We start from the raw sequence: 461,373 nt of genomic DNA, 5'->3' as shown, positions 1-461,373 counted from the left end.
AGATCCGGGCGAGCCCGCGCTCGTGATCGGGCGACAGCGCGTCCTCCTTGCCGCGGAAATAGCGGAAGAAGGTCCGGCGGCCGACGCCCGCCGCGGCCGCGATGTCGTCGACCGTGGTGTCGTCGTAACCCCGGTCGGCGAACAGCCGGGCGGCCGCGGCGACCAGATCCCGCCGGACCTCCGCGCGTCCCTCCGGGGAACGCCCGCGGCGAGTGCTGCTCGTCATGGCACGGAGGGTAGCAAGGTGCGTTGCTCTGTGGCACGGAGTGCCGTTAAGATTCGTGTTATGAACAGCGACTTCGACAGCTACCGGCTCAGCGACGAGCACCAGGCCCTCCGCGCGGCGGTGCGGGACCTGGCGGAGAAGGAGATCGCGCCGCACGCTGCCGATGTCGACGAGCAGGGGCGCTTTCCGGTCGAGGCCCGCGACGCGCTGGTCAAGGCCGGCTTCCAGGCTGTGATCATCCCCGAGGAGTACGGCGGCGAGGGTGCCGACGAGCTCGCCGGCTGCATCGTGATCGAGGAGGTCGCGCGGGTCTGCGGGTCGTCGTCGCTGATTCCCGGGGTCAACGGCCTCGGGCTCACCCCGATCCTGCTGTCCGCCTCGGACGAGTTGAAGCAGCAGGTCCTGCCGTCGGTCGCCGCGGGCGAGGCGATGGTCAGCTACGCGCTGTCCGAGCGCGAGGCGGGCTCCGATGCCGCGTCGATGAAGACCCGGGCCCGCCGCGAGGGCGACGAGTGGGTGCTCAACGGCACCAAGTGCTGGATCACCAACGCCGGCGAGTCGACCTGGTACACGGTCATGGCCGTCACCGATCCGGAGAAGAAGGCCAACGGGATCTCGGCGTTCGTGGTGCACAAGGACGACCCGGGTTTCGTCGTCGGCACCAAGGAGCGCAAGCTCGGCATCCACGGCTCGCCCACCCGTGAGATCCACTTCGAGGACGCCCGGATCCCGGCCGACCGGATCATCGGCGCCGAGGGCACCGGCTTCAAGACCGCGCTGCGCACGCTGGACCACACGCGTCCGACCATCGGCGCGCAGGCCGTCGGCATCGCCCAGGGCGCGCTCGACGTCGCGACGCAGTACATGAAGGAGCGCAAGCAGTTCGGCAAGACGCTGGCCGAGTTCCAGGGCCTGCAGTTCATGCTCGCCGAGATGGCGATGAAGGTCGAGGCCGCCCGCCAGCTCTGCTACGTCGCCGCGTCGCGTGCCGAGCGCAACGAGCCCGATCTCGGCTTCATCTCCTCGGCCGCCAAGTGCTTCGCCTCGGACACCGCGATGCAGGTGACCACCGACGCCGTGCAGCTGCTCGGCGGCGCGGGCTACACCCGCGACTTCCCGGTCGAGCGGATGATGCGGGACGCGAAGATCACCCAGATCTACGAGGGCACCAACCAGATCCAGCGGATGGTGATGGCGCGCAACCTGCTCAAGTGAGACGAGCGGGGCGCTGGGCCTCCGTGCCGTTGCCGCCGGCCTGTCGCGTGCGGCTGCGACACTCGGGTGATGTCAGCAGCCCCGCCGCAGGATCGAGGACATCCGCCGATCGACTTCCCCTTCTCCGGGGTCGCGTCGTGGGAGGGGCCGACCTGGGTCGAGTTCTACGAGGGCGGAATCGGCCACCCGATGACGACGCTGTGGCTGGGGCACCGGGTGCGGGACGGCCGGGCACATCTGTCGGTGGGTACTCACAACCAGCGTCTCGACGGCTGGCGGCTCGAGGAGGACCTCGCCTTCGATTGCCTCTTCGTACTGTCGGAGCGCATGCGTCCGGACAGCCGCGCGGTGCAGTTCCCTCCCGGATTCAACAAGGTCCAGATCGACCACGTGCACGCGCTGTCGCTGGACTGGCAGAACTGGCCGACCCTGCCCTGCACCGTCGACGACTCCGACGCGGTGATGTCGTACCAGCGCTACGCCTGGGGGTGGGCCGGCTTCATCGCCGAGGTGGGTGTCGCGGGGGTGAAACTGGTCGGCGTCGACGTCGAGCCGGAGACGGTCCGGCTGGAAACGGTGCGCGAACCCCGCAGGTACGGTTTCGACCCGACCGGCCGCCTGTCGGTCGACGATCTCTACGACCGTCGTGAGCGGGGCGAAGACCCGCGCCTGCCGCTGCCGTGGTCCACGACCGTGCACGCCGACCACCGCGCGCTGATCGAGCAACACGACCTGGGCTGACGGGCGAACCGCTCAGCCGAGCAGTGCGACGTGCGCGAACACCAGGCCGAGCCACAGCCAGCCCACCCCGATCACCACGCGCTGCACCAGCCCGGCCCGCGGGTCGTCGTTCTCCCACGCGGTGCCGAACGCGCTGAACCCGGCGAGCAGCAGCGCGGCCGTCACGCCTGAGTACCAGCGCCAGCCGGTATCGGCCAGCGTGAAGGCGGCGATCGCGGCTGCGACCGGTAGGGCGAGGAATACCACCGCTCCGGCGTGGTCGTGCAGGTCGTGCCGCCGGGTCGTCGTCTCCGGCGTGCCGTCGGGCGTGCCGGGGGGATAGCCGCGCATCGGGTCCATCCGGAACACCCCGGACGCGACCAGTGCCAGCCCGAAGACGCCGACGGCCACGCCCAGCAGGACGTACGTCGGCGCGAGCGCGAGCGCGCCGGTGGTGATCGCGAGCCCACAGACGACGAAGTTCGCCGTCTGGATCCCGCCGCGCGGCCCGAGCGCGAGCGCGCTGACCGGATGCCGGACCGGGCTGTAGCCGGGCCGGGTGGCGCCGTCGATCAGGAAGGTGACGACGAACAGCCACGAGCCGAGCGCTCCGGTCCACAGAAGAGCCGTCATGAGGGACAGTTCTAGTCGAACCGGACGGTGCTGGGGGATCGATGGACGCTGCGACGCGGGACTGGCTGCTCGTGGCTGCCCGATGGGGTCGCGCTCGTCCGTGCGGCGCGGGGCCCGGACGGCCGCGTCGCGGTGGCTGACGCTGTACGCGCTCCGGGTGCTGGCCTGGTGGGAATCCGATGTGGAAAGTCCTCGATGGAACGCCTGGTGATGCGCTAGTATTCGAACATGTGGTCGAGTGACGGCCGTTCGGGTAACGGCGGGGCGGGTGGTATCGGAACGGGCGAGGGTGGGCCGGGTTCCGACCCGGTCGTCGCCGTGCTCGAGTCGGTGCTCGGCGTGCTGTCCGGCCTGCCAGGGGATCGCGGCGGTGTCGCAGCCGACCCGGCTGTCCGGATCGACCGGATCGCGCTGTTCCAGCGGCTGCGCGCCGTGGTCGCCGCCGGTCACGGCGCCGAGATCGTCGGCTTCGCCCGCGCGGTGGTCGAGGAGCGGATCGCCGATGGCGATCTCGATCCGCGCACCGCGGAGCGCGGGATCGCCGACCAGGTCGCGCTGGCCTGCCGGATCTCCCCGTCGGCCGGCTCGCGGCGGCTGGGCAGCGCCCGCGTGCTGCACCTCGATCTGCCCGGAATCTGTGCGCTGCTGCGGGCGGGGCGGATCAGCGAGGAGGTCGCCGAGCATGTCGTGTCGGAGACCCGGCACCTCGATCGGGAGGCCCGGCGCGCGGTCGACGAACAGCTCGTCGGCGCCGGCATCGACGAGCTCGGTCGCCGGGCCGCGGCGGCGCTCGCGCGGCGACTGGCCTACGAGTGCGATCCGGCGGCGTATGTCGCCCGTGGCCGCACCGCACGCACGGACCGCCGGGTCGGGTTGCGGCCCGCACCGGACACGATGGCGGTGCTGTCCGCCTACCTCCCGGTGGAGCAGGGCGTCGCCTGTCTGGCCGCGCTGCGCCGGCACGCCGACACGGTGGTCGGCGCCGGATCCGATCGCAACCGCGACCAGGTCATGGCCGACACGCTGGTCGAGCGCCTCACCGGGCAGGTCCGGGCGGCCGATGTGAACGTCGAGCTGGGCATCGTGATCGGGGTCGACGAGCTGGTCGATCCGGCGGCCGGCGGTACCGCCGAGATCGTCGGCCACGGCCCGGTCCCGGCCGGTATCGCCCGCGACGTCCTCGCCGGCACCCAGGGGCGGCGCTGGTGGCGGCGGCTGTTCACGCGCCCGGCCGGCGGGCCGCTGGTGGGCGCCGATCCGCGGCGGCGGTTCTTCGGCGGGGTGCTGGCGGAGCTGGTCCGGATCCGCGACGGCGACCGCTGTCGTGATCCCTATTGCGACGCCCCGGCCCGGCACGTCGACCACATCGTCCCCGCCCGCCGGGGCGGTCCGACGAGCCTGGTGAACGGGCGGGCGGTCTGCGTCCGCGGGAACCTCGTCCGGGAGCTCCCGGGCTGGTCCGTCGAGCTGGTGCGCGACGGCCTGGGCGGCACGCCGCACACGGTGCGCACCACCACGCCGACCGGGCACACCTACCTCAGCCGGGCGGGCTCCCCGGGATCGCGCCGGAGCGGATCACCAGCACGGCCGCGGCGGGCCGGTCCCCGAGTGCGCGGTAGCTGTGTTCGGCGTCGCTGGCCCATGTCGCGGCGGCGCCGGCGTCCAGGTCGACCTCCGCGCCGACCCGGCCCGCTCGCGCGGCGCCCCGGGTCACCAGCAGGTGTTCGACGACGTGTGGGCCGTGTCCCGCGGAGACGTGCACCGCGCCCGGAGCGAGCGTGAGCAAGTACACCTCGACGGTCCCGTCGCCGTCGGTACTGCTGTCCAACAGTCGGACGGTGATCCCGGGCGACGCGAGCTCGGCACCCGGCTCGTCCGCCAGCAGCCGCGACAGCGGCAGCCCGAGCGTGTTCGCCAGGGCGTACAGCGTCGACAGGGTCGGGTTGCGGGTGCCGTTCTCGATCTCCGACAGCGATCCCTTGCCGATGCCGGCGCGGGTCGCGAGCGCGCCGACCGAGAGCCGGTGGGCGCGGCGCGCGGCCCGCACCCGCTCACCGACGGCGATCCGCAGGGTGTCAGTTTCCACTCGGCCACTCTAGGGTTCTGTATGTGGAACGCTCGTTGCTGCAGCCCGTGTCGGTCGGGATCGTGGCCGCCGTCGTCGGCGTCACCAGCTCGTTCGCGGTCGTACTGGCCGGGCTCACCGCCGCCGGGGCCGATCCGGCGCAGGCCTCGTCCGGGCTGGTGGTGCTCACCGCGCTGATGGGCCTGGCCACGTTCTGGCTGAGCCGGCGCTCCCGCCGTCCGATCACCGTCGCCTGGTCGACCCCGGGGGCCGCGCTCCTCGCCACCACCGGGGCGGTCGCCGGGGGCTGGCCGGCGGTGGTCGGCGCGTTCCTGCTCACCGGGGCGCTGATCGTCCTCACCGGATTGTGGGGCCGGCTCGGTAGCCTCGTCGGATCGATCCCGGCGCCGCTGGCCCAGGCGATGCTCGCCGGGGTCCTGCTGCCGCTCTGCCTGGCGCCGGTCCGGGCGCTGGCCGAGCAGCCGCTGTTGGTGGCCCCGATCGTCGTCGTCTGGGTGGTGCTGCAGCGGTTCGCGTCGCGCTGGGCCGCTCCCGCGGCGTTCGCGCTGGCGCTGGGCATCGTCGTGCTGCTGGCCGACGGCTGGTCCTGGCTGCAGCCGCCCACGCTGACGGTGACCGCGCCGTCGTTCTCGGTGGCGGCCGTGGTCGGCGTGGCGCTGCCGCTCTACGTGGTCACGATGGCCTCGCAGAACCTGCCCGGCGTCGCCGTGCTGAGCGCCGCCGGCTACCCGGTGCCGTGGCGGCAGGCGATGGTGGTCACCGGCGCCGGGACGATGCTCGGTGCCACCGCCGGTGCGCACACGATCAACCTGGCCGCGATCACCGCCGCGCTGCCCGCCTCACCCGAGGCGCATCCGGACCCGGCCCGGCGCTGGATCGCCTCGCAGGCCAACGGCATCACCTGCCTGGTGCTGGCACCGCTCGCGACGACCCTGGCCGCGCTGGTCGCGGCCGCGCCGCCCGGGGTGATCGAGTCCGTCGCGGGGCTGGCGCTGCTGGGGACGTTCGCGGCCGCGGTGACGGGGGCGATGGCGGTACCGGCGGGCGCCGAGGCGGATCCGGCGGCCCGGGTGCCGGCCGCGATGGCGTTCCTGTTCGCCGCGGCGGGGTTCGCGATCGGCGGGATCGGCTCGGCGTTCTGGGGGCTGGCCGTGGGGATCGTGCTGCACCTGGTGCTGACGGCGCGCCGGGTCAGTGCCTGAACGACTCCACCCGCACCTCGTCGGTGGGCTCGAACCGCCCGGCGGCGGCCGTGATCAGCGCGACGGTCCGCGCGGACTGGCTGCAGCCGAAGCCGTACTTCGCGCGGACCCGGGCGTCGGCGATCTCCATGCAGGCCCGGCTGCGGTCCACGAAGTCCGCGACCGGGTACGACGTCCCGGCGGCGAGGTGCTCCTGCACCACCAGGGACGGCGAGTAGTAACTGACCTCGGTGCCGTCCGGCCAGCGGACGTCGAACATCATCTCGGGCACCTCCGGGACGCTAGGTGCCCGCGGTTACCCCGATGTTGCCCGCGAGGTCTTACAGGATGAACCCGAACAGCGGGCTGTCCGGCGGGATCTGCTCGATGTGCGGCGGAGCCTCCTCCATCCGCTTGAGCAGCGCCGGCAGGTCGTCCGGCGATCCCAGCTCCACCCCGACCAGCGCCGGGCCGGTCTCCCGGTTCGAGCGCTTCGTGTACTCGAACAGGGTGATGTCGTCGTCCGGGCCGAGTACGTCGTCGAGGAACCGGCGCAGCGCACCCGGCTCCTGCGGGAACTCCACCAGGAAGTAGTGCTTGCGGCCCTCGAACACCAGCGCGCGCTCGACGATGTCGGCGTAGCGGCTGACGTCGTTGTTCCCGCCGGACAGCAGGCACACGGTGGTCGCGTCGCGCGGGATGTCGAGCCGGTCCAGCGCGGCCGGGGACAGCGCGCCCGCGGGCTCGGCGATGATGCCGTCCGACTGGTAGAGCGCCAGCATCTCCACGCAGATCCGGCCCTCCGGCACCGCCACCAGCTCGATCCCGGACTCCCGGACGACGTCGAAGGTCGCGTCGCCGACCCGGCGCACCGCGGCGCCGTCGACGAACGGGTCCAGGGTGGCCAGCTCCACCGGCGATCCGGCGGCCACCGCCGCCGCCATGCTGGCGGCACCGGCCGGTTCGACGCCGACGATCCGGGTGCCCGGGGAGTGCTCACGCAGGTACGTGAGGGCCCCGGCGAGCAGCCCGCCGCCGCCGACCGGCACCACCAGCACGTCCGGCGGGTCCGCCAGCTGGCCGAGGATCTCGCGGACGATGGTGCCCTGCCCGGCCACCGTGCGGGGATCGTCGAACGCCGGGACCTGGGTCGCCCCGGTCGACTCGGCGTCCGCGCGGGCGGCCGCGGCGGCGTCGTCGTAGGTGTTGCCGACCACCCGGACCTCGACCGCGTCCCGGCCGAGGCGGGCGACCCGGTCGCGCTTCTGGCGTGGCGTCGTCCCCGGCAGGTAGACCCGCCCGCGCACACCGAGCCGCTGGCAGGCGAACGCGACGCCCTGGGCGTGGTTGCCCGCGCTCGCGCAGACGACGCCGGCTGCCCGGTCGGTCTCGGGCAGCTGGGCGATCAGGTTGTACGCACCGCGGATCTTGTACGAGCGGACCGGCTGCAGGTCCTCGCGTTTGAGCCACACCTCACCGCCGAGCGCGTCGGACAGCCGTGGGTTGAGCTGCAGCGGGGTCGGGCCGATCACGGCGCGCAGCCGGGCCGCCGCGTCGTCGACGTCCGCGGCGCTCACCCGGGTGCCGGGCGCAGGGGAGGTGCTGGGGTCCACGATCGATCAGCGTCTCACGCCCGCGCTGCCGGGTTCGCAGCAGGGAGTGCTCAGCCCAGCCGTACGGTGCAGCGTTCGGTCTCCGCCCGCCGATCCAGCGACTCGCCTGCGTTCACCACCTGGACCAGCGAGGCACCGGCGGCCAGCACCGCGAGCAGCCCGTCGCGCAGGCCCTCCGGCGAGTCCCAGGCGAGGGTGGACAGCACCCGCGCGCCCGGCGCCAGGTCCAGCGCGGCCGCCCGGGAGCCGGCGGCGTCGAGCACCTCGGCGCCGGTCGCGCCGTCCCAGGCCGCGGCGTCCCCGGGCACCGGGTCCCACGGCACGAAGTCGTCGCCGTGCACCCGCACCTCGCTCGCGAAGTCCAGCACCCCGGTGGGGAGCCCGGTCAGTCCGCGCCCGAACGCGTCCAGCGAGAACGCCACGATGGCGTCCGCGCCCGAGGCCAGCGCCGTGTCCAGCCGAGCGGCGTCGGCCAGCACCAGATCCGCGGTGGCGGGATTGCCGACCAGCTCGGCACCGCAGGACCACACCGCGAGCAGCGCCGCGGCACTCTGCCAGTGCGCGGGCAGCAGCACCGAGACCCGGCTGCCGGGCTCGACGTCGCACTCGTCACGCAGCAGGTTCGCGGCCTTGGCCGTCCAGTTCGCGGTGGTAGTGCCGGACAGCTCCATCCGCTCGCCGGTGGCGTCGTCGTAGTGGGTGAACAGCGGGCGGGCCGCGGACGCGCCGAGCGCCGGGCCGAGCAGGGCGTCGGTGAGGAACAGGCCGGAGCCGAAGACGGTGGTCATCGTGCGCCGACGCTACCCAGCACCGGGTGTCAGTCGATGCACGGCACCCCGCCGGCCGAGATCGGCGGGGTCGCGGGCGCCGGTGCGGGGGAGGGGCCGGAGCCGCCGGCCTGCGCGGCGCCCGCGGACGGCGAGGAGCCTCCGCCCGAGTAGTCCGCGCCGATCAGCACCTGGACCCGGCCCTGGCCGACGGCGTCGGACTGCTCGACCCCGATCCCGCCGAGTGCGTCGGCGACCCGCCGAGCCCCGGCGTCGCCGTCGGCCTGGCTGTAGCGGACGACCGAGGTGGTCCGGTCCGGCGCGTTGCCGATCTCACCGGGGGTGATGCCGTTCTGCCCGAGCACGCCGGCGACCCGGGCCGCGAGACCGGTGGTGCCGGACCCGTTGGCGACGTCGGCCACGACCGGTGTCGGTGCCGGGGCGGGCTCCGGCTCGGCGGCCGGCTGCGGCGTGGTGTGCCGGTCGACGAACTCCTGGACCTCGCGCGGGTCGACGACCAGCACGTCGCCGCTGCCGGTGTTCTTCGGGCCGCCGTTCGGGATCGTCAGGAAGTCCATCTGCCCGGCCGCGATCTGGGACGCCTCCTCGGCGAACCCGAGGATGTCCCAGCCGCTGTCGATGACCACCGACTTGTGCACGACGTCGATCAGTGCCGTCAGCTTCGTCGGGTCGGCGAGGGTGCCCGAGGACAGCACCTTGTTCGCCACCGCGGCGAGGAACACCTGCTGCCGGGTGATCCGGGACAGGTCCCCGCCGGCCAGGCCGTGCCGCTGCCGGACGAACGCCAGCGCATCGGCACCGGAGATGGTCTGCGGCCCGGCGGGCAGGTCGATACCGGAGAACGCGTCCCGGGCCGGGGCCTTGAGACAGACCTCGACACCGCCGATGGCCTGGGTGAGGTTGTAGAAGCCGAGCAGGTTGACCTCGGCGTAGTGGTCGATGCCGAGCCCGGTCAGGTCCTGGACGGCCCCGATCAGGGCCTGCCGGCCGGCCTGCGAGGACTCCTCGTCGATCCGCTTCGGGTCGGCGACGCCCTCGGCGACCAGGCGGGCCGCCGCCTGGGCCTTGGTCTGCGGGTACGCCGCGTTGATCTTGTTGCGGCCGAGCCCCTGGATCCGGACCTCGGAGTCGCGCGGCACCGAGAACGCCGTCGCACCGCCGCCGTCCGCCGGGACGTGCACGACGATGATCGTGTCCGAGTTGAGCACGCCGTCCTCGGCGCCGCTGCGCAGCTCGGCGAGCACCTCGTCGGGCAGCGGATCGCCTTGGGCGTCGGTGCGGCTGTCGACCCCGACCAGCAGGATGTTCTGCTCGCCGCCGGTCGAGCCGCCGAAGATCACGTTGGTGGTGGTGATGCCGCCGGTGACGTCCCGGTAGAGCGTCCAGACCGCGCCGGTCAGCAGCAGGGTCAGCACCGACATCGAGGCGACGCCGATCTGGAACCGGTGCAGCCAGCGCCGTCCGGCGGACGGCCGGGCGGGCTCCGGGCGGTCGGCGGGGCGGCCGCGCCGCGCGGGCCGCGAACGATCACCGGCCCGACGTGGGTCGCCCATGCTCGCCTCCCTCGCGTCGGTCCCGGCTGCCGATCGGGTTCAGGGTGCAGCATCGGGCGGCCCCCGGGGGGTGAAACGGTCTGCGTGTCGGCCCGGTCGCCCGGTTGCCCGATCCGGCACGGACTTGAGGGTGACGCTGCGGCACACCCCGTCGTCGCTGATCGGACGGCCGCTCGCCGTTCCGGACAGGGTCTCCCCGGTAGCGCGCTCGTCACACGGTGTGATGTTCGCGGCGCGATCGTGACGCCGCCGGGGCAGCGCCGCCGCGGTCTCGCTAGCGTGCCCGGTGTGCAGCCATCCGTGCGGACCTACGGCGACCGGGTCGCCGTCGTCACCGTGACCTACTCACCGGGACGCACCCTGGACGCCTTCCTGGACTCGTTGGCCGGTGCGACCACCCGGACCGACGTGCCGGTGATCCTGGCCGACAACGGCTCGATCGACGGGGCTCCGGAGCGGGCCGCCCGCGAGCGGGACGGGGTGCGGTTCCTGCCGATCGGCGAGAACGTCGGCTACGGCGCCGCGGCCAATCGCGGCGTCGCCGAGCTGGACGACTCCTTCGGCTGGGTGGTCGTCGCGAACCCGGACCTGGAGTGGGCCCCGGGCTCGCTGGACGTGCTGCTCGACGCCGGTGCGCGGCACCCGCGGGCAGGCGCGCTCGGGCCGCTGGTCCGGGAGCCCTCCGGTGCGGTCTACCCCTCGGCGCGGGAGGTCCCGTCGCTGCTCGCGGGTGCCGGGCACGCCGCGCTCGGGCCGGTCTGGCCGGGGAACCCGTGGACCACCGCCTACCGGCGCTCCCGCGAGGACCTGACCGAACGGGAGGCCGGCTGGCTGTCCGGATCGTGCCTGCTGCTGCGGCGCACCGCGTTCGACTCGGTCGACGGGTTCGACCCGCGCTACTTCATGTACTTCGAGGACGTCGACCTCGGTGAACGTCTCACCGGCGCCGGCTGGCGGAACGTCTACGTACCCTCGGCCGAGGTGACGCACGTGGGTGGCGTCTCCACCGGCAAGCCGGAGGTGTCCACCCGGATGCTCGCCGAGCACCACCGCAGCGCCTACCGCTACCTGGCGGACCGGCACCCGGGCCCGTCCCGCGCGCCGCTGCGGATCGCCGTCCGGGCCGGGCTCGCCGTCCGCTCGCGACTGGCGGCCCGTGCGGGCCGATGACGGTCGACACCAGACGGTCGAGACAACAGCTGTCGAGAGAACATCTGAGGGGGAACCGCGTTGCAGGACGTCGAGGCGGTCGTTCTGGTCGGGGGCAAGGGCACCCGGCTACGGCCACTGACCCTGTCGGCGCCCAAGCCGATGCTGCCCACCGCGGGGGTGCCGTTCCTGGCGCACCTGCTGTCCCGGATCCGCGAGGCGGGCATCCGGCGGGTGGTGCTGGGCACGAGCTACCTGGCCGAGACCTTCGAGGAGCACTTCGGGGACGGCTCCGCGCTGGGACTCGACCTGACCTACGTGACGGAGACCGAGCCGCTCGGTACCGGCGGCGGGATCCGGAATGTGGCCGCGAAGCTCTCCGCCGAACACATCATGATCTTCAACGGGGACGTGCTGGCCGGGACCGACCTGCGGGCCGTCGCGGACACCCACCGCAGCTCGCGTGCCGACGTCACGCTGCACCTGGTCCGGGTGCAGAACCCGCGCGCGTTCGGCTGCGTGCCGACCGACGAGAGCGGCCGCGTCCAGAAGTTCCTGGAGAAGACCGAGGACCCGCCCACCGATCAGATCAACGCCGGTTGCTACGTCTTCCGCCGCGAGGTCATCGACACCATCCCGGAGGGACGCCCGGTGTCGGTGGAGCGGGAGACGTTCCCGGACCTGCTGGCCTCCGGCGCACACGTGCAGGGACACGTCGACGTCGCCTACTGGCGGGACATGGGCACCCCCGGTGACCTCGTGCACGGCTCTGCGGACCTGGTCCGCGGGGTGGCGCCGTCGGCGGCGCTGCCCGGCCCGACCGGCGAGGCGATGATCCTCGACGGCGCCGAGGTGGCGTCCGACGCGCTGGTGTTCGGCGGTTCGACGGTCGGCCGCGGCGCCCGGATCGGTTCCGGCGCGAAGATCGAGGGCTCGATGCTGTTCGACGGCGCCGTGGTCGCCGCCGGTGCGGTCGTGGAGAACTCGGTGATCGGCGCCGGGGCCGTCGTCGAGGAGGGCGCCAGCGTGCGGGACACCGTGGTGGGCGACCGCGCGGTGATCGGCGCGCACTGCGAGCTCCGGCACAACCTGCGGATCTGGCCGGACGTGACGCTCCCGCCGCACGGGATCCGGTTCTCACCCGACGTGTGAACCCCGGCTGAGTCCCGGCCGTGACGATGCGAGACCGCGAATGGCAGCCCCCGTACCCGCTCGACCTGTACGGGGTGCTGTCGCCGCTGCGCCGCGGCCGGGGTGACCCGACCTGGCGGACGGCGAGCGACGGCGCCGTGATCTGGCGGGTGAGCAGCACGCCGGACGGCCCGGCCACCGTGGCCTATCGGCGCCGGGCGGGCGGCCCGGTGCGGGCCACCGGCTGGGGGCCCGGCGCGGGGTGGGAGATCGGCCGGCTGCCGTCGCTGCTGGGCGGCGACGACGATCCGTCGGTGTTCGTCGCGCACCATCCGCTGGTCGCCGACGCGGTCCGGCGGATGCCGGGGCTGCGCCTCGGCTCGTCCGGCCGGGTCTGGGACGCGCTCCTCCCGGCGGTGCTGGAGCAGAAGGTGACCGGCACCGAGGCCCGGCGCTCGTTCCGCGAGCTGGCCCGGCGCTTCGGCGACCCGGCACCCGGGCCGCCCGACGTGGTGCCGGAGGGGATGCGGGTGCCGCCGACCCCGCAGCAGGTGCGGGCGATCCCGGACTGGGAGTGGCACCGCGCCGGTGTCGATCACGCGCGGCGTTCGGCGATCCTGCACGCCGCGGTCGTCGCGCACCGGCTGGAGGCGGCTGCCGAGCTGGGCGGGGAGCAGGGGCGGGTGTTGCTGCGCCGGGTCCGCGGGATCGGGGTGTGGACCGCCGCGGAGATCGCCCAGCGGGTGTGGGGTGATCCGGACGCGGTGAGCTTCGGCGACTTCCACATCCCGAACACGGTCGGCCACGCGCTGCTCGGCCACGATCTCGACGACGCAGGCCTGCTCGAGGTGCTCGCGCCCTATGCCGGGCAGCGCCAGCGGGCGGTCCGCTACATCGAGTCGTCGGGGTTCCGGCGGCCCCGGTTCGGGCCCAGATTCTCCCCGCGCGACTACCGCACCCTGTGACCGCCGTAGGGTCGCGCGGGTGAAGGTCACCGTACTGGTCGGAGGGGTCGGCGGGGCCCGCTTCCTGCAAGGCGTGAAGGCGGCGCTCGGCCTGCCCGCAACCGGCCCCGCGCCCGAGGGCCACCCGCACGAGATCGACGCGATCGTCAACGTCGGCGACGACATCTGGCTGCACGGCCTGCGGGTCTGTCCGGACCTGGACACCTGCATGTACACCCTCGGTGGCGGTATCGACACCGAGAAGGGCTGGGGCCGCGCGGACGAGACCTGGTCGATCGCCGGGGAGCTCGCCGCCTACGAGGCCGACCCGACCTGGTTCGGGCTGGGCGACCGGGACGTCGCCACCCACCTCGTCCGGACCCGGATGCTGCGCGCCGGCTACCCGCTCTCCCAGATCACCGAGGCGCTCTGCCACCGCTGGCAGCCGGGCGTGCGGCTGATCCCGGCCTCCGACGACCGGGTCGAGACGCACGTCGTGATCGACAACCCGGAGGCCACCGACGCCGAGGACTCGGCTCCGCAGGTGGCGATCCACTTCCAGGAGTGGTGGATCAAGCACCGGGCCGCGCCGAAGGCGTACCGGTTCGCCTCGGTCGGGGCCGACCAGGCCGCGATCGCGCCGGACGCACGGGCCGCGATCGCCGGGGCCGACGTGGTGCTGGTGGCCCCGTCGAACCCGGTGGTGAGCATCGGGACGATCGTGTCGGTCCCGGGTGTCCCACAGGCGCTCGCGTCGACCCCGGCGCCGATCGTCGGGCTGTCGCCGATCGTCGGCGGCCGCCCGGTGCGCGGGATGGCCGACGCCTGCCTGAGCGCGATCGGCGTCGAGACCAGCGCCGAGGGCGTCGGACGGCACTACGGCGGGCGCGGCGAGGGCGGCCTGCTCGACGGCTACCTGGTGCACACCGGCGACAGCGCCACCGTGCCCGGCGCGACCGTCCGCGAGGTCCCGCTGCTGATGACCGACGTCGAGGCGACCGCGGCGATGGCCCGCGCGGCGTTCGAGGTGGCCGGCCGTGACGTCTGAGCAGATCCCCGACCACGCCGCGGCCGGGCTGGAGATCCGCCCGGTGCACGGCCTGCCCGAGTTCCGTCCGGGCGACGACCTCACCGGCGCGCTCGCGCAGGCACTGCCGTGGCTGCGTGACGGTGATGTCGTCGTCGTCACCAGCAAGGTCTTCTCGAAGGTGGAGGGCAGGCTGGTCCCGGCCCCCGCCGACGAGGAGGAACGCGACGCGCTGCGCCGCAGGCTGGTCGACTCCGAGACCGAGCGGGTGCTGGCCCGCCGCGGGAAGACGCTGATCGTCGCCGGGAAGCTCGGCATCGTGCAGGCCGCTGCCGGGATCGACGGGTCGAACGTGCGCCGCGACGAGCTGGCGCTGCTCCCTGCCGATCCGGACGCCTCGGCCGCCACGCTGCGGGCCGGGCTGCGGGACCGGCTCGGGGTGGACGTCGGCGTCGTCGTCACCGACACCCTGGGCCGGACCTGGCGGATCGGGCAGACCGATGTCGCGATCGGCTCGTCGGGTGTCCCGGTGCTGCACCGCTACGGCGGCGCCGTCGACGCCCAGGGCAACGACCTGCTGGTCACCGAGATCGCACTGGCCGACGAGCTCGCCGCGGCCGCCGACCTGGTCAAGGGCAAGCTCGGTGCGGTGCCGGTGGCGGTCGTCCGCGGGATGACGGTGACCGACGACGGCTCGGTCGCCCGTGACCTGATCCGCCCGATCGAGGACGACCTGTTCTCCCTCGGCACCTCCGAGGCGCTCGCCCGCGGCCGCCGGGAGGCGGTCCTGATGCGCCGCAGCACCCGGGACTTCGCCGACGAGCCGGTGGACGCCGACGCGCTGCGCCGCGCCGTCGGGGTCGCGCTGACCGCGCCCGCCCCGCACCACAGCACCCCGTTCCGGTTCGTGTGGCTGCGCGATCCCGGCCGCCGGAGCGCGGTGCTGGACGCGCTGCGCGAGCGCTGGCGGGCCGACCTGGCGGGCGACGGGCGTCCGTCCGACGAGATCGAGCGCAGGCTCGCCCGCGGCGACCTGCTGCGCCGGGCGCCCGAGCTGGTGCTGGCCTTCCGCAGCCGCGAGGGCATGCAGGACTACCCGGACGCGGCCCGCACGGCCGCCGAACGGGACATGTTCGGCGTCGCGGGCGGTGCCGCGGTGCAGGCGCTGCTGGTGGCGCTGGCGGCCGAGGGACTGGCGTCCTGCTGGGTCGGGTCGACGATCTTCGCCCCGGACCTCGCCTGCTCCGTGCTCGGCCTGCCGGCGGACTGGGAGGCGCTCGGCGCGGTCGCGGTCGGGATGCCGGCGCAACCGCTCGTCGCGCGGGAGCCGCGGGACACCGCCGACGGTCTGCTGGAGCTGTAGCGATGGTGGCACCTGCGACGGCGGCCCGTGAGCTGGCCGACTGGACCCCGCCGGACGAGGCGCAGCGGGCGCTGCGGTACGCGCTGCTGGCGTTCCTGGACGCCCGCCCGGCCGACGCCTGCGACCGCTCCTGCATCCCGGGCCACCTGACGGCCTCCGCGCTCGTCCTCGACGCGGCGGGCGAGCACACGCTGCTCACCCTGCACCCGCGGGTGGGCCGCTGGATCCAGCTCGGCGGGCACTGTGAGCCCGGCGACGTGTCGCTGCGCGCGGCGGCCCTGCGCGAGGCGACCGAGGAATCCGGGATGGACGGCCTGGAGATCGGCGAGCATCCGCTGCACGTCGACGTCCATCCGGTCACCTGTTCGGGTGGACATCCCACCCGGCATCTCGACGTGCGCTATCTGGTCCGGGCCCCGGCCGGTGCGCAGCCGCGGATCAGCGACGAATCGCTGGATCTGCGCTGGTGGCCGGTGCATGCGCTGCCCGCCGACAGCGACACCGTGCCCACGATGGTCGCCGCCGCCGGGGGAGCGGTCAGAGGTTCCGCCAGAAGAACAGCGCGCTGAACCCCTGCATGGCCAGCCGGGCGTCGCCACCGGCCAGCGAGTAGAGGATCTGGGTGCCCGCGAAGAACAGCGCGCTGACCCCCGGCACGAACAGCAGCACGCCGAGCAGCGCCAGCGGCGCCCACGGCCGCACCTTCTCGCCGAACCGCTGGGCGGGCGCCGACAGGTAGGGCTCGAGCGCGCCCCACCCGTCCAGGCCGGGGACCGGGAGCATGTTCAGCACGAACGCGACGACCTGGAACAACGCCAGCGCCGACAGTCCGGCGGCGACCGGTGTCGGCATCCCGGGGAACAGCGCGACGACGGCGATCAACAGGAAGCCGACGAGCAGGTTCGCGGCCGGCCCGGCCAGTGACACCCCGGTCCGCCAGGCCCGTGACCGCAGCGCCCACTGGTTGATCCAGACCGCGCCCCCGGGCAGCGGCAGGCCCCCGATCAGCAGGATGATCAGCGGCAGGACCAGCGACAGTCCTGGATCGGTGTAGCGGCGGATGTCGAGGGTCAGGTAGCCCTTCATCGCGACCGAGGTGTCGCCGCCCCTGTAGGCGGTGATCGCGTGCCCGAACTCGTGCAGGCACAGCGAGACGACCCAGCCGGCCAGCACGATCACGAAGACGCCGGCGATCGCCAGCGCCTCCGATCCGGCCGGGACCGCGGCGGCCGCCAGCACGACGCCGAACAGGGTGATGCCGACGAGCAGGAGGAACCACGGGCTGATACGGCGGGTCAGGGAGGGCACGTACCCATCCTCCCGAACCCACCAAACAGACGCGCGTGGGGCTTCACTCGTTCGGCAGAGCCGGCTTGCACAGAGCGAATGTCGACGCTGTACTTACAGTGGTGTCATTCGCCGGTGTGTTGCGGGGAGGTGGGCGAGTGGACGACGTCGAGGGGTTCATGCGGATGCTGCGGCCGGCGGAAGCCGGGCCGGGGGCCGAGCAGCCGGTCGTGGAGGATCACGATCGGGTCGCGCAGGTTCTGGACCTGAAAGGCCTGCTGGACGAGGTACCCGGGGACGAGGTTCCCGACTGGCAGGAGCGCGCGCTCTGCGCGCAGACCGACCCGGAGGCGTTCTTCCCGGAGAAGGGCGGATCCACCCGGGAGGCGAAGCGGATCTGCTCCGGCTGCGAGGTCCGGGCCGAGTGCCTGGAGTACGCGCTGGCGCAGGACGAGCGGTTCGGCATCTGGGGCGGGCTCTCCGAGCGTGAACGGCGCCGGCTGCGCCGCGCCGCGGTCTGAGTCGTATCCGGCGGCCCGGGTCACCGATGGTGACCCGGGCCGCTGTGTGTCGGTTGCCGCTGTGTGTCAGTTGCCGTCGACCGCGTCCGGCTCGATGTTGAGATACTCCGCGACCTGCTCGACCAGCACCTCGTGCACCAGATCGGCCAGGTCCTCGCCGTTGCGCGCGCGGGCCTCCAGCGGCCGGCGGTAGAGCACGATCCGGGCCCGGGTCGGGATACCCGCCGGGTCCACCCCGGCCGGCACCAGATGCGCCAGCGGGACGCCCACGTCGGCCAGCACCCCGGTGCCCCAGACCACCTCGTCGGGTGAGGTCCGGTCCACGCTCGGCACGTCGTCGACGGCCAGATCGAGATCGGCCAGCTCCGGCCCCCAGCGGGCCTCGATCGGCTCCAGCGCCTCCAGTACCTTCGCGTCGAACCGTTCGGCGCGGGTGCGGAAGGCCGGCGTCGACACCGGATACATCAGTCCGCGCAGGCCCCGGCCGCGGCGGTCCCGGCGACGTGGGGTGCGGCGGAGCAGGCGATGGGCGGTGGACACCGATCCAGTCTAGGCCCCGCCGAGGCGACCGCGGAGCGGCGACGGGCCGCCGTACACCGAGCGGGGTGCGAGTCGCAGTGCGGCGGAGGCGGGCATACGGGCTATCGTCCCCCGTGTGTTGAGTGTGCGGAGATGTTCACGGACGGGCTGCACCGAGCTCGCCGTCGCCACGCTCACCTACGTCTACGCCGATTCCACCGCCGTCGTCGGGCCGCTGGCGACCCAGGCCGAACCGCACTCCTACGACCTGTGTACCGGGCACGCGCACAACCTGACCGCTCCGCGCGGCTGGGAGGTGGTCCGGTTCGAGGGCGAGTTCGCCCCGCCCCAGCACACCGGCGAGGACCTCACCGCGTTGGCCGACGCGGTCCGCGAGGCGGGCCGGCTGGACCGGCCGGTCGAGGTGGTCGCCCGGCCCGGCGGGACCGGCCGGAGGGGGCACCTGCGGGTGCTCCCGACCCCCGACGAGGACACCGCGGACTGAGCCGTGCGGGCGGACCGGAGACCTGCGGGGACCGGTGGATCGCCTGCGATAGGGTCAGTCGTCGTGCCTGACCTCTCGGCGATCGTGAAGGCTTACGACATTCGTGGTGTCGTCGGCGACCAGCTCGACGAACCCACGGCCCGTGCCCTCGGCGCGGCGACCGCGCGGCTGGTCGCGGCGGACCGCACGGCCCCTTCCGCGGTGGTCGTCGGTCGCGACATGCGGGACAGCTCACCCGCGCTGGCCGCCGCGTTCGCCGACGGTGTGACCGGCCAAGGGCTCGACGTCGTCGACATCGGGCTGGCCAGCACCGACATGCTCTACTTCGCCTCCGGCTCGCTGGACCTGCCAGGCGCCATGTTCACCGCCAGCCACAATCCGGCCCGCTACAACGGGATCAAGCTCTGCCGGGCCGGTGCGGTGCCGATCGGGCAGGACAGCGGGCTGACGACCATCCGCGACGACGCCGCGCGGCTGCTGGCCGACGGGATCACCCCGGTCGCGGCCGTCGGCACCGTCCGCTCCGAGGACATGCTCGCCGGATACGCGGCCTACCTGCGCTCGCTGGTCGACCTCTCCTCGCTGGACGCCGGACCCGAGCTCGTCGTGGTCGTCGACGCGGGCAACGGGATGGGCGGGCACACCGTCCCGACCGTGTTCGACGGGCTGAACGTCCGGCTGGTGCCGCTGTACTTCGAGCTCGACGGCACCTTCCCGAACCACGAGGCGAACCCGCTGGAGCCGGCGAACCTGGTCGACCTGCAGAAGCTCGTCGTCGCCGAGGGCGCCGACCTGGGCCTGGCGTTCGACGGGGACGCCGATCGCTGCTTCGCCGTCGACGAGCGCGGTGAGGCGGTCAGCCCGAGCGCCATCACCGGCCTGGTCGCGGTCCGCGAGCTGGGCCGGGCGCGGGCCGCCGGCGAGTCCGGCGCCGCCGTGATCCACAACCTGATCACCTCCCGGGTGGTCCCCGAGCTGGTCGCCGAGCACGGTGGACGTCCGGTCCGGACCCGGGTCGGGCACTCGTTCATCAAGCAGACGATGGCCGAGACCGGCGCGGTGTTCGGCGGCGAGCACTCGGCGCACTACTACTTCCGGGACTTCTGGAAGGCCGACTCCGGGATGCTGGCCGCGCTGCACCTGCTGGCCGCGCTGGGCGAGCACCGGAGCGCGCAGCAGGGCGGCACGCTGTCCGGCCTGATGACCGCCTACGAGCGCTACGCGGCTTCCGGCGAGATCAACTCGACGGTCGCCGACCAGGCCGCGAAGGTCGCCGAGATCGAGGCGGCCTACGGCTCGCGGCCGGGGGTGGAGCTCGACCGGCTGGACGGCCTGACGGTCTCGCTGCCGGACGGATCGTGGTTCAACCTGCGGGCGTCGAACACCGAGCCGCTGTTGCGGCTGAACGTGGAGGCGCCCGACGACGCGGCGGTCCGCGACCTGGTGGACGAGGTACTGGCGGTCGTCCGCGCCTGAGATGCTGCGCACCCCGGGTGACCGTCGCACCGGGCGCCGGTACCCGGTCGGCTGCCGCGCGGCGCCGAGGGGTGGTGGCAGCATCGAGTTCAGACATGACGACGAGGAGAACCGTGGCCGTACAGCTCGACCCCCAGCTGCTCGAGATCCTGGCCTGCCCGTGCGCCGCGCACGCCCCGCTGCGCCCCGGTACCGCGGACGAGCCGGGTGCGGACGCGCTGACCTGTGCGTCCTGCGGCCGCTCGTTCCCGATCACCGACGGGATCCCGGTGCTCCTGCTGGACGAGGCGCTCCCGGGCACCGGTCCGGCGAGGGACGACGGGTGAACGGCGTGCTCGACGACACCCTGCTGGCCGATCCGGGCGAGCTGATCGCCCGGGACACGACCGGCGTGCTGCGGGCCGCCGCGACCGCGGGCGCCCAGGTCCGGTCCGCGGTGCATGCCTGCGACGAGGCCGGCCTGGGCCGGCTGCGCGGGCACCGGCCGCGGGCGCTGGTGCTGCTGCGCAGGCCCGGCGTGTCCGGTGCGGTGGCCGACCTGGTGACCGCGCTGCTCGGCGACCGCTGCCCGGTACCGGTGGTGCACGCCGCCGTGGTGCCGGGCTGGGTCGGGCCGCTGGACGTCGTCGTCGCGCACACCGCCGATCCGACCGATCCCGAGCTGGCCGAGTCGGTCGCGATCGCGGTGCGCCGTGGCGCCGAGGTGATCCTGTCCGCGCCGGACGCCGGGCCGGTCGCCCAGGCGGGGGCCGGGCGGGCCCGGCTGGTCGAGCCGCGGATCCCGCTGCCCGAGGGCCTCGGGTTCGCCCAGGCGCTGGCGGTCGCGCTGGTGACGGTCACCGAGCTGGAGCTGATCACGCCGGCGCCGGCCGCCGGGCTGGAGGCGCTCGCCGACGCCCTGGACGCCGAGGCGGAGCGGAACCAGCCCGGCCACGAGCCGTTCGTGAACCCGGCGAAGTCGCTGGCGATGCGACTGGCCGAGCGCACACCGCTGCTGTGGGGGGTCGATCCGGCCGCCGCGGCGGTGGCCCGGCAGGGCGCGACCGCGCTGGCCGCGCACGCCGGCGTCGTGGCGCACGCCGCCGATCTCGGCCAGGCCGGGACGCTTGCCGGGCTGCGGGTGGCGGTGGACCTCTCGGAGCGCTCGGCCGGGGTGTTCCACGACCCGTTCGACGACGCCGATCCGGACCGCGACACGGCCCCCGCACCCCGGCTGGTGCTGCTCGGCACCGGCGAGGAGGATCCGCAGGCCGTCAGCAGGCGGACACTGGGCCGGGAATGGCCGAACGCCGACGTCGCCCATCCGGTCGAGGAGGTACCGCGCGGCACCCGCGACGCCGTCCTGCTCCGGGCGGCCGTGCTGGCGTTGCGCGCCGACATCGCCGCCGTCTACCTGGGCCTGGCCGGCCGGGCCACGCTCACCACCTGACACACCCGCGAACAGCTGACACCGGGAGACCCGTGGAACTGCTGGAGAACCCGATCCGGACCTACGCCTGGGGGTCGCGGACCGTCATCGCCGACCTGATCGGCGGGCCGGTTCCGTCCCCGCACCCGCAGGCGGAGCTGTGGCTCGGCGCGCACCCGGCCGCACCGTCGACGGTGGGCGGTCCCGCCGCGCGACGCCCGCTGCACGAGCTCATCGGCCAGGACACGGTGGCCGCGCTCGGCCCCGGCCGGGAGCGGTGGGCCGGGCGGCTGCCGTTCCTGCTGAAGGTGCTCGCCGCCGAGGAGCCACTGAGCCTGCAGGCGCACCCGAGCCTGGAGCAGGCCCGGGAGGGATGGGCCAGGGAGAACGCTGCGGGCATCGCGGTGGACGCGCCGAACCGCAACTACCGCGACCCCAACCACAAGCCCGAGCTGCTCTGCGCGCTCACCGAGTTCGACGCGCTGGTCGGTTTCCGGGAGCCGTCCCGCACGGTCGAGCTGCTGCGCGCGCTCGACGTGCCCGAGCTGGCGTCCTACACCGAGCTGCTCGCCGGACAGCCCTGCTCGGACGGCCTGCGCGCGCTGTTCACGACCTGGATCACGCTGCCGCAGTCGGTGCTCGACGGCCTGGTCCCGGCCCTGCAGGAGGGCGCCGTGCGGCTGCTGGCCGCCCGGTCCGGCGACGGCGAACGGTTCGCCGCCGAGGCCCGGACGCTGCTGGACCTCTCCGAGCGCTACCCCGACGACGCGGGCGTGCTGGCCGCGCTGCTGCTCAACCGGATCACCCTGCAGCCCGGCGAGGCGCTGTACCTGCCCGCCGGGAACCTGCACGCGTACCTGTCGGGCGCCGGCATGGAGCTGATGGCGAACTCGGACAACGTGCTGCGCGGTGGCCTGACCCCGAAGCACGTCGACGTTCCCGAGCTGCTGCGGGTGCTGGACTTCGCGGCACCGCCGCCGCCGGTGCGCCCCGCACGGCCGGATCCTGGAACCGACGGCTGGCACCGCTACGACGTCGGGGTACAGGAGTTCCTGCTGCGCCGCGCGGACACCGGTGGCCGGGACAAGCTCGACGTCCCCGGGGTGGGAGCCCGGATCCTGCTCTGCACCTCGGGCAGCGCCGCGCTCGAGGCGCACGGCGAGGTGCTGGAGCTGCCCCGGGGCGGGTCGGTGTACCTGGCCGCGGCCGATGCCGGCGCCGTGCTCACCACGGGCGACGACGGTGCCACCGTCTTCCTCGCGAGCGACGGCCTGTAGCTCAGTAGGTGTCCGGTGCCCGGTGGTGCTCGAAGATCAGTGAGGTCCGGGTGCCGGCGACCTCGGTCCAGGAGTTGAGCGCGCCGACCAGCTCGCGCAGCGCCACCGTGTCGGCGGTGGCGACCCGGATCATGTAGTCGTCGTCGCCGGCCAGGAAGTACACGTCGCGCACCGCGGGCAGCCCGGACGCCCGGGCGACGAACTCGTCCAGCCGGTCCCTGGCGTCGGCCTGCAGCCGGACCGAGATCATCGCCTGCAGCGGGTTGCCGGTGGCGGCCGGATCGACGTCGGCGTGGTATCCGCGGATCACCCCGCGCTCGCGCAGTGCCCGGATCCGGCCCAGGCAGGTGGAGGGCGCGATCCCGACGGCGGTGGCGAGCGCGTTGTTCGGGGTGCGGGCGTCGTGTTCCAGCAGCCGCAGCAGCGCGCGATCCACGGCGTCGAGTCGAACGTCATTCGGCCAGGCCGCCCGACGGAGGGACTCGACTGAAGAATCTTCACTCACGTCGGCTGCTCCAAGAATCTTCGTCGTAGTTGTTGGCAGCCTACCGCTTCTTCTTCACCATTTACCGCAGTCGAGGTGAGGAGCAAGACATGCGCGTCGCAGTGCCGAAGGAGACCAAGGACAACGAGTTCCGGGTCGCACTGACCCCCGCCGGGGTGCACGAACTGGTCCGGCGCGGGCACGAGGTCGTCGTCGAACACGACGCCGGTGCCGGCTCCGCGATCGCGGACGCGGACTACAAGGAGGCCGGAGCGCAGATCCTCGCCGGCGCCGCCGAGGTGTGGGACGCCGCCGAGCTGCTGCTCAAGGTGAAGGAACCGATCGAGTCCGAGTACGGCTTCCTGCGGCCCGACCTGACCCTGTTCACCTACCTGCACCTGGCCGCGTCCCGGTCGTGCACCGATGCGCTGCTCGCCGGGGGCGCCACGTCGATCGCCTACGAGACGGTGCGGACCGAGGACGGCAGGCTGCCGCTGCTCGCCCCGATGAGCGAGGTCGCGGGCCGGCTGGCACCGCAGGCCGGCGCCTACCACCTGATGCGCTCGGCCGGCGGCCGCGGCGTGCTGATGGGCGGCGTCCCGGGGGCTCCCGGGGCCGATGTCGTCGTGCTGGGTGCGGGGGTCGCGGGTGCGAACGCGATCGCCGTCGCGGCCGGCATGCAGGCCCGGGTGACCGTCCTGGACATCGACGTCGACAAGCTCCGCGCGATCGACGACCGCTACGCGGGCCGGGTCCGCACGGTGTACTCGACCGAGCTCGCCGTGCGCGAGGCCGTGACGCAGGCCGATCTCGTGATCGGCGCGGTGCTGGTGCCCGGCGCGAAGGCGCCGACCCTGGTCCCGAACGAGCTGGTCGCCCGGATGCGCCCGGGTGCCGTGCTGGTCGACGTCGCGATCGACCAGGGTGGGTGCTTCGAGGACTCGCGCCCGACCACGCACGCCGACCCGACCTACCCGGTACACGGGACCGTCTTCTACTGCGTCGCGAACATGCCCGGTGCGGTGCCGCACACCTCCACCCGGGCGCTGACCAACGCCACGCTGCCCTACCTGCTGCGGCTGGCCGACGAGGGCTGGGAGGCCGCGACGGCCGCCGACCCGGTGCTCGCCGCGGGCCTGTCCACGCATCGGGGCGAGCTGCTCTCCGCCGAGGTCGCCGCCGCGCACGGGCTGCCGCTCGGGAGTCGATGACCCCGGTCGGGGCATCGTTCCCGCAGGTCAGGGGACAAATGCGACATTCCGCCACGCAATCTCATTGTGACCTTAAATCTGGGTCCCGATGCGTGACGCAAGGCTGTCCGCGGTCGTAACTTCACCGCCCATGACGGTCACGAGCCGTGGTGGCGGGATGTTCCGCACCAAGACGGTCGAGCAGTCCATCCGGGACACCGACGAACCGAGCACCCGGCTCAAGAAGGACCTCGGGACGATCGACCTGATCGTCTTCGGCGTCGCGGTGGTCATCGGCGCCGGCATCTTCACCCTCGCCGCGAGTACGGCGGGCAACATCGCCGGGCCGGCGGTGTCGCTGTCGTTCGTGCTGGCCGCGGTCGCCTGCGGCCTGGCGGCGCTCTGCTACGCCGAGTTCGCCTCCACCGTGCCGGTCGCGGGCAGCGCCTACACGTTCTCCTACGCCACCTTCGGCGAGTTCATCGCCTGGATCATCGGCTGGGACCTGGTGCTGGAGTTCGCGGTCGGCTCGGCGTACGTGTCGAAGGGCTGGTCGGAGTACCTGTCCCAGACACTCGGGCTGCTCGGCGCCGACGTGTCGACGTCGTTCGACCTCGGCGGGTTCTTCTCCTTCGACTGGGGCGCGCTGCTGCTCGTCGTCGCGCTGGCGTTCCTGCTCTACCGCGGCACGAAGCTCTCCAGCCGGGTCAGCCTGGTGATCACCGCCATCAAGGTCCTGATCGTGCTGTTCGTGATCGTGCTCGGGCTGTTCTACGTCAACGCCGCGAACTACACCCCGTTCGTGCCCTCCCCGGAGTCCGGCACCACCGAGACCGGAACCGGCATCCAGCAGTCGCTGCTCTCGTTCTTCGGCGGCGCCTCGTCGAGCGTGTTCGGTGTCTACGGGGTGTTCGCCGCGGCTGCGATCGTGTTCTTCGCCTTCATCGGGTTCGACGCCGTCGCCACCACCGCGGAGGAGACGAAGAACCCGGCCAAGGCGCTCCCGCGGGGCATCCTCGGCTCGCTGGCCATCGTCACCGTGCTCTACGTCGCGGTCGCCCTGGTGATCACCGGGATGGTCCCGTACACCGAGCTGGCCACTCAGCCCGACGGCACCCGGGCCACCCTGGCCACCGCGTTCGCCTCGCTCGGCGTGGACTGGGCGGCGACGATCATCGCCCTCGGCGCGCTGCTCGGCCTCACCACCGTGGTCATGGTGCTGATGCTCGGCCAGATCCGGGTCATCTTCGCGATGTCCCGCGACGGCCTGCTCCCGACCGGCCTCGCGAAGACCAACAGGTTCGGCACCCCGGGGCGCGCCACCTGGCTGATCGGCACCGTGATCGCCCTGGTCGCGACCTTCTTCCCGGCCGACGACCTGGAGCAGATGGTCAACATCGGCACGCTGTTCGCGTTCGTGCTCGTCTCGGTCGGCGTGGTCATCCTGCGCCGCACCCGCCCGGACCTGCCGCGCGGCTTCCGCACGCCGCTGGTGCCACTGGTGCCCATCCTGGCGGTGCTCGCCTGCGTCTGGCTGATGCTGAACCTGTCGGTGGAGACCTGGCTGCGGTTCGTGCTCTGGATGATCATCGGTGTGGTGATCTACTTCGCGTACTCGCGGAAGAACTCGGTGCTCGGGCGGCGGGAGCGGGGCGAGCTCCCGGCGCAGGCGACCTCGGAGTAGGCCCGGGCCGGCGTGCCGCGAGGCGGACCGCCGCCGGCTGAGGCAGCCGGATTTCTCCGCGGACATCAGACACTGTCCGTGATCATCCGGTGGCAGTACGCTCGCGATTCATGACCGATCCGACCGGCGATCCGTCCGCTCCCGCGGTCTGTCTCGACGTCGGCTCCTCCTGGACGAAGGCGGTGCTGGTGCTGCCGGACGGCACCGCGGCCGGTTTCGCGGAGCATCCCACCACTTCCGACCTGCACGAGGGCGTCGATGCCGCGGTGGCCGCCGCGGCGGCATCGGCTGGGCGCGGTGCCGGCCCCACACCGCAGGTGCTGGCCTGCTCGTCGGCGGGCGGGCCGCTGCGGCTCGCTGTGGTCGGGGCCGAACGGCTCTCCACGGTCGAGGCCGGGCACCGGGTCTGCCGGTCCGCCGGGGCCCGGCTGGTCGGCGTGCACACCGGGCCGCTGGAGGGAAGTGCGGTCCGCGAGCTCGCCGCCCAGCAGCCCGGTGCGGTGCTGCTGCTCGGCGGGCCGGACGGCGAGGACCCAGGAGTGCTCCTGCACAACGCCGGCCGGCTGGCCAGGACCCGGGGCCGGTGGCCGGTGCTGCTCGCGGTCGATCCCTCCGCCCGTGACGACGCGCTGAACCTGCTCCGGGCCGGCGGGCGCACCGTGCAGTCCTGCCCGAACCCGACGCCCCGGCCGGGGGAGATCGTGCCCGGCCCGGTGCGCGACGCCGTCGCCGCGTTGTATGCCCGGCAGGCGCTCGGGGCCCGTCCGCGGCGCCCGGGGGAGCAGGCCCGTAGCCGGACGCCGGTCGCCGTCGCGGACGGCGCGCGGGCACTGGCCCGGCTGAGCGGGACCGGGGTGCTGGTGGTGGACGTCGGGTCGGCCACCACTGACGTGCACGGTTGCGGGCCGGACGGAGCGGACCACCCCGCGCCCACCGTGATGACGGTCGAGGGCGATCTCGGGGTCCGGGACGGGGCCGCCGGGGTCCTCGTCGAGGGGCAGACCGAGGGTCTGGTCGATCCGGTCGAGGCGGACCTGCTCGGCCCGGCGGTCGCCGCGCTCGCCGCCTCCGGGGCCGCGGTCCCGGCCGACCGGGGTGCCGCGGCGGAGGATCGCCGGCTCGCCGCGGTGGCCGCCGTCGTCGCGCTGCGGCGGCACCTGCGCTATACCGGCCGGATCGACGCGTCGGACCCGGGAGGCATGCCGGGGCTGCCCGGATCCGGCGCGGGGCGACCGTCGCCCGCGGAACGGGCGGCGGGAGACCGTGAGATCGGTCTCGTCGTCCTGACCGGCGGGGTGTTCCGGCAGCGGGACCCGGCCGGGCTCGCCGCGGTCGCCGCGACGGTGCGCCACGATCCCGCGCTGACGGCGGCTCTTGCGCAGGTCGACGTCGAGATCGACAGCGAATCCGTGCTGGCCCCGGCCGGTCTGCTGGCCGCGCACGGACGCGAGCGCGCAGCGGGCGCGCTGCTCGCCGAGCGGCTGCTGGGATGATCGTCACCGGCGTCCGGAGCGGTTGACACCCACCGGGTGCCTGGGAACGATGGAGCCCGCGAGAGAGTCGGGTGCCGAGAGGCGCTGCAGCGGTGAACCGCTCGGCTGCGTGAGCAGCCGGGCACGATCCGCCACGCTCGGGCCCGACCCGCCACGGACGAGGAAAGGGCGCCTGTCTCCGACGAGGAGGGAGGGCGACGTGACCCGTCCTGGTCCTGTTCGCCCACACCCCCTGCGCGGCCGTCCGGACGAGTACGACCCGATCGCCCGAGGAGGCGCACCCACCCCATGACCGCATCCCAGACCACCGGCCACCCGAAGCTGCAGAACCTGAACGGACTCGACTTCGCGATCGCCGACATCGGCGGGCACGAGGCCGGGCGTAAGGACATCCGGCTGGCCGAGAACGAGATGCCGGGTCTGATGGACCTGCGTCGGGAGTATGCTGAGGCCAAGCCGTTGCACGGTGCCCGGATCGCGGGCTCGCTGCACATGACGACCCAGACCGCGGTGTTGATCGAGACCCTGGTCAGCCTGGGGGCTGATGTGCGGTGGGTGTCGTGCAACATCTTCTCCACCCAGGATGATTCGGCGGCGGCGACGGTGGTCGGTCCGCACGGCACGCCGGAGAAGCCGGCGGGTGTGCCGGTGTTCGCCTGGAAGGGCGAGTCGCTCGAGGACTACTGGTGGTGCACCGAGCAGCTGTTCAAGTTCACCGATGAGGCCGGCAACGTCGTGGGGCCGAACATGATCCTCGACGACGGTGGTGACGCGACGCTGCTGGTGCACAAGGGTGTGGAGTTCGAGCAGACCGGTGTGGTGCCGAGCTTCGCCGATGACGACCTGAGCGTCTCGGACGAGGAGCGGGTGGTGTTCGACACGCTGCGGCGCAGCCTGGCCGAGGACCCGAAGCGCTGGACGACGATCAACTCCGACATCCGTGGGGTCACCGAGGAGACCACGACCGGGGTGAACCGGCTCTACCAGCTGGCTGAGCAGGGCAAGTTGTTGTTCCCGGCGATCAATGTGAACGACTCGGTGACGAAGTCGAAGTTCGACAACAAGTACGGCATCCGGCACTCGTTGCTCGACGGGTTGAACCGCGCCACCGATGTGCTGATCGGCGGCAAGGTCGCGGTGGTGGCCGGTTACGGCGACGTCGGTAAGGGCTGTGCGGAGGCCCTGGCGGGTCAGGGTGCGCGGGTGATCGTGTCGGAGATCGACCCGATCTGTGCGTTGCAGGCGTTGCTGGAGGGCTTCCAGGTGGCCCGGGTGGAGGACGTCATCGGTTCGGCGGACGTGGTGGTGACCACGACGGGGAACAAGGACATCATCACCACCGAGCTGATGGCGAAGATGAAGCACCAGGCGATCCTGTGCAACGTCGGTCATTTCGACAACGAGATCGACATGGCCGGGCTGGGCCGGATCCCGGGCATCAACAAGGTCAACATCAAGCCGCAGGTCGATGAGTGGATCTTCCCGGACGGGCACACGATCCTGGTGCTGTCCGAGGGGCGGCTGATGAACCTGGGCAACGCGACCGGGCACCCGTCGTTCGTGATGTCGAACTCGTTCGCGAACCAGACGATCGCCCAGATCGAGCTGTTCACCAAGCACGACGAGTACAACAAGGACGTCTACCGGCTCCCGAAGCACCTCGACGAGAAGGTCGCGAAGGTGCACGTGCTGGCACTGGGCGGGGAACTGACCACGCTGTCCAAGGACCAGGCCGAGTACATCGGTGTCGATGTCGAGGGCCCGTACAAGCCCGAGCACTACCGCTACTGAGCACTTTCCGCTCTCCCGACCGGCGGCGCGGTGGCCGTGCACGGCCACCGCGCCGCCGGCATCTGTACAGAAGTCGGTGACGATGATCGAGATCGGTTCCGGGGACGGCTGGGTGCACTGCGCCGCCGGCCACCGGCACTGGGGCCGCTTCGGTGCGGCCGGGCTGCTCGTCCGGCACCGCGATGACACCGACCCGCCCGGCGTCGACCGGGTGCTGCTGCAGCACCGGGCGTCCTGGAGCCACCACGGTGGGACCTGGGGCATCCCCGGCGGCGCCCGCGACCGCGGCGAGCCCGCCCGGGCGGCCGCGCTGCGTGAGGCCGCCGAGGAGAGTTCGCTGGACACCGCGTCGGTCCGGCATCTCGACGAGTTCGTCGACGACCACGGCGGCTGGACCTACACCACCGTCGTCGTCCGGGCGCCCGCCGCGCCACCGGTGACGGTGCGCGGGCAGGAGAGCACCGAGCTGCGCTGGGTGCGCACCGACCGGTTCGACGAGCTGGCCCTGCATCCCGGCTTCGCGACGAGCTGGCCGCGGGTCGGCCTGCTCGGCACCGGATAGGCTCTGCGCCCGTGGGACGGCTGGTGGTCATCGAGGGTCTCGACGGTGCCGGGAAGCGCACCCTCGCCGCGCGGCTGACCGCCGAGCTGTCCGCCGCCGGCGGCACCGTGTGCTCCACGGCCTTCCCCCGTTACGACGACGACGTGCACGCCGAACTGGCCCGCGACGCGCTCTACGGCCGGATGGGCGATCTGGCCTCCTCGGTGCACGCGATGGCGGTGCTGTTCGCGCTCGACCGGCGCGCGGCCATCCCGGCCCTGCGCACCGATCTCGCCACGCACGACGTGGTGCTGGTCGACCGGTATGTCGCCTCGAACGCCGCCTACAACGCCGCCCGGCTGGGGCAGGACGCCCACGGTGAGGTCGTCGAATGGGTGCGCGCGCTGGAGGTGGAGCGCTTCGACCTCCCGGTTCCCGATCACCAGCTGCTGCTCGCACCGCCCCGCGAGGTGGCCGCCGAGCGCGCCCGTGCCCGGGAACTCACCGAACCGGGCCGCGAGCGGGACGCCTACGAGAGCGACGATGCCCTGCAGGCCCGCACCGACGCGGTCTACCGGCAGCTCGCCGGTGCGGGCTGGCTGAGCCCGTGGACGGTCGTCGACGGCAGTGGGCCCGATCCTGCGCCGGCGCTGGCCCGGCTGCTGCTCGACGGCCCCGGGTAGCGGTTCCCACCCTCCGGCGGCGCGCGGACGGGCCCTCCCCGCTCGGTCTCCGGAGCCGGGGTGGGATATTGGGACGCATGAAGTCGCGCGTGCTGGTGGTCGACGACGACCCGGCCCTGGCCGAGATGCTCACCATCGTGCTGCGGGGCGAGGGGTTCGAGACCGCTGTCGTCTCCGACGGCACCCGGGCGCTGCCCGCCGTCCGGGACTCCCCGCCGGATGTGATCCTGCTCGATCTGATGCTGCCCGGGATGAACGGCATCGACGTCTGCCGGGCCATCCGGGCGGAGTTCGGCATCCCGATCGTCATGCTCACCGCGAAGAGCGACACGGTCGACGTGGTGCTGGGCCTCGAGTCGGGTGCCGACGACTACGTGATCAAGCCGTTCAAGCCCAAGGAACTGGTCGCCCGGATCCGGGCCAGGGTGCGGCGCAACGAGTCCGAACCCGCCGAGCAGCTGTCGATCGGCGAGATCGACATCGACGTGCCCGCGCACCAGGTGACCAGGTCCGGCCGGCCGATCGCGCTCACCCCCCTGGAGTTCGACCTGCTGGTCGCGCTCGCCCGCAAGCCGCGCCAGGTGTTCACCCGTGAGGTGCTGCTCGAGCAGGTCTGGGGCTACCGGCACGCTGCCGACACCCGGCTGGTGAACGTGCACGTGCAGCGCCTCCGTTCGAAGGTGGAGCGCGACCCGGAGCGCCCCGAGGTGGTCCTGACCGTTCGTGGGGTGGGGTACAAGGCCGGGCCTCCGTGAGCGGCGGGCCCCGGGTGCGGAAGCGATGAGCCGGCTCGGGATCCGGCGCCGGCTCGTCCGGCTGCCCGGCGTCGCACGACTCGTGCGGGGACTCGCCCCGCTGCGGGCCCAGGCGCACGAACTCGGCGCGCTGGTGGCCGCCTCCTGGCGGCGGTCGCTGCAGCTGCGGGTCGTGGTCTCGACGCTCGCACTGTCCTCTGCGGTGGTGCTCGTGCTGGGCCTCGTGCTGCAGAGCGAGATCGCCGAGCGGCTGCTGCAGAGCAAGATCAACGGCGCGCTCGTCCAGGCCGAGACCGGCCGGGTGGTGCTCGAGGGCGAGCTCTCCGGCGTCGATCCGGACCGTGAGGGCGCGCAGGAGATCCTGAACGCCGCGCTGCAGCGGCTGACCAACACCGAGGACTCCTCGCCCGGCACGTCCACGGCCGGTGACTTCCGGGCGGCGCTGACGAGCGGGATCGGCAACGGCCCCGAGATCTCCTCCGGCCCGGTGGACGAGGTCACCCCGGAGCAGCGGGCCACGGTCGCCGAGGGCGGGGTGAGCCGCCAGTACACGACCGTCGACGGGGTGCCGACGCTGGTGATCGGGCAGCCGGTCTCCACCGCGGGCCGGGACCTGCAGTTCTATCTGCTCTTCCCGCTGGAGGGGGAGCGACTGACGCTGAACCTGGTGCAGAGCACGCTGATCGTGGGTGGACTGGTGCTGCTGGTCCTGCTCGCGGCGATCGCCAGTCTCGTGACCAGGCAGGTGGTGCGGCCGATCCGGCACGCCGCCGACGTGGCGGAGCGGTTCGCCGGCGGCCATCTCGACGAGCGGATGGCCGTGCGCGGCGAGGACGAGGTGGCGCGGCTCGCCGAGTCCTACAACGAGATGGCGGGCAGCCTCGCCGCGCAGATCGCGCAGCTGGAGGAGTTCGGTGCGCTGCAGCGCCGGTTCACCTCGGACGTCAGCCACGAGCTGCGCACACCGCTGACGACGGTCCGGATGGCGGCCGACGTGCTCTACGCATCCCGCGACGAGCTGCTGCCTGCCCTGCGCCGCAGCTCCGAGCTGTTGGTCACCGAGCTCGACCGGTTCGAGGAGCTGCTCGCCGATCTGCTGGAGATCTCCCGGCTGGACGCCGGTGTCGCCGAGCTGGGTGCCGAGCAGATCGACCTGTCGGCCGTGGTGCAGCGCGCCGTCGGTGCCGTGCGTGGGCTGGCCACCGACGCCGGTACCGAGCTGGTGCTCGACCTGCCCGCGGGGGAGTACGTCGAGGCCGACTCGCGGCGGGTCGAGCGGATCGTGCGGAACCTGGTGGCGAACGCGATCGATCACGGCGAGGGCCGACCGGTGGAGGTGACGATGGCGGGGGACCCCGCGTCGGTGGCAGTACTGGTGCGCGACCACGGAGTCGGCCTGCGGCCCGGGGAGGCGGACCTGGTGTTCAACCGCTTCTGGCGGGCCGAGGAGTCCCGGGCGCGGCGCAGCGGCGGCACCGGACTGGGCCTGTCGATCAGCATCGAGGACGCCCGGCTGCACGGCGGCTGGCTGCAGGCGTGGGGCGAGCCCGGGAGCGGATCGGCATTCCGGCTGACCCTGCCCCGGCAGGTCGGCGGTCACATCTCCGCCTCTCCGCTGCCGCTCGGCCCGCCGTCGGGTGACGGCGACGCCGCGCGCCGCGACGGACGCCCCGGCAGCTCGGTCCCGACCCCGCCCCGCGGCGTCGTCGCGCGCCGGGACGAGGCCCGGCCGATGCGCGACGACGACGGCCGGCAGCTCCGGTCGGCGGAGGTGGCCCCGGTGCTGCCCGCCGAGCGGGCGATCACCGACCCGGGGGTGGAGCGGTGAGCCCGTTGTTGCGCCGGTTCGGCAGCGGACTGGGGATGCTGATCAGCCTGGTGGTGCTCGCGGGATGCGCGAGCGTGCCGGACCACTCCTCCGTGCAGGTGCTGCGGCAGACCGGGGACACCGGAGCCGCGGTGCCGGACGGCCCGATCGAGGACGCCGATCCGCTCGGCCTGGTCCGCGAGTTCGTCTACGCCTCCGGGCGGCCGGACGACCGGCACGCCTCGGCTCGCCGCTACCTCGCCGCCCCGGCCGCGGACTGGGACGACGGCGCCTCGCTGACCGTGCTCACCGAGCGCTTCGACACGGTGTTCGCCCCCGAGAGCGCCGAGCAGGGCGGGGACCGGGCGGTGGTGCGGCTGCGCGGCACCCGGCTCGGCACGGTCAGCCCCTCCGGCGCGTTCGAGACGTCCGCCGAACCAGTCGAGATCGACATCGGGGTCGTCCGACAGGAGGACCACTGGCGGATCGACCGCCCACCGCCGGGGGTCATGGTCCGGCTGTCGGACTTCCGGACGAACTACCGCTCGTTGCGTGCGTGGTTCGCCGACCCGCAGCGCGGCACGCTGATGTCCGATACCCATTACATCCCCAGCACCCGGCCGATCCAGCTGGCATCCCGGGCGACCGAGGTGCTGCTGGGCGGGCCGTCGGCCGGCCTGGCCGGGGCGGCGGTCACGATGTTCCCGGCGACCGCCCGGCTGCGCTCGGCCGTCGCCGAGTCGCCGGACGGGGCCAGCGTCGTCGATCTCACCGGTGTGTCCGGACTGTCGGTGGCCGACCGGCGGCTGCTCGCCGCGCAGGTCGCCCTCACGCTGGCCGAGGTCAGCGTGCCGCGGGTGCGGGTGCTGTCCGACGGCGAGCCGCTGCTGCCCGACCAGCCCGAGATCACCCGCGACGACGTCGCCGGCCTGGTCTCCACCCCCGACCGGCTCCCGGCCTTCCCGCTGGTGGTCGACGGTGGACGGGTGCGGCAGCTGGCGGACGGCGGCCAGGAGAGACCGGTGCCGGGACAGGCCGGCAACGGCTCGTTCGACGTGGTGGAGGCGGCGGCTTCGGCGCGCGGGGACGGGATCGCGGTCGTCTCCCGTGAGGAGACCGGAACCCAACGGCTGCTGACCGGCCCGATGGCCGGCGAGCTGACCGCCACCCCGGTCTCCGGGGCGGAGGTGACCTCGCTCAGCTGGAACGGCGCGGGCGACGAGATCTGGGCGGTCGCCGACGGCAGGCTGCGCCGGGTGCTGGTCCCGGCCACCGGCCCGCCGGTCGATGCGCCGCTGGACATCGGCCCGCTCGACGGGCTCGGCGAGATCAGGGACGTGGCGCACTCGCGGGAGGGCGGCCGGATCGCGGTGGTCGCCGGGGGCGTCGCACTGGTCGGGCCGGTGGTGCCCGGCGAGAACGGCGAGGCCGCGATCGGACCGCTGCGTGAGCTGCGCCCGAACGAACTGCAGGACGTCGTGGCCGTCGACTGGCGGTCGAGCGAGCAGCTCGCCGTCGCGGCCGACACCGACCGCCCGGTGGCACTCGTGACGATCGACGGCCTGACCCTGGACCCGGTACCGGGCACCAACCTCACCTCCCCGTTGCGTGCGGTGGCGGCCGCTCCCGGGCGGCCGATCTACGTCACCGACCGGACCGGCCTGTGGAGCTACACCGGCGGTGACCTGGACGCCTGGCGGCAGACGGTGGGCGCCTCCACCGGAGCCCGGCCGTTCTATCCGGGCTGATCCGGCGTCCGGGACCAGCGTGGCTGCCGGCGGACGGCCCGCGCAGCGCTGATCCGTGATCTGTGGATGGATCCCGCACATGTGGACAACTCGGCCCGCCGGGGGCCGATCCACGGCTCGCGGCCGGCGGTGTCGGGCAGCATCCCGTCCATGACCGCTGCGGCTCCGTCACCACTGGCATCGTTGCTCGATCTGCTGTTCCCGCGGACCTGCGGCGGCTGCGGCGCTGGTCCACCCGGCAGCGGCGGCTGGTGCCCGGCCTGCGCGGAGAGCACCGCGGGGCCGTGGTCGGTCGCGGTGCCGGGCGCCGGGCGGGTCGCGGTGGCCGGGCGCTACCGGGGGCCGCTGCGCCGCGCGCTGCTGGCCTACAAGGAACGCGGTCGTCGCGATCTCGCAGCGGACCTCGCCGGGCTGCTGGTGTCTCCGGTCGCGGTGGTGCTGCCGGCGTCGGCAACGCGGGTTCCCGGCGGTGTCCGGCTGGTACCCGCTCCGTCTCGTCCGGCTGCGGCCAGGGCCCGCGGTGGCGACCATGTCCTGCGGCTGTGCCGGGCGCTGGAGCCGCGACTCGCAGCGGCCGGGCTGCCGGCCCACACCGCCCCGCTCCTCGCACTCGCCCGGCGGGCCGGCGACTCGGTCGGGCTGGACGCCGCAGCCCGTGCAGCCAACCTGGCCGCGGCACTGCAGCCGGCGGGCCGCGGGTGGCGGACGGTCCCGCCGGACCCGCCGGGACCCGGGACTCCGGTGGTGCTGGTCGACGACGTGGTGACCACCGGCTCGACGCTGCGGGCCTGCCGGCGGGTCCTGCGCGGGCTCGGATGTGAACCGGTCGGGTCGGTGCTGCTGGCCGACGCCACCACACGCGGCGCTGTAGAGTGACGACCATCACACCCATTCGGAGTTCTGATGTGCACCCGGACGGCCGCGTGTCGCAGGCGGGATCCGTCGCGCCGGGCGGGCCGCCGGTGAGTGCGCCAGGTCACGGCCGGATATCACCCGGTTGCCGCGTCGTCGTCGCGGAGCGGGGCCACCTCCGGGTCGAACGTCCCGCTTCCGGGTCGACGAGCGGCCTGTCCCGTCGGCAGATTTCCCGATAACGTCCGATGAACTCCGACCCGATAGCACACCAGGAGGAACGACTGATAGCCCACCCCCGGGGCCGTCGTCGAGACCCGGGTTCAGCACGAGGCGAAGCGAGGGATGTCCGAGTGGAAATCGTTGTCACCGGCCGGAACGTCCAGGTGCCGGACCACTTCCGCGGTCTGGTCGAAGAGAAGCTGACCCGTCTGGAACGCCACGACCACAAGATCGTCGGGATGGAGGTGGAGCTCTTCCACGAACCGAACCGTCGACAGCAGAAATCCTGCCAGCGGGTGGAGATCACCGGTCGCGGCGGCTGTGGTGCCGTCGCCCGCGCCGAGGCCTCGGCGCCCGATTTCTACGCCGCCCTCGACATGGCCGTCAGCAAGCTCGCCGAGCGGCTCCGCCGTTCGCACGATCGCCGCAAGCCCAGCCGCCGCGACCGCGTGCACGCCTCCAGGGTCGCCGCGGACGCCTCCGCCGTCGCGCTGATGGAAGCGGCACCGCCCACCACCGACACGATCCCGGGACCCCGCTCGCACGGCGAGTCCCTCCCCGGCACCGAGCGCGAGCAGCTCGACCGGCTCGAGGAGCAGTGGGCCGCGGAGTACGTGCCCGGCCGCGTCGTACGCGAGAAGACCCACCAGGCGGACCCGATGACGGTCGACGAGGCGCTGTCCCGGATGGAGCTCGTCGGTCACGACTTCTACCTCTTCTCCGACAGCGACTCCGGCCATGCCTCGGTGGTCTACCGGCGGCACGGCTACGACTACGGAGTGATCCGGCTCGGCGGCTGACCGCTCGGCGCGGGTGCCCGGCCGTCCGCGGCCGGCACCCGCGCCCGGCGGTGCCGCGGTGAGCCCCGTGCGCTGCCGCCGGTCGCGGCGGGAGGGGCCTCGCCGAAGCGGCGCGGAACGCGCGACGACGGGCCCGTACCATGGCATCGGGGCGGTGTGACCTCGTCCGGTGAGTGACACCCGTCCCGTGTCCTGACCGCGAACGTGAATGAGGTCGGCAGTGCCCTTCCTGAGTCGACTCCTCCGGGCCGGCGAGACCAAGCTGGTGAAGCGGCTCGGCAAGATCGCCGCGCACATCGACGGTCTGGAGCCCGAGTTCGAGGGCCTCACCGACGCGCAGCTGCGCGCGAAGACCGACGAGTTCCGGCAGCGGCTCGCCGATGGCGAGACCCTCGACGACCTGCTGCCCGAGGCGTTCGCGACGGTCCGTGAGGCGGCTCAGCGCACGCTGGGCCAGCGGCCCTTCACCGTGCAGCTGATGGGTGCCGGTGCGCTGCACCTGGGCAACGTGGCGGAGATGGGCACCGGTGAGGGCAAGACCCTGACCTCGACCCTGGCCGTCTACCTCAACGCCCTCGAGGGCAAAGGCGTGCACGTCGTCACCACGAACGACTACCTCGCCAAGCGCGACTCCGAGACGATGGGCCGGATCCACCGCTGGCTCGGTCTGACCGTCGGCGTGATCCTGTCGGAGATGACGCCGGTCCAGCGCCGCGAGCAGTACGGCTGCGACGTCACCTACGGCACGAACAACGAGTTCGGCTTCGACTACCTGCGCGACAACATGGCGTGGAACGTCGCGGACATGGTCCAGCGCGGCCACAACTTCGCGATCGTCGACGAGGCGGACTCGATCCTGATCGACGAGGCGCGCACCCCGCTGATCATCTCCGGTCCGGCCGAGCAGAGCGCCCGCTGGTACCAGGAGTTCGCGCGGCTCGCGCCGATGCTTTCCAAGGACATCCACTACGAGGTCGACGAGCGCAAGCGCACCGTCGGCATCACCGAGGAGGGTGTCGCGCTGATCGAGGACCAGCTCGGCATCGACAACCTCTACGAGTCCGCGAACACCCCGCTGGTCGGCTATCTGAACAACGCCGTCAAGGTGAAGGAGCTGTTCAAGAAGGACAAGGACTACATCGTCTCGAACGGTGAGGTCCTGATCGTCGACGAGTTCACCGGCCGGGTGCTCGCCGGGCGTCGCTACAACGAGGGCATGCACCAGGCGATCGAGGCCAAGGAAGGCGTCGAGATCAAGCCGGAGAACCAGACCCTGGCGACGATCACGCTGCAGAACTTCTTCCGGCTCTACGACAAGATCTCCGGCATGACCGGTACGGCCCAGACCGAGGCCGCCGAGCTGCACGAGATCTACAAGATGTCGGTCGTGTCGATCCCGCCGAACAGGCCGCGGGTGCGCGCCGACCAGCCGGACTTGATCTACAAGACGGAGGCCGCGAAGTTCGAGGCGGTCGCCGACGACATCGCGGAGAAGAACGCGAACGGTCAGCCCGTGCTGATCGGTACGACCAGCGTCGAGAAGTCCGAGTACCTGGCCAAGCTGCTGCTGCGGCGCTCCGTGCCGCACGAGGTGCTGAACGCGAAGAACCATGCCCGGGAGGCGGCGATCATCGCCCAGGCCGGGCACGCCGGGGCGGTCACCGTCGCGACCAACATGGCCGGTCGAGGCACCGACATCATGCTCGGCGGCAACCCGGAGTTCCTGGCCGACCTGGAGCTGCGCGGTCAGGGCCTCGACCCGGTCGAGACCCGCGAGGAGTACGAGGCCGCGTGGGACGCCGTCCTGGACCGGATGCGCAAGCAGGTCAAGGCCGAAGCCGACGAGGTTCGCGCGGCGGGCGGGCTCTACGTGCTCGGCACCGAGCGGCACGAGTCGCGCCGGATCGACAACCAGCTGCGCGGACGTTCCGGTCGTCAGGGCGACCCCGGCGAGTCGCGGTTCTACCTCTCGCTCGGTGACGAGCTGATGCGCCGGTTCAACGGGCACGTGGTCGAGTCGATCATGAACCGGTTCAACCTGCCGGACGACGTGCCGATCGAGGCCAAGATGGTCACCCGTGCCATCCGGAGCGCACAGACGCAGGTCGAGCAGCAGAACTTCGAGATCCGGAAGAACGTCCTCAAGTACGACGAGGTCCTCAACAAGCAGCGCAAGGTCATCTACGACGAGCGCAGGCGGGTGCTCGACGGCGAGGACGTGCAGCGCCAGACCCGCAACATGCTCGAGGACGTGGTCCACGGCTACGTCGCAGGGGCGACCGCCGAGGGCTACGCCGAGGACTGGGACCTGGAGAAGCTCTGGACCGCGCTGCGCGGCCTCTACCCGGTCTCGATCGACCCGAACTCGCTCGCCGATGACCTCGACGATCTCTCCGCCGACGACCTGGAGAAGCAGATCCTGGCCGACGCCGAGCACGGCTACGCGCGGCGCGAGGCCGAGATCGATGCGCTGATCGGCGCGCAGGGCGGGATGCGTGAGCTCGAGCGCCAGGTGCTGATGCAGGTCATCGACCGCAAGTGGCGCGAGCACCTCTACGAGATGGACTACCTCAAGGAGGGCATCGGGCTACGGGCGATGGCCCAGCGCGACCCGGTGATCGAGTACCAGCGCGAGGGCTACGACATGTTCGCCGCGATGCTCGAGGGCATCAAGGAGGAGACGATCGGGCACCTGTTCAACGTCGTGGTGCAGGTGCAGCAGCCGGCTGCGCCGGTCCAGGAGGCCGAGCCGGAGACGACCGAGATCCCGGTGGTCCGGCGGGCGCCCGCGGAGGACCCGAGCGAGAGCACCGTCGTCCTGCCGAACCTGTTCCGCACGACCCCGCCGCAGAACCTGCAGTACAGCGGGCCCGGCGAGGACGGCGGGGTCGCCCGGCGGGGCGAGGGTGCTGCCGCCGGACCGGGCGGCCGGACCGGTCGCTACCGGGCGGCCGCACCCCGGAGCGCAGCGCCGCAGAACGCAGCGCCGCAGAATCAGGCCCCGCAGAACCAGGCGCCGCAGAACCCGAACGGCAGCGGCTCGGGTGACGGCAGCGTCAACCGCGCCGAGCGCCGTCGCGCGGAGAAGGCGAACCGCAGGCGCCGCTGATCGGGGAGTCACAGCAGCCGGGCGGCGGTGACGACCCAGGGGGTGTCACCGCCCGTCCGGTCGATCCGCAGCGTGAGTGCCCGCACCCGGCCGGCGAGTGCGACGGTCGCGCAGATCTCCGCGGCGTCCGGGTGCGGCTGCCCCACGTGCAGCGGATACCCCCGGCGTGGGCCGTCCGGGTGCGCCCCGCAGCCCGGTGCCCGTGCCCGGCCTGCCGGACGCCTGCGGTGTGGTGCCGGGTGGGCTGTCCGGAGGTAGCGCAGCACGGGCGGTGCGGCGACACCGGCGAGCTGGCCGGCCGGTCGGTTCCCGGCGAGCACCTCCCGGACCAGCCGCACCAGCTCCGCGGCCCGGGCTCTGGTCCGGGCGGCGTCCGGGGCGGTGGTCCCGGGTGGCCGGACCTGCACCCGGGGCGGCTCGGGCGGATCCCGGCGCGGGCTCGCCCCGGAGCGCATCCGGAACCCGCCCGGCAGCACGACGACCAGGCCGGGTGGCAGGTCCACCGGCACCTCCTCCGCGGTCCGGGCGACCAGCACACCGCCGGCCCCCGCGCCGGGGGCGTCGTCGGCGGCCGGGGGCAGGCGGGGGGCGGGGACGGTGGGCGCGGACGGCGGTGGGGTGGAGGCGGTCACCGGTCGAGCGTCCACCGCGGCCGGGCCCGGCGTGGCCGCGCGGGCGGGATTCGTCCCCGCACCGTCCGGCTGCGGCATCGTCCGGTCACGGCACTGTCCGGCTGCGGAATTGCCCAACTGCGGCACTGTCCGGCTGTGGCACTGTCCGGACGCGAGCTGTCCGGCCCCGTACGGCGCACCGTCCGGCTCCGTGCTCTCCGGCACCGGGCACCGCTGTGCGCGGGGGAGTGCGTTCGCAGACGCAGCGTGACGGGTGCGAACGGCCCCGGGGCCGGGGCGGTGGCCCTAGCCTGCCGCGATGCCCGAGGAGCCGCACCCCCGACCACCCCGCCCCACCGGCCCCGACCGGTGGACCACGGTCGCCGAACTGCTGACCCGCGCCGGGGCCGGGGTGTCCGCGTACCGGCGCCGCCGGGTCGCGGAGCACGGCCTGTCCCACACCGGGTTCGCGGTGCTGCAGGCGATCGAGGGGACCGGCGGGCTCGTCCAGCGTGAGCTGGCGGCCCACGTCCGGGTCGGCCCGACCACGCTCACCCCGGTGCTGGACGCGCTCGAGGACGACGGTCTCGTGGTGCGGGCGACGGTCCGCGCGGACCGTCGCGTCCGCCGCGTCGTGATCACCGACGCCGGCCGCGGCCGGCTGCTCGCAGCCCGCTCCGCCGTCCGGGCACCGCGGGTTCCGGATCCCCCGCGCGCGCACGCCGGGGCCATCCGCGAGTATCTGATCGCGGTGATCGCGGCCATGGAGCAGGATCACCGGGGGCAGAAGCTCTGAGGGGGATCTGATGGGACGGGCCGCGGTCGAGGTCGTCGACCTGGTGAAGCGCTATCCGAAGGCGGACCGCAATGCGGTCGACGGCCTGTCCTTCGAGGTCGCCGAGGGGGAGATCTTCGGATTGCTCGGCCCGAACGGGGCCGGCAAGACGACCACCGTCGGCGTCCTCACGACCCGTGTCGTGCCGACGTCCGGGACCGCCCGGGTGGCGGGGCTGGACGTGCTGCGCGACTCGGTCGCGGTCTGCGCGAAGCTCGCCGTCGTGCCGCAGCGGCAGAACCTGGACCGCTCGCTCGGCGTTCGCGACAACCTGGTCTTCCACGCCGCTTACCACGGCGTCGGCCGCGCCGAGCGCAACCGCCTGGCCGACGAGCTGCTGGAACGGATGGGCCTGACCGACCGGGCGAAGGCGGTCGCCGACGACCTCTCCGGAGGTCAGGCGCAGCGCATCATGATCGCCAGGGCGCTCATGCACAAGCCCGAGGTGCTCTTCCTCGACGAGCCCTCGACCGGGCTGGACCCGCAGGCCCGGCTGTTCGTGCACGACTACGTCCTCGGCCTGCAGCAGGAGGGCATCACGGTGGTGCTCACCACCCACGACATGGACGAGGCGCAGAAGCTCTCGCATCGGATCGGCATCGTCGACCACGGCAAGCTGCTGGCACTCGACACCCCCGAGGCGCTGGTCCGCTCGCTGCCCGGCAGCGGGAGCATCGAACTCACCGCCGAGCCGGGGCCGCACGGCATCGAGCCGCTGCGGGCGGAGCTGGCCGGGCTGGCCGACGTCGCCCGGGTGGAGATCCCGCCGGCCCGCGCCGACGGCCCCGAGGGCACCGTCGCGCTGCGGTTGTCGGTGGTCTGCGACCCGGCGATGTTGCTGGCACCGGTCGTCGACCTGCTCGGCAGGCACGGCGCCACCGCCCGGGACGTGCGGATGGGGTCGGCCACGCTCGAGGACGTCTTCATCGACCTGACCGGACGGGACCTGCGGTGAGCCGGCGCGCCTTCCTCGCGGTGCTGCGCCGCGACATCTTCGTCACCGGGAAGGAGCTGCCCTCCTTCCTCGCCCAGGTGCTGGTGCAGCCGTTCTTCTTCCTGCTGGTCTTCGTGGTCGTGCTGGGCCGCGGCGGCTTCGTCGCCGAGGGCTACGGCGAGATCATGCTCCCCGGGCTGATAGCGCTGAACGCGCTGTTCGGGGCGCTGCAGAGCGTCACGCTGCCGCTGGTGTTCGAGCTGTCGTGGACCCGGGAGATCGACGACCGGCTGCTGGCGCCGATGCCGGTGTGGGCGGTCGCCGTGGAGAAGATCGTCTTCGCCGGCCTGCGCGGGCTGGTGGCCAGCCTGCTGATGGTGCCGATCGGGTTGCTGATGGTCGACGTGTCGTGGCCGGCCGCCGGGCTCCCGATGGCGCTGCTGATGGTGGTGCTGGGCTCACTGCTCGGTGCCGCGATGGGCCTGACCATCGGGACCGCCGTCCCGCCGCGGCGGATCAACATCCTGTTCGCGGTGATCTTCACACCGCTGCTGTTCACCGGCTCGGTGCAGTACCCGTGGCTGACCCTCGCCGATCTGCGCTGGTTCCAGGTGCTGTCGGCGCTGAACCCGCTGACCTACGTCAGCGAGGGGCTCCGTGCGGTGCTGGTGCCGGACGTCCCGCACATCCCGGTGTGGATCTGTGTGCTGGTGCCGGTGCTGGCGATCGTGCTGTTCACGCTGCTCGGCATCCGCGGGTTCCTCCGCCGTGCGCTCGACTGACGGTGCGCTCGACTGACGGTGCACCCGACTGACGGTGCACCCGACTGACGGTGCACCCGACTGACGGTACGGTCGCCGGTGTGCCCGAACCACGGACGCTGAGCGGCCTGATCGTCGACTACGGCGGTGTCCTCGATGACCTCGACGGCGGCCCGCGGCTGCTCGACTACGTCCGCCGGGCGGCCGACGGCGGGATCCGGACGGCCCTGTTCTCCGGCGCCCACGCGGTGCCGGACGACTGCGCCGCGGCGTTCGGCACGGTGCTGCTCGGCGCGGTGCGGGGGGCCCGCAAGCCCGACCCGGAGGCCTTCGCCGCGGCCGCCGCCGCGATCGGGCTGGCACCGGCCGACTGCGTGGTCGTCGACGACATTGGGGCCTGCGTGCGCGGAGCGGCGGCTGCCGGGGCGGTCGGGGTGCAGCACGTGAGCGCCGACGCGACCCTCGCCGAGCTGGAGATCCTGCTGGGGGTCACGGCCGGGCCGTGACATGCGGAGGCGCCGCCCGCGTTCGCGGACGGCGCCTCGGTGGTCGGTCCGGCTGCTGCCGGGCCGGTTCCGCTACGGGCCGGTGTGACCGGCCCGGCTCACTGCTGCGGGGGCGGAGGCTGCTGGCCGCCCTGCGGCGGCGGAGCCTGACCGGGCTGCTGCTGGCCCTGCGGCGGCGGGGCCTGGCCCGGCTGCTGCTGACCCTGCTGCTGAGCGGTCGTGTCACCGGCACCGGTCCGCTCGCGGGCGAACTTGGTGGCGGTGTCGATGTGCTGCTCGTTACCGGCGAACTTCTTCTTGGCCGCGTCCCCGGCCTTGTTCAGCGCCTGGTCGACCTTGTCGTCGTGCTTGCCGAGCAGTTCCTTGGCCTTGTCCAGGAAACTCATGTCGCACATGGTCGCGCGCTCAGCCGCTCTCCGCACCCGCAGCACGTCCCTCATTCGGGTGAGCAGCGTCGCTGATCGACGAACGGAGCCGTGCGTGCTCCGGCCGGAGGTCCGCCACCCGGGTCACCCCGATCAGTTGCATCGTGCGCTCCACCTCGCCGCGCAGGATCTCCACCGCCCGCGCCACCCCGGCCTCGCCGCCGGCCATCAGCCCGTACAGATAGGCCCGGCCCACCAGCGCCGCGCGCGCCCCGAGCGCGACGGCCGCGACCACGTCGCCGCCGTGCATGATCCCGGTGTCGACGAGCACCTCGGCGTCGTCACCGAGCTCCTGGACCACCGGCTCGATCAGCTCGACCGGAACCGGGGCCCGGTCCAGCTGGCGGCCGCCGTGGTTGGACAGCAGCACACCGTCCGCGCCCGCGTCGGCGACCCGGCGCGCGTCGGTCACCGACTGGACGCCCTTGACCACCAGCTTCCCCGGCCAGTTCGCGCGCAGCCAGGCGACGTCGTCCATGCTCAGGGCCGGATCGAACACCCGGTTGATCACCTCGAACGGGGACCCACCGCCCGAGGCGAGGCTCTCGAAGGCCAGTGGCTCGGTGGTCAGCAGATCGAACCACCAGCGCGGATGACGGGCGCCGTCGAGGAAGGTCCGCAGCGACAGGGCGGGCGGGATCGACAGACCGTTGCGGACGTCGCGGCGGCGGTTGCCGCCCACCGGGGTGTCGACGGTCAGCATCAGCGTGTCGTACCCGGCGGCCGCCGCCCGTGCGACGAGATCGTGCGCGAACGAGCGGTCCCGCCACAGGTAGAGCTGGAACCAGCGGCGGCCGCCGGCCCCGGCGTCGGCGACACCCTCGATCGTCGTCGATCCCATCGTCGAGAGCGTGTAGGGGATCCCGGACCGGGCCGCGACGGCTGCGACCGCCCGCTCGCCCGCGGTGTGCATCATCCTGGTGAAACCGGTGGGTGCCAGCGCGAACGGCAGCGCCGACCGGCCCCCGAGGACGTCGGTGCCGGTGTCGATCCGGGAGACGTCGCGCAGCACGCTCGGCGTGAACTCGACCGACGCCCACGCGTCGCGCGCCCGGCGCAGGCCGATCTCGTCCTCGGCGGCGCCGTCGGTGTAGTCGAATACCGCCCGCGGGGCCCGCTTGCGGGCGAGCAGCCGCAGATCACCGATGCTCGCCGCGCGGGCCAGCCGGACCGCGGTGCGGTCGAGCGTGACGGGTGCGGGCCGGAGCAGCGGTGCGAGCTCGGACGGGCGCGGGATGCGACGGCGGACCATGCACGCCAGGGTAGGTACCCGCACCGGATTACGGGTGGGACGGAGTGGGCGGGATGTGCACTTCGCGGGACGGAGTGGTGGAGTGAATACCGTGCGGGCGGTGCTGCGGACCGGGGCGCATCCGAGGATGCCCTGGCTCGCTGCGGTGCTGCGGATCGTGGTCGGGATGCTGTTCGTGGTGTACGGGCTGCCGAAGTTCACCGAGCACGACGGCTGGGTGAGCTCGTTCGGCGGCTGGTCGCTGCCGGAGTCGTCGCTGCTCGTGTACGCGACCGGCGCCGCGGAGGTGCTCGGCGGGATCGCGCTGATCGCCGCGGCGGGCGGTGCCGCGGGGACCCGGATCGCCGCCGGGGTGCTGGCGCTGGTGATGGCCGGCGCCGTGCTGTTCGGCGGGATCCTCGGCGGCAACTCGGGGGCACTGACCCTGGCCCCGGCGCTGCTGCTGGGTTGCCTGGCGATCGCCTGGTCGACGACCGGGCCGGGTCAGCGGCGGCGCAGCAGCTCGTAGGCCGCGATCGCTCCGGCCGAGGCCACGTTGAGCGACTCCACGCCGCCGAACAGGGGCAGCGACAGGATGCCGTCGCAGCGCTCGCGGACGGCCTCGGTCAGGCCGTCGGTCTCGTTGCCGAGCACCAGCGCCACCCGCGGCGGCAGGTCGGCGTCGAGCAGTGACTCACCGCCCGCGTCCAGCCCGAACACCGAGAACCCGGCCCCGTGCATCAGGTCGATCCCCTCGGCGGCGGTGGCGCAGCGGAGCACCGGCGCGGAGAAGGCCACCCCGGCCGACGCCTTGATCACCAGTGGATCGATCGCCGGCACGCCGCGGCGGGGGAGCAGCACACCGTCCAGGCCGGCGGCGGTCGCGCTGCGCAGCAGCATCCCGACGTTCGACGGGTTCGTGACGGCGTCGAGCACCAGCACCGACGCCGGGCGCCTGGTGCCCAGATCGGACAGGAACGGCGCCAGCGGTGACATCCGCGGGGCGACGACGTCGGCGAGCACACCCTGGTCGTGCCTGCCGTTGCCGGCCAGCACCTTCACCCGCTGCGCCGACGCCCGCTGCACCGGCACCCCGCGCCGGCGCGCGGCGGCGGTGATCTCGCGTTCGCCGCCACCGCGGACCGAGTCCGCGAGGATCACCTTGTCGACCTCCAGTCCGTCGTCGGCGAGTGCCTCGAGGACCGGTTTGCGGCCGTACACGGTGATGAACCGGTCCTTGGGTGACACTGCGGACACGACGGGGGCGGCGGGGTCGGTCACGCCGACCAGAGTCCCACGCGCACGTAGGATCTCGACCATGCCGTCCCGGCTCTCCGCACTCGACGCCTCCTTCCTCTACATCGAGGAGGCGACCACGCCCATGCACGTCGGCGGCGTCTCCGTGTTCGACCGCCCACGGGACGGCCTGGACTACGACCGGCTGGTCGAGCTGATCGAGCAGCGGCTCGCGCTGGTGCCACGGTTCCGGCAGAAGGTCCGGCACGTGCCCGGCAACCTGGCCCGGCCGGTCTGGGTCGACGATCCCGAGTTCGACATCGCCTATCACGTGCGGCGCTCCGCGCTGCCCCGCCCGGGCAGCGAGGACCAGCTCACCGACCTGGTCGGACGGCTGATGTCGCGGCCGCTGGACCACTCCCGGCCGCTGTGGGAGATGTACCTGATCGAGGGTCTCGCCCCGGCGTCGGCCGGCCGCGGCAGCGGGAAGGACGGCCGGGTCGCGATCCTCACCAAGACCCACCAGGCGATGGTCGACGGGATCTCCGCGATCGACATCGGGCAGGTCATCCTGGACGTGTCGGCCGAGCCCCGGGAGACACCGGACGAGCTGTGGATGCCGCGGCCGGAGCCGAGCGACGGCCAGCTGGTGCTGGACGCGATCGGCGAGGCGATCACCCGGCCGACCGAGATCGTGGACAACGTCCGGGTCGCCACCGGGGACGCGCTGGCGACGGTCGGGAAGGTCGGCCGGGCCGCGGGCAAGGTGCTCACGATGGCGCGCACCGCGGGACGCCGGGCGCCCGGATTGCCGCTGAACGCGGAGATCTCGACCCAGCGGCGGTTCGCTCTCGCCCGCACCGACCTGGAGGACTACCGCAAGGTCCGGGCGGCCTACGGCTGCGACGTGAACGACGTCGTGCTCGCGGTGATCGCGGGTGCGCTGCGCACCTGGCTGATGTCGCGCGGTGAACCGGTCGGCGGGTCGTCGTCGGTGCGGGCGCTGGTCCCGCTGTCGGTGCGCGGGGAGGGCGACGTGCCCAGCTCGGCGACCGGTGGCTCGCTGGGCAACCGGGTGGCCTCGTTCCTGGTGGATCTGCCGGTGGGTGAGCCGAGCCCGCTGGTGCGGCTGCACCAGGTGACCCACCAGATGCGCGAGCACACCGACACCGGCGACGCCGTCGGCGCCGACACGCTCGTCCGGATCGGCGGGTTCGCCCCGCCGACCCTGCACGCGGTCGGGGCACGTGCCGCCAGCGGCATGTCCCGGCACTTCTTCAATCTGGTCGTCACGAACGTCCCCGGCCCGCAGTTCCCGCTGTACGCGGCCGGTGCCCAGATGCTGGAGATGTTCCCGGTGGTGCCGCTGGCCAAGGGCCAGGCCGTCTCCATCGGGCTCACCAGCTACGACGGTGGCGTCTACTACGGACTCAACGGCGACCGGGACGCGATGGGCGACATCGATGTGCTCGCCGGGATGGTGAACGAGTCGCTCGAGGAGCTCCTCGACACCCTGCGGCAGTAGCGAGAAAGGACCCACCCCACGTGCGGATCTACCTCCCGGCGACCTGGCCCATGCTGGCCCGGACCGTGTCCACCGGCACCTTCGAGCCGCTCGGCGGAACCGGGTTCGCGCTGACCCCGAAGTTGCGCGAGTCCTATGTGAGCGGCGACGACGAGGAGCTGGAGTACGCCGCGCTCAGCGAGGCGGCGCGGGCGTCGCTGCGGTTGCTCGCCGTCGAGTTCGGGCTCGGTGAGGACGGCACCCCGCCGCGGCGGGTGGTCGTCGCCGCGGACACCGACGACGTCACCCTGCGGCCCGATCTCGACGACGGCGCGGTCCGGGTGACCGGCCCGGTCCCGGTGGCGAAGATCGCGGCGGTGCACGTCGACCTCCCGGAGGCCGAGCACGCCGTCCGCGAGGCAGCGGGGGTGGTCGACAAGGCCGACCTCGGTGATCTGGATGCCGAGTTCCTGATCGGCGAGGCGGAGGACTTCGAGCTGGCCTGGTACGACCCGTCCGAGCTGCCGTTCCTGGTCGAGCTGGGCTGATCCGGCAATCCCGTTGCTTCCTGGACGCAGCGCGTGCACAGTGTGTGCACACATGTTGTCCGCAATCGGAGGTGGCCGTCGTGCGCCCGGTGACCGTGGTCCTGACGTTGCCCGTCGTCGTCCTGCTGGCCCAGCCGCTGTGGGCGCCGCAGTGGGGCGCCGGGATCCTCGGCGAGCTGCGCCTGCTCGGCCCGGCCGGGGCGGTGCTCGCCGTCGTCGCGTTCCTGGTGCTGGTCGCGCTCTACTGCCGCACCCTGCAGCGGCTCGCCGAGCTGGTTCCGCCGGACCGGCGTGCGGAGTCCCCGCGGGCGGTGTGGTGGATGTTCGCGGTGCCGTTCAACTTCGTGGAGGACTTCTTCATCGTCCGGGCGATCGCACGCACTCTGCGGGCCGACGGGCGGGCCGCTCCCGGCGATGTGCGGATCTGGCTGGCCACCGGCATCGGCTGGTGCGTGCTGCAGATCGCCTCGCTGCTGCCCGGCCCGGTCGGTGTCGTCACCGGAGGGCTCGCGCTGGCGCTGTGGGGGGTGCACTGGGTGCACACCGTCCGGATCGACCGCGGGCTGCGCGCGGCGGCCACCGTGGGAGCCTGACGACCGTGCCGTTGCCCCGCTTCGACCGGCTGCCCGCCGCGACCCGCACCGCGATCCTCGCCGTCGCCCGCGACCACCTGGCCCGGGAGGGTCGCGACGGCGCTTCGCTCAACGCGATCGCGGTCGACGCCGGCTTCTCCCGCTCGGCGGCCTACACCTGGTTCGACGGCCGTGACGACCTGTTCGACGCGGTCCGCGACGACACCGTCGCCCGGCTCGCCGCCGCGCTGGGCGACTGGACCGACGCGCCGGACCCGCCGTCGTTCTGGGCGGCGCTGGCCCGGGCGCACCGGCGGCTCGTCGCCGCGCTCGACGAGCACCCCGAGGACCGGGCGATCCTCGCCGTGCCGGGCGCGCGCCCGGCGCTCACCGGCTGGCTGCGGTCCGCGTTCGGCAACGCCGTCGCGCTCGGGCTGGTCGACACCGGCCCCGGCACCGACGTGCTGGAGGAGGTGACCGTCGCGGCCGTCGAGGCGCTCGACTCGGTGGAGCTCGCCCGGCCCGGCGTGGTGGGCGCGGACACGCTGCGGGCGGTGCTGGAACGGCTGTGGGGCCGGCCGGGCGACTGAGCCGGTGACCGGGTCTCAGCCCCGCACCGGGGGCTCGATGCTGACCGGGCTGCCCCAGTCCCGGTAGCGCAGCAGCAGGTCCAGGGTGCCGGCGTCGGGCAGCTGCTGGCGCAGCCGCGCACGCAGCGGGCGCCGGTCGGCGTCCAGCCAGATCTCGGTACTGATCCGGGTCACACCCGCCTGTTGCTGGGCGGTCAGCGCGGCCAGCCGGGCCGGCTCGGTCTCCACCGCGATCGCCCGGACCAGGTCGACCACGAGCGTGTAGTGCACGACCGGGGTCCCGTCGACGTCGGAGTCGCGGGCGTCGGCGACCAGCACGGCATCCGGGTAGCGGGCGATTGCGGCCAGCGGATCGACACCGGCGGCGACGTTCGCGGCGACCGTGGCGTCGGCGATCCGGTCCGGCGCGATCGGGCCGATCCCGGGCTCGACCCAGTCCGCGGCGTCCTGCGGGTGCAGCCAGGTGCGCTCGCCGATCCGGACGACCCCGGTCGTGTCGGGCGGGCTGCCCTCCGGCCCGGACCGCAGGTCCAGGCGGACCGCGGGTGCGCCGCCCTCCGGGGCGAACCGGACGGAGCCCTCCCCGGTGACGGGGACCGGATCGGTATCGGCGGTCAGGGTCCCGGCCACCGACATCGCGACACCGCCGTCCGACCGGGTGCGGGCGCCGACGTCGGCGATCAGCGGTGCCGGATCGTAGTACTTGGGCAGGGTCGTACCGGTCGTGCCGGTGCCGTCGGCACTGCCGGTGTCGGTGCTGCCGTCGGACGGCGGGGGAGGGGCGGAGCCCATCGAGCCGGGCCACGCGCACCCGGTCAGCGCGCCGGTGAGCAGGACGGCGCAGAGCACGACCCGCAGCAGCGGTGCCGCTCGCCGTTCCGGCACATCGCCTCCGCCCTGATGGTCAGCCCTGATGGAGCGCCACGAGGATGCGGCGCAACGCCTCGAGTCTGCCTCCGCCGAGCGAGCCGGCGGCCACCAGGTCGTCCAGTGCACACTCCGGGTCGGCGGGCGGCCCGAGGTGGCCGCAGCCGCGCGGGCAGTCCTCGATCGCGGTGGCGAGATCGCCGAACGCGGCGACGACGTCGTCCGGCCCGACGTGCGCCAGCCCGAACGACCGGATGCCCGGCGTGTCGACGACCCAGCCCTCGGCGTGCGGGAAGGCCAGCGCCGCGGTCGTGGTGTGCCTGCCCTTGCCGACCCCGGACACCCGGCCGATGGCCTGGTCCGCGGCCGGGACGATCGCGTTGACCAACGTGGACTTGCCGACACCGGAGTGACCGACCAGCGCGCACAACCGACCGGCCAGCACCGACCGCAGGTCCTCCAGACCGGCCGGCGGGCCGTCCACCGACCGCCCGGTGACCACCAGCGGCACCCCGAGCTCGCGGTACTGCGCCGCGAACGGCTCCGGATCGGTCAGGTCGGACTTGGTCAGGCAGAGCACCGGCTCCAGGCCACCGGCGTAGGCCGCGACCAGGCAGCGGTCGACGAACCCGGTACGCGGCTGCGGATCGGCCACCGCGGTGACGACGATCAGCCGCTGGGCGTTCGCGACGACGACCCGCTCGTAGGGGTCGTTGTCGTCGGCGGTGCGGCGCAGCACGGTGTCCCGGCCGGCGACCCGCACGATCCGGGCGAGCGTGTCCGGTTCCCCGGACAGGTCCCCGACCAGGTCCACCAGGTCCCCGACGACGACCGGGGTCCGGCCGAGCTCGCGGGCCCGCATCGCGACCACCGGCGGCCGCTGCGGATCGGAGTCCGGGGCGCACGTCCAGCGTCCGCGGTCGACCGCGGTGACCATCGCCCGCGAGGCGTCGGCGTGCGCGGGCCGCCGCTTGCTCCGTGGCCGGGAACCGCGGCGACCCGGGCGGATCCGGACATCGGACTCGTCGAGCCGGTCGTGGCGGGGCACCGTCAGCGACCCTCGGTGATCCCGAGCAAGGCCGACCAGCGGCCGGGGAAGTCCGGGATCGTCTTGTCGGTGCAGCCGATGTCGTCGACCAGGACACCCGGCACGACCAGCCCGACGATCGCGCCCGCGGTCGCCATCCGGTGGTCGGCGTAGGCGCCCCACGGCCGGTCCTGACGCCCGGTGAGCGGCTTCGGATCGATCAGCAGGCCGTCGTCGGTCTCGGTGACCGAGCCGCCCAGCGCGGTGATCTCGGTGGCCAGCGCGGCGAGCCGGTCGGTCTCGTGGCCCCGCACGTGCCCGATGCCGCGCAGCCGGGACACCCCAGTCGCCAGCGCGGCGACCGCGGCCACGGTCGGGGCGAGCTCGCCCGCGTCGCGCAGGTCGACGTCCACCCCGGACAGCCGGTCCGGGCCGGTGACGGTGAGCCCGTCCGGCCCGTGCTCGACGCGGGCGCCGAACTGTTCCAGCACCGGCAGCAGGTGCACCCCGGGCTGGGTGGTCTCCGACGGCCAGCCGCGCACCGTCACCCGGCCGCCGGTCACGGCCGCCGCGGCCAGGAACACCGCGGCGTTCGACAGGTCCGGCTCGATCGCCCAGTCCCGCACCGTGATCGGGCCGGGCTCCACCCGCCAGGTGTCGGGCTCGTCGTCGTGCACGGTGACACCGGCCGCCCGCAGCATGTCGACGGTCATCGCGATGTGCGGCAGCGACGGCACCGGCGGGCCGGAGTGCCGCAGCGTCACGCCGCGCTCGAAACGGGCCCCGGAGAGCAGCAGACCGGACACGAACTGGGACGACGCCGACGCGTCGATGGTGACCTCGCCCCCGCGGGCCGGCTCGTCGCCGCCCATCCGGAACGGCAGCGCGTCGCCCTCGATCCGGGCGCCGAGCGTGCGCAGCGCGTCGAGCACCGTGCCCATCGGCCGCTCCCGGGCGTGCGGGTCGCCGTCGAACCGCACCTCGCCGCGGGTGGTCGCCGCGGCGGGCGGTACGAACCGCATCACCGTCCCGGCCAGCCCGCAGTCCACCTGCACCGGGGCCTGCGCCGTGCCACCGCGCAGCCCGTCGTGCGCGCCGGTCCGCACCGTGTCGCCCTCGGTGGTGACGGGCACGCCGAGTGCCGCCAGCGCGCCGGTCATCAGCGTGGTGTCGCGGGTCGGCGGGGCGCCGTCGACCCGGCAGGCGCCGCCGGACAGCCCGGCGAGCAGCAGGGCACGGTTGGTGACCGACTTCGAGCCGGGCACCGAGACGGTGCCGGTCACCGGGGCGGCGGGCGTGGGTGCGGACCAGAAGCTCACGCTCCCATCCTTCCGCACGTGGAAGGATGGGGCGCATGTGCGGCCGTTACGCCTCCACGAAGGCCCCAGCGGACCTGGCCGGCGAGTTCCACGCCGTCGACGCCACGGCCGAGACGTCGCAACGACCGGACTACAACGTCGCGCCGACCAAGGACATCACCGTCGTCGTGCAGCGGCACCCGCGCGACGACGACGGGGAGCCCGATCCGACCGTCACCGAGCGCTCGCTGCGCACGGTCCGCTGGGGCCTGGTGCCGTTCTGGGCGAAGGATCCCTCGGCGGGCGCCCGGATGGTGAACGCCCGCTCGGAGACGGTCACCGAGAAGCCCGCGTTCCGCCGTGCGGTGGCGTCACGGCGCTGCCTGTTCCCGGCCGACGGCTGGTACGAGTGGCAGCGCCACGACGCCGTGCCGAAGGCCGACGGCGGCTCGGGCAAGCCGACCAAGCAGCCCTACTTCACCGGCTACGCCGACGGCGCGACCCTGGCCATGGCCGGGATCTGGGAGTTCTGGCGCCCGAAGGGCGGCGAGCTCGCCGAGAAGTACCCCGACGGCCTGGTGACCGCCTGCGTGCTCACCACCGAGGCGGTCGGCCCGCTGGGCCAGGTGCACGACCGGATGCCGCTGGTGCTCGCCCCCGGCAGCTGGGACGCCTGGCTGGACCCGAACGCCGGATCGTCCGCCGAGCAGGTCACCGCGCTGCTCACCCCGCCCGCCCCGGAGCTGATCGCGGCGCTGGCGATCCGGCCGGTGTCGTCGCAGGTCAACAGCGTCCGCAACAACGGGCCCGAGCTGCTGGAGGAGCTGCCCGCCGATCAGGTGCGCGAGCCGATCCAGCTCGATCTGCTGTCGTGAGCGCAGCCGTCCGGGAGATCGACACCCCGCGCGGCCCGGCCCGGGTGACCCGGCACCCGGCGACGTCGGGTGCACCGCGCGGGCTGCTGCTGCTCGGGCACGGCGCCGGCGGCGGTGTCGAGGCCCCGGACCTGGTCGTCGCGACCGGGGCGGCGACCGCGGCCGGGTTCGACGTCGGGCTGGTCGAGCAGCCCTACCGGGTGGCGGGCCGGCGGGCCCCGGCCCCGGCCGGGCACCTCGACGAGGCATGGCGGGCGGTCGCCGAAGCCGTCCGCGGCGAGCTGCCGCTGGTCCAGGGCGGGCGCAGCTCCGGGGCCCGGGTCGCCTGCCGGACCGCGCCGGCCACCGGCGCCGTCGCCGTGCTGTGCCTGGCGTTTCCGCTGCACCCGCCGGGTAAGCCCGAGCGGACCCGGTTGCCCGAGCTGGCCGGCGCCGGGGTGCCGGCCCTGGTGGTGCAGGGCCGCAGCGACCGGTTCGGGATCCCGGACGACGGCCCCGGCCGCCGGGTGGTGCTGCTCGACGGCGACCACGGCCTGAAGAAGGACCCGGCCGGGCTGGCCGGCGCGGTGCGCGACTGGCTGGCCGGGCTACCGGTCTAGAGCCGGCAGTGCCGGTCCAGCATCGCGGGCACCTTCGAGGGGTGCAGCGGCGCCGACAGGTACCAGCCCTGGCCGATGTCACAGCCCAGCGACCGCAGCCGGGTCGCCTGCTCCGCCGTCTCCACCGACTCGGCGACCACCCCGAGCCCGAGGCGGTGCGCGAGCTCGATCATCGCCGACAGCACGACGGGGCTGTCCAGGTCGCGGCCGGGGTAGCCGTCCGCCGACGGCGGCAGCGGGCCCTTCGCCGACACGAACGACCCGGCGAGCTTCAGCACGTCCACCGGGAGCCGGTGCAGGTAGGCCAGGTTCGAGTAGCCGGTGCCGAAGTCGTCGATCGCGATCCGTACACCGAGCCGGGACAGCTCCTCCAGCGCCGCGATCGGCTGTCCGCCCGCGGACATCAGGTCGCTCTCGGTCAGCTCCAGCTGCAGCGCCCGCGCCGGCCAGCCGGTCTCGGTGAGGATCTCCACGATCCGCTGCACGGCGTCGTCCTGGCGCAGCTGGCGGCCGGCCACGTTGACGCTGAGCACGAACTCGCGTGAGGGATCGGCGTCGGCCCAGGCGCGCGCGTCGGTGCAGGCCCGGCGCAGCAGGTAGAGGCCGAGCGGCACGATCAGCCCGGTCTGCTCGGCCAGCGGGATGAACAGGTCCGGGCCCAGCTGCTCGCCGTCGGCCGACCGCCACCGGGCGAGTGCCTCGACCCCGGCGACCCGGCCGTCGGTGAACGACACCAGCGGCTGGTACTCCAGGTCGAACTCGCCGCGCTCCAGCGCTCCCGGCATCCGGCCGGCCAGCTCGAACAGATGCACGTCGTGCCGGTGCCGTTGCGGGTCGAAGACCGCGATCCGGTCCCGGCCGTCGCGTTTCGCCCAGTACATCGTGGTGTCCGCGGCCTGCATCAGCGCGGCGGCGCCCTCGTCGGGCGGTGCGTTCGCGCCGGCGCAGTCGTGTACCGGCCACGAGACGACGCCGATGCTGGCCGAGACCACGATCTCGCGGTTGCGCAGCGCCACCGGGCGCCGGACGGTCTCGAGCGCCGTGTGCGCCACCGCGATCAGCTCCTCCGGGCCGGTGCAGCTCTCGATGAGCACGACGAACTCGTCGCCACCCATCCGCGCCACGGTGTGCCCGAGGCCGCCGATCTCGGCCTGCATGCGGTGCGCGACGGAGCTGAGCAGTTGGTCGCCGGCGTCGTGCCCGAGGGTGTCGTTGATCGCCTTGAAACCGTCCAGGTCCAGGTAGCAGACGCCGACCTTGGCGCTGCCGGTGCCGAGTGCCTCCAGCGCGGCGGTGAGCCTGCTGAAGAACAGCGTCCGGTTCGGCAGCCCGGTGAGCGGATCGTGCTCGGCCTGGTGCTGCAGGCGGGACTGCAGCAGGTGCCGCTCGGTGACGTCGGCGATCATCGCGACCAGGTAGCGCGGGGCGCCGTCGCGGTCCCGGATCAGCGAGACGACCAGCTCGGTCCAGACCTGGCGGCGGTCCTTTCCGAGGTACGCCTTCTCCATCCGGACGTGGCTCACCCGGCCGGCCAGCATCGCCTGGATCTGCGGCCACATCTCCGGGGTGTCCTCGGGATGGATGAACTCGAAGACCGAGCGCCCGACGATCTCGTCCGGGGGATACCCGAGCATCTCGGCGAGCGCCCGGTTCGCCTCCAGGACCTTCCCGCCGGCATCGGCGACGCTGATCCCCAGCACCGAGTGCTCGAACACCGCTCCGTAGCGGGCCTCGGATCGCCACCGGGCGTCCTCGGCGGCGCCGCGGGCCGCGAACGCCGCGGCGCTGATCCGCTCCTGTTCGGTGCGGGTCCGCTGCTGCAGGGTCCGCGCGTAGCCGGCCGACAGTGCGCCGATCCCGGCGGTGAAGCGGCGCAGCCGGGCCGGATCGGCGATCCGGTCGGCGAAGTGTGATGCCAGCACGTCCAGCGAGCAGCGCAGCGCGGCCGTGTCGGTGAGGTGCGCGCCGATCAGCTCGGCGCCGATCTCGCGGGCCGTCTCGATCTCGGCCCGCCCGTCGACGACGGCGGTGATCGAGTACGCGGCTCCGGCCAGGACCGCGCGCAGCTCCGCCCGCCCGGCCGAGACGAAACCACGGGCGTGGATCGCCGCGACCCAGGCGTCGGTCAGCCGCTCGACGGCCGGCTCGGGCCGGACGTCGCCCGGGTCCACCGGTGCGGCATCCCCCACGTCGCTCTCCTGTCGTGCATGTCGACGTCGCCGGTCGGCGACCTCAGCGGCGCGCCACGCCGGCCAGGCCGGGATAGCGCTGGACCTCCGGCCCGACCGGGGACTCCGGCCGCCACAGCGGGATCCGGACGACGCCCGGCTCCAGCAGCTGCAGGTCGCCGAACAGTTCGGCCACCTCCTCGGTCGACCGCATCCGCATCGCGTTCGGCGACCGGTCCCGGTTGTAGATGCTCTGGGCCTCGTCGGCCCCCAGATGCCCGCCCTCGGCGGTCGCGTGGCTGATCACCAGGTGGCTGCCGGGGGCCATCGCCTCCAGGTAGGTGCGCACCAGATCGGCCGGCCGGGCCTCGTCGGGCACGAAGTGCAGCACCGACACCATCAGCACCGCGATCGGCCGGGAGAAGTCCAGGTGCGTGCGGGTCAGCGGGTTGTCCAGCACCCGGGACGGCTCGGTCAGGTCGGCGGCGAGCACCTCGGTGCGATCGACCTCGTCGAGCAGGGCCCTGCTGTGCACGACCGCGATCGGGTCGTTGTCGACGTAGAGCACCCGTGCGTCCGGGATCTCGGCGGCCGCGATCTCGTGCACGTTGCCCGCCGTCGGGATGCCGGACCCGAGATCGAGGAACTGGGTGATCCCCTGCGCACACAGGTGACGGACGACCCGGCGCAGGAACGCCCGGTTCGCCTGCGCGACCGACGCCATCTCGGGCAGCACACCGAGGATCTGCTCGGCGAACCGTCGGTCGGCCTCGAAGTTGTGCGAGCCGCCCAGGTAGTAGTCATAGACCCGAGCGACGCTCGGACGGTTCATGTCGACCTCGTCGGGTGCCCACGCCGGCCTGTCCATTCACTGCCCCCTGCAACGGATTCGACGTCTCGACCAGGGACACTACTGGCCGGACGGCACAGTGCGGAGGTACGCGGGGTACGCGCCCCTCAGGACAGCGCGATCGTGGCGACCGTGGCCCCGGTGAGTGACACCAGATCCGCCGGGGCGAGCTCGATCTCGAGTCCGCGCCGTCCGCCGGAGCAGTAGATCGTGCTGAACCCGTGTGCCGAGGAGTCGAGCACGGTGGGGAGCCGCTTGCGCTGACCGAGCGGCGAGATCCCGCCCGCCACGTAGCCGGTGATCCGCTCGGCGTCGGCGACCTCGGCCATCACGGCCCGCTTGGCACCGACCGCGGCGGCGAGCGCCTTGAGGTCGAGCTGCGCCGACACCGGCACGATCCCGACCGTCATGGTGCCGTCGACCACCGCGACGAGTGTCTTGAAGACCCGGTCCGGGTCCTGGCCCATCGCGCGGGCCGCCTCCGGCCCGTACCCGCTCTCCCGGTCGTCGTGGGTGTAGCTGTGCACCTCGTGCGGGATCTTGCGCTTGACCAGCAACGCCGTCGCCGGAGTGCCCCTGCCCGCCATGACCGTGACCTCCCTGTTCGCCCGCCCGCTGCGGTTGCCGCAGGCAACCTACGGGAATGCCGGTCCGGCCGGTGACGTTCCCGGTGGTGTGACGACAGCAGTGATGGAGGCCCCCCGGGTGTCCGTGGCCGGACGGAACCGCGGGGGACGCGTACCCTCCGACACGACCGCCGCGCCGGTGACCCGCACCGGCGCGCGGTCCGTGTCACTGGAGAGGGGACCCTTGTCAGAACAGCCGGATCGGTCGGTGAACGAGCCGGTCGAGCAGGTCGGTTCCGCCGATGCCGAGGGTAACCGCGCGCCGGAGGACGAGACGGTCGAGGAGCGCACCGCCCGCTTCGAGCGGGACGCGATGCCGCTGCTCGACCAGCTCTACGGTGCGGCGCTGCGGATGACCCGGAACCCGGCGGATGCCGAGGACCTGGTGCAGGAGACCTTCCTGAAGGCCTACTCGGCCTTCGGTTCGTTCCGTCGCGGGACGAACCTGAAGGCCTGGCTGTACCGGATCCTGACCAACACCTACATCAACGGGTACCGCAAGCGGCAGCGTCAGCCGCTGCAGGCACCGACCGACGAGATCACGGACTACCAGCTGGCCCAGGCGGGTGAGCACACGTCCACCGGTCTGCGCTCGGCCGAGGTCGAGGCGATGGACGCACTGCCCGACGACGACGTGAAGGAGGCCCTGTCGGCGTTGCCGGAGGACTTCCGGATGGCCGTGTACCTGGCCGACGTCGAGGGGTTCGCCTACAAGGAGATCGCCGAGATCATGGGCACCCCGATCGGCACCGTGATGTCCCGGCTGCACCGGGGCAGGCGGCAGCTGCGGGACATGCTGACCGACGTCGCCCGGGAGCGCGGTTTCGTGCGCGGGGCCGGCAGCCAGGAGGTGACGGCATCGTGAGCGCCGAGGAGGTTCCCGCCGAGCGCAATCCGCTGGCCGGTGACACCACAGGCTGCAGCGAGGTGCTCGCCGAGGTCTGGATGTTCCTGGACCGCGAGTGCGACCAGGAACGCAGGCGGCTGTTGCAGCGCCATCTCGACGAGTGCGCCCCGTGCCTCGCCGAGTACGGCATCGACGAGAAGCTGAAGGCCCTGCTGGCGCGCAAGTGCGGCGGGGAGTCGGCACCGGAGGCGCTGAAGGACCGGCTCCGCACCCAGATCCGTTCCGCGGTGCTGGAGCAGGCGCAGGTACGGGTCGAGTCCGGGCCGGAGGGCACGAGCGTATCGGTGTCCCGTCGGCGCACGGAGTTCCGGCGCGAGGGCTGAGCGCGAGCACGGCGTGACCACAGCACGCACGAAGGGCGGGTACCGGGATCGGTACCCGCCCTTCGCACGTTCGGCCGGCGACTCAGGTGTTCGGCTTCTTGCCGTGGTTCGCCTTCTTCTTGCCGCGGTCGCGGCGCTTGCGGGCACGCTTCGACATGGTCGGCCCTCCTCTCTTCACGGGTCACGGTTCCGCGGCGGTGCCGCGGGAGCTCGTGGCAGTGATTCTCGCATGTGGTGGGATGGACGACCGTGACCACGCTCAGCCAGCTGCTCGCCGAGCACACGACGATGGACGGCGAGACCGCCGATCACCTCCAGCGGGTGGTCGGTGAGTGGCAGCTGCTCGCCGACATGTCGTTCGCCGACTTCCTGTTGTGGGTCCCGCTGGACGACCTGCACGCGGCCGCCGCCCCGGTCGGCGACGGATCGTCGCGGACCTCCACCGCCCAGTTCCTGTGCGTCGCGCAGGCCCGGCCGACCACCGCACCCACGGCGCACCCGGACGACGTCGTCGGCCGCCGGGCCGCGCCGGTGGAGGTCGGTCAGCTGCGCCGGGCGGTCCTGGAGGGGCGGATCTGCCGCGACGACGACCCGCGCTGGCACCTCGAGGTGCCGGTCCGCCGGGAGACCATCCCGGTCCGCTACCACGGCCGCACCGTCGCCGTGCTGTCCCGGGACACGAACCTGTCGACGCCCCGGGTGCCCTCCCCGCTGGAGATCGCCTACCTGGGCAGCGCATCGGACCTGTGCCAGATGATCGTCGACGGCACGTTCCCGCCGCAGTCCGGGCCGCCCGGCAGCGCCGAGGGCAGCCCGCGCGCCGGCGACGGCCTGGTCCGGCTGGACGCACACGGCAACGTCGCCTACGCCAGCCCGAACGCGCTCTCGGCGTATCACCGGATGGGCCACGCCAGCGACGTCGCCGGGGCCGATCTGACCGCGGTGTCCAAGGCGCTGGTGCTCGACCCGTTCGACGCGAAGGACGTCGCCACCCGGATCGCCGACGCGCTGGCCGGGGTTCCGTCCGGCCGGATGGAGATCAAGGGGCGGCGGGCGACGATGCTGATCCGGGCGCTGCCGCTGCGCCCGCGGGGGGATGCCGCGGGCGCGCTGGTGCTGGTGCGCGACGTCACGGACCTGCGCCGCCGGGACGCGGCGCTGATGTCCAAGGACGCCACCATCCGCGAGATCCATCACCGGGTGAAGAACAACCTGCAGACCGTCGCGGCGCTGCTCCGGCTGCAGGCCCGGCGCAGCGAGCACCCGGAGGCCAGCCGGGCGCTGGAGGAGTCGGTCCGCCGGGTCACCTCGATCGCGCTGGTGCACGAGGCGCTGGCCTACTCGGTGGCCGAGGTCGTCGAGCTCGACGAGCTGCTGCCGAAGGTGCTGCCCGCGATCCGGGACGGGGCGACCACCGAGTCGCGCGCCCGGGTCCGGGTGGACGCCGGTTTCGGTGCGCTGCCCGCGGCCAAGGCCACCCCGCTGGTGCTGGTGCTGGCCGAGCTGGTGCACAACGCGCTGGCGCACGCCTACGACCCGGGTGTTGCGGGCGAGGTCGTGGTGAGCCCGAACCGCTCGGCGAGCCGGCTCGAGGTGTCGGTGGCCGACGACGGGCACGGGATGCCGGCGGACTTCGACTTCGAACAGTCGAAGGGACTGGGCCTGCAGATCGTGCGCACCCTGCTGAGCTCGGAGCTGGAGGCGACGATCAGCGTCTCCGCGCGCGACGGTGGCGGGACGGTGGCGCTGATCCGGCTTCCGCTGGGCGGCGCCTGATCGGCTGGTGAGCGCCGTCGGCCCCGCCCCGAGCGACCGGTGGGCGGCCCGTCAGGGCCGGAGGCGGCGCAACGGGCGTGGGCCGGATCGTCCCCGGGCGGTCGGTGTGGTGCGCCGGGTGACTGCAACGGTCACTGCGGGTGACCCGGGGCGTGAACGGGGGCCGCAGCGGCACCGGATACCCTCGACCTGTGACCGTTGATCCCGGTGCCGTGGTCGCGCCGGCACCGTGGTGGACAGGTCATGTGGGGTGGCAGATCACCCCGAACGCACCTCGGGCCCGTGGCCGGTGGCGTCCGGCTACGGGCCCGAGGTCGGGGAGCTACTTCGTGTGTTCTTCGATCCGTGCGATCAGGCGGTGTGGGCGCGCGGACGGGTGCTGCGCCGCTTCAGGGCGCGCCGCTCGTCCTCGCTCATGCCGCCCCAGACACCCGCGTCCTGGCCGGACTCGAGGGCCCACTGCAGGCACGACTCGGTGACCGGGCAGCGCCGGCACACGCTCTTCGCCTCGGCGATCTGCATCAGGGCGGGGCCGCTGGTGCCAACCGGGAAGAACAGCTCCGGGTCCTCGTCGCGGCAGATCGCGTCGTGACGCCAGTCCATGATTACTTTCTCCTCTGGTGCGCGATCGGGGTCGCGCCGATCGTCATCTGTTACGTCCGTGTTTCGGAGCTTGTGAATACTTTCACGAGCTCCGGCGGTCCTCAACGGGAAACTGCCTTTCGGATACGTGAGCGGCCTCATAGCCACTCCCGCACGACAGACCGGTGCCCCGAACTTCCAACAACGGGCCGGTTCCTCGAACCAGTGTCCCTGGCGGACACGGAAACGGCCACCCGAATCCCGTGTAGTACCCGACACCCCCCTGGCGGCGTTGCCTGGGGTCTCCCGCTTGCGTAGGGACCACCTTGGATCACCGGTTTGGGCTGGTGTAAGCCCCAACGGGACCGACGGTCCGCTCACATCGGTGAATGGCGGGGTTGCTCACTCCGGCGTGTGAGAGCGCCCGCACAGGGCGCGACGAACCGCCCCTCTCATACGACGACGCGTAACGCTCCCGGCACGCTCAGGAATTCCACGTCGGTCCGCTCGCCCAGGTGGTCGCCGTCCAGCTGCAACGCGAGGGGGCGATCGGAGGTGATCCTGACCTGGGGGACCGCGTCGTGCCGCACGACGTGCTTGCCGTGCGGGTCACCGTCGGCAGCCAGCATCTGACGCAGCGTGGCCGCGATCGTCCTGGGGCTCAGGCCGGTCAGCGCGAACAGCCCGAGTCCGCTGCCGAACGACGAGCGCGGGTTCGTCCGGACCGCGCGGCCGGAGAGGTAGGTCCACGGGTCGGTGTTCGAGACGAACGCCAGCCGCACGCCGCCCAGCGGTGCCGCCCCCGGGATCTGCACCGTCATCGACGGTGGTCGGTGCAGCTGCGCCAGGTACTGGCGGATCGCGGTGAGCGCATACCGGCCGGGGCTGGCCTCGTGGCCCTGGGCCCTGGCCCGCTCCACGGCGGCGACGACCTCGGCGTCCCAGCCCATGCCGGCGTTGAAGGTGAACCACCGGTCGTCGGCGTGGCCCAGGCCCACCAGCCTGCGGCGCCGTGCGGCGAGCGCGCTCAGCACGTGGCCGGTCGCCTCGACCGGGTCGCGCGGCATCTCCAGCGCACGGGCGAAGACGTTCGCCGAGCCGCCGGGCACCACGGCCAGCATCGCGGTGGCGTCCGGGTCGGGGCGGGGCGGTCCGCTCCCGGTGCCGGTCTGTGCGGCCAGCAGCCCGTTGACGACCTCGTTGACCGTGCCGTCGCCGCCGAGCGCCACCACCAGCTCGACCCCGTCGGCGACGGCCGACGCGGTGGCCTCCGCGGCGTGCCCCCGGTAGCGGGTCTGCAGCACGTCCAGCTTCAGCTCGCTGGCGAGCGCCTTGGTCAGTACGTCCCGCCCGGCTGCCGTCGTCGACGTGGCCTGCGGGTTGACCACGAGCAGCGCGCGCACGGGCCGACTGTAACGACCGGTGCTCCCCGGCGGGGCCGGGCGGTCGGTTCCCGGCGGTGCCGGGCGGTTGGCTCCCCGGCGGTGCCGGGGCGGTTGGCTCCCCGGCGGGGCCGGGCGGTTGACACTGCTTATCCTCGGGCTGTGGCCGAGGAGCAGCGCAACGACGTCCCCGCCGCGCCGCGCGTTCCGGAGAACGTGAAGGTGTCCGGCCTGCTTGTCGCCCTGCAGGGGATCGTCGGCGTGGTCGTCGCCGTCGTGCTGGGGGTGCGGGCCGTCGAGGCCGGCGGCCCCCGGCTGTACTACGGCCTCGCCGAGTCCGGGATCTTCCTGCTGATGGGCGGCGCCGTCGTCGGCATCGGGTACGGCCTGATCCGTGGGCTGCACGGTTGCCGCACCCCGGCGATCGTGGTGCAGCTGCTGCTGCTCCCGGTCGTGTACAGCCTGCTCGGGCCGTCCCGGCAGCTGCTCTGGGGCATCGTCTGCGGGCTCCTCGTGCTGTTCACCTTCATGATGCTGATCAGCGAGCAGTCCCGGCGCTGGGCGCTGGGCGAGGACGAGCCCGGGAGCTAGCCGGACCGCTGGGCGAGCGCCGCGAGCGGGCCGTCGGTGAGCCGGTAGGTGGTCCAGCCCTCGTTCGGCCCGGCGCCGATGGAGCGGTAGAAGCCGATCGCCGGGGCGTTCCAGTCGAGCACGTTCCACTCCAGCCGGGCCCAGCCGCGCCGCGTGCACTCGGCGGCCAGCGCTGCGAGCAGTCGCAGGCCGTGCCCGTCACCGCGGTGCGCGGGGGAGACGTAGAGGTCCTCCAGGTGCATCCCGGCGACCCCCTCCCAGGTGGAGAAGGTGCGGAACCAGATCGCGGTGCCCACCACCGTGCCGTCGCCGGTGGTTGCGACCAGTGCGGTGGCCGACGGGTCCCGGCCGAACAGCGCGGTGTGCAGCTGGTCGCCCGTGAGCAGGCACTCGTCGGCGGCCTTCTCGTACTCGGCGAGCTCGTGCACCAGCCGCACGACGGCCGGGACATCACCGGGGCCGGCGGGGCGGACGCCGCTCACCGCTCGCTCCGGGTCGGGCGCTGGTTGACGTGGTCGAGGCGCGGGACCCCGCGCTCGAACCCGAGGACCGTCACCCCGGCCGGATCCATCGCGACGTGCACCCCACCGGTGGCGGGCAGCCCGATCCAGCGCGCGGTCAGCACCCGGGAGAAGTGGCCGTGCCCGACCAGGATCACGTCGCCGTCGCCGAGCAGGGCACGCGACTCGGCGAGCACGGCGTCGGCCCGGACACACACGTCGTCCGGTGTCTCGCCGCCCGGCCACGGGCCGTTCCAGATGGTCCAGCCGGGCAGCGTCTCGCGGATCTGCGGCGTGGTGCGGCCCTCGGCGTCGCCGTAGTCCCATTCGGCGAGCCGGTCGTCGATCGCGTCCACCGTGAGCCCGGCGAGCGCGGCGGTGTCTCGCGCGCGCGTGCGCGGGGAACAGAGGACGCGGGCCGGCGGTGCCGCGTGCCGGACCAGCTCCAGGGCGTCGCGCACCGCGCCGGCGGCGGCCCGCCCGTCGTCGGTGAGCCCGATGTCGGTGCGTCCGGTGTGCCGCCCGGTCCGTGACCACTCGGTCTCGCCGTGGCGGAGCAGCAGGATCCTGCCGTTCGGGTCGTCGTCGCTCACGATCGCCGACGCTACCGCCCGCCAGGTGCCGGAGGGTTCGTGCGCGGCCCCGCGGGTCGCCCGGACGGGTCGCCGTGCCACTCGTCCGGGTCGTCGGCCGTGGCGCAGCCGCGTCGCGGCCGCTCCGTCGGGTGAGATGGGGCCGTTCCCGCCCCGTTCCCGCCCGTTCCCGAGGAGTGACATGTCGCAGCACCCCCGCCGGCTCGCACGGCGGATCGCCGGGCTCGGCACCGCGGCCGGTCTGGCACTCGCCGCCGCACTGGGTTCGGCGGTTCCTGCTGCCGCACTGGGTTCGGCGGTTCCTGCAGCCGCGGCGCCGGAGCAGGCCGCCGCCGGGGTCGGTCCCGGCGTGCAGATCGCCACCCCGGTCGCCGGGGGAGCGGAGCTGTGCACCGCGAACTTCCTCTACACCGCGGCCGGGGCGGCCGACGGACACCGGGACGACGACGGGCCGGTGCACCGGAGCATCCCCGCCGGGAAGCTCTATCTCGGGACGGCCGCGCACTGCATGGCGGCGGAGAGCGCGCGGTCCTCGATCGACGGCTGTGTGGAGCCGGTCCAGCCGCACGGCACCGAGGTCGGGATCGTGGGCCGGGACGGCACCGTGCATGCCGGCCGGGTCGCCTACAACTCCTGGGTGGTGATGCAGGAGCGCGGTGAGAGCGACCCGCAGCTCTGCCTCTACAACGACTTCGCATTGATCGAGCTCGGGCCGAGCGCCGCAGCGGTCGCCGACCCGACCGTGCCCGGATTCGGCGGCCCGGTCGGGCTGAACGCGGGCGGCACCGCGAGCGGTGACCGCGTCTACAGCTATCAGCCGAACCAGCTCGCGCCGACGCCGTTCAAGCAGGGCGTGTCCTTCGGCAGGCCGGAGGGGCCGCGGACGCACGTCGTCGGGACGCTGCCGCCGGGCGTTCCCGGTGACTCCGGTTCCGGCTACGTCGACGCGCAGGGGCGTGCGTTCGGGGTGCTGTCGAGCCTGATGCTGCCGACCGCCACGAACGGGGTCACCGACATCGCGCAGGCGCTGGGGTACGCCGCCGCGTTCGGTCCGGTGGGGTCGGTCGACCTGGTTCCGGGCAACTCCGGGTTCACCCCGCGCGGGATGCCGCTGACCGAGCTGCCCGCCGTCGGGGAGCGGCCGCTGCCGGAGGTCACCCCGGTGCCGTTGGGCTGAGCCGGCGAGCCGTACGCGCGTCCTGTGCCCGTGCCCACTCCGGCGGCGCGGGAGGCCGGAACCCGCCGGTGTCCCGGTTAGACTCCGCGACAGACCCGACAGCCGAGTCCCGGCGCGGTGCCGCATCCGGCACCGGCCGCCGGGATGGCCGTCCGGCACCGAGATCCGGTCGACGACCCCGCGGCCTCCGGTGCAACGGCAGGCGCCGCCCGTTCGGCGCCGCTCAGGTACCTCACCGTATGGAGTCTTCGATGACGCTCGCCCAGGATCGGCCCGGAACCACATCGCCCGCGCGGGACGAGGTGTTCGGCGCGCACGAGGGCGGCAAGCTGGCGACCGGTCTGACCACGCCCCTGGCCGATGCCCGTGACCTGTCGATCGCCTACACGCCCGGGGTCGCGGACGTGTGCCGTGCGATCGCCGACGACGCCGCCCTCGCGGCCCGCTACACCTGGGCGCACCGGCTGGTCGCCGTGGTCAGCGACGGCACCGCGGTGCTGGGCCTCGGTGACATCGGCCCGCGCGCGTCGCTGCCGGTGATGGAGGGCAAGTCGGCGCTGTTCAAGTCGTTCGCCGGGCTGGACTCGATCCCGCTGGTGCTCGACACGACCGACGTCGACGAGATCGTCGAGACCCTGGTCCGGCTGCGCCCCACCTTCGGTGCCGTCAACCTGGAGGACGTCGCCGCACCGCGCTGCTTCGAGCTCGAACGCCGGCTGATCGAGGCCCTCGACTGCCCGGTGATGCACGACGACCAGCACGGCACGGCCGTCGTCCTGCTGGCGGCGCTGAACGGTGCCTGCCGGGTGCAGGACCGCGCCCTGCGTGACCTGCGGATCGTGATCTCCGGGGCGGGCGCTGCCGGGATCGCGTGCGCCCGGATCCTGCTCGCGGCCGGGGCGTCGGACGTGGTGCTGCTCGACTCCCGGGGTGTCGTGGACGCCGGCCGGGGCGGGATGAAGGCGGAGCTGGCCGCGGTGACGAACCCGCGCGGGGTGACCGGCGGCATCGCCGAGGCGCTGGCCGGTGCGGACGTGTTCGTGGGCCTGTCCAGCGCGACCCTGCCGGAGGAGCTGCTGACCACGATGGCCCCCGACGGCATGGTGTTCGCGCTGTCCAACCCGGATCCCGAGGTGCATCCGGAGGTCGCCGCGCGGCACGCGGCGATCGTCGCGACCGGGCGCAGCGACTTCCCGAACCAGATCAACAACGTGCTGGCGTTCCCGGGGATCTTCCGGGGGGCGCTGGACGCGAACGCCCGGCGGATCACCGACGACATGAAGGTGGCCGCGGCCACCGCCATCGCCGATGTGGTCGCCGGTGAGCTGTCCCCGACCAACATCGTCCCCGGACCGTTCGACCCGCGGGTGGCGCCCGCGGTCGCTGCCGCCGTGGCCCGGGCGGCCGCAGCGGGTGCCGGATGCTGATGACGCGGTGCAACCGAGATCACACAGCGTGCTCATACGGTCGCTGCGCCGAGCGGCACGCCCCGCTGTGAGCGGTTGTTCACTGTAGGTCAACTTTCCTGCCACCGTTCGCCGAGCGAATAGACCCCTTCGCCGTCAAGGGATACCTAGTCGCCAACGGTGAAAGGGCAATGAGCCGTACCGGCTAGGCTGATCGGCGCAATTACCCGCTGTGCCGAGTCGCTCGATCGGACTACCGGGCCGGATCCCCCGGCCCGGTGTCTCGTTGAGTCGGTGGAGCTGCCGAACGGAACGGAGGCCGGCGTGGCCGAGGTGGAACCGCGGGCGGGACATCGTCCGGGTGGTGCGTCCCAGGGTGCCGCAGGCGAACCGGGTGCCGAGCCGGTGTCGCGGGGGTCCCGCGACGCGGACCGACCCGCCGGGCTGGCCGGTGACCTCGCGCGGGCGTTCGCCGGCCCGGGCGGCACCCGGGCCTCCCGGCCCCGCGCCGCGGCGGACCCCGGCCCGTACGGTGAGCAGCCCTACGGCGAGCAGCCCTACGCGGAGCACCCGTCCGGGGCGCACGCGGCCGTCGAGGCCCCGGCCGGCGCCGATCTCGCCGTCGCCGGCGCGGTGGCGGTCCCGGCCGGGGGCGTCGCCGGACCTCGTGAACACGGCCCGGACGGTGTCGGGCCCGAGCTCGGGCAGCTCGGCGAGCGGCCTGCCGTGGCGGACCCGGACGCCACTGCCGCAGCGCTCGGCGGGCGGCTCGCGCCGGACACCACGTCCGGCGGGCCGGACGGGGCCGGATTCGGTGAGCCGCCGTTCGGCAGGCCCCGCCCGACCCCGCGTCCCACACCCGCGGCGCGCCGGCCGCAGCCGGCGGCACCCACCGCGCGGCCCGAGCCCGGTCTCGATCCGGCCGACCACTCGGCGGTGCAGCTCCCGCCGTCGCCGGCGCTGCTCTGCGACGCCTCCGGGATCGTGCTGCACACCAACGCCGCGCTGCGCAGGCTCGCCGGGTCCGCCGACCCGACAGGGATGAAGCTGCCGCAGCTGCTCGTCGGTCCCGACTCCGACGCCCGGCTGGTCCGCGCCGACCGCAGGCTGGCCCGGGTGAAGGTGGTCCGCTGGCCGCAGCCCGGCAACCGGAGCGTCGTGCTGCTCACCGCGTTCCCGGACGCGACGGCCGCCCCGTCGGACGAGGCACCCGCGCTGGACCTCGAGCGCGCCACCCGCTCCGGCACCTGGACCTTCGACCTGCAGGCGGGCACGCTCACCCGCAGCGAGGGCCTGGTCGAGCTGTACCGCTCGCTGGGCGTCCGCCCGGACGGCGTGGACGGGCCGATCGAGGGCGAGCAGGTCGAGCGGGTCTGCCGGCTGCTGCGCCGCGGCCCGGACGAGCTGTCGAGCCCCGGCCGTCCCGCGCACTCCTCGGAGATCCGTCCCGAGGGCGGCTCGGTGCTGTCCTGCCGGACCCGGATCGACCGCACCCCCGGTGGCGCGCCGCTGCGGCTGATCGGCACCGTGCAGGACGTCACCGACCGGCGCCGCGCCGAGTCCCGCGCGCAGCGCTCCGGCCAGCGGTTCGCCGAGCTGGTCGCCACCATCACCACCGGTGTCGCGATGCTCGACGGCCGCGGCCGGATCGTCGACGCCAACCCGGCGCTGTGCCGGCTGCTCGACGCCGATCTGGAGACCCTGCGCGGCGTCCCGGCCCGCAGCCTGTCCGCGGAGCCGCAGTCCGGCGACCGCGACGGCCTGCCGGACTGGCTGCGTGCGCCGTCGGACCAGGAGTCGACCTACCGGATCGACTCGCTGCCGCTGCTGCGCGCCGACGGCACCCGGGTGGACTGCGAGGTCGTCGTGAACGCGGCCCCGTCCGACGACGGCAGGCCGTTCTGGCTGCTCGTCGTGACCGACGTGGGCGAGCGCAGGCGGGCCGCGGACGTGCTGCGCGAGGCGCACACGGTCGATCCGCTGACCCGGCTGCCGAACCGGGCGGGCCTGCTGGAGCTGGCCGACCGGGCGCTCGCCGGCCCGGACGCCCCCCGGGTGGCGGTCGTCGTCGGCGACGTCGACGACTTCGCCCGGGTCAACACCGGCCTCGGGCACGCCGACGGCGACACCCTGCTGGTCGAGCTCGCCGGCCGGCTGCAGCGCGACCTCCCGTCGCTGTGCACCGCCGGCCGGCTGGCCGGGGACGAGTTCGCCGTCGTCTGCGTCGACGTCGACACCGTGGGCGGCCCGCAGGCGCTCGGCGCGACCGTCGCGGAGCTGTTGCGGGGCACCGTCACCGTCGGCGGTCGCCCGGTCACGCTGACCGCATCGGTCGGCGTCGCCACCCCGGACGCGGTGCCCGCGGGCCCGCACCCGCCGCGCGGTGACGACCTGCTGCGCTCCGCGGAGATCACCGTGCAGCAGGCCAAGCAGCGTGGCCGCGGCACCGTCGGGATCGCCGATCGCGGCACCGTCGGACCGGCCTGCCGGCAGCTCGAGCTGGAGGCCGAGCTGCGCGCCGCCATCGAGTCGGACGCGCTGCGCCTGGAGTACCAGCCGGTCGTCGCGCCGGACGGCACCGTGCTGTCCGCCGAGGCGCTGCTGCGCTGGTCGCACCCGGTGCACGGGGAGGTCTCCCCTGGCGAGTTCCTGCCGGTCGCGCAGCGCAGCGGCCTGCAGCGTGATCTCGACCTGTGGGTGCTGCGCACCGCCACCGCCGAGGCCGCCACCTGGCCGCGGCACGGTCAGCGGATCGCCGTCGCGGTGAACCTGGCCGGGCTGCTCCCCGCCGATCCCGCCTTCCTCGACGAGGTCACCGCCGTCGTCGAGGGTTCCGGACTGGGCTGGGACCAGCTGGTGCTCGAGCTCGTGGAGACCAGCCTGGTCGCGCTGCCGCGCCCGGCGCTGGACGCGATGAGCGAGCTGGTGCGCCGCGGCGTCCGCTTCGCCGTCGACGACTTCGGCACCGGCTACTCCTCGCTGGCCCGGCTCAAGGAGCTCCCCGCACAGACGGTCAAGGTCGATCGCGCGTTCGTCACCGGGGTCGGCACCGATCCGGCGGACTTCGCGCTGGCCAGGGCCGTCGTCGAGGTGGCCAGGGCGATGGGGCGGGCGACCGTCGCCGAGGGCGTCGAGACCGCCGAGCAGTTCCACGTGCTGCGCGGGCTCGGGGTCAACGCCTTCCAGGGCTGGCTGTTCGCCCGCTCGCTGCGCCCCGACGACCTGCACCGGGTGCTGCGCGGCGGTGGGCTCCCGACGCCCGCCACCACCGGTACCCCGCCCGGCGGGACCCCCGGGGCCTGGTAGCGGCGCGAGCGGTCGCCGCTGTCGGTGGTCCGGGATAACGTTCCCCGACAGACGGCCGCCGGACGGGGGGCCGACGAGGGCAGGGGGAGCCCGCGATGATCGAGTTCCGGGGCGTCACGAAGCGCTTTCCGGACGGGACGGTCGCCGTCGACGAGCTCGACCTGGTGGCCGAGCAGGGTCGGATCACGGTGTTCGTCGGGCCGTCCGGTTGCGGGAAGACCACCTCGCTGCGGATGATCAACCGGATGGTCGAGCCGACCTCCGGTGAGCTGCGGGTCGACGGCCAGGACGTGCTCGCCGCCGATCCCGCCGAGCTGCGCCGCGGGATCGGCTACGTGATCCAGCAGGCCGGGCTGTTCCCGCACCGGACCGTCGTCGACAACATCGCGACCGTCCCGATGCTGCTGGGCACCGGCAGGCGGGCCGCCCGGGACCTGGCGATGGAGCTGATGGAGACCGTCGGCCTGGACACCGCGATGGCGAGCCGCTACCCGAGCCAGCTCTCCGGCGGCCAGCAGCAGCGGGTCGGTGTGGCCCGGGCGCTCGCCGCCGATCCGCCGGTGCTGCTGATGGACGAGCCGTTCTCCGCGGTCGACCCGGTGGTCCGGGAGAGCCTGCAGGAGGAGCTGCTGCGGCTGCAGTCCGAGCTCGGCAAGACGATCGTGTTCGTCACCCACGACATCGACGAGGCCATCAAGCTCGGCGACCGGGTGGCGGTGTTCCGGGTGGGCGGCAAGCTCGCCCAGTACGACGAGCCCGGTGTGCTGCTGTCCCGCCCGGTCGACGACTTCGTCGACTCCTTCGTCGGCCGCGACCGCGGCTACCGCGGCCTGGGGTTCCTCACCTCCGCGACGATCCCGCTCGGCAGCCTGGAGACGCTCTCGGTCGGCGACCGGCGGCCGGACTCGGGCTGGGCGGTCGTGCTGGACGACACCGGGCGTCCGCTGGGCTGGGTCGAGGCGGGCGACGGCGTCGTCACCGAGGACGGGATCGTCCCCGGCGGGTCGCTGTACGCCGTGGGCTCGGGCTCGCTGCGCGGGGCACTCGACGCGGCGCTGTCCTCACCGTCCGGTCAGGGTGTCGCGGTCGACGCCGACGGCCGGGTCGCCGGATCGGTGACCGCCGACGCGGTGCTGGCCGCGCTGCCCGCCGCCCGCGACGACTCCGCGGCGTAGGGGGCCGGCATGGACTGGGTCTTCCGCAACTCCGCGCTGGTCCTGGAGCTCACCCGCGAGCACCTGGTGCTGTCGCTGATCCCGGTGCTGATCGGGCTGCTGCTCGCGATCCCGCTCGGCTGGCTCGCCAACCGGCGGTCCTGGAGCCGGACGCTGACGCTGAACGCGGCCGGCTTCCTCTACACGCTGCCGTCGCTGGCGTTGTTCGTGTTCCTCCCGCCGATCATCGGCACCCGGATCCTGGACCCGATCAACGTGATCATCGCGCTGACCGTCTACGTGCTGGCGCTGCTGGTCCGCACGGTCGCCGACGGGCTCTCCGCGGTGCCGCACCGGATCGTCGACTCGGCGACGGCGATGGGCTACCGCCCGGTGCGCCGGTTCCTGGCCGTCGAGCTCCCGATGGCGGTCCCGGTGATCACGGCCGGGCTGCGGGTCGCGGCGGTCAGCGCGATCAGCCTGGTCACCGTCGGTTCGGTGATCGGTTTCGGCGGTCTGGGCAAGATGTTCACCGAGGGCTTCCAGCGCGAGATCCCGCAGCAGACGATCGCCGGGATCGTGCTGGTCCTGCTGCTCGCGCTGGTGGTCGACGGGCTGCTGGTGCTGCTCGGACGGCTGCTCACCCCCTGGGAGCGAGCGACGCAGCGCAGCCGGACGGGGGCGGACCGATGAGCTATCTCAGCTGGTTGTTCAGCGCGGAGAACTGGACCGGGCCGGACGGCATCCTGGTCCGGCTCGCCGAGCACCTCGGCTACACCGCGCTGACCATGCTGATCGCGATGGCGATCGCGCTGCCGCTGGGCGCGTGGATCGGGCACACCGGGCGGGGCGGCGTGATCGTCGTCGGGCTGGCGAACGCGCTGCGCGCGCTGCCCACCCTCGGCCTGCTGGTGCTGCTGTTCCTGTTCGTCGGCCTGGGCCTGCTCGGGCCGCTGATCGCACTGGTGATCATCGCCGTGCCGCCGCTGCTCGCCGGGACCTACGCCGGGGTGCGCAACGTCGATCCGGCCGTGGTGGACGCCGCGCGCGGGATGGGCATGCGCGGCCCGGAGGTGCTGCGCAAGGTCGAGCTGCCCAACGCCCTGCCGCTGATCGTCGGCGGTATCCGCAGTGCCACCCTGCAGGTCGTCTCGACGGCGACCGTCGCGGCCTACGTGGGCATCGGCGGCCTCGGCCGGTTCATCATCGACGGCCTCGGCCAGCGCGACTTCGGCGCCATGATCGGTGGCTCGATCCTGGTGGCGGCGCTCGCCGTCGTCGCCGATCTGGTGCTCGGCGGGCTGCAGCGGCTGATCGTGTCCCCGGGCCTGCAGCAGCGGGCCGGGCCCCGGCGCGCCCCGCTGCGCCTGGTCCGGAGCGGGGAGGCGAACGCGGCATGAAGAAGGTACTGGCCACCCTGCTGGTGGCGGCGTTCGCGCTGACCGGCTGCGGCGGCGATCCGCTGGCCGGCGGCGCCGACACCGATCCGGACGTGATCGCCATCGGCTCCGGCAACTTCACCGAGTCCCAGCTGCTCGCCGAGGTCTACGCGCTCGCGCTGCGCGACGCCGGGGTGCAGGTGGAGAACCCGGTCGCGATCGGCTCGCGGGAGGCGTACTTCCCAGCGCTGCAGGACGGCTCGGTGGACCTGATCCCGGACTACTCCGGGGCCTTGCTGACCTACCTCGATCAGGAGGCGACCGCGGTCGAACCGGACGAGGTCTACACCGCGCTGCAGGGGGCGCTGCCGGCCGGGCTGGTGCTCGGCGAGCGGTCGGAGGCGGAGAACAAGGACGCCGTCGTCGTCACCCGGGAGACCGCCGATCGGCTGGGTCTGCGCACCATCGCCGATCTCGCCCCGCACTGCCCGGAGATGACCTTCGGTGGCGGGCCGGAGTTCCAGACCCGCCCGGACGGGATCCCGGGCCTGGCCCGCAACTACGGCTGCGCGTTCCGTGACTACCGCTCGCTCGACTCGGGCGGAGTGCTCACAGTGGCCGCGCTGGGCAGCGACGCGGTGCAGGCCGCGAACCTGTTCACCACCGATCCGGCCCTCGAGCAGAACGACTTCGTGCCGCTCGCCGATCCCGCGGAGAACTTCTCGGCGCAGAACGTGGTGCCGGTGCTCTCCGAGCGGAAGGCTTCACCGGAGGTCCGGGCCGTGCTGGACCGGATCTCCGCCGAGCTGTCGACCGAGGAGCTGCTCGCGATGAACGTCGAGGCCGCCGGGCCGGACAAGCCCGCACTGCGCACCGTCGCCGCGGACTGGCTGGAGCGCAGGCAGATCACCGGAGGCGGGGCGTGACCGACGTCGCGAGCGTGGCGGCGCTGTACCGCTACCCGGTGAAGTCGATGCTCGGTGAGGAGCTGGCGGCGTTCGAGTGCGACGGCGACGGCGTCATCGGCGACCGGGAGTTCGCCCTGCTCGACGCCGGTGACGGCCGGGTCGCGACGGCCAAGCAGCCGCGGCACTGGCGGGCACTGCTGCGGTGCCGGTCCGCCGGCAGCGGCCACTCGGTGCGGGTGACCCTGCCCGACGGCCGTACCGTGCCCGCCGGGGCGGCGGCCGGCCCGCTGTCGGAGTTGCTGGGCCGGCAGGTCGTGGTCAGCGGGGCGCGCCCGGACGGTGCCGTCGTGGAGCGTCCGGACCCGGAGGACATCCTGGTCAGGGGGCTCGACGCCGAGATCGACGCACCGCTGCTGGAGATCGCCCAGGGCACCGGAGGCGGCCGGTTCGTCGATCACTCGCCGGTGCACCTGATCAGCACGGCGACACTCGACGCGCTCGGCGTGGACGCGCTGCGCTACCGGCCCAACATCGTCGTCGCCACCCCGCCGGGCACGCCCGCGTTCGTCGAGAACGACTGGCTCGGCCGGGCCGTCACGATCGGCGGGGTGCGGCTGGTGCCGACGCTGCCCACCCCGCGCTGTGTGGTGCCGACCCTGGAACACGGCGACATCCCGCGCGCCCCGGAGGCCCTGCGCGGCCCGGCGCAGCGCAACCGGGTCGCGGTCGAGGGTTTCGGAGTGCTGCCGTGTGCCGGGTGCTACGCCCGGATCGAGGTGCCCGGCACCGTCCGGCGCGGGGACACCGTGCGGATCGAGCCCGAGGTCACCGCCCACTGAGGTCCGCGCCGGCCCGGCCGTACCGTTGGCGGCAGCGCCGGCCTCGCCCGACGAGCGGTGGCGTGTCGCGGGTGGCCGCCTCACCATGGTGGGGACCGTCCGGCGATAGATTCGGCAGACACCCGCGGCCGGTGCCCCGGCCGCCGGACGACGTACGCGCGGAGAGGGCGGAATGGCGAACATCGACGAGGTCCGGGCCGGTATCGGGGCGGCGAACCAGCGGGCCACCGAGAGCCTGGGCGCGTTGCGTCACGTCCGGAACGCGATCGAGGAAGCGGGCGCCGCGCTGTCCCAGCAGACCTACGGCACCGCCCAGCAGGACGCCGAGCAGGCCCGTGCGCTGTTCGCCGCGGCCGCGGCGAAGGTGGACGAGGTCGAGCAGGCGGTGCACGTCGCGATGAACGCCGCCGACGACATCACCGCCCGGCTGTGAGGGACGCGGTTCCGGTCCGCGTCGTCCGGGCCTGAGCGCGATGGTGGGACGACGGGGGCGGCGCGACCGCGTCCGCGCCGCGTTCGACCGGTTCCACATGGCGGCGTCGGTCGCGCTCGGCGCCGCCGAGGTGCGCCGGGACCGGGCGGTTCGCGCGCACGCCGAGTCGATGGCCGAGCTCTGGCTGCGCGAAACCGGATACGACGCCGCGCAGCGTGATCCCGCCCTGCGCACGGTGCTGGACAACCCGAGGCTGGCCGACGCCGTCGCGCGGGTCGCCGAGGACCGCGCGCACGCCTTCGACGGCTGGCAGGGCGGTTCGCCGGAGCTGCTGTCCGGGATCGTCGCCGATGCCGCACCCGGTGTGGCGGGAGAGGATCCGCGGACCTGGCCGTCCGGCGCCGGGGAGACCGAGGGCACCGGCCCGGTTCCCACCATGTGGCAGCTCGGCACCGGATCGGTGGAGGGTGGCGCGCCGTTCCGGGTCGGTGTGCCGCTGCTCGACGGTGCCCACCTGCAGATCACCTCGACCCCGCAGACCCGTGAGCAGGCGGAGTCGATGGTCGAGACGCTGCTGCTGCGGGTGTTGCGCTACTTCCGGCCCGGCGTGGTCGGCGTGCACGTGTGGGACGTCGGGCAGCTCGCCGGCGCGCTGCCCGGCCTCTACCCGCTGACCCGCACCGGCCTGCTGACGGTGCACGACCCGACCCGTCTGGAGGCGTTGCTCGACCAGCTCGCCGACCGGATCCGCCGGGTGCAGACCCGGGTGCTCGCCGCCGGCTACTCCTCGCTGCGCGAGCTGGCCGAGCGCGGTGACGAGCGGCCGGAGCCGTGGCTGGTCGCGGTACTCGCCGGTAACGGCACCCCGCTGCCCGAGGACCAGCACCGCCAGCTGCAACGGGTGGCGCGCGGCGGTATCGCCGCCGGGGTGGTGCTGGTACTGCTCGACATCCCGGTCGCGCTGCGCAACCCGGTCGAGTCGGTCGAGTTCGACGGGGGTGACGGCCCCGCGGCCGCGCGCACCTCGCTGACCGGGCCACACGTCGTCGTCGAACCGGATCCGCCGCTGCGCGCAGAGCTGGTGACCGACACCTGCCATCAGCTCGCCGACGCGCACGAGGCGTGGCGCGGCAGGCTCGGCGCCTTCGCCGATCTGCTCCCGCCGGTCGACCGGCGCGGCCGCGCGAACTCCCGCGACGGGCTGTACGCGCCGGTCGGGTACGAGGACGGCATCCCGGCCGGGCTCTCCCTCGACGACCATTCACCGCATGCGCTGGTCGGCGGGCCCAGCGGATCCGGGAAGACGAACCTGCTGCTCGCCTGGATCTCCGCGCTCGCCGCCCGCTACCCACCGGACGAGCTGGAGCTCTACCTGCTCGACTTCAAGGAGGGCGTGTCCTTCGCCCAGTTCGCCCCGGATCCGGACGGCAACCGGGCGGGCTGGCTCCCGCAGGCCCGGCTGATCGGCGTCAACATCAACACCGACCGCGAGTTCGGCCTGGCACTGCTGCGGCACCTGGCCGAGACCATGCGGGTGCGGGCCGAGCAGGCCCGCCGGCACGGCGCCACCAAGCTCGCCGAGCTGCGCGACGAGCTCGCCGAGCGCGGCGTCACCGGCGCCGCGGCGCGGCTGCCGCGGATCGTCGCGGTGATCGACGAGTTCCAGTTCCTGTTCAGCGGGCGCGACGCGGTCACCGCCGAGGCGACAGCGCTGCTCGAGGACGTCGCCCGGCGCGGCCGCTCGCAGGGCGTGCACCTGGTGCTGGCCAGCCAGGACGTCTCCGGGATCGAGGCGTTCTGGGGCCGCCCGGCGATCTTCGAGCAGTTCGTGCTGCGGCTCGCGCTGCCCCGAGCCCGGCGGGTGCTGGCGCTGGAGAACGAGCTGCCGATGACGATCCCGCGCTGGCATGCGGTGGTGAACCACGACTCCGGTGTCGTGCACGGCAATCAGGTCGTGCGGGTCCCGGAGGCGGGCGGCCCGCTGGTCCGCGAGGTGCAGGACGCCGCCTTCGCGGCGCACCCGCCGGACCGCGAGCCGGTGGTGTTCGACGGTGCCCGCGCCCCCTCGCACAAGGCGCTGGTCGCGACGCTGCCCGACGACGGACCGCCGCGCGCGCTGCTCGGCCAGTACGTCGACGTCGACGGCACCCCGGCCACGGTCGAGCTGAGTGACTCGCCGGGTCGCAACATCGGGGTGATCGGGCCGGACGCGACGGTCGCGGCCCCGCTGCTGTGCTCGGCCGCCGAGTCGCTCGCCGCCGGGCTCCTGCGGCGCGACGACCGGACCCGGTTCGTGCTGTTCCCGCTGGTCTCCGAGGCCGTCGGGTACGCGGCGGAGCTCGCCGCGCGGATACCGGCGCCGTGCGAGACCGTCCCGGCCGCGGACATCGCGTCCCGGATCGCCGCGCTGGCCGCCGAGGTCAAGGACCGCTCCGGCGACGGCACCGGTGACCATCCGCCGCTGGTGCCGGTGCTGTTCGGGGCGGACGCCGCGGAGTCGCTGCTCAGCCTCGGCGGCACCGAGGGCCTGCGGGCCGTGCTGCGGCACGGGCCCGCGGCGGGCGTACACCTGCTCGGCTGGTGGCGTGGGGCGCAACGGTTGAAGGCACTGCTGTCACCGCCCGGCGCGACCGTCGACGACCTGGGCGCCTGGATCGCGACCGGGGTCCAGGGCGCCGATCTCGGCCCGCTGGTGGGCGGGCCTCCGCCGGAGTGGCAGCCCTCGCGCGGGCGGGGTCTGCTGCTCGACCGGGCCCGCCGGTCGCGTCCGGAACTGGTGATCCTCGCCGAGTGGGGGGACGACGGATGAGTGACCCCGTCGAGCGCTACCGGGAGGTCGTCGCGGGGCTCGCCGACGCGGTGGGCGAGCTGCGCGCCCAGGACGCGGCGCGGGCCGAGGAGCTGCGCCGTGAGCTGCGGGAACGCGATCGCGAGCTGGTCAGGGCCACCGAGCGGGTCACCCTCGGGCGCGGCATGTTCGAGCTGCGCTGGGAGGCGGCGCTGCAGGTGCTGTGGTCGGTGGAGGAGCCGGGCAAGCCGCGGCCGCGGCCGGACAAGCGGGCCGATCCGGCCCGGCACGACCAGCTGGAGCGGGCGGCCGACGAGGCACTCGAGGAGCTGCGTGCCTCCGGCGACCGCCGGCTGTTCCGCCTGCGCCGCAACACCGACTGACCCGCGGGGCGGTGTCTACTCGTCGTCGGCGTCGTCCCGGGCGAGGAAGCTGGACAGCCGTTCGACGGCCGTCTCGAACTGGGGGTTGCTGTCGACGAAGGCCCGCAGCCGGTCGGCGAGCCACTCGATGCTGACCTGCTCGTCGCCCCGACGGTCGACGAGCTCCTCGATGCCGCGGTCGGTGAAGTACACGCCCGTCAGGGTAGACGCCGACGGCCGGGCACGGTGCACCGTGCCCGGCCGTCGGACGCCTGCGCGGATCAGCTCTTCGAGAACGCCTTGTCGATCAGCTCGGCCTGCTCGACCTCGTGCACCTTCGACGAACCGGCGGCCGGGGCCGCCATCCGCCGCCGGGACACCCGGGTGAAGCGCCCCTGCAGCTGGGGGAGCTTCTGCGGCAGCTCCAGGCCGTAGTACGGCCACGAGCCCTGGTTCGCCGGCTCCTCCTGGACCCAGCGGATGTCGCCGGCCTCGGGGTAGCGCTCCAGCGTCTCGGTGATCTGGTCGATCGGCATCGGGTAGAGCTGCTCGACCCGCACCAGCGCGACGCCGTCGACCGAGGTGTCACCGTTCTTGCGCCGCTTGTCGCGGGCCGCGGCCAGCTCCCAGTAGATCTTGCCGCTGCAGAACAGAACGCGATCGACGTCGGTGACCGGGCCGTTCTTCTCGCGGTGCTCCGGGTCGTCGATCACCGGGCGGAACCGGCCGTGGGTGAAGTCGGAGACCTGGCTGACGACCTGCTTGGCGCGCAGCATCCACTTCGGCGTGAACACCACCAGCGGCCTGCGCACCCCGTCGAGGGTGTGCTGGCGGAGCAGGTGGAAGTAGTTCGCCGGCTCGGAGGGCAGCGCGACCGTCATCGAGCCCTCGGCGCACAGCTGCAGGAACCGCTCGATGCGCCCGGAGCTGTGGTCGGGACCCTGGCCCTCGAGGCCGTGCGGCAGCAGCAGCGCGACGTCGGACAGCTGGCCCCACTTCGCCTCACCGGACGAGATGAACTCGTCGATGATCGACTGGGCGCCGTTGACGAAGTCGCCGAACTGCCCCTCCCACATGACGAGTGCCTCGGGGTTGGCGACCGAGTAGCCGTACTCGAAGCCGACCGCCGCGAACTCCGAGAGCGCCGAGTCGTAGGGCAGGAACCGGCCCTGGTTCTCGGCCAGATTGCGCAGCGGGAAGTACTCGGCGCCGGTCTTGCGGTCGATCAGCACCGAGTGCCGCTGCACGAAGGTGCCGCGCCGGGAGTCCTGGCCGGAGAGCCGGATCAGCCGGCCGTCGACGGCCAGCGAACCCATGGCGAGCAGCTCGGCGAACGCCCAGTCGATGTTGCCCTCGCGGGACATCGTGTACCGCTTCCGGAGCACCGGCTCGACCCGCTTGTGCACGGCGAAGCCCTCGGGCAGCGTCTCGTGCACGTCGCCGATCCGGTGCAGGATCTCCAGCGGGATCGAGGTGTCCAGGTCGGAGGGGACCTGCTGCACGTCCTCGATCGACGGCGAGATCACCGGCGGGGTCTTCTCCAGCTCGCGCACCTCGTTGAAGACGTGCTCGAGCTGGTTGGAGAAGTCCTTGAGGGCCTGCTCCGCCTCGTCCATCGTGATGTCGCCGCGGCCGATCAGCGACTCGGTGTAGATCTTCCGGACACTGCGCTTGGCGTCGATGATGTCGTACATCGACGGCTGCGTCATCGAGGGGTCGTCGCCCTCGTTGTGGCCCCGGCGCCGGTAGCAGATCATGTCGATCACGACGTCGTTGTTCCAGCGCTGCCGGTACTCGACGGCCAGCTTGGCGACCCAGACACAGGCCTCCGGGTCGTCGCCGTTCACGTGGAAGACCGGCGCGCCGATCATCTTCGCGACGTCGGTGCAGTACTGCGAGGAACGCGAGTGCTCCGGCGCGGTGGTGAACCCGACCTGGTTGTTGACCACGACGTGCACGGTGCCGCCGGTGCGGTACCCACGCAGCAGCGCCAGGTTCAGCGTCTCGGCGACCACCCCCTGGCCGGCGAACGCGGCGTCGCCGTGCATCAGGACCGGCAGCACGGTGAAACCGCCGTCGCCCTTGTCGAGCAGGTCCTGCTTGGCCCGGACGATGCCCTCGAGCACCGGGTCGACGGCCTCCAGGTGCGACGGGTTCGCGGTGAGCGACACCGTCGTCTCGCCGTCGCCGAACATCCGGAAGTACTTGCCCTCGGCCCCGAGGTGGTACTTCACGTCACCGGATCCGTGCGCCTGGCCCGGGTCGAGGTTGCCCTCGAACTCGCGGAAGATCTGGCTGATCGGCTTGCCGACGATGTTGGCCAGCACATTCAGCCGGCCACGGTGCGGCATGCCGATGACGACCTCGTCGAGTTCGTTCTCGGCGGACTTGTCGAGCACCGCGTCCAGCAGCGGGATGACGGTCTCGCCGCCCTCCAGCGAGAAGCGCTTCTGCCCGACGTACTTGGTCTGCAGGAAGGTCTCGAACGCTTCCGCGGCGTTGAGCCGGGACAGGATGTACTTCTGCTCGCTCGCCTCCGGCTTGACGTGCGGTACCTCGATCCGCTCCTCGAGCCACTTGCGCTGCTCGGGATCCGCGATGTGCATGTACTCGGTGCCGATCGTGCGGCAGTACGACGCCCGCAGCAGGCCGAGCACGTCGCGCAGCTTCATGTGGGTCTGCCCGCCGAAGCCGCCGACCGCGAAGTCGCGGTCGAGGTCCCACAGGGTCAGCCCGTGGCTCAGCACGTCCAGGTCGGGGTGCCGGCGCTGCCGGTAGTTGAGCGGATCGGTGTCGGCCATCAGGTGGCCGCGGGTGCGGTAGGACTCGATGAGCTCCAGCACCCTGGCGGTCTTGTCGACCTCGCCCTCGGGGAAGTCCTGGACCCAGCGGATCGGCTCGTAGGGGACCCGCAGCGAGGCGAAGACGTTGTCGTAGAAGTCGCTCTCGCCGAGCAGCAGCTGGTGCACCCGGCGCAGGAAGTCGCCGGACTCGGCGCCCTGGATGATCCGGTGGTCGTAGGTCGACGTCAGCGTGATGATCTTGCTGACGCCGAACTCGGCGAGTCGCTCCTCGGACGCGCCCTGGAACGCGGCCGGGTACTCCATCGCGCCGACGCCGATGATCGCGCCCTGGCCGACGGTCAGCCTGGGTACCGAGTGGTTGGTGCCCAGCGTGCCCGGGTTGGTCAGGCTGATCGTGGTGCCGGAGAAGTCCTCGGCGGTCAGCTTGCCGTCCCGGGCCTTGCGGACCATGCCCTCGTAGGCCGACCAGAACTGGGCGAACGACATGTTCTCGCAGCCCTTGATCGACACGACGATCAGCGTGCGGCTGCCGTCCTTGCCCGGCATGTCCATCGCCAGGCCGAGGTTGACGTGCTCGGGGGTGACCACGGTCGGCTTGCCGTCGGTCTCGGCGAAGTGCCGGTTCATGTTCGGGAAGTCGGCGAGCGCCTTGACCAGCGCGTAGCCGATCAGGTGGGTGAACGAGAGCTTGCCACCGCGGGTCCGCTTGAGGTGGTTGTTGATGACGATGCGGTTGTCGGCCAGCAGCTTGGCCGGCACCGCGCGCACACTCGTCGCGGTCGGCAGCTGCAGCGACGCGGTCATGTTCTTGGCGATGGCGTTCGCGGCGCCACGCAGCGGGGTGGTGGTCGCGCCACCCCCGTCCTGGCTGGGCTTCGCGGCCTTCGAGCCGCTGCTGCCCGCCGCCGGCTTCGCACTGCCGTTGGACGACGGCGAACTCGCCGTCCGCAGCCGCTCCTCGGCGGGTGGCGGCTCGGCCTTCGGCGTGACCGGGGGCGGGACGTCGCGCGAACGGGAGGCCCGGCCGGTCGTGCTGGTGCCGTTCTCGACGGCCTTCTGAGCGGGGGCCGACGCGGTGTCGTCGCCCTCGTCGTCCTCGGTGGCCGAGCCACGGGTGACCCCGCCGGGCCTCACCTTCGGTGCGGCACCGTTGGACGCGGCATCGGTCGCGCCGGTGTCGTCGGCGGAATCACCGGATGCCGGGCGCTGCTCACCGTCCTTGCCGTAGTCGGCGAAGAACTCGTGCCAGGCCGCGTCCACGGCCGACGGGTCCTCCTGGAAGCGCTGGTACATCTCCTCGACGAGCCACTCGTTGGGACCGAATTCGCCCGCCGGATGGGAGGTACTGCTCGATGACACTCTGCGTCAACCGCCTTGTTAGCTGCTCGATTTGTCGCGACCGGCCACCAGGTTAGTCCCCTCCGGGCGAGTGAGGGCAGTGCGGCGGGTCGCAGTTCGTGATAGTCCCGTGATCCTTCTCGGCGGAACCGGTACGCGACACGATTCAGAAGCCGGGTGGTGAGCCGAGCACGTCGACGACGGAGGTCTGGACGGTCGACTCGGCGACGACGGTGCCGACCGGCGGACCGACCCGTGCGACCCGGCGGACGGTGTCCCGCTCGCCCGCGTACTGCCCGTCGACCGGGGAGATCAGCAGCTCGGTGCGGACCGGGCCGTCGTCGTGCACGAGCGCCGGATGCCGCTCGCCGTCGAGGTTCACGGCCTCGCCGAGCTCGACCGCCGGGAGCGTGCGCAGTGCGGTGTAGATCACCGAACGCAGCTCGGCCGGGACCCGGCAGGTGCGCAGCGCGTCGACCGCGCTCGGGAAGGGCCCGGTGTAGCCCCGGCCGGGCGGGCTGTCCTCGATCAGGCGCCGGAGCATCGCCGCCGGATCCTGCGGCAATGTCGCCAGGAACCCGGGCGTCGGGTTCGACCACGAGCCGGGGCGGGCGACCGGCCGGTTGCCGTGCAGCTCGGCGTAGAAGTCGCCGTGCGGGGCGCGGAACCGCCCGGTGGGCCAGGCGTCGGCGATCCGGAACCCGCTCTCGACGGCGGCCGCGCCGTCGCCGGACAGCCACCGGACCTGGCCGGTGAGTTCACGGTCGAGCAGCCAGTCGGCGCGCGGGTCGACCGGCGTCCACTGCTGGAGCAGATGCTCCGAGTAGTGCACGCACAGCTCGTCGTCGGCGAACCAGGTGCCCATCCACCAGGCGTGTGTCGCGGTGTGGCGGTACTGCCCGGGGGAGATCGGCTCGTCGGAGGTCCGGATGGCCAACTCCAGCAAGTCGCGCTCCTCCTCGTGATGTCACGGAGGTCACTGCGACCGGGAGGTTGCCCTGAGCGCGGTAACCGTGGACGACGTCACACATTCTCTACGGCGCGGATACGGGCCGTGACGCGGCCCCCGTCATTGGGCCGAACGGAGCAGGGTTGTCCAGGGGATTCGCGGGGGCGGAGCCGGGGCTCCGCTCCCGCGTGGACCGGTCAGGAGATCCAGGACTTGAGTTTCTCGAAGGTGCCGTTCACATCGCTCGTCATCGGGTTCACGTGCAGGTGGGTGATCCCGTTCTCGCGCAGCGCCGCGATCCGCTCGCGGACGTGGCTCTCCGGGCCGATCAGCGAGACCTTGTCGATGAAGTCGTCGGGGAGGGCGGCCATCGCCTCCTCCTTCTTGCCGTCCAGGTAGAGGTCCTGGACGATCTTGGCCTCGTCCGCGTAGCCCTGCCGGGCGAACACGGTGTTGTAGAAGTTCCGGCCGCGGGCGCCCATTCCACCGATGTAGAGGGCGTACATGCCGCGGGCGGCCTGCCGGGCCGGCTCGAACATCTCCTCCTCGAGCGCGCAGATCCCGCCGCCGGTGATCTGCAGCGGGCCCAGCTCGGGTGCGCGCTTGGCGAAACCGGCGGCGAGCGCGTCGCCGAACACCTCCTGGATCTTCTCCGGCAGGACGACGTGCGGCAGCCAGCCCTGGGCCAGCTCGGCCGTCATCTCCAGGTTCTTGTCGCCGAGTGCGGCGACCCAGATCGGGATGTCCGCGCGCTTCGGGTGGTTGATCAGCTTGAGCGGCTTGCCGAGGCCGGTGCCCTGCCCCTCCGGCAGTGGGATCGGGTACAGGCCCTCGTTGGTGATCCGTTCCCGGCGCCAGGTCTTGCGGCAGATGTCGATGATCTCCCGGGTGCGGCCGACCGGCTTGTCGTAGGGAACGCCGTGGAACCCCTCGATCACCTGCGGGCCGGAGGCGCCGAGGCCGAGATTGAACCGGCCGCCGGACAGCGCGTCCAGGCCGGCCGCCGACATGGCCGTCAGGGTCGGGGTCCGGGAGTAGATCGGCAGGATCGCCGATCCGATCTCGACCCGTTCGGTCCGGGCGGCGAGGAAACCGAGCAGCGACACGGCGTCGAAGCTGTAGGCCTCGGCGGCCCAGACGACGTCGAGGCCGGCCCGTTCCATGTCCGTGACCGCTTCCGCGTTGCGGATCGGGTCGTCGCCGTAGGGCAGCATCGTGGAGAGCTTCACAACATGTGACTAGTCCTAAGTTACTCGCGGGTCAAGTATCCGCGCGGTCGAACCCGAAGCGCGATAGGGGGGTTAGCCGCACTGCCGGGGACCCGGCCGCACAGGTGTCATGGAGTCATGACGCTCGAGGCCGCACCGCCGGACACCAGCACCCGCAGTGGACCCGCTCCCATCACCGATGGCAGGCGCCCCCCGGGTGCCGCGTTCCTGGTGGCCGTGTTCGTCATCGTCCCGACGCTGGCGCTGTTCGCGGCCGTCCCGCTCGCCTGGGGCTGGGGTCTCGGCTGGGTCGACGTCGCGCTGTTCGCGGTCTTCTACGCCGTCAGCGGCCTCGGGGTGACGGTCGGCTACCACCGCTACTTCACGCACGGCTCGTTCAAGGCCAAGCGCCCGCTGCGGATCGCGCTGGCGATCGCCGGCAGCATCTCGCTGCAGGGCAGCGTCCTGGACTGGGTCGGCGACCACCGCCGGCACCACGCGTTCTCCGACAAGGAGGGCGACCCGCACTCGCCGTGGCTCTACGGCACCGGCGCGAAGGCGCTGGTCAAGGGCTTCTGGCACTCGCACCTGGGCTGGATCTTCAACCGCGACCTCACGAACATGAAGCGGTTCGCGCCGGACCTGCTCGAGGACCGCGACATCATGAAGGTCGAGAAGGCCTTCCCGCTGATCGTCGTCTTCAGCCTGGCCGGCCCGGCCCTGATCGGCGGACTGGTCACGATGTCCTGGTGGGGCGCGTTCACCGCGTTCTTCTGGGCCGGTCTGATCCGGGTCGCGGTGCTGCACCACGTCACCTGGTCGATCAACTCGATCTGCCACATCTGGGGCGAGCGCCCCTTCGCCTCCCGCGACAAGTCCGCGAACGTCTGGTGGCTCGCGGTGCTGTCGTTCGGCGAGTCCTGGCACAACCTGCACCACGCCGACCCGACCTGCGCCCGGCACGGTGTGAAGAAGGGTCAGATCGACATCTCGGCCGTGGTCATCCGCGGCTTCGAGAAGGCGGGCTGGGCGACCAACGTCCGCTGGCCCACCACCCGGCGCCTCGAGCGGCTGGCGGCGAAGAAGCAGCCCGCCGCGGCCTGAGGCACTCCGCGTCATTCCGATCGAGCCCCCGCAGCATCCGCTGCGGGGGCCCTGTCGTGTCCGGGCTACCGGCGGGGCCTGCCGCGCCGCGCCGGTCGGCGGGCCGGGGTCCGGGCGGGTGCCGCCGGCCGCCGCTCGGTGGCACGCGGCGGGGTGCGGGAGCTGTTGACCGTGCGCCCGCGGACGATCCCGATGAACTGCTCCATCAGCTCGGAGGTCTCGGCGTCGGGCCAGCTCAGGACCACGCTCGACGTGGGCCCGCCGGTCAGCGGCCGGTAGGTGAGGTCCCGGCGGTGGTGCAACCGGGCCAGCGACTGCGGGACGACCAGCACGCCGACGCCCGCCGCGACCAGCTCGACCGCATCGGCCGTCGTGGCCGGATCGGTCGCCGCCGCCGTGCCCGGCGCCGGCCCGTCCCAGACCAGGGCCGCGTCCGGCGGGTGCAGGACGAGCTCGTCGGCCAGGTCGTCGACGGTGAGCTCGTCGACCGCGGTGGCCACGTGGTCCTTCGGGACGACGACCACGGTGGTCTCGGTGTAGAGCGGGATCGCGTGCAGCCCGGCCCGGTCGATCGGCAGCCGCAGGACCGCGGCGTCCACCGCGCCGGTGCGGACGGCGTCCTCCGCATCGGCCGTGGTCACGGTGACCAGCTCCAGCCCGACGTCGGGGAGGCGCTCGGCCCAGATCCGCGCCCACTTGCCCGGTGTCACGCCCGGCACGTAGCCGAGCCGGAAGGATGCGGGGACGTCCGGGCCGGTCACCAGCCCAGGCTATCCGCCGGTGGCGCCCCGATACCCTGGGGACATGACGCGGCAGCGGTCCACCCAGACGATGAAGCCCGCCACGGCGGCGAAGAAGCTCGGGGTGTATCTCGACGCGACCCCCGCCGAGTTCCGGGACGGGGTGATCTCGCGCGAGGAGCTCGACGCGATGCAGGCCGATCCGCCGGACTGGCTGCGTGAGCTGCGCCGCGACGGCCCGCATCCGCGACCGGTCGTCGCGGACCGGCTCGGCGTCTCGATCTCCGGGCTGGCCCGCGCCGGGATCACCGAGCCGCTGACCACCGAGCAGATCACCGCGCTGAAGCAGGAGCAGCCGGAGTGGCTGGGCCGCGAGCGCACCACCCGCGCCGAGTCGCAGCGCGAGGCCGCCCGGCTGGCGGCCGCACGGTCCGGGGACCGCCCGGCGAACTGATCGGCGAACGAGGACCGGACCTGTCCTCGTTGGGTAGCAGTGTTCCGGTCATGACGACATACGTGCTGGTCCCCGGTTTCTGGCTCGGCGCGTGGGCGTGGGACGCGGTGGCCGCGGACCTGCGGTCCCGCGGACACGAGGTGACGGCGGTCGAGCTCGGCCACGCGCCGTCGGACACCGCCGACTCGCACGTGGCCGATGTGCTCGCGGTGCTCGATTCGCTCGGCACGTTCGCCGGTCCGGTGGTGCTCGTCGGGCACAGCGGAGCGGGCCCGGTCTGTGCGGCGGTCGCCGAGCGGGCCCGGGCCCGGGTCGCCCGGCTGGTGTTCGTCGACACCGGGCCGCTGCCCGACGGCGTCGCGCAGATCGAGTTCGGCGAGCCCGCCGTGCAGGAACGGACCAGGGCGGCGATCGACGCACACGGCTGGGGGCAGCCGATGCCGGACCGCGCGGAGTTCGCGGTGCTCGGGACCAGCACCGATGGGATCCCGGACGCCCTGTTCGACGAGATCCGCTCCCGGTCGCTGGTGGAGCCGGCCGGATCGATCCTGACCGGTGCCTGCCGGGGGACACCGGACCCGACGCTCCCGAAGACCGTGGTCGCCAGCAGCTTCACCCCCGAGCAGGTCCGCCCGCTGATCGACGCCGGCGTTCCCGGCTTCGCCGAGATGGGCGGATCGGAGTGGTCCTTCGTGTCGCTGCCGACCGGGCACTGGCCGATGTTCTCCGAGCCGGAGCGGCTGGCGGGGGAGCTCGCGGCGCTGGGGTGATCCGGCCGGGTCGCGGATCGGCTCAGGGGGCACGGCCGGGTTGCGTGGATCGGCCCCGGGGACAGGGCCGGGCCGGAACGCGGCGACGCCCGGACCGGTGAACCGGCCCGGGCGTCGCGGGTGTCAGGCGTCGAGCGGGATCAGACCAGGTCGTACCGGTCCGCGTTCATCACCTTGTTCCAGGCGGCGACGAAGTCCTGCACGAACTTGTCGCCACCGTCGGCGCTGGCGTAGACCTCGGCGACCGCACGCAGCTCCGAGTTGGAGCCGAACACGAGGTCGGCCCGGGTGCCGGTCCACTTCACCGCACCGGAGGAGTCGACGGCCTCGAAGGCGTCGTCGTCGCCGGCGACCGAACGCCACGTGAGGTCGGGACCCAGCAGCGTGGTGAAGAAGTCGTTCGTCAGCGTGCCGACGCGATCGGTGAGCACCCCGGCCGTCGAGCCACCGGTGTTGGTGCCCAGCACCCGCAGGCCACCGACCAGCACGGTCATCTCCGGCGCCGACAGGCCGAGCAGGTTCGCCCGGTCGACCAGCAGGAACTCACCGGGCAGGGTGTGGCCCTTGCCGCGGTAGTTGCGGAAACCGTCGGCGGTCGGCTCCAGGTAGGAGAACGACTCGACGTCGGTCTTCTCCTGGGTGGCGTCCGTCCGGCCCGGGGCGAACGGCACGCTGATGTCGTGCCCGCCGTCGTTGGCGGCCTTCTCCACGGCCGCGGCGCCGGCCAGCACGACCAGGTCGGCGAAGGAGATCTTCTTCCCGCCACCGAGCGAGCCGTTGATCTCGGACTGGAGGGACTCCAGCTTCGAGACGACGGTGCGCAGCGTGTCGGGGTCGTTGACCTCCCACTGCAGCTGCGGCTCGAGGCGGATGCGTCCGCCGTTGGCCCCACCGCGCTTGTCGGACTGGCGGAACGTCGAGGCGGCGGCCCAGGCGGTCTTGACCAGGTCGGTCACCGGCAGGCCGGACTCCAGCACCTTCGCCTTGATCGAGGCGATGTCGTCGGCGTCCACCAGCGGGTGGTCGACCGCGGGCACCGGGTCCTGCCAGAGCTGCTCCTCGGCCGGGACCCAGGCGCCGATGTAGCGCTCGCGGGGACCCATGTCGCGGTGGGTCAGCTTGTACCAGGCGCGACGGTAGACGTCCTCGAACTCGGAGGGGTTGTCCAGCCAGCGGCGGGTGATCTCGCCGTAGGTCGGGTCGACCCGCATCGAGACGTCGGTGACCAGCATCCGCGGCTTGCGGTTCGGGTAGCCGGGCTCCGGGTCCGGGATGATCTCCGGAGCGTCCTTGGCGACGAACTGCTTGGCGCCGGCCGGGGACTGCTCCAGCTCCCACTCGTAGGCGTAGAGGTGCTTGAGGTAGTCGTGGCTCCACCGGTTCGGGGTGCGGGTCCAGATGACCTCGAGCCCCGAGGTGATGGCGTCGCGCCCCTTGCCCGTGCCGTAGCTCTGCTTCCAGCCCAGGCCCTGCTCGGTGATGTCGGCGGCCTCCGGCTCCGGGCCGACGTTGCCGTTCTCGTCGGGGTTCGCGGCGCCGTGGGTCTTGCCGAGCGTGTGGCCGCCGACGATGAGCGCAGCGGTCTCCTCGTCGTTCATGGCCATCCGGCCGAAGGTCTCGCGGATGTCGCGGGCTGCGGCGATCGGGTCACCGCTGGCGTCCGGGCCCTCCGGGTTGACGTAGATCAGGCCCATGTGCGCGGCACCGAGCGGCTTCTCCAGCTCGCGGTTGGAGATGTCGGAGTTGCCGCCGTAGCGCGCGTCGTTGCCCAGCCACTCCTTCTCCGAGCCCCAGTAGACGTCCTCGTCCGGCTCCCACACGTCGGCGCGGCCGCCGGCGAAGCCGAACATCGGGAACCCGGAGATCTCGTGGGCGCGGTTGCCCGCGAAGACCATCAGGTCGGCCCAGGAGACCTTGCTGCCCCACTTCTGCTTGACCGGCCAGAGCAGCCGGCGGGCCTTGTCCAGGTTGCCGTTGTCGGGCCAGCTGTTCAGCGGGGCGAAGCGCTGCATGCCGGCGCCGGCGCCACCGCGGCCGTCGTAGGTCCGGTAGGTGCCGGCCGAGTGCCAGGCCATCCGGATGAAGAACCCGGCGTAGCTGCCGTGGTCGGCGGGCCACCAGTCCTGCGAGGTGGTGATGACGGCGTCGACGTCACGCGCCAGCGCGTCGAGGTCGACGGTGGCGAACTCCTTCGCGTAGTCGAAGTCCGGAGCCATCGGGTCGGACGCCGCACCGTGCTTGCGGAGGATCTTCAGGTTGAGCTGGTTCGGCCACCAGTCAAGGTTGCTTCCCCCCTCGGTGGGGTGGGCGATGCGGCCGTGGGCGACGGGGCAGCCTCCTGCCTCCTCCCTGTTCAGCTCGCTCTCGACGGTGGCGTGCTCGTCAGACACGGGCACTCCTTCCAGGATCTGTGGTGGTGGGGGTGGAGCATGCGGGGCAACGGCCCCAGTAGACGACCTCGGCCTCGTCGATCACGAAGCCGCTGTCGTCGGACGCGGTGAGACAGGGCGTGTGGCCGACGGCGCAGTCGACGTCGGCGATGGCCCCGCAGGATCGGCAGACCACGTGATGGTGGTTGTCGCCGACCCTCGCCTCGTACCTCGCGACGGAGCCCGACGGCTGGATGCGCCGCACGAGACCGGCACCGGTGAGGGCCCGCAGGACGTCGTAGACGGCCTGGTGCGAGACCTCACCGAGATCCTTGCGGACGACACCGATGATGGTGTCGGTGTCCGCGTGCGGATGGGAGTGCACGGCGTGCAGCACGGCCAGCCGGGGGCGCGTCACGCGCAGCGCGGCTCCGCGCAACATGCCCTCGTGGTCCGAAGCGATCGACACGGGGCGAGCCTGCCCACTTTTCTGGAACAGGTCAAGTTTCGACCTGTCTCACTTTCAGACGGTGCTGCGCTCCCGCCCCACCCAGTGCGGCGCCCGCAGATCCTTCTTGAGGATCTTGCCGGTCGGGTTGCGCGGCAACTCGTCCAGCACGTCGACCGTCTTCGGGCACTTGAACGACGCCAGGTGCTCCCTGGCGTAGGCGATCAACGCCTCCGGGTCGACCGTCGCGCCCCGGGCGGCGACGACGCAGGCCTTCGGGACCTCGCCCCAGCGCTCGTCCGGGACGCCGATCACCGCGACGTCGCCGACCGACGGGTGCTCGGCGAGCACCCGCTCGATCTCGGCCGGGTACACGTTCTCCCCGCCGGAGACGATCATGTCCTTGATCCGGTCGGTGATGAACACGTAGCCGTCGGCGTCGATGTGCCCGCCGTCGCCGGACCGGAGCCAACCGTCCGCGGTGACCGCGGCCGCGGTCGCCTCCGGCTTCTGCCAGTACCCGCTCATCAGCTGGTCGGTCAGCACCCAGATCTCACCGGGCTCGTCGGTGCCGAGCCGCTCACCGGTCGCCGGATCCCGCACCTCGATCGTGACGCCGGAGATCGGCGTGCCCGCCGAGACGAGGCGGTGCGCCACGGCCGGATCGGCATGATCCTCCGGGCCCAGTGAGGTGACCACGCCGCAGGCCTCGGTCATCCCGTACACCTGGTGCAGCCGCGGGCCGAACAGCTCCAGCGACGCCCGCAGTACCGGCAGCGGCATCGGGGAGGCGCCGTAGGAGATCGCCCGCATCGACGAGTAGTCCCGGTCCGCCGCACCGGGAACCTGGGTCATCGCGCCCATCAGCGCCGGCACCCAGAACGTGTGCGTGATGCCCTCCGCCGCCACCATGTCCAGCAGGGCGGCCGGATCCGGCATCCGGGCCATCACGATCCGCGCACCCTGGGCGAGCGCGAGGAAGGCGTAGCTCGTGCCGCCGACGTGGAACAGCGGCATCGCCACCTGCACGACATCGTCGCGGCGCAGCTCGAAGTCGGCCGCCACGTGCGCGGCGTGCGCCAGCATCCCGGCGTGGGTGAGCATCGCGCCCTTCGGGAAACCCGTCGTCCCCGAGGTGTAGAGCTGGACGAAGCAGTCGTCGGGCGCGGCGTCGTAGGGCTCGGTGTCCGGTTCGTGCGCGTTCAGGAACGCCTCGTACTCGTCGGCGTCGCCCCCCACCGGGAGCACCCGCCGCACCGTCTCCAGCTTGTCCCGCAGCCCGGCCGCCGCCCCGGCGAACTCCGGGCCGACGAGTAGCAGCTTCGCCTGCGCGTCGTTGATCACGTAGACGATCTCCGGTGGCGCGAGCCGGAAGTTGACCACCGCGTTGGCCGCGCCGATCCGGGCGCAGGCGAGCGAGAGCTCCAGGCAGGACGGGTGGTTGAGATCGAGTACCGCGACCCGGTCGCCGGGGCCGATCCCCTCGGCCCGCAGCGCGGACGCCAGCCTGCGGACCCGATCGTCGAGCTCGGCCCAGGTGCGGACGACCTCCCCGAACCGCAGGGCCTCGTCGTCCGGTCGTTCGGAGGAGTGCTTGCGCAGCAGAGACGAGACGGTGCTGTTCGGGTCGATCACGAAGTGGCTCCCTTGCGACTCGGCGGTCGGTGTGACGGACGCCATCCTGTCCGTTCCGTCCGTCGTGCACCAGGGGGGCCGCCGGGCCTGTGGACAACTCCGGTGTGGCCCCGGCTCGGCCGGGACGCCGGGACTGGGCCAGGATGGCCCCGCACGCGGAACCCGGGCGCGGTCCCGGGACCGGCCGAGCGGCGGAAGGGCCCTGGAGTGCAGGAGACGGCACCGGCCGGACCCGGGCGGATCACCGTGGAGGGTCTGGGGAAGAAGTTCGGGCCGGTGGAAGCCGTGCACGACCTGAGCTTCACGGTCGAGCCGGGATCGGTGACCGGGTTCCTCGGTCCGAACGGCTCCGGCAAGACGACGACGCTGCGGATGATCCTCGGCCTGGTCCGGCCGAGCGCGGGCCGGGCGCTGATCGACGGCGTCCCCTACGGCGCGCTGGAATCGCCGGGACGGGTGGTCGGGGCGGTCCTGGAGGTGCAGGGGGTGCACCCCAAGCGCACCGCCCGGGCGCACCTGAGGGCGGCCGCGGCCGCGATCGGCGTCGCCGACACCCGGGTCGACGAGGTGCTCGCGCTGGTCGGGCTGGGCGCGGCGGCCGATCGCGCCGCGGGCGGGTTCTCGCTGGGGATGAACCAGCGGCTGGCGCTGGCCGCGGCGCTGCTCGGCGACCCCCGGATCCTGGTGCTCGACGAGCCGGGCAACGGCCTCGACCCGGACGGCATCGCCTGGCTCCGGTCGTTCCTCAACGCCTTCGCGGCGTCCGGGCGCAGCGTGCTCGTCTCGTCGCACCAGCTCGCCGAGATGGAGCTGACCGCCCGGCGGCTGGTCGTCATCGACCGCGGCCGGTGCCGGTTCGACGGCGAGGTGGCCGAGCTGCGCGCCGGGCACGGGGCGCGGGTGCTGGTGCGCGCCGCCGACCCGGCGCGGCTGGCGGAGGCGCTCGTCGCGGACGGGCTCACCGAGGTCGACAAGATCGACGAGGGCTGGCTGGCGGTCGCCGGGACGGACGCGGTCCGGGTCGGTGACCTCGCACTCGCGGCCGGAGTGGCGGTGCACGGGATGACCGAGGAACGGGTCGGCCTGGAACAGATGTTCCTGCGGCTGCTCGCCGGGGAGGAGATCGGATGACGGTCGGCGCCCCGCACCGCTGGCTGGCGGTGCTGCACGCGGAGATCCGCCGGACACTCTCGGTCCGGCTGTGGTGGCTGATGCTGATCCCGGTGCTGCTGCTCGCGCTGGCGATGAGCCTGTTCGGCAGCCTGATCACGCTGCTGGTCCCGGCGGCGACCGAGACGTCGTCGATCCTGCTGCTCACCGGGATGGCCTCGACGCTGAGCATGACCGCCGTGGTCGGAGCCGCGTTCGGCGCGCTGCTGGCCGCCGGCGAGTTCCGGCACCGGACGGTCACCCTCGCCTATCTGACCGGGGCACGCACCCAGGTGTTGGCCGCGAAGGTGGTGGTCGGGGCCGTCGTCGCCGGGTTCTACGGGCTGGTCGTCGCACTGCTCGGGCCGCTGCTCGGCGGTGCCGTTCTCGGCGGCCAGCAGCTACCGGGCTGGGGGCAGCTGGCCGGGCTGGGCGCGGTCGGGGTGCTGGTCTGCGCGATGTGGGGCGGGCTCGGAGTCGCACTGGGGACGCTCGTGCCGAACCAGGCGGGCGCGGTCGCCCTCGCCGTCGGCTACCTGCTGCTCGGCGAGAACATGATCGCCGGGGCGCTGCGTGCCGGGGAGTCGTCGTTCGGGGATCCGTCCGTGTTCGCCCGGCTCACCTCGTTCCTGCCCGGTAACGCCGGTGACCTGGCGCTCTACGAGGCACCGGTGCAGGCGGCCGGTGCCGGCACCGACGCCCGGATGGTGCTCGAGTTCCTCGCCGGGGTCAGCGCCCCGCCGCCCGGCTGGGTCGCGCTGCTGGTGCTGCTCGGCTGGGCCGCCGCCGGGATCGCGCTCGCGGTCGTCGTCGGCGGCCGGCGGGACATCACCTGATCAGCGCCTGACCAGGGCTTGACCAGGGCCCGACCGGAACCGGGCGGCTTTCTGTCGGGGGCCGGGCATAGCCTGACCGACGTGCCCCACCCCCACCTCGAAGGTCCGGCCCGGCCGGGCTGGATCCGCCGCCTCGCGCAGGCCTGTCTGCGGCACCGTCGCGTCACCATCGGCGCGCTGGCCGCGTCGATGGCCGGGGTCGGGCTGGAGGCGGTCGGGCCGCTGGTGATCCGGGAGGGCGTCAACGGCGTCGTCGCCGGCGACACCGGCGTCCTGATGCCCGCGGTGCTCGCGCTGCTGGTGCTGGGCGTCGTGAAGTTCGCCGGCGCCTTCGTGCGCCGCTACCTCGGCGGCAAGATGGCGCTGAACGTCCAGCACGATCTGCGCCGCGCGGTGTTCGCCGCGGTCCAGCGGATGGACGGGGTGCGGCAGGACCGGCTGCGCACCGGGCAGGTCGCCTCCCGGTCGATCTCCGACCTGCAGCTCGTGCAGGGCTTCCTGTCGATGGTGCCGCTCTCGGCGGGCACCGTGGTGCTGGTCGTCGTCGCGGTCGCGGCGATGCTCTGGCTCTCGCCGCTGCTCACGGTGATCGCGCTCGTCATGCTGCCGGTGGCGTTCCTGGCGACCAACCGGATCCGCCGTGCGCTGTTCCCGGCGACCTGGTCGGCCCAGCAGCGGGCCGCCGAGATTGCCCAGCAGGTCGAGGAGACCGTCACCGGCGTCCGCGTGGTGAAGGGTTTCGGCCAGGAGGAGCGCGAGACCGCCGACCTGGAGCAGCGGGCGCACCGGCTCTACGGTGAGCGGCTGCGCGCCGCCGGGCTGACCGCCCGGCTCAATCCGGCGTTGCTCGCGCTGCCCGGCCTCGGCCAGGTCGCGGTGATCGGGGTCGGCGGGTACATGGCCGCGCAGGGCTCGATCGATATCGGCACCTTCCTGGCCTTCACCGCCTACGTCGGGATGCTGGTCGGGCCGGCCCGGCTGATCGGTGCGCTGGTGGTCACCGCACAGCTCACCCGGGCCGCCGCGGAGCGGGTATACGAGATCGTCGACTCCGAGTCCGAGGTGGTCGACCCGGCGGAGCCCCGCGAGCTGCCGGCCGGGCCGCTCACGGTGGAGCTCGACGCCGTCCGGTTCGGTTACGAGCCGGCGGGCTCCGGGCCGGACGGGCACGCCGCGCCCGATCCGGTGCTCGACGAGCTGTCGCTGCGGGTCGAGCCGGGGGAGACGCTCGCGTTGGTCGGGCCGGCCGGTTCGGGCAAGTCGACGGTCGCGCTGCTGCTGCCGCGCTTCTACGACCCGCAGGCCGGTGCGCTGCGGATCGGCGGTGTCGACCTGCGGGAGCTGCGGCGCTACGACCTGCGGTCCGAGCTGGGGGTGGTCTTCGAGGAGGCGTTCCTCTTCTCCGACACCATCCGCAACAACATCGCCTACGGCAGGCCCGACGCGAGCGAGGAGGAGATCCGGGCGGCCGCCGAGGCCGCGCAGGTCGCCGGGTTCGTCGAGGACCTGCCCGACGGCTACGACACCGAGGTCGGCGAGCGCGGGCTGACCCTGTCCGGCGGTCAGCGGCAGCGGATCGCGCTGGCCCGCGCGATGCTCTCGAAGCCGCGGGTGCTCGTGCTCGACGACGCGACGTCCGCGGTGGACACGGCGACCGAGGCGGCGATCCACGAGACGCTGCACGAGCTGACCGCGCAGCGCACGACGCTGCTGGTGGCGCACCGCCGCTCGACGCTGGCACTGGCCGACCGGATCGCCGTTCTCGATCGCGGCCGGGTGGTCGACATCGGCACCGAGGACGAGCTGCGCGGCCGATGCCCGCTCTTCCGCGAGCTGCTGGCCACCGGATCGGTCGACGAGCTGGGCGGCGCCGCCCGGCGGGAACCGGATCCGGCGGCGGGCGCACCGCAGGGGCCGGACGACGGTGCGCCGGCGACCGGCCGGGCCACCCCGGATGCGGGATCGGGTGCCTCGGCGGCCGCCGGTCCGGGGACCCCGGATGCGGGGGTGGCGGTCGCCGCGGCCACGCCGGAGCTGTGGCCGGCGACCGGGGAGGTCGTGGATGATCCGGACCGGGCGCTCGGTCGCGAGGCGGGTGGCGGCGCCGCCGGATGGGCCGGCTCGGTGAGCGCCACCCCGGAGCTGCTGGACGCCGTCGCGAAGCTGCGCCCGCCCGACGAGTCGCCGCAGTTGCGCGGTGGCGGCGACCCGACCGCACCGGACCCGGACTTCCGGCTGTCGTCGCTGCTGCGACCGGTTCGGCCGCTGCTCGTGCTGGGCATCGCGCTGATGATCGCCGACGCGCTGGCCACCCTCGCCCTGCCGACCCTGGCCCGGGTCGCGGTCGACTCCGGCATCGTCGACGGCGCGACCCGCGTGCTGGTCATCGCGGCGCTGGTCGGGCTGCTGGTGGTGCTGATCGACGCGGTCGTGGTCGGCTTCCAGACCCTGATCACCGCCCGCGCCGGCGAGAGCCTGCTCTATCTGCTGCGGATCCGCAGCTACGCGCACCTGCAGCGGCTCGGGCTCGACTACTACGAGCGCGAGCTCTCCGGCCGGATCATGACCCGGATGACCACCGACGTCGACGCTTTGTCGACGTTCCTGCAGACCGGTCTGGCACAGGCCGTGGTCAGCCTGCTGACGATCGCCGGCGTCGCGGTGGCGCTGGTGCTGACCGACGCGGAGCTGGCGCTCTACGCGCTGGGCTGGCTGCTCCCGCTGCTGCTGGCCGGCACCGTGGTCTTCCGCCGCTACTCCTCGCGAGCCTACGCCGAGGCCCGGGAACGGGTCAGCGTCGTCAACGCCGATCTCCAGGAGAACGTCACCGGCGTCCGCATCGCGCAGGCCTACGTGCGGGAGGAGCTCAGCTACGACCTGTTCGGCGAGCGTTCGGATGCCTACCGCCGGTCGCGGCTGCGGGCCCAGCGCTACATCGCCACCTACTTCCCGTTCGTCGCGCTGCTCTCCGACGTCGCGACCGCGGTCGTGCTCGGCGTCGGCGGCGCGCGGATCGCCGCCGAGCAGATGACGCCCGGTGTGCTCCTCGCGTTCCTGCTGTACCTGACCCTGTTCTTCGGCCCCGTCCAGCAGCTGTCCCAGGTGTTCGACGGCTACCAGCAGGCCCGGGTCGGGTTGAACCGGATCGCCGAGCTGCTGCGCACCACCACCTCGGTGCCCGACCGGGCGGGCCGCGGCGGCGACCTGGAGCCGGTCGAGGTGCCGGCGCGGCTGCGTGGCGAGGTCGAGCTGGAGCACGTCACCTTCCGCTACGCCGGGGTCGACCGGCCGGCCCTGGACGACATCTCGCTGCGGGTCGCGCCGGGGGAGACGGTCGCGCTGGTCGGGGCGACCGGGGCCGGCAAGTCCACGCTGATCAAGCTGCTGGCCCGGTTCTACGACACCGGCGAGGGGCAGGTGCGGGTCGACGGCGTCGACGTCCGTCGTTACCCACTCGCCGGATACCGCTCCCGGCTCGGCGTCGTCCCGCAGGAGGCGCACCTGTTCACCGGCGACGTCGCGTCCAACATCGCGTACGGGCGGCCGGATGCGTCGCCCGCGCGGATCGAGGCGGCGGCCCGCGCGGTCGGTGCGCTCGACCTGGTGCGGTCGTTGCCGTCCGGGTTCCGCACCCCGGTCGGTGAGCGCGGCCAGGGGCTGTCGGCCGGGCAGCGGCAGCTGGTGGCGCTGGCCCGCGCCGAGCTGGTCGACCCGGACGTGCTGATCTTCGACGAGGCGACCGCGGCACTGGACCCGGCGACCGAGGCGACCGTGCTGGCGGCCGGGGAGCGGGTGTCGTCCCGGCGGACGGCGTTCGTGGTGGCGCACCGGCTGCAGACCGCCCGCCGGTCGGACCGGATCGTCGTGCTGGCCGAGGGCCGGATCGTCGAGCAGGGCACGCACGACGAGCTGGTGGGTGCCGGCGGGCGCTACGCCGCGCTGTGGCGGGCGGGCGAGCTGGAACCCGAGCCGGACAGCCCGCTGGCCACCCGGTCCTGAGCCCGGGGCGGGTGGCTCAGGTGAGCAGGCGCTCCGCGCGGGCCGCGACCGCGGGTCGTCGCGGGTCGTCGCGGTCGAGCAGGTCCAGCAGGCGCTCGTGCACCTGCAGGTCGTCGCCGCCGAGCGGATGCCCGGTGAAGCGGTGCAGCAGCCCGGCGTCGTCGGTCGCGAGGATCGCGTGCCGCAGCCCGGCGGCCAGCTCGTCACGCAGTTCCCGCACCGCCGGCGCGTCCGAGCGGGGCAGCAGCTCACCGCGGCACGCGTCGAGCGCATCGGCGATGCGGCCCTCGCGCAGTGCGGCCCGCATCCGAAGGAAGTCGGCGTCCGGCTCGGTCGCCAGCCGGTACGGCCGGGTCAGCAGCAGATCGGCGCCCAGCGAGCTGCGCAGCCGGTGGATCTCGCCGCGCACCGTCGTCGGGTTGCCGTCCTCCCCGTAGAGCATCAGCGTGAGCTGCTCACCGGACAGCCCGTCGGGATGCAGGGCCAGCGCGGTGAGGATCTCGGCCGGGCGCAGGGTCGCCGCGGAATCCGTTCCGTCGAGGGTGATCCGCGGCCCGGCACCACCGGTGAACCGCAGGGCGAGCGACGACCCGGCGGGCCGCGTCACCCGGCTCCGGCGCCGCGACGGCGGCACCAGCAGGTACCCCTCGGACAGCTGCTCGACGGCCATCTCCCGGCCGTCCCCCAGCTGGACCCGCTCGACGCCCTGCTCGACCCGGATCCGCTCCGGGAACCGGCCGTAGGGCTCGCTCGCGATCACCCGCCCGCTCGGCGAGAGCAGCGCGCCCTCCGCGCCGCGCAGCGCGGACAGGTGCGGCATGTTCTTCACCCGCAGTCGCTCGTCGGCGATCGCGAGCCGTACCCGCAGCTGGTTCTCGGCGAGATGGGCGGTGGCGGTGACGAGCTGGACCAGCGCCGGGTGCACGGTGTGCAGCGGCCCGGAGATGTCGATGGCCCCGATGGTGTCGCCGGTGTCCGGGTCGTGCACGGGCGCGGCCACGCACGTCCAGTCGTGGTAGGTGCGCACCAGGTGCTCGGCGGAGTGGATGCGCATCGGCCGGTCGAGGGCGAGCGCGGTACCCATCGCGTTCGTCCCGATCGCGTCCTCGGTCCAGCGGGTGCCCTCGCAGAGCCCGACGTCGTCGGCGGAGTGCATCAGGCCGTGCGCGCCGTCCCGCCAGAGCACGTGGCCGTCGGCGTCGGTCACCAGCATGACGTGCATCGCCTCGTCCGCGATGCTCACCAGGGTGTTGCGCAGCAGCGGCATCACCGCGTGCAGCGGATGGTTCTCCCGGACCTCGCGCAGCTCGTCGGCGTGGAAGACCAGCGGGGGCAGCCTGCTCTCCGGATCGACCAGGGCGGCGAGGCTGCGCTGCCACGAATCCGATACCACCGGCCGCGGCGCGCCGGCTGACCCGCCGGCACCGAGTTCGTCGTCGTAGATGCGGCGCAGCCGGTTCGCGTCGGCGACGAGCTCGTCGGCGGCCGATCCTCCGTCTGCGTCGAGCATGTCGCCTCCCCGTTTCAGCCGCGGGCGCCGAGCGGGCGCCTCGCCATGCGGTTCCGCTCCGTCGCGGGATCGCCACCGTGGGTTCGCCGTTCCTGGACCGGGAGCATACCCGCAGAGACGACCCCGCCGACCTGCCTGCTCAGACGGTTGCACCCACCGTGTCCGGACGAGCGCAACGTGCGGGCAACGTAACCCGTCCTACGGTGGCGTCCGGGTCGTCACGAAGGCGGCCCGGTAGTACGCACCGGAGGACAGCGATGACGCTCGAAGCCGTTCGGGGAGCCACCGACGTTCAGGTCCGTGGCGGCGACTCCGCCGATGTGGTCCGGCGGGCGGCCCGGGTCCTGGTCATCGACTCCGAGCCGGTCGTCCGGCACGGACTGCGTGCGCTGCTGACCGCGGAGCCCGATCTCGCCCCCGCCGGTGAGGCCTCCTCCCCGAGGGACGCCCTGATGGCGGCCGAGCGCGCGCGCCCGGACGTGATCATCGTGGACATCGAGTTCGGCCGGGACGAGCGCCCGGGACTGGACCTGGTCCGGGCCCTGCTGGAGCGCTGCCGCGGGACGAAGATCCTGGTCCTGACCGGCTGCCGGGACCGGGACGCGATGATGCGCACCGTCCGGCTCGGCGTGCACGGCTACCTGCGCAAGGGCGCCGACACCGCGGAGATCGTGCGGTCGGTGCGGGCGGTGCTGCGCGGCGAGGGCGTGTTCGATCCCGGGACCGGCGGCGCCGGGCCGCTGCAGGTACTGCGCGAGAACACCCAGGACACCGGCCCCGACCTGTGCAAGACCTCGCTGCTCACCGACCGGGAGAACCAGGTACTGCGGTTGCTCGCGGTCGGCATGAGCAACCGGGAGATCGGCACCCGGCTGCGGATCTCGGAGGCCACGGTGAAGTTCCACGTGCGCAACCTGCGCGACAAGCTGGAGGTCCGGCGGCGCACCGAGATCGTCTACACCGCGGCCCGCCAGGGCATCGTCTGACACCGGTCTGGGCACCGGGTACGACTCCCGGGCCGGGGTGCGCGGCATGATCCCGCCCCGGCCCGGATTCTGTTCCATGATCCCTGTCTTGGGAGTGCCGGTGTCCGTACGGGCACGCTGCACTCCCGAGACGCGGATCATGCTGGTGTCCGAGGCCACGTCGCTGCGTGGTGGCGTTCACCCGTTGGCCACTCCTGGATCACCCGATGGGTGGGTTCGCCTGGTCTGATGCGGGCATCGGACGGTTGTGACCCGACACCGTCCGTCCCCACCACGTTCCAGGAGGACGACCGTGGCCCAGTGCTGCCCGGATCCCGCAGAAGCAGATGCAGCAACAGAAGCAGGCCGCGAGTCGGGCCTGCGCCTGCTCCCGCTCGGCCGCCAGGGCCTGACCTGCCGCTACCGCTGCGGGGACGCGTGTTCCCGGCCGGAGCCCAACACGTCCTCCAACGGGTACTTCGGTGATGTCCTGCGCACCGTGCTGGACCGCCGGGGTGCGCTCCGGGCCGGTGCGGTGCTCGGACTGGCCACCGGCGCCGGGCTCGCCACCACCGGTGCCGGCACCGCGGGCACCGCCGCCGCGACCCCGGCCACGCCCGAGGGAGGGCCGGGCGGCGGGCAGCAGCCGCCACGCGGACTGCGCTACGAGACCGTCGCCCCGAACGTCGACGACGCCGTCCGGGTCCCGCCCGGCTACGCGAGCAACGTCGTCGTCCGCTGGGGTGACCCGATCTTCCCGGACGCCCCGGAGTTCGACTTCGAGAACCAGAGCGCGGCCGCGCAGGCCCGCCAGTTCGGCTACAACAACGACTTCTGCGGGATCCTGCCGCTCGACGGCGCCGGGAAGCGGCACATCATGTACTCCAACCACGAGTACACGCTGGAACCGCTGATGTTCCGCGGGTTCGACGAGGAGAACCCCACCGAGGAGCAGATCCGGATCGGGATCGCCGCGCACGGTGGCGCGGTCGTCGAGGTCGTCCGGGACCGCAGGACCGGGGAGCTGCACCACGACCGGGCCGGGCGGCTCAACCGGCGGATCACCGCGGACACCCCGATGGTGCTCGACGGCCCGGCGGCCGGTGCCGAGGTACTGCGGACCGCCGCCGACCCGACCGGCCGCGCGGTCCTGGGCATGATCGGCAACTGTGCCGGCGGCACCACCCCGTGGGGCACCTTCCTGACCGGCGAGGAGAACTTCGACGGCTACTTCGCCTCCGGCCCGGTGACCGACCCGAGGGCCGAGCGGTACGGCTTCGAAGAGGGCCCGTCCGAGCGCCGGTGGGAGCGGGTCGACCCGCGCTGGGACCTCGCGCAGGAGCCGAACGAGGCGAACCGGTTCGGCTACATCGTCGAGATCGACCCGCACGACCCCTCGGCGAAGCCGGTCAAGCACACCGCGCTCGGCCGGTTCAAGCACGAGGGCGCGACCGTCGCACTCACCCGCGACGGACGCCCGGTCGTCTACATGGGCGACGACGAGCGCTTCGACTACGTCTACAAGTTCGTGTCCGACCGGGCGATGCGCCGCGGCAACAGCCGGGCCGCCCGCGAGCACAACGCGGGGCTGCTCGCCTCCGGCACGCTCTACGTCGCGACCTTCACCGGGAACAGCCCGGCCGCCGAGATCACCGGCGACGGTGCACTCCCGAGCGACGGCCGGTTCGACGGCGGCGGGACGTGGACACCGCTGGCATCCACCACGACGTCCTTCGTGGACGGGATGAGCGTGGCGGACGTCTTCGTGTTCACCCGGCTCGCCGCGGACCGGGCCGGCGCGACCAAGATGGACCGGCCCGAGGACGTGGAGCCGAACCCGCGGACCGGCAAGGTGTACATCGCCTGCACCAACAACTCCGACCGCGGCAAGGCAGGCGAGGCGGGCGCCGACGAGGCGAACCCGCGGCACGCCAACCAGCACGGGCACGTGATCGAGCTGACCGAGCAGGGCGACGACCCGGCGGCGACCACCTTCGGCTGGGACATCCTGCTGGTCTGCGGCGACCCGGCGGACCCGTCGACCTACTTCGGCGGGTTCGACAAGTCCCAGGTCAGCCCGATCACCTCGCCGGACAACGTCGCGTTCGACCAGTACGGCAACCTCTGGATCGCGACCGACTCCACCCAGGCGCTGAAGATCAACGACGGGCTCTACGGCGTCGTGCTGGAGGGGCCGCAGCGCGGCTCGACCCGGCTGTTCGCCAGCGTGCCGGTCGGTTCCGAGTGCTGCGGCCCGGTCGTCACCGAGAACTTCGCGCTGGTCTCGGTGCAACACCCCGGCGACCTCGACGACGCCTCACCGGAGCAGCCGGCGTCGCACTGGCCGGACGGCGGTGCCAGCCAGCCCCGGCCGGCGGTGGTGGCGATCCGCAACCTGCACGGAGCGATCGGGGTCTAGGCGCACTTCCCCAGGTCGGGATCGCCGGAGCCGGGGCTCTTCTCGAACGAGATGTGCACGTGGTCGACGTGGTTCGCGGTGTCGCCGCCGCGGTCGGACATCTCGGTCCAGCCCGAACCGTGGTTCATCTGCTGTTCCCAGATCACGTACTTCACGCCCAGCTCGTCGGAGTTCGCCAGCGCGCACTCGGCGATCCGGTCGCCGGTCTCGCCCCGGACCATCAGGTCCAGGGCGTGACCGGTCGGGTGGTCGGAGGCGCTGGAGCGCTGGGCGACGCCGATCAGGTCCGGCTGGCCGTAGGCGCAGCTCAGGAACTCGGCGGCGTCGGCGACCCAGCTCTTCACAGGTCCGAGTCCGCTGGTGTCGACGTCGCAGGACGCGGAGCTCGGTCCGCCCCGGCCGGCACCCTCGCCGGGCTGTGGCCGGTCGCGGCCCGCGGACGAGCGGGCCTGCGCGGCGGCGTCCCTGGCGACGCGCTCGGCCTCCTCGCCGGCGGCACGGCCGGCGTCGGCGGTGGCGTCGAGCAGGCCCGCGGAGCGGACGAGGTCCGCGCCGAGGACCGGCTCGGTGCGTGGCGCCTCGGCGGCGGCCGCGGCGTCGGCGAAGGCGGTGTCGAGATCGAGCTCGTCGGCGCCGTCGGCGCTGTCGGTGGTCTCGGATGCCAGGCGCAGGTCCGCCTGCACCGGACCGAACTCCAGGCCGGCGACGGGGGTGACGACGGCGAGGGCTCCGCTGGCGACGGCAGCCGCGGTGGCGACGTGACGAATCCCGGACCGGGTCTCGTCCGCCCGCCGATGGCGGTGTCGGGGCACGACAGTTCTCCTCCGGCACACGGACCGGGCGGGCTGCGGGGGAGCGTGGGATCGGGGAATCCCTGCCCGTCGGGGGAACCGGACCGTGTGTTCCGTTCCGGACGCTAGCGAAAACCCCCGTTCCGCCCCGGCGTCCGGCATCGGGGGGAGACGACCGCGCGATCCGCTGCGGCGAGTGGTCGCAACCCTTCCGTCCACCCGGACGTCTGGATATGTCTCCGAGGCTATGCCGACCGGACGTTCGGTGCAAGGCTCGGAGCGACCGCACGACGACGGTGCGGCCGGACTTCTTCATCTACGCCACGGCTGCCGCCCTGGTGTTCAACAGCCAGTTCTTCTCCACGCTCTCGCCGGCATCGGGCACCCTGGCCGCGTTCGCGACGCTCGGGGTCGGGCTGGTCGCCCGCCCGCTCGGCGGGATCGTGTGGGGGCACTTCGGCGACCGGGTCGGTCGCAAGAAGATGCTGGTGGTGTCGCTGCTGCTGATGGGGTTCGCGACGGTCGGCGTCGGCCTGCTGCCGACCTACGAGCAGATCGGCGTGGCCGCACCGGTGCTGCTCGTCGTGCTGCGACTGCTGCAGGGGCTCTCGGCGGGTGGTGAGTGGGGCGGCGCCGCGCTGATGTCGGTCGAGCACGCCCCGCCCGGCAAGCGCGGCCGGTACGGCTCGTTCCCGCAGATCGGCGTCCCGGCCGGGCTGATACTCGCCCAGCTGGTGTTCCTCGTGGTGTCGAACGTGACCACCCCCGAGCAGTTCGCCGCCTGGGGCTGGCGGATCCCGTTCCTGCTGTCGATCCTGCTGGTCGTGGTCGGGCTGATGATCCGGCTGCGGGTCGAGGAGAGCCCGGTCTTCGCGCTGCTGCGGGAGAACCGGTCGCGCAGCCGGGCCCCGATCCTGGAGGTCTTCCGGAACCGGCCGCGGGAGCTGGTGCTGGCCTCGGGCAGCTTCATCGCGAACAACGCGATCGGCTACGTCTTCCTGGCTTACCTGCTCGCCTACGGCACCCAGGTGCTGGAGGTGGGGCGCAACACGATGATCCTGGTGGTGATCATCGGTTCGTTCAGCTGGCTGGCGAGCATCGTGGTGGCCGCGATCTGGTCGGACACGGTGGGGCGGCGCCCGGTGTACCTGGTCGGATCGGTGCTGCTGGTGATCTGGCCGATTCCGTTCTTCCTGCTGGTGGACACGGCCGCGTTCGGGGCGATGGTCGTCGCGGTGGTGGTGCTCACCATCGGGTTGGGGCTGTCCTACGGCCCGCAGGCGGCGCTGTTCGCCGAGATGTTCGAGGCCCGGTTCCGCTACAGCGGTGTGTCGTTCTGCTATGCCATCGGTGCGGTGCTGGGCGGCGGGTTCGCCCCGCTGATCGCGACCGCGCTGCAGCAGGCGTACGGGACGTCGATGGCGGTCGCCGCCTACATGGTCGTGGTCGCGCTGATCTCACTGGTGGCCGTGCTGCTGATCCGGGAGACGCATCACCCGGATTCCCCGGCCCGGCTGTCCTGATCCGGCCCCGGCTGCTCGGTCAGGGGGAGCGGTGCCGGCCGTTGGTCAGCGCCGGCTGGGCGGCGGGTGCGCTGCCGAGATCGCGCGCCCGGCGGCGCCCGGCGACGGTCCCTGCGGGCGGCGTGTCGGCCGCCGGGGTGCCGTTCATCGAGCGGGCCTGTTCGGCGAGCTCGCGGGTCACACACGGCCAGGTCGCGCTGACCCCGGCGGCATCCCGGCACTCCCGGCAGAAACCCTGGGAGTCGGGGGTGTGTTCGTTCAGGGTCCGCTCGAGCAGATCGGGCATCTCGGACAGGATGTTCGCGAGCGCCAAGACTCACCTCCAGGTCGATTGCGGGCGACAGTAGTAGTGCGGATCACCCGCCTGGCCCAGGGGCAGGGAAACCTCCGCGGCCTGCGGAGATGCCCCGGACGCTCCGGTGTGGACGGAGTGTTTCCGCTGTTCGGGAGCGGGGCCGGTGATCCGCCGGGCCCGCTCCCCGCGGCCGCCGGGTGATCGGCACGCCCCCGCCGGAAGGCATGCCGGACCGGGAGCCGCCCGCCGAACCGGCCGTCGGATCGGCAACCGGTTCGCCAGGTACGACGACACGCACCGTTGCTGCGCCCGGCGCGAGAAACGGATCACCCGGTCAGTTGTCCGGGACCTCGCGGGCGATCTCGTCGAGCCAGAGCGCGGCCGACATGTCCGACGGTGCACGCCAGTCCCCGCGCGGAGAGAGCGCGCCGCCCGAGGAGACCTTCGGGCCGTTGGGCAGGGCGGACCGCTTGAACTGGGAGAAGGCGAAGAAGCGCTGCGCGAAGACCTGCAGCCAGCGGCGGATCTCGGCGGGCGAGTAGGCCGGGCGCTCGTCGTCGGGGAATCCCGGCGGCCACTGCCCGGCGGCCGCGTCGGACCAGGCGTGCCCGGCCAGGAACGCGATCCGGGACGGCCGGAACCCGTGCCGCAGCGTGTACCAGAGCGTGAAGTCCTGCAGCGCGTACGGACCGACCGTCGCCTGGCTGGACTGCACCGCCCGGTCACCGTCGGACGGGACCAGTTCCGGGGTGATCTCGGTGTCGAGCACGGACCGGAGCACCTCGGACACGCGCTCGTCGAACTGCGCCGAGGAGATCACCCAGCGGATCAGGTGCTGCATCAGCGTCTTCGGCACGCCGCCGTTGACGTTGTAGTGCGACATCTGGTCGCCGACGCCGTAGGTGGACCAGCCCAGCGCCAGCTCGGACAGGTCGCCGGTGCCGAGCACGATCCCGCCGCGCTGGTTGGCCAGCCGGAACAGGTAGTCGGTGCGCAGTCCGGCCTGGACGTTCTCGAACGTCACGTCGTACACCGGCTCGCCGCGGCCGAACGGATGCCCGATCTCGCCGAGCATGGTCCGGGCGGTCGGCGTGATGTCGATCGTGGCGAAGGTGACCCCGAGCGCCTCCGACAGCGCCACGGCGTTGTTCCGGGTGTGGTCGGAGGTGGCGAACCCGGGCATCGTGAACGCCAGGATGTCCGTGCGCGGGCGGCCCATCCGGTCCATCGCCCGGGCCGCGACGATCAGCGCGTGCGTGGAGTCCAGCCCGCCGGACACCCCGATGACCACCTTCGGCTGCCCGATCGCGCGCAGCCGCTGCTCCAGCCCGGCGACCTGGATCGAGTAGGCCTCGAAGCAGTCCTGCTCCAGCCGCTCCGGATCGGCGGGCACGAACGGGAAACGCTCCACGGTGCGCCGCAGGCCGATGTCGTGACCGGGCGGATCGAGCCGGAACTCCACCGTGCGGAAGGCGCCGGTGCGGTCGGCGTGCGTGCGCCGGTTGTCGTCGAAGGTGCCCTGCCTGCGCCGCTCGGCGGCGATCAGGTCCAGGTCGATGTCGGCCACCGAGTGCTGCGCGCCCTGCGGGAACCGGCCGGACTCGGCGAGCGGCGCGCCGTTCTCGTAGATCATGGTCTGGCCGTCCCACGCGACGTCGGTGGTCGACTCGCCCTCGCCAGCCGCGGCGTAGACGTACCCGGCGGTGCAGCGGGCGGACGCGGAGCGACACAGCAGGCGGCGCTCGTCGGCGCGGCCGACGGTGATCGGTGAACCGGACAGGTTCGCCAGCACCGTCGCCCCGGCCAGCGCGGCCTCGGCCGACGGCGGGATCGGCACCCAGAAGTCCTCGCAGATCTCGGCGTGCAGCACGAAGCCGGGCAGGTCCTGCGCCGCGAACAGCAGATCGGTGCCGAACGGGTGATCGGTGTCGCCGATCCGGATCGTGGCACCGCGCACGTCGTCGCCGGGCGCGGTCTGGCGGCGCTCGTAGAACTCCCGGTAGGTCGGCAGATAGGACTTCGGGGCGACGCCCAGGATCCGGCCGCGGTGGATGACGACCGCGGTGTTGTAGATCCGGTGCCGGTGGCGCAGCGGTGCCCCGACGACGAGCACCGGCAGCAGCTCGGCGGTCGCCGCGGCGAGCGCGACCAGCTCCCGCTCGACCGCCTCGAGCAGGGTGTCCTGGAGCAGGACGTCCTCGATCGAGTAGCCGGACATCGTCAGCTCGGGGAACACCACCAGCCCGACGCCGTCGTCGTGGCAGGAGCGGGCCACCTCCAGCACGGCGGCGGCGTTCGCGGCGGGCTGCGCCATCGTGGTGTGCAGTGTCGCCGCGGCGGCCCGCAGGAAGTGCTGGCGGTACACGGAACGGAAGTCCACATCGGCATTGTCCCTCGCCCGCTCCCGCGCGCCGCCCGGAGCCCGCTCAGCGGCGCAGCAACCGCAACACCGCCGGGGGCCGCCCGCCGAAGCCCTCCGCCTCCAGCGCGACGAGCAGGATCCGCGGCAGGTCGCGGACGGCCGGGAACAGCACGTAGCGCGGGTACCAGTCGGGCCGGAACTTGGCGTTGAAGCGGTACAGCGAGTCGATCTGCCACCAGCGCGAGGCCAGCCGCAGCAGCCGGGCCCACATCCGGGCGACCGGCCCGGCCCCGATCCGCTCGCCGCGTTCGAGCGCTGAGCGGAACACCGCGAAGTTCAGCGACACCCGCCGGACGCCCAGCTTCGGCGCCGCCGCCATGAGCTCGGCGATCATCAGCTCGTTGATCCCGTTGTCGGCGTCGGTGTCGCGGACCATCAGGTCCAGCGACAGCCCGTCCGGGCCCCAGGGGACGAGCTGCAGCATCCCGCTGGGCTCGTCGCCGCGGAACACGGTGACGATCACCGCGTCCGGGTCGGAGGGGTCCGCGATCCGCGACGACGCCATCGAGAACCCGCGTTCGTGCTCGTCGCCGCGCCAGCGCAGGGCGCGCTCGGTGATCCGGGTGCGCTCGTCGTCGTCGTACTCGCTCAACCGCTGCACGACCGCGGTGTGCTCGAGCCGCTGCATCCGCTTCACGGTCTGCCGCACGCCGCGCATCGGCCGTCCGTCGAGGGTGAACGTGGTCGCGTCGAGCACCGCCTCGTCGCCGAGCTCCAGCGCGTCCAGCCCGGCCTTCGCCCACGCGGTCGCGCCGCGTTCGGAGCAGCCGAGCACCGCGGGCGACCAGCCGTAGCGGGTGCATTCCTGCAGGAACGCCTCGATCGCGCCGGGCCAGGCGCCGACGTCACCGACCGGATCGCCGGACGCCAGCGCGACCCCGGCCAGCACCCGGTACGACACGGCCGACTTGCCACCGTGGGCGAACACGGCGGCCTTGTCGCGGCGCAGCGCGAAGTAGCCGAGCGAGTCGCCGTCGCGCTGACGCAGCAGCGTGCGCAGCCGCTCCTCGTCGTCGGGCAGCAGCGACGGTCGCGGCTCGGGGGAGCGCAGCAGGTGGTACCCGGCGGTGAGCAGGGCGACCAGCCCGAAGGTCAGCCCGGCCGCGGAGGTGAGGTCGTCGAGCCAGAGCGCCTGCGGGGCGAACGACACCGGCCCGGTGACGCCGATCAGCGACAGCCCGGCGTGTACGGCCTGCGTGGCGAGCGACGGGTCGCCGGTCAACCGCCGGGGGTTGAGTGCGAGCAGCACCCAGACGATCAGGAAGCCGGCCAGCCCGAACTGGACCAGCGTGCGTACCGCCCGGCCGAGCCCGCCGGGATCCTGGCGGGCCACGAAGTACCGGCGGGTCGCCAGCAGCGCCACCAGCAGCGCGCCGACCAGCACGGCGGGGGTGAGACCGTGCCGCTGGTCGATGACGTGCAGCGCGTTGACCACGAGCAGGACGGCGGTCGTCCCGGTCGCGACCCACCAGGCGCGTTTCTTGCGCCGCCGCAGCCCGGCGGCGAGCAGCAGCAGCCCGACCCCGGCCACCGTCGTCACGATCAGTGCGGCGAGCCCCACCCCCGGCGGGAGTCCGAGCGAGCTGCGCAGCTCGCTGCCCAGCAGCCGGCGCGGTGCGGGCAGCACGGCGGTCGCCACGGTCAGCAGGCCGACGATCCGGGCCGCCCACACCACGGCACGGACCACAGCCGCCTCGGACAACCGTCGTCGTCGCGCCTCCGGATCCGGGCGCGGGTTCTCGGCGCGGACGGGGCCCCGGTGTTCGTCCCCGGCGGTGTCGGCCGCCACGCGTTCCTCCTGTCGATCCGGCTCCGCCCGTCCCGGACGGGAACCGGGCGGCGGACGGAGATCCTGCCGGACGCTAGCGGCGCGGGCCCGCCCGGCGCGCCCCACCCGGCCCGCGTCGCCGGTCGGGGCGATCAGGTCCAACGGATCGGGCGAACCGGACGTGCCGGGCGAACGGGCCGAGCCCGCCGGGCGACGGGCCCCGGGAATGAACTCCCAAACATCTCGTACGGAGTCGCCCGCAGCGGTTGCCGAGACGACCCTGGGTTGTCGCGCAAGGCTTTCCACTGGTCCGACGGGATGAGGGGAGCCACTCGTCCGACGGGCAGCCGGCCGGTCGACGCATGGACCGGCCCCGTGCCGTCGATCCCTGGGGTGTCCGGATGTGCACGACATCGATCGACTCACGGAGGCGAACAGGATGATCACGAAGGACATGACGCGGGACCTGATCGGGCGCCAGGCGGTCGACTCGCACGGCGAGAAGGTCGGCAAGATCGGCCAGGTCTACCTGGACGAGCAGAACGGCACGCCGACCTGGGCGACGGTCAACACCGGTCTGTTCGGCACCAAGGAGAGCTTCGTCCCGCTGCAGAACGCGGACCTGAAGGACTCCGCCGTCGAGCTGCCGGTGGAGAAGCAGCAGGTGAAGGACTGCCCGCACGTCGGCCGGTCCGACGAGCGGCTCACCGGGTCCGAGGAGGACGAGCTGTACCGCCACTACGGCACCGCGGCGGGCGCCACCGGCGTCACCGGTGGGGCCGGCGACGGACGGCACGCCGCGACCGACACCGCCGAGGCCGGTCGCGAGCGCTCCGGCGGGACGTCCGGTGACGACGCGATGGTCCGGCACGAGGAGCGGCTGCGGGTCGGCACCGAGGCCGAGGAGACCGGGCGGGTGGCGCTGCGCAAGTACGTCGTCACCGAGGACCAGACGGTGACCGTGCCGGTCAGCCACGAGGAGGTCCGGCTCGAGCGGGAGCCGATCACCGACGACGGCACCGCCGGATCGGCACGCCCCGGCGTGATCGGCGAGGAGGAGCAGGAGATCACCCTGCACCGCGAGCGTCCGGTGGTGGACAAGACCACCGAGGCCGTCGAGAAGGTCCGGCTCGGGACCCGCACCGTGACCGAGGAGGAGCAGGTCTCGGGCACCGTCCGCAAGGAGCAGATCGACGTCGACGACCCGTCGGACTCCCTCGAGCGGTGACCGACGGCCCTCGCCGCTCGTGCGTGGACCCCGTGGCTCCGGCCGCGGCGTCCCCGCGCGGGCGGCGTTCGTCGTTCAGGGCGCGGGGCCCGGACGGCGACGGACTCCCGGCGCGTGGCTCCGCCGGACTCAGGCCCCGCTGATGAAACCGCGGCCGGCGAGCCACCTCCGGGCCACCTTGCGCGGTGACTCGTGCCCGGCGGAGACCTGGCTGTTCAGCTCCAGGATGGTCAGGTGGTCGAGTGCCGCGGCGAGCGGATCGAGCACCTGGGCCACCTCCGGGGCGCGCTCGTAGACGTCCTGCCGCAGGTTCGGTACCGGGGTGTGCGCGACGTGGTAGTTGCGGTCGTCCTGGAGCACTTTCAGACCGAACTGGAGCATCCGCCCATCGGTGCTGTAGACCTGGCCGAACAGGCAGACCTGGTCGGCGGTGGACTGGTAGATCAGGCTCTCCTCGATGACCTGGACCCGGTTCGGCGGAATCTCCGCCTCGTAGTGGCGCTGCAGGCCGCGCAGACCACCCTCGCTCGACCGGTACTCGGGTTCGACACAGATCGTCCCGGGCTGGTCGGACCGCAGGTAGGCGAACATGTCGCTGATCGAGTTCAGCTGCAGCGCGGCGGCGGGCGCACCGGCGATGGCGATGACGTAGGTGTTGTCGAAGGCCGCCGGCCGGAGCCAGACGATGTCGTTGTCGTCCAGATCGCGCTGCCGTACCCGGCCGAGGACATCGGCATCCGGGATCTGCTCCGGTTCGCGCATGAACGATGCCCATGCGGTGCCGGTGTACTCCCAGTACATCGAGATGTCGCCGTCCAGCAGGGCCCGGCGGGTCTGGTCGGTACTGCCGAGATCGCACCGGTCGGTGACCGATGCGCCGGCCTCCTGCAGCGCGCTGACGGTGATCTGGCAGAGGACCACCTGTTCGTCGAAGTCCTTCGAGCCGACGACGTAGGTCTGGTCGGAGAGATCGGCGGCCGCCGCGAGCCAGTTCGGGGAGGGCGGGGGCCCGCAGGCCGCCGTGACGATCAGGGCGGCGAGCGACAGGGCCAAGCCGCAGGTGCGTCGGAGCACGGTGGTGCGAGCGATCACGAATGACTTCCCGGGGAGCGAAGGCCGATCACGGAGCGTATAGGTGACCATGATCTCTTCACCCACGCAATGGGGGGTCGCGAACTCGGCGACGTATGAAGGAGCCTGATATTTCGGTGAATATCACTCGTCGTAACCGAGTACGCACGGTGACGGCATGGCGCCGCGGGGGTCGGTGATCACCGGCCGTCAGGTGCCGGGCGGGTGCGGGCGGGGTCGTGTCGACGGGGAGTCTGCAGGCGAACGGTCTTGTTTAGGTATGCCTAACTATATAGGTTGGCCGGGGAACGAGGAGGGAACGGGTGAGTGCTGAACAGCTCCCCGGGAACGGTGGCCGGATCTCCGGCCGGATCCGGGCCGGGGCCGCCGACCGCGCCGCGGCGCTGCACCGGCTCGGCACCCATCTCGCCGAGGGCAGGCTGACGGTCTCCGAGTACGACGAGCGGTCCGGCGCCGCGGCCCGGGCGGTACACCTCGACGAGCTCGACGTGCTGTTCGGCGACCTGCCGGCGGCCGCGGGGGCCTCCGTCGCGGCGGCACCGGAGCCGGCGCGGGCCGCCCGGTGGTTCTGGTGGACGGCGTCCGGGACGCCCGTCGTGGCGCTGTTGCTGCACCTCGGGACCGGATCCACCTGGTGGTACCTGCTCCCGGTCGCCGGGGCGCTGGTGTTGTTCGCCTCGCCACCCGCCAGGCCGCAACGGTGAGGTTAGGCTCGGTTGAATTCGCGGAGCCCCGCCTGCTGGAGAAGAGGAACGATGTCCACCAACCCGTTCGACGACGAGGACGGCGAGTTCCACGCGCTGGTCAACGACGAGGGGCAGTACTCCCTCTGGCCCGCGTTCGCCGAGGTCCCCTCGGGGTGGACCGTCGTGCACGGACCCGGCAGTCGGCAGGCGGCGCTGGACCACATCGAGGCGCACTGGACGGACATGCGTCCGCGCGGCCTGGTCCGCCGGACGGAACAGGCCACGGCCGCGAGCTGACCGGTGACCTCCCACGCCCCTGACCCGGGTGCTCCGCCGGCCTGCCGGCTCGGCACCCGCGATCTCGAAGTCGGCTACGACGACCGGACGGTCGTCCGCGGCCTCACCCTCGACATCCCCGACGGCGGGTTCACCGTCATCGTCGGGCCGAACGCCTGTGGGAAGTCGACGCTGCTCAAGGCGCTGGCCAGGGGCCTGCGCCCGCGCGGCGGTTCGGTGCTGCTCGACGGCACCCGGATCGAGACCCACCGCAGCAAGGAGGTCGCGCGCCGGCTCGGCCTGCTGCCGCAGACCGCGCAGACCCCCGGCGGGATCTCGGTCGGCGACCTGGTGGCCCGTGGGCGGTACCCGCACCAGCGGATGCTGCGTCAGTGGACCCGCGGCGACGAGGAGGCCGTGCTCGCCGCGCTGCGCGCCACCGGCACCGAGGCGCTCGCCGACCGGCTGGTCGAGGAGCTGTCCGGCGGTCAGCGGCAGCGGGTGTGGATCGCACTCGCGCTGGCCCAGGAGACCCCGATCCTGCTGCTCGACGAACCGACCACCTACCTCGACGTCGCGCACCAGCTCGACGTCCTGGACCTGTGCGACGACCTGCGGAGCAGCCGCGGCCAGACGCTGGTCGCCGTGCTGCACGACCTCAACCACGCCTGCCGCTACGCCACCCACCTGGTCGCGATGCGCGACGGCGCGCTGGTCGCACAGGGCCCTCCCGGCGAGGTGGTCACCGCAGATCTGGTCGAGCAGGTCTTCGGCATGCGCTGCCGGATCATCCCGGACCCGGAGACCGGGACCCCGCTCGTCGTCCCCGCCGACCGGCGGCGTCGCACGGCGGCCCGGCAGACGTGAGCGAGCGCAACGGCCGGGTCCCCACAGCCGTCACCGACCGGATCACGCCGGTGGCCCCGGGGGAGGACAGCGCCGCGGCCCGGCGCCGCCGGGCGCTGCTGCGGGTCTCCGGGCTGATCGTCGCCGCGGTCGCGCTGGTCGTGCTGGCGGCGCTGAGCATCCGCGTGGGGGTGCGGCCGATCCCGTTCGGGACGGTCCGTGACGTGCTCCTCGGCGTGCCGGGGATCGATCCGGACGCCGTCCGGATCGTCGAGGGCCTGCGGATCCCGCGGACGCTGGTCGGGATCGTCGCCGGGGTCTGCCTCGGGCTGGCCGGCACGATCATGCAGGGGCTCACCCGCAACCCGCTGGCCGATCCCGGGCTGTTCGGGGTGGACATCGGCGCCGCGCTGGCGATCGTGCTGGCGATCTCGTTGCTCGGCGTGCGCACCCCCGACGGCTACGTCTGGTTCGCCTTCGTCGGCGCCGGTGTGGCGGCCGTGCTGGTCTACCTGCTCGGATCGACCGGCCGGTCGGTGGCGCCGGAGAAGATGGTGCTGGCCGGTGCGGCGGTGAGCGTCACGCTCGGCGCGATCGTCTCCGGGGTGCTGATCCTGGACGGCGTCACCTTCGACGTCTACCGGTTCTGGGCGGTCGGGTCGCTGGCCGGCCGCGGACCGGACGTGCTGATCGCGGTGCTGCCGTTCGCGATCGCCGGGGTGCTGCTGGCGATCGCGCTGGCCCGCCCGCTGAACTCGCTGGCGCTGGGGGAGGACGTCGCCTCGGCGCTCGGCGTCAACCTGGCGCTCACCCGAACCGGTGCGGCGGTGGCGGTCACCCTGCTGGCCGGTGCGGCGACCGCGGCGGCCGGGCCGATCGTGTTCGTCGGACTGGCGGTGCCGCACCTGGCCCGACTGCTGGTCGGGCCGGACCAGCGGTGGGTGGTCGGCTACTCGCTGCTGCTTGCGCCGGTGCTGCTGATCGGCGCCGACGTGCTGGGCCGGGTGGTGTCGGGGACCGGCGAGATCGAGGTCGGGATCGTCACCGCGGTGCTCGGCGCCCCGGTGTTCCTGGCACTGGCCCGCCGACGCCGGGTGGCCCAGCTGTGACCCCCGTGGTGAGTGGCCGGGCGCTGCGGACCCCCGGTGAGCGGATCGCGCTCCGGGTGCTCCCGCGGGCGCTTCTGGTCTGCGCGGTGCTGGCTGCGGTGCTCGCGGTGACCGCCGTGATCGGGCTCGTCATGGGCGACTTCGACGTCCCGCTCGCCGACGTGCTGGCCGCGCTGCGCGGCGAGGCCACCGGCCGGGCGCGGTTCATCGTGACCGGGCTGCGGTTGCCCCGGCTCCTGGTGGCGATGTTCGTCGGTGCCGCGCTCGGCGTCGCCGGCGCGATCTTCCAGGGACTGTCCCGCAACCCGCTCGGCAGCCCGGACATCATCGGATTCACCGCGGGCTCGGCGACCGGGGCGCTGCTGGTGCTGCTGGTCGGCGGGGGCGGGGCCGGCGCGATCGCGATCGGTGCGGTGCTCGGCGGGTTCGTCGCGGCGCTGCTGGTCTACCTGCTGTCCTACCGGCGCGGGGTCTCCGGATTCCGGCTGATCCTGGTCGGGATCGGGGTCAGCGCGATGCTCGGCGGGGTCAACGCCTTCCTGGTCACCCGGGCGCAGCTGCGTGACGCCCAGGCGGCGCAGCTGTGGCTGACCGGCAGCGTCAACGGCCGCGGCTGGGACCACGTGACGCTGATCGGCCTGACCGTGCTGCTGCTGCTCCCGATCGCGGTGCTGCTCGGCCGCGCGCTGCCCCAGCTGGAACTGGGCGACGAGGTGGCACGGGCCCGCGGCCTCGCCGTGGAGCGGTCCCGGGCGCTGCTGATGCTGGTCGGTATCGGGCTGACCGCGGTGGCGACGGCCGTCGCCGGGCCGATCGCGTTCGTCGCGCTGGCGGCACCGCAGATCGCCCGCCGGCTCACCCGCACGCCGGGCCCCGGACTGGTGCCGGCCGCGCTGACCGGGGCGGCCCTGCTGACGGTCGGTGACGTGGCCGCCCAGCGGATCTTCTCGCCGGTGCCGATCCCGGTGGGTGTGGCGACCGCGGCGATCGGCGGGATCTACCTCGCGTGGCTGCTCGCCCGGCAGTGGCGCAGCGGGCGCGGATGACCGGCAGGAAAGGACACGACATGACCGCCACGACGGGGACGGCCGGGACACCGGCCGGCATCGCGGAGCCGCAGGTGGCCGAGGACCGCTACGCGCGGTTCTACGCCGCCCAGGCCCGTTCGGGGACGCTGCGCCGGATCTACCGGGAGGCCTACGGGGAGGACTACCCGGAGGAGATCGACCCGTTCGGCTTCGTCACCCGCGCCGACCTGGCCCGGGTCGGCGAGCTGGTCGGGCTCGCACCCGGCGGCACCCTGGTCGATCTGGGCTGCGGCCGCGGTGGGCCGGGGCTCCTGGTGGCCCGCGAGCACCGGGCCCGGCTGGTCGGCGTCGACGTGGTGCCGGTCGCGGTCGCCGACGCGGCCCGCCGCAGCCGCGAGCTCGGCCGGGCCGGGGCGCGGTTCGTCGTCGGCTCCTTCACCGGGACCGGCCTGCCCGCCGCGAGCGCCGACGCGGTGATGAGCATCGACGCGCTGTGGATGGTGCAGGACAAGCCGGCCGCGCTCGCCGAGGTGCACCGGATCCTGGTGCCCGGCGGCCGGTTCGTGCTGACCACCTGGGAGCCCGAGCACGTCGACCACCGGGCGCTGCTGACGGAGGCCGGCTTCGAGCTCGAGGTGCGGGAGGAGACCCCGGACTGGCTCGCCCGTCAGCGTGCCGTCTACGCCGGGATCACCGCGGCGGCCGGCGAGCTGGCCGAGGAGCTCGGCGCCGAGGGTGCCGAGGTCATCCTCACCGAGGCGCAGCAGGCACCGCGCGTCCTCGCCGGCACCCCACGGCTGCTGCTGGCCGCCCGGCGGCGCCGGCCGTGACCGACACAGCCGCCGGCAGTGCAGCTTCCGGCACGGCCGCCTCCGATACGGCCGCCGCCGACCCGGCTGCCGCCGATACTGCCGCCACAGTGGGGGCCGCCCCGTCGCCGGAGTCGCATGCGCGCAGCCGCGCCTTCCTGCGCTGGTGCCTGCGCGCGCAGTGGCGCGGGCTGGCACTGGCCGCCGTCACCGGGGTCGTGGTGCAGGGCCTGTTCGTCCTGCTGCCATGGGGTGTCCAGCAGGCCGTCGACCGCGGCATCACACCGGGGGACGTCGCGCAGACGGCGTTCTGGGCGGTTGCGGTCGCCGGACTGGGGCTGCTGATCACCGTCGGGCAGATCGCCTTCCAGTGGTGGAACTACCTCTCCGGCGCCCGGGTGATCAAGCAGACCCGGGAGCGGCTGGCCGCGCACGTGCTCGAGCTGGACCGGGCCGCGCTGGCCGGGCACGGTCCGGGTGAGCTGGCGGTGCGCGGCGGCCGGGACGCCGAGGCACTGTGGAACTGGCTGTCCGGGGTGGTCGAGACCGTCCAGCTGATCGCCGGTCTGGCCATCATCCTGGGCGCGCTGCTGCTGCTCGACCCGCTGCTGGCGGCGATCGGCCTGGCGGTGATCCCGCTGCTGCTCGGCCTGGCGGCGGTGTTCCCGCGCCGCTACGAGGCGGCCTCGCTGGTACTGGGTGCCGCGCACGGCGACCGCGGCGCCGCGGTGGAGGGACTGCTCTCGGGCAGTGCGGCGGTGCGCGGTGTCGGCGGCGAGCACGTGCTCGTCAGCCGGCACCACGACAGCAGCGCCGAGGTCACCCGGCAGACCGTGCGGGTCGCCCGGATCGGCACCCTGTGGGGTGCGCTGGCGTCGTTCGTGCCGCTCGCCGCGGCCGCCGCCGGACTGTTCCTCGGCGGCCTGGCCGCCGTCGACGGCGACCTGACGGTGGGGGGCCTGATCGCCTTCGCGTCCTGGATGGCGATGCTCGCGCAGCGGGTGGACACCCTGGTCGGGCAGCAGACCATGCGCAGGCAGGCGGCCGCGTCGGCGGCCCGGATCGCCGAGGTGCTCGCGCTCACCCCGCGGCTGCCCGAGCCGGCCGATCCGCTCCCGGCCCCGCCGCCCGGCCCGGCGCAGCTGACCGGGACCGGGATCCGGGTGGCGCACGGCGGCCGCACGGTGCTCGACGACATCGGGATCGAGGTGCGCGCCGGGGAGACCGTCGCGGTCACCGGCGTCACCGGCTCCGGGAAGACGTCACTGCTGCGGGTGCTCGCCCGGCTCGACGCCCCGGACACCGGCGCGATCACCCTGGACGGCGTCGGACTGGACCGGCTGCGCCGCCGGGACGTGCGCGCCCGGATCGGGTTCGTCCCGCAACGCCCGGTGCTCACCTCCGGCACACTGCGCTCGACCCTGCTGCTGGGCGCCGAACCCACCCCGGACCGGGACGACGAGGTGCACGAGGCCTGCCGGATCGCCGCGTTCGACGGCGACCTGGCCGGGTTCCCGGACGGCCTCGACACCGTGGTGGGGGAGGGCGGCACCACCCTGTCCGGCGGCCAGGTGCAGCGGATCGCGCTGGCCAGGGCGCTGCTGCGGGATCCGGACGTGCTACTGCTCGACGACGTCACCTCGGCCCTGGACACCGGAACGGAGAACCTGGTGCTGACCCGGCTGCGCGCCGCCCGACCGGATCTCGCGATCGTCTTCGCCGGGCACCGGGAGGCGGTGCACGCACTCGCCGACCGGGCGGTCGCGCTGCCCGCGCCACCGGTCACCGACAGCCCCGGCAGCCCCGACATCTCGGGCACCGTCTCCGGAGACCGTCGTGGCTGAGGTCGTGCTGCTCACCGAGGACCCGCCGCTGCGCGGCACGTTGCGCCGGCTCGCGCCGTTCCTGCGGCCGCACGCGGTCCCGGCGGCCGTCGCGGTGGTACTCACCCTGTCCGCGTCGCTGGCCTGGGTGCTGGTCGCGCCGGTGTTCGGCGCCATCACCGGCGCGGTGCTGGAGTCCGATCGCGATCGTGTGCTGGTCGCCGGGCTTCTGCTGCTCGGCCTGGCGGTGGCCCGCACCCTGCTGTCCTGGGCCGGTGAGCTGCTGCTGGCCGTCGTCGGCGAACGGGTCGTGCGCGGCATCCGGGAGCGGGTGGTCGACCGGCTCGCCGCGGCCCCGCTGCGGTTCGTCGAGGCGCACCGTGGCGGCGAGCTGCTGACCCGGTCGACCACCGAGATCGAGCTGCTCTCCACGTTCGTCCGATCCCAGCTGCCGGCCGCCGTCTCGGTGCTCGGCTACCTGGTGTTCGCGGTCGTGGTGCTGTTCGCCTACTCGTGGCTGCTGGCGCTGCTGCTGCTGGCACTGTTCGTGCCGCTGTCGCTGCTGGTGATGCGCTCCTTCGAGCGGGCTGCCGGATCGGCGTTCACCGCCGAGGCGACGGCGCGGGCCGCGGTCGCCTCGGCGTTCGCCGAGACCGTCGCGGCCCGCGAGGCGATCCAGGCGGCCGGCGCCGAGCAGGCCTGGGCGCGCCGGTTCGCCGACCACACCGGCGCGCTGCTGGACGCGATCCGGCGCACCATCCGGGCGCTGAACCGGCTGCCGCTGGCGGTGCTGGTGGAGGCGATCACCACGGCGGCGCTGATCGCGGCCGGCGGCATGCTGATCGCGGCCGGCCGGATCGACATCCCCACCGTGGCGGTGTTCGTGCTCACCACCCGCACCCTGTTCGACTCCTTCAACGAGGCGACCGGGCTGGTCGGGGAGTTCCAGGAGTCCCGGGTCGCGGTGGCCCGGCTGACCGATCTGCTGGCCGCCACCCAGCCCGCTGCCACCCGGCCCGCTGCCACCCGGCCCGCCGCACCCGCGCCGGACCGCGGGCCCGCGCAGCGTCCGTCCGGGCCCGGGCGGCTGGTCCTCGACGACGTCGGATTCGGCTACACGGCCGGCACCCCAGTGCTCGACGGCGTCTCGGTCACCGTCGAACCCGGCGAGCGGGTCGCCCTGGTGGGGCGGACCGGTGCCGGGAAGAGCACCCTGGCCAAGATCGTCGCCGGGCTGTACCCGCCGGACCGGGGCCGGGTCACGGTGGACGGCAGCCCGCTGGACGTGCTGGCCCCGGACGTGCTGCGGCACCGGGTCGCGCTGGTCGGCCAGCAGGTGCACGTGGCCGCGGGCTCGGTGCACGACAACGTCACACTGGTACTCGGTACCCCGGGCAGGCCCGAGGTGGAGCGGGCGGTCGACGCGCTCGGCCTGCGCCGGTGGATCGGCGAGCTCGGCGGCCTGGACGCCGACCTGGGCACCCGCGGCGACCGGCTCTCCGCCGGGGAGCGGCAGGTGCTCGGCCTGATCCGGGCGGCACTCGTCGCCCCGGCGGTGCTGGTGCTGGACGAGGCCACCGCCGATCTCGACCCGACCACGGCGGGTCTGCTGGAGGGCGCGCTGGAACGGATCCGGGACGCCACCACGCTGGTGGTCATCGCCCACCGGCCGGACACCGTGGCGCGGATGGACCGCGTCGTCACCCTGGACGCAGGCCGGGTCGTCACCGACACCGGCTCACCCACCGAAGGAGCAGGCAGTGCCCTACTGGATCACGACCGTTCGCGACGTCCGGCGGATCACCCCGCACATGGTGCGGGTGGTCCTGGACGGTGACGAGCTCGCCGGCTACCAGGTGAAGGGCCTGGCCGACGACTACTGCCGGGTGCTCTTCCCGCATCCCGGCGAGGACTCCCCGGTCGTCCCGGTCGAGATCGACGGCAAGGAGCAGGACCCGCCCGGCACCGTCCCGGCACCGGTGCGCAACTACACGATCCGCCGTCAGGACCCGGACACCGGCGAGGTGTGGATCGATCTGCTGCTGCACGAGGGCGGTGTCGGCGCGACCTGGGCGGCGCAGGCGCAGCCCGGCGCCCGGATCGCGCTCGGCCCGGCGCACGGCCGCTACCAGCCGCCCGAGGACGCCCGGCGGGTCGTGCTGGTCGGGGACGCGACCGCACTGCCCGCGATCGGGCGGATCCTGGAGGAGCTGCCCGGCGGCCGGTCGGCGCTCGCGCTGATCCTGGTCGCCGACGCCGCCGAGGAGCAGGAGCTGCCCGGTCGCGACGGCGTCGAGATCCGCTGGCTGCACGTGCCCGACCCGATGGACCTGGGCGAGCGGCTGCTGGCCGAGGTGCAGTCCTGCGAGCTCGCCACCGACGGCGCCGACTACGTCTGGGTGGCCGGGGAGACCGACGCCTGCCGCCGGGCCCGCAAGCACCTGCGCCACGAGCGGGGCCTCCCGGCGGGGGCCTACACCGTCGTCGGGTACTGGCGTCCGGACGCCGAACGCTGGCAGGCCCGCTACGACGCACTCGCCGAGGAGCTCGCCGCGAAGCTCGCGGTCGCCGACGCCGAGAACCCGGACGACGACGACTACGACGACGCCGTCGACCGGATCTACACCGACGCGGGGTTGTAGGCCCGCCCGCTCACGCGTGCTCGGGCGGGGCGAGCGCCACGACCCCGTCCGGCAGCAGCGAGATCGGCCGCATCATCCGGTGGTCCTCGTGCTCGTAGACGTGGCAGTGGTGCACGAACCGCCCGGCGTGCGGGCCGAACCGGCCGATCGCGCTGATGAGCTGACCGCCGCCGAGCGAGACGACGTCCTTCGCGCCGGCCTCCGGGCCGGTCACGGTGCCCGCCCGGTCGAACCGCAACGGGCTCCTCGTGCCGCCGCCGAACGACCCGTCCGGGCGGACCAGGTAGGTCCAGCCGGAGACGTCGTAGTGGTCGCGCCGCTGCACCTGGAAGGTGAACGCGTGCACGTGCATGGGGTGCGGCGCGCCGGGGCCCTCCAGGTTCAGCCAGGTCCAGCGCTCCCAGCCCTCGGTGCGGGCGTGCACGGTGACCGGATCGGCCCAGTCGGCGGCGATCCGGCGGAAGGTGCGCAGGGCCCCGTCGTGGTCGACGATCTGGACGATCCCGTCGACCGGGCCGTCGGCGAGCGCCTCCGGGACCCGGTCGGTCTCGGTCATCTCCCACATCCGGGCCGACACCGGGAACGCCGGGGTGATCAGCACGATCCGGTCGGTGATCGGGGAGGCGACGTCGGCGGTGATCCGGGTGAAGCCGGGCGCGAGATCGGTGCCGTCCCGCACGGCGGTCCGGGCCGGTGCCGGACCGGCCGGTCGGTCCCGCACCCGGAACTGCATGACGTCGTCGGACGGCGCGGGTGCCACCGAGCCGTCCACCCAGCGCAGGGTGCGTCCGGCGTAGTCGCTGAAGTCGATCACCACGTCGGCCCGCTCCGCGGGGACCAGCGCGAACTCCTCGGCGCCGGCCACCGCGCCGGGCAGCAGCCCGGCGTCCGATCCGACGTGGTGTGCGACGCCCTCGGGCAGCACCTGCTCGTCCTCGTCGATCAGCATCAGGTGGTAGGGCCGGATCGACGAGGCGTTGAGCACGCGCAGCCGGTACGGCGCGGGATCGACCTCGAGATAGGGCCAGATCGTGCCGTTGACCAGGGTGAACGGGCCGGTGAAGGAGCGCGGTAGCCGCTCGCTCTGGCCGTCGTAGAGCACGATCTTGTAGAGCAGCTCGCCGGTCAGCCGGCCCGTGGCGTCGGTGTCGAGATTGCGGTCGCAGATCATCAGCGGGATCTCGTACTCGCCGGACGGCAGGCCGGCGGCGTCGTCCTCGTCGTCGCGCAGCAGGTAGAACCCGCCGCCGAGACCGGCCATCGTGGTCAGCCGGGTCACGTGCATGGCGTGGTCGTGGTACCAGAGCGCGGCGGCGGGCTGGTCGTTCGAGTAGCGGGTCAGCTGCACGCCGGTCGGGCCGACGGCGTTCTCCGGCCAGCCGTCGGCGCCGCCGCCGACCACGGCGCCGTGCAGGTGCACCACCGTCCACGGGGGCAGCACGGCGGCCGCCGGCAGCGGCTGCGCCCCGCGCGCACCGGGCAGGTCCCATTCGCGCAGGTCGCCGCGGTTGTCCAGCACCTCGACCGCCTTCACCGGGTACGGACCGGTCAGCTCGTTGGTCCAGGCGATCTCCAGCGGGACGCCCCGGCGCGCCTCGATCGTCGGCCCGGGGAAGCCACCCTCGTAGGTCCACATCGGGGTGCCGGGCAGCGCGGAGTGGAGCTGTACCTGCGCGGTGCGCTGGCGCACGGTCAGCCGGGCCACGCCGTCGGGCCCGGGGGCCGCGGTGAGCACCGGCATCCGCGGCAGCGGATCGGTGAACGGGCGCAGCGCCAGCAGCGCGCGGCCGTCGTCCGGTGGCGGGCGGTAGGTGCCGGTGACCGGATCGCCACCGCCACCGTGCCCGCCGTGCACGGTGCGGCCGCCGGGCGCGTTCACCCCGGGCAGCAGGACCTGGTCCGGTGGTGCACCGGTGGGGCGGGCGCGGGTGGCGAGGCCGGCCACCGCGGCGGCCAGCGCGGTGTGCGCGAGGAACCGTCGCCGGCTGGTCCGGAGCACCCCGGACGGACGGACCTGCTCCGGTCGCACAGCCGCCGGGACCGGGGTGACCGGGGGGCTCGGCGGGAGCGGTGGCACCGGGCGGGGAACCCGGCTCGCGTCCGATGTGGACGAATCCTCGGCCATCCGCGGACTGCCTCCTCGTGGTCAGTAAGCCTGATACGAAGCCTAAGTTAGGCAAACCTCTTAATCCATCACCCTCACCTCTGGACTCCTCTCCGTAGATCTGCTTAGGCTCAGCTAACTCGATCGGGCGGTTCTGCCGTCTCCACCTCGGCCCTTCCCCACAGGAGTCGCACCTCCATGTCCGCACGCGTCCCGACCTCGCTCGCGCTGCCGCTGACCGCCGCCCAGACCGGCATCTGGGTGGACCAGCAGCGGGACCCGGCGAACCCGGCGTTCGTCACGGCCGAGCAGGTCGAGTTGCGCGGTTCACTCGACGCGGACGCGCTGCGGGCCGCGGCGGCGTCGGCGGCCGGCGAGGCGCCGTGGCTGGGCGCCCGGTTCGAGACCCTCGACGGCGGGCGGGTCGTCCAGCACCCCGGGAGCTGGCCGGCCGGTTGCGAGCTGGTCGATCTCACCGGCCACGACGACCCGGCGGTGGCCGCCGCGGCCTGGACCGGCGCCGACGTACGGCGTCCGCTCGACCCGCACAGCGAACCGCTGCTGCGCCAGGCGTTGCTGGTGCTCGGATCGCAGCACCACCTCTGGTACGTGCGCGCCCATCACCTGCTGCTCGACGCCTACGGCTACAACCTGCTCCGCCGCCGGGTCGTCGAGCTGTACCGGGCGACGGCCGGCCCTGCCGGCGGTACTGCCACCGGCTCGTCTGCCGACTCTGTCGCGGCCGCGCCCGCCGGCCCGGTTGCCGGCCCCGCCGGTTCTGCCGCCGCCGCGCCCGCCGGTCCGCCCGCCGCCCGCTACGGCGAGCTCGCCGCCGTCGTCGAGGCCGACGCGGCCGATCTCACCGATCCGGGCCGGGCCGCGGCCGAGGAGTTCTGGACCGGACGGCTCGACGGCGCCGTGCCCGCCACCCTCGCGGCGGCACCGGCCGCGAACCCGGCCCCGGCCCGCGAGCTGCACCGGGCCGATGGCGAGCTCGACGCGACGTCCACCGCGGCGCTGCGGGAGACCGCGCAGGCCGCCGGGGCCGGCTCGGTGGAGATCGTCGCGGCCGCGGTGGCCGCGCTGGTGTGGCGGCACACCGGGGCCGCGGACGTCGTACTCGATCTCCCGGCGATGCAGCGGCTCGGGACCCCGGCGAGCCGGGTCCCCACGACCGCGGTCACCGTGCTGCCGCTGCGGGTCCGGACCGGCCCGTCGGCGACCCCGGCCGGGCTCGTCGCCCGGGTGCACGACGAGCTGCGCGCGGCCGCGGCACACCGCCGCTACCGCGGCGAGGACCTGCGCCGGGCGGTGCGCGCCCGGGCCGGACGCGAGCCCGCCCCGGCGCTGGTGGTGAACGTCAAGCCCGATCCCGGCCGGGTCCGGCTCGGCGACGCCACCGGCGAGGTGCACGAGATCGCCACCGGCCCGGTGCGCGACCTGATGGTCACCGCCCGGCTGCGCTCCGGGGACGCGCCCCGGCTGGTGATCCGGGTCGACGCCGACGCCGCCCGGTACACCCCCGAGGAGGTCGAGTCGCACCGGGACGTGCTGCTCGCGCTGCTCGCCGAGGCCGCCGCCGATCCGCACCGGGCACTCGGGGAGCCGGTACCGGGTGCAGCGGTGCCGTCTGTGCCGTCTGTGCCGGCCGCCGACGGGCCGTCCGGGGCCGCCGTCCCGCGCGCCGACCGGGAGCGGCAGGTGATCGCCCTGGTCGCCGAGCTGCTGGAGACCGATCCGTCGGCGGTCGACGCCGACACCGACCTGTTCGCCGCCGGCGGGCACTCGCTGCAGGTGCTCTGGCTGGTCGCACGGCTGCGGGAGGAGCTGGGCGCGGATGCCGGCGCCGACATCCCCGGGCTGACCGTGCAGGCGGTGTTCGACCGGCCGACCGTCCGGGAGATCGCGGCCCTGCTGCCCGCCGAACGACCCGCCCGGCCCGCCACCGCCACCCCGGGCCCGATGCCCCGCCCGGACCGGCCCCCGCTCTCGCCGGCCCAGCGCCGGATCTGGTCGTTGCAGCGGATCGAGGCCGACGCGAGCTACGCGGTGCCACTGACCGTGCAGCTCACCGGCCCGCTGGACACCGCAGCGCTGCGCGTCGCGCTCGGCGACGTCGTCGCCCGGCACGAGGCACTGCGCACCCTGCTCCCCGACGACGGCGGCGAGCCGTGGCAGCAGGTGCTGCCCGCCGCCGCGGTCGCCGCACCGGAGCTGCCGCTGCGCGAGACCGCCGGGACCGGTGCCGCCCGGGACGCCGTCCGGGAGCTGGCGGCCACCCCGTTCGACCTGGCCACCGAGCTGCCGTGGCGGGCCGCGCTGCTGCGCACCGGAACCGATCAGCACCTGTTCGCGCTGGTGCTGCACCACGTCGCGGTCGACGACCGGGCGCTCGCCGTGCTGGTCGACGACCTCGCCGCCGCCTACACCGCCCGCCTCGCGGGCGGACCGCCGGCGCTGCCACCGGCCCCCGGCTACATCGACGCCGTCGCGTCCGCGGCGGCCCGCTTCGGCGACCCGGCCGATCCGGCGTCGCGCGCGCACGCCGCGCTCGGGCACTGGCGCACCGTCCTCGACGGGGCACCCGCCGAGACCACCCTGCCGGCCGACCTGCCCCGGCCCGCGGTGGAGAGCCATCGCGGCGCGGTGGTCCCGTTCACCGTGGACGACACGCTCACCGCCGCGGTGCAGCAGCTCGCCGCCGGCACCGGCACCACCTCGTTCCTGGTGCTGCACGCCGCGGTCGCCGCGCTGCTGCACCGGATGGGGGCCGGTGACGATCTCCCGCTCGGCGTGCCCGTCATCGAGCGCGGCGCCGACGCCACCGACGTGGTCGGCCTGTTCCTCAACACCGTCGTGGTGCGCACCGACGCCGGCGGCGACCCGTCGTTCCGGGAGCTCCTCGCCCGCGTGCGTACGGCCGGGCTGGACGCGCTCGCGTTCCAGGACGCCCCGTTCGACCAGGTGCTCGACGCCGTCGCACCACCGCGCTCGCTGGCCCGGCACCCGCTGTTCCAGGTGCTGGTCAGCCACCAGCACGAACCGGCGCACCGGCCGTCGTTCGGCGGGCTCGCCGCCCGCACCGCGATCGTCGAGACGCCGACCGCGAAGTTCGACCTCACCGTGCGCACCGTGCAGACCGGCGGCCGGATCGAGGGCGAGCTGGAGTACGCGACCGACCTCTACGGCACCGCGACGATCGAGGCGTTCGCCCGGCGGCTGCACGGCCTGCTGGAGGCGGTCACCGCCGATCCCGACCGCCGGCTGTCGGAGCTGCCGGTGCTCACCGACACCGAGCGCACCGCGCACGACGGTGCTCGGGCCGCGACCGCGGTCCCGGCGCTGCCCGGGCTGCTCCCGGACCGGTTCGCCGCGGCCGTCGCCTCCCATCCGGAGCGTCCCGCGCTGACCTGCGCCGGTGCCACCCTCACCTACGCCGGGCTGGACGCCGCGGTGAACCGGCTGGCCAGGGCGCTGTCCGCACGCGGCGCCGGCCCCGGCACGCTGGTCGGGGTGTTGCTGCCGCGCGGCACCGATCTGGTCGTGGCGGTGCTCGCGGTGCTGCGCTGCGGGGCGGCGTACGTCCCGATGGACCCCGGCTATCCGGCCGAGCGGGTTCGCACGGTGCTCGCCGACGCCGCACCCGTGCTGCTGCTCACCACGACCGACGTCGATCCGGGTGCCGGTTCCGGCCCGGTCACGCTGCTGCTCGACGACGCCGCGGTCCGCGCCGAGCTCGCCGGGCTGCCCGCCGATCCGCCGCCCGCCGTCGTCACCGACCCCGAACAGCTCGCCTACGTGATCTTCACGTCCGGCTCGACCGGGCGGCCGAAGGGGGTCGCGGTCCGGCACGGCGGGCTGCGGAACTTCCTCGACGACATGGCCCGCGACCTGGGGACCGGTCCGGATCAGTGCTGGCTGGGCGTGACGACGCCCGCGTTCGACATCGCCGCGCTGGAGCTGTTCGCACCGCTCGCGCACGGCGGCCGACTGGTGCTGGCCGATCCGGCCGAGGCCGGTGACCCGGTGGCGCTGCGCGGGCTGGTGGCGCGGCACCGGATCGACCACGTGCAGGCCACCCCGTCGCTGTGGCGGGCGCTGCTCGACGGCGCGGGAGACACCTTCGCCGGGGTGACGGCAATGGTCGGCGGGGAGGCGCTGCCGGCGGACCTGGCGGTCGCGCTGCACGCGGCGAGCGCCCGCACCGTCAACCTGTACGGCCCCACCGAGACCACGATCTGGTCCAGCCGCTGGCCGGTCGATCCGGCCGTCGCCGGCCCGCCGCCGATCGGCGTCCCGCTGGCCAACACCACGCTGTCCGTGCTGGACCACCGGCTGCGGCCGGTGGCGACCGGCGTCGTCGGTGACCTCTACATCGGCGGTGACGGGCTGGCCCGCGGCTACCACGCCGACCCGGTCCGGACCGCCGAGCGGTTCGTCGCCGCCCCCGGCGGGGAGCGGATCTACCGCACCGGTGACCTGGCCCGCCGTCGCGCCGACGGGATGCTGGACTTCCTCGGACGCTCCGACGACCAGGTGAAGCTGCACGGGTACCGGATCGAGCCCGGTGAGATCGAGGCGGCCCTGCTGGAGCAGGAGGTCGCCGCGGCGGCCGTGGTGGTGCGCGAGACGGCGCCCGGCCGGCCCGCGCTGGTCGCCTATCTGGTGCCGCGCGGCACCGCCCCGGACCCGGCCGGAGTCCGGGCCGCGCTCGGGGCCCGGCTGCCGGAGTACATGGTCCCGGCACATGTCGTGGTGCTCGACGCGCTGCCGCTCACCCCGAACGGCAAGCTGGACCGGGCCGCGCTCCCGGCCCCGCAGCTCACCCGCTCCGCGGAGCGCCGGGAACCGTCCGGGCCGGTCGAGCGGAGGCTGGCCGGGCTGGTCACCGAGCTGCTCCCGGACGCCGACGGCATCGGCGCCGACGAGGGCTTCTTCGATCTGGGCGGCGACAGCATCGCCGCGATCATGCTCGCCGCGCGGGCCACCGCGGCCGGGATCCCGCTGACCCCGCGCGAGGTCTTCCTGAATCCGACGGTCGCCGGGCTGGCCCGGGTCGCCGCCGTCCCGGGCGGGGCCGCGCCGGCCGCGCAGTCACCCGACCTCTCGGCGGCGGAGTCGCCCGGAACCTCGGCAGCGCTGTCGCCTGCCGGCCCGACCTCGGCACCGCTGCTGTCCGAGCCGATCCCGGCTCCGGCGCTGCCCGAGCCGACCGCTGCGGAGCGCGTCGAGCTGGCCGCCGCCGTGCCGGGACTGGACGCGGTGCTGGCCTGCAGCCCGCTGCAGGAGGGCCTGCTGTTCGAGGCCGAACGCGCCGGGCGGGCCGGTGACCTGCACATCGTGCAGTGGTTCGTCGATCTCGATCCGTCGCTCGCCGACCCGGAGCGGCTCACCGCCGCCACCGCCGCGGTGGCCGCGCACCGGCCCGCGCTGCGCACCGCGTTCCGCCGGACCCGCTCCGGGCGGCCGTGGCAGCTGGTGCTGCGCGAGGCCGTCCCCGAGCTGAGCGTGCACCGCGGCGCCGATCCGGACACCGTCGCCGACCTCGAACGGGCCCGCTCGTTCGATCCGGCGACCGCGCCGCTGCTGCGGCTGGCGCTGGTCACCGGCTCGGACGCGCCGCGCCTGGTGATCACCCACCACCATCTCGCGCTGGACGGCTGGTCGGTGCCGGCCGTGCTGGGCGAGATCCTGCAACGGGCCGCCGCGGGAGCCGACGGCCCAGCCGAGGCCGACACAGCCGAGGCCGGCCCAGCCGAGGCCGGCCCAGCCGAGGCCGACACAGCCGGGTCCGACACAGCCGGGACCGACACGGTGGGCGACGGCACGGCCGGGCACGCGGATCTGCTCGCCCGGCTGGCCCGGCGGGCGGGCCGCGACCATCCGGCGGCGGTCGCGGCCTGGGCCGCCGCGCTGGACGGGCTCGACGAGCCATCGCTGCTGGTGCCGCCCACCGCACCGGGCACGGCGGCCGATCCGGACCAGCTCGACGTCGAACTCGATCCGGAGCTGCAGCGCCGGGTGCTCGCCACCGCGCGGGCCACCGGGGTCACCGTCAACGCCGTCCTGCAGTGGGCGTGGGGTCTGCTGGTCGCCCGGCTCACCGGGCGATCCGAGGCGGTGCTCGGCGCCACCTCGGCCGGGCGGCCCGCCGACGAGCCGGGCGCGGCCGAGGCAGTGGGGATGTTCGTCAACACCGTCGCGGTCCGGGTGCGGCTGCGGCGCGGCGAGACCGTCGCGCAGAGCCTGCGCCGGCTGCAGCGCGAGCAGGCCGAGCTGATCGAGCACCAGCATCTCGGCCTCGCCGAGCTGCACCGGATCGCCGGCCTGCCCACGCTGTTCGACACGTTCGCGGTGTTCGAGAGCTACCCGTTCGACGGGCTGCGTGCCACCGGCGCCCGGGTCGTCGGCGGACGGGACGCCTCGCCGTATCCGCTGGGCGTGGTCGCGCTGCCCGGCGACGGGCTGCACCTGCGGCTGCGTTACCGGCGCGGGCCGGTCACCCCGGCGGACGCGGCGGTCGTCGCCGCGCGGCTGCGGACGGTGCTGTCCGCGCTGGCCGACGACCCGCACACCCCCGTCGACCGGATCGGGGTGTGCCCGCCCGAGGAGACCGCGGCGCTGCTGCGTGCCGCCCAGGGCCCGGCCACCGCCCCGGTGGCGACGCTGCCGCAGATCGTCGGCGGATGGGCGGACCGCACGCCGGACGCCCCCGCCGTGCACGGACCGGACGGCCGGCTCGGGTACCGGGAGCTGATGGACGCCGCGGCCCGGCTCGGGCACGAGCTGGTCGCCCACGGGGTGCGGCCGGAGCAGGTGGTCGCGCTGGCGCTGCCGCGCTCGGCGGAGCTGGTCGTCGCGATGCTGGCGGTGCACCACGCCGGTGCCGCCTACCTGCCGCTGGACCCGGGGCTGCCCGCGGCGCGGGTCGCCGCGACCGTCGCCGACATCGGCCCGGTGCTGCTGCTGGCCGGGGAGTCGGTCCCGTCGGGTATCCCGGACGCGCTGCCGGTGCTGCGCCCGTCGGACCCGCAGACCGCCCGCCGGATCGCGGCGCACCCGGTCACCGCGGCCCGCCCGGTCGACCCGGCCGGTGCCGCGTACCTGATCACCACGTCCGGCTCGACCGGCACGCCGAAGAGCGTCGTCGTCGGGCACACCGGGCTGGTCGCGCTGTCCGAGACGCTGAACGCCGCGCTGGGCACCGGGCCCGGGCACCGGGTGGCGCAGTTCGCCTCCGCCGGGTTCGACACCTCGGTGTGGGAGCTGGTGATGGCGCTCGGCGCGGGCGCCGAGGTCGTCGTCGTCCCGGACTCGCGGCGGCTCGGCACCGCGCTGTCGGAGTTCCTGCACACCGAGCGCATCACGCACCTGACCCTGCCGCCGGCCGCGCTCGCCGACCTGCCGGTCCCGGACGGGGTGCCGCCGGGCGCGACGATCGTCGTCGCCGGTGAGGCCTGCCCGCCGGACCTGGCCCGGGCCTGGGCGGCCACCCACCGGGTGGTCAACTCCTACGGCCCGACCGAGACCACGGTCGACGCCACGATCTTCGACGTCGCCGAGGGGATCGAACCGGCCGCGCACGCGTTGCCGATCGGCCGTCCCGTGTACGGCACCGGCACCCACGTGCTCGATCCCGATCTGCGGCCGGTGCCCGACGGCGGGATCGGCGAGCTCTACGTCAGCGGCACCGGCCTGGCCCGCGGCTACCTCGGCCGGGCCGGGCTCACCGCGACCCGCTTCGTCGCGCATCCGTGGGGACCGCCCGGTGCGCGGCTCTACCGCACCGGTGACCTGGTGCGGCGCGGCCCGGGCGGGCTGCTCGTCTACGCCGGCCGCACCGACCACCAGGTCAAGATCCGCGGGTTCCGGGTGGAACCGGGCGAGGTCGAGGCCCGGCTGACCGAGCGCCCGGAGATCGACCGGGCACTGGTGACGGCCCGCGACGCCGTCCTCGTCGCCTACGTCACCGGCCCGGGTCCGGTCGACCCGCCGCAGGTCCGCGCCGAGCTGGCAGCGACGCTGCCCGAGCACATGGTCCCGGCGTTCGTCGTACCGCTGGAGGCGTTCCCGCGCACCCCGAACGGCAAGATCGACCGGGCGGCGCTGCCGGCGCCCGCGCCGGTCGGCGGTACCGCGGTGCGCGGCCCGCGTGACGCCACCGAGCAGATCCTGCGCGACCTGTTCGCCGAGGTGCTCGACCTGCCCGCGGAGTCGGTCGGGATCGACGACGGATTCTTCGACCTGGGCGGGCACTCGCTGCTCGCCACCCGGCTGGTGGCCCGGTTGCGCGCCGCGACCGGCGCCACGATCGGCCTGGGCGCCCTCTTCGACACCCCGACCGTCGCCGGGCTGGCCGCGCTGGTCGGTGACTCCGGGACCGCCGGGGCCCGCGGTGCCCGGAACGCCGCGGTGAGCCGGCCGGAGCGGATCCCGGCCTCGCCGGGGCAGCGCCGGATCTGGTTCCTGGACCGGATGCTCGGCGACGGCCGCTCCGCCGCGACGTCGTCGATGCCGCTCGCGCTGCGGCTCGACGGCGAGCCGGACCCGGCCGCGCTGCACGCCGCGCTGGGCGACCTCACCGACCGGCACGAGTCGCTGCGCACCCTGCTGGTCGACGACGGCGGACAGCCGTGGCAGCACGTCCTGCCCGCCCCGGTGCCGGTCGGGCTGGAGTTCCGCGCGCCCACCGCCGACGAGCTGCCCGGCGTGCTCGCCGAGATCGCCGAGCACCGCTTCGACACCGCCACCGAGATCCCGCTGCGTGCCTGGGTGCTGCTCACCGGCGACCCGGCCGGCGCGGAGTCGGTGCTGGTGCTGGTGCTGCACCACGCCGCGGGTGACGAGGGCTCGGTCGCGCCGCTGCTCGCCGACCTGGACACCGCCTACACCGCCCGGCTGCGCGGCGTCGCCCCGGACTTCGCGCCGCTGCCGGTGCAGTACGCCGATCACACACTGCGGCTGGCCGACGTGCTCGCCGACGCCGACGGCCCGGCCGCCGCCGACCTGCGGTACTGGCGGGAGCGCCTGGCCGGGGCACCGGCCGAGCTGGAGCTGCCCCGGGACCGCCCGCGGCCCGCGGTCGCCTCCTACGCAGGCGTCGACGTCGAGTTCCGGATCGATCCCGGCCTGCACCGCGGGATCCGCGAGCTCGCCGCCGCCTCCGGGACGACCGTGTTCATGGTGCTGCACGCCGCCGTCGCGACCGTGCTGCACCGGCTCGGGGCGGGTACCGACATCCCGCTCGGTGCTCCGGTCTCCGCGCGCCCGGACCTCGGGGACGATCTCGACGACCTGGTCGGGCTGTTCCTCAACACCGTGGTGCTGCGTACCGACGTGTCCGGGGACCCGTCGTTCCGCGCCCTGCTGGAGCGGGTGCGGGTAGCCGACCCGGAAGCGTTCGATCACGCCCTGCTGCCGTTCGAGCGGCTGGTCGACGAGCTCGCCCCGGCCCGTTCGACGGCCCGGCACCCGCTGTTCCAGGTGATGGTGCTGCACCAGCGGCGCCGGTCCGCGACACCGCCGCTCGGCGGGCACCCGACCACCGAGATCCCGATCGGCACCGGCACCGCCCGGTTCGACCTCACCGTCGGGTTCCGGGAGAACGACGACGCCGACGGCCTCGACGGCGTCGTCAACGCCGCCGCCGACCTGTACGACCGGTCCGGTGCGCAGGCGCTGGCCCGGCGGGTGGTGCGGGTGCTGGCCGCCGCGGTCGCCGACCCGGACGCCCCGGTGTCCGGCCACGACGTCCTCGACCCGGGTGAGCACGCCGTGCTGGCCGGGCTGACGGCGACCGCGGCCCGTCCGCAGCCGCAGCTCGTGCCGGAGCGGATCGCCGCACAGGCCGACCGGCATCCGGACCGGGTCGCGGTCCGCGCGGGCGACCGGGTGCTGGGCTACGGCGAGCTGTCCGCCGCCGTCGACCGGCTGGCCGCGGAGCTGGCCGCGCGTGGCGCCGGGCCCGATCAGGTGGTGGGGATCGCGTTGCCGCGCACCGCCGACCTGGTCGTCGCGGTGCTCGCGGTGCTCCGCACCGGTGCCGGCTACCTGCCGCTGGACCCGGACTACCCGGTCGAGCGGCTGCGCTTCATGCTCGACGACGTCCGTCCGGTCGTGGCGCTCGCCGACGCCGGCGCAGCGCAGCGGCTGGCCGGGGCCGGTGTGCCGCTGCTGGACCCGACCGCCCTGCCCGCCACACCGGCGGTACCCGTGCCGCCGGTGGCACCGGATGCGGACCGGACCGCGTACATCATCCACACCTCAGGCTCGACCGGCCGCCCCAAGGGCGTGCTGGTCCCGCACGGTGCGCTGGCGAACTTCGCCGACGCCACCGCCGAGCTGGTCCCGCTCACCGCCGCCGACGTCGTCGTCGCGGTCACCACGCTGTCGTTCGACATCGCGGTGCTGGAGATCCTCGTGCCGCTGTCGGTCGGCGCGACCGTGGTGCTCGCCGACTCCGGCACCGTGCGCGATCCGCGGCTGCTCGACGACCTGCTGACCCGGTCGGGCGCCACCGTGCTGCAGGCGACGCCGTCGCTGTGGGCGGCACTGCTCACCGACCACGGACGGAACCTCGCCGGGGTGACCGCGCTGGTCGGCGGCGAGGCGCTGCCGGGAGCGCTCGGCGAGCTGATCGCCGCCCGCACCCGCACGGTCCGCAACATGTACGGGCCCACCGAGACCACCGTGTGGTCGACCAGCGCCGTCGTGCGCCCGGGGGAGCCGGTCACCATCGGCGCCCCGCTGCGCAACACCGGTGCCTTCGTGCTCGACGCGCGGCTGCGTCCGGTCCCGCCGGGCGTCCCCGGTGAGCTGTACCTGGCCGGGGCCGGTGTGGTCCGCGGCTACCACGGTCGCCCGGCGCTGACCGCGCAGCGGTTCGTCGCCTGTCCGGCCGACGGGGCGGCCTTCGGCGCCGCCGCGGGCGGCCGGATGTACCGCACCGGGGACCTGGTCCGGGTGCGGGCCGACGGGGCCCTGGAGTTCCTCGGCCGGGCCGACGACCAGGTGAAGGTCCGCGGTTTCCGGATCGAGCTCGGCGAGGTGGAGGCCGCGCTGGCCGCCGCCCCCGGGGTGGCCCGTGCCGTGGTGACGGTGCGCGGCGACGCGCTGGTCGGGTACCTGCTGCCCGAGCCGGACACCGGGACACCGGACACCACGCGGGTGCGCGAGTCGGCCGCGCGGACCCTGCCGGGGCACATGCTGCCCTCGGTCCTGGTGGCGCTGGAGTCGCTGCCGCTCACCCCGAACGGGAAGGTGGACCGCTCGGCGCTGCCGGACCCGGTCGCCGCACCGGCCCCGGCCCGGACCGCGCCGCGCACCCCGGTCGAGGAGACCCTGGTCGCGCTGGTCGCCGAGGTACTCGGCCGCGATCCCGGCACGGTCGGGGTGGACGACGACTTCTTCGCGCTCGGCGGGCACTCGCTGCTCGCCACCCGCCTGGTGTCCCGGGTGCGCGCGGTGCTCGGCGTGGAGCCCGCACTGCGCACGGTCTTCGAGGCGCCCACCCCGGCCGGCCTGGCCGCGCGGCTGGCCGACGGCGACGATGGGGACGGCGACGGCGCAGGGGAGGGGCGGACCCGCCCGGTGCTGCGCCCGGCCCACCGCCCGGACCCGATGCCGCTCTCGCCCGCCCAGCAGCGGCTGTGGTTCCTGTTCCGGCTGGAGGGCCCGTCGGCGGTGTGGAACGTCCCGCTGGCCGCCCGGCTGCGCGGACCGCTGGACGTGACCGCGCTGGAGGGTGCGCTCGCCGACGTCGCCGCCCGGCACGAGTCGCTGCGCACCGTCCTCCCGGACACCGCGGGCGTGTCCCGCCAGGTCGTCCTCGATCCGGCCCCGGTGCCGCTCGCCGTGCACCCGGTGCCCGATGGGGCCGATCTCGACGCGCTGCTGCGCGACGCCGTCGGTACCCCGTTCGACCTGGCCGTCGACCGGCCACTGCGCGCGGTGCTGCTGCGCCGCGGCGCCGACACCGACACCGACACCGACACCGACACCGACACCGACACCGACGCCGACACTGACGCGGTGCTGGTGCTGGTGCTGCATCACGTCGCGGCCGACGAGTCCTCGGCGGTCCCGCTGCTGACCGACCTCGGCACCGCCTACGCCGCGCGCTGCGCCGGGCGGCCCCCGCAGCTGCCGCCGCTGCCGCTGCAGTACGCCGACTACACGCTCTGGCAGCGGGAGCTGCTCGGCGAGCCGGGCGATCCCGGTTCGCTCGGTGACCGCCAGCTCGGCTGGTGGCGCGGGCAGCTGGCCGGTGCGCCGGAGGAGCTCGCCCTGCCCACCGACCGGGCCCGACCGGAGATCGCGTCCGGCCGGGGTGGTTCGGTGCTGTTCACCGTCGACGAGCCGACCGCGCTCGCGCTGCGCCGGGTCGCCGCCGAGCACGGCGCGTCGATGTTCATGCTGGTGCACGCCGCGTTCGTCGCGGTGCTGGCGCGCAGCGGCGCGGGCCGCGACGTGGTGCTGGGCACCCCGGTCGCCGGCCGGCCGGACGCCGCGCTGTCCGAGCTCGTCGGGTTCTTCGTCAACTCGCTGGTGCTGCGCACCGACGCCACCGGGGACCCGTCGTTCGGCACCCTGCTGGAGCGGGTCCGGGAGACCGATCTGGCCGCGTTCGGCCGGGCCGACGTGCCGTTCGAACGGGTCGTGGAGGCACTCGCCCCGGCCCGCCGCCCCGGCCGCCATCCGCTGTTCCAGGCGACCGTCACCTACCGCACCGCCGTCGGGACCGATCTCGGGCTGCCCGGGCTGGTGACGCAGCCCCAGGAGCTGCCCGATCTGCACGCCAAGTTCGACCTGTCGCTGCTGGTCGGCGAGCCCGAGCAGGGCGGGCACCTCGATGGCCTGCTGCGCTACGCGGCGGACCTCTACGACCGGGACACCGTCGCGGTGCTGGTCGGCCGGCTGGAACGGGTGCTGGCTGCGGTCGCCGCCGATCCGGCGGTACGGCTGTCCCGGCTCGATCTCGGCGATCCGGCCCAGCCCCGCGGCAGCGTCCGGGAGGTGACCAGGGCCGACCTGGCCACCCTCGCCGGGCGGGGACCGGCGGCCGATCCGGACACCGAGGCGGTCCGGGTCGCGGGTCCCGGCGGCACCGTGCTCACCCGGGCACAGCTGCGCGAACGGGTGGACGCGCTCGCCGCGCGACTGGCGGCCCGCGGAGCCGGACCGGAGACGGTGGTCGGCACCGGCTTCCCGCGTGGGGCGGACGCGGTCGTCGCGCTGCTCGCGGTCGCCGCGGCCGGTGCGGCGCACCTGCCGCTGGACCCGACGCTGCCCGCCGCCCGGCTGGCACACATGATCGGCGACGCCCGGCCTGCGCTGCTGGTCACCGACGCCGCGGGCGCCGACGCGCTGCGCGAGCCGGCCGGTGACACCGAGCTGCTGCTGCTCGACGACGATCCGGCCGATCCCGGGCCGCGCGCCCCGCTGTCGCGGCCGGATCCCGACCATCCCGCCTACCTGATCTACACCTCCGGATCGAGCGGGCTCCCGAAGGCGGTCGTGGTGCCGCACGCCGGCCTGGCGTCGCTGGTGGAGACCGCCGCGGACTGGGGCTTCGGACCGGACTCGGTGGTGCTGGCGACGTCGTCGCCGAGCTTCGACGTGTTCGTCTACATGGTGACGGCGACGCTGGCCCGCGGCGGCCGGCTGGTGCTGGCCCCGGCGGGCGTCCCGGACGCCGCCGAGCTGGTCGGCTACGCCGCCGAGTACCGGGCCACGCACGTCGTCGCGCCGCCGGTGCTGATGGCCGAGGCGGTCCGGGGCGCCGCGGACGGCCCGGCGTTCCCGCCGGGCGCCACCCTGGTGGTCGGTGCGGACGCGCTGCCCGCGGCGTTGCTGCGCCGGCTCACCGCCACCCACCGGGTGGTCAACGCCTACGGCCCCACCGAGGCGACCGTCAACGCGACCAGCTGGTCGGCCGGCCCGGAGCCGGGCGGGATCGTGACCGACGGGACCGCCCCGATCGGCCTGCCCGACCCGAACGTCACCGCACACGTGCTGGACGACGGCCTGGCCCCGGTGCCGCCCGGTGTCGCCGGCGAGCTGTACCTGGGCGGCGAGGGGCTCGCCCGCGGTTATCACGGCCGGGCCGCGCTCACCGCGTCCCGGTTCGTCGCGGACCCGTGGTCCCCGGAGCCCGGGCGACGGCTGTACCGCACCGGCGACCTGGTGCGGCGGGCCGCCGACGGCACCCTGCAGTTCCTCGGCCGGACCGACGACCAGGTGAAGATCCGCGGTTTCCGGATCGAGCCGGGCGAGATCGAGGCCGTGCTGACCGGGCACGAGCAGGTCGGCGCCGCGGTCGTGCTGGCCCGCCGCGACGGGGCAGCCGATGCCGCCGCCCGGCTGGTCGGCTACGTGGTCGGCGAACCCGGCCGGCCCGCCCCGGCGCCGGACGCGCTGCGCGCGCACGTCGCGGCCCGGCTGCCCGAGCACATGGTGCCGGTGGCCGTCGTGGTGCTGGACGCGCTGCCGGTGAACGCCAACGGCAAGATCGACCATCGCGCGCTGCCCGCCCCGGACGGCGTCGCGATCGCGGCCGGCGCCGCCGGTGCCGCGCCCCGCACCCCGGCCGAGGCCGCGCTGGCGGCGGTCGTCGCCGAGGTGCTCGGCCTGCCACGGGTCGGTGTGGACGACGACTTCTTCGCGCTCGGCGGGGATTCGATCGTCTCGATCCGGCTGGTCGGCCGGGCCCGTGAGGAGGGCTTCGACCTGGCCCCGCGCGACGTGTTCACCGGGCGGACGGTGGCCGCGCTGGCCGCCGTCGCGGCGGAGCGGGCCGGGACGGCGGAGCCGGCCACCACGGCACCGGCACCCGGCGCGACCGGGCGGAGCGCGCCGACCCCGGTGCTCGCCGCGTTCGCCGCGGCCGGTGGCCTGCGGGCCCGCCGCTACGCCCAGACCAGGGTGGTCCGTACCCCGGCCGGGCTCACCGGCCAGGAGCTGGAGTCCGGGCTGGTCGCGCTGCTGTCCACACACGACGTGCTGCGCGCCCGGCTGCTGCCCGACGGCGGCCTGGACGTCCCGGAGCCGGGTCCTGTGCCCGGCGGGCTGCTCACCCGGATCGAGTGGGACGGCGACCCGGCCGGCACGGCGACCGCCGCCGAGGCCGCGGTGCAGCGGCTCGACCCGGTCGCCGGGCCGACCGTGCAGGCCGTCTGGTTCGACGCCGGCCCGGCCGCCGCGGGACGGTTGTTTCTGGCCGTGCACCACATCGCCGTCGACGCGGTGTCCTGGCCGATCCTGCTGGCCGACCTGCGCCGGACGGTGACGACCGGTGAACCGCCCACCCGCGGCGGCACCCCGTTCCGGGCGTGGGCGCACGGCCTGGCCGCCGCCGACGTCACCGCGGAACTGCCGCACTGGAGCGCGGCGCTCGGCGATCCGGCCGACGCCCGGATCCCGGGACTGGCGGTCCCGGCCGGTGCCACCGGCGCCGAGGTGCGGGACCGCACGCTGCGGCTGCCCGCCGAGATCACCGGGCCGCTGCTGGACGCGCTGCCCGGGTTGTACCGGGCCCGCACGGAGGACGTGCTGGTCACCTCGCTGGCGGTGGCCCTGGCCCGGTTCCGGGCCCGCCGCGGCGGCGCCGTGGACGCCCCGGTGCTGCTGGACCGCGAGGGGCACGGCCGCGACGAGGAGCTCGTCCCCGGTGCGTCGCTGTCCGGGACGGTCGGCTGGTTCACCGCGGTGCACCCGGTCCGGCTCGAGCCCGGTGCGCACCCGGACGCTGTCGTCGCGGGCGGCCCGGCCGCGGGCGCCGCGTTGCTCGCGGTCAAGGAGACCCTGCGCGCGGTCCCCGGCACCGGGACCGGGTTCGGACTGCTCGCCGGGCGGCTCCCGGCGCACCGGCCGGCGGTGCTGCTGAACTGGCTGGGCCGGATCACCGGCGCCGGGACCGACGGAGCCGACGGATCCGACGGGTCCGGGCCGGGCGACTGGAGCCCCGACAGCGGGTTCCCGGCCGTCGCCGCGGACGCCGACCGGCCGGTCACCCACGCGCTCACCGTCGACGCCTACCGGGCCGCGGACGGAACCCTCGCCGCCCGGCTGTCCTGGCCGTCCGGCGGAGCCGACGGCACCGGGACGGTCTCCGACGATGCCGTCGGCGAGCTGGCCGCCGACTGGGAGGCCGTACTGCGGGGCCTGGCCGCGCACGCCGGGACATCCGGTGCCGGCGGTGTCTCGCCGTCGGACTTCCCGCTGGTCACGCCGTCCGTCGAGGACCTCGCGGAGCTGGTCGCCGAGGCCGGTGAACCGGCGGATCTGCTCCCGGTCACCCCGCTGCAGCGCGGGCTGCTGTTCCACTCCGGGTTCGACGACACCGCAGGCGTCGACGTCTACACCACCCAGACCGAGCTGGAGATCGACGGCCCGATCGATCCGGAGCGGATGCGGGCCGCGCTCGGCGCGGTGCTCGCCGCCCAGCCGCAGCTGCGCGCCGGGTTCCGGCTGCTCGGCGACGGCCGGCACGTCGCGGTGGTGCCGCACCGGGTGGACGTGCCGCTGCGGGTGGTCGACCTGTCCGACCGGGACCACGGACCCGCGGAGGCCGAGGCGGGCCGGCAGGTCGCGACCGACCGGCTGGACCGGTTCGACCCGGCCCGGCCGCCGCTGGTGCGGCTGTTGCTGGTCCGGCTCGCCGCGGACCGCTGGCGGCTGGCCGTGACCACCCACCACGTCCTGCAGGACGGCTGGTCGGCGCCGTTGTTCATGCGTGCGGTGCTGGCCGGCTACGCGGGCGATCCGCTCCCGCCGGCCCGGCCGTTCCGGGACTTCCTGCAGTGGCTGGCCACCCGTGACGACGAGGCCGCACGTGCCGCGTGGGCCACCGCGCTGGCCGGTCCGCCGGAGCCGACGCTGGTGGCACCGGACGAGGTGCGCGGCATCCCGTCCGGGCTGCCCGCCGAGCTCACCACGACCCTGTCCGGTACGGACACCGGCGCGCTGACCGCTGCCGCACGCTCCGCAGGGGTCACGCTGAACACGCTGGTCCAGGCGGCCTGGGCGCTCGCGCTGGCGCGCACCCTGGGCCGGACCGACGTCGTGTTCGGCAGCACCGTGTCCGGCCGTACCCCGGACCTGCCCGGCATCGACGGCACCCTCGGACTGCTGATCAACACGGTGCCGGTGCGGGTGCGGCTGGACCCGCGCGAGCAGGTCTCGGCGCTGCTGGACCGGGTCCAGGCCGAGCAGGCCGAGCTGCTGGCGCACCAGCATCTCGGGCTCACCGACATCGCGCGGGCCGCCGGCACCGGGGACCTGTTCGACACCCTGCTGGTCTTCGAGAGCTACCCGGTCGACGACGACGCGCTGGCCGCCGCCGAGCGGGCGGCCGGGTTCCGGGTGTCCTCGGCCCGCGGCCGCGACGCCACCCACTACCCGCTGAACCTGCTGGTGCTCCCGGCCGGGCGCGGCGGGGACGGACTGGCGCTGACCCTGCGGCACCGGACCGAGCTGGTGGCCGCCGATGCGGCCGCCGCCGTGCTGGCCCGGACCGTCCGGGCGCTGCACGAGCTGGCGGACCGTCCGTCGGCACCGGTGGGTGGGCTGGACCTGCTCGATCCCGCCGAGCGGGCGCTGCTGCGCGCCGGCGGCGGCCCGGCCGGTGCACCGGAGCCCGCGCACACCGGTCCGCACGACCTGGTGGCGCTGGTCCGGGCCACCGTCGCGCGCACGCCGTCCGCGGTGGCCGTCGCCGACCGGGACACGCAGCTGGACTACGCCACGCTCGACGCGGCGTCGGCTCGGCTGGCCGGCCGGCTCGCGGCCCGCGGTGCGGGCCCGGAGCGGTTCGTCGGAGTGGCGCTGGGCCGCGGCACCGACCTGCTGGTCGCGTTGCTGGCGGTGCTGCGCACCGGCGCGGCGTACCTGCCGCTGGATCCGGAGTATCCGGCCGACCGGTTGCGGTTCCTGCTCGCCGACGCCGATCCGGTGCTCGTGGTCGGGACGACGGCGAGCCTGGCCGGCTTGCCGACGGCGGGCCGTGAGGTCGTCGTCCTGGATGGAGATGCCGAGCCGGACCCGGCACCGCCCGGGTTCGTGCCGGACGGCCCCACCGATCCGGACGCGGCCGCCTACGTGATCTACACGTCCGGCTCGACCGGACGACCCAAGGGCGTCGTCGTGTCGCACCGGTCGGCCGCGAACCTGGCGGCCTGGGCGGCCGCCGAGTTCGGTCCGCGCCGGATGCTGGCCAGCACCTCACTGAACTTCGACGTGTCGGTGTTCGAGCTGTTCGGGCCGCTGGCGGCCGGTGGCACCGTGTTGCTCACCGGGAACGCGCTGGATCTCGCGGTGCCCGGCGCGCCACCGGCCGGTGCCGACGGAGCGATCCTGTCCACCGTGCCCGCGGTGCTCGCCGGGCTGCTCGGCGGGCCCGGTGTGGTCGCCGAGCCGGGTTCGGTGGTGCTGGCGGGGGAGGCCTTCCCCGGTTCGCTGCTCGACGCGGTGCGGGACCGGTTCGGCTCCGATGTCGAGGTCCGCAACGCCTACGGCCCGACCGAGGCGACCGTGTACGCGACCGTCTGGCGGGACGGCGGCGAGCCGGTCCGGGCGACCGGGCTGCCGATCGGCCGCCCGCTGCCCGGCCTGCGTGCGCTGGTGCTCGACGGTGCCCTCGTCCCGGTCCCGGTGGGCACCGCGGGTGAGCTGTACCTGGGCGGGGTCGGGGTCGCGCGCGGCTACCTGAACCGGCCCGGCCTGACGTCGTCGCGGTTCGTCGCCGACCCGGCCGGTGCGCCGGGCGGACGGCTGTACCGGACCGGTGACGTGGTGCGCTGGCGCTCCGACGGCGAGCTGGAGTACCTGGGCAGATCCGACGACCAGGTCAAGGTGCGCGGGTTCCGGATCGAGCCCGGCGAGGTGGAGGCGGCGCTGTCGACCCACCCGTCGGTCGGCACCGCGGCGGTGGTCGCGTCGAGCGGCCCGGCCGGTGCCCGGCTGCTCGGCTACGTCGTCCCCGCGGCGGGTGCCGCCGCGCCGGACCCGGTGGCGCTGCGCGAGCACGTCGCCGCGCGACTGCCGGCGCACCTGGTGCCGTCCGCGGTGCTGGTGCTCGACGAGCTCCCGCGCAACGCCAACGGCAAGCTCGACCGGTCCGCTCTGCCCACCCCCGGTGAGCAGAGCAGAGCGACCGCGGCCGAGCCGGCACCGGTCCGGGGTGCCGACGACACCGAGGCGGTGCTGACCGGGATCGTCGCCGCCGTGCTGGGGCTCGACGAGATCGGCCCGCACGACGACTTCTTCACCCTCGGCGGCGACAGCATCGTCGCGATCGGGCTGGTCGCCAGGGCCCGCACGGCGGGTCTGCGGATCACTCCGCGGCAGGTGTTCACCGAGCGGACCGCCGCCGCGCTGGCCGCGGTCGCCGAACCGGACGGTGCGCCGGCGGTGACCGAGCCGGGTACCGGGGCGGTGCCGCTCACGCCGATCATGCGGGACCTGCTGGACCGGCCCGGGCCGGTCGGCCGGTACGCGCAGGCGCGGTTGCTGCGGGCACCGGCCGGTCTGGACGAACGGCTGCTCGCGGCCGCGGTGTCGGCGCTGGTCGCGCGGCACGACATGCTGCGGTCCCGGCTGGCCGGCGACGAGCTGGTCGTCGACCCGCCGGAGCGCGGCACCGGGCCGGGCGCGGTGTCCCGGGTGGACGTCTCCGGCTGGTCCGAACAGGACTGGCGGGACGGCTGGACCGGGCTGGTCGATCCGGTGCTCGACGAGCTCGACCCGCGCGCCGGGCGGATGCTGCGGGCGGTGTGGTTCGACCGCGGCCCGGACCGGGAGGGCCGGGTGTTCCTGGCCGTGCACCACCTGGCGGTGGACGGGGTGTCCTGGCGGGTGCTGGTCCCCGACCTGGCCGACGCGGTGACCGCGCTGGCCGGCGGCGGGGAGCCCGCGCCGCAACCGGTCCCGACCCCGTTCCGGCACTGGGCCCGCGCGCTGGTCGCCGAGGCCGGTGCCGGGCGCCGGCTGGCCGAGCTGGAGCACTGGCGCGACGCCGTCGTCCGGCCCGGGCTGCGGCTGGCCCGCCGCGACCTGGATCCGGCCGTCGACCTGGCCGGTGCGGAGCGCCTGCAGCGCACCCGGATCTCGGCCGCCGTCACCGGGCCGCTGCTCACCGCGCTCCCGGCGCTCTATCACGCCGGTGCCGGGGACGTGCTGCTCGCCGGGCTGGCGCTCGCCGTCGCCGGTGCCCGCAAGGACGAGCCCGGCAGCGCGGACGGCCTGGTCGTCGACCTGGAGGGGCACGGCCGGGAGGAGCAACTGGTCCCGGGGGCTGACCTGTCGCGCACCGTCGGCTGGTTCACCACGCTGTTCCCGGTCCGGCTCGACCTGGGCGGGATCGACATCGCCGACGCGCTGGCCGGCGGGCCGTCCGCCGGTGCGGCCGTGAAGCACGTCAAGGAGGTGCTGCGCACGGCACCCGACGGCGGGATCGGCTTCGGCCTGCTCCGCCACCTCAACCCGGCCACCGGGCCGGAGCTGCGCGGCCGGGCCCCGGACCTGCTCTGGAACTACCTGGGCCGGTTCACCGCCGGTGAGGACGGCGGGGCGTGGAGCGGCGCCCCGGAGGCCGGGGCGCTGGGCGGCGGCGTCGATCCGGCGATGGCGGCCGATCACGCGCTGCGGGTGACCGCGGTCGCCGAGGACACCCCGGACGGCCCCGAGCTGGCCGTGGTGTGGGCGTGGCAGCCCGGCGCCGTCGACGACGGCGAGATCACCGACCTGGCCCGGGCGTTCGCCGATGCGCTGGGTGCGCTCGCGGCGCACGCCGCCGATCCGGCGGCGGGCGGGCACACCCCGTCCGACCTCACCGCCGGTGGGCTGTCGCAGGACGAGCTGGACGAGTTCGAAGCGGAGTTCGGGTCGGAGTTCGACTCAGGATCGGAGGACTGGTGATGGCGGCGCCGACGCGTGCGACCGGGCAGCGGCAGGGGCGGGGCGGCCTGTCCGACGTGCTGCCGCTGTCGCCGTTGCAGGAGGGGCTGCTGTTCCTGGCGTCCTACGACGACCGCGGCGCGGACGTCTACACCGTGCAGATCGAGCTGACCGTGCGCGGCGAGCTCGATCCGGCGCGGCTGCGGGCGGCCCTGGCCGCGGTGCTGGCGCGGCACCCGAACCTGCGGGTGTGCCTGCGTCCGCGGCGCAGCGGCGAGTACGTGCAGCTCGTGCCGGAGCGGGCCGAGGTGCCGTGGACCGAGCACGACCTGCGCACCCGGCCCGATCCGGACGCCGAGTGGGCGCGGCTGTGCGCGCAGGACCGCGGGATCCGCTTCGATCTCTCCCGGCCGCCGCTGCTGCGGGCCGCGCTGGCCCGCACCGCCGCCGACGAGCACCGCTTCCTGCTGACCGTGCATCACCTGCTGCTCGACGGCTGGTCGGTGCCGCTGCTCGGCCGCGAGCTGTTCGAGCACTACGCGGGCCGCACCCCGCCGCCGGTCCGGCCCTACCGCGACTACCTGCGCTGGGTCACCGCACAGGACACCGACGCCGCGGCCGCCAGCTGGCGCGCCGCGCTGTCCGGTGTGGACACCCCGACGCTGCTCGCCCCGGGCGCGCCGCCGGCCGCCGGGGACCCGGCCACGCTGCCGGTCGCGCTCCCGCCCGGCCTGGCCGACGGCGTCGCCGGGCTGGCCCGCTCCTGCGGGGTCACGGTGAACACCGTCGTTCAGGCGGCGTGGGCGCTGGTGCTGGCCCGGACCCTGGGCCGGGACGACGTCGTGTTCGGCACCACGGTGTCCGGCCGGGTGCCCGAGGTGCCCGGCATCGAGTCGATGCTGGGCCTGTTCATCAACACCCTGCCGGTCCGGGTGGCGCTGCGCCCGGGGGAGCGGGCGGCGGCCTGGCTGTCCCGGATCCAGGCCGAACAGGCCGCGGTGATGGACCACCAGTACCTCGGCCTGGCCCGGATCCAGCGGGAGACCGGCCTGGGCGAGCTGTTCGACTCGCTGGTGGTCGTCGAGAGCTACCCGGTGGACGCCGAGGCGCTGGCCGGCGCGGAGACCGCGGCCGGGCTGCAGGTCACCGGCGGGCAGATCCGCGACGCCACCCACTACCCGGTGACGGTGCTGGCCGAGCAGGACCCGGACCTGACCCTGGTGCTGCGGCACCGGCTCGACGTCGTCGACGCCGATGCCGCCGCGGAGCTGGCCGCCCGCACGGTCGCGGCACTGTCGGCGCTGGTGGCGGACCCGCAGGCACCGGTCGCCGGGATCGGGCTCGACACCCCGGCGGACCGGGAGCGCAGCGCGGCGGCGCTGGCCCCGCCGGCCGGCGCGACCGCCCCGGGCCGGGCCCCGGCGACGATCCCGCAGGCCCGCGCGGAGCTGACCGCCGCCCATGGTCCCGCGATCGCGCAGCGCACCGCGGTCGTCGACGGCGACCGCCGGTTCAGCCACGCCGAGCTGGACGACTGGGCGGCCCGGATCGCCGGGCCGCTGCTGGCCCGCGGCGCCGGGCCGGAGACCCGGATCGGGCTGTACCTGCCCCGCTCGGCGGAGCTGGTCGCGGCGGTGCTCGGGGTGCTGCGCAGCGGCGCCGCCTACGTGCCGCTGGACCCGAACCATCCGGCCGAGCGCACCGCGGCGATCCTGGCCGACACCTCCCCGCTGCTGGTGCTGGCCGCGCCGGGCGCCGATCCCGCCCGGTTCGCCGGCACCCCGGTCGTCGCGCTGCCCGGGCCCGGCGACCCGGCGGACCCCGGAGCACCGGAGGTCCCCGCCGTGCCGCCGGGGCTGCACCCCGACCACGCCGCCTACGTGATCCACACCTCCGGTTCCACCGGCCGTCCGAAGGGGGTGGTGGTCGGGCACGGCAACGTCACCCGGCTGCTGGACGCCACCGACGGCTGGTTCGGCTTCGGCCCGGACGACGTGTGGACGCTGTTCCACTCCTACGCCTTCGACTTCTCGGTGTGGGAGCTGTTCGGCCCGCTGCTGACCGGCGGCACCGTGGTGGTGGTCGACCACGACACCGCCCGCTCCCCGGAGGACCTGCACGCGCTGCTGCGCCGGGAGCGGGTCACCGTGCTCAACCAGACCCCGTCGGCGTTCGCCGGGCTCGACGCGGCCGACGCCGCGAACCCGGCCGGGCTGCCCGATCTGCGCGCCGTCGTCTTCGGCGGGGAAGCGCTCGAACCGCGCACGCTCGCCGGCTGGTACGGCAGGCACCCCGACCGGCCCCGGCTGGTGAACATGTACGGGATCACCGAGACCACCGTGCACGTCACCTACCGGCCGCTGGACCCGGCGTCGGCGGCCGCCGGTGGCAGCCCGATCGGTGGCCCGATCCCGGACCTGCAGCTGGAACTGCTCGACGGCGGCCTGGCGCCGGTGCTGCCCGGCGCGACCGGTGAGCTGTACGTCGGCGGCGCCGGGGTCGCCCGCGGCTACCTGGGCCGGCCCGGCCTGACCGCCTCCCGGTTCGTGGCCGCCCCCGGTGGTGCGCGCCGCTACCGCAGCGGTGACCTGGGGCGGATCCGGCCCGGCGGCGTCGTCGAGCACCTCGGCCGGGCCGACGACCAGGTGAAGGTGCGCGGGTTCCGGATCGAGCCGGGCGAGGTGGAGGTCGTGCTGGCCGCACACCCGGACGTCGGGCGGGCCGCCGTCGTCGCCCGTGACGACGGCACCGGCCCCCGGCTGGTCGGCTATCTGGTGCCGACCGGCCCGGCTCCGGTGGACCCGGCCGCGGTCCGGGCGCACGCCGCGGCGCTGCTGCCCGAGCACATGGTGCCCGCGGTGCTGGTGGTGCTCGACGCGATCCCGCTGACCGGCAACGGCAAGATCGACCGGCGGGCGCTGCCCGATCCGGCCCCGGGTGCCGGCTCCGGGCGGGCGCCGGGCACGCCGGTCGAGGCGGTACTGGCCGATCTCGTCGGCGGGATCCTCGGGATCGGCACGGTCGGCGCCGACGACGACTTCTTCTCCCTCGGCGGGGACAGCATCAGCTCGATCGCGTTGGTCACCCGGGCCAGGGCGGCCGGGCTCACGCTGCGCCCGCGCGACGTGTTCGAGCACCGCACGGTGGCGGCACTGGCCCGCGCCGCGCTCGCCGCTCCCGGCGATGCCGGGGACGTGCCGCCCGCGCTGCGGATCGCGGGCACCGGCCGGGTGCCGTTGCTGCCGGTCGCCCACGATCTGCTCGCCGACGGCGGCCCGATCCGCGCCACCAGCCAGGCCCGGTTGCTGCGTGCCCCGGCGGGCCTGCGCACCGCCGATCTGGTCGCGGGTGTGCAGGCGCTGCTGGACACCCACGATCTGCTGCGGGCCCGGCTCGTCCCGGGCGACGATCCGGTGCTGGAGGTGCCCGAACCGGGCACCGGCGGCACGGGCGGCACGATCGACGCCGCGGCGCTGGTCGAGACGGTGCCCGCGGCGCCGGGCGATCCGGCGGCCCGCGAGCACGGGCTCGGTGTCCCGGCCCGGCTCGATCCGGAGCGCGGCATCATGCTGCGCGTCGTGCACTACCCGGCCGGCCCGGACGTCGAGGGCCGGGTCCTGCTGGTGGTGCACCACCTGGCGGTCGACGGGGTGTCCTGGCGGATCCTCGTCGCCGACCTGGCCGCGGCGGTGGCGGCCGCCGCGGCCGGGTACCGGCCGTCCCCCGATCCGGTCGGCACCCCGTTCCGGGCCTGGGCGATCGCCGCCCGCGCCGCCGCGGACGAGCTGGACGACGAGATCGACCACTGGCGGTCGGTGACCGCGGGAGCGCAGCCCCGGCGGCTGCCCGATCCGCGGCGGGACACCGTCGCCACCGCCCGGACCGTGCGCCGCACGATCGCGGCCGACCGGACCGCCGCGCTGCTGGAGGTCGCGGCCCGGTTCCGGGCCGGACCGGCGGAGCTGCTGCTGGCCGGGGTCGGGGCGGCCCTGGATCTGTCCGACGGCCGGACGGCGCGCACCGTCGACGTCGAGGGCCACGGACGCGAGGAGGACCTGGTCCCCGGCGCCGACCTGACCCGCACCGTCGGCTGGTTCACCTCGATGCACCCGGTCCGGCTGGAGCCGCAGCCGGATCCGGCCGCGCGGCTCAAGGCGGCCAAGGAGGCGCTGCGCGCCGCGCCGCGCGGCGGCATCGGGCACGGTCTGCTGGTCACGGCCGGCCGGCTGCCCGCGCACCGCGGCGAGGCGCTCGTCAACTACCTGGGCCGGTTCGACACCGGCGGCGCTTCCGGCGCTTCCGCCGCGTGGACCGGCGCCCCGGAGGCCGCCACGCTGGGCGGCGCGGCCGACCCGGGACGCCCGGTGTCGCACGCGCTGATCGTCAACGCGGTGCTCGACGACGGCGAGCTCGTCCTGGACCTCACCGCCCCGGCTGCGCTGCGCCCGGGTGCCGAGCTGGACCGGCTCGCCGACGCCGTCGTCGACGGGATCGACGCCGGCTACGCACCGGACGCCGGCGGGCGCACCCCGTCCGATCTGCTCGCCACCGGCCTGACCCAGGCCGAGGTGGACGCGCTCGAACGCGACCGGCCCGGTTTCGTCGACGCCTGGCCGCTGACCCCGCTGCAGCAGGGCATGGCGTTCCACACCGCGGCGATCGGCGACGGCCCGGACGTCTACACCGTGCAGTGGAGCTACGACCTCACCGGCGAGCTGGATCCGGGGCGCCTGCGGTCGGCCGCGGACGCGCTGCTGACCAGGCACGAGAACCTGCGGGTCGCGCTGCATCCGCGGGCCGGCGGCGGGTTCGTGCAGGTCGTCGCCGCGCCGGGGCTCGCAGCGCCGTGGTCGGAGGTGGACCTCACCGGTGCCGCCGACCCGGAGGCCGCTGCCGACGCACTGGCCGCCGCCGATCGCCTGCAGCGGTTCGATCCGGCCATCGCGCCGCTGCTGCGATTCGCCCTCGTCCGGTTCGCGCCGGGCCGGCACCGGCTGCTGTTCACCAGCCACCATCTGCTGCTCGACGGCTGGTCCACCCCGCTGCTGGTCCGCGAGCTGCTACAGCTCGCCGCGGGCGGCGCCGCCGGACCGGTCCCGGTGCCCTATCGGGAGCACCTGCGGCTGCTCGCCGCGCGGGACACCGCGGCCGCCGAGCGGGCCTGGTCGGCCGCGCTCGCCGATCTCGACGAGCCGACCCTGCTCGGCCCGCCCGGCGGTGCACCCGAGCCGGTGCTGCCGGTGCGGATCGAGGTGCCGGTGACGACGGCGGAGACGGCGGAGCTGGTCGCGCTCGGCCGCCGGACCGGGGTCACCGTGAACACCTTGGTGCAGGTGGCGTGGGGGCTGGCGCTGGCCCGCGGTCTCGGCCGCGACGACGTGGTGTTCGGCGCCGTGGTGTCCGGGCGTCCGGCGGATCTGCCCGGGGCGCAGGAGATGGTCGGGCTGTTCGTGGAGACGGTCCCGGTGCGGGTCCGGCTGCGTCCCGGCGAGACCGTCGCCGAGCTGACCCGGCGGGTGCAGGACGAGCAGGCCGGACTGCTGGAGCACCAGCACCTCGGGCTCGCCGCGATCGGGCGGGCCGCCGGGAGCCGGGAGCTGTTCGACACGCTCACCGTGTTCGAGAGCTACCCGGTGGACACCGAGGCGCTCGCCAGAGCCCAGGCCGACGCCGGGCTGGTGGTCTCCGCGGTGCAGGGCCGGGACGCCACCGAGCATCCGCTGACCGTCACCGCTGCCGTGCAGGACGGCCGGTTGCTGCTGTCGCTGGAGCACCGGCCGGACGTGGTCGGCCCGGTCCCCGCCGCGCGGTGGACCGCCCGGCTGCGCGGCGCGCTGACCGCGCTCACCGCCGACCCGCAGGCCCCGGTCGCGACCGTCGACCTGCTCGGCGCCGACCGGGACCGGATCGTCGCGGCGGGCCGTGGGCCCGCTCCGGAACCGGTGCCGGAGTCGCTGCTCGGGGAGCTCTTGGCAGGGCTCGCCGCGGCCGCCCCCGACCGGACCGCGCTGGTCGCCGAGGACGGGAGCCACAACACCGCCGAGCTGGCGGCGCAGGTGCACCGGCTGGCCCGGGTGCTCGCCGGCGGAGCCGGTTCGGGGGGCACTGCCGGCGGAGCCGGTTCGGGGGGCACCACCGGCGGAGCCGGTTCGGAGTGTGCTGCCGGCCCGGAGCGCACCGTCGCGGTGCTGCTGGCCCGCAGCGCCGACGCCGTGATCGCCCCGCTCGCCTGCTGGGCGGCCGGCGCGGTCTACCTGCCGGTCGATCCGGCGCTGCCCGACGAGCGACTGCGGATGCTGCTCGAGGAGTCCGAGTCGGTGCTCGTCGTGACCACCGCCGACCTGGCGCATCGGGTACCGGCGACGGTGCCCGCGCTCGTCCTGGACACCCCGGACGTGCGGGCCCGGCTCGCCGCGGCCGATCCGGCACCGCTCACCGACGCCGACCGCACCGCCCCGCTGCACCCGGGCAACGCCGCGTACCTGATCTTCACCTCGGGTTCGACCGGCCGGCCGAAGGGGGTCGTGGTCGATCACGCGTCGACACTGGGCCTGCTCGCCGCGCACCGGGCCGGGCTGCACGCCGGCCGTGGCCGACTGCGGGTGCTGCACGGCGCCGCGTTCTCCTTCGACGCTGCGATCGATCCGCTGCTGTGGCTGCTCGACGGGCACGAGCTGCACCTGCGTGACGTGCTCGGCGACCCGGACGCGGTGGTCGCCACCGTCCGACGGGACCGGATCGACCACGTCGATCTGCCGCCGTCGTTCCTGCGGGCGGCGCTGGACGCCGGGCTGCTCACCGGGGAGCACCGGCCGTCGCTGGTCGTCACCGGTGGTGAGGCCGTGCCGTCCGGGCTCTGGGACGATCTCGCCGCCGCCGGTACCGACGCGGTGAACGTCTACGGCCCCACCGAGGCCACCGTCGACGCCGTCACCGCCCCGGTGCTGCCGGGCGACCCGGTGATCGGCACCCCGCTGGCCGGGACCGTCGCCGAGGTCCGCGGGCCCGGGCTGGAGCTGCTCGGTGACGGCGTCACCGGCGAGTTGTACCTGGGCGGGCCCGGGGTGGCCCGCGGCTACCGGGGGCTGCCCGCGCTCACCGCGTCCCGGTTCGTCGCCGCACCCGACGGCGCCCGCCGCTACCGGACCGGTGACCTGGTGCGCCGCCGCGCCGACGGGGCGCTGGAGTTCGCCGGCCGCGTCGACGAGCAGGTGAAGATCCGGGGCTTCCGGATCGAGCCGGGCGAGGTGGCGGCCGCGCTGCTCGCCCATCCGGACGTCGGGCAGGCCGCCGTCGTCGCCCGGGAGGACACCCCCGGCGTGCGCAGGCTGGTCGGGTACCTCGTCGCGGCACCCGGCCGGGTCCCTGATCCGGCCGCCGTGCGGGAGGCGATCCGCGCGACGCTGCCCGAGCACCTGGTCCCGGCCGCGCTGGTGCTGCTCGACGCGCTGCCGCTGACCCGGCACGGGAAGCTGGACCGGGCCGCGCTGCCGGAACCGGAGATCACCGGCGCCGCCGGCCGGGCCGCGGAGCAGGGCCCGGAGGCGGTTCTCGCCGCGCTGTTCGCCGAGCTGCTCGGGGTCGCCGAGGTCGGTGCCGACGACGACTTCTTCGCCCTCGGCGGGGACAGCATCGTCTCGCTCGGCCTGGTCGGCAGGGCCCGTGCGGCCGGCCTGGTGCTCTCCCCGCGCGACGTGTTCACCCGGCGCACCCCGGCCGAGCTGGCCCGGGCCGCCGCGACGCACGCCGATGCCGCCCCGGTGTCGCGCCCGGTCGTCGACCCGGTCGGGCCGGTGCCGAACACCCCGATGCTGGCCGAACTGCTGGCCGGAGGATCCGCCGGGCTGGCCCGCTACGCGCAGATCCGGGTGCTCGTCACCCCGGCCGGGCTGGACCCGGCCGTGCTGCGCGGCGCGTTCGCCCGGCTGCTCGCCGTGCACCACGTGCTGCGTGCCCGGATCACCGGGACCGGCCCGGAGCGCCTGCTGCACGTCGATCCGGAGACCGACGTCGACGACGTCCTGCGGACCGTCGCACCCGGACCGGTCGGTGCCGAGGAGCTGCGGGCCGCCGCGACCGCGGAGCTGGACGCGCTGGATCCGTTCACCGAGCCGCTGCTGCGGGCGGTGTACCTGCCCGGCACCGGCGGCACCGGACGGCTGCTGATGGTCGCCCACCACACCGGCGTCGACGCGGTGTCCTGGCGGGTGCTCGCCGCCGACCTGGCCGCCGCCGTCGACGGCATCGAGCCCGCGCCCGAGCCGGTGACCTGGCGGGAGTGGGCCCGGATGCAGTCCGACGCGGTACCGGCGGCCCGGGCCGGGCTGCCCGGGTGGCTCGGCGTGCTCGGCGGCGAGGACCCGCCGCTGGGGACCCGGCGGGTGGATCCGGGCACCGACACGCTCGCCACGGTGCGCGAGCTGACCGTCTCCGTCGACGCCGCGACGACCACCGCGTTGCTGGAACGGCTGCCGCTGCTCTACCGCTGCGGCCCGGACGAGGTGCTGCTCGCCGCGACGGCGATCGCGGTACGCCGCTGGCGGCGCGACGAGCTCGACGAGGACCACACCTCGGTGCTGGTCGACCTGGAGGGACACGGCCGGGACGCCGCCGGGCTGGACCTGTCCCGCACGGTCGGCTGGTTCACCACGCTGCGCCCGGTCCGGCTCGACGTCGGCGATCTCGACCCGGCCGCGGTGGCGGGCGGCGGGCAGGCCGCCGGCGCACTGCTGAAGCGGGTGAAGGAGCAGCTGCGCACCGCCCCCGTCGACGGGTACGGGCTGCTCCGCCATCTCGATCCGGAGTCCGGACCGGCGCTCGCCGGGCTGCCCGCACCGCAACTGCTGGTGAACCACCTGGGCAGGCTCGACCCGCCCGGCGCCGCCGGTTCCGCCTGGTCCGGTGCGCCCGAGGCGGGCGCGCTCGGCGGGGCCGCGGACGCGGCGCTGCCGGCCCGGCACACCGTCACCGTGGACACCGCCGTCGAACCGGACGGCGCGTTGCGGGCGAGCTGGGGGTACTGCGCGAGCGTGCTCACCGCCGCCGAGGCGCAGGCGCTGGCCGACGCCTGGACCGACGCGCTGCGCGGGCTGGCCCGGCACGCCGACGCCGGCGACGCCGGCGGTCTCACCCCGTCCGACCTGCTCGTCCCCGGTCTCGACCAGGACCAGATCGACCGTCTCGAGAACCTCTGGAGGGCTCCGTGAGCGCCACCCCGGCCGCACGTACCACCGGGCTGGCGGACATCCTCCCGCTGTCCCCGCTGCAGGAGGGCCTGCTCGCACTCGACGGGCTGGACACCGCCCGCGACGGCGTCGACGTCTACGTGGTGCAGCTGGCCGTGGATCTCGACGGCGACGCGGATCCGGCGCTGCTGCGCCGGTCGCTGGCCGCGCTGCTGGAGCGGCACCCGAACCTGCGGGCCGGGTTCGTCACCGACGGGGTGGACCGGCCGGTGCAGGTGGTGCCGCGCGCGGTGGAGCTGCCGTGGACCGAGCGGGACCTCACCTCGGCCGCCGACCCGGAGGCCGAGTGGTCCACACTGCTCACCGCCGACCGCGCGGAGCGTTTCGACCTCGCCCGCCCGCCGCTGCTGCGCTGCCTGCTCGCCCGGCTCGCCCCCGGCCGCTGGCGGCTGCTGGTCACCAACCACCATCTGCTGCTCGACGGCTGGTCCACCCCGCTGCTGGTCCGCGAGCTGCTGGAGACCTACGCCGCGGGCGGTGACGCCGGTGGGCTGCCCGCCGTCCGCCCGTACCGGGACCATCTCGCGTACCTGGCCGCGAAGGACGGTGTCGCGTCCGGCCGGGCCTGGGCAGATGCGCTGGACGGACTGCCCGGCCCGACCCTGCTCGGCCCGCCCGGCGCCGCCCGGGTCGGCAGGCCGGGCCCGCGGGTGCCGCTGGAGCTCGGCCCGGAACGGGTGGCGGCGCTGCGGCTGCGGGCCCGTGAGCTCGCGGTCACCGTGAACACCCTGCTGCAGTGCGCGTGGGGGCTGGTGCTGGCCACCGAGCTGGGCCGCACCGACGTGGTGTTCGGCGCGGTGGTGTCCGGCCGCCCGGCGGACCTGCCCGGCGCCGGATCGATGATCGGCCTGTTCGTCAACACCGTCCCGGTGCGGGTCCGGATCCGGCCCGCGGACACCCTCGCCGGGCTGCTGCGCAGGCTGCAGGACGAGCAGGCGGCGCTGCTGGAGCACCAGCACCTCGGCCTCGCCGAGATCGCCCGGTCCGCGGCGATGCCCGGGACGGACCTGTTCGACACGCTCACCGTCGTCGAGACCTACCCGGTCGATCTCGACGCCGTCCGGGCCGCGGAGGCCCGCGCCGGGCTGACGGTCACCGGGGTGTCCGGTGTGGACGACACCAACTATCCGGTCACGCTGACCGCGGAGGGCACCGGTGACGCGCTGACGGTGTGGCTGGACCACCGTGCCGACGCGGTCACCCCGGAGTGGGCGGCCCGGCTCGCCGCGCGCACCGAGCAGGCACTCGCGGCGATCGCGGAGCGGCCGGACACTCCGGTCGCGGCGCTGGACCTGCGCCGGGCGGGGGAGCGCGGCGGGCTGCACGCCGATCCGGTGCCCGCCCCGGCCGGCAGCCTCGGCGAGCTGCTGGCCCGCCAGGCCGCCCGGACCCCGGACGCGACCGCGCTGAGCGGCCCGGCCGGCGGGCACGGCGACCGGCTGGACTTCGCCGGGCTGCTCGCCGCCGCCGACTCACTCGCCGCCCGGCTGGTCGCGGCCGGCGCCGGGCCCGAGCGGGCGGTACTGGTGGCGCTGCCGCGCACGGTGGACGCCGTCGTCGCCTGGTGCGCGGTGTGGCGGGCCGGCGCGGCGCTGGTCCCGGCCGATCCGGGCTTCCCGGCGGCGCGTCTGGCCGAGCTGCTCACCGCGGTCCGGCCGGTCGCGGTGCTGGCCGCACCGGACGCGACCGGTCTCACCGACGCGGTCGGGCTGCTCGGGCCGGACGGTCCCCGGCCCGCCGTGCTGGATCCGGCGCCCGGCGCGCGGCCGGACCCGGCTGCGACGGACCCGGCTGCCGCGGCGCCGGCCGCCCCGGGCCCGGTCGCTGCGGACGCGTCCGGCGGTGCCCCGCCGCCCGGACCCGTACCGGACGTGCAGCCCGGCAACGCCGCCTACACGATCTTCACCTCCGGCTCCACAGGCACACCGAAGGGCGTCACGGTGCCGCACGCCGCGGTGCTGGCGCTGTGGGCGGCGCACCGCGCCGACCGGATGCCGCAGCGCCCGGTCACCGTGCTCGCGTCCGCCCCGCTGGTGTTCGACGCCGCACTCGAACCGGTGCTGTGGATGCTCGCCGGGCACCACTGCCGGCTGGTCGGCGCCGAGATCGCCCGCGACCCGGCGGCGCTGGTCGCCGAGAGCAGGTCCGCCGCCGCCGGGTACGTCGACGCCGCCCCGACCCTGCTGCGCGAGCTGCTCGACGCCGGACTGCTGGATCCGGCCGCCGGGCCGGTCCCCCAGCTGGTCGGCACCGGTGGCGAGGCGGTCGGCGGCGCGCTGTGGGACCGGCTCGCCGCCGAGCCGGGGATCACCGCACTGAACTTCTACGGCCCGACCGAGACGACCGTCGACGCCACGGTCGCCCGGATCGCGCCGGGTACGCCGCACATCGGCGGCCCGGTCGCCGGGGCGTCGGTGCAGGTGCTGGACCCGCTGCTGCGCCCGGCCGCGGACGGCGCCCCCGGCGAGCTGGTGATCGGCGGCGCCGGACTGGCCCGCGGCTACCACGCGGATCCGGCGCGCACGGCGGAACGCTTCGTCGCCGCGCCCGGCGGTGCCCGCCGCTACCGGACCGGGGACCGGGTGCGCCTGGTGCACCGCGACGGCGCCGCCGAGCCGGTGCTGGAGTTCCTCGGCCGCACCGACGACCAGGTCCAGGTCCGCGGGGTCCGGGTGGAGCCGGCCGAGGTCGCGGCCGTGCTGGCCGCTCATCCCGACGTCGCCCAGGCCGAGGCACTGGTGACCGACCCGGCGTCCGATCCGGCCGGGCCCCGGCTGATCGGCTACGCGGTTGCGCGCCGCGGCACCGCCCCGCTCGGTGCGGAGCTGCGCGAGCACCTGCGCCGGTCGCTGCCGGCGCACCTGGTCCCGGCCGCGGTGCTGGTGCTCGACGAGCTGCCGGTCACCGGTACCGGCAAGGTCGACCGGTCCGCGCTGCCGCTGCCGGCGGCCGGTGCCGGTCGCGGCCCGCGCACCGCTGCCGAACAGACGCTGGCCGGTCTGGTCGCCGGCGTCCTCGGCCTCGACCGGGTGGGCACCGACGACGACTTCTTCGCGCTCGGCGGGCACTCGCTGCTCGCGGTGCGGCTGGCGTCACGGGCCCGGGAGGCGCTCGGCGTGGAGCTGGCCGTGCGGGACGTGTTCGACGCGCCGACGGTCGCCGGGCTGGCCCGGCTGGCCGCCGAGCGCACCGGCGCCCCGCAGCGTCCCGCGCTGCGCCGCCGGGCGCGGCCGGAGCGGCTGCCGCTCTCCCCGGCGCAGGAGCGGCTGTGGTTCCTGCACCGGATCCAGGGCGCGTCGGCGACCGACAACGTCCCGTTCGTGGCCCGGCTCACCGGTGAGGTCGACGCGGGTGCGTTGCGCGCCGCGCTGGCCGACCTGACCGCGCGGCACGAGGTGCTGCGCACCGTCTACGCCGAGCACGACGGCGACCCGTACCAGGTCGTGCTGCCCGCCGACCGAGGTCAGCCGGAGCTGGTGGAACGCACCGTCGACAGCGCCGGGATCGACAGCGCCGGGATCGACAGCGCCGGGATCGACAGCGCCGGGATCGACAGGGCCGGGATCGACGGGACCGAGTTCGACAGGGCCCTGCAGGACGCCGTCGGGTACGCCTTCGACCTGGCCCGGGAGATCCCGGTCCGGGCCTGGCTGCTGCGCACCGGACCGGACAGCTCGGTGCTGGTGCTGCTGGTGCACCACGTCGCGGCCGACGAGTGGTCCACCGAGCCGCTGCTGCGCGACCTGGGCACGGCCTACGCCGCCCGGTGCGACGGGCGGGCGCCACGGTGGGCTCCGCTGCCGGTGCAGTACGCCGACTACGCGCTCTGGCTGCGCGAACACGGCGCCGGCGACGATCTCGCGCACTGGCGCACCGCGCTCGCCGGCCTGCCCGACGAGCTGGACCTGCCGCGGGACCGGCCGCGCGGCCGCACCGCGTCGCAGCGCGGCGACGAGGTGCGGTTCACGATCGACCGGCGCACCGCGCGACGATTGCGCGCGGTCGCCACCGAGCACCGGGTCACGCTGTTCATGCTGGTGCACGCCGCCGTCGCGGTGACGCTGACCCGCTCCGGTGCGGGTACCGACGTCGTCGTCGGCTCCCCGGTGGCCGGCCGCTCGGACACCGGGCTCGACGATCTCGTCGGCTGCTTCGTCAACACCCTGGTGCTGCGCACCGACACCTCCGGCGATCCCACGTTCGGTGACCTGCTGGACCGGGTGCGCCGGGCCGACCTGGACGCGTTCGCGCACGCCGACGTGCCGTTCGAGCAGCTGGTGTCCGAGCTGAACCCGCCGCGCTCGGCGGCCCGGCATCCGCTGTTCCAGGTGATGGTCACGGTCGCGGCGGCGCTCGGCGAGGACCTGGGGTTGCCCGGGACCCGCACCGAGCCGCACCCGGTGCCCACCACCACGTCCAAGTACGACCTGTCGGTCACCGTCGGCGAGGCCGCTCCGGACGGTGCACTCGAGGGCCTGCTGGAGTACGCCACCGACCTGTTCGACGAGCCCACCGCACGGGCGCTGGCGGAGCGCCTGCAGCGGGTGCTGAGCGCGGTCGCCGCCGACCCGGGGACCCGGATCGGCGCGATCGAGATGCTCGGCGCCGACGAGCGGGAACGGGTGCTGCAGCACTGGAACGACACCGCGGCACCGGTCGTGTCGGAGACCCTGCTGCAGCTGCTCGACGACGGCGCCGCCGTCGCCCCGGACGAGGTGGCCCTGGTCGACAGCGGGCGCCGGTTCACCCGCCGCGAGCTCGACGCACACGTCGCGGCGCTCGCGCACCGTCTGGTCGCGGCCGGGGTCGGCGCGGAACGGGTGGTCGGGATCGGGATGCCCCGCTCGGCGGAGATGGTGGTCGGGCTGCTCGCCGTGCTGCGCGCCGGTGGCGCGTTCGTCCCGGTCGACCCGGGCTGGCCCGCCGCCCGGCGGGCCGCCGTGCTCACCGATGCGCGCGCGGTCGCCACGCTGGTCACCGAGCCGTGGCCGGACGACTGCGGCGTCGCGCAGGTCGTGGTCGACCTGGACACACCTCCACCGTCGGACGTCGCGCCGCCGGTGCCCCAGCTGGACCCGGCCGGGCTCGCCTACGTGATCTTCACGTCCGGCTCGACCGGCACGCCGAAGGGCGCGATGATCCGGCACGAGGCGATCAGCGCCCGGCTGCGCTGGCAGGCCGGGCTGCTCGGGTTCGGTGGCCCGTCGGACGCGTCGCTGTTCAAGGCACCGCTGGCCTTCGACATCTCGATCAACGAGATCCTGCTGCCGCTGGTCACCGGTGGCCGGTTGGTGCTCGCCGCCGCGGGTGACGAGCGCGAACCGCAGCGGCTGCTGGAGCTGATCGCCCGCGAGCGGGTCACCTTCGTGTACCTGGTGTCGTCCATGTTGGACGCCCTGCTGGAGCTGGACCGGGCCGGCGGGACCGGGCTGCTCACCGGCTTGCGGCACGTGTGGTGCGGCGGCGAGGTGCTCACCCCGGACCTGTTCGACCGGTTCCGGGCGCACCTGAGCACCACGCTCTATCACGGTTACGGCCCGGCCGAGGCGACGATCGGGGTCTCGCACGTCGTCTACACCGACGGGGCCGACCGGATCGCCACGTCGATCGGGCGGCCGAACCCGAACACCCGGCTCTACGTCCTCGACGACCGGTTGCGCCCGGTCCCGCCCGGGGTGACCGGCGAGTTGTACGCGGCCGGGTTCCTGCTCGGCCGTGGCTACCTGCGCGCCCCCGGGGTGACCGCGGGCCGGTTCGTGGCCGATCCGTTCGGGCCGCCCGGGCAGCGGCTCTACCGCACCGGTGACCTCGCACGCTGGGCGGGCGACGGCAGCCTCGACTTCGTCGGCCGGGCCGACCACCAGGTCAAGATCCGCGGCATGCGGGTCGCCCCGGAGGAGGTCGAGGCCGAGCTGGCCGGGCATCCCGGGGTGCGCCGGGTGGTGGTGACCCTGCGCCGCACCCCGGCCGGCTCGGTGGCGCTGGTCGCACACGCGGTACTGCACGAGCCGGACGGCGGCGGGTCGTACGGGGGACGGCACGGGCAGCACGGGTCGCACGAGCCGGGCCGCGGCGACGGGCCGCACGAGCAGCACGGGCCGGGCCCGGTGGACGCCGCCGGGCTACGGGCCTGGGCCGCGGAACGGTTGCCCGAGCACCTGGTGCCGACCGCCGTCGTCCTGATGGACGCGCTGCCGGTCACCGTGAACGGCAAGATCGACCGGGCGGCACTGCCCGAACCCGCCTGGGACGCCCGCGTGGGCCGGGCCCCGCGCGGCGACCGGGAGACGGCACTGGCCCGGGTGTTCTCCGACGTGCTCGGCCTCGACGAGGTCGGCGCGGACGACGACTTCTTCGCACTCGGCGGGCACTCGCTGCTCGCCACCCGGCTGGTCTCCCGGATCCGGGCGACCCTGGACACCGAGCTGTCGGTGCGCGAGGTGTTCACCGCGCCGACCGTCGCCGGGCTCGCCGCGGTGCTGGACGGTGCCGCGTCGGCCCGTCCGGCGCTGCGCCCGCGGCCCCGCCCGGCGGCGGTCCCGCTGTCGTTCGCCCAGGAGCGGCTGTGGTTCCTGGACCGGCTGGAGGAGGGCGCGGCCGCTGCCTACACGATCCCGCTGACCGCGCGGATCCGCGGCGATCTCGACGCGGACGCACTGGCGGCCGCGGTCGGCGACCTGACCGACCGGCACGAGAGCCTGCGCACCCTGCTGCCGCTGGACGGGCCGCGGCCGGTGCAGCGGATCCTCCCGGCCGGCACGCCGGCACCGTTCGCGGTGCTCGACGTCGCGCCGGACCGGGTCGTCGCGGTCGCCGCCGAGCAGGCCGCGCACCGGTTCGACCTGGCGGCCGAGCAGCCGCTGCGGGTCCGGCTGGTCCGGTCCGCGGACGGGAGCCCCACCGGGCCCGGCACCGCCGTGCTGGTGACGCTGCTGCACCACGTCGCCGCCGACGAGTGGTCCACCGAGCCGCTGCTGCGCGATCTCGCGACGGCGTACGCGGCCCGGCTGGCCGGCCGCGCTCCGGCGTGGACGCCGCTGCCGGTGCAGTACGCCGACTACGCGCTCTGGCAGCGCGAGCTGTTCGCCGGCCCGGAGGCCGAGCAGCAGATCCGCTACTGGCGGGACCGGCTCGCCGGGCTGCCCGAGGAGCTGGAGCTGCCCCGGGACCGGCCGCGCCCCGCGGTGGCGTCCGGGCGCGGCGGCGAGGTGCGGTTCGCGGTCGGCGCGGACACCACCCGCCGGCTCGACGAGCTCGCCGCAGGCTCCGGCGCGACCGGGTTCATGGTGCTGCACGCGGCGCTCGCCGCTCTGCTCACCCGGCTCGGGGCGGGCACCGACGTCGTCGTCGGGTCGCCGGTGGCCGGGCGGACCGACACCGCGCTCGACGAGCTCGTCGGCTTCTTCGTCAACACCCTGGTGCTGCGCACCGACACCGCGGGCGACCCGTCGTTCCGGGAGCTGCTGGGCCGGGTCCGGGCCGGTGACCTGGACGCCTACGCGCACGCCGACATCGGCTTCGAGCGGCTGGTCGAGGAGCTGAACCCGGCCCGCTCGGCTGCCCGGCATCCGCTGTTCCAGACGATGCTCGTCTACCAGAACGCCCGCGACACCGGCGCCGGCGGCCTGCCGGGCGTCGAGGTGCAGGCGCACGACGTCGAGGTGACAGCGGTCAAGTTCGACCTGACCGTCACGGTGTCCGAGCTGGGCCCCGACGCCGGCCTGGCCGGATCGGTGGAGTTCGCCGCCGACCTGTTCGATGCGGAGACGGCCGAGCGGATCGGGGACCGGTTGGCCCGGCTGCTCGACGCCGTCGCCGCCGCCCCGGACGCCCCGATCGGCGCGATCGAGCTGCGCACCCCCGCGGAGGTCGCGCTCGCCGACCGGGCCGGGACCGGGCCGGCCGCCGATCCCGGCCCGCCGTTCCCGGTGCTGTTCGCCCGTACGGCGGCGAACCGGCCGGACACACTCGCGGTCACCGGGCCGGACGGTGCACTCAGCTATCACGAGCTGGCCCGCGCGGTCTCCGGGTTCGCCGCCGAGCTGCGCGCGCGGGGCATCGGGTCCGGGCCGGGCGAGCAGCTCGTCGCGCTGGCCCTGCCCCGCGACCTGCGGATGGTGGTGGCGCTGCTCGGGGTGCTGCACGTGGGCGCCGGCTATCTGCCACTCGATCCGGATCTCCCCGCCGCGCGCCTGGAGCTGGTGCTGGCCGACGCCGATCCGGTGCTGACGGTGACCGCCGACGGCGCCGGTGAGCGGCTGCCGTCCGGGAGCGGTCCGGTGCTCCGCTGGGAGCGGGAGTGGCCCGGCGGGCTGCCCGACGCGGCACCGGACGATCCGGCGCCGGTGCACCCGCTGCAGGCCGCCTACCTGGTACACACCTCCGGCTCCACGGGGCGCCCCAAGGGCGTGGTGATCGCGCACCGCTCGCTGGCGAGCTATCTCTCCGCGGCCGTCCGGGACCTCGGCATCGGCCCGGCCGACCGGGTGCTGGCGCACACCACGCTGTCGTTCGACCCGTCGATCCTGGAGATCCTCGCCCCGCTCACCCGGGGCGCCTCGGTGCACCTGGTGGAGCGCGACGACGTGCGCGACCCGCTCCGGTTCGCCGCCCGGATCGCCGAGATCGCGCCGACCCTGGTGCAGGCCACGCCGACCGTGTGGCAGTCCCTGCTGGAGCACACCGGGCTGGCCCTGCCCGGGGCGACCGCGCTGGTCGGTGGGGAGGCGCTGAGCGCCCCGCTCGCCGCGGAGCTGGTCGCCCGCACCGGCCGGGTGCACAATCTCTACGGCCCGACCGAGAGCACCGTCTGGTCGACGTCCGGCCCGGTCACCGCGCCGGTCACCGGGCCGCCGCCGGTCGGGTCACCGCTCGCCGGTGTCCGGTTGTACCTGCTCGACGACCGGCTGCGGCCGGTCCCGCCCGGTGTCGCCGGGGAGCTCTACGTCGGCGGCGAAGGGGTCCGCCGCGGATACCACGGCCGCCCCGGCCTGACCGCCGAACGGTTCGTCGCCGGCGACCCGGAGGTCCCCGGCGGGCGGCTCTACCGGACCGGTGACCTGCTCCGGATGACCCGGGACGGCGAGCTGGAGTTCCTCGGCCGGGCCGATCACCAGGTCAAGATCCGGGGCGTGCGGATCGAGCTCGGCGAGATCGAGTCGGTGCTCACCGCGCATCCGGCGGTCGGCCGCGCCGTCGTGCTGGCGGTGCCCGGTGACACCGGGCCGCGCCTGGTCGGCTACCTGACCGCGGCCGCCCCGGGGGCCCCGCCGGATCCCGGCGAGGTCCGCGCGCACGCGGCGGCCCGGCTGCCCGCGACGGTCGTCCCGTCGGCGTTGATGGTGCTCGACCGCTTCCCGCAGACCGCGACCCGCAAGGTCGACCGGGGCGCGCTGCCGCTGCCCGACGAGCCGGGAGGCGCGACCGGGCGGGCCCCGGCGGGGCCGGTCGAGCAGGCGCTGACCGAGGTGGTCGGCGAGGTGCTCGGCCGCGGGCCGGTCGGTGCCGACGAGGACTTCTTCGCGCTCGGCGGGCACTCGATGCTGCTGGTCGCGCTGGCCGAGCGGATCGCCGAGCGGCTCGGCGTCCGGCCCGGCGTGGCGGAGCTGTTCGCCGCGCCCACCCCGGCCGCGATGGCCCGTGTCCTGCAACGGGGGGCGTCCGGCAGCGGATCGGCGCTGGCACCGCTGATCGAGCTGCGGCCGGTGGCCGACGGATCGGCCCCGCCACTGGTGTGCGTGCACCCGGCGGGCGGCTCGGCCTGGCCGTACCGGGCGTTGGAGCGCTACCTGCCCGCCGGGACCGGCGTGCTGGGCCTGCAGTCCCCGTTGCTGGCCGATCCCGCGGCGGCCGAACCCGCCGATCTCGGTGCGCTCGCCGCCGACTACCTCGCCCGGCTGCGCGAACGGCTGCCGCACGGCCCGTACCGGCTGCTGGGCTGGTCGTTCGGCGGGAACGTCGTGCACCGGATGGCGGAGCTGCTGGAGGCGGCGGGGGAGCGGGTCGAGCTGCTGGTGCTGCTCGACGCCCGGGTGCACTACCCGGGTGCGTCGTCCCGGCCCGAGGGTCCGGCGGCGCTCGCCGAGTTGCTCACCGACCTGGGCCGGCCGACCGGGCCGGACGAGGTGCCCACGGTGCAGCGGGCCGCGGTGCTGCTGCGCGAGGCGGGCGGCGACCCGGCGGGGCTGGGCGCCGACGGGGTGACGGCGATGCTGCGCAGCCACCTGCTCGCCGGCCGGCTGCTGACCGGTGCCCGCTACGGCGTCGTCGCGGCACCGGCGCTGTGCGTGGACGCGACGGTGCCGGAGCCGGACCTGCCGGCGCCGCCCGGACCCGCCTCGGCGGACTGGGCCGGGCACCTGGGCGGCCCGGCCGAGGTGTACCCGGTCGGCTGCCGGCACGGCGGCGTGCTGTCCGGCGCCGCACTGGACACCGTCGGACGGCTCCTCGCGGAACGGCTGGCGGCGGACCGACCGGCGGACCGACCGGCGGACTGATCCGGACACGCCGAGAGGGGCCCCGCCGGTGGCGGGGCCCCTCTCCGTGCCGTGCGCGGATTACAGCTTGGGCAGGATCTGCTCCAGCTGCCCCAGGACGCTCTCCGCCTGGCCGTAGGTCACGACGTTGTAGGTGCCCGGGTAGACCTTCCCGGCCTGCGCGGCGGGCAGCCCGGAGAACAGCGGGTCGGCCTGCAGGGTGGCGGCGGCGCCCTCGGTGGTGACCGGCGGGCCCAGGTCGTCGAACAGGATGACCTGCGCCGACTGCAGCGCGTCGAGCTGCTCCAGGGTGCGGGTGAAGGTGTTCGGGTCGGCCTTGACCTCCTCGGCGACCGGGGCGAGCGTCGCGCCGAGGTCGGTGAGCACGGTGTTCGGGCCGGTGTCCGAGCCGTAGACGTACCAGCTCGCGCCGTCGTAGGTGCCGGCGACGGCCCAGGTGCCGGCTGCGGTGATCGCGTCACCGAACTCGCCGCGCAGCTTCTGCACGCTCGCCTGGTAGGCCTGCTCGCGGGCCTGCACGTCGCCGGTCTTGCCGGCGATCTCGGCGACCGTGTTCACGGTCGCCTTCCAGTCGGTGCCGCCGTCGGCGAACAGCACCGTCGGGGCGATCTGGGCGAGCTTGTCGTAGGCGGCCTCGTTCTCGGTCTCGTTGCCGATGATCACGTCCGGATCCAGCCCGGCGAGCTGCTCGAAGTTGAGCTCACCGGAGTCGTTGCCGACGGCGGTGATCGTCGAGTACTTCTCGCCGGAGGCGCCCGAGGACAGGTCGAGCGCGCCGACCAGCGGAGCCTCGAGGTCGAACAGGATCTCCGGGGAGATGTAGTCGACGGCCACGATCCGCTGCGGGGTCTCGGGGATCTCGACCGGCCCCTTGGCGGACTGCACGGTCCGGGTGCCGTCGCCGGACCCGGCGGCGGGCTCGGCGGGCTCGTCGTTCTGGGCGCTGCCACAGGCGGAGACGAGCAGGAGTGCCGCTGCGGTGAGCAGAGCGGCGGCGATCCCCCGGCCGGGCGTGCGCGACCGGCGGTGGGAGTCGGGGAGGGGAGTCATAGGACACCTCGGTCTGGGCGGCCGCTGGCCGCAGGATGAAGTAAGGCTTACTTTAGGGTTGGCGAGGCTGAAGCCACAACGGACCCGAGGTTTCGACGTTGTCCCGCGGTCGCCGACGATTTAGGTTAGGCACGCCTAAAGAATGGAGACGGGTGTGCGCCGCACGATGCTGAACGGCAAGATCCACCGGGCCACGGTGACCCAGGCCGACCTGCACTACGTGGGGTCGATCACGATAGATGCGGACCTGATGGCCGCCGCGGATCTTCGCGAGGGCGAGCTCGTCCAGGTGGTGGACATCACCAACGGGGCGCGCCTGGAGACCTACGCGATCACCGGCGAGGCCGGCAGCGGGGTGATCGGCATCAACGGTGCGGCAGCGCACCTGGTACACCCCGGCGACCTGGTCATCCTGATGAGCTACGTCGCGCTCGACGCCGACGAGCTCGCGGCCCACCGGCCGTCGGTGGTGCACGTGGACGAGCGGAACCGGCAGGTCCAGCTCGGATCCGATCCGGCGGCCCCGGTACCGGGTGCTCCCGGCCAGCAGTCCGGCCGCTCGCTGGCGCAGGCCTGAGCCGCGGTGCCGACCGCTGAGCTGCCCGGCGCCGCGCTGCCCTACGAGATCACCGGGCCGCCGGACGGGGAACCGCTCGTCATGGTGATGGGGACCGGCGCCTCCGGGCGTGCTTGGCACCTGCACCAGGTCCCCGCGCTGGCGGCGGCCGGGTTCCGGACGATCACCTTCGACGCCCGCGGGGTCGCGGGCACGGCGCCGTGCCCGGACGGGATCACGATCGAGGACCTGGTCGGCGACGTCGCGGGCCTGATCGGGCTGCTCGGCACCGGATCGGCACACGTGGTCGGCACCTCGCTCGGCGCCCGGGTGACCCAGGAACTGGCGCTGACCCGCCCGGAGCTGGTCCGCTCGGCGGTCGCACTGGCCGCTCACGCCCGGCTCGATCCGGTCCAGCGCGCCCACACCGAGGGTGAGATCGCACTGATCGACGCCGGTGTCGAGCTGCCGGCCCGGTACCGGGCCGCGGTGGAGGCGGTGCTGAACCTGGCACCGGCGACCCTGGCCGACGCGCGGACCGCGAACGACTGGCTGGACGTCCTGGAGTTCGCCGCCGGCCGCGCCGGGCCCGGGCTGCGGGCCCAGCTCGCGGTGTCGGAGACGCTCGGCGACCGGCGCGACGCCTATCGCGACATCCGGGTGCCGCTGCTGGTGGTCGGGTTCGCGCAGGACCGGGTGATCCCGCCCGCCCTGAGCCGCGAGGTCGCCGACGTCGTGCCGGGGGCGGTGCACGCCGAGATCGCCGATGCGGGCCACTACGGCTATCTGGAGCAGCCCGAGCAGGTGAACCGGCTGATCGTGGACTTCCTGCTGTCGAACCGGAGGAGAGTGCAGTGCGCGTCGTCGCGTTCGGATACATGACCTGGGGGCGCCGGACGATCGAGGCGGTGCTCGACGCCGGTCACGAGATCCCGTTGATCCTGACCCACCCGGACCGGGACAACCCGTACGAGAAGATCTTCAACGAGTCCGTCGCGGAGCTCGCGGCGGAGCGCGGGATCCCGCTGCTGATCCGGCACCGGGCCGACGACGACGAGGTCCGGGCGGCCGTCCGGGCCGCCGAGCCGGATGTCGCCGTCGTGTCGAACTGGCGGACCAGGCTGGCCCCGGAGCTGTTCACGATCCCGCGGCTCGGCACGCTGAACGTGCACGACGCGCTGCTGCCCGCCTACGCCGGATTCGCGCCGCTGAACTGGGCGCTGATCAACGACGAGGCCGAGGTCGGGGTCACCGCGCACATGATGGACGCCGACTTCGACGCCGGCGACGTCGTGCTCAGCCGGTCCACCCCGATCACCGACGACGACACCGTCGTCGAGCTGTTCGACCGTACGCTGGCGATGTTCGGCCCGATCACGGTCGACGCGCTGGAGCAGCTGCGGACCGGTACCGCGCGGCCGGTCCCGCAGGATCGGGCCGCCGCGTCGTACTTCCACCGGCGCACCGACCGGGAGAACCGGCTGGACTGGACGTGGCCCGCGCGCGACCTGTTCAACCTGGTGCGGGCGCAGGTCGATCCCTACCCCAACGCCTGGTTCGAGCACGACGGCGGCCGGGTCCGGGTACTGCGGGCCAGGGTCACCGACATCGCCTACGGCGGGACGCCGGGCCGGCTCACCCTGCACGAGGGCACCGGGGTGGTCGTGGTGACCGGCCCGGACGCCCGTCGCGGCCGCAACCCGGGGCTGTGCCTGGAGCTGCTGCGCACCGAGGACGGCCGGGAGCTGACCGGCCGCGATCTGTTCCCGGTGGCCACCGGCTACCTGGACTGACCGGGCTCCCGCACCAGCACCACCGAGTCCTTGTGCGGGAGCGCGATCTGCTCCGCCGGGCGGAACCCGGCGTTGCGGAACGCCCGCTGCGCGGCGGTGTTCCGGGCGTCCGGCTCGGCGAGTACCCGAGTACCCGGACCCGCGGCGGCGAGCACTGCGTCGGCGACCGCTCCGAGCAGCGCGCTGCCCACGCCCCGGCCGTGCTCGGCCGGGGCGACGGACACATGCACACCGACGTCGTCCGATGTGGTCGGGAACGAGCGCGCCAGCGGATGCCGCGCCGGGCGGTAGAGCTCGACGTAGCCGACCGGCTCGGAGTCCGGGTCGCCGGTGCGCTCGGCGAGCAGCGCCGCGGTCCCGCTCCCGGGGGTGTGCCCGGCCAGCTCGCGGGCCCACCGCCCGTCCGGCCACGGCTGGCCGAAGAACCGGGACACCGACGGCGTGCGCATCCAGCCGGCCACCAGCGCGACGTCGTCGGTGTGCGGAAGCGCCGGGCGCAGCGTGAAGGGGTCGCAGCGGACCGGCACCGGCGGATCGGTCACCGGCACGACGGCGGCGGGCCGCAGCGGGTTCGGGATCCGGTGCCAGGGCATCGGGTGCAGCGCCGGACGGCGCCACAGGTGCGCGGCGGTGAGCCAGCCCTCGAGCAGCTCGCGGACCGGGCCGCCGGGCTCCCGGTCCCGGGCGGCGGCGAGCTCCCGGCCCAGCCCGGCGAGGCCCTGCGCCTCGTCCCCCGGGTCGGTGCCGGTCAGCGCGGCCGGGAGCAGGCCGCGGACCAGGACGGCGTCGGTGAGAGCGGCATCGCCGGCCGCGCCGATCGTGTCCCGCAGCCGGGTGAGTGCCGCTCCGACGGAGGTGGGCGGATCCCCGACGGGACCCGCAGCGGAGCACGGGACGGGGGAGCCGCCGGTCACCGGCACCCCGCCGGCCCAGCGGTCGGCCAGCTCGGTGCGCAGCGCCGCGGCCAGCTCACCGGGATCGGGGGATCGGTCCAGGTGGCCCATGGTGTCGCCGACGGCGACCCGCGCCAGGTGCGGGAACCCCGCGGGCGACGCGTGCGTCACCTCGCACAGCAGGGACAACCCCACCGCGGGCAGCGGGACCAGCAGCGGGCCCGCCACCGGCCTGGCGCCGGTGTCGAGCAACAGGTCGCTGATGAGCCGGTGCCGCTCCCGGTCGACCGGATCGCTCATGTCCGGGCCGGTCCACCGAAGATCCTGCACGCCACGAAGGTGAGGTTAGCCCAACCTATGTCCGGATCCGATCGTCGAGCCCGTGGGATTCGGATCTCGTCCGGCGGGTAGGCCGAGCTCGACCGTCACGACGAGCCGCCCCGTGGTGGTGCCGACCGGGGCCCGGAGGTGCACCGATGAGTAAACGGACCCACGAGTTCACCGAGGACGATCTGCACCGCGGCCCGGCGAAGGACACGGCCGGCGGGCCGACCGCCGTCGCGGTGTCGATGCGGCGCTCGCTGGAGCACATGGGTCCGATCCGGACCGCACGGACCCTGCTGAAGCTGAACCAGGCCGACGGGTTCGACTGCATGAGCTGTGCCTGGCCGGACCCGGACCCGGGTGAACGGGCGACCGCGGAGTTCTGCGAGAACGGCGCGAAGGCCGTCGCGGAGGAGGCCACGAAGGCCCGCGCGACCCCGGAGTTCTTCGCCCGGCACAGCGTCGCCGAGCTCGACGCGCACTCCGAGTGGTGGCTCGGGCAGCAGGGCCGGATCACGCATCCGATGGTGCGCAGGCCCGACGCCACCCACTACGAGCCGATCGGGTGGGACGAGGCGTTCCGGCTGATCGCGAGCGAGCTCGACGGCCTGGAGTCGCCGGACGACGCCACGTTCTACACCTCGGGCCGTGCCTCGAACGAGGCCGCGTTCGCCTATCAGCTCTTCGTGCGGGCGTTCGGGACGAACAATCTCCCGGACTGCTCGAACATGTGCCACGAGTCGACGTCGATCGCGCTGCAGGAGTCCATCGGCATCGGCAAGGCGAGCGTCACGCTCCCGGACCTCCTCGGCGCCGAGCTCATCGTGATCGCCGGGCAGAACCCCGGCACCAACCATCCGCGGATGCTGACCCAGCTCGAGCACGCGAAGCAGAACGGCGCGACGATCCTCACGATCAACCCGCTGCGGGAGGCGGGCCTGAACCGCTTCAAGAACCCGCAGACGCCCCGCGGCGTCGTCGGCAACGGCACCCGGCTCTCCGACATGCACCTGCCGATCCGGGTCAACGGCGACATCGCCCTGTTCCAGGCGATCGGCTCGCTGCTCGTCGAGTGGGACGCGTTGGACCATCCCTTCCTGGAGCGCTACACGCACGGGTTCGCCGAGTGGCGCGACCACGTCGCCGACGTCGACTGGGACGTCGTCACCGAGGCGACCGGATTGACCCGCGGGCAGATCACCGACGCCGCGGCGCTGCTGCGGGACTCCCGCAGCACCGTGTTCTGCTGGGCGATGGGCCTGACCCAGCACCGCAACGGTGTCGCCACGATCAAGGAACTGGTGAACCTGGCGCTGGCCCAGGGCAACATCGGCAAGCCGGGCGCCGGCCTGTTCCCGGTCCGCGGCCACTCCAACGTGCAGGGCGACCGCACGATGGGCATCTGGGAGCGCGTCCCGCAGAGCTTCCTGGACTCGCTGCAGCGCGAGTTCGGCTTCGACCCGCCCCGCGAGCACGGCTTCGACACCGTCGACAGCATCCGCGCGATGCGCGACGGGAAGGTGCGGGTGTTCGTCGGTCTCGGCGGGAACTTCGTGCAGGCCGCGCCGGACACCGACGTCACCGCCGCGGCACTGCGCAACACCCTGCTCAGCGTGCAGATCTCGACCAAGCTCAACCGCTCGCACCTGGTCGGGGGGCGGACCGCGCTCATCCTGCCGACCCTCGGACGCACCGAACGCGACGTGCAGGAGTCCGGGCCGCAGGCGATCACCGTCGAGGACTCCACCTGCTCGGTGCACAGCTCCCGCGGCCCGCTCCAGCCGGCGAGCCCGCACCTGCGCTCCGAGGTCTCGATCATCACCGGGATGGCGGAGGCCACCCTCGGCGACCGCTACGGCATCGACTGGTCCGGCATGCGCGCGGACTACCGGCGCATCCGGGACCACATCTCCCGGGTCGTCCCCGGGTGCGAGAGCTACGAGGTCAACGCCCGCCGCCCGGGCGGCTTCATCCTGCCGCACCCGCCGCGCGACTCCCGCACCTTCGACACGGCTTCCGGCCGCGGCGAGTTCGAGGTGTCGCCGATCGAGGTGGTGCAGGTCCCCGAGGGGCACCTGCTGCTGCAGACCCTGCGCAGCCACGACCAGTTCAACACCACCATCTACGGCTACTCGGACCGCTACCGCGGCATCGAGGGCGGCCGGCACGTCGTGTTCGCCCACCGCGAGGACATCGCCGCACTCGGCTTCGCCGACGGTGATCACGTCGACCTGGTCACCCGCTGGGACGGCGACGAGCACGTCCGCTGCGCCCAGGGGTTCCGGCTCGTCGCCTACGACGTCCCCCGGGGCACCGCCGCCGCCTACTACCCCGAGACGAACCCGCTGGTCCCGCTGGACGCGACCGCGCGCAAGAGCAATCAGCCGGCGTCGAAGTCGGTGGTGGTCCGGCTGACCGTCGCCGGGGAGGTCGACTGCGATCCCGCGGGAGTCCAGGGAGCGGTCGGCGGGGACTGGCTGCACAAGTCCCGTCCGGAGGTGGCGCACCTGTCCTGAGCGGCGCGGAGTCGCGGTACCGTCGCCCACGATGAACGCCGGGGACCGCTCGGAGCCCGCGTGAGTCGCACCGCGGCTCGCGCCGCGGAGCGTGCGTGACGCCGCACCGCGGCTCGCGCCGAACCGCCCGGCTGGTGCTGACCCCCGTCACCGAGGCGGCGGTCGACGAGCTGCTCGACCTGCACCGGGATCCGGGGATCGCCACCTGGTACGGCGGCCGCTGGACCCCGGCGGACGCGCGCCGCTCCGCGCGCTGGGCGGCCGAACGGTGGCGCGCCGACGGGGTGGGCCGGTGGCTCGCGCACGACGCCCGCACCGGCCTGCTCGTCGGCCGTGGCGGACCGTCCGTGACCGGCGTCGTCGACGAGGCCGCCGTCGAGATCGGCTGGGCGGTCCGCGAACGTCTCTGGGGCCGCGGCTACGCGACGGAGCTCGGCCGGGCCGGTATCGCACTGGCTCGGGAGATCCTGCCGGGCCATGCGGTGGTGGCCTTCACCGAGCGGCACAACCTGCGTTCTCGCGCAGTGATGGAACGTCTGGGGATGCGCTACGACCGGGAGATCCGTCGCCGCGGGCTCGTCGAGGGCCGGACCGGCGTCCACGACGACGCCCCGTTCGCCCTGTACCGGACGTGATCGCCCCGGCCCCGCCGCACACCCCCCCGGCCCCGCTCCACACCCCTTGACCCCGCTTCGCACCCGTCGCAGCAGGTGTGAAGCGGGGTCAAGGGGTGTGAACCGAGTGGTACGCCCAGTGGTTGCCGTGCTGCCGTCGCCGCGATCCGGGACGGAGACGACACAGCTGGTGGTCGCGCGGCCGGCTCCCCGCTCCACCGGAGATCGAGGAGCCCCGGGAGCCGCCGCGTGGGCGCGGGCCGCAGGGCCGGCCCCGGTCGCGCTGCGGCTGCCACGTGGTCCTCGCGGCACCGGCCGCCGGGTAGTGTCCGCCGAATGTGGGGCCGGGTGGACCGTGCAGGCGTCTTCGTATGATGACTCCGTGACCGTCGTCGGAGAGAAGCGGCCCGACGGGCTCCTCGGTGCCCAGCCCCGGCGGCTGATCGTCTCCCTGTACGGGTTGTACGCCAGGGAGCGAGGCGGATGGCTGTCCGTCGCCGCCCTGGTGCGGTTGATGGCCGACCTCGGCGTGGACGGTCAGGCCGTGCGGTCGGCGGTGTCGCGGCTCAAGCGCCGGGGCCTGCTGGAGCCCGAGCGCCGCGACGGGAGCGCCGGGTACCGGCTGTCCGAGGCCGGCGGTCTCATCCTGGCCGAGGGGGATGTGCGGATCTTCGACCGTCGACGGGCCGATCCCGTCGACGGCTGGCTGATCGTCGTCTTCTCGGTTCCCGAGGCGGAGCGTGAGAAGCGGCATCAGCTGCGTGCGGCCTTGACCAGGCTGGGACTGGGTACCGTCGCGCCCGGGGTGTGGATCGCCCCCGCTCACCTCGAGTCCGCTGTGACCGCGACCGTGGATCGGGCCGGGCTGCGGGGGTTCACCGAGATGTTCCGCAGCACGCAGGTGGACGGCAGGCCGCTTCGGGAGAGTGTGCCGAAGTGGTGGGACCTGGAGGTCCTGCGCCTGCAGTACACGGAGTTCCTCGACCGGTTCCGGCCCGCGCTGGCCCGCGCCGAGACGGGTTCGGACCGGACGGCGTTCGCGGACTTCGTCGAGGCGGTGACCGTGTGGCGGCGGCTGCCCTATCTCGATCCCGGCCTGCCGCTGGCGGCGCTGCCCGCCGGCTGGGAGGGCGTTGCCGCCGAGAGCCTGTTCGAGGCGCTCGGCGACGCCTTGGCCGCGCCTGCCCGTCGGCACGCGATGAGTCTGGTCGACGCCTCGGCACGCTGAGGGGCGCCGAGGCGTCGACGCGGTTCAGCTGCGCGCGGCCGCGACCGCCTCGATCTCGATCAGCGCCTCCCGCTGCCACAGGGCGGTGACTCCCACGCCGGTCATGGCCGGGTAGTCGGTACCGGCGAGTTCGCGCCAGACCTGCCCGATCTCCTTGCCGCGCGCCTGGTAGCCGGGGATGTCGAGCAGATAGATGCGCACCGACAGCAGGTCGGATGGCTCGCCCCCGGCCGCGCGCAGCGCGGCGATCAGGTTGCCGAGGGCCTGGCGGAACTGGTCGACGATGTCGCCCTCGACGATCGTGCCGTCCCGGGTGAGTGCCGTCTGGCCTGCCAGGTGGACCACCCCGCCGTGGCGCACGGCGTAGGTGAACCCGGAGGGGCCTGCCAGCTCCGGCGGGTTGACGCGCTCGACAGGGCTCTGCAGCGGGGTCATCGGTGGTCTCCGTTCTCGGGGCTTCTCAGCCGATCGGCCATCGGCTAACGTGTATTCGTGACGAGGATAAGAAACACGCTATAGATTGCCAACCCCCTGGAGACTCGGACATGAGGCTGCCGACGGTCCGCCTGGTGCGGGGCCGAACCGCAGCCCCGGTCCTGAGGCCGGACGGGGGCTCGTCCTCCACCGACCCGACCCGCTCCTCGGCCGACGGCTCCGTCGTCGGGAGCCGGGTGCAGGGCATCGGCGCACTGCCTACCGCGATCCGGGCCGCACCGGCCCGGTCGATCACCCCGGACCTTCGAGGAGGACACCGATGAGCGTCGAGCTCGACACCACCGCCGTGCCCGTGGTCACCCGCCGCGGCGAGGAACACGGCGACACCGGGCAGTCCGGAGGGGCCGTGCGCATCTCCGGGGTCTCGCCTCAGCACACGCCTGCCACCCGGATCTGGTTCGGGCAGGTCAGCAACGAGCCGGGCTACCGGTCACTTCCCCATCACCACGGCGAGGCCGAGACCGGCGGCTACGTGCTGCGCGGCCACGGGCGGATCTGGTTCGGGGAGGGCTACGGCGAGTACGTCGACATGACCGAGGGTGACTTCGTGTTCGTGCCGCCGTTCATGCCGCACGTGGAGGGCAACATGTCCACCACCGAGGAGCTGGTGTGGCTGACCTGCCGGACACCGGACAACATCGTCATCAACCTGCCCGAGGTGGAGGACTCCACCCTCGCCGGGTACCGGCGCTCGTGAGCGCCACGGTCAGGACCCCGACCTCCGAGGTGCTCACCTCGGCGCTGACCCTCACCGAGGCCGCGGCCGAGCACCTCGACGTGGCCTACACCGCCGTCACGGGACCGTGTCCGTGGCCCAAGGCCTACGGCGGCGACCTGGTCGCCGCGGCGGCCGCCGCGGCGATGCGCACGGTCCCCGACGGGCCCGGCGGCAAGTCGCTGCAGTCGATGCACTCGTCGTTCCTGCGGCCCGCCGACATCGGTGCCGAGGTCCGCTACGAGGTGGAGCTGCTGCGCGACGGGCGTGGCTACGCCAGCCGTCAGGTCCGTGCCTTCCAGAACGGCAAGCCCATCCTCGTCGGCCTGCTGTCGTTCGCCGCGGGGGAGGAGGGCGCCTCGTTCGCGGCGACCGCCCCCGAGGTCGTCGGGCCGGAGACCCTCCCGACCGCCGCCGAGTACCTCGCCGGCCGCGCGGGCGGCACCATGACCGACGAGTCGCGGGCCTACTGGAGCGGCGGTCGCGGGGTGGACATGCGCCACGTCCCCGGCCCGGTCTACCTGGAGGTCGACGGGGGCCGGGCATCGCACCAGGCCGTCTGGGTCCGGCCGTTCGACGCGCTCCGCCCGGTCGAGGGTCTGTCGCCTGCCCAGCGCGACCTCGCCGCGCTGACCTACCTGTGCGACTACACGATCCTGGAGCCGCTGCTGCGCGTGCTGGGCCTGCCATGGGCCCGGCCCGGAGTCGTGACCGCCAGCCTGGACCACGCGATGTGGCTGCACCGGGTCCCCGACCCGGGGGTGCTCGACGGGTGGCTGCTCTACGCGCAGGAGGCCGGGCACGTGCACGGCGGCCGGGGTCTGGGCCACGGCCGGTTCTTCACCCGCGACGGCGCGCACCTCGCGACCGTCGCCCAGGAAGGCATGATCCGGGCGTCCTGACGCGCCCCCGTCCCGTGGAAGGACCCACCGTGCAGCCGACCGCACACCTCGACACGTTCGCCCGCGACCATCTTCCGCCGCCGGAGCTGTGGCCGACGGTCGAGTTCACCACCCCGGAGCTGCGCTTCCCGGAGCGGTTGAACGCGGCCGCCGCCCTGCTCGACGACGCGATCGCGGTCCACGGAGCGGAGCGACCGGCGATCCGCACCCCCGCCGGGGAGACATGGTCCTACGGCGACCTGCGGAAGCGGGCACATCAGGTCGCCGAGGTGCTCACGACCGATCTCGGCCTGGTCCCGGGCAACCGGGTGCTGCTGCGGTCCCCGAACACCCCGTGGGCCGTCGCAGCCTGGCTGGGGGTCGTCCTCGCGGGCGGCGTGGTCGTCACGACGATGGCCGCCCTACGGGCGCGAGAGGTCGCGCCGATCCTCGACAAGGCCCGGATCTCGCTCGCGCTGGTCGACCACCGCTTCCTCGACGAGGTCGAGGGCCTCGGCGTGTCGGTGGTACCGGTCGGTGGCGCCACCACCGTTGACCTGACCGTGCGATGCACCGCACGGCCGGGTGAGTTCCGCGCCGTCGACACCGCGGCCGACGACGTCGTGCTGCTCGCCCCGACGTCGGGATCGACCGGGGTGCCGAAGTTGTGCGCGCACTTCCACCGCGACCTGCTCGCCATCGACGCCACCTTCGGGCGCGGCGTCCTCGGGCTCCGCCCCGACGATCTCGTGGCGTGCACCGCGCCGTTCGCCTTCACCTTCGGACTGGGCATGCTCGTGGTGTTCCCGCTGCGTGCGGGCGCCTGCATGTTCCTCACCGAGTCGGCGACCCCGACCCGGCTCGCCGACCTGATCGAGCAGCACGGGGTGTCCGTGCTGGCCACCGCCCCCACCGCCTACCGGCAGATCCTGAAGGCGGGAGAGATCGGGCGGCTCGCGGGCCTGCGGGCCGCCGTCAGCGCGGGGGAACACATTCCGCAGGCGGTCTGGGAGCAGGTTCGTGACGAGCTGGGCCTGCGGATCGTCGACGGGATCGGCGCCACGGAGCTCCTGCACATCTTCGTGTCCGCGCCCGAGGCGGACACCCGTCCCGGGGCGACCGGCCGGGCGGTGCCCGGTTACCGCGCCACGATCCTCGGGCCGGACGGCGAGGAGCTGCCGGCGGGGGCCGAAGGCAGGCTGGCCGTGATCGGCCCGGTCGGTTGTCGCTACCTCGATGACGACCGCCAGCGCCACTACGTCCAGAACGGTTGGAACGTCACCGGCGACACCTTCGTCCAGGACGCCGACGGCTACTTCCACTACCGATCCCGGACCGACAACATGATCGTCTCCTCGGGATACAACATCGGCGGCCCCGAGGTCGAGGCCGCCATCGACAGCCATCCCGACGTCGTGGAGTCGGCCGTCGTCGCCGAGCCGAGTCCCGAGCGTGGTGCCATCGTCTCGGCCTTCGTCGTCCTGCGGGACGGGCTCGACGGAACCCCGGAGAAGGCCCGGGAGATCCAGGATCACGTGAAGCAGCAGCTGGCTCCCTACAAGTACCCCCGCAGCGTGCGGTTCCGCGAATCCCTGCCGCGCAACCCCAGCGGGAAGATCCAGCACTTCGTGCTCCGCGAGCACGTCACAGCAGGGAGCACCGCAGACCGAGAGGAGATCGCGTGAGGATCGCGATCGTCGGCGGGGGTCCGGGAGGGCTCTACCTCGCCGTCCTGACCAAGCAGCTCGACCCGAGCCACGAGATCACGGTGTGGGAGCGCAACGCCCCCGATGACACCTTCGGCTTCGGTGTCGTGTTCTCCGACGAGACGCTGGGCGGCATCGAGAACGCCGACGCCACGGTGCACGAGGAGATGTCACGCCGGTTCGCCCGGTGGACCGACATCGACATCGAGGTCGGCGGCCGCTCCTTCACCGTCGGGGGCCAGGGCTTCGCCGCGATGGGACGCAAGGACCTGCTGCGGCTGCTCCAGCGCCGGGTCGCCGAGGTCGGCGTGACCGTCCACTACGAGACCGAGGCACCCGATGTGGACGAGCTGCGCGCCACCCACGACCTCGTCGTGGCGGCCGACGGGCTGAACTCCCGGGTCCGCACCAAGTTCGCCGACAGCTTCCGGCCGTCGCTGGATCACCGCTGCAACAAGTACATCTGGCTGGGAACCGACCTGGTCTTCGAGGCCTTCCAGTTCTTCGTCAAGCAGACGGAGTGGGGGACCATGCAGATCCACGGCTACCCCTACTCCGAGCACGGCTCCACCTTCATCGTGGAGATGCACGAGGACGTGTGGCGGCGGGCCGGGTTCGACGCCACCGAGGGCCAGGTGTTCCCGCCCGGTGCCTCCGACGAGGCCGCGGTCGACCGGATCCGCGAGATCTTCGCCGACGAGTTGCGCGGCCACGAGGTGCAGACCAACAACTCGAAGTGGCTCGGCTTCACGACGGTCCGCAACGAGACCTGGTCCCACGAGAACGTCGTGCTGCTCGGCGACGCCGCGCACACCGCGCACTTCTCCATCGGCTCCGGCACCAAGCTGGCCATGGAGGACGCCCTGGCGCTGGCCGCCTGCCTGCACGAACAGCCGTCGGTGCCCGAGGCGCTCACGGCGTACGAGGCCGAGCGCAAGCCGGTCGTCGAGTCGACCCAGCGCGCCGCGCAGGCCTCGCTGGAGTGGTTCGAGAACATCGGCATGTACGCCGACCAGGAGCCACTGCAGTTCTGCTTCAACCTGCTGACCCGGTCCCGCCGGATCACCGCTGAAGGGCTGCGCGAACGCGACCCGGACTTCGCCGGTCGGGTCGAGGAGGACTTCGCCGCCCGTTCCGGTACCGAGCGGGATGCCCCGCCGATGTTCCAGCCGGTCGAGATCGGTCCGCTGCGCCTGCCCAACCGGGTCGTGGTGTCGCCGATGGACATGTACTCCGCGGTCGACGGCGTGCCGAACGACTTCCACCTCGTCCACCTCGGCTCGAAGGCGCTGGGTGGCGCGGGCCTGGTGATGACCGAGATGGTCTGCGTGTCGCCGCAGGGCCGGATCACCCCGGGCTGCACCGGGTTGTGGAACGACGAGCAGCGCGACGCCTACCGCCGGGTCACCGACTTCGTGCACGAGCGGACGCCCGCGAAGATCGGGCTGCAGCTGGGCCACTCGGGGCGCAAGGGCTCCACCCGGCTGATGTGGGAGGGCATCGACCAGCCTCTCGTCGAGGACAACTGGGAGGTGCTCGCCCCCTCCGCACTGCCGTACGGCGAGGGGTGCCACCGGCCCCGGGAGATCGATCGGGCGGGAATGACCGCCGTCGTGGCGGACTTCGTGGCCGCCGCCCGGCGCGGGGTCGAGGCGGGGTTCGATCTCGTCGAGGTCCACGCCGCGCACGGCTACCTGCTGTCCTCCTTCCTGTCCCCGCTCGCGAACGTGCGCACCGACGAGTACGGCGGATCCACGGCGAACCGGCTGCGGTTCCCGCTGGAGGTGTTCGACGCCGTGCGTGCCGCCGTGCCGGACACCGTCCCGGTGACCGTCCGGATCTCCGCCACCGACTGGGCGCCCGACGGGAACACCGAGCACGACGCCGTGGACATCGCCCGGGCCTTCGTCGAGCACGGCGCCGCGGCCGTCGACGTCTCGACCGGGCAGGTGGTCAAGGAGGAGACGCCCGCCTTCGGCCGCTCCTACCAGACCCCGTTCGCCGACCGGATCCGGCAGACCGTCGCGGGCCCGGCCGGGGCAAAGGTCATCGCCGTCGGGGCCATCTCCTCGCACGACGACGTCAACTCGATCCTGCTCGCCGGCCGCGCCGATCTCTGCGCGCTCGGTCGTCCCCACCTCTACGACCCCCAGTGGACGCTGCACGCCGCCGTCGAGCAGGACTACCGCGGCGCGGGGGCGACCTGGCCCGCACAGTTCCGGGCCGGGCGGCGCAAGCCGCCCACCGCGCGCACGGACAAGGTCGCCCCGCGTCTGTCGCTGCTGCGCGGTGGGGAGCGACAGTCTGCCCACGTCCGCTGGCGGCCGAGTGAGTAGGCCTTGGCGTCGAGCTTCGGCGCGTGTTCGGGGTGGACACTCGTCGTCGACCATGTACTCGCGGTGAGGTCGGGGCTCAACAAGATCGGCTCCTCGCTCTGTTCCCACAGGTGAGGAGCCGATCGTGTCGGGCGCGGAGTGTGACCTGACCTGGTCTCTGTCGATGCTGGACAATGACTCGGGCTCGGGTGGGTTGCGCGACGCCGCGACCGGGCTCGTGCAGTCCACCCCGGCCCCGCGGGTGGAGATGCGCGCGCAGGACGACCTGTACGCCGCGGTGATCGAGGTGGACCTGGTTTCGTTCGACGACGCCGACTTCGTCGAGCTCACCCAGCGCGCCACGAGCATGGGCCTGTCGCATCTGCGCATGGCCACCACCGTCGCCGGGACCTGCTCGCCTCGTTGGTGTCGATGGCGGCCGCGGTCGTCACCGCGGCGGTCCTGCAACCGCTGCTGGCTCCGGTAGTGCTGTTCTCCGCGATACCGCAGGGATGGGCCACGATCCGCTCGGCGAAGATCCAGTACGCGTCGTTCTTCAAGACCAGCTCACGGGTCCGACGCCTCGGGGTCACCGCGAACCTCGTCCTGCATGATGGGCGTGTCACCGAACGCGGCACCCACGACGAGCGCATGGCCGATCCGGGCAACTGTGCCGAACTGTTCGATCTACAGGCCCGTGCCTACACGAACCCGGAAAGCGGGACGTAGGCATGGCATCCGGCGGCCCCGCTCTCATGGTCACCGAGCGGGTGTCCGCCCCGAAGGAGGACTGTCGGTCCTCGTGGGCTCCAGGCGTCTCAGTCGCGGCCGGCCGCGACGGTAAGTGGCTCTGGGGACAGTCCCACCCAGTGACCCGCGGGTCGGGCGACGTTGGATGGCGACCGGTGAAGGGCGATGCCGATCGCAGTGCGGAAGCATTTCGGGGCGGTCGCCGCTGTCGGGGTGCTCCCGTGCCCAGCAGTGTGACCGGGTCGCTGCGGCCGAATGTGGGCCGGTGACGGCAGCGCGTTCACCGAAGTCGATGCTGCGGGCTCCCGACCGGGCCGCGGCCGGCCGCAATCGTCGCTGACGTGGTGCCGGACGGGGAGCCGGAACCGCACCTGCCGCCGGGCGGGTCGGCGATGACCCCACCCGCGGCTACCAACCCGCCGCTCGCGGGGCAAAGAAAAAGGGCCGAACCCTTGGGTTCGGCCCTATGGCGATGTGCCGAGACATCACTGTGTGCCCCCGGCAGGATTCGAACCTGCGCTCCCGCCTCCGGAGGGCGGTGCTCTATCCCCTGAGCTACGGGGGCGACAACGACTGGAACGTTACCGCACGCCTGTGGGGCGTCGCGCCGGGGGTGGGTGAGAGGAACCTCTGGCGCGGACCGGGCGTTTCCGCTCTGCCCGGGGCTCGCCGGCCCGTGGCCGGCCGCGGAGTGCCGGGCGCGATCGTCCGGCGCGGAGCACGGCGAACACGACGTCGGCACGTGACGATGTGTGCAGCGACCTCTTCACGGATCGCCTTCTCCGATTCGTACCCGTAGCCCGTCGAGCACGAGCTCGAGTCCGGCGGTGAAGTCGTCGTCCACCGTGACGTGGGTGGGCTCGTCGGAGTCGGCGAAGACGTCCGACGAGAACATCGCCGCCACGTTCGGGAAGCGCTCCGCGGTGACGAGCCGACTCAGCGCGAGCGCGTACTCGTGCTCGGCCTGAGCCTGCGCCTGGTCCGCGGGCCGACCGTCGTGGAGGTCCTGAGCAAGCAGGCTGGACTGGCGCACGAAGCCGCTCAGCAGCGTGATCGCCTGGATCTTCTCACCCCATGTGAGGCGGGTGGATGCCAGTGGCTCGAGGCCGCGCTCGAGCCAGGCGATCTGGTTCGGGCCCGACGGTGCTCGGTGCAGAGGTATGTGAGGAATCCACGGCCTGCGTCGGTACAGCTCCCACAGGTCGAGTGCCCACCGCCGCACCCCTTGGCGCCATCCGGTGGCCGGCACCGCAGTGCTGGGCGGCTCGCTCGCCGCGTCCAGCATCAGCTGGAGCAGGTCCTCCTTGGAGCCGATGTGGCGGTACAGCGACATGGCTGTCACTCCGAGCTCGTCGGAGACCTTCGGGAGCGTCGCGGCTTCCAGTCCGTCGCCGTCCGCCAGTCGGACGGCCGCCGTGATCACCGTCTCGAGGTCCAACGTCGGCTTGCGTCCCAGTCGGGTCGGACTCGTCGGGAGTCGCCACTGCCGACGAACGAGATCAGGTATGGCGTCGTTGTTCATGCTCTCGTTCCGGTGGATGCTCGGCGACCCAGTGCGCTCGGGCGGAGTCAGGTTACCGAGGTAACTAAGTTTACTCTATATAGTTTCGTTGTTAAACTATGGGCGTGTCCTCATCTCACCACTCTCGGCCCAGGTCGTCCGTCGGATCGGACGGACGAGTGCACGACGTGGATGCCCTGCGCGGGTTCGCCCTCCTGGGCATCTTCGTCGTCAACATCACCTTCATGGCCTCGGCCTACCCGGGGAATCTGGTCGACGACCCCTCGTTCGCCTCGCCGCTCGACGACGCCGCCCGCTTCGCGGTCGCTGCCCTGTTCTCGATGAAGTTCTACCTGCTGTTCTCCTTCCTCTTCGGCTACAGCTTCGTGCTCCAGGCGGAGGCCGCACGGCGAGCCTCCCAGGCCTTCGTGCCGCGCATGCTCCGGAGAACTCTCGGCCTGTTCCTCATCGGAGTCGCGCACATCGTGCTTCTCTACGGCGGCGATGTCCTGACGACGTACGCGGTCGTCTGTCTGATCCTGCTGGCGATGCATCGTGTGCGTGACGTCGTGGCGCTCCGCACGGCCGTTGCGATCTATGCGTTCGTCGTGGTCTCCCTCGTCGTCAGCGCGGTCTTCATCGACCGCGCGACCTTCATGCCCACGCATGGAGAAGCGCTCACGAACGCCGCCGGGCAGACGCAGTTGATGCTCGGCGGACCCGTCGACATCGTGCGGCAGCACATCGACGGGCTCGGTCTTCTGGTTCTCCAGGCCGTTTCCCTCCAAGGTCCGACAGCTCTCGCGATGTTCCTCCTGGGGATGCTCGCCGCCCGTCGGCGTCTGTTCTCGGCGCTGCCGAGCCGTCCCCGACTCCTGCGGTGGATCCAGATCGTCGGTTTCCCGGTGGGTATCGGCGGCGGCGTCGTCTACGCGTTGCTCGGAGCCGACACCAACACCGGCGCGGTCGCCGTCGGTGTGGTGACCGCACCGTTCCTGACCGCTGCCTACGTCGCCGCCCTGGTGCAACTGATGCACCGGGGTCGGCTCTCCCGGCTCCGGAACGTCCTCGCACCGGTCGGACGTATCGCGCTGACCAACTACCTGGCGCAGTCGGTGGTCGGGTTCGTGCTGTTCACCGGGATCGGATTCGGACTCGCCGGTCGAGTCTCACCGCCGGTTCTGCTGCTGACGGCATTCGGTGTGTTCGCCGGACTCGTCGTCGTCAGCGACTGGTGGCTCGGGAGGCATCGCTACGGCCCGGCTGAGTATCTGCTCCGGTGGTTCACCAACTGGCGTCGCCCGACCGCCGGATCGGGTTCGAACGCGCTCGGCGGCAAGCAGCTGCGGGAGGTGCGAGGCGGTCGAGAATGACCGAATCGCCGATCTTGCCCGGCCGGATCGGCAGTCGGCGATGCCCCTGTCGCCGCTGCGCGGTCGATGGCTTCGGGTATCAGCGCGTGCGTGTCGGAAGCGATCAGCCATGGAGAGGACGAATCATGTCGCGCGGGTTCACGACGATCAATTTCTACGTCGACGACGCACTCGAAGCCGTCGAATGGTATGGCGAGGTGCTCGGTCTCAAGCCCTACTTCGCGCAGCCCTCGATCGATGAACCGGCATACGTGGAGTTCCGGGTCGGCGATCACGACGCCGAACTCGGGTTGATCAGCAGCCGTTATCGTCCCGCCGGTCACGGCGCCGGTCGTCCCGCCGGCGCGGTGATGTACGGGCACGTTGACGACGTGTCCGCCGCCGTCGAACGCCTCAGGGGCTCGGCGCGACCCAGCTCGACCCCCGACGTCTCGTGGCACCGAGGGCTGGGTGACCGCTTCGATGGCCGCCCCCTTCGGAAACGTGCTCGGCCTGATGTACAGCCCGCACTATCTCGAGCTGCTCGGTCGGAACCCTCCGGAGACGCCGGGTTCCCGGGATGCGCAGGACTGAGGTGGTCGGCGGCGCCCTCGGGTGGGGGCCCGGCCGTGTTCGCGGGCGGACCACCGGGTCGGAGGACAGTGCCGCCGGGCGGTCGGTGTCGCCGGACGTGGGTACCTGCGGAGTCGAGGGGTGGGCGACGCCGTGCCGATCCGCAGGTCGGTGGCCATCGCCCGGTGCGTCCACCAGCTTTCGTGCGTCGTGGAACGATCTTCGTGGCGGGGTGGTCGGTGGTCGGTCTGGACAGGCTTCGCCCGATCTGGTTACGGTGAGCACCGCGTTCGGAACGCTGCGCTGAAGCCCCGCGCTCGATCCGACGACGTGTGACAGGGCGTTGATGCCTGCCCCTCTGAGGGCACGTGGCCTCTGCGTGACGACAACCGCGGTTGGTAGCGCCCGTTCCGAGTGCGATTCCTCTTTCGATTTCTCCCTGGTGCGAGCTGTCCCCGGCAACGGGTGGCGGTGGGGTACCGGGCCTCCTCCTGACGAGCGGAGTCCTCCCATGACCGGCATGGTGCAGATCGCAGGACGGTGCAGCCGCACCGTCCTGGCGGTCCTGCTGCGTGCGGTCGTGCTGGTCGGCTTCGTGCTGGGGGTGGCCGCGGCAGCCTGGTCCACCGGGTCCGAGTCGAGTGCGGCGGTCGTCCAGCCGGTTGCCCACGTGACAGCGGGCGACTCGGGCGACGAGGACTCCGACGGTGGGGATTCCGAGGACTCCGGTGATTCGGGTGATTGGAGCGATGACTCCGGTGATTCGGGTGACTGGAGCGATGACTCCGGTGAGTGGAGTGATTCCGGTGACTCGGACGGCCGGGGTGGCGAATCGGAGAACGACGAGGAGAACTCGCACGGTTCGAGCGAGTGGAACGGCGGCTCGAATGACTGGACCGAAGCGTCCGGTGATTCGGGTGGGTGGAATGCCGGCTCCGACGACTCGAATGAGTGGCAAGACGATTCAGGCGACCAAGATGGTGACTCGGGTGAGTCGGCCGACCAGGAGCGCGATTCCGGAAAACGGGATGCTCCGCCTCGCGGTGGTGACTCCAGCGGTAGCGCGAAGTCGGATCCGGAAGAGGGCTCCGGCGCCGATCGCGGTTTCCGTGACTCGGACGAGTCGGACGGTTCCGCGTCGGAGCGCAGTTCCGCCACGACTCCGGAATCGCGCACCGGATCCCCGGACGGGTCCGAGGCGACCGCGGACCGGGAGCCGCCCACGACCCAGCCCGTTCGCGACGAGCGTCAGGCTCGTGACGACTCCACCGACACGTCGTCGGTCACCACCTCCGACCGGTCGGAGACCTCCGACGCCGCCCCGGGACCGGACGGTTCGAACGAGCTGCACGCGTCGGACCGCTCCGCGGAGCCGGTGGACGTCGGCGCGATTCGGGACGACGCAGAGCGGGCCGTCGAGACGGCGGTCCGTGACGCGGCGCCGGAGCTCGACGGGATCGCCGAGCGGATCTCGTCCCGGGTGGAGCACGTCGTCGACGACGTCACCGCGGCTGCCGTCGACCGCACGGAGATCGAGCGGCGCGTGACGGAGGCTGCCGAGTCCGCGGAGCGCCGGGCCGCCGAGCGGGCCGAGGCCGCCGAGCGCCGCGCCGCCGAGCGGGTCGAGTCCGCCGCTGAGCGGGCGGCCTCGGCCGTGCAGCGTGCGGAAGAGCGGACAGAGCGCGCGGTGGAGCAGGCGGCGAGCGCCGAGGAGCAGACACGGCAGCGAGCAGAGGAGCACGCGGCCTCGGCAGCGCAGCGCGCCGCGGAGTTGTCGGAGCAGGCTCAGCAGCGCGCGGAGGGCGGCGTCGAGCGGGCCGGCCACCTCGTAGGGGAACGGGTGGAGTCCGCTCTCCGTCGGGCCTCCGCCGCCGTCGAGCGGGTCGGGCAGGGCGGGAGCAACGGCGCGGCCGGTGCGGAGATCGCGGCTTCCGCCGCGGACCGCACGGTCGAATGGACCGAGGAGCAGCAGCACCGGATCGCCGGTGCGGCGACCGCCCGGGGCGAGGACCTCACCGAGCGGATCCGTGCCGCTGTGGACGCGGACCGTGGCCAGGTCGACGCCGACGCGATCCGCGACGTCGTCGAGGATGCCGTTGAGCGGTCGGAGCCTGCTGCGGCAGAGTCCGGCAAGCCCGTCGGATGGGATCCGGCGACCGCGGAACGGGCCGGTGAGCTGATCCGCGACCTGGACCCGGGAACGATCGAGACGTTCGCCGACGGGGCAGCCGGTGCGGGGCTGCCGCACGACGACATCCGCTCAGAGCTCGGCGAGCTGTTGCGGGACGGCACCCGGATCGACACCGACCGCGTCGACGAGTTGCTCGGCCAGGTGAGCGCGGCCGTCGACGAGGCCCACGCACAGGCGAATGCGGCCGTCGACGAGACCCGAGCACAGGTGGCCGATCGTGCGCGGCAGTTGTCCACGGACGTCACCGCGCCGACGTGGCGGACCGTCGCCGACGAGAGGCTCCACGATGCGGGCTCCGCCGCGGTGCGGCCGCTGCTCGATACGGTGGTGCGCGACCCGGAGCGTCTGGCCGGTGCGTCCGAGCACCGGGAACTGTTCGACGCGGTCCGGGAGCTGTACGACGGGGCACACGCCACCGACGCGCAGGCGCTGCCTGCCGGGATCGGCGAGACACTGCGCGCGGTCACCGACCTGGCGGTAGCAGAGGGGCCCGGCCGGGGGACCCAGGCCCAGGCGCAGCCCCAGGCCCGGATGGAGGCAGCCGCTCTGCTCCTGCGCGACGGCGAGCTGACGAGGCAGGTCGGGCAGGTCGGGCAGGTCGTCGACGAGATCCTGCGTGGCACCGCGATGTGGGACTCCGGGGCCGTCCCGGCCGAGGTCTGGAACGCGGTACTGGGGGACGCTCGGTGGCCGAGCACCCTGGTCGAGGAGATCCGCGACGGAGCCGTGCCGGAGGACATGATCCGGGACGTGGCGCGGTGGGTGTCCACCGGCACGGATCCTGCCCCCGCGGCCCGCGGCCTCGTGGATCGCGCCGGTGAGCAGACCGACCGGACCGGCCAGGTGATGGACCGAACCGGCCAGCTGCTGGACCGGACCGGGCGGATGATCGACCGGGCCGGCGAGGCGACCGATCAGGCCGGACAGGTGACCGATCGGACCGGCGAGGCGATGGACCGGGCCGCTGAGGCGATGGACCGGGCCGGCGAGGCGCGGGACGGATGGTGGCACCGGGTCCGCGAGGCGCGGGACACAGCAGACGCATGGCAGGAACGGTTCCCCGACGCCGACTTCCGGTCGCCGGGCGAGAACACGGTCGTCGACCCGCCGAACCCGTCCGCACCGCCGATGGAGCGGGCCCACGTCGTGGACCCGGCGCACCAGGGCGCGGACCGTTCGGCGGTGACGTCGCGCGACGTGGCACGCGCCGCGGAGGCGGTCGAGTCGGTCCGTGCGTCCACCGGGGAGGCACTGGAACGAGCCGGCGACTGGGCAGCGCGCAGCGGGCTGCCGAACGCCGGCGCGGTCGTGGAGCTGGCTGCCGGCGCGGTCGACGCCGGGTTCCGCATCGCACTGCATGCGCTCGACCGGGCCGCCGACATCGATCCGCAGCGTGCGGGTGGCGCGACCGGGGCACCGGAGCTGCCGAACGCCGTGCCGGCGCCCCGACCGGACGAGCGGGACGGACCGGCCGACCCCGGCGACGGCGAGCCGATCGCCGACTACGCCCCTGGCACGGAGCTGCTGGGCGACCGGTGGGCGCGCGGAACGGCGTGCGCGGACCGGGCCGAGGGGTGCGCCGGGCGTGACCGGTCGGTGTCCGAACGCGGCCCCCCACATGGGTACGGTGGTTTCGGGATCGCGTTCGACGAGGACGGGAACCACTACTTCTACGACGACTCCGCGGCACGGACGGAGCGGGTTCTGGAGGGGCGGATCGCGGCCGACCACGGCCGCGAGGAGCTGGCCGAGCTGCGCGACGAGGTGCGCGCAGGCGAGGCCACCCAGGACGAGTACGACGAGCAGCGGGCGGCCCAGCGCCGTCTGGAACAGCAGGTCGCCGACGACGAGGCCCGGCTGTCGCCGGAGCGCGCCGAGCTGGTCGACGGCGTGATCGAAGGACACCGGGAGCTCGACCGTGACGCCGCGCGTCTGGAGACGCAGCGCGAGCGGGTCGAGGCCGGAACCCTCGACGAGGACGTCGTCGCCGAGCAGGAGGCCGCGCACGCCGAGCGGGCCCGAGAGGTCTACGACGACACCGACCGGCTCGCCGCGGCGACCGGGCACGACACCGGCGTGCACCTCGACGGCGAGACGGCGGCGGGCTGCACCACCAGCGGGGCGTTCGCGTCCTGCGCCGGCCGGGCGCCCGGCGAGGGATCCGGCACGGATGCGACGAGCGAGAACGCAGGCGAGGGATCCGGCACGGATGCGTCGGGCGAGAACGCAGGCGAGCGAACCGGCACGGACGCGCCGAGGGCGAACAGCGGCGAGGGGACCGGCGACCGGAACGTGTGGCAGCACGCGGCCGGCGGACGCCCGGGCGCAGAGCCGGCGATCGAGCAGGACGACTGCCGGGCACTGGCCGGGGTGTCGTCCTGCGGGGTATCGGTCGGTTCCGGCACCGACCGGGCGTCGGCCTCCTGCACCCTCGACGGGAACTCGCGGCGGTGTGCCGGGAACGCCGGCTCGTCCGGCGAGGACACCGGGGCCGGGACCGGGACCGGGACGACCGCCGGATCGACCACCGAGACGTCCGGTGCGGCGTCCGCCGTGTGTGACCCGACCGACGGTGACTGCCGGCTGACCGCCGCGGCGTCGGGTTCCGACGCCCGCGCGGACTGCACCGGCCCCGGATGCGAGGTCACCGCCGGTGGTGACCGGTCGCTCACCGGGGTCGCCGAGGCGGACCGCCGGACCGGCGAGGCCGAGGCATCGGCGGAGTGCGAGGGCCCGTGGTGCAGCGTCACCGCGGAGGCCACGGCGGGCGACCGCCACACCCCGGCGGCCGGTGCCGCCACCGTCGACTGCGGTGGGGCCGACGAGTGCACGGGCAACGCGAGCGTCGAGGCCGACGGCGACTCCCGATCCACGGCCCCCGGCGCCGAGGCGTCGAGCACGCCGGACGCCCGCCGCGCGTCGTCGTCGGGAACGGCCGAGTGCACGGTCACCGCCGGCGGGTGCGACGTCGCCGCCGCCGCGGAGACCGGTGAGCCGCCGGCCGCCGCCCCAGTGCCGGCCTTCCTGGCGAGGGAGATCGCGGCGGACGATCTCGACGGTCGCGCCCAGGCACGGACCGGAGTGGACTGTGCCGGGCTCGCGGGCTGCTCGGGGTCGGGCGAGTCGCAGACGCGGGCGTCCGGCTCGGTGGCCGTCGACGGCGCGGAGCCGGTGCAGCGTTCGACCACGGGCGACGCCGACTGCGAGGTGACCGACGGCCGGTGCGGCGCGGAGGTCTCGTCGGACTCGGCGCCGCGCGTGGCGCAGGCCGGGTGGCCGGGCCGGGGCGGGTCCGCCGGCCCGGCGACCGACACGACGAGCCGCGCGCTGGTGACCGTCGACTGCGACGGTGCGGACGGGTGTGACGGCGCGGGGACGACCCGGACGGTGAGCAGCGGTGCCGGGGACCCGGTGTTGGACGTGGAGTCCGGTGAGCTGGGCGCGGGGGAGCGGACTCGGGCGTCGGGGTCGTCGGAGTGCGACACCCGCGCCGGTGGGTGTTCGGCGCGCTCGGAGTCGACGACCGGTGCTGCCCCGGCCGTCGTCCGCTGGTGGGACACCGACCCGGCCGCAACGGTGGGCGGTCCGGTCAGCACGGCGCGTGCGGACTCCTCGTTGGACTGCGTGGCCGGTGCGGTGGAATGCTCGGGTTCGGTGCGGACGAGCGTGTCGGCCTCGGACGCCGGGTTCGACGACGGGCGGGCGCGGACCAGCAGCGGATCCGGTGAGTGCCGGGTGACCGAAGGCGGATGCGGGGCGCAGTCGTCGTCGCGGTCGTCGTCCGGGCCGGACGTGGTGCTCGACGGGGAGCAGCCCGGCGCGGGGCCGTCCGCGGTGTCGCGGTCCTCGGCGCAGGTCGACTGCACCGGCGCGGCTCGGTGCGCCGGGGCGGCATCGAGCTCGGCGGCCGGCCACGACCCGGCCTCGGGTGGGGTGCGGGAGTCGTCGGCACAGGCGTCGTGCGTGGCCGGTGGCGGGACGTGCGCCCCGCGGACGGTGTCGGTCGCCTCGACCGGCGAGGGCGCGGCACGCAGCCTGTCCGGTGAGCAGCCCCCGGCTGACGGTGCGGCCGCGGCCGGCGAGGACGGCAACTCCTTGCTGGGCGGCGCGTCCGCGGCGTCGGCCGCCGGTGCGGCGCTGGAGTGCGGCGAGGGGTACTGCGACGGCCGGGTGGACAGCGCGGCGTCGGGCACCGACATGTCGGTGTCGCCGGATCCGCGTGGCTCGTACGGCTCGGGTGCCTGCGACGGCGTGTCCGGTGGTTGCCGGGCGGTGACCAACTCGGGTGGCTCGGCCGGGCCGGACGCCTCGCTGATCGCGCCGCTGGCGGAGGGCTACTCCACCGGGTCGGCCGTGCTGTCGGAGGGGGAGACCGGCGGACCCGCCGAGAACGAGCGCACCGAGCCCGGTCCGGGTGAGCAGCAGCCCGCGCTGCCGGCGGGCGGGTCGCCGGGCGCCGGATCGACCGCGGCACCGACGGTGGCGGGTGCCTCGGCGTGGTCGACCGTGTCGGCGACGCTGGACTGCTCCGGTGGCGCGGGCCGGTGCACCGGGACCGCGCGGACGGCGGCGGAGGGCACCGACGGGCCGGACGTCGTCGGGGACGCCTACGGGGGGCGCGGTCCCCCGGCGGGTGGATCATCGTCGAGCTCCGTCTGTCGGAGCGGTGATGCCGCGTGCGCCGGTGCGAGCACCTCGGGCGCGGGTAGTGGCCAGGTCGTCGCGGACGTGCTTGCGCTGGAGCGCGAGGCGCTCGCCGAGCAGACCGCCGAGCTGGCCGAACGAGCAGAGCAGGATGCCGAGCGGGCCGAGCGGGCCGCCGAGGCGGCTCAGGTCGCTGCCGAGCGGGCCGAGGACACTGCCGAGCGGGCTGCGGTCCGGCCGGGTGGGTCCGGTGCGGCGGGGCGTACGACGGAGGCTGCGGCCGGTGCCCGGGCCGACGCCCACGCGGCTGCGTCCGACGCGGCCGATGCAGCGGCCGACGCGGCGGCCGCCCGTGCCGACGCCGACGCGGCGACCGAGGCCGCCGACCAGGCCGGGGAGCTGGCCGAGAGCCCTGTCACCGACGCCCCCGCCGCCTGGAGCAGGTCCCGCGCGACCGGGCGTTGCGAGGGCCCTGGTTGCACCGTGGAGGTCACCGGAGAGGCCGTCAGCGTGCCGGCCGTCGGTGCCGGACCGGGCGGGCGCTCCGAGTCCGCGGCGCAGGCCGTCTGCACCGCCGGCGACGGCGGCTGCGCGGTCGGTGCCGACGCCTCCACCGGCCTGGAGATCGTGACCGCCGACGACGGGGCGGTCGCACACACCTCCTCCACCGAGGCCGGCGCCGAACTCGACTGCCCGGACGCCTCCTGCCGCGGTACCGCCGTCGCCGACACCGCGGTCGCCGCCGACACCGACGGCGGATCCGCGGCGCAGCGGCTGCTCGAGGCCGCCCGCACCGCCTACGACGCGTCCGATCCCGCCCGCCCGGATGCGGCGGACAGCGCGAGCAGCGCGGAGGGCGCGGACGGGGCTGACAGCCGGGGCGGCCGGAGCGGACCGGACGGTGCCGACAGTGCCGACAGTGCCGACGGTGCCGACACCGTCCGGCCCGGCACGGCCCCGACCAGCCTCTCGCTGGCCGACGGCGAGGTGTCCTGCACCGGCCGGACCGACGGCTGCCGGGCGTCGGTGGGCACCGAGGGCAGCATCACCGCCGCAACGGGCGACATCCCGGCCGTGACCACCGCCGCCACGGCGACCGCGGACTGCACGAGCGGCGACGCCGGCTGCGCGACCCGGACCCGCAGTGCCACCTTCACCAGCGACGACCCGTCGGGCACCGCCGGGCGCGACGACCCGGCCGACACACTCACCGAGGCGATGGAGCGGGGCGCCGTGCCGGCCCGCGACGGCGTCGCACACGGTGTCGCCACCGCCGCCTGTACCTCCGACGACGGCGGCTGCCTCAGCGGCAGCGCCGGGTTCGCGGCCGACGACACCGCGGAGGTGACGGCGTCCTGCACCGGCGAGGGGTGCACCACCCGCACCGATGCCCGCGCGGTGCACGGCGCGAACGCCGCCCGAGCACAGACCGACTGCACCGGCGGTGAGGACTCGTGCGTCGGGGTGAGCCGGGCCGGAGCCGGACCGCACGGCGCCGAGGTCTCGGCGAGCTGCACGGGTGCGGAGTGCACCCACCGCTACTCGGCGGAGTCCTCCGAGTCCTCGTCGGCGGCCGGCAACACCGCACGGGCGAATGCCCGCTGCGGCAGCGAGGGCGGCGACGGATCCGGCTGGTGTGCCACCAGCGCCGTCGCCGACGCGACGCCCGACTACGCCATGGCCGCCGCCGTCTGCGAGGGCAGCGCCGGCTCCGGCTGCCGGCACAGCTACTCGGCGTCCAGCTCGGCCTCCGCCGGCGGCGGCGCCGCGACCGCCTCCGCCGCCGGCAGCGGCTCCGGCGGCACCGGCGCCGGTCAGGTCATGACCACGGCCACCGCGGACGCGGGGCCGGGGTACGCGTCGGCGTCGGCGTCGTGTTCGGGTGCGGCGAACTGCCGGTATTCGTTCTCGGCGACGGCGTCGGCGGCGGCGTCGTTCGGGGGTAATTCGGCGTCGGCGTTCGCGTCGGGTTCGGGTGGTGGTGGTCAGGGTTCGGGTGGTGTGTCGGTGTCGGCGTCGGCTGATGCGGGGCCGGGGTACGCGTCGGCGTCGGCGTCGTGTTCGGGTGCGGCGAACTGCCGGTATTCGTTCTCGGCGACGGCGTCGGCGGCGGCGTCGTTCGGGGGTAATTCGGCGTCGGCGTTCGCGTCGGGTTCGGGTGGTGGTGGTCAGGGTTCGGGTGGTGTGTCGGTGTCGGCGTCGGCTGATGCGGGGCCGGGGTACGCGTCGGCGTCGGCGTCGTGTTCGGGTGCGGCGAACTGCCGGCATTCGTACTCGGCGACGGCCTCGGCGTCGGCTTCGGACCCGAGCGGCAGCTGGGCGCAGGCGCACGCCTCGGGCTCCGGCGGCGGTGGTCAGGGCTCCGGTGGTGTGTCGGTGACCGCGTTCGCCACCGCCGGCCCGGGCTGGGCCGAGGCCGGCGCGTCCTGCAGCGGTGCGGCGAACTGCACCAGCAGCTACACCGCGCACGCGGTGGCGTCCGACAGTCTGGCGACCGCCCCCACCTGGGACGAGCCGGGCGGGGTGTGGAACGCACACGGCCAGGGCACCTGCTCCGGCTCCGGCAACGGCAGCTGCGGTGTCGCCGCCTGGGCGCAGGCCGGGCCCGGCGGCGGTGGCGGTGCGACCTGCTGGGGCAACTGTGCGAACTTCACCCAGAGCGGCTCGAACAGCTTCACCGCGACCACGCCGTCGCTGAGCGAGCAGGCCGCGGCCCAGGGCGGCGGCGAGTCGGGTGACCGCATCCCGCTGGACGAGTTGGGCGATGCCGAGCGGGGTGTCGGGGGCTACTTCGACGACGACGGCAACCCGGTGCTCATAGTCAAGGAGGAGGGCGAGGACCCGGTCCGGGAGAGCTGCCCGACGCCGTGCATGGGCGGGGCCACGCTGGAGACCGACGGCGGGGAGCGGGTCAGCTACAACCCCTACGGCGGGTTCAGCGGGGAGATGCCGGTCGAGCGGGGCTCGGACGACCGCGATCGGGTCCGGGGCAGCAACGGCGTCACCCTCTACCGCGACGCCGACGGGAACGGCGGCGGCCGGGTGGCCGGTGCCGGCCGGGTGATCGACGGGCGGACGGGGGAGACCGTCGTCTACCGGCCGACCGGGGCGCAGCAGCAGGCGGGTGCCGTTCACGACTACCGGCTGAGCACGCCGGACCGTGGGATGCGGACCCGGTGCACCGGCCCGTGCGTGTGGGCCGGCGCGCCACAGGGGGCCGGATCGGATGCCCCGCGGGACCTCCTGGTCGCGAACGGCGGCTGGGCCGACATCACCGGCCGCGGACCGGACGGGAGCCCGGCCCGGATCGCCTTCCAGGGGCAGGGGACCTTCACCTCCGCCGAGGGCGACGTCGTTCACGCCGACGGGTTCGCCCTCCCGGGCCGGGACGTCTCGACGATCACCACCCGGGGCGCGAACGGGCTGCCCGGCCGCTACGCGATCGGCCACGGCGACACCGGCTTCGTGGAGCTGCACGAGGGCTACCGGGTCGACCTGGGCAGCAATGCGCAGCGGTGGAACCACGGGCGCGAGACCATCGACACGCCGGGCGGCGCGCACGACGTCGCGACATGGCACGCCGCCAACGCCGGCAACCGACTGGTCGTGACCACCCCCGACGGGGCGGGATTCGAGGGCCGCATCGAGTGTGTCGGAGCCTGCCGGGTGGACGTCCCGGACTGGTACGGCGGCCCGGGGGAGGGTGACGTCTGGTCGTCGATGGACATCCCGGTGACGGTCGACGGGAGCTACCAGCCGATGTGGCCGGCCCACCTGACCGCGAGCGGTGCCCAGGACAATGTCCGCTGGACCGATCCGTGGGGCAACACCGTGTACTGCGAGCCGATGGCGCGCGGGTGCGCCATCGGGCAGGACTACGGCCCCGGTGCGGATCGCGGATCGACCTGCTTCGGGGACGAGTGCCGGATCGACACCGCCTACGGTGGCACCTTCCACGGCGAGGGGCTGGCCCTGCACCCCTACATCGACGAGGACGGCACGGTCCACAACCTCGGCCACGCCTGTGTTGCCGGGCTCGACCGGTGCGGCGCGCGGAACGCCGGCGATGACCTGGGCTGGGAGGAACCGTCGGTCGAGTGGCAGCTCGGCGCCGATCCGACCTTCACCCGGCCGGCGACGGACTCCGCGGTGGACGCCGCGCTGGCCGAGGAACTGGGTCTCGAGCCCGGCGCTCCGCTCCCGATGCTGGACGCCGCGGCACTGGCTGATCTCTACGCCGAGGATCCGCAGGCCGCCGCAGCGTACGAGGCGGCGCTGCCGCAGCCGACCGGGCGCCAGCGGACCCGGGCGGTCCTCACCATGGCGGGCGCGCTGAGCGTGCGCCACGAGTACCTTGCCACCGAGTCCGAGCGGGATCCCGAGCTCGCAGCGGCGCTGACCGAGTCCCGGCGCCTCACCGACGGACGACACCTCACCGCAGCCGACGAGCGGCAGCTCGCACCGCACCTTGCGGTGATCGAGGAGCGGATCGTCGCCGCGTCGGATCCGGACCTCGCCCGGGCGAACACCATCGTGAACTCGGCTCGTGCGCCACAGATCGGCGACGTGGACAGCTCGGCCCAGGGTTTCGGGAACGAGTTCGACCCGGCGGACGCCGAGACCGCGATGAGGGCGATGGACGCGGCGTCGGCACCGGCCGCCGGAGCCGTCGCACTGTCCCCCGAGGACCGCGCCGCCGCGCATGCGGCGCGGATCAGCACCGTGCACCTGGCCGGTCGGGAGCGGGCCCTGGAACGCGCGGTGGTCGCCTACGACAACAGGGCGGAGTCGATCGGGGGCGACGGCGCCGCGGGCCACGCCGCGAGCGCGGCCCTGGACCGGCGCGGCGCGGCGATCGAGGCCGAGGTGCGCTCGATCACGGCGACCGCCGACCGGATCGACGCGACCCGGGAACGCCTCGGCGCGGCCGGGGCAGCCGCGTCGGGCGGGGACCTGCGTGAGTTCCGTCCTGCCGACATCGAGGCCCTCCGCACGGCCGGGGACGCCGACCTGGCCGACCGGCTGGAGGCGAGGAACGCGCTGCAGGGCGAGGCGGAGGATCTCGCCACCATGCTGGCGGACTCGGGTGACCCCCGGCAGGAACGGCTCGCCGGACGCTACGCCGAGCTCGCCGACGCGCTCGGTGTCGAGTACGCGATCCTCGTCGGCGACGGCTGGGCGCGTACCCCCGGGACCGCGCTCGGCGATCCGGCCTATCAGCTCCCCTCGACCGGACGGAAGGACATCTACCTCGCGGCCCGGTCGGCGGGCAGGCAGGCCGGGTACGACGGGCTCGATGCCACGGAGTCGGCGAGACTCGGCAGGTACGCCGCCGATCTCGGGATCACGGGGAGCCGCGAGGACCAGCTGGCCGCCCTGGCCGTGATGGGTACCGCCGAGGAGATGCTCGACGAGGCGCAGGGGACGAGAGAGGTGCTCGCCGCCGGCGAGGTCGCCGACCTCCCCGGCACGATCCGGGACGCGGTCGACGAGGTCGGCGGCGGCGACGCCTCGGTCACCCGGATACCGATCCAGTTCCAGCACGGCCAGCTGTTCGGCACGGAGTACGTCTACCGCGTGCGCAGCGACGGCAACCCCACCCGCTACGTCGACAGCACCGGCGCGACCTGGGCGAACTCCAACGAGTTCCTGGCTCGCAACGAGATCTTCTCCCCGGACACCCGGGTCCTGCTGCACGACGACTGGAGCGACGACGCGGCCACCGGGGTCCGTTCCACCGCCGGGCGTCACCTGAGCGCGTGGGAGCGTCACCGCGGCAAGGTCTACCTCGGGGGCGCGGTCATCGGTGCAGGGGCGCTCATGGCGGCACCGGGACTACAGGGGGTGGGTGCCACCACCCTGGCGGCGGTGGCGAAGGGCGGCGGCGTCGCCGTCCTCACCGGCACCGCGGTCGTCGGGTTCGCCGACGAGGGCCGGAACCTGATGCGCCGCCACGGGAACCGGCAGAGCATCGACCCACGCGAGTCCGCCGCGGCCCGGGCGAGCTGGCTGTCGATCGGCAGCACCGCCCTCGCCGGCGGGGCCGCGGGATCGTTCGTCCGGGCGGGGATGCACAGCAGGCACGCCGCGACGGCGGCGACGCTGCCGGGCTCGACCGCGCAGGTCCAGCGGTCGGCGAGCACGGCGCTGGCCGCGCAGACGACCGGGCAGCGGATGAACAACGCCGCGCTGGCGACGTCCGGGTACCTGGTCACCGAGCAGGCGCTGGGCCTGCATCAGAACTGGGACCACATGGGGCCGGTCCAGCGGGCTCAGGGGACCGACGACCTGCTCACCGGCGTGGCGTCGTTGGGGGCGCCGGCGGCCATCGCGCGCACGCACGGAATGACACCGCAGGGCCGGCTGCAGACCGAACAGGCCGGGCGGTCCCGGATCGCGCTCGAGCACATGGCGACGACCGGCCGTGCACCCCGGGCGATGCCGTCGCTGCCGGATCCGGCGGCTCTCCGGCGTCCCGTCACGGCCACGGCCACGGCCACGGCCACGGCCACGGCCATCCCCCGCACGAGCGGGGCGGCCGGAGCTCGGAGTGTCTCCGGGGTGAGCAGGGTGGCCGGTGCTCCGGGCGCCTCCGGTGTGACCGGCGGCTCCGGCGTTTCCAGGGCGACCGCCGCCCCACCGACACCGGGCGCGCTCGTCAGGCAGGCCTCGGCGGATCTCACGGCGGCCCAGCAGGGCCGGCACACACCGGGTGGGGAGCGCCGGCTCGATGCGGCGGCGGCCGCCTACCAGCGGGCGCAGGACGCACACCACGCCGTGATCCTCGATCGGCTCGGACACTCCGAGGGCGCCAGGCAGCTCGGGCGCCCCGGGGACGTCGACGCCGGCCGGCCCGCGCCCGGAGCCGCCGCCGATCCGGGCACCCCTGGCGGCCTCGCGCGGATGGCGCCCGCCGCGCGCGGCGCGCTGGCGACGATGTTCCTGACCGGCAGCCTGATGGTCGGTCCCGCCGACATCGCACCGACGGCCGGGGTGACCGGCCGGCAGAGCCTGTCGACGGCCACGGTGAGCGCCGCGGACCCGGCCCCGGGCCCCGGCCGTTCGGCGGTCGTCGATCGGGCGGCGGCCGCGGCGGACACCGCGGCGTCGACCGGACAGCGGCCGGCGGCCGCGGCCACCGACGCCGGGCATGCGGCCACCGGGCGTTCGACGGGGGATCCGGAGCGGCCCACGCCGCTGCAGCCACCACTGCGGGGAGTGCTGTGGACGGAGAACATCCGGGAGTCGTTCCGGCCCAGGATCGGCCCGACCGGGGGCGCTCGGCCGTCCCGGCCGTTGGGGGCCGGAGCGGGCTACGACGTGCTGACCATGCTGGAGCGCAGCTCGCCGGTGACGATCGTGCTGCGCGAGCAGGATCGGGAGCAGTTCCGCGATCCCGTGTCCGGCAGGCTCGAACGCACCGGGCGGATCGTGGTGCGGGAGCGGCCCGAGGGCCTCTCCGACCAGGAGTGGCAGTGGATCGGGCAGCACCAGCCGACCCGGGTGACCGCCGACGGCGTCGCCCACTACGACCGTGCACACGGGTGGGCGGCACGCCGGCTGGAGGCCGTCCACGCGCTGAACGCGGAGATCGCGTCGTTCCACCGGGCACGCCGGGCCGACCGCTCCGTGCGGGTGACCGCCCGCGCCGCGGCCGATGCTGCGGCCGTGGAGCCGGCCGCGATCCCGCCGGCCCTGTCGACGATCCGCGGGCATCGGCGCGTGCAGCCGGGTACCCGGACCAGCCGCCTGGTGGAGCGGGCCCCGGCCGAGGCCGCCGCCGCGCTCCGGGTGCTCCGCGTGATCAACCAGGCCTGGGACCGGGCACCCGGCACGGCTGCCCCGGCGAGCACACGTGAGCTGGCCGGGTTGCTCGACCGCGCGTTGCACGACGGGGGGCTCCGGCCGGTACGCCGGCTGGAGGCGCAGGTGCGGGGCCTGCTCACCACCGCACGGGGCGTCGACCCGGCGCGGGCCGTTCAGCGTTGGGCCGACCGGCACGACCTCGGCTGGGGCGGCGCCACGGCGACCGCGGTGGCCGCGCAGCTGGCCGCCCTGCCGACCGGGACCGGGTCGAGGCTCCGGAGCACGGACGTCGTGAGCCGGGGCGGCAATCCCGACCGGTCGGCCCGTCGTGCGGCGGTCGCCACGCAGCGCGGGCCCGGCGGCGACCGTGGCCCGCTCCGCGACGGTGGCCCCCGGCGTGGCGGCCATCCGGACCTGACGCGGGAACGGGCGGCGCTCGGCATCCGCGGGATGCGGGCCCGTCGCGAGCGGGATGCGCTGCAGGCACTCTTCGCCGATGTACCCGGCGGCTCCGGATCGGCCGCAATGCCGGTACGGGCACGGCAGCTGGTCGCCCGGCAGGCGGAGCTGCGGGCCGCGCTGTCCCTCGACGACCGGGAGTCCGCCCGGATCCGGAGCCGGGCCGGGCGTCCGGCCGAGCGGGGCGCCCGGGTGAGCTGGCGGGCGGAGGTGGCGGGCCCGCTGGCCCGCAGCGCCCGCCTGCGGGCCGAGTACGCCCGGGTGGAGCCGGCGGCGCGGGCCGCCCGCGTGTGGCTGGAGCTGCCGGAGATCCCCCGCCCCGGACCGGTCACGGCGGGGCTCACCGGCAGCGAGGCGGTTGCCGCCGCCCGCGTGCTCGGCCTGGTGAACGCACTGTGGCCGGCGTCGGAGGCACCCCGGCCCGCGGTGCCGGCGCTGCTCGGGGCGATCGCCCCCGGGCACGGGGCCCCGGTGTTCCGGCGGCTCCACACGGAGCTGCGGACCCTGGTCGGCACGGTCCGTGCGGGAGACGTCGGCACGGCGCGCCGCGCGGCGCGGGAATGGGCCACCGAACACGGTCTCGACTGGACCGGACACATGCTCGGAGACCTGGTCGCCGCCGTACGCGAGCTCGACCGGGACACGATCCGCGGGCTGCGGCTCGCGCCGCCGGGGGAGCGCTGGGCGGACCCGGCCGACCGGGCCACGGCGGCGGGGTACCGGTGGGCCGGGGCGGCCCGCGCCGACCTGCGCCGCGGTGCGGGAGCGGCGGGTTCGGGTCTTCGTCGCGGCACCGGGGCCGTGCACGGGTGGCTGCGTGCGGCACCGGACCGGGTCGTCCGCCCGCTGGTGGACGGCGCCTCGGCCGGTCTCGCCGAGACCGGCCGCCGGGCCGCGGCCACCCGGCCGGTCACCGCCGCGACCACGGCGGTCCGGGAGGGATCCCGGCAGGCCGGGATCCTGCTCACACATTCGCGGGCCCAGTTCCGCCGGGCCGTCGCCGCCGGGATCCACGGCCGGCAGCAGGAGGTGCTCGCCTCCCGGCTGGACGCCGAGCGCGCCGCGCTGTGGGACCTGGTCGAGCAGCACGGAGCCCACGATCCGGTCGGCGTGCTCGTCGAGTCGACCGGGCTCGATCGGACGCAGGTGACCGGCCTGCTCGACGGCGCCCGGGTGCCGGGCCCCGCGGACCGGTCGGCCGCAGCGACCTTCACCGAGAAGGTGACCGAGTTCCTCGAGCCGCTGCCCGAGTTCACGGCGCTGCGGACTGCCGCCGACAGCCTGCGGGAGGCCGACGCGGAGGCGGCACGACACATCGGCGTGCAGCGGTCGCCGCTCGGCCGGGGATCGGCTGCGGTGGCCGGTGGGATCGCCCGGCTGTCGGCGCAGGGTGTCGTACTCGGGCAGCGGATCCACGCACGCTGGGGAATCAGCCCGCCGACCGCCGACGGCCCGACCCGGCAGGGACGCCTGGCGGCCTGGCGGGCCGGTGCGCTCGGGTTGCTCCTCGGGATCGGCGGCGCCGAGCTGGTGCGGGCCGGGATCCTCGATGCGCTCCCGACGGCCGGCGCGCTGGTGTCGGTGGTCGTCGGGGTGGCGGCGGTACGGATGTGGATCGGGAGCCGGCAGGCGCGGGGTCCTCCGAGCCGGGCCGTCGTGGTCGCGACCCTGTACGCGGCCGTCGCCGGGCTGGCGCCGATCGGGCTCGCCGAGATCCTTCTCGGCGCGTCGGGCGCCGCGGCCAACGCCGTGCCCCGGCTGCTCGCCGTGCCGATCCAGGCGTGGCACGTCTACCGGATCACCGTCCAGTGGCAGTCCCTCGTACGCGACGGCGGGGCCGAGGGCTCGGCGCGGACGGAGGCCCGCCGCTCGGCGGCGCGTGCCGCGACGGTCTCCGCGTTCGGCGTGCTCGGCCTGAACGTCGTCTTCCCGCCGGGCTCGACCACGGGGATCCTGTACTACGCGGCCGCGGCACTGGTGCCGACGCTGGTCTCGGCGGTGCAGACCCGGTGGGCCGGGGCACTGCGGATCTCCGACGTGGTGGTCACCGCGCTGATGGTGGCGGGCTCACTGGGGCTCGGTGTCGTGCTGGGCAGCGGCACCCCGGCGCCGGGGCCGTGGATCTGGCTGCTCGACGGGGCCGCGATCGCGGCCTTCGGTGTCCTGTCCGGCCCGGTGCTGGTGTGGGCGCACGACCGGATCGTCGAACGCTTCGGTCCGCGGGGCGCCGCGCGGGTGCAGCACGCCGGGACCGCCGCCGAGCGGGAGCGGGCGTGGGGATGGCGGCTGTCGATCCGTGGCCTGCACGGGGCGGACCTGGTCAACGAGTTCCGCAAGCTCGACGCCGTCGTGTTCATGACCGCGATCTACGTCCTCACCAGGCCGATGCTCGATGCGAGCTCCCCGGTCGAGACGGGGCTGCGGATCGCCGCGACCGGGGTGGGCTTCGTGCTGGTCACGCGCTGGCGGGACCGGGTGAACTTCAACTACGGCGACGCCCGGTCGCAGCCGGTCCGGACGATCCGCCCGGCCCGTGCCCCGCTCGGTGCTCTCGGGTGGCTGCGGGCGGTACTGCCCGGCACCCGCGGACCGGCCGCGCTGGAGCAGCTGCACACCGCTGTGCAGGCGGTGCTGCCCGGCAGGGCGGGGCCGTTGTCCCGATCGACCGGGCAGAGCCGGGAGAACCTGGTCCGCATCCTCGCCGACGAGCTGGCGGCCGGTGTCGCGGCGCTGCCGGCGCGCACCGACGTCGAGGGGATCCGGCTGACCCGGGCGGAGATGGCGGACCCGGTACCGGCCGCGCTCCGGGCGGCCGAGCGGCGCTACGCCCTGGCCCGGGAGGAGTACCAAGCCACCGTGCTCCGGGCGGCGTTGCCGGTGCTCGCCGGGCACCTCGACCGGCTCCTGGCCACGGACTCCGAGCGGCGCGACCGGCCCGGGGCCACCGATCCCGAACACCGCGCAGCGGCCGGGATCCTGCGCGACGCGCTGGCCCGGGTGGACGGAGCGCAGGCCGGGACGCCGCAGGCGGCGGCCCGGTTCCGGGCGGTGCTGGAGCACCGCAACCTGCTGCGGACCGAGCACCGGCGGATCCAGCAGCGGCTGCTCGGCGAACTCCTGCGCCGCGCCGGCGGGCATACCGGCGCCCCGGACGCGCACCGGTACCGCGATGTCGACGCAGCGCTGGAGAGTGCGCGTGGCCGCGCCGCGATGGAGGCGCTGCGCAAGCTCGATCCCGATCCGCTGCACAACGCGCTCCAGCTGCTGGCCGACCGGCTGACCGCGGTCGGCGGTCGGCGGTCGGGCCCGCGCGCCGACGCCGATGGACGGCGCTGGAACGACGAGCAGCGGGATCGGACGGCCCGGGCGCTGACGGTGCTGAGCCGGGCGGGTGAGGCCGTCCGGATCCGGCGGCACGGTATCGCCGCCCGGCGGGGCGACCAGCGTGCCGAGCATCTCCGGTGGACCGAGGGCGGCCGGGCCGGGACGCCTGCTGCCCCGCCCGAGCTGCAGGTCCTGGCGAACCTGGCGGGTGAGCCGGCCCGGCTCACCGCGGAGGCCTATACGGAGCGCTTCGGCGCGACGGCGCAGGAGCTGTTCGAGAGCATGCGGGACCGGGGGCTGCTGGTCGGGGACCCGCAGGCCGGATACCGCGTGCTCCCCGAGCTGCGGACCTGGTGGCGGAAGGCGCCGCCGGTCTTCCGCGCGGCGCTGCGGGCCGGCCTGCTCGGAGCCGCCGGTTCGTCGGGGATCGAGCTGCTGGGCGAGCGGTCCGGCCCGGATCCCGCACCGGCTCCGGCCCCGACGATCGAGCAGGACGGCTGGACGTCGTTGCCGGTCGCCGAGCGGGGGCACCGGATTCTGGTCGAGCTGGCCCGGGGCGCGGCGCTCGCCGGCCGGTACCCGGTCGACGGGCTGCGCAACGTGATCTTCCAGGCGCCGACCCGGGCCGTCCGGTGGTGGCCGGCGCACCGCGGCCCGGGCGCGGTCCGCGCCGGGCCCCCGGCCCGGTCGTCCGCCGAGCCGGGTGCCGCCGACCCGGGTACGGCCGGCCGGGGGACGACCGTGTCGGTGCCGCCGGGCTCCGCGACGACGGGACGTGCGGCAGCCCCGGCACCCGCCGACGCACGGACGGTGCTGGCCCGGCTCACCGCGGCCACCGAGGCCGCGCTCCTGGCACAGCGGTACGCCGACCGGCTCCGCGACGACGTGATCCGCCGGCTGCTCACGTCCATGGCCGGCGGCCCACGCGGACCACCGCTGCGGACCACCACCGAGGCCCGGGCCGCCTCGGCCGCCGAGGTCGCGGCGATGACCGTGCTCCGGTCCGAGCTGGCGCGGGTCCGCACCGAGGTCGCGCGGCTCGCCGCGCTCGGCGAACCCCGCGGCGAGGTCCGCAGCCACCACCGGCAGGAGGCCGTCGACGCGGCGGAGGCGGTGCTGGCCCGCCGGGTCGGCGCGACGCCGCGGGAGGTCCCGGTCCGCGAGCTGCTGCCGGACACGATCGCGAGGGCCAGGGCGGTGCTGGCCGATCTCGACGCCGACCGGCCCGGCGCGGTCGGCGAGGGCGCCCGCGTGCTGCGCGATCTGCACGAGATCAGGGCCCGCGCCGATGAGGTGGCGCACCGGCAGACCTTCGTCGGGTCGGCGCAGCTGCGCGTCGCGATCCTCCTCGGGGACCGCCTGGTCACACGACTGCACGCCGCCGGGGCGCCGTCGCTGCTGCCCACCGCGGCCCCGGTCGACGGCGACGGCCGGCTGCGCACGTCGTCGCTGGTCGGGTCGGGCCTGCTCGGACGGGAGATCACCGCCCGTGTGTCGACGGCCCGCGACGGGCTGGTCGTCGTGACCGGGCTGCCGGGGGCCGGGGACTCCTCGCCTGCTGTGTCGGCGGCCGCGGAGGCGGCCCGCGCGGTGCTGGGCCGGGGCTCGGGGCTTGCTGCCGCCGCCCCGAGCGGGACGACCCGCGATCCGGCGGGCGGCCTCGCTGCCGCGGTGGCGGCGGCCGAGGCCGCGGTCAGCGGTGGCATCGTGCCCGCCGATCCGGGCCGGTCGAGGCCCGCGTCGGTGGTCCCGCGCGCGATGATCGCGGCCGTGCGGGTGATCCCGCGCCGCGGCGGAGCGACGGTGACGGCCGCCGTCGTCGGTGACCTGCGGGTCTACTGGGTGCCCGAGCGCGGCGACGCGACGCTGCTCGAAGCGGGCCACGGCCACTCCGGCGTGCTGACCGGCTGGCTGGGCGTCGACGCACCGGCACTCCCCGACGGCGCGGCCAGGGCCCGCACCGTCGAGCAGGACGTGACCGGCCGGGGCACGGTGCTCGTGCTGAGCGGATGGACCGCCGCGGCGATCGAGGATCTCGGCCTGTCGCTCGCCCCGCTCGTGGAGTCCGGGAACGCGGGGGCGACGGTGGCGACGTTGCTCGGGGCGTCCGTCCGGCCGGGGGTGGCGGCCGCGTTGACCGTGCACGGTGCGGGCCGCCGCGATGACGGGCCGGGGGACGAGCCGTCGTCCGGCGCACCCGCCGGGCCGGGTGGCGGTGGCCCGGGCGGTCGCGGTCCGGGTACACCGGGCGCCACCCCGGCGGCACCCGATCCCGATGGTGCGAGCGGCCCGGGCGATTCCGGCGACGCAGGTCGGGCTGCGGGTGGTCCCGGTGACGCGAGTCGGGTCGCGGGTGGCTCCGGCGACGCAGGCCGGGCCACAGGTGGTTCCGGGGAAGCGAGCCGTGCCGCGGCCGGTACCGGTGGGTTCGGTGCCGCGCCGGCAGGGCCGCTGCGGGCGGCCATCGACCGGAGCGGGCTGAGCCTGTTCGGGCGCCCCGCGTCGGGGCGGGAGCTGGCCCGCTACACGCTGCGGGACACGATGTACCGATCGTTGCGTGACCGTGCCGCCGGCCGCTACCTGCGGCAGGAGGCGGAGGCGGCGCTGCCGATCGGGGACGGCCCGCCGCGCGAGCGGGCCCGGCGGAGTGCCGCCCGGGGTCAGGAGTCCGAGCGGGCGGTGCGCAGGCACGCGCACGACAACGCGGCACTGTTCAGCCGGGCCGGCCGCCCCGCCGACGGAGCACGGGGCAGCCGGGTGAGCTGGCGGGCCGAGGCCGCTCGGGGCGCGGCCACGGGGGCCGAGCTGCGGGCGGCGGCCGCGGCTGCCCGCCCGGCGGCGCAGGCCGCACGGGCCTGGCTGGCACTGCCGCAGATGCCGAGGCCGGTCGAGCTCGGGACCGGTCGCGGTGGCCGTGACTCCGCGGCTCGGGCCCGCGCGCTCGCCCTGATCAACGCGATGTGGCCGGAGCCCGGGACGCCGCCGTCGCCGGTGACGGTGCGGCTCGCCGAGCTGACGGCGGCTGCGGTCCGGGCCGGACCGGGTGGGCCCGGCCGGACCGACGAGACGGTCCGGGCGCTGGTCCGGGCGGGACGCACCGGGGCCGGTGCGACGGCCGCGGTGCGCGACTGGAGCGGCCGGACCGGCGAGCGCTGGGACACCGGGACCACCCGGGCGGCGGTGGCCGCGCTGCGCGGGCTCGACCCGCGGACCGCCCGGCTGCTGGGCACCCGGACGCCCGTCGAGCGGTGGCTCGATGCGCTCGAGAGGTTCGCGGGCGGTGTCCGTGACCGGGTGCTGCCCGACCCGCCGCGGCGTCCGGTGCGCGACACGATCGACGGACTCGCCGTGGCGGCTGCGGCGTACGACCTGCGGGCCGCACAGCGGGCCGCGGACAGCCCACGCGACCTCACCGGGGCCGGCCACAGCACCGCGCCCATCGCGCCCAGGCAGTCCACGGTGCCCACGGCGGCCGCCGCGGTGGACACCGCCAGGGCGGCGCTGCACGCGATCGTGCGTGCGGCGGCGGCCGACGGCCGGGCCGGGCCCGTCGTCGCGGCGGCCCGCGGCCGCGGCCCGGTGGCCGGAGCGGCGGTGGCGGCGCTGTGGGCGGCCGACCGGGTGGCCGGGTGGCGGGACCGCAGGCCGGTGATCGTCGACGTCGTGGCGCACCGGGCGCGGGCGGCTCGGACGCTGGCCGGGCTGGCCGGGACGACCGGTGGGGCCGCGGTGGCAGCAGTGCTCGTCGGCTGGCCCGCCGTCGGCGCGGTCGCGGCCGGCGCGTCACTGGTGACGTCGGCGACGCTGGCGCTGCGGATGCTGCGGTGGGTGCGCCACGGCCGGGCCCCGCCGCTGCGCGGTGCACTGCTCGCCGGGGCCACCGGGGCCCTCGCCGGTGTGCTGCTGGTGACCGGGATGGCCGCTGCGGGCGGCGCCACCGCGGTCTGGGAGCGGGCGCAGCCACGCGTGTTCGGGGCGGCGTTGGTCGCCGCGATCGTCTACCGGGTCGTGCTGCAGCGTTCGGCGAAGGCCGGCGTCGGCGGCACCGAGGTCGCGGTGCGCCTGCAGGCGGTGCGCTCGGCGGTGCTGGCGGCGTCGGTGGCCGGGTTGGGCGGGCTGGCCGCCGCGGCGTGGTTCCCGGCGGGGCCCGCGTTCGACGCCGGGTATCTGCTCGTCCTCTCGGTGTCGGCGGCGACCGCGTCCGGTGTGCAGACCAAGTCGGTCGGCCTGAACCGGGTCTACGAGTCGATCAGCGCCGGCCTGTGGGCGCTGCCCGCCGCGCTGCTCGCGTTGACGCTGGGGACCTCCTCCGCGGCGTCCGGCCCGGTGAGCTGGAGCGCCGGGCTCGCCCTGACGACACTGCTCGGCTACCTGAACGGCCCGGTGGTGCTGGCCGGGACGGGCTGGGTGGCGCAGCGGCTCGCCCCATGGGCCGCCCGGCGGCTGCAGACGGCCGACACCCCCGCCGGAGTCCAGTGGGCGTGGTGGCTGCGCCGCAATCTGGCCGGCCTGCAGCGCCCGGACGTGACCCACAACGAGTTCCGCAAGTTCGACGGCATGCTCGGCGCGACCGGTCTCTACCTGGTCGTCCGGCCCTGGATCACCGGCCGGTCCTGGATCGTGACGGCGGCACAGGCCGTGACCGCGCTCGGCGTGGTGCTCGCGGGGAACGCGTTGCGGGACCGGACCAACATCAACTACGCGGACGCCGACAAGAAGCCGGCCCGCGGGGTGGACCCGGCGCGCGGCCCGACCGGATGGAATCGGGTCCGGGCGCTGCTGCCCGGGCCGTGGCGCACCGTGGACGCCGCCCGGTTGCTGCACGACGACCTGCGCCGGATGCTCGGAGCGATCGGCGACCCGGTGCCCGGCCGGTCGCTGCACACGCTGTCGGCGATGGAGCGCGCCACCCTGGTCGGCCGCCTGGTCACCGAGGTCGACTGGCGACTCGCCGTGCTGCCCGCCCGGGCGCACCGGCACGGGGTGGCGCTGCGCCCGGCGGAGCCGAGCGACGTCGCACCGATCGGCGGCCTGCGCGATGCCGAGCGGGCCGCGGCCGCGGCCCGCGAGGAGCACCAGGTGCTGAGCGCCGAGGCCGCGCTGCCGGTGCTGGCGGACCGGCTGCGCGCGATCGACGGGCTCGACGGGCACCCCGGACTCGGGGCCGCGGTGTCGATCGTCGTCGAGGTCGCCGAGACGGTGGCGGACCGCCGCGGCGGTGAGCGTCCCGGCTCCGCCCGTGCGGTCGCGCGGTTCGTCGCCGAGGCCGACCGCAGGCGGTCGCTGCGCCGCACGCACCTGGACGCGCAGAGCGACCTGGTGCACGCGTTGGTCGAGGACTTCACCCGGTACGGACGGGGCGACCAGCGGGCATTGCTGAACGCCCGTACCGACCTGGACGAACGGCGCGCCCGGGAGAAGAGCCGCAAGGCCGATCCGGACCCGCTGCACGATGTCGTCCGGTTCGTCGACGACCGGCGGCACGCGCTGCTCGACGGGGTGCCGCGACCGGGGCTCGCCGACGCCGACCGGGCCGGCGTGGTCGCGGTGTTCGGGCTGCTCGGCCGGGCCGGTGAGCTGGTGGTGGCCCGGCGCAGCCGGTGGACCGAGCGGCTGCGGGACCGGCGCGACGAGCGCGGACGCTGGGCGTGGATCGCCGCACGGGGCTCGGGTGACAGGGGGCCGTCGACAACAGAGCGGTCCGCAGCAGAGCTGTCCACGGTGGATCCGTACGCGGCCGAGGTGTTGCTGACGCTGGCCGGGGAGCCTGCGGCGCTGACCGTGCGGGGCTATCTGGACCGCTACGGCGGACGGCACCCCGCGGTGCGGACGGCGCTGGCCGGACTGGCCCGCGACGGGCTGGTGACCGGTGACGCCGTAGCGGGCTACCGCGCGGACGCCGAGCTGCGGGCCTGGTGGCAGCGGGCTCCGCGGGAGCTGCGGCACGCGCTGCGGACGGCCCCCGACCAGGCTCTCGCTGCGCCCGGTCCGGACCGGGGAGCATCCGGGGCGTGGTCGGCCGGTCCGGCGGGGGAGCGGACCCGCCGCGAGCTCGTGGAGGTCCTGCGCGCCGGAGCACTGGTGGTGCGCCACCCGCTCGACGGGCTGCGCAACATCGTCGGCCGGGGCCCGGCACTGGCCGGCGAGTGGTGGCGGTCCGGGGCGACCCCACTGGGCGCCGTCCGCCGCCCGCCGGCCGATCCCGGCGCGGCCGCCGTCCCGGACCCGACCGATCCGGAGTCCGCCGGCCCCGCCCCGACCGGCGCGGATGCCGGCGCACCGGCCCCGACCGCGGGGCCGCGGCACCGGGAGCGCTCGGCGCGCACCGTCCCCAGCGTCCGCTCGGTGCGTGCCGAGCTGGCCCCGGCCGTCGCCGCGGCGCTCGCGGCGAACCGGCGGGCCGATCGGGCCGGCGCCCGGCACACCGCTGCCGCCGACCGGCACGGCCCGCTCGGCTCGCAGGCCGCCATCACGGCGGCGGCCCGGTCCGCCGCGGTCGACGCCGCGGTCGACGCGCACGTCGCACTCGCCGAGGCGATCGGCGCCGCGCATGCCCGGTTCGCCGAGGCGAAGCGGGCCGGCCGGCATGCCGAGATCGTCGCGCACCACCAGCTGCGACTGCTCGCTCCGGCGCGGGCCGCGCTGGCCCGTCGCCCCGGCGCCGATCCGGTGCACCCGCCGGCCGCCGACGAGCTGGCCGAGGCCGTCGCCCGGGCACGCACGGTGACCGCCGCGCTCACACGGGACCGCTCGGAGCCGGTGGTGGCCGACGCCGTGGCCGCGCTGCGGGTGCTGAGCGCCGCCGTGCGGCATGCGCGGGCCGCTCAGCTGGACCGCACGCTCGGCGGGACACGCCGGGTGGCGATGGCGCTCGTCGCGCACGAGCGGCTGGGTACCGAGCTCGGCCCGGGCAGCCGCCCGGACCCCGCCGACGGCCGCGCCACCGTGCTGCCCGATCGTCGCGGGGGCGGGTTGGTCGAGGTGGCCGGGCCGCTGCCGGCGGCCGCCCGCACCAGCGGCGGGCTCACCCACCGGCCCAACCAGGACGCCGCGACCGTCGCCGGTGACGGGATCGCGGTGCTCGCCGACGGTCTCTCCTCGACCCCCCGCTCCGAGGAGGCCGCCCGGGTCGCGGTGACCGCAGCGGCCGGCACGCTGCGTGCCGGGGCCGACACCGCTGCCGCGGTGGCCGCCGCCGACGTCCAGGTCCGCAGGCTCGGCGCGGGCACCCGCGGGCGTCGGGCGCCGGCGACCACGCTCGGCGTCGCCCGGGTGGCGCCGCACAGCGGTGCGGCCGCCGCCACGATCTCCGTGTCCTGGGTGGGAGACGTCCAGGCCTACTGGGTCCCGCGGGGCGGAGCCGCGCAGGCGCTGAACGCCCCGCACCTGCGGGGCGGGATCCTGACCCGCTGGCTGGGCGCCGACCGCCGGTCCGGGGCGGTCACCTCGACCCACGAGGTCTCCGGCCCGGGGACGCTGGTGCTGCTCACCGACGGCGCCTGGTCGGCGATCGAGCGTCGCGGGACGCCGGTGGCCGACCTGATCCGGCACGACGACCCGGCGGGCTCGGTCTCCGCGCTCATCGCCGCGGCCCGCGACGCGGGCCGCCGTGACGACGCCACGGCCGCGCTGGTGACACTGCCCGGCGATCCCGGCGCGGGCGTCACGACCCCGGCGCAGCAGCGGCGACAGGGCTCGGAGGAACTGTGATGCTCACCACTTCGGAGTCGATCGGTGACCGTCCGGGGCGGGCGTCGACCGGCGCCCGCGCGGGGGTCTGTGCGCGGGTGGCCGGGGTGGACGGCCCGGCGGGCCCGGCCGGGCCGGTGGAGCACCGGTCGACCCGGTCACGACGGCGTGCTCCGGGTTGGACCGTCGGGCCGCGGTCCGAGCCGACGAATGGTGGACACGCACGGCGCGAATATCGTACAAACATCCCATCGATGATCTCCGAAGCGTTGGTGCGCAAGAGCGGGCCATCCGTTGGGGGAGAGCCGGTACAGGCGCGATCTGGGGGGATACGCCGACATGGAGACGCGACGGCGGAACTGCGCTCTGCCGGGGTGCGGTGAGACCATCGAGCAGTTCGCCGACCGGCCGGTCCGGCTCTACTGCGGTGCCGAGCACCGGCGAGCCGCCCGCCGGATACGTGCCGAGCACTCGCTCGCACCGGAGCCGGAGCGCCGCACGCCGGAGCAGCGGGTCCCCGCACCGGACCGCACCTCGGCGGAGATCAACCACGACGCGCTGATCCGGCCCGTCGCACGCCGCGGGCGGCCCGGCGGCGCGGCCCGGACCGGCTCGGGCAGACCGGACCTGCTGCAGCGGATCCGCTCGCCGCTCGCCGGGCCGACCCGGGTGGCGGTGTTCTCGCTCAAGGGTGGCGTGGGCAAGACGACGGTGGCGGCCGGGCTCGGCCTGACGCTGGCGGAGCTGAGGGGCGATCGGATCGCGGTGGCCGATGTCGCCCCCGACCCCGGGACGCTGGCCGAGCGGCTGGCCCCGCCGCCACCGGGAGGCGGCCGCTTCCGGCTCGCCGCGAGGGAGCGGATCGAGACGCTGGGCGAGCTGCTGGATTATGCGGCGCTCGCCGGCCGGCTCACGGTGCTCGGCGCGGCTCCCGGCAGCGAACCCCCCTGCAGCGAGTTCGCCGGCAGCGAACCCCCGGGCGGCGAGTCCCCGGGCGGCGACTCCGCCGACAGCGTGTCCCTCGACGGCGAGTCCGCCGGGAACGGGTCTCCCGGCAGCGGGTCCCCATGGAACGAGCCCCCCGGGTTCGGCGCCGAGCACTTCGCCGGGGTGGACCGGCACCTCACCCGGTTCTCCGACGTCACGATCGCCGACTGCGGCCCGGGGCTGCGGCATTCCGCGGTCCGTGCGGCGGTCCGTGCGGCCGACGTGCTGATCGTGGTCGGCGCGTTCGCCGTGGACGACGCGAGCCGGGCCGCGGCGACCCTGAGCTGGCTCGGAGCGACCGGGGCCCGTAACGCGCTGGTGGTACTCACCGGCGACCGGCACACACCCGAGGTGCCCGCCGACCGGATCCGGGCGTACTTCCGGGGGCGGGCGCGGGCGCTCGTCGAGCTGCCCTTCGATCCGCACCTGCGCTCGGGCGGGCCGATCGACCCGGACCGGTTGCGGGAGGAGTCCCGGGAGCGGTTCCTGGAGCTCGCCGCGCTCGTCGTCGACGGCCTGCCGTCGCCGCGCCGGGCGGTGGACCGGCCCACCGCCTGCGGGGTGCCCTGATGGCCCGCCGCCGCCGGACCCGGGTGGCCCGCGGCCGGTCACCCACCCGCCGCAGCAGGCGGGGCAAGGCGCTGATCATCACCGTGATGCTGGTGATGATCCTGGCGCTGATCGCGTCGCTGCTGATCACCACACCGGACATGGTGCCGGTGCCCGACCTGGAGCCGCTGCCGGTTCCGGGCACGTCCTGACCGTCCCTGCTCACCATCCACAGCGCGCACCCGAGGAGAGTCCTGATGACCGAGCAGGACCAGGCCGCACCGGCCGACGAGATCACCCACGACAACCTGATGCGGCGTAGCGCGGAGCGGCCCCGGCGGGGCTGGCGCAAGGCGCTCTACGAGGCGACCGGTGGCCGTTACAACCCCGGTATCAGTGAGGCGGAGGCCGAGCGCAACGCGCTGTTGCGCCGGATCCGCCGGCAGTTGCCCGGTGCGCACCGGATCGCGGTCACCTCGATCAAGGGTGGGGTGGGGAAGACGACGGTGACCGCCTGTCTGGGGCTGACCCTGGCCGAGCACCGTGGTGACCGGGTGGTGGCGCTGGATGCGAATCCGGACGCCGGGACGCTGGCCGACCGGCTGACGGGGGAGACTTCGATCACCGTCCGGCAGATGTTGGAGAAGATCGACGACATCGACTCGCTGACCGAGATGAGCCGGTTCACCAGTCTGGCGGGTCGGCTGCAGGTGCTGGCCAGTGATCAGGATCCGGCGATGAGCGAGGCGTTCAACCGGGACGAGTACACGCGGATCACCACGGTGCTCTCGCGTTTCTGCAACATCCTGCTGACCGACTCGGGGACGGGGCTGGTGCATTCGGCGATGGAGGGGACGCTGGAGTTGGCCGATTCGATGGTGGTGGTGGGTGCGCCGACGGTGGACGGGGCGAGCCGGGCGGGCAAGACGCTGGACTGGCTGGCCGCGCACGGTCATCGCGAGCACGCGGAGAACGCGGTGGTGGTGCTCTCGCACGATCGCAGCAGTGAGGAGGTCGACGCGGAGAAGATCCATGATCACTTCGCGCAGCGTTGCCGGGCGGTGCTCTCGGTGCCGGCCGATCCGCACCTGGCGGCCGGTGGGCGGATCGACCTGGATCTGTTGCGCGAGTCCACCCGGGAGGCGTTCCTGCGGATCGCGGCCACCATCGCCGACGACTTCCCGGCGCGCTGAGGCGCCCCCGGGACCGGTGCACCACCGGCCCGGAAGTCGGTCGCGTGCACCTCCTAGAATCCTGACGGTGAATCCCGACGTGCTCGCCGACCTGGTCCGTGACGTCGCGCAGGACGTGCTGACCCGACGCGGCCTGGACGTCTCTGCGCTGCCCGCCGACGGCGTCGTCGAGCGGCCCCGTAATCCCGAGCACGGCGACTACGCCACCAACATCGCGCTGCGCACCGCCAAGAAGGCCGGGGTGAACCCGCGCGAGCTCGGCACCTGGCTGGCCGAGGAGCTGGCGACCCGCGAGGGCATCGCGAGCGCCGAGATCGCCGGGCCGGGGTTCATCAACCTGCAGCTGGCCGCCGACGCGCAGGGCGCGATCGTCGGCGAGGTGCTCGCCGCGGGGGCGTCCTACGGCACCGGCGACGAGCTCGCCGGGACACGGATGAACCTGGAATTCGTCTCGGCGAACCCGACCGGGCCCATCCATCTCGGCGGGACCCGCTGGGCAGCGGTCGGCGACGCACTGGGCCGGGTCCTCGAAGCCCGTGGCGCGGAGGTGACGCGGGAGTACTACATCAACGACGCCGGCGCGCAGATCGACCACTTCGCCGCGTCCCTGATCGCCGCCGCGACCGGCGGGCCGACTCCGGAGAACGGCTACGGCGGCGCCTACATCGGGGAGATCGCGAAGCGGGTCGTCGACGCGGAGCCGGGCATCCTCGACCTGTCCGACGCCGAGCGGCACCAGGCGTTCCGCCGGGCCGGCGTGGCCCTGATGCTGGAGGAGATGCGCAGCTCACTGCACGAGTTCGGCACCGACTTCGACGTGTGGTTCAGCGAGCTGTCGCTGCACGAGGCGGGCGCGGTCGAGGACTCGGTCCGGCAGCTGAAGGACAACGGCAGCCTCTACGAGTCCGACGGCGCGTGGTGGCTGCGTTCGACCGAGCAGGGCGACGACAAGGACCGGGTCGTCATCAAGTCCGACGGGTCCCCGGCCTATGTCGCCGGTGACATCGCCTACCTGCGCGACAAGCGGGCCCGCGGGTTCGACCGCTGCATCTACATGCTCGGCGCCGACCACCACGGCTACACGGTCCGGCTGAAGGCGGTCGCCGCCGCGTTCGGTGACGACCCGTCGGTCGTCGAGGTCCTGATCGGGCAGATGGTGAACCTTATCCGCGGCGGCGAGCCGGTGCGGATGAGCAAGCGGGCCGGGACGATCGTCACCCTGGAGGACTTCGTCGACGCGGTCGGTGTCGACGCGGCCCGCTACTCGCTCGTCCGGTCATCAGTGGACTCCACCCTGGACATCGATCTCGACCTGGTCTCCAGCCGCACCAACGAGAACCCCGTGTTCTACGTGCAGTACGCGCACGCCCGGTTGGCGTCGCTGGCCCGCGGCGCCGCTGATCTCGGCATCGTCGCCGGTGACGACTACGGCCTGCTCGAACACCCCCGCGAGGGCGACCTGATCCGCACCCTCGGCGAGTTCGGCGAGGTCGTCCGCTCCGCCGCGGAGCTGCGCGAGCCGCACCGGGTCGCGCGCTACCTGGAGCAGCTCGCCGGGGCGTACCACAAGTTCTACGACTCCTGCCGCGTCCTGCCCCAGGGCGACGAGGACGTCACCGACCTGCACCGGGCCCGGCTGGCGCTGTGCGCCGCCACCCGTCAGGTGCTCGCGGCCGGCCTCGCCCTGCTCGGCGTCGGCGCCCCGGAACGGATGTAGCCCGATGAGAGCCCACCCCGCAGGCCCGCTGCACGCCGGCCTCACCCCCGCACCCGAGTCCGCCGGACCGCGTCCCGGGTCGTCGGCCGAGCTGGATCACCTGGCTCCCGCCGTCTGGCCGCGCAACGCCACCCGCGGCGCGGACGGGGCGCTGAGCGTCGCCGGCGCCGACGTCCGCGACCTGGCCCGGGAGCACGGCACCCCGCTGTTCGTGCTCGACGAGGACGACTTCCGGTCCCGCTGCGCCGAGTTCGCCGCCGCGTTCGGCGCGGGTTCGGTGCACTACGCGGCCAAGGCGTTCCTGTGCACCGAGGTCGCCCGCTGGGTCGCCCAGGAGGGACTGTCGCTCGACGTCTGCTCCGGTGGCGAGCTCGCCGTCGCGCTCCGTGCGGAGTTCCCGCCGGAGCGGATCGCCTTGCACGGCAACAACAAGTCCACCGAGGAGCTGGTCGCCGCCGTCGACGCGGGTGTCGGCGGGATCGTGCTGGACAGCTTCGACGAGATCGCCCGGCTCGACGCCGTCGCCGCCGAGCGCGGCCGCACCGCCCGGGTGCTGATCCGGCTGACGGTCGGGGTCGAGGCGCACACCCACGAGTACATCGCGACCGCGCACGAGGACCAGAAGTTCGGGTTCTCCATCGCGAGCGGTGCCGGTTCCGACGGCAAGGACTCCGCCGCCCTGGAGGCCGCCCGCCGGGTGGTCACCGCCCGGCACCTGGAGCTGGTCGGGCTGCACTCGCACATCGGCAGCCAGATCTTCGAGACCGAGGGTTTCGAGGCGGCCGCCCGCCGGGTGGTGAGGGTGCTCGCCGATCTGCACACCGAGCACGGCTCGGCGAACCTCACCGCGCTGCGCACGCTGGACCTGGGCGGCGGCATCGGCATCGCCTACCGGCCGGCCGACACCCCGCTGTCGATGCCGGCGCTGGCGGAGGAACTGCGGTCGATCGTCAAGCGGGAGTGCGCGGCCGCCGGGCTGGACGTCCCGGGGATCGCCGTCGAGCCGGGCCGCGCGATCGCGGGGCCGGGCACCGTCACCCTCTACGAGGTCGGGACGATCAAGGACGTGCCGCTCGGCGGCTACTCCCGCCGCTACGTCAGCGTCGACGGCGGGATGAGCGACAACATCCGCACCGCGCTCTACGACGCCGAGTACGACGTCCGGCTGGTGTCGCGCTCCAGCGAGCGCGACAGCATCCCGGACGGGGCCGAACCCGTGCTGTGCCGGGTCGTCGGCAAGCACTGCGAGTCCGGGGACATCGTGGTGCGGGACTGCTGGTTGCCGGCCGATCTCGCCCCGGGTGACCTGCTCGCGGTCGCCGCGACGGGGGCGTACTGCTATGCGATGGCGTCCGGGTACAACCGGCTGCCGCGGCCCGCCGTCGTCGCGGTGCGCGAGGGCGCCGACCGCACTCTGCTGCGCCGCGAGACACTGGAGGACCAGTTCCGGTTCGAGGTGTGATCCCTGACGACCGGCCGCGGTGAGTGAGAACGGCCACCCGGGGCGTCCGGGATCGGCCTGACCAGGAATGATCGGCGCCCGCTGGGGCGGGTGCGGTACGCGAGGAGGGCTTGTGGCGAGGGGCGAGAACGGGGCCGTCCGGGTTGCGTTGCTGGGCTGCGGCACCGTCGGTACCGAGGTGGTCCGGCTGATCACCGACCAGGCTGCGGACCTGACCGCGCGGGTCGGTACGCCGGTCGAGCTGGTCGGCGTCGCCGTCCGCAGGCCGCACCGGCACCCGTGGCTGACCGAGAATTTCCCGCACCTGGTCACGACCGACGCGGGTGCGCTCGTCGCGCGCGACGACGTCGACGTCGTAGTCGAGGTGATCGGTGGCATCGAGCCGGTCCGCGGCTGGCTGCTGGAGGCGCTGAAGGCCGGCAAGTCGGTGGTCACCGCGAACAAGGCGCTGCTCGCCGAGGACGGCCCGGCCCTGGCGGAGGCGGCCGATGCCTCCGGTGCCGACCTCTACTACGAGGCCGCCGTCGCCGGGGCGATCCCGTTGCTGCGCCCGCTGCGCGAGTCGCTGGCCGGGGACCGCATCACCCGGGTCGCCGGGATCGTCAACGGCACGTCGAACTTCATCCTGTCCGCGATGGCCTCCGACGGCACCTCCTACGCCGACGCGCTGGAGGAGGCCACCCGGCTCGGTTACGCCGAGGCCGACCCGAGTGCCGACGTCGACGGTTACGACGCCGCGTCCAAGGCGGCGATCCTGGCCACCCTCGCGTTCCACACCCGGATCACCGCCTCCGACGTGCACCGCGAGGGGATGCGCGGGGTCAGCTCGGCCGACGTCGCCGCGGCCCGCAGGCTCGGCTGCACGATCAAGCTGCTCGCCATCTGCGAGCGGGTGACCGACGAGCGCCCGGACGGCACGGCTGCGGCGTCGGTCTCGGCCCGCGTCTACCCGGCGATGGTGCCCGACGCGCACCCGCTGGCCCGGGTCGACGGCGCGTTCAACGCGGTCTTCGTCGAGGCCGAGGCCGCCGGCCAGCTGATGTTCTACGGCCAGGGCGCCGGTGGCGCGCCGACCGCGTCGGCGGTGCTCGGCGACCTGGTCGCGGTGGCCCGCAACCGGGTCGGCGGTGGCCGCGGCCCGCGCGAGTCGGCGTACGCCAGCCTGCCGGTGCGCCCGATCGGCGACGTCCCGACCCGTTACCACGTCGACCTGGAGGTCGCCGACCGCGAGGGCGTGCTGGCCGCGATCGCCGGCGAGTTCGCCCGCCAGGGTGTCTCGATCGCCGCCGTGCGCCAGACCGGCGGGGTCAACGGCTCCGTCGACCGCAGCGACGGCTCCGGGCTCAGCCCGGCCCGGCTGACCGTCGTCACGCACTCGGCGCGGGAGGCGGCGCTGTCCGCGACGGTCGCCGCGCTCGCCGATCTCGATCACGTGATCGGGGTGGTCGGTGTGCTGCGGGTGGAGGGCCTCGGCCGGGCGGTCAGCGCGCTGGGCATGGGCGAATGACGGTGCGGCACCGGACGACGGTGCGGCACGAGAAGACGGTGCGATCCGGCTGTTGCCGGTCCAACACAGGAGGCGACCGGCGATGACCGGCAGCGTGCACAACGTCCGGGGCCCGGCCGCCGGCGGCCCGATGCCAGGGGTCCAGGCGACCGGGGCGGTGGCGCCCCCGCCACCGGGACACTGGCCGGGGGTCGTCGAGGCCTACCGGGACCGGATGCCGGTGCAGCCGGACTGGACGGTCGTCACCCTCGGCGAGGGCGGGACGCCGCTGCTGCCCGCTCCGCGGCTGTCCGAGCGGACCGGCTGCCAGGTGTTCCTCAAGGTCGACGGCGCCAACCCGACCGGCTCCTTCAAGGACCGCGGGATGACGATGGCGGTCACCGCCGCGCTCGCCGACGGTAAGCAGAGCGTGCTCTGCGCCTCGACCGGCAACACCTCGGCGTCGGCGGCCGCGTACGCGACCCGCGCCGGGATGACGTGTGCGGTGCTGGTCCCGCGCGGCAAGATCGCGCTGGGCAAGCTGGCCCAGGCCGTCGCGCACGGTGCCCGGATCCTGCAGATCGACGGCAACTTCGACGACTGCCTGGAGCTGGCCCGCAAGACCACCGCCGACTACCCGGCGATCGCGCTGGTCAACTCGGTGAACCCGACCCGGATCGCCGGCCAGGCGTCCGCGGCCTACGAGATCTGCGACCAGCTCGGGCAGGCCCCGGACATCCACTGCCTGCCGGTCGGCAACGCCGGCAACATCACCGCGTACTGGAAGGGCTACCGCGGCTACCACTCCGACGGGCTGATCTCGGAGCTGCCGCGGATGTTCGGCTACCAGGCCGCGGGTGCCGCACCGCTGGTGCACGGCGCACCGGTGAAGGACCCGGAGACGGTGGCCACCGCGATCCGGATCGGCGCCCCGGCGTCCTGGCGCGGCGCGACCACCGCCCGGGACGAGTCGGGCGGGAAGTTCGCCGCCGTCACCGACGACGAGATCCTCGCCGCCTACCGGCTGCTGTCGGCCGAGGAGGCGGTGTTCGTGGAACCCGCGTCCGCGGCCAGCGTCGCCGGGCTGCTGCAGTCCTGTGCGGACGGCACGCTGCCCAAGGGCTCGCTCGTGGTCTGCACGGTCACCGGGCACGGCCTGAAGGACCCGGACTCCGCGCTGCTCACCGCGCCCGACCCGGAGATCGTGCCGATCGATCCCGGCGCCGTCGCGGCGGCTCTCGAGCTGGCCTGATGGGTCGTCCGACACGGGTCCGCGTCCGGGTGCCGGGCTCGACCGCCAATCTCGGGCCCGGCTTCGACTCGCTGGGGATGGCGCTCGGGCTCTACGACGAGATCGAGGTCGAGACGTTCGACACCCCCGGGCTGTTCGTCGACGTCGCGGGCGAGGGTTCCCGGCACGTCCCGCGGGACGAGCGCCATCTCGTGCTGCGGGCGATGCGGCAGGCGTTCGAGCTGTTCGGCGGGTCCGATCCGGCGGCGACCCCGGCGGGTCTGCGGTTGCGCTGCACGAACGCGATCCCGCACTCGCGCGGGCTGGGCAGCTCGGCGGCCGCCGCGGTCGCCGGGGTGACCGCCGCCGCGGTGCTCTGCGGGCGCGACGTGGCACTGGAGCGGGACGCCCTGCTGCAGCTCTCGGCCGGCATGGAGGGGCACGCGGACAACGCGGCGGCCAGCCTGATGGGCGGTTTCGTCGTGGCGTGGGAGTCGTCCGGTGCGGCGCGCCGGTTCCACGCCGAGAAGCTCGACGTGCATCCGGACGTGCATCCGGTCGCGTTCGTCGCGGGAACCGAGTCGTCCACGAAGACCACCCGCGGCCTGCTGCCCGACGAGGTCCCGCTGGCCGACGCGGCCTTCACCGGCAGCCGGTGCGCGCTCGCCGTGCTGGCGATGACCCGGCGGCCGGATCTGCTGCTCGACGCGACCGAGGACCGGTTGCACCAGCCCTACCGGCGGTCGGCGTACCCGGCGTCGCTCGGGCTGGTCGAGGACCTGCGCGGGCACGGCGTACCCGCGGCGATCTCCGGTGCCGGTCCCACGGTGCTGGCGTTGACCGCGGACGGGTCCGTCCCGGACGCCGTCGACACCGGCGGCTTCGCGGTGCTGCCGCTGCCGGTGGACACCACCGGCGTCCAGGTCGACATCGCCTGAGCTGCGCCGGACGCACGGGCCCCGCATCCGCCGACGGCAATGGCGCCGGTGCCGGCGCGGGCGGTGGCGGCGGTGGCGGGCGTGACGAACGCGACCGTGCTCGGTGGACTCGCCGGGTGGGGGTTGTTGCCGCCCGCGAGCGATACGTCTAGTCTCGGCGCTGTACGGCGATCCACGCGACATTCGCGTAGTCTGCAGCCGGGCCCGCTCGCCCGATCTCCTTTCTGACTGGACTCGGAATCCCGAACGGGCGGCCTGACACCCGCGACGTCGTCGTGGTCTTCCATTTTGTGAATGCTGCCGGTGTGGCTCACCCGCGCCGGTCAAGCGCGTGACATCCCCTGACCTGGACAGGACAACCGGGTCGGTCAGGAAGGAACTCTGTGAGCGAGACCGATCTCGCCGGAACCGGGACCGCATCGAACGAGGCGGCTCCCCGCCGTCGCGGCGGCCTGTCCGGCATGGTGCTGGCGGAACTTCGTCAGCTGGCCACCGAGCTGAACGTTCCCGACATCTCCGGCATGCGTAAGGGCGACCTGATCGCGGCCATCAAGGAGCGTCAGGGCGGTGCCGCCACCCCGGCCCGGAAGCCGAAGGCGAAGCCTGCGGCGACCGGTTCCGACGGCGCCGACGCCCCGCAGCTCTCCCTCGGGGACGCCGGATCCGAGGCGGCCCCCGAGCCGGCCGCGAAGCCGGCGTCGAAGCCGGCCGCCGAGCCGGCCTCGAACGGGGCCGCCGAGCAGGCCGAGGCGCCCGCGCCGCGTGCCCGCCGCCGTCGCGCGGCGACCCGGCCGGCCGGTGCCCCGGAGGCTGTGGCCGAGCCGGCCGCCAGTCCGGAGGCGACGAGCACGCCGGCCGCGGAGGCTCCCGCAGCCCCGGCTCCGGAGCCGGAGTCGCCCGCCGCGGCGGCCGTCGCCGAGCTGACCCCGGTCGCTCCGGCCGAGGACTCCGCGCAGCAGGACCGCCCGGAGCAGGACAAGGCCGACCTCAAGCCCTCCGGCGACGACCGCAAGGGTGACCGGAACGACGACGGGCAGGAGGGCGGCGGTCGCCGTTCCCGCACCCGGCGGCGCGGTGGCCAGGGCGACGACGCTCCGGCGAAGGACTCGGGCCAGAAGGACGCCCAGCGCGACGCCCAGCCCGACTCCGGCGACGACTCCCGTGACGGTGGCCGCGGCGGCCGCAACCGGGACAACGACAACGGTGGTCGCGGCGGGCGCAACGGCCGGGGCGGTGACACCCGCAACGGTGACACCCGCAACGGTGACACCCGCAACGGTGACACCCGCAACGGCGACACCCGCAACGGCGACACCCGCAACAGCGACGGCCGGGGTGACGGCAACCGGGGCGAGAGCAACCGGGGTGACGGCAGGGGTGACGACGGGGGCCGCAACGGCCGCAACAACCCGGGTCGCAACAACGGCGGGAACGCCAGCAACCTGGGCAACGCGGCGAACGCCGGTGCCTTCAACGACGACGACGATGACGACGGTGACGGCCGCGGCCGTCGCGGCCGCCGGTTCCGGGACCGCAGGCGCGGCCGGGACCGCGAGCGTGGCGGAAGCGGCGGCGGTGGCGGCAACGTCGACACCGAGATCCGTGACGACGACGTCCTGCTGCCGGTCGCCGGGATCGTCGACATCCTCGACAACTACGCGTTCGTCCGGACCACCGGATACCTCTCCGGTCCGACCGACGTGTACGTGTCGATGTCGATGGTCCGCAAGAACGGCCTCCGCCGCGGCGACGCGATCACCGGCGCCGTCCGCCAGCCCCGTGAGGGCGAGCAGCAGCGGCAGAAGTTCAACCCGCTGGTGCGGGTGGACACGATCAACGGCCGGGACCCGGAGTCCGCGCGCAACCGGCCCGAGTTCATGAAGCTGACCCCGCTCTACCCCAACGAGCGGCTCCGCCTGGAGACCGACCCGACCCAGCTGACCACCCGGGTCATTGACCTGGTCATGCCGGTCGGCAAGGGGCAGCGTGCGCTGATCGTGTCGCCGCCGAAGGCCGGCAAGACCATGGTCATGCAGGCGATCGCGAACGCGATCACCACGAACAACCCCGAGTGCCACCTGATGGTCGTGCTGGTCGACGAGCGGCCGGAGGAGGTCACCGACATGCAGCGGTCGGTGAAGGGTGAGGTCATCGCCTCCACCTTCGACCGCCCGCCGTCGGACCACACCACGGTCGCGGAGCTCTCGATCGAGCGCGCCAAGCGTCTCGTCGAGATGGGCCACGACGTGGTCGTCCTGCTGGACAACATCACCCGTCTCGGCCGGGCCTACAACCTGGCCGCGCCGGCGTCCGGCCGGATCCTCTCCGGCGGTGTCGACTCGACCGCGCTGTACCCGCCGAAGCGGTTCCTGGGTGCGGCCCGCAACATCGAGGACGGCGGCTCGCTGACGATCTTCGCCACGGCACTGGTCGAGACCGGGTCCACGATGGACACGGTGATCTTCGAGGAGTTCAAGGGCACCGGCAACGCCGAGCTCAAGCTCGACCGCAAGATCGCCGACAAGCGCGTCTTCCCGGCGATCGACGTGGGCGACAGCAGCACCCGTAAGGAAGAGCTGCTGATGTCGCCGGACGAGCACGCCGTGATGGTGAAGCTCCGCCGCGTCCTCGCCGCGCTGGACGACCAGCAGGCGATCGACCTGGTCCTCGACCGGTTGAAGAAGACCAAGACCAACATCGAGTTCCTGATGCAGGTCGCGAAGAACACCCCCGGCAAGGACGACGACTGACCCTCCGGGCCCCGGTGGGAATTCCACCGGGGCCCGGGTGGTTGAATGGCACGTCAGCTTCCCGGCTCCGGTTCACCTTGCGACAGCAGGGACCCGGCGGCCACCGAGAGGAGATTCCCATGCGCGAGGGCATTCACCCTCAGTACGTCGACACCCAGGTCACCTGTGGTTGCGGCAACCAGTTCAGCACCCGCAGCACGAAGTCGAGCGGTGCGATCACCGTCGAGGTCTGCTCGGCCTGCCACCCGTTCTACACGGGTAAGCAGAAGATCCTGGACTCCGGCGGCCGCGTGGCCCGCTTCGAGGCCCGTTACGGGAAGCGCCAGCGCGCCAACCAGTAGCTACCGCCACGGCGCCCGTCCTCTCGCTCACGCGAGGAGGCGGGCGCCGTTTCGCGTTCCCAGCCCGCTCCCGCGACGGAGGACCTCATGACCAGCCAGTCGGTCGACGCGCTGCTCGACGAGCACGCCGAGCTGGAGCAGCGACTCGCCGACCCCGGGGTGCTCGCCGACCAGACCCAGGCCCGCAAGCTCGGCCGCCGCTACGCTCAGCTCGGCCCGATCGTGAGCACCGCGAACGAGCTGGCGCGGGTCCGGGCCGACCGGGACGCGGCCCGCGAGCTCGCCGCCGAGGACCGGGCGTTCGCCGCCGAGGCGGACACCCTCGACGTCCGGGTCGTCGAGCTGGAGACCGCTCTGACCGAGCTGCTGGTGCCGCGCGACCCGCACGACTCGGACGACGTCCTGATGGAGGTCAAGTCCGGCGAGGGCGGCGAGGAGTCCGCGCTGTTCGCCGGGGACCTGGTCCGGATGTACACCCGCTACGCCGAGGCACGCGGCTGGAAGGTCGAGCTGCTCGGCTCCACCCCGTCCGACCTGGGCGGGTTCAAGGACGTCACGCTGTCGGTGCGCGGGCGGAACCCGGCCGAGGGGGTCTGGGCGTCGCTGAAGTTCGAGGGCGGGGTGCACCGCGTGCAGCGGGTCCCGGTCACCGAGTCGCAGGGGCGCATCCACACCTCGGCGGCCGGTGTCCTGGTGTTCCCGGACACCGACGAGACCCCGGACGTCGAGATCGAGGAGAAGGACATCCGGGTCGACGTGTACCGGGCGTCCGGGCACGGCGGGCAGAGCGTCAACACCACCGACTCCGCGGTCCGGATCACCCACCTGCCCACCGGCATCGTCGTGACCTGCCAGAACGAGCGCTCCCAGCTGCAGAACAAGGCCCGTGCGATGGACGTGCTGCGGGTCCGGCTGCAGGCGAAGGCCGAGGCCGAGGCGGCGGCCGCGGCGTCGGAGTCGAGGCGCTCGCAGGTCCGCACCGTCGACCGTTCGGAGCGGATCCGCACCTACAACTTCCCGGAGAACCGGATCTCCGACCACCGGGTCGGGTTCAAGGCGCACAACCTGTCGTCGGTGCTCGACGGCAACCTCGCCGACGTCGTCGCCGCACTGGTGGCCGCGGAGCGGGCCGACGCCATGGCCGGCACCTCGTCCGGCGCCGTTCCGGAGGGCGACGGAGCGGCGTGACCCGTCCGGTGACCCGCGCTGTGAGCCGCACTGTGATCCCCCGCCCGTGTGATCCCGCCGTCGCGTCGCGCCCCGTGCGCCGCTCCGACCGGGAGACTGGGACCGTGACCAGGGGACTCCGGTGAGCAGGCAGCCGCTTCGGGTGGCGATCGCCGAGGCCGAACGGACCCTGGCCGCCGCCGGCGTGGCGTCCCCGCGGGTCGACGCCGAGCTGCTCGCCGCGCACGTGCTCGGTGCGCAGCGCACCACGTTGCCGATGATCCCGCTGGTCGATCCGGACGTGGTGGCGCGGCTACAGGAACTCGCGACCCGCCGGGCCACCCGGGAACCGTTGCAGCACATCCTCGGCACCGCCGTGCTCGGGCCGGTCGAGGTGGCGGTCGGGCCCGGGGTGTTCACGCCCCGCCCGGAGACCGAGCTGCTGCTGGAATGGGGGCTCGGGGCGCTGCGGGACGTGCGACGTCCGGTCGTGCTCGATCTGTGCACCGGCTCCGGGGCACTCGCGCTGGCCTTCGCGGTGTCCCGCCCGGACGCCGATGTGCACGCGCTGGAGGCCGATCCGGCCGCGTTGTCCTGGACCCGGCGCAATCTCGACGCGCACGTCGGCGCGGGCGGGCGACCGGTCACGCTGCACGTCGCGGACGTCCGCTGGCCGGATCTGCTGATCGAGCTGGAGGCCGGGGTGGACCTGGTCGTCTGCAACCCGCCCTACGTCCCGGACGGCACGCCGGTGCCCCCGGAGGTCGAGCGCTGGGACCCGCCCGGTGCGGTCTTCGGCGGCCCGGACGGCACCGAGATCATCCAGGCGGTGGTGCGCGGCGCGACCGGCTGGCTGCGGCACGGCGGCTCGCTGGCGATCGAGCACGACGACACCCACGGCGAATCGGTTCCCGCGCTGCTGCGCCGGCGTCGCACCCTCGCCGAGGTCACCGAGCACACCGACCTCACCGGCCGGCCGCGCTTCGTGACGGCCCGCCGGGTCCCGAGCCGCTGAGTCCCGAACCGCTGAGCCCCGAACCGCTGGGCCCCGAACCGCTGGGCCCCGAACCGCTGGGCCCCGAAGCGCCCACCGGGACACCGACGAGCCGGAATTGTCGATCTTCGCGGTGCGCTGAGCTGCATCGTGGCCCGCCCGCGGCGGGCCCGGCCCCGGTCCGCGACGGGGACGGTCGTATTGTCGCGAACCGTGAGCGCACCGCAGACCCAGCCGCTGTTCGACTGCAGCGACCCGACCGAGCGCCGCCGGGGCCTGGCCGCCGCCGCCCGTGCCGTCCGCGCCGGTGAGCTGGTCGTCATGCCGACCGACACGGTGTACGGGATCGGCTGCGACGCCTTCAACGGCACCGGCGTGCAGAGCCTGCTCGCCGCCAAGCGGCGCGGCCCGGACATGCCGGTCGGGGTGCTCGTCGGATCCTGGACGACGATCGACGGCCTGGTCACCAGCGTGCCGCAGGCCGCGAGGGCGCTGATCGAGGCGTTCTGGCCGGGGGAGGTGTCCCTGGTGCTGGAGCACGCGCCGTCGCTGGCCTGGGATCTCGGCAGCACGCGGGGCACCGTCATGCTGCGGATGCCGTTGCACCCGGTGGCCCTGGAGCTGCTGCGCGAGGTCGGCCCGATGGCGGTGTCGAGCGCGAACACCTCGGGCAACCCGCCGGCGGCGAACGTGACCGAGGCGATCACCCAGCTCGCCGGGAACGTCCAGGTCTATCTCGACGGCGGCCCGTCCGGCGCTCCGGTCGCCTCGACCATCGTGGACCTCACCGGCGCCCGTCCGCGGGTGCTGCGCGAGGGCGGCGTCTCGGCCGAGCAGGTCGAGGAGGTCGTCGGCCAGGAGATCGACCGGCCCTGACGAGCTGAAGATGTGATCGCTCCATCAGGGGCGCAGCCAGGGACGACGGGTACCGGTAGCGTGCTGCGGGTGAGTGAGCAGACCTTCTGGGGCCCGGACTTCTCCGCACTGCAGCAGCAGGATCCCGAGATCGCCGGAGTCGTGCTGGACGAGCTGGACCGCCTGCGCGGCGGCCTCCAGCTCATCGCGAGCGAGAACCTGACCAGCCCGGCGGTGCTGGCGGCACTCGGGTCGACGCTGTCGAACAAGTACGCCGAGGGATACCCCGGCCGCCGGTACTACGGCGGCTGCGGCGTGGTCGACCAGGCGGAGAACATCGGCAACGCGCGCGCCAAGGAGCTCTTCGGCGCCGAGTACGTCAACCTGCAGCCGCACTCCGGTGCGAGCGCGAACCTCGCCGCCTACGCCGCGTTCGCCAAGCCCGGCGACACCGTGCTGGCCATGGACCTCAAGCAGGGCGGCCACCTCACGCACGGCAGCAAGGTCAACTTCTCCGGCCTCTGGTTCAACGCGGTGTCCTACCTGGTCCGCGAGGACACCGAGGTCATCGACTACGACCAGGTCCGCGACCTGGCGAAGCAGCACCAGCCGAAGATCATCATCGCAGGCGCGACCGCGTACCCGCGGCTGATCGACTTCAAGATCTTCCGCGAGATCGCCGACGAGGTCGGCGCCAAGCTCATGGTCGACGCCGCGCACTTCATCGGCCTGGTCGCCGGGCAGGCGATCCCGTCGCCGGTGCCCTACGCCGACGTCGTGACCGCCACCACGCACAAGGTGCTGCGCGGCCCGCGGGGCGGCATGGTGCTGTGCCGCGAGGAGCACGCCAAGGCGATCGACAAGGCGGTGTTCCCGTTCTCCCAGGGCGGACCGCTGATGCACGCCGTCGCCGCCAAGGCCGTCGCGATGAAGGAGGCCGCGCAGCCCGAGTACAAGGCGTACGCGCGGCAGGTCATCGCGAACGCCCAGGCGCTCGCCAAGAGCCTGGAGTCCGAGGGGATGCGGGCCGTCTCCGGCGGCACCGACACCCACCTGGCGCTGCTCGACCTGCGGCCGATCGGCGTCACCGGCGGCGAGGCCGAGACCCGCTGCGACCGCGCCGGGATCACCCTGAACAAGAATGCGATCCCGTACGACCCGGCGCCGCCGATGAAGCCCTCGGGCATCCGGGTCGGGTCGCCCAGCGTCACCACCCAGGGGATGACCGAGGCCGACATGGCCGAGGTCGGCACCCTGCTGGCGCGCGCGGTGAAGGCCGAGCACGACACCCCGGCCGGCGACGCCGAGCTGCGTGACGTCGCCGGGGCGGTCACCGCGCTCGTCTCCCGGGCACCGGCCTACCCTCGGGGGTGACCCGAGCCCCCAGGCGGACCGGAGAGGCGTACCCGACGTGCCGGTGGACCAGCTGAGCTATGGACTCCCGATCCGGGAGTTCCTGCTCGTGGGTCTGGTCTCCGCGGTCGTCACACTGCTGCTGACCGGTCCGGTCCGGATGCTGGCGCTGAAGGCCGGCGCCGTCGCCTGGCCGCGGGGACGGGACGTGCACGTCACCCCGACCCCGCGGTGGGGCGGCCTCGCGATGTTCGGCGGGGTGCTCGCCGGGCTGCTGCTGGCACTGTCGCTGCCCGCGCTGCGCCTGGCCTACTTCGAGGGCAGCTCCGAGGTGATGGGCGTCGTCGTCGCGACCGGGCTGCTGGTCGGGGTCGGCCTGCTGGACGACCGCTTCGATCTCGACGCGATCACCAAGTTCGCGGCCCAGGTGACCGCGGGCGGCGTGCTGGTGCTCTACGGCGTGCAGTGGACGACGCTCTGGATCCCGCTCGGCGGTGGCGGCACCGGGATCTCCGGCTCGACGCTGATCCTCGGTCAGGGACAGTCGGTGCTGCTCACCGTGCTGCTGACCGTCGCGCTGGTGAACGCGATGAACTTCGTGGACGGCCTGGACGGGCTCGCCGGCGGGATCGGGCTGATCACCACCCTCGCCACCGCGGTCTTCTGCATCGGCCTGATCAGCGAGAACGGCAACGCCCCCGCCGCGTTCGGGCCGGCCCTGATCGCCGTCGTGCTGGCCGGAGCCTGCCTGGGCTTCCTGCCGCACAACTTCCATCCGGCCCGGATCTTCATGGGCGACACCGGATCGATGATGGTCGGGGTGATGCTGTCCGCGGCGATCACCGCGGCGTCCGGCCGGGTCATCCCGGGCGAGGCGACCTCGGCGACCGACTTCCTCGCGCTGGTCGCGCCGTTGGTCGTGCTCGTCGGGATCGTCTTCATCCCGGTGCTCGACCTGCTGATGGCGGTGATCCGCCGGACCCGTGCCGGGACCAGCCCGTTCAGCCCGGACAAGATGCATCTGCACCACCGGCTGCTGCAGCTCGGGCACAGCCACCGGCGCGCGGTGCTGCTGGTCTACCTGTGGGCCGCGGTGCTCGCCTTCGGTGCGGTGGCGCTCGCGCTGGTGGACGAGACCGGCCTGGTGCTGGCGGCGATCGGGATCGCACTGGTGATCGCCTTCGTCGCGTCCGCGGTGCCGCACCTGTCCCGCGCGCGCAGCGCGGCGTCGGCGGCCGCCTCCGCTTCGCCGACCGGGTCGGCCGACGACGCCGCGCCCCGGCGCCCGTCTGCCGCGGGCGACGACGGCGGGTGGCCGCGGAAGCCGGCCGAACCGGGCACGGCCCCGCCGGTCCGGGCCGCCGGGGAACCGGTGCGTCGGCGGCCGGCCGACGGCACCCCGCCGGGCCGGACGGGTGGGTGGTCCACCGGCCCGGGGGCGGACACCCCCGCGCCCCCGCCCGTAGCCCCGGACCCCCCCGCACACCGGTCCGGAGCCCCGGGTGCGCCCGCGCACCGGCCGAGGGAGACCCCGGTCCCGCCGCCGCACCGCGCGAACGGGGCCCCGGCACACCGGGCGGTCGTCCCGCCGCCGCACCGCACGGGGGAGACACCCGGCTACCGGCCGGAGGGGTCCGCCGCGGCGCCCCGTCCCCCGTGGACCGAGCCGCCGCGCGGTCCGGGCGGGCCACCCGCACGTGCCCTGCGCGGTCCGGGGGAGCGCCCGCCGCCGCACCAGCCGGATTCGACCCCGCCGTCCGGCACCCGCGACTCCCGGCGGAACGGCCGGCCACCGGTGTCGCGTTCCGACGGTGAGCACCCGGCCCCCGATGACGAGCAGCCGCCGCCCGGCCCGGCCCGCACCGACCAGCCGACCCTGCCGAACCCGGTCCGGCGGGACCCGTCCGCCGGCGGCTGATCGCGCCAGGACCGGCACCGGACGGGCCCCGACCTCGACCAGCGGCCAGGTGGCCCCGGGTGTCGATGGTCACGCCGGGCCGGCTCGGCGGCCCCCGCCCGGTGGCGGAGCGGCCGTCGTTACCGTGGGACGGCGCCCGGTCAGCGGTGCGGACCACCGACGAGGAGGCGACGGGCCATGTGGCGGTTGAAGAGGCCGGAGCTCGTGGTCGGTCACGAGCAGGCGATGCGCAGGCTGTCCGCCTCCATGGCGCGCAACGCGGCCCTGCTCGCCGTCCTGGTGGGGGCCGGTTGTGTGATCGCCTTCACCCTGCTGGCCGGCCGGCCGGGCCTCTCCGGCGCCGGGGTCGGTGCGCTGACCTGCACGGTGTTCGGTCTCCTCACATCGGTGCTGGTCAGAGGCACCGCTGAGATGCCTCCCCGGTTTGTGATGCTGGCCTCAGTCACCGGTTGGCTCACCAAGTCGCTGATCCTGTTCGGGGTGCTGTTCGCACTCGGCAGGGCGCCCTGGCTGGACCGCGACGCACTCGTCGTCACCCTGTTGCTGGGCATGATCGCGACGGCGGCGGGTGAGGCGTGGGCCGCGTACCGGATGCGGATCCTGGTGGGCGAGGTTCCGGCAGGTCCGTCCGCTTGACCAGGGCCTATTCGTCCGGTTTGTCGCCCTGCCCCGCGCCGCAGGCGGTTGGCCGGTCGGTGACCGGGAGATGTCGAGTCGGTGGTGTTAACCATCGATTACACGGCGACCCACCGGGATCCGGGTCAAGATCGTTACGCGCTGCGAAGGTGCTGGTGAGCTGCACGTCGGCCCCCGACAGAGCGTAGAAGTACGACTGCTAACATCCCGCTTCGTAGGCGATGTGGGTGATTTTCGGTGATGTGTTCCGAGCGCCCTGGCGCATCGCCCCAGAGGCACCTTGCAGGCGATCCCCGTCCGTGTGAGTCGTGGGACGGGAGCACCGGAAGGACCCCCATTGGGCGAGCTCGTACTGGCGGCTGAAGAGTTCACCCCGCCCGGTCCCAGTGTCTTCAACTACCCCGCGATCTTCGGCGGCGTCACCAAGCCGATGGTGTTGATCGTGCTGTCGGCGGTCATCATCGCGGTGTACTTCGCGGTGGCGACCCGCCGGATGGCGATCGTGCCGGGGAAGGGTCAGTTCGCGCTCGAGTCGTTCTACAACGTCGCGCGCAACGGCATGGCCCGAGACCAGATCGGCAAGGACGACTTCAAGCCGTTCATCCCGCTGATCCTCGGTCTGTTCAGCTTCGTGCTGGTCAACAACTACTTCGGGATCATTCCGTTCTTCCAGATCCCGACCATGTCGAAGATCAGCTTCCCGATCGCGCTGGCGCTGGTGGTCTACGTGGCCTACCACTACGCGGGATTCCGGAAGCACGGCTTCGTCGGGTACATCAAGCACGCCACCCTCCCCAAGGGTGTCCCGATGGCGATCGCACCACTGATCATCGTCATCGAGCTGCTGCAGAAGTTCCTGGTCCAGCCCGCATCGCTGGCGCTGCGACTGTTCGCGGCGATGTTCGCCGGTCACCTCATGCTGGTGCTGGTGGCCGTCGGCGCCGAGTTCATGCTGTTCGCCGGTGGTTTCCTGGTCATCCCGGCCGGGCTGGTGGTCGTCGCCGGTATCGCCTTCACCTTCCTGGAGGCACTGGTCATGACGATCCAGGCCTACATCTTCGCGCTGCTGGCGTCGGTGTTCATCGGCGCGGCCGTGGCCGAGGAGCACTAGGAGTACCCGATCCCGGCGCCCCGGCGCCGGCCTGAACCCGCCGGTTCGTCCGGCCCATCCCCGAACGACCCCCGCCCGAGGGCGGACCCGACGGAAGGAACCCCGAAGTGAGCGCAACGCAGCAGATCCTCGCCCAGGCTGCCGACAACAACGCCGGCTACGCGGCCATCGGCTACGGCCTGAGCGCCATCGGCGCCGGCATCGGCGTCGGTCTGATCTGGTCGGCCGTCGTCAACGGCACCGCCCGCCAGCCGGAGGCCCGTGGCCAGCTGATGGGCATCGGCTGGGCGACCTTCGTGCTCGCCGAGCTGGTGGCGCTGATCGGCCTGGTCGTCTTCTTCATCGCCTCGGCCTGATCGTCGTCCCTGATCCCGGCCCGCTGCCGGCGGCGTGGGACACGTCACGGAAGGACATATGGTGGAACGACTGATCCTCGCCGCCGAGGAACCCTCACCGATCGCCGTCTACCCGGCAGAGCTCGTGCTCGGCCTGGTCTCCTTCGCCATCCTGTTTTTCGTCCTCTGGAAGTTCGCGGTACCGCGCTTCGAGAAGCTCTACGAGGAGCGGACCGACGCCATCGAGGGCGGCCTCAAGCGCGCCCAGGAGGCGCAGGAGCAGGCGGACCGGCTGAAGAAGGAGTACGAGGAGCAGGTGGCGGGCCTGCGGGCCGAGGCCGCGCGCATCCGCGATGACGCGCGCGCCGAGGGCCAGCAGATCAAGGCCGAGCTCCGGGCGGAAGCCGAGCAGGAGGCCGCGCGCATCAAGGCACGGGGCGACGAGCAGATCGCCGCAGCCCGCGCCGCCGCCGAGCGGTCGCTGCGCGGAGAGGTCGGCGGACTGTCGGTGCAGCTGGCCGAGCGCCTGCTGCGTGAACAGTTGGCCGACGACTCCCGGCGCTCCGCGACCATCGACTCGTTCCTCGCCGACCTCGGCGAGACGGGCCAGCGGAGCGGGGCGAACTGATGACCCCGGTCCTGCAGGCCGCCACCCGGGAAGCGCTGGCCGCGCTCACCGAGCGGCTGGACGCCTACACCGACGGCGCCCCCGCCCGCGAGCTGACCACGACCGCCGACGAGCTGTTCTCGGTGGCCCGCTTCCTCGAGGGCGAGCGACAGGTGCGGAGGCTGCTGGCCGACGCGAGCACGCCCGAGCAGACGCGGGCCGACCTGGTGCAGCGCCTGTTCGGCGGGAAGCTCTCGCAGCCCGTCCTGGACCTGGTCGGCGAACTGGTGCGCAAGCGCTGGTCGAAGCCGCGCGACATCGTGCTCGCGGCCGAGGCGATGGCCCGCCGGGCCACGCTGTCGACGGCCGCCCGCAACGGCTCCCTCGACGACGTCGAGGACCAGCTGTTCCGCTTCGGCCGGATCCTCGCCCGCGAGCCCGAGCTGAACGCGTTGCTCGCCGACACCACCCGGCCCGTCGAGGGGCGCCTCCAGCTGCTCGACGGGGTACTCGGTGACCGGACCTACCCGACCACCGCCGCCCTGCTCCGCCAGACCGTGCGGCTGCCGCGCGGCAGGCACCTCGACGTCCTCGCCGAGGAGCTCGCCGATCTCGCAGCAGCACTGCGGGAGCGTTCGGTGGCGAAGGTGCGCACCTCCGTCGCGCTGACCCCGGAGCAGGAGTCGGCGCTCGCCGATCGCCTCGGCCGTATCTACGGCCGCACGATCTCCCTGCAGGTTGAGCTCGACCGGGACCTCCTCGGAGGTCTGGTCGTGCAGGTCGGCGGCGAGGTCATCGACGGTAGCGTGGCGGGAAGACTCGCCGCCGCACGCCGTTCCCTGCCCAGCTGACCTGCCCGAGGGCGCACCGCCGGTCGCCGGCGGCACGATCTCAGGTCCCCCGTTCGAGAGAAGGAACGACGCAGCCATGACAGAGCTGACGATCTCCTCCGAGGAGATCCGGAGTGCGATCTCCAGCTACGTCTCGTCGCTGGAGAACGACACCACCCGCCGCGAGGTCGGGACCGTGTCCGACACCGGTGACGGCATCGCCCACATCGAGGGCCTGCCCTCGGCCATGACCAACGAGCTGCTCGAGTTCGACGGTGGCGTCCGTGGCGTCGCGCTGAACCTGGAGCCGAACGAGATCGGCGCCGTCGTCCTCGGCGACTACACCGGTATCGAAGAGGGCCAGCAGGTCACCCGCACCGGCGAGGTCCTCTCGGTCCCGGTCGGCGACGGCTACCTCGGCCGGGTCGTCGACCCGCTGGGCAACGCCATCGACGGCCTCGGCGACATCGAGGCCGACAGCCGCCGCGTGCTGGAGCTCCAGGCTGCCGGCGTGATGGACCGCCAGGAGGTCCGCGAGCCGCTGCAGACCGGCATCAAGGCGATCGACGCGATGACGCCGATCGGCCGTGGCCAGCGGCAGCTGGTGATCGGTGACCGCAAGACCGGTAAGACCGCGGTCTGCGTCGACACGATCATCAACCAGAAGGAGAACTGGGACTCCGGCGACCCGAAGAAGCAGGTTCGCTGCATCTACGTCGCCGTGGGCCAGAAGGGCTCCACGATCGCCGGTGTCCGGCAGTCCCTCGAGGACGCCGGTGCGCTGGAGTACACGACGATCGTCGCCTCCCCGGCGTCCGACCCGGCCGGCTTCAAGTGGCTCGCCCCGTACACCGGTTCGGCCATCGGCCAGCACTGGATGTACCAGGGCAAGCACGTCCTGATCGTCTTCGACGACCTGTCCAAGCAGGCCGAGGCCTACCGCGCGATCTCGCTGCTGCTGCGCCGCCCGCCGGGCCGTGAGGCCTACCCGGGTGACGTCTTCTACTTGCACTCGCGGCTGCTCGAGCGTTGCGCGAAGCTCTCGGACGGCCTCGGCGCCGGCTCGATGACCGGTCTGCCGATCATCGAGACCAAGGCGAACGACGTGTCGGCCTACATCCCGACCAACGTCATCTCGATCACCGACGGCCAGGTCTTCCTCGAGTCGGACCTGTTCAACCAGGGTGTCCGGCCGGCGATCAACGTCGGTATCTCGGTCTCCCGGGTCGGTGGCTCGGCGCAGATCAAGGGCATGCGCAAGGTGTCCGGCTCGTTGCGTCTGGACCTCTCGCAGTACCGCGAGCTGGAGGCGTTCGCCGCCTTCGGTTCCGACCTCGACGCCGCCTCGGCCGCCACGCTGGGCCGCGGTGAGCGCCTGGTGGAGCTGCTCAAGCAGGCGCAGTACGCGCCGGTCGCGGTGCAGGACCAGGTCGTCTCGATCTGGCTGGGCACCAGCGGCAAGCTCGACTCGGTGCCGGTCGCCGACGTGCAGCGCTTCGAGTCGGAATTCCGCGAGTACACCCGCCGGCACGCCTCGGGGCCGCTGAACGAGATCAGCGACACCGGACTGCTCTCGGACGACGCGGTCGAGACCCTGACCAAGGCCGTCGACGAGTTCAAGCGTAACGAGTTCACCGCCTCCGACGGCTCGTCCGTCGTCCCGAACGAGAAGCCCGCGAAGGCGCTCGACGAGGACGAAGTCGAGCAGGAGACCGTCAAGGTCAACAAGAAGAACTGAGGCTGATACCCGATGGCGGCACAGATCCGGGTGCTGCGCCGGCGTATCCGGTCGACGCAGTCCATCAAGAAGATCACCCGCTCCCAGGAGCTGATCGCGACCTCACGGATCGCGAAGGCCAGGGCGCGGGTGCAGGAGGCGCGCCCCTACGCCGAGCTGATGACGAGCACGCTCTCCGAGCTCGCCGCCAACTCGGCGCTGGAGCACCCTCTCCTGGTCGAGCGTGAGAAGCCGAAGCGCGCCGCGGTGCTGGTCGTGACCAGTGACCGTGGTCAGTGCGGCGGCTACAACGCCAACGTCCTGAAGGAGGCGGAGCAGCTGCAGTCGCTGCTCCGGGAGCAGGGCAAGGAGCCGATCCTCTACGTGATCGGCCGCAAGGGCGTCTCGTACTACCGGTTCCGCAACCGGGAGATCGCACAGTCCTGGACGGGCTTCTCCGAGCAGCCCGGTTACGAGCACGCTGCGGAAGCTGCCCGGACGCTGGTCGAGCAGTTCATGGCCGGCGCCGAGGACGACGACGCGGACGGCGTGGACGAGCTGCACCTCGTGTACACGAGCTTCAAGAACATGATCACGCAGGTCCCGCAGGCCCGGCGGATGGCACCGCTCGAGGTCGAGTACGCGGCCGATCCCGCGTCGGCGGAGCCGGTGGGCGAGGTCGACGGTGGCGCCGACCCGGCGCAGAGCAAGGCGGAGCAGTCGCAGAGCGCGGGATCGCAGTCGCTGTACGAGTTCGAGCCGGACCCGGACACGCTGTTCGACGCGCTGCTGCCGAAGTACATCGGGGCCCGTCTGTACGCGGCCCTGCTGGAGTCGGCGGCGTCGGAGTCGGCGAACCGGCAGCGGGCCATGAAGGCCGCGACCGACAACGCGAACGACCTGATCCGTAGTCTGACGCTGGAGGCCAACCAGGCACGGCAGGCTCAGATCACCCAGGAGATCAGCGAGATCGTCGGTGGTGTCGACGCTCTCGCCAGCGCAGGAAGTGAGAGCTGATGACCACGACCGCCGAAACTTCGGCCGGCCCGATCACCGGGCGCGTCGTCCAGGTGACCGGCCCGGTCGTCGACGTCGAGTTCCCGCGGGACCAGGTTCCGGAGCTGTACAACGCGCTGACGCTGGAGGTCAACCTCTCCGGTGACCAGCGCAAGCTGACCCTGGAGATCGCGCAGCACCTGGGCGACAACCTGGTCCGCGCCATCTCCATGCAGCCGACCGACGGCGTCGTCCGCGGCCAGGAGGTCACCGACCTCGGTCGCCCGATCTCCGTCCCGGTCGGTGACCAGGTCAAGGGTCACGTCTTCAACGCGCTCGGTGACTGCCTGGACGACCCGTCCATCCAGTTCACCGGCGACCTGCGGTCGATCCACCAGAAGGCGCCGCGGTTCGACCAGCTCGAGGGCAAGACCGAGATGCTGGAGACCGGCATCAAGGTCCTCGACCTGATGACGCCGTACGTGGTCGGCGGCAAGATCGGCCTGTTCGGCGGCGCGGGTGTCGGCAAGACCGTGCTGATCCAGGAGATGATCCAGCGTGTCGCGCTGAACTTCGGTGGCACCTCGGTGTTCGCCGGCGTCGGCGAGCGGACCCGTGAGGGCAACGACCTCATCACGGAGATGACCGAGTCGGGCGTCATGAAGAACACCGCCCTGGTGTTCGGCCAGATGGACGAGCCGCCGGGCACCCGTATGCGGGTCGCGCTCTCTGCGCTGACGATGGCGGAGTACTTCCGGGACTCGCAGGACCAGGACGTCCTGCTGTTCATCGACAACATCTTCCGGTTCACCCAGGCCGGCCAGGAGGTCTCCACCCTGCTGGGCCGGATGCCGTCCGCGGTGGGGTACCAGCCCACCCTGGCCGACGAGATGGGCGAGCTGCAGGAGCGGATCACCTCGACCCGTGGCCGGTCGATCACCTCGATGCAGGCGATCTACGTGCCGGCTGACGACTACACCGACCCGGCGCCGGCGACCACGTTCGCCCACCTGGACGCGACCACCGAGCTGTCCCGGCCGATCTCCCAGAAGGGGATCTACCCGGCGGTGGACCCGCTGACCTCGACGTCGCGGATCCTCGACCCGCAGTACGTCGGCGACGAGCACTTCCGCGTCGCCAACGAGGTCAAGCGGATCCTGCAGAAGTACAACGACCTGCAGGACATCATCGCGATCCTCGGTATCGACGAGCTGTCCGAGGAGGACAAGCAGCTGGTCGGTCGGGCCCGCCGGATCGAGCGCTTCCTGTCGCAGAACCTGCTGGTCGCCGAGCAGTTCACCGGCCAGCCGGGCTCGACGGTTCCGCTGAAGGAGACCATCGAGGCGTTCGACAAGATCGCCAAGGGCGACTTCGACGACGTCCCCGAGCAGGCCTTCTTCCTCTGCGGTGGTCTCGAGGACCTGGAGAAGAACCGCAAGAAGCTCGAGAGCTGAGCGACGCTTGCTGAGCGAACAGACAGCGGAGGCTCACAATGCCTGCTGAGATGACTGTTGAACTGGTGTCCGTCGAGCGCCGGCTGTGGTCGGGCGATGCACGCTTCGTGCTCGCCCGGACCACCGTCGGTGAGGTCGGTATCCTGCCTGGACACCAGCCGATGCTGGCCCAGCTGGAGGAGGCCGGAGTCGTCCGCATCGACTCGACCGACGGCTCGAAGCGCACCATCGCGGTGCACGGCGGGTTCCTCTCGGTGTCGGCGAAGCGGGTGTCGATCCTGGCCGAGTTCGCCGAGCAGTCCGACGAGATCGACGTCGACCGCGCCAGGCGTGCACTGGACCGGGCCGACGACTCCGACGAGGGCACGGCCGCGAAGGCCCGTGCGGAGGCCCGTCTCCGCGCAGCCGAGGCCAACTAGGGGCGGGGGAGACACACGGCAGTGGAGCTCATTGCGGCGATCGTCGGAGTTCTGCTGCTGTGTCTGGTCGTCCCTCTCGTCTGGCTCGCCGTGCGGCGGGTACGGCTCATGCGCAACGGCGGTGTGGACCTGTGTCTGCGCCGCCGTTTCGCTGTCACGGACTGGCACTTCGGGGTCGGTCGTTACGAGGGCGAGCGGTTCGCCTGGTACCGGCTCACCAGCTTCCGGATCGGCCCGACGGTCGTGGTGGAGCGCGGTGAGCTGGAGATCGTGGACCGGCGCCCGCCGCACCGCTCAGAGGAGTTCGCGATCCCGATGGCGATCGAGGTGCTCCGATGCCGGGGCCGGGACGCGGGCGGCCGCGGGATCGACGTCGAGCTCGCGATGTCGTCGGACGTCCGGACCGGCTTCATGGCATGGCTGGAGTCGACGCCGCCGGGCCGCAACCACTACCGCGAGGCCTCGTAGGGCCTGGTAGAGCCTGGTCGGGGCCGGTTCGGATCGGCCGGGAGAAAAGTGAAGGCGCCCCCCTCTTTCGGGGAGGCGCCTTCGGTGTGTCAGGACCGCGGAGCGCCGTGCGGCCCGCCCGGCTGCCAGAGCACGTCGCCGTCCGGGTTCGCGACCCGGCCGAGGATGAACAGCAGATCCGACAGCCGGTTCAGGTACTGCGCGGTCAGCGGGTTGGTGCGCTCGGCGTCGTCCTCCAGCAGCGCCCACACCGACCGCTCGGCGCGCCGGGTGACGGTCCGGGCGACGTGCAGGTAGGCCCCCCCGGGGGTGCCGCCGGGCAGGATGAACGAGCTCAGCTTCGGCAGTTCCGGGTTGAACTCGTCGCACCAGCCCTCGAGCCTGGTCACGTACCCCTCGGTGACCCGCAGCGGCGGGTACTCCGGGTTCTCGACGATCGGCGCGCACAGGTCGGCCCCGACGTCGAACAGGTCGTTCTGGATCTGCCGCAGCGGATCGGCGATCCGCTCGGCGAGCCCGCCGAGCGTCACCGCGACGCCGATCGCGGCGTTCGCCTCGTCGGTGTCGGCGTAGGCCGCCAGCCGCGGGTCGGTCTTGCGGACCCGGCTGAAGTCACCGAGAGCCGTCGTGCCGTCGTCGCCGGTCTTCGTGTAGATCCGAGTCAGGTGTACCGCCACACCGACAGGCTATGCGTGCGGTGACACGCCGACCAGGCCGGACCGGACGGCGCGGCCGCGGCAACCGTTCGGTGTGTTGCGCCGGACGGTCCAACCTTCGGCCGACACGTCGGGGCGAGCCCCGGCGCCGGTAGCCGTCCCGTTACCGTTCAGAACGTGGTGGAGCATTTCGCGGTCCGTGGCGGGGCCCGGCTGAGTGGGTCCGTCGACGTCGTCGGGGCGAAGAACAGCGTGCTCAAACTGATGGCGGCGGCGTTGCTCGCCGAGGGCCGGACGACGCTGGAGAACTGCCCGGAGATCCTGGACGTGCCGCTGATGGCGGACGTCCTGCGCAGCCTGGGCTGCACGGTGACGATCGAGGGCCCGACGGTGCACATCGACGTCCCGGCCGATCCCGGTGCGGAGGCCGACTACCGGTCGGTGTCCAAGCTGCGGGCCTCGGTCTGCGTGCTCGGCCCGCTGGTGGCCCGCTGCCGGCGCGCGGTCGTCCCGCTGCCCGGGGGCGACGCGATCGGCTCCCGCCCGCTGGACATGCACCAGAACGGCCTGCGCAAGCTCGGGGCGACGACCGACATCGTGCACGGCAGCGTCACCGCGTCCGCCGGGGACCTGCACGGCGCGCAGATCTGGCTGGACTTCCCCAGCGTCGGCGCGACCGAGAACATCCTGATGGCGGCGGTGCTCGCCGAGGGCACCACGGTCATCGACAACGCGGCCCGCGAGCCCGAGATCGTCGATCTCTGCGTGATGTTGCAGCAGATGGGCGCGAAGCTGGAGGGGGTGGGCTCGTCCACGCTGTCCGTGCACGGCGTCACCGGGCTCCAGCCGACCACGCACCGGGTGATCGGAGACCGGATCGTGGGCGCGACCTGGGCGTTCGCCACGGCGATGACGCGCGGCGAGGTGACCGTGCGCGGCGTGGACCCGCACCACATCGACCTGGTGCTGGACAAGCTGCGCAGCGCGGGCGCCGAGATCACCGTCGGCGAGCACGAGTTCACGATCGTGCAGGCGGAGCGCCCCCAGGCGGTCGACTTCGTGACGCTGCCCTACCCGGGCTTCGCGACCGACCTGCAGCCGATGGCGATCGCGCTGTCCGCGGTCGCCGACGGTACGTCCATGATCACCGAGAATGTGTTCGAGGCCCGGTTCCGGTTCGTCGACGAGATGGTGCGGCTCGGGGCCGACGCGCGCACCGACGGCCACCACGCCGTCGTCCGCGGGCGGCCGGAGCTGTCCAGCGCCCCGGTGTGGGCGAGCGACATCCGGGCCGGTGCCGGGCTGGTGCTGGCCGGGCTGTGCGCGCGCGGCTCGACCGAGGTGTGGGACGTCGCGCACATCGACCGCGGCTACCCGCGGTTCGTGGAGAACCTCAGCGCGCTCGGTGCGGACATCGCGCGGGTCGCCGGCGAGCCGGAGCGCTAAGAACTACCCGGCGGGTGTGCGGAGACCGGGCTCGTAGGGGGCCCCGAACCGGGACCCGTCGAACAGGCGGGCCACGACCGGATCGGTGCCGTCGCGGCCGACGTCGACGGCCGCGATCCGGGTAGTCCGCTCGGTGGCGTCCGGCGGGGTGAACGACAGGTAGGCGCGCAACCGGTCCACCGAGCCCGGCAGGTAGACCGCCGAGCGGAGCGACGGCCCGCGTTCCAGCGCGGCACCCGTCCCGGCCACGACGTGATCGCGCACCGCGCGATCGAGCACCGGCTCCAGGGTGTCCCGCAGATCGTCGGTGAGCGCCGGCCCGAACTCCCGATCGGCGGGCAGCTCGATCCCGTCGGTGCTCGCGAGGACCCGGGCGACGTGCCGGACCTCGGCGTCGAGTGCGTCGGCCTGCTCGGCCGACCGGAGGACCGCCGGCAGCCCCGGATCCACGGGCTCGGCCGGCCGAGCCGACGCCGGGACGACCGAGACCCGCAGGTCGACCTCGTGTCGATCGGTGACCAGTGCGGCGGCGCAGCGGTCCAGCAGCGGGAACAGATCGGCGCCGGCGTCGCTCTCGACGTCGGCGAGCACGGTGAGCACGATCCGCACCCGCGACGCGAGATCCAGCGGAACCGGCCGGCCCCGCTCCTCCCAGGAGACTCCGGTGACGCCGCCGAGCGCGGGCCCGCAGGGCCCCGCACCCAGCTCGCGCACCACCGCGGCGGCGGCTCGTGCCTCGTCGGTCCGCTCCGCGATCCGGCGCAGGCAGTCCGTGTCGCAGTCCCGATCGATCTCGAAGCGCAGGGCGGCGTCCGGATCGTCGACCAGTCCGGCCAGCGCGGTCCGCGGGGCGTCGCCGACCGGGTCGTCGATCCGCAGGATCCGCAACCCGCCCGGCACCGCGTCGTCGGCGATGCCCTGCGCGACCCGCTCCGACCGGCCGGTGAGCAGGACACCGCCGGCCACCGCGGCGGCCGCGACGATCCCGACGACCACGAGCACGACCACCCCTCGACGCATGACCCGGACCGTAGCCGGACGGGCCCGCCGCGGACTCCGTGCGAACACGGATGCCGTGCACTGCGGGGGTCGCCCGTTCGTGGCAGTCTTCCCGTCACAGTGACAGGAGGTCGGCATGGTGCGAACCCCCGATACGGCCGACGTGGCCAGGGCCGGCCGCGGAGCGCGGGACGTGGCCCATTCGACACCGGTCCGGATCGCGGCGCGGATCGGGATCGCCGCGAACGGTGTCCTGCACCTGATGATCGGCTGGCTGGCCGTGCAGGTCGCACTCGGCTCGGGCGGGCAGGCCGACCAGAACGGCGCGTTGGGCGCCATTGCCGCCGAGCCGCTCGGCCGGGCGTTCCTGTGGGTGCTGGTGATCGGGTTCGCCGCCGTCGTGCTGTGGCGGTCGGTCTCGGCGGTGTGGGGGTTCGGCTACCTGGGCGACCGCAAGAAGCAGCTGGCGAAGCGGGTCGTCTCGGCCGGGCTGGCGGTCGTCTATCTGGTGCTGGCGGTCGCGGCGGCGACGACGGCGATCCGCGGGCGGGCGTCGTCGGGCAGCGGCGGGGAAGCCACCGCCGGGCTGCTCGGCCTGCCGGGCGGACAGATCATCACCGCCCTCGTCGGGGTCGGTGTCGTGATCGGCGGCGGGGTGATGATCTGGAACGGCTGGACGAAGCGGTTCATGGAGGACCAGGACCTCGCCGGTGCCGACACCCGGATTCGGCGGCTCAACGCGCGCACCGGCCAGGTGGGGTTCATCGCCAAGGGGATCGCGGTCGGGGTGCTGGGGATGCTGCTCGGGGTCGCGGCGCTGACCTTCGACCCGCAGCGGGCGAACGGCCTGGACTCGGCGCTGAAGGCGCTGCGCGAGCAGCCCTACGGGGTGTTCCTGCTGATCGCGGTGGGGCTGGGTATCGCCTGCTACGGGATCTTCTGCTTCCTCGACGCCCGGTACCACCGGGTCACCTGAACGACTCGGTGTTGTCGGCCTCGACGAGGCCGTACTGGACGGCGGCTTCGTCGAGGCGTCTGCAGGCCTCGAGTAGTTCGGCCAGGTGCGCGGTGTGCGTATCGATGATGTGGTTGATCTTGGCCTGGAACATCTTCTGCGCGTCCCTGGAGATCGGATCGTCTCCGCAGCGTGGGATCGCCGTGAGTCCGGATGCTGTGCGGAGCGCTTCCTGTATCGAGCCGGCCTGTGTTGCGAGAGCAGCGCGTACCTGCTGAACGTTCGTGATGTTGATCTGTGTCATGAGGGAGTCGGAGGCTGTCCCGCGTGGACGAAACGCGTCGATGGCCATCCGTCGACCGTAGGGATGCAGGTCACCGGCGATCGGGTTTCTGCGGAGATGGTTCGCGATCGTGACGACGCCTCATTCGGCGGGCCGGAGATTCTGGATCACCTGTGTGGTGAATGCCTTCGCCCGTTGGCACACTTCCTCGATGGCGCCGCTTTCGTTCCTCATGTCGCGCCCGGTCAACTGGGTCAGCGTCCGCAGGCCCAGGTTGTCGGAAGTGTCGACGTAGTACGTGCACAGGGGGGCCGATGTTTCGTTGGCGGTGACCTGGACGACTCCGTAGCCGTCGATCTCCTGGACGGTCGAGTCCGGAGTTCCCACTGCGACCGCGGCCGGGACGGGGGTGGTCTGGACGCTGTAGTTGTAGCCGTTGCGGTAGTTGCTCCATCCGCAGAGCCGGGTCGGGCCGTCACCGAGTTCGGCGGAGTCGGGCTCGCCCGCCTCCACACCCAGTTCGTCCTGCTGCTCGGTGGTGAGGGCTGCACAGAGGTCGACCGAGGTGGTGTCGATGTCGGCGGGTCGGGGTGGGAAGGGGCCGGCGGGGGCGTCGGGGCTGCAGCCGGTGAGGAGCGCCGCGATCGCGACGAGCAGGACGGTCGTGCGGCCGTGGGTCGCTTTCGCCATGGAATCCTCCGGGGTGCTGGGAGATCTCAGGCTAGCGTCGATGATCACTGTCCGGAGTGGATTCGACCGCGTCGTCAGGGTCGGAATCGGTGGCGGGGTGATTCGGCGCCTGTTATCACCGGGTCACCTGAACGACTCGGTGTTGTCGCCCTCGACGAGGCCGTACTGGACAGCGGCTTCGTCGAGGCGTGCGCAGGCCTCGTACAGTTCGACCAGGTACGCGCCGTGTGTATCGAGGATGTGGTTGATCTTGGCCTGGAATATCTTCTGTGCGTCCCTGGAGACCGGATCGTCTCCGCACCGTGGGATCGCTGTGAGGTCGAGCGACGCATTGTTGAGCGCGAACTGAATGGAATCGACCTGTTCCATGAGTGCCGCGCGTGCTTGCAGGACGTTCGTGATGTTGATCTGTGTCATGAGCGAGTCGGAGGAAGTTCCACGGGGAGTCGTGCCTCGATATCCATTCGTCGACCGTACGAAAGCGGATGTCGGTAGACGCGGTTTTCGACGGAGAGATTCGCAGATGTGACCGCGTATCAACGGGCGGACCGGAGGTTCTCGATCACCTGTGACGTGAAGACCTCCGCGCGTCGGCAGACTTCCTCGATGAGGGTGGGGTCGCGCTTGTCGGGTCGGGTTGCCTGGGTCAGCGTCCGGATTCCCACGGTGTCGGAGGTGTCGACGTAGGTCATGCATTGCGGGACCGAGGTCGCGTGGGCGGGGACCTGGACGACCCCGTAGCCGCTGATTTCCTGGACGGTCGAGTCCGGGCTGCCCACGGTGACCGCGGCGGGGACCGGAAGGGTCTGGATGCTGTAGTTGTAGCCGTCGTCGAAGCTGCTCCACCGGCAGGTCCGGGTAGGGCCTTCGCTGAGTTCGGCGGTTCCGGGCACACCGGGCTCGACCCCGAGTGCGGCCTGTTGGTGCGGTGTCAGACCGGCACAGATATCGACCGAGGTGGTGTCGATGTCGGCGGGCCGGGGCGGGAAGGGTCCGGCGGGGACGTCGGCGCCGCAGCCGGTGAGGAGCGCCGCGATCGCGACGAGCAGGACGGTCGTGCGGCCGCGGGACGCTCTCGCCACGGGATCCTCCGGGTCGCTGGGAGGTCCCAGGCTAACGCCGGCGGGCACCGTCCGGAGTGGATTCGACCGACTCGTCACCGCAGGCTCGGCCATTGCGTTCTTAACGATTGATCAGTAGGTTCCCGATACCGCCTCGACGTGGAGGGAACCCGCATGACCGTGGTCGACGAGACCCAGGAGACCCCGACACCGGAGTACCGCAGGGCGGTGCGTGCCTGGCTCGCGGCGCACGCCCCCGGTTCGCTCGCCGGGCTGCCCGCCGACGAGCAGCTGCGGCGGTCCCGGGAGTTCCAGGCAGCCCTCTACGACGCCGGGTACGCGGGCATCACCTGGCCCGAGAGCGTCGGCGGGCAGGGCCTCGGGCAGGCCGAGCAGCAGGCGTTCTCCGACGAGGCGGCCGAGCACGAGCTGCCGCTGTACCCCTTCATGATCGGTATGGGGATGTGCGGGCCCACGGTCGTCGACCTGGGGACCGACGCCCAGCGGGACCGGTACCTGCGGCCGCTGCTGCGCGGCGAGGAGATCTGGTGCCAGCTGTTCTCCGAGCCGGGCGCCGGATCCGACGTCGCCAGCCTGCAGTCGCGCGCGGTGCTCGACGGTGACCGCTGGATCCTCAACGGCCAGAAGGTGTGGACGACCAACGCCCAGTTCGCCGACTTCGGCGCGGTCCTGGCCCGCACCGATCCGGACCGGCCGAAGCACGCCGGGCTGACGATGTTCATCGTCGACATGCACGCACCCGGGGTCACGGTCCGCCCGCTCAAGGACATGACGGGGCGGTCGCCGTTCAACGAGGTCTACTTCGACGACGTCGAGATCCCGGTCGAGAACGTGCTCGGCGAGATCGGCGGCGGCTGGCACGCCGCGGTGACGATGCTCGGGCACGAGCGGGTGTCGATCGGCTCGGCCCGCAGGCCGCGCCGGAGCCCGCTGGAGTTCACCTCGCTCGCCGAGCGCGCCCGGGCGGCGGGCGTCGACACCGACCCGGTGGTGCGCGACCGGCTCGCCGAGCTCTACGCCCACGAGCGTGCGCTCGCGTTGCTCAACTCCCGGATCCGGCAGGAGACCGCGGCCGGTCGGCCGCCGGGTGCGCGCGGCTCGGTCCTCAAGCTCGCCGGGGCACTCCAGCTGCGGCGCGCGATCGAGGTGGCGGGTCTGGTCTCGGGCGCCGACGCGATCGCCTGGGACCCGTCCGACACGAGCGGCGACGAACTCGCGCTGGCGATCAACGCGGCGCCGTCGTCGAGCATCGCGGGCGGCACCAACGAGGTGCAGCGCAACATCATCGGTGAGCGGATCCTCGGACTGCCGAAGGAGCCGCAGGTCGATCGGGACGTCCCGTTCCGCGAGCTGGCGGTCGGGACCCAGCGGCGGGAGGGGACCCGGTGACGCTCGTTCCGGACAGCGAGGTGGAGGAGCTGCGCGCCGCGGTCCGCCGGTTCCTCGGCGACAAGGCGCCCTCGGAGCGGGTCCGCGCGGTACTGGACGGCGATCCCGGTCACGACCCGGCCGTCTGGTCCGGCCTCGCGGCCCAGGGCGTACTCGGGCTGGTGGTGCCCGAGGAGCTGGGCGGCGGCGGAGCCGGGCACGTGGAACGCGCCGTCGTCGCGGAGGAGCTGGGGCGTGCGCTCACCCCGGCACCGTTCCTGGCGTCGGCCGTGCTCGCCACCGACGCGCTGCTGGCACTCGACGACGAGCCGGCGCGCGCCGAGTTCCTGCCGCGCCTCGCCACCGGCGAGCTGGTCGGCACCGTGGCGGTCGCCGAGTGTGGCGGGGAGTGGGATCGCACCGGCGGGCGAACCACCGCGACCGCCGCGGACGGCCGGTGGGAGCTGACCGGCGTCAAGACACCGGTACTCGCCGGGGACACCGCCGGGCTGGTGCTGGTGCTGGCCCGCACGGCCGACGGGCCGGGCTGGTTCGCCGTCGACGGAGCCGCGCCCGGGCTGACCCGTGAACGGCTGAGCACGCTGGACCCGACGCGGCGGCTCGCCGCGCTGAGGTTCGACGCGACCCCGGCGCGCCACCTCGCGTCCGCCGATCCGGCCGCCGCGCTCGGCACGGTCGCCGATCTCGCCGCGGTGGCGCTCGCCGCCGAGCAGACCGGGCTGATGCAGCGGGCGCTGGAGCTGACCGTCGAGTACGCGACGCTGCGGGTGCAGTTCGGCCGTCCGATCGGCTCCTACCAGGCGGTGAAGCACGGCTGTGCCGACGTGTACAGCGCATGGGAGCACGCCGTCTCGGTGGTGCGGCACGCCGCATGGGCGGCCGACCACGATCGCGCCGAGCTGCCGGTGGCGGCGGCACTCGCCCAGACCTACACCGGCCCGGCGGCGTTCACCGCGGCGACCGCGATGGTGCAGTACCACGGTGGAGTCGGCTACACCTGGGAGCACGACGCGCACCTGTTCTACAAGCGGGCCAAGAGCGCCGAGCAGCTCCTGGGGTCCCCTGCCGGGCACCGGGCCCGGCTCGCCGAGCGGCTCGGGCTGTAGCGCCGGAGCCGGACCGAGCACCGTGACCGAAGTGAGGACACCGATGTCCGCTACCGCGATCCCCGGCCGGGGGATGACGATGAGCGATCTCGTCGCCCGGCACGCCCGCATCTCCCCGGACGTCGTGGCGCTCGCCGATCCGGCGGGCCGGCGGACCTACCGCGAGCTCGACGCCAGGGTCGACCGGCTCGCCGGCGTACTCGCCGGCCGCGGGATCGGGGCCGGCGACCGGGTCGCCGTGCTCGGGCTGAACAGCATCGAGGTCGTCGAGTCCTGGCTCGCGGTCCTGCGGCTCGGGGCGATCGCGGTGCCGGTGAACTTCCGGCTCGCGCCCGACGAGATCCGCTATGTCCTCGACGACAGCGGATCGAGCCTGGTCGTCGCCGATCCGGCGCTGGCCCCGGCCGTCGAGAAGGCCCGCGCGGGAGCCCCGTCCGTCGGGTCGGTCATCACCTTCGGCGAGGAGTACGAGGCGCTGCTCGCGGACGGCCCCGACCTGCCCGAGGTGCCGGCGGTGTCCGACGAGGCACCGGCCTACATCATGTACACCTCCGGGACGACCGGCTTCCCGAAGGGCGCGGTGCTCACCCACCGCAACCTGTACCTGCACGCCTTCTGCTCGATGGCGACCCTGGGGCTCACCGGCGACGACCGGGTGTGGATGTCGGCGGCGCCGCTGTTCCACATCGCCGGACTGTCCGGGATGCTGCCGGTGCTGATCACCGGGGGGAAGGTCGTGATCCCGCCCTCGGGCGGCTTCGACCCGGTGCAGACCGTGCGCACACTCGTCGACGAGGGCGTCACGTCGTGCTTCATGGTCCCGGCCCAGTGGCAGGCCGTCTGCGCGGTCGATCTGGCCGCCCACGACCTGTCCCGGCTGCGCCGGATCTCCTGGGGCGCCGCCCCGGCGTCGACCACCCTGCTCCGCACCATGATCGATGCGTTCCCGCAGGCCGAGGTCTGCACCGCTTTCGGGCAGACCGAGTGCAGTCCGGTCACCACGAACCTGCGCGGCGAGGACGCGATCCGCAAGATCGGGTCGATCGGCACGCCGATGGTCGGGGTGGAGGTCCGGATCGTCGACGAGGACATGAACGACGTCCTGCCCGGGGAGGTCGGCGAGATCGTCTACCGCAGCCCGATGGTGATGACCGGCTACTGGAACAAGCCCGCGGAAACCGCCGAGGCGTTCCGCGGCGGCTGGTTCCACTCCGGTGACCTGGTGCGCGCGGACCCGGACGGCTATCTCTACGTCGTCGACCGCAAGAAGGACATGATCATCTCCGGCGGGGAGAACATCTACTGCGCCGAGGTGGAGAACGTCCTCGCCGGGCATCCGAAGATCGCCGAGGTGGCGCTGATCGGCGTCCCGGACCCGAAGTGGGGGGAGACGCCGCTGGCCGTCGTCGCACCCCGGGATCCGGCCGATCCGCCGACCGAGGCCGAGATCGAGGCGTACGCCAGGGAGCGGCTGGCCGCCTACAAGCGCCCCCGGCACCTGCAGCTGGTGGACTCGCTGCCCCGCAACCCGAGCGGCAAGGTGCTCAAGACCGTGCTGCGGGACCGGCACACCTGATCCCGCGCGCTACTCGAACGAGCCGCGGGACAGCACGACCTTCGCGTCCTTGACGTCGCGTGGGAAGACCAGCAGCGCGTAACCGGCTCCGGTCTCGTCGCGGGAGACGGTCGCCCGGATGCCGGCCGCACGCAACCGGTCGCGCAGCACCCGGGCGGCGTCCGGGCCGGGGACCCGGGACACCTCGGTGAGCAGGCCGGTCGCCACCGGGTCGTCCGGGTCGTCGGTGGGCAGTTTCACGTTCCGCTGGTGGCCGAACGTCCAGCGCAGCAGCAACCCGATCAGGACCAGTGTCGTGACCAGGCCGATCACCGTGCCCAGCCTGGGGACGAGGTCCAGATTCATGGGTCGATGGTCGCACCGGAGGAGCCCGTCCGCCGCACGGCGGGGCGAGGCGGCCCGGCACCGATACCGCCGCGAGCCGGCGCGCAGCGGTGCGGGCAGCCCGGTCCGCGCCGATCAGCCGTAGAGCGCTTCGGCGTTACCGCGCAGCACGAGCCGGGCCAGCTCCCCGTCGCCGGTCGCGGCGCTCAGCCGGGCGAGCTCACCGGCGCGGTCGCCCCACGGCTCGTCGCTGGCGAACAGCACGCGGTCGGCGCCGATCCCGCGCTTCTCGATCTCCGCCGCCATCCAGCGCGGCGCGAACCCGATCGCCCAGCTGGTGTCGGTGTAGACCTTCTTCCCGGCCGAGATCCAGTCGAAGAACCGGCTGCCGATCAGCTTGATGTGTCCGCTCATCCCCCCGCCGAGGTGCACCATGTGCAGCCGGACGTCGTCGGCGTACCAGTCGACGAGGTTCCCGATCTCGTCCACGTCCGAGGCGCCACCGGGCGAGGTGTGCACGTGCACGGTCAGATCGTGCTCGCGGGCGGTGGCGAAGATCCGGTCCAGCGCGGGGCGGCACTCCGGGTCCGACGCCCGCCCGCCGAGCAGGAAGCTGATCTTGATGACCCGGACACCGGGCTCGCCGGCGAGCTTGAGCGCCTCGGCGGTCAGCTCGGCGTCCTGCGGGCGGGGGGAGGCCCAGATGCCCGCGCGGATCCGGGAGTCGGCCGCGGCGGCCTCGAGGCAGAGCGGGTTGAGCGCGAACGACGCCGAGACGTCCGGCACCCCGTAGTTCGGGATGGCGAGGGTGAGCTCGGTGCCCTCGGCGTCGAGGTCGTCCTGCAGCTGGCGGATCGTCTCGCGGGCGGCGATGTCCGGATTGACCGGCGGCCCGCCGTAGAAGGGGTAGGAGGGCAGGACGCCCAGGTGCCGGTGCGCGTCGTGCGGCGTGAGGACAGTCATGTCGTATAGTAGATCACGCCTACTATAGCGATCGCCAGTCCGCGGGAAGCGCCGCGAGCGCCGCGGCGAGCACCCCGGCCGGTGAGCGCCCGGACGCCCGGGCGACGGCCTCGACGTCGTCGTACTCCGGCTGGGCGTTCAGCACCCGTCCGTCCCGGCGGGCGATCTTGACCCGCACCGGATGGCCGTGCACGGTCACCGAGCGGATCTCGCGCTCCAGCACGTCCCGCTCCCAGGTGGTGTGCCGCAAGCCGATCGCCGAGGTGGTCGCGAAGATCACCGCCGCTGCGGCGGTCAGCAGGTCCGGTGGCACGAGCGCGCTGAGGACGTGCGCCGGCCGTCCCTTCTTCATCAGAATCGGGGTCAGCCAGGCGTCCAGGGCGCCCGCGGACAGCAGATCGGCGAGTACCGACGGCCACAACCGCGGGTCCATGTCGTCGACGTTCGTCTCCACCAGGACGACCTGGCCGGTGCCGGCTCCGTCCGGGACCGGATGCCCCGCCAGCAGGCGCAGGACGTTCGCGTGCCCGGACGGGTCCCGGCCGCCTGCGCCGACGCCGACCGCCTCCACGACCATCGGGGGTTGCGGGCCGTATCCCTGCGACCAGGTCCGCAGCAGCGCCGCACCGGTCGGGGTGCAGGACTCGGTGCTGCCCGGTCCGCTCGTCGTCGGGACCCCGCGCAGCAGCTCGACCACGGCCGGCACCGGCACCGGCAGCGATCCGTGCGCCCCGCGGACGCGGCCGGATCCGACGGCGATCGTCGACACGGTGAGCCGCTCCAGGCCGAGGTGGGTGAGCCCGGCGCAGGTGCCCACGACGTCGGCGATCGAGTCGAGGGCGCCGACCTCGTGGAACGCGACCTCGTCCACCGGGGAGCGGTGCACCGTGGCCTCGGCCGCGGCGAGCCGGGCGAACGCCGCACGGGCACGCTCGCGGACGGCGTCGTCGAGCGGCGCGGTGTCCAGCGTCGCGGAGATCTCCCGCCATCTGCGGTGGGTGTGCGGGGCGGCAGCCACCGCCACCCGGCAGTGCACGGCGGCCAACCCGCCCCGGGTGACCTCCTCGGCCGCCAGCCGGACCTCGCCGGGGGCCAGTGCGTCCACCGCGTCCTGCAGGACGTCCAGTGGTACTCCCGCGCCGAGCAGCGCGCCGAGCAGCATGTCGCCGGAGGCGCCCGCGGTCGCGTCGATCCAGCCGATCATCGCGGTCCCGCCGTGCGGCGGGCGATCCGGGCGGCGAGTACTCCGGCCCCGTAGCCGTTGTCGATGTTGACCACCGCCGTCCCGGGGGCGCAGGAGGTGAGCATCCCGAGCAGGGCGGCCAGGCCACCGAATGCCGCGCCGTAGCCGGTCGAAGTCGGGACGGCGAGTACCGGGACCCCGGTGAGTCCACCGACGACGCTGGTGAGGGCCCCCTCCATGCCGGCGACCACGACGACGCAGTCCGCCCGGCCGAGGTCGTCGCGGATCGCCAGCACCCGGTGCACGCCGGCCACCCCGACGTCGGCGATGACCCGTGCGTGCGCACCGTGCACGAGCACGCTCAACGCGGCCTCCCGGGCGACCGGGATGTCGGCGGTCCCTCCGGTCACCACCAGCACCGAGCCGTTCGACGGGGGGAACGGCCCCAGCGTCGCCGCCCGCGCGTCCCGGTGCAGTGCCGCCGCGGGCAGCGCCGCGGCGAGCGCGTCGAACATCGCGTCGTCGAGCCGGGTGGCCAGCACCGCCCGCTCCGGGTGGGTGGCGTGCAGCTCGGTCATCAGCTCGACGACCTGGTCGGGTGTCTTGCCCTGGCCGAAGATCACCTCGGGGTCGCCGGTGCGTCGCAGCCGGTCGTGGTCGAGCCGTGCGGCTGGCTCCGGATCCATCGTGCGCACCCTCCTCGGGTGGTCCTGGCGCGAGTATCGTCGTCGGCTCGTGAGCTGCGCGACGATGCGGGGGCGGGTGATGGCGGTGTGCGGGCCGGGGGGCGAGCCGGTCATCGCACCGGACCTGCACGCCTCGGTCACCGGGTTGCTGGCCGGGATGGGCCACCGGGTGGTGGCGTGCAGCGGGGGTGTCGACAGCCTGCTGCTGTCCGACCTGGCACATGCCGCGGACCCGGCGTCGACACTCGTGGTGCACGCGGTCACCCCGGCGGTGCCGGACGAGGCCACCCGCCGGGTGGTGACGACCGCGCACCGGCTCGGCTGGCGCCTGCGGCTGGTCCGCTCCGGCGAGTTCGGCGACGAGCGCTACCTGGCCAACCCGACCGACCGGTGCTTCCACTGCAAGACCCACCTCTACGACGAGCTGGACCGGGTCGCCGCGGCGTCCGACGTCGCGGACGCGGTGCTGCTCAGCGGCGCCAACCTCGACGACCTGGGCGAGTACCGGCCCGGGTTGCGCGCCGCCGCCGAGCACCGGGTGCGGCACCCGTTCGTCGAGGCGGGCGCCGGCAAGGCCGCGATCCGGGAGCTGGCCGCCGCCCGTGGCCGGGCGTGGCACGACCTGCCCGCGGCACCGTGCCTGGCCAGCCGGCTCTACAGCGGCACCCGGGTCACGCCCGATCTGCTGCGCGCGGTGGAGGCGGGCGAGCAGCTCCTGCGTGAGCTGACCGGGATGCGGACGGTGCGGTGCCGGGTGCGTGGGCAGCAGGTGCGGATCGAGGTGGGTGACGACGACCGGCACCGGGTCACCGAGCCGGTGCTCGCTGCGGTGAGCCGGGTGATGCGCGAGCACTCGGCCGGGCTCGGACCCGCGCAGCTGGACGCGCTGCCCTACGCCCCCGGTCGCGCGTTCGTCCGGCTCCGGCCGCCCGGCCGCTGAGCGCCCTCACCGGCCCGTGCCGCCATCGGCGACCGACGTGCGTACCTCGATCTCCGGGCCGCCGCGCAGCGTGTTGGTCACGTAGCAGACCCGCTCGGCCTCGGCGGTCAGTCGTGCCAGCTCGTCGGGGGACACTCCGCCGACGACCGCGGAGACCGTGATCGAGCGGAACCGCGGGCCGTCGTAGGTGCCGGTCACCTCGACCCGCACCGGGTCCGGGGCCAGGCCCCGCCGGGCCGCGCAGTAGGACAGCGCGATCGTGAAGCAGGAGGCGACGGCGCCGAGCAGCATGTCGGTCGGCTGCGGCCCCTGGTCGGTGCCGCCGACCGAGGCCGGTTCGTCGACGACGAACTCGTGCTCACCCGCCCGCACCCGGCACCGCAGACCGGCCTCACGGACCGCCGTCACCTGTCGTTCCACGAGCTGCTCCCTCGGTGGCTGCGCAACGGTGCTGCAACAGCGTCGGACATGGTGGTCCGGGTCACATGATCCAGGCGTTGGAGGTGCGTCGGAATGTCAGTGCAGCCGGTTCCGTCCCCGTCGGTGCTCCCGATCCGGGTGGTGCGTGCGGATCCGCCGGTCGTACGCGCGATCGGGTGCCGATACCGGGACGGCGGGTGGGCCGAGCACCACGATCGGCTGTGCCGGGTCGAGACCGACCCCGGTGAGCTGCTCGATCTGATGGAGCTGGCGGTGACCTGGCACGAGCTCGACTGGAGCGCGGCCGCGGTGGTGCCGCCGAGCCGGTGGTCCGACTTCGCCGAGCAGCACACCTGGCGGGACCCGGAGTGGGCGGAGCGGCTCTTCGCGCTGGCCACCGACGTCGCGTTGCGCCCTGCGGGGCCGATCCCGGCACGCGCCGTCGACGCCGTGGGCTGGTGACGCCGGGCGCGAGCGGGCTCCGGCGCGGTCACGCCCGCACCAGTCCGGTGACCCGATCGGTCCGAAGATCGGCGACGACCGCGCGGTCCGCGCCGCGCCGCAGGGACAGCACCCCGCCGTCGTCGAGCCGTCCGACGACCGCCGCGGCGAGATCGCGCTCGTGGAAGGCGGCGAGCACCTCCGGTTCCCGGCCGGCCGGGGTCGTCAGCAGGAACCCGAAGCTGGGGAAGCAGGTCAGCCACTCGGCCGGGCCGACCCCGGCGGGCCGGGGTACCGCGTCCAGGTCGAGCTCGACGCCGAACGGCCCCCACTCCAGCAGCATCGCCAGCGAGCCGACCAGCCCGGCCATGCTGATGTCCTTCGCGGCCGCCGCCGCGCCCGAGGCGGCGAGCCGGGCCAGGACGGCGACGTCGCCGGCGCACCGGTCGCGCCGGTTCTCGAAAGCAGGGAAGAACGGGAAGTCCGGGCGCATCCGGCCGTCCAGTGCGGCGGCGACCACCAGGCTCTGGCCGGGCGCGCAGCGGGTCACCGACAGCGCCCGGTCGTCGAGCTCCCCGAGCGCGAACGCGGACACCGCCGGTGTCCCGTCGTGCGGGGTGAGGTGGCCGCCGAGCAGCGGGATGCCGAACAGCGCACAGCCCTCGCGGAGCCCCTCCAGGACGGCCCGGGCGACGCCGGCGGGGGCGACCACCGTGTCGACGATCCCCAGCGGCCGGGCGCCCATCGCGGCCACGTCGTTGACGTTGGTCAGGACCGCGGCGAAACCGGCGGCCCGCGGGTCGCGTTGCACGAACGGTGGCCACACCGCCTCCCCGCAGGCCACGACCCGGCCACCGGCGGTGCGGACCACGGCGCCGTCGTCGCCGGGACCGGCTTCCCAGTCGGTGGGGCCGACGACGTCGGACACCAGGCCGATCGCCGCCTTCGCCGTCCATCCGGGGTGGTCGCGGACCACGCGTGCCAGCTCGGCGACGTCGGGCCCGGGCGGCGCGGGGGCAGATGCCGGGATGCGAGTCATATCTACAATAGTAGATGCTTGTGCACTATCCGGGCTAGGATGAGCGGGTGTCCGCAGCCGACTTCCTCGAGCTCCCCCGGCGCCCCCCGAAGCCCCGGCGGGTCGGGATCACGCACGTGCTCGACGCCGGGACCGGCGTCGCCGCGCTCGCCGACCTGCTGCGTTCGGCGGGCCGGTCCGCCGACATCTGGAAGGCCGGCTGGGGCACCGCCTATCTCGACCCGACGCTGCGGGAGAAGCTCGCCCTGCTGCACGGCGCGCAGGTCGCGACCTGCCTCGGCGGGACCCTGCTCGAGATCGCCTGGGCCCAGGGCGCGGACCACCGGTGCCTGGACTGGGCGGCCGAGGCGGGCTTCAGCCACGTCGAGGTCTCCCGTGGCACCGTCGCCATGCCGCTCGCGGCCAAGCGTGCGCTGATCCGCCACGCCGCGACCCGCTTCACGGTGCTCGCCGAGGTCGGGACCAAGGATCCGGCGGAGGCGGCGGTCCCGTCCGCGTGGCGGGACGAGGCGCTGGGTGATCTCGACGCCGGCGCGGACCTCGTCGTGGCCGAGGGGCGGCAGAGCGGCACCGTCGGAATCTATGACGCCGCGGGCGCCGTGCGGCCGGAGGTCGTCGAGGCACTGGTCGCCGCGGTGGGTGCCGGCGACGTCGTGTTCGAGGCCCCCCGCGCCGCCCAGCAGGCCTGGTTCGTGCGGCGCTTCGGGCCGGAGGTCAATCTCGGGAACATCGCCCCGGGCGAGCTGCTGGGGGTCGAGACCCTCCGGCTGGGGCTGCGCTCGGACACCGCGCACGCCACGGCGCGGCCGACGCTCGCCGGACGGGACTCGTGACCGTCCCGCAGCGGAGGCGCTCCAACACGATTCCCGGCCGGTACCGGGGTGTCGCGGTGGCCCGGGTCGACGTGCCGCTGACCGACGGGGCTGCCCTGCAGTCGCTGCTCCTCGGCCGGGAGGCGTACTGGAAGACCCGGTTCGTGGTGGTCCATCACGGCCGGACCGGCCTCGGGCCCGGACCGGTCGCCCTGGTCGCGGTCACCCGCGACGATCCCGAGTCGCTGTTCGCCCCGATCACCGGGGTGACGGTGCTGGCCGGGCCGGACGAGTGCGCGCTGGTGACGGCCCCCGACTGCGACACGGCGATCCCGTCCGCGCTGGTCGCGGCCGCGACCGAGGGTGCCCCCGGCGCGCGGGCGGTCGTCGTGCTGGGCCGCTACGCCCACGTCAACTTCGTGCTCGATCCCGAGCCGATGGTGGTGACGGTGCGCGAGGTCGTCCCGCCGTACCCGCCGAAGCTGCTGGACCAGGCGAACCGGGTGGTCGCGGTGACCGAGACGCTGCGCCCGGTGCGGCTCGATCCCGAGATCGTCGAGCTGCCGGAGCTGGCCGCCCGGCATCCCGCAGGCCACTACCTGCTGCCCTGCCGGGGTGGCGGCGCCGAGATCCCCGGCGTGCGGTTGTCCTATCTGGATGAACGTCCGGAGCGCGCGGACTGGACGCTGCTCGGCTGCGAGCGGACCCGGCAGATCCACAAGTGGTTCTACGGCGACGACGCCCCGGGCGTCGACATCTGCCCGCTGGTGCAACCCCCGACCGGCCCGCTGCTGACCAAGTGCTGCCTGCAGCAGGAGGAGATGCGCAGCGGCACCACCGACGGTCTGCCGTGGGTGTCGGTGCCGTGGGGGTCGTCGCTGGAGACCGTGCGGGACGCACTGCTGACACTCGCCGGGCGGGAGGAGCCGCAATGGTCGCCCGCCTGACCGAGTCCCCGGTCTACGCCCACCTCTGGTCCACCCCGGAACTGGACCGGCTGCTCGGCGAGCGGGCCCGCTGGCAGGCCTGGCTCGACGTGCTCGTGGTCCTCGCCCGGGTGCAGGCCCGCGCGGGCATCGTGCCGGTCCGCTCCGCCGAGGTGATCGCCGAGCGGGCCCGGGTGGAACTGCTGGACTGGGACCTGATCACCGAGCAGACCCGGCGGACGTCGCACTCGACGCTCGGCCTGATCCGCGGCCTGCGCGCCGTGCTGCCGCCCGAGGCCCGGGAGGACGTGTACGTCGGCGCCACTGTCCAGGACCTCACCGACACCTGGTTCGGCCTGCTCATGCGCGACGTCGGCGATCTGGCCGTGCGGGACGTGACGGCCGTGCGGGACACCACGTTGAGGCTCGCCCACGAGTACCGGAACACCCCGATGGCGGGACGTACCCACGCGCAGCCCGGCGCACCGATCACCTTCGGGCTCAAGGCGGCCTCCTGGGCCGACGAGCTGGGCCGCCATCTCGACCGGCTGCGCGAGGGCCGGGACCGGTGGGCGGTCGGCCAGCTGGCCGGCGCGGTCGGGGCACTGGCGTTCCACGACGTGGCCGGGGGCGATCCGCTGGCGCTGCGCGCGGCCTTCTGCGCCGAGCTCGGCCTGGGCGATCCGGGGATCTCCTGGCTGACCAGCCGGGACCGAGTGGCCGAGTTCGGCTGGGTGCTGGCCGCGGTCTGCGCGACGACGGCCCGGATCGGCGGTGAGGTCGTCGCTTTGCAGCGGCCCGAGATCGGTGAGCTCGCCGAACCGACCCGTCCGGAGGCCGTCGGCAGTATCACCATGCCGCACAAGCGGAACCCGGAGCTGGGGGAGCACCTCGACACCCTCGCCCGGCTGGCCAGGGCGGCGTCGGGGGTGCTGCTGGAGGGCACGGTCGCGCTGCACGAGCGGGACGGGCGCGGCTGGAAGGCGGAGTGGGCGGCGCTGCCCGAGGTCTGCCTGCTCACCGGTACCGCGCTCGGGCTGGCCCGCGAGCTGGTCGACGGCCTGGAGGTGTATCCGGAGGCGATGCGCGACAACCTCGCCCGGCACGGCGACCGGCTCGCCTCCGAACGGATCCTGGGCATGCTCTCGCTCCGGCTGGGCAAGCACGCCGCCCAGGAGTTGCTGCACGAGGTGCTCGCCCCCACCACGCCCGGCGAAGAGGCCGCGGTGGATCTCGCGACCGCGGTGGCGGCCCGTGGGGTGGCGACCGCCGAGGAGGTGCGCGAGTGGTCGGCGCGGCCGGCGACCCGGGCCGCGACGGCCATGGTCGACATCGTGCTGCAGCGGGCCGGGTGGGAGTCGTGAGGCAGCCGTGAGCACCCGCCCGCAGCTCGCGGCACTGCCCACCCCGGTGCTGCCGGCCGACCGCCTGCGCGCCGCACTCGGGTGCGCCCCGGTCTGGATCAAGCGGGACGACCTGACCGGCTTCGCGCTCGCCGGGAACAAGGCGCGTCCGCTGGAGTACCTGCTCGGTGACGCGCTGGACCGCTCGCGGGACCTGCTGGTGACCGGCGGCGGAGCGGACTCCAACTTCGTGCCGGCCGCGGCGCTGGCCGCGCGGGTCTGTGGTCTGGACTGCGAGATCGTCACCGTGCCCGGCACCGGACGCGACGGCACGAACCTGCGGCTGGCCCGGGCGGCAGGCGCCCGGGTGCATCTGCTGGACAGCCCGCGCCGGGACCGGATCGACGACGCCGTCGCCGAGCTGGCCGCCCGCCGGACCGTCGAGGGACGACGGCCGGTCGCGATCCCGCGGGGCGGTTCCACCGCGCTCGGGGCCCGCGGGTTCGCCCGGGCCGCCGCCGAACTCGCCGACCAGGTCGGAGCCGGTCTGCTGCCTGCCCCCGGGCTGATCGTGATCGCGCTCGGCTCCGGGGGCAGCGCGGCCGGTCTGCTGGCCGGCCTGGCCGCGACCGGTCTGGGTGCCCGGCTGCTCGGGGTGTCGGTCAGCCGGCCCCCGGCGGAGGCCGATGCCGTGGTGCGCCGGCTGGCGGCGGAGTGTGCGGCCGGTACCGGGCGACCGGCACCCGGCCCTGAGCGCTGGGAGGTGGTCGACGCCCGCGGCGCCGGTTTCGGGATCGCCTCGGACACCGAGCGGGCAGCGGCCGGGCTCGGGCTCCGGACCGAGGGCCTGCTGCTCGACGACACCTACGGGGCGAAGGCGTTCGCCGAGGCCGTGCGCCGGCTGCGCGCCGGAATCGAGGGGCCCGTCCTGTACTGGCACACCGGCGGCGTCGCATCCGTGCTGGCCCATCTGCCGGCCGCCGAGAACCGAGGGGAACGATCATGACCGAACTACCGCCCGGAGGCGGTCCCGCACCCCGTGGCGGGGCGGCTCCGGAACTGGTGGAGTCCGGCTTCCACCTGGAGAACGCCGACGCCCCGTTCCTGCATCACGGGCTCAATCTCGCCGATCTGGCGCACGTGCTCGACCTGCGCCACCGCGACCTGGTCCCGGCCGCCGCCGCGGCCACCCTGCTCGACCTGATCCTGGAGGCCGAGCGGACCCCGGCCGAGGAGTTCCCCTACGACGCCGCGTTCGGCGAGCCCTACAACTCCCGCGAGGCCTACTTCGTCTCCCGGGTCGGTGACGTCGCCGGCTGGCTGCACGCCGGACGCCCGCGCCGGGAGGCGGTCCGTATCGCGCTGCGGATACACGTCCGGCGGCAGATCGCCGAGCTGGCAGCCGAGGCGGGCCGGTTCGCCTCGGTGGTCGCCGACCGCTCGCGGGAGCACGCGCACACCCTGATGCCCGACCAGACCTACCTGCAGCAGGCCCAGCCGTCGACGTTCGGGCACTACCTGCTCTCGTTCGCCTATCCCGCGCTGCGGGACGCGCGCCGGTTGCTCGACGAGCTCGACGAGATCGACTGCAGCCCGGGCGGCGCCGGTTGTGTGAACGGGACTCGGCTGCTCGACGATCGCACCGTCGTCGCCGACCTGCTGGGCTTCGCCGGCGTCATCGAGCACACCCGGGACGCGATGTGGCAGGTCGACGGCTTCATCCACGTCCTGGCGACGGCGGCGAGCCTGGTGTCCACGCTCAGCAAGCTGGCCGAGGACCTGGAGATCTGGTCCTCGGCCGAGTTCGACTTCGTCGATCTCGCCGACGGGTTCACCCGGGCCAGCGTGCTCATGCCGCAGAAGCGCAACCCGTACTCGCTGGCGATCATCCGGGGCGCCTGCGGTGTCCTGATCGGCCGGATCAGCGGGTTCCTCGCCGTGGTGAAGAGCCCGTCCGCCCGCAGCGACAACCTCATCTACGCCTACGGCGAGGTACCCCGAGCGCTCGACCTGGCGCTGCGGATCACCCGGCTCGCCACCGGTGTCGTCCGCACCCTGCAGGTGCATCCGGAGCGGATGACCGAGGAGCTCAACCGCGGGTACAGCCAGGCGACCGACCTGGCCGAGCACCTCGTTCAGAGCTGCGACATCGACTACCGGTCGGCCTACCTGATCGTCGGACGGGCGGTCCGCGACGCCTCCCGCGACGGGGTCCCCGGAATCGGGATCACCGGGGAGCGGGTGGACGCCGCGGCCCGCGAGCAGCTGGGCCGGACGCTCGGCATGGCAGGCACCGACCTGTCCGCGGTGCTGGATCCGTGGCGGATCGTGCAGTCCCGGTCGGCCCCCGGCGGCGCGGCCCCGGACGAGGTGTGCCGGATGGCCGGCGACCTCTCGTCGCGCAGCGCACAGCTGACGACGACCGCCACCGACCGGCTGGCCGTGTTCGACCGCACCGAGCGGGGCGTGCTCGCCACCGCCCGGGCCACCGCATCCCGGGAGGAGAACCCGTGACCACGAACCCGACCGTCGAGCTGCCCGAGCGGATCGAGGTGGTGAACATCGGGCTGCCGATGTTCACCGACGCCGTGCGGGAGCAGGGCGTGCCCGTCGTCGGCGTGGACTGGCGGCCACCGGCCGACGGGCGGCTCGACGTCGTGCGGGCGCTCCGTGTGCTGTACGCGGACCCGTCGATCGAGCGGGCCAACGCCGAGGTGGTGCGCCGGCTGGACACCGGGGTGCCGCAGCTGCGCACGGTGTCACCGGCCGGTGCGGTGGTGCCCGGCCTGACCGGTCGGATGCTGCTGCACTGCGGGCCGGCGATCACCTGGGACCGGGTCTGCGATCCGCTGCGCCGGTCCATGCGGGCCGCCGTCGTGGCCGAGGGATGGGCGTCCGACGTCGCCGGGGCGGACGAGCTGCTGGCCACCGGTGCGATCGCGCTGTCCCCGGCGAACGACCACGACACCGTCGTCCCGATGGCGAGCGCGATCGGGCCGGGCACGCCGGTCCTGGTCGTCGAGCACCGCGGTGACGGCGACGGCCGGACCTGGCGCGCGTTCGCCCCGCTGAACCAGGGCCCGGGGGAGACCCCCTGGTTCGGCCGGGACACCGACGCGGCGATCGAGCGGCTGCGGTTGCTGCGCGACGTCGGCGGCCCGGCGGTGGCGGCGGTGCTGCACGAGGCCGGCCCGCTGGACGTCCTCGCGCTCGCCGCGCAGGGCGTCGCGATGGGCGACGACGTGCACATGCGCGTCCAGGCGACCACCAACCTGCTGACCCGCACCTGGCTCGCGCACATCGCCGCGCTGCCGGACGGGCTCCGCGAGCCGTTCGCCGGTTACCTGGCCGGCAACCACCTGTTCTGTCTCACCCTGGCGATGGCGGCGGCCAAGTCGCTGCAGATGTGGGCCGACGAGGTGCCCGGTTCGACGATCGTGACGTCGATGTCGCGCAACGGGACCGACTACGCGGTCCGGACGGCGGGGGCGAGCAGCCGGCAGTCGGCCGCCGCACCCCCGGTCGGCGAGGCGCTGTACTACTCCGGCTACGGACCCGAGGACGCGGCGCCGGACATCGGTGACAGCGCCGTCCTGGAGCTGACCGGGCTGGGTGGCCCGGCGGCCGGCAACTCGCCGTCGGTGGCCGCGTTCCTCGGCGGCCGGATGGCGGACGCGGCCGCGGCGACCGAGGCGTTCCGGCGGATCTGCGCCGGGACCAGCAGCCGGTTCATCCTGCCCGCGATGGGCTTCGCGGGCACCCCGATCGGGGTGGACGCGCGGCTGGTGGTCGAGACCGGGGTGACCCCGAAGGTGACGACCGGGATCCTGCACGCGCATGCGGGGGTCGGGCAGATCGGGGCCGGTGTGGCGACGGCACCGCTGTCCTGCTTCGTGGACGCCGTGCTCGCGCTGGCGGCCGAGCGCGGATGACCCCGGCGGGCCGGGATCCGTGCGTGCCGGGGGCGGGCCCGGTGGGGCGGGGTGCCGCCGTACGGGAGCTGGTCCGGTGGAGCGGGACGCGGTGCGGAACGGTGCTCTCGGTGCACCGCCGGGCGATCTATCTGCGTTTCGACGACGAGCTGATGGCGCTGGTCGGGCCGGGCGTCGAGGCCGGCCCGCTGCACCTGGCCGCCGGGAGCACGGCGTTGCCGCCGGCCCGGCCGGGGGAGCCGGTCCGGATCGACGGCATCCGGGTGACGGCGCGGCGCTGGGCGGTGCGGTGCGACGTGCCCGACCGGATCGGTGTCCTGCCCGAGTCGTCGGCGCTGCTCGCAGCCCGGGCCGGGCAGCTGCCGCCGGCAGCGTCACCGCCGCTGCGCCGGGACGTGCAGTTCCCACCGGAGGTGCCGGTGCCGGCGGCCGAGATCGTCGCGGCGGTCCGGGCCGGTGACCTGGGCGCCGCGGCCGGGTTGCTCGGCGGGCGCGGCCCCGGCCTGACCCCGGCCGGAGACGACGTGCTGGCCGGGCTGTTGCTGGCGGCTCGCGCGCTGCGCGGTCCGGCCGCCGAGGCGTGGCTGACCGCGGTCGCCACCGAGGTGCGGACGACCGTGCACGCCGCGGCGTTCCTGCGCTGGGCGGCACGCGGGCAGGGGCTGCGGTCGGTGCACGACTGGATGGCCGCCGTGGCCGCGGGCACGGACCCGGAGCCCGCCCGGCGCCGGCTGGCCCGGATCGGGGCGAGCTCCGGGCGTTGCCTGCTCGCCGGTCTCCGGCTCGGGATCGCTCAGCTGCCGGTGGACACCCAGAGCAGCCGCGCCGGCGAGCCGGCGGGGTTGTGGCAGCGGACCTCGTGATCGGCCGGGAAGTGCACCGCGTCGCCCTCGTCGAGCAGGTGCCGCTCCGGGACGACCTCGAACTCGACGGAGCCCTCGAGCACCGTCACCAGGTCCTCCCCGGACCGCGGGGGGATCTCCAGCGTGCCGCCGGGCGACACCTCGGTCACGGTGCCGTGCAGCGTGAACCGGCCGGTCGGGCCGGTGATCCCGTGCCGGACCGCACCGGGAAGCGGGGGGCCCACCTCGGGCCGCCGGTCGGCCCGCACCACGTGCGCCACGGCTGTCGGCTCGCCGTCGGCGTCGACGAAGTAGCCGATCGGCCGGTGCAGCGCGGCGGCCAGCTTCAGCAGCGTCGTCACCGTCGGGACCATGTCGCCCTTCTCGACCTTGTGGATGGCCGCCGACGACACCTCGGCCAGCCGGGCGAGCTGCTGCAGCGACAGTCCGGCCTGGTGCCGCAGCCGCCGGACCTTGGGCCCGATGGAGCGCACGATCGCCTCCCGCTCGGCCTCCGCCCCGGCCGGGGCGTTCCGGTCGTCGGGGGCGTCCGCCGCGGTAGCTGGTCGCGTCATGTGGGCTCCTTGACAGGGCACTGTCGATTAGTATCGTAGACGTATATCCATCATTGTGGATGGTTGTGTAGTTCCGGTCGGCCCGTGCTCGCTCCGGCGGCCGGGCCGGTCCATCGTAGTCAGCGACGAAGGGGTCCTCGTGCCGCACAAGACGGTGATCGTGGGAGGTGGCGCCGGGGGCCTCGGTGCTGCGGGTGGGGTGAAGGCCGCACGGCCCGACGCCGAGGTCGTCGTCTACACCGAGTTCGAGGACGTCGCGTACAGCCCCTGCGGGATCCCGTACGTGCACGGCAAGGAGATCGACGCCTTCGAGAAGCTCTTCCTGGCGACCAAGGAGGCGTACGTCGAGGCCGGGATCGACGTCCACTATCAGAGCCGGGTCAGCGCGATCGACCCGAAGGCCCGCACCGTGACCGTGGAGGGCCGGGGAGCCGTCTCCTACGACACGCTCGTGCTGGCGACCGGCTTCGACTATGCCGATCCCGGGGTCCCGGGTGGCGATCTCGAGGGCCTGTACTACGTGAAGAACATCCGGGCGGCGATGGAGTGGGACAAGGTCCTCGACTCGGTCGAGCGCGCCGTCGTCGTGCACGCGACACCGCTCGGTGTCGAGATGACCACATCGCTGGCGCACCGGGGGATCGAGACCCACCTGATCGACCCGCACCCGTGGCCGCTCGCCGAGATGGCGGACCCGGACATCATGGCGCCGGTCGAGGAGTCCTGGCGCGAGCTCGGGGTGCACGCGCACTTCAACACCACGCTCAAGCGGTTCATCGGGCAGGGCCGGGTGTCGGCCGTCGACACCTCCGACGGCGAGATCCCGTGCGACCTGGTGGTCGTCGCGACGCACAAGGTGCCCAACGCCGGGCTCGCCGCGGCCGCCGGCCTGGAGATCGGCTCGACCGGCGGCATCGTCGTCGACGAGCGGATGGCCACCTCGGCGCCCGGTGTGTTCGCGGTGGGCGACTGCACCGAGATCCCGCACGGGCTGACCAGGGTCCCCCTGCAGGGGCTGACCGGCAGCCACGCGTACGCCCAGGGCAAGGCGGGCGGCACCAACGCCGGCGGTGGATCGCGGACCTACCGCGCCGTGTACGTGCCGTGGGGCACCCCGGCCGGCAAGTGGGTGATCGGCGGTGCGTCCTTCGGTGAGACGACGGCGACCGCGCTCGGTATCCCGTACGTGCTCGGCCAGGCCCAGGGGATATCCCGGGCCCGGTACTACCCGGGTGTGAAACCGGTGAAGGTCAAACTGCTCGCCGAACCGGGATCGCTGCGCCTGATCGGGGCCCAGATGGTCGGGCAGGAAGGGATCAAGGAGCGCGCGGACTTCCTCGCGACCGCGGTCCGGTTCGGATTGACCCTGCACGACCTGGGCACCATGGAGAACGTCTACTCGCCGGCGATCGGCGCGCTCAACGAGCCGATCGCGATGGCCGCCAACAACGGCCTCGACGAGCTCCGCAGGGCCGGGAAGCTGTGACGATGGGCTTCTCCCGGTGGTTGCGCGAGAACTCCCAGCACTACCTGCTGATGGGCGCGCACGAGCAGCTGGCCCGTACCCGTCCCGGAACCCGCGCGCCGCGACCGCCGCACGGACCGGTCGAGCTGTTCTGGCTGCGGGTGTTCGCGCCGGTCTACCGCGCGCTGCCGTGGCCGTTGCGGCACCGCATCCTGCGGGCGATGCCCGGGAGTCACCGCCGGCCGTGGGCGACGCCGCCACGGCCGTCCGGGCCTGCGGTCTGACGACGATCCCGGCGGGCGACCGCCCGCCGGGGCATCGATGAGAAGGAGAGCACCGTGGCACAGATCGTGGGCGAGCGGGTACGGCCCGGGGATGCGATCGTCGACTACGAGGACAAGGTCTTCGAGGACATCCAGGCCGGCGAGGGCGAGAAGGCCTACATCTTCATGCACACCGTGCCGTTCGAGGGCTCGGTCGGTCTGGTGAACATGCTGACCGCGACCAGGATCGGGCGGAAGGGCTTCGACACCAGCATCGTGATGTTCGGGCCCGCGTCGCTGATGGTGTCGGCATCGCGCGGCTACCCGAAGGTCGGGGACGAGGCGTTCCCGGGTGCCCTCGGCTACAACAAGCAGCTGCAGACGTTCATGGACGAGGGCGGGAAGATCTATGCCTGTCGCTTCTCGGCCGCCGCGCTGTACGGCATGCGCGAGATCGACATGATGGAGGGCGTGAAGCCGATCAACCCGCTGGACGTCCTGGACGCCCAGCTGACGGCCCGCCGCGAGGGCGCCCTGATCATGCAGACGTGGACGGTCTGACCGGTCCCGATGTGCCCGGTGCCCACCCCGGCCCCGGACGGCGGCCCCCGCGAGTGTTCCGGCTCGCGGGGGCCGCCGTCGTCGTCGGCCGGGGTGGGGTACCGGGCCCGGGTGCCGATCTGCCCCGTCGCCGGGGCCCGGCTCCGGTGCCCGGCCACGTCGGCCGGGCACCGGTCAGGACACCGGCTCCCCGGCACGGAGCCGGTCGTAGACGGCCCGGTGCGCAGCGGCACTGCGCTGCCAGGTGTAGCCGGGCACGGTGCGCCGCCCGCCGTCGCGGAGCCGCTCCCGCAGTTCCGGGTCGGCGACGACGGCCGCGACCGCGTCCGCGATCGCGGACGCGTCCCCGACGGCGGGGAGCAGCGCGTTCCGCCCGTCGACCAGGTACTCCCGGAAGACCGGCAGGTCCGAGGCGATCACCGGCAGGTCGGCGGCCATCGCCTCGAGCACCGCCAGCCCCCAGCCCTCCTTGACCGACGGGAACAGCAGCGCGTCGGCACTGCGGTACCAGCCGGACAGCGTCCGGTCGTCGACGGTGCCGAGCAGCACGACGTCGCGCCCGAGCTCGAGCCCTAGCCCCGGCAGCGCGGCCAGCGCCTCCTCGCGGTAGGCGGCGTAGTCCTGGAACGAGTGGCCGCCGACGATCGCCAGCACCGGCCGCGTGCCGGAGCGGTACAGCCGGGACAGCGCCTCGAACGCGTGCCGGGTCCCCTTGCGCGGCTCGATCCCGCCGACCCCGAGCAGGACGAAGCGGTCCCCGGCGCCGATCGACCGGCGCAGCTGCTCCCGGTACCCGTCCGCGACCGGCCCGAACCGGCCGGCGTCGACACCGTTGGGGACCACGGTCGCCGGTACCCCGTACTCGTCGCGCAGGATCCGCTCCCACTGGCGGCTGACCACGAGCACCCGGTCGGGCTCGACGATCGCCGCCTGCTGGCAGGCCACCAGCGCGGGAGTGGTGAAGTCGTCGACGTGGTGCACGGTGCGGACCACCGACACCCGGGCACCCGCGTCGCGTACCCGCGCGGCGGCCCGGGCGGCGATGCAGTCCTGGGCGTGCAGCACGTCGAACGCGCCGCTCAGGTCGTGCAACGCCGCGGTGAGCGCGTCGATCGAGGCGTACACCCGGTCGGTGAGCGTGCCGGAGCGGTCCGGGGCCGGCAGCACGGTGAAGGGCACCGTCGTGTGCCGGTGCAGCCCGGCGGCCGGATCGCCCTGGGTGACGAGGTGGACCGGGGTCCCGGCGGCCTGCAACGCCTCGGCCAGGGCGAGGGTGTGCACCATCCCGCCGCGCGGGGACGTCGAGTGGGTGACCAGCGCCAGGCCGGTCACAGCGCCCGCTCCACGATCCCCGGGGTCCGGGCGGCGATCGCCGCCGCGGCGAGCGAGGCCCGGGCGGCGGTCTCGGCCACCACGCAGCCGATTCCGGCGAAGGCGGCCCGCTGGCGTTCGAAGCCCTGCGGATCCTGCTCGGTGCCCAGTACGTAGACGACGATCGCCGGCCCGCCGGCATGCAGGATGTCCGCGCAGACCGGACCCAGCTCGGCCGCCGGGTCCGGATGCGCGCCGTGCCCGAGCACGACGTCGAGCAGGATCACCGCGACGTCGTCCTCCCGGCCGGTCTCCCGCAGGTGCTCGACCCGGGCCTCCGGGTCGATCATCGGGTGCGGGCGGCCGCGGGTGAACTCCTCCTCGCCGAGGTCGAGGCAGACGTGCGCACCGGACGGCGCTGGCAGGCCCCGGGCCGCGTCGAGGGGGGTGTTGGAGTGCACCGGGCCGAGCTCGGCCTCGAGCAGGACCAGCGACTCGTAACAGAGCGTCCCGCCGGAGAACAGCCCGCGGACCAGGCGCCGGTCGGCCGGCAGGTCGCGCACGGCCTCCTCGACCCGGGCGCGCAGCCCGGTCGTGGTGTCCGGGACCTCGTGGCCCAGCAGTCGCAGGGTGGCGGCGACCCCGCCCTCCAGGGTCGAGGAGCGGATGGTCCCGGGCGGATCGTGTGCTCCGGCGGCCTCGTCGAGCCCGATCAGGGTGGCGACCAGCGGGGTGTCCCCGGCCTCGGCGAGCACCGCGGCGGCGACCTCGGGATCCGGCGGTTTGGAGACCAGCAGGATCGCCTGGACATCCGGGTCGGCGGCGAGCGAGCGCACGGCGAGCCGGCCCATCGGCCCGCCCACCGCGGCGGAGAGATCCCGCCCGCCGAGCCCGATGACGTGCCGGACGCCGACGCCGGCGCGGTCGAGCAGGCTCGCCGCCTCCTGCGCCCCGGTGCCCGCCGCCGCGACGACGGCGACCGAGCCGGTCCGCTCCTCGGCCCGGCCCACCACGTTGGCGAAACCGAGGCAGGTCCGGTCGAGCATCGCGGTCCCGGCACCGGGGCCCATCACCAGCAGCCCCAGCTCGGTGGCCATGGCCTTCAGCTCGATCTCCTCGGCGACCGACACGTTGTCGCTGAACAGCAGCACGTGCAATCCGGCGGTCAGGGCCTTGGTGGTCTCCAGCGCGGCGTAGTCGCCGCCGACGGAGATCACCGCGACGGTGCTCCCCGGCTGCCGGTCCAGCGCTCCGGCCAGCGTCCGCGGGGAGTCGTCGTGGGTGTGGCCGGGATCGTCGGCGCCCGCGGGGAACAGCGCGGCCCGGCCGGCGTCCTCGGCGGCACCGGCGGTCTGCTCGTCGCGCGCCCGGACGGCGAGTACCAGGTCGCCCGGCCCGGCGCCGTCCCAGCTCGCCGGCGCGAAGCCGAGCTCGGCCAGGGTGGCCAGGTTGGCCGCGGTCGCCATCGCCGCGCTCGCCCACTCGACGCCCTCGACGGCCCGCATCGCCCGGGTCCCGGTCAGCTGCACCACGGAGTCCAGGTAGGTGTCGGCCAGCACCGTCACCCGCGCGGTCACGTCCGGCTCCCGACGATCCGGGTGCCGACGGCGTCGTCGGCCCGGTCCTCGCCGGTGTCCAGGGACGGGCCGGCCCGCTCCGCCGTGGTGATCACCGCCGTGCCGCCGCCCTCACGCAGGAACCGCACCGCGGCCCGCACCTTCGGTCCCATCGAGCCCTCCGGGAACTGGCCGTCGTCGAGATGCTTGAGGGCCTCCTCCACGCTCATCTCGGTGATCGGGCGCTGGTGGTCGGTGCCGAAGTCCAGCTGCACCTTCTCGGTGTCGGTGACCAGTACCAGTGCGTCGGCGTTGACCGAGACGGCGATCCGCTGGGCGGTGTAGTCCTTGTCGACGACCGCGTCGATGCCCTCCAGACCCCGGTCGCCCGCGATCACCGGGATGCCACCGCCCCCGCCGGCGACGACGATCATGTGTTGATCGATCAGTGCCCGGATCGCATCGGCCTCGACGATCCCGATCGGTCGCGGGGAGGGGACGACCCGCCGGTGTCCGCGCGCACCGTCGCGCACGATCGCCCAGCCGCGGGCCTCGGCGAGCTCGGCGGCCTCCTGTTCGGTGAAGAACGGTCCGACCGGTTTGGTGGGGTTCTCGAACGCCGGATCGTCCGGTTCGACGATCACGTGGGTCACCATCGAGACCACCCCGGCCAGCCGTCCCCGGCCCTCCGCGAGCAGTGCCAGTTCGAGCAGGCTGCCGAGCTGGCCCTGGGTCATCGCGTTCGTCACGAACAGCGGCTGGGCCGGGACCCGGCCGGCCGCGTCCTCCTGCTGGATCGCCAGGTTGCCGACCTGCGGGCCGTTCCCGTGCACCAGCACGACGTTCCAGCCGGCGTCGCGCAACGTGCAGACCGCCCGGGCCATCCGGCGGGCGTTGGCCGCCTGCTCGGCATGGGTCCCCGCCTCGCCGTTGCGCGTGATGGCGTTCCCGCCCAGCGCGACGACTGCCGTCTTGGGCATCTGCACCCTCCCGATCCTCGACGTGCGCACCGGCACCTTCGATCCGCTACGAACATCTACTATAGTGTACGTTCGTGAGTGTGGGGAATCGCTCGGGAACGAGACGGGCCGTGGCGGATCCGGGAACCGACGGCGTCACCGAGGCGCGACGCCGCTGGCAGGCGGCGGCCGACCGGCTCTGGCCGATGGCTCTCGCCGACGGCGAGCGGTACCGGCAGCTGACCGACGCCGTCGGCGCCGTGCTGACGACGTTGCGCGAGCAGGCGCACAGCCTCGACGAGCTGCTGGCCGCCGAGCGCACCGGTTCCGCCCCGCCGGACGTGCTGGCCGCGGCGTGCGCGGTGCGTGCCGATGAACTGGTCGCCGAGCGCGCCGGCCGCGACCGCCGCGAGGCGATCGAGTCGGCCCGGGAGACCGGGCTGGAGTGGGCCGTGCTGGTGCGCGAGCCGACCCGGGTCGTCGAGGTGCACCTGGCGAGTGGCCGGGCCGTGGTCGCCACCGCCGACCCGTACCTCGGTGACCCGCCCTACCGGGTCGCCGAGGCGACGGTCGATCTGCGGACCGGACGGTTCGCCGGTGCGGCCGACGACGGCACCCCGTGTCATGACGTCGACCGATGGCTGACCGAGCAGGAGCGGCTCCGGGACCTGATCGGTGGGCATCCCGGTCCGGTGGGCAGCGACGGCACCGACCCGATGGAGGGCAGATGACGGCAGTACCCGATACGCACACCGGCCGGACGCCGGGTGACGGCCCGGCGCCGCCCGATCTGGGCGAGCTGATCTCGGCATTGCAGAGTCACGGGGTGCGGGTCGAGGCGCCCGTCGAGCGTCGCACCGGCGGTGCCGGCCCCAGCGACTCCGGGATGCTCTGGCTGGAGGGCCGTCCGGTGACCGTCCCGACCGTCACCGACCCGGACGCGCCGACGCCCTACGTGCTGGTGCCCGAGGACGGTGGCGGCAACGGGATCTACCGGGACGGCCGGCGGCTCGCCGGGGTGTCGAGATCGCGGCGCCCGCGGTTCTACGATCTGAGCACCGCCGACGGCGTGCCCTACGAGAAGATCGCGCTGCTGCACCTGGACTCGCTGGCCAGCACGGTCGTGCAGGCCTGCAACTACTGGAACACCGCCGACCAGTGCACGTTCTGCGGGATCGGGGTGTCGCTCGACTCCGGCGCGACGATCGCCCGCAAGACGCCCGAGCAGCTCGCCGAGGTGTCGGTCGCCGCGCGCGACCTCGACGGCGTCGTGGACGTGACGCTGACGACCGGCAGCTCGACCGCGCCGGACCGCGGCGCCCGGTACGTGGCGCGTTGCGGCCGGGCCGTGAAGGACGCCAGCGGGCTGCCGGTGGAGATCCAGTTCGAGCCGCCGCGGGATCTCGGCATCCTCGACGAGGTGCACCGGATCGGCGGCGCGGACGCGGTCGGCATCCATGTCGAGAGCTTCGATCCGCAGGTGCTCGCCCGGGTGGCGCCGGGCAAGTTCCGCACCGGGATCGAGACCTACTTCCGGACCTGGGAACGCGCCGTCGAGCTGTGGGGGCGGGGCCGGGTCTCCACCTACGTCATCCTCGGGATGGGGGAGGACCCGGAGGTGACGGTCGAGGGGTGCCGGCGGGCGATCGACATCGGTGTCTATCCGTTCGTGGTGCCGCTGCGCCCGGTGGCGGGCAGCCTGATGGCCGACCAGCGGCCGCCGTCGTCGGAGTACAGCTCGCGGATCTACCGCCGGGTCGCCGCGCACATGAGCCTGCGCGGGATGAGTGCCGACGACGCGGTCGCCGGCTGCGCCCGGTGCCAGGCCTGCTCCGCGATCGACGCCGTGCAGCGCACGCCACCGCTGCTGCAGATCGGACCGCGCCCACCGGACCCGGCGTGACCGCCGCCCGGCCGGTCGGCACCCGGCAGGCGGTCGAGGTCCGGATCGTCACCGGCGCCGAGCTCGCCGAGCACCACCGGATCCGGCACGCCGTGTTCGTCGTCGAGCAGGAGATCTTCACCGGCGACGATCTCGACCGGCACGACGCGGATCCGGACACCCTGCACGTGCTCGCCATCGCGGGCGGCGAGCCGGTCGGGACCGTGCGCCTCTACCCGGTGGGGGCGGGCTGCTGGCGCGGGGACCGGCTCGCCGTGTTGCCCGGACGCCGGGTGGTCGGGGCGGGTGGTCCGCTGGTCCGGTTCGCGGTGGCGACCGCTGGCGAGCGCGGCGGGACGCGGATGGTCGCGCACGTGCAGCCGCCGAACCGGGCCTTCTTCGAGCGGCTCGGCTGGACCACCGAGGGGCTGGAGGACTACGCGGGCTTCACCCACGTCGCGATGAGCATCCCGCTCACCGCGGGACCGGAGCCGGCCTGATCAGCTTGCCCCGGCTGGCGAAGTCCGAGCGCAGATCGGGCGGCAGGCCGGCCCGGATGCGGTCCAGCGCCTGGGTGCGCACGGCATCCGGCCCGACCAGCGCCACGATCAGGTCGGACCCGGTGCGCCCGGCCGCGGCGAAGGCTTCCGCCGGCCGTCCGAGCCGGGCCAGCGCGAGCGCCTCGTACTTCGCCGAGCGGAACCGGCGGGCGTGGTCGAGCAGCCGCTCCGCGGGATCGAGGTCCCAGCGGGCCTGCATCTGCAACAGCCGCATCTCGGCGCGCGGCCGGTAGGGCAGCGGCAGGCTCAGCAGCGGCGCGGCCTCGTCGACCCGCCGGCCGGCGTCGTCCTCGCGGCCGTCGAGCAGGTCGCAGTCGGCCAGCGCGAGCAGCGCGTGCAGCTCCTGCTCCAGCTCCAGGGCACCGCCGCCCCGGCGGGCCAGGTCCACCGCCTGCTCGGCGTGCTCCCTGGCGCGGTCGATCTGACCGAGCTCCTGGAACAGCCACGACGTGGTCGTCTCGATCCCGGCGCGGTAGTAGTCGACCCCGGCCTCGTCGATCAGCCGGCGGGCCCGCCGCAGCGCCCGCAGCGCGCCCGCGAAGTCACCCATGTCGCCGCGGGACAACGCACAGAAGAACAGGCTCTGCAGCAGCGTGCGGAACTCGCCGGTGCTGGTGGACAGCTCGACGGCCCGTTCCAGGGTGGAGCGGGCCTCGTCGAACCGGTCCAGGTGTTGCAGCAGCGCCCCGCGGTACGCGGTCGCGGTGGCGGACAGGGCGTCACCGGTACCGAGGGCGAGGACGTCGTCGTAGGCGCGCTCGGCGCCCCGGTAGTCCCCGTCCCAGTGCCGGACCCGGCCCAGCAGCAGGATCGAGCTGCGCTGGGCGCCGGGTGCCGCCGCGGCGGACTCGGCGAGGTGCCCGGCCTGTTCGGCGAGATCGACCGCGGTCAGCGCATCCCGGGCGTGCAGCGCCGTCCAGCCCAGTGCCTCGACTGCCCGCGCCTCCAGTTGCTCGTCAGCGAGCTCACGGGCGACGGCCAGCGCGTGCTCGTGGTCGTGCCGCGCGTCGTCGTGCCGGGCCAGGTCGCACCGCACCGCACCGCGCCGCAGCCGGGCCTGCGCGGCCAGCACCGGATCGGCGCCCAGCTCGGCCTGCTCGACGGCGTGGGTGAGCATCCGCTCGCTCTCCACGTGCGCGAAGACCAGATGTGCGACGTCTGCGGCGTGCAGCCAGGCCCGCGCCGCGCCGAGATGGTCCCCGGCGGCGGTCAGATGACCGGCGGCGGCCTCGGGGCGGTCCGGGTGGAGCGCGGCGGCGCGGCGGTGCCGGCTCACCCGGACCGGGCGCGGGGACTCGGCGTAGACGGTCCGGCGCAGGATCTCGCTGGCGAACCGGAACTCGCCGCCGTCCTGCGAGGCGCCCACCAGGCCGGCCCGCTGCGCGCGCTCGCAGCGTTGGGCGCACACCTCGATCGGGATGCCGGTCAGCGCGGCGACGTCGTCGACGGAGAACGAGCGGCCCAGAACCGACGCCTGCGCGAGCAGGTCCCGCACGTCCTCGGTGGTCGACTCCAGCCGGTGTACCAGCGCGTCGTGCAGCGTCGCCGGGACCGGGGCGGCGTCGAGCCGTTCGCCGTCCGGCGGCGGGTGCCGCAGCAGCTCACTGATCAGTAGCGGGGAGCCGCCGGTCCAGGTGAAGAAGTGCTCCGGATCGTGCCGGGAGCCGGCCCGGGTCAGCAGCGTCTGGACGGCCTCCCGGCTGAGCGGACCGACGTCGACGATCCGGGCGACGTCCTCGATCGTGCTGGTGGCGCGGTGGTCCTCGGTGTCGTTCTCGGTGACGACGATCAGGGTCGCGCTGTCCGCCAGCCGGCCCGCGAGGTAGTGGAGGACCTCGATCGTGCTCTGACCGGCGTTCTCGATGTCGTCGATGCCGATCATCAGCGGGTGTTCCTCGGCGACCCGGTGCAGCAGGCCGGCGAGTGCGTCGACGGTGCGGCGGTGCCGCAGCTCCGAGACGTCGGCGGTGGCACGCCCCCGGTCCAGCTCGGGAACCAGCGTCGCCAGCGCGGCACGGTCCGACGGCGGGAGCCTGCCCGCGTCGTCCGGGTCACCGTGCACGAGCAGGTCCCGGACGACCTCGGCGAAGGGTTGCAGATAGAGCGATCGTTCGGCCTCGGCGCACCGGACGTGCACCGTGACGCCGCCGGAGCGCTCCGCCCGGTGCCCGATCTCGGTCGCGAGCGTGCTCTTGCCGATGCCCGGCTCGCCGCGCAGGACGGCGAGCCGCCCGCGCCCGCGGACGGCGTCGTCCCACATCTGCTCCAGCACGGCGTGCTCACGTTCCCGCCCGACCGGGGCCGCGGTGGACGAGGTCCGGGCGGCCGGGGCGGGGCCGGTGGTGCCGCGCAGGATCCGCAGGTAGAGCTGTTCGGACTCGGTGGACGGGTCGACGCCCAGGCGGGTGGTCAGCTCCCGCCGGAGCCGTTCGTAGGCGGCGAGCGCGTCGGCCGGTGCGCTGCGGGCCTCGTGGGCCCGCATCGTCGCGCGCGCAGCGTCCTCGTCGAGCGGGTCCACGGCCAGTGCCCGGGTGCTCTCGGCCAGCGCGGTCTCGTGGTCGCCCACCGTGAGTGCGGCTGCCCACCGGCAGCGCCGCGCACGGGCGAGCAGGGTGGCCACCTCGCTGCGGGCGCCGTCGACCCAGAGTCCGTCCGGTTCGTCGGCCAGCGCGATCCCCGCGTCGAGCAGGGCGACGCCTCGCCCGGAGTTGCGCAGCGCCAGCCCCGGCCGGCCCTGGGCCAGCTCGTTCTCGGCCATCCCGACCAGTGCGACGGCCTCGGACAGATCGACGGTGGTCCACGGATCCAGCACCAGCCGGTACGCCCGGGGACCGCCCTCGACCCGGTCCCGGCCGATCGAGCGTCGCAGCCGGCTCACCAGGGCGGCGAGGTTGCGCAACGGCAGGCTCGGGGGCTCGGCCGGCCACAGCCGGTCGGCGAGGGTCGCAGCCGGGACGAACCGGCCGTGCCGGACGGCGAGCATGCCGAGCAGACTCCGGGCCCGGCCGCCGGGCAACGGTTCGGTGATGTCGCCGGTCACGGTGAGCGTGCCGACGAGCTCAACGCGGACGACGCCGTCCTGCATACGGGGCATCGTATCCCGGTGACGTGGCGGAGAGGGGGTGCGTCCCCTGGCCGGGCGGGCAGTGATGAACCGATCCAGTGCTAGGTTTCCCGTGCGGATCGCGTAGTTTGCCGCGCATAGGGGTGTGACAAGGGTCGACTCGGCGCGGTTCTACTGCTACTCACCAGTAGTATCCGGCTGGCTGTGCCGACTGTGCCGATGACGACGCGGAGGTGTCCGGTGCCCTACCCGACCGATCGTGAGCGCGACCGCCCGTGGGTGATCCGCACGTACGCCGGGCACTCGTCGGCTGCGAAGACCAACGAGCTCTACCGGCGGAACCTGGCCAAGGGTCAGACCGGCCTGTCGGTCGCCTTCGACCTGCCCACCCAGACCGGCTACGACCCGGACGACGAGCTCGCCAAGGGCGAGGTCGGCAAGGTGGGCGTGCCGGTCAGCCACATCGGCGACATGCGGGCCCTGTTCGACGGCATCCCGATGGCCGAGGCCAACACCTCGATGACGATCAACGCGCCGGCCATGTGGTTGCTCGCGCTCTACGTCGCGGTCGCCGAGGAGCAGGCCGAGGAGTCCGGGCTGGACTACTCCGAGGTCCGCGCGAAGCTCGCCGGCACCACGCAGAACGACATCGTCAAGGAGTACCTGTCCCGGGGCACCTACGTGTTCCCGCCGGCGCCGAGCCTGCGCCTGATCACCGACATGGTCGCGTGGTCGGTCACCGAGATCCCCAAGTGGAACCCGATCAACATCTGCAGCTACCACCTGCAGGAGGCCGGGGCCTCGCCCACCCAGGAGCTGTCCTACGCCCTGTGCACCGCGATCGCGGTGCTGGACTCGGTGCGCGACTCCGGGCAGGTGCCACCGGAGAAGTTCGGCGACGTCGTCGCGCGGATCTCGTTCTTCGTCAACGCGGGCCTGCGCTTCGTCGAGGAGATGTGCAAGATGCGGGCCTTCGCCCGCCTCTGGGACGAGATCACCCGGGAGCGCTACGGCGTCGAGAACCCCAAGCAACGCCGGCTGCGCTACGGCGTGCAGGTCAACTCGCTGGGGCTGACCGAGGCCCAGCCGGAGAACAACGTCCAGCGGATCGTCCTGGAGATGCTCGCGGTAACCCTCTCCAAGGACGCCCGCGCCCGCGCGGTGCAGCTGCCCGCCTGGAACGAGGCGCTCGGCCTGCCCCGGCCCTGGGACCAGCAGTGGGCCCTGCGGATGCAGCAGGTGCTGGCCTATGAGACCGACCTGCTCGAGTACGAGGACATCTTCGACGGCAGCCACGTCGTCGAGGCGAAGGTGACCGAGCTGGTCGAGGGGGCCCGCGCCGAGATCGACCGGGTCCAGGAGATGGGCGGTGCGGTCGCCGCCGTGGAGAGCGGCTACATGAAGGGTGAGCTGGTCAGCTCGCTCGCCGCGGAGCGCCGGCGGCTGGAGTCCGGCGAGCGCGTGGTCGTCGGGGTGAACAAGTTCGAGACCACCGAGCCCAGCCCGCTGCAGGCCGAGGGCGCCGAGGCGATCTTCACGGTGGACCCGGAGACCGAGCGGGGCGCGATCGAGGCGATCGGTGCCTGGCGCGAGGCGCGCGACGCCGGCGTGGTCGAGGAGAGCCTGCGCGCGTTGCGCGACGCCGCCAAGACCGAGCAGAACCTGATGCAGGTCTCCATCGACTGCGCCAAGGCCGGCGTCACGACCGGTGAGTGGGCGGGCGCGCTGCGCGAGGTGTTCGGCGAGTTCCGGGCCCCGACCGGGGTGTCCGCCGCGACCGCGTCCGGCGAGAGCGCGACCGAGATCGCCGAGGTGCGCGAGCGGGTCCGCGCGACCGGTGACGAGCTGGGCCAGCGGCTGCGGATGCTGGTCGGCAAGCCCGGCCTGGACGGGCACTCCAACGGCGCCGAGCAGGTCGCCGTGCGCGCTCGCGACGTCGGCTTCGAGGTCGTCTACCAGGGCATCCGGCTGACCCCGTCGCAGATCGTGGCGGCCGCGGTGCAGGAGGGTGTGCACGCGGTCGGGCTGTCCGTGCTGTCCGGGTCGCACCTGGAGGTCGTCCCGTCGGTGGTGCGCGGGTTGCGCGACGCGGGCGCCGGGGAGATTCCGGTCGTCGTCGGCGGGATCATCCCGCCGGACGACGAGAAGCGGCTGCGCGAGGGCGGGATCGCCGCCGTGTTCACGCCGAAGAACTACCGGATGACCGAGATGATGGACGAGATCGTGTCGCTGATCCGGAAGGCGCAGGGACTCGGCTGAGCGGCCGGGTCAGTCCCCGGCCTTCTCGCTGCCCCGGCGGCTCAGCAGCCGGAAGCCGGGGATGCCGACGATCGCCTGCCGCACCTCCTTCAGCACGTCGAGCAGCTCGTGCACGTCCGGCCCGACGCGGTCGAGCGTCGCGAGAATCGGCAGGATGTCGTTCTCCATGTGCTCGGTGAACACCGGGAGCTGGTCGACGAGCTTGATCGCGGCGCGGATCTCGTCCTCGGAGAGCTCGTCGAGGAACTTCGTGGCCAGCGGTGCCGCCTGCCGGGCCAGCGGGCCGTAGAGGTCGAGCAGCTCGCCGGCCTGCCGGCTCGCCCCGCTCGCCTCGGTGACCACCTCGTTCGCCCGGTCGGCGACCTGGCGGGCCGATCCGATGACGCCGGTCGCGTCCGTGGTGACCTGCTCGACCTGGGAGATGAGGTTGCCCGCCCGGTCGCAGACGGTGGTGGTGGTGCGGACGATCCCGTCCGCCTCGCCGGCGACGGCGTCCACCCTGGCGACCAGTCCCTCGGCGTTCCCGGCGACCACCGATACCTGCTCGACCAGGCCCTCGGCCTTCTCCGAGACCGTGGTGACCCGGCTGACCAGCCCACCGGCCTGCTCGGACACCGTGGTGACCTGCTCGACGAGGCCGTCGGCCCGCTCGGCAACGGTGGTGACCCGGCGGACCAGTCCGTCCGCCTCGTCGGCCACCGTGGTGACCCGGCCGACCAGCTCGCCCGCGTCGTCGGCGACCCCGTTCACCCGGGAGACCAGCGACTCGGCGTCCACCGCGACGCCGGAGACGCGCTCGACGAGCTGCTCCGCGCGCTCCGCCACCGGGCGGATCCGCTCGATGACACCGGTCGCGTCACCGGCGACCGTGTCGACCCGGACGAGCAGCCCCTCGGCCCGGTCGACGACACCGTCGACCCGGTCCAGCAGCGCCTCCGCCCGGCCCGCGATCGTCCCGATCCGGCCGACCAGCGTCCCGATGTCGTCGATCAGCTCACCGGCGCGAGCCGGGAGCGCGACCACCGTGCCGGCGAGCTCACCGGTCCGGTCGACGACGGCCGCCGCCCCGGAGAGCAGGTCGGACGGGCCGGGGACCGGGATCCCGGCGATGCGCAGCGCCATGTGCGGGATCCTCGCATCCCGGCGGCGTCCGGCGGGTCACGACTCGGGTGTGCGGGCGCAGAGGTCGTCGACGGTCAGATCGCGCGGCGGGAGGTTCTCCTCGGTGAAACCGAACGGGCGCACCAGCTCCAGCCAGCGGCCGGACTCCTGCAGCGCGGTCAGCTCCCGGTCGAACTCCGCGCGGAGCTCGGTGTCGGCGGGCCGGAACGCGAACGCACCCGCGCCGACGACCGGCCGGCCGTTCACCTCGGGCGCGAACCCGGGGGTGACCTGGAGTCCGATGCCGGCGTTGCGCCGCACCTCGTCCAGCAGCGAGATCCGGGTCAGCGCCCCGACCTGGGCCTCCCGGCCCCCGACCCCGCGGACGAGCGCACCCTGCGAGTCGAACTGGACGATCCGATCCGATCCGATGCCGGCCGCGAGCGCGTACTCGAACTCGGCCGAGCCGCGCAGCACGCCGAGTGTCGCGCCGGTGCGCCGGACGCCACCGAGCGTCGCGACGCCCAGCGGGTTGCCGGTCGGGACGAGCAGTGCGGTCCGGGCGACGTAGTCGGGCCGGGAGAACGCGACCTGCTGGCAGCGCAGCGGGGTGATGGTGAGGCCGACCGAGATCAGGTCGAACCGCTGGTCCAGCAGGTCGGGGACGAGCCGTTCGAACGGGACCTGCACAGCGACCAGCCCGGCGCCGCCGAGCCCGGCGGCGACCGCACGGGCCACCTCGGGGCCCTCCCCGGTCGGCCGTCCGACCCCGTCGGTGAAGCCGAACGGCCGCTCACCGGACAGGCCGACGACGAGATCGCCGCCGGCCCGCAGCCGGGTCAGTGCGTCGGCCGACTCGCGGCCGCAGCCGGCCAGCCCGATCGCGGCCCCACCGAGCACCGCGGCGGTGCCCAGCAGGCGACGCCGGCTCAGTCGGATGGGGTGGCTCATGGTCCGGACGAGCCTAGGTGATCGGTGCGGCCGGAGCCGCCCGGCCGCGACGCGCGGTCAGTCCGACCACTCCGGCGGCCGCTTCTCCAGGAACGACGCCATCCCCTCCCGGGCTCCGCCGGACTGCGACATCGACGCCATGACCTCGGACGCGATCCGGTAGGCATCGGCCTCGGGGCGGTCGAGCTGGGCGTAGAGGGTCTGCTTGCCGACGGCCTTGGACAGTCGGCTGCCACGGGTGGCACGGGCGAGCAGCTCATCCACCCGGGCGTCCAGCTCGGCGTCCGGCACCGCGTAGTTGATCAGGCCCCACTCGGCGGCGGTGGGAGCGTCGATCGGGTCCCCGGTGAGTGCCAGCTCCATCAGGCGCTTGCGGCCGATGTTGCGGGCGACCGGGACTGCGGGGGTGTGGCAGAACCAGCCGCCCTTGCCGCCGGGCAGCGCGAACGTCGCGGACTCGGCGGCGACCGCGAGATCGCAGGACGCGACGAGCTGGCAGCCCGCCGCCCACGCCGTCGCGTGCACCCGCGCGACGACGACCTGCGGGACCTCCTGCACGGTGCGCATCACCGTCGTGCACAGCCGGAGGAGGTCGCGCACCCCGGCCAGATCGCGGTCCGCGACATCACCGAAGTCGTGTCCGGAGGAGAACGCCTTGCCCTCGCCGGCGAGCACGATCCCGGTCGCGTCGCTGTTGCCGGCGCTCTCGAAGGCGTCCAGCAGTTCCCGGAGGTGATCGGCGGTCAGCGAGTTCCGGCGCTGCGGCCGGTTCATCGTGATCCGGACCGTGTCGCTGTCCTGCTTGACCAGCAGGTGCTCGTAGTCGGCCATGGCCCGACCGTATCTCGACAGGGCGCCGCGGCGAAGCTACCGTGACTGTATGACCGGATTCACGATTTCGGTCATCAGGTCATACGGATCAGGTGGAGGTGCCGTGTCGGTGGCGGAGCAGGTCCCGGGGGATACCGAGCGGATGGAGCGGGTGCTCGACGCGGCCGCCGAACTGCTCGTGCGCTGGGGCTACCGGCGGGTGACCATCGAGGACGTCGCCCGCCGGGCCGGGGTCGGCAAGGGCACCGTCTACCTGCACGTCCGCACCAAGGACGCGTTGTTCCTGACCGTGCTGCTGCGGTCCCAGCGGCGAGTGTTCGCCGATCTCGCCGACCGGATCGCCGCCGAGCCGGAGAACGCGCTGCCGTGGCGGATGTCGCGATTGCTCTACCAGCGGATGCGCGGCGACGACGTGACCCGCGCGCTCTACCTGGGCGATGTCGAGGTGCTCGGGCGGCTCGCGCACGAGGCGGTGGGTGCGCTCGGCGAGCTCGCGGCGCTGCGCGAGGACGTGGGCCGGCGGCACTTCGAGCTGCTGCGCGACGCCGGACTGCTCGTCGAGGACCTGCCGGCCGAGAAGCAGCTGCACGCCTGGCGATCGGTGCTCTTCGGCTTCTTCCTGATCGACGGCGTGCCGCAGGTCAGGAGCCCGGCCGCCGAGGAGGGCAGCGGCGAGCTGATCGAGTACGCGGTACGCCGGCTGCTCGCCGCCCCCGGTCTCGCCCCGGAGCGCGAGGCAACGGCCGCCGCGCCCGTCGCGGCGGAGGCGGCCGGGCTCTACCGGCCGCTGATCGACCACATCGACACCGAATGGCGCCGCCGGACCCGGTGATCCCGGGCCTCCGGACCACCACCGAGGGGAGCACGAGATGACCGCACCGACCGGAGCGCCCGACCTGCTGGCACCCGACTTCGCAGCGGATCCGTACACCGGATACGCCCGGCTGCGGGAGCAGGCTCCCGCGGTGACGGTGTCGCTGATGGGCGGCCCGCCGATGATGCTGGTGACCCGCTACGACGAGGTGCGGACGGTGCTCACCGATCCGCGTTTCGGCACCGATCCCGATCAGGCCGGTGCCGGGGTGAACGTCCGGGAAGCGATGCTGCGCAAGGCCGGTGTGCCCGACGACGTGATCGGCTACCTGCTCCGCACGATCCTCACCTCCGACGGCGACGACCACACCCGGCTGCGCAAGCTGGTGTCGCGTGCCTTCACCGTGCGGCGGGTGCAGTCGCTGGCACCCCGGGTCGAGCAGATCGCCGCCGGCCTGCTCGACGACATCGCTGCGGCAGGCGCCGACGGCAGCCCGGTCGACCTGGTCGAGTCGTTCGGCTATCCACTTCCGATCGCGGTGATCTGCGAGCTGGTCGGGGTGCCCGAACCGGAGCGCGCGCAGTGGCACGGCTGGGGCAGGGTGCTGACCACGCTGGATCCCGAGCACACTCCCGGAGTGCTGCGGGCCGCCGTCGAGCACGTGCACGAGTTGATCGCGGCGCGTCGCGCCGAACCCGCCGACGACCTGATCAGCGCGCTGATCGCGGCCCAGGAGGACGACGGCGACCGGCTCTCCGACCAGGAGATGGTCACGATGGTCTTCGCGCTGGTGATGGCCGGGCACGAGACCACCGCGCACCTGCTCTCGAACGGGGCGCTGGCCCTGCTGACCCGTCCCGACCAGCTCGCGCTGCTGCGCGCCGAGCCCGACCGCTGGCCGGCCGCGGTGAACGAGCTGATGCGGGCCCGCGGGCCGGTGCAGTTCACCCAGATCCGCTATCCGGTCACCGACGTCGAACTGGGCGGCGTCGCGATCCCCGCCGGGACCCCGGTGATCGCCGGTCTGCTGCCGGCGAACCACGATCCGCGGGCCTTCGACCGGCCGGACGACATCGACGTCCGGCGGGACACCGGCCGTGGTGAGGGCCATCTCGGGTTCGGCCAGGGCGTGCACTACTGCCTGGGCGCAGCGCTCGCCCGGCAGGAGGGCGACATCGGCCTCCGGATGCTGTTCGACCGGTTCCCGGGCATGCGGCTCGCGGTGCCCGCGCAGGAGCTCGCCTGGCTGCCGCGGCCCGGGATGAGCCGGGTCGGGGAGCTGCCGGTGCTGCTGTCCTGAGCCCCGGTTCTGCTGCGCGGGTCCCCGCCCGGTTCTGTCGCCCGGTCCCGCTGCCCGGTCCCGCTGCCCGGTTCCCCCGCCGCATCCACCCGGCGGGGGAGGGCCGGGAGACCTCGCGTACCTAGCGTCGGGTGGTCTCCGGCGGGATCGCCGGAGACCACTCACGGAGGTGCACGGATGACGGATCGAGCGGGAGCGCCACCGCCGGAGGGTCTGCGGGCCACCGCACGCCGGCTGGTCGCCGGCGGTCGCGGGGTACTGGCCGCCGACGAGAGCATCGCGACGATGTCGCAGCGACTCGACCACGCCGGGGTGCCTCCGTCCGTGCGGCACCGGCGCGACTACCGGGAGCTGCTGGTCACCGCTGACCGGCTGGCCGAGGGCGTGAACGGGGTGATCCTCTGCGAGGAGACCCTGCGCCAGCGGTTCGCCGACGGCCGCACCTTCCCCACCGGGATCGCCGAGCTCGGCATGCTGCCCGGGATCAAGGTCGACACCGGTACCGCGCCGCTGGCCGGTGCGCCCGGCGAGACGGTCACCACCGGGCTGGACGGGCTGCCGGAGCGGGCCGCGGAGTTCGCCGCGCTCGGCGCCCGGTTCGCCAAGTGGCGGGCGGTGTTCCGGATCGCCGGCGATCTGCCGTCCGCCTGGGCGATCCGGGCGAACGCGCACGCGCTGGCCCGCTACGCCGCCGACTGCCTGCAGGCCGGGCTGGTGCCGATCGTCGAACCGGAGGTGCTGGCCGCGGGCAGTCATCCGCTGGAGCGCACCGCTGCCGTCACCGCCCGGGTGCTGGCGGCGGTCACCGCGGCGCTCGCGGACGCGGGTGTCGATCCCGGCGCGACCGTGCTCAAACCGAACATGGTCACCGCTGGTTCCGAAGCCGAGGAGGCGGAGCCCGCGGCCGTCGCACGGGCCACCCACGACGTGCTCCGCGCGACCGTCTCCGACGATCTCGCCGGGGTCGCGTTCCTTTCCGGCGGCTGGGAGCCGGTCACCGCCGCGGCGAACCTCGCCGCGATCCGGGAGCTGCCCGCGCTCTGGCCGGTGACGTTCTCGTTCGGCCGGGCGCTGGTGAGCCCGGCGCTGCGGGCGTGGGGTGGTGATCCGGCCGCGGTGCCCGCCGCGCAGGCTGCGCTGCTCGTGGAGGTGCGGCGCAACACCGCCCCCGATCCGGTGCCTGCCTGAGCCGGGATCACCGGCCCGCCGCCCCGCGCCACCGGTGGACCAGAGTCGGCGCGGGCGGTTCGGCCGGGGGCATTCCGGGCGGAAATCGCTCACCCCGTGAGCGAGTTTCCCGGGCTGGGAGTCGTTCCCTGGGTTCTGAGCCGCTCGGTGCCGGGGGACGGGTGGCTACGTCGTCGATCCGCTCACGGGGTGAGCGGTTCCGGAGAAATACACCCACCCCTCCTGGCACCACTCGGGCACCGCGACCGAGGAGGGGAGTGCGGTCCACCCGGAATCGCTCACCTGGTGAGCGGATCTCTGGAATCGAGGGGTCCTCCGGCCGCGCCGCACTGCGCCGCGCCGCGCCGGGCCGCGCCGCGCCGCGCCGGGCCGCGCTGGGCTGGGCTGGGCCGCGCTGGGCTGGGCTGGGCCGCGCTGGGCTGGGCCGTGCTGGGCCGTGCTGGGCTGGGCTGGGCCGTGCTGGGCTGGGCCGTGCTGGGCCGTGCTGGGCCGTGCCGGGCCGTGCTGGGCCGTGCCGGGCCGTGCCGGGCCGTGCCGGGCCGTGCCGGGCCGGGCCGCGAGGTGCCGGGCCGTGCTGGGCTGGGTTGTGCCGCACTGCGCTGGCCGTGCCGCCCTATGTCGCGGCGCGCCGGTCAGACCCTGTGCGTTCCGCGGAACGCACCCTGAGCCCTGTGACCGGGAGCGCGCGTTCCGCGGAATGCGCGCTCCCGCGTTGCCGGTCACGGCGCCCGCCACGGCGGGGTTCCGAGGACGTGCCGCAGCAGCAGCCCGGTGCTCGCGGTCGCGTCCGGGTGGGTGACGACGTGCCATGGCCGGTCGAGCGGGGTCCCCGGCACGTCCAGCTCGACCAGCTCCCCGTCGGCGAGCAGCCGGCGCACCGCCTCCCGGGACACCAGGGTCACGCCGAGCCCGGCCCGGGCGGCGGCGACGGTCGCACCGTGCGAGCCGAGCACCAGCCGTGGCGGGTCCACCCCCAGCGTGTCGAGCAGCGTGGACAGGGTCGAACGGATCCCGGAGCCGGCCTCGCGGAGCAGCCAGGTCGCCGACGCCGGATCGTGGCCGATACCGGGCGCGCCCACGACGACCAGCAGGTTGTCTCGCATCGCGCGCACCGCGGGCGGACCGGACGCGCCCGGATCGGCTGCCGCCGACGGCGGCCGCCCGGCGACGACGACGTCCACCTCGTGATGGGCGAGCATCGGCCAGATCCGGTCGCTGGGCGCCACGTCCACCTCCAGCGCGACCCCCGGGTACCGGCCGCGGAACCCGGCGAGCAGCCCGGGCAGCAGGTGCTCGCCCGCGGTCGTGACAGCCGCCAGCCGAACCCGCCCGTGCTCCGGATCGGCCTCGCCGCGGGCCGCGGCCGCACCCTCCTCCAGCAGGCCCAGCACCCGCCGCGCGTACCCGGCGTAGCGGTACCCGGCCGCGGTCAGCCGGACGCCGCGGCCGTCCCGCTCGACCAGCGGCACACCGACGTCCTCGGCCAGCGCCCGCACCGCTGCCGACACCGTCGACTCGGTGACGACCAGGCTCGCCGCGGCCCCGCGGACCGAGCCGTGCTCGGCCAGCGCGACGAACGCGCGCATCCGGGCCGTGGTGGTCACCGGCAGAGCGTAGAGCCGGTCGCCGGTGGGCACCTCCGACCGGCCGAGGCGGTACGACCGCCGCACAGGCCGGTGCACCGGATCGGGTGGAGCCGCTGCGGTCGCCGGCTCAGCGGGGGAGCCCGCCGTCGAAGACGCGGCTGGCGCGCAGGTCGGCGGCGGTCAGGGTGCGGAGATCGTCGCGGGTGACCAGCGGCCGTTCCGCGGTCGTCAGGCGTCGCGCCTGCCGCATCCTGGCCCGGTCCAATGCGTTGCGGACGCTGCGCGCACCGGCGAACCACGGCTGCTCGACCCGCAGCTCCAGGTACTCGTGCAGCGCGCCCGTCGCCTCGTCGGACAGCACGAGGCCGAGCTCGTCGACTATGTGACCGCCGATCGCGGCCAGCTCGTCCACCGAGAAGTCCGGGAAGTCGACGTGATGGGCGATCCGTGACTGCATCCCCGGGTTGGCGGCGAAGAAGGTGTCCATCCGGTCGGCGTAACCGGCCAGCACCACCGCCACGTCCGCCCGGTGGTCCTCCATCGCCTGCAGCAGGATCTCGATGGCCTCCCCGCCGTAGTCCCGCTCGTTGCCGGGTCGGTGCAGGTAGTAGGCCTCGTCGATGAACAGCACGCCGCCGAGCGCCCGGCGCACCGTCTCCTTCGTCTTCGGAGCGGTGTGCCCGACGTACTCGCCCACCAGATCGTCGCGGGTGGCGCTGACCAGGTGCCCGGTGCGCAGGTACCCGAGGCCGTGCAACAGACCGGCCATCCGCCGCGCCACCGTCGTCTTGCCGGTGCCGGGATTGCCGGTGAAGCACATGTGCAGCGTCGGGGCCCCGGTGGCCAGGCCGAAGCGGGCCCGCACCCGGTCGACGACCAGCAACGCCGCCAGCTCCCGCAGGCGCTGCTTCACCGGGGCGAGCCCGACGAGATCGCGGTCCAGCGCGTCGAGGACGTCGTCGACGCCGGCGTCCCGGCGCACCGCCGCGAGATCGACGGTGTCGCCGGGACCCAGCTCGGGCGCGTCCGGCCGGTCGGGCCCGGCATCGTCCGGGGTCGCCGGACCGGACGATCCGAAGGCGATCCGGGCCGGTCCGGGAGCGCCGTTGCGCTCAGCGCGGTGCACGGCCGTTGCCCGCAGCGCCGTAGCGCGAACCCGCCGGACGTTCGGTGGCGTACGGGTGCAGGGTGTACCCGATCCGCCGGTCCGCGCCCTCGGCCCGGTCCAGCCGGAACCCGGGCTCGACCGTCGGGCGCTGCACCAGGAACGACAGCGCCACGGTCTGCCGGCCCAGCGACGCGTCGTAGGCGTTGACCCGGACGTAGTGCTCCGGATGCGCCGTCCGGCAGGCGTCGATCTCGGCCAGCACCCCGGCCGGATCGGCCAGGTCGAACATCGGCATGCCCCACATGTCCCAGTAGGTGTTGCGGGGGTGCGGGTCGTCGGTGAACTCGATGGCGCACGGCCAGTCGTGGTCGAGCGCCCAGCGGATCTGTGCGGTGATCTCGTCGTCGGTGAGATCGGGCAGGAAAGAGAAGGTGCCCTGGGTGATACGCATCGGTGTCTCCGTCTCAGGCCGGGGTGGGGGTGGCTGCGACGTCCGGGGTGTCGGTGGAGGCGTAGTCGAACGTGATGTCGCCCCAGGTCGACAGTGCCGTCTCCAGCGGCCGGTTGCGCTTCGCGGCGGCGCGCAGGATCTCCGGGCCCCGGGCGAGGTAGTCGGCGCCCTCGTTCCTGGCCTTGATCATCGCCTCGACCGCGACCCGGTTGGCCTCGGCGCCGGCCGCGATGCCCATCGGGTGCCCGATCGTCCCGCCGCCGAACTGCAGCACGACGTCCTCACCGAGATGGTGCAGCAGCTGGTGCATCTGCCCGGCGTGGATCCCGCCGGAGGCGACCGGCATGGTCGCCGGCATCGACACCCAGTCCTGGTCGAAGTAGAGACCCTTCACCGGGTCGGCCTCGTAGCGCCCGGAGCGCAGCACGTCGTAGAACCCGGCGACCGAGTTCGGATCGCCCTCCAGCTTCCCGACGACGGTGCCGGCTGCGTCGGCTACACCGCGATCCCGAAGACGTTGCCGATGATCGAGCTGGTCAGGTTCGCGAGCGGGACGGACACCGCCCGGCGTTCAACCGGGCGTTCGCCGAGCACGGCGTCGGCGTGCACTGGGACGCCGCGCACTACGCCCGGCTGCTCGCCGTCACCGGGGGCAGGCAGCGGATCGCCGCCGACCTGCGCGCCCGCGGCCACCGCGCGGACGAGGCGGAGCGGATCGCGACGCAGGTGCACCGCACCAAGACGGCGCTGTTCGCCGAGCATGCCCGCTCCGGCTCGATCCCGGCCCGCCCCGGAGTCCGGACCCTGGTCGCGGACCTGCGCCGGCGCGGTGCCCGGATCGGGGTGGTGACGACCGGTCGCCGGGAGTGGGCCGAGCCGCTGGTCACCCATCTCATCGGCGACGTCGCACGCGGGATCGACGTGGCGGTGTACGGCGACGACGTGACCGCGCTGAAGCCGGACCCGCGCTGCTACCGGCTGGCGCTGCGCGGGCTGGGGATGCCCGCGTCGTGCGTGGTGGCGGTGGAGGACTCGGCCCCGGGGCTGCGGGCCGCGCTCGGGGCAGGACTGGTGACCGTGGTGGTGCGCTCGGAACCCACCGCCGGGCACGACGTCGGCGGCGCCGCACTGGTCCGGGAGTCGTTCGACGGCGAGCCCGCGCTGGACGCCGAGCTGCTCGGCGCCCTGCTGGCGGACGGTCAGCGGGCCCGTCGATCGTCGTGCAGGCGCAGCAGTGCGTAGGCGGCGAGGGTCTGCGCGTCGGTGATCCCGCCCGTCCGGACCAGCTCCTCGAACTCCCCGGCGGTGAACCAGCTCGAACGCATGTCCTGTTCCTGGTGCTCGCGCTGCGGCGGGCCCGCGATCAGGCCGGTGGCGAGGTAGACGTGGCCGCGCTGGCTGGACATGCCGGGGGCGACGTCGAGCATCCCGAGGAAGGTCATCGTGGTCGCGGCGAGCCCGGTCTCCTCGACCAGCTCGCGGACCGCCAGCTCGGCCGGGTCGGCTTCCGCCCGGTCCGGTGCGGTGCCCGCCGGGAACTCCCAGCGGCGCTCGCCGACCGGGTAGCGGAACTGCTCGACCAGGTGCAGCCCGCCGTCGTCGTCGCGGGGGACGACCAGGGCGTAGGTCGGCTTGTCGACGACGCCGTAGACGCCCTCGGTGCCGTCCGGCAGCCGGATGCCGTCCTCGCGGACGGTCATCCAGTTGTTCGCGTACACCTGGCGGGTCGAGATCTGCTCGATCACCCGCCCAGCTTCGCCGATCACCCCCCTCTTACAGTGAGCCGGGTGCGCCTCGTCATCGCCCGTTGCCAGGTGGACTACGCAGGACGGCTGACCGCCCACCTGCCGATGGCCCCGCGGCTGTTGCTCGTGAAGCAGGACGGCTCGGTGAGCATCCACGCCGACGACCGCGCCTACAAGCCGCTGAACTGGATGTCCCCGCCGTGCTGGCTCACCGAGGAGCCCGGTGTGTGGACGGTGCGGAACAAGGCCGACGAGTCGCTGGTGATCACCATCGACGAGGTCCTGCACGACTCGACACACGAGCTCGGCGTCGATCCAGGCCTGGTCAAGGACGGCGTGGAGGCGCACCTGCAGGAGCTGCTGGCGGCACACCCGGAGACCCTCGGTGAGGGCTGGACACTGGTCCGCCGCGAGTACATGACGGCCGTCGGGCCGGTCGATCTGCTGTGCCGCGACGCCGATGGCAAGCACGTCGCCGTCGAGATCAAGCGGCGCGGCGAGATCGACGGAGTCGAGCAGTTGACCCGGTACCTGGAGCTGATGAACCGGGACCCGCTGCTGGCCCCCGTGCAGGGCGTGTTCGCGGCCCAGCAGATCAAGCCGCAGGCGCGCACGCTCGCCACCGACCGCGGGATCCGCTGCGCGACCGTCGACTACGACGAGCTGCGCGGGATGACGTCGAAGGAGATGCGGCTGTTCTGACCCCGCCGGGCCAGCTCGGGCCCGGCCGGACCTTCCGCGGGCCTCTACCCTGATCACGTGAGTGCCACCGCCGCTGACTCCGCCGTGACCGCCTCCACCGATCCCGCCGGGGGTGCCGATTTCGCGTCGCTGTCCCCGCGTACCGGTGCCGAGCTGGCCCGCTACGCCGTGCACGACGGCGACCACGTGCGCGCCACCGTCCGCGCCGCCGGGGAGGCCGCCGCCTGGTGGGACGGGCTGGGCTTCGCCGGGCGCCGCACCCGGCTCGCCGCCTGGCGGAAGGTGCTGGCCCGTCAGCTCGACCGGGTCGCCCGGGTGGTGGCCGACGAGACCGGCAAGCCGTTCGACGACGCCCGGCTCGAGGTCGTCCTGACGATCGACCACCTGGACTGGGCGTCGGGGAACGCGGCGAAGGTGCTCGGGCGGAAGTCCGTGTCGCCCGGCCTGCTGATGGCGAACCAGGCCGCGTCGGTGGCGTACCGGCCGCTCGGCGTGGTCGGCGTGATCGGCCCGTGGAACTACCCGATCTTCACGCCGATGGGGTCCATCGCCTACGCGCTCGCGGCGGGCAACACTGTGGTGTTCAAGCCGTCCGAGCTCACCCCCGGCGTCGCGCACGAGCTGGCGCGCACGCTCGCCGAGGCGGTCCCGGAGGTCGGCCGGTATCCGCTGCTGAGCGTCGTCACCGGGTTCGGCGCGACCGGTGCCGAGCTGTGCCGGGCCCCCGGCGTCGGCAAGATCGCCTTCACCGGCTCGGCCGCGACCGGCCGCCGGGTGATGGCCGCCTGCGCCGAGAACCTGGTCCCGGTGCTGATGGAGTGCGGCGGCAAGGACCCGCTGATCGTCGACGCCGACGCCGACCTGGACGCCGCCGCGGACGCCGCGGTCTGGGGCGGGATGTCCAACGCCGGGCAGACCTGCGTCGGGGTCGAGCGGGTGTACGTCGTGGAGACCGTCGCGGGGCGCTTCCTGGAGAAGGTCCGGGCGGCGGCGTCGAAGCTGCAGGTCGGCTCCGCGAGCAACGAGGGCGATCTCGGCCCGATGACGATGCCGTCGCAGACCGCGATCGTGCGCAGGCACGTCACCGAGGCGCTGTCGGCCGGTGGGCGGGCGATCGTCGGCGGCGCCGACTCGGTGCACGACGACGGCACCATCTCCCCGGTGGTGATCGCCGACGTCCCGGAGGACTCGGTGGCCGTCACCGAGGAGACGTTCGGGCCGCTGGTCGTGGTGAACCGGGTGCCGGACGTCGACGAGGCGGTGCGCCGCGCCAACGCGACCGGCTACGGCCTCGGCGCCACCGTGTTCTCGGCGAAGCGCGGCGACGAGATCGCCGCCCGGCTCCGCTGCGGGATGGTCTCGATCAACGGCGTGATCTCGTTCGCCGGTATCCCGTCGCTGCCGTTCGGCGGGGTGGGGGAGTCCGGGTTCGGCCGGATCCACGGCGCCGACGGGCTGCGCGAGTTCACCAGGGCCCAGTCGGTGGCCCGGCAGCGGTTCGCGCTGCCGGTCGCGGTGACCTCGTTCCGGCGGACCGCGAAGACCATGCAGGCGCTGGTCGGGGTGGTGCGGGCCCGGCACGGGCGGTGACCGGCCCGTCCGTCCGGCCAGGTCAGGCAGCCACCCCGGGGTGGCCCTGGTCGCAGGATACCCACCGGTAGCGGCTCGGATGGCAGGATCGCGCGCGACGACAGAGACGTCCAACTGGGAGGTTGCAGCGTGGCACGCGAGATCCGGACGGTCGGAGTGGTCGGCCTCGGCACCATGGGCGCGGGGATCGTCGAGGTCTTCGCCCGCAACGGCCTCGAGGTGATTGCCGTCGAGGTCGACGCCGGCGCCGGTGAGCGGGGCAAGGCGCACCTGGCGGCGTCCACCGGGCGCGCGGTGCAGCGCGGCAAGCTCACCCAGGAGCAGGCCGACGAGCTGCTCGGGCGGATCACGGTCAGCACGGCGATGTCCGATCTGGCGCCGGCCCAGCTGGTGGTCGAGGCGATCCCGGAGAACCTGGAGGCGAAGGCCGAGATCTTCGCGACGGTCGACGGGTTCGTCTCCGAGGACACCATTCTCTGCTCCAACACCTCCTCGCTGTCGGTGACCGAGTTGGCGGTGCGCACCAAGCGCCCCGGCAAGGTCGTCGGGATGCACTTCTTCAACCCGGCGCCGGTGCAGAAGCTGGTCGAGGTCGTGCGCACGGTCGTCACCGAGCCGGACGTGATCGACGACGTCAAGGCGTTCGCCGACTCGCTGGGCAAGGTCCCGGTGGTGATCGGTGACCGGGCCGGGTTCATCGCGAACGCGCTGCTGTTCGGCTACCTCAACCACGCCGCGAAGATGTACGCCGAGCGCTACGCCAGCCGTGAGGACCTCGACGCCGGCATGCGGTACGGCTGCGGCTACCCGATGGGCCCGCTGGCGCTGCTCGACCTGATCGGGCTCGACACCGCCTACGAGATCCTCGAGACGATGTACCGGGAGTCGCGCAACCTGCTGCACGCGCCGAACCCGGTCTTCAAGCAGATGATCACCGCCGGGCTGCTCGGCCGGAAGACCGGTCGCGGCTTCTACACCTACGAGGCCCCGCACAGCTCGACCGTGGTGGCGGACGGCGAGACCCCGTCGTCGACGGTGCCCGAGGACGTGACGCTGCGCGACGTGACCCGGGTCGGCGTCGTCGGGACCGGCACGATGGCGTCCGGCATCGTCGAGGTGTTCGCCAAGGGCGGGTACGACGTCGTCGTGCGCGGCCGCAGCGAGTCCAAGGTCGACGGCGCGATCGCGCACGTGCGCAAGTCGCTGGACAAGGCGGTCGCCCGCGGCAAGCTGGAGGAGGCCGACCGGGACGCGATCGTCGGGCGGATCACCGGCACCACCTCGCTGGAGGACATGGCCGACGTCGATCTGGTCGTCGAGGCGGTCGCCGAGGAACTCGACGTCAAGCGGGCGATGTTCGGCGCGCTGGACGAGATCTGCAAGCCGGGCGCGATCCTGGCGACGACGACCTCGTCGCTGCCGGTCGTGGAGTGCGCCGCGGCCACCCAGCGGCCCGGTGACGTGATCGGGATGCACTTCTTCAACCCGGCACCGGTGATGAAGCTGGTGGAGGTCGTGTCGACGATCGGGACCTCCCGCGACGTCGCCGCCACCGTGCTGGCGGTGACCGAGAAGCTGAAGAAGGTGCCGGTCAGCTGTGGTGACCGGGCCGGGTTCATCGTCAACGCGCTGCTGTTCCCGTACCTGAACGACGCGGTGAAGATGCTCGAGGCGCACTACGCCACGGCCGACGACATCGACGCCGCGATGAAGACCGGCTGTGCTCTGCCGATGGGCCCGTTCGAGCTGCTCGACGTGGTCGGCCTGGACGTGTCGCTGGCGATCGAGCGCTCGCTGTACTCGGAGTTCCGGCAGGCCGGTTTCGCGCCGGCGCCGCTGCTCGAGCACCTGGTGACAGCCGGGCGCCTGGGCCGCAAGACGGGGCACGGGTTCCGGGACTACACGCAGCGCTGACGGCCCCTGGGACACTGCGGGACATGGCAGGCAGGCGTGCGCGACGGCCCCGCCCCTCGGAACGGGGGCGGGGTCGTCCCGTCGCGCCGCCGCTCGGCAGCGGCACGATCACGTCCCGGGAGAACGCCCGGGACGGCGAGTGGAACGTCCGCCGGGTCCCCGGCGGCAACGACGTGAAGACCTACCGATGCCCCGGCTGCGAGCAGCTGCTGCCCTCCGGGACCCCGCACGTCGTCGCCTGGCCGGCCGACGGCACCGGCGGCGTCGAGGACCGCAGGCACTGGCACCTGCCCTGCTGGAACGCGCGGGACCGGCGACGGCCCGGTTTCCGGCGGCACTGATCCGGACGGCGCCGAATCCTGGTGGCGAGGCCGCCGCCCGCCCCCGCCCGCCCCCGCCCGCCCCCGCCCGCCCTCGTCCGCACGGGTTCGTCGCGTTCGCACGGGATCCGATCCCGTGCGAACGAGCCGAACCCGTGCGAACACGAGCCGAGGGGCTGCAGCCCCGGCGGAGGGCGCGGTCGGACGGGGTTCGGAGGGTGCGGCGGCGCCGCGGTCAGGAGCCGCGGGGGAGAGGTGGGGGTGTTGTCGGTTTTCGCTCACCTGGTGAGCGAAAACCGACCGAGGGACACCATGGCCGACCAGCCGGGGAGGCCCAGCGCCCCCGCCCGGCGTGCGTTGCCCAGCCGGAGGGGTGGGCTCAGCGCGTCGGGCGGTGTAGCTGGTCCGGTCGGTGGTGCGGTTCGGCGCGCTCGGGTGGTGTGCTTGGGTCCGGCTGGTGGTGCGGTTCGGCGCGCTCGGGCGGTGTGCTTGGGTCCGGCTGGTGGTGCGGTTCGGCGCGCTCGGGCGGTGTGCTCGGTCAGCCGGTGGTGCGGCTCAGCGCACCCGGGCGGCGTGCTTCGTCCGGCCGTTCGCCTGCGTGCGCGGCGCCGGTGACGGGGCTCCTGTCGCGTCGTCGTCGAGCGCCCCGGCCGGTTCCGGAGAGGGTCCGGCGGTGCCCGGCGTGTCGAGACCGGGCCCGGCGTCCAGGTCCCCGGCCGCGTCGTCGATCAAGGTGCGAGCGCCCCGCAGCTGATCGGCCACCCGGCCCCGCAGCTCGGTGAGCTGCTCGACCCGGCGGCGGGCGCGCGTGGTGATCTCGTCGGCGTCGCGCTGTGCATCGGATCGGATCTGCTCGCCCTCGGCGCGGGCCTCGTCCAGTGACCGGCGGATCTGCTCGTCGGCCTCGCGGTTGCGGCGGCCGATCTCCTCGGTCAGTGCGTCCCGCTCGGTGAACAGCGCGGTCAGCGCTTCGGTACGGCGCTGGTCCATCGCGATCCGGAAGTCGTGCTCGATCTGCTCCCGGTTCTCCCGGGCCTCGGTGTCGGTCCGAGCGATCCGCTCGGTGACGGCGCGCTCCTGATCGGACAGGTCACGCTCGGTGTTCTGGCGCTGCTCGGCCAGCGACCGCTCGGTGCGCGACCGCAGCTCGGTGAGCTCGGCGTCGGTACTGCTGCGGGCCTCCGCGAGCTCGGCCCGGGTGCGTTCCTGCAGGTCCGTCAGCTCTCGTTCGACGCGTGCCTGCCGGTCGTCGATGGCCCGCTCGCGCTCGTCGGCCCGCCGGTCCAGCTCGGCGCGCTGCGCCTCGGCGTCGGCCAGGATCTGCTCGGACCGCGCACGGGCGTCGGCGAGGACGACCCGGGCGTGCTCGTCGGCCTGCCGGCGCTGCTCGGCCACCTCGCGCCCGGCCCGGGAGTGCATCTCGGCGACCTCGTCCTCGGCGAGGCGCAGCATCGAACGCAGCCGCTCGCTCATGCCCTGGACGCTCTGCGGCGGCCCGGCGAGGCGGTTGACCTGCTGCTGCATGGCCTCGGTGCGGGTACGGGCGTCGTCGAGCTCCCGGCTCAGCCGGGTGTTCTGGGCAACCGCGGCGTCCCGGTCGGCGGCCAGCATCCGCACCTCGGCGTCGAGCCGCCGCAGGTGGCTGTCGACCTGCGCCTGGTCGTAACCGCGGCGCGCGACCGAGAAACCGGTTCGTGGAACGGGTACATCGTGGTCACCGGCCATGGGGTCACCGTACCGTCGGGCAGGGTGCTCGGCTGTGCCCAAAGGCACAGCCGAGACACACTCACACCCCGCGGAAGCGGTTGATCCCGTCGATGTGCTTCGCCCGGGTCTCCGGGTCCGTCACGCCGAGCCCCTCCTCGGGGGCCAGCGCGAGCACGCCGACCTTGCCCTGGTGGGCGTTGCGGTGCACGTCGTACGCCGCCTGGCCGGTCTCGGCCAGCGGGTACACCCGGGACAGGGTCGGGTGGATCATGCCCTTGGCGACGAGCCGGTTCGCCTCGAAGGCCTCGCGGTAGTTCGCGAAGTGCGAGCCGACGATCCGCTTGAGGTTCATCCACAGGTAGCGGTTGTCGAACTCGTGCATGTATCCCGAGGTCGACGCGCAGGTGACGATCTGGCCGCCCTTGCGGGTGACGTAGACGCTCGCGCCGAAGGTCTCCCGGCCGGGGTGCTCGAACACGATGTCCGGGTCCTCGCCGCCGGTGAGCTCGCGGATCTTCGCCCCGAGGCGCTTCCACTCCCGGGGATCCTGGGTCTGCGGGTCCTTCCAGAACTTGTAGCCCTCGGCGTTGCGGTCGATGACCAGGTCGGCGCCCATGTCGCGGCAGATCTGGGCCTTCTCCTCGGAGGAGACGACACAGACCGGCGTCGCGCCGCCGTTCAGTGCGAACTGGGTGGCGTAGGAGCCGAGACCGCCGGACGCGCCCCAGATCAGCACCACGTCACCCTGCTTCATGTCGGCGCCGTTGCGGGACACCAGCTGCCGGTAGGCGGTGGAGTTGACCAGCCCGGGGGACGCGGCCTCCTCCCAGGTCAGGTGGGCGGGCTTGGGCATCAGCTGGTTGGACTTCACCAGCGCCAGCTCGGCGAGGCCGCCGAAGTTGGTCTCGAAGCCCCAGATCCGCTGCTCCGGGTCCATCATCGTGTCGGAGTGCCCGTCCGGGCTCTCCAGCTCGACCGAGAGGCAGTGCGCGACGACCTGGTCGCCGGCCTTCCAGGCGTTGACGCCCGGCCCGGTCTGCACGACGACGCCCGCCAGGTCGGAACCGACCACGTGGTAAGGCAGGTCGTGCCGCGCGGTGAGCGGGGAGAGCTTCCCGTAGCGCTTGAGGAAGCTGAACGTCGAGACCGGCTCGAAGATCGACGTCCACACGGTGTTGTAGTTGATGGCGCTGGCCATCACGGCCACCAGCGCCTCACCGGGGCCGAGCTCGGGAACGGCCACGTCCTCGACCCGCAGGCTCTTACGCGGGTCCTTCTCCTTGGTGGGCAGGCCCTCGAACATGTCGGCGTCCTCGGCCCGGACGGTGACGCCCTGGTAGCTCTCGGGCACCTCCAGGCCGCCGACGTCGGCGAACTGTCCGGCGAGGATGGCGTCGCGGATGTCCTTCACTGCTGGCCTCCGATGGCGACGTTGCTAGGGGAGTGATCCGGGTGCATTCACCCGATTTGCTTGGGATACCGCAAGTTACTGCGTAGTATCCTAACCGTTGGACGGCGTCGGGCGTGAGTTCCGACCCGACTTCGTGACCCAGACCACCGGACGTCCGTACTGGCCTTCCGGGTGGGTGAGCACCCGGAGGAGTGACCCGAACAGTGCAGCTCAGTGCTGGTCGGCGGCCGGTTCGACGAGCTCGACCAGCACCCCGCCCGCGTCCTTCGGGTGTACGAAGTTGACCTTCGAGTTCGAGGTTCCCCGGCGCGGCTCGTCGTAGAGCAGGCGCAGACCCTTCGCGCGCAGCGCCTCGGCGGCCGCCGCCACGTCGGTGACCCGGTAGGCGACCTGCTGCAGTCCGGGCCCGTTGCGGCCGATGAACTTGGCGATCGTCGAGTCCTCGTTCAGTGGGGCGAGCAGCTGCACCTTCGTGGCGCCGGCCGGCTCGCCCGGCGCGCCGAGCATCGCCTCCCGCACGCCCTGCTCGGTGTTGGTCTCCTCGTGCACGGCGACCAGGCCCAGGTTGTCGGCGTACCAGCGGATCGCCTCGTCCAGGTCGGGTACCGCGATCCCGACGTGGTCGACGGCCACGACCAGCGGCGACAGGGCATCATCGGTTGTCGTCATGAGGGCAGAAGCTACCTCGACTACCCGCGAGTAGCTCCATGTGCCGCTGGTCACCCACACCTTTCGACGTGTCACGTGAGCCCGCGGCGCGTGGGTATGGTGACCGCCCGCGCACCTGTCAACGAAGCCTGCTGGAGGCCCCTGTGTCCGGAACCGTGATCGTCGCCGGCGCCCGCACGCCGATGGGCCGTCTGCTCGGCTCCCTGAAGGGATTCTCCGGCGCACAGCTGGGTGGCATCGCCATCAAGGCGGCGCTGGAACGAGCCGGTGTCGCGCCGGAACAGGTCGAGTACACGATCATGGGCCAGGTGCTGACCGCAGGTGCGGGGCAGATCCCGGCACGTCAGGCGGCGGTCGCCGCAGGCATCCCGATGGACGTCCCGGCGCTGACCATCAACAAGGTCTGCCTGTCCGGAGTCGACGCGATCGCGCTCGCCGACCAGCTCATCCGGGCCGGCGAGTTCGACGTCGTGGTGGCCGGTGGGCAGGAGTCGATGACCCAGGCGCCGCACCTGCTGAACAAGTCCCGTGAGGGCACCAAGTTCGGCGACACCACGCTCACCGACCACATGGCCTACGACGGCCTGTTCTGTGCTTTCGACCAGGTCGCGATGGGCGCCTCGACGGAGAAGTACAACGAGCGCTACGGCCTGACCCGCGAGGAGCAGGACGCCTTCTCCGCCCGCTCGCACCAGCTGGCCGCCCGGGCCGCCGGTGACGGCACGTTCGAGCAGGAGATCACCCCGGTCGAGATCCCGCAGCGAAAGGGCGACCCGGTCATCTTCGCCACCGACGAGGGCGTCCGCGGTGACACCACCGCGGAGAGCCTGGGCAAGCTCCGGCCGGCGTTCGCCTCGGACGGCACGATCACCGCGGGCTCGGCCTCGCAGATCTCCGACGGCGCGGCCGCCGTCGTCGTGATGAGCAAGGCCAAGGCGCAGGAGCTCGGGCTGGACTGGATCGCCGAGATCGGTGCGCACGGCGTCGTCGCCGGTCCGGACGCCAGCCTGCACGAGCAGCCGGCGAACGCGATCGCGAAGGCCTGCGAGAAGGAGGGCATCCAGCCCGCCGATCTCGACCTGGTCGAGATCAACGAGGCGTTCGCGGCGGTCGGCATCGTCTCCACCCGCAAGCTGGGCGTCGACGAGGACAAGGTGAACGTCGACGGTGGGGCCATCGCGCTCGGCCACCCGATCGGAATGTCCGGCGCCCGGATCGCCCTGCACCTGGCGTTCGCGCTCAAGGCCCGTGGCGGCGGTGTCGGCGCAGCCGCGCTGTGCGGCGGCGGTGGCCAGGGCGATGCGCTGATCATCCGCGTGCCGAAGTCCTGACCTGGACGTGATGATCGTCGGCCCCCGCTTCGGCGGGGGCCGATCTGGAGGAAGCCGATCGTGCCCGGACCGCCGGACCCGCACGAGCTCGTGGAGCGGGCGCGTGCCGGTCAGCAGCTCGCCGTCGCCCGCCTGATCTCGATGGTGGAGAACGCCGGCCCGCAGCTGCGTGAGGTCTCCGCCGCCCTGACCCCGCACACCGGCGGGGCGCACGTCGTCGGGCTGACCGGTTCGCCCGGCGTCGGGAAGTCCACCAGCACCTCGGCGCTGGTCACCGAGCTGCGCGCCCGGGACCGCCGGGTCGGGGTGCTCGCGGTGGACCCGTCGTCACCGTTCAGCGGCGGCGCGCTGCTCGGCGACCGGGTGCGGATGGGCGAGCACGCCGACGACGACGGCGTGTTCATCCGCTCGATGGCCACCCGCGGCCATCTCGGCGGGCTGTCCTGGGCGACGCCGCAGGCCCTGCGGGTGCTCGACGCCGCGGGCTGCGACGTGATCCTGATCGAGACGGTCGGGGTCGGTCAGTCCGAGGTGGAGATCGTCGGGCTGGCCGACAGCACGGTCGTGCTGATGGCGCCGGGTATGGGCGACGGCATCCAGGCGGCGAAGGCCGGGATCCTGGAGATCGGTGACGTCTTCGTGGTCAACAAGGCCGATCGTGAGGGCGCCCGGCGGACGGTGCGCGAACTGCGGAACATGCTGCACCTGCGGGAGTACGGCGGGGCCGACGCCTGGGAGGCGCCCGTCCTCACCACCGTCGCCTCCCGGGCGGAGGGGATCGGTGCGCTCGCCGATGCCCTCGACGACCACCTGGCCTGGTCCCGCAAGTCCGGGGAGCGGGACCGGCGCCGCAGCGAGCGGGTCCGACGGGAGATCGAGGCGATCGGCATGGAGCAGGTGCGTGCCCGGATGGAGCAGGTGCGCGGCGGGGACGCGCTGGACGTGCTCACCGGGCGGGTGCTGGCCGGAGAGCTGGACCCGTGGGCGGCCGCGGACGCGCTGCTGGAGCAGTCGGCCTGACCAGGCCCGACCCGGCCTTGCCACCGGCCCGACCCGGCCTGGCTCCGGTCTGACTCGGCCCGGCTCCGGTCTGACTCCGGCCCGACCCGACCCAGCCGGTCACCGGCCGATCCGGGCGAGCAGCGCGAGCGCCCGCGCCGACCCGCCACGCAGGGCGAGGCTGCGGGCTCGTGCGGCCGCTCCGGCGGCCTGTCCGGCCCGCCCGTCCCGGTGCGCGGCGACGGCCTCCCGCAGGACCTCCTCGAGCCGGTCGCGCAGCGGGAGCCCGGTCACGTCGCCGGACGGGTGCTCGTCGAACTCCACCGTGATCGCGATCGGCGCCGGGTACCGCTCCACCAGCGACTTCCCGTGGTCTTCGGGCAGGTCCCCGTCGAGCTCGGTGTGCAGCCGGTCCCGGCGCCGTGCGGCCCGCTCGGCGGTGCTGGGGTCGCCTGCCCGGCGCGCGGCATCGGCCGCGACGCCGTACGCGTGCCAAGCGCGGTCCGGTGCGGCGCGATCGCGCTCCTGATCGCCCGCCAGCAGTGCCGCGCCGGCAAGCAGCTCCGCCAGCGCGGCGCCGCGATCCGGGCACACGGTGTGCGCCAGCAGGTCGTGGAGCTGCTCGACCAGCGCGGCGAGCGGGCCGTGCGCCGCCGCGGTGCCGAGTCGACCGTCCAGCGCCGCGGTCGTGCGCAGCTGGTCGCGTAGCAGCCGCAGCTCGGTGTCACCGACCGCCGCGGCCCTGTCCAGCGCGGCCCGGAGCCGGTCGGCCGCACTCGAAACGCCCACAGCGCCGCCTGCTCCGGGTGGGGGCGCCGGTTCCAGGCCGAGCCCGGCGGGGGTGCTCCCGTAGAGCTCGGCGAGCAGCGCCCGTTGCCCGGGGGCCGGGGTCGCATGCCCGTTCTCCCAGCGGGAGAGCTGGGTCTTGAGGCTGCCCGGCCGGGCGGTCGCAGCACCGGTGCGCTCCGCGAGCTGAGCGAGCTCCTGCGCGGCACGAGCCTGTGACCAGCCACGATCGAGCCGGGCGGCACGCAGGAAGCGGTACCCGGCCTCCGTGCCCGATTCGCCGGCCGCCCTGCTCCCGCCGTCCACCCGCCCGATTCTGTCGGGGTGCCGCGCTAGCGTCAACGCCGTTGCCGCAACAAGGCGTCAACACCGACGTGCGGTGCGGGGAGTGCGGCGGCACGACACGTGCGTCACGTGCGTCGACACGGGTGATCGGTGATCGGGAGTGTGCGACATGGACCTGGTCGACTACGTCTCGTGCGTGCTGCTCGCCGGTGCCTCCGGCGCGGTCGCGGGATGGGCGACGGTGCGGCGGATGCTCCGGTCACCGGCGCCCTGGCGTGGCCGGGTCATGCGGATCTGGCCGGGTTACGGGCACGGGCTCCCGCCGCCGGGCCGGCGGCGCCGCCGACGGGGCGGGGGATGAGCGACCGGGTGCGCGGCCGGAGCTCAGTCGAAGTCGCCTGCCGCGCGGCGGACGCTGCGCAGCAGCGAGGTGAGCCGGTCCTGTTCGGCCTCGTCCAGGCCGCCGAGCCCGAACTCGATGGCGGTCACCGCGGCGGTCGCCTGTGCGAGCCTGGCCTGGCCCTCGGTGGTCAGCTCGACCAGCGTCGCCCGGCGGTCGGTCGGGTGCGGGAGCCTGCGGACCAATCCGTCGCCCTGCAGCCGGTCGACGATGTTGGTGACGCTGGTCGGGTGCAGCTGCAGCCGCTCGCCCATCACCCGCATCGGCAGGCTGTCGCGCCGGGCGAAGTCGAGCAGCACCAGTGCCTCGTAGCGGGCGAAGGTGAGCCCGAGCGGCCGGAGTGCGCCGTCCACCTCGGAGAGCAGGATCTGCTGCACCCGCATCACGCTGGTGACAGCGGCCATCGTCCTGGACGGGCCGACCCGCTCCTCCCACAGGTTGGCCGCGCGCTGGATCGGGTCGAAGGGGAGCGACCCGCGAGATGCCATGAGTACGACGCTAGCAAGTGGACCGGGGCCGCCCGGCGATCATCGTCGGTGGCGCCGCCGTGTCGTGGCAGTGTGGCGGCATGCTCTTCGCGTTCAGCATCGCACCGTCCGGTTCCGAATCGGATGACGGCGGAGTCAGTGCCGCGGTCGCCGAGGCGGTGCGGGTGGTCCGGGAGTCCGGCCTGCCCAACGAGACCACGTCGATGTTCACCACGATCGAGTCGGAGACCTGGGACGAGGGGATGGCCGTGGTCAAGCGGGCCGTCGAGGCGGTCAGCGCCGTGTCGCCCCGGGTCAGCCTGGTCCTCAAGGCCGACATCCGGCCCGGGCACAGCGGGCAGCTGCAGGCGAAGGTGGACCGGGTCGAGCAGCACCTGCGGGGCGAGGGGGCCGGAGCATGACCGGCGCGCTCGACGGCACCGGGCCGGAGGCCGCCGGCGCGCCACCGCCGGGAACCGCGCGGGTGGTGCTGGTGCACGGTGCCTGGCACCGGGGCTCGTCGTGGGCGGCGGTCACCGGCGCCCTGGAACGCAGCGGTGTGCCGGTGTCCGCGCCGGACCTGCCGTCCGAGAGCGGCGGGTACGAGGACCAGGTCGCCGCGGTGCTCGCCGTCGCCGGCCACGGCGAGCACGCGGAGGCCGGGCGGCCCGGCGAGCCCGGCGAGCCGGGGCAGGGCGACCGGTCCGGTGCGCGCGACGGGGCGGAGCAGCCCGAGCGGTCCGGCGAGCGCGACGGGGCCGGGCCGTCCGAGCGGTCCGAGGAGCCGGTGGTGCTCGTCGGGCACTCGCTCGGCGGGCTGGCGGCCACCGTCGCCGCGGCCCGGCTGGGGCCCGGGCGGGTCCGGGCGCTCGTGCTGGTCGGCGCGCTCGTCCCCGAGCCGGGGCGTCCGCAGCTCGACCGGCTGCGGTCCGAGGGCGATCTCATGGTGGCCGGCTACGACGCCGGGGTCCGTCGCGGGGACGGGCCGGTGACCTACTGGCCGGACGCGGCGACGACCGTCGCCGGTCTCTACCGGGGCGTCGCCGAGGAGCTGGCCGGGCCGACCGCGCCGGCGGGTGAGCGGGCGGAGGCAGAGCAGGCGGTCGTCGCCACGCCGGCGGGTGAGCGGGCGGAACCGGACCCGACGGTCGCCACGGCGGCGGCGGGCGAGCGGGCGGAGGCGGAGCGGGCGGTCGCCACGGCGGTGGCGGAGCTGCGCCCGCAGGACTGGAGCCTGCTGCGGGAACCGTGCCCGATCGAGGCGTGGCCCGGTGTCCGGACGGTGTCGGTGATCTGCGCGGACGACCGGGTGGTCGATCCGGTGGCCGGCCGTCGGGAGGCGGCACGGGTCGGTGCGGAGATCGTCGAGATCCCGGGGGGCCACTTTCCGATGCTCACCCGTCCGGCGGCGCTCGCCGGGCTGCTCGCCGATCTCGCGGTGGGGACGGCACTCCCGGTCCGGAGCTGACCCGCTGCCGAACAGCTGCTGATCCGTGGCCGGCCCGAGCCGGAGACGGCGACGGCCGGTGACGGAGATCCGTCACCGGCCGTTCGTACCCGTCGCGGCAGCTCACGGCTGCCGTGGTGGTGCCGCGTTCGTCAGGCGATGAGGCTGGTGAAGTGGTACACACCCACCAGGATCGCCACGAAGCTGACCGCCATGCCGATCTGGCCGAGCTTGGCCGTGGCCGGCTGGCGGAACGCCAGGAACCCGACGACCAGGCCGGCCGCCCCCAGGATCCAGGCGAACAGCGGCACCAGGAACCCGGCGATCACGGCGAGGGCGCCCAGCGCCAGCGACGCGTAGGCGAGGGTCGGCTTGGCAGCGGTCTGCACGTTGCTCATCTTCTGGGATTCCTCCGTCGCGGCCGGCCATCGGTCCGGCGTTCTCGCTCGTCTTCTCGGGGGTCGCACCGGATCGGCGCCGCAGAACCCGCCGCCGATCTGATGACGCAGAGTCACCGTCGAGGCCCTGCACGGGGTTCAACGAGCGAGTGGGGCCGGTGATGCTCCGCCGGTCCGGTGATCGTGAACCCTGGGTGCGCGGTCGCTGCCCGCGCGTGGTCGGGGCGTCCACCGGAACGTGCGGTCGGCGGGGAACGGCCCCGGACGGCGGGGTGTGTCACGGCCGACACGCGTCCGTGCCAGGATGGTCGGCGTGTCTCGCCCAGATCCTCGTCAGACGGCCCAGCGTGCGGCGATGTCCTCCGCAATGGCCGGAGCGGTCGACCTCTCGGGCCTGAAGGCGCGAGCCGACGCGGCCAACCGGCCGACAGCGCCCGGAGGCTCCGCGCCCGGGCCCGGTACACCCGGCGACGGTTGGGTGGTCGAAGCCACCGAGCAGGGCTTCCAGAACGAGGTCCTCGAGCCGTCGCTGCAGGTCCCGGTCGTCGTCGAGCTGTGGGCCAGCCGCTACCCGCGTGAGGAGCAGCTGTCCTCCGAGCTCGAGCGGCTGGCGTCCACCGGGGGTGGCGCGTGGCGTCTGGCCCGGGTGGACATCGACACGCAGCCCCGGGTCGCGCAGGCCTTCGGTGTCCAGCAGGTCCCGATGCTCGTGGTGCTGGTCGGCGGTCAGCCGGTGGACGCCGTCAACGGCGCGATCCCGGACGACCGCGCCGCCGAGTGGGTCCGCTCGCTGCTCGACGCGCTGCGCGAGCGGATGCCCGCGATCGCCGAGGGCGAGCGCCGCGCGGCGGAGGCCTCCGGCGAGCCCGCCGAGGAGCAGGAGGAGCCGGAGGACCCGCGCTTCACCGCCGCCGAGGATGCTCTCGAGCAGGGCGACTACGCCGCCGCCGAGGCCGCCTACCAGGCGATCCTGGACAACGAGCCGGCCAACGAGCAGGCTGCCGCCGCGCTCGCCCAGGTGAAGTTCCTGGCCCGCGCCGAGCAGGCCGACCCGAGCGCGATCGAGCGTGCGGACGCGAACCCCGACGATGTCGACGCCCAGCTCGCGGCCGCCGATGCCGAGATGGCCGCGGACAGCGTCGAGGCCGCGTTCGCCCGTCTGGTGGCCACCGTCGCCCGGACCGGCGGCGACGACCGCGACCGGGCCCGCGCGCACCTGGTCGGTCTGTTCGAGCTCTTCCCGGCCGACGACCCGCGGGTGAGCACCGCGCGTCGTGCATTGGGCCGGGCGCTGTTCTGAGCCCACGCCGGACGTGACACGGGCCCCGTCGTGACCGGTCTGCACCGGCTGGTCCGCGGGGCCGCCCCGGTCGTCACGGTCGTGGCACTGGTGACCGCGGCGCTGCTGCTCGCCTTCGGCGAGTCGCCGCTGCTGCGGTGGATCCCGCATCCCGATGTCGCGGGCATGCACGTCGACTTCGACACCTTCTGGCACTCGGCGCGGGCACTGGTCGAGCACGGCCCCGGCAGCTCGGCGATCTACGACACCGGTGCCCGGCTGCACAACCTGAACCCGCCGCTGCTCACCGTCCTGCTGGCGCCGCTGGGTGCGCTCGACGCGCTGACCGGCTACCGGGTGCTGACGGCGTGCTCGGTGCTGCTCGTGGCCGGAGCCGTCCTCGCGGTCTGCCGGGAGCTGGCGCTGGGCCGGACCTGGACGCTGCTGGGGCTCGGCGCGGTGCTGGCGTCGTCGCCGTTGCACGGCACGCTGCTGCTCGGGCAGATCTATCCGCTGCTGCTCGCCGGGCTCGTCGCCGGCTGGATCGCCGAGCGTCGCGGGCATCCGGTCGCGGCGGCGGTGCTGTACGGGGTGACGGTGGCGGTGAAGCCGTCGCTGGCGCCGTTGCTGCTCCTCGCCGCCGCCCAGCGGCGGTGGCGGCCGTTCGTGGTGGGTGTCGGATCGGCCGCGGTCGCCACGCTGGCCGGAGTCGCGGTCGCCGGCTGGCCGACGGCGTGGCAGTGGCTGGCGATGGCACTGGCGGAGCCGGTCGGGCCGACCCTGGACAACGCCTCGCTGCCGGGCCTGGCGCTGCGGTGGGGACTGCCGACCGTCGTGGGGACGGTGCTGGGCGCCGTCCTGCTGCTCGGGACGCTCACGCACTACGCCCGGCGCACCGCCCGGTACGGGACCGTGCTCGCCGCGGGAACCGATCCGGGCGGGACCGCACCGTTCGCGGTGCTGGCCACCGGCCTGCTGGCCGCGCCCATCTCGTGGCACAACTACCTGCTGCTGCTCTGGCCCGGGCTGCTCGCACTGGTCGCGTCCGGACGGCCGGGGGACACCCGGCGCCGGGTGGCAGGGGCGCTGTTCGCGCTGGCGGTGATCCCGGTGAGCTGGGCCGACCTGTGGGCCGCCGGCAACCCGCTCAGCCCGGTGGGCCACGCCCTCTACACCGCCGTGCTGCTCACGACGTGGTGGGCGCTCCTGCGGCCCTCGACGGGCGGGATCGCACCGGAGCCCCGACGGGACCGGCATTCCGGAGACACCGGCGAACCGGTGCGCCCCGGCGCATGACAGCGGACCGCTCGTGGGCCGTTCACCGACTCTGTCGACCGCGAAACGATGCGGTGTTCCGTTCTGCGGAAGGCGTACCCCCTGCCCTGGCCAGCCTCTTATAAAGCTCCTTGTTACGAGGCGCGACGAGGCGCGGCCGCGAGTACCGCCGTTCGGTGGATCGACCGATGCACCGTTTCGGTGATGCCCCGGCACCGGAAGGAGGAACGTGGCCCGAGTGTGGGTGGACGCCGAGCGGCTCCCCGAGCCGACGGCCTGGGTTCCCTGGCGGCCCGACGACGAGGGGACGGTCTGCGTGCGGGAGCACGCAGACCGGGTGGACGGCGTCCCGCGGGGTGAGCCGGGGCCGGTCTGCCGGTGCGTGGCCTGCCGGTAGGAAGGGTCAGTCCGTCGACGACGTGCCGGTGTCCGACCTGCCGGTCCCGGAGCTCCCGTTGACGAACGACCCGTTGCGTACCGCGCGCGCCCCGATCGTCCCGGGTGCGGGGGACACGCTCTGCGACACCGAGCCGGTGGTGGCCGCGGGCGGGCCGCTGTCCGGCTCGGTCGCCGTGGGAGTGCCGCTCTCCGTTCCGGCCGGTTCGGCGGTGCCGGTGCCCGGCTCCGCCGCCTCCGGCTCAGTCGGTGCAGGCTCGGTCGCTGTGGGCTCGGCGGCTGTGGGCTCGGCCTGCTCGGGCACGTCGCTAACCGTCCCGGTCCGCTCGGGCACGTCGCTAACCGGCCCGGTCCGCTCGGGCACGTCGCTAACCGGCCCGGTCCGCTCGGGCGCGGTGCTCGCCGGCCCGGCCGTCTCGGTCGCGGGGGCCGACGATGCGGCCTTCGCCGGGCCGGTCGCCTCGGATCCGGCTGCCGAAGACGTGCCATCCAGCGGGCCGGTCGCCTCGGATCCGGTTCCCGGGGGAGTGCCGTTCAGCGGGCTGGTCACCGCGGGCGCGGGAGCAGGCCCTGCCGGCCCGGTGGAGACCGGGTCCGGTGCGGCGGCCCGGTAGCCGTCGTCCGGGGTGGCGGGGGCCTCGACGTCGGTGGTCTCCGGCTCGTCGGGAAGCTCGCCCGCGGGCAGCGGCGGCGGGACGGAACCGGACACCGCGGCCGGGGCCGAGGTCACCGGCCCACCGGTCTGCTCCGGCACCAGCCACAGCACACCCGACGGGGGCAGCTGGAGCACCGCCGACGCCGGCTGGCCGTGCCACATGTACTGCTCGGCCTTCACCCGGCCCAGATTTCCGACGCCGGACCCGCCGTAGCTGGACGCGTCGGTGTTCACCAGCTCCGTCCAGTTCCCGGCGAACGGCAGCCCGACCCGGTAGTTCTCCCGCGGGGCCCCGGCGAAGTTCGCGATGCAGGCCAGCACGCTCGGCCTGCCCTCGGCGTCGACGCCGTGCCGCAGGAAGGAGAAGACGTTGCCGGTCGCGTCGTTGGCGTCGATCCAGGCGAAGCCCTCCGGCGTGGTGTCGTGCGACCACAGCGCGGACTGGGCGCGGTAGGCCCGGTTCAGGTCGCCGACCAGCGAGGTGATGCCGCCGTGCAGCGGGTCGGACTCCTGCAGGTGCCAGTCCAGCGACCGCTGCTCGGACCACTCGCGGGGCTGCCCGAACTCGCCGCCCATGAACAGCAGCTGCTTGCCGGGGTGCGCCCACATGTAGGCGAGCAGGGCGCGGACGCCCGCCGCCTTGTTCCAGTCGTCGCCGGGCATCCGGGTCCACAGCGAACCCTTGCCGTGCACGACCTCGTCGTGGCTGATCGGCAGCACGTAGTTCTCACTGAACGCGTACATCAGCGAGAACGTCATCTGGTTGTGGTGGTAGCTGCGGTGGATGGGATCGCGCCCGGTGTAGTCGAGCGTGTCGTGCATCCAGCCCATGTTCCACTTCAGGCCGAAGCCCAGGCCGCCCATGTAGGTGGGACGGGTGACGCCGGGCCACGCGGTGGACTCCTCGGCGATGGTCACGACGCCGGGGTGCTCCCGGTAGACGGTCGCGTTCATCTCCTGCAGGAACGCGACGGCGTCCAGGTTCTCCCGTCCGCCGTGGATGTTCGGCAGCCACTGGCCGTCGGCCCGGGAGTAGTCCAGGTAGAGCATCGAGGCGACCGCGTCCACCCGGAGACCGTCGATGTGGAACGACTCCAGCCAGTACAGCGCGTTCGCGACGAGGAAGTTGCGCACCTCGTTGCGGCCGAAGTCGAACACCAGGGTGCCCCAGTCCGGCTGCTCGCCGCGGCGCGGATCGGCGTGCTCGTAGCAGGCGGTGCCGTCGAACTTCGCCAGCGCCCACGCGTCGCGCGGGAAGTGCGCGGGCACCCAGTCGACGATGACGCCGTAGCCGGCCCGGTGCAGCCGGTCGACGAACCAGCGGAAGTCGTCCGGGGTGCCGAAACGCGAGGTCGGCGCGTAGTACGAGGTGACCTGATAGCCCCACGAGCCACCGAACGGGTGCTCGGCCACCGGCAGCAGCTCGACGTGGGTGAAACCGGTCGTGTCGAGGTAGGCGACCAGCCGCTCGGCGATCTCCCGGTAGTCCAGGCCCGGGATCCACGAGCCGAGGTGCAGCTCGTAGACGCTCATCGGCTCCTGGTGCGGCTGGCGGTCCGCGCGGGCCGCCATCCACTCCTGGTCGCCCCACTCGTGCACCGGGGCGGTGACCACGGACGCCGTCTGCGGCGGGATCTCGGTCGCGTACGCCATCGGGTCGGCCTTGTCCCGCCAGCGGCCGTCCGGGCCCAGCACCCGGAACTTGTACCGGGTGCCGACGCCGACCCCGGGCAGGAAGATCTCCCAGATGCCCGAGGTGCCCAGCGACCGCATCGGCAGCGTCCAGCCAGCCCAGCCGTCGAAGTCACCGGTGACGCGTACGCCGCCGGCGTTCGGCGCCCAGACGGCGAAGCTGGTGCCCGCGACGGGGCCGGACGCGGTGTCGTACTCCCGGACATGCGCGCCGAGCACGTCCCACAGACGCTCGTGGCGCCCCTCGCCGATCAGGTGCAGGTCGATCTCGCCGAGCGTCGGGAGCCAGCGGTACGGGTCGTCGACGATCTGCTCGGCCGCCGGGTCGTCGCCGTGCCGCACGAGCAGCCGGTAGTCGCCGCCGGAGCCGGGCACGACCCCGGAGAACAGCCCGGCGTCGTGCACCCGCTCCAGCTCGTGGGCCAGCTCGCGCTCACCGTTGGGCAGCACCGCCACCGAGGTGGCGTGCGGCTGCAGCACCCGGATCACGGTGCCCTCGGCGTGCTGGTGCGCGCCCAGCACCGAGTGCGGGTCGTGGTGGGCTCCGCCGAGGAGCCGATCGATCGTCGCCTGGTCCGGCGCGTGCGTCTCCTCCGTCGCTCGCGGCGCCGGGGTCGCTCGCGTCTCTCGGGTCGCTCGCGTCTCTTCGGAGGTCACCTGCGGAACCGTACTGGCCATCGACGGGAGGTGCCGAGCGCGGGGACCCACCGTTGCCCGATCGCAGCCCGGCCGCCTGCGCACGGCGTCAGCGGGGCCCACCGGCCGGGTGACGCCGGCGGGTGACGGTGTCCTGCAGTACACCCAGCAGGGTGGCCGCCGCGGCGTCCCAGGTCCGGGTGCGGGCCCGCTCGCGCACCGCGTCCGAGCGTTCCGGCCAGCTCCCGTCGAGCGAGCGGACGGCGGCGGCGAATCCGGCCGGGTCGTCCGGGCCGGCGAACAGCCCGGCGTCGCCCGCGACCTCGCGGAAGGCGGGGATGTCGGAGACGACCACCGGGCAGCCGCGGGCCATCGCCTCGAGCACCGGCAGCCCGAAGCCCTCGTCGCGGGAGGCGGACACCAGCGCCGTCGCCCCGTCCAGCAGTGCGCGGTAGCCGGCGTCGTCGACGCCGTCGTGGAACACCGGCCGGTTCCTCCCGGCGAGGCGCTCCAGCTCGTCGCGGACCCCCGGCGGCACCGGGGAGACCAGGTGCAGCTCGTGGTCGTCGAGCAGCGCCGCGGCCCTGGCGAGGGTCGCGACGTTCTTGTAGGGCATGAACGACCCGGCGTAGACGATCCGGTTGCCGTCCGGCCGGCTGCGCCGGGGCGTCCCCGGGGGGAGGTGGAAGTCGGTGGCGTCCGGAACGACGGCGACCGGGCGCCGGGTGAGCCGGTGCGCGTCGACGAGATCGCCGGTGGCCCGCGACACGACGGCGACCGCGTCGGCCCCGGCCAGCAGCAGCCGCTGCGGCCACCACGACAGGTGGTAGCCGCGCCACAGCGCGCGGACCGGCGCGGCCAGCCACGGCGGTGGTGTCCGGTGCCGGTAGTAGATGAGGTCGTGCACGGTCAGGACGACGGCGTAGCGCCGCCCGAGCGTGCCCATCGTCTGCATCGGGGAGAACACGACGGTGTCGGGATCACCGGCGGTGCTGCCGAGCAGCCGGTTCACGTGCCGGGCCACGAACGGCTCACCGGGCCCGGTGGGCGCGGGCAGGGTGTGTGCCGGGCGGTCCGGCAGTCCGTCGCGCTGCCGCGGGTCCGACACCAGGAGCTCGACGGGGTGCAGCCGGTCCAGCGCCCGGACCAGGCCGGTGGTGTAGCGGCCGATCCCGTCCGGCTCGCCCGGCCGGATGTAGCGGCAGTCGAGGAGGATCCTCATCCGGGCAGGCCGCCGAGGAACCCGCCGATCTCGCGGGCCGCCCAGGCCGGGGCCTCGTAGTGCACCAGGTGCCCGGTGCGGGGCAGCAGCACCAGCCGGGCGTCCGGGAAGGTGGCCGCGAGCGCGTGCTGCCCGGCGACCGGCGCGACCCGGTCCAGCGCGCCGGCGAGCAGCAGCACCGGGGCGGTCACCCGCGGCGCCCAGGAGCGGGCGGTGCCGGAACCGGCCGCCCGGAACGTCTCCAGCAGCGACCGGAGATCGGCGAACGTGCCGAACCGGGCCCGGTGCTCGTCGGCGATCCAGCGCCGCAGCAGCGGATCGGTGGTGGTGGCCATCGTGGCCGTCGCGGCGTCGGCGAGCAGCCGGTGCCGCAGCACGCCGTCGAGCCGCAGCCGGGCGGCGCCCTCGTGCAGCAGCGACGTCAGCCGGGTCCCGGCGCCGGTCACCCCGCCCGCCGCGGACGCGGGCTCGGCGATCGGGTTGAGCAGCACCAGTGCGCGCGGTGGGCAGCCGGCGGCGGTGGCGGTCGCCACGACCGAGCCGAACGAGTGGCCGAGCAGCGTCGCGTCCGGGCCGAGATCACGCAGCAGCGCGGCCGCCCAGCGGGTGTACCCGGCGACGTCGTGCGCGCGATCGGCGAACGGCGGGGACTCGCCGAACCCGGGCAGGTCCGGCACGACGACGTGTGCGCCGGGCAGCCGCGACGCCAGCGGCGCGAGCCCGTGATGGCTGCCGCGCAGTCCGTGCAGCGCCAGCAGCGGCGGCGCCGACGGATCGCCGAAGCTGTGCACGACGGTCCGGGCACCGTCGACGGTTCGCTCGGTCCGCTCGGCCGGCCCGAACCGCCCCCGCCCGGACTGCCCGGACTGCCCGGACTGCCGAGCATCGGGCCACCCCTGCAGGGCGGGCGCGGTCACCGCCGGGACCCGGTCCGCCGGTCGGCGGGCCTGCGCAGCGGCCGCGTCCCGACGATCGGGGCGGTCCGGGAGCGGTACAGCACCTCGAAGGCGTCGAGGGTGGCGTCCATCCCGTGCTCGCCGGCGATCCGCAGGCTGGCCTCGCCCATCGTGGCCATGGCGGCCGGGTCGCCGAGCACCCGGACCAGCCGGTCGGCCAGCGCCGGCACATCGCCGTGCGGGTAGCGGAAGCCGTTCTCGCCCTGCCGGGCCAGGTGCGGCAGCGCCCCGGCGTCGACCGCGACGACCGGCTTCCCGGTCGCCATCGCCTCCAGCGTCACCAGGCTCTGCAGCTCGGCGGTGCCCGCGTTCACGAACACGTCCAGCGCGGCGTAGACGTCCGGGATCTCGTCGTCGGAGATCCGCCCGGTGAAGACGACGGCGGGCCCGACCCCGGCGGAGCGGGCCACGGCGTGCAGCCGGGCCCGTTCCTCCCCGTCACCGACGACGACCAGGCGCGCATCCGGCAGCGTCCTGCGCACCAGCGGCAGCGCCCGGACGGGCTCGTCGACGTGCTTCTCCCGGTCCAGCCGCCCGACGAAACCGGCCACCGGGGCGGTCTCCGGGATGCCGTGCCGGATCCGGAACGCGGCCCCGCGACCCTCGGTGTCGGGCCGGAACCGGGACAGGTCCAGGCCGTTCGAGACCGGCAGCACCGGCCCCGGGACCCCGTTGCGCTCGGCCAGCGACGCGGCCAGCGGAGTGGGGGCGGTGACCAGCCCGGCGCGGGCGAGCACTCGCGCCGCATCCCGCCAGAACAGCTTCTTCAGCTGTGCCGGGGGCAGGTGCAGGAAGCTGACCGCGGGCAGGATGTTCTCCGGGATCATGTGCGTGGTCGCCACCGTGGGGATGCCCAGGTCCTGGGCGGCCGACAGCAGCACCCGGCCGAGGATCATGTGGCTCTGCACGTGGACGACGTCCGGCCGGACCCGGGTCAGCAGCCTCCGGGCGGTGAGCCGCAGCGCGACCGGGGTGCAGAGCCGGAACTCGGGTGGCTTCGGTACCGGGAACGAGCGGACCCGGTGCTCGGTCAGCGGCCCCACCTTCCGGGCGGGACGGCTGCGCAGCCCGCGGGCCGGAGCCACGACGTGTACGTCGTGTCCGCGCCCGGCCAGCCCGGCGGCCAGCCGGCGGGCGGCGTAGGAGGCCCCGTTGACGTCCGGTGCCCAGGTGTCGGCCCCGATCAGGACGCGCACACGTTCTCCTTCCGCGAGGTCGCGGCGCGCACCCACAGTGCGCGCCCGGCCACCAGCCCGAGGCCGACGCCGAGCCCGGCCACCACCAGGATCCACGGGCGGTCCGCCAGCTCGGAGGCGAGCCGGCCGCCTACCGCCCAGCCGATCCCGACCAGCAGTGCTGCCCGGACCACGGTGGCGGGGACGACCCAGGCCAGGAACCGGCGGTAGGACACCCCCGCCAGGCCGGTGGCCAGGAACGCGGGGATGGCCCCGACGTCGACCAGTTTCGCCCCCAGCACCACGTGACCGAGATTGTCCCCCACGCGTTCCCGCAGCGTCTCCCAGCGTCTGCCGGTCAGCCCCAGCTTCACCAGGACGGGTGCCACCCGGGGCCGGTTGCCGGCCCTGCCGAGCAGGTAGAGGGCGGTGTCGGCGACGAGATCGGCCACGACGGCGACCAGCAGCACCGTCCACCAGTCGAGGATCCCGGCTCCGGCGAGGGAGCCGGCCACCACGGTGACGATCGGCCCCTCCACGAACACGCCGACGGCGAGCACCGCGAGCGTGAGGGCGAGGGTGCCCGGCTCGGGTGACAGCATCAGCCCCAGCACGTCGTCCAGGCCCGGGGTCATCGGGGCCCCCGGCGTCGTCGTCTCATCGCAGTGTTCCTCCTCTTCGGAGGATTCCACGATCCCGCGACCGTCCGCCCGGGACGTCGGGAGTTGCCCGGGAGGCGGGTCGGCGAAGGTCCGGTGACTACCGGGTTACGCGGTCGGCCCGGTCGTGGTACGTGCGATCGCGGTCAGCGGGATCGGCAGCCAGGTCGGACGGCTGCGGGTCTCGTAGATCACCTGGTAGACGGCCTTGTCGAGCTCGAAGGCACGCAGCAGCGCGTCCTGCGTGCGCGGATCGGTGCCCGTGCGCGCGGCGTAACCGGCGCAGAACGCGTCCCGGTTGGCGGTCGACCAGGCGTGTGCCGCACGTGACTGCGGAGTGTCCGAACCGAGACCTCCGCCGGGCGTGTCGGAGCTGGAGAGCAGGTGGTGGAAGGCCGCGTACTCGAAGGAGAACAGCATTCCGACGACGTCGCGCACCGCGGCGTCCGGTGCCCGCCGCTCGGCAGGGGTGGCGGCCGGCTCGCCCTCGAAGTCGATGATCAGCCAGTCGTCGCCCGGGGTGCGCAGGGTCTGTCCGAGGTGCAGGTCGCCGTGCACCCGCTGGACGACCACCGGCTCGCCGAGCGCGGCGACCTCGTCGTAGACGGCGCGGATCGCCGGGACGTGCGGAGCGAGGACCGGGACCTGGGCGGCGACGGTCTCCAACCGGGACGTCCAGTACCCGGCCATCGCGACCGGATCGGACTCACCGGCGCCGAGCTCGTCGCGCAGCGCCAGGTGTACCTCGGCGAGCGCGCCGCCGAGCGCGTGCGCGTCGGCGGTGAAGTCGCGCCCGTCGCGTACCGCGAGCACGGCGCGCTCCCAGCCGTCCTGCGATCCGGCGGCGAACTCCTGCAACAGGCCGTAGGTGGTGGGCTCGCCGTCGAGCGTGCCCTCGATCGCGCCCTGCAGCGCGGCTACGGAGCCGACCCCGGCCGTGCGCAGCGCGCGGTGCAGCTCCAGATCGGGGTTCGGGCCGGGGGAGAGCCGCCGGTAGATCTTGAGGATGGAGCGCTCGCCCCAGCGGACCGAGGTGTTGGACTGCTCGGCGTCGACGACCGTGCCGGTCTCGCCGGTGGGCAGCACGACGCCCGGCTCGGGCACGAAGGCCAGATCGTGCACGGTGCGGCCGGTCGCGATCGCGCCGAGCAGCCATCCGGTGACGGCGGGATCGTGCAATCCGTCGTAGAGCACGACGTCGTCCCGCTCGGCGATCACCGCGGTGCCGAATCCGCTGCCCGATCCGGCGCGCCGGGCCAGGTGCAGCTGGTAGTACCGGTCCGGCCCGTCGGCGAAGGAGACCGCGAGCACGAGGACGTCGAGCCCGAGCAGTTCCCCGGGGGCGGGCAGCTCGGTCCGGGCGGCGATCCGGACCGACTGCAACGGCCTGCCCTTCTCGGCGAACCAGCGCCGCCCGGGCAGCCAGCCCCGGAGCAGGTCGGGAAGCGCCGAGAGGTGGTCGGATGCTCCGGTCGGACCCACGCGTCGTCCCCCTCCCGCCGGGGCGTACGCCCGGCTGTGGTCTCGCTGCGGCACCGTGCGTCCCGGGCCACTCCGCGTCCGCAGAACCCTAACCGTGGGCGCCGGTCCCGGCCGGGTGTGCACCCGGCCCACTGGTACTGTCCGTCGCGGATGGACCACCCGTGGTCACGGGCGGTCACCGACCCCGTCTCCCGGGCAGTTCCGTGCCCGGAAACCCATACTGATCCCGGTGCCCCTGTGGGCCTGCGGCGGACCGGCGTGTTCCGGTGTCGTCGCGCCCGCGGTGCCGTGCCCGGCCGTGCGAGGCCGTGCGCGCATCGGTACCGACGAGCCCCGACAGCGACCCGGAGGACCGGCGGCGTGAGCGAGCGAGAGCCGATGGCCGAGGACATGGCTGAGAACACGGCTGACAGCGCTGCCGAGAACACGGCTCACAGCGCTGCCGAGAACACGGCTCACAGTGCTGCCGAGGAGCCCGCCGCCCAGCCGCCGGACGTCAACTTCGCGGAGTACTTCCACGAGGCCCGGCCGCGGACGCTGCGGCACCGCGCCCGGGTCCGGTCGACGGTGCGCCGCCGCTCGGTCGCCCAGGACGGTCCCGCGTCGGGTGAGAACCCGGTGTACGTGTCCTGGCTGCTCGCCCAGTCGATGCTCGGGCACGCCAACGAGCTGGCCCGGCAGTTCTCCGGGCAGGGCTCGATGTGGCAGAACCCGTTCGCCAGCCCCGGCCCGCGGCACGCCGTGGAGACCGCGTCGGTCTGGTTCACCGCCTACCCGATCTCGCTGATCACCCGGCCCGGCGTGTCCTTCCTCGGTGCGCTCGGCGACGAGGAGCTGTGGCAGGCGTTCGAGACGATCGGCATCGAGGGCGTCCACACCGGGCCGGTGAAGCGGGCGGGCGGGCTGTCCGGCTGGCAGCCGACCCCGAGCGTCGACGGGCACTTCGACCGGATCTCCAACGAGCTCGATCCGGTGTTCGGCACCGAGGACGAGTTCCGCGGCATGTGCGCCACCGCGACCTGGCACGGCGGCACGATCATCGACGACGTGGTGCCGGGGCACACCGGCAAGGGCCCCGACTTCCGGCTCGCCGAGCTCGCCTACGGCGACTACCCGGGGATCTACCACATGGTCGAGATCGAGCCGGGGGACTGGGGCACGCTGCCCGACGTCCCGCCCGGCCGGGACTCGGTCAACCTGGACGCGGCCACCGAGGAGGCGCTGGAGAAGGCCGGCTACATCGTCGGGCGGCTGCAGCGGGTGATCTTCTTCCGGGAGGGCGTTAAGGAGACCAACTGGTCGGTGACCGGGGAGGTCACCGGGGTCGACGGCGTCGTCCGGCGGTGGGTGTACCTGCACTACTTCAAGGACGGCCAGCCCTCGGTCAACTGGCTGGACCCGACGTTCGCCGGGATGCGGATGGTGATGGGCGACGCCCTGCACTCGCTGGCCGATCTCGGCTCCGGCGCGCTGCGCCTGGACGCCAACGGTTTCCTCGGCGTCGAGAAGTCGACCGGCGGGATGCCCGGCTGGTCGGAGGGGCATCCGCTGTCCGAGGCGGCGAACCACCTGATCGCGAGCATGGTGCGCAAGGTCGGCGGGTTCACCTTCCAGGAGCTGAACCTGACCGTCGACGACATCAAGGTCACCTCCGAGGCCGGCGCCGACCTGTCCTACGACTTCATCAACCGGCCCGCCTACCACCACGCGCTGGCCACCGCCGACACCGAGTTCCTGCGGCTGACCCTGCGCACCGCACTCGACCTGGGGGTCGATCCGGCGTCGCTGGTGCACGCGCTGCAGAACCACGACGAGCTGACCTACGAGCTGGTGCACTGGACGGCCGGGCACGCGACCGAGCTGTTCGCCTTCCGCGGGGAGGACGTCACCGGCGGTGATCTCGCCGACACCATCCGGCGCGACCTGTGCGAGCACCTGACCGGCCCGGACGTCCCGTACAACCTGATCTTCACGACGAACGGGATCGCCTGCACCACCGCGACCGTGATCGCGGCGTCGCTCGGCATCTCGGCGCTCGACGACATCACCCCGGACGACGTCGAGCGGATCCGGCGGGTGCATCTGCTGCTGGTCATGTTCAACGCGTTCCAGCCCGGCGTGTTCGCGCTGTCCGGCTGGGACCTGCTCGGGATGCTGACCCTGCCTCCCGAGCAGGTGAGCGACCTGCTGGCCTCCGGCGACACCCGATGGATCTCCCGGCCGGCGCACGACCTGATGGGCCACTCGCCGGACGCCGACCGATCGGCCTCCGGGATGCCCCGCGGGCGCAGCCTCTACGGCCCGCTGCCCGAGCAGCTCGCCGACGAGACCAGTTTCGCCCGGCAGATGCAGGCGATCCTGGCCGTCCGCAAGCACAGCGGGGTGGCGACGGCGCGGCAGATCGACGTGCCGGACGTCGCGCACCGCGGACTGCTGGTGATGGTGCACGCCCTCGACGACGGCCGGACCCAGGCGACCGTGCTGAACTTCGCCGACGAGCACGTCGACGCGGCGGTGCGGTCCGATCACTTCGAGCCGGGTTCGGTGGTGGTGGACCTGTTCTCCGGGGAGACGGTCGGGACCGTCGACGACCTGAACGGCTTCCGGGTGGACATGACGCCGTTCCGGGCGACGGCGGTGGTGCTGGAGGCGCCGCCGGTCGAGGACGGTGCCTGAGCGCGGGACCCGGGCCGGTGCACGTCGTCCGGCCCGGTGATCACGAATCGGGAACCGGAACGCTCGCTGGGCGAACGCCTCGGTTCCCGATCCGTGATCAGCGCGGGTCAGACCAGCGGGGTCCGCGGCGGGAGCCGAAGGACGTGGGCGACGTGCTCCGCCGGGACCAGCCGGACGAAGTTGTACTCGCCCCAGCGGAACGTCTGGCCGGAGATCTCGTCGTGCACGTCGACGAGGTCGGCGTAGTCCAGCCCCAGCGCCGGCATGTCGAGCTTGACGGTGCCCTCCTGGGCGGCGAACGAGTCCAGTGTGCACACCACGAGCACCTGGTCGCCGGTCGCCGGGTCGAGCCGGGAGTAGGCGATCAGCTGCGGGTTGTCCACCTCGTGGAAGTGGATCTCGCGGAGCTGCTGCAGTGACGGGTGCTCGCGGCGGATCTCGTTGAGCCGGGTGAGGTAGGGCTCCAGCGACCGACCCTGGTTGAGCGCGGTCTCGAAGTCACGCGGCCGCAGCTCGTACTTCTCCGAGTCCAGGTACTCCTCGCTGCCCGCCTTCACCGGGGTGCCCTCGTACAGCTCGAATCCGGAGTAGACGCCCCAGGTCGGGGACATCGTGGCGGCCAGGGTCGCCCGGATCGCGAACATCGCCGGGCCACCGGTCTGCAACGACGGGTGCAGGATGTCCGGGGTGTTGGTGAACAGGTTCGGCCGGCACTCGTCGGCGTGCTCGGCGTGCATCGTCGCGAAGTCGGCGAGTTCCTCGGCCTCGGTCCGCCACGTGAAGTACGTGTAGGACTGGGTGAAGCCGAGCCGGGCCAGGCCGAACAGCCGGGCCGGGCGGGTGAACGCCTCGGCCAGGAACAGCACGTCCGGATCCCGGCGCTTGACCTCCCAGATCAGCCAGTGCCAGAAGTTCGGCGGCTTGGTGTGCGGGTTGTCGACGCGGAAGATCTTGACGCCGTGATCGACCCACTTGCGCACCACGCGCAGGCACTCGGCGTAGATGCCCTCCGGGTCGCGATCGAAGTTGAGCGGGTAGATGTCCTGGTAGCGCTTCGGCGGGTTCTCCGCGTAGGCGATCGTCCCGTCCGGCCGGACGGTGAACCACTCCGGGTGCTCGGTGACCCACGGGTGGTCCGGCGCGCACTGCAACGCCAGATCGAGCGCGACCTCCAGGCCGAGCTCGGCGGCCTTCGCGACGAACGCGTCGAAGTCGTCGAAGTCGCCCAGTTCCGGATCGATCGCGTCGTGCCCGCCCGCGGCGGAGCCGATCGCCCACGGCGAGCCGACGTCGCCCGGCTCGGCGTGCACGGAGTTGTTGCGGCCCTTGCGGTGCACCGTGCCGACCGGGTGGATCGGGGGCAGGTAGACGACGTCGAAGCCCATCCGCGCGACGCGGTCCAGCTCCTTGGACGACGTCGCGAACGTGCCGTGCACCGGCCGGCCGGTCTCGTCGCGGCCACCGGTGGACCGCGGGAAGAACTCGTACCAGGAGCTGTAGAGGGCACGCCTGCGGTCGACGTGGATCTCGCGCTCCGGGCCGTGCGTGATCAGCTCCCGGACCGGACGCTCGGTCATGATCGTCACGACCGCGTCGAACAGTGCCGGGGCGACCCGCGCCCGCAGTGGGAGTGCGGTGTCGCGCAGGGCGTTCGCCGCGCCGAGCAGCAGATCGCGGCTGTCCTGCTCGGTCGGGCGCCTGCCCACCCGGGACAACAGCCGGGCGCCGATCTCCAGGTCGTTGGCCAGCTCGTCGGCCGACTGCCCGGCGGCGATCTTCTTCTCGACGCCCGAGCGCCAGGTCGCCCACGGGTCGCTCCAGGCGTCCACCCGGAACGTCCAGCGGCCCTCGGCGTCGGGCACCACCCAGGCGCCGAACCGGTCGGTCCCCACACCCTCGGGGAGCATCCGGACGTAGCGCGGCTCGCCGGGGGTGCCGTCGGTGCCGAGCGGGGTGAGGACGACGTTCGCGGCGACCGCGTCGTGCCCCTCCCGCCACACCGTCGCGCGAACCGGGACGACCTCGCCGACGACGGCCTTGGCCGGATCACCGGTCTCCACGAACGGTGTCACGTCATCGATTCCGAGCCGACCGGTCATCGGCTGCACCCCCAGGCTCCGCGTCACCGCGGCTCGTCGTCACCGTCGGTAGAAGTCTCGTGCCGCGGTCGGCGCGCCGGCACACCACCGCCGCCCCCGGGACGGCCCGGCGTTCGCGGCGCTACGGAACCGATCCGACGTGCACGGATCCGGTCTTCCCCGCGGTCAGCCAACCCTACCGGTGAGTGGCACCGGTGGCCGGGCGGGCCGCCCACGCGTGTCGCCCGTCCCGCTACCCTCGCGGCCGTGAGAGCCCTCCGCCGATTCACCGTCCGTGCCCAGCTCCCCGGTCCGCTCGCGCCGCTGCAGACGCTGGCCACGAACCTACGGTGGACGTGGCATGCGCCCACCCGCGATCTGTTCGCCTCGCTGGAGCCGCAGGCCTGGGACGACTGCGGGCAGGATCCGGTCCGGCTGCTCGGCGAGATCCCGACCGCCCGGCTGGCCGAGCTGGCCACCGACGACGCGCTGACCGCGCGGGTCGCCGAGTGCGCCGCCGACCTGCAGCGCTACCTCGACGAGCCGCGCTGGTACCAGGAGCAGGACGGGGCCGGCCTGCCCGGCGCGATCGGCTACTTCTCGATGGAGTTCGGCGTCTCCGAGGTGCTGCCGAACTACTCCGGTGGTCTCGGCGTGCTGGCCGGCGACCACCTCAAGGCGGCCTCCGACCTGGGCGTCCCGCTGGTCGCGGTCGGGCTGCTGTACCGCTCGGGGTATTTCCGGCAGTCGTTGTCGCTGGACGGCTGGCAGCTCGAGCACTACCCGGCGATCGACCCGCAGGGCCTGCCGCTGCAGCTGCTCACCGGCGACGACGGCGCCCCGGTGCTCATCGAGGTCGCGATGCCCGGCGACCGCACGCTGAGCGCGCGGATCTGGCTGGCGCGGGTCGGCCGGGTCCCGCTGCTGCTGCTCGACACCGACATCGAAGAGAACACAGCGGAGAACTCCGGCGGTACGTCCGGCGGTTCGTCCGACGGGACCGATCTGCGTGGGGTCACCGACCGGCTCTACGGCGGCGACCAGAACCACCGCATCCAGCAGGAGATCCTGATCGGTGTCGGCGGGGTCCGCGCGGTCCGCGCGTTCTGCCGGGTGACCGGGCACCCGGCCCCGGAGGTGTTCCACACCAACGAGGGACACGCCGGCTTCCTCGGGCTGGAGCGGATCCGGGAGCTGTGCACCGGCTCCGCGGTCGCGTCGAACGGGGCGGGCCCCTCGTCGAGCTCGCCGGCGACCGTGTCCGGCGCCGGGCTGGACTTCGACGAGGCGCTCGCCGCGGTCCGGGCCGGGACGGTGTTCACCACCCACACCCCGGTCCCCGCCGGGATCGACCGGTTCGGGCTGGGCCTGGTGCGCCACTACCTGACCGACCGGCTGCTGCCCGGCCTGCCGGTCGAGCGGGTGCTGGCGCTCGGCGCCGAGGACGACCCGGAGATGTTCAACATGGCGCACATGGGTCTGCGCCTGGCCCAGCGCGCCAACGGCGTCTCGAAGCTGCACGGGATCGTGTCCCGGGGGATGTTCGGCGGCATGTGGGCCGGCTTCGACCAGGAGGAGGTGCCGATCGGCTCGGTCACCAACGGCGTGCACGGCAACACCTGGGAGGCCGGTCAGGTCGCCGACGTGCTGGGCGCACCGGAGTCCACCCCGGCCGAGGTCTCCGACGCCGATCTCTGGTCGCTGCGCAACACCCTGCGCTCCCGGCTGGTCGACGAGGTCCGCAGGCGGGTCCGGGCCGCCTGGCTGGAGCGCGGCGCCTCCGAGCCGGAGCTGGGCTGGACCGACCACGTCTTCGATCCCGACGTGCTGACCGTCGGTTTCGCCCGCCGGGTGCCGACCTACAAGCGGCTCACCCTGATGCTGCGCGACCCGGACCGGCTGCGCGGGCTGCTGCTCGACCCGCAGCGCCCGGTGCAGCTGATCGTCGCGGGCAAGTCGCACCCGGCCGACGACGGCGGCAAGGCGCTGATCCAGCAGATCGTCCGGTTCGCCGATGACGCCGGCGTCCGGCACCGGATCGTCTTCCTGCCCGACTACGACATGTCGATGGCCCGCTACCTCTACTGGGGCTGCGACGTGTGGCTGAACAACCCGCTGCGTCCGCTGGAGGCCTGCGGCACCTCCGGGATGAAGTCGGCGCTCAACGGCGGCCTGAACCTGTCCATCCGGGACGGCTGGTGGGACGAGTTCTACGACGGCCGCAACGGTTGGGCGATCCCCACCGCGGACGGCGTCGAGGATCCGACGCGGCGCGACGACCTGGAGGCGAACGCGCTCTACGAGCTGATCGCGACCCAGGTCGGGCCCGCCTTCTACGACCGGATCGACGGGGTCCCGCCGCGCTGGGTGGAGATGGTGCGGCACACCCTGACCACGCTGCGGCCCAAGGTGCAGGCGACCCGGATGGTCCGGGAGTACGTGCAGGACTGGTACGCCCCGGCCGGCCGGGCCGCCGCAACCGCCGCGGCCGACGACTATGCCGCGGCCCGCGACATCGCGCAGTACCGCGCCCGGCTGAACAAGGCGTGGAACCACGTCCGGATCACCGGGGTGGACGCCTCCGGGCTGCCGGACACCCCGGTCGTCGGGTCCCCGATGACCGTGCGCGCCGGGGTGGACCTGGCCGGGCTGGACCCGTCGGACGTGACGGTCGAGGCCGTCGTCGGCCGGGTGGACGACGCCGACGAGCTGGCCGATTCGATCACCGCCGCGATGACGCACAGCGGCGACGGCAGCTGGGAGGTCGCGGTGCCGCTGCCGCACGCGGGGCTGACCGGTTACACGGTGCGGGTGCTGCCGCAGCATCCGCACCTGGCGTCGTCGGTGGAGCTGGGCCGGATCGTGCTGGCGGGGTGACGCCGATCAGCCCCGGCAGACGTCCAGCGGTGGGCGCGCGCCGGGGACCTCACCGTGCTGCGGGAAGTACCAGGTGAGTACCCGGTAGCTGAGCCGGCCGTTGCAGTCGCCCAGGTCGGAGGCGACCAGCGTGGTCGGCTGCGGGGTCGCCGCGGACGGCGGCGCCCCGGGAGCGGAGTAGCCGGCGGTGCCGGTTCCGGTGGCGTGCGGGCCGCCCCAGTCCTGCCAGGACACGTCCCGGACGACGCCGGTCGCGCCCGTCCCGCCGAGATCGATCAGGGTGGGCCGGGCCGCACCGATGCCGCGGGTGCCCGGCCGCCCGGCCGCGCCGAGCACCGGTCGCGGCCCGCCCGGGTCCGATGGTGCGGTGGTCGGCAGGGCCCCGGTGAGGGCGGGCGCCCCCGGCCCGGCGGCGGTGGCGGCGCGGGTCTCGGAGGTGCGGCCGGTGGGGCCGGAGCAGCCGGTCAGCAGCAGGGCGCCGGCCATCAATCCGGTGAGGCAGAGCCGGAGCGAACCGGGACCCGCCGGGAGCGGGATCAGCCCCCGCAGCACCCGCCGCCGCAGCAGCCCCCGCCGCCACCGGCCGGGGCCATCGCCTGCGGTGCGGCGCGGCCGCCACCGGTCGAACGCCCGCCCAGCGAGACGGTGGAGAGCAGCTTGACGGTGTCCGCGTGGCCGGCCAGGCAGGCCGCCGGATCGGAGGCGGCGACCATCGGCCGGTCCACCTCGAAGGTCGAGCTGCACTCGCGGCACCGGAACTCGTAACGCGGCATGCGCGCAGCGTACGCCGCGGGAGCCGGTGCGGCGACGCTCCGGAACGGGCCGGTGCCCGGTGATCCCGTCCATCGCGGCTCCCCGCCTCGATCGTCACACGTGTGACGGCTTCGTCGCGGCGGGGCGGTCCGATGTAACACGACACTCCGTGTCGAGGGGGGTCGACGGGCGGCCACTGGTCAGGCGACGGGCGGCCGCTGGTCAGCCGCCGGTCTGTCGCCGGTCGGCCGACGGGCAGCCACCGGGCCGTCGACGATCGGTCGCCGGGTAGCCACCGGGCCGTCGACGATCGGTCGCCGGTCAGCCGACGGGCAGCCGGCGATCGGGCGCCGGTCAGCCGACCGTCGCCGAGGTGCGTGCGACGTACGTCTCGCCGCGCGGCGAGACGGTGGTCAGCACCAGCCCGTGGGTGCCCGGGGCGAGGCCGTCGAGGGTGGTGCTCCAGCCGGTGGCGCCGCCGCAGGTCCCGCTCCAGGCGGGAGCGCCGTCGACGGTCAGCTCGCACGGCCCGGCGACGTAGGGATCGACCGGCTGCTCCCGGGCGGCCTCGACGTGCACCGTCCCCGGGCCGGTCTGCTCGGCGGACAGCGACATGTGGATCTCGCAGAGATCGGGTTTCCCGAACTCGGACAGCACCGTCGGCCCGTTGATCGGGTCGCCGCCGTGCGGGTCCTGGGTGACCGCGCGCACCGAGAAGGTCAGCGGACCCCGGCAGCGGTCGCCGCGGATCGGGCCCGCGGTGGTCGCCCCGGTCGCGGCGGAGTGCAGCCGGGCGCCGGTCGCGTCGTGCGTCTCGACGACGTAGTGGGTCCGGATGCCGTCCCCGTTCTCGGTCGGGGCGGTCCAGGTGGCTTCGAAGCCGATCGCGCGGGCGCCGCCGCCCTCGACCGGGCTGAGCGCCAGGTCCTGGACCGGGCCGGGCGGCTCCGGAGCGTCGACCCGCGGTGCGGCGGAGACAGCCGCCCCGCCGGCGAGCAGCGCCGCGATCGCGACGAGCCCGACACCGACCGTCCGGAGCGATCGGCCGTATACCCCGTTCATCGCGAACTCCCCGGTCCGACACGCGTCGCGTTCCTCACACGGTCGAGTGAACCACGGCCGTTCGGCGGAGCTTCGGGCGGGGATCCGGCCCAGTGTTCGTGTGGCAACCGGACCGCTGGGCCGGCGCCCCGTGCTCTCACCGCACGGACATCGAGGTGGTCGCCGGGTACTCCTGCCCGTTGGGCGATCGGGTCGTGAGGACCAGGTCGTGCTCGCCGGGGGCGACCGCGGTGAGGGTGGCCGACTCGTCGTCGATGCCGCCGCAGGTTCCCGCCCAGACCTCCCGGCCGTTGTCGGTCAGCACGCAGCGGCCGGCGACGTAGGGGTCGACCGGTGCCGCACGGGCGATGTCGACCTGCACGGTTCCCGGGCCGGTCTGACGGGCGGTGAGCGACGAGTGGATCTGGCAGCTCGTCGCGCCGAGCGTGGCGGTCGAGGCGGGCCCGACGAGCGGCTCCCCGGTCGCCGGGTCCTGGGTGACCGCCGAGACCTCCACCGTGTAGGGCTGGGTGCAACGGTCCTGGGCGTAGCGCTCGAGCGTCGTGTTCGCGGTCGTCCCGCGATCCAGCGGCGTGCCGATCGCGTTGCGGACCTCGTAGGTGTAGTGCAGTCCGGCACCGGTTCCGGGGTCGGCGGGTGGGTCCCACCGCCCGTCGAAGTACAGCGTGCGGGCGCCCTGTCCGCCCTGCGCCGTCAGTGTGAGGCCGCCGACCGGGCCCGGTGGGGTGGGCGCCACCGGCGGGGGCGCCGGTGCCGCGGCGGCGGTGCCGCCGGCGAGCAGTATCGCCAGCAGCGTGGCGACGACGATGCCGACCGCCCGGAACGGTCGGATGGATGCTCCGTGGCTCATTACGAAACCCCCCGGGTTCGTAGCGATTGGGTGCACCCGTTGCATCGCGCAGCAGCGATGCCGTGTCACATGATCGGCGTGAAGCCACCTGATGAGCGGTGGTTGCTCGGCGGGCGAGTGGATTCCGATGCGCAATTCTGCATGGGTGCTACGCCGGGTGGGGTACCGAACGGCGTGCCGGTACCCCCGTGCGCACGTCCGGCCGGTCCGGCCGCAGCTCACGGCAGCTCACCGTGCCTCGCCGCCACCCACCGTGGCTCGCGCGCAGATCGCCGCCGCCGCGCCCCGGCCGGCCGCGTCGCTCGGTGGCTGCACAGCAGCCGGGCCGGGGTGGCCGCGTCGCTCAGTGGCTGCGCAGTAGCCGGACCGACCGGGGCGGCAGCACGATCGTCGCGCCGGCGCCGACCGGGGAGGGATCGGCGGGCTCGCCGTCGTCGGTGGTGGAGTCCAGCACCGGATCGAAACCGTGCTCGGTCGGGAGCAGGCAGTCGACGGGCTCGTCGCCGGCGTGCAGCAGCAGCAGCCAGTAGTCGGCGAGCAGCACGACGAGTGTCCGGCGTCCGCCGTCGTGCCAGTCGTGCGGCTCCATCGGGCGCCCGGACGGATCCCACCAGAGGACCTCGCCGTCGACGTAGAACTGGTCGCGGTGCAGCACCGGCGACTCCCGGCGCAGCGCGGTGACCTTCGCGGTGAAGGCCTCCATCGCGGCCGTCTCGTCGGTGCTCGTCCAGTCCACCCAGGACGTGTCGTCGTCGCGGCAGTAGGCGTTGTTGTTGCCGCCCTGGGTGCGCCAGCGCTCGTCGCCGCCGGTGATCATCGGGGTGCCGATGGACAGCAGCAGGGTGGCCATCAGGGCGCGCGCGGTGGAGAGCCGGGCGGCGCGGATCCCGGCGTCGTCGGTCTCGCCCTCGACGCCGAGGTTCTGCGACCGGTTGTCGTCGGTGCCGTCGCGGTTGTTCTCGCCGTTGCCCTCGTTGTGTTTGCGCTCGTAGGAGACGAGATCGCGCAGCGTGAAGCCGTCGTGCGCGGTCACGAAGTTGACCGAGGCCCACGGCCGCCGCCCGGAGTCCCGGTAGATGTCGGAGCTGCCGGTCAGCCGGGACGCCAGCTCGGCGACCCCGCCGCCGTGCCCGCGCCAGAAGTCCCGGACGGCGTCGCGGTAGCGCCCGTTCCACTCCGACCAGGCGACGCCGAAGCCGCCGACCCGGTAGCCCTCGCCGGTGGCGTCCCACGGCTCGGCGATCAGCTTGCACGCCGAGAGCGTCGGGTCCTGGGCGATCGCGGTGAGCAGTGCGGAGTCCGGGGAGAACGGGCCCGACCGGGGGCGGCCCAGTACCGAGGCGAGGTCGATCCGGAAGCCGTCGACGCCGTAGGCGTGCACCCAGTGCCGCATCGCGTCGCAGACCAGCCGGATCACCGTCGGGGAGCCGGCGTCGAGGGTGTTGCCGGTGCCGGTGATGTCGGCGTCGTGCCCGGAGCCGCCCAGCGAGTAGTACGCCGGGGCGTCGAGCCCGCGGTAGGACAGCGTCGTCCCGCCGACGCCGCCCTCACAGGTGTGGTTGGGGACGATGTCCAGGATCACCTCGATCCCGGCGGCGTGCAGGGCGTCGACCAGGTAGGCGAACTCGGCGCACTCGTTGCCCGGGTCGGCCGCGTAGCCGGCGTGCGGGGCGAGGAACCCGAGCGTCGCGTAGCCCCAGTAGTTGACGGCGCCGCGCTCGAGCAGCGACGGCTCGGGGGCGTTGGCCTGCACCGGCAGCAGCTCCACTGCGGTGATCCCGGCCCGCTGCAGGTGCGCGATCACGGCCGGATGTGCCAAGCCCAGGTAGGTGCCGCGGTGCGCCTGCGGGACCTCCGGGTGCAGCCTTGTCCAGCCCTTGACGTGGATCTCCGAGATGACCGTGTCCGACCACGGCACGTCCGGCCGGGGCGGACGCCTGCCCTCGGTGGTGGACTCGACCACCGAGAGCGGGACGCTGCCCAGCGAGTCGATCGTGCTGGGCCCGCCGGTCATCGGGTCGCCGTGCCAGCCGCGGGCGGCGACGACGTCGGTGACCGTCCCGGTGATCCGCCGGGCGTAGGGGTCGACGAGGATCTTGTTCGGGTTGCTGCGCAGCCCGGCGAACGGCTGGTAGCGCCCGTGCGCCCGGAATCCGTAGCGCTGTCCCGGGCGCACCCCGGGCACGTGCCCGTGCCAGACGCCGAACGTGTGCTCGCGCAGTTCGATCCGGCGCTCGGTGAGCGGTCCCCCCTCTCCGGCGGCGCCGTCGGGGCCGTCGATGAGGCAGACCTCCATCATCTCCGCGCTGGTCGAGGCGACCGCGAAGCGGGTTCCGTGGTCGTCGGGGTGGGCTCCGAGCGGGAAGACAGGCACGGTCGGCCAGGATAGGTGGGTGAGCACCTCCGGAACCGCGCCCACGCCCGGCGTCACAGAGATCGATCCTTCGAGCAGCGGCAGCGGAACGAGCATCGATCCCGAGAGCAGCGGCAGCGGAACGAGCATCGATCCCGAGAGCAGCGGCAGCGGAACGAGCATCGACTCCGAGGATCTGGTGATCGGGATGGACGGCGTGACCGTCCGTCGCGGCTCCAACATCCTGCTCGACGCCGTGGACTGGCGGGTCGAGCTCGACGAACGATGGGTGGTGCTGGGCCCGAACGGCGCCGGGAAGACCACCCTGCTCCGCCTCGCCGCTGCCGAGCTGCACCCGACGTCCGGCCGGGTGCAGGTGCTCGGCGAGCGGATGGGCCGGGTGAACGTCTTCGAGCTGCGTCCGCGGATCGGCCTGACCTCGGCGAACCTCGGCATCCGGATCCCGGGTGACGAGCGGGTGTCCGATGTCGTGGTGTCGGCCGGGTACGGGGTGCTGGGCCGCTGGAACGAGGACTACGAGAGCGAGGACACCGGGCGGGCGAGCCGGCTGCTCGACCAGCTCGGGATGGGCGGGCTCGCGGACCGGCTGTACGGGACGCTGTCCGAGGGTGAGCGCAAGCGCACCCTGATCGCCCGCGCGCTGATGACCGACCCGGAGCTGCTGCTGCTCGACGAGCCGGCCGCGGGACTGGACCTGGGCGGCCGGGAGGACCTGGTCGGACGGCTCTCGGATCTGGCCGAGGACCCGTACGCGCCGGCGTCGGTGCTGGTCACCCACCACGTCGAGGAGATCCCGCCGGGCTACACGCACGGGATGCTGCTGCGCGACGGGAAGGTCGTCGCGGCGGGCCTGCTCGACGACGTGATGGCGCCGGAGCCGCTGTCGGAGACCTTCGGGCTGCCGCTCACCGTCGAGCGCCGCCCCGGTGGCCGGTTCGCCGCCTACCGGCGGAACTGAGGCGGCGCACCCGCCGGGTTGCGCGGCGGCGTCCCGCGGAGATCGACTTCCGGTGTTGTGGCGCATCCCGGCGAACGGCGCGCGGGCGCGCGCCGGGGATTAGGGTCCGCTCCGTGACCGAATTCGTGAGCCTGTCCGTGGACGACGGCGTCGGGACGATCCGGATCGACCGCCCGCCGATGAACGCCCTGAACCGCCAGATCCAGGGTGAGCTGCTGGAGGTGGCCGAGGAGGCGTCGACCCGCGCCGACGTGCGCGCCGTCGTGGTGCACGGCGGGGAGAAGACCTTCGCCGCCGGCGCGGACGTCAAGGAGATGGCGTCGATGTCGTATGCGGACATGGCGCCGCAGGCCCGCCGGCTGTCGGCCGGGCTGGGCGCGATCTCGACCATCCCGAAGCCGACCGTCGCCGCGGTGACCGGCTACGCGCTCGGCGGTGGCCTGGAAGTCGTGCTCGGTGCCGACCGCCGGATCGCCGGGGAGAACGCCAAGCTCGGCTTCCCGGAGATCCTGCTCGGCATCTTCCCCGGTGGTGGCGGAACCCAGCGGGCGGCGCGGCTGATCGGCGCGCCGCGGACCAAGGACCTGATCTACACCGGCCGGATGGTCGGCGCCGAGGAGGCGCTGGCGATCGGCCTGGTGGACGAGGTCGTCCCCGCCGACGAGGTGTACGCCAAGGCCGTGGCGTGGGCCGCCCAGTTCACGAAGGGCCCGGCGCTGGCCTACGCGGCCGCGAAGAAGGCGATCGACAACGGCCTGGACACCGATCTGCGCACCGGCCTGGACATCGAGTCCGAACTGTTCGCCGGCGTCTTCGCCTCCGAGGACGCGAAGGTCGGCATGGCGAGCTTCGTGGAGAACGGGCCGGGCAAGGCCACCTTCACCGGCCGCTGAACTCCGGCGCGATGTCGAGCGGGACCGGCTCGTCGGCGACGAGCCGGTCCACCGGGCGGTCGAGCTCCCGGTGACCGCGGCCGGCCGGGCCGCCGGGCCGGAGAGGGTGGCGGCGGGCAGCGACTCGGCCGGGGCGAACCGGTGCCTTCCGGGGCCGTTCTGCAAGACTCCTACTCATGAGTTCGGACCCGGCGCCCACCCCGCACGCCACCGCCGAGCAGGTCGAGGCGGCCTGGCACGACCCGAAACTCGCCAACGTGCTGTACCACGACTGGGAGGCGGGAACCTACGACGAGAAGTGGTCGATCAGCTACGACGAGCGCTGCATCGACTACGCCGTCGGCCGGTTCCGGGCCGCCGCCCCCTGGGACGGCCGCCCCTACCTGCGGGCGCTCGAGCTGGGCAGCGGCACCGGGTTCTTCCTGCTGAACCTGATGCAGGCCGGGGTGGCCGAGCGCGGCGTCGTCACCGACCTGTCACCGGGCATGGTCGGCGCGGCGACCCGCAACGCCGAGGGCCTGGGGCTCGACGTCGAGGGCCGGGTGGTCGACGGCGAACACATCCCGTACCCGGACGACAGCTTCGACCTGGTCGTCGGGCACGCCGTGCTGCACCACATCCCGGACGTCGAGGCCGCCCTGCGCGAGGTGCTGCGGGTACTGGAGCCGGGCGGCCGGTTCGTCTTCGCCGGTGAGCCGACCACCGTCGGCGACGCGTACGCCCGCACCCTCGGCCAGTGGACCTGGAAGGCCACCACCACGCTGACGAAGCTCGGCCCGCTGCAGAGCTGGCGCCGCCCGCAGCACGAGCTCGACGAGTCCTCCCGGGCCGCCGCGCTGGAGTCGGTCGTGGACATCCACACCTTCGATCCGGACGACCTGGAACGCACCGCGCAACGGGCCGGCGCCGAGGGCGTGCAGGCGAGCACCGAGGAGTTCAGCGCGGCGATGCTCGGCTGGCCGGTGCGGACCTTCGAGGCCGCCGTCCCGCCCGGGAAGCTCGGCTGGAACTGGGCGATGTTCGCCTATCACGGCTGGCAGCGACTGTCCTGGGTGGACGAGCACCTGCTGTCCCGGGTGGTGCCGCGGCGCTGGTTCTACAACGCGCTGATCACCGGCACCAAACCGCGATGAGCAGCCTGCCGGAACGGGCCCGCTCGCGCGCGCACGGCGCGACCCTGGTCGACGTGGAGCATCCGCTCGAACCGTTCTGGCGCGGCATCATCGCCTACCGGCTGCTGACCCTGGTCACCGTCATCGGGGTGACCGCGTACCACCTGCGCACCGGCTACGAGCGTCCGATGGCGGCGGTCGGCGTGCTGGTGGCGATGACGCTGTGGACGGCCGTCACGTCCTGGGGTTACCTCGGCGGGCTGCCCGGCGCACCGGATCACCGCGGCCGGCTCGCGCTCGCCGATCTCGCCGTGTGCGTGGGCGTCATGGCGACCACGCCGTGGATCGTCAGCGAGTCGCTGCTCGACTCCGGCGGTCCCGGGATGGGCTCGATCTGGACCTCCGGCGCGGTGCTGGCGTGCGCGGTGGCGTTCCGGATCCGTGGCGGGCTCGTGGCGGCCGCGGTGGTCTCGGCGACGCTGGTGCTGACCAAGGAACGGTTCGGCTCGCTCGAGCTGGGCGACATCCAGCTGCTGGTGCTGGCCGGGCTGACCGTCGGGTTCGCCACCCACGTGCTGGAACGCACCGCCGCCCGATTGCGCAGGCTCACCGCGGAACAGGCTGCGGCCGCCGAACGCGAGCGGCTCACCCGATCGATCCACGACGGCGTCCTGCAGGTGCTGGCGCACGTCCAGCGGCGCGGTGCCGAGCTGGGCGGCGGCGCGACCGAGCTGGGTGTGCTCGCCGGGGAGCAGGAGACGGCGCTGCGGGCGCTGCTGACCGGGCCCGGCACGACCGACGCGACCGGCCGCCGCGATCTCGCCGCTGCGCTGCGGATACTCGCCTCGGACCGGGTCACGGTGTCGGCGCCCGGCCGGCCGGTGGAGCTCGATGCGGCCGTCGTCGACGAGCTGGAGGGCGCGGTGCGGGCGGCGCTCGCCAACGTCGCGGTGCACGCCGGCCCGAACGCACGTGCCTGGGTGCTGCTGGAAGAGCTGCCCGGCGCGATGGAGATCAGCATCCGGGACGACGGCCCCGGCATCCCGGAGGGCAGGCTCGCGGAGGCGCAGGCACAGGGCAGGCTCGGTGTCGCGCTCTCGATCCGCGGCCGGGTGGAGGACGTCGGTGGCACGTTGACCCTGGACACCGGGCCGGAACTCGGTACTGAATGGGTCATCCGGCTGGACAGGGGGGACTCATGAGCGAGGAGACGCCGATCCGGGTCATGGTCGTCGACGACCATCCGATCTGGCGGGAGGGGGTCGCGCGCGATCTCGCCGAACGCGGGCTCGACGTCGTCGCCACCGCCCCGGACGCCCCCGCGGCGATCCGGATCGCCACCGCGGTGCGCCCGGACGTCGTGCTGATGGATCTGAACCTGGGCTCCACCTCGGGGGTCGAGGCGATCACCGAGATCGCGCAGAAGAGCCCGGACAGCCGAGTGCTGGTGCTGTCGGCCTCGGGTGAGCACGCCGACGTCCTGGAGGCGGTGAAGGCGGGTGCGCTGGGCTACCTGGTGAAGTCCGCCGGGGTGGACGAGCTGCTGGAGGCGATCCGGCGGACCGCGCGCGGCGTCGCGGTGTTCACCCCCGGGCTCGCCGGGTTGGTGCTGGGGGAGTACCGGCGGCTCGCGGAGACCCCGCGGCCGGCCGACGGCTCGCCCGCGGTGCCCGCGCTGACCGAGCGGGAGACCGAGGTGCTGCGGCTGGTCGCGAAGGGGATGACGGCCAAGCAGATCGCGGCGAAGCTGGTCGTCTCGCACCGGACGGTGGAGAGTCACGTGCAGAACACGCTGCGCAAGCTGCAGCTGCACAACCGCAGCCAGCTGGTGCGCTACGCGATCGAGCAGGGGCTGGCCGACTGACGGTGCGGATCGGGGACCCGGATCACGATCAGGTCACGACGACCGGCAGACTCGGCCCCACCCCCGCTCCCCGGTAGGAGATCCTCCGTGACCGACCCGACCACGCTGATCGGGTACGTGCTGGACAGCCCCTGGCTGCTCCCGCTGATCACGCTGGCCGTCATCTGTGACGGGCCGCTGCCGCTGGTGCCCAGCGAGCCGGTGCTGTTCAGTGCGACGGCGTCGGCCCTCGCCGACGGTGACGGCCTGCGGATCGTCGCGCTCTTCGGCGCGGCACTGGTCGGGTCGCTGCTGGGCGATGCCCTGCTCTACGGCGCCGGCCGGTCGTCGAACCGGGTGGTGGGCGGTGTCCGGCGCGACGACGGACTCGGTGCCTGGGTGCGCCGCCACCTGCACCGGCGCCCGATCGTCGCGCTGGTCGCGACCCGGCTGATCCCCGGTGGCCGGCTGGCGAGCGTGACGGCGGCCGGCCGGGTCCGGTTGCCGCTGCGCGCCTTCGTGCCTGCGACGCTGGCGAGCTCGCTGGTCTGGAGCAGCTGGATGACCGGTATCGGGGTGATCGTCGGCCCGTTCACGCACGGCGATCCGCTGCTGTCACTGCTCGCCGGATTCCTGCTCGCGCTGCTCGTGGGCGGCGCGGCCGGTATCGCGCGCCGGGTGGTCCGGCACCGTCGCCGCGCCATCGCGTCCGTCTGACGGGATCGGGCGTCCGGATTTTGGGATAGCCGATTTCAATCGAACGGATCATGGCAAGCTGTGCCGTCCGGGTGAATCGGGAGGAACGGGGAACGACGGGTGCAGCACGACACCGACGAGCGGGAGGCCGGTTCGGTCGTGGTGGGGGACCCGCCGGTGCCGCGCGGATGGCCGGTGCTCGGCCGCACCGCGGCGGGCCCGGCGGAGGCGGTCGCCGCCGCCGTCGTCCGGGTCCGGCCGGCGCTGGTGATCGTCGACCTGGCCGGTTCCCGCGCGGTGGGGCTGGCCGCCGTGGCGGCCGTCGTCGCACGCGTCCCGGCCGTCCCGGTGCTCGCCGTCGCGGCGCCGGGAGCGGAGCACGAACTGGTCCTCGACGCCGTCCGGGCGGGGGCGACCGGGGTCGCGACCACCGACGACCCGGTCGAGCTGCTCCCGGTCGCCAGGGCCGCGCTGGCCGGTCGTCCGGCGTTCTCACCGGGGCTGGCCGCGGTCGTACTGGAGTCGATGGTGACGCCGGCCCGGCCGGTGCCCGAGCTGAGCCCGCGTGAGTCCGAGGTGCTGCGCCTGGTGGTCGAGGGGCTGACGGCGCGGCAGATCGCGGCCCGGCTGGTGCTCTCGCCGCGCACCGTGGAGAACCATGTGCAGCGGTTGCTGCGCAAGCTCGACGTGCCGGGCCGGGGTGCGCTGGTCCGGTACGCGATCGAGCACGGGCTGGCGTAGCGGTACGCCGGATCGGGCCCGCCGGACGGTCAGTCGCGCAACCGGTCCAGCACGGCGTCGAGCACCGCCGGGACGTCCGGCGTGGAGAGCACGTCCACGGTGGACGCCGGCTCCGGCCCGCCTCCCGGGACGGTGGCGCCGCGCGCCGGGCCGAACCCGGTGTCGACGGCCAGCGGGACCGGCTGCGCGACGAGGGATCCGGGGGCGACGCAGTCCAGCAGCGCGATCGCGTCGTGCAGCGCGACGGCGTCGTGGCCGGTGCGGTCGAGATAGCCGCCGAGCATCGCGGCGAGCTCGGCGCACACCGGGTCGCCGGTGGCCAGCGCGGCCACCCACTCCGGGCCTGCCGCGCAGGCCAGCGTCGTCCCCAGCGGTACCAGTGCCACCGGCACCTCGGTCTGGGTGAGCACCCGGTGCGCGGCCTCCGGATCGGCGTGCACGTTGAACTCGGCGGCGCCGGTGACGTTGCCGCCGCCGATCGCACCACCCATGACGACGATCCGGTCGATCCGCTCCACCAGCTCCGGATGGGCGGCCAGCAACAGCGCGGTGTCGGTGAGCGGGCCGATCGCGGCGATCGTGACCGGCTCGGTCGCCTCCTGCAGGATCCGGGCCATCAGCGCGATCCCGGACCCGGGCACCGGCCCGACCGGCTCCGGCAGCGCGGCGGCGCGTCCGCCCAGGCCGTCGATCCCGTGCACGTGGGTGGCCCGCCGCTCCAGCCGGTGCACCAACGGCCGGTCCGCGCCGGTGCCGAGCGGGACGTCCGGACGCCCGGCCAGCGCGAGCAGCCGGCCCGCGTTGGGCAACGTCCGGTCGAGCCCGACGTTGCCGTAGGAGGCGACGACCGCGCGGACGTCGACGTCGGGGCTGCGCAGGGCGAGGACGATCGCGACGGCGTCGTCCACACCGGGATCGGTGTCGATGATCAGCGGGCGGGGCACCCGGGCAGCCTACGGCTCACTCGCTGCGGGTCGGCTCGTCCTCGTCGTCGTCGGTCACCTCGTGCGCGGCGGCGTCGGTGACGCCGGAGTCGTCGGTGCCCGCTCCGCTGCGCGGGTTGCCGGCGTGGTCGCGTTCCTCCCGGACGGTTCCCGCACCGCCGGAGGTCAGCTCGCCGGTCCCGACGTCGGTCCCGTCGTCGGGGCCGTCGGTGGTGTGCTGGCGGTCGCTCATGGGTTCGCTCCGGTGCGTCGGGTACGGGACGAGGGGGTAGGTACCCGCCGCAGCGGCGGGACACACGCCTAGGGTCGTTCCCGTGCGACCGCAGGACGATCCGGAGCAGGCACGGCTGTTCACGCTCACCTCGCTGCGCTGGATCCTGCGCCACCGTGCCTTCACTCCCTGGTATCTGTTGCGCTACTGGCGGTTGCTGGTGCTGCGGATCCGGGCGCCGCACGTCGTGCTGCGCGGCATGGTGTTCCTCGGCAAGGGCGTCACGATCGAGGCCCGCCCCGGCTTCGGGCGGCTCGAGATCGGCCGCTGGGTGCACATCGGCGACGGCACCGCGCTGCGCTGTCACGAGGGCTCGATGCGGATCGGGGACAAGGTCGTCTTCGGCCGGAACAACACCCTCAACTGCTATCTCGACGTCGAGGTCGGTGCGGCGACCCTGGTCGCCGACTGGGTGTACGTGACCGACTTCGACCACCGCACCGAGGACGTGCACCGGCCGATCAAGGACCAGGGCATCGTCAAGGCCCCGGTCCGGATCGGCGAGGGCTGCTGGCTCGGGGTGAAGACGTCGGTGCTGCGCGGTACCCGGATCGGCTCCGGCGTGGTGCTGGGCGCGCACGGCGTCGCGCGGGGGGAGATCCCGGCCGACACGATCGCCGTCGGCACCCCGGCCCGGGTGGTGCGGGATCGGCGCGCCGACTACGAGGCCGCCGCCGCCGAACGCGCCGCGGTCGCCGACATGGCCCGCAAGGCCGACCGGGCGCTGCGGGCCCGGCTCGACAGCGCCTGATCCGGCCCGGTAGCCCAGCCCGCCGAGGTGCGGAACGGGCCTGCTGAGCGGGTGTCAGGGGGTGCGGTCGAAGAGGTTCCCGGTGGGGATCTTCGGACGGGGGAGGTTCTGCGCCGGCCCGGGCCGTGCCGCGGCGTAGATCGCCGCGGTGCGGGCGGCGATCGTTGGCCAGGCGAAGTCGGTGCGCAGCCGGGCCCTGGCCGCCCGGGCCCGGCGCCGCGCGGCGCGCGGATCGGCCAGCGCACGATCGACGGCGTCGGCGATCCCCGGGATGTCGCCCGGTTCGAAGCCGAGCCCCGTCTCACCGTCCCGGACGACCTCGCCGAGCCCACCGGCGGTGGACGCGACCAGCGTCGCCCCGACCGCGGCGGCCTCCAGCGCGACGATCCCGAAGGGCTCGTACCGGCTGGGGAGCACGACGGCGTCGGCGACCCGCAGCAGGGCGGTCAGCTCGCCGTCGGGCAGGTGACCGAGGAACTCGACCGAGCGGCGCACCCGGTGCTGGGCGACCCGCGTCTCGAGCATCTCCTGCTGAGTGCCGCTCCCGGCGACGAGCAGCCGGGTCCCCGGATGCCTGCGCCGGATCCGCGGGAGCGCCGCGATCAGGTCCTGCACCCCCTTCTCGTACTCCAGGCGTCCGAAGTAGACCAGTCGCGGTCCGTTCGCGGACGGCGCGGGCGCGGCGGCCCGGGACCGCCATCGACGCAGGTCGATCCCGTTGTGCACCACGTGAACCGCAGCGGGATCGAGGTCGTGCAGGGTGGCCACCTCGGAGCGCATCGCGGACGAGCAGGTGATCACCTCGTCGGCCCGTTGGGCGAGCCACCACTCGGTGGAGTGCACCTGGTGGTTCAGCGGCCCGGGCAGCCAGCCCGAGTGCCGCCCGGCCTCGGTGGCGTGCAGCGTCGTGACCAGCGGCACGCCCAGGACGTCGGCGAGCGCGATCGCGGGATGTGCCACCAGCCAGTCGTGGGCGTGCACGACGTCCGGCCGCCAGCCCGGCAGCAGCGCGGTCAGCGCGTGCCGCAGCAGTCCGTGCCCCATCGCGAGGGTCCAGGCCACCATGTCGGTGCTGAACTCCAGATGCGGAGGATCCTCCGCGACGCGCAGCACCCGGACCCCGTCGACGGTCTCCGCGCTGCTCGGATGGGTGCCCGCGTCGGTGCCCGCGGGCGCCCGGGAGAGCACGACGACGTCGTGCCCGGCCGTGGCGAGCTCCCGGGACAGCGCGTGCACGTGCCGGCCCAGCCCGCCGACCACGACCGGCGGGAACTCCCAGCTGACCATCAGCACCCGCATCCGAAGATCCTGGCAAACGCCGTACCGGCGGTTACCCCCGGGTACGGCCGACGGGCGACGAGGCCCGGCCGGCATGGGATGCCGGACCCGCCCCCGCCGATCAAGATCCGCGTCTTGGGAGTGCTCGGGCGTCTAACGGCCTCGCACACTCCCAAGACGCGGATCTTGATCGGCAGGCACAGGCACAGGCACCGGCAGGCGGGGGCGGGCGCGGCTCTGGTCCTCCTGGGCCGACCTCCGAGCATGATCCGTGTCTTGGGAGTGCTCGGGTGCCTATCGGCCTCCTGAACTCCCAAGACGCGGATCATCGTGGGCGTGGGCGTGGGCGCGGAGGCGGGCGCCGGGGCGGCTGCACGGGCCGACGGGCCGACGGGCCGACAGGCGGGCCGGCGGAAGGGCTGCACGGGCGGACGGGCGCGGGTCCGGGCCCCGGGGACCGTCCCCCGAGCATGATCCGTGTTTTGGGAGTGCTCAGGCGCCTATCGGCCTCCCACACTCCCAAGACGCGGATCATCGGCCGCGCGGGCGGGCCCGGGTGCGGGTGGGGGCGGCCCCCGGGACGGTCAGGCGCGCGCCATCGCGACCGGTGCCCCACCCGTGGGACCAGGCGGGTGGCTCAGGGCCCTGCGAGGTCCCGGGCGTCGAGATGCCCGAAGGTCGGCTGCGGCACGTCGCTCCACCGCTCGATCCGCCGCTCCGCGGCACGCCTGCGCCCCTCCCGCAGCAGGCCGGACAGCTCGGCGACCCGGCCGGCGTGCGTCGCGGAGCGGGAGCGGGCGTAGTCGGCGGCCGAGTCCTTGGTGACCATGAACGCCCAGTCGCTGGACAGCGCGTGCAGCGCCTGGTCGACGAGCAGATCGGCCAGCGGGTCCCGGACGTCGGGGCGCAGCATCGGCCCGTCCCCCGGCCGGACGGTGTCCAGGGCGGACAGCAGGTCGTGCTGGACGTCGTCGCCCCGCGCCACGAGGTCCGACACCTGCGGCCCGGCCCAGACCCGCCAGTCCTTCCCCGAGCCCCACGAGCACTCGGGCAGCGCGACCGGCTCGCCGACCAGGCCGTCGTCGATCGCCCCGCCGAGTGTCCGGACCTCGACCCCCGCCTCTGGCAGCAGCCGCAGCACCGCCGCGAGCCAGTCCGGGCCCTCGTGCCACCAGTGCCCGAACAGCTCGGTGTCGAACGCGGCGACGGTCATCGCCGGCCGGCCGGTCGATTCGCGCAGTGTCCGCAGCCGGGCGACTGCGGTGTCGACGAAGTCCCGGGCGTCGCGCTGCACGGCCCGCGCGGCCAGCTCCGGCGAGTACGGCTTCTTCTGCTCCGGCGGCACCCGGCGGCCGGTCACCCGGGCCGGCTTCAGCCCGGACGGGTGGTCCCAGGTGTGGAAGTCGCGGTACTCGGGGGAGCCCGGGTAGCCCCGGCGCGGCGACCAGACCCGGTAGGTGACGTCGAGGTCGCGCCCGACACACAGCACGTCGGACGAGCCGACCGGCCGGGCGAGCGCGGTGTCGCCGCGCAGCGCGGGACCGTCCACCAGGAACCGCCGCACCCCGGCGGAGGCGTAGTCGTCCTCCATCCCGGGTGCGTAGCCGCACTCCGGCGCCCAGATCCCGGCCGGTCGCCCGCCGAGCCGCAGCGCGTGATCGGACAGCCCGGCCCGTAGCGAGAAGGCGCGCACCCGCGGGCGCAGCAGCGGCTGGAACGGGTGCGCCGCGGGTCCCCCGAGCAGCTCGACGGCCCCGCTGTCGCGCAGTCCCCGCAGCACCGGCGACCCGCCGTGCCGCCAGTGCGCCTCGAACTCCGCGGTCGCCGCGCCGGCCACCCGGTGCTCGTGCGCGGCGAGATCGGGCAGCCGGCCGGCCGCCGAGTGCGCCCGCAGCGTCCAACCGCCCAGCCAGTCGTGCACGCCGCGCAGGCAGTACGGGTCGTCGAGCTGCGCGGCCAGTACCGGGGTGATCCCGAGCGTGGCGAGCTGGCCGCGGCCCTCCGCGGCGAGCTCGCGCAGGGTCGCCAGCACCGGCAGGTAGGACTGTGCCCACGACTGGTAGAGCCACTCCTCGCCGACCGGCCAGCGCCCGTGCCGGGCCAGCAACGGCAGGTGCGAGTGCAGGACCAGGCAGAACGTGCCGACCGGTGTCACCGGCGGACCGCCGAGACGAGCAGATCGAGTGAGGCATCGAGATCGTCGGTGCGCAGCTCGAAGTCGGTGCTGCGCACGGCGGCGACGTCAGCGGCGAGATCCGCGGGCCACGGCGCGCCGGACAGCGCCAGCCGGGTCTGCGCCTCGATCAGCCCACCGTGCCGGGCGTCGAGCTCGCGCAGCCGCGGGCCGTGGTGCAGCCCGCGGACGACGACGTCGTCGAAGCCGGCGTCGGCGGTCAGGCCGGCCAGCTCGGCCGGGTCCAGCTCGCGGGTGTGGAACGGGTTGAGCGGGGTGTCCCGGCCGGGGGAGAAGGTGATCCGGTTGGGCGTCGACACCAGCAGTGTCCCGCCGGGCCGCAGCACCCGGCGGCACTCGCGCAGGAACCGCTCCTGCTCCCACAGGTGTTCGATGACCTGCAGGGACACCACGACGTCGATCGAGCCGTCCGGTACCGGCAGCGCCACCAGGTTGGCCCGGGACACCGCCACCCGGGGGTAGCGGGCGCGGACGTGCGCGACCGTCGTGGCGTCGTAGTCCAGCGCCAGCACCCGGCGTGCGGTCCCGGCCAGCAGGTCCGCGCCGTAGCCCTCGCCGCAGCCGGCCTCCAGCACGACGGCGCCGGCGCAGTCGTCCGCGATGGCGGTGTAGACGATCTCGTGCCGGCGGAACCAGTAGTTCTCGTGTGAGACACCGGGAACTGTACGCTCGCCGGTAAGCGGAAGGCAACTGCTCTGACCAGGTGATTCTTGCACTGCACCGTCCTGAATCTCTGTCGCAAGGGTTCCGCACAGGGTTACTTGCCACGGTAACCTGGGCCCTATGGATGAGTTGTCCGACTGGGTGGACGAGTGGGCGGAGTCGCTGCGCACCGGCAACGTCACCGACGCGACGATCGTCGTCTACGTCCGCGGCGCGCGGCAGTTCACCCAGTGGCTTGCCGCCACCCATCCGGAGGCCAGTCTCGCCGACGTCGACCGGAGGACGTGCCAGCGGTGGCTCGGCAAGCTCGCCGACGACGGTCTGTCCGAGGCGACCCGCCGCGTTCGCGGGATCTCGTTGCGGTTGTTCCTGGGTTACGTCGCGAGCGAGCCGGACTCCGGCCTCGAGCAGAACCCCGCCGAGGGTCTCGAGCTGCCGGTCCCGAAGGCGCCCCCGGTCCCGGTGATCTCTGACGACGACCTCGGGACCCTGCTGCGTTCGATGGACGGTGCGTCGTTCGTCGACCGCCGAGACACCGCGATCATCCGCGTCCTGCTCGACACCGGCTGCCGTCGAGGCGAGCTCGCCGGCCTCGACGTGGAAGACGTCGAGCTACGGCACGGCGAGATGATGATCCGCCACGCCAAGGGCGGGAAGGCGCGCGTCGTGCCGTTCGGGAACCGGACGACGCTCGCCCTGCGGAAGTACCTCCGGGCGCGCACTCGCCGCGGCGTGCGAGCCGAGGCCGGTCCGCTGTTCATCCCGACGCGGGTCACCGCCGGTCGTGAGGCTCGCATGACGGGCGGGGGCGTGCGCGACATGCTCGCTCGCCGGTGCAAGGCGGCCGGCCTCGGACACATCCACCCGCACCAACTCCGGCATACCTGGGCGCACGACATGCTGGCCTCGGGCGCCGGCGAGTCCGACGTCGAGCGGCTCGCCGGGTGGTCGACGCCGTTGATGGTGCGCCGGTACGGCAACAGCGTGGCGGATGCGCGAGCGCGGGACGCCGCGCGTCGTCTCGGTCGCGGGGACCGCGTCTGACCTGCGCGATGTCCCGAGGTAGGACCCCGGTGAGAAAATAGAGGGGCGCTGAACGGCATAGCGCAATGAGCCCCGGCGGGTGGTGCAACACCCGGCCGGGGCGAGCGCACCGGACACCCTTGAGAGGCCACGCGATGCCCAACCACCGTACACCGACTGCGCGCGAACGCAGTCTGAGCGCCAGTATCCGGGCCCACTGCAGCTGGGCGATGACGAAGGACCGTGCCGCCCGTACCGCTGCCGCTCGCCGGGCCGCGGACGAGCGGTTCGAGCTGCTGGTCGACCCCGACGGCGAGATGACGCCGGAGGACCGTGCCGCGGCCGTGGAGAACGCCAGGGCCGCCCACTACCGGCGGATGGCGCTGCGGTCCGCCGAGTCGCGCCGGGCGAAGCGGGACGCGGCGTGAGCGCCGCGACGGTCGACATCGACCGGGCCGAGTTCCTGGCCGCGCTGCTGGAGGTCGCCGTGGCGCACCTCGACGGGGCCGAGCGGTTGATGTCCCGATGAGGACCACTGCGCGGGAGCGCTACCGCCGCCACCTCTGCGAGCAGGCCGAGGCCGAAGGGCGCCGGCTGGTCCGGATCACCGCGAACAACGGCCTCGGCGACGACTGGGACTTCCTCGTGGTCGACGACCTCACCGGGGAGCGGGTGTGGGGCTACACCGGGGCGCGCGGCCCCCGGTTCCAGGATGCGTTGATCGCCGCCGGGTTCCAGACCTGGAAGCCGCTCGACGAGATCGACGACGAGGTCGCCTCGATCTACGGCCCCGCCGACGGCGAGGAGGAGGCGTCGTGAGCGACTGGCCCGACTGCCCGAACTGCGGCGAGCCGGCCGCCCCGAACAAGATGACTGGACAGCCGCGCAAGTACTGCTCCGACGAGTGCATGACCGAGTTCCCGTGGATCATGCGGGCGATCGGGGTGGGCGCGAAGGACGTCCCGGGGTGGTGGCCGGCGTGCGTGCACTGCCGAACTCGCCCGCGCAGCGTCGCGAACGTGCACCGGATGGCCGACGGGCCGGTCCATCACGCGGCCCGCGAGTCCCGGGCGCACTGGCGTGACGTCATCCAGGCCAACCCGGGCGCCACGTACCTCTACAAGTTCTGCTCGACCGCGTGCCGCGACGAGTTCATGGCGCCCGTGTACGCGCCGGACCTGCTCGACGACCTGATAGCCGAGCACGCAGGCACCTGACTCGCCATCCCCCATTCCGCCGTGGACTGATCATCCACGGTCCGGCCCCCCGTGCTCGACGCGATCTTCCCTGGCGCGTCGGGCCGGGGTGCCCCTCACACCAGGGAACCCACCACCATGAACAAGCCTGACTTCTTCCGGCACCGGGCCGGGGACGAGTCGTTGCCGCTGTGGCTGCGCATCGCGTTCCTCGCGCAGGCCGAGGCCACCAGCAATCACGTGTTCGACGACGGCTCGACAGTGACCGTCGAACCGTCGGAGGCGTGGTACTCCGCCGACGCCCTGGCTCGACGGTTCGGCAAGTGGGACGTCGCGGCGTGCGACATGAAGCCGCGACGCGCCCACGAGATCAGTCGTGCGATCGAGACGGCCGTGTCCAACGGCATGCTGGGCCCCGGGTCCGAGGTGAGCCGCTTGGTGCTGCCGCACGACCCCGGCGGAGCGACACAGATTTTGTGCGGGCCGTCCGAGGATGCCTCGGGCGGAAGCTACTTGATCGATGGAGCGACACAAAATCTGTGCACGCCACCTGGGGAAACGCACCTGGGGGTGGCGACGTTATCGCAGGTCAGAGCCTTGCCCGTAGAGCGGGGGAACCCGACGGAGGGGGCGTCGGCCGCTATCGCCCCGCCGCCGGCGACGGCCGACCGCGCCAGCAGGGGCGGCCGTCCGTCTACGCCGACCGTATCGAACGACGCATCGGCGACGGCCGACCGACCCCAGGAGGGGCGGCCGTCCGTCGAGAACGCGCGCGAGCGCGACTCCGCTCCGGCTGTGAGGCCGGGCTACGTCGCTCCGCTCGGACCTCCTAGGACCGAAGGTGACGGCGACCCGGCAGGGGCGGCGGCTGCCGGCCTGGGGGCCTCTGCCGCCACCGTGGACGACGCGGCGTCGGCAACGCACGACGACGGCCGGGCCGTGACCCAGCCGCAGCCCCAGGATGGTTCTGCCGCCCGGATCGGACTCCGGGCGGAGCACGACGCGTTCTACGCGGCGGGCGGACACACCACGTGGGTCCCCGCGGATGATCTTGACGCCGAGGACGACAAGGACGAGGGAGGCACTTCCGTGCGGCGACTGTTGGACGATCACCAGACCGAGCTTGAGGCGGATCTTGCCCGCGCGGCGGGCCAGCTCCGCGCCGAGCTGGAGGGGTGCTGCGACCCCGACGACGAGATCGAGTACCGCGACCTGCTGTCGGTCGTGCGGGGCGCCGAGCTGCTCGGCGACTTCGAGGCCCACGACCTGGTCGCCGAGGCGGTCGACCAGGGATGGTTGATCCGGGCGGGAACGAGCTTCCTCCTGAACCTGGACGCCGCCGCCTGATCGTCGGCGATGCCCAACAGGCCGGCGACCTGCTGGCGAGACGGAGGCAGGTCAAGTGTTTCTTTTGCACCATTACTCGCATGGCCGGGGTGACCCGTTGGACGGATCGCGACCCGCGCCCCGACCATCGCCTTCTGTGACGTCGTCAGGTGGCGCCGCCGCCTGATCGTCGGCGATGTCCCGCAGTCACCCCCCTAGGGTAGACTACCCAGTAGGATGGGACAGCCGTAGACGCTCCGCGTCCGGCCCCATCTCCTGATCGCCCCTCCGGCCGCGTATTACGCCCGCGGCCACCACGAGGAGGGGCCCGTGCCGGCCCGCCCGGTCTGCCGTTGGCGGGTTCCAGCCGTACCCCGCCGTCCCCCGTTGCGACGCCCGACAGGTTCCGGGCGTGGACCGGCGACCGGGCGGGCCGGCACACCCTCTCCCGACCCCCCGTGAGGATCCCCGTGGCTCTGCCCACTTCGGACAAGCTATGCCTTGTCTGCCGGACCTGGTACCGGCCCCGGTCTGGTGCGCAGCGCCGCTGCGACACCTGCCGCGTCGCGCACGCTGCTGCGCACGCACTCGTTCCCCGTCCCGCCGCCGCGCGGGTCCGCACCCGTGAGGCGGTGACCCGTGGCTGACAGGACCGTCTCGGTACGGATCAAGGTCACGGGCCTGGATGCGTTCGCGAAGGACGCCTCGCAGGCGACCGGGGCGACCCGCATCCTGCGACGCGAGGCCGAGCGCCTCGACGGCACGCATGTCCGTGCGACCGCCGAGGTCCGCGGCGTCGACCGGTCGACCCGTCAGGTCCGGGGGTTGAGGCGCGAACTCAGAGGGCTGCATCTCGACGCGCACTCGTTGAAGATCCCGGCGATCGCCACGGCCGGCGTGGCCGCGGCTCCGTGGGCCGCGTCGGCCATCGCCTCGGCGAAGCAGCTCACGGGCGTACTGGCCCTGCTGCCGGCTCTCGCCACGTCCGCCGCCGCCGGCGTCGGGGTGCTCGCCGTCGGCGTGTCCGGGTTCGCCGACGGCGTGTCCAGGGGCGGCGAGGCCCTCGACGAGCTCGCCCCGTCCGCCCGCCGGGCGGCGGCCGAGCTGCGCAGCCAGTCCGCGGCGTGGCGCGACGTGCAGCGCAGCATCCAGGGCGCGCTGTTCCGAGGCCAGGCCGAGCGCCTCGACGAGTTCGGCCGCCGGTACCTGCCGGTCGCGGAGCGCGCGGCCGGTGCGCTGGCGACCGAGCTCGGCAACGCCGCCGGACAGTTCATCGACTTCGTCAACACCGCGGAGTCGGTGCGCGACACCAGCAACGGGCTGGAGCACACCGCGGAGGCCGCGAAGCGTCTCGGTCCGACGATCGTGAACCTGACCCGCATCTGGCGGGACATGTCCGCGGTCGGCGCGCGCGAGCTCCCCGAGCTCGCTCTGCACTTCGAGCTGATGACCCGTCGCTGGTCGGACGCCATTCAGCGCGCCCGCTACAGCGGCGACCTGCAGCGCTGGATGCGCGAAGGCCAGGCCGAGGCGGCGCAGCTCGGCAACGTGCTGCGCCACACCGGTGGCCTGATGGCCGGTCTCGGCCGCGGTGCCGAGCTGGCCGGGGTCGATGTCATCGGCTCGTTGGAGCGGATGACGGAGAGGGCGCACGCCTGGTCCGACTCCTGGCAGGGCCAGGCCGCGATCCGCGAGACCCTGCGCGGCATCCGCTCCGATGTGGACGCGTTCATCCCCGGGCTGCGCGACCTCGCCGGGATGGCCCTCGACTTCGTGCAGAACCTCTCCGGCAGCGGCACGCTGCGCGCCGCCGGCGACGCGTTCAGCGCGTTGACCGAGTCGGCCCGGCCGACGGTGGAGGTGCTCGGCACCCTGACCGGGACCGTCCTGCGGCCACTGCTGGCCACCTTGCAGGCGGTCGCCCCGCTGGTCGGTCCGATCGCCGCAGGCATGATCGCCTGGCGCGGCGCGTCCGCCGCGATCAGCGGTGTCCGGGGCGGCCTGGACGGCCTCGCCGGCCGGTTCGACCGGGCCGCCGCTTCGGCGTCGGGTGGCGCCAAGCAGACGTCGCGCGTCGGCGGCGCGCTGCGCGGCGTCGGTGGGTACTTGCCGGTCCTGGGGCTCGGCCTGCTCGCCGCCGCGGGTGGTTATGAGTTGTTGCGCGACCGCTCCGAGGAAGCTGCGCAGGGCGTCGCGAACGGATCGCTGACGTTCGCCGAGGCCGTCGAGAAGCAGCGCTCCGCGCTGGAGCGCCAGCAGACCGTCATGGACGCGATGATCGAATCGCAGCCCGGCTACGCGACGGGCGTCGCCCTTTCTGGCGAGGCGCACGACAAGGCCGCCGAGGCTGCCCGTCTCGACGCGCAGGCCCTCGCGGACGTGGTCCGCGAGTACGACGCCATGATCGCGAAGGCTCCGCCGCTGGAGGCGGCGAGCCTGACCGTCACGAAGGCGCAGGCGTTGCACAACGACGCCATCGCGAAGTTCGGCCCGAACTCGCTGCAGGCGCAGCAGGCCGCATCGAACCTCACCGCGGCGAACAAGGCGCTGGAGCTGCAGCAGTACGCGAACTCGCTGGGCGTGGACACGCACACCGCGGCGCTGATCCGCAACCGCGACACCATGATGGCGTCGAAGGACGCGGAGTTCGCCTTCGCCCAGGCGAAGCTGCAGGCGAAGGAGTCGATCGCGCAGAACGGCGCGACGCTGGACTGGAACACCGAGCAGGGCATCCGGAACCAGTCCGCGCTGAACGGGATGCGCGACGCCGCGCTGCGCGACATCGAGGCGAAGAAGGAGCACGGCCTCACGGTCGGCGAGGCAACCAGCCTCGCGAAGGGCCACGAGGATCAGCTCTACCGGACGGCCCGCGAGATGGGCATGTCCGAGGAGGCGGCCCGGAAGTACGTGGACGAGCTCGCCCTGGTCCCGCGGGTCATCGAGACCCGGGTCCGGCTCATCCATGATCGGGTGAACGCGCGGACGCCGTCGGCGAACATGGCCGAGCACTGGCCGGCCCGCGCGACGGGTGGCCCGATCCACGGGCCGGGTTCCGGGACGTCCGACTCGATCCCGGCGCTGCTGTCCGACGGCGAGTGGGTGATCAAGGCCGCCACGGTCGCCGACCTCGGCGACGCGAAGATGCGCGCCCTCAACGAGGGCCGCGCGGACATCGTGCCGCGGTTCGCCGCCGGCGGCCGGGTCGGCCGCGCCGCCGGATCCTCGGTCCCGCGCTACGCCTCCGGCGGCGCCGTCTCCGGTGGCGGTGGCATGGGCGGGCTGGACGGCGCGCTCGCCGACCTGCGCGCCTTCCGGGCCGAGCTCGGCCGGATCTGGGCTGGTGTCGGCACCGACACCGAGCGGCACTGGTCGACGGTCGAGTCAACCGTCAGTTCCAGGATGGCAGCCGCGCTGTTCGCTGGCACCACCGGCGCGACCGGTCTGCGGACCGGTGTCGCCGGACAGTTCGGTCAGCTCCCCGGGGTCACCGATCGATCCTTCGGCCAGGTTCAGGGCACCGTCGGTACCCGCATGGCGCAGACCGGTGTCACCGCCATCGGCGAGGCCGGTGCGCTGCACCGGAACGTGGCCGGTTCCTGGTCCGGGTTGTACGCCGACTCGGACCGTCGGTTCGCCGACACCCAGACCGCGATCGGCGGTCGGATGGTCGCCACCCGCGACCACGCCTCGCGCACCGCGGGCGAGCTCGATCGCAACGTCTCCGGATCCTGGGTGAGCCTGCTCGGGTCGTCGGTCGCCACCTGGTCGGCGACCTCGGACAACGCCCGCCGGAAGTGGGACGAGCTGCGCGGGCACGTCGACTCCCCGGTCCGATGGGTGATCAACACCGCGTGGAACACCGGGGCCCGTGCCCTGTGGGACGCCGCCGGGAAGATCTTCCCGCTGGGCGGGTTCCCTGCGGCGAAGTACGCGATCGGCGGCCCGGTCCACGGGCCGGGTACCGGGACCTCGGACAGCATCCCGGCGATGCTGTCCTCCGGAGAGCACGTCTGGACGGCCCGTGAGGTGCAGGCGACCGGCGGTCACGCCGAGGTCGCGCGGCTGCGCCAGCTCGCCGGCGCCGGTCAGCTCGCCACGTTCGCCCAGGGCGGCGCGTGGCAGCAGATGTGGGGCACCGTCCGCCAGCAGTTCCCGGCCGCACGGCTGACGTCCGGCTACCGGCCGGGCGACCCCGGCTACCACGGCCGCGGCCAGGCCGTGGACATCGCCGGCCCGCGGAGCATGGACATGCCGTTCATGCTGGCCGTGAACCGGTGGCTGGCATCCCGGTTCCCCGGGTCCGCCGAGCTGATCCACACCCCGGGCATCAACCTGAAGAACGGCCGCCCGCACACCTACAACGCCGGCACCCGGGCGCAGCACTACAACCACGTCCACTGGGCGCAGGGCGGTCTGTCCAGCGCCGCCGGCGGGGGCGTCATCGCCTACGCCGCGGACATGCTCGCCGAGGCCCTCGCAGGGCCGAAGGATGCACTGCGCAAGATGGCGCCGCCGCGCAACGGGACCCTGTCCGGGGACCTCCCGGCGAACAGCGTCGACTGGATCATCAAGCAGGCCGAGGACGTGTTGCGGGCCGAGGCCCGGAAGATGGACGACGCGATGATGGCCGGCATGTCCGGCGGCGGTGGCGGCCGGGCGGGCGCGGAGCGCTGGCGGCCCCTGGTCTTGCAGGCCCTGCGGATGCTCGGCCACCCGGCCAGCCTGGCCGACCGCGTGCTGATGCAGATCGGCACCGAGTCCGGAGGCGACCCGCGGGCGATTAACCGGTGGGACTCCAACGCGAAGCGCGGCACGCCTTCGATGGGTCTACTGCAGACGATCCAGCCGACGTACAACGCCTATGCGGACCCGCGGCGCAACCTCGGTCCGTACGACCCGCTGTCGAACATCCTCGCGTCGATGCGCTACGCGCTGGCGCGGTACGGCTCGCTCACCGCGGCCTACCGCGGTGTCGGCTACGACACCGGCGGGGTAATCCCCGGGCACGGCGAGAAGTTCGTCCTCGCGCACGGCGGCGAGCGCATCTTGACCCAGGGCCAGAGCCGCACCTTCGATCGCCTGGTCGACGTGCTCGACCGGCCGACCCCGGTCACCGGCATCGCCGGTGCGGTCCGCGGCGGCGACGGTGAGGCGATGCGGCCGGTGGTCAACATCCACAACGAGAACCACTTCGCCGAGGTGCTCGACATCGACATCTTCAACAGCCGGCAGGACTTCGCGATCCGATCGGCGGCCTTCTGATGACCCCCGAGGAGTTCGACGCCGTCTACGGCACGCCACCCGGGACCGCCCGGTCCTGGGTGCGCGCCGGCGTCGTCTCGGCCACACCGACCGAGCACGAGCTGATCGCCGCCTACTGCCTGCGGCCTTCAACGATCGCGCGGCTCGACGGCGATCCCGACGAGCTGCGCTCCACCTGGGCCGCCGAGGTCCGGGCATCTCTCGCCGCCGCGGAGGTTCCGTGCCAGCAGACGACCGCCGACCCTGCCCCGACTGCGGCGGCCTGACCCGCCGCGACCGCTGTTTCTGGTGCTGCATGGACGTTCCGCGTCCACCGCGCCGTCCCGTCCGGCCCCGGCGCCCCGCCGGCCGACCACCCCCTGAGGAGCACATCGTGAACCTGTCCAACGCCACCAAGATCAAGCTCATCGGCGACGTCGCCCCACGCGACGTCGACCCCGGCAGCCTCGCCGAGCACAACGTCGAGCCGCACCACGGCCGCCTCGGCGACTACTCGTGGACCGAGACGGCCGGCGAGACGACGACGCGCCACTTCGCCCCGCGGAGCGCGGTCGTCGAGATCTTCTGATCCACCCCTGATCCACGGCCGGTCGACGTCGGGCGTCGTCGGCCGGCCGTGCCAACGCCCGCTCACGCCCAACGAGGAGAAGAGTCCACAGTGAACAGCGTTCTGAGCAAGGACACAGCCAAGAAGGCGACCGCGATCCGGCTGACCGGCGACGCGGAGTCGCGTCCCATCGACGCCGGGTCATTCGCCGTCGACCTGGGCCACGCCGGGATGGGGCGCGACTTCGTCACCTGGGCCGAGGCCGGGCGGCGGCACCACGCCCCGCTGGCCGCGGTCGTCGAGATCACCGAGGGGAACTGATCATGGCCGTCGACTGGACCACCGTGGACCGCAACGACCCTGCCGCCCGCCAGCGGGCGATCGCCGCGGACATGGCCGAGCAGCACGCGAAGAAGCCACTGGTCAACGCGTCCGGGTCGCCCCTCCCGTACGCCGAGCAGCCGGAGCGGTACTGCGCCGTCGTGACGCGCGAGGCCCACGAGGCCGCTCACGGCGCCGGCCCGCGGGCGTCGCACCACATCGGCCGTGACCGTGTCTGAGCCGGTCACGCACGGCCTGGAAGGCGGCGGGCCGGTGCGCAACTCGCCGGACCCGCGACGGCCGCAGCACTGGGCCCGCTGCCGGTGCGGGCACACGCAGATCTCGCTCCGCGCCGGGGATGCCGCCGAGTTCATCCGGCGGCACGCCGAGAACCCGCAGCCGAACGAGACCCCGGACCCCGTTGGGGGGCCGCGCCGTGGCTAACCCGATCGTCCACCGGGTCCGGGTCGACCCGATCCTGGTCGGCCCGCTGTACGAGAGCCTCCCGCCGGCTGCCGGGGACGTCCTGCTCCGGTGCCGGTGCGGCCTCGTCGAGACCGTGCCGGCACAGCGGGCGGACGCACTGGTCGTCGCCCACCGGGGCGGAGAGTGGCCGTGACCGACGAGGTCAACGTCTGGGCGGTGCCCGTCCTCAACGGGCCCCGTACCCCTGCCGGTGGGTACCACCAGGTGGAGCTGCGCTGCACCTGCGGCTACCGGGAAGTGATGATCGCGCAGGTCGCCGGCATGTACGGCCGTCGCCACTACCGCCACCACGGCGTGGAGCCTCGCCCTGTGCCCTACGGGCACAACGGTGCCGACGACTGACCACCACCACGACGCACGCCCTGCCCGCACACCAGCGGGCAGGGCTGTGGTGTACGTACACACGCGCGTGCTGCTGTCTGTGTAGGCCACAGACGCACGCACAGCACGTCTCTAGCCCATCACACCAGAGTGGTACCTGCGTAGCGCACAGAGCCACTCAGACAGCAGTACGCATGTGCACGTCGTGTACGTCGTGTACGTCATCGTGATCATGCACATCGCATCGCACGCATCGGCCATGCACACACCACGGAGCTAGGGCAAAAGAAGCAGCTCGGCACGTGCACCGCGCCACTGTCCATGCGCTACGCACCACCACGCACCACGTAGTGGATCACCGTGGTGCAGCACCGTGCACAGTGCACGCCACGCCATGATCGTCTCTCGCGTCCCTCATGGACTGTATACCGGGGTCGCGCCTGTCGTGACCTGCGACGATGCACGTCAGAGCATGATCGTTCAGTGCCTCGGTGATGATCCACTCGTGATCCACTCGGTCACCGCTGGCTCACGGTCACGCCTCTGACCAGCGGGTATGGCAGTGCGTAGTCAGCGACCACGGGGGGTGACCCCCCTCCCGGGGGTCCTAAGGAGACCGGGGGAGAGGGCAGCGTCCGGTGCGACCGTGCCGCAGTCTGTTTTCCAACGCTAACGACCCCGGAGAGGGGTGACCCCACCGTGAGTGACGCCAAGCCGCGCACCCCGTCTGACCTGGGCGCGGGCGGCAAGAAGTTCTTCCGCGACGTCGTCGGAACCTACGATCTCGACGCCCACGAAGTGCGCGTGCTGACCGAGGCTGCACGCACCGTGGACGAGCTGGACCGGGTGCGGAAGGCCCTGGAAGAGGCTCCGTCCCTGGTCGCCAAGGGCTCGATGGGACAGGCCGTGGAGCATCCGTTGCTGGGGTCCCTGCGGAATCACCGAGCGACGCTGCAGAAGCTGCTGGCCACACTGGCCCTGCCGGACTCCGAGGGCGGCGCCCCGCAGTCCGCGGCGCAGAGGCTCTCGCAGCGCGGCCACGATGGGCGCTGGGCGTCGCAGCGCGACGTCAGGTCGCGGCAGCAGGCCGCGGACAGGCTGTCCCGTGGCGCGTCGTAGGGCGGCTCCCCGGCCCCGCCTGGGCCTGGTCGACGGCGACTGCGAGTGCTGGGGCCACGACCACCCGCACCCGCCGGAGTGGCCGTGGCACTACCCGTCGCGGCTGCGGTTCCTCGCCGTCGACTCCGAGGGCCGGAAGGTCACCCCGCCGACCCAGGAGGAGCGTCACGCAGCACTGCTCGACGCCGGCTGCACGACGTGCACGGACGTCGCCGGTGGCACGATGCGCGACTACCGCGCACGCATGGGGCTGCCGCCGCTCTAGCGGGACCCGGCGACTCCACCGCCGCCGCGGTTGCGGATCTCGTACCCCGGCGGGGTGATCGTCTTCCGGAGCAGTGGCGGCATCGCCTTGCGGCCGGCGAGGCTCGCCGCGGCGTAGGTGTCCGCCTCGCCTTCGCGGTAGACGCCGTCGCGGCCGGTGAACCACCACCGCCACACCCCGGCGTCGGGATCGTGCTCGATCCACATCTTCGTCCCGGTCACAAGCCCCAGGATCGCACAGCAGAGAGCCCCCCGGTACCCGAACCGGGGGGCTCTCGTGTGTCGTGCTACGGCCCCGTCAGGGGCCCCCTGCCTTGCCATGCCCTGCCTAGCCACGCCTCGCCGGGCCACGCCACGCCGGGACGAAGCTCAGGCTAGCACCGCGGATCCTGCTGCGGGAGGTCCTCCACGGCGAGCGCGTGCACGCGAGCATGCTGCTCGACCGCCTCGGTGACGACCAACGCCCCGCACAGCGGGCAGATGATCACCGGCACCACCCCGTGGCTCCACGTCGCGACCCGGATCTCGGTCCCGGGCTTCTGCCCGTTCACGCCGTGGCCCGTGCCGGCAGGACGGCTGTGTGCTCGGCCACGACGGCCTCGACGGCGCGGGCGACTGCGACGAGCAGGTTGCAGTGCCGGCCGTCGAACGCGGCGATGCCGGGTGCGACGTGCACCTGGCCGTCGGCGCGGACGTCGATCGCGAGCAGGGTTTCAGTGCTGTACTCGTGCATGTGGTGCTCCCGCGGGATCAGGAACCACGGTGCCACGGAAACTTACGCCACTGCGTTCAGCGACGAGCAGGGAATCTGCTGGTCAGCACAGTGCTAGTGCCGCGTGGAACCAGTAGTTCTCGACGGCGATCCCGGGGACGGTCCGCTCACCGGTGAGGGGCAGGCTGCTGGTCACCCGCCGACTCCATCACGCCGCCGCGGGCGCCGCCGACACCGGGGGCACCGCCGCGCTACAGCCGCCCGCGCAGCAGCGATCGGGCGGCGAGCGCCACCTCGACCTGCAGCCGGTCCTCGTCGACCGGGCGCCCGCGCAGCTCCGCGGCCTTGCGCACCCGGTAGTGCACGGTGTTCTTGTGCAGGTGCAGCACCGACGCGGCGTGCGTGTAGCTGCCGCCGGCGGAGAGGAACACCCGCAGGGTGTCCCGCAGCTGCTCGCAGCCCGGTTCGTCGGAGGCGAGCCCGCCCAGCACCCGGTCGATCCAGCGCCGCAGGTCCTCGGAGCGGTCGGTGAGCAGCGCCGCGACCGCGACCTCGTCGAACAGTGTCACCGGCGGCTGCCGCTCGGCGGTCTCGGCGACGGCCCGTGCCCGGACCGCCTCGGTCAGCGAGCCGCGGAACCCGGCGAGGCCGGTGCCGGTGCCGCCGACCGCGATCCGCAGGCCGGCGGGGAGCCGGCCGTGCAGCACATCGTGGTCGAGCACCGGGGTCCTCGGGCCGGACAGCCAGGCCCACAGGGTCCGGCCGTCCGCCATGACCGTCAGGGGGGTCCGGTCGGACGCCTCGCGCAGCAGCCGGGCCCCGGCCTGGAGCGTCGCGTCGTCGTCCTCGTCGTCGGCCGTGCCCGCCGCGCCCGGCGGGCCGGGCACCCAGAGCACGGCCGCCCGGTGCACGCCGGTGACCGGGATCCCGAGCAGCTCGCCGGCCGCCTCGTCGGAGAGCGGATCGGTCTCCAGCACCATCCGGACCCGGGTGGCGAGCCCGGCGCCGGCCCGGGTGCTCCACCGCCGCTTCTCGGTCTCGTAGATGTCGATCAGGCTCTCGATGACCTGGTCGATGTAGCTGTTGGCGCGTTCGGACAGCAGCGACACCGCGTCCAGCACGACCGAGGCGTTGCGGTGCGGGCGCGCCCGCAGGGCGGCGAGCGCCCACTGCTCGAACATCTGCTCGCCGAGGCGGTAGGCCCGCAGCAGCGCCTCCAGCGGCAGATCGTGCTGGGCGAACCGGCGGGCGTACTCGGCGGCGGCGGCGGGCACGGTGACGCGCTCGATCGGGATCGAGTGGGCGAGCATGTCGACGATCGCGGCGAGGTTCGCCGCGGTCGACGCGATCATCAGCCTGCGCGCCGTGTCGTCGTGCCGGAACTCCGGGATGACCTGGACGAACCAGTCGGTCATCTCGGTGGTGAGGGCGGGCAGCCGGAGATCGATGTCCCGCGCGACGGACGCCACGATCGCGCCCGCATCCACCCCGTCGTCGGCGTCGACTGCCATGGTGCCCATCAAACCGCTACAGCCAGGACGGGTCGAGGTCGGTCGTGGTCCGGTCGAGTGCGGCGAGCAGGTCGAGCTGCGGCCCGGTGCGCGGCAGCTCGTAGTGGAAGAAGTACCGGGCGGCTGCCCTCTTGCCGTTGCCCAGGTCGTCGTCGCGCCCACCGGCGGCGAGCAGCTGCTCCAGCCAGATCCAGGCCAGGACGACGTGCCCGGCCGCCTCCAGGTGGATCGAGGCGTTCGCCAGCCGCACGGTCGCGTCCGGCTCGGCGTGCAGGGCCCGGGTCACCTCCATCAGCCGGGCCCTGGCCGCGTCGAGCTGGTCGGCGTACCGGCCGGCCTCCTCGTCGCCCCCGGCACGGGCCCGCGCGATCGTCGCGGCCAGCAGCCCGTCCAGCGCGTCGAGCCCGGCCCCACCGGCCGCCGCGGTCCGGCGGCCGAGCAGGTCGATGGCCTGGATGCCGTGGGTGCCCTCGTGGATCGGGTTGAGCCGGTTGTCCCGGTAGTGCTGCTCGACGTCGTACTCGCGGGTGTAGCCGTAGCCGCCGAGCACCTGGATGGCGAGGTCGTTGCCCGCCAGACACCACTGCGAGGGCCAGCTCTTCGCGATCGGGGTGAGCACGTCGAGCAGCAGGCCGGCCCGGTCCCGCCCGGCCTGCTCGGGGGCGGTCTCCTGCTCGTCGAGCAGCCGCCCGCAGTAGAGGACGAGCGCGAGCGCGCCCTCGGCGTAGGACTTCTGCGCGAGCAGCATCCGGCGCACGTCGGCGTGCTCGACGATCGGCACCTGCGGCTGTCCGGGGTCCCGGCCCGTGACCGGGCGCCCCTGCGGACGGGTACGGGCGTAGTCGAGCGACTTGAGATAGGCGGTGTAGCCGAGCGCCGCGGCGCCCGCGCCGACCCCGATCCGGGCCTCGTTCATCATGTGGAACATGTAGGTGAGGCCGCGGTGTGGCTCGCCGACCAGGTAACCGACGGCGCCCGCCGCGCCGCCGGGGGTGTGCCTGCCCTCGCCCAGGTTCAGCACCGTGTTCGTGGTGCCCCGGTAGCCCATCTTGTGGTTCAGCCCGGCGAGTACGACGTCGTTGTGCTCACCGGGGTTGCCGTCGGCGCCACCGGCGAGGAACTTCGGGACGACGAACAGCGAGATCCCCTTCACCCCGGCCGGTCCGCCGGGGATCTTCGCCAGCACCAGGTGCACGATGTTCTCGCCCAGCTCGTGGTCCCCGGCGGAGATCCACATCTTGGTGCCGGTGAGCCGGTAGGTGCCGTCGTCCTGCGGCTCGGCCCGGGTGCTGACGTCGGCCAGCGACGATCCGGCCTGGGTCTCGGACAGGCACATGGTGCCGTGGAACCGGCCCTCGAGCATCGGACGTACCCAGGTGTCGATCTGGGCGTCCGAGCCGTGCGCGAGCAGCAGGTTCGCGTTGGCGGCGGTGAGGAACGCATAACCCCAGGTCGCGATGTTCGCCGCGGCGAACCAGGCGACGCAGGCCGAGCGCACCACGTGCGGCAGCTGCAGCCCGCCGACCGAGGCGTCCGCGGTCGCGGCGAGCAGGCCGGTCCCGGCGAGCGCGTCGAGCGCCGGGCGGACCTCGTCGTGCAGCACCACCCGGCCGCCGCCGGTCGGGTCGAACCGGGGCTCCTCGATGTCGTTGCGCTTGTTGTGCGGGGCGAACCGCTCGGCGGCGATCTCGGCGCACACGTCGAGAACGGCGTCGAAGGTCTCCCGGGAGTGCTCGGTGAAGCGCTCGCGGGAGGTGAGCGATCCGGCGTCGAGCCAGTCGTGCAGCAGGAAGTCCAGATCGGCGCGGGACAGCAGGAGCGACGACGGCGTGGCCACGGTGGGTACCTCGGTTCGGGTCAGCGGATCGGGGACGGGCCGCCGTCGAGCGGCAGGACGGCACCGGTCACGTGCGGCTCGGCACGCGCGGCTCGAGACGCGCAGCCGGGGCGCCGGCGCGGGCACCGGACGGGCTCATATCGACAGCCCGCCGTCGACCGGGAGCACGACGCCGGTGATGTAGGCGGCCTCGTCGGAGGCGAGGAAGGCGACCGCGTCGGCCATCTCGGACGGTTCGGCGAACCGGCCCACCGGGATCTGCGCGGTCAGCTCGTCCAGCTTGGCCTGCGGGATCGACTCGATCATCCGGGTGCGCGCGTTCGGTGAGATCGCGTTGACGGTGACCCCGAAGCGGGCCAGCTCCTTCGCCGCGGTCCGGGTGAAGCCGATGATCCCGGCCTTGGCCATCGCGTAGTTGGACTGCCCGATGTTGCCGTGCAGGCCGGTGTAGGAGGTCACGTTGACCACCCGGCCGGAGCCCTGCGCCCGGAACTGCGGCACCGCTGCCCTGGTGAACCGGAAGGTTCCACCGGAGTGCACCGCCAGCACGGTCTCGTAGTCGTCGTCGGTCAGCTTCCAGAGCACGCCGTCGCGCAGCACCCCGGCGTTGTTGACGAGCACGTCGAGCCGGCCGGTGTCGGTCACCACCCGGTCGACGACGGCGGTCACCGCGGCGGTGTCCGACACGTCCGCCGCGATGCCGGTCGCGCCCAGCTCATCGGCCGTGGCGGCGACCGCGTCGGCGTCGAAGTCGACCAGGAACACGGTCGCTCCGGCGCCGGTGAAGCGCTCGGCGATCGCGCGTCCGACGCCGCGCGCGGCCCCGGTGACGACGACCGAGCGGTGCGTGAAGTCGAAGGTCAGGTTCGCCATCAGGACAGCCTCTCCAGGATGATCGCCATGCCCTGCCCGCCACCGACGCACATGGTCTCCAGACCGATGGTCGCGTCCCGCGAGCGCAGCCCGTTCAGCAGGGTGGTCGTGATCCGGGCGCCGGTCATGCCGAACGGGTGGCCGACCGCGATGGCACCGCCGTGCACGTTGAGCGTGTCGCCGAACGGGTCGATCCCCAGCTCGCGGGCGGACGGGACGACCTGCGCCGCGAACGCCTCGTTGATCTCGACCAGGTCCACGTCGTCGATCGTCATGCCGGCCCTGGCCAGTGCCTGCCGGGACGCCTCGACCGGGCCGAGGCCCATGATCTCCGGCGAGAGCCCGGAGACGCCGGTGGCGACGACCCGGGCCAGCGGGGTGATCCCCAGGTCCCGGGCCCGGGTGTCGGACATGACCACGAGTGCGGCGGCGCCGTCGTTGAGCGGGCAGCAGTTGCCCGCGGTGACCCGCCCGTCCGGCCGGAACACCGGCGCCAGCCCGGCGACGGCGTCGTAGGTGACGCCGGCGCGGGGGCCGTCGTCGGTGTCCACGACGGTGCCGTCGTCGAGGGTGACGGGGGTGATCTCGTCGGCGTAGAAGCCGCTGCCGATCGCGGCCTCGGCGAGGTTCTGCGAGCGCACGGCGAACCGGTCCATGTCCTCGCGGGTGACGCCGGTGGCCAGCGCCAGGTTCTCCGCGGTCTGGCCCATCGAGATGTAGACGTCCGGGACCAGCCCGGCGGTGCGCGGGTCGGTCCACTCCGCGGCGCCGGTGGCGGCCACCTCGGCGGTGCGCCGCTCGGCGTCGGTGAACAGCGGGTTGTGCGTGCCGGGCCAGGAGTCGGAGGTCCCGCGGTCGTAGCGGGACACCGTCTCGACACCGGCCGAGACGAACACGTCGCCCTCGCCGGCCCGGATGGCGTGCATCGCCATCCGGGTGGTCTGCACCGACGACGAGCAGTACCGGGTCACGGTGGTGCCCGGGACGGTGTCCAGGCCGAGCAGCACGGGCACGACGCGACCCATGTTGTCGCCCTGTTCCCCGCCGGGGAGCCCGCAGCCGAGGATCACGTCGTCGATCTCGGTGGGGTCGAGCTGGGGGACCCGGTCCAGTGCGGCCCGCACCATCCGTGCGGCCAGGTCGTCCGGGCGCAGGCCGGCCAGTGAGCCCTTGCGGGCCCGCCCGATCGGCGAACGGGTGGCGGCGACGATCACGGCCTCGGGCATCGGCGCTCCTTCAGTGGTAACTAATTGCTTAGTAAGTACCAGTGCGGGGAGCGCCGGGGCAAGTGGGGATGATGAGGTGTGCAGGGCGTCACCGAGTGGCGGTGCGCGGGACGGGGACGTGCGAATGATCGAGGACGACGGCGGGCCGGCGGCCGCGGACGTCGAGCGCGCGGCCGCGACCGGCGCCGTCCTGCTCGCCGGTGACGATCTCTGGTCGGACCTGCCGTCGACCGCCCGCGCGATCGTCGTCGCCGCGATCGACTCGTTCGCCGACCGCGGATTCCGCGCGACCACCCTGCGGCACATCGCCGCGGGCTCCGGCCTGAGCACTGCGGCCCTGTACCTGCACTTCCGGTCCAAGGACGACGTGTTGTTCGAGGTCAGCCGGCGCGGGCACGAGCGGGCGCTGGAACTGGTGCGGGCCGCGGCCACCCAGGCCCCGGCGGGGCACGCGTTCCGGACGCTGGTCTACGCCTTCAGTCGCTGGCACGCCGAGCAGCGCACCGTCGCCCGGGTCGTGCAGTACGAGTTCGCGGCACTCGGCCAGGAGCACCGCGACCAGGTGATGGTGCTGCGGCGCGCCACCGAGCGGGTCGTCCGGGACGTCGTCGCGCAGGTGCTCGGCGGGGTGGATCCGGAGGGGCCGCAGGTGCGGGGTGCCGCGACGGCGGTGCTCTCGCTGGGGGTCGACGTGGCCCGCTGGTTCACCCCGTCCGGCCCCTACACGCCGGACGGGATCGGCCGGTTGTACTGCGAGCTCGCCCCCCGGATGGTGGTGCCCGCCCGCGTCTGATCGGCGGGTGTCACCCGTCCGGGGTGGTCGTTGTGCTCCCGGCACATCCCGGTCCGGACGGTTCGTGATCCACGCCCATGGTGTGGCTCACACTCCGGCCCTACCGTTTGCCCCCGGTACGCCGGACGGCCGGATGGAACTGCCCCGATGCACATCGCCGTGCTGCCCGGGAAACGGATGCGGAGCGTGCCGGAATCGCCGTGCAGCGCAGGCGACCAGGGCCCGCTGCGATCGCTGTGGAGCTGATCGGGCACCGCGCCGCGCGATCGATCCGACCGGAACGGCCTGCGGAGAACGACACCGAGAGGATTGAACAATGGGGTTCAAGACGGGCGACTTCCCGCCGGTCGACGTGGACACGTTTCTGGACAAGCCGCTGTTCGAACGGACCAAGGCACTCGCACTGCACTGGGTCCAGTTCGGATTCGGCTCGCCGAAGATGATTCCGACCACCTACGTGCTGAAGCTGGTGTTCCTCTATCTGCTGGCGGGCACCGCGCTGATCACCTGGACGTCGGGCGTCGGCCCGTTCTGGGACGTGGCCGGCTGGTGGAACGAGCCGGTCGTCTACCAGAAGCTGGTCCTCTGGACGGTGCTGCTGGAGGCGATCGGGCTCGCGGGGTCGTGGGGACCGATCGCGGGCAAGTTCAAGCCGATGACCGGCGGGGTGTTGTTCTGGGCCCGGCCGGGCACCATCCGGCTGCGCCCGTGGAAGGCGGTGCCGGGCACCGGCGGTGACACCCGCACGGTGTTCGACGTCGTCATCTACCTGGGCTTCCTGGCTTCGCTGCTGCTCGCGATCGTGCTGCCCGGCGTGCCGAGTGAATCGCTGTCGGCGGTGCTGCCGGACAACACCTCCGGCCTGGTCGCCCCGTGGCTGATGATCGCGCCGGTGGTGCTGCTGGTGCTCTGCGGCCTGCGCGACAAGACGATCTTCCTGGCGTCCCGCGGTGAGCAGTACCTGCCCGCGATGGTGTTCTTCGGCGTCCTGCCGTTCGTCGACATGATCGTCGCGGCGAAGTTGCTGATCTGCGCGGTCTGGATCGGCGCCGGGGTGTCCAAGTTCGGCAGGCACTTCACCAACGTGATCCCGCCGATGATCTCCAACAGCCCGTGCGTCCCGTCGAAGTGGCTCAAGCGGGCGCACTACCGCGACTTCCCGCGCGACATCCGTCCGTCCCGGTTCGCCACCTTCATGGCGCACGTCGGCGGCACCACGGTGGAGATCATCACCCCGCTGGTGCTGCTCTTCTCCACGAACTACTGGCTGACCCTCGCCGGGGTGGTGCTGATGGTGGTCTTCCATCTGTTCATCACCTCCACCTTCCCGCTCGCGGTGCCGCTGGAGTGGAACCTGCTGTTCGGCTACCTCGCGGTCTTCCTGTTCCTCGGGTTCCCCAACCAGGACGGCTTCGGCATCGCCGACATGAGCTCGCCCGTACTGACCGTGGCGATCATCGCCGCGCTGGCGTTCTTCCCGGCACTGGGCAACCTGCGGCCCGATCTCGTCTCGTTCCTGCCATCGATGCGCCAGTACGCGGGCAACTGGGCATCGGCGCTGTGGACCTTCACCCCCGGCGCCGAGGAGAAGCTGAACACCATCAGCCCCCGCCCGAGCCGCAACCAGGTCGACCAGCTCCAGGCGCTGGGGTACCCGGCGGCCGTCGCCGAGATCACCATGCAGCAGACGATCGCCTGGCGATCCATGCACTCGCAGGGCCGCGGGTTGTTCTCGGTGCTGGCCGCCCGCCTCGACGATCTCGACCGGCGCACCGTCCGCGAGGCGGAGTTCGCCTGCAACTCGCTGATCGGCTTCAACTTCGGTGAGGGGCACCTGCACGGCCTCGACCTGATCGAGGCGGTGCAGAAGCGGGTCGGCTTCGCCCCTGGCGAGTTCGTCGTCTGCTGGGTCGAGTCCCAGGCGATCCACTCGAAGGTCCAGCACTATCAGCTCATCGACGCCGCGCTCGGCGTGATCGAGCGCGGGCACTGGACCGTCGCCGACGCGGTGAACGAGCAGCCGTGGCTCCCGAACGGGCCGATCCCGCTCACCGTCACCTGGCGGGCGCCGCAGCCGGCCGGCGAGACCGCGCCCGGGCAGCCGGTCGCTCCCTGACCGTGGTGGGGCGGGCGCCGCCGCCGAGGTCGCCCGCCCCGCCACCCCACACGGTCACGACGAAGTCCCGGCCACGGCCACGGCCGGAAGGCCGCGGGGCCGGATCCCGTTCCCGGCGGCGGTGGCTCCACACTGCTGTCCGTAGCCGAGTCAGGAGCATCCCCATGAGCACCGCGACCGTCGTCGGTTCCGGCCCGAACGGGCTGGTCGCCGCCGCCGTGCTGGCCCGCGCCGGGATCGAGGTCACCGTGCTGGAGGCCGCCGACGAGATCGGCGGCGGCACCCGCAGCGGCGAGGCGATCGTGCCCGGCCTGCTGGTCGACCACTGCTCGGCGGTGCATCCGATGGCGGTCGGCTCGACGGTGCTGCGGGAGCTCGGGCTGGAGCGGCACGGCCTGCGCTGGCGGCTGCCCGAGATCGACTGCGCGCACCCGCTGGACGACGGCGACGCCGGTGTCCTGCACCGCTCGGTGCAGCGGACGGCGGCCGGCCTCGGCGCCGACGGGCGGCTGTGGCGGGCATTGTTCGGCGCCCCGTCGCGGGGTTACGACCAGCTCGCCGCCGACGTACTCGGGCCGCTGCTGCGGGTGCCGCGGCATCCGCTGCGGCTCGCCCGGTTCGGCGCCCCGACGGTGCTCCCGGCGGAGCTGCTGGGCAGGGCGTTCCGCACCGAGCGGGGCCGCGCACTGTTCCTCGGGACGGCCGCGCACGCGTTCCGGCCGCTGAACCGGCCGCTGTCGTCGGCCATCGGGGCGGGAATCCTGACGGCCGGGCACCGGCACGGCTGGGGGGTCGCCGAGGGCGGCTCCCGGGCGATCTCGGACGCGCTCGCGGCGGTGCTCGCCGAGCACGGCGCGCGGATCGAGACAGGGGTGCGGGTGCGCTCGGCCGACGAGCTCCCGGCGTCCGACGTGACGGTCTGGGACGTCGGGCCGGATCAGCTGCCCGGGCTGCTGGGCGACCGGCTGCCCGCCCGGGTGGCCCGTGCCTACCGGCGTTTCCGGTACGGCCCGGCGGCGTTCAAGGTCGACTACGCGGTGCAGGGCGGCATTCCGTGGACGTCCGCCGCGGCCCGGGCGGCCGGGACGGTGCACGTCGCCGGATCGGCGCGGGAGACCGCGCACGTCGAACGCGAGGTGCACGCCGGACGGATGCCGCAGCGGCCGTTCGTGCTGGTGGGTCAGCAGTACCTGGCGGATCCTGGCCGGTCGGTCGGCGACGTGCACCCGATCTACGCCTACGCGCACGTCCCGTACGGCTGGGCCGGGGACGTGAGCGGCGCGATCACCGCACAGATCGAGCGCTTCGCGCCCGGCTTCCGCGAGCGGATCGTGGGGACGCTGGTCACCGATCCGGCGTCCTTCGCCGGGAACCCGAACTTCGTCGGCGGCAACATCCTCACCGGCGCCAAGGACCTGCGGCAGCTGTTGTTCGGGCCGCGGACCACCCTGGCGCCGTACGACACCGGCGCGCCGGGCCACTACCTGTGCTCGGCCGCGACCCCGCCGGGGCCGGGCGCGCACGGCATGTGCGGCGCGCACGCCGCGGCCCGGGCACTGGCATACCTGCGGCGCTGACTCAGGCGGCCGGCTCGCCCGCGACGGCAACCACCCCGCCCACGTCCTGACGCAGCCAGGCGAGCAGCGTCGCGTCCTCCAGCGTCAGCGGCACCTCCGGGCCACCCCACCCCAGCCGGGTGGTCGGCCGGTAGGCCAGCGCGTCCTCCAGCATCGCGGCGAGGCCGTCGGTGGCCCGCACCGTCATCCCGCCGTGGTGCACGACCCTGCTGCCCGGCACGTCCTCGTCGGCGTGTGCGCCGGTACTGAGGACGTAGCCGGTTCCCAATCGGTCGTCGAACCCGGTCACCTGCACGGGGGCTCCTTCCTGCCGGTGTCCGAGGTGCTGACGGTAGCGAAACCCGTCCCCCCTCCAGGCGATACGTCCTGTGACATCGCGCGTGCCCGGCGTGACGTGGCCCGCGCGTGAGTACGGTCACCGCTCGTGGGCGTTTGCCACATGGCTACTCGTTGGTAACAATGAATGTCACAGTGGCACGGCGTGCCACTACGGCGCGACGCTGGCAGAGTCACCGGGTACGACGGGCGCGATGCCGCGGCCCACCTCCGCTCTCCCAGAGCGCGCGGCACAGCACCGTCACGGTGACGCGAGACGGGACGGGACCGGACCACCGGTGCCGGACCGCGAATCAGGACGACGCGGTGTGCGCAGGCGCGCAGGCCGCCGCGGCAGGAGGTCGAAGAGGTCCTATGAAGATCGTGACCCTGGTGAAGCAGGTGGCCGACACGTACTCGGAGCGGAAGCTGTCCGACTCCGACCACACCCTGGACCGGGCGGGGACCGAGGCGGTCATCGACGAGATCAACGAGCGCGCGGTGGAGCAGGCGCTGCAGTTGAAGGAGGCCAACGAGGGCTCCGAGGTCGTCGTCGTGACGATCGGCCCGGACAGCGCGACGGACGCGATCCGCAAGGCGCTGTCGATGGGCGCGGACTCCGCGGTGCACCTGTCCGACGAGGCGATCCACGGCTCGTGCGCGGTGCAGACGGCGAAGGCGCTGACCAAGCTGATCGGCACCGTCGACGGCTGGGACCTGGTGATCGCCGGTAACTCGGCGTCCGACGGTCAGATCGCGGCGGTGCCGGCGATGATCGCCGATCTGCTCGGGGTGCCGGCGCTGACCTGGGCCAACGAGCTGTCGGTCGAGGGTACGACGGTGACCGCGAAGCGGGAGACCGACGACGGCGTCACCCGGCTGAGCGCCGAGCTGCCGGCCGTGGTGTCGGTGGGCGAGAAGTCGGGCGAGCCGCGCTACCCCTCGTTCAAGGGGATCATGGCGGCGAAGAAGAAGCCGGTGACGTCGCTGGACCTGGCCGGTGCCGGGATCGACGCCTCCGAGGTGGGGCTGGCGAACGCGCTGACCACCGTGACGTCCTCGGCGCCGAAGCCGCCCAAGCAGGCCGGCGAGAAGGTGACCGACGAGGGCGACGGCGGCGCGAAGATCGCCGAGTACCTGGTCGGCCAGAAGCTGATCTGAGCGTCGGCGTAGTCGAAACCCCTTCTTCCTAGGAGACCGAAAACCATGACCGAGGTACTGGTTCTCGTCGACCACGTCGACGGTGACGTCAAGAAGACCACCTACGAGCTGCTGACCGCCGCCCGCGCGCTGGGCGAGCCCTCGGCCGTCGTGGTGGGTGCCGCCGGAGTGGCGGACAAGCTGGCCGACGGGCTGGCGCAGAACGGCGCGGAGAAGATCTACGTCGCGGAGACCGACTCGAGCGACTTCCTGGCCCCCGAGGTGGGGGTGCTGGAGGCGCTGGTCTCGTCGGCCTCGCCCGCTGCGGTGCTGATCTCGGCGTCGGCGAACGGCAAGGAGATCGCCGGCCGGCTGGCCGTCCGGACGAACTCCGGCCTGCTCGGCGACGCGGTCGGTGTCACGGCCGACGGTGTGCAGCACTCCGTGTTCGGTGGTGCCTACACCGCCGAGGCGAAGGCGAACACCGAGCACCCGGTGATCACCGTGCGCCCGGGCGCGATCGACATCGAGGCGAGCGCCGGCGCCGGGGCGCGGGAGACCGTCGAGGTCCCCGCCGCCGCAGGCCGGCAGGCCACGGTGACCGCCCGCGAGCCGATCGAGGGCGGGTCGCGTCCGGAGCTGACCGAGGCGACCGTGATCGTCTCCGGTGGGCGTGGCGTCGGCTCGGCCGAGGACTTCACGGTCGTCGAGGGTCTGGCCGACTCGCTCGGCGCGGCCGTCGGCGCCTCCCGTGCCGCGGTCGACTCGGGCTACTACCCGCCGCAGTTCCAGGTCGGGCAGACCGGCAAGTCGGTGTCGCCGCAGCTCTACATCGCGCTCGGCATCTCCGGTGCGATCCAGCACCGGGCCGGCATGCAGACGTCGAAGACGATCGTCGCGGTGAACAAGGACGAGGAGGCGCCGATCTTCGAGGTCGCCGACTTCGGCATCGTCGGTGACCTGTTCAAGGTTGCGCCGCAGCTGCAGGAGGAGATCACCAAGCGCAAGAGCTGACGCCTGGTGTGTTCCTCGGCGACGCCCGGCCACCGCCCCGCGCGGTGACCGGGCGTCGCCGTGTGTGAGGCCGGTGTTCACCTGTTCCCACCCGGCTCCTGCCTGCGACGACACCCGGCCGACACCGGTTCGGCGACCTGCCCGGCTCCGTCGGGGGGCGTTCATCCCGGCGCCACCGCCGGACCGCCGGGACGTCGGGTGCGGCCGGTACCAACACCGGTGTGAACCAGGTGATCGTCTCCACCCCGGAGACCGCCGCCCGGCGGTACTCCCTGCTGCTCACCACCGACGCCGACGACGTCGCCGCGGCACAGGCACTGCGGTACCGGGTGTTCGCCGAGGAGCTGGGGGCCCGGCTGGACTCCCCGGTGCCCGGCCGCGACGTCGACCGCTTCGACGACTTCTGCGACCACCTGGTGGTCCGCGAGGACGCGACCGGCGAGATCGTCGGCACCTACCGGATGCTGCCGCCGCGGGGCGCCCGCGAAGCCGGTGGGCTCTACGCCGACGGCGAGTTCGACCTGTCCGCGCTCGATCCGCTGCGCGGGTCGCTGGTGGAGACCGGCCGGTCCTGCGTGCATCCCGAGCACCGGGCGGGTGCCGTCGTCGGGCTGGTGTGGGCCGGGCTGGCCCGCTACATGCTGCTCACCGGGCACCGCTGGCTGATCGGCTGCGCCAGCGTCGGGCTCGACGACGGCGGCGTCCGGGCCGCGGGGGTCTGGGAGACCGTGCGGGCCCGGCACCTCGCCCCGGCCGGATACCGGACCGTCCCGCTCCGGCCCTGGGATCCGGCGACCGCGCCGCGGCACCGCTCGACGGCGGTGCCGCCGCTGCTGCGCGGCTACCTGCGCCTGGGCACCTGGGTGTGCGGGCCACCGGCGCACGATCCGGACTTCGGCGTCGCCGACTTCCCGGTGCTGCTCGGAATGGATCGGATGGATCCGCGCTACCGCCGGTTCTTCCTGGGCGAGGCGGCCGGGCCGGACGCCGGTTCGGAGACCGGGGCATGACCCTCACCGCCGGTGTCGGGGACCCGGCCCGGTCCGGCTCTGCGCTGCGCACCGGCACACAGCAGTCCGGCTCCGGTGTCGCGGACCCGGCCCGTTCCGGTGCTGCTCCGCGCACCGGGACGCAGCAGCCCGGCGCCGGTGCGGCGAACCCCGCCCGGCCCGCCGCTGCTCTGCTCACCGACTCCCGGCTCACCGACTCCCGGCACGCCGCGCCCGGGCTGGGCCATCCCACCCACCCCACCGTGCCGCCCGCCGCGCAGCGGCCCGGTGGGCCGTGGGCCGCCTGGTCGCCGTGCTCCCCGCAGGAGTGCCTGCCCGCCGCACCGACGACCGGCTGGTGGCGGATGGTCCGCCGGGCCACGGTGCTGCTCGGGGTGCTCGTGCTGGCCCTGCTCGCGGTGCCGCCGGCCGCGTCGGCCGGGCCCCGCGCGCTCGGTCCGGTGCTGCGCGCCCTGCACCGCGCGGTGCTCCGGGGGGCCGGGGTGCGGCTCGTCGTGCGCGGCGGCCCGCTCGCGCCGCCGGACGGCCGCGGCGCACTCGTCGTCGCCGACCACACGTCCTGGATCGACATCCCGGCGCTCGGCGCGATCGGCCCGGTGACGATGCTGGCCAAGCGGGAGGTGCGGGACTGGCCGCTGATCGGGACGCTGGGTGCTCGGGTCGGCACCGTGTTCGTGCACCGCGAGGGCCTGTCCCGGCTGCCCGCGACCGTCGCGACGGTGACCGGCGCGCTGCGCTCCGGTGCACTGGTCGGGGTGTTCCCGGAGGCGACGACCTGGTGCGGCGCGGTCGGCGGCGACTACCGGCGGGCACCGTTCCAGTCCGCGATCGACGCATCCGTGCCGGTACGGCCGGTCACGATCACGCTCAGCACCCCGGACGGACGACCGACCACCGCGGCCGCCTTCGTCGGCGGACAGACATTGGGCGACACCATCGGCCGGGTCCTACGGCTGCCCGGACTGGTCTGTGAGGTGCGGGTGGGCGACCTCGTCGAACCCGGTGACGACGACCGCCGCACGCTCGCCCGGCGCGCCTGCGAGCACGTCCGGCGGACCGGCCCGGTGCCCGGGGTGCGCTCCGGACGCGGGTGAGGCGCCCGGCCCGCCCGCACGGGGATTATCCTGGCAGCCGATGACGTACCTGGACCACGCGGCGACCACACCGATGCTGCCCGCAGCCGTCGCCGCCATGAGCGACGCGCTCGGCCGCACCGGCAACGCGTCGTCGCTGCACTCGTCGGGCCGTCGCGCCCGGCGCGAGGTCGAGGAGGGGCGGGAGCGGATCGCCGATGCGGTCGGCGCCCGTCCGTCCGAGGTCGTGTTCTGCGCCGGCGGGACCGAGAGCGACAACCTGGCGGTCAAGGGCCTGTACTGGGCCCGGCACACGGCCGACCAGCGCCGCACCCGGGTGCTGGTGTCCGCGGTCGAGCACCACGCCGTGATCGACGCCGCCGAATGGCTGGTCGCGCACGAGGGCGCCCGGCTGCGCCTGCTCGAGGTCGACGCCACCGGCCGGGTCCGGCCGGAGACGCTGCGCGCGGCGCTCGCCGAGGACCCGGACGCGAACGCGCTGGTGTCGGTGATGTGGGCGAACAACGAGGTCGGCACGGTCAACCCGGTGCGCGAACTGGCCGAGATCAGCCACGCGTTCGGGGTCCCGTTCCACACCGATGCCGTGCAGGCCGTCGGGATCCTCGACGTGGACTTCGCCGCATCCGGTGTCGACGCCCTCACCCTGACCGGGCACAAGCTCGGCGGCCCCTACGGCGCCGGGGTGCTGCTGCTGGGCCGCGACGTCGACTGCACGCCGTTGCTGCACGGCGGCGGGCAGGAGCGCGACGTGCGCTCCGGCACCCTCGACGTCCCGTCGCTGGTCGGGCTGGCCACCGCGGTCACCGAGTCGGTCGCGGCCGCCCCACGCCGGCGCACCGAGCTGGCCGTGCTGCGCGACGAGCTGGTCGCCGCGGTGCTGACCGAGGTCCCGGACGCGGTGCTCAACGGCGCCCCGCTCGGCGCCGACCGGCTCCCGGGCAACGCGCACCTGTCGTTCCCCGGCTGCGAGGGCGACAGCCTGCTGATGCTGCTCGACGCGCACGGCATCGACTGCTCGACCGGATCGGCGTGCACCGCGGGCGTCGCGCAGCCCAGCCACGTGCTGCTCTCGATGGGCGCCGACGAGCGCACGGCCCGTGGGTCGCTGCGGTTCTCGCTGGGGCACACCAGCACCCGCGCCGACGTGGTCGCGCTGGCCGGCGCGATCGGATCGGTGATCGAGCGCGCCCGCCGGGCCGGACGCACCCCTGCCACGGTGACGGGCTGATCCGGATGCGCGTCCTCGCCGCGATGAGCGGTGGCGTCGACTCCGCGGTCGCCGCTGCGCGTGCGGTGGCGGCCGGACACGACGTCGTCGGCGTGCACCTGGCGCTGTCCCGTACCCGGGACGCGATCCGGTCCGGGTCCCGTGGGTGCTGCTCGAAGGAGGACTCGGCGGACGCCGCCCGCGCCGCCGACGTGCTCGGCATCCCGTACTACGTGTGGGACCTGTCCGAGGAGTTCACCCGGGACGTGGTGGACGATTTCGTGGCCGCCTACGCCGCGGGGGAGACCCCGAACCCCTGCCTGCGCTGCAACGAGAAGATCAAGTTCGCGGCGGTGCTGGACCGGGCGCTCGCACTCGGGTTCGACGCCGTCTGCACCGGGCACTACGCGCGCCTCGATCCGTCGGTCCCGGAGCTGCGGCGCTCGGCCGATCCCGACAAGGACCAGTCCTACGTGCTCGCGGTGCTGTGCGCCGGGCAGCTGCGGCACGCGATGTTCCCGGTGGGCGACACCCCGAAGCCGGAGATCCGGGCGGAGGCGCAGCGGCTCGGGCTGCGGGTGGCGGGCAAGCCGGACAGCCACGACATCTGCTTCATCCCGACCGGCGACACCCAGGGATTCCTGCGTGAGCGGCTGGGCAGCCGGCCCGGCTCGGTCGTCGACGACGCGTCCGGCGAGGTGCTCGGCACCCACGACGGGGTGCACGAGTTCACCGTCGGGCAGCGCAAGGGCCTCGGCGTCGACCGGCCCGCGGCCGACGGGCGCCCCCGTTACGTGCTCGGGATCGAGCCGGTCGAGGGCACCGTGCGGGTCGGGCCGGACTCCGCGCTCGACGTGCGGTCGATCTCCGCGCACTCGCCGGTGTGGACCTCCGGGACCGCGCCGGAGGCCCCCTTCGACTGCGTCGCCCAGGTGCGGGCGCACGGCGGGACGGCCGCCGCCGAGGTCACCCCGTCGGCCGACGGGATCACGGTGGCGCTGGCCGAGCCGCTGCGCGGCGTCGCGCCGGGCCAGGCGGTCGCGCTCTACCGACCGTCCGACGAGGGCGATCTCGTCCTCGGGTCGGCGACCATCGCAGGGACCGGCTGAAGCCACCCGCTCGCCCCGCGCCCCCGCACGACGGCGCCGCACACCCGCCCCGACGCGCACCGTCCGCACCCGGCGTCGCACGCTCGGCCCACGCGCACGGCCCGTACGCACGGATCACGCACGCGTCCCCGCACCCCCGGGCACCCCGCCGGCGGCGCGTCGCCCGGCGAGCCGGCCGTCCCTCTCCGAGCCGGCACGGGCCCACGACCCGAGGTGCCGGCGGCACCCCACCACCAGATTGGAGAGCACTGCTCTTGCTTTTGTTCGATCGAAGGTGAACACTGCTCTCATGACGAATCAGCGCTCTCGATACCTTCCGCCGGGCCGGTTCACCCGGTACGTGATGAACCCCTTGGTCGCCGGTCTCACCCGGCTCGGGCTCCCGCTCGCGGGGTCGGCCGTGCTCGGCGTCCGGGGCCGCCACTCCGGCGAGCTCCGCACGGTCCCGGTCAATCCGCTGCCCTTCGAGGGCCGTCGCTATCTCGTCGCCGCGCGCGGGGAGACGCAGTGGGTCCGCAACCTGCGGGTCTCGGGGACGGCCGAGCTGAGCGTCGGACGGCGGACCGAGCAGGTCCGGGCGACCGTCCTGACCGATCCCGCCGACACGGTCCCGGTGCTGCGGGAGTACCTGCGGCGCTGGGCGTGGGAGGTCGGCGCCTTCTTCGAGGGAGTCGACTCCTCCTCGTCCGACGACGAGCTGGCCGCGGCAGCGCACCGGCATCCGATCTTCGTTCTCTCCTGACGCTCGCGGCGCACCCGCACCCCTGCCAGGGTGAGCCCATGGTGGACCGGAACTACCGCGCACCGGGGATCGTGCACCGGCGGCTGCTGAATCCGTTGCTCGGCACGCTCGCCGGGCGCGGTGTGCTGCCCGGCGGCACGGCGGTGCTGGTCGTCCCCGGCCGGATCAGTGGGCGGATCCGCAGGATCCCGCTGACCCCGTTCACGAGTGACGGCCGTCGCTACCTGATCTCCCCGCGCGGCGAGACCGACTGGGTGCGTAACCTGCGCGCGGCGGGTGGCCACGGTGCGCTCCGGGCCGGAGCGACCGAGCGGATCCGCGCCACCGAGCTGGCTCCGGGCGCGGCGGTGCCGGTGTTGCAGGCCTACCTGCGCGAGCTCGGCCGGGCGGCGAGGATGTTCTTCGACGACCTCACCCCGGACTCGTCCGCCGCCGAGGTCGCCGCGGCCGCGCACCGGCACCCGATCTTCGAGTTCACCGGGGACGGGCCGGCGCCGTAGCCGGCCGCGCGGGAGAGCAGACTGGCCGGGTGAGTTCTGACGATCCGCTGGCCGCCGCACTCGCCGCCGCCGGTCTGGGCGACGTGCGCCCCGGCGAGAGCCGCCCGCCCGAACCCCGGATCGAGGTCGTCGACGCGGCGCCCGAGGAGCCCGCCGCGCCGCGGGGGCTCCTGCCCGCGGGCATCGCGACCGGGGTGGGGTCGCTGCCCGGAACCGACCCGCGTGAGTCGTCGGCGCTCGTCGTCGGCGAGACACCGGATCTGCCTGCGCTGCCCGAGCTGCCCGAGCGCGGGGTCGGCGCGGACATGATCGGCCGCACTGCCGCGCTGCTGGTGGACATCGCGGTGGAGGTCGTCCCGAGCGGGTGGCGCGTCACCGCGCGGCCGGGTCGCGACCTGCGCCGCGGCCGTGACCTGATGGCCGGCGATCTGGACGCGTTCGACGACGCCTGCGACCACGCCCGGCCGGACTGGGTCAAGATCCAGGTGGCCGGGCCGTGGACACTCGCCGCCGCGGTCGAGCTCGCGTCCGGGCACCGGGTGCTCACCGACCGCGGTGCCGTCCGCGAGTTCGCCGCCAGCCTGGGGGAGGGGCTGCGCGCGCACGTCGCGGAGATCGGCGAGCGGACCGGGGCGAAGGTCGTCGTCCAGCTCGACGAACCCGGCTTGCCCGCGGTGATCGCCGGATCGCTGCCCACCGCATCCGGCTACGGGACCGTGCGCGCGGTGCGCGCGCCGGACGCGCAGGACGCGCTGCGTGACCTGATCTCCTCGATCGACGCCCCGGTCGTCGTGCACTGCTGTGCGGACCGCCCGCCGATCCGGCTGCTCGCCGGCGCCGGTGCCGCCGCCGTCGGGATCGACGCGACCGGGCCCGCCTTCGCCGGGTCCACCGCGGAGCCGGCCGCACTGGACGCGATCGGCGAGACCTGGGACACGGGGACCCCGCTGATGCTCGGGCTGGTGCCCAGCACCGCCCCGCGCCGGGAGCCGGAGATCGGCGAGCTCGCCCGCGCCGGGTTCGAGCTCGCCGACCGGCTCGGGTTCGACCGGCACCGGCTGACCCGGCTCGCCGTCCCGACCCCGGCGTGCGGGCTGGCCGGTGCCACCCCCGACTGGGCCCGGCGGGCACTCACCCTCTCCCGGGACCTGGGCCGGGCCTTCGCCGATCCCGACGAGTAGCCAGGGGCGTCAGTTCAGCTTCCGGGTCCCCTCCGGCAGCCCACCACCGCGGTAGACGTCCTCGGCCAGCTCGGCCAGCGCGGTGAGCGCCACGTTCTGGCTCCACGGCCCGTAGGAGACGCGGGCGACCCCGAGCGCCTGCGCGGTCTTCAGCGGGATCGAGCCGGGGATGCCGATCAGGTTGACCTTGCGCTCGCCGAGGGCCTCGACCAGGCGTCCGACCTGGGATTCGTCGAGCTTGCCGGGCACGAAGAAGTTCGACGCGCCGGCGTCGAGGTAGGCCCGCCCGCGCTCGATCGCGTCGTCGAGCACGGCCGCCGGGTCCTTGTCGCCCGCCTTGAGGAAGGCGTCGGTGCGCGCGTTGAGCACGAAGTCGACGCCGGCCTTCTCGGCCGCGGCGACGGCCGCCTCGACCGCCTTCACCGCCTCGGCGAGCGGCTTGACCTGGTCCTCCAGGTTGGCGCCGACCACCCCGACGTCGATGGCGCGGGCGACGGTGCCGCCCGGGTCGCCGTATCCGGCCTCGAGATCGGCGGACACCGGCAGGTCACCCGCGGTGCGTGCGATCAGCCCCACGGCGGCGATCATCTCGTCCCGCGGGATGTTCTCGCCGTCCTCGTAGCCGAGCGATGCGGCGATGCCGTGGCTGGCCGTCGCCAGCGCCGTCGTGCCGGGGGTCTCGGCGACGACCTTGGCGGTGATCGCGTCCCAGACGTTGACGACGAGCAGCAGCTCCGGCGCCGCGTGCAGCTGCTGGAGGGTGGTGGCCTTGTCGGCGGTGGAGGTCATGTGGCCACCGTAGGACGGGCGGAGGATCACCGCCGGTCGGTCTCCGCCGGACACCGGCGAGGAGTACCCAGAACTGGGTATCTGCGCGTGCACGGCGCGCGCCGGGGTGCCCGGAGTCCCGATGCTGTGCCGGTGCTCTCCGATCGTGCCGCCGCCCCGCCGCCCGCCGCCCCGCCGGGCGCTGGCCTGGGCCCCACGGCGCTCGCGCTCGGCGGGCTCGGGACGGTACTCGTCGCCGTCGCGGTCGTCCTGTCGATCGGTGCCCGGCCGACCCTGCTGGGGCTGGCGCTCGCTTCGGTCGGCCTGGTGCTCGCGGCCGGCGGGCTCGTGCTGGGCACGGTGGGCGCAATCCGGGGCGGCGTCCGGCGGAGCCGGACCGCGATCGCGGCTGCCGGCGTCTCGGTGGTCGGCCTGTCCGGCGCGCTGATCTGGCTGGCCGCCTTCGTGATCACCGTGCTGTCCGGTGCGATCCCGGCGGGCCCGGACGAGCCGGGGGCCGGCACACCGGCCTGCGCACCCCCGAACTGCGCGGCACCCTGACCACACCCTCGCCGATGCGTCCCGGGCTCCGCTCAGCGCGGAACGCCGAGCTGGTCGCGGATCGCGTCCATGTCGATCACCGACCGGATCTCGGTGATCCGGCCCGCCTCGTACCGGTAGAAGGCGTGCTCGACGAACGAGATCGGCGCCCGCGCCGCGGGCAGGCCGCGGAATCCCACCGGGGTGCAGTCGAAGCGGATCCGGCACGCCACCTGGTCGGCGTCGGTCACCAGCATCTCGACGGCGTAGTGCAGGTCGGGGATCTGGGCCACGTCCCGGCGGAGCAGTGCGACGAACGCGGCCAGCTCCAGCCGGCGTCCGTTGTGGACGACGGGATCGTGCACGAACTCACCCAGCTCGTCGAGCCGGCGCTCGTTCAGGCAGGCCAGGTACGCCCGGTACCGCTCGCCGGTGCGGCGCGCGTCGTCCGGACCTGCGGTGCCGTCGTCCTCGGTCATCGCCGGCGACCCGGTCAGGAGATCGACGACCCGGCCGGCATCGCCTCGAACCGCAGGTCCGGGAACTTGCGCTGGATGATGTCCATCCGCCACTTGTTGCTGAACAGCGCGAGGTACTCGCCGTCGGAGTCGCGGCGCAGCACCTCGCACTCGGACTGTGCGGACAGCGCCTCGACCGCGGCGGCCTCGGTCAGCCGGGCGATCTGATAGGGCAGCCGGTCCAGCGCGACGGGGGCGTTGAACTCGGTCTCCAATCGCCCGGTGACCACGTCGAACTGCAGCGGGCCGACCGCGGCCAGCACCGGCGCCTGGTCGCCGCGCACGTCCGAACGCAGGATCTGGATGACGGCCTCGTTGCCGAGCTGCTCGATGCCCTTGCGGAACTGCTTGTACTTGCCGGCGTCCCGGGCGCGGATCACCGCGAAGTGCTCGGGCGCGAACGCCGGGATCGACGGGAAGTCGACCGGATCGGCGGCGTAGAGCGTGTCGCCGGGGCGCAGCGCGTTCGCGTTGACCAGGCCGACGATGTCGCCCGGGAACGCCTCCTCGACGGTCCGGCGCTCGGCACCGAACACGGACTGGGCGTACTTCGTGGCGAACGGCTTGCCTGTCGTGGCGTGGGTCAGCACCATGCCGCGCTCGAACCGGCCCGAGCAGATCCGCAGGAAGGCCATCCGGTCGCGGTGCGCCTTGTCCATGCCGGCCTGGACCTTGAAGATCAGCCCGGAGGTGGGTGCCTCGAGCGGGCGGTCCTCGCCCTTCACGTCCGGGCGGGGGGCGGGCGGCGGGGCCAGGTCGACCAGCGAGTCGAGCAGCCGGGCGACACCGATGTTCGACAGCGCCGACCCGAACAGCACCGGGGTGGCCTTGCCGGAGCGGAAGCCCTCCTCGTCGAACCCGGCGCCGATCTCCTCGAGCAGGCCCAGCTCGTCCTGCGCGTTCTGCCAGTACTCCGGCTCCTGTGCGGCGATCGTCTCGGCGTCGACGACCTGCGCGGTGGCCTTGGTCGCGCCGCCCGCGGCGCGGGTGAACGCGGTGTACTCGCCGGTGCTGCGCTCGATGAGCCCCTTGAACTGCCCGGCGATGCCCAGCGGCCAGGTCAGCGGCATCGGGCGCAGGCCGATGGTCTGCTCCACCTCGTCGAGCAGCTCCAGGGCCTCGCGGCCGGGCCGGTCCCACTTGTTGACGAAGGTGACGATCGGGACGCCGCGCGAGCGGCAGACGTCGAACAGCTTGAGGGTCTGCGGCTCCAGGCCCTTCGCGGCGTCGAGCAGCATCACCGCGGCGTCGACGGCGGCCAGCACCCGGTAGGTGTCCTCGGAGAAGTCGCCGTGACCGGGGGTGTCGAGCAGGTTGATCACGCAGTCGCGGTAGGCGAACTGCAGCACCGCCGACGACACCGAGATGCCGCGGGCGCGCTCCATCTCCATCCAGTCCGAGGTGACGCCCTTGCGGCCGGACTTGCCGTGCACCGCGCCCGCCGAGTCGATGACCTCGGCGTGCAGCGCGAGGGCCTCGGTCAGGGTGGACTTGCCGGCGTCCGGGTGGGAGATGACGGCGAACGTGCGCCGGCGCGCGGTCTCGTCGAGTACGTGCGCGTCCTGCGTGTCGGTCACGGATCCCAGGATAGGTGCGGCGGATCAGCCGGACGACGGTGCCCGGCTCAGATCGACGACACAGAAGACGTTGCCGTCCGGATCGGCGAGCACGACGAAGTCCGGATCGGCCGGGTAGTCGTCCCAGTCGGGGCGCGTCGCGCCGAGTTCGAGCAGTCGTGCCACCTCGGCGACCTGCTCATCGGTGGTGTCGACGAGCAGATCGAGATGGATCCGGGGCTTCGCCTGCGGTGGCGATGCGCTGCGCATCAGGCCGAGCGTGCGGGCGCCGTCCGGCGCGGTGAGGGTCCGCCATCCGGGGCTCGACCACTCGTCGGACACCCGCAGGTGCAGGGCGGACGACCAGAATCCGGCGGCGCGATCGAGATCGGTGACGCCGACGACCGGGAACCCGAGGCGCAACATGTCTGCCAGCATGACCGGAACACCCGGGGCTGCGCACGGGAACGGCCCGGTCGCACCGAGGTGCCACCGGGCCGTCCGTCCCGAACTGACGCGCCGCTCCCACCACGAAGCGACACGGATTAATTTAGGTGAGCCTGACCTAACTGTCAAGGGCTCGGGGGGTCTCCTTCGTGTCGGGCGGATCGCCGCGCTCGGCCACCGTCGGTGCCGCCGCGGTGGCTCCCGCGTGGCTCCACCGGGCCGGCAGCGGGCCGGCACCGGGGCTCTCCGCGGCCGGCCGGGCGGAGCCGCCGCCGGGCTGTCACCGGGCCGGGCACCGGGTCGCAGCCGACGGTTCGCACGGTCGGGTGCGCTCGCCCGCGAGTGACTGTCGGGGGTCGCCGCTAACCTGCCCGACGTGAGTTCCCAGAGCGACGGGCAGGCCCGCGACCGGCATGCGCGGCTGGCGGCCGAGGTGGCCGACCACCAGTTCCGCTACTACGTGCTGGATTCGCCGGTCGTCTCCGACGGCCAGTTCGACGAGCTCTGGCACGAGCTGCTCGCGCTGGAGGAGGCGCACCCGGAGCTGCGCACGCCCGACTCGCCGTCCCAGCGGGTCGGCGGCACCTTCTCCACCGAGTTCGTCGCGCACGACCATCTCGAGCGGATGCTCTCGCTCGACAACGCCTTCTCCGCGGAGGATCTGCGCACCTGGCAGGAGCGGGTCACCAAGGAGGTCGGCGAGAACCTGCACTACCTCTGCGAGCTCAAGATCGACGGTCTCGCGGTGAACCTGCTCTACGAGGGCGGGAAGCTGACCCGCGCGCTCACCCGGGGCGACGGGCGCACCGGCGAGGACATCACCCTCAACATGCGCACCCTCGCCGAGGTGCCGGTCACGCTGACCGGCACCACCGAGTTCCCGGTACCGGACCTGGTGGAGGTCCGCGGCGAGGTGTACTTCCGGCTGGAGGACTTCGACCGGCTCAACGCCTCGTTGGTGGAGGCGGGCAAGGAGCCGTTCGCGAACCCGCGCAACACCGCGGCCGGGTCGCTGCGCCAGAAGGATCCGCGGGTCACCGCGTCGCGCAACCTGCGGCTGATCTGCCACGGCCTCGGCAGGCGTGCGGGCTTCACCCCGCGCACCCAGTCCGAGGCCTACGACGCACTGGTCGCCTGGGGGCTGCCGATCTCCCCGCGCGCGAAGGTGCTCCGCGGCATCGAGGCGGTGATCGAGTTCGTCGAGCACTGGGGCGAGCACCGGCACGACGTCGAGCACGAGATCGACGGCGTCGTCGTCAAGGTCGACGAGGTCGCGCTGCAGCGCAGGCTCGGTGCCACCTCCCGGTTCCCGCGCTGGGCGATCGCCTACAAGTACCCGCCCGAGCAGGCCACCACCCGACTGCTGGACATCCGGGTCAACGTCGGGCGCACCGGGCGGGTCACCCCGTTCGCGGTGATGGAGCCGGTGAAGGTGGCCGGCTCCACGGTCGAGATGGCGACCCTGCACAACGCCGACGAGGTCCGCCGCAAGGGTGTGCTGATCGGCGACCGGGTGGTCATCCGCAAGGCGGGCGACGTGATCCCCGAGGTGCTCGGCCCGGTCACCGACGTGCGCGACGGCTCCGAGCGCGCGTTCGTGATGCCGACCCACTGTCCCGAGTGCGGCACCGCGCTCGTGCAGCAGAAGGCAGGCGACGTCGACCGGCGCTGCCCGAACGCGCGCTCCTGCCCGGCCCAGCTGCGCGAGCGGCTGTTCCACGTCGCGGGGCGCGGCGCCTTCGACATCGAGGGGCTCGGTTACGAGGCCGCGGTGGCGCTGCTGACCTCCGGCGTGCTGACCGACGAGGGCGACGTGTTCGCGCTCACCGAGGCCGATCTGCTGCGCACGGAGCTGTTCCGCAACCAGAAGGGCGAGCTCACGGTCAACGGCCGCAAGCTGCTCGCCAACCTGGAGGCGGCGCAGGACCGGCCGCTGTGGCGGGTGCTCGTCGGGCTGTCGATCCGGCACGTCGGCCCGACCGCGGCGCAGGCGCTGGCCCGCGAGTTCGGCTCGATGGAGGCCCTCGAACGCGCCGCGGCGCAGGCGAAGACCGACACCGAGGCGGCCGGGGTCGCGATCGTCTCCGACGGGACGGCGGGGGAGGACGACACCGCCGCCCGCGACACCGAGCCGGAAGCCGCCGCCCCGGAAAGTCAGGGCGCGGACCCCGCCGACTCCGCGACCACGGCTGCCGCGGGCGACACCGAGGCAGCGGAGGCAGCGGGCGACACCGAGGCCGCCGTCGCCGAGGCCGAGAAGCAGGAGCGGGCGGCGGTGCGGGCCCGGGCGAAGGCGGTGGCCGAGGCGCTCGCCCCGATCGCCGGGGTGGACGGGGTCGGCCCCACCATCGCCGCCGCGGTGCGCGATTGGTTCTCCGTCGACTGGCATCGCGAGGTCGTGCAGAAGTGGCGCGCCGCCGGGGTCCGGATGGAGGACGAGGTCGACGAGTCGGTCCCGCGGTTCCTGGAGGGCCTGTCGATCGTGATCACCGGCTCGATGGAGCGCTGGTCCCGGGACGAGGCGAAGGAGTCGATCATGGCCCGGGGTGGCCGGGCCGCCGGGTCGGTGTCGAAGAAGACCGCGTTCGTCGTCGCCGGCGAGGCGCCCGGGTCCAAGTACGAGAAGGCCATCGAGCTCGGTGTGCCGGTGCTCGACGAGGCCGGGTTCCAGGTGCTGCTCGATCGCGGCCCGGATGCGGCCCGGGAGCACGCCTCGGCCGAGTGAGCGTGGTGGGCCGCGACCCGCGGCGGCGTGTCCCGGGGCGACCGTTCGGTCACCCGGCGTATCCGCCCGGCGCGGGCCGGCTGCCGGAGGGCGACGTCACCCGGTGCGGGGGGCGCGCCCGGCGGTCCGGCCCGGAACCGAGCACCTAGTCTTCGTGCGACCGGTTCGACGTGGACCGGCGATGCTCGAAGCGGGGGAACACGGTGTTGCAGGCGGCGCTCAACGGGTCACGACCGGCGGATGCACATCCCGCCCTCCCGGTGCTGCCGCGCCATCTGGCCCGCGATGCCCGTGCCGTGGCCCGGCTCGGTGTCACCTCGGTGCACGTGCATCCGCGCGACGACGACGGCCTGGAGACCATCGAGCCCGCCGTCGTCGGTGACGTCGTCGCGCTGATCCGCCAGGAGGCCCCCGGTATCGAGGTCGGCGTCCCGACCGGCCGGTGGATCCAGCCGGATCCGGCCGACCGGGTCGAGACCGTGCTGACCTGGGGCAGGCTCGGTTCCGGCAAGCCCGACGTGTGCGGTGTCAACGTGCACGAGCTGGGCTGGACCGACGTCTGCCGGGCCGCCTGGTCGGTCGGCATCGCCGTCGAGCTCGGCGTCTGGACCAGCGGTGACGCGGTGACCCTGCGCCAGAACGGTCTCCCGCCGGGCACCCGCCGGGTGATCGCCGAGTCGACCGTCGTCGACCCGGAGACCGCCGTCGCCGAGGGCATCCGGATCCTGCGCGCGCTCGGTCAGCCGCCCGTCCCGGTGCTGCTGCACGGCGAGGAGGAGGGCGCCTGGCCGGTGCTGGAGTACGCGACCCGGGTCAACATCGACACCCGGATCGGCTTCGAGGACGTCCTGGTCCGCCCGGACGGATGGCTGGCCACCGGCAACGACGACCTCGTCCGCACCGCGCTGTCGATCCGGGTCTGAACGAGGCACCCGTTACACACCCCTTCGCCCCGCTACACACCCGCTGCAACAGGTGTGCGGCGGGGCGAAGGGGTGTGTAACGGGCCGTCAGGCCTTCAGGACGGTGGCGACGATCCCGGCGAGATGCGCCAGCCGGGCCAGCTCGGAAGGCCGGAACACCGGGCCGCCCGGCCGTCCCACCACCAGGGTCTTGGGCGGGGCGCCCGACCCGAACGGGGCGGCGGCCAGCTCGGTGTCCATCGCACGCCACGGCTCGGGGACCCAGTGCCGCTCGTCCAGCGCGATCGCCCGGTCCAGCGGCAGCCACCGCAGATCGCCGGTGCGGGTCTCGGGCGCCGCTGAGCTCTCCGCGATCCGGTAGGAACGCCCGTCCTCGCTGACCGCGACCAGCGCCCAGCCGGCCCGGAACAGCCGGGGGACCTCCTCCGCGAGCAGATCGAGCCCGTGCCCGGGGTCGCCGGCGATCTCGTCGAGCAGCTCCAGCTCGCGATGGGTGTCCAGCTGTCCGGTGTGCGGGCGCACCGACTCGACGGTGACCCCCGGGACCGACTCCGCGGCGGTGATCAGCACGTCCGGTGGGCGGTTGGTGGACAGCTCGACGGCGATGTCGTCGACGGCCTGGCCGTCGTTGCGCTCGACGACGTCCACGCTGAGGATGTCCGCTCCGGCCCCGCCGAGTGCGGAGGCCACGGCCCCGAGGTTTCCGGGCTTGTCCGGGAGGACGACCCGGAGCAGGAACGACACGAACGGATCCTCTCCCTCTGCTCGGACGCCCTGGTGGCATGCCGGTGCACCCGCACCGTGGCTGCGAGGCCGTGACCGTCCGCGCGACTACGGCGCGGAGGGTTCCGGGCGGGAACAGTGATCCTGCCACCCGGGCCCCTGCTGGGTCATCAGCTCCCCGCCTCCGCTGTGTACCGGAGCGGTCACCGGGGGGCGGTCGGCGGGCGGACCGGCGGGAATAGACTCGTCCGCAGACCGGCGCACACGTCCGCCGAGGGCGTGTCGGGTGATGTTCCGGCCGGGCCGGCGCACCGCGGTCGCAACACCGTGGTCCCAGCGCCGGACCGGGACCCGCGCAGCCGGGGCAGCAGTGCATCCGGATCCACCCCGGGCCCGCGAGTCAGAATTATCCCGAGGAGGGGCATGACCACCGATTCCCCCGCAGCAGGCGGGGCCATCACCCGGGACGAGGTCGCACACCTCGCCCGGCTGGCCCGCCTGGCCGTCACCGAGGAGGAGTGCGACGTCTTCGCCGGCCAGCTCGACGTGATCATCGGCTCGGTGGCGCGGGTCGGGGAGGTCGCCGCCGACGACATCCCGCCGACCTCGCACGCCGTCCCGCTGGAGAACGTCTTCCGGCCCGACGAGCGCCGCCCCGGTCTCACCCAGGAGCAGGCGCTCTCCGGTGCACCGGCCGCCGAGGACGGACGCTTCCGGGTGCCACGGATCCTGGGGGAGGAAGCATGAGTGACCTGACCAGGCTGACCGCCGCCGCGCTCGCCGAGAAGATCCACGCCCGGGAGGTGTCCGCGGTCGAGGCCGCGCAGGCCCACCTGGACCGGATCGCCACCGTGGACCCGGCGGTGCACGCCTTCCTGCACGTCGGAGCCGAGTCCGCACTGGCCGCCGCGCAGCGCACCGACGACGCGATCGCCGCCGGCGCGCCGGCCTCGCCGCTGGCCGGGGTGCCGCTGGCGCTCAAGGACGTCTTCGCGACCTCCGACATGCCCACCACCTGCGGCTCGAAGATCCTCGAGGGCTGGCAGCCGCCGTACGACGCGACCGTTACCGAGCGGCTGCGCGCCGCCGGGATCACGATCCTGGGCAAGACGAACATGGACGAGTTCGCGATGGGCTCCTCCACCGAGCACTCGGCGTACGGCGTCACCCGCAACCCGTGGGACACCACCCGGGTCCCGGGCGGCTCCGGCGGCGGCTCCGCGGCCGCGCTGGCCGCCTACGAGGCGCCGCTGGCGATCGGCACCGACACCGGCGGCTCGATCCGCCAGCCGGCCGCCTTCACCGGCACCGTCGGGGTCAAGCCGACCTACGGCGGCGTCTCCCGCTACGGGCTGGTGGCCTGTGCGTCGTCGCTGGACCAGGGTGGGCCGTGCGCGCGGACGGTGCTCGACGCGGCGCTGCTGCACGAGGTGATCGGCGGGCACGACCCGCGCGACTCGACCTCGATCGACGCGCCCGTCCCGGGCGTCGTCGCGGCCGCGCGACAGGGTGCGCAGGGCGACCTGTCGGGCCTGAAGGTCGGCGTCGTCCGCGAGCTGGGCGGCGAGGGCTACCAGCCGGGCGTGCGGGCCTCCTACGACGCGTCGTTGCGCCGGCTGGAGAAGCTCGGCGCCGAGCTGGTGGAGGTGAGCTGCCCGAACTTCGAGTACGGGATGGCCGCCTACTACCTGATCCTGCCCAGCGAGGTGTCGTCGAACCTGGCCCGGTTCGACGCCATGCGCTACGGCCTGCGCGCCGCGGAAGGGCGCTCCGCCGAGGAGGTCATGGCCAACACCCGCGAGCAGGGCTTCGGTCCCGAGGTGAAGCGCCGGATCATGCTCGGCACCTACGCGCTGTCGTCGGGCTACTACGACGCCTACTACGGGCAGGCGCAGAAGGTCCGCACGCTGATCAGCCGGGACTTCGACGCCGCGTTCGCGCAGGCCGACGTGCTGGTCTCGCCGACCACGCCGACCGTCCCGTTCCCGATCGGGGACAAGGTCGACGACCCGCTTGCGATGTACCTCAACGACCTGGCCACCATCCCGACCAACCTGGCCGGGGTGGCCGGGATGTCGGTGCCCTCAGGGCTCTCCGAGGGACTGCCGACCGGGCTGCAGATCATGGCGCCGGCGCTCGGTGAGGCCGTGATGTACCGCGTCGGGGCCGCGTTCGAGGCCGCCCGCGACGCCGACGAGGGCGGCCCGCTGATCGCCCGGGTTCCGGAGGTGACCGCATGACCACGTCCATCGAGCTCGTGGACTTCGACGACGTCGTCGCCCGCTTCGATCCGGTGCTCGGCATCGAGGTGCACGTGGAGCTGTCCACGAACACCAAGATGTTCTGTGGCTGCCCGACCGAGTTCGGCGCCGAGCCGAACACCCAGGTCTGCCCGGTCTGCCTCGGCCTGCCCGGGGCGCTGCCGGTGGTGAACCGGGCCGCGGTGGAGTCGGCGATCCGGATCGGCCTGGCGCTGAACTGCTCGATCGCGCCGTGGGGCCGGTTCGCCCGGAAGAACTACTTCTACCCGGACATGCCGAAGAACTTCCAGACCTCCCAGTACGACGAGCCGATCGCCGTCGACGGGTTCCTGGACCTGACCCTGGACGACGGCGAGGTCGTCCGGATCGGCATCGAGCGCGCGCACATGGAGGAGGACACCGGCAAGTCGCTGCACGTCGGTGGCTCCGACGGCCGGATCCACGGCGCGGACCACTCGCTGCTCGACTACAACCGGGCCGGCGTGCCGCTGATCGAGATCGTCACGAAGATGATCCCGGACACCGGCGCCCGCGCACCCGAGGTGGCCCGCGCCTACGTCACCGCGCTGCGCGATCTGATCAAGTCCCTCGGCGTCTCCGACGTCCGGATGGACCAGGGCTCGATGCGTGCCGACGTGAACCTGTCGCTCTCGCCGAAGGGCGGCCCGCTGGGCACCCGCACCGAGACCAAAAACGTCAACTCGTTGCGGTCGGTCGAGCGTGCGGTCCGGCACGAGATGGGCCGGCAGGCCGGTGTGCTCGACGCGGGCGAGGAGATCGTCCAGGAGACCCGGCACTTCGACGAGGCGACCGGGCACACCCGCGCAGGGCGGCGCAAGGAGACCTCCGAGGACTACCGGTACTTCCCGGAGCCCGATCTGGTCCCGATCGCGCCGAGCGCCGAGTGGGTCGAGGAGCTGCGCGGCACCTTGCCCGAGCTGCCCTGGGAGCGGCGCCGCCGGATCCAGGACGAGTGGGGCATCTCCGACGAGGAGATCCGCGACCTGGTCAACGCCGACGCGCTCGAGCTGGTCGAGGCGACCGTCGCCGCGGGCGCGTCGTCCCAGGAGGCCCGCTCGTGGTGGGTCTCCTACCTCGCGCAGCAGGCGAACACCCGCTCCGTCGAGCTCGGCGAGCTGTCGATCACTCCGGAGCAGGTCGCCCGGGTGGTCGTGCTGGTCGCGTCCGGCGAGCTGACCAACAAGCTCGCCCGTCAGGTGGTCGACGGCGTGCTGGCCGGCGAGGGCGACCCGGATGCGGTCGTCGCCGCCCGCGGCCTGAAGGTCGTGTCCGACGAGGGCGAGCTGATCGCTGCCGTCGACGCGGCGCTGGCCGAGCAGCCCGACGTCGCGGAGAAGATCCGCGGCGGCAAGGTGGCGGCGGCGGGTGCGATCGTCGGTGCGGTGATGAAGGCGACGAAGGGTCAGGCCGACGCCAAGCGCGTGCGGGAGCTGATCATCGAGCGCGTCGGGGCCTGACCCGACCGGGGCACGAGGGTCACAGCAGAGCTGTTCGATCTTCGCCGGGGAGCGCTGAGGTACCCCTCGGCGCCTGCTTCGCGCCCGGGCGCCCGGCTCGCGCGCCGGCGCTTGGTTCGCATCCCGGGCCCCGGCTCGCATCCCGACGCCCGGCTCGCGCCCCGGCGCCCCGGCTTGCGCCCGGGGGCCGGCTCGGGGGAGGGTTCGCACCCCGGCGCCCCGGTTCGCGCCCGCTGCAGCAGGTGCGAACCGGGGCCTCGGGGTGCGAACCCTCAGATGGCGGACTCGCCGCCCCCGGTGGGCGGCTGGATGCGCACGACGCGGTCGTCGGTGCGGCCCGGGGCCGTGCCATCGCGGTTGACGGTGCCGAGCCAGAGCAGGCCGTCAGGGGCGCGGGTCACCTCGCCGACCGCCCCGTAGATCTCCTCCAGGACGGGTTTCGGGTCGCCGGTGAAGGCGCCGTCGCGGCCCGGGGTGAGCAGGTACAGCGCCTCGGCGCCGGACTGGGCGACCACCAGCGTGCCCGGCAGCACCGTGCAGCCCGCGACGCCGGGGCGCTCCGGCCACGTCCAGGCGGGCGCCCCGAGCGTCCCCGCTCCGACCCGGTAGAGGACGTCCCGGGTGGGAGCCCGGTCGGTCACCCAGGTCGTGTCCGCCGCCGGATCGATGCAGACCCCGCCCGGGTCGGTGAGGCCACGGGCCAGCACCGGTGACGCCGGATCGGGATTCCCCGGCGCGGGCCTGCCGAGCGTGTCGATCCGCAGCACCGCACCGGCGAGCGGGCCCTCGCCCGCGCCGGTGGCGACGACGAGATGGGCGTCGTCGACGGCGAGCCCCCCGCCCGCCGAGTTCGGCAGCCCGGTCAGCACCGGCTTCGGCGGCTCTCCGGGTGCGATCCGCAGCACCTGGCCGCCCTCGGGCGTCCCGGCGAGTACGTAGACCAGCCGGTCCTCGGCGTATCCGGGCGAGAGCACCAGTCCGTTGATCCCGGTGGCCGGGTCGACCGGCACCCGTGCGATCTCGACCGGGTCGGCACCCCGCCTGACCTGCAGCACCCGGCCGGTGCGGCGCTCGGCGACGAGTGCCTGGTCGCCGGGGGGCAGCACGGCGACCGCGCCGACCGGCCCCAGGCAGGCCGCGACCACCTGCGGGTCCGGGTCCTCGCAGGGGCCTGCCGGTGGCGGCTGCTGCTGTTGCTGCGGGCCGGGTGCCGGACGGGTCGAGGGCGGCGGCTCGGGCGGCGCGATCTGCGGCGGCCCGCCGAGTTCGCCCTCGCCCTCGGCCTGCGGCCGCCAGTCCCGCGGGCCCTCGTCGGGGAACGTCGCGCAACCGGTCACGAGCACGAGCAGTGCCGCGAGGGTCAGCAGCAGGCGGACGTTCACGGGGGCCCACGGTAGGCGGGACGAGGTGAGTGCCGGGTGAGTACGGTCCGGAGGTATGACCCCCGTGACCGTTCTGGTGCCGCAGACCGAAGGAGTCGAGATCCTGTCCGAGGTGGACGGTCTGCGCCCGGTCCTCTACGACCCGGAGAAGCCGCTACCCGACGAGGCGGCCACCGCCCGTGCCCTCGTGCCGCCGTTCCTCGCGACCTCCGACGCGATCGCGCTGACCGATGGGATGCCGAAGCTGGAGATCGTCCAGCTGCTCACCGCGGGCGCCGAGGCCTGGATCGGGAAGCTGCCCGACGGCGTCGCACTGTCCGACGGCCGCGGCGCGCACGGCGGCGCCACCGCCGAGTGGGTGGTGTCGGTGCTGCTGGCCGTCTACCGGCACCTCGACCGGTTCGTGCGCGCCCAGGACCGCGGCGTGTGGGACTACCACCGGACCGAGGAGCTGGCCGGGAAGAAGATCCTGATCATCGGCGCGGGCGACGTCGGCGCGAAGACCAAGGCCCGGCTGGAGCCGTTCGACGTCGAGATCACCCTGGTCGGCCGTAGCGCCCGGGACGGCGTGCACGGCTGGGACGAACTTCCGCAGCTGCTGCCCCGCCACGACGCCACCGTGCTGATCGTCCCGCTCACCGACGAGACCCGCGGCATGGTGAACGCCGAGTTCCTCGCCGCGATGCCGGACGGCGCGCTGCTGGTCAACGGCGCCCGTGGCCCGGTGTGCGACACCGACGCGTTGCTCGCCGAGCTGACCTCCGGCCGGCTGCGGGCCGCCGTCGACGTCACCGACCCGGAGCCGCTCCCGGAGGGGCATCCGCTGTTCTCCGCGCCGGGCCTGCTGCTCACCCCGCACGTCGGTGGCAGTGTCCCGCTCGCCATGCGCCGCGCCTACGGTGTTGCGGCCGAGCAGCTGGCGGCGTTCGCCGCCGGCGACGAGCCCCCGAACCTGGTCACCGGGGCCTATTAGTCAGGGGACGCGCCGGGGGAAACCCGCAGGTGGGCGACACCCCCGCCGGTAGGGTCGGTGGCATGAGCGGGCCCACGCAGCAGTACGACTGGGGCAGTGTCTCCGGTGACGAACCGCCGGAGCGGACACGGCCGGAACGGTTGCCGGTACCGGCGCACGTCTCCTCCGACATCGGGCTGTTGATCCTGCGCGTCGTGGTCGGCGTGATCTTCGCCGCGCACGGGGCGCAGAAGACGGCCGGCCTGCTCGGCGGGCTCGGCCCGGCCGGCACCGCCGATGCGCTGTCCGAGCTCGGGTTCACCGCGTTCGCGCTGCCGCTGGCCTGGGTGCTCGGGGTCGGTCAGCTGCTGCTCGGGGTGCTGCTGGTGCTCGGCCTGCTGACCCCGTTCGCCGCGGCCGGGCTGCTCGCCACCAAGATCGTCGCGATCGTGCTCTCGCTCGGGCCGGACGGCCCGATGGTGCCGCTGTTCGCCGCGGACGGCCCGAACTCCCTCGAGCTGCACCTGCTGCTCGGTGGGGGCGCCGCGGCGCTGCTGTTCGCGGGCGCCGGCCGGATCGCGATCGACGCCGGCCGCACCTACCAGCGTCGCCCGCTGCCGTGGTCGGTGCTGTCGCTGATCGTCGGGGTGGGGGTCGCGCTGCTGGTCCTGTTCGTGCTGCGTCGATGACGGCGCCGCCCGACGACGTCTGGCTGGGCCCGCTCGCGAAGCGGCTGCGGCGTGCTCCGCGGGTAGTCGGCCGGGAGCCGCTGGCCGGCGGCTACGCCTCCGCGGCCGTCGAACGGATCGACCTGGACGACGGCTCGTCGGTGGTGCTGAAGGCCGCGGGTGCCGAGGAGATCGCGGCGCTGCGCGCGGTCGCGGTGGTCAACGGCCCGGTGCGGGTGCCCCGGATGCTGGTCCCCGGCGACGGCTGGATCGTGCTGGCCCACGAGCCCGGCGATCCGCTGCCGCCCGGCACCCCCGTTCCGGACGACGCCTGGCGCACCCTGGCACTGGTGCACGCGCACTGGCGGCGCAACCGTCCGCGCGGTGTCCCGGTCGTCGACCCGACCTGGTGGGGCCGGCTGTGTGCACTGGCATCGGTCGGCCTGCAGGCCGCCGCCGCCCGGGACCCGGACGCGCGACAGGCATACCTGGATGCCGATGCCGTCGTCCGCACCTGGGCGACCGACGACCGGATCGGCACCGCACTCGCCGCGTTGCCCCGGACGCTCTGCCACGGCGACGCGCACCGCGGGAACGTGCACGCCGGACCGGCCGGCGCGGTGCTGCTGGACTGGGGGAACGCCCGCGTCGCACCCGGTTCGCTGGACACCGTGATACTCGCCGCGCCACCGCCCGACGGCCCGGCGGACGCCCCGTCCGATCCCGTCCCGCAGCGCTACCGGGACACCCTGCACGAGGCGCTCGGCGCGGCCGACCCGCCGGCGATGATCGCCGTCGAAACGGCCTGGGCGCGGATCGCGGCGCACGTGCAGTACCTGCCGTTCGCCGCCGACCACCAGGGCCCCGAGCGGGTCACCTCGATGGTCCGGGTGGTCGTCGCGGCACTCGCCGAACTCGACGACGCGCTGGGTGGGCGACGGCTCCCGTGATCGCCCGGGTCAGCGCCCCACGGTGCGCTGCAGGTGCGCCGGATAACGCTCGCCGGCCACCGCGGCAGCCGGTGCGGCGGCCTCGATCTCCGCGAGCTCGTCGGCGGTGAGCTCCAGCAACGCGGCGGCGACGTTCTCCTCCAGGTAGCGGCGCCGCTTGGTGCCCGGGATCGGGACGACGTGCTCGCCACGGGCCTGCACCCAGGCCAGCGCGAGCTGTCCGGCCGTGATCCCGCGGCGCTCGGCGATCGCCCGCAGCGCGTCGACGATCGCGAGGTTCGCGGCCAGGTTCTCCTCGGAGAACCGCGGAATCCCGCGCCGCATGTCACCCTCGCCGAGCTGCCCGGCCGAGGTGATCGCGCCGGTCAGGAACCCGCGCCCGAGCGGGGAGAACGGCACGATCCCCACACCCAGCTCCGCGCACGCCGGGGCGACCGCGTCCTCGATGCCACGGGTCCACAGCGACCACTCGGACTGCACCGCGACCGGTGGGTGCACGGCGTGCGCGCGGCGCAGGGTCTCCGCGCTGCACTCGGACAATCCGTAGTGCCGGATCTTTCCCGCGTCGATCAGCTCGACGAGTGCGCCCACGGTCTCCTCGACCGGGACGTCCGGGTCGATCCGGTGCTGGTAGTAGAGATCCACGTGATCGACGCCGAGGCGGCGCAGCGACTCGTCGATGCAGCTGTGCACGTACGCCCGGTCACCCTGCGCGCCCTGGTTGCCGGCGGCGTCGCGGACGATCCCGAACTTCGTCGCCAGCACCACCCGGTCCCGGCGGTCCGCGATCGCCCGTCCGACGAGCTCCTCGTTGGCGCCGTCGCCGTAGACGTTCGCGGTGTCGAGCAGGGTGACGCCGAGTTCGAGCGCACGGTGGATCGTCGCGATCGACTCGGCGTCGTCACCGGCGCCGTAGCTCTGACTCATGCCCATGCAGCCGAGGCCCTGCGCGGAGACCGTGAGCGACCCGAGCGAGCGGGTACCGGTGCTCATCCCGGGCTCAGGGGATCCGGCGGACGGCGCCGGTGTCGGCGCTGGTCGCCATGTGGGCGTAGGCGCGCAGCGCCTTCGACACCGTGCGCTGCCGGTCCTTCGGCTGCCAGGGCCGCTCGGAGGCCTCCATCTTGGCCCGCCGGTCGGCGAGCACCTCGGCGTCGACCAGCAGCTCCAGCGAACGGGCCCGCACGTCGAGCCGGACCCGGTCGCCGTTCTCCACCAGCCCGATCGTCCCGCCGGCGGCGGCCTCGGGGGAGATGTGCCCGACCGAGATGCCGGACGAGCCGCCGGAGAACCGGCCGTCGGTGATCAGTGCGCAGGTCTTGCCCAGGCCGGCGCCCTTGAGGAACGCGGTGGGGTGCAGCATCTCCTGCATCCCCGGCCCGCCGGACGGGCCCTCGTAGCGGATCACCAGCACGTCACCGGGCTTGATGTCCTTGCGCAGGATCGCCGAGACGGCGTCCTCCTGGCTCTCCAGGACCACGGCCGGGCCCTCGAACTGCCAGATGTCCTCCGGGATCCCGGCGGTCTTGATCACCGCTCCGTCGAGCGCCAGGTTGCCGCGCAGCACCGCGAGTCCGCCGTCTGCGGAGTAGGCGTGCTCGAGGTCCCTGATGCAGCCGCCTGCGGCATCGGTGTCCAGCGAGGACCAGCGGTTCTCGGTGGAGAACGCCTGCGTGGTCCGGACCCCGCCCGGCGCCGCGTGGTACAGCTCGACCGCCGTCTCCGACGGTGCGGACGACCGGATGTCCCACTCGGTGAGCCACTGCTCCATCGTGGGGGAGTGCACGGTGTGCACGCCGGTGTTGAGCAGCCCGGCCCGCCACAGCTCGCCCAGCAGGGCCGGGATGCCACCGGCCCGGTGCACGTCCTCCATGTGGTAATCCGAGTTCGGGGCGACCTTGCTCAGGCAGGGCACCCGCCGCGAGACCGCGTCGATGGCCTCGAGATCGAAGTCGATCTCGCCCTCCTGGGCGGCGGCCAGGATGTGCAGGACGGTGTTCGTCGAACCGCCCATCGCGACATCGAGCGCCATCGCGTTCTCGAACGCCTCGCGGGTCGCGATGTTGCGCGGTAGTGCCGACGCGTCGTCGTCGCGGTACCAGCGGGTGGCCAGGTCCATCACGGTGCGCCCGGCGTTCAGGAACAGCTCGCGGCGCGCGGCGTGCGTGGCGAGGGTGGATCCGTTGCCCGGCAGCGACAGCCCGAGCGCCTCGGTCAGGCAGTTCATCGAGTTCGCGGTGAACATGCCCGAGCACGACCCGCAGGTCGGGCAGGCCGAGCGCTCGACCTCGGCCAGCCCGGCCTCGTCGACCTCGGACGACGCCGACGCGGCGATCGCGGTGATCAGGTCGGTCGGTGCCTGCGCGACTCCGCCGACGACGACGGCCTTGCCGGCCTCCATCGGACCACCGGAGACGAAGACCGTCGGGATGTTGAGCCGCATCGCGGCGTTCAGCATCCCCGGGGTGATCTTGTCGCAGTTCGAGATGCAGACCAGTGCGTCGGCCGCGTGGCCGTTGACCATGTACTCGACCGCGTCGGCGATGATCTCGCGGCTGGGCAGCGAGTAGAGCATCCCGCCGTGGCCCATGGCGATGCCGTCGTCGACGGCGATCGTGTTGAACTCCTTGGAGACCCCGCCCGCCTCGGTGATCGCGCTCGCGACCAGGTCGCCCATGTCCTTGAGGTGCACGTGACCGGGCACGAACTGGGTGTAGGAGTTGGCGATCGCGACGATCGGCTTGCCGAAGTCGTCGTCGCCCATGCCGGTGGCGCGCCAGAGCGAGCGCGCTCCGGCGGCGTTGCGGCCGTGGGTGGTGACGCGGGAGCGCAGGGCGGGCATGTCGTGGATCTCCAGACGTGTTCTGGATGGTGCGGGCGGCCGGGTGGGCGCGCGCGTCTGAGGTGGTGGGGCGCGCACCCGGCCCGGGGCGGCGCGAGCGGGCGGGGCGGATCGACGCCCGAGGGTCCGTACGTGCCGTTCACCCCAACGGTACGCGCAGGGGCGGGCGCGCGGGCGGGCCGGGGAGAGCCTCCGCCGCCCGGGCGATCGCGTGCGGAGCGCCCCGAGCTGCCGGAACCGCCCTCAGCTCTCGCCGACCGGGTCGGCGAACCGCCCGCCCGAGGCCGTCGACAACGCGGGCAGGTCGCGCACGTGCACCGCGGGCAGGGCCAGCTCGTCGTCGTCGGACAGCACCGCGCTGACCGACGACCGCTTGCCCAGGCGCAGCCCGCGCACGTCGTCCCAGGCGACCGTCCGCGAGCCGGTGACGGTCCGCACGGCCACCGTCGACGGGTCCACCGTCGTGCGGACCCGCAGCACCCACGCCGTGACCGCGATCGGGACCAGCAGGAACAGCCAGAAGTACGGCACGCTGAAGAACAGCGGCAGCCCGCCGACCGTGGCGAACAGCGCCACCACGATGGTCAGCCGGGACGGCTTGAACACCAGCGTGCGCGTTCCCTCCCGGACCTGGCGGCCCTCGTCGCGGACCCGGGGGGTGTAGGCGACGCCGACGTCCACCTGCTGGACGGGCTCCGCCGCGCGGGTCGGCTCCTGCGCCGAGGTGGTCTCGGCGGCCTCGCGGTCGTCGGTGCTGCTCACGGCCCCAGTGTGACACCGCTGGACGGACGGCCCGGGGCCCCGCTCGGACGGGGCCGTTTGACGCCGCTCGTGGGACACGTGCTAGCGTCGAGTCATGTTCGCCGTTCGAATTCTCGTACTTCCCGGGCGCGTCGCCGCCTGAGTTCGACTCCTTCGAACGGCACGACGACGCGCTCACCCTCGCAGGAGCCCGGACCTCCGGGCTGCGGGGGTTTTTTCATGTCCGGCATCTGATCGACAACGATCTCCAGCGAGGCAGACCCAGATGACCACCGCCCACTCCAAGTCCGGCGCGTCCGGCCCGAAGCCGGGCCCGCCGCCGGGCCGGTCCACCGTGCCGCGCACCGAGCCGACATCCCGCAGCTACGGCTCGGGGACCCCGGACACCACGGTGCCCGGCCCGCGGATCGTCGACGAGCCCATGACCGGCGCCAAGTCCCTGGTGCGGTCGCTCGAGGAGATCGGCTGCGAGGTGGTCTTCGGTCTTCCGGGCGGGACGATCCTCCCGGCCTACGATCCGTTGCTCGACTCGACGCGGGTGCGCCACATCCTGGTCCGGCACGAGCAGGGTGCCGGGCACGCCGCGACCGGCTACGCGCAGGCCACCGGCAAGGTCGGGGTCTGCATGGCGACGTCCGGTCCGGGGGCCACGAACCTGGTCACCCCGATCGCGGACGCCCACATGGACTCGGTGCCGCTGGTGGCGATCACGGGTCAGCAGACCCGGCCGCTGATCGGCACCGACGCCTTCCAGGAGGCCGACATCACCGGCATCACCCTGCCGGTGACCAAGCACAACATGCTGGTGACCGACGCGACGGAGATCCCGCGCGCGATCGCCGAGGCCTTCCACCTGGCGTCCACCGGCCGGCCCGGTCCGGTCCTGGTGGACATCCCGAAGGACGTGCTGCAGGAGCAGACCACGTTCTCCTGGCCCCCGGAGCTGGCACTGCCCGGCTACCGGCCGACGACCCGGCCGCACGGCAAACAGATCCGCGAGGCCGCCCGGCTCATCCGTGAGTCCCGTAAGCCGGTGCTCTATGTCGGCGGCGGCGTGCTCAAGGCGGAGGCGTCGGCGGAGCTGAAGGAGCTGGCGGAGCTGACCGGCGCACCGGTCGTCACCACCCTGATGGCCCGCGGCGTCTTCCCGGACAGCCACCCGCAGCACCTGGGCATGCCGGGCATGCACGGGACCGTTGCCGCGGTCGCGTCGATGCAGCGCTCGGACCTGCTGGTCGCACTCGGGGCCCGGTTCGACGACCGGGTCACCGGCAAGCTGGAGAGCTTCGCGCCGGATGCGAAGATCGTGCACGCCGACATCGACCCGGCCGAGATCTCCAAGAACCGACGGGCCGACGTGCCCATCGTCGGGGACTGCAAGGAGGTCCTGACCGAGCTGATCGAGGCGGTGCGGGCTGATCGCGCCCAGCACGGCGAGCCAGACCTGAGTGCCTGGTGGAAGCAGGTGGGCGGGCTGCGCGACCGGTACCCGCTCGGCTGGACCGAGCCGGCCGACGGTGCGCTGTCGCCGGAGTACGTGATCGAGCGGATCGGCGCCATCGCCGGACCGGACGCGATCTACACCGCAGGCGTCGGCCAGCACCAGATGTGGGCCGCCCAGTTCGTCCGCTACGAGAAGCCGCGGACCTGGCTGAACTCCGGTGGGCTCGGGACCATGGGCTACGCGGTCCCGGCCGCGATGGGCGCCAAGGTCGGCGAGCCGGACACCGTCGTGTGGTGCATCGACGGCGACGGCTGCTTCCAGATGACCAACCAGGAGCTCGCCACCTGCGCCATCGAGGGCATCCCGATCAAGGTCGCCGTGATCAACAACGGCAACCTGGGCATGGTCCGCCAGTGGCAGAACCTGTTCTACGGCGAGCGTTACTCGAACACCGACCTCAACACCCACAAGCTGCGCATCCCGGACTTCCCGATGCTCGCGCAGGCGATGGGCTGCGAGGGGCTGCGGGTCGAGTCGAAGGAAGACGTCGACCGGGTCATCCACCAGGCCATGGAGATCAACGACCGGCCGGTCGTGGTCGAGTTCGTGGTCGGTGCCGACGCCCAGGTCTGGCCGATGGTCGCCGCGGGCACCAGCAACGACGAGATCAAGGTCGCCCGCGACATCCGGCCCGAGTTCGAGCACGACGAACTCGCGGCGTCGGTCGACGAGGTCGCCGACGTGACCTCGCGCAGCGCAGGCGGAGCGAGCATCGACACCGAGAAGGCGCTGTCCGAAGCGGGGAACGACCAGTGAGCGAGCTGCACACCCTCTCCGTCCTCGTCGAGGACAAGCCCGGTGTCCTGGCCAGGGTCTCCGGTCTCTTCTCCCGCCGCGGCTTCAACATCAACTCCCTCGCCGTCGGCCCGACCGAGCACCCGGACATCTCCCGGATGACGATCGTGGTCGAGGTCGACGAGCTCCCGATGGAGCAGGTCACCAAGCAGCTGAACAAGCTCGTGCACGTGATCAAGATCGTCGAGCTGGAGCCGGACGCCTCGGTCCAGCGCGAGCTGCTGCTGGTCAAGGTCCGGGCCGACGCCACCGTGCGCAGCCAGGTGCTGGAGACCGTGCAGCTGTTCCGGGCCAAGGTCGTCGACGTGTCCCCGGAGGCCGTCACGGTCGAGGCCACCGGCACCGCCGACAAGCTCGGCGCGCTGCTCCGGATGCTGGAGCCCTACGGAATCCGCGAGATGGTCAAGTCCGGGATGGTCGCGGTGGGCCGCGGCCCCCGCTCCATCACCGCGGCCCCCGTCCGCTAGACAGACCTCGCCACACACACCCCCGAGAGGAACCGTCCCAGAGTCATGAGTGTCAACATCTACTACGACGCAGACGCCGACCTGTCGATCATTCAGGGCCGGAAGGTCGCCGTGATCGGCTACGGCTCCCAGGGACACGCCCACTCGCTGTCCCTGCGTGACTCCGGGGTCGAGGTGAAGATCGGTCTGCCGGAGGGCTCGAAGTCCCGGCAGAAGGCCGCCGACGAGGGCCTCGAGGTCGGCACCCCCGCCGAGGTGTCCGCCTGGGCCGACCTGATCATGGTTCTGGCGCCGGACACCAAGCAGCGCTCCATCTACACCCAGGACATCGAGCCGAACCTGAACGACGGCGACGCGCTGTTCTTCGGGCACGGCTTCAACATCCGCTACGAGCTGATCAAGCCCCCGGCGGGCGTCGACGTCGCGATGGTCGCCCCGAAGGGCCCCGGCCACCTCGTCCGCCGCCAGTTCGTCGACGGCAAGGGCGTTCCCGCCCTGATCGCCGTCGAGCAGGACCCGACGGGCAACGCCAAGGCGCTCGCGCTCTCCTACGCGGCCGGGATCGGCGGCGCCCGCGCGGGCGTCATCGAGACCACCTTCAAGGAGGAGACCGAGACCGACCTGTTCGGTGAGCAGGCCGTCCTCTGCGGCGGTGCCGCCGCGCTGGTCCAGACCGGCTTCGAGGTGCTGACCGAGGCGGGCTACGCCCCGGAGATCGCCTACTTCGAGTGCCTGCACGAGCTCAAGCTGATCGTCGACCTCATGTACGAGGGCGGCATCGCCAACGAGCGCTTCTCCATCTCCGACACCGCCGAGTACGGCGACCTCACCCGCGGCCCGCGGGTGATCACGCCCGAGGTGAAGAAGAACATGGAGGCGATCCTCAAGGAGGTCCAGGACGGGACCTTCGCGCGGGAGTGGGTGGCCGAGGACGAGAACGGCCGTCCGAACTTCACCAAGCTGCAGCAGCAGGGCACCGAGCACCCGATCGAGCAGGTCGGCGAGAAGCTGCGCGGCCTGATGAGCTGGGTCGGCGAGAAGGCCAAGTGAGCGAAGCCTGCCGAACGAACCTCCGCGTGATCCACCGCTGGAGCGCTCCGGCAGGATGAGAGCCCGCGGACCGTACGGTCCGCGCCCGCCTGGGGCCCGGGCGCACCCACTCGGGATCAGGCATGCGGAACCCCCGCCCGTCACCATCGGGCGGGGGTTCCGTCCATTTCGGCCGCGGCCCGGAGTGGATCACCGGTACGACCCCGCTCACGTAGTTCCGCCGGGCGGGCCCACCCGCCCCTAGGATGGGTCGCGGCCAGGCACCGTACGACCCGACCCGGGGGAGCACCTTCACACCGTGAGCACCGTCGCCACCCAGAACCGTCCCGTCGTCCTGCTCGCCGAGAAGCTCGCGCCGTCCGCGGTCGAGCTGCTGGGAACCGACGTCGAGATCCGCCACGTCGACGGCACCGACCGCCCGGCGTTGCTGAAGGAGATCGCCGACGCCGACGCGCTGCTGGTCCGCTCCGCGACCCAGGTGGATGCCGAGGTGCTCGCCGCCTCGACGCGGTTGAAGGTCGTCGCCCGGGCCGGGGTCGGCCTGGACAACGTCGACGTCCCGGCGGCGACGGCGCGCGGCGTCCTCGTCGTGAACGCGCCGACCTCGAACATCGTCTCGGCCGCCGAGCACGCGGTGGCGCTGCTGCTGGCCACGGCCCGGCACATCCCGGCTGCCGACGCCGCGCTGCGCAAGGGGCAGTGGAAGCGGTCCGCCTACGGCGGCGTCGAGCTGAACGGCAAGGTCGCCGGCATCGTCGGGCTCGGCAAGATCGGCCAGCTGGTCGCGCAGCGGCTGGCCGCGTTCGGCACCCGGCTGGTCGCCTACGACCCCTACATCGCACCGTCGCGGGCCGCCCAGCTCGGCATCGAGCTGCTGGAGCTCGACGAGCTGCTCCGCACCGCGGACATGATCTCGATCCACCTGCCGAAGACCCCGGAGACCCAGGGCCTGATCGGCAAGGACCAGCTCGCGATCACCAAGCCCGGGGTGATCGTGGTGAACGCCGCCCGCGGCGGCCTGGTCGACGAGGACGCGCTCGCCGAGGCGGTCCGGTCCGGTCACGTCGGGGGGGCCGGGGTCGACGTCTACATCAGCGAGCCGACCACCTCCAGCCCGCTGTTCGAGCTGGAGAACGTCGTCGCCACCCCGCACCTGGGTGCCTCCACCGCCGAGGCACAGGACCGCGCCGGCACCGACGTCGCACGCTCGGTGCAGCTCGCGCTGGCCGGCGAGTTCGTGCCGGACGCGGTGAACGTGCAGGTCCACGGCACCGTCGGCGAGGAGGTCCGGCCGTGGCTGCCGCTGGTGCAGAAGCTGGGCACCACGCTGCACGCCGTCGCCGGGCGGACCCCGACCTCGGTCACCGTCGACGTCGCGGGCGAGTTGGCCGGTGACGAGGTCTCGGTGCTGGCGCTGGCCGCGCTGCGCGGGGTGTTCACACACGTCGTGGAGGACCAGGTCACGTTCGTCAACGTGCCGCAGCTGGCCGAGGACCGCGGTGTCTCGGTCGAGGTGACCACCACCCCGGAGAGCGCGAACCACCGCTCGGTGGTGCAGCTGCGCGGCGCCATGCCCGACGGTGAGTCGATCACCGTCTCCGGCACGCTGACCGGGCGGGCCGAGGTGCAGAAGCTGGTCGAGATCAACGGGCGGCACTTCGACCTGCGCGCCGAGGGCGAGGTCGTGCTGCTGGAGTACGCCGACCGGCCCGGGGTGATGGGCCGGGTCGGCTCGCTGCTCGGGGAGGCCGCGGTGAACATCGAGGCCGCCCAGATCTCGCAGACCACCGAGGGCACCGACGCGGTCATGCTGCTGCGGGTCGACCGGCACATCGACCCGGCGGTGCTGGAGCCGATCGGTGCCTCCGTCGGGGCCCGCACGATCCGGCTGATCTCCTTCGACGGCTGATCTCCGTCGACCGCGCCGCCGAACGGCGGTGCGGTCCGCGCCGCGGTGTGGGATCGTGTTCGCCCGCGCACGGGGATGGGGGGATGCGCGATGTGGCTGCTGAGGACGTTGCTGCTGTCCGCGACGGGGGTCGTGGTGGCGTTGATGTTGATGTTCGTGATCGCGTTCGTGACCGGGATCTCGATGGCGGTGCCGGGCGTGGTCGCCGTCGAGTCGGTGGTCACCGGGCCGCCGTCGGCCAGCATGACGCTCGGGCCGGGGCTCGTCCCGGTCGTCGCCGGGCTGGCCGTGCTGATCGAGGTCCCGGGGCGGCTGCGCGCGCGCCGGGCGCTGGTGGCGCAGCGGAGCGCCCCGGAACCGTGCGGGGCGGGGCGGTAGCACCCGCCCGCCCGCTCAGGTCCCCGCTGTCCAGCCCAGTGCCGGGCCCAGCTTCGTCGCCATGTCGGTGAGGATCTGCAGGTAGTCCTCCGGCGGGAAGCCGAACGGCAGCGCGAAGACGACCTCGTCCACCTCCCGGAACGCGGCGTGCGCGTACAGCGCCGTGGCGATCTCGTCCGAGGTCCCGATCAGGTCCTTGGCGAACAGCAGGCCCGCCGGGCCCTGCGGGATCCCGACCCGCACATCGCGGGCCCCGGCGTACTCGGTGTAGCGGGCGCGCTGCTCGGCCGTCGCGGAGTCGGTCGGCACCACCACGAGGCCCTGCGAGACGCGGCCCGCCGGGTGCGCGGCGCGGTAGGCGAGGATCTGCTGCCGCTGGATCGTCGCGAAGTCGGTCTCGCCGGACTCGGGGGCGCGGACGACGCTGCTGGTCAGCAGGTTCAGACCCTGCTCACCGGCCCAGGTCGCGGAGCTGTCGCTCGCCGCGCCGTACCACATCCGGTCGATCAGGCCTGGGGAGTGCGGCTGCACCCGCTCGGAGAACGTCTCGATCCCGACCGTCCCGGAGAACGAGCTCGCCTGCTCGCCGCGGACGAACCGCAGCAGCCGTGAGACCCGATCGCGTCCGAAGTCCTCCCGGTCCGCGGTGTCCGGGTACAGCGCGTCCCGCACGTGCTCCCACTGCATCGGCGGGCCGACGCTGATGCCGGGCTGGAGCCGGCCGCCGGAGAGTACGTCCACGGTCGCCAGGTCCTCGGCGAGCCGTAGCGGGTTCTCCCAGCCCAGCGGGATGACCGCGGTGCCGAGCTCGATCCGCGACGTCCGCTGGGTCGCCGCGGCGAGCACCGCGACCGGCGAGGAGATCCCGTGCTGCAGGTGCCGGTGCCGGACGAACGCGCTGTCGAACCCCAGCTGCTCGCCCAGCGCGATCACTTCGAGCGTGGCCTCGTGGCCGGGACCCGGGTCGTCGGCGTCGAAGGAACCGATCGTGAGGAAACCGAGCCGGCGCAACGGCTCCGCGGAGGTGGGCACATCGGTGCCAACGCGGTCAGATCCAGCCCTCTTCCCAGGCTCGCCGGGCGGCTTCGTGCCGGGTCCGCGCGTCGAGTGTGGTCATCGCCGCGGACAGGTAGTTGCGGACGGTGCCCTGCGCCAGATGCAGTTCACCGGCGATGTCGGCGACCGTGCCGCCGGACCGGGCGGCGCGCAGCACGTCCAGCTCGCGGGCGGTCAGCGGGCAGTCGGCCTCGGTCAGCGCCATCGCCGCGATGTCCGGGTCCACGAAGCGCCGCCCGGCGTGCACCCGGCGGACGACGTCGGCGACCTGCTGGACGGGCGTCGACTTGGGCAGGAACCCGGACGCGCCGGCGGCCAGCGCCCGGCGCAGCACACCCGGCCTGGCGTGCCGGGTGACCACGATCGTCCTGGTGGGTGAGCCGGTGAGCTTCTCGCACACACCCACCCCGTCGAGCACCGGCATCTCCAGGTCGAGCAGCGCGACGTCCGGTCGTTCCCGGGTCGCGGCGTCCACCGCGGTGCCGCCGTCGGCGCACTCGGCGACCACCCGGATGTCGTCCTCCAGGTCGAGCAGGGCGACCAGCGCGGTGCGGGTCATCTCCTCGTCGTCGGCCACGAGCAGCCGGATCGGCATCCGGTCCGCAGTGCTCACGCGTCCACCCCTGCTGTGTCGTCGGTCCGCTCGCCGGCCTGCTTGCCGGCCCGGTCGTCGGGGAGGTCCTCCGAGCCGCTGAGCAGCACCACCCGCAGCCGGAACCCGCCGTCGCCGTCCGGCCCGGCCTCGACGTTGCCACCCCGCTTGCGGATCCGGTCGCGGACCCCGGCCAGGCCGGTGCCGCCGTGCGGGTCGGTGATCCCCGGCCCGTCCGGGACGCCGTCGTTGCGCACGTCCAGCTCGGTGCGGTCGCCGGCCCGCCGGACGGTGAAGCTCACCCGGGACGGGTCGCTGTGCCGGAGCACATTGGTCGCGGCCTCCCGGACCACCGGCCCGAGCAGGACGGCGTGCACCGCGGGGACCGTGGACGCGTCCCCGACCACCTCGGCGTCGGCACCGGCGGCGCGCAGCAGGCCCGCCGCGTTGCGCAGCTCACCCGGCAGGTCGGCGTCGCGGTAGCCGCGGACCAGCGCACGGGTCTCGGCGAGCGCGTCGGCGGCCAGGGTGCGGACGGTGCGGGCGTGTCGCGCGGCCGCCTCCGGATCGGTGCCGACGAGCCGCTCGGTGAGCTCGGCGTGCATGGCGATCGCGTGCAGCGAGTGCCCCTGCACGTCGTGCAGCTCGGCCGCGATCCGGACCCGTTCCCGGGTGGTCGCCAGCTCGTCGGCCACCCGCCGGGCCTCCTCCAGCCGGTCCAGCACCCGCATCAGCCAGACCTGGCCCAGGTCGGCCGCAGCCGGGAAGGCGAGGAACAGCGCGGCGAGCACCGGGCGCAGCCAGGACGACGCGAACTGCGGGAGACCGATCACCGTCGCCACCACCACCGCGACGACCAGCACCCCGGCGACGACCAGATCGGCGCGCCGCCAGCCGCGGACCACCAGCAGCACCGACAGCGCGACCCCGGGCACCAGGAACCACAGCCCGACGGCCTGCGGCGCCTCGCGCGCCACCAGCAGCAGGCCGCCGAGACCGGCGAGCAGCGCGGCGGCGGCGATCGCCTGACGTGCCGGCGTGGGCGGTGGGCCCTCGGCCCGGACGAGTGCCAGATGCGAGCCCGTCACCGCGATGATCACGAGCAGCAGCACCAGCGACGGCAGGCTCGCGACGGGATGTGGCCAGGTGGCGTCGAGAAGGATCAGCGCAGGCATGCCGGTGAACAGCACCGCCGTCCCGATGAGGCCGGAGTGCAGATAGGCGCGCGCGGCCCGGAGCCCACCCACCGACCCGGTGCCGCTCCCGCCCACAGCTCGTCTGACAGATGTCATCCCACGCCCCCGCCGAACCCATGCCCGCCCGTGCGGTTCCGACCCTACTGACCCCCTCCCCGGGGCGGAGATCCTCGACGGGCAGCACAGGACCGGGGGAGGACCACGATGCAGACACCGATCGACACGCACCGGCTCGGGCCGGCCGCAGGCGACGTGGAGGTGCCCCGGTGAGGGGTCGGGGCACCCCCGGCGAGCCGGTGATCGAGGTGCACGACCTCGGTTTCCGCTACGGCGGGACCGTCGCGGTCGACGGCGTCGACCTGGTCGTGCACGCCGGAGAGGTCTTCGGGCTGCTGGGGACCAACGGCGCGGGCAAGACGACGACGCTGGAGCTGGTCCAGGGGTTCCGCAGGCCCGGCACCGGCACGGTCCGGCTGTTCGGGCTCGACCCGGTCACGGCGGGGCGTGCCGTCCGCCGCCGGACCGGCGCCGTCCTGCAGCAGGCCGGGTTCCTGGCCGAGCTGACCGTCGCCGAGACCGTCCGGATGACGGCCGCGCTCTCCAGCCGCACCGACGACGTCGACGACTGCATCTCCCGGGTCGATCTCGCCCACCGGCGGGACGTGGCCGTCGGGAAACTCTCCGGTGGTGAGCGGCGCCGGCTCGACATCGCCACCGCCACCTGGGGCGGACCCGAACTGGTGATCATGGACGAGCCCACCACCGGTCTGGACCCGGAGTCGCGCCGGGTGCTGTGGTCGATGGTCCGGCGGATGCGTGCCGGCGGCGCCGCGGTCGTCCTGACCACGCACTACCTGGAGGAGGTGGAGGCGCTCGCCGACCGGCTGGCGATCATGCACGCCGGCCGGGTCGCCGTCGCCGGGACGCTGGAGGCGGTGCTGGCCAGCCGGCCCGCCGCCGTCACCGCCGAGCTGGACCCGGGGGTGCCGCCGCCGCGGATGCCGGGCCTGAGCACCGCGCCGGCCGGGCAGGGCCGCACCACGCTGCGGCTGGAGGCCGAGGACCTGACCCGCGCGACGTACACGCTGACCGGCTGGGCGCTGGAGGCCGGAGTCCGGCTGCACCGGCTGCGCGCCACCGAGGCCGGATTGGACGAGGTGTTCCGCGCCGTCAGCGGCGGGATCGACGTGGCCGACCCGATGGGGGCGGCCCGATGAGCGCGCCGACGCGGCAGCGCGGCGGCCGGTGGTGGCGGCTGGCCGCGGTGGAGGCGCGGATGCTGTTGCGCCGCCGCACCGTGCTGCTGAGCCTGCTCGCGGGGCCGCTGATGATGGTGTTCTTCGCGGTCGTGGTGGCGCCCGAGGGACCGGAGGGCTGGGGGATGCTCGCCGGCATCGCCGGGCTGGTCGGGATGCTGCTCTCGGTCTACACGACCGCAGCGACGGTGTTCACGATGCGCCGCGAGTCGGGTGCGCTGTCCCGGCTGCGGACCACCGAGCTGACCGGGCCGGGGATCGTCGCGGCGACCGGAACACCGCTGTTCGTGGTGGGTGCGCTGCAGACGCTGCTGGTGCTCGGGGTGTTCATCGCACTCGGAGCCCCGCCGCCGGCGCAACCGCTGCTGCTGGTGGCCCCGCTGGTGCTCGGTGGCGCGTTCTGCGTGGTGGTCGGGGCGCTGACCAGCACGTTCAGCTCCGGTGCCGAGAGCGTCCAGTTCACGGTGCTACCGCTGGTGATCAGCACATCGGTCGCGGCGAACCTGCTGGCCACCGGGGTCGACGGGCCGCTGCGCGGGGCCCTGCTGCTGGTCCCCGGCACCCCGGTCGCCGATCTGCTCGTGACCGCCTGGACCGGGGTGCCCGGCGCGGCCGTCGGTGGCATCTCCTCGACCGTCCTCGGCCCGGTGCTGCTGCTGGGGTGGATCGTGGTCGCGGTGCTCGGCGCCGCCGCACGCTGGCGGTGGACCTCGCGCGGATGACCGCTGTGCGGGCCGGCCGGGGACGCCGGTCGCGAGTCACCCGAACGGGCGGACCGGGGCGGCCCCGGCCCGGCCCGCGGAGGTCCTGTGATGGGGTGCGCGGACCACCGGAACGGCCGTGCGCCACCCCGTGTGGGTTTCCGCCGAACGCGAACGGCGCACGGTTCACTCTCCGGGGCACCCTCCACCGGGTGGCCAGGCGATGACCCTGCGTCGGCAGGCGGTAGCGTGCGGCCAGCAGTACTACGAGAGGACGAGGTCATGCGCCTTGCGGTCATCCCCGGTGACGGCATCGGCCCGGAAGTGATCAACGAGGCACTCAAGGTCCTCGGCGAGGTCGCCCGCGATGTGGAGACGGTGGAGTACGACCTCGGCGCGGCGCGCTGGCACTCCACCGGCGAGCTGCTCCCGGAGACCGTGCTGACCGAGATCAAACAGCACGACGCGATCCTGCTGGGTGCGGTCGGTGATCCGTCGGTGCCGAGCGGGATCCTGGAACGCGGCCTGTTGCTGCGGCTGCGCTTCGAGCTGGACCATCACGTGAACCTCCGCCCGGCCCGGCTCTACCCGGGCGTGCGCGGACCGCTGTCGGGCAACGCCGAGATCGACATGGTGGTCGTCCGGGAGGGGACCGAGGGCCCGTACGTGGGCACCGGTGGGCTGCTCCGCAAGGACACCCCGCACGAGATCGCGACCGAGGTCAGCCAGAACACCGCGTTCGGCATCGAGCGGGTCGTGCGGGACGCGTTCGCGCGCGCCCAGCGCCGCCCGCGCAAGCACCTGACGCTGGTGCACAAGACCAACGTGCTCACCTACGCGGGTGCGCTCTGGTCGCGGATCGTGGAGGAGGTGTCGCTGGAGTACCCGGAGGTCTCGGTCGCCTACCAGCACATCGACTCGACCACGATCCACATGGTCACCGATCCCGGCCGCTACGACGTGATCGTCACCGACAACCTGTTCGGCGACATCCTCACCGACCTCGCGGCCGCCGTGACCGGTGGCATCGGGCTGGCCGCCAGCGGCAACCTCGACGCCAGCCGCACCAACCCGTCGATGTTCGAGCCGGTGCACGGCTCGGCGCCGGACATCGCCGGGCAGGGTATCGCCGACCCGACAGCCGCGGTGCTGTCGGTGGCGCTGCTGCTCGACCACCTCGGCCACGGTGACTCGGCGCGCCGGATCGAGGCCGCGGTCGCGTTCGACCTGGCCACCCGGGATCACTCGGCGACCGGCAACACGTCGTCGATCGGGGACCGGCTCGCCGCGCTGGTGTCCAGCCGCGAGGTCACGGCGAACTGATCGCGGGGCCGGCCGCCGGGAACCCCCGGCGGCCGCCCGCGGATCACACCTGGTCGGACGGACCGGTCAGCAGGGTCACCCCGGCGCCGGCGAAGTTCTCCAGGTCGGCGACGGCGGCCTGGCCCTCCTCGCTGCCCATCCCGGCCTGGAACGCCGCGGCGTCGGCGAACTCGAGGATGGCGACCAGGTGGTAGGCCGGCTGCGCGCCGTCCGGCCCGGGTGCCGGGCGGGAGACCACGAAGCGCTGCAGGCCCGGGAGCTTCTTCGCCAGCGGTGCGTGCACCCCGTCGTAGTGCCGGTCGAACGCGGCCGGGTCCTCGGGGTGGTTGTAGAGGGCGGTCAACTGGAACACGGGTCGGTCCCTTCGCTTGCGGTGCGGCGGCGCCTCGCTGCGCGCGCCACCGTCGACCCTGCTCCATCGGCGGCCCTCGCACCACCACCGGTTCGGCAGGTCGCCGGTTGCCGGGATCCGGGCGTGCGTCGCACCGGGCACCGTGAGCTGCGACGGGGGCCGGAGTCGCCGCGGACGGCGGGACTACCCTGAGCCCACCATGAGTACTCCAGCCCAGGTCCGGGTGCGGTTCTCGCCGTCCCCGACCGGTATCCCGCACGTCGGACTCATCCGAACCGCCCTGTTCAACTGGGCGCACGCCCGCCATCACGGCGGCACCCTGGTCTTCCGGATCGAGGACACCGATGCCAGCCGGGACTCCGCCGAGTCCTACGAGGCACTCCTCGACGCGCTGAACTGGCTCGGTCTCGACTGGGACGAAGGAGTCGAGAAGGGCGGCCCGCACGGGCCGTACCGGCAGAGCGAGCGCGCCGAGATCTACGCCGACGCGCTGCGCAGGCTGATCGAGGGCGGCGAGGTCTACGAGTCGTTCTCCTCGGGGGAGGAGATCGAGGCACGGCACCGGGCCGCGGGACGCGACCCGAAGCTGGGCTACGACAACGCCGACCGGGACCTCACCGACGAGCAGAAGGCCGCCTTCCGCGCCGACGGCCGTTCCCCGGTCTACCGGCTCCGGATGCCCGACTCGGACATCACCTTCACCGATCTCGTCCGCGGCGAGATCACCTTCCGGGCCGGCCAGGTGCCCGACTTCGTGCTCGCCCGCGGCGACGGCACCCCGCTGTACCCGTTGACCAACCCGGTCGACGACGCGCTGATGGAGATCACCCACGTGCTGCGCGGCGAGGACCTGCTCGCCTCGACGCCGCGCCAGATCGCGCTGCTGCAGGCGCTGCAGCGGGTCGGGATCGGCAGCGGCCCGTTCGTCTACGCGCACCTGCCGCTGGTGACCGGCGAGGGCAACCGCAAGCTCTCGAAGCGCGATCCCGAGTCCAACCTGTTCCACCACCGGGACCGCGGTTTCGTGCCGGAGGGGCTGCTCAACTACCTGGCCCTGCTCGGCTGGTCGATCGCCGACGACCGGGACGTCTTCAGCCTGCAGGAGATGGTCGAGGCCTTCGACGTCTCCCGGGTGTCCGGCAACGCCGCCCGGTTCGACGTGAAGAAGGCCGAGGCGATCAACGCCGCGCACCTGCGGCTGCTCGCCCCGGACGACTTCGCCGCCCGGGTGGTGCCCTATCTCGCCGCGGAGGGCATCGAGCTCACCGCGGACCAGCAGGGCCTGCTGGCCGCGGCCGCGCCGCTGGTGCAGGAGCGCAGCCAGGTGCTGTCCGACGCGGCCCGGATGCTCGCGTTCCTGTTCCGCGACGAGGAGAGCTTCGCCCCGGATGCGGACGCCGCCGGGAAGAACCTGAACGCCGAGGCCGTCCCGGTGCTCGACGCCGCCGTGGCAGGTCTGACGGCGCTCCCGGAGTGGACCGCGGCAGCCATCGAGGAGTCGCTCAAGAGCTCGCTGGTGGACGGGCTGGGGCTCAAGCCCCGTAAGGCGTTCGCCCCGGTGCGGGTCGCGATCAGCGGCCGGACGGTGTCGCCGCCGCTCTACGAGAGCATGGAGCTGCTGGGCCGTGAGCGGTCGCTGGCCCGCCTGGGGGCCGGTGTCCGGCACTCTCAGGGCATGGGTTAGAGTACTTGCAGCACGGAGATCGGGGCCCGGTCGAAATGGGCCCCGATTTTCGATGGGGTATGGTGTAATTGGCAGCACGACTGATTCTGGTTCAGTTAGTCTAGGTTCGAGTCCTGGTACCCCAGCGGAAATCGTCTCCTGGTTCATCCAGTTCCAGGTTCTCAGGTTTCTGACATCGGCATCGTCTCGTCTCGGCCCCGTCGTCTAGCGGCCTAGGACGCCGCCCTCTCAAGGCGGTAGCGCGGGTTCGAATCCCGTCGGGGCTACCACGCGAGATGCCTGTCGCGTCCGGTTCACGGTTCGTCCGTGGTCCGGTTCCAGAGATGAATATCGATGTTCCTGGTCCCGTCGTCTAGTGGCCTAGGACGCCGCCCTCTCAAGGCGGTAGCGCGGGTTCGAATCCCGTCGGGACTACGCACGAAAGGCCCCTGCTCCATCCGGAGCGGGGGCTTTCTGCTGTGCTGCGACCGGGTACGGCGAGTGTGTGACGACGGAGCCTCCGCGCGGGCAGCGGGATCCGCGCGCCGGGGGAGGGAGCTCGCGCGTCAGGGCGTGGGCGGGCGACGTCGCGTGGCCGGGGTGGCTGCGTGGGTGTGATGAGCTCTCGCGGGACAGAGAGCGCTCGAACTCCTGTCGGGCCCGCAACGTGGGGCGGGCGGTCGTGGTTCGTCCCGCGGGGTCCCATCGTCCGTTGGCGGAGGCGTTGCGGGCGGTGCCGGCCGGTTACCGCTACGGGGGCGGCGGGGCCACGTCGCTTGTCGTCGAAGGCGTCGACGTCTCCGTCTCGGTGGGTTGTGGGTCCTCGCTCGGTTCCGTGCTCGGCGGATCGTCCGGCGTCGTCACCGGCGGGGGCGGCGGCGGGGGAGGCGGCGCGTCCTCCGACGTCGTGCGCACGGTCGTCCGCTCCCGGGTCGGCTCCGGGTTCTGCTGCGGCGGCGGGGGCGGCGGGGGCTCCTCGCTGGGCGGCGGCGGTGCCTCACTGGTCGTCGGCAACGCGGGCAGCTCCGGCGTCGCGTTGCTGATCGTACGGTCCTGTGGCCAGAAGAACACCGCGCTCAGCACCGCGAGCGCCGCCACCACCCCGCCGGCCCCGATGAGCACCGCGGGCGAGCGCCGCGCCGAACCGGCCGGCGGGGAGACGGTGGTGCCGTCGTCGTAGCCGTAGCTCGCGGTGGCCGGCTCGTCGCCCGGGTACCCGCCGTAGGCCGGCGGCACGACCGGGATCCGGTCGGTCGGCGGATCGGCGTTCGCTCCGTCCAGGTAGGCGGTCTGGCCGGGAGGCAGCTGGGTGGTCGGCGGTGCACCGGCCGGGAGCCGGCCGGTGGCCGGGTCCTCGCCCTCCCACGGCAGCGGGCCGGGATCGTCGGCCAGCGCGGCACCGCCGGCGGTGGCGAACCCGCTGCCGGTGAGCCCCGCTCCGGCGGAGGCCGCCGGGGTCGCGGTGGCCGGGTCGACCGGACCGAGCGCCAGCACGGCGCCCTTCGCGATCGCGTTCTTCGGGTCGGCATCCACCTGCACCGGCCGTCCGAGCTCGGACGACACCAGCTGCGCCACCAGCGGCACCCGGGACGAGCCACCCACCAGCAGCACGACCGACGGGCCGGATGCGGCGAGCCCGGCGGACTCGATCGCCCGCTGCAGCGCCTCCACCGACTCGGCGAGCCGCGGCCGGACGCGCTCCTCGAAGTCGCTGCGGTGCAGCCGCACGGTCGTCCGGACCTCGCCCAGCCAGACCGGGATCGAGACCTCGGTGTCGGCGGACAGCGCCTCCTTGGCCTCACGGCAGTCGCGCCGCAGCCGGGCCATCTGCGACCAGCTGTCCGGATCGGCCTCGTCGAGCGCCTCGAACGCCTGCGGCACGGCCTCCCGGACGTGGTCGACGACGGCCTGGTCGAAGTCCGCCCCGCCCAGCTGCTCGACACCCTCCGGCCGGCCGAGCAGGGTGAACAGCGTTCCGCCGATCACGGTGCCGCCGGTGTCGGTGGTCCCGGCCGTCTCCTTGCGGACGACGGCGGCGTCGAACGTCCCGCCGCCCAAGTCGTAGACGGCGACGGTTGCGCCGCCCTCCACGCGCTCGTTGGCGGCGTAGTGCAGGGCGGCCGACTGCGGTTCGCTGAGGAAGGTGACGGCCAGACCGCGCTCGGCGAGCGCCCCGGCGAACAGCTCCCGCTTGTGCCCGCCCCAGGACGCCGGGTGGGCGACCGCGATCCGGTCCGGCGGACCGCCCTCGATCCGGGACACGATGTCGACGATGTGCGCGGCCAGCAGCGCGGACAGCTGCTCGGCGGTGAAGGCGTGCTCGCCGAGTGGGATCGGGGTCGGGTCGCCGATGCGGCGCTTGAACTCGCGCGCGACCCGGTCGGGCTCGGTCAGTGCGCGACGCTCGGCGGCGTCGCCGAACAGCAGTGCGCCGTCCGGCGCGCAGTGCACCACGGACGGAATGTCGACCGAGTGGTCGCCGAGCGTGACCATCTCCGGGCCGGAGCTCCCGGAACGGATGACCGCGGCCGCCGTCCTGGTCGTGCCCACGTCGACACCCAGGAGGTAGCCCGCCGATTTGCTGGTAAGCACAGTCTCCCCGGAAGCACTCCACCGTCGTCACGGGACCGGCCCGGTGCCGGACCCCCACACGGTAGTGGGACCGGGGACGGGCCCGGGCCCGGGGTCAGGCGAGCCGGTGCTGCAGTGCGTCGGCCGCGGCGAGCAGGTCGGCCGCCCAGCGGACCCCGGGCCGCCTGCCGATCCGGTCGACCGGGCCGGACACCGAGACCGCGGCGACGACCTGGCCTGCCCCGTCGCGGACGGGGGCGGAGACCGAGGCGACCCCTGCCTCCCGCTCGGCCACGCTCTGTGCCCAGCCGCGTCGGCGGACGTCGACCAGCACCCGATCGGAGAAGGTCGCGTCGGCCAGGACCAGCCGCTGGGTCTGCGGGTCGGACCAGGCGGCGAGCACCTTGGCGCCGGAACCGGCGGTCATCGGCAGCCGCGAACCGACCGGCACGGTGTCGCGCAGGCCCGACGGCGGCTCGGCGTGCGCGATGCAGATCCGGTGCACGCCGTCGCGGCGGTAGAGCTGCACGCTCTCGCCGGTGATGTCGCGCAGCCGGGGCAGCACCGCGGCCGCGGCGTCGAGCAGTGGATCGGGACGCCCGCCGGCCAGCTGGCCGAGCGTCGGTCCCGGATGCCAGCGACCGTCCGGTGTGCGCAGCAGCAGACCGTGTGCCTCCAGGCCGACCGCGAGCCGGTGTGCGGTCGCCCGGGGCAGGCCGGTGCGCTCGCAGAGCTCGGCCAGCCCACAGGGCCCCTCGGCCGTCGCGCGGAGAACCCCCACCGCCTTGTCGAGCACGCCGATCCCGCTAGACTGTCCCACGTTCCGATACTAACGTCCCAGATCGTGGGAAGTCTACCTGCGATCAGATCACAGAGGGGGGCGAGCGTGAGCCCTGCAGAGACGCCGCGCACGCTGGCCGAGAAGGTCTGGGACCGGCACCTCGTCCGGGTGGGCGAGGGCGACGAGCCGGACCTGCTCTACATCGACCTGCACCTCGTGCACGAGGTCACCAGCCCGCAGGCCTTCGACGGGCTCCGGTTGGCCGGCCGGCCGGTGCGGCGCACCGACCTGACACTCGCGACCGAGGACCACAACGTACCGACCCTCGACGTGCTCGCGCCGATCGCCGACGAGGTGTCCCGCACCCAGGTCGAGACGCTGCGCCGCAACTGCGAGGAGTTCGGCGTCCGGCTGTACCCGATGAACCACGCCGAGCAGGGGATCGTGCACGTCGTCGGCCCCCAGCTGGGCCTGACGCAGCCGGGCACCACCGTGGTCTGCGGCGACTCGCACACCTCCACGCACGGTGCGTTCGGGGCGATGGCGTTCGGCATCGGGACCTCCGAGGTCGAGCACGTGCTCGCGACGCAGACCCTGCCGCTCAAGCGGTTCCGCACGATGGCGATCAACGTGAACTCGTCCGACGGGTCGCTGCGGCCGGGGGTCACCAGCAAGGACGTCATCCTCGCGGTGATCGCGAAGATCGGCACCGGTGGCGGGCAGGGCTACGTGCTCGAGTTCCGCGGCAACGTGATCGAGAACCTCTCGATGGAAGCCCGGATGACGGTCTGCAACATGTCGATCGAGGCGGGCGCCCGGGCCGGGATGATCGCGCCGGACGAGACGACCTTCGCCTACCTGGAGGGCCGCGACCACGCGCCGTCCGGCGCGGACTGGGACGCGGCGGTCGCCGACTGGCGTTCGCTGCGGACCGACGACGGCGCCGAGTTCGACGCGGTCGTCGACATCGACGCCGACGCCCTCACCCCGTTCGTCACCTGGGGCACCAACCCGGGGCAGGGTCTGCCGCTGGCCGACTCCGTCCCGGACCCGGAGCGGATCACCGACGAGGTCGAGCGGGCCGCCGTCGAGAAGGCGTTGTCCTACATGGGACTGACCGGCGGGACCCCGCTGCGCGAGGTCGGGGTGGACGCGGTGTTCGTCGGCTCCTGCACCAACGGCCGGATCGAGGACCTGCGGTCGGTCGCCGAGGTGCTGGACGGACGCAAGGTCGCCGACGGCATGCGGATGCTCGTCGTGCCCGGCTCGATGCGGGTGCGCAAGCAGGCCGAGGAGGAGGGCCTGCACGAGATCTTCACCAGCGCCGGCGCCGAGTGGCGCTCCGCGGGCTGCTCGATGTGCCTGGGCATGAACCCGGACCAGCTCGCTCCGGGTGAGCGCTGCGCGTCGACGTCGAACCGCAACTTCGAGGGGCGGCAGGGCAAGGGCGGCCGCACCCACCTCGTCTCGCCGCTGGTCGCGGCCGCGACCGCGATCCGCGGCACCCTGTCGAGCCCGGAGGACCTGGACTGATGGAGAAGTTCGACTCCCACACCGGGATCGGCGTACCGCTGCGCTGGTCCAACGTGGACACCGACCAGATCATCCCGGCCGTCTACCTGAAGCGGGTCACCCGCACCGGTTTCGACGACGGCCTGTTCTCCGCCTGGCGACAGGACCCGTCGTTCGTGCTGAACAACGAGCCGTTCGACCGTGGCTCGGTGCTCGTCGCGGGGCCGGACTTCGGCACCGGGTCGTCCCGGGAGCACGCCGTCTGGGCGCTGATGGACTACGGCTTCCGGGTCGTGATCTCGTCCCGCTTCGCCGACATCTTCCGCGGCAACTCGGCCAAGGCCGGTCTCGTTGCGGCCCAGGTGGAACAGCCGGACGTCGAGCTGATCTGGAAGAAGCTGGAGAACGAGCCGGGCACCCAGGTGGCCGTCGACCTCCGGGAGCGTTCGGTGCAGGCGGGCGACCTGACCGTCGCCTTCACGATCGACGACTACGCCCGGTGGCGGCTGCTCGAGGGGCTCGACGACATCGGGCTGACCCTGCGTCACGAGGACGCGATCACTGCGTTCGAGGGAACCCGGCCCGATCGGATGCCCCGCACCACCGTGTGAGGTCGCTGCGGGTGGTCGCAGCCGTTCGCCGGACGGTTTTCGATCACCCGTTCGGACCTGTCCGATCGGCGGGTATGCGACCTCGACTCGCTCTCAGATCTGGTGCAGGGCAGGGCCGTAGCCCTACCGTTCGTGACCATGAACAAGGCTCAGCTCGTCGATGCGCTGACCGCCCGGCTCGGTGACCGTCGGGCCGCCTCCGCCGCGGTGGATGCGATGGTCGACGTCATCGTGGACACCGTCGGTTCGGGCGGCTCGGTCACGCTGACCGGGTTCGGCGTGTTCGAGCCACGCCGGCGCGCGCCCCGGACCGCACGCAACCCGCGGACCGGGGAGACCGTCCCGGTGGGGGAGACGATCGTCCCGGCGTTCCGGCCGGGTGCCGCCTTCAAGGACCGGGTGGCCGCGAGCGAGGCCGCCGCCGCGGGCGCGACGAGCGCCCCCCGGCGCGCCCCGCGCGAGCGCGCGGCCTCCGCCGGGGTCGCGGCCCCGGCGAAGCCCGCCGCCACGAAGCCTGCCGCTGCGAGAACTGCCGCTGCGAAGTCCGGTGGCGCGAAGCCCGGCGCTGCAAAGTCGGGTGCCGCGAAGTCCGGCGCTGCGAAGCCCGCGGCCGCGAAGTCCGGCGCTGCGAAGCCCGCGGCCGCGAAGTCCGGCGCTGCGAAGCCCGCCGCTGCACAGTCGGGCACTGCGACGTCCGGCGCGAAGCCCGCGGCCACGAAGTCCGGTGCCGCGAAGCCCACAGCCGCAACGTCCCGCGCTGCAACGTCCCGCGCTGCGACGTCTGCCGCAGCGAAGCCCACGGCGAAGAAGCCTGCCGCCAAGAAGCCCCCCGCGCAGTAACCCCTCACCAACTCACCCCTCGGGCACGGTTGCCGAGGGGTACGTGAGAGCGGTGTGATCATGGTCGGGGGGCGCTGGTGTGCCTCTCGGCGCGCAGCATTTGGCTGCGGCGCTGGTGGAGGGTGCGGATCACGGTGAGGGTCCGGTCGGGGGTGCGGGTGAGGTCGGCGGCGGTGATCCGCAGGGTGTGCCAGCCCAGCGCCGAGGTGCGGACGTCCCGGGCGCGGTCCAGAGGGTCGTCGTGGTCGCTGCCGTCGTACTCGATCGCCAGCAGCGCCTCCGGGTAGGCGAGGTCGAAGCGGACCGTCCGGCCCTCGACGGCGAGCCGGTACTGCACCTGCGGTGCGGGCATCCCCGCCAGGACGAGGAGCAGCCGCAGCCTGGTCTCCGGCGGTGACTCCGCGCGTGGATCCGCCAGTGCGACGATCCGGTCGAGCCCGGCGCAGCCCCGCGCGCCCGGATGGGTGTCCCGCCACCGCAGCAGGTCGTCCGGGGCGAACCCGAGGCTGCGGGACCGCAGCCGGGACAGCGCGATCAGGTCGGGATGTGGCGGCACCCCCGGTGGGTGCGGGACGAAGGTGGGTCGGTCCCGGCGGGCCGCGAGTGCGTCGAGCGCGACGACGGCGTCGACCTGCCCGAGCCGTCGCACCAGGTCCCAGGCGGTGCGCAGCGGTGAGGTGACTCTCGCGCCGTCGGCGAGCCCGGAACCGGTGACCTCACCCCGGCGGGCGACGAGATCGTTGCGCGACCGGATCCGCCCGGGCGCGAGGACCTCGGCCGGCGCCTGCAGCGGCCCGCAGGAGGCTCCCAGCAGTTCGGCGGCGGAGAACCCGGCCGCGACGCCGCCGGCCCGGTCGGCGACCAACGCCGCCGCCCTGGCCAGCACGAGCGACGTGACCTGCACGGACGCGTGCACGTAGACGTCCGGGAAGAGCCGCCGGAAACCCGGACCGCGCAACATCCCCTTCGTCAGCCTGCCGCGGGCGACGGCCACGCTCCCGCGGAACGGTTCCATCCGGGCAGCCTCGCGCCCCGCACCCGCCCGCACGCCCCGATCCGCCACACCCTTCGCACCTGCACACCGATCGGCGGTGAGAGGTACAGCAGAGCTGCGGCGGGCCGCCTGGACAGCTCTGGTGTGCCGCTCGGAAGATCAGGGGGAGGGGCGGCGGTAGTAGTCGGCGAACAGCAGGTTCATCTCGGTGTCGAAGCCCAGCAGCCAGGTGCTCGCCTTGTGCGAGGGGACCTCGACGCCGCCGCTGCTGCCACTGCTGCTGCCAGGGCCGCCGGCGCCGCTACCGCCGCTGCCACCGACGCCGCTGCCACCGACGCCGGCCCCGGCGAGGAGCTCCGCCACGACGTCCGGGATCACCCCGCCCTGGCTGCTGATCAGCGTCACCCCGGGCTGCGCGGCCAGCGCGCGGAACCGGGCACGCCCGGCGTCGGGATCGTCCCAGTAGCCGTTCTCGCCGACCAGCGGCTCGACCGGGAGGTCGTCGGCCCGGCCGGAGCCCAGTCCGCTCTTCCCGGCGAACGGTGCGACGGTCTGCCCGCAGCGCAACGGCGGCGCCGTGAACAGCCGGTCCGGGCCGAACCGGGGCAGGAACCCGGCGAGCTTGCCGGCCTGGGTGTGCCCGGTCCCGGACAGCGGGCGCAGGTCGTCGTCGCCCTCCCAGGCGGTGCGGCTGCCGGCCTTCGCATGCCGCACCAGCACCACCGTCGACGACGGCACCCCGGCGGCGGCGAGCCGGGTCACCAGCCTCTTGTCGTGCCCGTGGGTGAGCTGCGCCGTCGCCTCGGCGGGGGAGACCCACCGCAGCGCGTCGGTCTCGTCGTTGGCGGTGAAGCCGTGGTCGCCGACCGCCTCGGCCGCCCAGTAGTGCACGACCTTCCGGCCACGGCCGGGCACCTGATAGGTGGTGTGTCCGAGCCGCGCACCGAGCCGGCAGTCCAGCCGGGCCTCCTCGGTGGTCTCGCGGAGCGCGGTCGCCGTCAGCGACTCGCCCGGATCCTGATGCCCTTTGGGCAGCGTCCAGTCGTCGTAGCGCGGCCGGTGCACCAGGGCGATCTGCAGTTCGCCGCCGGGCAGCCGCCGGTAGGGGACCGTCCCGGCGGCGACGACGTCGGCGAGGCCCGCCGGGTCGACCTCGGCGCCGTCGGTGCGCAGCCGGCTGAGGAACGTCATCGGCCGGTCAGTCCTCGGCCGAGCCGCGGCGCGAGTTCATCATCTCGACCTGGTGGTCGCGGACCCGGATGTTGGACGACCCGGGCGCCGGTGACGGCGACCAGACCCCGTCCGGCCCGAGCGTCCAGCATCGGGTGGCCGGATCGAGGCAGGAGTCGAACATGCCCCCGAGCTGGCCGGCCAGCTTCGGATCGGTCACCCGCAGCATCACCTCGACGCGACGATCGAGGTTGCGGTGCATCATGTCCGCCGAGCCGATCCAGTACTCGTCGGCGGCACCGAAGTGCAGCACCCGGGAGTGTTCCAGGAACGGCCCGAGCAGCGAGCGGATCGTCACGTTCTCCGACAGCCCCGGCCGCCCCGGGATCATCGCGCAGATGCCGCGGACCACGATGTCGACCGGCACCCCGGCCTGCGACGCCCGGTAGCAGGCATCGATCACGGCCTCGTCGACCAGCGAGTTCACCTTGATCCGGACGCGTGCGCCGGGCTCGCCGGAGTGGTGCGCCTCGATCTCGTCGTCGATCCGGCGCACGATGCCGCGGCGCACGCCGTAGGGCGCGACGAGCAGGCTGCGGTACGAGGTCTGCCGGGAGTAGCCGGTCAGCGAGTTGAACAGGTCGGTGAGGTCGGCGCCGATCGTCGGATCGGCGGTGAGCACGCCGATGTCCTCGTAGAGCCGCGCCGTCTTCGGGTTGTAGTTGCCGGTGCCGATGTGGCAGTAGCGGCGGATCTCCGAGCCCTCCTGCCGGACGACCAGCGCCGTCTTGCAGTGCGTCTTGAGCCCGACCAGCCCGTAGACGACGTGCACGCCGGCCTTCTCCAGCTGGCGGGCCCAGCGGATGTTGGCCTGCTCGTCGAACCGGGCCTTGATCTCGACCAGCGCGACGACCTGCTTGCCGGCCTCGGCGGCGTCGATCAGTGCGTTCACGATCGGCGAGTCGCCGGAGGTCCGGTACAGCGTCTGCTTGATCGCCAGCACGCCCGGGTCGGCGGCTGCCTGCTCTATGAACCGCTGCACCGACGTCGAGAACGAGTCGTAGGGGTGGTGCACCAGCACGTCGCCCTCGCGCAGCGTCGCGAACACGCTGCGCGGCGTCTCCCGCTCGGCGAACGCCGGGTGCGTGGCCGGACGGAACGGCTCGTCCTTCAGATCCGGCCGATTGACCCCGTGCACCTGCCAGAGTCCGGTCAGGTCGAGCAGCCCGGGCACCGTGACGACGTCGTTCGGGTCCACGTCGAGCTCGCGCAGCAGCAGCTCCAGGACGTGCTCGGACATCGTGTCGAGCACCTCGAGCCGGACCGGCGGCCCGAACCGGCGACGGGCCAGCTCGCGTTCGAGGGCCTGCAGCAGGTCCTCGTCGCGGTCCTCCTCGACCTCCAGGTCGGCGTTGCGGGTGACCCGGAACGGATGGACCTCGGCGACGTCCATGCCGGTGAACAGGTCACCGAGGTGCGCCGCGATGAGGTCCTCGATCGGCAGGAACGTGACGGTGCGGTTGCCGGCGCGGGTGTCGGTGTTCGGCGGGTCGACGGTCACCAGGCGTGGCACGTTGTTCGGGACCTTCACCCGGGCGAAGCGCTCGGTCCGGCCCTCCGGGTCGCGGACGGTGACCGCCAGGTTCAGCGACAGCCCGGAGATGTAGGGGAACGGGTGCGCCGGGTCCACGGCGAGCGGTGTCAGCACCGGGAAGACCGACTCGGAGAAGTAGTCACTCAGCCGCAGCCGCTCGGCGTCGGTCAGATCGTCCCAGGCCCTGATGTGCACGCCCGCCGATGCCAGCTCGGGCCGCAGCTCCTCCATGAACACCTCGGCGTGTGCCCGGGACAGTGCCCGGGACCGCTCGGTGATCCGGGCCAGCTGCTGGCGCGGGGTGAGACCGTCGGCGCTGCGCACGCTCAGGCCGGTCTCGTCGCGGCGCTTCAGGCCGGCCACCCGGACCATGTAGAACTCGTCCAGGTTGGAGGCGAAGATGGCCAGGAACTTGGCGCGTTCGAGCAGCGGCTGGCTGGAGTCCTCGGCGAGTGCCAGCACCCGGGCGTTGAAGTCGAGCCAGGACAGCTCGCGATTGAGGTAGCGGTCCTCGGGCAGCACGTCCGGCACCGACGACGCCGGCGTGGTCGCCCCGGCGGGCGGCGCGATCGGGGCGGCACCGGGCTGCGGGGTCGGCGCCGCCGGCGGTGCGGGGGTCTGCTGGGCCGGGATCTCGGCCGCTACCGGCTGCTCCGGGCTCACCTGGTCGGCGACGGCGCGGTTCGCGGTGTGCACCCGGCGGGACGCGGGACGCGGGGCCCGCCGGGCACCCGGCCGGGCCCCGGAGTGGGCGGGGCCGCCGTGCTGGGACGAGCCGTTCCGCCCGTTCGGTGCTGCCGCGTCGTCACTCACCCGGCGATTGTTTCGTACGCCGCTCGGGTCGGCCAAGGGAGACACCACCGGTGTCGGTGAATTCCCGGTGCCGCGATCGGAGATGTGTCACACCTTCGGGCAGCGCAGTGCCCCGGGCAGCGGCCTGCCGGACGCTCCGGCCTGCGGCAACCTGTCCCGGGCGTCGATCACCGCCCGGGTCCACTCCCCGACGCCGAGGCGGACGGCGTCGTCGAGATCGGTGACGGTGTCGACGTCGCGGCGCAGGCCGGGCCGCACACCGGGCAGCACGACCGCCCCGGATTCGCGGTGCGCCGCCGCCGAGGCGCCGCCGAAGTGCGGATCGAGCCGGTGGCCGGGGGCGACGAGCAGCAGGGTGGTGCCCTCACCGGGGGCGTCGGGCTGGAACGCCCGGTGCTCGCCCGAGCCGAACAGCCGGGCAGCGGTGGTGACGGCGTCGTCGAGCTCGGCGGGGCGCAGCGCAGGCAGGTCGGCCTGCAGCGCGCCGATCATCACGTCGTCGTCGCGTGAGCGCAGCAGCGCAGCACCGTGCCGCAGCGCCCCGTTCAGCCCGCGGCCGGGATCGGTGACGACCTCGACGCCGAGCGCGCCGACCTCCATCGCGACGGCCGGATCGGACGAGATCACCAGCACCCGGCGGACCGTCGTCGCGCCGACGGCGGCGGCGACCGTGTCGCGGGCCAGCGCCAGCGCGAGCCGCTGGTGCGCGCCGAGCTCGCCGACGCCACCGTCGGCGGCGCCGCGCAGCCTGGTCTTGGCCTTGGGCAACGGTTTCACCGGCACGACCAGGTCCACCCGCAGGGTCACGCGGACCATCGTCGCACCTCGGAGGTCGATCGCGCGTCACGGAGGAGTCACGGGACCGGGCCGGGCGGGGTGAACCGGGGTGTGCCCGAACGGGGGGTGGGTTTACCGGGACGGCCCGTTGTGGGGAGACTCCACCCCGACGATCCGGATCACTCGCGGTCCGGGACCGCTGACGACCCCGCCTCGAGGCGGGTGTGAGGAGGCCGCCGGTGGCCCGCGAGAAGGGCGGATTCTGGGTCGGGCTCGCCGCGACCGTGTTCTACCCGCTGGGATGGCTGACCGGCCGGCAGCGCTACGAGGGCCGCGAGCACCTGCCCGCGACCGGTGGCGCGCTGCTGGTCGGGAACCACATCTCCCACCTGGACCCGATCCACACGGCGCTGTTCGTGCACACCGCGCGCCGGGTGCCGCGGTTCATGGCCAAGAACAGCCTGTGGGACGTCCCGGTGCTCGGGTCGATCCTGCGCGGCAGCGGGCAGATCCCGGTCTTCCGCGACACCGCCGACGCCCAGCAGAGTCTCGCGGCGGGCACCCAGGCACTCGCCGACGGCAAGATCGTCATCATCTACCCGGAGGGCACGATCACCCGGGACCCGGACGGCTGGCCGATGCGCTCGCGGACCGGTGTCGCCCGGATGGCACTCGCCTCGGACGTGCCGATCGTCCCGATGGTGCACTGGGGCACCCGGGAGGTCTACGACCACTACGGCAAGCGCTTCCGGCCGCTGCCGCGCACCGAGCTGGTGCTGCGGGCCGGGGAACCGGTGGACCTGTCCGCCTACCGCGGACGCCCGGTCGACGCCGGCGTGCTGCGCGAGGTCACCGACCTGATCATGAGCCGGGTGCGGGACCTGCTGGCGCAGGTGCGCGACGAGCCCGCACCGGCCGAGTTCTTCCGGCGCGGGCCGGAGCGGGAGGCCGGGCGATGAGCGTGGGCGAGCGTCCGGTGAACGAGCCCGTGCACGACATCGTCCGGGTCGCGGTGCTCGGTGCCGGGAGCTGGGGCACCTCGTTCGCGAAGGTGCTCGGCGACGCCGGTCGCGAGGTGCGGCTGTGGGCCCGTCGCAGCGAGGTGGCCGAGACCGTCAACCGGACCCGGCAGAACCCGGACTACCTGCCCGGCGTCGAGCTGCCGGACCGGCTGCGCGCCACCGCCGACCCGGCGGAGGCCCTCGACGGGGTCGACGCGGTGGTGCTGGCGGTGCCGTCGCAGTCGCTGCGCGCCAACCTGGAGCGCTGGCGCGATCTGATCCCGGACGGGGTGACGCTGACCAGCCTGGCCAAAGGCGTCGAGCTGGGCACCCTGAAGCGGATGACCGAGGTGATCGACGACGTCACCGGCGTCGGTGTGGACCGGCTCGCCGTGGTCTCCGGGCCGAACCTGGCCGCCGAGATCGCACACGAGCAGCCGACCGCCACCGTGATCGCCTGCGCCGACCACAGCCGCGCCGTGGCCCTGCAGACGGCGTGCGCGACCGGCTACTTCCGCGCCTACACCAATACCGACGTGATCGGCGCAGAGCTGGGGGGCGCCGGCAAGAACGTGATCGCGCTGGCGGTGGGCGTCGCGTCCGGGATGGGGCTCGGTGACAACTCGCGGGCGTCGCTGATCACCCGCGGGCTGGCCGAGATGTCCCGGCTGGGGATGGCACTGGGGGCGTCGCCGCTGACCTTCGCCGGACTCGCCGGGATGGGCGACCTGGTGGCGACCTGCTCGTCGCCGCTGTCGCGCAACCGCACCTTCGGCGAGCAGATCGGCCGCGGCGCGACACTCGCCGAGGCCGAGCAGGCCAACCACGGGCAGGTCGCCGAGGGCGTCAAGTCCTGCCTGTCGATCTGCGAGCTGGGCGAGCGGAACGGTGTCGAGCTGCCGATCGCGGACGCGGTGCGCCGGGTGTGCCACGAGGGGATGACGGCGCCGCAGATGGCGAAGGAACTGATCTCGCGGGCGCCGAAGCCCGAGTAGCGTTGCGTCCGATGAACGGCGACGGGACCAGGTGTGTGCGGGGCGGTGGGCACGGCGCACCGGAGGTCGGGGCCCCCGTGCACCGCGGGCCGGTGCTGACCAGCACCTTCCACCTCGGGCGGCCGGAGCAGGCAGAACCGGGCGCCGACTTCTACGCCCGCGCGGACAACCCGACGTGGCGCGAGTTCGAGGCCGCCGTCGGCGCGCTCGACGGCGGGCCGTGCGTCGTGTTCCCGAGCGGGATGGCGGCGATCGCGGCGGTGTTGCGCGGTTTCACCGGGCCGGATCGCGGCGTGCTGCTCCCCTCGGACGGCTACTACGTGGCCCGCGCGCTGGCCGACGAGGAGCTGGCGCCGCTGGGTGTCGGCGTCGCGTACTGCGCGACCGCCGGGGACTGGATCGCGGCGATCGAGGAGTCGCGGCCGGGGCTGGTGCTGCTGGAGACGCCGTCCAACCCGGGCCTGGAGGTGTGCGACGTGGCCGCGATCGCGGCCGCCGCGCACCGGATCGGTGCGGTCGTCGCGGTCGACAACACGACCTGCACACCGCTGGGACAGCAGCCGATCGCACTCGGCGCGGACCTGGTGGTCGCCTCGGACACCAAGGCGCTGTCCGGGCACGGGGACCTGCTGCTCGGACACGTCAGCGCCGCCGATCCGGTGCACGCCGAGCGGATCCGGGCCGCCCGGACCCGGGGCGGCGCGATCCCCGGCCCGATGGAGACCTGGCTGGCGCTGCGCGGGCTCGGCACCCTGGACCTGCGGCTGGCCCGGCAGGCGGAGAACGCCCGGGCGCTCGCGGTGGCGCTGCGCGAGCACCCCACGGTGCGCGACGTCCGCTGGCCCGGGCTGGCCGACGACCCGGCGCACCTGCTGGCGCGCACCCAGATGCGCCGCTGGAACGGCGTCCTGCGGTTCACCCTGCCCGACGTGCACGCCGTCTCGGACTTCCTGGCGCGCAGCACGCTGGTCGACTCGACGACGAGCTTCGGCGGGCTGCGTACCGCCGCGGACCGGCGGGCCCGCTGGGGCGACGCGGTGCCCGACGGACTGGTGCGGTTGTCCTGCGGGGTGGAGGACACCGACGACCTGGTGGCCGATGTGCTCGGGGCGCTCGAGGCGCAGTGACCGACCCGCCGGCGCCGTTGTCACGTGCTGCCGGCCACGGACTCCGGCACCGGTCCGGCCGGTGTCTCAGGCTCCGAGCAGACGCCGGAGCAAAGAACGGTGCTCGTCGTGCATGCGGTGGGTGGCGGCGAGTGCCGACTCCGTCGATCTCGCAGTGATGCCCGCCGCGATCGCCTCGTGCAGGGCGAGCAGATCGGAGCCCATCGTGCTGGCGTGCGGGCTGAGCTGGACCGAACGCAGGATCGCCTCGTGGGAGTCGTCGAACGCCCGGAGCAGCATCGGAGACCTCACCGACGCGAGGATCGCCCGGTGCAGGGCGATGTCCGACTCGATGGTGTTCCGCTCGGCGGCGACGTCGTCCTTCAGGCGGTCCATGGCGTCGACGACCAGGTCGGCGTCGAGGTCGGGCATCGTGCCCGCCAGCGCCAGCGCTCCGGCCTCGAGCACTTCCCGGAAGCTCACGACGTCGATCAGGCCGACGACGTTGATTTCCCCGTCGGAATCGGGGACCTCGGTGGACATGAGGAAGGACCCGCGCCCGGCCTGCGACTCGATGATGTCCATCGCCCCGAGAGTTCCCAGTGCTTCCCGGATCACCGGACGACTCACGCCGAATTCCTCGGCGAGTATTCGTTCCGAGGGAAGGCGGTCACCCACGTTGAAACGGCCACCACGAATCTGACGGAGCAGTTGGGACGTGACGCGGCTGCGCTGGGTCGTGCTGGTCCTGCCCCTCACGTCAGTCCCCGCTCCCTGGGTCGTGGTCAGGCCGTCGAGCCTATCGCACCCGCATCGTAGCGACCGATGACGGTGGGTGGCGGAGTCCGATTCCGCCACCCACGCGTCGGGCGGAAACGAGTGGCCCTAGATTCCGGACAGCACGTCCCGAAGTGCGTCGCCGTAGATGTCGATATCGGATTCTTTCATGGGCGTCGACAGGCATCCCGTTCCGCGGAGCATCATGTTGATTCCGCGATTGAGCAGTCCGAGTCGAACGGCGATCCAGAGTGCGTGATCGGAACGGAGATGTTGCGCGACCGAGCCGACCGGTTCCTCGTTGATATTGATGTGAAACATCGAGCCCATGCCGTTGATGTGGACGGTCATTCCGGCTCGCGCGAACTCCTCCACCGAGCGGGCCGCGAAACCGTCGCGCAGGGTCCGGAGCCGGGAGTAGTCCTCCTCGCCGAAGTCCGACAGCGCCGCGAGGCCGGCCCGCAGCGCGATCGGGCTGGCGGTGAACGTTCCGCTCTGCGGCATCGGATCGCCGGTGTCGGCGAGGTGGGCCATCACGTCACTCCGCCCGCCGAAGCCGGCCAGCGCGAAACCACCGCTGAGGATCTTGCCCACGGTGACCAGGTCCGGTGTCACGCCGAAGACGCTCTGGGTGCCACCGTAGGCGGCGCGCAGGCCCTGGATCTCGTCGAAGAGGACCAGGGCGCCGTGCGCGCGGGCCTGCTCGAACACCGCGTCGAGGAAGTCCGGGGTGGCGGTGATCAGGGCGTTGTTGCCCAGGAACGGCTCGACGACCACGACGGCGATCTCGTCGCCCCACTGTCCGAAGGCCGAGGCGACGGCCGCGGCGTCGTTGTACACGGCGGTGAGGGTGGAAGTGTCGTCGAGTCCCGCGGAGCTGGGCAGTGCGGGGCGCGCCGTACCCGGTGGGAGCGCCGTGCGGGGCCAGATGTCCTGCACCAGTGACACCTCGGAGCCGTGGTAGGCGCCCTCGAACTTCAGGACCCGCTTGCGCCCGGTCGCGGCCCGGGCCACCCGGATCGCGTACTGGAGCGCTTCGCTCCCGGTCGAGGTGAACCGAACCGTCTCGAGGGCCGGCAGTCGCCGCCGGAGCTCGCGGGCGAGCTCGGCCTCCTCGACGGTCGGTGTCCCGAGAGCCTGCCCGGCGATCAGCCCCGCACGGGCGGCCTCCGCGGTGCGGGCGTGGCCGTGCCCGTGGATGAGGCTCGTGTAGTTGTTGATCAGGTCGAGATACACGTTCCCGTCGAGATCGGTGAGTCGCGCACCCTCCCCGTGAGACGCATAGAACGGGTAGGGCGGATACGCCATCGTGCCTCGGGAGACGCTTCCGACCACACTCTTCCCGGCGGCCTCGAACGCCTCCCGCGATCGGGGAGTGCGCGCACGGTATCGAGCACGCTCGCGCTCCGTCAGAGCCTCGACGTCACGACACGCGGTGTGAACCACAGCTACCTCGTCCCTTGTCTGCAAACTGGCCAGACCAGTATGACCAGAGTGTGGGAGGTGGGCAAGTGGGCCGGTGGACCGAGGTTCGACGTGCCGGATGCTCATCTCGTCGAGAGGGTTGCAGGCGTCCGATTCACTCAACGATGCCGCATCTACCTGGTGCTTCCCGCGGGTGTCGAAGCCGGCAGGGCGTGGCGGACATGGTTGCCCTCGAGGCGGTCGGTTGCTCACGGGGTGGTGTCGACGATGCTGCAATCCGAGGGGGCAGGGGATCGGAGGGCAATCTTGCCAGACTGGCCTTACCAGTCTTACCATCCGTCCACCTCGCTGCGGTCCCGTGGTTTCCCAGGGCGCAAGGGGGTGCACATGGCAATGCCGGTCCACGCCCATCCTCGGTCCGACAGAAGGAAGACGGAGCAATGGATGTAGTTCTACTGCTCGCTCTGGTGGCGGGCATCGTCACCGTTGTCACGATCGTGCTGACCACGAAGCTGGATGCGTTCGTCGGGCTCATCATCGCGTCGTTGCTGACCGGGCTCATCGCGGGCACGGCGCCCAGTGCGCTGGTCGACGCGATCACCACCGGATTCGGGAACACTCTCGCGAACGTGGGATTCGTCATCGGCCTGGGTGTCGCGATCGGCAAGATACTCGAGGTCAGCGGGGCCGCCCACGCGCTCGCCAGATCTGTTCTGCGCCTGTTCGGCAGAGGGCGGGAGCCGTGGGCGATGTGTGGAGTCGGCTCGGCGGTCGCCATTCCGGTCTTCGGCGACTCGGCCTATCTGCTCCTGACCCCGTTGGCGCGGGCGATCGCCCGGCTACGGGGCACCGGATACGCGACGCTCGGGATCGCACTCGCCGCGGGCGTGGCGATCACCCACAATCTGGTTCCGCCGACCCCGGGGCCGCTGGCCGTCGCCGGCATCATGGGCGCCGACATCGGCAGCGTGATCCTCGTCGGTCTTGCGATGTCGGTCGTGATGCTCGTGGCCTGCGTCGGCTACGCGAAGGTGGTCGGGCCCCGCGTCGAGCCCTTCATCTCGGAGGAGATCAAGGCCGAGGTGTACGGGCCGGCCAGGGCGACGTCCGGTGTCGGGGCGGCGCAGCGAGGCGACACCGGCTCCGCCGGGGCACCGGGAGAGCCGGCCGCGGCCGGTTCGAACGGGGCCGACTCGGTCGGCAGCGGCGTGCATCCCGAACTCCAGGACACCCCCGCGGGCGGGAAGCCGCACCGGGTCAGCGCCTGGCACGCGGTGGCGACACTCCTCGTGCCCATCGTCCTCATCGTCGTCAACACGCTGGTGACGACGATCGACAGGAATCAGCAGGGCGTCCTGACCGGGGACTTCGAGCCGTCGAGGTGGACCGAGCCGTTCCTGTTCGTCGGCAGCCCGATGGTCGCGCTGACGATCGGGCTCGTCCTCGCGGTCTACCTGCTCCTCCCGAGGTGGGCGCCCCGCAAGGTGACCCACCGCTGGCTCTCCGAGGCAGCGGCGTCGGCGGGCATGATCCTGCTGGTCACCGGAGCCGGTGGCGCGTTCGGGGAGGTCCTGCGGCAGACCGGCATCGGCGATGCCCTGGCCGGTGCCATCAGCGCGCTCGCGCTCCCCGCCTTCCTCCTGCCGTTCATCATCGGAACGGTGCTGCGCACTGCACAGGGCTCGGCGACGGTAGCCATGATCACCGCCGCCGGGGTCGCCGCGCCCATCGTCGGGCAGCTGGGTGTCGATCCCCTCCTGATGGTGTTCGCCTGTATCACCGGGGCCATGGCGGTGAGCCACTACAACGACTCGTTCTTCTGGGTGGTCACCCGGGTGATGGGGCTCGACGGCACCGCGGCGCTGAAGGCCCAGACCGGGATGACCGCCTTCCAGTGGCTGGCCGCCATCCCCATGCTCTTCGTCCTCGATGTCGTCTTGTGAGTCCGTCGTCGGACGGACGTCGCCATACCAGGGAGTGTCATGAGTGCAGACAGCGTCACGAGTGCAGACAGCGCCGAAGGATTCTTCAGGACCGTGCAGGGTGACGTCCCGGTCGGGGAGATCGGGCACGTCCAGCCCCACGAGCACCTGTTCATCGACCTCGGGAACACCGCGGTCCAGCAGGGAACCGTGCTGGCCAGCGACGAGGAGATCCATCTCGGCAACTACTACGAGACGCGCCGGCACCACTCGGCGTACAGCGTCGTCATGGACAGTGTCGAGGTCGCGGTGCAGGAGGTGCGCGAGTACCGCGAGTTCGGCGGGGACGCCATCGTCGATCCCACGTCGATCGGTCTGTCCCGGAACCCGGAGGGGCTCGAGCACGTCTCCCGGCAGACCGGCGTACACATCGTCATGGGGTGCGGCTACTACTACCGCGACTACCAGCCGCCCGGCGTGGGGGAGAAGTCCGCGCGGGAGATCGCCGCCGAGATCGTGCACGACATCGGGGTCGGCGTCGGGGAGCGCCGGATCAGGGCGGGGGTGATCGGCGAGATCGGCCTGTCGTCGCCGCTGGATCCGCAGGAGGCGATCGTGCTGGAGGGCGCGGTGTACGCACAGCGGGAGACCGGCGCAGCTCTGATGATCCATCCGGGTCGCGACGGCGCGGCGCCGGCCGAGGCGCTTGACGTCGTCACGAGCCTCGGCGGGGACCTCGGCCGAGTCGTGATGAGCCACATCGACCGGACCCTGTTCGAGGTGGACGCGATGGCGGATCTCGCGAGCTCGGGGTGCTATCTCGCGTTCGACCTGTTCGGTCAGGAGTCGAGCTACTACCCGTACGGCCCGATCGACATGCCCAACGACGCCACGCGGGTCGACTACCTGATCGAGTTGATCAGGCGCGGGTACGGACGTCAGCTGCTCGTCGCCCAGGACATCTGCAAGAAGGCCTTCCTGCGGACCTACGGCGGTGAGGGGTACGGACACGTGCTGCGGAACGTCATCCCGTTGATGCGCCGGAAGGGGATGACCGACGAGCAGGTCGAGATGATCACCCGGGAGAATCCGAAGCGGGCGATCGCGCTGGCGCCCGGCGCCGCCGGGACCGGATGAGCCGCGGACCCGGGAACCGCTACTCCCGGGCGATCTCGCCCAGCCAGCCCTGGAGCTCGGCCGGCCGCAGGTCGCAGTACGGGCAGACGGCGACGAACGTCGGCGCACCCGGACCGGAGACCTGGAGCCGTTCGCGTGCCCCGCGGCGACCGCAGCAGGTGCAGGTGGACTCCCGCAGCTCCGGATCGGGATGCTCGCCCGTGTCGTCCATGGCCCGTGTATAGCGCTGCGGCGCAGGGCATGCACCGGGCTGTGGCCGACCGCACGCCGGGTGTGAAGCAGGCGTTTCCGCTGGTTACGCCGGGATGGCCGGTGGCAGGCGACGGCCCCGCGCGGGCGGCGCGGGTTCGGAGTACACCGATCGTCGGTGTCGCTATCACACTCGCGTAACCCGGCTTCCGTATGGTCGACTACATCACGGACCTCGAGCGTTCGCGGAGGTGGTCGCGTGCCGTACCGACAACCCGTCCCCAGTGGTGCCGGGACCGTCGTCACCCCCGATCTGAGAGCGGTCGATCCGCTCCCCGACGATCACCCGCCCGCACCGGGGACCGAGCCGCCGCCCACGGCGTCGGTCCCGACTGGGACCCGGGTACTGCTCCTCAACGCCAGCTTCGAACCGCTGGCCGTCGTCACCTCGAAGCGGGCGATCCGCCTGCTGCTCTCCGGTAAGGCCGAGTGTCTCCAGGAGGCACTGGAGGGCACCGCCTTCCGGTCGGAGAATCTCTCGCTCCCCGCACCGTCGGTGCTTCGCCTGTCCCGCTACGTCCGCGTCCCGTACCGCCGCGCGGTGCCGATGACCCGGGCCGGGGTACTGCGCCGGGACGGCCGCCGCTGCGCCTACTGCGCCCGGCGGGCGGACACCATCGACCACGTCGTGCCGCGCAGCCGCGGCGGTGCGCACAGCTGGGAGAACTGCGTCGCCGCCTGCCGTGCATGCAACTCGCGCAAGGCGGACCGGCTCGTCGAGGAGCTCGGCTGGACACTGGCGACCGTCCCCGGGCCGCCGTCGCGCAGTGGGGCGGGCGTGCTGGTGCTGGCGGTCGAGCCGTTGCCGGCCTGGGAACCCTGGCTCGCCGCGGCATAGCGCCGTGCGGGCCTGCGACCCCGCCCCACGGGAGCGGGTGGGATCGCAGGCACCGCGCCGCCCGACGGCCGGATCAGGGGCGGAGCAGCCGCGAGGCCAGCCGCACCCGGCGCCGGACCGGGCGGGTGTCGCCGGCCCGGAAGGAGCGGCAGTCGGCGCCGCAGGCCCCGCAGTCGGTGCCCGGGCGGTAGTGCTCGTGCGCGTCGCGCCCGTGCCCGCACCGGCACAGCTCGACGACCGCGGGGGCCTGCGGGGCGGCCGGGGGCACGGTGGGGGTCCGGTCGGCGTCGTCCGCGGCGGGCCGCGGGGCCGGGATCGCGCCGGCCGGCGTGATGACGGTCGGGGTGTCCGGGGTGACGCTCATCGAGGGGCTCCTGTCGGGATCCGCTACGGCCGGGCGGCCGTTCTGCCCGGTGAGTCGCCTGCTCCGGGTGGCCCATTAGCGATTCCGCCGTGGGTTCCCCAGATCTGATGAGCGGCGTCCATGATCGTGCACGTTGGGTGTCCGTCGGGCCCTGACCTGCAACTATGCGTAGCGGTGACCTCGATCGCGACGGTCCGGCGTCAACCTTTCGGGCGCGTCGGACGTCCTACTACGACGAGACAACCGGACCTCTCGAACGGTCCCGGAAGGATTCCGATGCGCAACGCGGTTCCCCCGCCCCCCGTGAAGCGGCGCCGTACCGGCCGTCGGCTCCTGGTCACCGCACTGACCCTGGCGCTGGTGTTGCTGTTGGCGGTGGCCGGTGCGGCCGTGTACCTGGTGTCGAGCGTCGGCAACGACGTGCCCCGCATCCCGGACGCCTTCCGCGGGCTGGCGGCGGCCGACCGGCCGGCGACCTTCGGCGGGACCACCTTCCTGCTCGTCGGCACCGACTCGCGGGCCGAGGAGCCGATCACCGGTGCCGGTGCCGCACCGGACGCCGACGGTGGCTCCGAGCGCAGCGACGTGATCATGCTCGGCACGCTCGCCCCGGACGGGAGCAGCGCGTCGGTGGTGTCGATCCCGCGCGACTCCTGGGTGGAGATCCCCGGGCGGGGTATGGACAAGGCCAACGCCGCGTACGCCTACGGCGGGGCGCCGCTGCTGATCGAGACCGTCGAACAGCTCACCGGGGTCCGGGTCGATCACTTCGGCGTGATCGACTTCGCCGGGTTCACCACCCTGGTCGACTCGGTGGGCGGCATCGACGTGACGGTCGCCCGGGCCACCAGCAATGCCGGCGTCGACTTCGCGGCGGGGGAGAACCATCTCGACGGCACCCAGGCACTGGCCTACGTCCGGCAGCGCTACGGCCTGCCCAACGGCGATCTGGACCGGGCGGCGCGCCAGCAGAACGCGATCAAGGCGCTGCTGGAGCGGGTGCAGGCGACGGCGACCAGCGACCCGGCCGCGCTCTACTCGTTCGCGACCAGCGTCGGCGACGCGGTCAGCGTCGACGACTCGCTGACCAACACCGCGCTCGTGCAGCTGGCGGTGGCGAACCGGAACCTGCGCGGATCGGACGTGGCGTTCGTGACCGCGCCGGTCGCCGGGCTGGGCCGGGAGGGCGCGCAGTCGGTGGTGTACCTGGACGAGACGCGCGGGCAGGAGCTGTGGGGAGCGGTGCGCGACGGATCGGTGCGGCAGTTCGCCGAGCTGAACCCGGGTGCGGCGCTGGGTGGGACGCCGTCCTGACCGGAGTGCCGGACGGAAACGGGGGCCGGTGCACCGCACCGGCCCCCGCGTTCGCCGGACGGGTCAGGCCCAGGTCTTCCAGGGCGCCTCGCCCTTCGACCACAGGCCGTTGAGGAACTCGTAGTCCTTGAAGGTGTCCATCGCGCACCAGAAGTCCTCGTGCTGGTGCACGCCGAGCTGGCCGTCGCGGGCGAGCCGCTGCAGCGGCTCGTGCTCGAGCCACACGTCGTCGTCGCCCTGCTCACCGAGGTAGGTGTCGAGGAACTCGCGCTTGAAGGCGAAGAAGCCGCCGGAGACGAAGCCGGTCACCTGGGTGGGCTTCTCGTTGAACTCGACGACCTGGTTGCCGTCGACGTGCATCTCGCCGAACTTCGAGGTCGGGTGCACGCCGGTGACGGTGCCGATCCGGCCGGACTCCTCGTGCTCCTTGGCCAGGGCGTTGATGTCGACGGTGGCGACACCGTCGCCGTAGGTCAGGAAGAAGCTGTCGGTGTCGACGTACTGCGCGATCTTCCGGATCCGGGAGCCGGTGGCGGCCTCCAGGCCGGTCTCGGCGAAGGTGATCTCCCAGTCCTCGTCGACGCCGTTGTGGAAGTCGATCTGGTGCTTCTCGGACATGGAGAGCGTGAAGTCCGCGGAGCGGGCGCGGTAGTCGAGGAAGTACTCCTTGATCGCCCAGCTCTTGTAACCCAGGCACAGGATGAAGCGGCGGTAACCGGCCTCCCGGTAGATCTTCATGATGTGCCAGACGATCGGACGACCGCCGATCTCGACCATCGCCTTCGGGAGGCTCTCGCTGGCCTCCCGGATGCGGGTGCCCTTGCCTCCGCAGAGGATGACGACGGGGGTCTCGGGGTTCATGCGGTCCTCTCGATCTACGGGGAGCGTGGCGGGGCGGCTACGTCGCTGATGGTTCAACCGCTCACCACTACCGCATCGTTATCCCATATGGCCCGAGAAACAGGTCACAGCGGACCCTTCCGGGCGCTGTTTGTGCAGGGTTCATCACGAAGAGTCGTGTCTGTCGGGTTGATTCGGTTCGGGATCGTTCGTGGCGCTGAGCCGGACTGTGCGCTCGACGTGCCGACGATGGTCGAGCACGAGGAATCGCATCGCCGCCGGTGTCCACGGCGGGCGTGTCGCCGCCCGCGAGGTCGTCGATGATCCGGACGAGCTACGTATGCTGCGTCGGACCCGGGACCGCGCGGTGGCGGCGGCCGTCCCGTTGAACGAGTTCCTGGCCCGTGAGGATGAGGTGACCCGCCCGCGTGGTCGACGAGAGCCCGACCCGTAGCCGGCTCCGCAGTGAGCTGATCCGGGTCCGCGACCTGGCCGGCATCTCGGCGCGCGGGATGGCGCGAACCCTCGGCCTGAACCGCGGCGTCGTACAGCGGTTCGACACCGGCCGCGGGATGCTCCCGCTGGACCGGATCGAGGCATGGCTCGACGTCTGCGCGGTCGTCGGCGCGGACCGGGATCGCATCCTCGGCATCGCCGAGCGCGCCACCGGCGAGACACGGCCGTGGCGCGACCTGCTGGAGCGGGTCGGGCACCTGCAGGCCGACGGCCGGGAGCGGGAGTCCGAGGCCGTCGCCGTCGTGTCGTTCCAGCCCACCGTGTGGCCCGGGCTGCTGCAGACCCCGGAGTACGCGCGGCTCGTGCTGTCCGCAGGGCACACCACCGATGTCGACGGTGCTGTCGCCGCCCGGATCGCCCGCCAGCAGGTCCTCTTCGAAGGGGCGACCCGGTTCAGCTGGGTGCTGACCGAGCACGTCCTTCGTGCCGACCTCGGACGGCCGGACGTGCTGGCCGCACAGCTCGACCGGGCCCGGTCGCTTGCCCGGCTCGACACCGTCTCGATCGCCGTGCTGCCGGACTCGGTGCCACTGCTGCCCTGGCACAACTTCCTGATCTGGACGCCGGCGGAGGGCGATCCGTACGTCACCGCCGAGCTGGTGCACGGATCGCAGGAGGTGCACGGCCGGGAGGACGTCGCCGAGTACCGGGCGCTGTGGGAGAAGCTGGAACGGCACGCGCGGCCGTTCGTCTGAGGCGGATGGCTCACGACCCGGTCAGGGCCGCCCGGTCTGCTCCCCGAGCTGCGGCCGGCAGAGGCGTTCGCGCTGGTGGTGACGGACGACCAGCTGCGCTCCACAGAACTGACGAACCGGACGTCGTCACCGCAACAGGGCCGTTCGGCGCAACGACGGTGCAGGCATGACGACGCAGAACGGACCTCGGCACGGCGACACCCGGCAGCAGCCGTGGTGGGACGCGCAGGCGCAGGTACCGGGGAGTGTGCCGCCGATCGACATCCCGGCCCAGCGCAGCGCACCCGCCGACCCGTCGATGCCACCCACGGCGCGGCGCTGGCCGAAGCGGCTCGGGGTCGCCGCCGTGACGGTCACGGTCTTCGTGCTCGGCCTCGCGATCGGCGGCAGCGGCGGCGCGCCCGCCGGGCCGGTGGAACCCGTCGCCGCGGCGCCGGTCTCACTGCCCGCGGACCTGTCCCGGATCGAGAGCCTGGAGCAGCAGCTCGCGGACGCGCAGCGGGCGAGCCAGGACCTGCAGGCCGAGCTGGACGCGCGCCCGGCCGAGCCGCCCGCCCCCGCCGAGCCGCCCGGCCCGGTGGCGGCCGCACCGGTGGAGAGCGGCCCGGCGACGACGGTGTCCGACGGCATCTACGAGGTGGGCGTGGACATGGCCGCGGGCCGCTACAAGACGCCTGGTCCGGGCACCGACAGCTTCGTCGGGATGTGCTACCTCGAGCGCGCGTCGGACGACCTCGGTGAGCTGGACTCGATCATCGCGAACGACAACATCCAGGGCCCGTCGTCGCTGACGGTCAACGACGGGGAGTTCGCGAAGTTCTCCGGCGGTTGCACCTGGACGAAGCAGTAGCGGCGATCAGGCGGGCCGGCGCAGGTCACACCTCGGCCAGGTCGACGTCGTGGTGGTCGTCGTACGCCCGCGCGGTGCCGCTCGCCGCGGTGAAGGCCGCCATCCGGCCGGCGTCGGTCTCGGTGACGGTCATCCCGCGCCGCCAGTAGCCGCTCGCGTGCAGGTCCGAGCGGTCCAGGCCGCGCTCGCGCAGCAGGTGCCGCCGGACGTCGCGCACCATCGCCGCCTCACCGGCCACCCAGGCCTGCACCCGTCCGCCGGGGAGTGCGAGATCACGCAGCGCTACCACCGGGTCGTCGTGGAGCCAGACGATCCGCGGGTCGTCGGAGCACCGCTCGGCGGGGCCGTCGACCTGCAGCAGGGCGCGGGCATCGGCGCCGGGCAGCGACTCCAGGATCGCGACGGCGCCGGGGGCCGCGGTCGCGTCCCCCACCAGCAGGTGGGCGTCGACGTCCGGGCAGGCCCAGAACTCCGAGCGCGGCCCGGTGAACCGGACCGGCTGTCCGGGCACCGCGGTGCGGGCCCAGCGTGCCCCCGGCCCGTCCCCGTGCAGGACGACGTCGAGATCCAGCTCGGTCGACACCGGATCGAAGCGGCGCACCGTGTACGGCCGGAACGCCGGCCGCGGCCCGTCGAACTCCAGGTTCGGGAACGTCCCGCGGACGACCGGATCGTCGCCGGGCTCGGCGGGCAGTGCGAGCTTGATCGCGTCGGCGGGCAGCGCGCCGTCGGCGAAGGGGGCCAGCCCGCTCCCACCGAGGGTCACCCGCAGGCAGCCCGGGGTGACCGGCGCCGTCCGGATCAGGTGCGCCTCCCACAGCCGCAGCCGGGCCCCGGCCCGATTGCGCCTGCGCAGTTCCTCGTGCACGCCGGTCATGTGCGATCCACCTTTCCGAACACCGGGTCGAGCCGGTCGAGCAGCCATGGGATGTTTCCTGCGGTCGGCAGCCGTAGCGCGCTGACCGTCGCGAGATCGACGACCTGGTAGCGGCCGTCGCGGGCGACCGCGAGCCGTGCGAACAGCTGGCTGCCGGTGACCTGGCCGGACAGCTCCTCGGAGCTCGCCGCCAGCAGGAGCAGGTCGGTGTCGAGCAGGTCGAGCTGCTCGAACGACAGGGTTGCCGCCCCGGCGCCGCGGGCCGAGCCGCTCTGCCGGGGCAGGGCGGCGACGGCGTCGTCGAGGTGCATGCCGAGCGTGGCGAACAGGTCGGCGGTGATGTCGTCCGGGCGCCCGGTGACGGCGACCGAACCGGGCTCGCGGGCCCAGCCGACGACGAACGCGGCACCGTCCAGCCCGGGATGCGCGGCCCGGGCAGCCGCCAGGGTGTCCTCCACGTCGGCGACCAGCCGGTCGGCCCGATCGGACCGGCCGAGCGCGGCGCCGATCGAGCGCGCTTCGTCCTGCCAGCTGTCCGCGAGTACGCCGTGCGTGTCGGCGACGGTCGGCGCGATCGCGGCGAGCCGCGGGTAGAGCTCGTCGATCCCGGCGAACGAGTGGGCCAGGATCAGATCGGGCTCCAGCGCGGCGACCTTCTCCAGGCTCAGCCCGTCCCCGGAGGTCGTGTCCAGCAGCTCCGTCCGCCCGGCGTCAACCGTCCCGGCCGCCCACGGCCAGATCCCGTCCGCCGAGTACGGCGAGCTGGCGATCGCCACCGGCGTGACGCCGAGCGCGGTGGTCACGTCGACGTCCGCGAGGCCCAGTGCGACGACCCGGACCGGCTCCCGCGGGATGACGGTCTCGCCGAGCCGGTGGGTCAGTGTGACGGGGAAGGCGCCGTCCGCGGCCGGTTCCGCCGGTGTGGACGCCGCCGTGGAACAGCCCGTGACCAGGGCGACCGCGAGCACCGCGGGGATGAGGGTTCTGAGCACGGAGCGAAACTATGACAAGCTGTCACTGATGAGCAAGGGTAACCTCAGTTACTAGGCTGGACGGCATGACGATCGACGCCCGCACCGGACGCCGCCGCCCTGGCCCCGCGCCCCGGGTGAGCCGGGAGGCGATCGCCGACGCCGCACTCGCGATCGGGTTCGACCGGCTCACCGTGACCGCGGTCGGTGAGCGGCTGGGCGTCTCGCACGGGGCGCTCTACCGGCACGTCACCGACCGGGACGACGTCGTGCGGGCCGCCGCCGAGCGGCTCGTCGAGCGGCACCCGCCGCCGCCTGCGGCTCAGCACTGGCCGGAGACGCTCGTCGCTGCCGCCGTGGCCTACTGGGACCTGCTGCGCAGCACTCCCGGCCTGGTCGAGGCACTGCTGGCCAGCCCGGCCGCCCGGGAACCGCTGCACGTGCACGGCACCGCGCTGACCAGGGCGCTGCTGGCGCACGGGCTCCCGGCGGAGACCGCGGTGCTGGCCGCGGACAGCGTGCTCGACCTCGCACAGGACTCGGCGCGCACCGCGGCCCGGCTGGACGACGCTGATCCGGACCGGATCCGGCGGCGGATCAGTGCCCGGCTGACCCGGGACGACGACGAACCGGCCCGTGAGGTGATCATCGGCGCCCTGCTGGGGGAGCCGGGGGACTGGTTCCGGCGCAAGCTCGACGTCGTCGTGCGGGGGGTGGAGACCCTGGTCGGACCGTGAGGGTGGACCTGCCGGGCCGGTGTTCGTGGGCCGGGGGAGTGTGTCGGTTCAGTCCTCGGTCACGATCCGGCGCACGGTGTTGCGGTGGAAACCGGTGAGTTCGGCCAGCTCGACCTGTGAGACACCGGTCGCGGCGGCCTCCCGGATCGCGTTCCGCAGGACCGCGTCCGCGGCGTCGAGTTCGGTCCTCGCCCGGTCGCGTTCGCGCACGGCGGCATCCAGGCGTGCGCGTGCCGAGCCGGTGGTCACTGCCGGAGCATGACACCGGTCCGGTCCCGGGAGTGGCCGGTCCGCTTCGTTCGGCCGGCCGGGCATGTTCGGGACGTGAGCGGCCCGGCCGCGGTGCGGGCGCAGCGGATCGAACACGGTTGCTCGGCGCATCGCCGTGCGGGCAGAGTTCTTCCCACTGATCGTCACGGTCGGTCGTCGACTCGACCCCTCGGCCGGCGACCACCTCTGCGACCGGTGTGCCGGACGGACGTCGTTCACCGTCCGGGTGATCTCCGGGTGGTCCCGGAGGGCGCACCCCCGCCGACCCGTGAGACTGCCCCCGTGGAAACGCTGCTCACGGCGCTGTCGGCGCTGCTCGGGGTCTGGGTGCTCGGCAATCTGGTCAGTCGTCCGTTGCGGATGGACTTCTCACTCACCCGCCGCCTCGCCGCGGGTGCCGTCGCGTTCACCAGCACCATCCCGATCGTCGAGCAGATCACCCCGCCGCCGCTGATCGGGACGACCGAGCCGTTCCCGCTGCTCTGGTACCTCGTGCTCGGCACGCTGCTCGCGGTGCTGCTGGCGATGGTGCTGCTGGTACTCGCCGAGGTGATGGTGCCCAGCGGGTCGCTGCCCGGGCCGGTCGCGCTCGTCCGCAGCCTTCCGCGCCGGGTGCGCCGCACCCGCCGGTACGCGGCGATCGTCCGGGTGCTGCTGCGGCACGGACTGGCCGCCTACGTGTTCACCCGGCAGCGGCCCGATCTCGACACCGCCGACGGCCGCGCCCGGCTCGCCCGGTCGGTACGCGCCGCGCTGGAGGACGCCGGGGTCTCCTTCGTCAAGCTCGGCCAGATCCTCGCCACCCGCCCCGACCTGCTCCCGGCCGAGTTCGTCGACGAGCTCACCCACCTGCAGGCCCGGGCCCGCCCGGTGCCGTGGCCGGAGATCGAGACGGTGCTGGCCGCCGAGTGGGGGCCGGAGCCGGTGCTCACCTCGATCGATCCCGAGCCGCTGGCCGCCGCGTCGATCGCGCAGGTGCACACCGGCCTGCTGCCCGACGGTTCCGAGGTCGTGGTCAAGGTGCAGCGGCCGGGGATCGCCGCCGTCGTCGCCGACGACCTGGACATCCTGGACCGGCTCGCGCACCGCCTGCAGCGCCGGACCCTCTGGGGCGCGCGGCTCGGTGCCGTCGCACTGGCGGACGGGTTCGCCGCGTCACTCCGCGAGGAGCTGGACTTCACCGTCGAGCTGCGCAACGTCACCACGATGGCCGCCGCGGCCGCCGCCCGCGGCGCCGACACGATCGTCCGGACCCCGGTGCCGCATCCCGCGCACAGCACGGGCCGGGTGCTCGTCCTGGAACGCGTGCACGGCCGGCCGGTGTCGGCGGCCGCCGGCGACGAGCCGCTCGCGGCCGCACTGCTGGACGCGCTGCTCGGGCAGATCGTGGTCGACGGGGTGTTCCACGCCGACCCGCATCCGGGCAACATCCTGCGGACCACCGGCCCGGTGCCGCTGGTGATGCTCGATCTCGGATCCGTCGGCCGGCTCGACGCCGGGCTGCGCAGCGGGCTGGTCCGCCTGCTGCTGGCCGTCGACACCGGTGACCCGGTCCCGGTCTGCGACGCGCTGCTCGAGCTGGCGCAGGCACCCCCGACCCTGGACGAGCGTGCACTGGTCCGCGACGTCGGCCGGTTCCTGGTCCGGATCACCGCACCCGGCGTGCCCACCGACGCCCGTGCACTCGGCGATCTCGTCCGGATCGTCACCGAGCACGGCATCACCGTCCCGCCCGAGCTGGCCGCGGTGTTCCGTGCGATCGGCACCCTGGACGGCACCCTCACCGCGCTCGATCCCGGCTTCGACCTGATCGCCGGCGCCCGCCGGTTCGCGGCCGAGCGGATGCGTGCCGAGCTGGAGCCCGAGGCGTTGCTGCGCCGCGCCGGGGCCGAGCTCAGCACCCTGCTGCCGCTGCTGCGGGCGCTGCCGAGGCGGGTCGACCGGGTGCTCGGGGCGCTCGACGACGGCACCCTCGCGGTGCAGGTCCGCCCACAGCCGGGGGAGCTGGCGCGGCCGGCGTCGGAGGCGATGGGGCAGGTCGTGGCGACCGCGCTCGCCGCGACGACCGGCCTGATGGCCGTCGTGCTGCTGGCCGCGCCGGGTGGTGCGGAGGTGGGGCCGGGGCTGACCGTGCACGCGCTGCTCGGTTATCTGCTGCTGATGGTGTCGGCGATCCTGGCGCTGCGGAGCCTGGTGCGGTCCTACCGGACCTGACCATCACCGTCCGTGGAACTGCTGTCACCCTCGGCCGCGACGCTGCGTTGCGCCGGTCACGAACCGGAGGGTGGACGCAACCTTCGTACGTGCATGGGCGACGCTGAAGGTATGGACATCCACCCGACCCCGCTCGCCGGATCGGCGCTGATCGACCTCAAGCGGCTCACCGACGACCGCGGCTTCTTCGCCCGCGCGTTCTGTGAGCAGGAGTTCGTCGACGCCGGGCTGGACCCGACGATCAGCCAGTGCAACCTCTCGTACAACCACGAGGCGGGCACCCTGCGCGGCTTCCACTACCAGCTGGAGCCGAACGCGGAGGTCAAGGTCATCCGCTGCGTCCGCGGCGCGATCTACGACGTGATCGTCGACCTGCGGCCGGACTCGGACACCTACCTGCAGTGGTTCGGTGCGGAGCTGTCCCAGGACAACTACCGGGCCATGTACGTGCCGAGGAACTTCGCGCACGCCTACCTGACCCTCACCCCGGACGCGACGACGATCTACCAGGTCTCCACCCCCTACACCCCGGGTGCCGAGCGTGGCCTGCGCTGGAACGACCCGGCGCTGGACGTCGACTGGCCGGTCGAGATCGCGCACATCTCGGACAAGGACGCGAACTGGCCGCTGCTGGCCGACAACGCCGACTTCCCGGCCGTGACGAGCGGGGCCCGCTGATGCTGATCCTGGACACCGCCCTCGCCAAGCGCGCGGCGGAGAACCGCCCGATCCGGGTCGGCCTGGTCGGTGCCGGCTTCATGGGCCGCGGCCTGGTCAACCAGATCGTCAACTCGACGCCCGGGATGGACGTCGTCGCGATCGCCAACCGGACCGTGCCGACCGCCGCCCGCGCCTACACCGAGGCCGGGCTCGAGCCGGTCGAGGTCTCCGGCACCGCCGAGGTCGAGGCCGCCATCGCCAAGGGCACCCCGGCCGTGCTCGGCGACGCGTTCGCACTGCTCGCCGCCGAGAACATCGACGTGCTCGTCGACGTCACCGGCGCCGTCGAGTTCGGCGCCCGGGTCACCGTCGCCGCGATCGAGCGCGGCCTGCCGGTCGTCACCATGAACGCCGAGCTCGACGGCACCGTCGGTCCGCTGCTCGCCGAGAAGGCGCGGCAGGCCGGCGTCGTGCTGACCGGGGCGGACGGCGACCAGCCGGGCGTCCAGGCGAACCTGCTGCGCTTCGTCAAGGGCATCGGGATCACGCCGCTGGTCGCGGGCAACATCAAGGGCCTGCAGGACGAGTACCGCAACCCGACCACACAGAAGGGGTTCGCCGAGAAGTGGGGGCAGGACCCCTACATGGTCACCAGCTTCGCCGACGGCACCAAGGTGTCGTTCGAGCAGGCGATCGTGGCGAACGCGTTCGGCTTCACCGTCGGCAAGCGCGGGATGTACGGCCGTGACCACGCCGGCCACGTCGACGAGCTGACGGGCGTCTACGACGTCGAGGAGCTGCGCGAGCTGGGCGGCGTCGTCGACTACGTGGTCGGCGCGAAGCCCGGCCCCGGCATCTACGTGCTCGGCACCCACGACGACCCGAAGCAGCAGCACTACCTGAACCTGTACAAGCTCGGCGAGGGCCCGCTGTACAGCTTCTACACCCCGTACCACCTGTGCCACTTCGAGGTCCCGAACACCATCGTGCGGGCCGTCGACTTCGCCGACGCCGCGCTGACCCCGCCGGGGGCGCAGCGGGTCGACGTCGTCGCCACCGCCAAGCGGGACCTGAAGGCCGGGCACACCCTGGACGGGCTGGGCGGCTACGACAGCTACGGCGTCGCCGAGGCGTCGCCGGTGACCCGGTCGGAGCGGCTGCTGCCGATGGGGGTCGCCGAGGGCGGGGTGCTCACCCGGGACGTCGCGAAGGACGAGGTGCTCACCTACGACGACGTGACGCTGCCGCCGGGGCGGCTGATCGACGTGCTGCGGGAGGAGCAGGTAAAGCTGTTCTCCTGACGGCGGCCCTCTGTTGGGGGTGCGCCGCTTCGGCCCCAGGAGCGGCGCACGTCCGCTATGAGCCGACCCGATGGGCGAACGGGTGCAGCTCCTTCATCATCACGACGCCCCGCTCGTAGCCGAAGTCGGCTTCGACGGTGCTGCCTCCAGTCAGGTCGACGATTGCACGGACGAAGTTCGCGCCCGCCATGTGTGACGTCGGGTAGCCGCCCCCGAAACGGGCGTTGACCTCCAGCACCGCTGGGCGCCCTTCCGCGAGGATCAGGTCGATGTCGATCGGCCCCGGGATACCGAGCCGACCGGCCAGTTCGAGTCCGGTGGTCAACGCCTCGTCGCTGTCGACGGTCTCCGCCAGAGCTGTCTCCCCCCTCCTGGACTCGTGCTTCCGCCACACGCACGCGCGGATCGGACGGCCGGCCAGGTCGCCACACACCTCGACGTTGTACTCGGCGCCGTCGACGAACTCCTGCGCGATCATGTCCGCGCGGTAGCCCATGAAGAAGCGGATCTCCTCGGTGGTGCGGGCGAGGAAGGTATCGAGGCTTGCAGAGCCCGACCGTGGCTTCACGATCAACGGAGGACCCCAGCGCAACGCCTCCGCGGGATCGTCGGTGGTCGCCGGGGTCCGGAATCCCGACTCGACGAGAAAGTCGTGGGTCTTCAGCTTGTCGAGGGAGATCTCGGCCTGCCGCTGATCCGGGAAGAAGGCCGCCGCTCCCAACGCCTCGACATCCGATCGGAACGACGAGATGCGACCGAGATCGGTGTCGGAGAGCGTGAGCATCGCGTCCACGCGCTCCGACTCGACGATCTTCAGGACCCGGTCCGGGTAGTCGGGATCGGTGATGTCGGGAACGACGAGGGCGCTGTCGCACGACCGGAATCCGGGCGTGTGCTCGGTGTTGCCCGTGCCGATCACACTCCCGTGCGGAGGCAGCTCAGCGCGGAAGTACCGCGCGATGTATCCCCGCTGACCGATCGTCGAGAGCAAGATCCTCATGGCCGGAGTCCATACGCGCGGCCGAGATCCACGGACGTCCCGCGGGGGCGGAGCACGCGAGCGGGCTCGTCGCGCCGAGGACTCTCCAGCACGGCCGGGGTGGGAGCGATGAAGGAAGGCCGGAGGGAGACGGTGTAGGCCCCAACATTGCGGAACTCGAGCACGTCTCCCGCGGCGATCCGTTCTCCGGTCGTCTCCAGTCCGGTGTGCAGGACGTCGATCTCCATGCAGGTGTTGCCTGCCAGCTGGACGCTCTCGGTGCGGAGGTCCGTTCCGCCGCGCGTCGCGTCCCGGCCGAGTACCCGGACCGACGGATCGATCGTGCCCCGCAGCGGCTTGATGTCGTGCAGCGAGGCGTCCACGATCGCCACCGTGCTGCCCGCAGCGGAACGTTTGACGGAGGTCACCGGTGCGTAGAGGGTCATCGTGTCGGCCAGTAGGCCCGTTCCGGGCTCGACGATGAGACGGGGTTGATCCTCGCCGAACAGTCCACTCATCGTCTCGCCCAGCGCCTCCGCGTACTCCTGGTACGACGCCTGCGGCTCGGCAAGCTGCTGGGCGAGGTCGGTAGGAATGGTCCCCATGAAGCCGCCGCCGACGTCGAGGTAGTCGGGGCGGACGATGCCCACGCGCTCCATCGCTGCCGCGACGCATCGCAAGCGGAGCTGGAAGCTTGCTGGTGAGCGGCGCCCGGGGGTGTGCACATGTGCCCCGGCAACGCGGATGTGACCCGCGTCGAGCACCTGGCGGACAGCGCGGCAGATGTCCGGATCCTCCAGGTCGATCCCGAACCGGGAGCGCCCGTGGAACCCGTACGAGACCCGGAGGCCGACGTCGACCGGTGAACGCCCCGCGCGCCCGAGTTCGTCGAGTGTGATCAGCTCATCGACCGAGTCGATGTTGACCCGTGCCCCCTGTTCGAGGGCACGCTGCATGAAGATCCCGCTCTTGACGGGACCGTTGACGAGGATCTGCGTGCCGCTGAACCCGAGGTCCCGTGCATAGTCGAACTCCAGCTCCGACACCACCTCGGCGGTCAGCCCGAGCTCGCGTGCGACCTGGATGAACCTGGCGAGATAGTTGGTCTTGAACGAGTAGCCGATCTCGAAGTCCCGGAGGGTTCGGGAGAACTCCCGGTACATCCGCACGATGTTCGAGCGAAGACGGCCGACGTCGGCGACGTAGATCGGCCAGCCGTACTCGGCGGCGAGCCGGACGGCGTCGGCGCGGTCGAGCCCCGCGGCAGCCGCGGGTGGTGCCGTCGGTGAACCGACGTCGACCGGCCCGGCCGGACGCTCCGGTCCGTTTTCGGGTCCCGGTCGGGTCGCGGCGCCGACCGGGTACGGGTCCACTGCACGCATCCTCTGTCCGCCTCCAGGTACTGACAATCGTCGGGCTGACAGTCGGCCGACTGCAGCATGACGTTACGGACATACCGGAGAGATCGGTGGTTGCGGAACAGAGGATCTTCGGTACCCGCGGATGATTCCATCGCGAAAAGCGACGAAACGTCGCTAACGAATGTAGTGAGGCAAACGACTAGCTTCCCGAGCAACCGGACGGTACGCACGGGAGTCGAAGATGATCGGTCTGAACGGAGCGGTGAACCGGCCCGGTATCCGCAGCTCACATGCAACTCGCTCGGGGAGCCCGAGGTGACCGCCCGGTTCATCCTGTCCCTGGACTGCGAGGGCCGGTGGGGCGTCGCCGACCAACTCGAATCCGAGCACGCCCGTGCCCTGACCGACCAGGCGTTGCGCCGGGCCTACTCAGAGGTCCTCAGTGCTCTTGACAGGTTCGCTGTCCCGGCGACCTTCGCCTTCGTCGCAGCCTTCACCCTCTCACCGCAACGGCTGCAGGCTGCGCGCCCGGAGCTGCGGCGTGCCGCAGCGCGCGTCCAGGGCTACGTCGAGCATGCGGTGGACGCGTCCGCGGGTGAGGGCTGGGCCGGCGACTGGGCCCTGGAGGCGGTGCGCACGGCGCACGTCACGCACGAGCTCGCCCTCCACGGAGCCACGCACGTCCCGTGGGACCGGCCGGGCTTCACCGCAGCCGCGGCGCGGGCGGAGATGCAGCTTGCCTTCGATCTCGCTCCGGAACTCGCGCGCGACGCGCGGACCTTCATCTACCCGCGCAACCGGGTCGAGCACCGCACCGTGCTCTCCGAGTTCGGTCTCGTCGGCGCCCGGGACGACCGAGGCCGGCGGTCACGGGTCCGCTCGCTCGCCGAGGAGTTCCTGCCTGCTCGGCCAGAGGCCGACCTGCCGCTCGCCGAGCCGATCAGGATCCCGGCCGGCCACTTCCTGAACTGGCGATGCGGTCGGCGGCGGGTCATTCCGCCGGTGATCACCCGGGAACGGATTCGGCGGTCCGTGGCCGCGGCGGAACGCACCGGAGCGACCGTCCACCTCTGGACGCATCCGGAGAACTTCGCGTCCGGACCGGGAACGCTCGACGTGCTGCGCGGGATCCTCGAGGACGTCGCGCGTGCGCGTGACGCGGGACGATGTGAGGTACTGACCCAGGTGGACTACTGCCGCACGGTCGATCCGGGGCTCTTCGACCGCATCGCGCGCGATCGGACTCGGGTGCACCTCCCGGAGAAGCCCGGGGTGCGGGGCGACCGGTAGCTCGTCGAGCTGCTGCACCGGTCCGGCCGCGCGCCGGTCCGGCGATTCAGCTGCCGCCCGAACCGAGCAACCTCGACCGCGCCTCCAGGAGGCGGGTCGGGTCCTTGGTCCAGTCCTCCCAGCTGCGGGCCACCGTTCCGACGATCTGTGCGGTGCGTCCCGGGTCGCGCTCCCGCGCCAGCGCGATCAGCTCGTAGTCCTCGACACCGTCCCGGAGCCACTTCAGCCGCAGCGACGGCGCTGCCCCGTCCGGGATCCCCACCTGCTCGCCCGGGTACACGAGCTGTCCCTCCCCCGGGTAGCCCTCCTCGTAGGCGTGCACGTCGTTCCACGGGTCGTCGGTCCAGTAGTCCGCACGCCAGTACAGGATCCCCGTCAGTCCGAGCCGCTGGTTGAGGAATCCGGGCTGGATCCGGAAGTCGGTGGGTGCGAAGTCGATCAGCCACTTCGGGGAGTAGCCGTCCTGGGCGAGCGCGTTGTACGACCACACCGTCGAGCCGAGCTCCCTGGCCCGGTCGACCAGGTCCGGGTCGTCGACGTACTGCTTCGGAAGCAGGGCCCAGATGTCGACGGCGGGCCGTCCAGTGCCGTCGTCGAACAGGGCCGGGTCGGGCGCCTGGGTGATGAGCTGCTCCACTCCTGCCGCGTGCAGAGCCCGTGACCACTCCCGAACCGGCTCGATGAGGCCGTCGCAGCCGCCGATCTCGTCCGCGGTGTAGTTGAGCAGCTGAGCGCCGGGACGTGTCTCCTGCGCCGCGGCTGCCCGGATCTCCTCGACCGGCGGTGGTGGGGTCATCCGGCACCGCCGTTCGTCGGCACCGCTGAACAGTCCCACGTCGGTCACGTTCACGATCGCAGCGAGCGGATCACCGGGAGGCGGTAGCGCCGAAGTCGGCACCAGCTTGTTGCGCAGGAGCTCACGGCTGACCGATTCCTTGGCACCCCAGTTGAGCACGAGGCTGCGCAGCGAGGGTCGGACCGGGAACTGCAGGTCGGCGACATCGACGGTGACCCGCCCGGACTCGCGGAATCCGTCGGCGGTGACGGTCCAGGTGCCCTCGTAGGTGCCTGGCACGGCGTCCCGCGGTACATCGACGTCGATCCAGTACGGCTGGTTCGCGGCGGGATCGACGTCGACCCCGGCGGCACGGATCTCCCCGTCGAGTGGGGCCCCGGTCTCAGGGTGCACGAACGGGACCAGCGCGTCGGCGTAGCGTCCCGGTGCACCCGGCCGGTTCGGGCCGCCCCGGTCCGGGCTGCTCTCCGGAACGTCCACGTAGTGCTCCCGGTATCGGGTCGTGCCCGGCAGCTCCGCACCCTCCGGCCCAACCAGGGGCCCGACCTCGAGGTCCACCCCGTCCAGCCCACTTCGCCCACCGGACACGACGACCTGGAAGGACTCGATCTCGCCGCGGGCGGCGAGCAGTGAGGTGTCGGCCCGGCTCTCCGCCGGGTCGAACTCGCCGACCCGGCTCATCGGGCCTGCGATCCACGCCGACGGTGCACGGTCGCTCACCGGCCGCTCCGGAGTGCACGCTCCGGTGAGGGCCACCGCAACGAGGATCGCGCCGAACCGGGCCCCCGCACCCGCCCTAGGTCCGGGCACGGCCGGCGAAGACGACACCGTCGAGCGTGACGCCGTTGTGCTCCAGTTCGAGCATGCCCTGATCCAGCACCGGACCTCGGGCGTTCGGCCCTACGACGGCGACGCGGGAGTCGACGGCGTCGGCGACAGCGAGCGCGTCCGGGTGGGCGGCCAGCGGTGGTGCCGCGACCACCAGGAGATCGGCGGTCAGCCTCAGCTCGGCCAGCACCGTCCCGAAACGTTCGCCCTGTAGAACGTCGAAGGGGCTGACGGCCGGTTCGCCCGCCGGGAGGACGGTGAGTCCGTCGGTGGTCGTCGCCTGCACCGCCTGGGTCGCGTCGTGCCCGTGGAGCACCTCGGACAGGCCGGGGCCCTCCGAGTAGACGTGCAACCTCGCCAGGCATCCGTCGCCGCCCCGGAGGTCGGCTGCGACGAGCAGCACGGAGCGGCCGACGCGGGTGACGCTGCGGCAGAGGTCGACCGCGACCGCGGTCGCATGAGGCGCGTCCCGTGGGTCGACGGCGAAGACGACGACGGCGTCGTGCGGCTTGAGCTGTCCGCGGTTCTGCAGTCGTTGCCGCACGAGCCCGATCGCGTCGGACGCGGCCGAGCCCGGCTCGGCCGGGTCCCCGGTCCGCTGCAGCCTCGACACCGAGCGCCACCACCCTCCGAGACGCCCCGGCTCCACCGCTCCGGGGACGGAACCGAGCGGCGGTCCGGACAGCGCCGAGGCCGCGCCGGCGGCTGTACGGACCCGTTGGTCCCCGTGCTCGGCGGCGCCGGCCGCGGCCAGACCTGCGACGAGGGCCAGCAGGGCCGCTCCGGCCCCGACCGTCAGCAGGTCCGGGCTGGTCACGCCGGATGGTGATGCCGGGTCGACGACCACGGGAACGGCAGCCGGAGCGACGGCGCGCGCCGCGGCGGCGGACTCCTCGTAGGCGATCCGCTGCTGATCGAGCGCCGCGGCCTCGGCCGGGGGCGGTGCCTGGGCCCGGCGCGCGTCGATGGCGGCGATCCGCTCGTCGAACACCGACTGGGTCCGGGCGCGCTCCTCGGCGATGGCCCGGGCACGCTCGGTGATCGCGATCTCGGTGTAGGTGTTCGCGACTTCGACGGCTTCGGCTGGCGTCGCCGCGGTCGCCGATACGGTGAGCAGGCTCTCGCCGTCGGATCCGGCGACGGTCACCTCCGGTGCGGACCCGAGCCGTTCGGTCATCGAGTCACGGACCGCACCCCCACCGAGGAACTGCCGTTCCGCGGCGGCGTCGGCCCCGGTCACTGACAGCTTCGCCGTCGCCGTGTAACCGGGGGAGAACAGCATCATCGCGGTGACCGCCAGAAGCGTCGCCACCACGACGGTCGCGAGCACCCCTCGCCAGCGATAGTGGATCACTCGCCGCCAGAAGCCGAGCTCGGCCTCATCGGCCTGTGTGTCGCGCACTTCAGCACCTCGCCCCTCGTCGTCGCGCGGCCACGTCAGGACGGAGGTCGTCCTGTCAGGAGATTTCGTTAGGTGCCGCGGTGACACGATCGCGAAGTAACGGACCACCGGACGTCGGCGACCTCTCCCGCGTCCACGACGAGACGCGGGGGAGCGGTATGCCGTGAACCGGGTGCGAACCGGCCCCAGACGGGGTGCGCGAGCGGATCGCGTGGCCTCGGTGCTGATCGCTGCGTGGGTGGCCCTGCTACCCGTGCAGTTCGACGTCGGCACGTTCGGCCTGCCCTTCCGGCTCGCTCCGTCGGACGTCCTGCTCCTGGCCTACCTGGCCCTGCGCCTGCCGCGGCTGCGACACGTGCCCCGGGCCTGGAGCGGGTGGCTGATGGCTCTCCCGGTGGTCATGGGTCTGGGCATGCTGGTGATCTACGTCCGTACCGGGCAGCTCGGGCAGTACGCCTACCTCCAGAAGGGCTTCGGCCTGCTGCTGCTGATGGCGGCGTTCTGCTGCCTGGTCGACCACCTGGATCGCTGGTACCGGATCCGTCGCCTGCTCCGGGTGCTGGTCGTCTCCGTGGTGCTGAACGCGATCGTGTCGATCGCGGCCTTCGTCCCGGCAGCGGTCGGTGCTGCGGCTCCGCCGCTGCTCAACGAGCCCTACCCGGGGGTACGGCTCACCGGCCTGCTTATCGACCCCAACGCGTTCGGCGGAATCGTGGCGCTCGCGCTGCTCGCGGTGCTCGTCGCCGGGCGCTCGGTGCTGAGCCGCGGCTGGTACCGGATCGCCGCCCCGGTCCTGGCGATCTCGCTGGTGCTGACGTTCAGCCGCTCCGCGTGGATCGGCTTCGTGTGCGGCCTGCTCGTGCTCATCGCCTTCCGGCCGGTCGCCGTGGGCGGCACCGCCCGCCGCCTCGCCGTCCGCGCCGTGGCCGCCGTTCCGCTCCTCGGTGTGGTCCTGGTCGCGGTCGTCGCCGATCCACTGCAGATGATTGAGCGTCCCGACCAGGTCCAGGCCAGGGTGGACATCATCGGCGACGCGGTCGCCGACTTCGTCACGAGCCCGTTGTTCGGCATCGGCATCGGCGGCTACCAGGCCCGGCACGGTCTCATCGTGCACAACACCATCCTGTGGTTCCTGACCGAGCTGGGACTGATCGGCCTGGTCGTCCTGCTCGGCCTGATCTGGAGCGTGGGCTCCCGCCTCCTGGCTGCGCATCGCCTCGCCCCGGTCCCGGAACGCCCGGTCGTGCTGGCGCTGCTCGCTGCACACGCCTCCATGGTCGGTCTGTCGATGGGCATCGAGGCCTTCTACCAGCGGCACTGGTGGCTGATCATCGCGATGGCCTCGGCCGCCTGGGCGCTGTGCCCGGCGCGGCCACGTCCCACGGAGCGCACGCAGCCGCTCGCGGTCCCGGTCGGATGACCAACCGCACCGGGCTCAGAGGAGCGCACTGGGGCGCGATCTCCCAGGGACTCAACACTGGGACGAGCTTCATCCTGTCGTTTCTGGTCGCGCGGTCCCAGGACCCGGCCGAATTCGGCCAGTTCGCGCTCGTCCTCGCGCTGCTGGCGATCGCCGTCGGATTGGCCCACGAGTGCGGCAGCACCGTCCTGACGATCGCCCACGCCGCGGACCGGCGTCGTCTGCCCGCGGCCGCCCGCCGCAGCACCGGCTACACGTGGACCCTCGGTGTCGTCGTCGGGGCGGGGTGTCTCGCGCTGGCCGCCGTCACCGAGGGTCCGATCGTGCCGGTCCTGCTCGTCGTCGCAGCGGCCATGCCGGCGGTCCTGCTCCAGGACGGCGTGCGCGGCTACCTGATCGCCTCCGCTCGCCCTCGTGCGGCCGCGGCGAACGACGGCATCCGGATGGGAGTACAGCTCGGACTCACCGTCGTCCTGCTGGTGAGCGTTCCCGACCCGCCCATGTGGACCTACGTGGCCGCGTGGGCCGCCGGCGCGGCCGTGGCGTCGGCCGTCGGACTGTGGTGGGCCGGCCTCGTCCCCGTGCGGACGCTGCCGCACCGCTGGATCGTCGAGCATCGCACGCTCGCGCTGCCGCTTCTGGCGATGTTCGCGCTCACCTCGCTGCCCAGCCAGGCCGTGGTGGTGTTGATGCCGCTGGCCGCCGATCTGGAGCAGACCGGCGCCCTGCGGGCCGCCTACCTGCTGTTCGGACCGATGGGCACGCTGTTCGCCGCCGTGTACTCGCTCGCCCTGGTCGACGCCGTGCGTTCGGGCGGGCCGTCGGAGGTCGTCCGCATCGGACGCCGGGTGGCCCTGTTCCTGGGCTGTGCCGGAATCGTCTGGGGCGCGGTGGTGGCGTTCCTCCCGGCCGTGATCGGGCGGCAGCTGATCGGCCCGAGCTGGGACCTGACCGCCGACACCCGGCTTGTGCTCGGGCTCAGCCTCGTCGCCGAAGGCGTGATCTTCGGGGCGACCACGGTGATGGGAGCTCTGCGCCAGCCGCGACGGATGGTGTGGGCGCGCCTGCTCTCGGCCCCTGTCATGCTCGGCGTCGCGCTCGGCCTGTCCCACGGACTCGGAGCGACCGGCGCGGCCATCGGCTTCCTCGTCGGCTACACGGCCTGCGCGATCTTCGCCTGGGCGCAGGTACCGCGCGCCGTCCGGGGTCCGGCCCCCTATTCCGATTCCACCGTCGCGGTTCCGGCCCGACGTGTCCCCGAGGAGGGCACTCCATGAACGACGTCCCCACGCCGCGGCTCGCCCTCGTGGTGACGAGTCACCTGACCGCGGCCGCGTTCCTGCCCGGGTTGGTCGGTCACCTCGTCGGTTCCGGCTGGCGGGTCGGTGTCGTCTGCGCCCCCGGCCCGGGACTCGGCGCGGTCGAAGCGGCCGGAGCCGAGCTGCACCTGGTCGAGATGGCCCGGGAGCCCGACCTCTGGAGCGATCTCCGCTCGGTCCGCGCTCTCTCCGGCGTCATCGCTGCGATCGCGCCGGACGTGCTGGTCAGCGCCACTCCGAAGGCGGGTCTGCTCGCTACGCTGGCGGCCCGCCGGAGGCGGGTGCCCGTCGTGGTGCACTGCATGTGGGGCCTGCGGAGCGAGACCCTGACCGGGTTGCGGAGGGCCTACGTGCTGGCTTTCGAGACCATCACGGCACGGCTGTCCCACCGGGTGCTGGCGAACAGTCACAGTCTGGGCCGCGTGCTCGTGCGGACCCGGATCGCCGGCGCCGGCGACATCGACGTGCTCGGAGCCGGAAGTTCGCACGGTGTCGACGTGGACCGGTACGTGCCCGTGGCCCAGGAGTGTGACGCCGGCGTGCTCGCGCAGGCGCGGTCGCTGCGCCAGGAGCTCGACCGGCTCGGCGACGGGCCGGTCATCGGGTTCGTCGGCCGGCTGACCCGGGACAAGGGACTACACGAGCTGGTCGATGCGGTGCGGATGCTCCGGAGCCGCGGAACCGCCTGCCGGCTGCTCGTCGCCGGGCTCGGCGAGGACGCCGGGACGGGGCGGATGCTCGAGGACGCCGTGGCCGAAGGGCTCCCGCTGCTGATCCTGGACAACCAGCACGATCCCCGTCCGCTCTACCAGGTGATGGACGTGCACTGCCTCCCGACGTGGCGGGAGGGTTTCCCGAACGTCTGCCTGGAGGCGTCGGCGTGTGCCCTCCCGACGGTGACGACGGACGCGACCGGCGCGGTGGACTCGGTGCTGGACGGGCGGACCGGGCTGGTCGTCCCGGTGCGGGACGCCGTCGCCCTCGCCGGGGCGCTCGGGGAGCTGATCCTGGACGGGGCCCAGCGGGCCCGGTTCGGCGCTGCCGCCCGCGAGTGGGTCGAGTCCGATTTCGCCGCCCCCGTCGTGCACAAGGCCCACCACCAATACCTCGCCGAGCTCCACCGGCGGGCCTCGCACACCGGTGGAGCGTAGCGGCGTCAAGCGTCGGCTGCTGCCGAGGGGAGAGCCTCGGCTACGCCGACACGCTGCACGAACGCGGCGATCCCCGTGATCGTCCTGAAGTCCGACGGGTCGAACTCCTCCAGCGGCAGCTCGCAGCCGAACTCGTCCTCCATGCCACCGATGATCGTCACCAGAGCGAGCGAATCGAGCAGGCCGGTGTCCACGAGGTCGACGTCGACCGAGACGACGCTGACGGTCAGCAGGTCCTCGACGATCCCGCGGACCCGTGCTTCGACCGATTCGGATGGGGCACCCACGTGGTTCACCCGGCCTCCCGTGTTGTGTCGATCAGCCGCTCCCGGACCGAGCGGCGGTCGATCTTTCCGTTGACGTTCTTCGGCAGCGCGGTGACGAACTCCCAGCGTGCCGGGATCATGTAGCCGGGGAGCAGCTCGCGGACGGCCGTCCGCAGCTCCGCCCCGGTGAGTTCCGCCCCGTCGACGAGTGCCAGCGAGCACCAGATCGCCGTCCCCTCGAACCCGTCGGTCGGGATCCCCACGACGGCACACTCCTTGACGCCCGGAACGGCGTTGACGGCGGTCTCGATCTCACCGAGCTCGATCCGGTATCCCCGGCTCTTGATCTGGGAGTCGGCCCGCCCGAGGAAGTCGACGAGTCCGCCCGGCCCGACCCTGGCCAGGTCACCGGTTCGGTAGATCCGCTCGCGCGGGTCACGCGGATCGGGCACGAACACCTCTGCGGTACGGTCCGGGTCTCTCCAGTAGCCCGGTGACAACCCGACACCGCCGATGTAGAGGTCGCCGATCTCCCCCGGTGGGAGCGGCCGGAGCTGCTCGTCCAGGACGAGCAGCTCCTCGCCGTCGCACGCGACGCCGATCGGGATCGGCTCGGTCTCGGTCTCGGGAACCTCCACAACGGTGTGGACACTGCTGGCGATGGTCGCCTCGGTCGGCCCGTACAGATTGGTGAAACGCGCGTGGGGCAGCCGGCACATCCAGTGCCTCAGCACCGGCGTCGGAAGGACCTCGCCGCACCACAGGAGCCGCTTCAGTGCCGGGAAGTCGTCTTCGCCGACGACGTCGAACTTCGCGAGCAGCGTCAGGACCGAGGGCACGGAGAACCACTGCGTCAGCGCACGGTCACGGATGAACCGTGCGAGCCCGCGCGGGTCGAGCCCCAGTGAGGCCGGCACCGGGTGCAGCTCGGCCCCGGCGGCGAACGTGGCGTAGATGTCGAACGTCGACAGGTCGAAGTGCAGCGGAGGATGCCCGGAGATCCGGTCGTCCGGGCTGGTCCCGAAGTAGGAGGTCGCCCACTCGACGAAGGCGAGGACGTTTCGGTGGGTGATACCGACGCCCTTCGGTGCACCGGTCGATCCGGAGGTGAACAGCAGGTGTGCGAGGGCGTCCCCGCCGCGGGTACCGGCCAGCTCACGGTCGTCGAACCCGGCGGTGGCGGTGAGGGAGAAGGCGGTGCCGAACCGCTCGCCGGTGGTGTGCGCGTCGACAGCGCCGATCCGCACCCCGGTGCCGAGCCGATCCTCGGCGATCAGGGCGTCCACCAGCGACGTCGCGGAGGCGTCGACGAGGACCGCGCCGGGTTCGGCGGCGTCCAGGATCCGCGCGACCCGGGCGGCCGGGCTCGCGCTGTCGATCGGCACGTAGATCCCGCCGGCCTTGAGCACCGACACCAGAGACGCGATCGTCGCCGACGACTTCGCGCCTACCACACAGACACGGTCGCCCTCGGCGATGCCGGTCTCGCGGAGGAGCCGGGCGGCCCGGTTGGTCCAGGACTCCAGGTCGGCGTAGGTGGTCCGGCCGGAGACGTCGTGCAGGGCGACCCGTTCCGGATACTTGTGCGCGGCGCGGGTGACGTAGTGCTGCAGGTTGTCGGTCATGGCTGCACGCTTTCCCTGGCGAGGTCGACGACGGTCCCGATGTGTTTGAGCTCGGCCGGCGACTCCGGAATGTCGAGGACGATCGTGCGCGCCCCGAGCTCGAGGTAGCGGGCGAGTACGCCGGCCACCTCGTCGTAGCTGCCCACCAGGTACGGGCAGAACGTCTTGTAGTGCTGGAAGGGCCCCAGCCAGTACGGGTCACCGACCCCGCCGGCGTCCCGGTCGGAGAGCTGACGGTGCCAGTGCGAGTCGGAGACCGCCATGGCCAGCCGATGCGTGATGCGACCGGTCCGGTCGGTGGGGAATCGTGCGTGGGCCGCGTGCCACGCGGCCTCGGAGCGGGGGCGGGCGATGATGCCGACGCGGATCCCGAACTCATCGACGCCGTCCGGGCGGGTCGACGGGTCCTCGGGCCGCTCCGGGTAGCGGACGGGCGTCGCATCGACGGCCAGTGCCGCGGCCAGCCCGGCCGGGGAGGACCCCGACATCGTCAGCTGCGGCAGCAGATCGGCGGGAAGTGCCGGCGCGAGGGTGAGCCGGTCCACGGTGTAGTGCCGGCCTCGGACAGTCATGGTCTCGCCGCGGAGCAGCCCCATCACGATGCGGGTGTACTCGGTCGTCCGTTCGTACCGCTGATCGTGCTCGGTCGGGTCGCCCAGCGCGATCAGGTCGTTGCGGAATCCCCCAGCCAGCATGTTGAGGTGCACTGACCGTCCGTGCAGGTACGCAAGTGAGCTGACCTGCGTGGCCACGGCGTAGGGGTGCATGTAGACCGGCTGGACCGCCACCAGCGGGGCGAGTCCGGATGTGCACTGGAGCACCATCTGCGCGACCGTCCACGGGTCGACCAGACCGTTGTCGGTATACACGAGCATCCCGGTGCACCCCGCCTCCTCGCTCCAGCGGGAGACGTCGCGGACCGCCTCGAGGTAGTCCGCCGAGGAGAGGTCCTTGGACTGCGGGCAGGTCGAGTAGAGCATGATCGACGTCATCTGGGGCAACCCGTTCGTGTCATGGTCGGAGCAGCTGCGCCGAGCCGGTCTCCCGGCCGCAGGACCGAGCCGGGATCGACACGTCGTCCGTCGGCTCGCAGGCGGCCCACCGTCACCCACTCGTCGAAGGCGGCGATGTCGACCCCGGCGGGGCCCGTCGCACCGACCTCGCCGGGAACCGCGTCCGAGGTGACGCCGGTACGCACGGCCCGGAGGATCTCCAACGTCCGGCCATCCGGTGTCGTCGCGGTGGCGGCCCCCCAGGGCGAGGGCCAGGGGTGGTAGTCGCAGGCCCGGACCAGGTCGACGATCGACCGTGCGGGTGCGGCCCAGTCCACGACGTTGTCCTCGGCCCGCCGTCGGCCGAAGTACCGCCTGCGGTTCGGGTCCTGCGGGATGCTCGGCACGGCCTCGCCGCTCTGCAGGCGCTCGACGAGCTGACCGACCAGCGCAAGACCCGCCCGGGCGCAGCGCCCGCCCAGCGTCGCGCCGTTGTCGGCGTCGGTGATCTCGACCTTGCTGGTGAAGGCGATCGGGCCGGTGTCGATTCCCGCTGCCATCCGGTGGAGCGTGACCGCGTGCGATCGGCGCCCATGCAGGATCGCCCAGCTGGGGGCGTGCAGGCCGGCGTAGCCCGGGAGCGGGCCGGGATGCAGATTGTAGCTGCCCAGGCGTGGAGCATCGAGGACAGCGGCGTCGACGATGTGCAGCGAGTGGACGTTGAGCAGCATGTCGACCCGCGCGCGCCGCAGTTCGGCGGCGAGGTCGGCAGAGCGTACGTCCCGCGCCGGGCGCAACGGGATCCGCGACTCCCGCGCGGCTTCCGCCAGATCGCGACCGCCGGGCTCCGGATCGGACAGGACCGCGACGATCTCGCAGCCGGTCTCCCGCAGCAGCCGGAGCGCATGCAGTCCCGCGGTCTCCTGGCCGGAGAGGACGACCCTCAGGGCGGATGTGGTGGCCGGGCCCGTCAACAGAACTCACCCTCCAGCCGGGTGAGGTATGCCTCGCCGGACCTGAAAGCCGCGACGATCCGGGGATCAGGGGAGTGCACGACCGTCCAGGGACCGGCGGCCAGCTGCGCACCCCGGTCTGCGACGTGCGGGAGCAGCGCATCGTCCAGCCGGCCGACCACGGGTGACCCGCTGCCACCGGCGTCCGCGAGAAGCTGGTCGAGTACCGGTGCCGGGTCGTGGTCCCACATCAGCTGGAGAACGCCGTTGTACGCGGTGTCGCTTCCAGCCGGTCGCCGGTAGTACAGGTACCAGCCCAGCGGCTCGCCGTCCCGTCCGGTGACGGCCCGTCCGTGCAGGCTGCCGCGGTAGTCGGCGGCCGCGAGGAAGTCGAGCAGCCAGGCGGTCGACTTCTCGTCGTACCGCGGACGGATCCGGTACCGGGCGGAGGCGGTCCGGATGAGGCCGGACAGCGTCTCCGGGTCGAGCCCGGGGCCCGGGACAGGGGCTCCGTCCGGATCGCCGGGTGCGGCGATGGACCACGAGATGCTCCGGTTGGGAAGTACGCAGGCGTTCCGGGTGCCCTGCCACACGCGGCGCGCGGCGTCGTTTGCGTTCTCCACCAGGGACAGGTCCTGTGGCCCGCGCAGGAAGCGACGGTGCAGTGCCGCGGCGGCCAGTGCCGCGTGGGGATGGTCCGGGGAGACCATGAATCGGACCGATACCGCGGCCCGCACCGGGCGGTCGTCGAGCAGCATCGGCCGGGGGATCACCCCGACGAAACCGATCACACGACCATCGGCTTCCTCGTAGACCAGCGACGTCAGCTCGTCGTCGAGCCATGGGTGGTCGAACAGGGTGCCGCCGTAGAAGGATGAGAGGTAGCGCGCGAAGGACGGGGCCGGTGCACGTCCGGCCAGCAGGGTCGCCCGGTGCAGGCCGATCACCGCCTTGGCATCCTCGACCCGATAGGCACGGATCCGTCCGGTCATCGGCTCGGTTCCGGATCGTCGACGGGCGTCCGGGCTGGTTCCGGGATGACGTGCCGCGGGAACGGAACCGTCGCGGGCCCCGCCTCCGGCCCGTCGGCGCCCGCCGGGTCGGGGAAATCGGGGTTCACTCCACCGTCCGCCGTGATGCCGTTCGGCCGGACCAGCCGGTGCAGGGTTCGGGCGATGATCTCGAGATCCAGCCGCACCGAGCGGTGCTCGATGTAGTAAACGTCGAGCTCGATGCGGGCCGGCCAGCTGATCGAATTGCGTCCGTTGACCTGCGCCCAGCCGGTCAGGCCGGGGCGTACTGCCAGCCGGCGACGCTCGTGAGCCGAGTACCGCGCGACCTGGTCCGGCAGGGTGGGACGGGGACCGATGAACGACATCTCGCCCCGCAGGATGTTCCACAGCTGGGGGAGCTCGTCCAGGCTTGTCGCCCGCAGGAAGTGCCCCAGCGGTGGTGTGCGGGCGGCATCACCCTCCTCAGGTGTGCGTTCGACGCGCATGGTGCGGAACTTGACCAGCGTGAACTCCTTGCCGTGCCACCCCGAGCGGACCTGGCGGAACAGCACCGGCCGTCCGAGGCCGAGCAGCACGGCGAGGGTGACCAGCAGTGCCACCGGCAGGAGGAGGACCGCAGCGACGAGCGCCAGCCCGACATCCATCGCGCGCCTCATGCCCGGGCCTCCCTCAGGACTCGACGGGCGGCCTCGGCGACATCGGCGACGTCGCGCGCATCGAGGGTCGGATGGACCGGCAGGACGAAAGACGTGCGGCCCAGGCGCGCACCGACCGGCAGCTCGCCCTCAGGTCGCCCGACCTCCTCGAACGCCCGCTCCCGGTAGATCTCGGTGCAGCCGCCGTGAGCGCAGCGCACACCCTCGGCATTGATCGCCGCGACGATCCGCTCGCGGTCCCATCCGGGGCGCAGGCGTTCGGGCCGGACATGTGCGTAGAAGCGGTAGTAGGCGTGCAGCACGTCGTCGGGGACCGGGGGGACCGTCACCGCCGGCTCCAGGGCGAGCGTGTCGCGGAGAACTGCGGCGTTGCGGCGGCGGCGTTCCACCCAGGCCGGAAGCTTGCGGATCTGGATCCGGCCGATCGCAGCCTGCATCTCGGTCATCCGGGCATTGGTGCCGAAGCTGTCGTGCAGGTACCGGAACCCCGGGACGGGCGCCGGCTCGTTCGCCCGGACGAAGGACTTCCCGTGATCCTTGAGCTCCCAGCAACGACGGGCGATCGCCGGGTCCGATGTGGTGATCGCGCCACCTTCGCCGCCGGTGCTCATGATCTTGTCCTGGCAGAAGGACCAGGCGGCCACCACACCGGACCGTCCGACCGGGACCCCGTCCCGGCGTGCTCCGTGCGCCTGTGCGCAGTCCTCGACCAGGGCGAGGCCGTATCGTTCCGTCAGCGCCACGAGACCGGCCGTGTCAGCTGGGTAGCCGCCGACGTGTACGACGACCACAGCGGCCGTGCGAGCGGTCAGGCGCGGTTCGACGGTGGCGGCCGACAGGCCCTGGGTGATCTCGTCGACGTCCGCGACGATCGGGATTGCGCCGCATGCGGCGACGGCGGACGCGGTGGCGACGAACGTCGCCGCCGGTACCACCACCTCGTCGCCACGCTCGATCCCGATCGCCCTCAATGCTAGTTCGAGGGCGACGGTGCCGTTGGCGACCGCGACGGCGTGGCCCGCTCCGGCCCAGCCGGCGAACTCCGCCTCGAAGGCCCGGCCGTGCGTGCCCGTCCAGTAGTTCACCCGTCCCGAGACGAGGACCTCCGTGGCGGCGGTGATCTCGTCCTCGTCGTAGTGCGGCCACGGAGGCAGCGGTCCGGTACGGACCGGTGTCCCGCCGGCCAGCGCGAGGGCGGCCGGGGCGGTGTCCCGGGGCAAGGTCGTCATCGGCGGTCCCCGATCGAGATCACTGCGGCGAGGATGTCGTCGGAACCGGCGCGTCCGCCGGGCACGTTCAGCACGGTGTCGCCGTCCACGAACGCACGCATCGCGGCACCCGCCTGGCCGGGCCGGATCGTCATCGTCCGCACGTCGTCATACAACGGCGGCACCGGGACGTGGGATACCGCCGGGTGGACCGGTCGTACGTCCTGCTCGTCGTCGCCGAACAGCTCCTCGTGCAGCTTCTCGCCGTCCCTGAGGCCCGTGTAGACGATCTGCACCGACCGGCCGGCCAGCACCGTGAGTTGCCGGGCGATGTCGACGATCCGGACGGGATCGCCCATGTCGAGCACCAGAGCCTCGCCGGGCCGCCCGACCGCGCCGGCCTGGATCACCAACCGGACCGCCTCCGGGATCGTCATGAAGAACCGGGTGACATCAGGGTGTGTGATGGTGACCGGCTGACCCGAACCGATCTGCTCGGCGAACGTGGTCAGGACCGATCCGCGGCTGCCCAGCACGTTGCCGAACCGCACGGAGACGTAGGTGCCCGCCGCGGTCTGGGCGGCGCCCGCGATCAGTCGCTCGCCCAGTCGTTTCGAATAACCGAGGACGCTGGTCGGGTTGGCCGCCTTGTCGGTTGAGATGTTCACGAATCGGCTGACGTCCGTCGCCCTGGCGGCCGCGAGCACGTTCGCCGTGCCGACGACGTTGGTCTGCCACGCCTCCTCCGGATACTGCTCGAGCATCGGGAGATGCTTGAGCGCCGCTGCATGGAACACCACGTCGGGACGTCTCTCCTGGAAGAGGTGCAGGAGGGTGTCTGCGTCCCGGATGTCGGCGAGGATCACGTCGGGCGAGTCCAGCAGTGCCCGCCCGTGGATGGACAGTTGCAGTGCGTGCAACGCCGATTCGTCCCGGTCCAGCATCAACAGGCTCGCCGGCCCGTACTGGTTCAGTTGCCGGCACAGCTCCGAGCCGATCGAGCCACCTGCTCCGGTGACGAGTACACACCGCCCGGCCACGTAGTCGGCAATCGAGGTCAGGTCGACCTCGACCGGAGTGCGGCCGATGAGGTCGGCGATGTCGAGGTCCTGCAGGTCGGAGAACCCGATCCAGGGTCGGAACATCTCCCGCAGCGCGGGGATGACTTTGACCTGCAGGCCCGCTCCCGTGGCGATCCGGCTGATCTCGCGCATGTCCTCGACCTCGAGGTCTCGGATGGCGATCACCAGGAACTCCGCCCCGGTCCGGGTCGCGATCTCCGGGATGTCGGAGCGTGTTCCGCTGACCGGGACCCCGGAGATCCGGCGTGCACGTACCTGCGGGTCGTCGTCGACCAGCGAGACCGGGAGATAGCCCGAGCCGGGTTCGCCGAGCATCGAACGGACGATCTGCTGCCCTCCCCACCCTGCGCCGAACACGATCACCTTCGCGGAGGACGCAGGATCGGGTCGCGAGCGCCGTTCGTGGAGCAGCCGACGCCCGACCCGCTGACCGACGGCCAGCGGCACGGCAACCAGGAGGGCGATCAACGGGAGTGACCGGGGAATGGTGACCGGAGGAATCAGGCCGATCGCGAAAAGTGTTGTGCCAGTTACGGAAAATGAGCAGACGACGTGAAGTGCATCATCGACCGCGCCCATCACTTGGCGCCCACGAAGCCGATCGACAAGCCTCGAGACGGCCATCTGGATCGCGAACGCCACCGCGAACGCGACCACGAGTTCACTCGGAGTGACGACCGTCCACAGCTCACCGTCGAGTCTCAGCCAGGCAGCTACCGCCAAGGCTGGAGTCCAGGTCAGCGCGTCGATGATGCCGCCGAACGTGATGTTGTGACCGCTGGTCCGGGTGACGTCCGATGTCCACCTTCGCATGATCGAATCCTCCCGTCGATCGCGACGCGTGAGGACTCTCGAATCACTACGGGGGCGTTACGGCGATCAACTGGATTTCTTTCCGGTTACTCTTTTCGGGGTAGTGGTGGAAGTCTGCGCCTGCACCGCACAGGCCAGCGGGGGATTGCCGTCCGTTGCATCTGTGGACGCTCGTCCGGAGGTCGGGCTGCCGCCTTTCAGCCCGACCCCGACGACGTGACCACCGCCGTGGTCGCCACCGTCGTCACCAACGCCACCATCGCCGCGTCGTACTGCGCCTTCACCACGGGGTTGTCCTTCAGTCCCTTCGCGATCGTCGCCGCCCGCTTCGTCCCGATCTTCCGCTGCGCCGGGTCCACCCCGGCGAGCGCCGCCTTCACCTGCGACGTCGAGTGCAGCAGCGTGATCAGCAGTGCGTCGTGCGCCCCCGGCTCGATCCCGGTGACCAGGATCCCGCGCAGCCGCTCCCGCAACGCGCGCTCCGGGGCCGGATCGAGTGCGGGCAGCCGGGTGGTCCGGAACAGCCCGAGGACCTTGCCCTCCTCGCGGCTGAGCACACCGTTGTCGACCAGTCGCTCGGCGACCAGCTCGGCCGGCTTCGTGTGCTTCCACGGCAGCGTGCTCACCCAGTGCGAGACGGTGCGCGGCTTGCCGTCGGCCGCGATGACGTCGTAGACCTTCCGCAGCGCCGGGTGCTCGGGCGCGCGGCCTGCCGGGTGCAGCTTCTTCTTCTCGTCGACGGTCACGGCGCCGCCCTCGATCAGGTCGCAGACCAGCGCGCCGTGCAGGCACGACGGGTCGAACCAGCCGTCGGCCTTCCCGGTCTCGTCGTGCAGGCCGATGAGCAGCAGTTCCTCGCTGAGCAACAGATCCCCCATGCCGCACGACCGTAGCCGCACCGGGCTCCCGCCACCTCCTGCGCGAGGACGAGCTCTACGGCGCCGCCGTCACCTCCGGAGGACCCATGGCGTCGGGTCCGCGCCGGTCGGTCCGCAGCTCGACGGTGACCTCGCGGGAGCCGCCGCGCGGCGACCGGGTGTGCAGCGCGGCGCGCACCCTGAACAGGTGCTCGGCGGTGCGTTCGATGCGCAGCAGTCCGAGGCCCTCCGGGTTGCCGCGGCCGAGCCCGGTCAGCGAGACCGCGACGTCGCCGTCGTCCGGATCGGGTGCGGTGACGGCCCGGCTGCGCAGGTCACCGATCCGGGCCAGCGGCGCACCTGGCGCGTAGGGGTCGCGGACCGCCGACCCACCGGACAGCGCCCGCAGCAGCTTCGCCGGGACCGCGAACAGCGTCTCGAACAGGGTGGATCCGGCGACCAGCGACATGGGTGACGACACCAGCTCCAGCAGGGGCAGCGACGGCGCGTGCCCGACGTAGCTGGAGTGGATGTCGCCGCCGACGGTCACCGTGGGGCGGCCGTCCCGCGCGGTGACCAGGCCGTCCCAGAACCGGGCGTACTGGTCGGGGTAGTCGGCGATCTGCAGGTCGATCGCCCGTTCCACCCGGGAGCCGAGCGGGCGCTCGCGCAGCCGCGTCCGGTACGGCGGGACGAGCAGCGGCTGCGGGGTGACGAGCACCAGCACCGGCGCCTCGGCGGCGATGGCGAGCACCTGCTCCACCGCCGCGTCGTCGACGAACGCCGACAGCTCCGGGTCGTCGGTGCGCCGGGTGCGCCGGGTGCGGGTGTCGAGCAGCACGATCTGCACCTCGTCGAGGTCGATCCGCTGCACCAGCTGGTTCAACGGCCGGTGCACCTGCCCGGCCGGGTCGTGCCGGGGCGGGCGGTGCGGATCGGCCGTCGCCGGATCCCCGATCGCCCGGTCGTCGAGCTCGCCACGGGTGATCCGGCCGGTGTCGCGGTCGCGCACGCTGGGCGTCTGGAACGAGCCGTACAGGTCGAACGAGGCGCGGCCCCAGGCGTCCCACTCGTCGGGATGCGGCGGGTGGTAGTTCTGCACCAGCGGGTCCTCCGGCACCGTGCCGGGATCGGCCGGCACCGGCACCGGATCCCCGGGACGCCGCCGGGCCAGCGCCAGGTACCGGCGCACGGTGCCGATCCCCGCCCGCACGATGTTGGCGTAGGAGTGCCGGGCGGTCACCGAGGACTGCGGCCAGTTGTTCCAGAACTCGTGGTCGTCGGGCAGGAACCAGTGCGGACCATGCGTGAGCAGCTCGCGCATCCCGAGATGGTGGTGCTCGCCGTAGCGCTGCATCCCCCACGACGTCCAGTACTCCAGCAGCCCGTAGGTGCGCGGGGTGCTGCGCGCCATCGTCCCGTAGAACTTCGCCGGCGCGTCGGCGTAGACCTGATCACCCGTCAGCAGCGTCAGGTCAGGTGCAGCGACCTCGTCGCGCAGCCTGCGGAACGCGGCGTCGAGCGCGTTGGTGGTGTCGGTGTCGGCGTCGTAGCAGGAACCGACCAGTGCGGTCAGCGTGTCGCCGATCCCGATCCGGTGCGGGAGCGTGCGCACCCGGCAGGACGCGCGACGGTGCTCCTCGCGCAGGCCCGCCACCGGCGCGAGCTCCACGTGCGCCTCGCCCCAGGCGTCGGGCATCAACCGGTCGACGACGACGTGGCCGTGGAAGAACCGGGTGCCCGCCCGCCATCCGGTGACCGGGCGCTCGTCGTCGAAGCCGAACCGGAGCAGCGTGAGCTCCGCCTCCGCCGCACCGACCGCGCCGTCGACCCGCACCCTCGCGGTCAGCGTCTCGGCGGCGCAGCCGTGCACCAGGGTGCCGATCCACAGCCGGACCTGGCGGGTACCGGCGTCCTTCCCGACGACCAGCAGCCCCGGCTCGATGTCGCCCTCCGGGCCGCCGCGGTGCCCGAGCAGCCACTGGCCCAGCCGGAACAGGCCGCGCTGGAAGCGCCGCACGGGCGCCGTCACCTCGGTCACGTCACCAGCCTGTCAGCCCCGGAACTGCTCGGCGACGCGCATCACGTACTCGCCGTAGCCGGAACCGGCCTGGCGGGCGCCGAGCGCGTGGCAGGCGTCGGCGTCGATGAAACCCATCCGCAGGGCGACCTCCTCGACACACGCGATCCGCACCCCCTGCCGGTTCTCCAGCACCCGGACGTACTGGCCGGCGTCGGTCAGCGACTCGTGGGTGCCGGTGTCCAGCCAGGCGAAGCCACGGCCGAGGTCCTGCAGCTCGGCCCGGCCCTGTTCCAGATAGGCCCGGTTGACGTCGGTGATCTCCAGCTCGCCACGCGCGGACGGGGTGATCGAGGCGGCGATGTCGACGACCTGGTCGTCGTAGAGGTAGAGGCCGGTGATCGCGCGATCGGAGCGGGGCCGCTGCGGCTTCTCCTCGATGGAGACGAGCCGGCCGTCGGCGTCGGCCTCCCCGACGCCGTAACGCTCCGGATCCCGCACCGGGTAGCCGAACAGCACGCAGCCGGTCCGGCCGCTCACCACGTCGGCGGCCCGGCGTCGGAGCAGGCTGCCGAACGACGCGCCGTGGAAGATGTTGTCGCCCAGCACCAGCGCCGACGGCCCGCCGCGGACGTGCTCGGCCCCGATCACGAACGCCTCGGCGAGCCCGTTCGGGCTGGGCTGCTCGGCGTAGCCGATCTCCAGGCCGAGCTCGGCGCCGTCGCCGAGCAGCCGCTGGAAGCCGGGCAGGTCGTGCGGGGTGGAGATGAGCAGGATCTCCCGGATCCCGGCCAGCATCAGCGTGGTCAACGGGTGGTAGATCATCGGCTTGTCGTAGACCGGCAGCAGCTGCTTCGACACCGCCCGGGTGAGCGGGAACAGCCGGCTGCCGGTGCCCCCGGCCAGGATGATCCCCTTCACGGCCGGGCTCCCGGATGGTCGTCGAGGGCGTCGCGCCACGCCGGCATCGTGACGCCGGCGCGGGTGAGCAGGCTCAGGTCGAGCACCGAGTTCGCCGGGCGGCGGGCCTGCGGGCGTCCTGCCGCGTACTCGGCGGTGGACACCGGGCGGACATCGGCCGGGTCGCGGCCGTGCCGGGCGAACACCTCGGTGGCCAGGCCGTGCCAGCTGACCGGCTCGCCGTCGTTGGTGACGTGCACGGTCCCGCGTTCCCGCCCGGCGAGTGCCACCAGCGCCGCGGCCAGGTCACGGGCGAAGGTCGGGCGGCCGATCTGGTCGTCGACCACGGAGGGGCAGGCACCCTCCCGGGCGAGGCGGGCCATCGTCGCCACGAAGTTCGCTCCCTCGCCCACCACCCAGCTGGTGCGGACGATCAGGTGCTCGGGCGCCCCGGCCCGCACCGCGAGCTCGCCGGCGGCCTTGGACGCCCCGTAGACACCGAGCGGGGACAGCGGCGTGTCCTCGGGGATCGGGCCGGGAGCGGTGCCGTCGAACACGTACTCGGTGGAGACGTGCACGAGCGCGAACCCGTGCCGGGCGGCGGCCGCGGCCAGGTGCGCCGGACCGAGCGCGTTGGCCCGCCACGCCGCCGCGGGCTCGGTCTCGGCCCGGTCGACGGCGGTGTAGGCGGCCGCGTTGAACAGCACGCCGACGCCGGTGAAGTCGTGGCCGGCCACGGCGCCCGGATCACCGATGTCGAGGGCATCGCGACCGAGGGCGACCGCCTCCGGCAGCGCCGCGGTCAGTGCCCGTCCGAGCTGCCCGTCCGCACCCAGCACGCATGTGCGCACGCCGGCCACCTCCCTCGCCCTGTGTGCCTTCGCCCTGTGTGCCTTCGTTCGGGGCGACTCTGACACGCTGGCCTGCGGACACCGGCGACGGGGAGGGCGAATGCAGGTCGTGGTCACCGGGGGAGCCGGGTTCATCGGCTCGCACCTCGTCCGTACGGTGCTCGCCGACCGGCACCCGTCGCTGGCCGGCGCCGAGGTCGTCGTGCTCGACGCGTTCACCTACGCCGGCCGGATCGAGAACCTCGCCCCGGTGCGCGACTCCCCGCGGCTGCGGATCGAGCACGCCGACATCCGCGACCCCGCCCGGGTCCGCGAGGTGCTCACCGGCGCCGACCTGGTGCTGCACCTGGCCGCCGAGACCCACGTGGACCGCTCGATCGCCGGCGCGGCGGACTTCGTGACCACCAACGTCGTCGGCACCCAGGTGCTGCTGCAGGCGGCGCTCGATCTCGGCGTCGGCCGGTTCGTGCACGTCTCCACCGACGAGGTGTACGGCTCCATCGACGACGGCTCGTGGCCGGAGACCGATCCGCTGCTGCCGAACTCGCCGTACGCGGCGGCGAAGGCGGGCAGCGATCTGCTGGCCCGCTCCTACCACCGCACGCACGGCCTGGACGTCGTGCTGACCCGCTGCTCGAACAACTACGGCCCGTACCAGTTCCCGGAGAAGGTGATCCCGCGTTTCGTCAGCAACCTGCTCGACGGTCGGCCGGTCCCGCTCTACGGCGACGGCGCCAACGTGCGGGACTGGCTGCACGTCGACGACCACTGCCGCGGCATCGTGCTGGCCGCGGCGAAGGGCCGGGCCGGTGAGATCTACAACATCGGTGGCGGTACCGAGCTGAGCAACATCGACCTCACGTTCCGGCTGCTCGCCGAGGTCGGCGCGGGCGAGGACATGATCGAGCGCGTCGCGGACCGTAAGGGACACGACCGCCGGTACTCGGTGGACTGGTCGAAGATCCGCGACGAGCTCGGCTACACGCCGCAGGTGCCGTTCGACGAGGGGCTGGCCGCGACCGTGGCCTGGTACCGGGACAACCGCGACTGGTGGGAGGCGGTGCGCAGGTGAAGGCCACCGAACTCTCGGTCGACGGGGTGTGGCTGTTCGAGCCGACCACGTTCCCGGACGATCGCGGCTCGTTCACCGCGCCCTTCCAGGGCTCGGCGTTCCGCGAGGCGCTCGGGTTCGATCTCACCGTGGCCCAGGCGAACCAGTCGGTGAGCCGGCGCGGGGTGATCCGCGGCGTGCACTTCGCCGACGTCCCGCCGGGGCAGGCGAAGTACATCTACGTCGCCGGCGGCGCCGTGCGCGACATCGTCGTCGACCTGCGGGTGGGGTCGCCGACGTTCGGCCGGTTCGAGGTCGTCGAGCTCGACGCACGGACACCGCGGGCGCTGTACCTGGCCGAAGGACTGGGGCACGGGTTCCAGGCGCTGACCGACCGCGCGACAGTCGGCTATCTGTGCTCCACCCCGTACGCCCCGGCGGCCGAGCACGGGATCGACCCGCTGGATCCCGAACTGGGTCTGCCCTGGGCGGACGGGGTGCCGCCGGTGCTGTCGGCGAAGGACCGGGACGCCCCCACCCTGCGGCACGCGTTGGACACCGGGATGTTGCCCTCTCGCGAACTCTGCGACGTCCGGTACGAGCAGCTGCGGATGGATGGTTAGTCTCCGGCCATGGCGCAGAGCAACGAGCGTGCCGACCCACCCGGGGCGTTGAAGATCTCGGTCATCGGCTGCGGCTATCTGGGCGCGGTGCACGCCGCGTCGATGGCCGAGCTGGGACACGAGGTCGTCGGTGTCGAGGTCGACGTCGAGAAGGCCGAGGCACTGGCCGCGGGCCGGGTGCCGTTCTTCGAGCCCGGTTTCGAGGAGCTGCTGCAGCGTTCGCTGGCGTCGGGCCGGCTGAGCTTCTCCCCGCACATGAAGGCGGCGGCCGGGGCGGCGGTGCACTTCCTGTGTG

Annotated in this window: 370 protein-coding genes, 4 tRNA genes and 5 pseudogenes (2 of these 379 running past the window's edge); 235 read left to right on the top strand and 144 right to left on the bottom strand. The window is 73.6% G+C overall.

Annotation, left to right across the window (positions count from 1 at the left end):
* On the bottom strand, positions 1–226 hold the beginning of the coding sequence (locus tag Pdca_RS27955) for a TetR family transcriptional regulator (RefSeq protein WP_085914801.1). 470 nt of this gene lie to the left of the window's left edge; only the first 226 of its 696 coding nucleotides appear in the window; it begins with the start codon at positions 224–226; the stop codon falls past the left edge of the window.
* A 60-nt stretch (positions 227–286) separates the two neighbouring features.
* Between Pdca_RS27955 and Pdca_RS27950 the strand changes: the two genes are divergently transcribed.
* Both Pdca_RS27950 and Pdca_RS27945 read left to right on the top strand, forming a co-directional pair.
* Positions 287–1,441: an acyl-CoA dehydrogenase gene (locus Pdca_RS27950; RefSeq protein ID WP_085914800.1), complete on the top strand. Its 1,155-nt coding sequence runs from the start codon at positions 287–289 to the stop codon at positions 1,439–1,441.
* Positions 1,442–1,510: 69 nt separating this feature from the next.
* On the top strand, positions 1,511–2,182 hold the full coding sequence (locus Pdca_RS27945) for a hypothetical protein (RefSeq protein ID WP_125911596.1): 672 nt from the start codon (positions 1,511–1,513) through the stop codon (positions 2,180–2,182).
* Between the two features lie 12 nt (positions 2,183–2,194).
* On the opposite strand, the gene Pdca_RS27940 is transcribed toward Pdca_RS27945, so the two are convergent.
* Positions 2,195–2,794, bottom strand: a complete 600-nt coding sequence (locus Pdca_RS27940) for a DUF998 domain-containing protein (RefSeq protein WP_085914798.1) — start codon at positions 2,792–2,794, stop codon at positions 2,195–2,197.
* A gap of 228 nt (positions 2,795–3,022) precedes the next feature.
* On the opposite strand from Pdca_RS27940, the gene Pdca_RS27935 reads away from it, so the two are divergent.
* A complete protein-coding gene (locus Pdca_RS27935) occupies positions 3,023–4,576 on the top strand; it encodes an HNH endonuclease (RefSeq protein WP_232021244.1) in 1,554 nt (517 codons plus the stop codon).
* A 100-nt stretch (positions 4,577–4,676) separates the two neighbouring features.
* On the opposite strand, the pseudogene Pdca_RS37190 reads toward Pdca_RS27935, so the two are convergent.
* Positions 4,677–4,841, bottom strand: a pseudogene (locus Pdca_RS37190) (helix-turn-helix domain-containing protein); the annotation flags it as partial.
* 62 nt (positions 4,842–4,903) lie between these two features.
* Here Pdca_RS37190 and Pdca_RS27925 point away from each other — a divergent pair.
* Positions 4,904–6,082 (top strand): benzoate/H(+) symporter BenE family transporter, encoded by a 1,179-nt coding sequence (locus Pdca_RS27925; RefSeq protein WP_085914796.1) that lies wholly within the window; start codon positions 4,904–4,906, stop codon positions 6,080–6,082.
* Here Pdca_RS27925 and Pdca_RS27920 read toward each other — a convergent pair.
* From Pdca_RS27920 to Pdca_RS27905, 4 genes are all read right to left on the bottom strand, one after another.
* Entirely contained in the window at positions 6,072–6,344 is a 273-nt protein-coding gene (locus tag Pdca_RS27920) for an MSMEG_0570 family nitrogen starvation response protein (RefSeq protein ID WP_232021735.1), read from the bottom strand. The two genes, Pdca_RS27925 and Pdca_RS27920, sit on opposite strands and share 11 nt — an antisense overlap.
* A gap of 58 nt (positions 6,345–6,402) precedes the next feature.
* On the bottom strand, positions 6,403–7,638 hold the full coding sequence (gene ilvA, locus Pdca_RS27915; protein ID WP_085914794.1) for a threonine ammonia-lyase IlvA: 1,236 nt from the start codon (positions 7,636–7,638) through the stop codon (positions 6,403–6,405).
* Positions 7,639–7,724: 86 nt separating this feature from the next.
* Positions 7,725–8,462, bottom strand: a complete 738-nt coding sequence (locus tag Pdca_RS27910) for a TIGR03089 family protein (RefSeq protein WP_085914793.1) — start codon at positions 8,460–8,462, stop codon at positions 7,725–7,727.
* Between the two features lie 29 nt (positions 8,463–8,491).
* Positions 8,492–10,015, bottom strand: coding sequence for an LCP family protein (locus tag Pdca_RS27905; RefSeq protein ID WP_085914792.1), 1,524 nt, complete (start codon positions 10,013–10,015; stop codon positions 8,492–8,494).
* Between the two features lie 288 nt (positions 10,016–10,303).
* Between Pdca_RS27905 and Pdca_RS27900 the strand changes: the two genes are divergently transcribed.
* The 6 genes from Pdca_RS27900 to Pdca_RS27875 are packed head-to-tail and all read left to right on the top strand — an operon-like array spanning position 10,304 to position 16,198.
* On the top strand, positions 10,304–11,185 hold the full coding sequence (locus Pdca_RS27900; protein WP_232021242.1) for a glycosyltransferase family 2 protein: 882 nt from the start codon (positions 10,304–10,306) through the stop codon (positions 11,183–11,185).
* 60 nt (positions 11,186–11,245) lie between these two features.
* Positions 11,246–12,316, top strand: a complete 1,071-nt coding sequence (gene manB / locus Pdca_RS27895) for a mannose-1-phosphate guanylyltransferase (RefSeq protein WP_085914790.1) — start codon at positions 11,246–11,248, stop codon at positions 12,314–12,316.
* A gap of 26 nt (positions 12,317–12,342) precedes the next feature.
* Positions 12,343–13,260 (top strand): DNA-3-methyladenine glycosylase family protein, encoded by a 918-nt coding sequence (locus tag Pdca_RS27890; protein ID WP_085914855.1) that lies wholly within the window; start codon positions 12,343–12,345, stop codon positions 13,258–13,260.
* Positions 13,261–13,279: 19 nt separating this feature from the next.
* On the top strand, positions 13,280–14,287 hold the full coding sequence (cofD, locus tag Pdca_RS27885) for a 2-phospho-L-lactate transferase (RefSeq protein WP_085914789.1): 1,008 nt from the start codon (positions 13,280–13,282) through the stop codon (positions 14,285–14,287).
* A complete protein-coding gene (locus tag Pdca_RS27880) occupies positions 14,277–15,629 on the top strand; it encodes a coenzyme F420-0:L-glutamate ligase (protein WP_373865529.1) in 1,353 nt (450 codons plus the stop codon). The genes cofD and Pdca_RS27880 overlap by 11 nt, the downstream gene beginning before the upstream one ends.
* 2 nt (positions 15,630–15,631) lie before the next feature.
* Positions 15,632–16,198 carry an NUDIX hydrolase gene (locus Pdca_RS27875; protein WP_085914788.1) on the top strand — a complete coding sequence of 189 codons (567 nt, stop codon included), beginning with the start codon at positions 15,632–15,634 and terminating at the stop codon, positions 16,196–16,198.
* Here the strand turns inward: Pdca_RS27875 and Pdca_RS27870 are convergent.
* Positions 16,167–16,937, bottom strand: a complete 771-nt coding sequence (locus Pdca_RS27870; protein ID WP_085914787.1) for a site-2 protease family protein — start codon at positions 16,935–16,937, stop codon at positions 16,167–16,169. The two genes, Pdca_RS27875 and Pdca_RS27870, sit on opposite strands and share 32 nt — an antisense overlap.
* 164 nt (positions 16,938–17,101) lie before the next feature.
* Here Pdca_RS27870 and Pdca_RS27865 point away from each other — a divergent pair, with 164 nt between their 5' ends.
* A complete protein-coding gene (locus Pdca_RS27865; RefSeq protein WP_232021734.1) occupies positions 17,102–17,437 on the top strand; it encodes a WhiB family transcriptional regulator in 336 nt (111 codons plus the stop codon).
* Between the two features lie 66 nt (positions 17,438–17,503).
* On the opposite strand, the gene Pdca_RS27860 is transcribed toward Pdca_RS27865, so the two are convergent.
* Positions 17,504–17,977 carry a metallopeptidase family protein gene (locus tag Pdca_RS27860; RefSeq protein ID WP_085914786.1) on the bottom strand — a complete coding sequence of 158 codons (474 nt, stop codon included), beginning with the start codon at positions 17,975–17,977 and terminating at the stop codon, positions 17,504–17,506.
* Between the two features lie 124 nt (positions 17,978–18,101).
* Here Pdca_RS27860 and Pdca_RS27855 point away from each other — a divergent pair, with 124 nt between their 5' ends.
* The 5 genes from Pdca_RS27855 to manA all read left to right on the top strand — a co-directional run bounded on the left by Pdca_RS27855 (position 18,102) and on the right by manA (position 22,622).
* Positions 18,102–18,461, top strand: a complete 360-nt coding sequence (locus Pdca_RS27855) for a DUF3499 domain-containing protein (protein ID WP_085914785.1) — start codon at positions 18,102–18,104, stop codon at positions 18,459–18,461.
* 63 nt (positions 18,462–18,524) lie between these two features.
* Positions 18,525–19,937, top strand: a complete 1,413-nt coding sequence (locus Pdca_RS27850; RefSeq protein WP_085914784.1) for a phosphomannomutase/phosphoglucomutase — start codon at positions 18,525–18,527, stop codon at positions 19,935–19,937.
* Positions 19,938–20,050: 113 nt separating this feature from the next.
* Positions 20,051–20,263: a Trm112 family protein gene (locus Pdca_RS27845; RefSeq protein ID WP_085914783.1), complete on the top strand. Its 213-nt coding sequence runs from the start codon at positions 20,051–20,053 to the stop codon at positions 20,261–20,263.
* Complete coding sequence (locus Pdca_RS27840) at positions 20,260–21,366, top strand: SIS domain-containing protein (protein ID WP_085914782.1); 1,107 nt, start codon at positions 20,260–20,262, stop codon at positions 21,364–21,366. Before Pdca_RS27845 ends, Pdca_RS27840 begins: the two co-directional genes overlap by 4 nt.
* A gap of 32 nt (positions 21,367–21,398) precedes the next feature.
* Positions 21,399–22,622 carry a mannose-6-phosphate isomerase, class I gene (gene manA, locus Pdca_RS27835; RefSeq protein ID WP_085914781.1) on the top strand — a complete coding sequence of 408 codons (1,224 nt, stop codon included), beginning with the start codon at positions 21,399–21,401 and terminating at the stop codon, positions 22,620–22,622.
* A gap of 1 nt (position 22,623) precedes the next feature.
* Here the strand turns inward: manA and Pdca_RS27830 are convergent, their stop codons facing one another.
* The gene (locus tag Pdca_RS27830; RefSeq protein ID WP_232021240.1) at positions 22,624–23,058 is read right to left on the bottom strand and encodes an Lrp/AsnC family transcriptional regulator; all 435 of its coding nucleotides are present in this window, start codon (positions 23,056–23,058) and stop codon (positions 22,624–22,626) included.
* A 158-nt stretch (positions 23,059–23,216) separates the two neighbouring features.
* Between Pdca_RS27830 and ald the strand changes: the two genes are divergently transcribed.
* From ald to secA, 12 genes are all read left to right on the top strand, one after another.
* Complete coding sequence (gene ald / locus Pdca_RS27825) at positions 23,217–24,317, top strand: alanine dehydrogenase (RefSeq protein ID WP_085914779.1); 1,101 nt, start codon at positions 23,217–23,219, stop codon at positions 24,315–24,317.
* A 130-nt stretch (positions 24,318–24,447) separates the two neighbouring features.
* The gene (locus Pdca_RS27820) at positions 24,448–25,980 is read left to right on the top strand and encodes an amino acid permease (protein ID WP_085914778.1); all 1,533 of its coding nucleotides are present in this window, start codon (positions 24,448–24,450) and stop codon (positions 25,978–25,980) included.
* A 110-nt stretch (positions 25,981–26,090) separates the two neighbouring features.
* Positions 26,091–27,473, top strand: coding sequence for a glutamate mutase L (locus Pdca_RS27815; RefSeq protein ID WP_085914777.1), 1,383 nt, complete (start codon positions 26,091–26,093; stop codon positions 27,471–27,473).
* A gap of 288 nt (positions 27,474–27,761) precedes the next feature.
* Entirely contained in the window at positions 27,762–29,264 is a 1,503-nt protein-coding gene (gene ahcY, locus Pdca_RS27810) for an adenosylhomocysteinase (RefSeq protein WP_125911594.1), read from the top strand.
* A gap of 82 nt (positions 29,265–29,346) precedes the next feature.
* Positions 29,347–29,826: an NUDIX domain-containing protein gene (locus Pdca_RS27805; RefSeq protein ID WP_085912864.1), complete on the top strand. Its 480-nt coding sequence runs from the start codon at positions 29,347–29,349 to the stop codon at positions 29,824–29,826.
* A gap of 11 nt (positions 29,827–29,837) precedes the next feature.
* Positions 29,838–30,488 carry a dTMP kinase gene (locus Pdca_RS27800; RefSeq protein WP_085912865.1) on the top strand — a complete coding sequence of 217 codons (651 nt, stop codon included), beginning with the start codon at positions 29,838–29,840 and terminating at the stop codon, positions 30,486–30,488.
* 77 nt (positions 30,489–30,565) lie between these two features.
* Positions 30,566–31,243 (top strand): MtrAB system response regulator MtrA, encoded by a 678-nt coding sequence (gene mtrA, locus Pdca_RS27795; RefSeq protein WP_085912866.1) that lies wholly within the window; start codon positions 30,566–30,568, stop codon positions 31,241–31,243.
* A gap of 25 nt (positions 31,244–31,268) precedes the next feature.
* The gene (gene mtrB / locus Pdca_RS27790; RefSeq protein WP_085912867.1) at positions 31,269–33,071 is read left to right on the top strand and encodes an MtrAB system histidine kinase MtrB; all 1,803 of its coding nucleotides are present in this window, start codon (positions 31,269–31,271) and stop codon (positions 33,069–33,071) included.
* On the top strand, positions 33,068–34,798 hold the full coding sequence (locus Pdca_RS27785) for an LpqB family beta-propeller domain-containing protein (protein ID WP_085912868.1): 1,731 nt from the start codon (positions 33,068–33,070) through the stop codon (positions 34,796–34,798). The genes mtrB and Pdca_RS27785 overlap by 4 nt, the downstream gene beginning before the upstream one ends.
* A 150-nt stretch (positions 34,799–34,948) precedes the next feature.
* Positions 34,949–35,674 (top strand): phosphoribosyltransferase family protein, encoded by a 726-nt coding sequence (locus Pdca_RS27780; RefSeq protein ID WP_125911593.1) that lies wholly within the window; start codon positions 34,949–34,951, stop codon positions 35,672–35,674.
* 329 nt (positions 35,675–36,003) lie between these two features.
* Positions 36,004–36,672 (top strand): ribosome hibernation-promoting factor, HPF/YfiA family, encoded by a 669-nt coding sequence (gene hpf / locus Pdca_RS27775; protein ID WP_085912869.1) that lies wholly within the window; start codon positions 36,004–36,006, stop codon positions 36,670–36,672.
* A gap of 220 nt (positions 36,673–36,892) precedes the next feature.
* Positions 36,893–39,781, top strand: a complete 2,889-nt coding sequence (gene secA, locus Pdca_RS27770; RefSeq protein WP_085912870.1) for a preprotein translocase subunit SecA — start codon at positions 36,893–36,895, stop codon at positions 39,779–39,781.
* Between the two features lie 8 nt (positions 39,782–39,789).
* On the opposite strand, the gene Pdca_RS27765 is transcribed toward secA, so the two are convergent.
* Entirely contained in the window at positions 39,790–40,413 is a 624-nt protein-coding gene (locus Pdca_RS27765) for an Rv3235 family protein (protein ID WP_125911592.1), read from the bottom strand.
* Between the two features lie 298 nt (positions 40,414–40,711).
* Here Pdca_RS27765 and Pdca_RS27760 point away from each other — a divergent pair, with 298 nt between their 5' ends.
* From Pdca_RS27760 to Pdca_RS27745, 4 genes are all read left to right on the top strand, one after another.
* Positions 40,712–41,188, top strand: a complete 477-nt coding sequence (locus Pdca_RS27760) for a MarR family winged helix-turn-helix transcriptional regulator (protein ID WP_085912872.1) — start codon at positions 40,712–40,714, stop codon at positions 41,186–41,188.
* Positions 41,189–41,198: 10 nt separating this feature from the next.
* On the top strand, positions 41,199–42,182 hold the full coding sequence (locus Pdca_RS27755) for an ABC transporter ATP-binding protein (protein ID WP_085912873.1): 984 nt from the start codon (positions 41,199–41,201) through the stop codon (positions 42,180–42,182).
* Complete coding sequence (locus Pdca_RS27750; RefSeq protein WP_085912874.1) at positions 42,179–42,943, top strand: ABC transporter permease; 765 nt, start codon at positions 42,179–42,181, stop codon at positions 42,941–42,943. Before Pdca_RS27755 ends, Pdca_RS27750 begins: the two co-directional genes overlap by 4 nt.
* 80 nt (positions 42,944–43,023) lie before the next feature.
* Complete coding sequence (locus tag Pdca_RS27745; protein WP_158092157.1) at positions 43,024–43,428, top strand: HAD-IA family hydrolase; 405 nt, start codon at positions 43,024–43,026, stop codon at positions 43,426–43,428.
* A gap of 98 nt (positions 43,429–43,526) precedes the next feature.
* On the opposite strand, the gene Pdca_RS27740 is transcribed toward Pdca_RS27745, so the two are convergent.
* Together Pdca_RS27740 and Pdca_RS27735 are read right to left on the bottom strand one after the other, a co-directional pair.
* Complete coding sequence (locus Pdca_RS27740) at positions 43,527–43,814, bottom strand: antitoxin (protein WP_085912876.1); 288 nt, start codon at positions 43,812–43,814, stop codon at positions 43,527–43,529.
* A gap of 19 nt (positions 43,815–43,833) precedes the next feature.
* Complete coding sequence (locus tag Pdca_RS27735; protein ID WP_085912877.1) at positions 43,834–45,105, bottom strand: alpha-hydroxy acid oxidase; 1,272 nt, start codon at positions 45,103–45,105, stop codon at positions 43,834–43,836.
* A gap of 100 nt (positions 45,106–45,205) precedes the next feature.
* On the opposite strand from Pdca_RS27735, the gene Pdca_RS27730 reads away from it, so the two are divergent.
* Positions 45,206–45,613 (top strand): DoxX family membrane protein, encoded by a 408-nt coding sequence (locus Pdca_RS27730; RefSeq protein ID WP_158092158.1) that lies wholly within the window; start codon positions 45,206–45,208, stop codon positions 45,611–45,613.
* Here the strand turns inward: Pdca_RS27730 and Pdca_RS27725 are convergent.
* On the bottom strand, positions 45,589–46,404 hold the full coding sequence (locus Pdca_RS27725) for a TrmH family RNA methyltransferase (RefSeq protein WP_085912879.1): 816 nt from the start codon (positions 46,402–46,404) through the stop codon (positions 45,589–45,591). The two genes, Pdca_RS27730 and Pdca_RS27725, sit on opposite strands and share 25 nt — an antisense overlap.
* Here Pdca_RS27725 and Pdca_RS27720 point away from each other — a divergent pair.
* The 4 genes from Pdca_RS27720 (at position 46,403) to Pdca_RS27705 (ending at position 49,534) form a co-directional block, all read left to right on the top strand.
* Entirely contained in the window at positions 46,403–47,845 is a 1,443-nt protein-coding gene (locus tag Pdca_RS27720; protein ID WP_085912880.1) for a WS/DGAT/MGAT family O-acyltransferase, read from the top strand. The genes Pdca_RS27725 and Pdca_RS27720 overlap by 2 nt on opposite strands.
* A gap of 20 nt (positions 47,846–47,865) precedes the next feature.
* Positions 47,866–48,372, top strand: a complete 507-nt coding sequence (locus Pdca_RS27715) for a DUF6912 family protein (protein ID WP_085912881.1) — start codon at positions 47,866–47,868, stop codon at positions 48,370–48,372.
* Between the two features lie 80 nt (positions 48,373–48,452).
* Positions 48,453–48,965: a hypothetical protein gene (locus tag Pdca_RS27710; protein WP_085912953.1), complete on the top strand. Its 513-nt coding sequence runs from the start codon at positions 48,453–48,455 to the stop codon at positions 48,963–48,965.
* A 5-nt stretch (positions 48,966–48,970) separates the two neighbouring features.
* The gene (locus tag Pdca_RS27705) at positions 48,971–49,534 is read left to right on the top strand and encodes a TetR/AcrR family transcriptional regulator (RefSeq protein WP_158092159.1); all 564 of its coding nucleotides are present in this window, start codon (positions 48,971–48,973) and stop codon (positions 49,532–49,534) included.
* 15 nt (positions 49,535–49,549) lie between these two features.
* On the opposite strand, the gene Pdca_RS27700 is transcribed toward Pdca_RS27705, so the two are convergent.
* Genes Pdca_RS27700 through aroA form a run of 3 tightly spaced genes read right to left on the bottom strand, consistent with a single transcriptional unit; the run spans position 49,550 to position 52,747 of the window.
* Entirely contained in the window at positions 49,550–50,419 is an 870-nt protein-coding gene (locus Pdca_RS27700) for a hypothetical protein (RefSeq protein WP_085912883.1), read from the bottom strand.
* A 19-nt stretch (positions 50,420–50,438) separates the two neighbouring features.
* Positions 50,439–51,449 (bottom strand): ribosome small subunit-dependent GTPase A, encoded by a 1,011-nt coding sequence (gene rsgA, locus Pdca_RS27695; RefSeq protein WP_232021238.1) that lies wholly within the window; start codon positions 51,447–51,449, stop codon positions 50,439–50,441.
* Between the two features lie 2 nt (positions 51,450–51,451).
* Positions 51,452–52,747 carry a 3-phosphoshikimate 1-carboxyvinyltransferase gene (gene aroA, locus Pdca_RS27690; RefSeq protein WP_085912884.1) on the bottom strand — a complete coding sequence of 432 codons (1,296 nt, stop codon included), beginning with the start codon at positions 52,745–52,747 and terminating at the stop codon, positions 51,452–51,454.
* Positions 52,748–52,782: 35 nt separating this feature from the next.
* On the opposite strand from aroA, the gene Pdca_RS27685 reads away from it, so the two are divergent.
* Both Pdca_RS27685 and Pdca_RS27680 read left to right on the top strand, forming a co-directional pair.
* Positions 52,783–53,601: an SOS response-associated peptidase gene (locus tag Pdca_RS27685; protein WP_085912885.1), complete on the top strand. Its 819-nt coding sequence runs from the start codon at positions 52,783–52,785 to the stop codon at positions 53,599–53,601.
* Complete coding sequence (locus Pdca_RS27680) at positions 53,598–54,200, top strand: alpha/beta hydrolase family protein (RefSeq protein WP_085912886.1); 603 nt, start codon at positions 53,598–53,600, stop codon at positions 54,198–54,200. The genes Pdca_RS27685 and Pdca_RS27680 overlap by 4 nt, the downstream gene beginning before the upstream one ends.
* Here Pdca_RS27680 and Pdca_RS27675 read toward each other — a convergent pair.
* The 3 genes from Pdca_RS27675 to ybaK all read right to left on the bottom strand — a co-directional run bounded on the left by Pdca_RS27675 (position 54,197) and on the right by ybaK (position 57,805).
* Positions 54,197–56,389: a putative bifunctional diguanylate cyclase/phosphodiesterase gene (locus Pdca_RS27675; protein ID WP_085912887.1), complete on the bottom strand. Its 2,193-nt coding sequence runs from the start codon at positions 56,387–56,389 to the stop codon at positions 54,197–54,199. The genes Pdca_RS27680 and Pdca_RS27675 overlap by 4 nt on opposite strands.
* 43 nt (positions 56,390–56,432) lie before the next feature.
* Positions 56,433–57,236, bottom strand: coding sequence for an SAM-dependent methyltransferase (locus tag Pdca_RS27670; protein WP_085912888.1), 804 nt, complete (start codon positions 57,234–57,236; stop codon positions 56,433–56,435).
* Positions 57,237–57,325: 89 nt separating this feature from the next.
* Positions 57,326–57,805, bottom strand: coding sequence for a Cys-tRNA(Pro) deacylase (gene ybaK, locus Pdca_RS27665; protein WP_085912889.1), 480 nt, complete (start codon positions 57,803–57,805; stop codon positions 57,326–57,328).
* A gap of 247 nt (positions 57,806–58,052) precedes the next feature.
* Between ybaK and Pdca_RS27660 the strand changes: the two genes are divergently transcribed.
* Positions 58,053–58,709: a sigma-70 family RNA polymerase sigma factor gene (locus Pdca_RS27660; protein ID WP_085912955.1), complete on the top strand. Its 657-nt coding sequence runs from the start codon at positions 58,053–58,055 to the stop codon at positions 58,707–58,709.
* The gene (gene rsrA, locus Pdca_RS27655; protein ID WP_085912890.1) at positions 58,706–59,074 is read left to right on the top strand and encodes a mycothiol system anti-sigma-R factor; all 369 of its coding nucleotides are present in this window, start codon (positions 58,706–58,708) and stop codon (positions 59,072–59,074) included. Before Pdca_RS27660 ends, rsrA begins: the two co-directional genes overlap by 4 nt.
* Positions 59,075–59,156: 82 nt before the next feature.
* Here the strand turns inward: rsrA and Pdca_RS38120 are convergent, their stop codons facing one another.
* Positions 59,157–59,231: a 50S ribosomal protein bL37 gene (locus tag Pdca_RS38120; RefSeq protein WP_372447449.1), complete on the bottom strand. Its 75-nt coding sequence runs from the start codon at positions 59,229–59,231 to the stop codon at positions 59,157–59,159.
* A 92-nt stretch (positions 59,232–59,323) separates the two neighbouring features.
* Here Pdca_RS38120 and Pdca_RS27650 point away from each other — a divergent pair, with 92 nt between their 5' ends.
* The gene (locus Pdca_RS27650; protein WP_166665865.1) at positions 59,324–60,850 is read left to right on the top strand and encodes a sensor histidine kinase; all 1,527 of its coding nucleotides are present in this window, start codon (positions 59,324–59,326) and stop codon (positions 60,848–60,850) included.
* A 351-nt stretch (positions 60,851–61,201) separates the two neighbouring features.
* Here Pdca_RS27650 and Pdca_RS27645 read toward each other — a convergent pair whose 3' ends face one another.
* Both Pdca_RS27645 and Pdca_RS27640 read right to left on the bottom strand, forming a co-directional pair.
* Positions 61,202–61,453, bottom strand: coding sequence for a WhiB family transcriptional regulator (locus Pdca_RS27645; protein ID WP_010225812.1), 252 nt, complete (start codon positions 61,451–61,453; stop codon positions 61,202–61,204).
* A 431-nt stretch (positions 61,454–61,884) separates the two neighbouring features.
* Positions 61,885–62,835: a diacylglycerol/lipid kinase family protein gene (locus Pdca_RS27640; RefSeq protein WP_085912891.1), complete on the bottom strand. Its 951-nt coding sequence runs from the start codon at positions 62,833–62,835 to the stop codon at positions 61,885–61,887.
* Between the two features lie 141 nt (positions 62,836–62,976).
* Between Pdca_RS27640 and Pdca_RS27635 the strand changes: the two genes are divergently transcribed.
* Positions 62,977–63,405 carry a hypothetical protein gene (locus Pdca_RS27635; RefSeq protein WP_085912892.1) on the top strand — a complete coding sequence of 143 codons (429 nt, stop codon included), beginning with the start codon at positions 62,977–62,979 and terminating at the stop codon, positions 63,403–63,405.
* On the opposite strand, the gene Pdca_RS27630 is transcribed toward Pdca_RS27635, so the two are convergent.
* A complete protein-coding gene (locus tag Pdca_RS27630) occupies positions 63,402–63,887 on the bottom strand; it encodes a GNAT family N-acetyltransferase (protein WP_085912893.1) in 486 nt (161 codons plus the stop codon). The two genes, Pdca_RS27635 and Pdca_RS27630, sit on opposite strands and share 4 nt — an antisense overlap.
* A complete protein-coding gene (locus tag Pdca_RS27625) occupies positions 63,884–64,501 on the bottom strand; it encodes a histidine phosphatase family protein (protein WP_085912957.1) in 618 nt (205 codons plus the stop codon). The genes Pdca_RS27630 and Pdca_RS27625 overlap by 4 nt, the downstream gene beginning before the upstream one ends.
* A 178-nt stretch (positions 64,502–64,679) precedes the next feature.
* Here Pdca_RS27625 and Pdca_RS27620 point away from each other — a divergent pair, with 178 nt between their 5' ends.
* The 11 genes from Pdca_RS27620 (at position 64,680) to Pdca_RS27570 (ending at position 78,271) form a co-directional block, all read left to right on the top strand.
* Positions 64,680–65,675 (top strand): hypothetical protein, encoded by a 996-nt coding sequence (locus Pdca_RS27620; RefSeq protein WP_085912894.1) that lies wholly within the window; start codon positions 64,680–64,682, stop codon positions 65,673–65,675.
* Positions 65,676–65,926: 251 nt separating this feature from the next.
* Positions 65,927–67,102 (top strand): NAD(P)-dependent malic enzyme, encoded by a 1,176-nt coding sequence (locus Pdca_RS27615; RefSeq protein WP_085912895.1) that lies wholly within the window; start codon positions 65,927–65,929, stop codon positions 67,100–67,102.
* A 303-nt stretch (positions 67,103–67,405) separates the two neighbouring features.
* Positions 67,406–70,387, top strand: a complete 2,982-nt coding sequence (locus Pdca_RS27610; RefSeq protein ID WP_125911591.1) for a GGDEF domain-containing phosphodiesterase — start codon at positions 67,406–67,408, stop codon at positions 70,385–70,387.
* A gap of 95 nt (positions 70,388–70,482) precedes the next feature.
* On the top strand, positions 70,483–71,562 hold the full coding sequence (locus Pdca_RS27605; RefSeq protein ID WP_085912897.1) for an ABC transporter ATP-binding protein: 1,080 nt from the start codon (positions 70,483–70,485) through the stop codon (positions 71,560–71,562).
* Between the two features lie 9 nt (positions 71,563–71,571).
* Positions 71,572–72,234, top strand: a complete 663-nt coding sequence (locus Pdca_RS27600) for an ABC transporter permease (RefSeq protein WP_085912898.1) — start codon at positions 71,572–71,574, stop codon at positions 72,232–72,234.
* Positions 72,231–72,941, top strand: coding sequence for an ABC transporter permease (locus Pdca_RS27595; RefSeq protein ID WP_085912899.1), 711 nt, complete (start codon positions 72,231–72,233; stop codon positions 72,939–72,941). The genes Pdca_RS27600 and Pdca_RS27595 overlap by 4 nt, the downstream gene beginning before the upstream one ends.
* Complete coding sequence (locus tag Pdca_RS27590; RefSeq protein WP_085912900.1) at positions 72,938–73,846, top strand: ABC transporter substrate-binding protein; 909 nt, start codon at positions 72,938–72,940, stop codon at positions 73,844–73,846. The genes Pdca_RS27595 and Pdca_RS27590 overlap by 4 nt, the downstream gene beginning before the upstream one ends.
* A complete protein-coding gene (locus Pdca_RS27585) occupies positions 73,843–74,667 on the top strand; it encodes an MOSC domain-containing protein (protein ID WP_232021236.1) in 825 nt (274 codons plus the stop codon). Before Pdca_RS27590 ends, Pdca_RS27585 begins: the two co-directional genes overlap by 4 nt.
* 172 nt (positions 74,668–74,839) lie before the next feature.
* Positions 74,840–75,100: a hypothetical protein gene (locus tag Pdca_RS27580; protein WP_085912901.1), complete on the top strand. Its 261-nt coding sequence runs from the start codon at positions 74,840–74,842 to the stop codon at positions 75,098–75,100.
* 40 nt (positions 75,101–75,140) lie between these two features.
* Positions 75,141–77,909, top strand: a complete 2,769-nt coding sequence (locus Pdca_RS27575; RefSeq protein WP_085912902.1) for an FtsK/SpoIIIE domain-containing protein — start codon at positions 75,141–75,143, stop codon at positions 77,907–77,909.
* The gene (locus Pdca_RS27570; RefSeq protein ID WP_085912903.1) at positions 77,906–78,271 is read left to right on the top strand and encodes a hypothetical protein; all 366 of its coding nucleotides are present in this window, start codon (positions 77,906–77,908) and stop codon (positions 78,269–78,271) included. Before Pdca_RS27575 ends, Pdca_RS27570 begins: the two co-directional genes overlap by 4 nt.
* A gap of 15 nt (positions 78,272–78,286) precedes the next feature.
* Here Pdca_RS27570 and Pdca_RS35830 read toward each other — a convergent pair whose 3' ends face one another.
* The 4 genes from Pdca_RS35830 to Pdca_RS27555 form a co-directional block, all read right to left on the bottom strand.
* Entirely contained in the window at positions 78,287–78,463 is a 177-nt protein-coding gene (locus Pdca_RS35830) for a DUF6104 family protein (RefSeq protein WP_085912904.1), read from the bottom strand.
* Between the two features lie 68 nt (positions 78,464–78,531).
* Positions 78,532–82,413 (bottom strand): multifunctional oxoglutarate decarboxylase/oxoglutarate dehydrogenase thiamine pyrophosphate-binding subunit/dihydrolipoyllysine-residue succinyltransferase subunit, encoded by a 3,882-nt coding sequence (locus Pdca_RS27565; RefSeq protein ID WP_085912905.1) that lies wholly within the window; start codon positions 82,411–82,413, stop codon positions 78,532–78,534.
* 145 nt (positions 82,414–82,558) lie between these two features.
* Positions 82,559–83,338: a hypothetical protein gene (locus tag Pdca_RS27560; RefSeq protein ID WP_085912906.1), complete on the bottom strand. Its 780-nt coding sequence runs from the start codon at positions 83,336–83,338 to the stop codon at positions 82,559–82,561.
* A gap of 200 nt (positions 83,339–83,538) precedes the next feature.
* On the bottom strand, positions 83,539–84,570 hold the full coding sequence (locus tag Pdca_RS27555) for an LLM class F420-dependent oxidoreductase (RefSeq protein ID WP_085912907.1): 1,032 nt from the start codon (positions 84,568–84,570) through the stop codon (positions 83,539–83,541).
* Between the two features lie 117 nt (positions 84,571–84,687).
* On the opposite strand from Pdca_RS27555, the gene Pdca_RS27550 reads away from it, so the two are divergent.
* Positions 84,688–85,653: an acyl-CoA desaturase gene (locus Pdca_RS27550; RefSeq protein ID WP_166665864.1), complete on the top strand. Its 966-nt coding sequence runs from the start codon at positions 84,688–84,690 to the stop codon at positions 85,651–85,653.
* 65 nt (positions 85,654–85,718) lie between these two features.
* Here the strand turns inward: Pdca_RS27550 and Pdca_RS27545 are convergent, their stop codons facing one another.
* Complete coding sequence (locus Pdca_RS27545; protein WP_085912908.1) at positions 85,719–86,414, bottom strand: LysR substrate-binding domain-containing protein; 696 nt, start codon at positions 86,412–86,414, stop codon at positions 85,719–85,721.
* 43 nt (positions 86,415–86,457) lie between these two features.
* Here Pdca_RS27545 and Pdca_RS27540 point away from each other — a divergent pair, with 43 nt between their 5' ends.
* Together Pdca_RS27540 and Pdca_RS27535 are read left to right on the top strand one after the other, a co-directional pair.
* Positions 86,458–86,847 (top strand): DUF5997 family protein, encoded by a 390-nt coding sequence (locus Pdca_RS27540; protein ID WP_085912909.1) that lies wholly within the window; start codon positions 86,458–86,460, stop codon positions 86,845–86,847.
* A 50-nt stretch (positions 86,848–86,897) separates the two neighbouring features.
* A complete protein-coding gene (locus tag Pdca_RS27535; protein WP_085912910.1) occupies positions 86,898–87,617 on the top strand; it encodes an alpha/beta fold hydrolase in 720 nt (239 codons plus the stop codon).
* Positions 87,618–87,757: 140 nt separating this feature from the next.
* On the opposite strand, the gene katG is transcribed toward Pdca_RS27535, so the two are convergent.
* From katG to Pdca_RS27520, 3 genes are read right to left on the bottom strand one after another with little or no spacing between them, the layout of a single operon-like run.
* Positions 87,758–90,007, bottom strand: a complete 2,250-nt coding sequence (gene katG / locus Pdca_RS27530; RefSeq protein ID WP_085912911.1) for a catalase/peroxidase HPI — start codon at positions 90,005–90,007, stop codon at positions 87,758–87,760.
* The gene (locus tag Pdca_RS27525; protein WP_085912912.1) at positions 90,000–90,455 is read right to left on the bottom strand and encodes a Fur family transcriptional regulator; all 456 of its coding nucleotides are present in this window, start codon (positions 90,453–90,455) and stop codon (positions 90,000–90,002) included. Before Pdca_RS27525 ends, katG begins: the two co-directional genes overlap by 8 nt.
* Positions 90,456–90,509: 54 nt before the next feature.
* On the bottom strand, positions 90,510–92,069 hold the full coding sequence (locus Pdca_RS27520; protein WP_232021235.1) for a long-chain-fatty-acid--CoA ligase: 1,560 nt from the start codon (positions 92,067–92,069) through the stop codon (positions 90,510–90,512).
* Between the two features lie 207 nt (positions 92,070–92,276).
* Between Pdca_RS27520 and Pdca_RS27515 the strand changes: the two genes are divergently transcribed.
* The 3 genes from Pdca_RS27515 to Pdca_RS27505 all read left to right on the top strand — a co-directional run bounded on the left by Pdca_RS27515 (position 92,277) and on the right by Pdca_RS27505 (position 98,053).
* Positions 92,277–93,200, top strand: coding sequence for an ATP-binding cassette domain-containing protein (locus Pdca_RS27515; RefSeq protein WP_085912914.1), 924 nt, complete (start codon positions 92,277–92,279; stop codon positions 93,198–93,200).
* The gene (locus Pdca_RS27510; RefSeq protein WP_085912915.1) at positions 93,197–94,054 is read left to right on the top strand and encodes a hypothetical protein; all 858 of its coding nucleotides are present in this window, start codon (positions 93,197–93,199) and stop codon (positions 94,052–94,054) included. Before Pdca_RS27515 ends, Pdca_RS27510 begins: the two co-directional genes overlap by 4 nt.
* Before the next feature lie 72 nt (positions 94,055–94,126).
* A complete protein-coding gene (locus Pdca_RS27505) occupies positions 94,127–98,053 on the top strand; it encodes an ABC transporter ATP-binding protein (RefSeq protein WP_085912960.1) in 3,927 nt (1,308 codons plus the stop codon).
* A gap of 16 nt (positions 98,054–98,069) precedes the next feature.
* On the opposite strand, the gene Pdca_RS27500 is transcribed toward Pdca_RS27505, so the two are convergent.
* On the bottom strand, positions 98,070–99,563 hold the full coding sequence (locus tag Pdca_RS27500; protein ID WP_085912916.1) for a helix-turn-helix domain-containing protein: 1,494 nt from the start codon (positions 99,561–99,563) through the stop codon (positions 98,070–98,072).
* A 257-nt stretch (positions 99,564–99,820) separates the two neighbouring features.
* Here Pdca_RS27500 and Pdca_RS27495 point away from each other — a divergent pair, with 257 nt between their 5' ends.
* Both Pdca_RS27495 and Pdca_RS27490 read left to right on the top strand, forming a co-directional pair.
* On the top strand, positions 99,821–100,549 hold the full coding sequence (locus tag Pdca_RS27495; RefSeq protein WP_085912917.1) for a LuxR C-terminal-related transcriptional regulator: 729 nt from the start codon (positions 99,821–99,823) through the stop codon (positions 100,547–100,549).
* A 358-nt stretch (positions 100,550–100,907) separates the two neighbouring features.
* A complete protein-coding gene (locus Pdca_RS27490; RefSeq protein ID WP_085912961.1) occupies positions 100,908–102,947 on the top strand; it encodes a PhoX family protein in 2,040 nt (679 codons plus the stop codon).
* Here the strand turns inward: Pdca_RS27490 and Pdca_RS27485 are convergent.
* Entirely contained in the window at positions 102,944–103,759 is an 816-nt protein-coding gene (locus Pdca_RS27485; RefSeq protein WP_085912918.1) for a VldE C-terminal domain-containing protein, read from the bottom strand. The genes Pdca_RS27490 and Pdca_RS27485 overlap by 4 nt on opposite strands.
* A gap of 275 nt (positions 103,760–104,034) precedes the next feature.
* On the opposite strand from Pdca_RS27485, the gene Pdca_RS27480 reads away from it, so the two are divergent.
* The gene (locus tag Pdca_RS27480) at positions 104,035–105,261 is read left to right on the top strand and encodes an MFS transporter (protein WP_232021233.1); all 1,227 of its coding nucleotides are present in this window, start codon (positions 104,035–104,037) and stop codon (positions 105,259–105,261) included.
* A gap of 19 nt (positions 105,262–105,280) precedes the next feature.
* Here the strand turns inward: Pdca_RS27480 and Pdca_RS27475 are convergent, their stop codons facing one another.
* The 3 genes from Pdca_RS27475 to Pdca_RS27465 all read right to left on the bottom strand — a co-directional run bounded on the left by Pdca_RS27475 (position 105,281) and on the right by Pdca_RS27465 (position 109,767).
* Positions 105,281–105,574, bottom strand: coding sequence for a hypothetical protein (locus Pdca_RS27475; protein ID WP_085912920.1), 294 nt, complete (start codon positions 105,572–105,574; stop codon positions 105,281–105,283).
* A 316-nt stretch (positions 105,575–105,890) separates the two neighbouring features.
* Positions 105,891–107,936, bottom strand: coding sequence for an NAD(+) synthase (locus Pdca_RS27470; RefSeq protein WP_085912921.1), 2,046 nt, complete (start codon positions 107,934–107,936; stop codon positions 105,891–105,893).
* Positions 107,937–107,982: 46 nt separating this feature from the next.
* Complete coding sequence (locus Pdca_RS27465; protein ID WP_085912922.1) at positions 107,983–109,767, bottom strand: phosphatidylglycerol lysyltransferase domain-containing protein; 1,785 nt, start codon at positions 109,765–109,767, stop codon at positions 107,983–107,985.
* 418 nt (positions 109,768–110,185) lie between these two features.
* On the opposite strand from Pdca_RS27465, the gene Pdca_RS27460 reads away from it, so the two are divergent.
* On the top strand, positions 110,186–110,974 hold the full coding sequence (locus Pdca_RS27460; RefSeq protein ID WP_085912962.1) for a DUF2382 domain-containing protein: 789 nt from the start codon (positions 110,186–110,188) through the stop codon (positions 110,972–110,974).
* Positions 110,975–111,103: 129 nt separating this feature from the next.
* On the opposite strand, the gene Pdca_RS27455 is transcribed toward Pdca_RS27460, so the two are convergent.
* Positions 111,104–112,066 (bottom strand): glycine betaine ABC transporter substrate-binding protein, encoded by a 963-nt coding sequence (locus Pdca_RS27455; protein ID WP_232021231.1) that lies wholly within the window; start codon positions 112,064–112,066, stop codon positions 111,104–111,106.
* A 302-nt stretch (positions 112,067–112,368) separates the two neighbouring features.
* On the opposite strand from Pdca_RS27455, the gene Pdca_RS27450 reads away from it, so the two are divergent.
* From Pdca_RS27450 to Pdca_RS27410, 9 genes are read left to right on the top strand one after another with little or no spacing between them, the layout of a single operon-like run.
* A complete protein-coding gene (locus Pdca_RS27450; RefSeq protein ID WP_085912924.1) occupies positions 112,369–112,770 on the top strand; it encodes a DUF1707 SHOCT-like domain-containing protein in 402 nt (133 codons plus the stop codon).
* A 51-nt stretch (positions 112,771–112,821) separates the two neighbouring features.
* Positions 112,822–113,049 (top strand): MbtH family protein, encoded by a 228-nt coding sequence (locus Pdca_RS27445; RefSeq protein ID WP_085912925.1) that lies wholly within the window; start codon positions 112,822–112,824, stop codon positions 113,047–113,049.
* Positions 113,050–113,052: 3 nt separating this feature from the next.
* Positions 113,053–113,895 (top strand): ABC transporter ATP-binding protein, encoded by an 843-nt coding sequence (locus Pdca_RS27440; protein WP_085912926.1) that lies wholly within the window; start codon positions 113,053–113,055, stop codon positions 113,893–113,895.
* Positions 113,892–114,983, top strand: coding sequence for a FecCD family ABC transporter permease (locus Pdca_RS27435; protein ID WP_232021229.1), 1,092 nt, complete (start codon positions 113,892–113,894; stop codon positions 114,981–114,983). Before Pdca_RS27440 ends, Pdca_RS27435 begins: the two co-directional genes overlap by 4 nt.
* Positions 114,980–116,029, top strand: a complete 1,050-nt coding sequence (locus Pdca_RS27430) for a FecCD family ABC transporter permease (protein ID WP_085912927.1) — start codon at positions 114,980–114,982, stop codon at positions 116,027–116,029. The genes Pdca_RS27435 and Pdca_RS27430 overlap by 4 nt, the downstream gene beginning before the upstream one ends.
* A gap of 20 nt (positions 116,030–116,049) precedes the next feature.
* Entirely contained in the window at positions 116,050–116,841 is a 792-nt protein-coding gene (locus tag Pdca_RS27425; RefSeq protein ID WP_158092160.1) for a class I SAM-dependent methyltransferase, read from the top strand.
* Positions 116,838–118,664 carry an ABC transporter ATP-binding protein gene (locus Pdca_RS27420; RefSeq protein WP_158092161.1) on the top strand — a complete coding sequence of 609 codons (1,827 nt, stop codon included), beginning with the start codon at positions 116,838–116,840 and terminating at the stop codon, positions 118,662–118,664. The genes Pdca_RS27425 and Pdca_RS27420 overlap by 4 nt, the downstream gene beginning before the upstream one ends.
* Positions 118,657–120,480 carry an ABC transporter ATP-binding protein gene (locus Pdca_RS27415; protein ID WP_085912930.1) on the top strand — a complete coding sequence of 608 codons (1,824 nt, stop codon included), beginning with the start codon at positions 118,657–118,659 and terminating at the stop codon, positions 120,478–120,480. Before Pdca_RS27420 ends, Pdca_RS27415 begins: the two co-directional genes overlap by 8 nt.
* Positions 120,404–121,285: a siderophore-interacting protein gene (locus Pdca_RS27410; protein ID WP_085912931.1), complete on the top strand. Its 882-nt coding sequence runs from the start codon at positions 120,404–120,406 to the stop codon at positions 121,283–121,285. The genes Pdca_RS27415 and Pdca_RS27410 overlap by 77 nt, the downstream gene beginning before the upstream one ends.
* Positions 121,286–121,295: 10 nt before the next feature.
* Here the strand turns inward: Pdca_RS27410 and Pdca_RS27405 are convergent, their stop codons facing one another.
* On the bottom strand, positions 121,296–123,410 hold the full coding sequence (locus tag Pdca_RS27405) for a multicopper oxidase family protein (RefSeq protein ID WP_085912932.1): 2,115 nt from the start codon (positions 123,408–123,410) through the stop codon (positions 121,296–121,298).
* Positions 123,411–123,587: 177 nt separating this feature from the next.
* On the opposite strand from Pdca_RS27405, the gene Pdca_RS37655 reads away from it, so the two are divergent.
* Genes Pdca_RS37655 through Pdca_RS27390 form a run of 3 tightly spaced genes read left to right on the top strand, consistent with a single transcriptional unit; the run spans position 123,588 to position 164,022 of the window.
* The gene (locus tag Pdca_RS37655; protein WP_085912933.1) at positions 123,588–144,302 is read left to right on the top strand and encodes a non-ribosomal peptide synthetase; all 20,715 of its coding nucleotides are present in this window, start codon (positions 123,588–123,590) and stop codon (positions 144,300–144,302) included.
* Positions 144,302–153,487 (top strand): non-ribosomal peptide synthetase, encoded by a 9,186-nt coding sequence (locus Pdca_RS27395; RefSeq protein WP_085912934.1) that lies wholly within the window; start codon positions 144,302–144,304, stop codon positions 153,485–153,487. Before Pdca_RS37655 ends, Pdca_RS27395 begins: the two co-directional genes overlap by 1 nt.
* A complete protein-coding gene (locus Pdca_RS27390) occupies positions 153,484–164,022 on the top strand; it encodes a non-ribosomal peptide synthetase (protein WP_158092162.1) in 10,539 nt (3,512 codons plus the stop codon). Before Pdca_RS27395 ends, Pdca_RS27390 begins: the two co-directional genes overlap by 4 nt.
* Before the next feature lie 60 nt (positions 164,023–164,082).
* Here the strand turns inward: Pdca_RS27390 and Pdca_RS27385 are convergent, their stop codons facing one another.
* On the bottom strand, positions 164,083–165,072 hold the full coding sequence (locus Pdca_RS27385; RefSeq protein ID WP_085912936.1) for an ABC transporter substrate-binding protein: 990 nt from the start codon (positions 165,070–165,072) through the stop codon (positions 164,083–164,085).
* A 154-nt stretch (positions 165,073–165,226) separates the two neighbouring features.
* Here Pdca_RS27385 and panD point away from each other — a divergent pair, with 154 nt between their 5' ends.
* Genes panD through Pdca_RS27370 form a run of 3 tightly spaced genes read left to right on the top strand, consistent with a single transcriptional unit; the run spans position 165,227 to position 167,421 of the window.
* Entirely contained in the window at positions 165,227–165,649 is a 423-nt protein-coding gene (gene panD, locus Pdca_RS27380) for an aspartate 1-decarboxylase (protein ID WP_085912964.1), read from the top strand.
* Positions 165,650–165,655: 6 nt separating this feature from the next.
* Positions 165,656–166,510: an alpha/beta fold hydrolase gene (locus tag Pdca_RS27375; protein WP_085912937.1), complete on the top strand. Its 855-nt coding sequence runs from the start codon at positions 165,656–165,658 to the stop codon at positions 166,508–166,510.
* Entirely contained in the window at positions 166,483–167,421 is a 939-nt protein-coding gene (locus tag Pdca_RS27370; RefSeq protein WP_085912938.1) for a methionyl-tRNA formyltransferase, read from the top strand. The genes Pdca_RS27375 and Pdca_RS27370 overlap by 28 nt, the downstream gene beginning before the upstream one ends.
* On the opposite strand, the gene Pdca_RS27365 is transcribed toward Pdca_RS27370, so the two are convergent.
* Entirely contained in the window at positions 167,409–168,614 is a 1,206-nt protein-coding gene (locus Pdca_RS27365) for a GNAT family N-acetyltransferase (protein WP_085912939.1), read from the bottom strand. The two genes, Pdca_RS27370 and Pdca_RS27365, sit on opposite strands and share 13 nt — an antisense overlap.
* Before the next feature lie 176 nt (positions 168,615–168,790).
* Here Pdca_RS27365 and Pdca_RS27360 point away from each other — a divergent pair, with 176 nt between their 5' ends.
* The 3 genes from Pdca_RS27360 (at position 168,791) to Pdca_RS27350 (ending at position 172,996) form a co-directional block, all read left to right on the top strand.
* Positions 168,791–171,154: an FdhF/YdeP family oxidoreductase gene (locus Pdca_RS27360; protein WP_085912940.1), complete on the top strand. Its 2,364-nt coding sequence runs from the start codon at positions 168,791–168,793 to the stop codon at positions 171,152–171,154.
* 95 nt (positions 171,155–171,249) lie between these two features.
* Positions 171,250–171,789 carry a GNAT family N-acetyltransferase gene (locus Pdca_RS27355; RefSeq protein WP_085912941.1) on the top strand — a complete coding sequence of 180 codons (540 nt, stop codon included), beginning with the start codon at positions 171,250–171,252 and terminating at the stop codon, positions 171,787–171,789.
* Positions 171,790–172,150: 361 nt separating this feature from the next.
* Entirely contained in the window at positions 172,151–172,996 is an 846-nt protein-coding gene (locus Pdca_RS27350; RefSeq protein WP_085912942.1) for a PaaX family transcriptional regulator, read from the top strand.
* A gap of 24 nt (positions 172,997–173,020) precedes the next feature.
* Here Pdca_RS27350 and Pdca_RS27345 read toward each other — a convergent pair whose 3' ends face one another.
* Entirely contained in the window at positions 173,021–173,431 is a 411-nt protein-coding gene (locus tag Pdca_RS27345) for a RidA family protein (RefSeq protein ID WP_085912943.1), read from the bottom strand.
* A 319-nt stretch (positions 173,432–173,750) separates the two neighbouring features.
* Here Pdca_RS27345 and Pdca_RS27340 point away from each other — a divergent pair, with 319 nt between their 5' ends.
* The 6 genes from Pdca_RS27340 to Pdca_RS27315 all read left to right on the top strand — a co-directional run bounded on the left by Pdca_RS27340 (position 173,751) and on the right by Pdca_RS27315 (position 179,837).
* A complete protein-coding gene (locus tag Pdca_RS27340) occupies positions 173,751–174,188 on the top strand; it encodes a cupin domain-containing protein (protein ID WP_085912945.1) in 438 nt (145 codons plus the stop codon).
* Entirely contained in the window at positions 174,185–175,108 is a 924-nt protein-coding gene (locus tag Pdca_RS27335; RefSeq protein ID WP_085912946.1) for an acyl-CoA thioesterase, read from the top strand. Before Pdca_RS27340 ends, Pdca_RS27335 begins: the two co-directional genes overlap by 4 nt.
* 29 nt (positions 175,109–175,137) lie before the next feature.
* Positions 175,138–176,772, top strand: coding sequence for an AMP-binding protein (locus tag Pdca_RS27330; RefSeq protein ID WP_197719838.1), 1,635 nt, complete (start codon positions 175,138–175,140; stop codon positions 176,770–176,772).
* Positions 176,769–179,129 (top strand): bifunctional salicylyl-CoA 5-hydroxylase/oxidoreductase, encoded by a 2,361-nt coding sequence (locus tag Pdca_RS27325; RefSeq protein ID WP_085912947.1) that lies wholly within the window; start codon positions 176,769–176,771, stop codon positions 179,127–179,129. Before Pdca_RS27330 ends, Pdca_RS27325 begins: the two co-directional genes overlap by 4 nt.
* A 124-nt stretch (positions 179,130–179,253) precedes the next feature.
* On the top strand, positions 179,254–179,595 hold the full coding sequence (locus Pdca_RS27320) for a hypothetical protein (protein ID WP_085912948.1): 342 nt from the start codon (positions 179,254–179,256) through the stop codon (positions 179,593–179,595).
* The gene (locus Pdca_RS27315) at positions 179,541–179,837 is read left to right on the top strand and encodes a hypothetical protein (RefSeq protein ID WP_085912949.1); all 297 of its coding nucleotides are present in this window, start codon (positions 179,541–179,543) and stop codon (positions 179,835–179,837) included. Before Pdca_RS27320 ends, Pdca_RS27315 begins: the two co-directional genes overlap by 55 nt.
* 514 nt (positions 179,838–180,351) lie before the next feature.
* Here the strand turns inward: Pdca_RS27315 and Pdca_RS27310 are convergent.
* Positions 180,352–180,423: transfer RNA gene (locus Pdca_RS27310), tRNA-Arg, on the bottom strand.
* Positions 180,424–180,624: 201 nt separating this feature from the next.
* On the bottom strand, positions 180,625–181,296 hold the full coding sequence (locus Pdca_RS27305) for a TetR/AcrR family transcriptional regulator (protein ID WP_197719837.1): 672 nt from the start codon (positions 181,294–181,296) through the stop codon (positions 180,625–180,627).
* A 404-nt stretch (positions 181,297–181,700) separates the two neighbouring features.
* On the opposite strand from Pdca_RS27305, the gene Pdca_RS27300 reads away from it, so the two are divergent.
* The 29 genes and pseudogenes from Pdca_RS27300 (at position 181,701) to Pdca_RS27165 (ending at position 236,911) form a co-directional block, all read left to right on the top strand.
* Positions 181,701–182,732: a DUF418 domain-containing protein gene (locus Pdca_RS27300; RefSeq protein ID WP_232021228.1), complete on the top strand. Its 1,032-nt coding sequence runs from the start codon at positions 181,701–181,703 to the stop codon at positions 182,730–182,732.
* Positions 182,729–183,076, top strand: a pseudogene (locus Pdca_RS37840) (VOC family protein); the annotation flags it as partial. The gene Pdca_RS27300 and the pseudogene Pdca_RS37840, both read left to right, overlap by 4 nt.
* Before the next feature lie 106 nt (positions 183,077–183,182).
* Positions 183,183–183,305, top strand: a complete 123-nt coding sequence (locus tag Pdca_RS37650) for a hypothetical protein (protein ID WP_269462817.1) — start codon at positions 183,183–183,185, stop codon at positions 183,303–183,305.
* Positions 183,306–183,795: 490 nt separating this feature from the next.
* Complete coding sequence (locus Pdca_RS35825) at positions 183,796–209,418, top strand: hypothetical protein (RefSeq protein ID WP_166665863.1); 25,623 nt, start codon at positions 183,796–183,798, stop codon at positions 209,416–209,418.
* A gap of 318 nt (positions 209,419–209,736) precedes the next feature.
* Complete coding sequence (locus Pdca_RS36505) at positions 209,737–210,954, top strand: nucleotide-binding protein (protein WP_085910733.1); 1,218 nt, start codon at positions 209,737–209,739, stop codon at positions 210,952–210,954.
* On the top strand, positions 210,954–211,145 hold the full coding sequence (locus tag Pdca_RS27285; protein ID WP_085910734.1) for a hypothetical protein: 192 nt from the start codon (positions 210,954–210,956) through the stop codon (positions 211,143–211,145). The genes Pdca_RS36505 and Pdca_RS27285 overlap by 1 nt, the downstream gene beginning before the upstream one ends.
* A 45-nt stretch (positions 211,146–211,190) precedes the next feature.
* Positions 211,191–212,126 carry a MinD/ParA family ATP-binding protein gene (locus Pdca_RS27280; protein WP_085910735.1) on the top strand — a complete coding sequence of 312 codons (936 nt, stop codon included), beginning with the start codon at positions 211,191–211,193 and terminating at the stop codon, positions 212,124–212,126.
* Between the two features lie 67 nt (positions 212,127–212,193).
* Positions 212,194–213,843, top strand: coding sequence for an arginine--tRNA ligase (gene argS / locus Pdca_RS27275; protein ID WP_085910736.1), 1,650 nt, complete (start codon positions 212,194–212,196; stop codon positions 213,841–213,843).
* 4 nt (positions 213,844–213,847) lie between these two features.
* Positions 213,848–215,305 (top strand): diaminopimelate decarboxylase, encoded by a 1,458-nt coding sequence (gene lysA, locus Pdca_RS27270; protein ID WP_085910737.1) that lies wholly within the window; start codon positions 213,848–213,850, stop codon positions 215,303–215,305.
* 112 nt (positions 215,306–215,417) lie between these two features.
* Entirely contained in the window at positions 215,418–216,812 is a 1,395-nt protein-coding gene (locus Pdca_RS27265; RefSeq protein ID WP_085910738.1) for a homoserine dehydrogenase, read from the top strand.
* A 130-nt stretch (positions 216,813–216,942) separates the two neighbouring features.
* On the top strand, positions 216,943–218,043 hold the full coding sequence (gene thrC / locus Pdca_RS27260) for a threonine synthase (RefSeq protein WP_085910970.1): 1,101 nt from the start codon (positions 216,943–216,945) through the stop codon (positions 218,041–218,043).
* A complete protein-coding gene (gene thrB / locus Pdca_RS27255; protein ID WP_085910739.1) occupies positions 218,043–218,960 on the top strand; it encodes a homoserine kinase in 918 nt (305 codons plus the stop codon). The genes thrC and thrB overlap by 1 nt, the downstream gene beginning before the upstream one ends.
* A 383-nt stretch (positions 218,961–219,343) precedes the next feature.
* The gene (gene rho, locus Pdca_RS27250; RefSeq protein ID WP_373865505.1) at positions 219,344–221,710 is read left to right on the top strand and encodes a transcription termination factor Rho; all 2,367 of its coding nucleotides are present in this window, start codon (positions 219,344–219,346) and stop codon (positions 221,708–221,710) included.
* Positions 221,711–221,829: 119 nt separating this feature from the next.
* Positions 221,830–222,051, top strand: a complete 222-nt coding sequence (rpmE, locus tag Pdca_RS27245; RefSeq protein ID WP_085910740.1) for a 50S ribosomal protein L31 — start codon at positions 221,830–221,832, stop codon at positions 222,049–222,051.
* Positions 222,052–222,138: 87 nt separating this feature from the next.
* Positions 222,139–223,239, top strand: a complete 1,101-nt coding sequence (gene prfA / locus Pdca_RS27240; RefSeq protein WP_085910741.1) for a peptide chain release factor 1 — start codon at positions 222,139–222,141, stop codon at positions 223,237–223,239.
* Positions 223,240–223,360: 121 nt separating this feature from the next.
* Positions 223,361–224,233, top strand: a complete 873-nt coding sequence (prmC, locus tag Pdca_RS27235) for a peptide chain release factor N(5)-glutamine methyltransferase (RefSeq protein WP_085910742.1) — start codon at positions 223,361–223,363, stop codon at positions 224,231–224,233.
* A 192-nt stretch (positions 224,234–224,425) separates the two neighbouring features.
* On the top strand, positions 224,426–225,088 hold the full coding sequence (locus tag Pdca_RS27225; protein WP_085910743.1) for an L-threonylcarbamoyladenylate synthase: 663 nt from the start codon (positions 224,426–224,428) through the stop codon (positions 225,086–225,088).
* 69 nt (positions 225,089–225,157) lie between these two features.
* On the top strand, positions 225,158–226,441 hold the full coding sequence (locus Pdca_RS27220; RefSeq protein WP_085910972.1) for a serine hydroxymethyltransferase: 1,284 nt from the start codon (positions 225,158–225,160) through the stop codon (positions 226,439–226,441).
* A 37-nt stretch (positions 226,442–226,478) separates the two neighbouring features.
* A pseudogene (locus Pdca_RS37175) lies at positions 226,479–227,645 on the top strand (glycosyltransferase family 4 protein); the annotation flags it as partial.
* A gap of 870 nt (positions 227,646–228,515) precedes the next feature.
* The gene (locus Pdca_RS27210; protein ID WP_085910744.1) at positions 228,516–228,974 is read left to right on the top strand and encodes a Cg1360 family ATP-synthase-associated protein; all 459 of its coding nucleotides are present in this window, start codon (positions 228,516–228,518) and stop codon (positions 228,972–228,974) included.
* 337 nt (positions 228,975–229,311) lie between these two features.
* Positions 229,312–230,085, top strand: coding sequence for a F0F1 ATP synthase subunit A (gene atpB / locus Pdca_RS27205; RefSeq protein ID WP_085910745.1), 774 nt, complete (start codon positions 229,312–229,314; stop codon positions 230,083–230,085).
* Between the two features lie 107 nt (positions 230,086–230,192).
* Complete coding sequence (locus Pdca_RS27200; RefSeq protein ID WP_085910746.1) at positions 230,193–230,441, top strand: ATP synthase subunit c family protein; 249 nt, start codon at positions 230,193–230,195, stop codon at positions 230,439–230,441.
* Positions 230,442–230,499: 58 nt separating this feature from the next.
* Positions 230,500–231,048, top strand: a complete 549-nt coding sequence (locus tag Pdca_RS27195) for a F0F1 ATP synthase subunit B (protein WP_085910747.1) — start codon at positions 230,500–230,502, stop codon at positions 231,046–231,048.
* Positions 231,048–231,878 carry a F0F1 ATP synthase subunit delta gene (locus tag Pdca_RS27190; RefSeq protein WP_085910748.1) on the top strand — a complete coding sequence of 277 codons (831 nt, stop codon included), beginning with the start codon at positions 231,048–231,050 and terminating at the stop codon, positions 231,876–231,878. The genes Pdca_RS27195 and Pdca_RS27190 overlap by 1 nt, the downstream gene beginning before the upstream one ends.
* A gap of 76 nt (positions 231,879–231,954) precedes the next feature.
* On the top strand, positions 231,955–233,595 hold the full coding sequence (gene atpA / locus Pdca_RS27185) for a F0F1 ATP synthase subunit alpha (protein WP_085910749.1): 1,641 nt from the start codon (positions 231,955–231,957) through the stop codon (positions 233,593–233,595).
* A gap of 12 nt (positions 233,596–233,607) precedes the next feature.
* Complete coding sequence (locus Pdca_RS27180; protein WP_085910750.1) at positions 233,608–234,591, top strand: F0F1 ATP synthase subunit gamma; 984 nt, start codon at positions 233,608–233,610, stop codon at positions 234,589–234,591.
* Complete coding sequence (atpD, locus tag Pdca_RS27175; protein ID WP_085910751.1) at positions 234,591–236,024, top strand: F0F1 ATP synthase subunit beta; 1,434 nt, start codon at positions 234,591–234,593, stop codon at positions 236,022–236,024. Before Pdca_RS27180 ends, atpD begins: the two co-directional genes overlap by 1 nt.
* 50 nt (positions 236,025–236,074) lie before the next feature.
* The gene (locus Pdca_RS27170; protein ID WP_085910752.1) at positions 236,075–236,443 is read left to right on the top strand and encodes a F0F1 ATP synthase subunit epsilon; all 369 of its coding nucleotides are present in this window, start codon (positions 236,075–236,077) and stop codon (positions 236,441–236,443) included.
* Between the two features lie 21 nt (positions 236,444–236,464).
* Positions 236,465–236,911, top strand: coding sequence for a DUF2550 domain-containing protein (locus Pdca_RS27165; protein WP_085910753.1), 447 nt, complete (start codon positions 236,465–236,467; stop codon positions 236,909–236,911).
* A gap of 89 nt (positions 236,912–237,000) precedes the next feature.
* Here Pdca_RS27165 and Pdca_RS27160 read toward each other — a convergent pair whose 3' ends face one another.
* Positions 237,001–237,588 carry a cob(I)yrinic acid a,c-diamide adenosyltransferase gene (locus tag Pdca_RS27160; RefSeq protein WP_085910754.1) on the bottom strand — a complete coding sequence of 196 codons (588 nt, stop codon included), beginning with the start codon at positions 237,586–237,588 and terminating at the stop codon, positions 237,001–237,003.
* 156 nt (positions 237,589–237,744) lie between these two features.
* Here Pdca_RS27160 and murA point away from each other — a divergent pair, with 156 nt between their 5' ends.
* Positions 237,745–239,013, top strand: coding sequence for a UDP-N-acetylglucosamine 1-carboxyvinyltransferase (gene murA, locus Pdca_RS27155; protein WP_085910755.1), 1,269 nt, complete (start codon positions 237,745–237,747; stop codon positions 239,011–239,013).
* A 3-nt stretch (positions 239,014–239,016) separates the two neighbouring features.
* Here murA and Pdca_RS27150 read toward each other — a convergent pair whose 3' ends face one another.
* Entirely contained in the window at positions 239,017–240,033 is a 1,017-nt protein-coding gene (locus tag Pdca_RS27150) for a hypothetical protein (protein ID WP_125911589.1), read from the bottom strand.
* A 115-nt stretch (positions 240,034–240,148) separates the two neighbouring features.
* Between Pdca_RS27150 and Pdca_RS27145 the strand changes: the two genes are divergently transcribed.
* Positions 240,149–240,988 (top strand): DUF1206 domain-containing protein, encoded by an 840-nt coding sequence (locus Pdca_RS27145; RefSeq protein ID WP_085910757.1) that lies wholly within the window; start codon positions 240,149–240,151, stop codon positions 240,986–240,988.
* On the opposite strand, the gene Pdca_RS27140 is transcribed toward Pdca_RS27145, so the two are convergent.
* The 4 genes from Pdca_RS27140 to Pdca_RS27125 form a co-directional block, all read right to left on the bottom strand.
* A complete protein-coding gene (locus Pdca_RS27140; RefSeq protein WP_085910758.1) occupies positions 240,981–241,319 on the bottom strand; it encodes a hypothetical protein in 339 nt (112 codons plus the stop codon). The two genes, Pdca_RS27145 and Pdca_RS27140, sit on opposite strands and share 8 nt — an antisense overlap.
* Before the next feature lie 72 nt (positions 241,320–241,391).
* A complete protein-coding gene (locus tag Pdca_RS27135) occupies positions 241,392–241,940 on the bottom strand; it encodes a DUF3558 family protein (protein WP_085910759.1) in 549 nt (182 codons plus the stop codon).
* Between the two features lie 123 nt (positions 241,941–242,063).
* Positions 242,064–242,357, bottom strand: coding sequence for a hypothetical protein (locus Pdca_RS27130; RefSeq protein WP_085910760.1), 294 nt, complete (start codon positions 242,355–242,357; stop codon positions 242,064–242,066).
* A gap of 119 nt (positions 242,358–242,476) precedes the next feature.
* Positions 242,477–243,022 carry a DUF3558 family protein gene (locus Pdca_RS27125; protein WP_166665862.1) on the bottom strand — a complete coding sequence of 182 codons (546 nt, stop codon included), beginning with the start codon at positions 243,020–243,022 and terminating at the stop codon, positions 242,477–242,479.
* A gap of 153 nt (positions 243,023–243,175) precedes the next feature.
* On the opposite strand from Pdca_RS27125, the gene Pdca_RS27120 reads away from it, so the two are divergent.
* The 3 genes from Pdca_RS27120 to Pdca_RS27110 are packed head-to-tail and all read left to right on the top strand — an operon-like array spanning position 243,176 to position 247,093.
* A complete protein-coding gene (locus Pdca_RS27120) occupies positions 243,176–244,411 on the top strand; it encodes an acyl-CoA dehydrogenase family protein (RefSeq protein ID WP_085910973.1) in 1,236 nt (411 codons plus the stop codon).
* Positions 244,408–245,517, top strand: coding sequence for an acyl-CoA dehydrogenase family protein (locus Pdca_RS27115; protein WP_085910762.1), 1,110 nt, complete (start codon positions 244,408–244,410; stop codon positions 245,515–245,517). The genes Pdca_RS27120 and Pdca_RS27115 overlap by 4 nt, the downstream gene beginning before the upstream one ends.
* Positions 245,518–245,560: 43 nt before the next feature.
* Positions 245,561–247,093: a long-chain-fatty-acid--CoA ligase gene (locus Pdca_RS27110; RefSeq protein WP_085910763.1), complete on the top strand. Its 1,533-nt coding sequence runs from the start codon at positions 245,561–245,563 to the stop codon at positions 247,091–247,093.
* A 9-nt stretch (positions 247,094–247,102) separates the two neighbouring features.
* Here the strand turns inward: Pdca_RS27110 and Pdca_RS27105 are convergent, their stop codons facing one another.
* The 4 genes from Pdca_RS27105 to larB form a co-directional block, all read right to left on the bottom strand.
* Entirely contained in the window at positions 247,103–247,438 is a 336-nt protein-coding gene (locus Pdca_RS27105) for a hypothetical protein (protein WP_232021227.1), read from the bottom strand.
* 114 nt (positions 247,439–247,552) lie between these two features.
* Positions 247,553–248,380, bottom strand: coding sequence for an amidohydrolase family protein (locus Pdca_RS27100; RefSeq protein ID WP_085910764.1), 828 nt, complete (start codon positions 248,378–248,380; stop codon positions 247,553–247,555).
* A gap of 22 nt (positions 248,381–248,402) precedes the next feature.
* Complete coding sequence (larC, locus tag Pdca_RS27095) at positions 248,403–249,584, bottom strand: nickel pincer cofactor biosynthesis protein LarC (RefSeq protein WP_085910765.1); 1,182 nt, start codon at positions 249,582–249,584, stop codon at positions 248,403–248,405.
* Positions 249,581–250,249, bottom strand: coding sequence for a nickel pincer cofactor biosynthesis protein LarB (gene larB, locus Pdca_RS27090; RefSeq protein ID WP_085910766.1), 669 nt, complete (start codon positions 250,247–250,249; stop codon positions 249,581–249,583). Before larB ends, larC begins: the two co-directional genes overlap by 4 nt.
* Before the next feature lie 49 nt (positions 250,250–250,298).
* On the opposite strand from larB, the gene Pdca_RS27085 reads away from it, so the two are divergent.
* Positions 250,299–251,189 (top strand): ATP-dependent sacrificial sulfur transferase LarE, encoded by an 891-nt coding sequence (locus Pdca_RS27085; protein ID WP_197719836.1) that lies wholly within the window; start codon positions 250,299–250,301, stop codon positions 251,187–251,189.
* A 6-nt stretch (positions 251,190–251,195) separates the two neighbouring features.
* Here the strand turns inward: Pdca_RS27085 and Pdca_RS27080 are convergent, their stop codons facing one another.
* Entirely contained in the window at positions 251,196–251,609 is a 414-nt protein-coding gene (locus Pdca_RS27080) for an OsmC family protein (protein WP_125911588.1), read from the bottom strand.
* Positions 251,610–251,702: 93 nt separating this feature from the next.
* Here Pdca_RS27080 and Pdca_RS27075 point away from each other — a divergent pair, with 93 nt between their 5' ends.
* Positions 251,703–252,071: a hypothetical protein gene (locus tag Pdca_RS27075; protein WP_125911587.1), complete on the top strand. Its 369-nt coding sequence runs from the start codon at positions 251,703–251,705 to the stop codon at positions 252,069–252,071.
* Positions 252,072–252,099: 28 nt separating this feature from the next.
* On the opposite strand, the gene Pdca_RS27070 is transcribed toward Pdca_RS27075, so the two are convergent.
* Positions 252,100–253,089, bottom strand: a complete 990-nt coding sequence (locus tag Pdca_RS27070; RefSeq protein WP_085910769.1) for an AIR synthase related protein — start codon at positions 253,087–253,089, stop codon at positions 252,100–252,102.
* Positions 253,090–253,136: 47 nt separating this feature from the next.
* Between Pdca_RS27070 and Pdca_RS27065 the strand changes: the two genes are divergently transcribed.
* From Pdca_RS27065 to Pdca_RS27035, 7 genes are all read left to right on the top strand, one after another.
* A complete protein-coding gene (locus Pdca_RS27065; RefSeq protein WP_085910770.1) occupies positions 253,137–253,922 on the top strand; it encodes a phosphosulfolactate synthase in 786 nt (261 codons plus the stop codon).
* A complete protein-coding gene (locus Pdca_RS27060; RefSeq protein WP_085910771.1) occupies positions 253,919–254,848 on the top strand; it encodes a DUF7714 family protein in 930 nt (309 codons plus the stop codon). Before Pdca_RS27065 ends, Pdca_RS27060 begins: the two co-directional genes overlap by 4 nt.
* Positions 254,833–256,191, top strand: a complete 1,359-nt coding sequence (locus Pdca_RS27055) for a class-II fumarase/aspartase family protein (RefSeq protein ID WP_085910772.1) — start codon at positions 254,833–254,835, stop codon at positions 256,189–256,191. Before Pdca_RS27060 ends, Pdca_RS27055 begins: the two co-directional genes overlap by 16 nt.
* Before the next feature lie 7 nt (positions 256,192–256,198).
* Positions 256,199–257,176 (top strand): 1-aminocyclopropane-1-carboxylate deaminase/D-cysteine desulfhydrase, encoded by a 978-nt coding sequence (locus tag Pdca_RS35820; protein WP_158092033.1) that lies wholly within the window; start codon positions 256,199–256,201, stop codon positions 257,174–257,176.
* The gene (locus Pdca_RS27045; protein WP_085910774.1) at positions 257,173–258,684 is read left to right on the top strand and encodes an argininosuccinate lyase; all 1,512 of its coding nucleotides are present in this window, start codon (positions 257,173–257,175) and stop codon (positions 258,682–258,684) included. The genes Pdca_RS35820 and Pdca_RS27045 overlap by 4 nt, the downstream gene beginning before the upstream one ends.
* Positions 258,681–260,102: a YlbE family protein gene (locus Pdca_RS27040; protein WP_232021226.1), complete on the top strand. Its 1,422-nt coding sequence runs from the start codon at positions 258,681–258,683 to the stop codon at positions 260,100–260,102. Before Pdca_RS27045 ends, Pdca_RS27040 begins: the two co-directional genes overlap by 4 nt.
* 101 nt (positions 260,103–260,203) lie before the next feature.
* On the top strand, positions 260,204–260,965 hold the full coding sequence (locus tag Pdca_RS27035; protein WP_158092034.1) for an oxamate carbamoyltransferase subunit AllH family protein: 762 nt from the start codon (positions 260,204–260,206) through the stop codon (positions 260,963–260,965).
* Here Pdca_RS27035 and Pdca_RS27030 read toward each other — a convergent pair.
* Entirely contained in the window at positions 260,896–261,519 is a 624-nt protein-coding gene (locus tag Pdca_RS27030) for a helix-turn-helix domain-containing protein (RefSeq protein WP_085910776.1), read from the bottom strand. The genes Pdca_RS27035 and Pdca_RS27030 overlap by 70 nt on opposite strands.
* A gap of 139 nt (positions 261,520–261,658) precedes the next feature.
* Here Pdca_RS27030 and Pdca_RS27025 point away from each other — a divergent pair, with 139 nt between their 5' ends.
* Genes Pdca_RS27025 through Pdca_RS27015 form a run of 3 tightly spaced genes read left to right on the top strand, consistent with a single transcriptional unit; the run spans position 261,659 to position 263,808 of the window.
* Positions 261,659–263,005: an FAD-dependent oxidoreductase gene (locus Pdca_RS27025; protein WP_085910777.1), complete on the top strand. Its 1,347-nt coding sequence runs from the start codon at positions 261,659–261,661 to the stop codon at positions 263,003–263,005.
* A 2-nt stretch (positions 263,006–263,007) separates the two neighbouring features.
* The gene (locus Pdca_RS27020; RefSeq protein WP_085910778.1) at positions 263,008–263,268 is read left to right on the top strand and encodes a hypothetical protein; all 261 of its coding nucleotides are present in this window, start codon (positions 263,008–263,010) and stop codon (positions 263,266–263,268) included.
* 54 nt (positions 263,269–263,322) lie between these two features.
* Positions 263,323–263,808: an MSMEG_0572/Sll0783 family nitrogen starvation response protein gene (locus Pdca_RS27015; RefSeq protein WP_085910779.1), complete on the top strand. Its 486-nt coding sequence runs from the start codon at positions 263,323–263,325 to the stop codon at positions 263,806–263,808.
* A gap of 174 nt (positions 263,809–263,982) precedes the next feature.
* Here the strand turns inward: Pdca_RS27015 and Pdca_RS27010 are convergent, their stop codons facing one another.
* The 3 genes from Pdca_RS27010 to Pdca_RS27000 are packed head-to-tail and all read right to left on the bottom strand — an operon-like array spanning position 263,983 to position 267,655.
* Positions 263,983–265,140 carry an MSMEG_0565 family glycosyltransferase gene (locus Pdca_RS27010; RefSeq protein ID WP_085910780.1) on the bottom strand — a complete coding sequence of 386 codons (1,158 nt, stop codon included), beginning with the start codon at positions 265,138–265,140 and terminating at the stop codon, positions 263,983–263,985.
* Positions 265,137–266,696, bottom strand: coding sequence for an AllF/FdrA family protein (locus Pdca_RS27005; protein WP_232021225.1), 1,560 nt, complete (start codon positions 266,694–266,696; stop codon positions 265,137–265,139). Before Pdca_RS27005 ends, Pdca_RS27010 begins: the two co-directional genes overlap by 4 nt.
* Positions 266,693–267,655: a carbamate kinase gene (locus Pdca_RS27000; protein WP_085910978.1), complete on the bottom strand. Its 963-nt coding sequence runs from the start codon at positions 267,653–267,655 to the stop codon at positions 266,693–266,695. Before Pdca_RS27000 ends, Pdca_RS27005 begins: the two co-directional genes overlap by 4 nt.
* Before the next feature lie 110 nt (positions 267,656–267,765).
* Between Pdca_RS27000 and Pdca_RS35815 the strand changes: the two genes are divergently transcribed.
* Genes Pdca_RS35815 through Pdca_RS26985 form a run of 3 tightly spaced genes read left to right on the top strand, consistent with a single transcriptional unit; the run spans position 267,766 to position 270,016 of the window.
* The gene (locus Pdca_RS35815) at positions 267,766–268,365 is read left to right on the top strand and encodes a hypothetical protein (RefSeq protein WP_085910781.1); all 600 of its coding nucleotides are present in this window, start codon (positions 267,766–267,768) and stop codon (positions 268,363–268,365) included.
* Positions 268,362–269,537: an MSMEG_0568 family radical SAM protein gene (locus Pdca_RS26990; protein ID WP_085910782.1), complete on the top strand. Its 1,176-nt coding sequence runs from the start codon at positions 268,362–268,364 to the stop codon at positions 269,535–269,537. The genes Pdca_RS35815 and Pdca_RS26990 overlap by 4 nt, the downstream gene beginning before the upstream one ends.
* On the top strand, positions 269,534–270,016 hold the full coding sequence (locus Pdca_RS26985) for an MSMEG_0567/Sll0786 family nitrogen starvation N-acetyltransferase (RefSeq protein WP_085910783.1): 483 nt from the start codon (positions 269,534–269,536) through the stop codon (positions 270,014–270,016). Before Pdca_RS26990 ends, Pdca_RS26985 begins: the two co-directional genes overlap by 4 nt.
* On the opposite strand, the gene Pdca_RS26980 is transcribed toward Pdca_RS26985, so the two are convergent.
* Positions 269,991–273,161 (bottom strand): ATP-binding protein, encoded by a 3,171-nt coding sequence (locus Pdca_RS26980; protein ID WP_232021224.1) that lies wholly within the window; start codon positions 273,159–273,161, stop codon positions 269,991–269,993. The genes Pdca_RS26985 and Pdca_RS26980 overlap by 26 nt on opposite strands.
* 219 nt (positions 273,162–273,380) lie before the next feature.
* Between Pdca_RS26980 and Pdca_RS26975 the strand changes: the two genes are divergently transcribed.
* On the top strand, positions 273,381–275,399 hold the full coding sequence (locus Pdca_RS26975) for a protein meaA (RefSeq protein ID WP_085910785.1): 2,019 nt from the start codon (positions 273,381–273,383) through the stop codon (positions 275,397–275,399).
* Positions 275,400–275,408: 9 nt separating this feature from the next.
* Here Pdca_RS26975 and Pdca_RS26970 read toward each other — a convergent pair whose 3' ends face one another.
* From Pdca_RS26970 to Pdca_RS26960, 3 genes are read right to left on the bottom strand one after another with little or no spacing between them, the layout of a single operon-like run.
* On the bottom strand, positions 275,409–276,521 hold the full coding sequence (locus Pdca_RS26970) for a methyl-accepting chemotaxis domain-containing protein (protein ID WP_085910786.1): 1,113 nt from the start codon (positions 276,519–276,521) through the stop codon (positions 275,409–275,411).
* A gap of 36 nt (positions 276,522–276,557) precedes the next feature.
* Positions 276,558–277,451 (bottom strand): transporter substrate-binding domain-containing protein, encoded by an 894-nt coding sequence (locus Pdca_RS26965; RefSeq protein ID WP_085910787.1) that lies wholly within the window; start codon positions 277,449–277,451, stop codon positions 276,558–276,560.
* Between the two features lie 57 nt (positions 277,452–277,508).
* A complete protein-coding gene (locus Pdca_RS26960) occupies positions 277,509–278,282 on the bottom strand; it encodes an enoyl-CoA hydratase-related protein (protein ID WP_085910788.1) in 774 nt (257 codons plus the stop codon).
* Between the two features lie 109 nt (positions 278,283–278,391).
* On the opposite strand from Pdca_RS26960, the gene Pdca_RS26955 reads away from it, so the two are divergent.
* The 3 genes from Pdca_RS26955 to Pdca_RS26945 all read left to right on the top strand — a co-directional run bounded on the left by Pdca_RS26955 (position 278,392) and on the right by Pdca_RS26945 (position 281,584).
* Positions 278,392–279,114, top strand: a complete 723-nt coding sequence (locus tag Pdca_RS26955; protein WP_158092035.1) for a TetR/AcrR family transcriptional regulator — start codon at positions 278,392–278,394, stop codon at positions 279,112–279,114.
* Positions 279,115–279,151: 37 nt separating this feature from the next.
* Positions 279,152–280,396 (top strand): cytochrome P450 family protein, encoded by a 1,245-nt coding sequence (locus tag Pdca_RS26950; protein WP_085910790.1) that lies wholly within the window; start codon positions 279,152–279,154, stop codon positions 280,394–280,396.
* Positions 280,397–280,573: 177 nt separating this feature from the next.
* On the top strand, positions 280,574–281,584 hold the full coding sequence (locus Pdca_RS26945) for a class I fructose-bisphosphate aldolase (RefSeq protein ID WP_085910791.1): 1,011 nt from the start codon (positions 280,574–280,576) through the stop codon (positions 281,582–281,584).
* Between the two features lie 719 nt (positions 281,585–282,303).
* Here the strand turns inward: Pdca_RS26945 and Pdca_RS26940 are convergent.
* The 4 genes and pseudogenes from Pdca_RS26940 to Pdca_RS26925 all read right to left on the bottom strand — a co-directional run.
* Positions 282,304–283,188, bottom strand: a complete 885-nt coding sequence (locus Pdca_RS26940; RefSeq protein ID WP_085910979.1) for a LysR family transcriptional regulator — start codon at positions 283,186–283,188, stop codon at positions 282,304–282,306.
* Positions 283,189–283,297: 109 nt separating this feature from the next.
* Positions 283,298–284,296, bottom strand: coding sequence for an AAA family ATPase (locus Pdca_RS26935; RefSeq protein WP_197719834.1), 999 nt, complete (start codon positions 284,294–284,296; stop codon positions 283,298–283,300).
* Entirely contained in the window at positions 284,283–284,729 is a 447-nt protein-coding gene (locus tag Pdca_RS26930; protein ID WP_085910792.1) for a ribulose bisphosphate carboxylase small subunit, read from the bottom strand. The genes Pdca_RS26935 and Pdca_RS26930 overlap by 14 nt, the downstream gene beginning before the upstream one ends.
* Positions 284,730–284,742: 13 nt before the next feature.
* Positions 284,743–285,204: pseudogene (locus tag Pdca_RS26925) on the bottom strand (RuBisCO large subunit C-terminal-like domain-containing protein); the annotation flags it as partial.
* A 128-nt stretch (positions 285,205–285,332) separates the two neighbouring features.
* Between Pdca_RS26925 and Pdca_RS26920 the strand changes: the two are divergent.
* A complete protein-coding gene (locus Pdca_RS26920; protein WP_232021220.1) occupies positions 285,333–285,971 on the top strand; it encodes an HAD-IA family hydrolase in 639 nt (212 codons plus the stop codon).
* Here Pdca_RS26920 and Pdca_RS26915 read toward each other — a convergent pair.
* Complete coding sequence (locus Pdca_RS26915; RefSeq protein ID WP_232021732.1) at positions 285,929–286,471, bottom strand: NUDIX domain-containing protein; 543 nt, start codon at positions 286,469–286,471, stop codon at positions 285,929–285,931. The genes Pdca_RS26920 and Pdca_RS26915 overlap by 43 nt on opposite strands.
* 45 nt (positions 286,472–286,516) lie before the next feature.
* Between Pdca_RS26915 and nucS the strand changes: the two genes are divergently transcribed.
* From nucS to Pdca_RS26895, 4 genes are all read left to right on the top strand, one after another.
* Complete coding sequence (nucS, locus tag Pdca_RS26910) at positions 286,517–287,176, top strand: endonuclease NucS (protein ID WP_085910794.1); 660 nt, start codon at positions 286,517–286,519, stop codon at positions 287,174–287,176.
* An 84-nt stretch (positions 287,177–287,260) separates the two neighbouring features.
* The gene (locus tag Pdca_RS26905; protein WP_174824318.1) at positions 287,261–288,766 is read left to right on the top strand and encodes an aldehyde dehydrogenase family protein; all 1,506 of its coding nucleotides are present in this window, start codon (positions 287,261–287,263) and stop codon (positions 288,764–288,766) included.
* Positions 288,767–288,895: 129 nt separating this feature from the next.
* Positions 288,896–290,680 carry a 3-hydroxyacyl-CoA dehydrogenase family protein gene (locus Pdca_RS26900; protein ID WP_085910796.1) on the top strand — a complete coding sequence of 595 codons (1,785 nt, stop codon included), beginning with the start codon at positions 288,896–288,898 and terminating at the stop codon, positions 290,678–290,680.
* 23 nt (positions 290,681–290,703) lie between these two features.
* Complete coding sequence (locus tag Pdca_RS26895) at positions 290,704–291,021, top strand: hypothetical protein (protein WP_232021219.1); 318 nt, start codon at positions 290,704–290,706, stop codon at positions 291,019–291,021.
* A gap of 534 nt (positions 291,022–291,555) precedes the next feature.
* On the opposite strand, the gene Pdca_RS26890 is transcribed toward Pdca_RS26895, so the two are convergent.
* The 3 genes from Pdca_RS26890 to mce form a co-directional block, all read right to left on the bottom strand.
* Complete coding sequence (locus Pdca_RS26890) at positions 291,556–292,725, bottom strand: coiled-coil domain-containing protein (protein ID WP_085910797.1); 1,170 nt, start codon at positions 292,723–292,725, stop codon at positions 291,556–291,558.
* A gap of 61 nt (positions 292,726–292,786) precedes the next feature.
* Entirely contained in the window at positions 292,787–294,118 is a 1,332-nt protein-coding gene (ccrA, locus tag Pdca_RS26885) for a crotonyl-CoA carboxylase/reductase (RefSeq protein ID WP_085910798.1), read from the bottom strand.
* A gap of 210 nt (positions 294,119–294,328) precedes the next feature.
* Positions 294,329–294,787: a methylmalonyl-CoA epimerase gene (mce, locus tag Pdca_RS26880; RefSeq protein WP_085910799.1), complete on the bottom strand. Its 459-nt coding sequence runs from the start codon at positions 294,785–294,787 to the stop codon at positions 294,329–294,331.
* A 143-nt stretch (positions 294,788–294,930) separates the two neighbouring features.
* Between mce and Pdca_RS26875 the strand changes: the two genes are divergently transcribed.
* Positions 294,931–296,118 (top strand): acetyl-CoA C-acetyltransferase, encoded by a 1,188-nt coding sequence (locus Pdca_RS26875; protein ID WP_085910800.1) that lies wholly within the window; start codon positions 294,931–294,933, stop codon positions 296,116–296,118.
* 60 nt (positions 296,119–296,178) lie between these two features.
* Entirely contained in the window at positions 296,179–297,138 is a 960-nt protein-coding gene (meaB, locus tag Pdca_RS26870) for a methylmalonyl Co-A mutase-associated GTPase MeaB (protein WP_085910801.1), read from the top strand.
* Between the two features lie 99 nt (positions 297,139–297,237).
* Here the strand turns inward: meaB and Pdca_RS26865 are convergent, their stop codons facing one another.
* Positions 297,238–298,209, bottom strand: coding sequence for a helix-turn-helix domain-containing protein (locus Pdca_RS26865; protein ID WP_085910802.1), 972 nt, complete (start codon positions 298,207–298,209; stop codon positions 297,238–297,240).
* Positions 298,210–298,357: 148 nt separating this feature from the next.
* On the opposite strand from Pdca_RS26865, the gene Pdca_RS26860 reads away from it, so the two are divergent.
* Positions 298,358–298,549, top strand: a complete 192-nt coding sequence (locus tag Pdca_RS26860) for a hypothetical protein (protein ID WP_085910803.1) — start codon at positions 298,358–298,360, stop codon at positions 298,547–298,549.
* A gap of 23 nt (positions 298,550–298,572) precedes the next feature.
* Here the strand turns inward: Pdca_RS26860 and Pdca_RS26855 are convergent, their stop codons facing one another.
* Positions 298,573–299,076, bottom strand: a complete 504-nt coding sequence (locus tag Pdca_RS26855; protein ID WP_085910804.1) for a MarR family winged helix-turn-helix transcriptional regulator — start codon at positions 299,074–299,076, stop codon at positions 298,573–298,575.
* Between the two features lie 80 nt (positions 299,077–299,156).
* On the opposite strand from Pdca_RS26855, the gene Pdca_RS26850 reads away from it, so the two are divergent.
* Positions 299,157–299,477, top strand: coding sequence for a thiamine-binding protein (locus Pdca_RS26850; RefSeq protein ID WP_085910983.1), 321 nt, complete (start codon positions 299,157–299,159; stop codon positions 299,475–299,477).
* Positions 299,474–300,523 carry a lipase family alpha/beta hydrolase gene (locus tag Pdca_RS26845; protein WP_085910805.1) on the top strand — a complete coding sequence of 350 codons (1,050 nt, stop codon included), beginning with the start codon at positions 299,474–299,476 and terminating at the stop codon, positions 300,521–300,523. Before Pdca_RS26850 ends, Pdca_RS26845 begins: the two co-directional genes overlap by 4 nt.
* A gap of 131 nt (positions 300,524–300,654) precedes the next feature.
* Here Pdca_RS26845 and Pdca_RS26840 read toward each other — a convergent pair whose 3' ends face one another.
* The gene (locus Pdca_RS26840; RefSeq protein ID WP_085910806.1) at positions 300,655–300,900 is read right to left on the bottom strand and encodes a hypothetical protein; all 246 of its coding nucleotides are present in this window, start codon (positions 300,898–300,900) and stop codon (positions 300,655–300,657) included.
* 355 nt (positions 300,901–301,255) lie between these two features.
* Here Pdca_RS26840 and Pdca_RS26835 point away from each other — a divergent pair, with 355 nt between their 5' ends.
* The 3 genes from Pdca_RS26835 (at position 301,256) to Pdca_RS35810 (ending at position 303,851) form a co-directional block, all read left to right on the top strand.
* Positions 301,256–302,200, top strand: coding sequence for a tetratricopeptide repeat protein (locus Pdca_RS26835; protein WP_232021218.1), 945 nt, complete (start codon positions 301,256–301,258; stop codon positions 302,198–302,200).
* A gap of 30 nt (positions 302,201–302,230) precedes the next feature.
* The gene (locus Pdca_RS26830) at positions 302,231–303,475 is read left to right on the top strand and encodes a glycosyltransferase family 87 protein (protein WP_085910808.1); all 1,245 of its coding nucleotides are present in this window, start codon (positions 302,231–302,233) and stop codon (positions 303,473–303,475) included.
* Between the two features lie 208 nt (positions 303,476–303,683).
* Entirely contained in the window at positions 303,684–303,851 is a 168-nt protein-coding gene (locus Pdca_RS35810) for a hypothetical protein (RefSeq protein WP_158092036.1), read from the top strand.
* Positions 303,852–304,592: 741 nt separating this feature from the next.
* Here Pdca_RS35810 and glgB read toward each other — a convergent pair.
* From glgB to Pdca_RS26800, 6 genes and pseudogenes are all read right to left on the bottom strand, one after another.
* A pseudogene (glgB, locus tag Pdca_RS26825) lies at positions 304,593–306,875 on the bottom strand (1,4-alpha-glucan branching protein GlgB); the annotation flags it as partial.
* Positions 306,876–306,942: 67 nt separating this feature from the next.
* Positions 306,943–308,055: a glycosyltransferase family 4 protein gene (locus tag Pdca_RS26820; RefSeq protein ID WP_085910809.1), complete on the bottom strand. Its 1,113-nt coding sequence runs from the start codon at positions 308,053–308,055 to the stop codon at positions 306,943–306,945.
* On the bottom strand, positions 308,052–308,972 hold the full coding sequence (locus Pdca_RS26815; protein WP_197719833.1) for an alpha/beta fold hydrolase: 921 nt from the start codon (positions 308,970–308,972) through the stop codon (positions 308,052–308,054). Before Pdca_RS26815 ends, Pdca_RS26820 begins: the two co-directional genes overlap by 4 nt.
* Positions 308,969–310,207 carry a glycosyltransferase gene (locus Pdca_RS26810; protein ID WP_141287082.1) on the bottom strand — a complete coding sequence of 413 codons (1,239 nt, stop codon included), beginning with the start codon at positions 310,205–310,207 and terminating at the stop codon, positions 308,969–308,971. Before Pdca_RS26810 ends, Pdca_RS26815 begins: the two co-directional genes overlap by 4 nt.
* Complete coding sequence (locus Pdca_RS26805) at positions 310,195–310,878, bottom strand: DedA family protein (protein ID WP_141287084.1); 684 nt, start codon at positions 310,876–310,878, stop codon at positions 310,195–310,197. Before Pdca_RS26805 ends, Pdca_RS26810 begins: the two co-directional genes overlap by 13 nt.
* Positions 310,879–310,953: 75 nt before the next feature.
* The gene (locus Pdca_RS26800; protein WP_232021217.1) at positions 310,954–312,327 is read right to left on the bottom strand and encodes a maltokinase N-terminal cap-like domain-containing protein; all 1,374 of its coding nucleotides are present in this window, start codon (positions 312,325–312,327) and stop codon (positions 310,954–310,956) included.
* Positions 312,328–312,687: 360 nt separating this feature from the next.
* On the opposite strand from Pdca_RS26800, the gene treS reads away from it, so the two are divergent.
* Positions 312,688–315,003, top strand: coding sequence for a maltose alpha-D-glucosyltransferase (gene treS, locus Pdca_RS26795; RefSeq protein WP_232021216.1), 2,316 nt, complete (start codon positions 312,688–312,690; stop codon positions 315,001–315,003).
* A gap of 107 nt (positions 315,004–315,110) precedes the next feature.
* On the opposite strand, the gene Pdca_RS26790 is transcribed toward treS, so the two are convergent.
* Positions 315,111–317,102 (bottom strand): alpha-1,4-glucan--maltose-1-phosphate maltosyltransferase, encoded by a 1,992-nt coding sequence (locus tag Pdca_RS26790; protein ID WP_085910987.1) that lies wholly within the window; start codon positions 317,100–317,102, stop codon positions 315,111–315,113.
* 246 nt (positions 317,103–317,348) lie between these two features.
* On the opposite strand from Pdca_RS26790, the gene glgP reads away from it, so the two are divergent.
* Entirely contained in the window at positions 317,349–319,958 is a 2,610-nt protein-coding gene (gene glgP, locus Pdca_RS26785) for an alpha-glucan family phosphorylase (protein WP_085910812.1), read from the top strand.
* 6 nt (positions 319,959–319,964) lie between these two features.
* On the opposite strand, the gene Pdca_RS26780 is transcribed toward glgP, so the two are convergent.
* From Pdca_RS26780 to glgX, 5 genes are all read right to left on the bottom strand, one after another.
* A complete protein-coding gene (locus Pdca_RS26780) occupies positions 319,965–320,444 on the bottom strand; it encodes a hypothetical protein (protein WP_125911584.1) in 480 nt (159 codons plus the stop codon).
* Positions 320,445–320,494: 50 nt separating this feature from the next.
* Positions 320,495–320,731 carry a zinc ribbon domain-containing protein gene (locus Pdca_RS26775; RefSeq protein ID WP_085910814.1) on the bottom strand — a complete coding sequence of 79 codons (237 nt, stop codon included), beginning with the start codon at positions 320,729–320,731 and terminating at the stop codon, positions 320,495–320,497.
* Positions 320,732–321,065: 334 nt separating this feature from the next.
* Positions 321,066–321,773 (bottom strand): hypothetical protein, encoded by a 708-nt coding sequence (locus tag Pdca_RS26770; RefSeq protein ID WP_085910815.1) that lies wholly within the window; start codon positions 321,771–321,773, stop codon positions 321,066–321,068.
* Positions 321,774–321,909: 136 nt separating this feature from the next.
* Positions 321,910–322,623: a hypothetical protein gene (locus Pdca_RS26765; RefSeq protein ID WP_085910816.1), complete on the bottom strand. Its 714-nt coding sequence runs from the start codon at positions 322,621–322,623 to the stop codon at positions 321,910–321,912.
* Positions 322,624–322,966: 343 nt separating this feature from the next.
* Positions 322,967–324,997 carry a glycogen debranching protein GlgX gene (glgX, locus tag Pdca_RS26760; RefSeq protein ID WP_085910988.1) on the bottom strand — a complete coding sequence of 677 codons (2,031 nt, stop codon included), beginning with the start codon at positions 324,995–324,997 and terminating at the stop codon, positions 322,967–322,969.
* 187 nt (positions 324,998–325,184) lie between these two features.
* On the opposite strand from glgX, the gene Pdca_RS26755 reads away from it, so the two are divergent.
* The 7 genes from Pdca_RS26755 (at position 325,185) to Pdca_RS37645 (ending at position 331,240) form a co-directional block, all read left to right on the top strand.
* A complete protein-coding gene (locus Pdca_RS26755) occupies positions 325,185–325,955 on the top strand; it encodes an ABC transporter ATP-binding protein (RefSeq protein WP_085910989.1) in 771 nt (256 codons plus the stop codon).
* Between the two features lie 113 nt (positions 325,956–326,068).
* Entirely contained in the window at positions 326,069–326,848 is a 780-nt protein-coding gene (locus Pdca_RS26750; RefSeq protein WP_085910817.1) for an enoyl-CoA hydratase/isomerase family protein, read from the top strand.
* A gap of 176 nt (positions 326,849–327,024) precedes the next feature.
* Positions 327,025–327,981, top strand: a complete 957-nt coding sequence (locus Pdca_RS26745; RefSeq protein ID WP_085910818.1) for a class I SAM-dependent methyltransferase — start codon at positions 327,025–327,027, stop codon at positions 327,979–327,981.
* The gene (macS, locus tag Pdca_RS26740) at positions 327,978–329,162 is read left to right on the top strand and encodes a MacS family sensor histidine kinase (protein ID WP_085910819.1); all 1,185 of its coding nucleotides are present in this window, start codon (positions 327,978–327,980) and stop codon (positions 329,160–329,162) included. Before Pdca_RS26745 ends, macS begins: the two co-directional genes overlap by 4 nt.
* Positions 329,159–329,824: a response regulator gene (locus Pdca_RS26735; protein ID WP_085910820.1), complete on the top strand. Its 666-nt coding sequence runs from the start codon at positions 329,159–329,161 to the stop codon at positions 329,822–329,824. The genes macS and Pdca_RS26735 overlap by 4 nt, the downstream gene beginning before the upstream one ends.
* 87 nt (positions 329,825–329,911) lie before the next feature.
* Positions 329,912–330,520, top strand: coding sequence for a DedA family protein (locus Pdca_RS26730; RefSeq protein ID WP_158092037.1), 609 nt, complete (start codon positions 329,912–329,914; stop codon positions 330,518–330,520).
* Between the two features lie 99 nt (positions 330,521–330,619).
* Positions 330,620–331,240 (top strand): helix-turn-helix transcriptional regulator, encoded by a 621-nt coding sequence (locus Pdca_RS37645; RefSeq protein WP_085910822.1) that lies wholly within the window; start codon positions 330,620–330,622, stop codon positions 331,238–331,240.
* 29 nt (positions 331,241–331,269) lie between these two features.
* Here Pdca_RS37645 and Pdca_RS26720 read toward each other — a convergent pair whose 3' ends face one another.
* Both Pdca_RS26720 and Pdca_RS26715 read right to left on the bottom strand, forming a co-directional pair.
* On the bottom strand, positions 331,270–332,184 hold the full coding sequence (locus tag Pdca_RS26720; protein ID WP_085910823.1) for a nucleoside hydrolase: 915 nt from the start codon (positions 332,182–332,184) through the stop codon (positions 331,270–331,272).
* A 16-nt stretch (positions 332,185–332,200) separates the two neighbouring features.
* Complete coding sequence (locus Pdca_RS26715; protein WP_085910824.1) at positions 332,201–332,416, bottom strand: hypothetical protein; 216 nt, start codon at positions 332,414–332,416, stop codon at positions 332,201–332,203.
* Positions 332,417–332,498: 82 nt separating this feature from the next.
* Here Pdca_RS26715 and Pdca_RS26710 point away from each other — a divergent pair, with 82 nt between their 5' ends.
* The gene (locus Pdca_RS26710) at positions 332,499–333,206 is read left to right on the top strand and encodes an acyltransferase (protein ID WP_085910825.1); all 708 of its coding nucleotides are present in this window, start codon (positions 332,499–332,501) and stop codon (positions 333,204–333,206) included.
* 54 nt (positions 333,207–333,260) lie between these two features.
* On the opposite strand, the gene Pdca_RS26705 is transcribed toward Pdca_RS26710, so the two are convergent.
* The 3 genes from Pdca_RS26705 to Pdca_RS26695 form a co-directional block, all read right to left on the bottom strand.
* Positions 333,261–334,505: a glycosyltransferase family 4 protein gene (locus tag Pdca_RS26705; protein WP_085910826.1), complete on the bottom strand. Its 1,245-nt coding sequence runs from the start codon at positions 334,503–334,505 to the stop codon at positions 333,261–333,263.
* Positions 334,506–335,121: 616 nt separating this feature from the next.
* The gene (locus Pdca_RS26700; protein ID WP_085910828.1) at positions 335,122–336,639 is read right to left on the bottom strand and encodes a 1,4-alpha-glucan branching protein domain-containing protein; all 1,518 of its coding nucleotides are present in this window, start codon (positions 336,637–336,639) and stop codon (positions 335,122–335,124) included.
* Entirely contained in the window at positions 336,636–337,394 is a 759-nt protein-coding gene (locus Pdca_RS26695) for a class I SAM-dependent methyltransferase (protein WP_197719832.1), read from the bottom strand. The genes Pdca_RS26700 and Pdca_RS26695 overlap by 4 nt, the downstream gene beginning before the upstream one ends.
* Before the next feature lie 67 nt (positions 337,395–337,461).
* Here Pdca_RS26695 and Pdca_RS26690 point away from each other — a divergent pair, with 67 nt between their 5' ends.
* From Pdca_RS26690 to Pdca_RS26620, 15 genes are all read left to right on the top strand, one after another.
* Positions 337,462–338,385: a tyrosine-type recombinase/integrase gene (locus Pdca_RS26690; RefSeq protein ID WP_085910829.1), complete on the top strand. Its 924-nt coding sequence runs from the start codon at positions 337,462–337,464 to the stop codon at positions 338,383–338,385.
* Between the two features lie 209 nt (positions 338,386–338,594).
* The gene (locus Pdca_RS26685) at positions 338,595–338,792 is read left to right on the top strand and encodes a hypothetical protein (protein WP_232021215.1); all 198 of its coding nucleotides are present in this window, start codon (positions 338,595–338,597) and stop codon (positions 338,790–338,792) included.
* A gap of 97 nt (positions 338,793–338,889) precedes the next feature.
* A complete protein-coding gene (locus Pdca_RS26680; RefSeq protein ID WP_085910831.1) occupies positions 338,890–339,183 on the top strand; it encodes a hypothetical protein in 294 nt (97 codons plus the stop codon).
* Positions 339,180–339,581, top strand: coding sequence for a hypothetical protein (locus Pdca_RS26675; RefSeq protein WP_085910832.1), 402 nt, complete (start codon positions 339,180–339,182; stop codon positions 339,579–339,581). The genes Pdca_RS26680 and Pdca_RS26675 overlap by 4 nt, the downstream gene beginning before the upstream one ends.
* A 117-nt stretch (positions 339,582–339,698) precedes the next feature.
* Entirely contained in the window at positions 339,699–340,907 is a 1,209-nt protein-coding gene (locus Pdca_RS35805) for a hypothetical protein (RefSeq protein WP_158092038.1), read from the top strand.
* A gap of 618 nt (positions 340,908–341,525) precedes the next feature.
* Positions 341,526–346,148 (top strand): lytic transglycosylase domain-containing protein, encoded by a 4,623-nt coding sequence (locus Pdca_RS26665; protein ID WP_085910834.1) that lies wholly within the window; start codon positions 341,526–341,528, stop codon positions 346,146–346,148.
* Positions 346,148–346,414 carry a hypothetical protein gene (locus tag Pdca_RS26660; RefSeq protein ID WP_085910835.1) on the top strand — a complete coding sequence of 89 codons (267 nt, stop codon included), beginning with the start codon at positions 346,148–346,150 and terminating at the stop codon, positions 346,412–346,414. The genes Pdca_RS26665 and Pdca_RS26660 overlap by 1 nt, the downstream gene beginning before the upstream one ends.
* A 107-nt stretch (positions 346,415–346,521) precedes the next feature.
* On the top strand, positions 346,522–346,716 hold the full coding sequence (locus Pdca_RS26655) for a hypothetical protein (RefSeq protein ID WP_085910836.1): 195 nt from the start codon (positions 346,522–346,524) through the stop codon (positions 346,714–346,716).
* 90 nt (positions 346,717–346,806) lie between these two features.
* On the top strand, positions 346,807–347,016 hold the full coding sequence (locus tag Pdca_RS26650; RefSeq protein WP_085910837.1) for a hypothetical protein: 210 nt from the start codon (positions 346,807–346,809) through the stop codon (positions 347,014–347,016).
* A gap of 2 nt (positions 347,017–347,018) precedes the next feature.
* Positions 347,019–347,255 (top strand): hypothetical protein, encoded by a 237-nt coding sequence (locus Pdca_RS26645; protein ID WP_085910838.1) that lies wholly within the window; start codon positions 347,019–347,021, stop codon positions 347,253–347,255.
* Positions 347,242–347,460 carry a hypothetical protein gene (locus tag Pdca_RS26640; RefSeq protein ID WP_125911582.1) on the top strand — a complete coding sequence of 73 codons (219 nt, stop codon included), beginning with the start codon at positions 347,242–347,244 and terminating at the stop codon, positions 347,458–347,460. Before Pdca_RS26645 ends, Pdca_RS26640 begins: the two co-directional genes overlap by 14 nt.
* Positions 347,453–347,635, top strand: a complete 183-nt coding sequence (locus tag Pdca_RS26635) for a hypothetical protein (protein WP_085910839.1) — start codon at positions 347,453–347,455, stop codon at positions 347,633–347,635. Before Pdca_RS26640 ends, Pdca_RS26635 begins: the two co-directional genes overlap by 8 nt.
* The gene (locus Pdca_RS26630; RefSeq protein WP_125911581.1) at positions 347,632–347,844 is read left to right on the top strand and encodes a hypothetical protein; all 213 of its coding nucleotides are present in this window, start codon (positions 347,632–347,634) and stop codon (positions 347,842–347,844) included. The genes Pdca_RS26635 and Pdca_RS26630 overlap by 4 nt, the downstream gene beginning before the upstream one ends.
* Positions 347,845–348,522: 678 nt before the next feature.
* Positions 348,523–348,942: a hypothetical protein gene (locus tag Pdca_RS26625; protein WP_085910841.1), complete on the top strand. Its 420-nt coding sequence runs from the start codon at positions 348,523–348,525 to the stop codon at positions 348,940–348,942.
* Positions 348,929–349,207 (top strand): hypothetical protein, encoded by a 279-nt coding sequence (locus tag Pdca_RS26620; RefSeq protein WP_085910842.1) that lies wholly within the window; start codon positions 348,929–348,931, stop codon positions 349,205–349,207. Before Pdca_RS26625 ends, Pdca_RS26620 begins: the two co-directional genes overlap by 14 nt.
* On the opposite strand, the gene Pdca_RS26615 is transcribed toward Pdca_RS26620, so the two are convergent.
* The 7 genes from Pdca_RS26615 to Pdca_RS26590 all read right to left on the bottom strand — a co-directional run bounded on the left by Pdca_RS26615 (position 349,204) and on the right by Pdca_RS26590 (position 355,365).
* Positions 349,204–349,428: a hypothetical protein gene (locus Pdca_RS26615; RefSeq protein ID WP_125911580.1), complete on the bottom strand. Its 225-nt coding sequence runs from the start codon at positions 349,426–349,428 to the stop codon at positions 349,204–349,206. The genes Pdca_RS26620 and Pdca_RS26615 overlap by 4 nt on opposite strands.
* 152 nt (positions 349,429–349,580) lie before the next feature.
* A complete protein-coding gene (locus Pdca_RS35800; RefSeq protein ID WP_158092039.1) occupies positions 349,581–349,757 on the bottom strand; it encodes a hypothetical protein in 177 nt (58 codons plus the stop codon).
* On the bottom strand, positions 349,754–349,975 hold the full coding sequence (locus Pdca_RS26610; RefSeq protein ID WP_085910844.1) for a hypothetical protein: 222 nt from the start codon (positions 349,973–349,975) through the stop codon (positions 349,754–349,756). Before Pdca_RS26610 ends, Pdca_RS35800 begins: the two co-directional genes overlap by 4 nt.
* 194 nt (positions 349,976–350,169) lie before the next feature.
* A complete protein-coding gene (locus Pdca_RS26605) occupies positions 350,170–351,429 on the bottom strand; it encodes a PucR family transcriptional regulator (RefSeq protein WP_166665859.1) in 1,260 nt (419 codons plus the stop codon).
* Between the two features lie 16 nt (positions 351,430–351,445).
* Positions 351,446–353,266, bottom strand: a complete 1,821-nt coding sequence (locus Pdca_RS26600; protein ID WP_085910846.1) for an acyl-CoA dehydrogenase — start codon at positions 353,264–353,266, stop codon at positions 351,446–351,448.
* Between the two features lie 135 nt (positions 353,267–353,401).
* Positions 353,402–354,139, bottom strand: a complete 738-nt coding sequence (locus Pdca_RS26595; RefSeq protein ID WP_085910847.1) for an SDR family oxidoreductase — start codon at positions 354,137–354,139, stop codon at positions 353,402–353,404.
* Positions 354,139–355,365 carry an acetyl-CoA C-acetyltransferase gene (locus tag Pdca_RS26590; protein WP_085910848.1) on the bottom strand — a complete coding sequence of 409 codons (1,227 nt, stop codon included), beginning with the start codon at positions 355,363–355,365 and terminating at the stop codon, positions 354,139–354,141. The genes Pdca_RS26595 and Pdca_RS26590 overlap by 1 nt, the downstream gene beginning before the upstream one ends.
* Positions 355,366–355,489: 124 nt before the next feature.
* On the opposite strand from Pdca_RS26590, the gene Pdca_RS26585 reads away from it, so the two are divergent.
* The 3 genes from Pdca_RS26585 (at position 355,490) to Pdca_RS26575 (ending at position 359,851) form a co-directional block, all read left to right on the top strand.
* Positions 355,490–356,158, top strand: a complete 669-nt coding sequence (locus Pdca_RS26585; RefSeq protein ID WP_085910849.1) for a TetR/AcrR family transcriptional regulator — start codon at positions 355,490–355,492, stop codon at positions 356,156–356,158.
* Between the two features lie 316 nt (positions 356,159–356,474).
* Positions 356,475–358,274 (top strand): DUF3556 domain-containing protein, encoded by a 1,800-nt coding sequence (locus tag Pdca_RS26580; RefSeq protein ID WP_085910850.1) that lies wholly within the window; start codon positions 356,475–356,477, stop codon positions 358,272–358,274.
* Positions 358,275–358,438: 164 nt separating this feature from the next.
* Positions 358,439–359,851 (top strand): phytoene desaturase family protein, encoded by a 1,413-nt coding sequence (locus Pdca_RS26575; protein ID WP_085910851.1) that lies wholly within the window; start codon positions 358,439–358,441, stop codon positions 359,849–359,851.
* A 1-nt stretch (position 359,852) separates the two neighbouring features.
* Here the strand turns inward: Pdca_RS26575 and Pdca_RS26570 are convergent, their stop codons facing one another.
* Positions 359,853–360,146, bottom strand: a complete 294-nt coding sequence (locus Pdca_RS26570) for a hypothetical protein (protein WP_085910852.1) — start codon at positions 360,144–360,146, stop codon at positions 359,853–359,855.
* Positions 360,147–360,541: 395 nt separating this feature from the next.
* Here Pdca_RS26570 and Pdca_RS26565 point away from each other — a divergent pair, with 395 nt between their 5' ends.
* From Pdca_RS26565 to Pdca_RS26525, 9 genes are all read left to right on the top strand, one after another.
* Positions 360,542–361,327, top strand: a complete 786-nt coding sequence (locus Pdca_RS26565) for an electron transfer flavoprotein subunit beta/FixA family protein (RefSeq protein WP_085910853.1) — start codon at positions 360,542–360,544, stop codon at positions 361,325–361,327.
* 45 nt (positions 361,328–361,372) lie between these two features.
* Complete coding sequence (locus Pdca_RS26560; RefSeq protein ID WP_085910854.1) at positions 361,373–362,320, top strand: electron transfer flavoprotein subunit alpha/FixB family protein; 948 nt, start codon at positions 361,373–361,375, stop codon at positions 362,318–362,320.
* Positions 362,321–362,541: 221 nt separating this feature from the next.
* Positions 362,542–363,330 (top strand): GNAT family N-acetyltransferase, encoded by a 789-nt coding sequence (locus Pdca_RS26555; RefSeq protein WP_232021213.1) that lies wholly within the window; start codon positions 362,542–362,544, stop codon positions 363,328–363,330.
* Complete coding sequence (locus tag Pdca_RS26550) at positions 363,327–364,424, top strand: lysophospholipid acyltransferase family protein (protein WP_085910855.1); 1,098 nt, start codon at positions 363,327–363,329, stop codon at positions 364,422–364,424. Before Pdca_RS26555 ends, Pdca_RS26550 begins: the two co-directional genes overlap by 4 nt.
* Before the next feature lie 40 nt (positions 364,425–364,464).
* The gene (locus Pdca_RS26545; protein ID WP_085910856.1) at positions 364,465–365,652 is read left to right on the top strand and encodes a cysteine desulfurase family protein; all 1,188 of its coding nucleotides are present in this window, start codon (positions 364,465–364,467) and stop codon (positions 365,650–365,652) included.
* A gap of 5 nt (positions 365,653–365,657) precedes the next feature.
* Positions 365,658–366,740, top strand: coding sequence for a tRNA 2-thiouridine(34) synthase MnmA (gene mnmA, locus Pdca_RS26540; protein ID WP_085910857.1), 1,083 nt, complete (start codon positions 365,658–365,660; stop codon positions 366,738–366,740).
* A 289-nt stretch (positions 366,741–367,029) separates the two neighbouring features.
* On the top strand, positions 367,030–367,482 hold the full coding sequence (locus Pdca_RS26535) for a nitroreductase/quinone reductase family protein (protein ID WP_085910858.1): 453 nt from the start codon (positions 367,030–367,032) through the stop codon (positions 367,480–367,482).
* Positions 367,483–367,520: 38 nt separating this feature from the next.
* Complete coding sequence (locus tag Pdca_RS26530) at positions 367,521–367,982, top strand: hypothetical protein (RefSeq protein ID WP_085910859.1); 462 nt, start codon at positions 367,521–367,523, stop codon at positions 367,980–367,982.
* Positions 367,983–368,152: 170 nt separating this feature from the next.
* Entirely contained in the window at positions 368,153–369,163 is a 1,011-nt protein-coding gene (locus Pdca_RS26525) for a uroporphyrinogen decarboxylase/cobalamine-independent methonine synthase family protein (RefSeq protein ID WP_166665984.1), read from the top strand.
* A gap of 9 nt (positions 369,164–369,172) precedes the next feature.
* Here Pdca_RS26525 and Pdca_RS26520 read toward each other — a convergent pair whose 3' ends face one another.
* Positions 369,173–369,952, bottom strand: a complete 780-nt coding sequence (locus Pdca_RS26520; protein WP_085910992.1) for an isocitrate lyase/PEP mutase family protein — start codon at positions 369,950–369,952, stop codon at positions 369,173–369,175.
* Positions 369,953–370,084: 132 nt separating this feature from the next.
* Here Pdca_RS26520 and Pdca_RS26515 point away from each other — a divergent pair, with 132 nt between their 5' ends.
* Entirely contained in the window at positions 370,085–370,492 is a 408-nt protein-coding gene (locus Pdca_RS26515) for a hypothetical protein (RefSeq protein WP_125911579.1), read from the top strand.
* A gap of 32 nt (positions 370,493–370,524) precedes the next feature.
* Here the strand turns inward: Pdca_RS26515 and Pdca_RS26510 are convergent, their stop codons facing one another.
* The 3 genes from Pdca_RS26510 to Pdca_RS26500 are packed head-to-tail and all read right to left on the bottom strand — an operon-like array spanning position 370,525 to position 372,983.
* Positions 370,525–370,950: an ester cyclase gene (locus Pdca_RS26510; RefSeq protein WP_085910862.1), complete on the bottom strand. Its 426-nt coding sequence runs from the start codon at positions 370,948–370,950 to the stop codon at positions 370,525–370,527.
* A 14-nt stretch (positions 370,951–370,964) separates the two neighbouring features.
* Positions 370,965–372,566 carry a peptide chain release factor 3 gene (locus Pdca_RS26505; RefSeq protein ID WP_085910863.1) on the bottom strand — a complete coding sequence of 534 codons (1,602 nt, stop codon included), beginning with the start codon at positions 372,564–372,566 and terminating at the stop codon, positions 370,965–370,967.
* Positions 372,567–372,590: 24 nt separating this feature from the next.
* On the bottom strand, positions 372,591–372,983 hold the full coding sequence (locus tag Pdca_RS26500; protein WP_307724050.1) for a VOC family protein: 393 nt from the start codon (positions 372,981–372,983) through the stop codon (positions 372,591–372,593).
* 385 nt (positions 372,984–373,368) lie between these two features.
* Here Pdca_RS26500 and ligA point away from each other — a divergent pair, with 385 nt between their 5' ends.
* Together ligA and Pdca_RS26490 are read left to right on the top strand one after the other, a co-directional pair.
* On the top strand, positions 373,369–375,717 hold the full coding sequence (gene ligA / locus Pdca_RS26495; RefSeq protein WP_232021212.1) for an NAD-dependent DNA ligase LigA: 2,349 nt from the start codon (positions 373,369–373,371) through the stop codon (positions 375,715–375,717).
* A 170-nt stretch (positions 375,718–375,887) separates the two neighbouring features.
* A complete protein-coding gene (locus Pdca_RS26490; protein ID WP_307724049.1) occupies positions 375,888–376,640 on the top strand; it encodes a 3-keto-5-aminohexanoate cleavage protein in 753 nt (250 codons plus the stop codon).
* A gap of 87 nt (positions 376,641–376,727) precedes the next feature.
* Here Pdca_RS26490 and Pdca_RS26485 read toward each other — a convergent pair whose 3' ends face one another.
* Entirely contained in the window at positions 376,728–377,384 is a 657-nt protein-coding gene (locus Pdca_RS26485) for an ACT domain-containing protein (protein WP_085910865.1), read from the bottom strand.
* A 402-nt stretch (positions 377,385–377,786) separates the two neighbouring features.
* Between Pdca_RS26485 and gatC the strand changes: the two genes are divergently transcribed.
* From gatC to gatB, 3 genes are read left to right on the top strand one after another with little or no spacing between them, the layout of a single operon-like run.
* Positions 377,787–378,110 carry an Asp-tRNA(Asn)/Glu-tRNA(Gln) amidotransferase subunit GatC gene (gene gatC, locus Pdca_RS26480; RefSeq protein ID WP_085910866.1) on the top strand — a complete coding sequence of 108 codons (324 nt, stop codon included), beginning with the start codon at positions 377,787–377,789 and terminating at the stop codon, positions 378,108–378,110.
* Entirely contained in the window at positions 378,107–379,603 is a 1,497-nt protein-coding gene (gatA, locus tag Pdca_RS26475; protein ID WP_085910867.1) for an Asp-tRNA(Asn)/Glu-tRNA(Gln) amidotransferase subunit GatA, read from the top strand. The genes gatC and gatA overlap by 4 nt, the downstream gene beginning before the upstream one ends.
* Positions 379,600–381,102, top strand: a complete 1,503-nt coding sequence (gene gatB, locus Pdca_RS26470; RefSeq protein WP_085910868.1) for an Asp-tRNA(Asn)/Glu-tRNA(Gln) amidotransferase subunit GatB — start codon at positions 379,600–379,602, stop codon at positions 381,100–381,102. The genes gatA and gatB overlap by 4 nt, the downstream gene beginning before the upstream one ends.
* 272 nt (positions 381,103–381,374) lie before the next feature.
* Here the strand turns inward: gatB and Pdca_RS26465 are convergent, their stop codons facing one another.
* Positions 381,375–382,484 carry a PQQ-dependent sugar dehydrogenase gene (locus tag Pdca_RS26465; protein ID WP_232021210.1) on the bottom strand — a complete coding sequence of 370 codons (1,110 nt, stop codon included), beginning with the start codon at positions 382,482–382,484 and terminating at the stop codon, positions 381,375–381,377.
* A gap of 55 nt (positions 382,485–382,539) precedes the next feature.
* Here Pdca_RS26465 and Pdca_RS26460 point away from each other — a divergent pair, with 55 nt between their 5' ends.
* The 3 genes from Pdca_RS26460 (at position 382,540) to Pdca_RS26450 (ending at position 385,054) form a co-directional block, all read left to right on the top strand.
* Positions 382,540–383,457, top strand: a complete 918-nt coding sequence (locus Pdca_RS26460) for a 2-hydroxyacid dehydrogenase (RefSeq protein WP_085910869.1) — start codon at positions 382,540–382,542, stop codon at positions 383,455–383,457.
* A 62-nt stretch (positions 383,458–383,519) separates the two neighbouring features.
* Complete coding sequence (locus Pdca_RS26455) at positions 383,520–384,125, top strand: DoxX family protein (RefSeq protein ID WP_085910870.1); 606 nt, start codon at positions 383,520–383,522, stop codon at positions 384,123–384,125.
* Positions 384,122–385,054 (top strand): phosphotransferase, encoded by a 933-nt coding sequence (locus Pdca_RS26450; RefSeq protein WP_085910871.1) that lies wholly within the window; start codon positions 384,122–384,124, stop codon positions 385,052–385,054. The genes Pdca_RS26455 and Pdca_RS26450 overlap by 4 nt, the downstream gene beginning before the upstream one ends.
* 9 nt (positions 385,055–385,063) lie before the next feature.
* Here the strand turns inward: Pdca_RS26450 and Pdca_RS26445 are convergent, their stop codons facing one another.
* The 3 genes from Pdca_RS26445 to Pdca_RS26435 form a co-directional block, all read right to left on the bottom strand.
* Positions 385,064–386,047: an aldo/keto reductase gene (locus Pdca_RS26445; RefSeq protein WP_085910872.1), complete on the bottom strand. Its 984-nt coding sequence runs from the start codon at positions 386,045–386,047 to the stop codon at positions 385,064–385,066.
* A 7-nt stretch (positions 386,048–386,054) separates the two neighbouring features.
* Positions 386,055–387,896 carry a dihydroxy-acid dehydratase gene (gene ilvD / locus Pdca_RS26440; RefSeq protein WP_085910873.1) on the bottom strand — a complete coding sequence of 614 codons (1,842 nt, stop codon included), beginning with the start codon at positions 387,894–387,896 and terminating at the stop codon, positions 386,055–386,057.
* 243 nt (positions 387,897–388,139) lie between these two features.
* Positions 388,140–388,658 carry a PH domain-containing protein gene (locus tag Pdca_RS26435; protein WP_158092040.1) on the bottom strand — a complete coding sequence of 173 codons (519 nt, stop codon included), beginning with the start codon at positions 388,656–388,658 and terminating at the stop codon, positions 388,140–388,142.
* Positions 388,659–389,079: 421 nt separating this feature from the next.
* Between Pdca_RS26435 and Pdca_RS26430 the strand changes: the two genes are divergently transcribed.
* From Pdca_RS26430 to Pdca_RS26410, 5 genes are all read left to right on the top strand, one after another.
* The gene (locus Pdca_RS26430) at positions 389,080–390,918 is read left to right on the top strand and encodes an acetolactate synthase large subunit (protein ID WP_232021730.1); all 1,839 of its coding nucleotides are present in this window, start codon (positions 389,080–389,082) and stop codon (positions 390,916–390,918) included.
* Positions 390,915–391,424, top strand: a complete 510-nt coding sequence (ilvN, locus tag Pdca_RS26425; RefSeq protein ID WP_085910876.1) for an acetolactate synthase small subunit — start codon at positions 390,915–390,917, stop codon at positions 391,422–391,424. The genes Pdca_RS26430 and ilvN overlap by 4 nt, the downstream gene beginning before the upstream one ends.
* A gap of 45 nt (positions 391,425–391,469) precedes the next feature.
* Positions 391,470–392,474 carry a ketol-acid reductoisomerase gene (ilvC, locus tag Pdca_RS26420; RefSeq protein WP_085910877.1) on the top strand — a complete coding sequence of 335 codons (1,005 nt, stop codon included), beginning with the start codon at positions 391,470–391,472 and terminating at the stop codon, positions 392,472–392,474.
* A gap of 298 nt (positions 392,475–392,772) precedes the next feature.
* The gene (gene serA / locus Pdca_RS26415) at positions 392,773–394,383 is read left to right on the top strand and encodes a phosphoglycerate dehydrogenase (RefSeq protein WP_085910878.1); all 1,611 of its coding nucleotides are present in this window, start codon (positions 392,773–392,775) and stop codon (positions 394,381–394,383) included.
* Between the two features lie 90 nt (positions 394,384–394,473).
* Positions 394,474–394,761, top strand: coding sequence for a hypothetical protein (locus Pdca_RS26410; RefSeq protein WP_085910879.1), 288 nt, complete (start codon positions 394,474–394,476; stop codon positions 394,759–394,761).
* Positions 394,762–394,776: 15 nt separating this feature from the next.
* On the opposite strand, the gene Pdca_RS26405 is transcribed toward Pdca_RS26410, so the two are convergent.
* From Pdca_RS26405 to Pdca_RS26395, 3 genes are read right to left on the bottom strand one after another with little or no spacing between them, the layout of a single operon-like run.
* On the bottom strand, positions 394,777–395,793 hold the full coding sequence (locus tag Pdca_RS26405; RefSeq protein WP_085910880.1) for an LLM class flavin-dependent oxidoreductase: 1,017 nt from the start codon (positions 395,791–395,793) through the stop codon (positions 394,777–394,779).
* Between the two features lie 16 nt (positions 395,794–395,809).
* Positions 395,810–396,412 carry a response regulator transcription factor gene (locus Pdca_RS26400; protein WP_085910996.1) on the bottom strand — a complete coding sequence of 201 codons (603 nt, stop codon included), beginning with the start codon at positions 396,410–396,412 and terminating at the stop codon, positions 395,810–395,812.
* 14 nt (positions 396,413–396,426) lie between these two features.
* Positions 396,427–397,656 (bottom strand): sensor histidine kinase, encoded by a 1,230-nt coding sequence (locus Pdca_RS26395; RefSeq protein ID WP_125911577.1) that lies wholly within the window; start codon positions 397,654–397,656, stop codon positions 396,427–396,429.
* Between the two features lie 215 nt (positions 397,657–397,871).
* Here Pdca_RS26395 and Pdca_RS26390 point away from each other — a divergent pair, with 215 nt between their 5' ends.
* The 3 genes from Pdca_RS26390 to Pdca_RS26380 all read left to right on the top strand — a co-directional run bounded on the left by Pdca_RS26390 (position 397,872) and on the right by Pdca_RS26380 (position 400,885).
* Positions 397,872–398,822 (top strand): ABC transporter ATP-binding protein, encoded by a 951-nt coding sequence (locus Pdca_RS26390; RefSeq protein WP_232021209.1) that lies wholly within the window; start codon positions 397,872–397,874, stop codon positions 398,820–398,822.
* Positions 398,819–399,583 carry an ABC transporter permease gene (locus tag Pdca_RS26385; protein ID WP_085910883.1) on the top strand — a complete coding sequence of 255 codons (765 nt, stop codon included), beginning with the start codon at positions 398,819–398,821 and terminating at the stop codon, positions 399,581–399,583. Before Pdca_RS26390 ends, Pdca_RS26385 begins: the two co-directional genes overlap by 4 nt.
* 261 nt (positions 399,584–399,844) lie before the next feature.
* Positions 399,845–400,885 (top strand): 3-isopropylmalate dehydrogenase, encoded by a 1,041-nt coding sequence (locus Pdca_RS26380; protein WP_085910884.1) that lies wholly within the window; start codon positions 399,845–399,847, stop codon positions 400,883–400,885.
* Between the two features lie 43 nt (positions 400,886–400,928).
* Here Pdca_RS26380 and Pdca_RS26375 read toward each other — a convergent pair whose 3' ends face one another.
* On the bottom strand, positions 400,929–401,237 hold the full coding sequence (locus Pdca_RS26375) for an EthD family reductase (protein WP_085910885.1): 309 nt from the start codon (positions 401,235–401,237) through the stop codon (positions 400,929–400,931).
* A 199-nt stretch (positions 401,238–401,436) separates the two neighbouring features.
* Between Pdca_RS26375 and gltX the strand changes: the two genes are divergently transcribed.
* The 4 genes from gltX to Pdca_RS26355 all read left to right on the top strand — a co-directional run bounded on the left by gltX (position 401,437) and on the right by Pdca_RS26355 (position 403,335).
* Entirely contained in the window at positions 401,437–402,921 is a 1,485-nt protein-coding gene (gene gltX, locus Pdca_RS26370; protein ID WP_085910886.1) for a glutamate--tRNA ligase, read from the top strand.
* A gap of 53 nt (positions 402,922–402,974) precedes the next feature.
* Positions 402,975–403,046 (top strand) — tRNA-Gln (locus tag Pdca_RS26365).
* Positions 403,047–403,114: 68 nt separating this feature from the next.
* Positions 403,115–403,190 (top strand) — tRNA-Glu (locus tag Pdca_RS26360).
* Positions 403,191–403,262: 72 nt separating this feature from the next.
* A tRNA-Glu gene (locus Pdca_RS26355) sits at positions 403,263–403,335 on the top strand.
* Positions 403,336–403,650: 315 nt separating this feature from the next.
* On the opposite strand, the gene Pdca_RS37640 is transcribed toward Pdca_RS26355, so the two are convergent.
* Both Pdca_RS37640 and Pdca_RS26345 read right to left on the bottom strand, forming a co-directional pair.
* A complete protein-coding gene (locus tag Pdca_RS37640; protein WP_085910887.1) occupies positions 403,651–405,450 on the bottom strand; it encodes an Hsp70 family protein in 1,800 nt (599 codons plus the stop codon).
* Positions 405,451–405,586: 136 nt separating this feature from the next.
* Entirely contained in the window at positions 405,587–406,291 is a 705-nt protein-coding gene (locus tag Pdca_RS26345; RefSeq protein ID WP_085910888.1) for an IclR family transcriptional regulator, read from the bottom strand.
* Between the two features lie 66 nt (positions 406,292–406,357).
* On the opposite strand from Pdca_RS26345, the gene leuC reads away from it, so the two are divergent.
* The 3 genes from leuC to Pdca_RS26330 all read left to right on the top strand — a co-directional run bounded on the left by leuC (position 406,358) and on the right by Pdca_RS26330 (position 409,215).
* Positions 406,358–407,785 carry a 3-isopropylmalate dehydratase large subunit gene (gene leuC / locus Pdca_RS26340; RefSeq protein ID WP_085910889.1) on the top strand — a complete coding sequence of 476 codons (1,428 nt, stop codon included), beginning with the start codon at positions 406,358–406,360 and terminating at the stop codon, positions 407,783–407,785.
* Positions 407,785–408,375, top strand: coding sequence for a 3-isopropylmalate dehydratase small subunit (gene leuD, locus Pdca_RS26335; RefSeq protein ID WP_085910890.1), 591 nt, complete (start codon positions 407,785–407,787; stop codon positions 408,373–408,375). Before leuC ends, leuD begins: the two co-directional genes overlap by 1 nt.
* Before the next feature lie 138 nt (positions 408,376–408,513).
* Positions 408,514–409,215 carry an HU family DNA-binding protein gene (locus Pdca_RS26330; protein ID WP_085910891.1) on the top strand — a complete coding sequence of 234 codons (702 nt, stop codon included), beginning with the start codon at positions 408,514–408,516 and terminating at the stop codon, positions 409,213–409,215.
* 58 nt (positions 409,216–409,273) lie between these two features.
* Here Pdca_RS26330 and Pdca_RS26325 read toward each other — a convergent pair whose 3' ends face one another.
* From Pdca_RS26325 to cofC, 4 genes are all read right to left on the bottom strand, one after another.
* Positions 409,274–410,230 (bottom strand): endonuclease domain-containing protein, encoded by a 957-nt coding sequence (locus Pdca_RS26325; RefSeq protein WP_125911575.1) that lies wholly within the window; start codon positions 410,228–410,230, stop codon positions 409,274–409,276.
* Between the two features lie 138 nt (positions 410,231–410,368).
* Positions 410,369–411,400 (bottom strand): NUDIX hydrolase, encoded by a 1,032-nt coding sequence (locus Pdca_RS26320; protein WP_085910893.1) that lies wholly within the window; start codon positions 411,398–411,400, stop codon positions 410,369–410,371.
* 7 nt (positions 411,401–411,407) lie between these two features.
* Positions 411,408–413,786 carry an RNA degradosome polyphosphate kinase gene (locus Pdca_RS26315; protein WP_373865503.1) on the bottom strand — a complete coding sequence of 793 codons (2,379 nt, stop codon included), beginning with the start codon at positions 413,784–413,786 and terminating at the stop codon, positions 411,408–411,410.
* 87 nt (positions 413,787–413,873) lie between these two features.
* Positions 413,874–414,602, bottom strand: a complete 729-nt coding sequence (cofC, locus tag Pdca_RS26310) for a 2-phospho-L-lactate guanylyltransferase (protein ID WP_085910894.1) — start codon at positions 414,600–414,602, stop codon at positions 413,874–413,876.
* Positions 414,603–414,802: 200 nt separating this feature from the next.
* Here cofC and Pdca_RS26305 point away from each other — a divergent pair, with 200 nt between their 5' ends.
* From Pdca_RS26305 to Pdca_RS26295, 3 genes are read left to right on the top strand one after another with little or no spacing between them, the layout of a single operon-like run.
* Entirely contained in the window at positions 414,803–415,522 is a 720-nt protein-coding gene (locus tag Pdca_RS26305) for a lysophospholipid acyltransferase family protein (RefSeq protein ID WP_085910895.1), read from the top strand.
* Complete coding sequence (locus tag Pdca_RS26300) at positions 415,519–416,559, top strand: NAD(P)H-dependent glycerol-3-phosphate dehydrogenase (RefSeq protein ID WP_085910896.1); 1,041 nt, start codon at positions 415,519–415,521, stop codon at positions 416,557–416,559. The genes Pdca_RS26305 and Pdca_RS26300 overlap by 4 nt, the downstream gene beginning before the upstream one ends.
* 11 nt (positions 416,560–416,570) lie before the next feature.
* The gene (locus Pdca_RS26295) at positions 416,571–417,686 is read left to right on the top strand and encodes a cystathionine gamma-lyase (RefSeq protein ID WP_085910897.1); all 1,116 of its coding nucleotides are present in this window, start codon (positions 416,571–416,573) and stop codon (positions 417,684–417,686) included.
* A gap of 66 nt (positions 417,687–417,752) precedes the next feature.
* Here Pdca_RS26295 and Pdca_RS26290 read toward each other — a convergent pair whose 3' ends face one another.
* Both Pdca_RS26290 and Pdca_RS26285 read right to left on the bottom strand, forming a co-directional pair.
* Positions 417,753–418,424 (bottom strand): FadR/GntR family transcriptional regulator, encoded by a 672-nt coding sequence (locus Pdca_RS26290; RefSeq protein ID WP_158092041.1) that lies wholly within the window; start codon positions 418,422–418,424, stop codon positions 417,753–417,755.
* A 126-nt stretch (positions 418,425–418,550) separates the two neighbouring features.
* Entirely contained in the window at positions 418,551–419,750 is a 1,200-nt protein-coding gene (locus Pdca_RS26285) for an aspartate aminotransferase family protein (RefSeq protein ID WP_158092042.1), read from the bottom strand.
* Positions 419,751–420,088: 338 nt separating this feature from the next.
* Between Pdca_RS26285 and Pdca_RS26280 the strand changes: the two genes are divergently transcribed.
* Together Pdca_RS26280 and Pdca_RS26275 are read left to right on the top strand one after the other, a co-directional pair.
* Entirely contained in the window at positions 420,089–421,810 is a 1,722-nt protein-coding gene (locus Pdca_RS26280; protein WP_197719831.1) for a GntP family permease, read from the top strand.
* A gap of 39 nt (positions 421,811–421,849) precedes the next feature.
* Entirely contained in the window at positions 421,850–422,926 is a 1,077-nt protein-coding gene (locus tag Pdca_RS26275; RefSeq protein ID WP_085910900.1) for a phosphotriesterase family protein, read from the top strand.
* A 19-nt stretch (positions 422,927–422,945) separates the two neighbouring features.
* Here Pdca_RS26275 and Pdca_RS26270 read toward each other — a convergent pair whose 3' ends face one another.
* A complete protein-coding gene (locus Pdca_RS26270; RefSeq protein ID WP_085910901.1) occupies positions 422,946–423,137 on the bottom strand; it encodes a hypothetical protein in 192 nt (63 codons plus the stop codon).
* Between the two features lie 237 nt (positions 423,138–423,374).
* Here Pdca_RS26270 and Pdca_RS26265 point away from each other — a divergent pair, with 237 nt between their 5' ends.
* Positions 423,375–424,013, top strand: a complete 639-nt coding sequence (locus tag Pdca_RS26265; RefSeq protein ID WP_085910902.1) for an HNH endonuclease — start codon at positions 423,375–423,377, stop codon at positions 424,011–424,013.
* A gap of 73 nt (positions 424,014–424,086) precedes the next feature.
* On the opposite strand, the gene Pdca_RS26260 is transcribed toward Pdca_RS26265, so the two are convergent.
* A complete protein-coding gene (locus Pdca_RS26260; protein ID WP_085910903.1) occupies positions 424,087–424,377 on the bottom strand; it encodes a hypothetical protein in 291 nt (96 codons plus the stop codon).
* A gap of 276 nt (positions 424,378–424,653) precedes the next feature.
* On the opposite strand from Pdca_RS26260, the gene Pdca_RS26255 reads away from it, so the two are divergent.
* A complete protein-coding gene (locus Pdca_RS26255; protein ID WP_085910904.1) occupies positions 424,654–425,691 on the top strand; it encodes an LCP family protein in 1,038 nt (345 codons plus the stop codon).
* A 63-nt stretch (positions 425,692–425,754) separates the two neighbouring features.
* Here Pdca_RS26255 and Pdca_RS26250 read toward each other — a convergent pair whose 3' ends face one another.
* Positions 425,755–426,552 carry a glucose-1-phosphate cytidylyltransferase gene (locus tag Pdca_RS26250; RefSeq protein ID WP_085910905.1) on the bottom strand — a complete coding sequence of 266 codons (798 nt, stop codon included), beginning with the start codon at positions 426,550–426,552 and terminating at the stop codon, positions 425,755–425,757.
* 407 nt (positions 426,553–426,959) lie between these two features.
* Between Pdca_RS26250 and Pdca_RS26245 the strand changes: the two genes are divergently transcribed.
* A complete protein-coding gene (locus Pdca_RS26245; RefSeq protein ID WP_085910906.1) occupies positions 426,960–427,742 on the top strand; it encodes a DUF5753 domain-containing protein in 783 nt (260 codons plus the stop codon).
* A gap of 166 nt (positions 427,743–427,908) precedes the next feature.
* On the top strand, positions 427,909–428,592 hold the full coding sequence (locus Pdca_RS26240; RefSeq protein ID WP_085910907.1) for an Rv1352/Rv1906c domain-containing protein: 684 nt from the start codon (positions 427,909–427,911) through the stop codon (positions 428,590–428,592).
* 25 nt (positions 428,593–428,617) lie between these two features.
* Here Pdca_RS26240 and Pdca_RS26235 read toward each other — a convergent pair whose 3' ends face one another.
* A complete protein-coding gene (locus Pdca_RS26235; RefSeq protein WP_158092043.1) occupies positions 428,618–429,469 on the bottom strand; it encodes a siderophore-interacting protein in 852 nt (283 codons plus the stop codon).
* Positions 429,466–430,461, bottom strand: coding sequence for an ABC transporter substrate-binding protein (locus Pdca_RS26230; RefSeq protein WP_085910909.1), 996 nt, complete (start codon positions 430,459–430,461; stop codon positions 429,466–429,468). The genes Pdca_RS26235 and Pdca_RS26230 overlap by 4 nt, the downstream gene beginning before the upstream one ends.
* Positions 430,462–430,526: 65 nt before the next feature.
* On the opposite strand from Pdca_RS26230, the gene Pdca_RS26225 reads away from it, so the two are divergent.
* Positions 430,527–431,177 carry a TetR/AcrR family transcriptional regulator gene (locus Pdca_RS26225; RefSeq protein WP_085910910.1) on the top strand — a complete coding sequence of 217 codons (651 nt, stop codon included), beginning with the start codon at positions 430,527–430,529 and terminating at the stop codon, positions 431,175–431,177.
* Between the two features lie 48 nt (positions 431,178–431,225).
* Here Pdca_RS26225 and Pdca_RS26220 read toward each other — a convergent pair whose 3' ends face one another.
* Positions 431,226–431,426, bottom strand: a complete 201-nt coding sequence (locus tag Pdca_RS26220) for a hypothetical protein (protein WP_125911574.1) — start codon at positions 431,424–431,426, stop codon at positions 431,226–431,228.
* A 303-nt stretch (positions 431,427–431,729) separates the two neighbouring features.
* On the opposite strand from Pdca_RS26220, the gene Pdca_RS26215 reads away from it, so the two are divergent.
* From Pdca_RS26215 to Pdca_RS26205, 3 genes are all read left to right on the top strand, one after another.
* The gene (locus Pdca_RS26215) at positions 431,730–433,661 is read left to right on the top strand and encodes an ABC1 kinase family protein (protein ID WP_197719830.1); all 1,932 of its coding nucleotides are present in this window, start codon (positions 431,730–431,732) and stop codon (positions 433,659–433,661) included.
* A gap of 111 nt (positions 433,662–433,772) precedes the next feature.
* A complete protein-coding gene (gene rfbC / locus Pdca_RS26210; RefSeq protein WP_085910912.1) occupies positions 433,773–434,339 on the top strand; it encodes a dTDP-4-dehydrorhamnose 3,5-epimerase in 567 nt (188 codons plus the stop codon).
* A complete protein-coding gene (locus Pdca_RS26205; RefSeq protein ID WP_085910913.1) occupies positions 434,339–435,622 on the top strand; it encodes an NAD(P)H-dependent oxidoreductase in 1,284 nt (427 codons plus the stop codon). Before rfbC ends, Pdca_RS26205 begins: the two co-directional genes overlap by 1 nt.
* 55 nt (positions 435,623–435,677) lie before the next feature.
* On the opposite strand, the gene Pdca_RS26200 is transcribed toward Pdca_RS26205, so the two are convergent.
* Positions 435,678–436,622, bottom strand: coding sequence for an ATP-grasp domain-containing protein (locus tag Pdca_RS26200; protein ID WP_085910914.1), 945 nt, complete (start codon positions 436,620–436,622; stop codon positions 435,678–435,680).
* Complete coding sequence (locus tag Pdca_RS26195; protein WP_158092044.1) at positions 436,619–437,974, bottom strand: alanine racemase; 1,356 nt, start codon at positions 437,972–437,974, stop codon at positions 436,619–436,621. Before Pdca_RS26195 ends, Pdca_RS26200 begins: the two co-directional genes overlap by 4 nt.
* Before the next feature lie 303 nt (positions 437,975–438,277).
* On the opposite strand from Pdca_RS26195, the gene Pdca_RS26190 reads away from it, so the two are divergent.
* Positions 438,278–439,252, top strand: a complete 975-nt coding sequence (locus Pdca_RS26190; RefSeq protein ID WP_085910916.1) for a polysaccharide deacetylase family protein — start codon at positions 438,278–438,280, stop codon at positions 439,250–439,252.
* Between the two features lie 46 nt (positions 439,253–439,298).
* Here the strand turns inward: Pdca_RS26190 and Pdca_RS26185 are convergent, their stop codons facing one another.
* Positions 439,299–440,768, bottom strand: a complete 1,470-nt coding sequence (locus tag Pdca_RS26185) for a DUF4091 domain-containing protein (protein WP_085910917.1) — start codon at positions 440,766–440,768, stop codon at positions 439,299–439,301.
* A 76-nt stretch (positions 440,769–440,844) separates the two neighbouring features.
* Positions 440,845–442,278, bottom strand: coding sequence for a hypothetical protein (locus Pdca_RS26180; RefSeq protein WP_085910918.1), 1,434 nt, complete (start codon positions 442,276–442,278; stop codon positions 440,845–440,847).
* Positions 442,279–442,498: 220 nt separating this feature from the next.
* Between Pdca_RS26180 and Pdca_RS26175 the strand changes: the two genes are divergently transcribed.
* The 3 genes from Pdca_RS26175 to Pdca_RS26165 are packed head-to-tail and all read left to right on the top strand — an operon-like array spanning position 442,499 to position 446,168.
* Positions 442,499–443,698 carry an O-antigen ligase family protein gene (locus Pdca_RS26175; RefSeq protein ID WP_125911573.1) on the top strand — a complete coding sequence of 400 codons (1,200 nt, stop codon included), beginning with the start codon at positions 442,499–442,501 and terminating at the stop codon, positions 443,696–443,698.
* Positions 443,695–444,975, top strand: coding sequence for an MATE family efflux transporter (locus Pdca_RS26170; RefSeq protein WP_085910920.1), 1,281 nt, complete (start codon positions 443,695–443,697; stop codon positions 444,973–444,975). Before Pdca_RS26175 ends, Pdca_RS26170 begins: the two co-directional genes overlap by 4 nt.
* The gene (locus tag Pdca_RS26165; RefSeq protein ID WP_085910921.1) at positions 444,972–446,168 is read left to right on the top strand and encodes a glycosyltransferase; all 1,197 of its coding nucleotides are present in this window, start codon (positions 444,972–444,974) and stop codon (positions 446,166–446,168) included. Before Pdca_RS26170 ends, Pdca_RS26165 begins: the two co-directional genes overlap by 4 nt.
* Positions 446,169–446,173: 5 nt before the next feature.
* Here the strand turns inward: Pdca_RS26165 and Pdca_RS35795 are convergent, their stop codons facing one another.
* The 12 genes from Pdca_RS35795 to rfbD all read right to left on the bottom strand — a co-directional run bounded on the left by Pdca_RS35795 (position 446,174) and on the right by rfbD (position 459,404).
* Positions 446,174–446,455, bottom strand: a complete 282-nt coding sequence (locus Pdca_RS35795; RefSeq protein ID WP_158092045.1) for an acyl carrier protein — start codon at positions 446,453–446,455, stop codon at positions 446,174–446,176.
* 5 nt (positions 446,456–446,460) lie between these two features.
* Positions 446,461–448,059 (bottom strand): amino acid adenylation domain-containing protein, encoded by a 1,599-nt coding sequence (locus Pdca_RS26155; RefSeq protein WP_085910923.1) that lies wholly within the window; start codon positions 448,057–448,059, stop codon positions 446,461–446,463.
* Positions 448,056–449,051 (bottom strand): LLM class flavin-dependent oxidoreductase, encoded by a 996-nt coding sequence (locus tag Pdca_RS26150; RefSeq protein ID WP_085910924.1) that lies wholly within the window; start codon positions 449,049–449,051, stop codon positions 448,056–448,058. The genes Pdca_RS26155 and Pdca_RS26150 overlap by 4 nt, the downstream gene beginning before the upstream one ends.
* Entirely contained in the window at positions 449,048–450,025 is a 978-nt protein-coding gene (locus tag Pdca_RS26145) for a methionyl-tRNA formyltransferase (protein WP_085910925.1), read from the bottom strand. The genes Pdca_RS26150 and Pdca_RS26145 overlap by 4 nt, the downstream gene beginning before the upstream one ends.
* Positions 450,022–450,996, bottom strand: a complete 975-nt coding sequence (locus tag Pdca_RS26140) for a hypothetical protein (RefSeq protein ID WP_085910926.1) — start codon at positions 450,994–450,996, stop codon at positions 450,022–450,024. Before Pdca_RS26140 ends, Pdca_RS26145 begins: the two co-directional genes overlap by 4 nt.
* On the bottom strand, positions 450,993–451,673 hold the full coding sequence (locus Pdca_RS26135; protein WP_197719829.1) for a sugar transferase: 681 nt from the start codon (positions 451,671–451,673) through the stop codon (positions 450,993–450,995). Before Pdca_RS26135 ends, Pdca_RS26140 begins: the two co-directional genes overlap by 4 nt.
* The gene (locus Pdca_RS26130) at positions 451,670–452,902 is read right to left on the bottom strand and encodes a DegT/DnrJ/EryC1/StrS family aminotransferase (protein WP_085910928.1); all 1,233 of its coding nucleotides are present in this window, start codon (positions 452,900–452,902) and stop codon (positions 451,670–451,672) included. The genes Pdca_RS26135 and Pdca_RS26130 overlap by 4 nt, the downstream gene beginning before the upstream one ends.
* The gene (locus tag Pdca_RS26125; protein WP_197719828.1) at positions 452,899–454,776 is read right to left on the bottom strand and encodes a nucleoside-diphosphate sugar epimerase/dehydratase; all 1,878 of its coding nucleotides are present in this window, start codon (positions 454,774–454,776) and stop codon (positions 452,899–452,901) included. Before Pdca_RS26125 ends, Pdca_RS26130 begins: the two co-directional genes overlap by 4 nt.
* Before the next feature lie 197 nt (positions 454,777–454,973).
* Positions 454,974–455,654 (bottom strand): GOLPH3/VPS74 family protein, encoded by a 681-nt coding sequence (locus Pdca_RS26120; protein WP_085910929.1) that lies wholly within the window; start codon positions 455,652–455,654, stop codon positions 454,974–454,976.
* Positions 455,655–455,709: 55 nt separating this feature from the next.
* Positions 455,710–457,674, bottom strand: a complete 1,965-nt coding sequence (locus tag Pdca_RS26115) for an alkaline phosphatase D family protein (protein ID WP_085910930.1) — start codon at positions 457,672–457,674, stop codon at positions 455,710–455,712.
* A gap of 12 nt (positions 457,675–457,686) precedes the next feature.
* Entirely contained in the window at positions 457,687–458,574 is an 888-nt protein-coding gene (gene rfbA / locus Pdca_RS26110) for a glucose-1-phosphate thymidylyltransferase RfbA (RefSeq protein ID WP_085910931.1), read from the bottom strand.
* Positions 458,571–459,404, bottom strand: coding sequence for a dTDP-4-dehydrorhamnose reductase (gene rfbD, locus Pdca_RS26105; protein ID WP_158092046.1), 834 nt, complete (start codon positions 459,402–459,404; stop codon positions 458,571–458,573). Before rfbD ends, rfbA begins: the two co-directional genes overlap by 4 nt.
* Before the next feature lie 100 nt (positions 459,405–459,504).
* Between rfbD and rfbB the strand changes: the two genes are divergently transcribed.
* The 3 genes in view from rfbB to Pdca_RS26090 are tightly spaced (at most 9 nt apart) and all read left to right on the top strand, a layout consistent with a single transcriptional unit that may run on beyond the window.
* The gene (gene rfbB / locus Pdca_RS26100) at positions 459,505–460,476 is read left to right on the top strand and encodes a dTDP-glucose 4,6-dehydratase (protein ID WP_085910932.1); all 972 of its coding nucleotides are present in this window, start codon (positions 459,505–459,507) and stop codon (positions 460,474–460,476) included.
* A complete protein-coding gene (locus Pdca_RS26095) occupies positions 460,473–461,078 on the top strand; it encodes a dTDP-4-dehydrorhamnose 3,5-epimerase family protein (protein ID WP_085911002.1) in 606 nt (201 codons plus the stop codon). Before rfbB ends, Pdca_RS26095 begins: the two co-directional genes overlap by 4 nt.
* 9 nt (positions 461,079–461,087) lie before the next feature.
* Positions 461,088–461,373 carry the beginning of a UDP-glucose dehydrogenase family protein gene (locus Pdca_RS26090; protein ID WP_197719827.1) on the top strand. Its footprint extends 1,100 nt past the window's final position, so the window shows 286 of its 1,386 coding nt (coding positions 1–286); its start codon is at positions 461,088–461,090; its stop codon lies beyond the right edge, outside the window.

Origin of the sequence: Pseudonocardia autotrophica (assembly GCF_003945385.1) — a bacterium.
Taxonomy (GTDB): Bacteria; Actinomycetota; Actinomycetes; order Mycobacteriales; family Pseudonocardiaceae; genus Pseudonocardia; species Pseudonocardia autotrophica.
This window is presented reverse-complemented; position numbering and strand designations above follow the sequence as displayed.

Coding starts and splice junctions, on each gene's coding strand:
- Pdca_RS26580 (WP_085910850.1), top strand. CDS start 356,475: ATGGGGTTCAAGACGGGCGACTTCCCGCCGGTCGACGTGGACACGTTT.
- Pdca_RS27345 (WP_085912943.1), bottom strand. CDS start 173,431: ATGACCCCGCTGCAGAGCCCTGTCGAGCGCGTCAACCCGCCGGAGCTG.
- atpA (WP_085910749.1), top strand. CDS start 231,955: ATGACAGAGCTGACGATCTCCTCCGAGGAGATCCGGAGTGCGATCTCC.
- Pdca_RS27670 (WP_085912888.1), bottom strand. CDS start 57,236: ATGGACAGGCCGGCGTGGGCACCCGACGAGGTCGACATGAACCGTCCG.
- Pdca_RS26790 (WP_085910987.1), bottom strand. CDS start 317,102: ATGACCGGTCGGCTCGGAATCGATGACGTGACACCGTTCGTGGAGACC.
- Pdca_RS26300 (WP_085910896.1), top strand. CDS start 415,519: ATGAGCGTGGGCGAGCGTCCGGTGAACGAGCCCGTGCACGACATCGTC.
- Pdca_RS26775 (WP_085910814.1), bottom strand. CDS start 320,731: ATGCCGCGTTACGAGTTCCGGTGCCGCGAGTGCAGCTCGACCTTCGAG.
- Pdca_RS26690 (WP_085910829.1), top strand. CDS start 337,462: ATGGATGAGTTGTCCGACTGGGTGGACGAGTGGGCGGAGTCGCTGCGC.
- Pdca_RS27445 (WP_085912925.1), top strand. CDS start 112,822: ATGTCCACCAACCCGTTCGACGACGAGGACGGCGAGTTCCACGCGCTG.
- Pdca_RS27615 (WP_085912895.1), top strand. CDS start 65,927: ATGACGCTCGCCCAGGATCGGCCCGGAACCACATCGCCCGCGCGGGAC.
- Pdca_RS26430 (WP_232021730.1), top strand. CDS start 389,080: ATGACCGGCGCCAAGTCCCTGGTGCGGTCGCTCGAGGAGATCGGCTGC.
- Pdca_RS26325 (WP_125911575.1), bottom strand. CDS start 410,230: ATGGAACCGTTCCGCGGGAGCGTGGCCGTCGCCCGCGGCAGGCTGACG.
- Pdca_RS27685 (WP_085912885.1), top strand. CDS start 52,783: ATGTGCGGCCGTTACGCCTCCACGAAGGCCCCAGCGGACCTGGCCGGC.
- ilvC (WP_085910877.1), top strand. CDS start 391,470: ATGAGTGTCAACATCTACTACGACGCAGACGCCGACCTGTCGATCATT.
- Pdca_RS27510 (WP_085912915.1), top strand. CDS start 93,197: ATGACGGTCGGCGCCCCGCACCGCTGGCTGGCGGTGCTGCACGCGGAG.
- Pdca_RS27535 (WP_085912910.1), top strand. CDS start 86,898: ATGACGACATACGTGCTGGTCCCCGGTTTCTGGCTCGGCGCGTGGGCG.
- leuD (WP_085910890.1), top strand. CDS start 407,785: ATGGAGAAGTTCGACTCCCACACCGGGATCGGCGTACCGCTGCGCTGG.
- gltX (WP_085910886.1), top strand. CDS start 401,437: ATGAGTACTCCAGCCCAGGTCCGGGTGCGGTTCTCGCCGTCCCCGACC.
- atpD (WP_085910751.1), top strand. CDS start 234,591: ATGACCACGACCGCCGAAACTTCGGCCGGCCCGATCACCGGGCGCGTC.
- Pdca_RS27645 (WP_010225812.1), bottom strand. CDS start 61,453: ATGGACTGGCGTCACGACGCGATCTGCCGCGACGAGGACCCGGAGCTG.
- Pdca_RS27340 (WP_085912945.1), top strand. CDS start 173,751: ATGAGCGTCGAGCTCGACACCACCGCCGTGCCCGTGGTCACCCGCCGC.
- larC (WP_085910765.1), bottom strand. CDS start 249,584: ATGATCGGCTGGATCGACGCGACCGCGGGCGCCTCCGGCGACATGCTG.
- Pdca_RS27190 (WP_085910748.1), top strand. CDS start 231,048: ATGACCCCGGTCCTGCAGGCCGCCACCCGGGAAGCGCTGGCCGCGCTC.
- Pdca_RS27030 (WP_085910776.1), bottom strand. CDS start 261,519: ATGACGCGACCAGCTACCGCGGCGGACGCCCCCGACGACCGGAACGCC.
- Pdca_RS26535 (WP_085910858.1), top strand. CDS start 367,030: ATGACGAATCAGCGCTCTCGATACCTTCCGCCGGGCCGGTTCACCCGG.
- Pdca_RS26960 (WP_085910788.1), bottom strand. CDS start 278,282: ATGGCCGACTACGAGCACCTGCTGGTCAAGCAGGACAGCGACACGGTC.
- Pdca_RS26410 (WP_085910879.1), top strand. CDS start 394,474: ATGTGGCTGCTGAGGACGTTGCTGCTGTCCGCGACGGGGGTCGTGGTG.
- Pdca_RS27100 (WP_085910764.1), bottom strand. CDS start 248,380: ATGACTGTCCTCACGCCGCACGACGCGCACCGGCACCTGGGCGTCCTG.
- Pdca_RS26840 (WP_085910806.1), bottom strand. CDS start 300,900: ATGAGCAACGTGCAGACCGCTGCCAAGCCGACCCTCGCCTACGCGTCG.
- Pdca_RS27055 (WP_085910772.1), top strand. CDS start 254,833: ATGGTCGCCCGCCTGACCGAGTCCCCGGTCTACGCCCACCTCTGGTCC.
- lysA (WP_085910737.1), top strand. CDS start 213,848: ATGAGAGCCCACCCCGCAGGCCCGCTGCACGCCGGCCTCACCCCCGCA.
- Pdca_RS26705 (WP_085910826.1), bottom strand. CDS start 334,505: ATGCGGGTGCTGATGGTCAGCTGGGAGTTCCCGCCGGTCGTGGTCGGC.
- rpmE (WP_085910740.1), top strand. CDS start 221,830: ATGCGCGAGGGCATTCACCCTCAGTACGTCGACACCCAGGTCACCTGT.
- Pdca_RS27945 (WP_125911596.1), top strand. CDS start 1,511: ATGTCAGCAGCCCCGCCGCAGGATCGAGGACATCCGCCGATCGACTTC.
- Pdca_RS26735 (WP_085910820.1), top strand. CDS start 329,159: ATGAGCGAGGAGACGCCGATCCGGGTCATGGTCGTCGACGACCATCCG.
- Pdca_RS27570 (WP_085912903.1), top strand. CDS start 77,906: ATGAGTGACCCCGTCGAGCGCTACCGGGAGGTCGTCGCGGGGCTCGCC.
- Pdca_RS27070 (WP_085910769.1), bottom strand. CDS start 253,089: ATGACTCGCATCCCGGCATCTGCCCCCGCGCCGCCCGGGCCCGACGTC.
- Pdca_RS27760 (WP_085912872.1), top strand. CDS start 40,712: ATGCCCGAGGAGCCGCACCCCCGACCACCCCGCCCCACCGGCCCCGAC.
- macS (WP_085910819.1), top strand. CDS start 327,978: ATGAGCAGCCTGCCGGAACGGGCCCGCTCGCGCGCGCACGGCGCGACC.
- Pdca_RS26895 (WP_232021219.1), top strand. CDS start 290,704: ATGGCAGGCAGGCGTGCGCGACGGCCCCGCCCCTCGGAACGGGGGCGG.
- Pdca_RS26450 (WP_085910871.1), top strand. CDS start 384,122: ATGACGGCGCCGCCCGACGACGTCTGGCTGGGCCCGCTCGCGAAGCGG.
- Pdca_RS26275 (WP_085910900.1), top strand. CDS start 421,850: ATGAGTGCAGACAGCGTCACGAGTGCAGACAGCGCCGAAGGATTCTTC.
- Pdca_RS26765 (WP_085910816.1), bottom strand. CDS start 322,623: ATGAGCCACGGAGCATCCATCCGACCGTTCCGGGCGGTCGGCATCGTC.
- Pdca_RS26945 (WP_085910791.1), top strand. CDS start 280,574: ATGACGGATCGAGCGGGAGCGCCACCGCCGGAGGGTCTGCGGGCCACC.
- Pdca_RS27815 (WP_085914777.1), top strand. CDS start 26,091: ATGACCGATCCGACCGGCGATCCGTCCGCTCCCGCGGTCTGTCTCGAC.
- gatB (WP_085910868.1), top strand. CDS start 379,600: ATGACCACGTCCATCGAGCTCGTGGACTTCGACGACGTCGTCGCCCGC.
- Pdca_RS26850 (WP_085910983.1), top strand. CDS start 299,157: ATGCTCTTCGCGTTCAGCATCGCACCGTCCGGTTCCGAATCGGATGAC.
- Pdca_RS27735 (WP_085912877.1), bottom strand. CDS start 45,105: ATGGTCCGCCGTCGCATCCCGCGCCCGTCCGAGCTCGCACCGCTGCTC.
- Pdca_RS26445 (WP_085910872.1), bottom strand. CDS start 386,047: ATGAGCACCGGTACCCGCTCGCTCGGGTCGCTCACGGTCTCCGCGCAG.
- Pdca_RS27385 (WP_085912936.1), bottom strand. CDS start 165,072: ATGACTCCCCTCCCCGACTCCCACCGCCGGTCGCGCACGCCCGGCCGG.
- Pdca_RS26890 (WP_085910797.1), bottom strand. CDS start 292,725: ATGGCCGGTGACCACGATGTACCCGTTCCACGAACCGGTTTCTCGGTC.
- rfbB (WP_085910932.1), top strand. CDS start 459,505: ATGCAGGTCGTGGTCACCGGGGGAGCCGGGTTCATCGGCTCGCACCTC.
- Pdca_RS27600 (WP_085912898.1), top strand. CDS start 71,572: ATGGACTGGGTCTTCCGCAACTCCGCGCTGGTCCTGGAGCTCACCCGC.
- Pdca_RS26845 (WP_085910805.1), top strand. CDS start 299,474: ATGACCGGCGCGCTCGACGGCACCGGGCCGGAGGCCGCCGGCGCGCCA.
- Pdca_RS27780 (WP_125911593.1), top strand. CDS start 34,949: ATGACCGCTGCGGCTCCGTCACCACTGGCATCGTTGCTCGATCTGCTG.
- Pdca_RS26510 (WP_085910862.1), bottom strand. CDS start 370,950: ATGACCGAGGACGACGGCACCGCAGGTCCGGACGACGCGCGCCGCACC.
- Pdca_RS26165 (WP_085910921.1), top strand. CDS start 444,972: ATGAACGACGTCCCCACGCCGCGGCTCGCCCTCGTGGTGACGAGTCAC.
- larB (WP_085910766.1), bottom strand. CDS start 250,249: ATGGATCCGGAGCCAGCCGCACGGCTCGACCACGACCGGCTGCGACGC.
- Pdca_RS26980 (WP_232021224.1), bottom strand. CDS start 273,161: ATGCAGGACGGCGTCGTCCGCGTTGAGCTCGTCGGCACGCTCACCGTG.
- Pdca_RS26545 (WP_085910856.1), top strand. CDS start 364,465: ATGACGTACCTGGACCACGCGGCGACCACACCGATGCTGCCCGCAGCC.
- prfA (WP_085910741.1), top strand. CDS start 222,139: ATGACCAGCCAGTCGGTCGACGCGCTGCTCGACGAGCACGCCGAGCTG.
- mtrA (WP_085912866.1), top strand. CDS start 30,566: ATGAAGTCGCGCGTGCTGGTGGTCGACGACGACCCGGCCCTGGCCGAG.
- Pdca_RS26930 (WP_085910792.1), bottom strand. CDS start 284,729: ATGCGTATCACCCAGGGCACCTTCTCTTTCCTGCCCGATCTCACCGAC.
- Pdca_RS26970 (WP_085910786.1), bottom strand. CDS start 276,521: ATGGCGCTGCGCATCGCCGGGATCCCGGTCCCCGGCCCGTCCGACCTG.
- Pdca_RS26780 (WP_125911584.1), bottom strand. CDS start 320,444: ATGGCCGGCGCCCTGCTGCTGACCGGCTGCTCCGGCCCCACCGGCCGC.
- rfbC (WP_085910912.1), top strand. CDS start 433,773: ATGGACATCCACCCGACCCCGCTCGCCGGATCGGCGCTGATCGACCTC.
- Pdca_RS26460 (WP_085910869.1), top strand. CDS start 382,540: ATGACCCCCGTGACCGTTCTGGTGCCGCAGACCGAAGGAGTCGAGATC.
- Pdca_RS27575 (WP_085912902.1), top strand. CDS start 75,141: ATGGTGGGACGACGGGGGCGGCGCGACCGCGTCCGCGCCGCGTTCGAC.
- Pdca_RS27805 (WP_085912864.1), top strand. CDS start 29,347: ATGATCGAGATCGGTTCCGGGGACGGCTGGGTGCACTGCGCCGCCGGC.
- Pdca_RS27920 (WP_232021735.1), bottom strand. CDS start 6,344: ATGATGTTCGACGTCCGCTGGCCGGACGGCACCGAGGTCAGTTACTAC.
- Pdca_RS26330 (WP_085910891.1), top strand. CDS start 408,514: ATGAACAAGGCTCAGCTCGTCGATGCGCTGACCGCCCGGCTCGGTGAC.
- Pdca_RS26225 (WP_085910910.1), top strand. CDS start 430,527: ATGACGATCGACGCCCGCACCGGACGCCGCCGCCCTGGCCCCGCGCCC.
- Pdca_RS26240 (WP_085910907.1), top strand. CDS start 427,909: ATGACGACGCAGAACGGACCTCGGCACGGCGACACCCGGCAGCAGCCG.
- Pdca_RS27935 (WP_232021244.1), top strand. CDS start 3,023: ATGTGGTCGAGTGACGGCCGTTCGGGTAACGGCGGGGCGGGTGGTATC.
- Pdca_RS27170 (WP_085910752.1), top strand. CDS start 236,075: ATGACTGTTGAACTGGTGTCCGTCGAGCGCCGGCTGTGGTCGGGCGAT.
- Pdca_RS26770 (WP_085910815.1), bottom strand. CDS start 321,773: ATGAACGGGGTATACGGCCGATCGCTCCGGACGGTCGGTGTCGGGCTC.
- Pdca_RS26565 (WP_085910853.1), top strand. CDS start 360,542: ATGAAGATCGTGACCCTGGTGAAGCAGGTGGCCGACACGTACTCGGAG.
- Pdca_RS26745 (WP_085910818.1), top strand. CDS start 327,025: ATGAGTTCGGACCCGGCGCCCACCCCGCACGCCACCGCCGAGCAGGTC.
- Pdca_RS27590 (WP_085912900.1), top strand. CDS start 72,938: ATGAAGAAGGTACTGGCCACCCTGCTGGTGGCGGCGTTCGCGCTGACC.
- Pdca_RS27360 (WP_085912940.1), top strand. CDS start 168,791: ATGAGTAAACGGACCCACGAGTTCACCGAGGACGATCTGCACCGCGGC.
- Pdca_RS26285 (WP_158092042.1), bottom strand. CDS start 419,750: ATGGCGTATCCGCCCTACCCGTTCTATGCGTCTCACGGGGAGGGTGCG.
- Pdca_RS26125 (WP_197719828.1), bottom strand. CDS start 454,776: ATGCGAAGGTGGACATCGGACGTCACCCGGACCAGCGGTCACAACATC.
- Pdca_RS27120 (WP_085910973.1), top strand. CDS start 243,176: ATGACCGTGGTCGACGAGACCCAGGAGACCCCGACACCGGAGTACCGC.
- Pdca_RS26520 (WP_085910992.1), bottom strand. CDS start 369,952: ATGACCTCCACCGCCGACAAGGCCACCACCCTCCAGCAGCTGCACGCG.
- Pdca_RS27500 (WP_085912916.1), bottom strand. CDS start 99,563: ATGCTCGACGCAGACGGAGGATCGGCCGCCGACGAGCTCGTCGCCGAC.
- Pdca_RS26560 (WP_085910854.1), top strand. CDS start 361,373: ATGACCGAGGTACTGGTTCTCGTCGACCACGTCGACGGTGACGTCAAG.
- Pdca_RS27875 (WP_085914788.1), top strand. CDS start 15,632: ATGGTGGCACCTGCGACGGCGGCCCGTGAGCTGGCCGACTGGACCCCG.
- Pdca_RS27135 (WP_085910759.1), bottom strand. CDS start 241,940: ATGGCGAAAGCGACCCACGGCCGCACGACCGTCCTGCTCGTCGCGATC.
- Pdca_RS26965 (WP_085910787.1), bottom strand. CDS start 277,451: ATGAGCCACCCCATCCGACTGAGCCGGCGTCGCCTGCTGGGCACCGCC.
- Pdca_RS27425 (WP_158092160.1), top strand. CDS start 116,050: ATGACCGCCACGACGGGGACGGCCGGGACACCGGCCGGCATCGCGGAG.
- Pdca_RS26950 (WP_085910790.1), top strand. CDS start 279,152: ATGACCGCACCGACCGGAGCGCCCGACCTGCTGGCACCCGACTTCGCA.
- Pdca_RS26295 (WP_085910897.1), top strand. CDS start 416,571: ATGAACGGCGACGGGACCAGGTGTGTGCGGGGCGGTGGGCACGGCGCA.
- Pdca_RS26155 (WP_085910923.1), bottom strand. CDS start 448,059: ATGACCGACAACCTGCAGCACTACGTCACCCGCGCCGCGCACAAGTAT.
- Pdca_RS27180 (WP_085910750.1), top strand. CDS start 233,608: ATGGCGGCACAGATCCGGGTGCTGCGCCGGCGTATCCGGTCGACGCAG.
- ahcY (WP_125911594.1), top strand. CDS start 27,762: ATGACCGCATCCCAGACCACCGGCCACCCGAAGCTGCAGAACCTGAAC.
- Pdca_RS27280 (WP_085910735.1), top strand. CDS start 211,191: ATGACCGAGCAGGACCAGGCCGCACCGGCCGACGAGATCACCCACGAC.
- Pdca_RS27105 (WP_232021227.1), bottom strand. CDS start 247,438: ATGAATCTGGACCTCGTCCCCAGGCTGGGCACGGTGATCGGCCTGGTC.
- mce (WP_085910799.1), bottom strand. CDS start 294,787: ATGACGACAACCGATGATGCCCTGTCGCCGCTGGTCGTGGCCGTCGAC.
- Pdca_RS27045 (WP_085910774.1), top strand. CDS start 257,173: ATGACCGAACTACCGCCCGGAGGCGGTCCCGCACCCCGTGGCGGGGCG.
- gatA (WP_085910867.1), top strand. CDS start 378,107: ATGAGTGACCTGACCAGGCTGACCGCCGCCGCGCTCGCCGAGAAGATC.
- Pdca_RS35805 (WP_158092038.1), top strand. CDS start 339,699: ATGAACAAGCCTGACTTCTTCCGGCACCGGGCCGGGGACGAGTCGTTG.
- Pdca_RS26500 (WP_307724050.1), bottom strand. CDS start 372,983: ATGCTGGCAGACATGTTGCGCCTCGGGTTCCCGGTCGTCGGCGTCACC.
- Pdca_RS26400 (WP_085910996.1), bottom strand. CDS start 396,412: ATGCCGATCCGGCTGCTCGTGGCCGACGACGAGGAGATGACCCGCACC.
- Pdca_RS26130 (WP_085910928.1), bottom strand. CDS start 452,902: ATGACGACCTTGCCCCGGGACACCGCCCCGGCCGCCCTCGCGCTGGCC.
- Pdca_RS27145 (WP_085910757.1), top strand. CDS start 240,149: ATGGTGCGAACCCCCGATACGGCCGACGTGGCCAGGGCCGGCCGCGGA.
- Pdca_RS26645 (WP_085910838.1), top strand. CDS start 347,019: ATGGCCGTCGACTGGACCACCGTGGACCGCAACGACCCTGCCGCCCGC.
- Pdca_RS27720 (WP_085912880.1), top strand. CDS start 46,403: ATGCCGTCCCGGCTCTCCGCACTCGACGCCTCCTTCCTCTACATCGAG.
- Pdca_RS27905 (WP_085914792.1), bottom strand. CDS start 10,015: ATGGGCGACCCACGTCGGGCCGGTGATCGTTCGCGGCCCGCGCGGCGC.
- Pdca_RS27150 (WP_125911589.1), bottom strand. CDS start 240,033: ATGCGTCGAGGGGTGGTCGTGCTCGTGGTCGTCGGGATCGTCGCGGCC.
- Pdca_RS26685 (WP_232021215.1), top strand. CDS start 338,595: ATGACGAAGGACCGTGCCGCCCGTACCGCTGCCGCTCGCCGGGCCGCG.
- Pdca_RS27950 (WP_085914800.1), top strand. CDS start 287: ATGAACAGCGACTTCGACAGCTACCGGCTCAGCGACGAGCACCAGGCC.
- Pdca_RS27580 (WP_085912901.1), top strand. CDS start 74,840: ATGGCGAACATCGACGAGGTCCGGGCCGGTATCGGGGCGGCGAACCAG.
- Pdca_RS27550 (WP_166665864.1), top strand. CDS start 84,688: ATGACGCTCGAGGCCGCACCGCCGGACACCAGCACCCGCAGTGGACCC.
- Pdca_RS26205 (WP_085910913.1), top strand. CDS start 434,339: ATGCTGATCCTGGACACCGCCCTCGCCAAGCGCGCGGCGGAGAACCGC.
- Pdca_RS26595 (WP_085910847.1), bottom strand. CDS start 354,139: ATGGCGAACCTGACCTTCGACTTCACGCACCGCTCGGTCGTCGTCACC.
- Pdca_RS27620 (WP_085912894.1), top strand. CDS start 64,680: ATGTCGCAGCACCCCCGCCGGCTCGCACGGCGGATCGCCGGGCTCGGC.
- thrB (WP_085910739.1), top strand. CDS start 218,043: ATGGGTCGTCCGACACGGGTCCGCGTCCGGGTGCCGGGCTCGACCGCC.
- Pdca_RS26575 (WP_085910851.1), top strand. CDS start 358,439: ATGAGCACCGCGACCGTCGTCGGTTCCGGCCCGAACGGGCTGGTCGCC.
- Pdca_RS27725 (WP_085912879.1), bottom strand. CDS start 46,404: ATGGTCGAGATCCTACGTGCGCGTGGGACTCTGGTCGGCGTGACCGAC.
- ybaK (WP_085912889.1), bottom strand. CDS start 57,805: ATGGCGGGCAGGGGCACTCCGGCGACGGCGTTGCTGGTCAAGCGCAAG.
- ald (WP_085914779.1), top strand. CDS start 23,217: ATGCGCGTCGCAGTGCCGAAGGAGACCAAGGACAACGAGTTCCGGGTC.
- Pdca_RS26755 (WP_085910989.1), top strand. CDS start 325,185: ATGGACGGCGTGACCGTCCGTCGCGGCTCCAACATCCTGCTCGACGCC.
- cofC (WP_085910894.1), bottom strand. CDS start 414,602: ATGGTCCGCGTGACCCTGCGGGTGGACCTGGTCGTGCCGGTGAAACCG.
- Pdca_RS26715 (WP_085910824.1), bottom strand. CDS start 332,416: ATGAGCGACCGCCAGCACACCACCGACGGCCCCGACGACGGGACCGAC.
- Pdca_RS27110 (WP_085910763.1), top strand. CDS start 245,561: ATGTCCGCTACCGCGATCCCCGGCCGGGGGATGACGATGAGCGATCTC.
- Pdca_RS27460 (WP_085912962.1), top strand. CDS start 110,186: ATGATCACGAAGGACATGACGCGGGACCTGATCGGGCGCCAGGCGGTC.
- Pdca_RS27315 (WP_085912949.1), top strand. CDS start 179,541: ATGGCGGCCGCGGTCGTCACCGCGGCGGTCCTGCAACCGCTGCTGGCT.
- Pdca_RS26150 (WP_085910924.1), bottom strand. CDS start 449,051: ATGACGTCGATCATGCTCTACTCGACCTGCCCGCAGTCCAAGGACCTC.
- Pdca_RS26680 (WP_085910831.1), top strand. CDS start 338,890: ATGAGGACCACTGCGCGGGAGCGCTACCGCCGCCACCTCTGCGAGCAG.
- Pdca_RS27140 (WP_085910758.1), bottom strand. CDS start 241,319: ATGGCCATCGACGCGTTTCGTCCACGCGGGACAGCCTCCGACTCCCTC.
- Pdca_RS27405 (WP_085912932.1), bottom strand. CDS start 123,410: ATGGCCGAGGATTCGTCCACATCGGACGCGAGCCGGGTTCCCCGCCCG.
- Pdca_RS26835 (WP_232021218.1), top strand. CDS start 301,256: ATGTCCTCCGCAATGGCCGGAGCGGTCGACCTCTCGGGCCTGAAGGCG.
- Pdca_RS26280 (WP_197719831.1), top strand. CDS start 420,089: ATGGTTGCCCTCGAGGCGGTCGGTTGCTCACGGGGTGGTGTCGACGAT.
- Pdca_RS27740 (WP_085912876.1), bottom strand. CDS start 43,814: ATGAGTTTCCTGGACAAGGCCAAGGAACTGCTCGGCAAGCACGACGAC.
- Pdca_RS27940 (WP_085914798.1), bottom strand. CDS start 2,794: ATGACGGCTCTTCTGTGGACCGGAGCGCTCGGCTCGTGGCTGTTCGTC.
- Pdca_RS27395 (WP_085912934.1), top strand. CDS start 144,302: ATGGCGGCGCCGACGCGTGCGACCGGGCAGCGGCAGGGGCGGGGCGGC.
- Pdca_RS27540 (WP_085912909.1), top strand. CDS start 86,458: ATGACGCGGCAGCGGTCCACCCAGACGATGAAGCCCGCCACGGCGGCG.
- gatC (WP_085910866.1), top strand. CDS start 377,787: ATGACCACCGATTCCCCCGCAGCAGGCGGGGCCATCACCCGGGACGAG.
- Pdca_RS27820 (WP_085914778.1), top strand. CDS start 24,448: ATGACGGTCACGAGCCGTGGTGGCGGGATGTTCCGCACCAAGACGGTC.
- Pdca_RS27495 (WP_085912917.1), top strand. CDS start 99,821: ATGACGCTCGAAGCCGTTCGGGGAGCCACCGACGTTCAGGTCCGTGGC.
- Pdca_RS26385 (WP_085910883.1), top strand. CDS start 398,819: ATGAGCGCGCCGACGCGGCAGCGCGGCGGCCGGTGGTGGCGGCTGGCC.
- Pdca_RS27605 (WP_085912897.1), top strand. CDS start 70,483: ATGATCGAGTTCCGGGGCGTCACGAAGCGCTTTCCGGACGGGACGGTC.
- Pdca_RS27020 (WP_085910778.1), top strand. CDS start 263,008: ATGGGCTTCTCCCGGTGGTTGCGCGAGAACTCCCAGCACTACCTGCTG.
- Pdca_RS26200 (WP_085910914.1), bottom strand. CDS start 436,622: ATGAGGATCTTGCTCTCGACGATCGGTCAGCGGGGATACATCGCGCGG.
- Pdca_RS26250 (WP_085910905.1), bottom strand. CDS start 426,552: ATGAACCCCGAGACCCCCGTCGTCATCCTCTGCGGAGGCAAGGGCACC.
- Pdca_RS26590 (WP_085910848.1), bottom strand. CDS start 355,365: ATGCCCGAGGCCGTGATCGTCGCCGCCACCCGTTCGCCGATCGGGCGG.
- Pdca_RS27195 (WP_085910747.1), top strand. CDS start 230,500: ATGGTGGAACGACTGATCCTCGCCGCCGAGGAACCCTCACCGATCGCC.
- Pdca_RS26320 (WP_085910893.1), bottom strand. CDS start 411,400: ATGACGTTCCTCAGCCGGCTGCGCACCGACGGCGCCGAGGTCGACCCG.
- Pdca_RS26660 (WP_085910835.1), top strand. CDS start 346,148: ATGACCCCCGAGGAGTTCGACGCCGTCTACGGCACGCCACCCGGGACC.
- Pdca_RS26855 (WP_085910804.1), bottom strand. CDS start 299,076: ATGGCATCTCGCGGGTCGCTCCCCTTCGACCCGATCCAGCGCGCGGCC.
- Pdca_RS26820 (WP_085910809.1), bottom strand. CDS start 308,055: ATGAGGATCCTCCTCGACTGCCGCTACATCCGGCCGGGCGAGCCGGAC.
- Pdca_RS26260 (WP_085910903.1), bottom strand. CDS start 424,377: ATGAGCGTCACCCCGGACACCCCGACCGTCATCACGCCGGCCGGCGCG.
- Pdca_RS27000 (WP_085910978.1), bottom strand. CDS start 267,655: ATGCCCAAGACGGCAGTCGTCGCGCTGGGCGGGAACGCCATCACGCGC.
- mnmA (WP_085910857.1), top strand. CDS start 365,658: ATGCGCGTCCTCGCCGCGATGAGCGGTGGCGTCGACTCCGCGGTCGCC.
- Pdca_RS27130 (WP_085910760.1), bottom strand. CDS start 242,357: ATGACACAGATCAACATCACGAACGTCCTGCAAGCACGCGCGGCACTC.
- Pdca_RS27285 (WP_085910734.1), top strand. CDS start 210,954: ATGGCCCGCCGCCGCCGGACCCGGGTGGCCCGCGGCCGGTCACCCACC.
- Pdca_RS26380 (WP_085910884.1), top strand. CDS start 399,845: ATGCGCCTTGCGGTCATCCCCGGTGACGGCATCGGCCCGGAAGTGATC.
- Pdca_RS26990 (WP_085910782.1), top strand. CDS start 268,362: ATGACGGCAGTACCCGATACGCACACCGGCCGGACGCCGGGTGACGGC.
- Pdca_RS26585 (WP_085910849.1), top strand. CDS start 355,490: ATGATCGAGGACGACGGCGGGCCGGCGGCCGCGGACGTCGAGCGCGCG.
- Pdca_RS36505 (WP_085910733.1), top strand. CDS start 209,737: ATGGAGACGCGACGGCGGAACTGCGCTCTGCCGGGGTGCGGTGAGACC.
- ilvD (WP_085910873.1), bottom strand. CDS start 387,896: ATGCCCGCCCTGCGCTCCCGCGTCACCACCCACGGCCGCAACGCCGCC.
- Pdca_RS37655 (WP_085912933.1), top strand. CDS start 123,588: ATGTCCGCACGCGTCCCGACCTCGCTCGCGCTGCCGCTGACCGCCGCC.
- mtrB (WP_085912867.1), top strand. CDS start 31,269: ATGAGCCGGCTCGGGATCCGGCGCCGGCTCGTCCGGCTGCCCGGCGTC.
- Pdca_RS27755 (WP_085912873.1), top strand. CDS start 41,199: ATGGGACGGGCCGCGGTCGAGGTCGTCGACCTGGTGAAGCGCTATCCG.
- Pdca_RS27595 (WP_085912899.1), top strand. CDS start 72,231: ATGAGCTATCTCAGCTGGTTGTTCAGCGCGGAGAACTGGACCGGGCCG.
- Pdca_RS26255 (WP_085910904.1), top strand. CDS start 424,654: ATGCGCAACGCGGTTCCCCCGCCCCCCGTGAAGCGGCGCCGTACCGGC.
- Pdca_RS27075 (WP_125911587.1), top strand. CDS start 251,703: ATGTCAGTGCAGCCGGTTCCGTCCCCGTCGGTGCTCCCGATCCGGGTG.
- Pdca_RS26120 (WP_085910929.1), bottom strand. CDS start 455,654: ATGGGGGATCTGTTGCTCAGCGAGGAACTGCTGCTCATCGGCCTGCAC.
- Pdca_RS26550 (WP_085910855.1), top strand. CDS start 363,327: ATGACCCTCACCGCCGGTGTCGGGGACCCGGCCCGGTCCGGCTCTGCG.
- Pdca_RS26135 (WP_197719829.1), bottom strand. CDS start 451,673: ATGAGGCGCGCGATGGATGTCGGGCTGGCGCTCGTCGCTGCGGTCCTC.
- Pdca_RS35825 (WP_166665863.1), top strand. CDS start 183,796: ATGACCGGCATGGTGCAGATCGCAGGACGGTGCAGCCGCACCGTCCTG.
- Pdca_RS27910 (WP_085914793.1), bottom strand. CDS start 8,462: ATGACCACCGTCTTCGGCTCCGGCCTGTTCCTCACCGACGCCCTGCTC.
- Pdca_RS26140 (WP_085910926.1), bottom strand. CDS start 450,996: ATGACCGGACGGATCCGTGCCTATCGGGTCGAGGATGCCAAGGCGGTG.
- Pdca_RS26170 (WP_085910920.1), top strand. CDS start 443,695: ATGACCAACCGCACCGGGCTCAGAGGAGCGCACTGGGGCGCGATCTCC.
- Pdca_RS26530 (WP_085910859.1), top strand. CDS start 367,521: ATGGTGGACCGGAACTACCGCGCACCGGGGATCGTGCACCGGCGGCTG.
- Pdca_RS27300 (WP_232021228.1), top strand. CDS start 181,701: ATGAAGTTCTACCTGCTGTTCTCCTTCCTCTTCGGCTACAGCTTCGTG.
- Pdca_RS26860 (WP_085910803.1), top strand. CDS start 298,358: ATGGACCTGGTCGACTACGTCTCGTGCGTGCTGCTCGCCGGTGCCTCC.
- Pdca_RS27210 (WP_085910744.1), top strand. CDS start 228,516: ATGTGGCGGTTGAAGAGGCCGGAGCTCGTGGTCGGTCACGAGCAGGCG.
- thrC (WP_085910970.1), top strand. CDS start 216,943: ATGCCAGGGGTCCAGGCGACCGGGGCGGTGGCGCCCCCGCCACCGGGA.
- Pdca_RS27890 (WP_085914855.1), top strand. CDS start 12,343: ATGCGAGACCGCGAATGGCAGCCCCCGTACCCGCTCGACCTGTACGGG.
- Pdca_RS26605 (WP_166665859.1), bottom strand. CDS start 351,429: ATGGCAGTCGACGCCGACGACGGGGTGGATGCGGGCGCGATCGTGGCG.
- Pdca_RS27865 (WP_232021734.1), top strand. CDS start 17,102: ATGCTGCGGCCGGCGGAAGCCGGGCCGGGGGCCGAGCAGCCGGTCGTG.
- Pdca_RS26270 (WP_085910901.1), bottom strand. CDS start 423,137: ATGGACGACACGGGCGAGCATCCCGATCCGGAGCTGCGGGAGTCCACC.
- Pdca_RS26235 (WP_158092043.1), bottom strand. CDS start 429,469: ATGACCGGCGTGCACGAGGAACTGCGCAGGCGCAATCGGGCCGGGGCC.
- Pdca_RS26455 (WP_085910870.1), top strand. CDS start 383,520: ATGAGCGGGCCCACGCAGCAGTACGACTGGGGCAGTGTCTCCGGTGAC.
- Pdca_RS27365 (WP_085912939.1), bottom strand. CDS start 168,614: ATGAGCGATCCGGTCGACCGGGAGCGGCACCGGCTCATCAGCGACCTG.